The 461,373-nt window shown below is 54.7% G+C and carries 376 protein-coding genes, 7 tRNA genes, 4 rRNA genes, 4 pseudogenes and 2 riboswitches (2 of these 393 running past the window's edge); of the genes and pseudogenes, 197 read left to right on the forward strand and 194 right to left on the reverse strand.

Annotation, left to right across the window (positions count from 1 at the left end; genetic code table 11):
- From GFH31_RS04365 to GFH31_RS04380, 4 genes are all read left to right on the forward strand, one after another.
- A protein-coding gene (locus GFH31_RS04365; RefSeq protein ID WP_153498149.1) for a PD-(D/E)XK nuclease family protein crosses the window boundary here: on the forward strand, window positions 1-594 show its 3' portion. It extends 255 nt beyond the left edge of the window; only the last 594 of its 849 coding nucleotides appear in the window; its start codon lies off the left edge, out of view; its stop codon occupies window positions 592-594.
- Complete coding sequence (locus tag GFH31_RS04370; RefSeq protein WP_153498148.1) at window positions 587-1,174, forward strand: hypothetical protein; 588 nt, start codon at window positions 587-589, stop codon at window positions 1,172-1,174. Before GFH31_RS04365 ends, GFH31_RS04370 begins: the two co-directional genes overlap by 8 nt.
- Window positions 1,175-1,197: 23 nt before the next feature.
- On the forward strand, window positions 1,198-2,493 hold the full coding sequence (locus GFH31_RS04375; protein WP_153498147.1) for an IPT/TIG domain-containing protein: 1,296 nt from the start codon (window positions 1,198-1,200) through the stop codon (window positions 2,491-2,493).
- A 270-nt stretch (window positions 2,494-2,763) separates the two neighbouring features.
- Entirely contained in the window at window positions 2,764-4,047 is a 1,284-nt protein-coding gene (locus tag GFH31_RS04380; protein ID WP_153498146.1) for a hypothetical protein, read from the forward strand.
- Here the strand turns inward: GFH31_RS04380 and GFH31_RS13025 are convergent.
- Window positions 4,044-4,565, reverse strand: coding sequence for a DUF6642 family protein (locus GFH31_RS13025; protein WP_367643851.1), 522 nt, complete (start codon window positions 4,563-4,565; stop codon window positions 4,044-4,046). The two genes, GFH31_RS04380 and GFH31_RS13025, sit on opposite strands and share 4 nt — an antisense overlap.
- A complete protein-coding gene (locus GFH31_RS04385) occupies window positions 4,562-5,305 on the reverse strand; it encodes a tyrosine-type recombinase/integrase (RefSeq protein WP_228385800.1) in 744 nt (247 codons plus the stop codon). Before GFH31_RS04385 ends, GFH31_RS13025 begins: the two co-directional genes overlap by 4 nt.
- Window positions 5,306-5,632: 327 nt before the next feature.
- Here GFH31_RS04385 and GFH31_RS04390 point away from each other — a divergent pair, with 327 nt between their 5' ends.
- A complete protein-coding gene (locus tag GFH31_RS04390) occupies window positions 5,633-6,601 on the forward strand; it encodes a putative phage abortive infection protein (RefSeq protein ID WP_153498144.1) in 969 nt (322 codons plus the stop codon).
- 381 nt (window positions 6,602-6,982) lie between these two features.
- The gene (locus GFH31_RS04395) at window positions 6,983-7,597 is read left to right on the forward strand and encodes an IS1 family transposase (protein ID WP_216645970.1); all 615 of its coding nucleotides are present in this window, start codon (window positions 6,983-6,985) and stop codon (window positions 7,595-7,597) included.
- Window positions 7,598-7,976: 379 nt separating this feature from the next.
- Here the strand turns inward: GFH31_RS04395 and GFH31_RS12955 are convergent, their stop codons facing one another.
- Window positions 7,977-8,318 carry a DUF4143 domain-containing protein gene (locus tag GFH31_RS12955; RefSeq protein ID WP_317162422.1) on the reverse strand — a complete coding sequence of 114 codons (342 nt, stop codon included), beginning with the start codon at window positions 8,316-8,318 and terminating at the stop codon, window positions 7,977-7,979.
- A gap of 47 nt (window positions 8,319-8,365) precedes the next feature.
- Window positions 8,366-8,914, reverse strand: a complete 549-nt coding sequence (locus GFH31_RS12960) for an AAA family ATPase (protein WP_306345975.1) — start codon at window positions 8,912-8,914, stop codon at window positions 8,366-8,368.
- 278 nt (window positions 8,915-9,192) lie between these two features.
- Between GFH31_RS12960 and GFH31_RS04405 the strand changes: the two genes are divergently transcribed.
- The 5 genes and pseudogenes from GFH31_RS04405 to GFH31_RS04420 all read left to right on the forward strand — a co-directional run bounded on the left by GFH31_RS04405 (window position 9,193) and on the right by GFH31_RS04420 (window position 13,860).
- Window positions 9,193-9,861: an IS1 family transposase gene (locus tag GFH31_RS04405; RefSeq protein WP_153498143.1), complete on the forward strand. Its 669-nt coding sequence runs from the start codon at window positions 9,193-9,195 to the stop codon at window positions 9,859-9,861.
- Window positions 9,862-10,034: 173 nt separating this feature from the next.
- A pseudogene (locus GFH31_RS12965) lies at window positions 10,035-10,505 on the forward strand (type I restriction endonuclease); the annotation flags it as partial.
- On the forward strand, window positions 10,482-10,793 hold the full coding sequence (locus GFH31_RS12970; RefSeq protein WP_306345986.1) for a LytR/AlgR family response regulator transcription factor: 312 nt from the start codon (window positions 10,482-10,484) through the stop codon (window positions 10,791-10,793). The pseudogene GFH31_RS12965 and the gene GFH31_RS12970, both read left to right, overlap by 24 nt.
- A gap of 627 nt (window positions 10,794-11,420) precedes the next feature.
- On the forward strand, window positions 11,421-12,506 hold the full coding sequence (locus GFH31_RS04415; RefSeq protein WP_172970778.1) for a mannose-1-phosphate guanylyltransferase: 1,086 nt from the start codon (window positions 11,421-11,423) through the stop codon (window positions 12,504-12,506).
- Between the two features lie 73 nt (window positions 12,507-12,579).
- Window positions 12,580-13,860 (forward strand): UDP-N-acetylmuramoyl-tripeptide--D-alanyl-D-alanine ligase, encoded by a 1,281-nt coding sequence (locus GFH31_RS04420; protein WP_153498142.1) that lies wholly within the window; start codon window positions 12,580-12,582, stop codon window positions 13,858-13,860.
- A gap of 164 nt (window positions 13,861-14,024) precedes the next feature.
- Here GFH31_RS04420 and cysS read toward each other — a convergent pair whose 3' ends face one another.
- Entirely contained in the window at window positions 14,025-15,491 is a 1,467-nt protein-coding gene (gene cysS / locus GFH31_RS04425; protein WP_101573894.1) for a cysteine--tRNA ligase, read from the reverse strand.
- Window positions 15,492-15,636: 145 nt separating this feature from the next.
- Here cysS and GFH31_RS04430 point away from each other — a divergent pair, with 145 nt between their 5' ends.
- The 17 genes from GFH31_RS04430 (at window position 15,637) to GFH31_RS04510 (ending at window position 31,060) form a co-directional block, all read left to right on the forward strand.
- Complete coding sequence (locus tag GFH31_RS04430; protein ID WP_101573892.1) at window positions 15,637-18,732, forward strand: DUF2723 domain-containing protein; 3,096 nt, start codon at window positions 15,637-15,639, stop codon at window positions 18,730-18,732.
- 21 nt (window positions 18,733-18,753) lie between these two features.
- Complete coding sequence (locus tag GFH31_RS04435; RefSeq protein WP_118458728.1) at window positions 18,754-19,374, forward strand: ribonuclease HII; 621 nt, start codon at window positions 18,754-18,756, stop codon at window positions 19,372-19,374.
- Window positions 19,375-19,929: 555 nt separating this feature from the next.
- Window positions 19,930-20,085: a hypothetical protein gene (locus GFH31_RS04440; RefSeq protein WP_153498141.1), complete on the forward strand. Its 156-nt coding sequence runs from the start codon at window positions 19,930-19,932 to the stop codon at window positions 20,083-20,085.
- A gap of 46 nt (window positions 20,086-20,131) precedes the next feature.
- The gene (locus GFH31_RS04445; RefSeq protein ID WP_153498140.1) at window positions 20,132-20,905 is read left to right on the forward strand and encodes a hypothetical protein; all 774 of its coding nucleotides are present in this window, start codon (window positions 20,132-20,134) and stop codon (window positions 20,903-20,905) included.
- Between the two features lie 55 nt (window positions 20,906-20,960).
- Window positions 20,961-21,392 (forward strand): hypothetical protein, encoded by a 432-nt coding sequence (locus tag GFH31_RS04450; protein ID WP_055205245.1) that lies wholly within the window; start codon window positions 20,961-20,963, stop codon window positions 21,390-21,392.
- Complete coding sequence (locus GFH31_RS04455) at window positions 21,389-22,393, forward strand: hypothetical protein (protein ID WP_153498139.1); 1,005 nt, start codon at window positions 21,389-21,391, stop codon at window positions 22,391-22,393. Before GFH31_RS04450 ends, GFH31_RS04455 begins: the two co-directional genes overlap by 4 nt.
- 3 nt (window positions 22,394-22,396) lie before the next feature.
- Window positions 22,397-24,769, forward strand: a complete 2,373-nt coding sequence (locus tag GFH31_RS04460) for a hypothetical protein (protein WP_153498138.1) — start codon at window positions 22,397-22,399, stop codon at window positions 24,767-24,769.
- Between the two features lie 3 nt (window positions 24,770-24,772).
- Window positions 24,773-25,381, forward strand: coding sequence for a hypothetical protein (locus tag GFH31_RS04465; protein ID WP_153498137.1), 609 nt, complete (start codon window positions 24,773-24,775; stop codon window positions 25,379-25,381).
- A 19-nt stretch (window positions 25,382-25,400) separates the two neighbouring features.
- Complete coding sequence (locus tag GFH31_RS04470; protein ID WP_118655771.1) at window positions 25,401-25,667, forward strand: hypothetical protein; 267 nt, start codon at window positions 25,401-25,403, stop codon at window positions 25,665-25,667.
- Between the two features lie 83 nt (window positions 25,668-25,750).
- Complete coding sequence (locus tag GFH31_RS04475) at window positions 25,751-26,017, forward strand: hypothetical protein (protein WP_153498136.1); 267 nt, start codon at window positions 25,751-25,753, stop codon at window positions 26,015-26,017.
- A 70-nt stretch (window positions 26,018-26,087) separates the two neighbouring features.
- Entirely contained in the window at window positions 26,088-27,332 is a 1,245-nt protein-coding gene (locus tag GFH31_RS04480) for a hypothetical protein (RefSeq protein ID WP_101573877.1), read from the forward strand.
- A gap of 23 nt (window positions 27,333-27,355) precedes the next feature.
- Complete coding sequence (locus tag GFH31_RS04485) at window positions 27,356-27,892, forward strand: hypothetical protein (protein ID WP_055205238.1); 537 nt, start codon at window positions 27,356-27,358, stop codon at window positions 27,890-27,892.
- 73 nt (window positions 27,893-27,965) lie between these two features.
- Window positions 27,966-29,189 carry a phage portal protein gene (locus tag GFH31_RS04490; protein ID WP_118655767.1) on the forward strand — a complete coding sequence of 408 codons (1,224 nt, stop codon included), beginning with the start codon at window positions 27,966-27,968 and terminating at the stop codon, window positions 29,187-29,189.
- Between the two features lie 12 nt (window positions 29,190-29,201).
- Window positions 29,202-29,669, forward strand: a complete 468-nt coding sequence (locus GFH31_RS04495; RefSeq protein WP_055205236.1) for a hypothetical protein — start codon at window positions 29,202-29,204, stop codon at window positions 29,667-29,669.
- A gap of 11 nt (window positions 29,670-29,680) precedes the next feature.
- The gene (locus GFH31_RS04500; protein ID WP_153498135.1) at window positions 29,681-30,100 is read left to right on the forward strand and encodes a phage holin family protein; all 420 of its coding nucleotides are present in this window, start codon (window positions 29,681-29,683) and stop codon (window positions 30,098-30,100) included.
- The gene (locus tag GFH31_RS04505) at window positions 30,097-30,594 is read left to right on the forward strand and encodes a transglycosylase SLT domain-containing protein (RefSeq protein WP_101573871.1); all 498 of its coding nucleotides are present in this window, start codon (window positions 30,097-30,099) and stop codon (window positions 30,592-30,594) included. Before GFH31_RS04500 ends, GFH31_RS04505 begins: the two co-directional genes overlap by 4 nt.
- On the forward strand, window positions 30,569-31,060 hold the full coding sequence (locus tag GFH31_RS04510) for a hypothetical protein (RefSeq protein ID WP_055205233.1): 492 nt from the start codon (window positions 30,569-30,571) through the stop codon (window positions 31,058-31,060). The genes GFH31_RS04505 and GFH31_RS04510 overlap by 26 nt, the downstream gene beginning before the upstream one ends.
- 15 nt (window positions 31,061-31,075) lie before the next feature.
- Here GFH31_RS04510 and GFH31_RS04515 read toward each other — a convergent pair whose 3' ends face one another.
- Window positions 31,076-31,630: an NUDIX hydrolase gene (locus GFH31_RS04515; protein WP_153498134.1), complete on the reverse strand. Its 555-nt coding sequence runs from the start codon at window positions 31,628-31,630 to the stop codon at window positions 31,076-31,078.
- A gap of 281 nt (window positions 31,631-31,911) precedes the next feature.
- On the opposite strand from GFH31_RS04515, the gene GFH31_RS04520 reads away from it, so the two are divergent.
- The 5 genes and pseudogenes from GFH31_RS04520 to GFH31_RS04540 form a co-directional block, all read left to right on the forward strand.
- Window positions 31,912-33,735, forward strand: coding sequence for a DEAD/DEAH box helicase (locus GFH31_RS04520; RefSeq protein ID WP_118458704.1), 1,824 nt, complete (start codon window positions 31,912-31,914; stop codon window positions 33,733-33,735).
- A 213-nt stretch (window positions 33,736-33,948) separates the two neighbouring features.
- Window positions 33,949-34,218 carry a co-chaperone GroES gene (gene groES / locus GFH31_RS04525; protein WP_153498133.1) on the forward strand — a complete coding sequence of 90 codons (270 nt, stop codon included), beginning with the start codon at window positions 33,949-33,951 and terminating at the stop codon, window positions 34,216-34,218.
- Between the two features lie 41 nt (window positions 34,219-34,259).
- Window positions 34,260-35,894, forward strand: coding sequence for a chaperonin GroEL (groL, locus tag GFH31_RS04530; RefSeq protein ID WP_055205229.1), 1,635 nt, complete (start codon window positions 34,260-34,262; stop codon window positions 35,892-35,894).
- Between the two features lie 618 nt (window positions 35,895-36,512).
- Window positions 36,513-36,733, forward strand: a pseudogene (locus tag GFH31_RS04535) (biotin/lipoyl-binding protein); the annotation flags it as partial.
- Between the two features lies 1 nt (window position 36,734).
- Window positions 36,735-37,840, forward strand: a pseudogene (locus GFH31_RS04540) (TolC family protein); the annotation flags it as partial.
- 255 nt (window positions 37,841-38,095) lie between these two features.
- Here GFH31_RS04540 and GFH31_RS13030 read toward each other — a convergent pair.
- A complete protein-coding gene (locus GFH31_RS13030; RefSeq protein ID WP_118458702.1) occupies window positions 38,096-38,227 on the reverse strand; it encodes a helix-turn-helix domain-containing protein in 132 nt (43 codons plus the stop codon).
- A gap of 207 nt (window positions 38,228-38,434) precedes the next feature.
- Window positions 38,435-40,381, reverse strand: coding sequence for a molecular chaperone DnaK (gene dnaK / locus GFH31_RS04550; protein WP_081032614.1), 1,947 nt, complete (start codon window positions 40,379-40,381; stop codon window positions 38,435-38,437).
- A 283-nt stretch (window positions 40,382-40,664) separates the two neighbouring features.
- Between dnaK and GFH31_RS04555 the strand changes: the two genes are divergently transcribed.
- Both GFH31_RS04555 and GFH31_RS04560 read left to right on the forward strand, forming a co-directional pair.
- Window positions 40,665-41,429 carry a M48 family metalloprotease gene (locus GFH31_RS04555; RefSeq protein WP_118458700.1) on the forward strand — a complete coding sequence of 255 codons (765 nt, stop codon included), beginning with the start codon at window positions 40,665-40,667 and terminating at the stop codon, window positions 41,427-41,429.
- A 21-nt stretch (window positions 41,430-41,450) separates the two neighbouring features.
- On the forward strand, window positions 41,451-42,362 hold the full coding sequence (locus GFH31_RS04560; protein WP_153498132.1) for a glycerophosphodiester phosphodiesterase family protein: 912 nt from the start codon (window positions 41,451-41,453) through the stop codon (window positions 42,360-42,362).
- 79 nt (window positions 42,363-42,441) lie between these two features.
- On the opposite strand, the gene GFH31_RS04565 is transcribed toward GFH31_RS04560, so the two are convergent.
- The gene (locus GFH31_RS04565) at window positions 42,442-44,811 is read right to left on the reverse strand and encodes a family 78 glycoside hydrolase catalytic domain (protein ID WP_153498131.1); all 2,370 of its coding nucleotides are present in this window, start codon (window positions 44,809-44,811) and stop codon (window positions 42,442-42,444) included.
- 254 nt (window positions 44,812-45,065) lie between these two features.
- On the opposite strand from GFH31_RS04565, the gene GFH31_RS04570 reads away from it, so the two are divergent.
- Both GFH31_RS04570 and GFH31_RS04575 read left to right on the forward strand, forming a co-directional pair.
- Window positions 45,066-45,602, forward strand: a complete 537-nt coding sequence (locus GFH31_RS04570; RefSeq protein ID WP_055205220.1) for a DUF4251 domain-containing protein — start codon at window positions 45,066-45,068, stop codon at window positions 45,600-45,602.
- 19 nt (window positions 45,603-45,621) lie between these two features.
- Window positions 45,622-46,203: a DUF4251 domain-containing protein gene (locus GFH31_RS04575; RefSeq protein WP_055205221.1), complete on the forward strand. Its 582-nt coding sequence runs from the start codon at window positions 45,622-45,624 to the stop codon at window positions 46,201-46,203.
- 101 nt (window positions 46,204-46,304) lie between these two features.
- On the opposite strand, the gene GFH31_RS04580 is transcribed toward GFH31_RS04575, so the two are convergent.
- Window positions 46,305-47,624: an acetyl-CoA hydrolase/transferase family protein gene (locus tag GFH31_RS04580; protein ID WP_101573861.1), complete on the reverse strand. Its 1,320-nt coding sequence runs from the start codon at window positions 47,622-47,624 to the stop codon at window positions 46,305-46,307.
- Between the two features lie 150 nt (window positions 47,625-47,774).
- Here GFH31_RS04580 and GFH31_RS04585 point away from each other — a divergent pair, with 150 nt between their 5' ends.
- On the forward strand, window positions 47,775-49,307 hold the full coding sequence (locus tag GFH31_RS04585; protein ID WP_172970777.1) for a hypothetical protein: 1,533 nt from the start codon (window positions 47,775-47,777) through the stop codon (window positions 49,305-49,307).
- Between the two features lie 781 nt (window positions 49,308-50,088).
- Entirely contained in the window at window positions 50,089-51,285 is a 1,197-nt protein-coding gene (locus GFH31_RS04590) for an MFS transporter (RefSeq protein WP_101573912.1), read from the forward strand.
- A gap of 56 nt (window positions 51,286-51,341) precedes the next feature.
- Here GFH31_RS04590 and GFH31_RS04595 read toward each other — a convergent pair whose 3' ends face one another.
- Complete coding sequence (locus GFH31_RS04595) at window positions 51,342-51,572, reverse strand: winged helix-turn-helix domain-containing protein (RefSeq protein WP_055205419.1); 231 nt, start codon at window positions 51,570-51,572, stop codon at window positions 51,342-51,344.
- 222 nt (window positions 51,573-51,794) lie between these two features.
- Here GFH31_RS04595 and GFH31_RS04600 point away from each other — a divergent pair, with 222 nt between their 5' ends.
- From GFH31_RS04600 to GFH31_RS04610, 3 genes are all read left to right on the forward strand, one after another.
- Window positions 51,795-52,808 carry an aldehyde dehydrogenase family protein gene (locus GFH31_RS04600; protein WP_153498130.1) on the forward strand — a complete coding sequence of 338 codons (1,014 nt, stop codon included), beginning with the start codon at window positions 51,795-51,797 and terminating at the stop codon, window positions 52,806-52,808.
- 211 nt (window positions 52,809-53,019) lie between these two features.
- Complete coding sequence (gene ffh, locus GFH31_RS04605) at window positions 53,020-54,348, forward strand: signal recognition particle protein (protein WP_055205226.1); 1,329 nt, start codon at window positions 53,020-53,022, stop codon at window positions 54,346-54,348.
- A gap of 18 nt (window positions 54,349-54,366) precedes the next feature.
- On the forward strand, window positions 54,367-55,242 hold the full coding sequence (locus GFH31_RS04610) for a bifunctional 5,10-methylenetetrahydrofolate dehydrogenase/5,10-methenyltetrahydrofolate cyclohydrolase (protein WP_153498129.1): 876 nt from the start codon (window positions 54,367-54,369) through the stop codon (window positions 55,240-55,242).
- Here the strand turns inward: GFH31_RS04610 and GFH31_RS04615 are convergent.
- Window positions 55,233-55,682, reverse strand: coding sequence for a hypothetical protein (locus GFH31_RS04615; RefSeq protein WP_153498128.1), 450 nt, complete (start codon window positions 55,680-55,682; stop codon window positions 55,233-55,235). The genes GFH31_RS04610 and GFH31_RS04615 overlap by 10 nt on opposite strands.
- A 310-nt stretch (window positions 55,683-55,992) precedes the next feature.
- Window positions 55,993-56,832, reverse strand: a complete 840-nt coding sequence (locus GFH31_RS04620; RefSeq protein ID WP_153498127.1) for an aldo/keto reductase — start codon at window positions 56,830-56,832, stop codon at window positions 55,993-55,995.
- Between the two features lie 244 nt (window positions 56,833-57,076).
- On the opposite strand from GFH31_RS04620, the gene GFH31_RS04625 reads away from it, so the two are divergent.
- The 10 genes from GFH31_RS04625 to GFH31_RS04670 all read left to right on the forward strand — a co-directional run bounded on the left by GFH31_RS04625 (window position 57,077) and on the right by GFH31_RS04670 (window position 65,784).
- Window positions 57,077-58,348, forward strand: coding sequence for a DUF418 domain-containing protein (locus tag GFH31_RS04625; RefSeq protein WP_228385801.1), 1,272 nt, complete (start codon window positions 57,077-57,079; stop codon window positions 58,346-58,348).
- Window positions 58,349-58,356: 8 nt separating this feature from the next.
- On the forward strand, window positions 58,357-59,379 hold the full coding sequence (locus GFH31_RS04630) for an aldo/keto reductase (RefSeq protein WP_153498126.1): 1,023 nt from the start codon (window positions 58,357-58,359) through the stop codon (window positions 59,377-59,379).
- Window positions 59,379-60,500, forward strand: coding sequence for an alpha/beta hydrolase (locus GFH31_RS04635; protein WP_153498125.1), 1,122 nt, complete (start codon window positions 59,379-59,381; stop codon window positions 60,498-60,500). Before GFH31_RS04630 ends, GFH31_RS04635 begins: the two co-directional genes overlap by 1 nt.
- Window positions 60,497-61,051 (forward strand): flavodoxin, encoded by a 555-nt coding sequence (locus GFH31_RS04640; RefSeq protein ID WP_101573847.1) that lies wholly within the window; start codon window positions 60,497-60,499, stop codon window positions 61,049-61,051. The genes GFH31_RS04635 and GFH31_RS04640 overlap by 4 nt, the downstream gene beginning before the upstream one ends.
- A 109-nt stretch (window positions 61,052-61,160) precedes the next feature.
- A complete protein-coding gene (locus GFH31_RS04645; protein ID WP_101573845.1) occupies window positions 61,161-61,967 on the forward strand; it encodes a helix-turn-helix domain-containing protein in 807 nt (268 codons plus the stop codon).
- 2 nt (window positions 61,968-61,969) lie between these two features.
- The gene (locus GFH31_RS04650; protein ID WP_055206262.1) at window positions 61,970-62,494 is read left to right on the forward strand and encodes a Crp/Fnr family transcriptional regulator; all 525 of its coding nucleotides are present in this window, start codon (window positions 61,970-61,972) and stop codon (window positions 62,492-62,494) included.
- Between the two features lie 78 nt (window positions 62,495-62,572).
- The gene (locus GFH31_RS04655) at window positions 62,573-62,995 is read left to right on the forward strand and encodes a DUF4405 domain-containing protein (protein ID WP_101573843.1); all 423 of its coding nucleotides are present in this window, start codon (window positions 62,573-62,575) and stop codon (window positions 62,993-62,995) included.
- A gap of 148 nt (window positions 62,996-63,143) precedes the next feature.
- On the forward strand, window positions 63,144-63,569 hold the full coding sequence (locus GFH31_RS04660) for a nuclear transport factor 2 family protein (protein WP_410488883.1): 426 nt from the start codon (window positions 63,144-63,146) through the stop codon (window positions 63,567-63,569).
- A 17-nt stretch (window positions 63,570-63,586) separates the two neighbouring features.
- Window positions 63,587-64,726 (forward strand): carboxymuconolactone decarboxylase family protein, encoded by a 1,140-nt coding sequence (locus GFH31_RS04665; protein WP_153498123.1) that lies wholly within the window; start codon window positions 63,587-63,589, stop codon window positions 64,724-64,726.
- The gene (locus GFH31_RS04670) at window positions 64,723-65,784 is read left to right on the forward strand and encodes an alpha/beta hydrolase (RefSeq protein ID WP_101573839.1); all 1,062 of its coding nucleotides are present in this window, start codon (window positions 64,723-64,725) and stop codon (window positions 65,782-65,784) included. The genes GFH31_RS04665 and GFH31_RS04670 overlap by 4 nt, the downstream gene beginning before the upstream one ends.
- A gap of 194 nt (window positions 65,785-65,978) precedes the next feature.
- Here the strand turns inward: GFH31_RS04670 and GFH31_RS04675 are convergent, their stop codons facing one another.
- Both GFH31_RS04675 and GFH31_RS04680 read right to left on the reverse strand, forming a co-directional pair.
- Window positions 65,979-67,109: an AAA family ATPase gene (locus GFH31_RS04675; protein ID WP_101573837.1), complete on the reverse strand. Its 1,131-nt coding sequence runs from the start codon at window positions 67,107-67,109 to the stop codon at window positions 65,979-65,981.
- Window positions 67,110-68,115: 1,006 nt separating this feature from the next.
- Window positions 68,116-68,538: a DUF6047 family protein gene (locus GFH31_RS04680; protein WP_153498122.1), complete on the reverse strand. Its 423-nt coding sequence runs from the start codon at window positions 68,536-68,538 to the stop codon at window positions 68,116-68,118.
- A 196-nt stretch (window positions 68,539-68,734) separates the two neighbouring features.
- On the opposite strand from GFH31_RS04680, the gene GFH31_RS04685 reads away from it, so the two are divergent.
- From GFH31_RS04685 to GFH31_RS04725, 9 genes are all read left to right on the forward strand, one after another.
- Window positions 68,735-69,037 (forward strand): hypothetical protein, encoded by a 303-nt coding sequence (locus GFH31_RS04685; protein WP_101573834.1) that lies wholly within the window; start codon window positions 68,735-68,737, stop codon window positions 69,035-69,037.
- Window positions 69,038-69,158: 121 nt separating this feature from the next.
- A complete protein-coding gene (locus GFH31_RS04690; RefSeq protein ID WP_101573832.1) occupies window positions 69,159-69,356 on the forward strand; it encodes a hypothetical protein in 198 nt (65 codons plus the stop codon).
- Window positions 69,357-70,082: 726 nt separating this feature from the next.
- Complete coding sequence (locus tag GFH31_RS04695) at window positions 70,083-72,668, forward strand: zinc-dependent metalloprotease (RefSeq protein ID WP_172970776.1); 2,586 nt, start codon at window positions 70,083-70,085, stop codon at window positions 72,666-72,668.
- A 47-nt stretch (window positions 72,669-72,715) separates the two neighbouring features.
- Window positions 72,716-75,457 carry a TonB-dependent receptor domain-containing protein gene (locus GFH31_RS04700; RefSeq protein WP_153498120.1) on the forward strand — a complete coding sequence of 914 codons (2,742 nt, stop codon included), beginning with the start codon at window positions 72,716-72,718 and terminating at the stop codon, window positions 75,455-75,457.
- A 32-nt stretch (window positions 75,458-75,489) separates the two neighbouring features.
- Window positions 75,490-76,740: a DUF4876 domain-containing protein gene (locus GFH31_RS04705; protein WP_172970775.1), complete on the forward strand. Its 1,251-nt coding sequence runs from the start codon at window positions 75,490-75,492 to the stop codon at window positions 76,738-76,740.
- 21 nt (window positions 76,741-76,761) lie between these two features.
- Complete coding sequence (locus GFH31_RS04710) at window positions 76,762-78,363, forward strand: DUF6850 family outer membrane beta-barrel protein (protein WP_118458672.1); 1,602 nt, start codon at window positions 76,762-76,764, stop codon at window positions 78,361-78,363.
- A 36-nt stretch (window positions 78,364-78,399) separates the two neighbouring features.
- Window positions 78,400-78,945, forward strand: coding sequence for a hypothetical protein (locus GFH31_RS04715; RefSeq protein ID WP_101573816.1), 546 nt, complete (start codon window positions 78,400-78,402; stop codon window positions 78,943-78,945).
- A 2-nt stretch (window positions 78,946-78,947) separates the two neighbouring features.
- Window positions 78,948-79,526 (forward strand): PepSY-associated TM helix domain-containing protein, encoded by a 579-nt coding sequence (locus GFH31_RS04720; RefSeq protein ID WP_228385804.1) that lies wholly within the window; start codon window positions 78,948-78,950, stop codon window positions 79,524-79,526.
- Window positions 79,527-79,580: 54 nt separating this feature from the next.
- Complete coding sequence (locus GFH31_RS04725) at window positions 79,581-79,787, forward strand: hypothetical protein (protein WP_101573814.1); 207 nt, start codon at window positions 79,581-79,583, stop codon at window positions 79,785-79,787.
- A gap of 220 nt (window positions 79,788-80,007) precedes the next feature.
- Here GFH31_RS04725 and GFH31_RS04730 read toward each other — a convergent pair whose 3' ends face one another.
- The 9 genes from GFH31_RS04730 to GFH31_RS04770 all read right to left on the reverse strand — a co-directional run bounded on the left by GFH31_RS04730 (window position 80,008) and on the right by GFH31_RS04770 (window position 95,083).
- Entirely contained in the window at window positions 80,008-80,637 is a 630-nt protein-coding gene (locus GFH31_RS04730) for a TetR/AcrR family transcriptional regulator (protein ID WP_101573812.1), read from the reverse strand.
- A gap of 7 nt (window positions 80,638-80,644) precedes the next feature.
- Window positions 80,645-84,847 carry an acyl-CoA dehydratase activase gene (locus GFH31_RS04735; RefSeq protein ID WP_153498119.1) on the reverse strand — a complete coding sequence of 1,401 codons (4,203 nt, stop codon included), beginning with the start codon at window positions 84,845-84,847 and terminating at the stop codon, window positions 80,645-80,647.
- Window positions 84,848-85,087: 240 nt separating this feature from the next.
- Window positions 85,088-86,509, reverse strand: a complete 1,422-nt coding sequence (locus GFH31_RS04740; protein ID WP_118458819.1) for an OmpA family protein — start codon at window positions 86,507-86,509, stop codon at window positions 85,088-85,090.
- Window positions 86,510-86,526: 17 nt separating this feature from the next.
- The gene (locus GFH31_RS04745) at window positions 86,527-87,093 is read right to left on the reverse strand and encodes a DUF3575 domain-containing protein (RefSeq protein WP_055203614.1); all 567 of its coding nucleotides are present in this window, start codon (window positions 87,091-87,093) and stop codon (window positions 86,527-86,529) included.
- An 85-nt stretch (window positions 87,094-87,178) separates the two neighbouring features.
- Window positions 87,179-89,443, reverse strand: coding sequence for a hypothetical protein (locus GFH31_RS04750; protein WP_118458817.1), 2,265 nt, complete (start codon window positions 89,441-89,443; stop codon window positions 87,179-87,181).
- A gap of 37 nt (window positions 89,444-89,480) precedes the next feature.
- Window positions 89,481-91,454 (reverse strand): fimbrial protein, encoded by a 1,974-nt coding sequence (locus tag GFH31_RS04755; RefSeq protein ID WP_101573802.1) that lies wholly within the window; start codon window positions 91,452-91,454, stop codon window positions 89,481-89,483.
- A gap of 7 nt (window positions 91,455-91,461) precedes the next feature.
- Window positions 91,462-92,871, reverse strand: a complete 1,410-nt coding sequence (locus GFH31_RS04760) for a fimbrial protein (RefSeq protein WP_101573800.1) — start codon at window positions 92,869-92,871, stop codon at window positions 91,462-91,464.
- Window positions 92,872-92,877: 6 nt separating this feature from the next.
- Complete coding sequence (locus GFH31_RS04765) at window positions 92,878-93,774, reverse strand: FimB/Mfa2 family fimbrial subunit (protein WP_101573798.1); 897 nt, start codon at window positions 93,772-93,774, stop codon at window positions 92,878-92,880.
- A 79-nt stretch (window positions 93,775-93,853) separates the two neighbouring features.
- On the reverse strand, window positions 93,854-95,083 hold the full coding sequence (locus tag GFH31_RS04770; protein WP_153498118.1) for a hypothetical protein: 1,230 nt from the start codon (window positions 95,081-95,083) through the stop codon (window positions 93,854-93,856).
- 523 nt (window positions 95,084-95,606) lie between these two features.
- Here GFH31_RS04770 and GFH31_RS04775 point away from each other — a divergent pair.
- Window positions 95,607-96,209, forward strand: a complete 603-nt coding sequence (locus GFH31_RS04775; protein ID WP_101573793.1) for an RNA polymerase sigma-70 factor — start codon at window positions 95,607-95,609, stop codon at window positions 96,207-96,209.
- 219 nt (window positions 96,210-96,428) lie between these two features.
- Window positions 96,429-97,469, forward strand: coding sequence for a FecR family protein (locus GFH31_RS04780; protein WP_153498117.1), 1,041 nt, complete (start codon window positions 96,429-96,431; stop codon window positions 97,467-97,469).
- Between the two features lie 86 nt (window positions 97,470-97,555).
- On the opposite strand, the gene GFH31_RS04785 is transcribed toward GFH31_RS04780, so the two are convergent.
- A complete protein-coding gene (locus tag GFH31_RS04785) occupies window positions 97,556-99,472 on the reverse strand; it encodes a discoidin domain-containing protein (RefSeq protein ID WP_118458808.1) in 1,917 nt (638 codons plus the stop codon).
- A gap of 794 nt (window positions 99,473-100,266) precedes the next feature.
- On the opposite strand from GFH31_RS04785, the gene GFH31_RS04790 reads away from it, so the two are divergent.
- The 4 genes from GFH31_RS04790 to GFH31_RS04805 are packed head-to-tail and all read left to right on the forward strand — an operon-like array spanning window position 100,267 to window position 103,387.
- Window positions 100,267-101,337, forward strand: a complete 1,071-nt coding sequence (locus tag GFH31_RS04790) for an NAD(P)H-dependent flavin oxidoreductase (protein ID WP_118657176.1) — start codon at window positions 100,267-100,269, stop codon at window positions 101,335-101,337.
- 43 nt (window positions 101,338-101,380) lie between these two features.
- Complete coding sequence (locus GFH31_RS04795) at window positions 101,381-102,574, forward strand: DEAD/DEAH box helicase (protein WP_055203362.1); 1,194 nt, start codon at window positions 101,381-101,383, stop codon at window positions 102,572-102,574.
- Between the two features lie 27 nt (window positions 102,575-102,601).
- Window positions 102,602-103,042, forward strand: coding sequence for a cold-shock protein (locus GFH31_RS04800; protein WP_055203360.1), 441 nt, complete (start codon window positions 102,602-102,604; stop codon window positions 103,040-103,042).
- A 30-nt stretch (window positions 103,043-103,072) separates the two neighbouring features.
- Entirely contained in the window at window positions 103,073-103,387 is a 315-nt protein-coding gene (locus tag GFH31_RS04805; RefSeq protein WP_153498116.1) for an RNA recognition motif domain-containing protein, read from the forward strand.
- A gap of 89 nt (window positions 103,388-103,476) precedes the next feature.
- Here GFH31_RS04805 and GFH31_RS12975 read toward each other — a convergent pair whose 3' ends face one another.
- The 7 genes from GFH31_RS12975 to GFH31_RS04835 all read right to left on the reverse strand — a co-directional run bounded on the left by GFH31_RS12975 (window position 103,477) and on the right by GFH31_RS04835 (window position 110,067).
- On the reverse strand, window positions 103,477-104,673 hold the full coding sequence (locus GFH31_RS12975; RefSeq protein WP_153518040.1) for a sensor histidine kinase: 1,197 nt from the start codon (window positions 104,671-104,673) through the stop codon (window positions 103,477-103,479).
- Complete coding sequence (locus GFH31_RS12980) at window positions 104,640-105,323, reverse strand: PAS domain-containing protein (protein ID WP_153518041.1); 684 nt, start codon at window positions 105,321-105,323, stop codon at window positions 104,640-104,642. Before GFH31_RS12980 ends, GFH31_RS12975 begins: the two co-directional genes overlap by 34 nt.
- A gap of 180 nt (window positions 105,324-105,503) precedes the next feature.
- On the reverse strand, window positions 105,504-106,118 hold the full coding sequence (locus tag GFH31_RS12985; RefSeq protein WP_153518042.1) for a hypothetical protein: 615 nt from the start codon (window positions 106,116-106,118) through the stop codon (window positions 105,504-105,506).
- A gap of 220 nt (window positions 106,119-106,338) precedes the next feature.
- On the reverse strand, window positions 106,339-107,268 hold the full coding sequence (locus GFH31_RS04825) for a sialate O-acetylesterase (protein WP_317162423.1): 930 nt from the start codon (window positions 107,266-107,268) through the stop codon (window positions 106,339-106,341).
- A 68-nt stretch (window positions 107,269-107,336) separates the two neighbouring features.
- Window positions 107,337-108,425 carry a hypothetical protein gene (locus GFH31_RS12875; RefSeq protein WP_228385805.1) on the reverse strand — a complete coding sequence of 363 codons (1,089 nt, stop codon included), beginning with the start codon at window positions 108,423-108,425 and terminating at the stop codon, window positions 107,337-107,339.
- 28 nt (window positions 108,426-108,453) lie between these two features.
- Window positions 108,454-109,455: a hypothetical protein gene (locus GFH31_RS04830; RefSeq protein ID WP_153498114.1), complete on the reverse strand. Its 1,002-nt coding sequence runs from the start codon at window positions 109,453-109,455 to the stop codon at window positions 108,454-108,456.
- Between the two features lie 225 nt (window positions 109,456-109,680).
- The gene (locus GFH31_RS04835; protein WP_101573779.1) at window positions 109,681-110,067 is read right to left on the reverse strand and encodes a hypothetical protein; all 387 of its coding nucleotides are present in this window, start codon (window positions 110,065-110,067) and stop codon (window positions 109,681-109,683) included.
- Window positions 110,068-110,500: 433 nt separating this feature from the next.
- Here GFH31_RS04835 and GFH31_RS04840 point away from each other — a divergent pair, with 433 nt between their 5' ends.
- Window positions 110,501-111,154: a porin family protein gene (locus tag GFH31_RS04840; protein ID WP_055203349.1), complete on the forward strand. Its 654-nt coding sequence runs from the start codon at window positions 110,501-110,503 to the stop codon at window positions 111,152-111,154.
- A gap of 153 nt (window positions 111,155-111,307) precedes the next feature.
- Here GFH31_RS04840 and GFH31_RS04845 read toward each other — a convergent pair whose 3' ends face one another.
- From GFH31_RS04845 to GFH31_RS04855, 3 genes are all read right to left on the reverse strand, one after another.
- Complete coding sequence (locus GFH31_RS04845; protein WP_055203346.1) at window positions 111,308-111,841, reverse strand: GNAT family N-acetyltransferase; 534 nt, start codon at window positions 111,839-111,841, stop codon at window positions 111,308-111,310.
- 1 nt (window position 111,842) lies between these two features.
- Complete coding sequence (locus GFH31_RS04850) at window positions 111,843-112,772, reverse strand: EamA family transporter (RefSeq protein ID WP_101573900.1); 930 nt, start codon at window positions 112,770-112,772, stop codon at window positions 111,843-111,845.
- 93 nt (window positions 112,773-112,865) lie between these two features.
- Window positions 112,866-113,432 (reverse strand): Crp/Fnr family transcriptional regulator, encoded by a 567-nt coding sequence (locus tag GFH31_RS04855; RefSeq protein ID WP_153498113.1) that lies wholly within the window; start codon window positions 113,430-113,432, stop codon window positions 112,866-112,868.
- 176 nt (window positions 113,433-113,608) lie between these two features.
- On the opposite strand from GFH31_RS04855, the gene GFH31_RS04860 reads away from it, so the two are divergent.
- Entirely contained in the window at window positions 113,609-114,424 is an 816-nt protein-coding gene (locus tag GFH31_RS04860) for a glycerophosphodiester phosphodiesterase (protein ID WP_101573773.1), read from the forward strand.
- A gap of 217 nt (window positions 114,425-114,641) precedes the next feature.
- Here the strand turns inward: GFH31_RS04860 and carB are convergent, their stop codons facing one another.
- The gene (carB, locus tag GFH31_RS04865; RefSeq protein WP_055203338.1) at window positions 114,642-117,866 is read right to left on the reverse strand and encodes a carbamoyl-phosphate synthase (glutamine-hydrolyzing) large subunit; all 3,225 of its coding nucleotides are present in this window, start codon (window positions 117,864-117,866) and stop codon (window positions 114,642-114,644) included.
- A gap of 304 nt (window positions 117,867-118,170) precedes the next feature.
- On the opposite strand from carB, the gene GFH31_RS04870 reads away from it, so the two are divergent.
- The gene (locus GFH31_RS04870; protein ID WP_153498112.1) at window positions 118,171-119,505 is read left to right on the forward strand and encodes a sigma-54-dependent transcriptional regulator; all 1,335 of its coding nucleotides are present in this window, start codon (window positions 118,171-118,173) and stop codon (window positions 119,503-119,505) included.
- A gap of 116 nt (window positions 119,506-119,621) precedes the next feature.
- Here the strand turns inward: GFH31_RS04870 and GFH31_RS04875 are convergent, their stop codons facing one another.
- Window positions 119,622-120,119, reverse strand: coding sequence for a Dps family protein (locus GFH31_RS04875; protein WP_118458515.1), 498 nt, complete (start codon window positions 120,117-120,119; stop codon window positions 119,622-119,624).
- Between the two features lie 531 nt (window positions 120,120-120,650).
- Between GFH31_RS04875 and GFH31_RS04880 the strand changes: the two genes are divergently transcribed.
- The 8 genes from GFH31_RS04880 (at window position 120,651) to GFH31_RS04915 (ending at window position 129,832) form a co-directional block, all read left to right on the forward strand.
- Window positions 120,651-120,731: a potassium-transporting ATPase subunit F gene (locus tag GFH31_RS04880; RefSeq protein ID WP_055203327.1), complete on the forward strand. Its 81-nt coding sequence runs from the start codon at window positions 120,651-120,653 to the stop codon at window positions 120,729-120,731.
- Window positions 120,732-120,753: 22 nt separating this feature from the next.
- Window positions 120,754-122,451 carry a potassium-transporting ATPase subunit KdpA gene (kdpA, locus tag GFH31_RS04885; RefSeq protein ID WP_118458517.1) on the forward strand — a complete coding sequence of 566 codons (1,698 nt, stop codon included), beginning with the start codon at window positions 120,754-120,756 and terminating at the stop codon, window positions 122,449-122,451.
- A gap of 13 nt (window positions 122,452-122,464) precedes the next feature.
- Window positions 122,465-124,498, forward strand: coding sequence for a potassium-transporting ATPase subunit KdpB (gene kdpB / locus GFH31_RS04890; protein ID WP_055203323.1), 2,034 nt, complete (start codon window positions 122,465-122,467; stop codon window positions 124,496-124,498).
- Between the two features lie 18 nt (window positions 124,499-124,516).
- Window positions 124,517-125,110, forward strand: coding sequence for a K(+)-transporting ATPase subunit C (locus GFH31_RS04895; protein ID WP_101573765.1), 594 nt, complete (start codon window positions 124,517-124,519; stop codon window positions 125,108-125,110).
- A gap of 67 nt (window positions 125,111-125,177) precedes the next feature.
- Entirely contained in the window at window positions 125,178-125,912 is a 735-nt protein-coding gene (locus GFH31_RS04900) for a hypothetical protein (protein ID WP_081032515.1), read from the forward strand.
- A gap of 3 nt (window positions 125,913-125,915) precedes the next feature.
- Window positions 125,916-127,037: a sensor protein KdpD gene (locus GFH31_RS04905; RefSeq protein WP_153498111.1), complete on the forward strand. Its 1,122-nt coding sequence runs from the start codon at window positions 125,916-125,918 to the stop codon at window positions 127,035-127,037.
- 1 nt (window position 127,038) lies between these two features.
- Entirely contained in the window at window positions 127,039-128,751 is a 1,713-nt protein-coding gene (locus tag GFH31_RS04910) for an ATP-binding protein (RefSeq protein ID WP_118458521.1), read from the forward strand.
- 211 nt (window positions 128,752-128,962) lie between these two features.
- Window positions 128,963-129,832, forward strand: coding sequence for an aldo/keto reductase (locus tag GFH31_RS04915; RefSeq protein WP_101573763.1), 870 nt, complete (start codon window positions 128,963-128,965; stop codon window positions 129,830-129,832).
- Between the two features lie 62 nt (window positions 129,833-129,894).
- On the opposite strand, the gene GFH31_RS04920 is transcribed toward GFH31_RS04915, so the two are convergent.
- From GFH31_RS04920 to GFH31_RS04930, 3 genes are all read right to left on the reverse strand, one after another.
- Complete coding sequence (locus GFH31_RS04920) at window positions 129,895-130,239, reverse strand: hypothetical protein (RefSeq protein ID WP_101573761.1); 345 nt, start codon at window positions 130,237-130,239, stop codon at window positions 129,895-129,897.
- A gap of 597 nt (window positions 130,240-130,836) precedes the next feature.
- Window positions 130,837-131,349 carry a hypothetical protein gene (locus GFH31_RS04925; RefSeq protein ID WP_101573758.1) on the reverse strand — a complete coding sequence of 171 codons (513 nt, stop codon included), beginning with the start codon at window positions 131,347-131,349 and terminating at the stop codon, window positions 130,837-130,839.
- Window positions 131,342-131,965: a hypothetical protein gene (locus GFH31_RS04930; RefSeq protein WP_153498110.1), complete on the reverse strand. Its 624-nt coding sequence runs from the start codon at window positions 131,963-131,965 to the stop codon at window positions 131,342-131,344. Before GFH31_RS04930 ends, GFH31_RS04925 begins: the two co-directional genes overlap by 8 nt.
- Window positions 131,966-133,310: 1,345 nt before the next feature.
- Here GFH31_RS04930 and GFH31_RS04935 point away from each other — a divergent pair.
- The 4 genes from GFH31_RS04935 (at window position 133,311) to GFH31_RS04950 (ending at window position 137,359) form a co-directional block, all read left to right on the forward strand.
- Complete coding sequence (locus GFH31_RS04935; RefSeq protein WP_118657155.1) at window positions 133,311-133,559, forward strand: helix-turn-helix transcriptional regulator; 249 nt, start codon at window positions 133,311-133,313, stop codon at window positions 133,557-133,559.
- Window positions 133,560-133,923: 364 nt separating this feature from the next.
- Window positions 133,924-134,490: an ORF6N domain-containing protein gene (locus tag GFH31_RS04940; protein WP_118458531.1), complete on the forward strand. Its 567-nt coding sequence runs from the start codon at window positions 133,924-133,926 to the stop codon at window positions 134,488-134,490.
- A 96-nt stretch (window positions 134,491-134,586) separates the two neighbouring features.
- The gene (locus GFH31_RS04945; RefSeq protein WP_118657154.1) at window positions 134,587-135,633 is read left to right on the forward strand and encodes a linear amide C-N hydrolase; all 1,047 of its coding nucleotides are present in this window, start codon (window positions 134,587-134,589) and stop codon (window positions 135,631-135,633) included.
- Between the two features lie 454 nt (window positions 135,634-136,087).
- On the forward strand, window positions 136,088-137,359 hold the full coding sequence (locus GFH31_RS04950; protein ID WP_055203293.1) for a hypothetical protein: 1,272 nt from the start codon (window positions 136,088-136,090) through the stop codon (window positions 137,357-137,359).
- An 86-nt stretch (window positions 137,360-137,445) separates the two neighbouring features.
- On the opposite strand, the gene GFH31_RS04955 is transcribed toward GFH31_RS04950, so the two are convergent.
- The 3 genes from GFH31_RS04955 to GFH31_RS04960 form a co-directional block, all read right to left on the reverse strand.
- A complete protein-coding gene (locus GFH31_RS04955; protein WP_118458535.1) occupies window positions 137,446-138,396 on the reverse strand; it encodes a DMT family transporter in 951 nt (316 codons plus the stop codon).
- 130 nt (window positions 138,397-138,526) lie between these two features.
- The gene (locus GFH31_RS12805) at window positions 138,527-138,688 is read right to left on the reverse strand and encodes a hypothetical protein (protein ID WP_172970774.1); all 162 of its coding nucleotides are present in this window, start codon (window positions 138,686-138,688) and stop codon (window positions 138,527-138,529) included.
- Entirely contained in the window at window positions 138,681-139,250 is a 570-nt protein-coding gene (locus tag GFH31_RS04960) for a zeta toxin family protein (protein WP_055203288.1), read from the reverse strand. Before GFH31_RS04960 ends, GFH31_RS12805 begins: the two co-directional genes overlap by 8 nt.
- Before the next feature lie 276 nt (window positions 139,251-139,526).
- On the opposite strand from GFH31_RS04960, the gene GFH31_RS04965 reads away from it, so the two are divergent.
- Together GFH31_RS04965 and GFH31_RS04970 are read left to right on the forward strand one after the other, a co-directional pair.
- The gene (locus GFH31_RS04965; RefSeq protein ID WP_153498109.1) at window positions 139,527-140,648 is read left to right on the forward strand and encodes a metallophosphoesterase; all 1,122 of its coding nucleotides are present in this window, start codon (window positions 139,527-139,529) and stop codon (window positions 140,646-140,648) included.
- A 494-nt stretch (window positions 140,649-141,142) separates the two neighbouring features.
- A complete protein-coding gene (locus GFH31_RS04970) occupies window positions 141,143-142,231 on the forward strand; it encodes a tight junction protein ZO-3 (protein WP_153498108.1) in 1,089 nt (362 codons plus the stop codon).
- A gap of 165 nt (window positions 142,232-142,396) precedes the next feature.
- Here the strand turns inward: GFH31_RS04970 and GFH31_RS13035 are convergent, their stop codons facing one another.
- The 9 genes from GFH31_RS13035 to GFH31_RS05015 all read right to left on the reverse strand — a co-directional run bounded on the left by GFH31_RS13035 (window position 142,397) and on the right by GFH31_RS05015 (window position 149,341).
- Window positions 142,397-142,504 (reverse strand): Arm DNA-binding domain-containing protein, encoded by a 108-nt coding sequence (locus GFH31_RS13035; protein ID WP_366465293.1) that lies wholly within the window; start codon window positions 142,502-142,504, stop codon window positions 142,397-142,399.
- 139 nt (window positions 142,505-142,643) lie between these two features.
- Window positions 142,644-142,717, reverse strand: a tRNA-Arg gene (locus tag GFH31_RS04980).
- A 123-nt stretch (window positions 142,718-142,840) separates the two neighbouring features.
- A complete protein-coding gene (locus tag GFH31_RS04985) occupies window positions 142,841-143,962 on the reverse strand; it encodes a TlpA disulfide reductase family protein (protein ID WP_153498107.1) in 1,122 nt (373 codons plus the stop codon).
- Window positions 143,963-143,990: 28 nt separating this feature from the next.
- The gene (ruvC, locus tag GFH31_RS04990; protein ID WP_055203606.1) at window positions 143,991-144,560 is read right to left on the reverse strand and encodes a crossover junction endodeoxyribonuclease RuvC; all 570 of its coding nucleotides are present in this window, start codon (window positions 144,558-144,560) and stop codon (window positions 143,991-143,993) included.
- A gap of 35 nt (window positions 144,561-144,595) precedes the next feature.
- Window positions 144,596-145,642 carry a UDP-3-O-(3-hydroxymyristoyl)glucosamine N-acyltransferase gene (gene lpxD, locus GFH31_RS04995; protein ID WP_055203281.1) on the reverse strand — a complete coding sequence of 349 codons (1,047 nt, stop codon included), beginning with the start codon at window positions 145,640-145,642 and terminating at the stop codon, window positions 144,596-144,598.
- Window positions 145,643-145,671: 29 nt separating this feature from the next.
- Window positions 145,672-146,142 carry a pantetheine-phosphate adenylyltransferase gene (coaD, locus tag GFH31_RS05000; RefSeq protein ID WP_055203279.1) on the reverse strand — a complete coding sequence of 157 codons (471 nt, stop codon included), beginning with the start codon at window positions 146,140-146,142 and terminating at the stop codon, window positions 145,672-145,674.
- Window positions 146,143-146,258: 116 nt separating this feature from the next.
- Window positions 146,259-147,800, reverse strand: a complete 1,542-nt coding sequence (locus GFH31_RS05005) for a glycine--tRNA ligase (RefSeq protein ID WP_055203277.1) — start codon at window positions 147,798-147,800, stop codon at window positions 146,259-146,261.
- A gap of 29 nt (window positions 147,801-147,829) precedes the next feature.
- Window positions 147,830-148,783: a glycoside hydrolase family 43 protein gene (locus tag GFH31_RS05010; protein WP_118657151.1), complete on the reverse strand. Its 954-nt coding sequence runs from the start codon at window positions 148,781-148,783 to the stop codon at window positions 147,830-147,832.
- Window positions 148,784-148,984: 201 nt separating this feature from the next.
- Window positions 148,985-149,341: a hypothetical protein gene (locus GFH31_RS05015; RefSeq protein WP_055203275.1), complete on the reverse strand. Its 357-nt coding sequence runs from the start codon at window positions 149,339-149,341 to the stop codon at window positions 148,985-148,987.
- A 335-nt stretch (window positions 149,342-149,676) separates the two neighbouring features.
- Here GFH31_RS05015 and ruvX point away from each other — a divergent pair, with 335 nt between their 5' ends.
- From ruvX to GFH31_RS05040, 5 genes are all read left to right on the forward strand, one after another.
- The gene (ruvX, locus tag GFH31_RS05020; RefSeq protein WP_101573730.1) at window positions 149,677-150,111 is read left to right on the forward strand and encodes a Holliday junction resolvase RuvX; all 435 of its coding nucleotides are present in this window, start codon (window positions 149,677-149,679) and stop codon (window positions 150,109-150,111) included.
- An 11-nt stretch (window positions 150,112-150,122) separates the two neighbouring features.
- Window positions 150,123-151,019: a diaminopimelate dehydrogenase gene (locus GFH31_RS05025; RefSeq protein WP_101573728.1), complete on the forward strand. Its 897-nt coding sequence runs from the start codon at window positions 150,123-150,125 to the stop codon at window positions 151,017-151,019.
- Between the two features lie 27 nt (window positions 151,020-151,046).
- A complete protein-coding gene (def, locus tag GFH31_RS05030) occupies window positions 151,047-151,604 on the forward strand; it encodes a peptide deformylase (protein WP_055203269.1) in 558 nt (185 codons plus the stop codon).
- 177 nt (window positions 151,605-151,781) lie between these two features.
- Window positions 151,782-151,989: riboswitch (cobalamin riboswitch) on the forward strand.
- 114 nt (window positions 151,990-152,103) lie between these two features.
- On the forward strand, window positions 152,104-154,236 hold the full coding sequence (locus GFH31_RS05035; RefSeq protein WP_101573726.1) for a ribonucleoside triphosphate reductase: 2,133 nt from the start codon (window positions 152,104-152,106) through the stop codon (window positions 154,234-154,236).
- Between the two features lies 1 nt (window position 154,237).
- Window positions 154,238-154,870: an anaerobic ribonucleoside-triphosphate reductase activating protein gene (locus GFH31_RS05040; protein WP_101573724.1), complete on the forward strand. Its 633-nt coding sequence runs from the start codon at window positions 154,238-154,240 to the stop codon at window positions 154,868-154,870.
- 82 nt (window positions 154,871-154,952) lie between these two features.
- Here the strand turns inward: GFH31_RS05040 and GFH31_RS05045 are convergent, their stop codons facing one another.
- A complete protein-coding gene (locus GFH31_RS05045) occupies window positions 154,953-155,504 on the reverse strand; it encodes a DUF4251 domain-containing protein (protein WP_055203263.1) in 552 nt (183 codons plus the stop codon).
- 264 nt (window positions 155,505-155,768) lie between these two features.
- Between GFH31_RS05045 and GFH31_RS05050 the strand changes: the two genes are divergently transcribed.
- The 3 genes from GFH31_RS05050 (at window position 155,769) to GFH31_RS05060 (ending at window position 160,576) form a co-directional block, all read left to right on the forward strand.
- Window positions 155,769-156,086, forward strand: a complete 318-nt coding sequence (locus GFH31_RS05050; protein ID WP_055203261.1) for a hypothetical protein — start codon at window positions 155,769-155,771, stop codon at window positions 156,084-156,086.
- Entirely contained in the window at window positions 156,083-157,717 is a 1,635-nt protein-coding gene (locus tag GFH31_RS05055; RefSeq protein ID WP_101573722.1) for an ABC1 kinase family protein, read from the forward strand. Before GFH31_RS05050 ends, GFH31_RS05055 begins: the two co-directional genes overlap by 4 nt.
- Before the next feature lie 240 nt (window positions 157,718-157,957).
- Window positions 157,958-160,576 carry a fibronectin type III domain-containing protein gene (locus GFH31_RS05060; protein ID WP_101573720.1) on the forward strand — a complete coding sequence of 873 codons (2,619 nt, stop codon included), beginning with the start codon at window positions 157,958-157,960 and terminating at the stop codon, window positions 160,574-160,576.
- 265 nt (window positions 160,577-160,841) lie between these two features.
- On the opposite strand, the gene GFH31_RS05065 is transcribed toward GFH31_RS05060, so the two are convergent.
- The 7 genes from GFH31_RS05065 to lon form a co-directional block, all read right to left on the reverse strand.
- On the reverse strand, window positions 160,842-161,132 hold the full coding sequence (locus tag GFH31_RS05065) for a hypothetical protein (RefSeq protein WP_147387016.1): 291 nt from the start codon (window positions 161,130-161,132) through the stop codon (window positions 160,842-160,844).
- Between the two features lie 106 nt (window positions 161,133-161,238).
- The gene (locus GFH31_RS05070; RefSeq protein ID WP_118458575.1) at window positions 161,239-163,053 is read right to left on the reverse strand and encodes a glycoside hydrolase family 2 protein; all 1,815 of its coding nucleotides are present in this window, start codon (window positions 163,051-163,053) and stop codon (window positions 161,239-161,241) included.
- 99 nt (window positions 163,054-163,152) lie between these two features.
- The gene (locus GFH31_RS05075; protein WP_055203252.1) at window positions 163,153-163,773 is read right to left on the reverse strand and encodes a hypothetical protein; all 621 of its coding nucleotides are present in this window, start codon (window positions 163,771-163,773) and stop codon (window positions 163,153-163,155) included.
- 99 nt (window positions 163,774-163,872) lie between these two features.
- Window positions 163,873-165,297: an RNA polymerase factor sigma-54 gene (rpoN, locus tag GFH31_RS05080; protein ID WP_055203250.1), complete on the reverse strand. Its 1,425-nt coding sequence runs from the start codon at window positions 165,295-165,297 to the stop codon at window positions 163,873-163,875.
- 171 nt (window positions 165,298-165,468) lie between these two features.
- Window positions 165,469-166,866, reverse strand: a complete 1,398-nt coding sequence (asnS, locus tag GFH31_RS05085) for an asparagine--tRNA ligase (protein ID WP_055203248.1) — start codon at window positions 166,864-166,866, stop codon at window positions 165,469-165,471.
- Between the two features lie 287 nt (window positions 166,867-167,153).
- Window positions 167,154-168,326: a tRNA 2-thiouridine(34) synthase MnmA gene (gene mnmA / locus GFH31_RS05090; protein WP_153498204.1), complete on the reverse strand. Its 1,173-nt coding sequence runs from the start codon at window positions 168,324-168,326 to the stop codon at window positions 167,154-167,156.
- Window positions 168,326-170,749, reverse strand: coding sequence for an endopeptidase La (gene lon, locus GFH31_RS05095; protein WP_153498106.1), 2,424 nt, complete (start codon window positions 170,747-170,749; stop codon window positions 168,326-168,328). The genes mnmA and lon overlap by 1 nt, the downstream gene beginning before the upstream one ends.
- 196 nt (window positions 170,750-170,945) lie before the next feature.
- On the opposite strand from lon, the gene GFH31_RS05100 reads away from it, so the two are divergent.
- Both GFH31_RS05100 and GFH31_RS05105 read left to right on the forward strand, forming a co-directional pair.
- Window positions 170,946-171,716: a cellulase gene (locus GFH31_RS05100; RefSeq protein ID WP_194285236.1), complete on the forward strand. Its 771-nt coding sequence runs from the start codon at window positions 170,946-170,948 to the stop codon at window positions 171,714-171,716.
- Window positions 171,717-171,771: 55 nt separating this feature from the next.
- Complete coding sequence (locus GFH31_RS05105; protein WP_101573707.1) at window positions 171,772-174,399, forward strand: valine--tRNA ligase; 2,628 nt, start codon at window positions 171,772-171,774, stop codon at window positions 174,397-174,399.
- Window positions 174,400-174,825: 426 nt separating this feature from the next.
- Here the strand turns inward: GFH31_RS05105 and GFH31_RS05110 are convergent, their stop codons facing one another.
- From GFH31_RS05110 to GFH31_RS05175, 15 genes are all read right to left on the reverse strand, one after another.
- The gene (locus tag GFH31_RS05110) at window positions 174,826-175,959 is read right to left on the reverse strand and encodes a 6-bladed beta-propeller (RefSeq protein ID WP_101573705.1); all 1,134 of its coding nucleotides are present in this window, start codon (window positions 175,957-175,959) and stop codon (window positions 174,826-174,828) included.
- A 107-nt stretch (window positions 175,960-176,066) separates the two neighbouring features.
- On the reverse strand, window positions 176,067-176,303 hold the full coding sequence (locus GFH31_RS13040) for an NVEALA domain-containing protein (RefSeq protein ID WP_410488882.1): 237 nt from the start codon (window positions 176,301-176,303) through the stop codon (window positions 176,067-176,069).
- 401 nt (window positions 176,304-176,704) lie between these two features.
- A complete protein-coding gene (locus GFH31_RS05115; protein WP_172970773.1) occupies window positions 176,705-177,832 on the reverse strand; it encodes a 6-bladed beta-propeller in 1,128 nt (375 codons plus the stop codon).
- Window positions 177,833-178,177: 345 nt separating this feature from the next.
- On the reverse strand, window positions 178,178-179,302 hold the full coding sequence (locus tag GFH31_RS05120; protein WP_118458583.1) for a 6-bladed beta-propeller: 1,125 nt from the start codon (window positions 179,300-179,302) through the stop codon (window positions 178,178-178,180).
- Window positions 179,303-179,372: 70 nt separating this feature from the next.
- Window positions 179,373-179,651 carry a hypothetical protein gene (locus tag GFH31_RS05125; protein WP_125147129.1) on the reverse strand — a complete coding sequence of 93 codons (279 nt, stop codon included), beginning with the start codon at window positions 179,649-179,651 and terminating at the stop codon, window positions 179,373-179,375.
- A gap of 401 nt (window positions 179,652-180,052) precedes the next feature.
- Window positions 180,053-180,571, reverse strand: a complete 519-nt coding sequence (locus GFH31_RS05130) for a hypothetical protein (protein ID WP_118458585.1) — start codon at window positions 180,569-180,571, stop codon at window positions 180,053-180,055.
- Between the two features lies 1 nt (window position 180,572).
- Window positions 180,573-181,682, reverse strand: coding sequence for a 6-bladed beta-propeller (locus GFH31_RS05135; RefSeq protein ID WP_172970772.1), 1,110 nt, complete (start codon window positions 181,680-181,682; stop codon window positions 180,573-180,575).
- A 94-nt stretch (window positions 181,683-181,776) separates the two neighbouring features.
- A complete protein-coding gene (locus GFH31_RS05140) occupies window positions 181,777-182,097 on the reverse strand; it encodes a hypothetical protein (protein WP_118657143.1) in 321 nt (106 codons plus the stop codon).
- 255 nt (window positions 182,098-182,352) lie between these two features.
- Window positions 182,353-182,463, reverse strand: a 5S ribosomal RNA gene (rrf, locus tag GFH31_RS05145).
- Window positions 182,464-182,562: 99 nt separating this feature from the next.
- On the reverse strand, window positions 182,563-183,738 hold the full coding sequence (locus GFH31_RS05150; protein ID WP_153498103.1) for a 6-bladed beta-propeller: 1,176 nt from the start codon (window positions 183,736-183,738) through the stop codon (window positions 182,563-182,565).
- A gap of 181 nt (window positions 183,739-183,919) precedes the next feature.
- Window positions 183,920-184,141: a hypothetical protein gene (locus tag GFH31_RS05155; RefSeq protein WP_118458591.1), complete on the reverse strand. Its 222-nt coding sequence runs from the start codon at window positions 184,139-184,141 to the stop codon at window positions 183,920-183,922.
- A 391-nt stretch (window positions 184,142-184,532) separates the two neighbouring features.
- Window positions 184,533-184,645: ribosomal RNA gene (gene rrf, locus GFH31_RS05160) — 5S ribosomal RNA — on the reverse strand.
- A gap of 103 nt (window positions 184,646-184,748) precedes the next feature.
- A 23S ribosomal RNA gene (locus GFH31_RS05165) occupies window positions 184,749-187,620 on the reverse strand.
- 226 nt (window positions 187,621-187,846) lie between these two features.
- Window positions 187,847-189,375, reverse strand: a 16S ribosomal RNA gene (locus GFH31_RS05170).
- The 16S, 23S and 5S rRNA genes sit together here, the layout of an rRNA operon.
- Window positions 189,376-190,200: 825 nt before the next feature.
- A complete protein-coding gene (locus GFH31_RS05175; protein ID WP_153498291.1) occupies window positions 190,201-191,937 on the reverse strand; it encodes an FG-GAP repeat domain-containing protein in 1,737 nt (578 codons plus the stop codon).
- A 306-nt stretch (window positions 191,938-192,243) separates the two neighbouring features.
- On the opposite strand from GFH31_RS05175, the gene GFH31_RS05180 reads away from it, so the two are divergent.
- The gene (locus GFH31_RS05180; RefSeq protein ID WP_153498292.1) at window positions 192,244-192,564 is read left to right on the forward strand and encodes a hypothetical protein; all 321 of its coding nucleotides are present in this window, start codon (window positions 192,244-192,246) and stop codon (window positions 192,562-192,564) included.
- Between the two features lie 59 nt (window positions 192,565-192,623).
- Window positions 192,624-193,796 (forward strand): 6-bladed beta-propeller, encoded by a 1,173-nt coding sequence (locus GFH31_RS05185; protein WP_172970804.1) that lies wholly within the window; start codon window positions 192,624-192,626, stop codon window positions 193,794-193,796.
- Between the two features lie 765 nt (window positions 193,797-194,561).
- Here the strand turns inward: GFH31_RS05185 and leuB are convergent.
- The 9 genes from leuB to GFH31_RS05230 all read right to left on the reverse strand — a co-directional run bounded on the left by leuB (window position 194,562) and on the right by GFH31_RS05230 (window position 202,451).
- A complete protein-coding gene (leuB, locus tag GFH31_RS05190; protein WP_055206401.1) occupies window positions 194,562-195,623 on the reverse strand; it encodes a 3-isopropylmalate dehydrogenase in 1,062 nt (353 codons plus the stop codon).
- A gap of 74 nt (window positions 195,624-195,697) precedes the next feature.
- The gene (locus tag GFH31_RS05195) at window positions 195,698-196,069 is read right to left on the reverse strand and encodes a hypothetical protein (protein WP_101572385.1); all 372 of its coding nucleotides are present in this window, start codon (window positions 196,067-196,069) and stop codon (window positions 195,698-195,700) included.
- A 5-nt stretch (window positions 196,070-196,074) separates the two neighbouring features.
- Window positions 196,075-197,148 (reverse strand): zinc-dependent metalloproteinase lipoprotein, encoded by a 1,074-nt coding sequence (locus GFH31_RS05200; RefSeq protein ID WP_101572383.1) that lies wholly within the window; start codon window positions 197,146-197,148, stop codon window positions 196,075-196,077.
- Between the two features lie 104 nt (window positions 197,149-197,252).
- Entirely contained in the window at window positions 197,253-198,035 is a 783-nt protein-coding gene (gene argB / locus GFH31_RS05205) for an acetylglutamate kinase (protein ID WP_055206397.1), read from the reverse strand.
- A gap of 10 nt (window positions 198,036-198,045) precedes the next feature.
- Entirely contained in the window at window positions 198,046-199,176 is a 1,131-nt protein-coding gene (locus tag GFH31_RS05210; protein WP_153498294.1) for an aspartate aminotransferase family protein, read from the reverse strand.
- A gap of 81 nt (window positions 199,177-199,257) precedes the next feature.
- Entirely contained in the window at window positions 199,258-200,235 is a 978-nt protein-coding gene (argC, locus tag GFH31_RS05215) for an N-acetyl-gamma-glutamyl-phosphate reductase (protein WP_118459023.1), read from the reverse strand.
- Window positions 200,236-200,260: 25 nt separating this feature from the next.
- Window positions 200,261-200,590 (reverse strand): DMT family transporter, encoded by a 330-nt coding sequence (locus GFH31_RS05220; protein WP_101572377.1) that lies wholly within the window; start codon window positions 200,588-200,590, stop codon window positions 200,261-200,263.
- 2 nt (window positions 200,591-200,592) lie between these two features.
- Entirely contained in the window at window positions 200,593-201,786 is a 1,194-nt protein-coding gene (locus GFH31_RS05225) for an argininosuccinate synthase (RefSeq protein ID WP_055206390.1), read from the reverse strand.
- 62 nt (window positions 201,787-201,848) lie between these two features.
- On the reverse strand, window positions 201,849-202,451 hold the full coding sequence (locus GFH31_RS05230; protein WP_055206388.1) for an N-acetyltransferase: 603 nt from the start codon (window positions 202,449-202,451) through the stop codon (window positions 201,849-201,851).
- 397 nt (window positions 202,452-202,848) lie between these two features.
- Here GFH31_RS05230 and GFH31_RS05235 point away from each other — a divergent pair, with 397 nt between their 5' ends.
- Both GFH31_RS05235 and GFH31_RS05240 read left to right on the forward strand, forming a co-directional pair.
- Window positions 202,849-203,784 carry a fimbrillin family protein gene (locus GFH31_RS05235; protein WP_153498295.1) on the forward strand — a complete coding sequence of 312 codons (936 nt, stop codon included), beginning with the start codon at window positions 202,849-202,851 and terminating at the stop codon, window positions 203,782-203,784.
- A 189-nt stretch (window positions 203,785-203,973) separates the two neighbouring features.
- Window positions 203,974-204,333 carry a hypothetical protein gene (locus GFH31_RS05240; RefSeq protein WP_101572373.1) on the forward strand — a complete coding sequence of 120 codons (360 nt, stop codon included), beginning with the start codon at window positions 203,974-203,976 and terminating at the stop codon, window positions 204,331-204,333.
- Window positions 204,334-204,397: 64 nt separating this feature from the next.
- Here GFH31_RS05240 and rbr (GFH31_RS05245) read toward each other — a convergent pair whose 3' ends face one another.
- Window positions 204,398-204,979 (reverse strand): rubrerythrin, encoded by a 582-nt coding sequence (gene rbr / locus GFH31_RS05245; RefSeq protein WP_055206382.1) that lies wholly within the window; start codon window positions 204,977-204,979, stop codon window positions 204,398-204,400.
- Between the two features lie 118 nt (window positions 204,980-205,097).
- On the opposite strand from rbr (GFH31_RS05245), the gene GFH31_RS05250 reads away from it, so the two are divergent.
- Window positions 205,098-205,682 (forward strand): superoxide dismutase, encoded by a 585-nt coding sequence (locus tag GFH31_RS05250; protein ID WP_101572371.1) that lies wholly within the window; start codon window positions 205,098-205,100, stop codon window positions 205,680-205,682.
- Window positions 205,683-205,823: 141 nt separating this feature from the next.
- Here GFH31_RS05250 and GFH31_RS05255 read toward each other — a convergent pair whose 3' ends face one another.
- Together GFH31_RS05255 and ychF are read right to left on the reverse strand one after the other, a co-directional pair.
- The gene (locus GFH31_RS05255) at window positions 205,824-207,089 is read right to left on the reverse strand and encodes a mechanosensitive ion channel family protein (RefSeq protein ID WP_228385806.1); all 1,266 of its coding nucleotides are present in this window, start codon (window positions 207,087-207,089) and stop codon (window positions 205,824-205,826) included.
- 42 nt (window positions 207,090-207,131) lie between these two features.
- Window positions 207,132-208,229 carry a redox-regulated ATPase YchF gene (gene ychF / locus GFH31_RS05260; RefSeq protein WP_055206376.1) on the reverse strand — a complete coding sequence of 366 codons (1,098 nt, stop codon included), beginning with the start codon at window positions 208,227-208,229 and terminating at the stop codon, window positions 207,132-207,134.
- 205 nt (window positions 208,230-208,434) lie between these two features.
- Here ychF and GFH31_RS05265 point away from each other — a divergent pair, with 205 nt between their 5' ends.
- From GFH31_RS05265 to GFH31_RS05285, 5 genes are all read left to right on the forward strand, one after another.
- Window positions 208,435-209,061 (forward strand): glycosyltransferase family 32 protein, encoded by a 627-nt coding sequence (locus GFH31_RS05265; RefSeq protein WP_101572369.1) that lies wholly within the window; start codon window positions 208,435-208,437, stop codon window positions 209,059-209,061.
- Between the two features lie 134 nt (window positions 209,062-209,195).
- Window positions 209,196-209,267, forward strand: a tRNA-Arg gene (locus GFH31_RS05270).
- Between the two features lie 130 nt (window positions 209,268-209,397).
- Window positions 209,398-212,487: an FG-GAP-like repeat-containing protein gene (locus GFH31_RS05275; RefSeq protein WP_153498296.1), complete on the forward strand. Its 3,090-nt coding sequence runs from the start codon at window positions 209,398-209,400 to the stop codon at window positions 212,485-212,487.
- Between the two features lie 352 nt (window positions 212,488-212,839).
- Window positions 212,840-213,214, forward strand: a complete 375-nt coding sequence (locus GFH31_RS05280; protein ID WP_101572365.1) for a hypothetical protein — start codon at window positions 212,840-212,842, stop codon at window positions 213,212-213,214.
- Window positions 213,201-213,782 carry an RNA polymerase sigma factor gene (locus GFH31_RS05285; RefSeq protein WP_070103340.1) on the forward strand — a complete coding sequence of 194 codons (582 nt, stop codon included), beginning with the start codon at window positions 213,201-213,203 and terminating at the stop codon, window positions 213,780-213,782. The genes GFH31_RS05280 and GFH31_RS05285 overlap by 14 nt, the downstream gene beginning before the upstream one ends.
- Window positions 213,783-213,807: 25 nt before the next feature.
- Here the strand turns inward: GFH31_RS05285 and GFH31_RS05290 are convergent, their stop codons facing one another.
- The 9 genes from GFH31_RS05290 to GFH31_RS05330 form a co-directional block, all read right to left on the reverse strand.
- On the reverse strand, window positions 213,808-214,977 hold the full coding sequence (locus tag GFH31_RS05290) for a glycosyl hydrolase family 28-related protein (protein ID WP_153498297.1): 1,170 nt from the start codon (window positions 214,975-214,977) through the stop codon (window positions 213,808-213,810).
- 158 nt (window positions 214,978-215,135) lie between these two features.
- Complete coding sequence (locus tag GFH31_RS05295) at window positions 215,136-217,211, reverse strand: alpha-galactosidase (protein WP_153498298.1); 2,076 nt, start codon at window positions 217,209-217,211, stop codon at window positions 215,136-215,138.
- Window positions 217,212-217,239: 28 nt separating this feature from the next.
- Window positions 217,240-219,309, reverse strand: a complete 2,070-nt coding sequence (locus tag GFH31_RS05300) for an alpha-galactosidase (protein WP_228385807.1) — start codon at window positions 219,307-219,309, stop codon at window positions 217,240-217,242.
- A 21-nt stretch (window positions 219,310-219,330) separates the two neighbouring features.
- On the reverse strand, window positions 219,331-220,488 hold the full coding sequence (locus GFH31_RS05305) for an MFS transporter (protein ID WP_118456804.1): 1,158 nt from the start codon (window positions 220,486-220,488) through the stop codon (window positions 219,331-219,333).
- 37 nt (window positions 220,489-220,525) lie between these two features.
- On the reverse strand, window positions 220,526-221,116 hold the full coding sequence (locus tag GFH31_RS05310; RefSeq protein ID WP_055205334.1) for an SIS domain-containing protein: 591 nt from the start codon (window positions 221,114-221,116) through the stop codon (window positions 220,526-220,528).
- Window positions 221,117-221,118: 2 nt separating this feature from the next.
- Window positions 221,119-222,090: an ROK family protein gene (locus tag GFH31_RS05315; RefSeq protein ID WP_153498299.1), complete on the reverse strand. Its 972-nt coding sequence runs from the start codon at window positions 222,088-222,090 to the stop codon at window positions 221,119-221,121.
- Between the two features lie 12 nt (window positions 222,091-222,102).
- Window positions 222,103-224,526: a glycoside hydrolase family 2 protein gene (locus GFH31_RS05320; RefSeq protein WP_101572359.1), complete on the reverse strand. Its 2,424-nt coding sequence runs from the start codon at window positions 224,524-224,526 to the stop codon at window positions 222,103-222,105.
- 27 nt (window positions 224,527-224,553) lie between these two features.
- On the reverse strand, window positions 224,554-227,190 hold the full coding sequence (locus GFH31_RS05325) for a family 78 glycoside hydrolase catalytic domain (RefSeq protein ID WP_153498300.1): 2,637 nt from the start codon (window positions 227,188-227,190) through the stop codon (window positions 224,554-224,556).
- Between the two features lie 85 nt (window positions 227,191-227,275).
- Window positions 227,276-228,298 (reverse strand): LacI family DNA-binding transcriptional regulator, encoded by a 1,023-nt coding sequence (locus GFH31_RS05330; protein ID WP_101572355.1) that lies wholly within the window; start codon window positions 228,296-228,298, stop codon window positions 227,276-227,278.
- A 191-nt stretch (window positions 228,299-228,489) separates the two neighbouring features.
- On the opposite strand from GFH31_RS05330, the gene GFH31_RS05335 reads away from it, so the two are divergent.
- Window positions 228,490-230,793, forward strand: a complete 2,304-nt coding sequence (locus GFH31_RS05335) for a hypothetical protein (protein WP_153498301.1) — start codon at window positions 228,490-228,492, stop codon at window positions 230,791-230,793.
- 117 nt (window positions 230,794-230,910) lie between these two features.
- Here the strand turns inward: GFH31_RS05335 and GFH31_RS05340 are convergent, their stop codons facing one another.
- A complete protein-coding gene (locus tag GFH31_RS05340) occupies window positions 230,911-233,217 on the reverse strand; it encodes a PAS domain-containing protein (RefSeq protein WP_153498302.1) in 2,307 nt (768 codons plus the stop codon).
- Between the two features lie 263 nt (window positions 233,218-233,480).
- On the reverse strand, window positions 233,481-234,149 hold the full coding sequence (locus GFH31_RS05345) for a hypothetical protein (RefSeq protein ID WP_055205327.1): 669 nt from the start codon (window positions 234,147-234,149) through the stop codon (window positions 233,481-233,483).
- Window positions 234,150-234,351: 202 nt separating this feature from the next.
- On the opposite strand from GFH31_RS05345, the gene GFH31_RS05350 reads away from it, so the two are divergent.
- From GFH31_RS05350 to guaA, 4 genes are all read left to right on the forward strand, one after another.
- Complete coding sequence (locus GFH31_RS05350; protein ID WP_219618093.1) at window positions 234,352-235,656, forward strand: aspartate kinase; 1,305 nt, start codon at window positions 234,352-234,354, stop codon at window positions 235,654-235,656.
- 2 nt (window positions 235,657-235,658) lie between these two features.
- Complete coding sequence (lysA, locus tag GFH31_RS05355; RefSeq protein ID WP_101572349.1) at window positions 235,659-236,816, forward strand: diaminopimelate decarboxylase; 1,158 nt, start codon at window positions 235,659-235,661, stop codon at window positions 236,814-236,816.
- Window positions 236,817-237,142: 326 nt separating this feature from the next.
- Window positions 237,143-239,605, forward strand: a complete 2,463-nt coding sequence (gene pheT, locus GFH31_RS05360) for a phenylalanine--tRNA ligase subunit beta (RefSeq protein ID WP_118656801.1) — start codon at window positions 237,143-237,145, stop codon at window positions 239,603-239,605.
- A gap of 27 nt (window positions 239,606-239,632) precedes the next feature.
- Window positions 239,633-241,162, forward strand: coding sequence for a glutamine-hydrolyzing GMP synthase (gene guaA / locus GFH31_RS05365; RefSeq protein ID WP_153498303.1), 1,530 nt, complete (start codon window positions 239,633-239,635; stop codon window positions 241,160-241,162).
- Window positions 241,163-241,218: 56 nt separating this feature from the next.
- Here the strand turns inward: guaA and GFH31_RS05370 are convergent, their stop codons facing one another.
- Genes GFH31_RS05370 through GFH31_RS05380 form a run of 3 tightly spaced genes read right to left on the reverse strand, consistent with a single transcriptional unit; the run spans window position 241,219 to window position 242,753 of the window.
- Window positions 241,219-241,371 carry a hypothetical protein gene (locus GFH31_RS05370; RefSeq protein WP_153498304.1) on the reverse strand — a complete coding sequence of 51 codons (153 nt, stop codon included), beginning with the start codon at window positions 241,369-241,371 and terminating at the stop codon, window positions 241,219-241,221.
- A 26-nt stretch (window positions 241,372-241,397) separates the two neighbouring features.
- Entirely contained in the window at window positions 241,398-242,060 is a 663-nt protein-coding gene (ung, locus tag GFH31_RS05375) for a uracil-DNA glycosylase (protein WP_101572343.1), read from the reverse strand.
- Between the two features lie 21 nt (window positions 242,061-242,081).
- Window positions 242,082-242,753, reverse strand: coding sequence for a helix-turn-helix transcriptional regulator (locus GFH31_RS05380; protein WP_055205424.1), 672 nt, complete (start codon window positions 242,751-242,753; stop codon window positions 242,082-242,084).
- A gap of 227 nt (window positions 242,754-242,980) precedes the next feature.
- On the opposite strand from GFH31_RS05380, the gene GFH31_RS05385 reads away from it, so the two are divergent.
- From GFH31_RS05385 to terL, 3 genes are all read left to right on the forward strand, one after another.
- A complete protein-coding gene (locus GFH31_RS05385; protein WP_055205321.1) occupies window positions 242,981-243,259 on the forward strand; it encodes a hypothetical protein in 279 nt (92 codons plus the stop codon).
- Window positions 243,260-243,416: 157 nt separating this feature from the next.
- Complete coding sequence (locus GFH31_RS05390) at window positions 243,417-243,818, forward strand: hypothetical protein (RefSeq protein ID WP_125147213.1); 402 nt, start codon at window positions 243,417-243,419, stop codon at window positions 243,816-243,818.
- A 105-nt stretch (window positions 243,819-243,923) separates the two neighbouring features.
- On the forward strand, window positions 243,924-245,381 hold the full coding sequence (gene terL / locus GFH31_RS05395; protein WP_101572341.1) for a phage terminase large subunit: 1,458 nt from the start codon (window positions 243,924-243,926) through the stop codon (window positions 245,379-245,381).
- A 156-nt stretch (window positions 245,382-245,537) separates the two neighbouring features.
- Here the strand turns inward: terL and GFH31_RS05400 are convergent, their stop codons facing one another.
- The 4 genes from GFH31_RS05400 to GFH31_RS05415 all read right to left on the reverse strand — a co-directional run bounded on the left by GFH31_RS05400 (window position 245,538) and on the right by GFH31_RS05415 (window position 247,085).
- Window positions 245,538-245,954 carry an ExbD/TolR family protein gene (locus GFH31_RS05400; protein ID WP_055205318.1) on the reverse strand — a complete coding sequence of 139 codons (417 nt, stop codon included), beginning with the start codon at window positions 245,952-245,954 and terminating at the stop codon, window positions 245,538-245,540.
- Window positions 245,955-245,957: 3 nt separating this feature from the next.
- Window positions 245,958-246,659, reverse strand: coding sequence for a MotA/TolQ/ExbB proton channel family protein (locus tag GFH31_RS05405; RefSeq protein ID WP_055205317.1), 702 nt, complete (start codon window positions 246,657-246,659; stop codon window positions 245,958-245,960).
- Window positions 246,660-246,878: 219 nt separating this feature from the next.
- A tRNA-Leu gene (locus tag GFH31_RS05410) sits at window positions 246,879-246,961 on the reverse strand.
- A 39-nt stretch (window positions 246,962-247,000) separates the two neighbouring features.
- A tRNA-Leu gene (locus tag GFH31_RS05415) sits at window positions 247,001-247,085 on the reverse strand.
- A 424-nt stretch (window positions 247,086-247,509) separates the two neighbouring features.
- On the opposite strand from GFH31_RS05415, the gene GFH31_RS05420 reads away from it, so the two are divergent.
- The 3 genes from GFH31_RS05420 (at window position 247,510) to GFH31_RS05430 (ending at window position 249,194) form a co-directional block, all read left to right on the forward strand.
- Entirely contained in the window at window positions 247,510-248,094 is a 585-nt protein-coding gene (locus tag GFH31_RS05420; RefSeq protein ID WP_055205303.1) for a 50S ribosomal protein L25/general stress protein Ctc, read from the forward strand.
- A 101-nt stretch (window positions 248,095-248,195) separates the two neighbouring features.
- The gene (gene pth, locus GFH31_RS05425; RefSeq protein ID WP_055205302.1) at window positions 248,196-248,759 is read left to right on the forward strand and encodes an aminoacyl-tRNA hydrolase; all 564 of its coding nucleotides are present in this window, start codon (window positions 248,196-248,198) and stop codon (window positions 248,757-248,759) included.
- A 9-nt stretch (window positions 248,760-248,768) separates the two neighbouring features.
- Complete coding sequence (locus GFH31_RS05430) at window positions 248,769-249,194, forward strand: RNA-binding S4 domain-containing protein (RefSeq protein WP_055205301.1); 426 nt, start codon at window positions 248,769-248,771, stop codon at window positions 249,192-249,194.
- Window positions 249,195-249,265: 71 nt separating this feature from the next.
- On the opposite strand, the gene tatC is transcribed toward GFH31_RS05430, so the two are convergent.
- The 8 genes from tatC to GFH31_RS05470 form a co-directional block, all read right to left on the reverse strand.
- The gene (gene tatC / locus GFH31_RS05435) at window positions 249,266-250,138 is read right to left on the reverse strand and encodes a twin-arginine translocase subunit TatC (protein ID WP_172970805.1); all 873 of its coding nucleotides are present in this window, start codon (window positions 250,136-250,138) and stop codon (window positions 249,266-249,268) included.
- Window positions 250,139-250,225: 87 nt separating this feature from the next.
- Window positions 250,226-250,471 (reverse strand): twin-arginine translocase TatA/TatE family subunit, encoded by a 246-nt coding sequence (locus GFH31_RS05440; protein ID WP_055205300.1) that lies wholly within the window; start codon window positions 250,469-250,471, stop codon window positions 250,226-250,228.
- 252 nt (window positions 250,472-250,723) lie between these two features.
- Window positions 250,724-253,498, reverse strand: coding sequence for a glycoside hydrolase family 78 protein (locus GFH31_RS05445; RefSeq protein ID WP_153498305.1), 2,775 nt, complete (start codon window positions 253,496-253,498; stop codon window positions 250,724-250,726).
- A gap of 38 nt (window positions 253,499-253,536) precedes the next feature.
- Entirely contained in the window at window positions 253,537-254,535 is a 999-nt protein-coding gene (locus GFH31_RS05450) for a diacylglycerol/lipid kinase family protein (RefSeq protein WP_153498306.1), read from the reverse strand.
- A 5-nt stretch (window positions 254,536-254,540) separates the two neighbouring features.
- Window positions 254,541-256,004: an aminoacyl-histidine dipeptidase gene (locus GFH31_RS05455; protein WP_118656791.1), complete on the reverse strand. Its 1,464-nt coding sequence runs from the start codon at window positions 256,002-256,004 to the stop codon at window positions 254,541-254,543.
- Between the two features lie 35 nt (window positions 256,005-256,039).
- A complete protein-coding gene (locus tag GFH31_RS05460) occupies window positions 256,040-256,993 on the reverse strand; it encodes a phosphoribosylaminoimidazolesuccinocarboxamide synthase (RefSeq protein ID WP_153498307.1) in 954 nt (317 codons plus the stop codon).
- A 26-nt stretch (window positions 256,994-257,019) separates the two neighbouring features.
- Window positions 257,020-257,979 carry a PhoH family protein gene (locus GFH31_RS05465; RefSeq protein ID WP_055205295.1) on the reverse strand — a complete coding sequence of 320 codons (960 nt, stop codon included), beginning with the start codon at window positions 257,977-257,979 and terminating at the stop codon, window positions 257,020-257,022.
- 13 nt (window positions 257,980-257,992) lie between these two features.
- Window positions 257,993-258,610: a porin family protein gene (locus GFH31_RS05470; protein ID WP_055205294.1), complete on the reverse strand. Its 618-nt coding sequence runs from the start codon at window positions 258,608-258,610 to the stop codon at window positions 257,993-257,995.
- Between the two features lie 201 nt (window positions 258,611-258,811).
- Here GFH31_RS05470 and GFH31_RS05475 point away from each other — a divergent pair, with 201 nt between their 5' ends.
- Window positions 258,812-259,753, forward strand: coding sequence for a DUF6624 domain-containing protein (locus GFH31_RS05475; RefSeq protein ID WP_153498308.1), 942 nt, complete (start codon window positions 258,812-258,814; stop codon window positions 259,751-259,753).
- Here the strand turns inward: GFH31_RS05475 and cls are convergent, their stop codons facing one another.
- Entirely contained in the window at window positions 259,754-261,223 is a 1,470-nt protein-coding gene (gene cls, locus GFH31_RS05480) for a cardiolipin synthase (RefSeq protein WP_055205289.1), read from the reverse strand.
- 537 nt (window positions 261,224-261,760) lie between these two features.
- Here cls and GFH31_RS05485 point away from each other — a divergent pair.
- On the forward strand, window positions 261,761-262,243 hold the full coding sequence (locus GFH31_RS05485) for a hypothetical protein (RefSeq protein WP_055205287.1): 483 nt from the start codon (window positions 261,761-261,763) through the stop codon (window positions 262,241-262,243).
- 3 nt (window positions 262,244-262,246) lie between these two features.
- Here the strand turns inward: GFH31_RS05485 and GFH31_RS05490 are convergent, their stop codons facing one another.
- Window positions 262,247-263,737, reverse strand: coding sequence for a lipopolysaccharide biosynthesis protein (locus GFH31_RS05490; protein ID WP_153498309.1), 1,491 nt, complete (start codon window positions 263,735-263,737; stop codon window positions 262,247-262,249).
- Window positions 263,738-263,770: 33 nt separating this feature from the next.
- Entirely contained in the window at window positions 263,771-265,552 is a 1,782-nt protein-coding gene (gene argS, locus GFH31_RS05495) for an arginine--tRNA ligase (RefSeq protein WP_153498310.1), read from the reverse strand.
- Window positions 265,553-265,618: 66 nt separating this feature from the next.
- On the opposite strand from argS, the gene dusB reads away from it, so the two are divergent.
- From dusB to GFH31_RS05510, 3 genes are all read left to right on the forward strand, one after another.
- The gene (dusB, locus tag GFH31_RS05500) at window positions 265,619-266,641 is read left to right on the forward strand and encodes a tRNA dihydrouridine synthase DusB (RefSeq protein WP_153498311.1); all 1,023 of its coding nucleotides are present in this window, start codon (window positions 265,619-265,621) and stop codon (window positions 266,639-266,641) included.
- Between the two features lie 396 nt (window positions 266,642-267,037).
- Window positions 267,038-268,549: a Do family serine endopeptidase gene (locus GFH31_RS05505; protein ID WP_101572317.1), complete on the forward strand. Its 1,512-nt coding sequence runs from the start codon at window positions 267,038-267,040 to the stop codon at window positions 268,547-268,549.
- 107 nt (window positions 268,550-268,656) lie between these two features.
- Window positions 268,657-269,517, forward strand: coding sequence for an RNA polymerase sigma factor RpoD/SigA (locus GFH31_RS05510; protein WP_055205283.1), 861 nt, complete (start codon window positions 268,657-268,659; stop codon window positions 269,515-269,517).
- 141 nt (window positions 269,518-269,658) lie between these two features.
- On the opposite strand, the gene rpsT is transcribed toward GFH31_RS05510, so the two are convergent.
- The 3 genes from rpsT to GFH31_RS05525 all read right to left on the reverse strand — a co-directional run bounded on the left by rpsT (window position 269,659) and on the right by GFH31_RS05525 (window position 270,543).
- Window positions 269,659-269,910, reverse strand: a complete 252-nt coding sequence (gene rpsT, locus GFH31_RS05515; protein WP_055205282.1) for a 30S ribosomal protein S20 — start codon at window positions 269,908-269,910, stop codon at window positions 269,659-269,661.
- Between the two features lie 33 nt (window positions 269,911-269,943).
- Window positions 269,944-270,015: transfer RNA gene (locus GFH31_RS05520), tRNA-Glu, on the reverse strand.
- Between the two features lie 159 nt (window positions 270,016-270,174).
- On the reverse strand, window positions 270,175-270,543 hold the full coding sequence (locus GFH31_RS05525; protein ID WP_147387404.1) for a hypothetical protein: 369 nt from the start codon (window positions 270,541-270,543) through the stop codon (window positions 270,175-270,177).
- Between the two features lie 61 nt (window positions 270,544-270,604).
- Here GFH31_RS05525 and GFH31_RS05530 point away from each other — a divergent pair, with 61 nt between their 5' ends.
- Complete coding sequence (locus GFH31_RS05530) at window positions 270,605-271,810, forward strand: pyridoxal phosphate-dependent aminotransferase (protein WP_055205280.1); 1,206 nt, start codon at window positions 270,605-270,607, stop codon at window positions 271,808-271,810.
- 36 nt (window positions 271,811-271,846) lie between these two features.
- Here GFH31_RS05530 and GFH31_RS05535 read toward each other — a convergent pair whose 3' ends face one another.
- Window positions 271,847-273,319, reverse strand: a complete 1,473-nt coding sequence (locus GFH31_RS05535; RefSeq protein ID WP_118656785.1) for an aminoacyl-histidine dipeptidase — start codon at window positions 273,317-273,319, stop codon at window positions 271,847-271,849.
- Between the two features lie 69 nt (window positions 273,320-273,388).
- Here GFH31_RS05535 and ispF point away from each other — a divergent pair, with 69 nt between their 5' ends.
- Entirely contained in the window at window positions 273,389-273,871 is a 483-nt protein-coding gene (gene ispF / locus GFH31_RS05540; RefSeq protein WP_101572311.1) for a 2-C-methyl-D-erythritol 2,4-cyclodiphosphate synthase, read from the forward strand.
- A 72-nt stretch (window positions 273,872-273,943) separates the two neighbouring features.
- Here ispF and topA read toward each other — a convergent pair whose 3' ends face one another.
- The 12 genes from topA to GFH31_RS05600 form a co-directional block, all read right to left on the reverse strand.
- On the reverse strand, window positions 273,944-276,247 hold the full coding sequence (gene topA, locus GFH31_RS05545) for a type I DNA topoisomerase (RefSeq protein WP_118456852.1): 2,304 nt from the start codon (window positions 276,245-276,247) through the stop codon (window positions 273,944-273,946).
- A gap of 114 nt (window positions 276,248-276,361) precedes the next feature.
- Entirely contained in the window at window positions 276,362-277,729 is a 1,368-nt protein-coding gene (locus GFH31_RS05550) for a DUF4270 family protein (protein ID WP_172970806.1), read from the reverse strand.
- Complete coding sequence (locus GFH31_RS05555; protein ID WP_101572305.1) at window positions 277,722-278,540, reverse strand: glycogen/starch synthase; 819 nt, start codon at window positions 278,538-278,540, stop codon at window positions 277,722-277,724. Before GFH31_RS05555 ends, GFH31_RS05550 begins: the two co-directional genes overlap by 8 nt.
- A 94-nt stretch (window positions 278,541-278,634) precedes the next feature.
- Window positions 278,635-279,684, reverse strand: coding sequence for a tRNA preQ1(34) S-adenosylmethionine ribosyltransferase-isomerase QueA (gene queA / locus GFH31_RS05560; RefSeq protein WP_101572303.1), 1,050 nt, complete (start codon window positions 279,682-279,684; stop codon window positions 278,635-278,637).
- 118 nt (window positions 279,685-279,802) lie between these two features.
- Window positions 279,803-280,534 (reverse strand): tRNA pseudouridine(55) synthase TruB, encoded by a 732-nt coding sequence (gene truB, locus GFH31_RS05565; protein ID WP_228385808.1) that lies wholly within the window; start codon window positions 280,532-280,534, stop codon window positions 279,803-279,805.
- A gap of 33 nt (window positions 280,535-280,567) precedes the next feature.
- Window positions 280,568-281,365 carry an undecaprenyl-diphosphate phosphatase gene (locus GFH31_RS05570; protein ID WP_101572301.1) on the reverse strand — a complete coding sequence of 266 codons (798 nt, stop codon included), beginning with the start codon at window positions 281,363-281,365 and terminating at the stop codon, window positions 280,568-280,570.
- 3 nt (window positions 281,366-281,368) lie between these two features.
- Complete coding sequence (locus tag GFH31_RS05575; RefSeq protein WP_055205271.1) at window positions 281,369-281,635, reverse strand: DUF3098 domain-containing protein; 267 nt, start codon at window positions 281,633-281,635, stop codon at window positions 281,369-281,371.
- Window positions 281,636-281,738: 103 nt separating this feature from the next.
- Window positions 281,739-282,620, reverse strand: a complete 882-nt coding sequence (locus tag GFH31_RS05580; RefSeq protein ID WP_055205270.1) for a cell division protein FtsX — start codon at window positions 282,618-282,620, stop codon at window positions 281,739-281,741.
- 7 nt (window positions 282,621-282,627) lie between these two features.
- Window positions 282,628-285,039 (reverse strand): YfhO family protein, encoded by a 2,412-nt coding sequence (locus GFH31_RS05585; protein WP_118456856.1) that lies wholly within the window; start codon window positions 285,037-285,039, stop codon window positions 282,628-282,630.
- Window positions 285,040-285,106: 67 nt separating this feature from the next.
- Complete coding sequence (locus GFH31_RS05590) at window positions 285,107-285,958, reverse strand: metallophosphoesterase (protein ID WP_055205268.1); 852 nt, start codon at window positions 285,956-285,958, stop codon at window positions 285,107-285,109.
- Window positions 285,959-285,986: 28 nt separating this feature from the next.
- Window positions 285,987-286,841, reverse strand: a complete 855-nt coding sequence (locus tag GFH31_RS05595) for an endonuclease/exonuclease/phosphatase family protein (protein WP_055205267.1) — start codon at window positions 286,839-286,841, stop codon at window positions 285,987-285,989.
- A 4-nt stretch (window positions 286,842-286,845) separates the two neighbouring features.
- Entirely contained in the window at window positions 286,846-287,016 is a 171-nt protein-coding gene (locus tag GFH31_RS05600) for a MarR family transcriptional regulator (RefSeq protein WP_055205266.1), read from the reverse strand.
- Between the two features lie 253 nt (window positions 287,017-287,269).
- Here GFH31_RS05600 and rpmI point away from each other — a divergent pair, with 253 nt between their 5' ends.
- The 4 genes from rpmI to GFH31_RS05620 all read left to right on the forward strand — a co-directional run bounded on the left by rpmI (window position 287,270) and on the right by GFH31_RS05620 (window position 290,118).
- Window positions 287,270-287,464: a 50S ribosomal protein L35 gene (gene rpmI, locus GFH31_RS05605; protein ID WP_055205265.1), complete on the forward strand. Its 195-nt coding sequence runs from the start codon at window positions 287,270-287,272 to the stop codon at window positions 287,462-287,464.
- 98 nt (window positions 287,465-287,562) lie between these two features.
- Window positions 287,563-287,907, forward strand: coding sequence for a 50S ribosomal protein L20 (rplT, locus tag GFH31_RS05610; RefSeq protein ID WP_055205264.1), 345 nt, complete (start codon window positions 287,563-287,565; stop codon window positions 287,905-287,907).
- A gap of 559 nt (window positions 287,908-288,466) precedes the next feature.
- Entirely contained in the window at window positions 288,467-289,591 is a 1,125-nt protein-coding gene (locus tag GFH31_RS05615; protein ID WP_101572297.1) for a 6-bladed beta-propeller, read from the forward strand.
- Complete coding sequence (locus GFH31_RS05620; RefSeq protein ID WP_101572295.1) at window positions 289,588-290,118, forward strand: hypothetical protein; 531 nt, start codon at window positions 289,588-289,590, stop codon at window positions 290,116-290,118. Before GFH31_RS05615 ends, GFH31_RS05620 begins: the two co-directional genes overlap by 4 nt.
- A gap of 131 nt (window positions 290,119-290,249) precedes the next feature.
- Here the strand turns inward: GFH31_RS05620 and greA are convergent, their stop codons facing one another.
- The 3 genes from greA to GFH31_RS05635 all read right to left on the reverse strand — a co-directional run bounded on the left by greA (window position 290,250) and on the right by GFH31_RS05635 (window position 292,158).
- A complete protein-coding gene (gene greA / locus GFH31_RS05625; protein ID WP_055205263.1) occupies window positions 290,250-290,726 on the reverse strand; it encodes a transcription elongation factor GreA in 477 nt (158 codons plus the stop codon).
- A 50-nt stretch (window positions 290,727-290,776) separates the two neighbouring features.
- Window positions 290,777-290,971 carry a hypothetical protein gene (locus tag GFH31_RS05630; protein WP_055205262.1) on the reverse strand — a complete coding sequence of 65 codons (195 nt, stop codon included), beginning with the start codon at window positions 290,969-290,971 and terminating at the stop codon, window positions 290,777-290,779.
- A 266-nt stretch (window positions 290,972-291,237) separates the two neighbouring features.
- A complete protein-coding gene (locus GFH31_RS05635) occupies window positions 291,238-292,158 on the reverse strand; it encodes an alpha/beta hydrolase (protein ID WP_118456862.1) in 921 nt (306 codons plus the stop codon).
- A gap of 170 nt (window positions 292,159-292,328) precedes the next feature.
- Here GFH31_RS05635 and GFH31_RS05640 point away from each other — a divergent pair, with 170 nt between their 5' ends.
- From GFH31_RS05640 to GFH31_RS05650, 3 genes are read left to right on the forward strand one after another with little or no spacing between them, the layout of a single operon-like run.
- On the forward strand, window positions 292,329-292,916 hold the full coding sequence (locus tag GFH31_RS05640) for a SagB/ThcOx family dehydrogenase (RefSeq protein ID WP_228385809.1): 588 nt from the start codon (window positions 292,329-292,331) through the stop codon (window positions 292,914-292,916).
- Window positions 292,913-294,820 carry an ATP-dependent DNA helicase RecQ gene (locus tag GFH31_RS05645; protein ID WP_118656779.1) on the forward strand — a complete coding sequence of 636 codons (1,908 nt, stop codon included), beginning with the start codon at window positions 292,913-292,915 and terminating at the stop codon, window positions 294,818-294,820. Before GFH31_RS05640 ends, GFH31_RS05645 begins: the two co-directional genes overlap by 4 nt.
- A gap of 11 nt (window positions 294,821-294,831) precedes the next feature.
- On the forward strand, window positions 294,832-295,452 hold the full coding sequence (locus GFH31_RS05650; RefSeq protein WP_055205421.1) for a 3'-5' exonuclease: 621 nt from the start codon (window positions 294,832-294,834) through the stop codon (window positions 295,450-295,452).
- 43 nt (window positions 295,453-295,495) lie between these two features.
- Here GFH31_RS05650 and rimM read toward each other — a convergent pair whose 3' ends face one another.
- The 3 genes from rimM to GFH31_RS05665 form a co-directional block, all read right to left on the reverse strand.
- Complete coding sequence (rimM, locus tag GFH31_RS05655) at window positions 295,496-296,032, reverse strand: ribosome maturation factor RimM (RefSeq protein WP_153498312.1); 537 nt, start codon at window positions 296,030-296,032, stop codon at window positions 295,496-295,498.
- Between the two features lie 10 nt (window positions 296,033-296,042).
- Window positions 296,043-296,588 (reverse strand): 30S ribosomal protein S16, encoded by a 546-nt coding sequence (locus GFH31_RS05660; RefSeq protein WP_153498313.1) that lies wholly within the window; start codon window positions 296,586-296,588, stop codon window positions 296,043-296,045.
- Window positions 296,589-296,652: 64 nt separating this feature from the next.
- Window positions 296,653-296,994 (reverse strand): hypothetical protein, encoded by a 342-nt coding sequence (locus GFH31_RS05665; RefSeq protein ID WP_101572285.1) that lies wholly within the window; start codon window positions 296,992-296,994, stop codon window positions 296,653-296,655.
- 136 nt (window positions 296,995-297,130) lie between these two features.
- Between GFH31_RS05665 and GFH31_RS05670 the strand changes: the two genes are divergently transcribed.
- Window positions 297,131-297,349 (forward strand): hypothetical protein, encoded by a 219-nt coding sequence (locus GFH31_RS05670; protein ID WP_055205255.1) that lies wholly within the window; start codon window positions 297,131-297,133, stop codon window positions 297,347-297,349.
- A 145-nt stretch (window positions 297,350-297,494) separates the two neighbouring features.
- Window positions 297,495-298,628, forward strand: a complete 1,134-nt coding sequence (locus GFH31_RS05675; protein ID WP_101572283.1) for a glycosyltransferase family 4 protein — start codon at window positions 297,495-297,497, stop codon at window positions 298,626-298,628.
- Between the two features lie 283 nt (window positions 298,629-298,911).
- On the opposite strand, the gene GFH31_RS05680 is transcribed toward GFH31_RS05675, so the two are convergent.
- From GFH31_RS05680 to GFH31_RS05695, 4 genes are all read right to left on the reverse strand, one after another.
- Window positions 298,912-300,285: a transglycosylase SLT domain-containing protein gene (locus GFH31_RS05680; protein ID WP_172970807.1), complete on the reverse strand. Its 1,374-nt coding sequence runs from the start codon at window positions 300,283-300,285 to the stop codon at window positions 298,912-298,914.
- A gap of 31 nt (window positions 300,286-300,316) precedes the next feature.
- A complete protein-coding gene (locus tag GFH31_RS05685; protein ID WP_118456870.1) occupies window positions 300,317-302,422 on the reverse strand; it encodes a putative porin in 2,106 nt (701 codons plus the stop codon).
- An 87-nt stretch (window positions 302,423-302,509) separates the two neighbouring features.
- Window positions 302,510-303,199: a CDP-diacylglycerol--serine O-phosphatidyltransferase gene (pssA, locus tag GFH31_RS05690; protein ID WP_055205252.1), complete on the reverse strand. Its 690-nt coding sequence runs from the start codon at window positions 303,197-303,199 to the stop codon at window positions 302,510-302,512.
- A gap of 55 nt (window positions 303,200-303,254) precedes the next feature.
- A complete protein-coding gene (locus GFH31_RS05695; protein WP_101572281.1) occupies window positions 303,255-303,533 on the reverse strand; it encodes a hypothetical protein in 279 nt (92 codons plus the stop codon).
- Between the two features lie 678 nt (window positions 303,534-304,211).
- Between GFH31_RS05695 and GFH31_RS05700 the strand changes: the two genes are divergently transcribed.
- The 3 genes from GFH31_RS05700 to GFH31_RS05710 all read left to right on the forward strand — a co-directional run bounded on the left by GFH31_RS05700 (window position 304,212) and on the right by GFH31_RS05710 (window position 306,025).
- Entirely contained in the window at window positions 304,212-304,511 is a 300-nt protein-coding gene (locus tag GFH31_RS05700) for a hypothetical protein (RefSeq protein WP_101572277.1), read from the forward strand.
- A gap of 276 nt (window positions 304,512-304,787) precedes the next feature.
- Window positions 304,788-305,213 carry a hypothetical protein gene (locus GFH31_RS05705; RefSeq protein WP_101572275.1) on the forward strand — a complete coding sequence of 142 codons (426 nt, stop codon included), beginning with the start codon at window positions 304,788-304,790 and terminating at the stop codon, window positions 305,211-305,213.
- The gene (locus GFH31_RS05710) at window positions 305,210-306,025 is read left to right on the forward strand and encodes a class I SAM-dependent methyltransferase (protein ID WP_153498314.1); all 816 of its coding nucleotides are present in this window, start codon (window positions 305,210-305,212) and stop codon (window positions 306,023-306,025) included. The genes GFH31_RS05705 and GFH31_RS05710 overlap by 4 nt, the downstream gene beginning before the upstream one ends.
- Window positions 306,026-306,191: 166 nt before the next feature.
- Here GFH31_RS05710 and GFH31_RS13045 read toward each other — a convergent pair whose 3' ends face one another.
- From GFH31_RS13045 to uxaC, 7 genes are all read right to left on the reverse strand, one after another.
- On the reverse strand, window positions 306,192-306,452 hold the full coding sequence (locus GFH31_RS13045) for a DUF362 domain-containing protein (RefSeq protein WP_101572270.1): 261 nt from the start codon (window positions 306,450-306,452) through the stop codon (window positions 306,192-306,194).
- Complete coding sequence (locus GFH31_RS13050) at window positions 306,449-306,802, reverse strand: DUF4405 domain-containing protein (protein ID WP_118456873.1); 354 nt, start codon at window positions 306,800-306,802, stop codon at window positions 306,449-306,451. The genes GFH31_RS13045 and GFH31_RS13050 overlap by 4 nt, the downstream gene beginning before the upstream one ends.
- A gap of 4 nt (window positions 306,803-306,806) precedes the next feature.
- Window positions 306,807-307,235, reverse strand: coding sequence for a MarR family winged helix-turn-helix transcriptional regulator (locus tag GFH31_RS05725; RefSeq protein WP_101572266.1), 429 nt, complete (start codon window positions 307,233-307,235; stop codon window positions 306,807-306,809).
- 861 nt (window positions 307,236-308,096) lie between these two features.
- Window positions 308,097-309,530, reverse strand: a complete 1,434-nt coding sequence (locus GFH31_RS05735; RefSeq protein WP_216645975.1) for an MFS transporter — start codon at window positions 309,528-309,530, stop codon at window positions 308,097-308,099.
- A 31-nt stretch (window positions 309,531-309,561) separates the two neighbouring features.
- Window positions 309,562-310,233: a bifunctional 4-hydroxy-2-oxoglutarate aldolase/2-dehydro-3-deoxy-phosphogluconate aldolase gene (locus GFH31_RS05740; protein ID WP_153498315.1), complete on the reverse strand. Its 672-nt coding sequence runs from the start codon at window positions 310,231-310,233 to the stop codon at window positions 309,562-309,564.
- Between the two features lie 34 nt (window positions 310,234-310,267).
- Entirely contained in the window at window positions 310,268-311,305 is a 1,038-nt protein-coding gene (locus tag GFH31_RS05745) for a sugar kinase (RefSeq protein WP_118456877.1), read from the reverse strand.
- Window positions 311,306-311,390: 85 nt separating this feature from the next.
- Window positions 311,391-312,818: a glucuronate isomerase gene (uxaC, locus tag GFH31_RS05750; RefSeq protein ID WP_153498316.1), complete on the reverse strand. Its 1,428-nt coding sequence runs from the start codon at window positions 312,816-312,818 to the stop codon at window positions 311,391-311,393.
- A gap of 211 nt (window positions 312,819-313,029) precedes the next feature.
- On the opposite strand from uxaC, the gene GFH31_RS05755 reads away from it, so the two are divergent.
- A complete protein-coding gene (locus GFH31_RS05755) occupies window positions 313,030-314,103 on the forward strand; it encodes a substrate-binding domain-containing protein (protein WP_153498317.1) in 1,074 nt (357 codons plus the stop codon).
- Window positions 314,104-314,649: 546 nt separating this feature from the next.
- On the opposite strand, the gene GFH31_RS05760 is transcribed toward GFH31_RS05755, so the two are convergent.
- Window positions 314,650-315,579, reverse strand: coding sequence for a helix-turn-helix transcriptional regulator (locus GFH31_RS05760; RefSeq protein WP_228385810.1), 930 nt, complete (start codon window positions 315,577-315,579; stop codon window positions 314,650-314,652).
- A 311-nt stretch (window positions 315,580-315,890) separates the two neighbouring features.
- Between GFH31_RS05760 and bioA the strand changes: the two genes are divergently transcribed.
- From bioA to GFH31_RS05795, 7 genes and pseudogenes are all read left to right on the forward strand, one after another.
- Window positions 315,891-317,183 carry an adenosylmethionine--8-amino-7-oxononanoate transaminase gene (gene bioA / locus GFH31_RS05765; protein ID WP_055205830.1) on the forward strand — a complete coding sequence of 431 codons (1,293 nt, stop codon included), beginning with the start codon at window positions 315,891-315,893 and terminating at the stop codon, window positions 317,181-317,183.
- 57 nt (window positions 317,184-317,240) lie between these two features.
- Window positions 317,241-318,014 carry a radical SAM protein gene (locus GFH31_RS05770; RefSeq protein WP_101572254.1) on the forward strand — a complete coding sequence of 258 codons (774 nt, stop codon included), beginning with the start codon at window positions 317,241-317,243 and terminating at the stop codon, window positions 318,012-318,014.
- 27 nt (window positions 318,015-318,041) lie between these two features.
- Window positions 318,042-319,199, forward strand: a complete 1,158-nt coding sequence (locus GFH31_RS05775) for a glycosyltransferase family 87 protein (protein WP_118456883.1) — start codon at window positions 318,042-318,044, stop codon at window positions 319,197-319,199.
- A gap of 33 nt (window positions 319,200-319,232) precedes the next feature.
- A protein-coding gene (gene prfB, locus GFH31_RS05780) for a peptide chain release factor 2 (protein WP_409049060.1) occupies window positions 319,233-320,322 on the forward strand; the annotation gives its coding sequence in 2 pieces (ribosomal slippage) (window positions 319,233-319,286 and window positions 319,288-320,322; 1,089 coding nt in all).
- A gap of 262 nt (window positions 320,323-320,584) precedes the next feature.
- Entirely contained in the window at window positions 320,585-322,399 is a 1,815-nt protein-coding gene (locus GFH31_RS05785) for a CotH kinase family protein (RefSeq protein ID WP_153498318.1), read from the forward strand.
- Between the two features lie 306 nt (window positions 322,400-322,705).
- Entirely contained in the window at window positions 322,706-323,485 is a 780-nt protein-coding gene (locus GFH31_RS05790; protein ID WP_145996531.1) for a hypothetical protein, read from the forward strand.
- A 645-nt stretch (window positions 323,486-324,130) separates the two neighbouring features.
- A pseudogene (locus GFH31_RS05795) lies at window positions 324,131-324,364 on the forward strand (conjugal transfer protein TraG); the annotation flags it as partial.
- A 41-nt stretch (window positions 324,365-324,405) separates the two neighbouring features.
- Here GFH31_RS05795 and GFH31_RS05800 read toward each other — a convergent pair.
- The 4 genes from GFH31_RS05800 to GFH31_RS05815 all read right to left on the reverse strand — a co-directional run bounded on the left by GFH31_RS05800 (window position 324,406) and on the right by GFH31_RS05815 (window position 328,086).
- Complete coding sequence (locus GFH31_RS05800; RefSeq protein WP_153498319.1) at window positions 324,406-325,488, reverse strand: DUF6236 family protein; 1,083 nt, start codon at window positions 325,486-325,488, stop codon at window positions 324,406-324,408.
- A gap of 33 nt (window positions 325,489-325,521) precedes the next feature.
- Complete coding sequence (locus tag GFH31_RS05805) at window positions 325,522-326,556, reverse strand: YhcG family protein (protein ID WP_153498320.1); 1,035 nt, start codon at window positions 326,554-326,556, stop codon at window positions 325,522-325,524.
- Window positions 326,557-326,633: 77 nt separating this feature from the next.
- Complete coding sequence (locus GFH31_RS05810) at window positions 326,634-327,239, reverse strand: RteC domain-containing protein (RefSeq protein WP_118656753.1); 606 nt, start codon at window positions 327,237-327,239, stop codon at window positions 326,634-326,636.
- Between the two features lie 758 nt (window positions 327,240-327,997).
- A tRNA-Ser gene (locus tag GFH31_RS05815) sits at window positions 327,998-328,086 on the reverse strand.
- Between the two features lie 142 nt (window positions 328,087-328,228).
- Window positions 328,229-328,443, forward strand: a riboswitch (cobalamin riboswitch).
- 145 nt (window positions 328,444-328,588) lie between these two features.
- On the opposite strand from GFH31_RS05815, the gene GFH31_RS05820 reads away from it, so the two are divergent.
- The 3 genes from GFH31_RS05820 to cobO all read left to right on the forward strand — a co-directional run bounded on the left by GFH31_RS05820 (window position 328,589) and on the right by cobO (window position 332,391).
- On the forward strand, window positions 328,589-330,595 hold the full coding sequence (locus GFH31_RS05820) for a TonB-dependent receptor (RefSeq protein ID WP_101572420.1): 2,007 nt from the start codon (window positions 328,589-328,591) through the stop codon (window positions 330,593-330,595).
- A complete protein-coding gene (locus GFH31_RS05825) occupies window positions 330,592-331,761 on the forward strand; it encodes a DUF5074 domain-containing protein (RefSeq protein WP_101572221.1) in 1,170 nt (389 codons plus the stop codon). Before GFH31_RS05820 ends, GFH31_RS05825 begins: the two co-directional genes overlap by 4 nt.
- Window positions 331,762-331,872: 111 nt before the next feature.
- Window positions 331,873-332,391 (forward strand): cob(I)yrinic acid a,c-diamide adenosyltransferase, encoded by a 519-nt coding sequence (gene cobO, locus GFH31_RS05830; protein WP_101572219.1) that lies wholly within the window; start codon window positions 331,873-331,875, stop codon window positions 332,389-332,391.
- 77 nt (window positions 332,392-332,468) lie between these two features.
- On the opposite strand, the gene GFH31_RS05835 is transcribed toward cobO, so the two are convergent.
- On the reverse strand, window positions 332,469-334,298 hold the full coding sequence (locus tag GFH31_RS05835; RefSeq protein ID WP_101572217.1) for an ABC transporter ATP-binding protein: 1,830 nt from the start codon (window positions 334,296-334,298) through the stop codon (window positions 332,469-332,471).
- A 222-nt stretch (window positions 334,299-334,520) separates the two neighbouring features.
- On the opposite strand from GFH31_RS05835, the gene trpS reads away from it, so the two are divergent.
- From trpS to GFH31_RS05850, 3 genes are all read left to right on the forward strand, one after another.
- Entirely contained in the window at window positions 334,521-335,510 is a 990-nt protein-coding gene (trpS, locus tag GFH31_RS05840) for a tryptophan--tRNA ligase (RefSeq protein WP_055205763.1), read from the forward strand.
- Window positions 335,511-335,539: 29 nt separating this feature from the next.
- On the forward strand, window positions 335,540-337,327 hold the full coding sequence (locus GFH31_RS05845; protein ID WP_101572215.1) for a chloride channel protein: 1,788 nt from the start codon (window positions 335,540-335,542) through the stop codon (window positions 337,325-337,327).
- Between the two features lie 252 nt (window positions 337,328-337,579).
- Window positions 337,580-339,532 (forward strand): fibronectin type III domain-containing protein, encoded by a 1,953-nt coding sequence (locus GFH31_RS05850; RefSeq protein WP_153498321.1) that lies wholly within the window; start codon window positions 337,580-337,582, stop codon window positions 339,530-339,532.
- 114 nt (window positions 339,533-339,646) lie between these two features.
- On the opposite strand, the gene GFH31_RS05855 is transcribed toward GFH31_RS05850, so the two are convergent.
- The 5 genes from GFH31_RS05855 to GFH31_RS05875 all read right to left on the reverse strand — a co-directional run bounded on the left by GFH31_RS05855 (window position 339,647) and on the right by GFH31_RS05875 (window position 345,033).
- Window positions 339,647-340,888, reverse strand: a complete 1,242-nt coding sequence (locus GFH31_RS05855) for an MFS transporter (protein ID WP_101572418.1) — start codon at window positions 340,886-340,888, stop codon at window positions 339,647-339,649.
- 29 nt (window positions 340,889-340,917) lie between these two features.
- Complete coding sequence (locus tag GFH31_RS05860) at window positions 340,918-342,210, reverse strand: DcaP family trimeric outer membrane transporter (RefSeq protein WP_055205757.1); 1,293 nt, start codon at window positions 342,208-342,210, stop codon at window positions 340,918-340,920.
- 141 nt (window positions 342,211-342,351) lie between these two features.
- Window positions 342,352-343,095 (reverse strand): tRNA (guanosine(46)-N7)-methyltransferase TrmB, encoded by a 744-nt coding sequence (gene trmB, locus GFH31_RS05865; RefSeq protein ID WP_153498322.1) that lies wholly within the window; start codon window positions 343,093-343,095, stop codon window positions 342,352-342,354.
- A gap of 53 nt (window positions 343,096-343,148) precedes the next feature.
- Window positions 343,149-343,571 (reverse strand): hypothetical protein, encoded by a 423-nt coding sequence (locus GFH31_RS05870; protein ID WP_153518044.1) that lies wholly within the window; start codon window positions 343,569-343,571, stop codon window positions 343,149-343,151.
- Between the two features lie 13 nt (window positions 343,572-343,584).
- The gene (locus tag GFH31_RS05875; RefSeq protein ID WP_153498323.1) at window positions 343,585-345,033 is read right to left on the reverse strand and encodes a stage 0 sporulation family protein; all 1,449 of its coding nucleotides are present in this window, start codon (window positions 345,031-345,033) and stop codon (window positions 343,585-343,587) included.
- A 254-nt stretch (window positions 345,034-345,287) separates the two neighbouring features.
- On the opposite strand from GFH31_RS05875, the gene GFH31_RS05880 reads away from it, so the two are divergent.
- Window positions 345,288-345,560 (forward strand): GNAT family N-acetyltransferase, encoded by a 273-nt coding sequence (locus GFH31_RS05880; protein WP_153498324.1) that lies wholly within the window; start codon window positions 345,288-345,290, stop codon window positions 345,558-345,560.
- On the opposite strand, the gene GFH31_RS05885 is transcribed toward GFH31_RS05880, so the two are convergent.
- The 6 genes from GFH31_RS05885 to GFH31_RS05910 form a co-directional block, all read right to left on the reverse strand.
- Window positions 345,553-346,473 carry an alpha/beta hydrolase family protein gene (locus GFH31_RS05885; RefSeq protein WP_310790211.1) on the reverse strand — a complete coding sequence of 307 codons (921 nt, stop codon included), beginning with the start codon at window positions 346,471-346,473 and terminating at the stop codon, window positions 345,553-345,555. The genes GFH31_RS05880 and GFH31_RS05885 overlap by 8 nt on opposite strands.
- Before the next feature lie 116 nt (window positions 346,474-346,589).
- The gene (locus tag GFH31_RS05890; RefSeq protein ID WP_070103354.1) at window positions 346,590-347,798 is read right to left on the reverse strand and encodes a hypothetical protein; all 1,209 of its coding nucleotides are present in this window, start codon (window positions 347,796-347,798) and stop codon (window positions 346,590-346,592) included.
- A gap of 1 nt (window position 347,799) precedes the next feature.
- On the reverse strand, window positions 347,800-349,023 hold the full coding sequence (locus GFH31_RS05895) for a beta-galactosidase (RefSeq protein ID WP_228385812.1): 1,224 nt from the start codon (window positions 349,021-349,023) through the stop codon (window positions 347,800-347,802).
- 147 nt (window positions 349,024-349,170) lie between these two features.
- On the reverse strand, window positions 349,171-351,909 hold the full coding sequence (locus GFH31_RS05900) for a family 78 glycoside hydrolase catalytic domain (protein ID WP_153498325.1): 2,739 nt from the start codon (window positions 351,907-351,909) through the stop codon (window positions 349,171-349,173).
- 183 nt (window positions 351,910-352,092) lie between these two features.
- Window positions 352,093-352,845, reverse strand: coding sequence for a CDGSH iron-sulfur domain-containing protein (locus tag GFH31_RS05905; protein ID WP_101572199.1), 753 nt, complete (start codon window positions 352,843-352,845; stop codon window positions 352,093-352,095).
- 49 nt (window positions 352,846-352,894) lie between these two features.
- Window positions 352,895-354,262: an MATE family efflux transporter gene (locus GFH31_RS05910; RefSeq protein WP_101572198.1), complete on the reverse strand. Its 1,368-nt coding sequence runs from the start codon at window positions 354,260-354,262 to the stop codon at window positions 352,895-352,897.
- 180 nt (window positions 354,263-354,442) lie between these two features.
- Between GFH31_RS05910 and GFH31_RS05915 the strand changes: the two genes are divergently transcribed.
- A complete protein-coding gene (locus GFH31_RS05915) occupies window positions 354,443-354,913 on the forward strand; it encodes a hypothetical protein (protein ID WP_153498326.1) in 471 nt (156 codons plus the stop codon).
- 13 nt (window positions 354,914-354,926) lie between these two features.
- On the opposite strand, the gene mtgA is transcribed toward GFH31_RS05915, so the two are convergent.
- Window positions 354,927-355,607, reverse strand: a complete 681-nt coding sequence (gene mtgA, locus GFH31_RS05920) for a monofunctional biosynthetic peptidoglycan transglycosylase (RefSeq protein WP_101572412.1) — start codon at window positions 355,605-355,607, stop codon at window positions 354,927-354,929.
- 213 nt (window positions 355,608-355,820) lie between these two features.
- Between mtgA and nifJ the strand changes: the two genes are divergently transcribed.
- From nifJ to GFH31_RS06010, 18 genes are all read left to right on the forward strand, one after another.
- Complete coding sequence (gene nifJ / locus GFH31_RS05925) at window positions 355,821-359,369, forward strand: pyruvate:ferredoxin (flavodoxin) oxidoreductase (RefSeq protein ID WP_055205740.1); 3,549 nt, start codon at window positions 355,821-355,823, stop codon at window positions 359,367-359,369.
- 238 nt (window positions 359,370-359,607) lie between these two features.
- Complete coding sequence (locus GFH31_RS05930) at window positions 359,608-361,635, forward strand: transketolase family protein (RefSeq protein WP_055205737.1); 2,028 nt, start codon at window positions 359,608-359,610, stop codon at window positions 361,633-361,635.
- A gap of 184 nt (window positions 361,636-361,819) precedes the next feature.
- Window positions 361,820-363,814, forward strand: a complete 1,995-nt coding sequence (locus GFH31_RS05935; RefSeq protein ID WP_153498327.1) for an OPT family oligopeptide transporter — start codon at window positions 361,820-361,822, stop codon at window positions 363,812-363,814.
- A gap of 18 nt (window positions 363,815-363,832) precedes the next feature.
- Window positions 363,833-365,053, forward strand: a complete 1,221-nt coding sequence (pepT, locus tag GFH31_RS05940; protein ID WP_055205734.1) for a peptidase T — start codon at window positions 363,833-363,835, stop codon at window positions 365,051-365,053.
- Between the two features lie 319 nt (window positions 365,054-365,372).
- Window positions 365,373-366,674 (forward strand): O-acetylhomoserine aminocarboxypropyltransferase/cysteine synthase family protein, encoded by a 1,302-nt coding sequence (locus GFH31_RS05945; protein WP_101572187.1) that lies wholly within the window; start codon window positions 365,373-365,375, stop codon window positions 366,672-366,674.
- A 251-nt stretch (window positions 366,675-366,925) separates the two neighbouring features.
- Window positions 366,926-368,374: a sodium:solute symporter gene (locus GFH31_RS05950; RefSeq protein ID WP_118456912.1), complete on the forward strand. Its 1,449-nt coding sequence runs from the start codon at window positions 366,926-366,928 to the stop codon at window positions 368,372-368,374.
- Complete coding sequence (locus tag GFH31_RS05955; RefSeq protein WP_153498328.1) at window positions 368,371-371,370, forward strand: xanthan lyase; 3,000 nt, start codon at window positions 368,371-368,373, stop codon at window positions 371,368-371,370. Before GFH31_RS05950 ends, GFH31_RS05955 begins: the two co-directional genes overlap by 4 nt.
- Window positions 371,371-371,382: 12 nt before the next feature.
- Window positions 371,383-372,552, forward strand: a complete 1,170-nt coding sequence (locus GFH31_RS05960) for an acyltransferase family protein (RefSeq protein WP_101572180.1) — start codon at window positions 371,383-371,385, stop codon at window positions 372,550-372,552.
- Window positions 372,549-373,391, forward strand: coding sequence for an ATPase (locus GFH31_RS05965; RefSeq protein ID WP_153498329.1), 843 nt, complete (start codon window positions 372,549-372,551; stop codon window positions 373,389-373,391). The genes GFH31_RS05960 and GFH31_RS05965 overlap by 4 nt, the downstream gene beginning before the upstream one ends.
- Before the next feature lie 9 nt (window positions 373,392-373,400).
- On the forward strand, window positions 373,401-374,222 hold the full coding sequence (murQ, locus tag GFH31_RS05970; RefSeq protein ID WP_055205729.1) for an N-acetylmuramic acid 6-phosphate etherase: 822 nt from the start codon (window positions 373,401-373,403) through the stop codon (window positions 374,220-374,222).
- A gap of 145 nt (window positions 374,223-374,367) precedes the next feature.
- Window positions 374,368-375,147 (forward strand): 5'/3'-nucleotidase SurE, encoded by a 780-nt coding sequence (surE, locus tag GFH31_RS05975; protein WP_055205814.1) that lies wholly within the window; start codon window positions 374,368-374,370, stop codon window positions 375,145-375,147.
- A 539-nt stretch (window positions 375,148-375,686) separates the two neighbouring features.
- Window positions 375,687-376,886 carry an efflux RND transporter periplasmic adaptor subunit gene (locus tag GFH31_RS05980; RefSeq protein ID WP_081032653.1) on the forward strand — a complete coding sequence of 400 codons (1,200 nt, stop codon included), beginning with the start codon at window positions 375,687-375,689 and terminating at the stop codon, window positions 376,884-376,886.
- A 38-nt stretch (window positions 376,887-376,924) separates the two neighbouring features.
- Complete coding sequence (locus tag GFH31_RS05985; protein ID WP_101572176.1) at window positions 376,925-380,101, forward strand: efflux RND transporter permease subunit; 3,177 nt, start codon at window positions 376,925-376,927, stop codon at window positions 380,099-380,101.
- Window positions 380,102-380,106: 5 nt separating this feature from the next.
- Entirely contained in the window at window positions 380,107-381,492 is a 1,386-nt protein-coding gene (locus GFH31_RS05990) for a TolC family protein (protein WP_101572174.1), read from the forward strand.
- An 18-nt stretch (window positions 381,493-381,510) separates the two neighbouring features.
- Window positions 381,511-382,293: an acyl-ACP--UDP-N-acetylglucosamine O-acyltransferase gene (lpxA, locus tag GFH31_RS05995; protein ID WP_153498330.1), complete on the forward strand. Its 783-nt coding sequence runs from the start codon at window positions 381,511-381,513 to the stop codon at window positions 382,291-382,293.
- 239 nt (window positions 382,294-382,532) lie between these two features.
- A complete protein-coding gene (locus tag GFH31_RS06000) occupies window positions 382,533-383,249 on the forward strand; it encodes an SIMPL domain-containing protein (protein WP_055205724.1) in 717 nt (238 codons plus the stop codon).
- Window positions 383,250-383,325: 76 nt separating this feature from the next.
- Window positions 383,326-384,579: a Gfo/Idh/MocA family oxidoreductase gene (locus GFH31_RS06005; RefSeq protein ID WP_055205723.1), complete on the forward strand. Its 1,254-nt coding sequence runs from the start codon at window positions 383,326-383,328 to the stop codon at window positions 384,577-384,579.
- 27 nt (window positions 384,580-384,606) lie between these two features.
- Window positions 384,607-388,035, forward strand: coding sequence for a DUF1080 domain-containing protein (locus tag GFH31_RS06010; RefSeq protein ID WP_153498352.1), 3,429 nt, complete (start codon window positions 384,607-384,609; stop codon window positions 388,033-388,035).
- A gap of 103 nt (window positions 388,036-388,138) precedes the next feature.
- On the opposite strand, the gene smpB is transcribed toward GFH31_RS06010, so the two are convergent.
- On the reverse strand, window positions 388,139-388,594 hold the full coding sequence (gene smpB / locus GFH31_RS06015; RefSeq protein ID WP_055205722.1) for an SsrA-binding protein SmpB: 456 nt from the start codon (window positions 388,592-388,594) through the stop codon (window positions 388,139-388,141).
- A 6-nt stretch (window positions 388,595-388,600) separates the two neighbouring features.
- On the reverse strand, window positions 388,601-389,290 hold the full coding sequence (locus GFH31_RS06020; protein WP_101572170.1) for a DUF4290 domain-containing protein: 690 nt from the start codon (window positions 389,288-389,290) through the stop codon (window positions 388,601-388,603).
- A gap of 271 nt (window positions 389,291-389,561) precedes the next feature.
- Between GFH31_RS06020 and GFH31_RS06025 the strand changes: the two genes are divergently transcribed.
- The 5 genes from GFH31_RS06025 (at window position 389,562) to GFH31_RS06045 (ending at window position 395,512) form a co-directional block, all read left to right on the forward strand.
- Window positions 389,562-390,773 (forward strand): sigma-54-dependent transcriptional regulator, encoded by a 1,212-nt coding sequence (locus GFH31_RS06025; protein WP_101572168.1) that lies wholly within the window; start codon window positions 389,562-389,564, stop codon window positions 390,771-390,773.
- 168 nt (window positions 390,774-390,941) lie between these two features.
- Entirely contained in the window at window positions 390,942-391,649 is a 708-nt protein-coding gene (locus GFH31_RS06030) for a GDSL-type esterase/lipase family protein (RefSeq protein ID WP_228385814.1), read from the forward strand.
- Window positions 391,650-391,680: 31 nt separating this feature from the next.
- Window positions 391,681-392,229 (forward strand): GNAT family N-acetyltransferase, encoded by a 549-nt coding sequence (locus GFH31_RS06035; RefSeq protein WP_101572166.1) that lies wholly within the window; start codon window positions 391,681-391,683, stop codon window positions 392,227-392,229.
- Window positions 392,230-392,484: 255 nt separating this feature from the next.
- Window positions 392,485-394,014 carry a glutamate--tRNA ligase gene (gltX, locus tag GFH31_RS06040; RefSeq protein WP_118656731.1) on the forward strand — a complete coding sequence of 510 codons (1,530 nt, stop codon included), beginning with the start codon at window positions 392,485-392,487 and terminating at the stop codon, window positions 394,012-394,014.
- 190 nt (window positions 394,015-394,204) lie between these two features.
- Entirely contained in the window at window positions 394,205-395,512 is a 1,308-nt protein-coding gene (locus tag GFH31_RS06045) for a retropepsin-like aspartic protease (protein WP_153498331.1), read from the forward strand.
- A 47-nt stretch (window positions 395,513-395,559) separates the two neighbouring features.
- On the opposite strand, the gene rlmH is transcribed toward GFH31_RS06045, so the two are convergent.
- From rlmH to GFH31_RS06065, 4 genes are all read right to left on the reverse strand, one after another.
- Window positions 395,560-396,033, reverse strand: a complete 474-nt coding sequence (rlmH, locus tag GFH31_RS06050; protein ID WP_101572160.1) for a 23S rRNA (pseudouridine(1915)-N(3))-methyltransferase RlmH — start codon at window positions 396,031-396,033, stop codon at window positions 395,560-395,562.
- Window positions 396,030-397,622: a glycoside hydrolase family 2 TIM barrel-domain containing protein gene (locus GFH31_RS06055; protein ID WP_153498332.1), complete on the reverse strand. Its 1,593-nt coding sequence runs from the start codon at window positions 397,620-397,622 to the stop codon at window positions 396,030-396,032. Before GFH31_RS06055 ends, rlmH begins: the two co-directional genes overlap by 4 nt.
- 35 nt (window positions 397,623-397,657) lie before the next feature.
- Window positions 397,658-398,962: a ribosome biogenesis GTPase Der gene (gene der / locus GFH31_RS06060; RefSeq protein ID WP_101572158.1), complete on the reverse strand. Its 1,305-nt coding sequence runs from the start codon at window positions 398,960-398,962 to the stop codon at window positions 397,658-397,660.
- A gap of 62 nt (window positions 398,963-399,024) precedes the next feature.
- Window positions 399,025-400,878 (reverse strand): DUF4954 family protein, encoded by a 1,854-nt coding sequence (locus GFH31_RS06065; protein WP_101572156.1) that lies wholly within the window; start codon window positions 400,876-400,878, stop codon window positions 399,025-399,027.
- Window positions 400,879-401,031: 153 nt separating this feature from the next.
- Here GFH31_RS06065 and GFH31_RS06070 point away from each other — a divergent pair, with 153 nt between their 5' ends.
- The 6 genes from GFH31_RS06070 to GFH31_RS06095 all read left to right on the forward strand — a co-directional run bounded on the left by GFH31_RS06070 (window position 401,032) and on the right by GFH31_RS06095 (window position 406,482).
- The gene (locus GFH31_RS06070) at window positions 401,032-401,988 is read left to right on the forward strand and encodes a nucleoside recognition domain-containing protein (protein WP_101572154.1); all 957 of its coding nucleotides are present in this window, start codon (window positions 401,032-401,034) and stop codon (window positions 401,986-401,988) included.
- A gap of 100 nt (window positions 401,989-402,088) precedes the next feature.
- Window positions 402,089-403,003, forward strand: coding sequence for a hypothetical protein (locus GFH31_RS06075; protein WP_101572152.1), 915 nt, complete (start codon window positions 402,089-402,091; stop codon window positions 403,001-403,003).
- Window positions 403,004-403,314: 311 nt separating this feature from the next.
- Window positions 403,315-405,009, forward strand: a complete 1,695-nt coding sequence (locus GFH31_RS06080) for a SulP family inorganic anion transporter (protein WP_101572150.1) — start codon at window positions 403,315-403,317, stop codon at window positions 405,007-405,009.
- Between the two features lie 330 nt (window positions 405,010-405,339).
- On the forward strand, window positions 405,340-405,759 hold the full coding sequence (locus tag GFH31_RS06085) for a lipocalin family protein (protein ID WP_409049066.1): 420 nt from the start codon (window positions 405,340-405,342) through the stop codon (window positions 405,757-405,759).
- Window positions 405,760-405,940: 181 nt separating this feature from the next.
- Window positions 405,941-406,243 (forward strand): GNAT family N-acetyltransferase, encoded by a 303-nt coding sequence (locus tag GFH31_RS06090; RefSeq protein ID WP_194285238.1) that lies wholly within the window; start codon window positions 405,941-405,943, stop codon window positions 406,241-406,243.
- A gap of 11 nt (window positions 406,244-406,254) precedes the next feature.
- Complete coding sequence (locus GFH31_RS06095) at window positions 406,255-406,482, forward strand: (4Fe-4S)-binding protein (protein ID WP_118456926.1); 228 nt, start codon at window positions 406,255-406,257, stop codon at window positions 406,480-406,482.
- A 66-nt stretch (window positions 406,483-406,548) separates the two neighbouring features.
- On the opposite strand, the gene GFH31_RS06100 is transcribed toward GFH31_RS06095, so the two are convergent.
- Entirely contained in the window at window positions 406,549-408,012 is a 1,464-nt protein-coding gene (locus tag GFH31_RS06100) for a DHA2 family efflux MFS transporter permease subunit (protein WP_153498334.1), read from the reverse strand.
- A gap of 1 nt (window position 408,013) precedes the next feature.
- Window positions 408,014-408,718, reverse strand: a complete 705-nt coding sequence (locus GFH31_RS06105) for an SOS response-associated peptidase (RefSeq protein WP_153498335.1) — start codon at window positions 408,716-408,718, stop codon at window positions 408,014-408,016.
- 547 nt (window positions 408,719-409,265) lie between these two features.
- Between GFH31_RS06105 and GFH31_RS06110 the strand changes: the two genes are divergently transcribed.
- Window positions 409,266-410,450, forward strand: a complete 1,185-nt coding sequence (locus GFH31_RS06110; protein WP_153498336.1) for a 6-bladed beta-propeller — start codon at window positions 409,266-409,268, stop codon at window positions 410,448-410,450.
- A gap of 44 nt (window positions 410,451-410,494) precedes the next feature.
- On the opposite strand, the gene GFH31_RS06115 is transcribed toward GFH31_RS06110, so the two are convergent.
- The gene (locus GFH31_RS06115) at window positions 410,495-410,866 is read right to left on the reverse strand and encodes a DUF488 domain-containing protein (RefSeq protein ID WP_101572139.1); all 372 of its coding nucleotides are present in this window, start codon (window positions 410,864-410,866) and stop codon (window positions 410,495-410,497) included.
- A 162-nt stretch (window positions 410,867-411,028) separates the two neighbouring features.
- Here GFH31_RS06115 and GFH31_RS06120 point away from each other — a divergent pair, with 162 nt between their 5' ends.
- Window positions 411,029-412,084, forward strand: a complete 1,056-nt coding sequence (locus GFH31_RS06120) for a winged helix DNA-binding domain-containing protein (protein WP_153498337.1) — start codon at window positions 411,029-411,031, stop codon at window positions 412,082-412,084.
- Window positions 412,085-412,161: 77 nt separating this feature from the next.
- Entirely contained in the window at window positions 412,162-413,400 is a 1,239-nt protein-coding gene (locus tag GFH31_RS06125; RefSeq protein ID WP_101572135.1) for a tyrosine-type recombinase/integrase, read from the forward strand.
- Window positions 413,401-413,559: 159 nt separating this feature from the next.
- Here GFH31_RS06125 and mgtE read toward each other — a convergent pair whose 3' ends face one another.
- The 4 genes from mgtE to GFH31_RS06145 all read right to left on the reverse strand — a co-directional run bounded on the left by mgtE (window position 413,560) and on the right by GFH31_RS06145 (window position 419,720).
- Window positions 413,560-414,945: a magnesium transporter gene (mgtE, locus tag GFH31_RS06130; RefSeq protein ID WP_153498338.1), complete on the reverse strand. Its 1,386-nt coding sequence runs from the start codon at window positions 414,943-414,945 to the stop codon at window positions 413,560-413,562.
- A gap of 396 nt (window positions 414,946-415,341) precedes the next feature.
- Window positions 415,342-415,415: transfer RNA gene (locus GFH31_RS06135), tRNA-Ile, on the reverse strand.
- Window positions 415,416-415,595: 180 nt separating this feature from the next.
- Complete coding sequence (locus GFH31_RS06140; RefSeq protein WP_118456976.1) at window positions 415,596-417,740, reverse strand: protein-disulfide reductase DsbD family protein; 2,145 nt, start codon at window positions 417,738-417,740, stop codon at window positions 415,596-415,598.
- Between the two features lie 75 nt (window positions 417,741-417,815).
- A complete protein-coding gene (locus tag GFH31_RS06145; protein ID WP_118456932.1) occupies window positions 417,816-419,720 on the reverse strand; it encodes a class II glutamine amidotransferase in 1,905 nt (634 codons plus the stop codon).
- 523 nt (window positions 419,721-420,243) lie between these two features.
- Between GFH31_RS06145 and rbr (GFH31_RS06150) the strand changes: the two genes are divergently transcribed.
- Window positions 420,244-420,822 carry a rubrerythrin gene (gene rbr / locus GFH31_RS06150; RefSeq protein ID WP_101572130.1) on the forward strand — a complete coding sequence of 193 codons (579 nt, stop codon included), beginning with the start codon at window positions 420,244-420,246 and terminating at the stop codon, window positions 420,820-420,822.
- Between the two features lie 84 nt (window positions 420,823-420,906).
- Here rbr (GFH31_RS06150) and GFH31_RS06155 read toward each other — a convergent pair whose 3' ends face one another.
- Window positions 420,907-422,745 carry a PQQ-binding-like beta-propeller repeat protein gene (locus GFH31_RS06155; RefSeq protein WP_153498339.1) on the reverse strand — a complete coding sequence of 613 codons (1,839 nt, stop codon included), beginning with the start codon at window positions 422,743-422,745 and terminating at the stop codon, window positions 420,907-420,909.
- A gap of 191 nt (window positions 422,746-422,936) precedes the next feature.
- On the opposite strand from GFH31_RS06155, the gene GFH31_RS06160 reads away from it, so the two are divergent.
- From GFH31_RS06160 to GFH31_RS06185, 6 genes are all read left to right on the forward strand, one after another.
- Window positions 422,937-425,981: a SusC/RagA family TonB-linked outer membrane protein gene (locus GFH31_RS06160; protein WP_118456934.1), complete on the forward strand. Its 3,045-nt coding sequence runs from the start codon at window positions 422,937-422,939 to the stop codon at window positions 425,979-425,981.
- Window positions 425,982-426,001: 20 nt separating this feature from the next.
- On the forward strand, window positions 426,002-427,648 hold the full coding sequence (locus GFH31_RS06165; protein ID WP_055205698.1) for a RagB/SusD family nutrient uptake outer membrane protein: 1,647 nt from the start codon (window positions 426,002-426,004) through the stop codon (window positions 427,646-427,648).
- Between the two features lie 10 nt (window positions 427,649-427,658).
- Window positions 427,659-429,281, forward strand: a complete 1,623-nt coding sequence (locus GFH31_RS06170; RefSeq protein WP_118656719.1) for a glucoamylase family protein — start codon at window positions 427,659-427,661, stop codon at window positions 429,279-429,281.
- Window positions 429,282-429,286: 5 nt separating this feature from the next.
- The gene (locus tag GFH31_RS06175) at window positions 429,287-431,566 is read left to right on the forward strand and encodes a glycoside hydrolase family 3 N-terminal domain-containing protein (protein ID WP_228385815.1); all 2,280 of its coding nucleotides are present in this window, start codon (window positions 429,287-429,289) and stop codon (window positions 431,564-431,566) included.
- A 33-nt stretch (window positions 431,567-431,599) separates the two neighbouring features.
- The gene (locus tag GFH31_RS06180) at window positions 431,600-433,243 is read left to right on the forward strand and encodes a hypothetical protein (RefSeq protein WP_172970808.1); all 1,644 of its coding nucleotides are present in this window, start codon (window positions 431,600-431,602) and stop codon (window positions 433,241-433,243) included.
- Window positions 433,244-433,325: 82 nt separating this feature from the next.
- Window positions 433,326-434,696, forward strand: coding sequence for a glucoamylase family protein (locus GFH31_RS06185; protein WP_216645976.1), 1,371 nt, complete (start codon window positions 433,326-433,328; stop codon window positions 434,694-434,696).
- A 91-nt stretch (window positions 434,697-434,787) separates the two neighbouring features.
- Here the strand turns inward: GFH31_RS06185 and GFH31_RS06190 are convergent, their stop codons facing one another.
- Window positions 434,788-435,672: a helix-turn-helix domain-containing protein gene (locus GFH31_RS06190; protein WP_101572120.1), complete on the reverse strand. Its 885-nt coding sequence runs from the start codon at window positions 435,670-435,672 to the stop codon at window positions 434,788-434,790.
- A 378-nt stretch (window positions 435,673-436,050) separates the two neighbouring features.
- Between GFH31_RS06190 and GFH31_RS06200 the strand changes: the two genes are divergently transcribed.
- Window positions 436,051-436,896, forward strand: a complete 846-nt coding sequence (locus tag GFH31_RS06200) for a phospholipase A (RefSeq protein ID WP_055205795.1) — start codon at window positions 436,051-436,053, stop codon at window positions 436,894-436,896.
- Window positions 436,897-436,944: 48 nt separating this feature from the next.
- Here GFH31_RS06200 and GFH31_RS06205 read toward each other — a convergent pair whose 3' ends face one another.
- From GFH31_RS06205 to GFH31_RS06225, 5 genes are all read right to left on the reverse strand, one after another.
- Window positions 436,945-437,430 (reverse strand): copper resistance protein NlpE N-terminal domain-containing protein, encoded by a 486-nt coding sequence (locus GFH31_RS06205; RefSeq protein ID WP_101572116.1) that lies wholly within the window; start codon window positions 437,428-437,430, stop codon window positions 436,945-436,947.
- Window positions 437,431-437,447: 17 nt separating this feature from the next.
- On the reverse strand, window positions 437,448-439,175 hold the full coding sequence (locus tag GFH31_RS06210) for a hypothetical protein (RefSeq protein ID WP_153498340.1): 1,728 nt from the start codon (window positions 439,173-439,175) through the stop codon (window positions 437,448-437,450).
- A 28-nt stretch (window positions 439,176-439,203) separates the two neighbouring features.
- Complete coding sequence (gene cdaA, locus GFH31_RS06215) at window positions 439,204-439,992, reverse strand: diadenylate cyclase CdaA (RefSeq protein ID WP_055205792.1); 789 nt, start codon at window positions 439,990-439,992, stop codon at window positions 439,204-439,206.
- 88 nt (window positions 439,993-440,080) lie between these two features.
- The gene (gene secDF, locus GFH31_RS06220) at window positions 440,081-443,125 is read right to left on the reverse strand and encodes a protein translocase subunit SecDF (protein ID WP_153498341.1); all 3,045 of its coding nucleotides are present in this window, start codon (window positions 443,123-443,125) and stop codon (window positions 440,081-440,083) included.
- A 276-nt stretch (window positions 443,126-443,401) separates the two neighbouring features.
- Window positions 443,402-443,656, reverse strand: coding sequence for a hypothetical protein (locus tag GFH31_RS06225; RefSeq protein ID WP_055205691.1), 255 nt, complete (start codon window positions 443,654-443,656; stop codon window positions 443,402-443,404).
- Window positions 443,657-444,059: 403 nt separating this feature from the next.
- Here GFH31_RS06225 and GFH31_RS06230 point away from each other — a divergent pair, with 403 nt between their 5' ends.
- The 5 genes from GFH31_RS06230 to GFH31_RS06250 all read left to right on the forward strand — a co-directional run bounded on the left by GFH31_RS06230 (window position 444,060) and on the right by GFH31_RS06250 (window position 451,950).
- Window positions 444,060-446,372: a glycosyl hydrolase family 28-related protein gene (locus tag GFH31_RS06230; protein WP_172970809.1), complete on the forward strand. Its 2,313-nt coding sequence runs from the start codon at window positions 444,060-444,062 to the stop codon at window positions 446,370-446,372.
- A 112-nt stretch (window positions 446,373-446,484) separates the two neighbouring features.
- Window positions 446,485-447,870 carry a cytochrome-c peroxidase gene (locus tag GFH31_RS06235; protein ID WP_153498343.1) on the forward strand — a complete coding sequence of 462 codons (1,386 nt, stop codon included), beginning with the start codon at window positions 446,485-446,487 and terminating at the stop codon, window positions 447,868-447,870.
- Between the two features lie 135 nt (window positions 447,871-448,005).
- Window positions 448,006-449,001, forward strand: a complete 996-nt coding sequence (locus tag GFH31_RS06240; RefSeq protein WP_118456941.1) for a cation diffusion facilitator family transporter — start codon at window positions 448,006-448,008, stop codon at window positions 448,999-449,001.
- A gap of 153 nt (window positions 449,002-449,154) precedes the next feature.
- The gene (locus GFH31_RS06245; RefSeq protein WP_055205790.1) at window positions 449,155-450,312 is read left to right on the forward strand and encodes an MFS transporter; all 1,158 of its coding nucleotides are present in this window, start codon (window positions 449,155-449,157) and stop codon (window positions 450,310-450,312) included.
- A 108-nt stretch (window positions 450,313-450,420) separates the two neighbouring features.
- Window positions 450,421-451,950 carry a DUF4832 domain-containing protein gene (locus tag GFH31_RS06250; protein ID WP_153498344.1) on the forward strand — a complete coding sequence of 510 codons (1,530 nt, stop codon included), beginning with the start codon at window positions 450,421-450,423 and terminating at the stop codon, window positions 451,948-451,950.
- A 67-nt stretch (window positions 451,951-452,017) separates the two neighbouring features.
- On the opposite strand, the gene GFH31_RS06255 is transcribed toward GFH31_RS06250, so the two are convergent.
- The 7 genes from GFH31_RS06255 to pdxA all read right to left on the reverse strand — a co-directional run bounded on the left by GFH31_RS06255 (window position 452,018) and on the right by pdxA (window position 459,792).
- Window positions 452,018-452,224, reverse strand: coding sequence for a heavy-metal-associated domain-containing protein (locus GFH31_RS06255; protein WP_055205686.1), 207 nt, complete (start codon window positions 452,222-452,224; stop codon window positions 452,018-452,020).
- Window positions 452,225-452,243: 19 nt separating this feature from the next.
- Window positions 452,244-454,001, reverse strand: a complete 1,758-nt coding sequence (locus GFH31_RS06260) for a beta-L-arabinofuranosidase domain-containing protein (RefSeq protein WP_153498345.1) — start codon at window positions 453,999-454,001, stop codon at window positions 452,244-452,246.
- Between the two features lie 51 nt (window positions 454,002-454,052).
- Window positions 454,053-455,102, reverse strand: a complete 1,050-nt coding sequence (locus GFH31_RS06265) for a hypothetical protein (RefSeq protein ID WP_153498346.1) — start codon at window positions 455,100-455,102, stop codon at window positions 454,053-454,055.
- A gap of 39 nt (window positions 455,103-455,141) precedes the next feature.
- The gene (locus GFH31_RS06270; RefSeq protein ID WP_153498347.1) at window positions 455,142-455,924 is read right to left on the reverse strand and encodes a hypothetical protein; all 783 of its coding nucleotides are present in this window, start codon (window positions 455,922-455,924) and stop codon (window positions 455,142-455,144) included.
- 103 nt (window positions 455,925-456,027) lie between these two features.
- Window positions 456,028-456,564, reverse strand: coding sequence for a translation initiation factor IF-3 (gene infC, locus GFH31_RS06275; RefSeq protein WP_055205682.1), 537 nt, complete (start codon window positions 456,562-456,564; stop codon window positions 456,028-456,030).
- A 136-nt stretch (window positions 456,565-456,700) separates the two neighbouring features.
- Complete coding sequence (gene thrS / locus GFH31_RS06280; RefSeq protein ID WP_153498354.1) at window positions 456,701-458,644, reverse strand: threonine--tRNA ligase; 1,944 nt, start codon at window positions 458,642-458,644, stop codon at window positions 456,701-456,703.
- Between the two features lie 53 nt (window positions 458,645-458,697).
- Window positions 458,698-459,792 carry a 4-hydroxythreonine-4-phosphate dehydrogenase PdxA gene (pdxA, locus tag GFH31_RS06285; protein ID WP_101572099.1) on the reverse strand — a complete coding sequence of 365 codons (1,095 nt, stop codon included), beginning with the start codon at window positions 459,790-459,792 and terminating at the stop codon, window positions 458,698-458,700.
- Between the two features lie 186 nt (window positions 459,793-459,978).
- Between pdxA and GFH31_RS06290 the strand changes: the two genes are divergently transcribed.
- Together GFH31_RS06290 and GFH31_RS06295 are read left to right on the forward strand one after the other, a co-directional pair.
- Window positions 459,979-460,812 carry a GIN domain-containing protein gene (locus tag GFH31_RS06290; RefSeq protein ID WP_101572097.1) on the forward strand — a complete coding sequence of 278 codons (834 nt, stop codon included), beginning with the start codon at window positions 459,979-459,981 and terminating at the stop codon, window positions 460,810-460,812.
- A 171-nt stretch (window positions 460,813-460,983) separates the two neighbouring features.
- Window positions 460,984-461,373, forward strand: the 5' end (the start) of a protein-coding gene (locus GFH31_RS06295) for an NAD(P)H-dependent flavin oxidoreductase (RefSeq protein ID WP_055205679.1). It continues 708 nt past the right edge of the window; only the first 390 of its 1,098 coding nucleotides appear in the window; the start codon lies at window positions 460,984-460,986; its stop codon lies beyond the right edge, outside the window.

Below are 461,373 nucleotides of genomic sequence, written 5' to 3' on the forward strand. Positions count from 1 at the left end.
TATCACTCCAAATTACTGGAACACGCATGGGCATGCACGCCCGAAGGCCGTACGCGACTGGCCCGTTTTATCGGATCGCTGCCGGATATTCCCGACCGCGAACGATTCCTTGCGAACATTGCCCGCGACCGCTACGAGGTCGAAACGGAGCATGTCTGCCGTAGATGGAACAAAGATGCTTTCCATGACAAGCGGATCGACTTGCTGATTCGCGGGAACGGCTGGCAGATCGTCATCGAAAACAAAATCTATTCGGAGGTCGCAACGATCAAGCGGCATACCCAGTTAGATAATTACCGCCGGTATGTCGAAAAGACGATGCCGGACGATTACGACCGGACGCTCTTTATCCTGTTGAGCCACAGCGACAACAGCGCCTACTGCGGCGATTGCTGGCGCTATGCCGACTATTCGCATGTATTCAATTCCCTGATCGCCTCGCCGACCGATCCGATAATCGAGAATTATTTGGCAACGCTTTTCCGGCTTCTGTCTCCCGACTGGGAAACTCCCGATTCGCAGCAGGGCCGGATGCTATCCTCCCTGAAACGATTTTACCGCAAAAACATTTTAAAACTACAATCCTATGAATAAGATCACACCGCTCGAAACCAAATGTCTGGCCAATATGCCCGTCGTGCTGGATGCCATCGCAACGACCATCGACACGCTGTCGGAAATTCTGAATCCGCAGTACGACCGTATCGAAGAATACCTGACGGAGTTTTTCGACAAACATAAAAGACTGAAATTCGATTTTGAAAATGGTAGAGAATTTCAGAGCAAATACATTTTTACAGATCGTTTCACACAATACAAAAAAGGAGCATTGCGCGATCTGACCACAGTGTTGGAATTGTATTATTGCATCCCTTTCGGGAAAAACGTTCGAAACGGCGTATCGTTTTCTGTGCAGTTCGGCTATACCGTCGATGAAACCCAGAATGAGGTCTATTTCGGATTGGGCGAAACGGATTCCGCGCAATACCTGACCGACGAATGGATCGAAAAGATCAAAACCGAATCCGCGGGCGATTGGGTGATTTATACGGAAGACGGCTATATCGAATTTCAGATAACGCCCGACGATCAATTGACGGACGACAAGATCGCCCGTTGCGGGGAAGATTTCAAAAACCGCATCCTGAAACCTCTATTGAAACAACTGCAATAAACCTTATTTAAACTTAAAAATCTATGAAAAAACTATTTTTAGCGATGCTTATCGGCGCCGTGGCGCTGGTAGGTTGCAGTAAGGACGACGGCGGGAACGAGGGCGGCGACCCGCTGGTAACGAATGTAACGCTTCCCGCCGCGGGCACTTCGTTCGCTTCGGGCGAAACCGTCACGATTACGGGCAACGGATTCACCGCGTCCGATGCGATCCTGTTCCGGGTGCCGACCAAAGCGACCGCCCCGACGACGGACATCCGCGCTACGATTATCAAAGTGACGGCAACCGAACTGACGTTTGAAGTGCCCGAGGGACTGCCCGCCGGAGAAAATTCGGTGATTCTCAAACGAGGCGCCTCCGAAATGACGCTGGGTAAAATCTCCATCGAGGCCGAAGAACCGACTCCTGGGCCAGAACCGCAAACGGCTATCCTGTACGGTTTTGGGATCAAAGACAATCATACCGTAGTTTATCGAATCGACGCGGAGAACGGCGCGTTGACCGAAATCGCGGCGCTTCAGGATGGGGAATACCTCAGCGGCGCGGTGACGATCCCCGGCAGCGGCATGATCTTCGGTATCGCCCGTGAGGAAGCGTGGGGAGCCGGGGCGGTTTGTCGTTTCGATCCCGAGACGAAAACCTACGAGGTGTTGACGGAAACGATTCCCGATATTGAAATTCTCGGCGTTACGAAAGATAAACTTTACGCGCTTTGCGTCGGCACATCCGCCGTTGCCGCCGACACCGAAATTTCGCTGTCGGAAATCGACCCGCAGACCGGAGCGATCGACAAGGTAACGTTCGGAAAATTCCTACCTACGACCACACAGGATATAGGTTGGAGCGATTACGGAACGTTGGTATACGATCCGCAAAGCGACCGACTGCTGACTACTCCCCGTATTTACGACGGAGAGAATGAAGATTTTCACCTGTTGGCGTTTGATATGGCAACGCAGAAAGCGGTACTCGGCGAGCGGTTGGCTACGGATAACGTCAATTACCTGTTCCGAAAAGGCAACGACATTTGCGCCGTATACGAGCGTATCGTGAATTACGGAACGGCAAACGAAAGCGCCGTAACCGATCTTTATACCGTCGATCCGACTGCTATGACGTTAGGGAATAAAATCGGCGGCGACATTGCCGACAGTTGGTTCGGCTGGAATTACGACGCGGCGACCGAACGCATGTACGGTCTCAGCGAGGAAGATTGGGAAACCAAAACCTATTCGATCGGCGTTTACGACTGGAAGGCCGGAAGTTTCAAAAAACTGTCCGAGAACGTACAAGTCCAAAGCATTGTTTTAGTGGAATAGTCCGAATCGGATACCCACACGAACGGAGGCTTTTCGGCCTCCGTTTTTTGTTTGAAATTCCAATGTTCTGTAATTACAATTATCGAACGTTGATATAACAAATACAAATAAAATTTTAATAGAGTATATTTGTAAAGTAAATTGAATTCGATTGGAGGTTAAAAATAACAAAAACGCTAAAGCAAACGACTAACAGCATCCTATCTTTCAAATAATATAGATAGGCGGAATTTATTTATGTCGTTTATTTTCAATTTTATATTTACAAATATGCGAAATAGGTCTATAGATGAATTATCGGAACAAATTTATTCTGCAAAAACAAGAGAATATTTTGATGAAGTTATACAGTCATATTATGTTGGTAATTATCGTTCTGCTACCGTAATGTTATATTCGGTAGTCATATGTGATATTGTTTATAAACTTAATGAACTAATAGAACGATATACGGATAGTGTTGCAAGTAAAATAATTAGTGAAATAAAAAAAATTCAAGCAGAAAACCCCAGATCTTCTGAATGGGAACGGATATTAATTGACAAAACACATGCAAATACACAACTATTAGATATTGTAGAATATACTAATCTTCAAGCATTACAACACCACAGAAATTTATCTGCACATCCAGTCCTTAAAGAATCGATGGACTTGTTTAGACCAAATAAAGAGACAGTACAAGCTCATATAATCAATATGTTAGAGGGAGTACTAACCAAGCCAGCCTTAATGACGAGAAAAATTTTCGATACTTTCATTGAGGATCTTGCTGAGATTAAATCTATTATCATTGATGACACTAAAATTGAGCAGTATATTTTATCCAAATATCTTAATCGTATACGGTTAGATATTGAGTATTCTTTTTTTAAATCCTTATGGAAATTAGTCTTTATTCTTGATAATGAAAAATGTAATGAAAATAGGGAGATCAATCTTAAAGTATTAAGCATCATACTCAGAAGACACTATACAAATTTTACCGCCAGAATGAAAAATGACCAAGAATACTATAGTAATATTAAGTTGACAATTAAAGATTGTTTAGAGAACCTTGCAAAATTTTTTAACAATTATCCTAAGACATATGCGTCCCTTTCTGATGATTGTAAAGTGCGAATAGAAGAATCGATTAATGCAAATGACAACGCACAATGTATCGCATTTTTTCTGCAAAAAACTTTAAGAACTCATCTCGACGCTATCATACAAAATGATTGGTATTTATCCGCATGCAATATAGCTTATTTGTATGAATGTATAATAACCGAATACAGCGAAATTGAGGCTCTTGATTTCGTAATTGAGATATTCAGTAGAAGTAGTAATTTTGACAGTGCTGACACAAGATATGATAGATTTATTGCGCCTAACATCGATAAGTTCAATGAAAATCAATTGACAAAGATTGTATCAGCCATCCATAATAATGGACAAATCCATAATAGACGTAATGCCCGAAGAACTAACAATCAAATTAAAAATAGAATTAAGGCGCTTGGTATCCATATTGATTGGACACAATATCCTTATTTCCAAGTTGATTCTTAGCAAACTATTTTTTCGATGCAAGAGAAAAAACTTTTTAATATGTCACGATGAAATACATAATGTTGAATATAAATCATCTCCCACGCCGTAGACTCAATAAAATCTACTTGTTTCCGATAGCCCGAAAGGATGTTTGCTTTCGTGCGGTTCATAAAATCGTCGATATTCGCGCGTTTCGTCCGCATAGTGCTGCAACTCCCGAAGTGAACGATCCGACCGCCTAAATGCCCCTCCAAAACGTCCGCAATCTCCGATAACGTCACGAAGTCGCGCCCGATCTGTATGCCGTTCGGGCGGCCGTGAAACGCGATATACAGAATCCGGTAGTTTTTGTACCGTTTGAAGGTGAATTGCCGGAGGTATTCGAAGAACTCGTCTTTCGTGTTGCACTTGCGGTAGACGTATCTGATCCCGGCGGAGTAGTAGAGAATATCGAGGATCGGACGGATACTTTGTTTGCTTCGCGGGTTGGTATTCCAATTACCCTCCAGGCAGTATATGTATCGCGGCTTCCTCAAATCCGTATATCTTTGAATACGCTGTAATACCTCGGTAAATCTTCCTGCCGGATCACTTCGTCGTTATACACTTCGAGCATCTGAATACTCCGATGGCGGCTGTATTTCGATACGGTCAATAACTCGCCCTTGTAGGACTTTATCAGCTTCGTGATAAAATAGTGACGGAAGCCGTGTGCGCTTCCGTCGATTTGTAAGGTGTGGAACGTTCGTTTGATAATCTCCCGGACGGATTTCGTCGTGAGCCGTCCGCCCCGGCAATGGTTGCTGTCGCTCCGGAACAATGGGCCCTCGCGGAAACGGTACAACCGCAGGTATTCCCGTAAGACTTTCACCGTCGAAGGATGCAAATACACGGGTTCTTTATCGTCCCGGCCTTTGCCGCGAATCAAAGCGACTTTATCCCGAAGATTAATATCCGTGACATCCAGCCGGACGACCTCGATTTGCCGGAGGCCCTGAAACAAAAAGAGAGCGATAATCGCTCTCAGTCTTAGATTGGCTTTTGTCGGTTCCAGTGCGGAACAGTACGACTGCAACTTTCCTATATCTTCATCGGTCAGGCCGTCTTTCTTGTGTAGCCTGTTTTGGGAAAATCCTTTTACGCCGTCGGTGATCTTTTGCGGGATCAGTTGTGCCCGATGCAACCCGTCTAAGAATACCTTTGCCGAAATCAGGTATTTGTTTTTGGTCGATACGCTGAACGTCTCGCAACCTTGCAAATAACGCTTATATTCCAAATAACTGTTACGATTCAGTCCGTGCGTATCGGTAAACCGTAAAAAATGCCGTATCCGTACCGCATATTCCCGGCGGGTGGTTTCCGATACGTCCAACGTGTCAAATACCTGCCGTACAATGCAATCCCGCCGATTCGACGGCAATAACTCAACATGATTCATAACTCCGTTGCTGAAAATCGTATCCCGAAGTTACGAAATTAATTCTATATTTTCAAATTCATTCGACTGATATACAGGCAAATATGTAGCAATGATTGTGAAAGGCAATGATTTATTGATGATAAAAAAGTATCTTTACAATAGTTAAATAACTTCTGTTACCACATGAAAAATAGAATTAATATTATCATAACTATTGCTTTATCTATAACTACATTAGGATTTGCATTTTTATGGATTAGAACTTACTTCTGTGCAGATATTAACCATGACTCTTTAGAAAAACTATATTTTATCGGCGGTGTAATAAGCGGAATATTTGCGTTTGCCGCGTTCGGTGCAGCTTTGTGGTCAGGTTTAATGCAGAAAAAGACCAATGACTTACAACGATTTGAAACGACGTTGTTTAATATGCTAAGTTTACAGCAACAAATAGTCAATGACTTGCTTTTCACAATCAACAAAACTGACCGTAATAAGCATTATTCTCCGACTGACGGGTTCTCATGGGAAGAAGTTTCGGCAAAGGAGGCGATCAAAGGGCGGCAGGTTTTTGAATTTCTTTTTGCCAAAGCTTTATGGAAGTACGAAAATAAAACTATTCACGGCATCAAAGATTTCATTGCAACAGCGGGACTTTCTCGCTATTGTGATGCCAACGCACCAACTTTGTTCGATCATTATTTTCGTCATCTATATACATGCCTTAAATTTATTGATCAATCTGATTTTTTAGAAGACAAATACAAATATACCAGTATGGTACGGGCTACGCTTTCCAGATATGAATTGGTGTGGATATATTACAACTGCCTTTCCGATGTTGGAAAAACTAAATTCAAACCATTGATCGAGGAATATTCCATTTTGAAAAATATGAGGGATGACTTATTGTCGCTTAGTAAAGAAGCTAAAGACTTTTTAAAGGATCGGAATATTACAACCATTCAAGAGGTTAAAGATGAGGGATTCACAGGGAAAGATTACGAATTCTTTCTTACCAAAGAAAAAGGTAATCAGGACAAATATTATATTGGAGCCTTTTATAATAAGGGCAATTTGCATAAGGGGAAAAAACTTGTGGATGATTGGGATGCTTTTATAAAGAGTAAACAAAAAGGCAACGCAGAATAAAGACACGATTTACCCATGCATAAAACTGATTTTTTATTGAATATCCATGTACACCGTTCCAAGTGGGTCTGTGTAAATATTTGATAATTTGTTAGATATAAATGAAGTTCTGTCCCCTCTCTCTCCGCAAATAATGCTTATTATCAGCGAGTTACACGACCAACACCCAGGTAATGTATCAGATTAGGGCATAGGATTGCAACTAGCTGAAAATCATTATCATGACTTAAAGAAAAACATAAAAAGAAGACGACTTTCGGGTCGTCTTTTGTATTTTTGCGCCCGCAAATCGGCTGAAAACCGGCCGAGGGTTCCGGATAGGAACCTTCATGTATCAGATTAGGGCACGAAAAAAATGACTTGCAAATTTTGCGGAGGAACTTGTATCAAAAAGGCTATCAAGAGAATGGGAAACAACGCTATAAATGCAAACACTGCCACAGGAAACAACAGGCGGATTATTCTTACCAAGCCTATATCCCGGAATTAAACCGGACGATCTCGGAATATACCAAAGAGGGCGTCAGGATCAGAGGCATCGCAAGGTTACTGGAAATATCAACGACTACTCTCATTAGAAGAATCATCTCCATCTCCAAAAATATAACAGCTCCGCATGTAACAGCCAATATAGAATATGAAGTCGATGAAATCAAAACCTTTGTCGGCCGTAAAAAAGATCATATCTGGGTAGCCTATGCTCTGAACTGCGCTGACAAATCCGTCGTCTGTTTCTCTGTTGTACCTCGTACCAATGAAACGCTGAGTAAGGTTACCGATAAACTGACCAATGCCAGATTGATCTATACGGATAAACTCCGGCAATATAAAACACTCATCTCACCGGAAATCCACAGGACTGCTCACCGCGGCACCAACCACATCGAACGTCATAACCTGACCATCCGTACACATATCAAGCGTCTGACCCGCCGCACGATCTGCTTCAGCCGGAAAGCGATAATGCTTTATGCGGTGTTAAAGATTTATTTCTGAGGATAAGATTATCTACGACATGCAAAAACAATCAAGTTTTATTGAGTTAGGCGCAAATTGCAATATAGGAAAACAACGGATATTCCATCTGTATTAATGCGGAATAGTGGCAAACCCAGCCAATAAATTAATTGTAAATATTTAATATACAAATAATTGCATCCAGAAATGACGTAGCAATTTTGACAATTGAAATATTCTTACCTGCCAAAATCTTAATTGAAAAACGTCAGTACAATGACTGTTTTTGTGTCAAATTTGTCAATACAATTAGAAATAATCCCAGTAATTAGAGCAGAAATATTACGGAGCCTAAAGACTATACAAGTCTAATATTCATGCCTTATTAACCTGTTTATTAGATTAATAATACCTAATTTTAAAACAACTCTTTGGGACTTATCTTCAAAAGCTCGTCGTAAGGAATTCCTCCTGTTCCAACAAGCAACACTTTGTCCGGTTGAAATTTCTCAGCAAATACACCCATCCCCTCATTGTCTGCATGAGCTCCGCTTTTCACCTCCAAACCAACAACCTTACCTCCTTTTTCAAGAACAAAATCTACTTCGAAATTACCTTCATGCCAGTAATACAGATTATATCTATCAGATATGGAGTGATTCATTAAATGTGCTCCCACAGAAGACTCAACCAGTCGTCCCCATAATTTCGGATTGACTACTGTGTCCTCAAAAGTTTCATCGCTTTGTGAAGTCAGCAGTGCATTATTGTAGACCTGAAACTTAGGACTCGACGATCGCTATCGAATCACATTTCCTGCATATTTCTCCAAACCACCCAAGAGGCCGCAGTCAGACAGCAATTTAAGATAATTTGCCAACGTCGTCGTGTTACCGGCATCTTGTAGCTGGCCAATATTTTAGTGAAAGAAAGAATCTGGCCAGAATATAAACAACCGAGTTCAAACAATCTCTTTAACAATGCCGGTTTATCCACGCGAGTCAACATCAGGATATCTTTTGAAATGCTTGTTTCGATCAAAGCATCCTTCATATAGTTTTTCCAACGTTCTTCGTCGGTAATAAGCGAGGCAGCACCCGGATATCCCCCGAAATAAACATATTGCTCAATCGACCATTCGAACGCAGCTTTCATTTCAGCAAAAGACCAATGGCCGAGATAAAATGTTTCGAAACGTCCTGCCAATGACTCTGTGAGTCCTTTCTGAATCAATAATCGGGAAGATCCCAGTAAAATTACTTTAATATTGATATTTTCTCGCGTATCCTTATCCCATTGCTGCTTGACGATCTCACTCCAATTTTCAATCTTCCACGAGCAGATATTCCGACACATTTGCAGCCTTCATTCTAAGCCTAGCTGTCTCCCAAACCTGAGTCAACCATGCCGAGTTAGTCGCCGACACGGCATCCGCAGATTCATATACATTAAGGTAACGAAAGTTTCTGCAGCAATTGATTTACCATCGTGGTTTTCCCCACCTGACGAGGCCCGAGGATTACCTGTATGAACTTTCGTGGCTCTTCGATCCTTGCTTGAATCTCCTTTATATAAGGGCGTTCGTACATAATAAATAAATTACTCAACGACTTGTGTAAATTTACTCAATACTTTTGCGATTACAAAATATAGGGCAATGTTTAAATCTATATGATCGTAAAAATGGAAACAAATATTGCGGAGGCACATGCGTAAAAGACGGAACGCAGAGTAACGGCAGGCAACGCTACCAATGCAAGTCGTGTCATCGAAAACAACAGACACTATATAGTTACGACGCCTACCAGAAAAGAGGGAGCGGCATACGAAGTACAGCACGAATACTGAATATCTCTCCCACAACACTACTTAGCAGAATTGTACAGATTGTTCATACAATCTCGCGTCCGACAGTCATTACTCAAAGCACCTATAAAGTAGATGAAATAAAGAGCTTTATACGAAGAAAGTCCGAACACATCTGGATAGCATATGTCTTGGATAGAAAATCCAAACAGGTCGTCAGTTACAATATCGGCCCACGGACAAACGCCACCCTTAACGTTGTCCTCAAAACACTCCATCTATCCGATACAAAACGGGGTCATACCGATAGATTAAAAAACTATCGCTCTCTAATTGTGACAAAAATCCATCGGACGTCATTGTACGGAACTAATCATATCGAACAACATAACTTAACGATTCGGACACATCTGAAGCGCCTGGCTCGAAAAACCATCTATTTCAGCAGGAATGCTGTTATTCTATCTGCAATCTTGAAGATTTATTTCTGGAGATAGTATAATCATCTAACAGTGGCGAATGTGATTATTGAATATCGAATAAAAAATAACCCAGCAAAACAAAATAATCCGATACTGCTCTTTCTTATACTTTAAAAATCGTAAAAACCCGAATTAATCGCTATAAGTTGTAACAACTTAGGTGTAATATACACACTTTTAAAACTGTTATGAATCGGGAAAAACAGATAGAAGAAAGTTTTATTCGGAAACTGACGGAGCAACTAAAATATGTCTATCGTGATGACATTCACGATAGGGCCTCTCTTGAAGCAAATTTCAGGCAGAAATTCGAGACGCTGAACAAAGTAAAATTATCCGATTCCGAATTTGATCGGTTGCTGGAGGAGGTTATCAATCCCGATGTTTTCGTATCGTCGAAAAGGTTACGCGAGCGAAATACATTTACCCGTGAGGACGGAACGCCATTGCAATACACACTGGTCAATATAAAAGATTGGTGTAAGAACGACTATGAAGTAATCAATCAATTACGGATGAATACCGATAACAGCTACCATCGTTACGATGTTATTCTGCTTATCAACGGTATTCCGGTTGTTCAGATCGAACTGAAAACCTATGATGTCAGTCCGCGGCGAGCCATGCAGCAAATCGTGCTGAAATCGGAATACAAGAACGTAACCATTCCCATCAACATCATATTATACATAGAGTCCGTGGACAACTACGTCAAGGTGCATCTTGCCGACGACTCATCGGTGTTCTCCAAGATTCCCCTGCGTGGCATGGAGGAACAGCTTCCTCCGGGAGAGTTCGTCCGCATCCACCGCTCCTTCGTGGTGGCACGCAACCGCATCGCCCGTTTCACGCACTCGGAAGTGACGCTGTCGAAGACGGGCAAGATCTTGCCCGTGGGGAAGAAGTATGCGGAGGAAGTGATGGCGATGCTGGGCGGGAATGGGTAACGAAGCAAGCAGAGCATTACGTAACGTCTCTCCCAATCTCTTCCTATATTGTGCGGGGGAAATGCCCGCCTGCGACTTAAAGAACTTGCCGAAAACGTCAACATTCCGTTTTTCGGATTTTTATTGTTACTATTACAGACATGGAAGCGTTATTTGAAAAAAGCAATATTGAGAAACCCGATGAAGTCTGCAAGTTGGTAAATCGTAACCCAATAATAGAGATTTTCACTGTAAATCACTATCTATCAATGGCTAATTTGTTTTAGTACGTTTTTCAAATAGAACAGGACTTTGAAAGTGCTTCTTGCCATAACTCTAAAGACTTTTTGCAATGATACATGACTTAGAGTTATTCGAGGTTATGAAAAACGATGCAAGAAACGGAAACCCAATACATTAAAAACAAGGTCCGGAAAGAGATTGCGGTAACGATTTGGCAACGCAACTCCTTCCGAATTTTGTCTTTTCACGCGGTTTTAACGCTTGACTATTTTTTGTTAAATATCGTTAAACAGCAGTAATAGTGTTGTTTACACTATTTCATACTCACCCTGTTTTTTAAGGAGACCCGGTTTGGTTATCCCGATAAAATGCCGTAATATTGTATGATAAAACTGCAAAAAGCATATGAACAACAACCGATACTGCATCATCATGGCCGGAGGCGTCGGCAGCCGTTTCTGGCCGATCAGCCGCCGTTCGACACCGAAACAATTCCTCGACATCCTCGGAACCGGAAAAAGCTTCATCCGGCACACCTACGAACGGTTCGCCCGAATCATTCCGCCGGAAAATTTCCTGGTCGTGACCAACAACAGTTATAAAGAGCAGGTATTGCGGCACATTCCGGAAATCGGAGAGCGCCAGGTGCTCGGCGAACCGGTGGGACGCAACACGGCCCCGTGCATCGCCTATGCCGCCTGGAGGCTGAAAACGGTCAATCCGGATGCGACGATGATCGTGACGCCGGCAGACCACCTGATCCTCAACGAGGACGAATTCCGCCGGGCGATCGTCGAAGCGGCCGAATTCGCCGAGAACAGGCGGGCAATGATGACCATCGGCATCCGGCCGAACCGCCCGGACACCGGATACGGTTACATCCAGGTCGACAACCGCTCCGAAACGGACGGCTCGCCGATCTTCAAAGTCAAAACGTTTACCGAAAAGCCGAACCTCGAACTGGCGAGAACATTCGTCGAAAGCGGCGAATTTTTCTGGAATTCGGGCATTTTCATCTGGAAGACCGAAACGATCCTCGAAAATTTCAGCGCCTTTCTGCCCGACCTGCAACAGACGTTCGGGTCAATCGGGGCCTACTACAATACCCCGCAGGAACAGCAGCACATCGAACGCATCTACCCCGAATGCCGCAACGTTTCGATCGACTTCGGCGTGATGGAAAAGGCGCACGACGTTTACGTCCGCTGCAGCGACTTCGGATGGTCGGACATCGGAACGTGGGGATCGCTGTACCAGCATTCGCCCAAAGACGAGAAAGGGAACGTGGAAAGCCGCTTCTGTATGCTGTACGACACGGAAGGATGCATCGTCAAAACGGACACGGATAAGTTGACCGTCATCGAAGGGCTGAAGGATTACATCGTGGTCGACCACAAGGACGTCCTGATGATCTGTCCCAAAGCGAACGAACAGAACATCAAAAAATTCATCGACGACACGAAATTCAAGATCGGGGACGAATTCATTTAAAAACGACCGAAACCGGCCGGTCTTTTACGGAACGGCGGCCGGAAAACGCCGAATCTCAACCGGAAACGACTTCATGGAACTTTACGACTTATATTGCAAATTCCCGCGCATCTCGACCGATAGCAGGCAGGTCGTCGCGGGAGGAATTTTCTTTGCGCTGCACGGGGAAACGTTCGACGGCAACCGCTATGCGGCGGCGGCGGTCGGAGCGGGAGCGGCGGCGGCGGTCATAGACGACCCGGCGGTAACGGACGGAATGTCCGCGGCGGAAAAGGCGAACTATTTCGTCGTACCCGATACGCTGAAAGCATTGCAGGAACTGGCCGCACGCCACCGCCGGCAACTGGGGATTCCGATCCTCGCGATTACGGGCAGCAACGGAAAAACGACGACCAAAGAACTGATCAGCCGGACGCTGAAACGGAAATACCGCGTAGCGGTCACGCAGGGAAATTTCAACAACCACATCGGAGTGCCGCTGACGCTGCTGGCGATGGACCGTTCGGCGGAATTCGGCGTCGTGGAGATGGGTGCGAGTCATTGCGGAGAGATCGCGCTGCTGTGCTCGATCGCACAACCCGATTTCGGACTGATCACCAACATCGGCAAAGCGCACCTGGAAGGTTTCGGCGGCATCGAAGGGGTTATGCGCGGCAAAGGGGAACTGCTCGACTACCTACAGACGCACGGAGGAACGGCGTTCTATTCCAGCGAAAGCGAATGCCTCGCGCAGATGATCGGGGAACGAAAAGGATTGCAGGCGGTTCCCTACTCTACGGCGGGGATGACGGTAGTCGAAAAGGGAAACTACCTGACGGTACGGAAAGGCGCGACGGAAATCCGGACGCATCTGGTCGGGGATTACAACATCGGCAACGTGGCGGCGGCCATCGCGGTGGGCGGCCATTTCGGAGTCCCGGAACAGCAGATCGTAGCGGCTATCGAAAGCTACGAACCGGACAACAACCGGTCGCAACGGAAAGCGGGAGCGCGCAACACGCTGATTATGGACGCTTACAACGCCAATCCGTCGAGTATGCGGGCGGCGCTCGCCAATTTTGCGAAAGAACCCTCGGAACAACCCAAAGCGGTCGTGCTCGGAGACATGGGCGAGCTGGGAAAATACGCGGAAGCCGAACACGCCGGGATCGTGGAACTGTTGCAGCAACTCGGCATCGGCGAAGTCTACCTCGTGGGAAAGCTCTTTTCGGAAGCGGGACGCGGAATATACCCGGCTTTCGCGGATGCGGCGGCGCTGAACGAATACCTGCAGGAACATCCGATACACGGCCGCCTGATCCTCGTAAAAGGATCGCGCACGATGAAGCTGGAAAGCGTGGCCGAACGCCTTTAGCGAACAAGGAAAGCGCGCGGGTCGTTGAAAAATACGCAGAAGACGGGACGGTCAAACACGCGGCCGGCGTAAATCCATATAAAACGCCTGCGCCGTCCGGATAATCCGGGCGGCGCAGGCGTTTTCGGCGGGAACGACTATACCGGAAGCGTCTCTCTTCGCCCCTACTCCGCCTCCCAATCGAAACCGTCTTTGCGGTCTTTGACCTTGATGCCGATCGCGGCCAGGCCGTCGCGGATCTTATCCGACGTGGCCCAGTCTTTGGCGTTCTTGGCCTCCATCCGGATATTCAGGATCATGTCGACCACCGAAGAGAGCATCTGCGAATTATCGCCGGCCAGATCGTCGCGCAACCCCAGGATATCGAACACGAACAAATCAACGACCCGTCGCAGTTCGGCCAGATCGGCGGCGGAAATCGTCTGCTTGCCGTCGTAAATCTGATTGATCGTCCGAACGCAGTCGAACAGTTCGGAAATCACCATCGGCGAATTCAGGTCGTCGTCCATCGCCGCCGTACAACGGGCTTCAACGTCCGAAATATCGACGGAAGACGCTTCCGACGGCTTGATCTTTTTCAAAGTCGAGACGGCTTTCATCAGGCGTTCATATCCCTTTTCGGCTGCTTGCAACGCCTCGTTCGAAAAATCCAGCGTGCTGCGGTATTGCGCCTGCAGGATAAAGAAACGGATCGTCATCGGGGAGTAAGCCTGTTCGAGCAGCGGATGGGCGCCCGTAGTCAACTGCTCAAGCGTGATGAAGTTGCCGAGCGACTTGCCCATCTTCTGTCCGTTGATCGTAATCATGTTATTGTGCATCCAGTAACGGGCCGAATCGTGACCGCAGGCGGCCGTGCTCTGCGCGATCTCGCATTCGTGATGCGGAAACATCAGATCCATACCGCCGCCATGGATATCGAACTGTTCGCCCAGGTAGCGGGTGCTCATCGCCGAACACTCCATGTGCCAGCCGGGAAAACCGTCGCTCCACGGCGAAGGCCAGCGCATGATGTGTTCCGGAGCCGCCTTTTTCCACAGCGCGAAATCGAACGGATTGCGCTTATCGCCCTGCCCGTCCAGGTCGCGCGTATTGGCCATCATGTCTTCCAGTACGCGGCCGGAGAGCTTCCCGTAACGGAACTTCCTGTTATAAGCTTCGACGTCGAAATAAACGGAGCCGTTGCTGACATAGGCGTAACCGCGATCCAGAATCGTCCGCACCATCGCGATCTGCTCGATGATATGGCCCGAAGCGCGCGGTTCGATGCTCGGCGGCAGGACGTTCAACTGACGCATCGCATCGTGATAACGGTCGGTATAGTACTGAGCCACCTCCATCGGTTCGAGCTGTTCGAGCCGGGCTTTCTTGCTGATCTTGTCCTCGCCTTCGTCGGCGTCGTTCTCAAGATGTCCCACGTCGGTGACATTGCGCACGTAACGCACCTTGTAACCGGTCGCCCGCAAGTAGCGGAACAACAGGTCGAACGTAATGGCCGGACGGGCGTGCCCCAGATGCGGATCGCCGTAGACGGTCGGGCCGCAGACATAAAGTCCCACGAACGGAGCTTTCAGCGGCACGAAGGCCTCTTTTTTGCGTGTCAGAGTATTATGGATAGACAAATTCGATTTCATGGCTGCGTTTTTTAACAACGCAAAATTAAAAACTTTCTCCGATAGTTCAGACTAAATTGCGGTTTCTTCCGTTATTTTTCTAATTTTGCAGGGATTATACGTTTTCCCGAAAAACGGCATTGAAAAAATAACCGACAGAAATCTGATGAACAATTCCTTTAAAAAAATCAATGTGATCGGAGGCTGGTTCTGCTTCGTCTTCGCGTCGATGGTCTACCTGCTGACCATGGAGCCGACGGCCAGTTTCTGGGATTGCAGCGAATTCATCGCAACCTCGTACAAACTCGAAGTGGGACACCCTCCCGGAGCGCCGCTGTTCATGATGATATCGCGCTTCTTCACGATGTTCGCCGGGCCGCAGCATGCAGCCCTGATGGTTAATGCGATGTCGGCGCTGGCCAGCGGAGCCACGATCATGTTCCTTTTCTGGAGCATCACGCACCTGGCCCGCCGGGCGATGCGTAAAAGAGAAAACGAACTGTCGATGCCGCAGACGATCGCCGTGATCGGCGCCGGACTGGTCGGCAGCATTGCCTATACGTTCACCGACACGTTCTGGTTTTCGGCCGTCGAGGGCGAAGTGTACGCGCTGTCGTCGTTCTTTACGGCGATCGTATTCTGGGCGATCCTGAAATGGGAAAACGTCGCCGACGAACCGCATGCGAACCGCTGGCTGATCCTGATCGCCTACCTTACCGGGCTGGCTATCGGCGTACACCTGCTGAACCTACTGATCATTCCGCCGATCGTACTGATCTACTATTTCCGCAAATACAGCGTGACCAAATGGGGAGTCGTCAAGGCGCTGCTGGTTTCCGCCGCGATCCTCGTGGCGGCCATGTTCATCATCATTCCCGGAACGATCCAACTGGGCGCACTGTTCGACAGGCTGTTCGTCAACACGTTCGGTCTGCCGTTCAACAGCGGAATCACGGTCTACGCTTTCGCGCTGTTCGCCGCGCTGGCATGGGGCGTTTATCTTACGCATAAAAAAGGAAAGGTGCTGGCCAACACGATTCTGTTGTGCGTGACCGTAGTGATCCTCGGATACAGTTCGTACGCTTCGGTCGTGATCCGGTCGGCGGCGAACCCGCCGATGAACAGCAACGCGCCGAACAACCCCTACGGGCTGCTGTCGCTGTTGAACCGCGACCAGTACGGCGCAAGACCGCTGGTCAAAGGTCCCTACTATTCGTCGCCTCCGATAGCTTACAAAGAAAAAACGGCCTATTACAAGGGAGACAGCGGGAAATACGAATCGGCGCAGACGTTGGGCGGATACGAATACGATCCGCAGTTCGAATTCTTCTTTCCGCGCATGTACTCGGAAAAACCGTCCGACATCAAGGCTTACCAGAACTGGGTGCAGATCAAAGGACGTCAAATCCCGTTCGGCGATGAAACGATTACCGTGCCTACGTTCGCAGAGAACCTGAAATTCTTTTTCGCCTATCAGATGAACTTCATGTACTGGCGGTACTTCCTGTGGAATTTCGTAGGACGCCAGAGCGACATCCAGTCGACCGGCGAAATTACGGACGGCAACTGGCTCTCCGGGATCAACGCCGTCGACGAACTGTTCCTCGGCCCGCAGGACCACCTGCCGAGCGAGAAAGCGGCAAACAAAGGACGAAATACCTACTATTTTCTACCGTTCATCCTCGGTATCATCGGGCTGATCTACCAATTGAACCGAGACGGCAGAAACTTTACGGTCGTCATGGCCTTCTTCATCATGACGGGCGTGGCGATCGCCGTCTACCTGAATTCGCCGCCGGCCGAGCCGAGGGAACGGGACTACGTTTTCGCGGGATCGTTCTACGCGTTCTGCATGTGGATCGGATTCGGCGTACCGGCCCTGTACGAAGCGTTCAAACGCTGGTTCAAGAGAGATCACGTCTACACGGCCGTAGCGGCAACGCTGATCGGCGCGATCGTACCGGCCCTGCTGGGCGCTAAAAACTGGGACGACCACGACCGCGCCGGGCGTTTCGTAGCCCGCGACTTCGGGATGAATTACCTGAAATCGGCCCTGCCCAACGCGATCATCATGAACTACGGAGACAACGACACCTTCCCGCTGTGGTACGCACAGGAAGTCGAAGGGGTGCGCACCGACGTCCGCGTGATGAACATGAGCTACCTGGGCGCCGACTGGTACATAGACCAGATGAAATTGAAGAGCAACGACTCCGATCCCGTGCCGTTCACCCTGCCGCGCGACAAATACACCTACCGGAACGATTACCTGCCGATCAAAGAACGATTCAAATCGGCCACCGCGAAACAGGTGATCGACGAATGGATCAGGCTCGACGATCCGGTCACCAAAGTGACCACGCCGTTCGGAACGGAAGGGGACTACATTCCGACGCGGAAAATCGCGATCCCGGTCAATAAGGAGAACGCGATCGCCAGCGGCATCGTTAAACCGGAAGACGCGCACCTGATGGTCGACACGATCTACCTGACCCTGAAAGGCAGCATCGTCACGCGCGACCAGCTGATGCTGATCGATCTGCTGGCGCACTTCGACTGGAAACGGCCGATCTATTTCACGCAAGCCATTTCGCCCGGAGAACTCGGACTGAGAGATTACCTGCAGGTCGACGGATTCGTGTACCGGCTGGTGCCGATCGCAACCAAAGGGGACTATCTCAACATCGGACGGGTCGATGCGGATTACTTGTACGACAAGCTGATGAACGAATTCTCCTACGGAAACATCGACGATCCGAAGGTCTATGCCGATTATACGGTACATAACAATTTCTACTCGACGCAGGCGCGGACGCTGTACGCCCGGCTGGCGAAGGCCCTGCTGGAAAAGGGCGACACGACGCGGGCGATCGAAGTGCTGGATACCGGCATCCGGAAGATCCCGTTCAGCCAGATCCGGCACAACTACATGTCGACCGTTCCGATCATCGAGGCCTATTATATGGCCGGAGCTTTCGACAAGGGAAACGAGGTGCTGGAAGAATATGCGAAAAACCTGGAGGAAAACATTACCTATTACCTGCGCTTTACAGGGAAATACAAAGACCTGACTCTACGGGACGTGAAGGAAAACGCAGAATACCTCTACGACCTTTATCAGATCGCGGGCATGTTCGGACAGACCGGGCAAGCCCGGCAGATCGAACAGTACCTCATCGACAAAGGAATCGTGGAAGATAAAAAGCAGGAAACGCCAACCGTTACGCCCATCGACACGGACAACGGGACGCTACTCCAATAAACCTACCGACCGCCGAGGGAGATGCTGAAAACCTGCTCACAGCACGAACTGGTCGAGGCCGGTTGCGACGAAGCCGGGCGGGGGCCGCTGGCAGGACCGGTGGCCGCCGCCGCGGTTATCCTGCCGCCGGAATGGAACCATCCGCTGCTGAACGACTCGAAACAGATGAGCGAGAAAAACCGCTACTTGTTACGGGACGTTATCGAACGGGAAGCCGTAGCCTGGGCCGTAGAGATGGTTTTTCCGGAAGAAATCGACCGGATCAACATCCTGAACGCTTCGTTCGCGGCGATGTCCCGCGCCGTCGAACGACTATCGGTGAAACCACAGTTGCTGCTGATCGACGGAAACCGGTTCCGGACAACGCTGGATATTCCGTACCGCTGCATCGTCAAAGGCGACGCGACGTATGCGTCCATCGCTGCGGCCTCGGTGCTGGCCAAAACCTACCGCGACGACTACATGATGCGGATCGCCGAGGAATATCCGGTATACAACTGGCAGAAAAACAAAGGATATCCGACCCGGGAACACAGGGAAGCGGTCATGCGATACGGTCTGTCGCCATACCACCGCATGTCGTTCAACCACGAATTCGAACAGTTGCGACTGTTCGAGCGACCGGCCGAAAACCAAAAATGAACAACGATAAAATGTGAAACGACTATCGAAAGATTCAAAAATTGATCTTTTTGCCGATTTTTTTATTTCAATAATTAATTTCTTCACACAGAATAAAAGCAACTGGTTAAACGCATCTTACATATCAAATAAAAAACCGGAGCCTCTCTAAAATTCCTGTTTTTTTGAAAAAAACGCCGTCTCTCTCTTGACAAAGGGGGAGGCGGCGTTCTATATTTGTACAGCGACGGCCCGGACCGGGCACTTTTCCGAACGGAAACGGCAAACGCGCCGGTCGGAGGAACGGAGAACGAAACGCCGCTCGCTTATTCCATATTCTATCGAATTATTTATTAACATTTCGGGGAGTTATCGATTGCAATTCGGGACATTTCGTTTCAGGTTATGAACACTCTTCACCGGTTCTGTCCCGCACAGTCTGTCGATAACCCGAATCAAAACCATCAGAAACCCATGTCGCAAGCAGTCCGAACAACCGGATCGGAAGCCGGAATCAGCCAACCGATCGAATCGCAACCTATTAAAAACAAAACCGATACAGATTCATATCGACTGATGACCGAAGCAATCGACTCTATCCGGCAGGCGGAAGAAGCCGTCGAACGGCTGGCCCGTTTCCGGCTGCAACAGAAAATGTCGAACAACCGTGCAAAAAGCGTTGTCCGGGAGTTGAAAGAGCTGGAAAAAGTGCTGTCGTTGTATATCAGCTAACCGTCTATTAACAGATTATACACACTAAAAACGGAGTTATCGACACATGACCACCGTAACGATCGACAATCGGAGCTATCCGTGCCCTTCCGCATGGAACGAAATCGGCTGGGAACAGTTTTTTACGCTGGCGGAATATGCCGGGCAGACGGTCGGCACTTCTGCAACGGAACGGAAAGCGGAGCGGGTACTGGAGCGCATTTGCGGAGTGGATCCGGGAACCGTTCGGAAGATCGACGGCCGGCAGCGAAAACAGTTCGCCGACTGCCTGGGCGAACGTTTTTTCGGGTTTCCGCCGCCATTTCCGGAAAATCCGGATGGAAACGGCAGTACGGACGGTTTCGATTGGAACGGAATACGGATGCTGTTTCCCGCTCCGGCAGTCGATCCCGACGGCAGCGTCGTACCGCTGGCGCATACGACGGCCGTCGAACTGTGCGAAGCGACCGACCTGTACCTGTGCGACAAATGGCGGTACGCCCCGCTCGTCGTCGCGATACTCTGCCGTCCCGAAGGTGAACCCTACCGGGAACAGACATGCCGGCATCGGGCCTGGAGCATGAAAAAACTGCCGATGGACATCGTTCTGCGCCTTTACGACATGCTCCGGCAAGCACACCGCTACCTGAAACGCAATTACCCGCTCTGCTACGAAACTCCCCGGACGAACGGGGAAAAGACCGGACGCGAAGGACCGACCTGGAACGAGCTGCTGCTGTGGGCGGGACATTTCCGGATCGACGAGATCGAGCCGGTACGCCGAATGAATTGCCACGATTTTATGGATCTCGTGCAGAGCCGCATTAAAATGAACGGATAAACGGCTCTTTTCCGGACGATTTCGATGAAAAAACATCCTGTAAAACAAACTCAAAATGCCCAGAAATCAACTTTCGGCCCTGATCCGAAAAACCGCCGAGAAACTCGGCTATCACTTTTACGAAGGCTTCGAGTACCGCATGAACGAATGCGCGCTGAAATTTCCGGCCGTATGGCTGTCGCCGCCGAAAACGAGCCGTGTCGAAGGAAGGCGGGAACGGAAGATTACCTACCGCGTCGTACTGCAGCTGATGCAGTGCAACCGCAAATTCGACGAATCCGCAAAAAATAGGGTATGGGACGGGCTGGAACGGGACGCCCTACGGCTCACCGACCGGCTGACCCCGCAGCAAAACGTCTTTTGCACGGAAAACATCTCGATGGCTCCGGCCGAATTCACGCTGACCCGACAGGGAGAACTATCGCTGCGGGTGGAATTCGATGTCCGCACGGACGATTGTCAAACCTCAACCGACGAATCCCTATGAAAATCACCAAAATCCCCGCGCCGTACTCCCCGGCTTACCGGGACGCGCTGTTCCGGATTTCGGCAACGGCCGACGAAATCGTGGAGCTCGACATTTTCGACCACGCAGGTACCGGAATCATCGGCAGAAAAAGGCTTTACGGGTCGACCGTATACGACGTGAACGTAGCCGGCTACGCACAGGGGCAGTTCGAAGTGGCCCCGCTGCGAACCGTGCAATGCACGTTCGTCGCCCCGCCGAAACGGATCGTGAACCTGACGGTCGGATCGGGCAGCACGCGCAGCACGACCCGGCTGAACGCGGGGATACGAACGATCTATTCCTACGAAAAACTATCGGCGTCGCCGGAAACCCGGACGATCGGGCCGGAAGAGAGCGACGAAATCGCCGTCATCGCGGAAGGCGGAACGCTGAAAGCGGTCGCGGTCGTTGCGGGCACTCCGGCGACGCCGGTCACGCTGGCTACGAAAAACGATGCCGACGGGTTGCACGTATTCGGGTTGAAAATGGCGGACATGCGGGCGAAACTCAGGGCTGCCGGACTGAGAGAACCGACCGAAGGAGAAATCGTAACGGTCCGCATCCTGGACGGCGAGGACGAAGAGATGGCCTGCCAGCGGTACCGGGTAGCGCCGACCGGCGAACAGAACGTCCGAATATGCTGGTGGAACGGATACGGCCAGATCGACTACCATACGATGCGGTGCGTCCTGAGCAACGGATACGACATCCGCAAAGAGCGCGTATACACGGCCGACGGCTACCGCACGACCGGTTGTAGCCGGGAAAACAGGCTATCGCTGGCCTCCGATTTCGTCAACCGCGAAACGATGGAATGGCTGAGCGGAATCGCCGTAGCGCCCGGAGTGTGGATGGAGCAGAACTATGCGTTCGTCCCGCTGGACATCCTGACCGAAACGGTAACGACCGTGTCCGAAACGCTCTCGCAACTGCAATTGACCGTCCGCAAAAGCGCCCGGGAAATCTACCAACACCAGTAAACCATGATGAAACTGTTTATCGACGGCAAACAGGCCGATACCGACCAGACGACCGCCGTGTCGATTTCGCTCGGAATCGCCTCGATCACCAAAATCGAAACCGGAAGGACGGGATACTCGAAAACGATCCGCGTGCCGATGACCGCACGCAACCGACTGCTGTTCGGCAACCCGGAAGAGATACACGCGGCCGAGCAGTTCAACCAGCAGCCGCATACGGCACGCATCGAAGCGGACGGCTGCACGGTACTCGAAGGCTCCCCGATGATGACCCGGTGCGAAAGTACGCCGGCAGGAGAGGGATGGTACCGAATCAACATCATCGGGGCCGGCAAAGAGTGGGTGCAAAAAGCGGCGGCGGAGATGTTCAATGAAATCGGGATCGCTTTTGAACATACGATCACGGCGGACATGGTCAAACAAAGCTGGACATGGGACGAACCGGTGCGTTTTTTCCCCGTGCAGCGCGACCGGTTCGCCGTAGCATCCGACACCGTTCAGCAGGGCGTTCGGATGCTGACCTTTACGGACTACCATCCGTTCTTGAACGTACGGGCGCTGGTCGATGCGATCGCGGCCGCAGGAGGTTATACGGTCGCGTCGACGTTCATGGACAGCGCATTTTTCCGGGCGCTGTACATCAGCGGGCGCTATCCGGAAAAAGAAGTCGAACCGCTGGCCGAACGGATGGGATTCCTCGCCGGACGGTTCGCCGATGCAACGGCCGTAGCGGACCGGTTCGGCAGGGTTTACGCCGATCCGCTGACCACGATCTCGTCGGTCGGGAACATCGTCGACACGGCCGATCCGGACGACATCTCCGACGGAGTTTCCGTGGCGGGCGTCTACAACCGCAACGGCTGCTTCCGGAAAGACGGGCAGCGGGCGGCTTATTACCCGACGGAGAGCGTAGCCGTAGGATTCGAATACCGGCTCCGTTACCGTTCGGACTACCGGATCGCCAGCCGGACGGCCCTGAAATGCTTCGACCGGGTCTACCTCGACGACAACATCGAACACCGCTACCAGGTGACCAACCGCAACGAAGACCGGCGAGAAACGTATCGCGACGGATGGAGCTACCGGCTGATCGTCTTCGACCACGCCGAAGCGAACACATACCGGTTTACCCACGAACTCGCAACGGACGGAACAACCTCCATCGTGAAAACCTTTTCGTCGCGGAGCACCCTGATCGAACCGCAAACCGGACAGACGATATCCAATCCCCGGTTATGGATCCAGTCGGGCGGCACCTACCTGCCGTTCACCGGGGACTGGGCGCTGTACGACGGCTATGTCGCCGAAACCGGACAAATCGACATCGAACTGACGGTCAGAAGTTCGGCAGCGACGGCATCTCCGTCGACCCCCCGCTATTTCCACCGGTTCCATTTCGGCGGAGCGGACGAAGGCATGGAGCTGACACTCGGCCGGGAGACGACGCTCAGGCCCGTTTTCATGCCGCATCCGTGCGAAGGGACGACCATCGGATTTGCCGACGTCGCGGCGCACGAGATCCGGCAGATCGCGCTGATCAATGCATTGAAACAGTTGTTCAATCTCTATTTCTACTCCGACACGCTGACCAGGACGCTCTATGTGGAACCGCGCGAAACATTCTACCGGAACGACGTCGTCGTGGATTGGAGCGAAAAAATCGACCGCAGCCGGCCCGTCGCGATCGAAGAACCCGGCGCAGACCTGGCGCAGCGCTTCACGCTGCGTTACCAGCCAGGAGACGGCAGCGCAGCCCGGTGGGACGAGTCCCACAAAGAGATCCTGGGACGCTGGAGCGCGCCGATCCTGAACCGGTTCGCCAAAGAAGGTGAACAAATTTACAGCAACCCGATCTTCACGCCGACCCTGAACAAAACCGGCGAGTATCCCGATGCGCCGGAAGCTTCGCTCGCCCAGGTCGGCGACCGCGACCGCAGCGGTAACGCGGAAGAGAATGAAAACCTGAATTTCCCACCGAAAATCGTCCGGTACTACGGTATGACCGCGCTGGACGGACATCCGTGGGGATGGCCGTCGTACGACAGCCAGTACCCCAAAATCGCGTTCCACGATCCGCAGGGGGAACAGCCGTTCACACTCTGTTTCGAAGACCGGGACGGAGCGGACGGATTGCACCGATATTACGACAAAACGGTGGAGCTATACAACCGGGGACGGAGAATCACGCTATACCTGTATCTGAAGCCGGAGGACATCGAACCGCTGATCGTTCCGAATACGCTGTGTCACGATTTCAGAGCCCTGTTCCAGCTGACGATCGCCGGGGAAACGCTGCTATGCCGGCTCGAAGAGATCTGCGACTACAATCCCGCTGGAGGACAATCTACGAAATGCATTTTTCTAAAAAACGTATAATCCATGAACACAGAACCCTATCGAATCTTCTGGGACGACGAGCTGTGGCTCGCCCGGCGGCTGCGGGAAGCGTCGGCAGACCCGGCCGGCGAAGACCGACGGCAAACGGCATCCGGAAAAAAAGACAGCGGCATCTCGCGGATAACGGACAGAAAATCTCCGAACGGGGAAAGCCGCGTTCCGCAGCCGTTCGCCGGAACGGAAGTTCCCGGTGAAAAGCGACTCCCGGCAGCGATTTCCCGCCAAACCGATCCCGAAACGGAAACGGCTTTCAACCCCGCAGGTCCCGAAACGAAGCATTCCGGATACGGACAGGCGACGGCGGCTTACGCACCTGCGACCGAACCGTTTCCGGCAATCCAGAAACCGGTCGATCCGACCCGTCGGCAAAACGGGTCGGGATACGGATCGCAAAACGAAACGTCACCGTACCCGCAACGAAGCGGGAACGACGATGAGCGCGGTTCCTCCCGGCTGTCGGAAGAGTCGCGCCGCGCAATCCGCGAAACCGTAAACGAACGGTTGTCGGAATTGAGGGTGTACGTGCTCGAATCGGACATTACCGAAGCGCAGCAGGCCGTTAAAAGCGTCGTGGAACAAGCATCTTTCTGAAAGCCATAAATCCGAAAATATGACACGTTACGAAAAAGAACTGATCCGCATGATCGGCATGCGGTTCGGAGAGCTCGCTCCGCAACAATTGGTCGAGAAACTGACCAGAATCGGCGTGATCGACATCACGCTGTGCAAAGTACTGACGATCCGGGAATTCGTCGCCGCACTGCAAAAGAACGGGATGAAAAAGATCGACGCGATGTGGATGGCGTCCGAACAATTCGCCTGCACCTACGAATACGTGCGCAAATGCATGTACTACTATACCGACGTAAACCTGTAACGAAAAGTCGGTTTTCGTAGAAAAAATTTCCGTGACGAACCGCGTACCTTCGCAGCACCATACAAACCACCAAACAATCAACCATGACAACGATCCGAGAACAATGGAACGCCCTACTGGGCAGGCTCGGCCTCACTCCCGACACGGAGAACGGGGTGAGCGACAAACAACTGGAAACGCTGAACGAAGCGTTGGCGGGACCAGCCGACACGCCGGCCGAAGAGACGGCCGCCGGACAGACGGTAACGGCGACCCGAACGCTTCCGCACGAAGACCCATCCCCGACGGAAACGCCCCGTTCGGCCAACCAGGCGGCCTACGACAGCGATCTACGCAATTTCAGACGATAAGGCCGGACTGCGTAAAGTAATATTTACTTTATAAAAGAACACTAAAACATTTTTGTAAACTATAAAAATTATGGCAAAAATCGAAAACCCTAAAAACTACACCGGACGCGACCTCGAAACGATCTTTTTTCGGCCGATGCTGAGCGGGTCGGACGCCGTCGACCTGGGCATCAAAATCCTGTACAACACCCCCGTTCCGACGACGCTCCAATTCTGGAAACGGGCGGGGGACATCCTGCAAAAATACACGGCGAGCGGCTGGAACGGAGGAGAAAGCGCAACCAAATTTCAAAAGCAGATCCAACTGTCGAAAGTAAAGGCGGAAGTCGGATACTCGGCCGACGACTACTTCAACATGGTTTACGAAACGATTGCCGGACGCAGCGACGTCAACCTGGACGACCTGTCCGGGACGGAACTGGAAGCCGCCGAAACGTCCCTGTTCCGGGAAGCCGTCGCGGAAAGCATCCGTGCGACGATGTGGCTCGGGGACACCGAACGCAACGGGCAGTTGGCAACCTTCGACGGATTCGTCAAACGCCTGCTCGCGGACAGCGGGCCCGGTGAAAACGACGTACCCTGCTTCTACCTGCCGGAAAATTTTGCCGGCAACAGCGACACCGACGCTGCCGAAAAAGTGTTCAAGAAGCTGTGGGAAGATGCGCCGGAAGTTCTGAAAGCGTTCAAACCGCAAGGCAATCTGGTTTATCTGGTAACGTCGGATATCTATGCCAGATACGAGGAAGAACTCGATAACGTGGTACTCGAATCGGCTTATCTCGCCAAGCAAAACGGACGCGAAGCGCTCTCATACCGAGGGATACCGGTAATCGACATCCAAGTAACGCCTTACCTGAAAACGTGCGGGGACATGCCGCAGACGTTCGCGCTGCTCACCGACCGTAGAAATCTGGCGATCGCGGTCAACACGGCCGACTTCCCGGGAACCGAAATCCGGATGTGGTACAATCCCGATCAGATGGAAAACCGACAACGGGCCATCTTTATGGCCGGATGCGACTACCTGCTCCCCGAAATGGTTTCGATGGCGGTCGGAGGCATCTCCGCGACACTGTCCTCGGACGGCATCGACGCTTCGGGCGGAGCGGTCAGCATCACCGTAAAAGGATACCGCGCCGTGAACAGCCTAACGGCGCAGGGACTCGCAAACGACGACAGCCCGGTAGGAGAAGCCGTCCCGCTGACCGGGGAACAGGGCGTTTTCGGCGGAACGCTGACCGGAAGCGGTATTGTCAAAATCCGCTGCACCGTCACCTACCTCAACGGGGAGAGCGGAGAATTCATCATCCAGTAATCAACCGATAAAACAGACCGATTATGTCATTGTCAAATTACGCCCGATCCAGAAGCCGACGAAACGGAGGGATCCGCCTGATCGGACTGGTCGAACAGAGCGACGTGGCCGAAGTGACCTACGCGAGCGCGGAGAAAGGATACTCCGCGATCCGGCTCGACGAAGACTGTTATTTTTCGAAATACGAATTCCGGGAAGATGAAGCCGAATACCGGGAGACCGTTTCGGTCGTCAACGGGGCGCAGGTCGTCACCCACGAGCTGATCTTCACGCTCGATAAGATGGGCAACGACAGCTCCCCGGCGATCACCTCGATCGCCGACGCCGCACGCAACGGGCTGATCGCCCTGCTGACGACTCCGAACGGGGATTCGTTCTTGGTAGGCTACTCCGTCGAGTTCGAAAAAGAACGGCCACTGAGACTCGTTTCGGCCAACGGAACGACCGGAAAACAGCTTGCCGAAGGAACGAACGAAGTCATCACGCTGCGCAGCCAAGACGTTTCGAAAGCCAAACCGTTCTTCGGGGATATGGAAACGCTGTTCTCCGCAGCCGGATAGCAATCGAAACCAACGGGAAACGGGAGCCGGCAACGAACGCTCTCCTGTTTCCCGTTGAAAAAAACTCATTCCGATGAAAACGAAAAATACATCCAGAAACCTGTATGTGCGCGGGAATACGGTCAATCCGTTCGCAGCGGCCGGCCCCGACAAGGCGGGAAACGAACGTTACTGGCGATGGGGATCGGACAACCTGTTCCCGAATGCCCTGGCGCTGATGTCGCGCCGGTCGCCCACACACCGGAGAATCATCAACGACAAAGCGGATTACATCTCGGGCAAAGGATTCACCTGCGATCCGGAACGCCGAACGCTGGCGGCCATCGCGGAACGGGCGAACGGGGCCGGAGAATCGCTGCGCGTGATCCTCAATAAACTGGCATTCGACAAATCGCTGTTCGGAAACGCATTTCTCGAAATAGCGACCGACCCGGACGAAACATCCCTGTCGCTGTTCCACCAGGACGCCTCGCGGTGCCGGGTCGCACGGGACGGAACGCACATCTTGCTGCACCACGACTGGACCGCATTCACATTGCAGCAGGCCAAATCGCTGCCGCTCTACCCGATATTCGAACCGGCCCCGGACGGGACGCTGCGGTCGATCGTTCATTATAAAGACTACGAACCGATGTTCGAACACTACGGACTGCCGGCCTACATCGCCGGACTGAACGTATCGGCGATCGCCTACAAGACCGACCAATGGAACATCAGCCGGTTGGACAACTCGTTCCAACTGTCGGGTATCATGGTGCTGGACGGAGACGTGGATAACGAACAGGACGCTTACGACATCATCTCGGCCGCAGAAAAACGATTCGCCGGAAAACCGGGACAGGTGATGTTCATGGTCAAAAACACCGAAGAGACGGACAACTCGAAATTCGTACCCATCGCCTCGGCCAACGAGGGAGACTGGAAACTGCTGCACGACCAGGCTACGTCGGACATCGTGGTCGCACATTCGTGGTTCCGGTCGCTGAGCGGACTGGACTATACGACCGGATTCAACGCCGAACGCATCCTGCACGAATATGAAATCGCCCTGAACACGCTGATTCTCGGAGAACAGCAGGAACTGCTGGAACCGATCCGGACGGTCATCGAACGCTGTCTGCACTGCGAGGCGTCGTCGTTGCAAGTCATCAACCGCCCTCCCACCCGATCAAAACCGCTGTACATGAAAGTGTGGGAAGCCCGCAAAAACGACGGGCTGAGCTACGACCCGGACGATCCGGAACAGAACCTCTACCTGGCGCAGATCACCAAATACGCGCTCCGCAACATCGACTAAACACGCAAAGACATGACCGACTTACTGATTACCGCCGCCGAAGTGCTGGAAACGGCCTTCCCGTCGAACGAATACGTTCCGGAAGGGATGATCGTCCCGGCCCGAATCGAAACGGCGCAACTGGGATTCCTGCGCCCGGTATTCGGCAAACTGTACGACAAACTGGGCGAAGAACCGTACGCGGCTTTTTGCCGGACATATATAAAGCCCGCGCTGGCTTACTACGTACGCTACCTGATGGTAGACGAACAGTGCGCCGCGATCGGTGCGGCCGGCATCCGGCAGAACAAATCCGCCTACACGGAAGCCGTCCCGGACAGCCGGCTGCACCGGCTGCGCAGGCAGGCGCGCAACGATGCCGACACGCTGCTGGACAAGGCGATCGACTACGTGGAAAACAATCCGGCGATGTTCCCGGAATACGACCCGAAAGAAAATATCCGCCGCCGGGTCTTGATAAAAGGCGGATTCATTCTGTAAAAACGCCTCGTATGAAACAAATGATCGGAACGATCTCTTCGGTCGCGGCCCTGTTCGCGCCGGTGCAACCGCTGGTATGCTGCGCGCTGGCATTCGTATGCGTCGATTTCGCAACGGGCGTCGCGGCGAGCTACAAACGCGCCGGACGCATGAAACGCCCGTGGGCCTTCGAAAGCGACAAGGCATGGAGAACCGTCTACAAGCTGGTCTTCGTCACGGTAGGCATCGCGATGACGTGGCTGATCGACACCTGCATCCTCCCGTTCGCAGGGCTGCGCCTGGCCAACCTGTTCACAGGATTCGTCTGCGGCGTGGAGCTGTGGAGCTACCTGGAGAATGCAGCCGAAATATCGGAACACCCGCTATTCCGGAAACTAAAAAAATACATGAAACAGGAAATCGACCGAAAACTCGAAAAAAATTCGCTATGATCTACGAAAACAAAGTCCCGCCGGCATTCGCCGGTAAAGTAAAACAAATCGCAGCCCGACTCGGCGTCAACCCGGATCACCTGATGGCGATCATGTGGAGCGAAAGCCGCCTCGATCCCTCGGCGCGGAATCCGCGCGGCGGGGCCGTCGGGTTGATCCAGTTCATGCCGGCTACGGCGGAAGGACTCGGAACGACCGCAGAAAAACTATTGAAAATGACCGGGGAAGAACAGCTCGATTACGTCGAACTGTTTTTCAGGCCCTATGCCGCACGCTGCCGGACGTTCGCAGACCTCTATCTGGCTTGTTTTTTCCCGGCCGCCATCGGCAAACCGGACGGATACGTCCTACAGACCCGGCGGCTGCCGGCCCGTGTGATCGCCCGGCAGAACCCGATTTTCGACACCGACGGAGACGATAGGATCACCGTCGGCGAATTCCGAGCAAAACTGAAATCGCTGATTCCCGATGCGCTGCATCCGTACCTTTTTTAAATGCGGTCTGCCGGTACTGCTGACGGCGACGGTCGCAGGGAGCGGCTGCAGGACAAGCAGGAACCTGCAATCGCACGACCGGCAGTCGCTGCGCGACACGACGGCGACCGTCCGATCGGAAAAAGACAAGGTTGCGGAACAACTGACCGACGACTGGGAAAACTGGGAGATCGTCCGTACCGAATACGTTTTGAAAGGCCGCGACACCGTCCCCGATACGATGCGACGGATACCGGCGGGAATCAAACGGGTCACCCGCGTACGAGGTATCAGACACAGCACCTCGGTCAATAAAAAAGAAGAACAGGAAAAAACGGCGCAATCCGTACGACTCCGCCGGACGGAATCGCAAACGGAGACTGCGAAAACCGTAAAAAAATCCTCCGCCGGACGAATTGCACTGTATGCGATCGGGCTGGTCGCACTGTGGCTGGCGCTCCGTTCGATCGGAAAACGGTTATTGTAAAACCGGATCGAAACTCTAAAGCAAGCGATTCTCGGCAAAATACCGCCAAAGCGGAGCCGCATGCAACGCTTGTTTGACCCGGTCGGTCAACAGCAGATCACGGACCTCGTCCTGTGAAAGCAAGTGCACGGTCAGGTCTTCGGTCGCTTCGAGATGCTGCTCCGAAACGGGTTCGACATCCTCGGCGACAAAACAATGGGTCAGGTTGGTATGCGTAGACGGATTGGCCGAAACGGTCATCAGCTCGCGCCACGTTCCACGGCCGTAACCGGTCTCCTCAAGCAACTCCCGTCGGGCGGCGGCGAGCGGCGAGGCATCCTCCGGATCGCAAACCCCGGCACACAGTTCCATCAAGGCGCACCCCAGACCGTGCCGGTACTGACGAATGAAAACGAACTTCCGATCGCGGGTAATCGCAATCGTATTCACCCATTCCGGATATTCGAGAACGTAGTATTCGGGAACCGGATTCCCGTTAGGCAGCACGATGGATTCCCTGCGCACCGTAAGCCACGGACGGTTGAAAAGATACTCGCTCTGCAATACTTCCACTTTTTTCTCTTCGGACATTTTACACTCTTTAAACGCAACGGCAATTTTACTCAAAATTTTCCGGGCCGCAAAACGATTTCAGGAAATCGGACAGACACCGGTAAGTCCGGAACAAAAAACGTGATACTGAGAGGAAAACCGCGACAAAAACAAAATTTGTCGCGGTTTTCCATTTATTTACGTATCTTTGCCGCAAATTTATGATTTGTCACTTGTATCGGAATTGCGTCGCCCTGACGCCATGACCTAAAAAATTTACATGTCGGTCATATTTTACACCACAATAACTATACATATACATGGTTCAATTAGAAGAATTCGGAGCGCTCGGACTGACCGATGTCACCCTCGAAGCCATTAAAGCGAAAGGCTTCGAAACCCCGTCTCCGATCCAGAAACTCACGATCCCCGTTCTGCTCGACGACGAAAAAACAAACGATATCATCGCACAGGCCCAGACCGGCACCGGTAAAACCGCCGCTTTCGGCCTGCCAATCCTCGAACGACTGCGCCCGCAGAAAGGAGCGACCCAAGCGCTGATTCTGGTTCCCACCCGCGAACTGGCCCTGCAGGTTACCGAAGAAATCCTATCGTTCAACGCCAAACGCAAACTCGTCATTTCGCCGATCTACGGAGGAGCTTCGATGACCGAACAACTGCGGCGTCTGGGCAAAGGCATCGATGTCGTAGTCGGCACGCCCGGCCGCATCCTCGACCACCTGCGTCGCGGAACACTGGACATCAAGGCCCTGAAATACCTGATCCTCGACGAAGCGGACGAAATGCTCAATATGGGCTTTATCGAAGACGTCGAAGAAATCTTGTCCAATACGAACGACTACCGCCGCATCCTGCTGTTTTCGGCGACCATGCCCGAACGGATCATCCGCCTGTCGAAAAAATACATGCGCGACGTGGAAATCCTGCGCGTACCGGCACAAGAAGTCACCACCGAACTGACCGACCAGATCTACTTCGAAGTGCGCGACAGCGACAAATTCGACGCGCTGACGCGAATCATCGACGTCGAACCCGAATTTTACGGGATCGTCTTCTGCCGCACCAAGATCGGCGTGGACGAAGTGGTCAACAAGCTGACCGAACGCGGGTATGCGGCCGAAGGACTGCACGGCGACGTTTCGCAGGTACAACGCGAAAAAATCCTGAAACGATTCAAGAAAAAGCTGGCCAATATACTGGTAGCCACCGACGTGGCGGCGCGCGGGATCGACATCAACAACCTGACCCACGTGATCAATTATTCGCTGCCGCAGGACACTGAATCCTACGTGCATCGGATCGGCCGCACGGGCCGCGCCGGCAATACCGGTACGGCGATCACGTTCATCTCGCATTCGGAATACCGGCAGTTCAGTTCGCTGAAACGGGAAATCAAAGTGGACATCAAGAAAGTCGCCCTGCCGTCGGCGCAGGATGTCGTCGAGATCAAAAAGACCAAGATCAAGGACGACCTGATCGAAATCGTCGAAAGCGAGTCGTACCGCAAATATACCGAAATGGCCGGCGAGGTGCTGCAAAACCTCGACCCGGAAGTGGCGCTGGCGGCCCTGCTGAAACTGGCGTTCAAAAACGAACTCGAAGAGAGCAGCTACCCCGAAATCCGTTCGATCAACGTCGACCGCAAAGGAACGGCGCGGCTGTTCATCTCGATCGGCAAAATGGACGGTTTCGACGCCCGCAAACTGACCGACATGCTGAAACGCGAGTGTCGGCTGCCGGACAACAAGATCGACGACGTACGGGTGATGGATAGCTATTCGTTCGTAACCGTGCCGTTCTCGGACGCCCGGCAGGCGATCCGCCAGCTCAACGACATCAACCGCGGAGGACGCCCGATCGCGGAACTCGCCAAAGACGGCGATTCCGGCGAAAACAGGGAACGTTCGGGACGGGACTTCCGGAAAGAGAAGCGCAAAGGCGCGCGGAAAGAGGATCGGAAAACGGAACGCAGGGACGCCGCCCGCAAATCCGGCGGAAATCCGAGAAAAAACGACTTCGACTGGAACAACGTCCAGTGGGATGCGGTCAATCCGGCAGCCGGCTGGGGCGGCAAAGCGGGCTTCGACAAACGGGCCGGCGGTAAGAAACGCGGCAAACGGTAACGCGCATACCGAAAACACACGGCCATTCATGTCAAAGTGACAGGGCAAACTGACAGAGAAAGGACTCCTTTGTCAGTTTTTTCGTTCGAAAACCTGACATTTCCCGTTTGGCATATTATGTGTAAAAGAATGGAACGTTTCCGTAAAAGGAATGTCCACCGGAAACGGCAAATGAAAACCAAACATTAACAAACTTAAAAAAATAACGACGTTATGAAAATTAAACCATTAGCAGACCGGGTTCTGATCGAACCCAATCCCGCAGAAGAGAAAACGGCCGGCGGATTGTTCATCCCCGACACAGCCAAAGAAAAACCCCTCGCAGGTAAAGTGATCGCCGTAGGCCCCGGAACGGCCGATGTGAAGATGGAAGTGAAGACGGGCGACCAGGTCCTTTACGGCAAATACGCCGGCACCGAGATCAACATCGACGGTAAAGACTACCTGATCATGAAACAGGGCGACATCCTCGCCATCATCTAATCGTTCAACTCAGTATAAACCCAATTCAAACAATCAAGATTATGGCAAAAGAGATTAAATACAATACCGAAGCGCGCGAACAACTCAAGGAAGGTGTCGACGCGCTGGCAAACGCTGTGAAGGTAACGCTCGGCCCGAAAGGACGTAACGTTGTAATCGATAAGAAATTCGGCGCTCCGCAGGTGACCAAGGACGGCGTGACCGTAGCCAAAGAGATCGAACTCGAAGACCCGATCGCCAACATGGGCGCCCAGATGGTCAAGGAAGTGGCCTCGAAGACGGCCGACGACGCCGGCGACGGCACCACGACGGCTACCGTGCTGGCGCAGGCCATTGTCGGCGTAGGCGTGAAGAACGTAACCGCAGGCGCGAACCCGATGGATCTGAAACGCGGTATCGACAAAGCGGTCGGAACCGTCGTCGAAAACCTGCGCAAGCAGAGCCAGGAAGTGGGCGGCGACATTAGCAAGATCGAACAGGTAGCCACGATTTCGGCCAACAACGACAACGCGATCGGCAAGCTGATCGCCGAAGCGATGGGCAAGGTGAATAAGGAAGGCGTCATCACCGTAGAGGAAGCCAAAGGCACCGAAACGCACGTAGACGTAGTAGAAGGGATGCAGTTCGACCGCGGATACATCTCTCCGTACTTCATCACCGATTCCGAAAAAATGGAAGCCGTGCTCGAAAAGCCACTGATCCTGATTACCGACAAAAAGGTTTCGACGATGAAAGAGCTGATGGGCGTGCTCGAACCCGCCGCACAGAACGGACGTTCGCTGGTGATCATCGCCGAAGACGTCGACGGCGAAGCGCTGGCAGCCTTGGTTGTCAACAAACTGCGCGGCACGCTGAAGATCGCCGCCGTGAAAGCTCCGGGTTTCGGCGACCGTCGTAAAGAGATGCTCGAAGACATCGCCATCCTGACCGGCGGTACGGTGATCTCCGAAGAACGCGGCATCCGCTTGGATCAGGCTACGCTCGACATGCTGGGCTCGGCCGACAAGGTGATCGTCACCAAAGAAAACACGACCGTCGTAGACGGCGTTGGCAACAAGGAAGCCATCGCCAACCGCGTCGCACAGATCCGCAAGCAGATGGAAATCTCGACTTCGGATTACGATAAGGAAAAACTCGCCGAGCGTCTGGCCAAACTGGCCGGCGGCGTGGCCGTACTGTATGTCGGCGCTGCCAGCGAGGTGGAAATGAAAGAGAAGAAAGACCGCGTGGACGATGCGCTGGCCGCAACCCGCGCCGCCGTAGAAGAGGGCATCATCCCGGGCGGCGGCGTAGCCTACATCCGCGCCGTAGCAGCTCTCGAAAAGATGAAGGGCGACAACGACGACGAAACGACCGGTATCCAGATCGTGAAACGCGCGATCGAAGAACCGCTGCGCCAGATTGTAGCCAACGCCGGCGGCGAAGGCTCGGTAGTGGTCGCCAACGTCAAAGAAGGCAAGGGAGCTTACGGCTACAACGCCCGCGCCGACAAATACGAAGATATGTTCAAGGCCGGTATCATCGACCCGACGAAAGTGGCCCGCGTCGCGCTGGAAAATGCAGCTTCGATCGCAGCCATGTTCCTGACGACCGAATGCGTACTGGTCAACAAGAAAGAACCCGAAGCTCCGGCAGCGATGCCGCAGGGCATGGGCGGTATGGGCGGAATGATGTAATCGCCCGGCGAAACGGAAAAATCCCCGGCTTTGCAGCCGGGGATTTTTTTATGTCTGCCTCCGGAACCGCGTACGCTTCAACTTTTTCGACCGGACGGAAAAATTTCCCCTTACCGATTACGGGATGATCGCAGATGTTACCAAAACCATCTGCGATTTGACATTCAACAGGATACCACGAATATCCCCATATTCGTTTCATCATGCCTTATGGCGGCGGAAAGGTTTCCTTTTTCCATGACGGGCAGCCGTGACATGAACAAAGAACTGAGCAAAAAGCGGAATAGACATACGAGAACGCCTCTTGCCTATGGCAACCTTTTTAAAACCATGTGAAATATGTAAAAAGGTTGTTTTTTCTACCGATAGTCCTTTTTCTCCGGATCGGTCAAACTTATCAGATATAATAATGCAAAATCTTGATGAATAACTGTCTCGTAGTTCCTGACTGATTATTATTCTTATTCGCTGGCTTATTCGAATATACAGAACACAACATAAGCATTTCGGAACACTGTTGTCTACTGTACATTTGATAATTTCGCACACAAAATCAGAAAATGGACAAAAAATGGCTAAAATTAATCGGCTTGACCGGTTGTGCAATGCTGATGGCGTCAAGTATCAGGCACTATCGAACGTCTGTGCGTAAGCGAAGGCGAGAAAGTGCGCCGGGACAAGTTCTCTTCATCATCGACCAAGTGCCCTATAAAGCGGCCCTGCGGACAGCAACGGCGGACGTGGCGGCAGCCAGAGCGAACCTGAAAACAGCAGAACTGAACTTCAACAGCAGCAAGGAACTCTATGCGCAGAAAGTCATCTCACAGGTCAATCTGGAGATTGTCAGCGAAGTTGGCATATCTCCCCTCTCTGTATCTCTCCCCGCAAGGGACAATAAGCAGCTTCGACGGCGGCAAGGCTGCCAAAACCTACTCGGTGCCTGTTACCGCCAGTTGGGAGATAGATATTTTCGGTAAGTTACGTAACGCCAAGCGACAGTCGCAAGCATTGTATGCACAGAGCCAGGATTACAGACAAGCCGTACGCACGCAGGTAATAGCCGGAATCGCCAATACATATTACACGTTGCTGATGCTCGACGCCCAGCTCGAAATATCAGAGCAGACGAAAATATCGTGGAAGGAATCGGCTGATGCCACCCGCGCCCTGATGAACGCCGGAAGAGCGGATAACTCTGCCGTGTCGCAGATGGAAGCCGCTTATTACAGCGTGTGCGCCTCCGTACTTGACCTGAAAGAACAAATCAATCAAGTCGAAAACAGTATGTCGTTGTTGTTGGCTTCCACTCCTCATACCATAGAACGTGGCAAGTTAGACACCTTAAATATACCTACAAGCTTTTCTACCGGCATTCCAGTCCAACTGTTGTCAAACCGTCCGGATGTCCGGGCTGCGAAACGCTCCTTGGAACAGGCATTTTATGCCGCAAACCAGGCGCGTTCCGCTTTTTATCCATCCATAACACTGAGCGGAAGCGCGGGGGGGGGCAAATTCGGCAGGGAGTACGATTGTCAATCCCGGAAAGTTCCTCGCCTCGGCGGTAGGTTCGCTCCCACAACCGCTCTTTGCACGAGGGCAACTTACCGAACAGTTGAAAATAGCCAGCCAAGGCCCAGCAGGAAGAAGCTCAGCTCAGTTTCCAGCAGGCACTTTTGCAAGCCGGAACCGAGGTGAACAACGCCTTGACACAATATCAGACGGCGCGTGACAAGTCGGCACTGTACGAGAAACAGGTGGAATCCTTGCAGACAGCATATAAGAGCACTTCCCTTACCATGCAGTACGGCAATACGACCTATCTGGAGGTACTGACGGCACAGCAAAGCCTCCTGAGCGCCCAACTGACACAAGTAGCCAACCGCATCACTGAGATACAGGGGCTTATCAGTCTCTATCAGGCACTGGGTGGAGGATGTGAAGAGTGACTGTTTTAAGTCTATCCTCAAATATACATTTCATAAAGAAACTACATCCCAAAAGTTAGACACAAAACTTTTGGGATGTAGTTCAAAATGTGTTGCCGCCGAATTTTGAGACTACGTTACCCCTTTTTATCGCCTCCTTGCGGAGCTGTCAACAGAAAGTTTTTGAAGTCATAAATGAGTTTGGAGGCATTTCTTCTTCAAATGGGCTCTTACGAATATCCCAAGGAGCCTTTATTTACGTGACATCTATCAGTGTCATTCTCTCTCCGAGATTACGCGCACCTTGATCTTCCCCTGCCTAATCCATCTATATAACGTGGGCTTGGAAATATTGTATTTGTTGTAAACCTGAATCACCGATAAGAACTGACGCCCCCTCGGCTCCATTAACAATGGCTTGTCGTCTTGCTTCCTTTTTTCAAAGCATGTTTTTTACTGCGGAATGTTTCATCTTTTTTATCACTTTAACATCAATTCATGAATCAGGTAGATAAATCACGTCAAAATAAGTATCCCCACGGTTAATCCGAATAAAAAAAGTGGAGCGTAACTCGTTGAGATACGCTCCACTTCGTTATTGATGATTGTTTGACCTTACTTCACTTCTTCGAAATCCACGTCGGTCACGTTGTCGTTCGAGGTTTGTCCGGCTCCGGCGCCCGCGCTGCCCGAAGCGGAGCCTGCGCCCGCATCCGCGCCTGCGTCGGCGCCCGGGTTCGCCTGCGATGCTCCGGCGGCCTGCTGTGCGTTGTAGATGTCCTGCGAAGCGGCCTGCCATGCGTTGTTCAGTTCGGTCGTCGCCGAGTCAATGGCGGCAATGTCCTGCGATTTGTGCGCGTCTTTCAACTTGCCGAGGGCGGCTTCGATGGCGCCCTTCTTGTCAGCCGGGATCTTGTCGCCGTACTCCTTGAGCTGCTTTTCGGTCGAGAAAATCATGCTGTCGGCGGCGTTGACCTTGTCGACGCGTTCGCGTTCGGCCTTATCTTTCTCCTCGTTGGCTTTCGCCTCGTCGCGCATCTTCTGGATCTCCTGTTCGGTCAGGCCGGACGACGCTTCGATCCGGATCTTCTGTTCCTTGCCGGTGCCTTTGTCTTTGGCCGATACGTTCAGAATGCCGTTCGCGTCGATGTCGAACGTCACCTCGATCTGGGGTACTCCGCGCGGTGCGGCCGGAATGCCGTCCAGGTGGAACCGTCCGATCGTCTTGTTGTCGCGGGCCATCTGGCGTTCGCCTTGCAACACGTGGATCTCCACCGACGGCTGGTTGTCGGCTGCGGTCGAGAAGACTTCGCTCTTGCGCGTCGGGATCGTGGTGTTCGCGTCGATCAGGCGGGTGAATACGCCGCCGAGCGTTTCGATTCCCAGCGACAGCGGGGTCACGTCGAGCAGCAGCACGTCTTTCACTTCGCCGGTCAGCACGCCGCCCTGGATGGCGGCGCCGATAGCGACCACTTCGTCCGGGTTGACGCCTTTGGACGGCGTTTTACCGAAGAACTCTTCGACCACTTTCTGGATCGCCGGGATACGGGTCGAACCGCCTACCAGGATCACTTCGTCGATCTGACTGTTGCTCAGTCCGGCGTCGGCCATCGCTTTTTTGCACGGCTCGATCGTCGCGCGGATCAATCTGTCGGCCAGTTGTTCGAATTTGGCGCGCGTCAGGGTCATTACCAGGTGCTGCGGAATCCCGTCCACCGGCATGATGTACGGCAGGTTGATCTCGGTCGAGGTCGAGCTCGACAGTTCGATCTTCGCCTTCTCGGCGGCCTCCTTCAGACGCTGCAGGGCCATCGGATCCTTACGCAGGTCGATGTTATGCTGTTTTTTGAACTCGTCGGCCATCCAGTCGATAATCACGTGGTCGAAGTCGTCGCCTCCGAGGTGCGTGTCGCCGTTGGTCGATTTCACTTCGAATACGCCGTCGCCCAGTTCCAGAATCGAAATATCGAACGTGCCGCCTCCGAGGTCGTATACGGCGATCTTCATATCCTTGTTCGCCTTATCCAGGCCGTAGGCCAGCGCTGCGGCCGTCGGTTCGTTGATGATACGGCGCACTTTCAGACCGGCGATTTCGCCCGCTTCCTTGGTAGCCTGGCGTTGCGAGTCGGAGAAGTAGGCCGGAACAGTGATGACGGCTTCGGATACTTCGGTGCCGAGGTAATCCTCGGCGGTCTTTTTCATTTTCTGCAGGACGATCGCGGAGATTTCCTGCGGGGTATAGAGTCTGCCGTCGATATCGATGCGCGGGGTGTTGTTGTCGCCTTTGACCACTTTGTAAGCCGCCCGTTCAATGTCTTTGCCGACCTGATCGTAAGTCTCGCCCATGAAACGCTTGATCGACGTGATCGTACGCTGCGGGTTGGTGATCGCCTGCCGTTTGGCGGGGTCGCCCACTTTCCGTTCGTTGTTGTCCACGAACGCTACGATCGAAGGTGTCGTGCGGCGTCCCTCGCTGTTGGGGATCACCACGGGTTCGTTACCCTCCATCACGGCAACGCAGGAGTTCGTAGTACCTAAGTCAATTCCAATAATCTTTCCCATAGTCGTTATCTCGTTTAGTTGTTTTATGCTGAATTTTTTGTTTTCGAACTTGATTTATCAATCTTTATGCCAAGCGGCAAAACGGGCGGTTTGGCCGCTGCCGACTGCCAAAGAGGTTTCGATTGTCGGACATGCTGGCACGGAGTCTGCCATTTCGTCTGAAAAAATACCCGAATAAAAGGGTTCGTTGCAAATTTTGGGCCGCCGGTATTTTTTATGAAACGGAACGTCCGTTTTTTCTATATAAAGTTCTACATTTGCGCAGGATAAATACAACGATATTATGAAAAGGAATCTTGTTTTTGTATTGCTGCTGACGCTCTTCGGTACGGGGGCTTCGGCGCAGCTCAAGGTGGGCAAGCTGCTCAAGGCGGGCGGCAATCTGATCAGCGCCGTTACGCTGACCGATGCGGACATCGCCGAGATGAGTAAGAGCGCGGTTGAGAAGATGGATCAGGAGAATCAGGTCGATACGTCGGATTACCACCGGCGGTTGCAGCGGTTGACCGAGAACATCTCCGTCGACGGCCTGAAGCTGAATTTCAAGGTCTACCTGACCAAGGACGTCAATGCGTTTGCCTGCGGCGACGGCAGCGTGCGGGTGTATAGCGCGCTGATGGATACGATGTCCGACAGCGAACTGATGGCGATCATCGGTCACGAAATCGGTCACGTGGCCCGCACCGATACGAAAGATGCGCTGAAAAACGCTTACCTGCGTTCGGCGGCCCAGAATGCGGCCAGTTCGGTCAGCGGCAGCGTCGCCGCCAGACTGTCCGAATCGCAATTGGCCGAGTTGGCGAACTCGCTGGCGCAGGCCCAGTATTCGCAGAAGCAGGAATACGACGCCGACGAGTACGGATTCGAGTTCTGCCTGAAAAATAATGTCGATCCGTATGCGATGTACCATGCGCTCGATAAACTGGCCGATATGTCGAAGACGAACCGCAACAACGCTTCGGCGATCGTGAAGGCGTTTGCGACGCATCCGGACAGCTACAAACGCGCTCAGCGCATGAAGGAAAAGGCCGACGCACTGCAGCATTGATCGGCGTAAACGGATAAAACTATGAAAAAACTTTCGGGAATTTTTCTTATCTGCATCTTGGGCTTTTCGTGCGCCAGGAGTGGGGAAAGTGCCGTACCGACCCGGGTGGACAGCATCGTTTCGAGATTGGAAGATCCGGATACTCGGTCGGTAATCGTGGTGGCCCATCGGGGCGATTGGAGACACAGCGTCGAAAATTCGCTTCAGGCCGTTCAAAATGCGATCGATATGCAAGTGGATGTGGTCGAAATCGATGTCCGCAAGACTGCCGACGGCCGTTTGATCCTGATGCACGACGCGACGATCGACCGGACGACCAACGGCAGCGGCAAGGTTTCGGAACTGACGCTCGATTCGATCCGGAACTGTTATCTGAAAGCCGCCGACAGTACGCTGACCGATCTGCGGGTTCCGACGCTCGATGAAGTTTTCGAGATAAGCAAAGACCGGATCATGCTCAATATCGACAAAGGGTACTGGATATTCGACGATGTTTACGCGCTGGCCGAAAAGGCCGGCACCACCCGCCAGATTATTATGAAAGGGGATCAGGCGGCCGATCAGGTGCTCGAAAGTTTCGGGCGTTACCTCGACAGGGTTTTTTACATGCCGATCGTCAATTTGAACAAAGAGGGTGCGGAAGAAGCGATTGCCGATTTTCAGGAGAAAATCCGTCCGGTAGCTTATGAGTTGTTGTATAAAAGCGATACCTGCCAGACGCCGCTCAGGGTCAAAAATCAGTTGGCCGGGAAATCGTTGATCTGGTACAATACGATGTGGAACGGGATGTCCGGCAGCCGTTATGACGACCGGGCGGTCGATGATCCCGACCGGGTGTACGGTTACCTGATCGATTCGCTGAACGCGCGGATCATCCAGACCGACCGGCCGGGGTTTCTGATCCGTTACCTCGTATCGCGCGGACAGCACTGATTGTTTTCGAAGGTGATAAAAGGCAGGGAGCGGAAAATTTTCCGCTCCCTGCTTTGTTTTCGGCAGATATCGTTTGTCGTTAGAACCGGATCGGATTGACGCCCGGATGCAGTTTGACGGTTTTGCCGTTCCAGACGAAATCGCCGGTCAATTGCCCCGGCAGAGCGACTTGTCCGGATAATTTATCCCCGTCGCGTTGCAGTTCGACCGTGATGTCGCCCTGCGGATGCGGTACGACGCCTTTGATTTGTTTCAGGCGTCCCGGATGCGGGGCGATCCGCACCGTAGCGAATCCCGGCGAAGCGGGTTCTACGCCGCAGACCGTTGCCAGCAGGTCGTAATTCGGGCTCGAACTCCAGGCGTGGCAGTCCGAACGGGTTGGTTCGGGGGTCTCGGCGAAGGTGGTGAGGCCGATGTCGATCATCTGCTGCCACGGCCCGAGCATTTCGGTATAACGATCTGCCAGACCGACCTTTTTCAGTGCGCGGATCAAATAGAATTTGTAATAGAACGTGGTTTGCGTGAGCGACGGATCGCTGTCGATCCGTTCGAATACGGCGCGCTGGTCTTTGTGCGGAATGGCGTCGGTCAGGATGCCCATGATGTTGACGTGCTGGCTGTAAGTCGGACTGCCGATATAATCCCGCAGCAATCCTTTCGATGCGTCCCAGCACTTTTCGTAAACGTTTTTCTTCAGTCCGGCGGAGATCGCCGCATACTCTTTCGCTTCGGCGGGCCGGTCGTAGCGGCGCATCAGGTCGGCTGCGTCGTCCAGCGCGGCGGCCAGTTGCAGCGTGGTGATCGCCGAACCGGACGAGTCGCTTTCGGGCGCGATACCTCGTTCCCACGAGGTGGCCCAGTCGGTGAAGTTCCAGTGCGGAAGACCGTTCTTCAGCAGGCCCGTGTGCGGATCGATCTTTTCGGTGAACCACGACAGCACGGTGCGGATGCCGGGTAGGAAGCTTCGCACGAAAGCGTCGTCGCTGCGGTGCATCCAATAGTCGTGGATCATGCCGATCCAGTAGAGCGAAAAAGGCGGAATGTACTGCGGAATGTGGCTCGGGTAACGGCTGCAGGTGATTCCCTCGTACGAGCGCGAAAGGTCGTACATCCGGATCGCCTTGCGCACCAGCCGGTCGTCGCCGGAGACGTACAGCGAGATCAGCGCCTGGATCCGCGTGTCGCCGGCATACTGCAATTGTTCGTAATAGGGGCAGTCGAAATAGGTCTCGTGGGCGCAGAGTCGGGCGGTGCGCCAGCCCGTTTCCCAAATTTTCTCCAATGCAGGGTCGTCCGATTCGAAAGAGCCGCGCACTTCGAACGGATAGCCCGTGTAGATGCCGTACAGATCTTCGACGACGAGCGGCGCCGCTCCGGTTTCGATGTCGAGTTGGATATAACGATAGGTTTTGAACCACAGCGGGCGGAACAACCGTCCGTCGGCTCCGTCGGGCAGGAACTCGTCCGCGAATCCTCGGCACTCGCGGCCGTCGATTTCGTTGCGGTTTCCTTTGCCCCGTTCGTCGAACAGCGCTTCGGAATAGGTCAGTTTGATTTTGCTGCCTTTGCCTCCGGATACTTTCAGTTCCGGGTAGGCGGTGGTCAGGAATCCCTGGTCGAGCAGCACGGTGCATTTCGTGCGGGCCGGGATTTTCAGCGGCGACCGGCCGTCGATGAACGTCGGCAGCGATGCGAGTCCCTGTTGCCGGCGCACGGCGGTCAGGCGTTGTTCGGTCAGTTCCATCATCGGGATGTCGCGCGGGGTCAGAATCCAGTCGCTTTCGCCGTAACCGGGCGCGCCGTAGGTTTTACCGGGCGAAAAGCCGGTGGCCGCATACCATTTCGAATCGTCGAAGCCGACGGTTTCCCACCCCCACGGGTATTTCGTGCCGTCGATTCGGTCGTGGCCGCCGATGTAGCCGGCTTCCGGACAGTTGAACAGCGGCGAGAAGGATTCGTCTCGCAGGACGAGCCAGCTACCGTCGGTGTTGACATCGTCTTCGACGGACGAATTGCCCTGTACGATCAGACCGGTCTGCCGGCTGATCTGCGCTCCGGGGCTACGGGTTCCCAGGTTCCATACCGTGACGGCCAGCACGTTTTGGCCCGGTCGCAGCAGCGGAGCGATGTCGACCGTTTCGTAATACCAGCGGTTCAGATCGCCGCGCGCCGGGCCCCAGCACGCTTCTTGTCCGTTGACCAGCAGCCGGTAGCGGTTATCGGCCGAGATGTTGATAACGAACCGCTCCGGTTTTTTCGGCAGGTCGAAACGTTTGCGGAAGCGGTAGACGCCGTAATCGTACGGAGAAAAGCCTCCGTCACAGATCCATTGGGCGCTCCAGGTGCCGGTGAGCTGCCGTTCGCCGGGCTGTGTCGACGGCAGCGACGCTCCGGCCGACCAGCAGCCGACAGTCATCAGGAAGGTAAGTAACAAGCGAGTGTTTTTCATAAGAAGTTCGGTTAAATTCGGATAAACCCTCAAACGGGTTGAGACTAACAAATATAGGGATTAAACGGCGATTCGGTCGTACACTTCGGGATATTTGTAGTCTAAACGGTCTAATTTATTCGCTTTCCAATATTTAGGCAGGGAATTTGATTTTACACGGAGAAAGCATCATTGCGGGGATGGCATGAGCCTTTCCGAAATTGCTACGGTAAGCAAATTTATCAAAATTCATGTCACTTTAATCTATTAATGTTATGAAGTACGTTTATTTAATTCTGGCCGCTGCGTTGTTGGCGACGTCGGCCTCGGCCCAAACGGGAATGACCCGGGAACAGATGGAAAGTCGTCACCAGGAACGAGTACAAATGCGCGATGCGCGTCATCAGACCGAGATCAAACAGATGGATTCGATCGTCCTGAACCGTTACTACAAGTTCATGCCGACCAGCTTCCAGCAGGAACCGGCCGGGAACATGCACCAGATCTATTCGATCATGTATTCGTTGGCGATGTACAAGGACTACGTGGACATCGATATCCCGTACATCGTAGGCGTGGTCGCTCCTTATCATTTGACGATCATGAACTACATTACGTTCGACATCCAGAAGTATACCGCCGTTCAGAACGAGGACGGGTGGACGATTTCTTTCTCGTCGAATCTCTATTCGGACAATACCTATACGTTTACGTTCAAAATCTACTCGATCACCCGCGAGGCCGTGCTGAACATCGCTTCGACCCTCTATCCGACGGTGACCTACTACGGTTCGATCCAGCAGATCTATTAAACTTCGGCGAAAAGACGTCATGAAAAAATGGTTGCTTTTTACGATGCTCGCCGCCGCGCTGACGGCCGCCGCGCAACAGCCCGACCGGCGCCAGCGCAGCGCCGCCGAACGCCAGTTGCGCCAGCAGCGTTTCATGGAGCGACTGGATTCGATGGTGGCGTCCGGAGATTTCCAGTTTCTGCCGGTGAGCATGGAGTGGGGGCCGCGGGGCGGCTCGCAGATCATCAACGACTTTTATTATTACATCGGGATTTTCAAAAACCGTTTGCAGGTGCATATTCCGGTGGTGATCGGCAGGGCAATGACCTATAATGCGGTCGTCAATTTCGACACCGACAAGATGACCGGCTTCCGGACGCAGCGCAACGACTCCGGATGGAAAGTGTCGTTCGCGGCTACGGATAATACCGGGACGGCCTATACGTTCGTCTTTACGATTTACGACCAGACCGGACAGGCCATATTGGATATGGTTTCGAACCGGAACCTGATGCAGTATTCGGGTACGATCGTCGCGAACGACAAACTGCCGGAATCTACCGATCCCGCGCCGCCGATGAAAAGGGGGCCGGACGGGAAACTGGTTCCCGAAGATATTTGACCGGGGGCGTGCCGGAACGTACCGATGCGGACCGCCGATATAAAAACAGCGGAGGCTTATAAAAGCCTCCGCTGTTTTTTGCGGATCGAAACGGGGAACGATCAGATTTTCGTCGTAGCTTTGATGTAATGGTGGTGCGCTCCGTAGCGGTCGAAAGCCGCGCGGTCGAGCGCTTCGCGGTGATCCGGATGCGCGACGCTGATAATCAGCCGCGCACGCTCCTGCAGCGATTTCCCGTACAGGTTGACCGCGCCGTATTCGGTGACGAACCAATGCACGTGCGAGCGGGTGGTCACCACGCCGGCGCCGAGGGTCAGTTCCGGGGCGATCTTGCTGATTCCCTTGTTCGTTACCGAAGGCATCGCGAGGATCGCCTTACCCCCCTCCGAACGCGATGCGCCGTAAATGAAGTCGATCTGGCCGCCTACGCCGGAGTAGAATTTCGTGCCGAGCGAATCGGCGCAGATCTGGCCGGTCAGATCGACCTGCAGGGCCGAGTTGATCGCCGTCACCTTCGGATTCTTGGCGATGACGAACGGGTCGTTCGTATAGCCGACGTCCATCATGGCGACGCCCGGGTTGTTGTCTATAAAGTCGTATACTTTCTGCGAACCCATCAGGAACGTGGAGACCATCTTGCCTTTGTCGATGGCTTTGTTGCGTCCGTTGATCACGCCGCTTTCGACCAGCGGCAGCACGCCGTCGGCGAACATCTCGGTGTGGATACCGAGGTCTTTGTGCCCGGTCAGTTGGGCGAGCACGGCGTTCGGGATCGCGCCGATGCCCATTTGCAGGCAGGCGCCGTCCTCGATCAGCGCGGCGCAGTGCTTGCCGATCGCCGTTTCGGTCTCGTTCGGGGTCGAGAAGTGAGCCTCTTCGAGCGGCTTGTCGTCCTGTACGAACAGGTCGATGTCGTCAACGTGGATGAACGCGTCTCCGAACGAGCGCGGAACGTGTTTATTGATGACGGCGATCACCGTACGGGCGCACTCGACGGCGGCCAGCGTGGCGTCGACCGAAGTGCCCAGCGATACGTAGCCGTGCGCGTCCGGGGGCGATACCTGAATCATCGCCACGTCGCACGGCAACGTGCCGCTGCGGTACAGTTTCTGGGTTTCGCTGAGGAATACCGGGATGTAGTCGGCGTAGCCCGATTGGGTCACCTTGCGGACGTTGCCGCCTACGAAAAACGAGTCGAGCTGGAAAATGCCTTCGAACTCCGGAGCCGCGTAGGGAGCGGGCCCTTCGGTGTGCAGATGGTGCACGTGCACGTGTTCGAATTCTTTGTTGCGTCCGCGGTCGCACATGGCGTTGATCAGGCACTGCGGCGCGCTGGCCACGCTGCTCAGGTGAATGTGATCGCCGGTTTTGATCACTTTCACCGCTTCGGCGGCCGGAATGAATTTGATTTGTTTGGTCATTATAAATTATCGTAGTTAGTTAGACTCGGGACTTTTGAATAAAACGGTGCAAATTTAAGCATTAATTAATGGATAAAAAAGGCCTTTTGAGGATTTTTGATTTACTTTGCAACCTTTATGGTACGGCGCATTTGCTTATTTTCAGAGGATATGGCTTCTTTTTTCCGGGGAATCACACCGAAATACATCATTCTGACGGGGTGTCTGTTTACGCTTCTGTTCGCGTTTTTCAGCAACGAGGTCTATCATCCGGACGAGCATTTCCAGATTCTCGAATACGCGCACATGAAGCTTTTCGGAACGCCCGTTCCGGCCGAACTGCCGTGGGAATACGTCCTGATGATGCGCCCCGGACTGCAACCGATGATCGCCTACGGACTCGGATGGCTGTTGGATGCCGGAGGAATCTATTCTCCGTACCTGTTGTTCTCGCTGCTGCACGTATTGAGCGGGGCGCTGTCCATCGTGTCCGTACTCGCATTTTACCGCGCCGTTCGCGGGACGCTGTCCGGACCGAGCGAGGAGAAGTGGCTGTTGTTGCTGAGTTTTTTCCTGTGGTTCATGGTGTATCTCCATGTGCGGTTCAGTTCCGAAACGTTCTCGGGGAATCTGCTGTTGTTGCTGGTCTCGGTCTATTTGTCATACGGGCAGCGGGAGCGGAAGCGCCCTTTCGTGTGGGGCGCAGGGATGGGATTGTTGGCGGGCGCGGCCTTTATTTCGCGCTACCAAGTGGGATTCGCGTTGTTCGGATTCGGGCTCTGGCTGCTGGTGTTCGCCCGGCGCTGGCGACTGCTCGCCGGCCTGGCTTTGGGAGGAGCCGCGATGCTGGGCGTCGGCGTGCTGGTCGATTACTGGCTGTACGGGACCTGGACCTGCTCGCCGGTCAATTACGTGAGGGAAAATATCCTGAATTCCCACATCGATAAGTTCGGCATCAAACCGTGGTATTTCTACCTGAGCGATACGGTCAGCAAGGGATTCGTCGTTTACGGCCTGGCGATTCTTGCGGCGACGTGCTGGTTTTTCGTTCGGAATCCCAAACACGTCATCACCTGGACGATGGTGCCTTTCCTGCTGGCGCACCAGTTGGTCGGCCACAAGGAGCTCCGCTTTTTGTTCCCCGTGCTGCCGTTTATTCCCTTTTTCGCCGTTTTGCTGGCGCGCGACCTGCCGCAGCGGTTGCTGCGAAACCGGATCGTCCGGTTGGTCGGCGTGCTCGCCGTCGTTCTGAACTTCGCGCTGATCGTTTATAATGTCATTCCGATCAAAAATACGGATATCTTTTTCTACCGGATGATGGACGACTACTGCCGCGGCAAAGAGCGGGTGTGCGTGCTGAACGTGAAGGACGAACCCACTTATTACAGCTACGGCGAATTCATGATCGGCCCCCGCGTGGTCACTGCCCGTTTTTACATGCCGCGCAATATGGAGCTTCGCTTGGCCGGTTCCATATCGGAACTGGAACGCGAGGCCCGGCGATTGCGCAGAACCTGCCCCGACGTGTTTATCTTGTCCGGCGACGAGCGCCTGCCCGAGCACACTGCGCTGCCGGTGGAGAAAGTCGCCTGGAATCCTTATCCGAAGTGGATTATCCGCTATTTCAATTTCAACGACTGGGTCAGCCTTAGTATCCGGCGTAAAAACCTCTACAAAGTCGGCGCGTCGGCCGGCGAAAAATAATCTTTTTTTACATAAGGGGGGCGTTTTGCCGCGGGCGGAGGCGTTCGCGTGGCGGACCGACCGTATTTGAGCTGGTTGCGTGGCGTCGTGCGGTATGAAAATGGAACCGGCTGCAAAAAAATAAAGAAAAGACAGCAGGGAGAATGATCTCCTCTACCGCTTTTCTCTCCTACTAACCTAAAACTACTAACCTAAAACTTCACTGCAAAGATAAAGATAAATCGGCCGCTTTTCCAAATTTTTATTAAATTTTTTTAATAATATTTGCATTTCGCTTTTCTTCTGTTGTGTTAATATCCATTTTATCAGTTGTTTAATGTTCGGTTTCCGATTCCGTTTTTTTCGGCCGGAACGGTTTGTAACGGGTATAAAAAAAGAAAAACAGCCGGCGGAATGGATCCGTCTACCGTTTTTCTTCCCTACTAACCTAAAAACTACTTATCTAAATGAACCTAAAACTTGAATGCAAATATAACGGTTATTTCATTTTCTTAAATAATTTTAAGATCCTTTCGATGTAGCATTTTGATTTAATGTTGTGAATATTTGATAACACATTGATTATTAATGTCTTGTCGTTTGTTTTCCCGATTGAAAACGGAGGCGGAATAACCGTTTGAAAATGACGTGTTTATTTTGCAAGGCGGTATTTTGCCGTTTCGGTCGCCGCGAAACGGACGGCTCGGTCCGTATTCCGTTTCGCGGCGAATGCGTCGGTTTCTCGGCGTGCGGGAATTCGGAAAACATCGCTACCTTTGCGCAGTTTCAAATCCATCGATCTATGAATAGAGACCGCCTCGTCACGCCGAGTTACTGCTGCATCCTGCTGGCTAATTTCCTGCTGTTTTTCGGCTTTTACCTGCTGATGCCGGTGATGCCGTTCTACCTGACCGAAGTGTTCGGGGCCGGGCGCGCTACGGTGGGCGTTGCGCTCTCCTGTTATGTGATCGCTGCGCTTTCGATCCGGCCGTTCTCGGGTTATTTGCTCGATACGTTTGCCCGCAAACCGCTTTATCTACTGGCCTATTTTGTGTTTACCGCTATTTTCGCGGGCTACCTGGTAGCCGGAACCCTGACGCTGTTCATGATTTTCCGCGTGGTGCACGGCTTTGCGTTCGGGGCGGTTACGGTGTCCGGGAATACCGTGGTAATCGATATCATGCCCTCGTCGCGCCGCGGCGAGGGGATCGGCTATTACGGTCTGGCCAACAACATCGCGATGTCGGTGGGGCCGATGGTCGGGTTGTTCATGCACGAGTCCTGCTCGTTCGAGACGATTTTCCTCTGTTCGCTCGCATCCTGCGCGTTGGGATTCGCGATGGCTTGCCTGGTGCGGACTCCGGCCAAAGAACCGGTCAAACGCGAACCGGTTTCGCTCGACCGGTTTATCCTGCTCAAAGGGCTACCGGCCGGTCTGGATTTGCTGTTGCTTTCGATCCCCTACGGAATGACCACGACGTACGTGGCGATGTATGCCGCGGAGATCGGGATTACGTCGAAAGTCGGGATCTTCTTTACGCTGATGGCCGTGGGGATGGCGATTTCGAGGATCTTTTCGGGACGCCAGGTCGATAAAGGGCGCGTGACGCAGGTGATCGCTTTGGGAATGTATCTGGTTTGCGTCTGCTTCTTCGTGCTCTCCTCCTGCGCTGCGATCGCGGTGTGGAATCCCGTGTTGTGCAAATACCTGTTTTTCGCTGTGGCGCTGTTTCTCGGCGTCGGTTTCGGGACGATGTTTCCGGCGTTCAATACGCTGTTCGTCAACCTGGCGCCGAACGGCCAGCGCGGAACCGCTACTTCGACTTACCTGACGTCGTGGGACGTCGGTATCGGCGCCGGACTGTTGCTGGGCGGGTATATCGCTCAGATCGGGTCGTTCGACAAAGCCTATCTGTTCGGCGCCTGCCTGACCGTCGTCTCGGCGCTCTATTTCAAACTGCGGGTGGCCCCGCATTTCGAGAAAAACAAACTGCGCTGAACGGGGAAGGTTCCCATCCGACGCAGTCCGGAACAAACGGTTGTGTCCGTCGGGGGTTAAAAAAAGAAATTGTTGGTTCCGACGGCTTCCTTCAGATAGACCTGCGTACTACCGCCTTCGTGTTCGAATTCGATCTTATCCTCGCGGGCCAGCCAGCCCAGCGCGGCGTTCAGATCGCGGTCGCGGAGCCGCAGTTTGTCGCGCAGTTCGTCGTAATTCCATTTCCTTCCGTCGCACAACAGGCCCCACACCATTCCGGCGTGCGTCCCAATGTTTTTTTTGCTCATTTCAGCCATTTGGCAACAAGATTAGTTGTGAATACATCCTATCTTTTCTACAAAAATCGGCAAAAATGGCGTGATATAGTGTCCTGATTCGCAGGATTGATGTCCTAAATGTCCGACGTGGAGCCAAGATACGGCATTTTCCTTTCGGGACGGTTTTCGGGGGAGCGGCGCTCCGTTCCGCGGAAAATGTTAACTTCGCCCGTAATAAAATAACCTGAAGATATGTCGGAAGATATGGAATCGCTCCTCCGCGGGCATCGCCGTTATTTCGCCGAGGGTCGTACGCGCGACGTCCGGTTCCGGGCGGAGGCGCTGCTGAAACGACTGATCGGCGAGGTTTTTCCGCCCGGTTACGTGTCGTTTCTGGAGGGAGGGCCCGAGGTCGTCGAAGAGGTGCTGAAACAGCGTTTCGATTCTATTTTTTTTACGGGCGGATCGGCGTTCGGACAGACGGTGATGCGGGCCGCGGCCGAACATCTGACGCCGCTGACGCTGGAGCTTGGCGGAAAAAGCCCTTGCATCGTCGGACGGGATGCGGATATCCCGCTGGCCGCCCGACGGATCGTTTGGGGAAAATTGCTGAATGCCGGACAGACCTGCGTGGCTCCCGATTACCTGTTCGTACACGCCGACCGTAAGCGACAATTGTGCGTCGAGATGGAGCGGGCCGTCCGTCGTTTTTTCGGCGACGATCCGCGCCTCAGCGACGATTATCCGCGGATCGTTTCGGTGCAGGCTGCCGAACGGCTGCAGCGGATGATGCATGGTTCGGGAAAGATCCTTTTCGGCGGAACTTGCGATCCGCAGCAGCGTTACGTGGCCCCGACACTGATCGACGAGCCGGACGACGACAGTCCGGTCATGCGACAGGAGATTTTCGGGCCGCTGCTGCCGGTCAAAGGGTTTCACGATATCGAAACGGTGATCCGCTACGTGAACGAGCGCGACAAACCGCTGGCGCTCTATTATTTCGGCGGACGTCGGGAAGCCGACCGGGTGCTGCGCTCCACTTCGTCGGGCGGGGCCTGCGTCAACGATACGGTCGTGCAACTGGCCAACGGCCGGCTGCCGTTCGGCGGTGTCGGGCGCAGCGGCATAGGAAAGTATCACGGACGGTTCTCGTTCGAACTGTTCAGCAACCTGCGGGCCGTCGTGCGTTCGCCCCGGTGGATCGATATTCCGTTGCGGTACGCTCCGTACCGCAGTATCCGGTTGTTTAAAAAGTTTTTAAAATAGAGTGAGGCGGAGTGTTTCCGGGGGAACGGCTTGGAAAACGACGGAACCGGTTGTTTGCCGATCCGTTTGCAGGGGACGCTGCCGTCGGACGGATAATTGCGGCGGTGTTTGGCGCGGATTGTCTGTTTTTTAAAAATTATATCGTATTTTTGTAGGCTGGAGGCGGAAGCCCGTTTCCGACTTGTGCTGAATCTGAAAAAATCTTCGAAATATGTTTGAAAATCTTACCGATAAACTCGAACGGTCGTTTAAGATCCTGAAAGGAGAGGGACGCATCACCGAAATCAACGTCGCCGAGAGCCTGAAAGAGATCCGGCGCGCGCTGATCGACGCCGACGTCAACTATAAAGTGGCTAAGACGTTCACCGACGAAGTGAAAGCCAAGGCGCTGGGACAGAATGTACTGACGGCGGTCAAGCCCGGACAGATGATGACGAAGATCGTCCGCGACGAATTGGCCGAACTGATGGGCGGGACGATGAGCGATATCCACCTGGAAGGTTCGCCGGCTGTGGTGCTGATCGCCGGGTTGCAGGGGTCGGGTAAGACGACCTTTTCCGGCAAGTTGGCCAACCTGATCAAGAGCAAGAAAGGCCGCCAGGTACTGCTGGTGGCGGGCGACGTTTACCGTCCGGCCGCCATCGACCAGTTGAAGATACTAGGGGATCAGGTCGGCGTGGAGGTTTATACCGAAGAGGGTAGCAAGAATCCGGTGCAGATCGCCGAAAATGCCGTTAAATACGCGCGGGCCAATCACATCAATACGGTAATCGTCGATACGGCGGGGCGTCTGGCGGTCGACGAGCAGATGATGCAGGAGATCGCTGCGATCAAAAAGGCCGTTTCGCCGAGCGAAATCCTGTTCGTAGTCGATGCGATGACCGGTCAGGATGCGGTGAATACCGCCAGGGAGTTCAATGACCGGCTCGATTTCGACGGCGTAGTGCTTACTAAACTCGACGGCGATACCCGCGGCGGCGCGGCGATTTCGATCCGTGCGGTGGTCAACAAACCGCTGAAATTCATCAGTTCGGGCGAAAAGATGGACGCGTTGCAGGTGTTTCATCCGGAACGTATGGCCGACCGTATTCTCGGCATGGGCGACATCGTGTCGCTGGTCGAACGGGCACAGGAGCAGTACGACGAGGAGGAAGCCCGCAGGCTGAAGAAAAAGCTGGTCAAGGATCAGTTCAATTTCAACGACTTCCTGACGCAGATCACGCAGATCAAGAAGATGGGCAACCTGAAGGATCTGGCGTCGATGATTCCCGGCGTCGGCAAGGCGCTGAAAAACGTCGAGATCAACGACGACGTGTTCAAGCAGACCGAGGCGATTATTCATTCGATGACGCCGAAGGAGCGCGAGAATCCCGCGTTGATCAACGGCAGTCGCAAGCAGCGGATCGCGGCGGGCAGCGGGACGACCGTGCAGGAGGTGAACCGCCTGCTCAAACAGTTCGACGATACGCGCAAAATGATGAAGACCGTAGCCGGCGGTATGCCGCAAATGGCCAAGATGGCCGGACGGATGAAACGATAACGACTAAACACGTATACGATGCAGATAATAGACGGAAAAGAGGTGGCGGCCAGCCTGCGCCGGGAGATTGCGGCCGAAGTGGCGGCTTGGGTCGCCGGCGGGAAACGGACGCCGCATCTGGTGGCCATTCTGGTCGGCAACGACGGGGCGAGCCAGACGTATGTGGGACATAAAGAGAAGTGCTGCGGCGAGGTGGGGTTCCGTTCGACCGTGCTGCGGCTGCCGGAGGAGACGTCCGAAGAGGCGTTGCTCGGCGAGATCGCCCGGCTGAACGCCGATCCGCAGGTGGACGGTTTCATCGTTCAGTTGCCGCTGCCGAAACATATCTCGGAACAACGGGTGATCGAAGCGATCGATCCGAAAAAGGATGTCGACGGTTTTCATCCGGTCAATACCGGGCGGATGATCTCCGGACTGCCGTCCTATCTGCCGGCCACGCCGGACGGGATTCTCGAATTGCTGAAATATTACGGGGTCGAAACCGCCGGACGGCATTGCGTCGTGATCGGCCGCAGCAACATCGTCGGCCGTCCGATCGCCAACCTGCTGTCGCAGAAAGGCTGGGACTGTACGGTGACGCTGTGCCACAGCCGGACGAAGGATCTTAAAAAGGTGGTGCGCGGCGGCGACATCGTAATCGCGGCGCTCGGCAAGGCCGAATTCGTTACCGCAGACATGGTGAAAGACGGGGCGGTGGTCGTCGACGTAGGCATTACGCGCGTTCCGAGCGACAAGACCAAATCGGGCTGGAAGCTGCTCGGCGACGTCAAGTTCGACGAGGTGGCCCCGAAATGCAGTTACATTACGCCGGTTCCCGGCGGCGTCGGGCCGATGACGATCATCTCGTTGATGAAGAATACGCTGAAAGCCGCACGCAGGGAAGTTTACAAATAGATTGCGGCGGCAGGCGCCGTTCGATGCCGCCGCCGCGCGATCGTAAAAATCCCCTCCGGATTCCGGAGGGGATTTTTCGTGTTTCGACGGGCGTTTTCCCGGAAACCGGGTGGGCGCGTTGTTTTCCGTTTTGCCGAATCGGTCGTGGCCGTACCGGTGATCCGGCCGCTGTACCCCTCTTTTTGCTTGCAGCTGATGCCTACGGAGTGGTAACCGCCCACGAACGGTTGCAGGGCCGTCGCGCGTCCCAGCCGGAAATGGTAGGCGATCATCACAGGCAGTTGCAGGTACATCAGTGCGACCCTCGGGCGTATCTGCGAGGTGCCCGGAACGTCTTCGTAGGCGATATCCGGTTTGACGCCTTTGTTCGAGAGATAGAGCCCCGTCTCCAGGTAGAGCGGATACCGGCACGACAGCAGGATCCGGTCGGATACTCCCACGTGGAAACTCGACCGCGGGTCGGAGATTTTTCCCCTTCCAGGTAGTTGCCCGTCATATCCGACAGGCTGTAACCGGCCCGTATGCCGAAGATATTCGTGCGGTACTGTTGCGCCGTGGCGACCGTGGCGAAGACCAATAGCCCTTTAAAGAATGCCCTTTCAAGTTCCAGATTCTCGGTCGTCTTATGATTAGAGAGGTTCAATGCTACGTGATGATAACCGCGCTGAACGCCTCCTACATTTATAGCGGGGCGTACCTTGTTCGTCGTAGGTTGCTACAATCAGTACCGGCAGCGGAGCCAGTACCATTTTATTTCCATCCCATGAACATTCGAGTCGTTTCCGCGTCGTGGTGGTCGAAGAAGAGGCTCCTGCCCGTATCGAGCGTGGCGATGGCGGCCATATCCTCGTCGGAAAGCGAAAAGTCGAAGATGTCGATATTCTGCCGCATCCGTTCGATGTGGGTCGATTTGGGAATGATAATTACGCCGCGCTGGATAAGCCAGCGCAGGGCGACCTGAGCTACGCTTTTGCCGTATTTGCCGCCGATTCCGGCCAACAGCGGATTCGTAAAGAAACCGTTGCGACCTTCGGCGAACGGTCCCCACGACATGATGCGCGTACCGAACTCCTCCATGATTTTCTGCGGCTCGGTCTGTTGGTCGAATACGTGCGTTTCCACTTGATTTACCGCCGGCACGATCTCCACGTTGCTGGCCAGGTCGATAAAGTGGTCGGGATAGAAATTCGAAACGCCGATGGCACGTAGTTTACCATCCTTATATGCCTCTTCTAATGCGCGATATGCCCCGTAACGGTCGCAGAACGGCTGGTGCAGGAGCATCAGGTCGATATAGTCCGTTTGCAATTTACGCAGGCTCTCGTCGATGGAAGCTTTCGCTTTTTCATACCCGTAGTTCGATATCCACACTTTCGACACGAGGAAAATCTCCTTGCGGTCGATACCGCTTTTGCCGACGGCATTTCCTACGCCTTCTTCGTTGTGGTATGCCTGCGCCGTGTCGATCATCCGGTAACCCACTTTCAATGCATCGCTTACGCAACGTTCGCATTCGGCGGGCGATACCTGATAGACGCCGTAACCCATCTGCGGCATTTCGACGCCATTGTTCAATTTTACTGTGTCCATACGCTAATTATTTTGTTTTTACAGTTGTGTAAATGTAGGCATATTCACATATGTTACCAGCATAAAAAATACGGTTTGGATTGCATTTTTTGCGGTAAATTACATTGAAATTCAATCGTCCAGGATCGGACGATACAAAAACCGAGATAAGTGTAGTTCCAACCGAATTTATTGTAATTACGGTTTGAGGTTCTTCTCTAACTTTGCAATGTCGAACATGGACAACGTGGTTAAAGACAAATAATTGAAATTCGCATTAGCTATATTTATGGGACAGAACCAAACAGTAAAAGACAATCGTATTACCGTAATCGATGCCCTGCGAGGATTCGCCTTACTCGGTGTGGTACTGGTACACATGCAGCAACATTACAGCATTTTTAATTTCGGTGCATTTACGCCAACCGAACCTGCTTTCCCTGTTTTAGACGAGTGGATCGGTTGGTTGACCCGCAACGTACTCATGGGACGTTTTATAAATATTTTCGCATTTCTTTTCGGTATGAGCTTTTTCATACAAATGGATCGTGCTGCGAGAAAAGGAGTGGATTTCAGACGGCGTTTTATCTGGCGTATGGTAATACTCTTTTTGATAGGCGTAGTCGGAAGCGCATTTTATTCGGGAGATATCCTATCGTTTTATGCCCTATTCGGATTGGTGTTGGTATTATTGTATCCATTGAAGACCAGAGTACTTGTCGTAGTCGCATCCTTGATTCTGATAGGCGCTCCTCGTTGGATATCTTTCGGTTACGATAAAATCGCGGCTCCTCGGGAAACGACCGTAGTTGCCAATGCCCCCGAAACGGAACGCGTGCGTGCCGAGCGTCCGCGCCAAATGGCCGACATCGCACAAGAAACTCCGTCACTTGCCAATACCATCAAAAGCAACCTCACGGATGGTCGAATGCGGACATTAAATTACCAGTTCAATTGGGGCGGTCGTGGTTATCTGACTTTTGCCCTCTTTATTTTGGGACTCGTCGTCGGGCGTATCCGCTTTTTCGAAACGGTACACCTGCACACTCGCCGCAACATCTCACTATTCGTATTGTTTGCTGCCGGAGCGTGGATTATCGGTCGAATAAACGGACTCCTGCCGCAAGAACACACCTCTTTCATGCAAGGTATTACCCCCTCTGCGACAGCGCTTTTCCGCATGACGTTGAACGATGTGAATATGGTTCTTTTCTCGGCAGCCATAACGATGGGATTCGTTATTCTGTATCATATGAAAGGTATAGGAAAATGCCTGAATCTATTGACTCCTTACGGGCGCATGGGACTTACAAATTACGAAGCGCAAGGCATTATAGGCTCCATCATATTCTCGCTTTGGGGTTTCGGCTCCATATTCGGCCGTTGGCATGCTACCGAATTATTTTGTTTGGGAATTGCATTTTATATAGTACAAGTCGTATTCAGTAGAATATGGCTCACTTATTTCAAATACGGCCCGCTGGAATGGTTCTGGCGTTCGGCGACCTATCTTAAATGGCAACCGTTTCGTAAATAATAGAAAATATGGAATACAGAACATTAGGATTGAGCGGGCTGAGGGTATCGGCCGTCGGGCTGGGCTGTATGGGCATGAGCCACGCCTACGGCGCTCCCGCCGACAAAAAGGAAATGACGGAACTGCTCGCCGATGCCGTGGAAATGGGTTACACCTTCTTCGATACCGCCGAGGCGTATGGCACGGCCGACCGACCGCACGATAACGAAGAGTTGCTGGGCAAGGCCCTGCGTCCGTTCCGCGACCGTGTTGTCATCGCCACCAAATTCGGCATATCGTTCGACCGTCCCGAAGCAAGCGGCACGCACGCCGTGATCCCCGATTCGCGTCCGGCAGCCATTCGTCGTTCGCTCGAAGGGTCTCTCCGCCGTTTGCACACCGACCGTATCGACCTTTATTACCAACACCGTATCGACCCGGCTATCGAACCGGAGGCAGTGGCGGAAGTAATGGCAGACCTTATCCGGGAGGGAAAAATCCTGCACTGGGGCATATCGGAAACGACCGAAGAATACCTGCGCCGCGCCCACCGTGTCTGCCCCGTAACGGCGATACAAAACCGCTACTCGATGATGGTCCGCCGACACGAAACGTTGTTTCCCGTACTCGAAGAGCTGGGCGTGGGTTTCGTTGCATTCTCGCCGCTTGCCAACGGATTGTTGAGCAACCGTTATACAGCCGAAACTACGTTTGACCCGACAACCGACTACCGTGCCTCGATGCCGCAATACCGCAGGGAAAGTTTCGTGAAGAACCGTCCGCTGTTCGCCCTGCTCGAACGGTTGGCGGACGAACACCGCGCCACCGCCTCGCAGATCTCGCTGGCATGGATGATGAACAAACGTTCGTGGATCGTTCCCATTCCCGGAACGCGTTGCCTCTGTCGCCTGAAAGAGAACATAGGCGCAACGGATATACGCTTGTCTGCGGAAGAGGTACGGGCCATCGACGCCGAACTCGATACGATCGAAATGAGCGAGGTGTTCGGAGGTTCACCCATTATAGAGAAACCAAAAACCGAAGGAGAATAATGAAAAAAGTATGTATCTGCGTGCTGAGCATGGCGAGCCTGCTGTCCGGCACATTAAACGCACAGGAAACTATGAAAAAGAACAAAGCATTCGCTGCGGCCGATATGTCGAATTTCGAGAGCCACAACAGCAACCCGTTCGGCTTGGTGTATGCCGACGCCATTACAGAGAATAAAGCGGGAGCGGTAAATATTCATCCCATTACTTACGACCTGAACGGCCTGAAAATCGCCGCCAACGTCTATACTCCTGCGGGCTACGATCCGGCGAAAAGTTATTCGGCCCTCGTCGTGGCGCATCCGAACGGAGGCGTTAAAGAACAAGTAGCAGGACTTTACAGCCAGCGCATGGCTGAACAGGGTTATATCTGCCTGGCATTCGACGCCGCCTATCAGGGAGCCAGCGAGGGCGAACCGCGCAACGCGGACAAGCCGGCCAACCGCATCGAGGACATCCGCCGGGCCGCCGACATCCTACTGCAATATCCGGGCGTAGACCCGCAGCGGGTGGGTATCCTCGGCATCTGCGGCGGTGGCGGCTACACGCTGAAAGCCGCGCAGACCGACAAACGGTTCAAAGCGGTGGCTACACTCAGCATGTTCAACACGGGACTGGTACGCCGTAACGGGTTTCTCGACTCACAGATAAATAGCGTGCAGGAAAGACTCGCCGATGCCTGCGCTGCCCGCCAAAAAGAAGCCGAAAGCGGCGAAATCGAATACGTCGGCGATATGAGCGGCGTGACGCCGGAACAGGCGGCCGCATTGCCTTTCGACATCTACCGCGACGGCTACGAATATTACCTGCAAAGCCATGCGCATCCCAACTCCACGTTCCGTTACACCAAGAGCAGTCTGATCGACCTGATGGCGTTCGATGCCAGCGAGGGAATGTATCTGATCGAACAACCTTTGCTGATGATTGCCGGCAGCATCGCCGATACGTTTTACATGACCGAGCAATGTTACAGCAAGGCGACCGGCACGCAGCACAAAGAACTGTTCCTTATCCCCGGTGCGACGCATATCAAGACCTACTATGTACCGGAATATGTGAATCAAGCAGTGGGCAAACTGACGGAATTTTTCGGTAAAAACCTTGGATTATCGGAACGGATATGAAAACGAAATTGATGACACTGTTTGCCGCTCTACTGCTTTGTGCAGGGACGAATGCTCAGTCCGTCGCCACGAACGGAAGAACGACAAAAACGCTTGTCGCCTATTTCAGTTGGGGCGGCAATACGCAGCACGTTGCCGAACGCATCGCTTCGCTCACCGGCGGTACGCTGTTTCGCATCGAACCCGAAAAACCGTATCCCGCCGAATACAAGCCTTGTACCGAGGTAGCGAAAGCCGAAAAGGAAGCCGACGCCCGCCCGGCCATCAAATCGAAAGTGGAGAGTTGGGAACAATACGATACCGTATTCATCGGTTGTCCCGTTTGGTGGTGGACGGCCCCGATGATTATCAATACGTTCGCGGAGAGCTACGACTTCCGCGGGAAAACCGTCGTGCCGTTCTGCACCTATGCTGCCACCTACCGCGATGAAACGCTGGCGCGGATCAGGGAGTTGACCCCTGCCGCCGAACACCTGAAAGGATTCGGAACCACCGGAAAGGATACAAACGGAGTGGAAAGTTGGTTGCGGACGATTAATGTCATACGATAATCCGTCGGATAGTGTTAAAAACAGCAGGACTTGCAGTCGTGGTTCGCACGATTGCAAGTTCATTTCGGATTTATTTCTATTTTTGTATTTGAGGATAAACGGATAGGGCATGGAAGATCAGAAAGATATAATCGTCGCAGACAGGCTCGGCATCGTGAGGACGGATTGCGAGAAGGAGTATCTGGCTCATTTGCTCTGTCTGGGAGGAACGTGCCGTTATCGTTTCAACGGACGGCCTTTTGAACTGCACGCCGGAGACGTATCCATCGTACGTAAACGGAAAATGTTGGAGAAAATAGAACCGTCGGACGATTTCCGGTGTAAAATAATCTATGCGACTCCCGGTTTCATAAATTTGTGTACGCCGCAGAGCAATTACGGAATAAAAGGTTCGTTGGCGCTCTTTCTCAATCCCGTCATGCACCTTACTCCCGAGCAACAAATCGTGTGTCGCCGCGATTTCGACTTGCTGGAGCTACGCATCAAAGATACGGAGCACCGGTTCTACCGCGAGGTATTGATTAATGCTATGCAGGCGGCTATCCTCGACTTTTTCGATTTCCATGCCCGCATCTATGGCGAAAGCGACATCTCCACGCAGAACGCTTCCGTTATGAGCCGTTTCCTTAAGATGCTGGAAGAAGGAACGTACCGCGAGCACCGGGAAGTGACCTATTACGCCGACCGTCTGTGCGTTACATCCAAATATCTGTCGGAAGTGTCGAAAAAGGTAAGCGGGTATGCCGCCAACTACTGGATCAACCGTTATACGATACTCGACATTACCCGTCTGCTACGCGACAAATCATTGACGTTCGTCCAGATTTCCGATATGTTCGGCTTCTCGTCGCCCGCCTATTTCAGCCGCTACGTGCAGCAACATCTGGGTATGAAACCTACGGATTACAGGGAATAGTTATGGCATCGGATTATCTGTCTAATTTTTACGCAGTTGCAAAACAGTTGACGATTCCCCCGAAAACCATATTATTGGAAGAGGGTAAAGTTGCGGATAAACTCTATTTGATCCGTAAGGGTTGTCTGCGGCTGTTTTTCTATAACGACGGGAAAGACATTACTTTCCAATTCTTTTTTGAGGGGGATTTTGTCGCTTCGTTTGATAGCCTATATAAGCGCACGCCGAGCCTTTTCTACTTAGAGAGCATTGAGCCTGCCGAAGTCGCTGCGATAAAAAGGAATGATTTTTACGCCATTATCAAAGACGACCCACGGTGGAGGCAAGCGTATGAAGAAAAGCTCATCGACCGGTTTCACTCCTATCAGCAACTATTCCTGTCGCGGATAAAAAATACGCCGCAACAACGATATGAAGAATTGCTCAAGGAATACCCGAATATCATTCAGCGGGTTCCGCAACATTACATAGCCTCTTATCTCGGCATTACCCCCGTCTCCCTGTCCCGTATCAGAAATCGCCGTTAGGCTTCGATCTTTACAATTGTTATCGTCTGCATCCGATCGGAGTGGCGACCTTTGTCACATAGTATGAATCGGAAACAGATGAAAAAGATTTTTGTAATAGATTGGGGTCTAATTTTCACATTCGTTCTGTCTGCATGTTCGGGAATAGGATTACATATTGCCGGACACGGGAATGCCCACGAGGTGTGGCATAATTGGGCCGTATTTCACGTTTTAACAAGTTTTTTGTTCCTTATAACTGTAATATTCCATATAATTACACATTGGAGTTGGTATAGAGGAGTTGTAAAAAACGGGATAGGCAGAAAAAGCAGAGTTACGATGGCGCTATCTATCGTATTTTTATTCGTATCCGTTACGGGAATTGTTTTGCTTAATATTAATGGGGCGAACTCTCGAATAGGATTATGGCATTATAGGGTTGGAATTATCACATCGGTCCTTTCCATCGGACATGTCTTTAAACGCATTCCTGCCTTACGCAACTCTTTGAGAAGATAATTCAGGATAGACGGTGTCGCTTAATCGGAAAAAACTGCAGTTTTTTCCGATTTTTTTGTATCGACCGGTTTCGGGCTTCCCGCTATTTTTGCGAGTAGTAGGAACTTAACATCGGAAAGATATGAAATCAATAGCCATTATGGTATTTATGTTTCTGACCTTAACGGTCGGAGCAAAAGCGCAAGAGAATCAGAGAATATTTACAGCCGAAGAACAGGCGATAGTTGATTTATCGAACAGTAAGTGGGAATGGATGGCAGAGAAGAACGTGGAGAAGCTGGCGGAACTGTTTCACAAAAACTCGCAGTTCGTCCACATGGGCGGCTATTGGGGCAAACAGGAAGAGCTGAACACCATCCGCACGGGTGGCATCTGGTACAAGAAAACCGAGATACACGACGTACAGGTGAAGTTTGCGGCCGGAACGGCTACCGTTTACAGCCGGATTCATCTGCACTCGGTAGTCGGCGGCAACGCCGTGCGCTTTCCGTTTATCGTTACGGAGGTATATGTAATGGAGAACGGCAAGTGGCAGCTATCTACGCTTGCCTTTACACGAACATTAGGAAAATAATCAAACAAAAAACGGATATGAGAATTAAGAATTTATTTTTAACAGCTATGTTATCCATATCATCGGTTATAATTTATGCGCAAACTGCGGAAACCTTCCGGCAGCCTTATCCGCTCGGCGAAAAAATATCCCCGAACCCCAATTTTACGGGCGAAGTATGGCTTGCGCCTTTGACCGAAAAGGAAGAATTGAACGTCCCGATGGCAAATGTAACCTTCGAACCTGGTTGCCGCAACAGTTGGCACTCGCACAAAGCCGGCCAGTTGTTGATAGCCACCGCAGGCATCGGTTACTATCAGGAAAAAGGAGAGCCCGCCCGTCGGTTGTTTCCGGGCGACATCGTGGAAATAGCGCCGGATGTCGAGCATTGGCATGGGGCCGCACCGGACAGTTGGTTCGCCCATATAGCCATTACCGCCAATCCTCAAACCAACGCGGCGGCATGGCTCGAACCGGTAAGTGACGAAGAGTACCGTAAGGCCACGACTGAAGCGGAAAGCCGCTATGCCGAAGCGAACGAGGTGCTGACCGTCCGTGAGCAAGCCATCGTCGCAGTGGCATCTTATACGGGTAAAGGAGATTTGGAGCACCTGAAGCCGGCTTTTACGCAGGCATTGGAAACCGGTATGACCATTAACGAAATAAACGAAGTGTTGATTCACGCCTACGCCTATTGCGGGTTTCCGCGCAGCCTGCGGGCAATCCAGATTTTCATGCAGGTAGTGGACGAACGGAAAGCGGCCGGAATAAACGACCCGGTCGGTCGGGAAGCATCCGCAGTCAAGGACGACAGAAATCGCTACGAGCGGGGACGCGACGTGCTTGCCGAAATATCGGGTACGCCGGCCGATGCTCCGAAAGCAGGATATGCCGTATTCGCCCCTACTATCGAGCGTTTTCTAAAAGAACATTTGTTTACCGATCTTTTCGAGCGAGACTTGCTGACCTGCCGGGAACGTGAACTCGCTACGGTGTCCATCCTTGCAGGAGTGAGCGGCGTGGAACCGATGGCTGTCGGCCACATGTCTATTTGCCTGCATCTCGGTATTACGCCCGAACAACTCTCGGCATTGCTGAACATCGTTGAAATGAATCTCGGTAAGAACTATTCGGAACCGCTTCGCAAAGTGTTGAATCAAATAACGGAAAAGAAATGAAGAAGATAATTTTATCGGTATTGTTGCTGTCAGTTACAGCAATAGCCGGAGCGCAAGAACCTGTTGCAATAGTCAAACAAGGTCACTTCTCGGTAGGAGGTACAACCACACAGCGGCCGGGAGCATACGACAACCGTAAATTCGTCGGTTGGGTGGAGCAGGAAGAGACCGGCCAGAGTTATCGCGCCGATCATGCCTTCGTGGATTTCCAGATACCCGCTGATGCGAAAAAGCTGCCGTTGGTCTATGTGCACGGCTACGGAGGCTCAGGCGTTTGCTGGCAGATGACCCCCGACGGACGGGAAGGCTTTGCTACGTTGATGCTACGCCGTGGCTGGAGCAGCTATGTGGCGGATCTTCCGGGCAGGGGGCGTGCCGGACGCACATCCGCAACAACGACGGTAAAGCCCGTCACCGACGAGATGTTCTGGTTCGATATTTGGCGCATCGGCATTTGGCCGAATTATAACGAGGGCGTGCAATTCCCGAAAGATTCCGTGTCGCTTTCTCAATTTTTCCGTGAAATGACGCCCGATTTGAGCGACCACAAAGAGGATGTACCTGCCCTCGGTGCATTGGCTGACCGTATCGGCGACCATATTCTCGTCACCCACTCGGCGGGCGGTTTTCCCGGCTGGATGTCTGCCATGCAAAATCCACAGGTCAAGGCGGTCGTTTCGTATGAGCCGGGCGGATTCGTGTTCCCCGAAAGAGAAGTCCCGGAACGTATCGACGGGCTGACGGGAGGCGTAGCCGGAACGCCCGTTCCGACGGAACAGTTCGAGCGGCTCACGGAAATCCCTGTCGTCCTCTATTTCGGCGACTATATTCCCGAAACGCCGTCCGAGAATCTCGGCGATGAGAACTGGCGCGTGCGGCTCCAAATGGCCCGCAAGTTCGTGGAAACGATCAATCGACACGGAGGCAATGCAACGTTGGTGGAATTACCCAAAATCGGTATACATGGCAATACGCATTTTCTGATGCAAGATCTGAATAATGACGAATTGGCCGATTTACTCAATAGATGGCTGCAAGAGCAATTGCTGGCACAATGACTTGTATTATAGTCATATATTATAGAGTATAAAAACTACGGTGTCCGGAAGTTCTCCGACACTATCGGCGGTTTTGTGTCCCACAAAACCTATACTTGTTCCCCGGACGCATTCAGACATCGGCTGCCGTGCGTGCCACAGGACAGAACCAACGTTTTCCCACACAAGCAAGCTGATTCATCCGAAAAAAAAGCTTATGCCCCAAGTTCCCGTTTTAACCATACCGTCATTACAGGATCGGGAATGATAACTTGACGTTTTTCGATCTCGATAAGCTCTTTTTTTACCAACGCCCGTTTTACGATGCTGACATTGGCCGACGAGCCGAGTTGGTATTTACGTAGTACCTCCTGTGTGGTAAATTCACTATGAACCCCGTCTAAAATGGCTCGCAGGAAATTCATCTGATAGGTCGTAAGGCTCTCGGTCTGCTTCTCGAACAGCGGCGTGTTCTGGTCGATAATATCCTGATACGCTTCCTCGAAATCCCGTTCCGTAGCGATTTTGTCCGTATGAACCCATACCAGCCATGCCAACTGCTGCACATACGAAGAGTGATTGTCTACCCTTTGACAAATCTTTTCGGCCAGCTCTTTCGAGATCTGTTTGCCCGTAGCCTCGAAACGTCCGCAGATGTAGTCGATCCAATCCGTCGTTCCTATTTTCTGTAAATAAATGGCATCGCCGAACTTGTAAAACGGCAGGCTCTTTTTCTCGAACAGTTCGTTCATCAAATGTTTTTTGCTGCCGAACAGACAATAAGACACCGATTTTTGCAACTGCCATACGGAACGCAGCCGTTTCTGGAATGTCTTGGAATCCTTGAACTCGGCTATCTGTTGGAACTCGTCGATGCAGACGACGATATTGCAACCTTTCTTCTGCGCTATCTTTTCGGGGAGCTGCAGGATTTCATCACTATCGTTGCTCTTGGGATCTATTTCGAGCGATATGGAAAAATCTGTCATCGGATCTGCACCCATCGAGATTTTGGGGCTGATACGGGAAAGAAACAGTTTGATATTCTCCAGCCATTCGTCCACCTTCGAGGATGTTTGTTTGAGAACGGCGGAAGCAAAGGCATCGTAAAAATCCCGGTCGCTACGGCATGAGAAAATATCGAGATAAACGATTTTCAGTTTGTCGGACTGTGCCAGACGACAAGCTTTTTGCACCAAAGATGTTTTACCCCAGCGACGGGGCGAAATCAGCACCGTATTCACACCGTGCCGGAAATTTAGCAATAAACGCTCCGTTTCTTTCTCACGGTCGGTAAAGTTATCGCCCGATGTCGCAATGCCGAATATAAAAGGTTTGTTCTCCATAATCTTTAATTGTTGTTCCGCACAAAAATAAGTAATATATTTATTACTAACAATATTATTAGTAATAAAATTATTAGGAGCACGAGGATTTAGATCGAAACTCGTTTTTAGCTGTTGTCGCAATACGTCAATTTGTATAGTTACGATTGGACACTTATCGGCAATTCGCATCGTTGCAGGTATTAGTCATTTGCCAAAGCTATTTTTGTTCGGGCTTGCCCGTCTGCCACGGAACTAAGGGAGTGACCCCGACCGACATTCGTCGTCGAGAGAACTGCCATGTAATCTGCAAACAGAGGCAAAGGGCTTATCCAATACAAAGCGAATAGCGAAGAGGAAAACAAATATGCCAACCGGTGCTACGATTGACATAATAGTATTAAAGCGAAAAGGGGGAATAAAAAGGTTTGAAGTGTCAAACAAGCGGCAGAGACTAAAACATTCATGCTTTCCATGTTAGCAAAATGCCGTGATAACACGAAAAACAATTTAATTTAGTACGTTAGCCTCTATATATGCTAAAGTAAAGTAAAGTAAACTAAATTAAATAAGTAGGTAGGCATTTGCCTGCCTGTACGGTTATGGCTTTATGAAAATGATTACCATTGCAGAGGAACACGAAAAACTTGCTTTTCTCTTTTGGCTGCAATGATCATTCGACGATACGACGTTCAAACAGGCGGGGTAAAAATGGTATCGAAAACGGATGAAGGATGTCGAGAGTAGAAGTAAGTGCAAGGTAAGAAACGCAATGAAAATAAAAAATCGGAAAATGGCTTTAATTGACAATTTTGTTTTTCCTGTGTTCCGCGCCCAAAAGAACAGAACAGACATCTAACTTATCCACAAGCAATTAACCACCACATCTATAAGACTATCCAGGTCTCCGGCGCCGGAATCTGCTTGCGATCATAAAGGGCATCTTCAAAATGAAAACGATACATACCGTCTCCCCCCCCCCTTTTGGTAGTACCGATCGGTAAAAGCATTTAAATCCCATGAATTATTAGGATACCGAATATTCGCAGACGGGGTCACGTTCGCTGTGCACCGAGAAATATCCGTTAACCAATTCCTGATAGAATTGTTTAAGCCCCTGCAGTCCAAGCGGACTGTTGCTGAAAAATAACACATCCCGACCGGTCTGTACGGCATGTATCGGCAATTCCGTTATCGGACAGTTGCGATAGGCCTGCCGGAATGCCTTTTGTTCATTCACGAAGTCAACATAGTCAAACGGATCGTCCACTTGCGGATGTTGTTGATTCATCACGTATGCAATTTTCGAATCCCGGCTCCGGGCATACATGGCATCGCGCAATCCGACGTGACGTTTAGGCCCGGTACCATTTTCACGAACATCCGGCAGCAATTTTTCCCGGATGTACTGCTCATGAGACATCGTTTCCGGGGATGGAACTTCTTTCATGGAGGGAAAACGGTATTGCTCGATCAGTAGGTCAAGGATATAAGCACATACAACGGATTATACGGCTTGCACATGGGACTGTCGGAAGGACTGGCCGGTATCGGTCTCGCCCTGATGGCCGCCGTATCCGGCCGGGAACCCGATTGGGACGAATGCTTAATGATGAGTTGATATATTCCACTAACCGAATAAAGTCATGATTACGCGAACCGACATTATCAATTATCTGATCTGGAAACAGGGATACCGCTCGTACCTCGAGATCGGGCTCGACGATCCGGAACCGAATTTCACGAAAATCCGGTGCGAACTCAAAGAATCGGTCGATCCTTACGATCCGTCGAGCAACTTCTGTGCGGCATGGACGCAGGAAGACCTCAACCGGTTTCTCCCCTACCTGACTTACCGGATGACTTCGGACGATTTCTTTGCCGCTTATCCGGATAAAAAGTACGATATCGTATTACCTCGAAGCGCAAGCCGACCGCGATATCCGTAATTCGCTGATGCACCTGAACGAAGGCGGAGTCGTCGTGATCCACGATTGCCTGCCCGACTGCGAAGCCTCCCAAAACGAAGATCATCCCGACGGTTCATGGGTGGGCACGGTCTGAAAATCGATGGTAAAGTACACGCGACACACGCACTGCGACGTGAAAGTGATCGAAACGGACTGGGGCGTGGGCCTAATCGAATACACCGATAATCTCGACTTTCAGATTCCGGAGAAGCTGGATATCGAATACGATGTGTGCAGTAAGAAGAGGTATGGATTCTTACATATCTACACGGACAATCTGCATATGGTGTTTAAATGATAAATCAGAGGATTCCGAAAATCTGTAAAAGAGTAGGAAAACTATCTAATCTTTATGCCTTATAAGAAAACTTATATTGAAAAAAGAAGTCATAGCGAGGATCGAGCACGACGAAATGAATCAATTGAGAAGAGGAGCAGAAACTTATTTAGAATTCCAATGGTCGTGGAGGAATTTCTGATTCTGTTTGCAATCAGACTTGCGGCGTAACCTGTGGAGATAATAAAACTTGTCTCGTTTCATGCAATGGCACATGCGACGGCAGCTGCAATTACACATGAGGAAATACATGCCCTGAGACTTGTCATTACACATGTAAAGATTCCTGTCAAAATTATTGGATGAAAATCAATTAGAGCACGTAAAATTTATTTTGATTGAAATTGTATTAAACGGGGTCGCAAATGCGGCTTCGTTTTCGTTTCTCCAATCACATGGTCAGTCCTTCGAGGCACAGGAATCAGATTCATTGATATGAATGCCTTCCATTTAAATTACGCTGCAATTTTTGAATCAGATATTAATATCTTAACTCTATTTCATCTTGTCGATTTAACATTTGAGGATTGAAATGCCAGAAGTCGCCGACTTTTTCAGGGAAAGACTCTAGCGCCCCGCATGGAAGCATTAGGTATTCCCGGGGTGATTATCCCTATTTTTCAGTATTGGTCGCCGAGAGCGTCGCCCATACTTTTGTGGCACGAAAAAAACCAAATTCGACATACGATGAAAATGCTGAAAACATTCGCTTGCCTATTGCTCGCAACGACGGTAACAGCCGCTGCGGTTGCCAAAGACAAAAAATCCGGCAGGCGCAAGGCCGTCGTTGAGACGGCGGCGAAAGATACGACGGCGGACTCCCTGAGAAACAAAAGCCGCAAGCCGTACGAATCCGTAATTACTCCAGATGCGGAAACCGTCCGCGGATTGGTGACCCTGCATAAGGTCAAATCGAAATATTATATGGAATTGCCTTATTCGGTCATGGACGCCCAAATGCTGCTGGCCGCCCGCGTATCGGGCATCAGCAACAACCGGGACATCATTGCGGGACGGATGCCGCACGATCCGCTTTTGATTCGCTGGTCGGCCGACGATGACAAGGTGTATCTGCATACGGTCGACTGTTCGGCCGTATGCGATTCGGCCGAGAGTATCGCTCCGGGATTCGAACGGAATAAGATCGATCCCGTGATGCAGGCTTTCCCGATCGCCGCCGTGTCGCCCGACTCGTCGGCCGTTGTGATCGAGGTCGGAAGTTTTTTCGCCTCCGACCAGAAACCTTTCCGCCCGTTTCTGGACGCTTCCCCATTGGCCAAGTTGTTCGGGTTGAGAGAATCGATGCAGGGCAAATTCCAGAAAGAGATGTCCGGCGTCGTGTCCATGCAGGCATTTCCGGAAAACGTCAATTTTCGAACGCGGATGGTTTATACGGTTTACGACCATCCTTTCACGGCCGAGATGACCGTGTCGATGATCCGACTTCCCGAGACTCCGATGCGCCCGCGCTACGGTAGCCCGCGCATCGGTCTGTTCAACAGCCGCAAAGTGAAGTATTCGACCGATAAGGATTACCTGGAAACCGTCCGCTATCTCGAGCGTTGGAACATCGCGCCTCGGGACGAAGACCTCGAAAAGTACAAGCGCGGCGAATTGGTCGAACCGGCCAAACAGATCGTCTATTATGTCGATCCGGTTTTCCCCGACAAGTGGCGTCCCTATATCAAGGCAGGGATTGAAGACTGGCAGAAAGCCTTTGAGGCGATCGGTTTCAAAAATGCCATCGTCGCCCGCGACTATCCAGACGATCCACAGTTCAATCCGGACGATATCAGGAACACCTGCATTGTCTATTCGTCGACCAACGTGGCCAACGCGATGGGACCGTCGTGGACCGACCCACGCAGCGGCGAAATCCTACAGGCGTCCGTCTACTTTTTCCATAACGTGATCGAACTAGTGCACAACTGGCGTTTCGTCCAGACCGCCGCCGTCGATCCGAAAGCCCGCGCTGAGGTGTATGACACCGAAACGATGGGGCCGATGCTGCGCTATGTAATAGCCCACGAAGTGGGGCATACGCTCGGCCTGATGCACAACATGCGCGGGTCGTACGCTTATCCGGTCGACTCCCTGCGCTCGCCTTCATTTACGGAGAAATACGGCACGACGGCCTCGATCATGGACTATGCCCGCAACAACTACGTCGCTCAACCGGGTGACGGAGTGACGCAACTGCTGCCACCCCATCTCGGCCTATACGACTATTACGCGATCAAATGGGCCTATCAACCGATATTCGAAGCAAAGACTCCCGAAGAGGAAGTGCCCGTGCTGAACCGCTGGATCGATGAAAAGGCCGACGATCCGATCTATATTTACGGCGAACAGGCTATTTTCGGTGCGACGGATCCCGCTTCGCAGACCGAATCGCTCGGCGACGACGCGATGAAGGCTACCGAATACGGTATTCGGAACCTGAAGATCGTTGTCGACAGCCTGCACCTGTGGACCGCCTATCCGGGTAAAGATTACAACCGCACCGAAAAACTTTACGAAGAGGTCTTCAAGCAGGCGCGCCGCTATTTGGGGCATGTCATGGTCTATCTCGGAGGTTCGTACCGCTACTATCCGATGGTCGGCTCCGACCAACCCGCGTTCGAGATGGTTTCCAAACAGAAACAAAAAGAGGCGCTGAACTTTATTTTCGATAAGTTGTACGAACTGCCCGACTGGTACGTCAATCCGCAACTGGAAAAACTGACGCGGCCGAAAAACGAGGACGTGACCGATTACCAGATGTCCACCGTTCGCACGCTGTTGCTCCCCGGACGGATCGCGCGCATGGAAACCAATGCCAAGTTGACGCCTGAAGATGCCTATTCCGCGTCGGAGTACGTTGATGACATTTACAACCGAGTGTGGGCTTCGACGCTAAAAAACAAGCCGCTTTCGCACAGTGAGCGAATGATGCAATATGCGTTCGTGCAGAGTATGCTGCGCGGGATCGACGCGCTGGACAAGGAGTCATCGTTACGCGGCTTGACTGATTATCCTGCGGAAGACGAAGGCGCATTCTGGCCCTGCCGCCACATCGAATGCGGCCGGCACGGGAACGGTTTCGAAGACCAGATGACCGGTTCGACCCGTGCCACGGATGTGCAGTTGTATGCGACTTCTCTGTGTTATAATCAATTGCGCAAGCTCGGAAAGTTGCTGCGCGCCCGGGTTCAGAGTTCGACGGACGAGCTGGCCGAGCATTACCGCTATCTGAATTACGAAATCGAGAAGGCTTTGGAGAAAGGCCTCTGAACGACCGTTCAGCAGCAGGGCGAAGAAGTGTGAAAAGAAGGACTGTTATGGGATTCCGATTGTTCGTGATATGGTTGGGGACGTTGTGTCTGCCCCCGATGGTCGGGGCGGCTTTTACAGGAGCCGCTTCGCCTCGTAGCGCGCCGTTTCGCGTACGCGTCATTTCGGCGAAGGACGGCAAACCGTTGCAGGCGGCCGTGACGACCCTCGCTCCGTATGGCTTATGGGCGGTGGCTGGGACGGACGGCGAAGCCCTTTTTGCCGATGTTCCGCCCGGGAAAGCCGAATTGTCAGTCTCGTTGCTTGGTTACGAAACGGTCTCGCTAACCGTCGAGCTGAAAGCGGAAACCGAAGACAGCGTCCGGATCGCGATGATGCCTTCTTCGTTCGCGATGAAAGAGGTCGTTGTCGTCGCCGAGAACAACAAGAGCGGCCTCTCGACTTCGTCGTCGATCGGCCGTCAGGCGCTTGATCACCTACAGGCGACCAGCCTCAAGGATGTACTCCAGTTGCTCCCTGGTAATTTTCTGGGCAGCAATCCGTCGCTGATCAGCACCGGACAGTTCCGTAACCGGACGCTCGAAGCAGATAACAACAACGCTTTCGGCGGTTCAATCGTCGTCGACGGCATTCCGTTATCCAACAATGCGAACCTGAATGTCGAGGCAGGGGCGTTCAGCACTGCAGGCAAAGGGATCGACTTGCGCGGTATCGGTACCGACAACATCGAGTCAATCGAGGTGATCCGGGGCATCGCATCGGCCCGGTACGGCGATATGAGCAGCGGAACCATGCTAATCAAAAGCAAAGTAGGCCGGACACCCGGTCGAGTGCTCGCGCGGATCATGCCCGGGATCCAGCAACTTTATGCCGACAAAGGTTTCGATCTGGGCCGCGCCGGAACGCTGAATTTGAGCGCCGATTACGCGCACGGCAAGTCCGACCCGCGCTATGCGACCGATACTTATAACCGGGGGCTGCTCTCCTTGATTCATTCGAAGAATCTCGCCGACGGCCGTTGGGCGGTGACGACCCGGCTGGGGCTGAAGCTGATCCGCGACTGGAGCGGAGCCGACCCCGGCGAGCCGGAACTGGTACGCGGCATGTACGCGCAGAGCCGTCAGTACGGAATTACGTTCAGCCATTCGGGGCGGTTCGGCGCGGACAGGCTGCTGATGCGCAGTCTCCATTACGATATCGGATTTTCGTACAGCCGCGACGACGATTACCAAGTCAAGATGCTTGCACCGGCGGCCCATAACGCACCGGTGTTCAACGCGACCGGCAACTCGACCCAGCAGGCGGCAATCCTGCCGTCCCAGTACGTCGGCAGAGGCGGTACCGAAGGACGCCCGATCTCTTTTTATGTTCAGCTCGGCGACGATTTTTACCTGGGACAGGAAGGATTTCTCCATCGAATCGCCATCGGAGCCGAACTACGCAGCGAGGGGAATCTCGGACGCGGATTCTACAACGAGAATCCGAATCTGCCCCTTGCACAGCTGCGTTCGCGTTCCTTTCGCGACATCCCGTTCCTGACGCAATTTTCGCTTTACGGCGAGGACCAATTCGATCTGAAAATCGGCAAAACCCAGCTGAAAGTACAGGCGGGTCTGCGTTGGACACTGGCGCAACCCGGTAGAACGGAAAGTTTGTCGAGTGTGATGCCCCGGATCAATGCCGCCTACCTGCCTACCAGGGGACTGCGGTTTCGTTTCGGTTACGGCATTTCAGCCAAAATGCCGGGTTTGCTGTACCTCTATCCCGATCCTGGATATCTTGACATGCAGAATATCAGTGCGACGATCGACGGGACTCCCTATGTCGTTTATACGACCCGGGTCTACGATCTGACCAACAAGCAGCTGAAACCGATGAAAAACCGCAAGTTCGAAGCAGGTGCCGACGTAACGCTGCACAACGGGATGCGGTTCTCGGTGACGGCTTTCCACGAACGCGTGAACGACGGGTTCGGAACACTGACCGACGAGTGGATCGCGCCGACAGTGGCACGCTGGGCCTCTTCGGCGGTGTCCGTTGAGGACGGGAAGCTCGCATACGATCCCCAAAATCCCACTTCGATCGATACGGTACTGCACCGTATCGATCGTCCGGGCAACTGCCGTCGTTCGGTCAGCCGGGGGATCGAGTACGATTTCGAACTGGGACGGATTGAGGCGACCGGCACGAGCTTCTACCTGAACGGCTCTTATATCGTCACGCGAAACAACTCGTCGAACAAAATCTACAATACGCCCGTCGGTAGCACGACGATCGAGCAAAAGACGATGGTTGTTTACCCGGAAGGATCGTCGACCTCGGTCGATCGGCGTTACAGCACGGCACTACGGATCGTGCAACACATTCCGTCGATCCGTTTCGTCGTATCGGCTACCGTGCAGGCCATTTTCTACGAGTACAACCGGACGATCAACATTCCCGAGATTCCGGTGGGATACGTGACGGTCGACCGGAATCATCCCGGGGCGACGGTCTACGTACCCTTTACCGCGGCGCAGCTCGCCGATCCCGAGGCTCGTTTCGAGGGGTTTATGGTCAAGGATCAGATCTACAAATCGCAGATCAGCAACTTGCCTGAAACATGGCCGCCGCTGTGGTCGGTCAATCTGCGCGTGACCAAAGAAGTCGGCAACGGTCTTGGCTTCTCGTTCTATGTCAACAACGTGTTCTTCAAGCAACCGTGGCACAAGAGTTCGATCTCGACGACGCTCGTCGAGCGCAATTCGAACCTGTTCTCATACGGATTCGAAATAAATGCAAGTTTCTGAAAATCACAATTAACAATAAAAAAACAATGAAAATGAAAAGATTACCCCAAATTACGTTGATGCTGCTCGCGGTTTTCGCGGCATTTACGTCCTGTAAGAAGGACGAGGATTTCAAGGGCATCGAGTCAACTGAATTCCGGATAAACTATCCGGATGGCTTCTCCTCCTCGGCTCGTTTCGAGGGAGAGGTAACACTCAAAGACCGCAATTCCGGTACGATCTATACAACCGAGGCGAAAGACGGCATAGCGACGTTCACTTACATCATGCAGGGCGTGTACGACCTTTCCGTGTCAAAAACGCTGACAGCCGCCCAGTTCAAGGAACTGGCCCCTGGACTGGGTGACGATCTGAAGAACGAGGTCGTGCTGAGCGGCCTGTCGCTGTCTGTCAACCTGCTCACCGACGAGGATGCGGCCAAAACGCACGAAGTAACGCTGAATTGGGCAGTCAAGGGCAGCCTGGTGATCAGCAAGATCTATTCGAACGGTACGAAAACGACAGCCGGCAAAACGTTCCTCAACGACCGGTACTGGGAGATTTTCAACAATTCGTCCGAAACGGTTTACCTCGACGGCCTTTGCCTGGCCTACCTGTGGGGCAATACGAACACTGCGGCCGTAACCAATCCGTTCTACGAACAGTATAAGGATGCCGTGTTCGTCAATACGGCAGCCCGTTTCCCCGGCTCGGGTTCCGAACACCCGCTCGCCCCCGGTGAGAGTGTCGTCGTCGCCCAGAGCGCCGCTAATTTCGTTACCGAAGAGCGTCCGATGGACATCGATCTAACAGGCGCCGATTTCGAAACCTATTATGCCGATTCGGACATGTCGCAGGACAATACGGCAGTTCCAAACATGGAGATCGTCTACAAGGCAATTGCCGGCGCCCGCGTATTCGGTATGGCTACCATGTCGGTCATCCTATTCCGCGCCACGGACGCCGAGATCGCATCTATGGAAAAGCTTCCGGAGCCGGGCAGTTCGTCGTCGAACGTGTTCCTAAAGATTCCTAACGGCATCATCATCGATGCCGTACAGCAATACAAGGCGGAAGACGCTAATCCGGTCATGCATGCGGAGCTCGACGCTTCGGCCGCCGTCCTCGGTCGTGAGGTGCCGGTGATTGCCGAGCGCAAGGTGGCTTATACCGCAACCGACGGCCGCAAAGTGCTCCAGGATACGAATAACTCGGGAGCCGATTTCGTCGTTTCGACGTCGGTAGACGGTACACCCGCTTTTCTCGTGCCGAGGCAATACGACAAACCCGTACTGAATAAGTAGCATCCAAACGAAAAGAATGGGATGAAACGGATCGGAATGTGCATATGGTTGCTGGTTGCTTCGTTGAGCCTCGGGGGACAGACCCTTTGGCCCGACGGGACATGGTGCGTTCCGTCGGGAACGACTCCCGAGCGTATGCTGCTCGAGGAGCGTAATCTTTGGCTCGGTTCAACCAATCCGGCGGCTTTGGGCGTCCGTCCGATGCCCGATTACGGGACAACCCGGCTCGGAGCTACTTCCGAGTCGGGTGCGTACCGTCGTCCGCAACAGGCCGCAGAGGCGCTGTCCGCCGGATTTCATTCCGACAGCTATCTGTCGCTGAAAGGACTACACCTGTGGGGCGCATTCGATTTCACACAGAAATGGCACCGCAACCGGGCCTGGGCCGACATCCGCGATCCGTATAACGGCAATCCCTATTCGGCGGGTAGTGCCGTTGCAAGTCGCTACCAAGAGCAGACAGTCGATTTTCATGTGAAGGCCTCATCGCACCGGATTGGCCGGCGGTGGTGGGTCGGCGCGGCACTGGATTACAGCACCGGCGACTTTTCCCGTTCATCCGACCCTCGGACGCGGACGCAGTCGCTCGATTTGGCCGTTCGCCCAGGCATAGCCGTTGAACTGTCGCCGCGCAGTACGGTCGGGGTGAACGGGTCGTACCGTTTTGCCAAAGAAAAGATGCTCAAGCCCGTTTGCAAAGAGTCGGACAATTACGATAAGTATCCCTATTACGCATTCAAAGGGATGGGTGAATACGACGAGCCCGACTTGCTTTCGTTTTCCCGCCGCTTTATGGCGAATTATTACGGAGGCGAAGCGCAGTACCGTTACGGTTCCGGCGGATTTTCGCTGATAGTGCGGGCGTCGGCGACCGTTCGGCGCGACCGCGTCGAAGGACAGAATCAGGCGAGTCCGGGCGATTACGGCGAAACGATATGGAGCGGGGCTATCAAAGGCCTGCTGGAACGCCCGCAGGGGCTTCATGCGTTCGAATTGCACTATGTCTCGAAGACGGGCCGGGCCAACGAGTTCTTACAAGAATCGGTCACCGTACAAAATCCCAACGGTTCATTTACGAGCTACTGGAGAACGATTTTTAGCGCGGTCAAATACCGGACTTCGCGCGACGAAGCGGGCGCCCGGTGGCGTTATTACCGGCTGGACGGCAGTAACGGCTACCGGTGGCATGTCGGTGCCGAACTACGGTACGGCGATTTTGAAAATCGTTACGTGCTGCCCGCATCTTCATTGGCCGCGTCGCGTGCCGGCGCCGAACTATCGGCCGGTATGCCGCTCGTTCGCGGCGCGGCGCACCAGCTCCGAGCAAGTATAGCAGCCGCCTATGCCGCAGTTCCCAGCCGTTCGCTCACGGTCAACACCGCAGGGAAGTCCGATTTGCAAACCGGGGTTATCGACCCGGAGTATGCCTATTTCGGCCGAGCACTGACCATTTGCGGCATAACGGTAGACTATGATTTCGCACTGCGGAAGACGAGCGGATTGAGGGGATTTGTGGCCGGGGCTTTCCGACTCATCCATGCCGGCGGAGCGGGCAACCGTTGTTTCGCAGGGCTGTCGCTCGGCATTCTGACGGGATACGGACGGTATCCGGAGGCCCGATAAAAATTAGAATCGAATATTGAAATTGAAAACACGAACATGAAAAAGTTTTTTAGTTACGCAATTTTACTGTTTTTGGCAGCCATGTACATGGCCGGTTGCGGTTCGGGATCGAATACGAAAACAGCCGAAGCCGTACCTATGACGGTAGACAGCCTGCTTGCCGTAGCCGGCGACAGGATAGGCGATAGCGTAGTCGTCGAAGGATTCTGCAAAACGATCTGTAAAAAATGCGGTCGCAAGTTGTTCCTGACCGGGGACGATTCGACGAAAACACTACGCATCGAGTCCGGGGAATCGATCGGTATGTTCGATGCCGGGGCGGTACATGCGATCGTTCGCGTCGAAGGCCGCATCATGGAGCAGCGCATCGACGAGGATTACCTACAGCAGTGGGCCGACCAGGCCGCTGAACGGTGCGAGAGCGCCGCTGCCGCCGAGCAAGAAACAGCCCAGGCCGATTTCGGTCGGTTACAAACGCGGCTCGACAAATACCGCGCGCGCATAGCCGAACGTAACAAGAAAGAGGGTAAAAACTACCTTTCCGTTTATTATATCGAAGCGGATGGGTACGAAATTCAGTAATTATGCCCGAACGCAAAATCATGTCCCACATCCGGCGCTGGAGCCGTGCGGTGCACCGCGACTTGTCATTCTTTTTCGGGGGGATCGTGCTGATCTACGCGATATCGGGATTTACGCTCAACCATAAACACGACTTCAACGCCGAATACGCGATCCGCCAACACCGCTTCCGTACCGAAGGAACGTTCCCGAAAAGCGAACACGACTACACGAAGAATTACGTGTTGTCGATGCTCGAGCCGCTGGGCGAGGCCACAGCATACACGAAGCACTATTTTCCGGATTCAACCCATATGAAAGCGTTTATCCGAGGCGGGTCGTCGCTGGTGGTCGACATGCGTACCGGCGAGGCCGTCTACGAATCGGTTAAAAAGCGTCCGCTGTTGAGCGTTATGAACCGTCTGCATTACAATCCGGGCCGCTGGTGGACCGTGTTTTCCGACGTGTTCGCCGGATCGCTCGTACTGATTACGCTAACGGGCCTCGTGATGGTGCATGGCGGCAAGGGCCTTTGGGGCCGGGGAGGAATCGAGCTGGTGGCAGGCATTCTGTTTCCGCTTTTGTTTATCGTTTTTTCATAGGTTTAGAGTGACGAGCATTCATTCGATAGGCGCCGATCCCCCATCGGAAATACGGTGTTTTCCGGCTCGAAACTTCCGGCCGATCCCGATACCAAATACAGGAAACGGGCTCTTCCAGAAATTACGTTCGATCCGCGGGGTGAGACGACCGTCAAACCCGTTGGGTGCATCATCGCCCGGATCGACGTCGTTATGCTGGACGCTCCCGTGGTACTGGGCAGGATGTACGTCAACCTGATCCCCGTACTCCCCATTCCTTGACCGCGAATCGCTGCGTCGAGACAATAGCGTTTTCAATCGAGGAATCGCAAAATGAACCGCAAACATGACGTATCTTCGCAAACTCGAAAGAACATGCTATCGAAGGGAACGGACTCTCGGTCCGCCTGTTCGCAGGAATACCGGTGACGAATCATCCGTCTGCATCTCCGCCGTTTGCCGCGCCGGGCGGATTGATCCGTTTCCGTCTGCATCGTCCGAACTATACGTCGCCGTTTTCGTCTTGCGGACACAGCAAACAGGCCATTTGCGACAGGACGTTGCGTTTCCATTCCCGTATGAAGACGGAGAACTGCTCTTTGTCTTCGAGCAGCAGCGTCGTCACCAGATTTTTCATCAGGAACGGGAAGGTCAGTTGCGAATAGAGCGTCAGAAAAACGATCCGGGACGGGACGGGACGGAGGATTCCTTCCCGCATCGCCGTTTTGAGCGCATTCTGGATATCGAGGATATACTTGTCGATCTTCAGTTCCCGGGCTGCTTCTATAAGATGATTCACGTCGCGTTGAATCTCCCCTATCATGAAATACGGCAGATCGGGATTGTTCAGAAACAGAGCGACGTATTCGTCGATAATTCGGTCGAGCCGTTCCATAAAAGGAATATCGCGTATCAGAATATCATGGATGCGCGGAATCACTTCCTGTAGGATGTCGCCGTAGATCGCCCGGAAGAGCCGCTCCTTGGTCCGGAAGTAGTAATGCAACGCCGGACGCGTAATGCCTACCGCCGCCGCGATGTCGCTCATGCTGGTATTGACGTACCCTTTTTCGATGAAAAGCCGGTGGGCGCACGCAATGACGTTCTGTTCGATATTTCCCGCAGGTTTCATAGCAAAGTTAGTTTTCAAGGTTATTGACAAAAAGTAAAAGCCGGTTCATAATATTCACGTCGCTAACGCTTCCGTCGAAGTCGAGCGACAGCAGGTTCATCTGCGGGTAAAGCCCGCGTATGCGTTTCTCCACGCCCTTCGAGACGATGTGATTGGCGATGCAGCCGAACGGTTGCAGGCTGACGACGTTCCGAACGCCGTGCCGGGCGAACATCGCCACCTCGCCGGGCAGCAGCCACCCCTCGCCGAACTGCGCGTTCAGCGATATGACCTCGGAAGCCGCTTCGGCACTCTCATACACGTTGCCGATCGGTTGAAAGTAGGGAAATTTCGAAGCGATGCCGTTGAAACGACCGATGAGCCGTTGCATACGCCCGGCTCCTTGCCGAAGCAGCCAGCCGGGAATCCGCGAGGAATCCAGTCCCGAACGATTTCGGATTTCGCGGTTGACGAACCCCTGCATGAAAAAATCGGTCAATATGGGCGATACCGCTTCGATCCGACGATCGGTCAGCCAATCGATCAATCCTTTTTGGGCGAAAGGATTGAATTTTAGGAATATCTCACCCACGATACCGACCTTCGGCCGTTCGATGGGACGGCATTTGCGGGAAAACGCTTCAACGGCGAAGCCCAGCGTTTCGGCAAAGGCATCCAGAATATTGCTTTCGGATTCGGATTCCAGAATCATTTTCGCGTCTTCCAGATACCAGTCGCGCAGCGAGGCCGCTTCGCCGGGCTCGGTTTCGCGCACGGCCGTAGCGTAATAGAGGCGCGCCAGGCAATCGGTGAACAGAACGGCTCCGATGGCACCGCGAAACACGCGCAGCCACGGAATACGGAACCCCGGCTGGGTCGTTTGCAGACCGCTGCCCGGCGATACGGATATAACCGGCACGTCGGCGAAACCGGCATTGACGAGCCCTTTGCGGATCAGGGCGATGTAGTTGCTGGCGCGGCATTGTCCGCCGGTCTGGGTGATGGCCACGGCCGTTTCGGTCGGGTCGTGCCGGCCCGACTGGAGCGCGTTCACGATGTCGCCCACGATCAGCGTCGCCGGATAACAGATTTCGTTGTTGGCATACCGCAATCCCGATTCTACCGAGGCTTGCGTACTCATGGGCAGGTTCTCGGCTTCGTATCCGGCACGTTTCAGCAGCGCCGGAATAAGCGGCGAAATAAACGGCGTAAAGAACGGAACGAGGATTTTCCGCTTGCGGTCCCGCTCGCCGAAATCGGGCGTCGTCACGAACGGCCGCGGCGCGGCCTGCGAAGCGTGCCCGAGTTTCAGGCTCTCGATCAGCGAGCGGATACGCAACTTCAGCGACCCGGTATTGCTCACGTCGTCGATTTTCAGCAGCGTGAGGCTTTTCCCGTGCCGTCCCAACAGGTCGCGCACTTCGTCGGTCAGCAGAGCGTCCGGGCCGCAGCCGAAAGAGGTCAGTTCGACGAACTGCACGTTCCGATCCTGCCGGCTCGCCCATGCGGCAGCCCGGAGAATGCGGTTGGCGTAGGCCCATTGCGCCACATAATGAGTGTCGGCGGTCGAAATATTTTCGCCGCGCACGATATCGTCCGTAATGACGTCGACGCCCATCCCCGCGACCATCTCCGCGATTTTATGCTGGATGAGCGGATCGGCATGGTAGGGCCGGCCGGCTACGAGAAGCGTCAGCCGGCCCGCATCGCGGCTGCGGCGCAGAATCCCGCCGTTAAGCTCCCTAAGCTGCCGAGCAAAAGCGCGCTGTTCGTCGAGCGCCCGCCGGAAAGCCGTCCGGATCTTCCGGCGCGCTACGCCCAGCGAAACGAGATAGTCGGAGCACTGGCGGTAGAGTCGCTTTTCGTTACGGAACGAAACGGTCGGCGAGTCGAGCGGGATCGAAAGATTGTCGACGCTCCGCACGACATCCGAATACCCGGCCACGATCGGACAACTGTAACTGTTGATCTCTTTGCCGTCCGGTTGTTCGTATACGACATAAGGCATCAGAATGCGGTCTACGCCCTTTTCGACGAGATCGCTGATATGGGCATGGACGAGTTTGGCCGGAAAACAGATGTTGTCGGACATCACGCGGCGCACGTTATGTTCGTAGGTTCGCATGTTCGAAGGGTCGGACAGCACGACGGAAATACCGCAGTCGCTGAGCAACGTATGCCAGAAAGGATACTCCTCGTAGGTATTCAGGCAACGGGGAATGCCGACGACCGGACACCCTTCCCGGAAACCGGAGCGGTCGAAAAGCAGGCGCAATTTCTCGGCATAAGCGTTTTCGCCCTGCACGTCGCAGGAACCTTTATTGGAAAAATGACGCTCGCACTTGTTTCCCGAATAGTAGGTGTTGCCGCCTGAGAAACGATAGCGCGTCACCATGCATCGGTTCTCGCAGCCGCGGCATTGCAGCATGTCCGAAGTGCAGGAAGCCGTTTCGAGCAGTTGTCCGAGGGACACGCCGGACGACCGAAGCCTTCCGGCATAGAGCGCGCAGCCGAAAGCGCCCATCATCTCCGGACGGTCGCTGCGGAAAACCTCGCGCCCGGTCAGCCGTTCGAAAGCCCGCACCACGGCGTCGTTGCGCATCGTGCCGCCCTGCACGACGATCCGGCCGCCCATCTCGTCGGCCGAACGGAGCTTCAGCACTTTGTAAAGGCAGTTCTTTACGACCGAGTAAGAAAGCCCGGCGGCGATATCGGCCATCGAAGCTCCCTCGCGCAGCATCTGCTTCACGCGGGAGTTCATAAAAACGGTGCAGCGCGTCCCCAGGTCGCAGGGATGGGAGGCGGTGCACGCCTGCGCCGCGAACTCCCCGACCCCGGAGCCGAGGCTCCTGGCGAAGGTTTCGATGAACGAACCGCAGCCCGACGAACAAGCTTCGTTGATCTCCATGCGCGTTACGGCGCCGTGCTCGACGAAAATGGCCTTCATGTCTTGTCCACCGATGTCGAGGATAAACGACACGTCGGGCGTTATCTCTTTGGCGGCAAGGTAATGCGCGATGGTCTCGATGACGCCCGCGTCGAGTCCGAAGGCCGCTTTGATGAGATCCTCGCCGTAGCCCGTTACGCAACTGCCCTCCACGACCGGATCGGCGCCCGCCGTCCGGCAGGCAGCGAGCAACTCGCGCAATCCCTGCCCGACCGCAGCGATCGGGTTGCCGTTGTTGGGCGCATAGTGGGTGAAAAGCAGTTGCTGCCGGTCGTCGAACGCCGCGATCTTCGTCGTCGTGGAACCGGAGTCGATGCCGAGCGTTATCCCGACCCGGCCCGACGGAATCGGCACGGAGCGGAAAGTCCCGGTGTTCCGCTGCCGCCGCCAAGCGGTATGCGCTTCTTCATTTTCGAAGATGGCGGGAAGCGCCTTGTACGTGCGGTCGCCCCGCGTCGTATTCGCGGCGATGACAGCGAGCCATTCGTCCGTCGTGCGAAGCGAAGCATCGGTTCCGGAGAGCGCCGTACCCCATGCCGGCAACAGTTGGGCATCGGCGGGGCAGATCGTTTGCATTCCGTCCAGATGCAGGTACTCCGCAAACGCCTTACGCAACGACGGGAGGAATGCCAGCGGCCCGCCGCAAAAAAGTACCGGAGCCTCGATGTCGCAGCCATGCGACAGCGTTACGACGGTCTGCACCGCCACGGCGTGGAAAATCGAAGCGGCGATCTCCTCCCGGCTCACGTTTTTGGCCAACAGGTTCTGGATGTCCGTTTTGGCGAAAACGCCGCACCGCGAGGCAATCGGATGAATGCGGACGGCCCGCTGCGCCAGACGGTCGAGTCCGGCGGGCGTCGTGTCGAGCAGGAGCGCCATCTGGTCGATAAAGGCCCCCGTACCGCCGGCGCAATTGCTGTTCATGCGCATGTCCGGCGTTTCGCCTTTCAGGAAAACGACTTTGGCGTCCTCGCCGCCGATGTCGATGAGGGTCGTCGCCTGCGGATGGTAACGCCGGACATAGGCCGTCGAAGCCACGACCTCCTGAACGAAAGGGATCTGCGTGCGCTCCGCGATGCCCAGCCCGACCGAACCGGTAATCGTCAAACTGAACAATTCGTCCCCGAACCGCTCGCCCAGCTCCGAAAAGACGACGGAAAGAGTTTCCCGAATACGGGCATTGTGACGAACATAGGTCGAAAAACAAATGTTGTCGTGGTCGTCCAATACGACGACCTTGAGCGTCGTGGAACCCACATCAAGACCTATTCTATTGTGTTTCATAACAAAACAATATTTCACCAACACTGTCTGACTATAATGTCAGACACAAATGTAAACAAAAATTCCGACATGGTTAATCGGGATGAAAATTATTTGCAATTTTTTTCAACGTCCGGTTGTCCGATCGGTCATTCCTAAAATTTATACCAACGGAAGACCAATACAAAAAAGATACCCGCCGCAAATGCAGCGGGTATCCCCCGTTTTCAGGCAATGCCAGAAACCTCCTTCGGTAAAACTCTAAAATTCGATTCTTTTGGCCTGCCCGATGTGTTCGAGATTGACCGATGCGTACGGATCGCCGGCGGCTTCGGCTTTCCGGAGAAATTTTTCGGCCGTGTCGTAATCCCCTTTCATCATGTAGCATACGCCTATGTAGTTGAATGCCGCAGGATTCTCCTGCTGACCTTCCAGTTCTTTCAAAGCGGCTTCGTAGTCTCCTTCGACCATGTGCCGCATAGCCCTGTTGATCCGCGTAACCCCGATGTTTTCAGGACTGTCCGGGTCAATCCACGTGGTGCGGCCGTGCTCGTCCGTAACCGCCGTAGCGACGGAAGCCGTCCGGTCGATGTCGTAGTAGACCTGCAAATATCCGGCATTCCGCAGGGCAGGATAAAAATTCTTCAGCATGTAGGCATACGGCTTTCCGTCGGCAAGCTGTTTCAATTTGGTCTTGCGCTCTTCCTGCTCGATGGTGTAGGCATCGATGATGTCGAGCACCTCCTGCCGGTACTCCATATCCGACTCGGCGACCATTTTACGCAAACCGTCCCAATCCTCGCGCCCGTTGTAAAGTTCGAACAGGCTCTCGTCGCGCGGCATGTCGAGGTTCTTCAGCAGGTAATCCCGGAACGACTCCGCACGCCTTTGCGCGAGCGCCGTGTTGCCGGCCAGCGTACCTTCCGGCGAAGCGTATCCGGCTATCATGATCCGTTTGAGCGACGCATTCGGATCTTCGTGGATAAGCTGGAACGCTTTCCCCACTGCGCCGAGCAACTCCTTGTTGCCGGGAATATCCATATCGATTACGTGCGACCCTACGGTAAACCGGATTACGGCCGTCCCTTTGTCGCGTTCGTTGAACAGGATGTCGTAACGGTTGGGATAATCCTCGACAGGATGCAGAAACGGATTCTCCAGGGAATATTTTTCGAGTTCGGTGAGCCGGTATTCGAGCGGCTCGCTGTTGTAAGCCGGCACGATCTCGTAATAGAGCAGCTTGTCCGCGGCGAGCGTCCGGGCCGGTTTCGTATCTTCGGAGCAACACCCGACCACGGTTTCGCCGAGCGACAGCGACACCGTATTCATCCAGGATTGATACGGAACGAGCGCTTTATAGCCGACCTTCGCAGGAGTATCCTTTCTTTTTAAGACATAGCCTTTGCCGCCGGTCGCTCTATTGCGGGTATCGTACAGGCTGCGCCGGTTGCCGGTTACGACGATCTGCTCGAGCGCCAGCCTGTCGGCCCCGTTGTAGAGCACGGGCGTCATCACGACCCGATAGTTCGGACGCAACTTTTCGATATTCACATCGAACGACACCTCCACCTCTTCGTTTACCTTACGCACCTTTGTATTCTCTACGGTCCATGTTCCCGGCGCCGCAGCCCAAAGGTCGGCTGCGAAAAACAGGGACAAGATTATAATTAGCGATCTTTTCATCAGACGTTCGGATTATATCAGTTAATTATGAATATCAGGTTAACGCCCAACTTGGTCGGGCCGAAATAGTTTTTGGTTCCGGATTCGAGCCGGGGACTACAGTCGCGGCACCCGTACTTGTCGTAGTCGAAACGGACGTATCCGACGCCGACGGTGGCCTCGATGCTCCACTTCCGCGCGAGCATCCACTGGTAACCGTAACTGAATCCGCCTCCGACGTACCAGCCGTCGTAACGGTGTTCCTTACCGTCCCGGGCCAGGCCGAACGGCAGTTTCACCTTCGAAATATTGTACTCTCCGCCGAGCAGGTGTACGCCGAAAAAGTGCCCGTTGAAACGTTCGCACAACCAGTAACGGAACTCGGGCTGCACCAGCCAGTGCTTGAACATTTTGCCGTCGTTCTTCTCGAACGGATTGTAATTACCCGATATATCGAGGGTCGTCGCCCGTCCCAGCCCCAGCTCGACGCCGAGGTTCGGCGTCGCCAGTACGTCGTAAACGACATTGTTCTTCACAGCGACTTTCTGAGCGCCGGTCGAAGCCGTCATCGCGGCAAAGGCGAGCAGAAGAATAACTTTTTTCATCATGACTTTTCTTTCGTTTATGGACCGGCCGCCCCCGCGGGCGGCCGGCTTTGTGAATACTGATAAACAGAGGTTGCGTTCGTCGTTACTCTGCGCGCAGCGTAATCGTGCTGGACGGTTCCCGCATGATCCTCTTCAACGTACGCGTAGCCCTGCGGTCGCTGCTTTCATGGATCTCGAACAGCATCAGGTGATCGAGACGCGTCCCGGGAATCATATACCACTGGCGCCATCCGTGTGCGAGCCCGCTGCCGATCTCTTCCGCTTCGATCTTACCCGTCTTGCCCTGGTTATTCGGATCGTGGTTGTCGTGCCTCAGCGCGAAAGCGCTCACCACGTACAATTCCTTGCCGTTACCCAGGTTCGTCGCATGGTTCGCCCGCTTGAATTGCCTGCGCAGGAACTCCGTGCTTACCAGGTAATACTCATAGGTCAACGTAGTGTACACGTTCGGATCGTCATGGTACAACTGTACCGTACGGGTCGTCGTAGCCTCTTCGAGATCGATCGCGGTCACCTTGAAGCTCACCGTCTGCAATCCCGGTTTGGCCGGAGTGTAATAGTAGTATCCGCCGCCGTCGTCGCTGAACCCGGTCATGTCCGACGGAGCCAGGCTCGGCGTGTAAAACAACACGAGATCCTGCCGCGCGAACGCGTCTTCGGACATATAGAAGGTTATCAGCGCCTCCTGACCGATGCCGTATCCCACGCAGTTTTGCAGATAAGCGGAATGGTGTCCGTTGATCGATACGAGCGTCAGCGCAGGCCCGACATACGCGGTTTTGAAGATCGGGTTCTCGATAGTCACCAATTCGCCGCCATGATCCCTCGAATTCTGGAAATCGACGGTCTGCTGTCCCGCTCCGGTCGCCATATAAATATAGCTGATGCTGCCGTCCGGGTTCGATTCGATCTGCAGGCTGTTCCGGCTCGCATTGGTCGGCTCCAAATTCCGGGCCGTAATTACGCATCGCAGCGGGAAATAGGCGGCCGGAATATCATCGGAGATGTCGAACGTAAGCGTTTTCGAATCGCCTCTGCTGACGCCGGAAGGCATCCCCACCGGGTCGAACGTAAACTTCTCGCATGAAATGACGGTCACGATCCTCGACAGGGCGCCGGCGGAAATACGGATTTCCGCCTTTTTGAAACCGTCGTCGACGACCCGGACGTCGGCGTACACCTTACCCGAACCCCGGTCGACGTACAGGTTGCTCAGTATCCCTTCCTCGTCGGACAGCACCAGCGGGTTGCGGATATCGCCGTTGGTCACGACGTTGCTCTTCTCATACTTGACGTCGAGTTCGAGCCGCTGCGTCGCGGAACCGTCCCCCGGATTGGTAAGGATATTGACGATCGGATTGACCGTCAGCCGGTCGGAACCGTCCGATATCTCGGGAGATTCTTTGATGATCTCCGCGTAAATGTTGTTGATCGGCGGCGCGTCGATCGCGCTTTCAACGCTTCCGGAACCGATATTTCCCGGGATATAGTCCATGATCCTTATCCTGAAATGGGTATTGCGAACGATCGGATAAAGATTGAGTTCGCTGTCGATCAACTCGATTTTGTAATACTTTTTATAATCGCCGCCGGCGTGAAGTATCACGAAAGTCTCGTCATTGTAGCCGTTGTCGCTCTCGAACATGTATTTAGGCTCGAGATCCAGCGTCGTCGGTTTATCGGCGCACATGCCCGCATCGGCCGGAACGGTGGCCCGGTCGGCCGACCACTCGAACGGTTCCGCAATGCCCGGACTGAACGGAGCGATCGTTCCGCGGGTCGCATAGTTATAAAGCGCGAACCCTTCGACGGTAAACTGCTCGCGTTGCCCCTGGGCCATCAGATCCAGCAGATTCTGGTCGATCTCTACGGTCACCTTGGCTTGGTTGCGCAGCAGCCTCACCTGCGGGGGAGCATTGAAATTATCGACGGTCTTGCGGTCCCACAGCACCCAGGTATCCGATTCGAGATCCGGCACGAGGGTTCTCTCGTCTTTGCCGAGCGAGCCCCGCTCGTCGAACGCGCTCCAGTCGTAATTGGCTATGAAATGCACGATACGCGTACTGCCCGACACCTTCGCCTTGAACGTACCGCCCTGCAGGTCGGATGCGACCGAGCGGCCGAGGAACCGGCCGTCGGCATCGAATTGCAGTAGACTGATATCGTTTACCGTACTCTCGGCCGATTTGGTACGAACGACCGTATAATCGGGAACCGAATAAGAAAATTCCAGATCGGCCTCCCCGCTTACCGGCATGGAAACCGGTTCCGTTTCGGACTTCATGCAGGAAGCGAGAACCGCGATCAGCAAAAACGGCAGCGACAATTTATAAAATCTTGTTTTCATCACTTTACCTTAATTATTTCATTTGTCGTTAAAAAGGCTACAACGGACGGTCTATATCCCTTACGCATCGCACTTCCGCACTGCTGGCACTCTCCCCGTCGGTACCCCCGGACGGATTGAGGATACGGAACGCCGCATTGCTCGCCGGATCGGCCGTCCAGTAGCGGTGTCTGTCGGTAATGTCCTTGATTTCGCATTTGCTCACATTTTGCAGGACATCGAGCAACAGCATCTCGGCATAGGTCGGCATGCGCCAGTTTTTATAGGTCACTCCGTCCGTATCGGTCTCGGAGTAGTTCTTGCACCGGCTCACGGCGGCCCAGAAATCGACCCGATCGGTCGAAGACGACACTCTCGACGCGAACATGAAGTTCGGAGAGATCATCCACCGGTTACTCGCGGAAGGATCGGTATAACCGTTCTTATCCAGAGCGGGATAGCCTACCTGGCAATAACCGTACGCCATTTCCTGGCGGCCGTCGTTCACCGGATTGTAAGGATGGGGACCGGTATACAGTTTTCCGGTCAGCTCCTGGTAATACCCGCGGATGTGGGCGTCTCCCCAACTGCCCCTGGTCGGAACGTCGGGCATCGGAATCGTTCGCAGGTCGGCCTGTTTGATATTGACCGTATACATGTTTCGGTTTTTGTTCCCGTCCACGTCCTGCGACAAGATATGGCCGATCCAGATCGGCGGATACTGCGTAACCCGGACGCTCTGGACGATGTGGTCGCCGTTCTCCACGTCGAACGTAATCACCCTCGGAACGAAATTGTCCGGAATCGGGCTGTAAATCGTAATCGCCCCGTTGTGCACGAACGGATCGCGCGTAACGCTCACCCCCGTCGAGGAAACCTCGGCGCCTTCGACGAAAACTTTCAGGTTCCGCACCTCCACATTGTCCGAAGAGGATTGGAATCCCGTAACATAGGTATCTATGTTGTTCATCACGATGTCCTGCTCGTCGATGTAGAGGTACATGATGTTTTTGATCCACACTTCGATGTTATTGGTCGTCCAGTCCACCACCTGATAATCAACGTTTTCCAACAGGACGGCTTCCGGAGCGCTGGCTCCCCCGTCGCCGTCGATATGCGCCTTAATATTGTAAATGTAGTTGCGGCGGAGTTTGTAAAGGTGAGCCGGGTCGCCCCCGTCGGCCGAAAGGCGGTAGTTCACGGGAATCTTGTAATAGCTGCTTTCCGTCGCGGACGCCTTCTTTATAGGCACGTTCAGGTAGATGAAAGTCTCATCGGCCACCGCGGCGTTCCAGTCGTTGGCATACGAATAAAGGATGATCTGGTTCGGCTCGCCCGACACCAGGTCGGCGCCCGTATAGGATGCGGTAGTCGCCAGCGCGGGCGTATGAACGTCCCCGGTTTCCAGCACCCTGGCGTCGGACGCGTAGTTGACCAGTTTTTTGGTCACCTGTCCCGCCGGCTGGTAATCGGCGCCGTAACTGAGGTTCACCCGGATCTTGGCAACGCCCCTTTTGAGCGACACGTCGATGTTCTTATTGGCTTTCGTACCGTCGTTGAGTACCGTCGCGATCGACTTACCGTCCATCAGCAGATCGGTCTGCACCGCATCGGGATTCAGAGCCTGAGCAACGACCGCCGCTTTCAGCTCCGCGAGGGACATCGCCCCTGCGGCGGCCGTACCCGCATTCGCCACGACATAAACCGAATACCCGGTATTTTCCGCGAATGCGCTCCGGTTCTTCGAAATGCCGTACCGGGTCATTCCGTCGACCGGCACGATGCGTTGGTAATGGGCGCAGGCGTCTTCTCCCTCTTTGTAGATAAATACGTCGAGGGTCGAAATCTTATTTTCGTTCAGCGCCTTCTCTCCGTCTTCGGTCGCCTTCGTCCCCCCCTCTACCGGCAGCAAGACCTGAAGCGTCAGGTTATTGCCGTCCGGGGCGGAGCCGTCCGGATCTTTCTGGCACGATGCGGCGAAGAGCAGGACGGCCAGCGAAAAGATCGATCGTATGATATGCTTTGAAATCATGACTCTATTATTGTATTTGTTTGATCAGAATGTCGGTTTCGGTTCCCGGGTATTTCCGGCCTTCGGCAAAGCTGCCTCCCGCGTTATCGGGATTGATCTTCGCTTTTTTACCGTCGATCGAGATATAGAACTGCGTCTCGCGTTCGACGTTCGGGGTAAAACTCTTGGCCGGCACGATCCGTACCGAGTAGGAATCGGCCCGGGTTATCCCCTGCGAAACGTAGCCGCCTTCGGACAGCAGCTTGAAATCGTGCCCGTTGGTCAGGTTGGCCGCCCATACCGCTCCGTCGGGAGCCGTGAGCTTAAAATCGTAGGTAGCCGGGGCGGACTGCGAAACCTGTCCGTAATTCGCTCCGTAATCCACTCCCGAAAAGGCGAACGCGAGTTCGTCGTAAGTAATCGAAGAAAGCTCCGTGTCCCATTTCAGGACGTCCACGCGCAGGAACAACAGGTCGTTCGGCGCTCCGACAACCGCTTTGACCCGGTAAATCCGGTTGCGTTCCAAGTCGTAAAATCCCGCGGTATTCTTCAGATCGCCGCGATAAGTTACCGGGGCCCCGTTGACTTTCACATTCACCAACAGGTACGGGGTAGACGCGTCGTCCGGCGCGGCTCCCGACGGATCTTCTTCGCCGGAAATATTCTGATAACTGTAAAACGACTTTTCGGCGTCGGACGGTTTCAGCGCCGCATAGTCCGCATCGTCCGGAACCACGTCGAGGTATCCCGCCGTAGCGGGCGTATAGGTCTCCGTCCGGCGAATATCGCCTCCCGGCATCGCCTTGCTCTGATACTGAACGTTGCTGCGAACGACCTGGTTACGGAATTCGATCGAGGTCAGTTCCACGAGGTCGTCCGTCAATTCCGCCGACTTGAAAACATGCATGTCGACGCGTCCGACGAGTCTCTCCATTTCGACCGAAGCGTTGACGGCAGTTCCCGACATCGTCGTCGCCGTTTTGCCGATCATTGCGATGTCATCCGCCGAGAAAGACGAGGAAACTATTTCCAGCGCATCGAGCGTCGATTTGGGCGTATTCTCGTCGATGGTCACCGCCTGTCCGTTCGCCGTAAAGTTTTTTCCGGCATAGTTGGCGACGGCATAGATCGCTTTCTTGTCTTTGGTCACCCGGACCGACCGGACATAGCTGTTCGCAGCCGATTCCGGCGTAAAATCCGTTACCAACTCGGAAAATTCCAGATCGCCGTTGTCATGGTTGAATATGTACACGGCCAGACTGGTAAATTCGTCTTCGCCGGTGAGGGCGAGATCGCCGTTTCCGTTGCGGGTAAGAAGGGACAATGCCAGGCTGGCGTCCATTCCCGCCGGATCGTCCCCGGCGGTCTTGCTGCACGACAGCATCTGCACGGAGACGGCGAACAACAGAATGATTCTGGCTATCTTATACTTTTGCATGGATTCCTATTTTTGTATCGGATCGATGTCCTCTTCCTCCCAGGGAGCGACTTCTACCGAAGTATTGTTAAACCGGAAGCGTATGGCTATTTCCGCCTCGTCCTTGTCTTCGACGGAGATAGCGTGCTCGTTCATAAAATCCGCCAGTTCGACGGTTTTATAGCAAATCTCGCCGCCGCTGTTCGACAGTTTTAGCCGTATGTCGTTATCGTTCAAAAAACGAAAGGCGTTTACGCGTGCAACGTAGTCCCCCGTTTCCGCATCGTATGCGAGCTGAGCGCGGTAAACGCTTTTCAGAGCCGAGGCGCTCGCTCCGTCGAAACCCATCTGCGGATGCAGGTTCACGATATCCACCTCGATCGGCGCCGTTGCGCGGGTGGCGGGCGCCGCCGCCCCCGTAACATGCACGTGCAGCGGAATGTGTGCCTGATCGAACAGCAATTCTTCGTCCCTGAACTGACTTTGCACGACCGTTATCTTTTTGGTCGCGAAGTACACCCGGTCGTTTTCATGGTGTATAATGGGATCTCCCGCATAGTACGCGGCCGATCCCAGCACGGCCTTCGACAGTTGCTCGGCATCGTGTATTTCCGTCCCGTCGGTCAGGTTCGTCCATGCCACCAGGGAGTAATTTCCATCGGGCAGATTCAGGTTCACACCCTTGTGTGCCTGTAAGTCGGCGCCGCTTTTGGTGCGCCTCGCGACCAGGTTTCCGTCGCTGTCGTAGACGAACAGGGTCACGTTGTCCGATTTTTCGAGGAAGCGGCATTGTCCCGGAACGTCGCCGTAATAGTAAAACGATATCCGCGTACGCTCGCAGTCCAATCCGGAGCCGTCGTCACGGATACACCCCGATAGTGCAAAAACCCAAAACAGGACAATTATGTAATTGTATCCTTTCATTTCACTCGGTCGATTAGCTGTATCTTTTTCGTAAAAAGGGGGGAGGCCCGTCCTCCCCCCGCATTCAATTAAAGGATTACTACAACTGCTGGAACTCGGGATCGATGTTCTCTTCCTGCCAGTCGGCGATAGTAATGGTAAGGGTGATGTTATACGCGACCGGATTGAGATCGGTGTGCATGAACTGAGGTTTGATCTCGATGTTCACATTGTAGATCTTACCCGCTTCGAACGTTACGTTCCCCGAGGCGGTCGTATAATTCACCACGTTGGCAAACTTGGACAGCGGCAGCAATCTCGGATTGTAGGCGTCTTCGTCGTCGCTCGTAATGTCGGTAGCCGATACATTGGCCAGGCTGAAGTGCAGATACGGAGTCTGTCCGGGGAAGAAGTTGAACGCGAAACACTTCTTGGCGTCGGGATCGGTCGGATCGTTGAATTCGTCCAGGTCGTAAGCCGCATACGCGCCGGAGCTCCACTGGTTATAGCTTGCATAGGTCGCTTCGTCCGTTTGGGCGGCGTCCGAGCCGAAAAGCCATTTACCCTCGGTCGCTCTTTCGAAAGCGGTCGTATTGGTCATCAGCGACGCAGCCACGGCTGCTCCGTTGTATTGCTTGTAGAAGTTGTTGAAGTAAACTCCCAGCAGATCGCCGGTCAGACCTTCCCACTCTACGAGAGCCGATTTTCCGTTGGAAGTGTTGGTCACCGTTTCGCTTCCGCTCTCGACGAAGGATACCTTTTTAACCTGGATACGGGCCATCACCGATTTGATCGTAACGGTGCCGGTAAACGTATACACGTTCTCGTCGTTCACATTCTCTACGTTCACGTCGAATGCCGACAGCGCCCCTGTCCCGGCAAAAAGCACTTTGGAACCTTGTTGCTGGCTGTAAGCGGCCGCAACGGTCACTTTGTCGCCCACCCCGCCGGTAACGTAAGTTTCCGATCCTTTTTTATAATTGCCGTAAACGGCCAGGTCGGAGGCTTCGGTTCCCACATTCGGAATGAGGAGTCCCACATCGGTCAGCTTGTCCCAATCCGAATCGGCTGTCAGGTCTTTGTCGACCTCTACTTTTTTCAAAATCGTACCCGCCGAGTTCGTTACGAAAATGGCGATGTTGTCTACGTCGGCCGTCTTCGAAAGCGGATCCACCGGGCCGGCCGCTTTCGTCTGGACGCCGCCCATGGAGATTACGACGTGCTTCTCTCCGGCGGGAGCGGACGGGCCGCCCGGGTCGGTGTCTTTGGAACACGAGGCAAGTATGCCTAAACTCAAAAACGCTGCAAAAAAATAATTGAATGTTTTCATGATAAAAAGTAAATTAATTAGAGTTTCACACAATCGGTTATTTCGGTCGAAAATCAAACATCGCAATCACGGTCGTCGAATCGGCAGTTCCGACATATGTCCGGATGTTTCAAGTTCGGTTTCATGTCCGATCAATTTTTCATACACTCATAATACAACCATTCGGGGGCAATATATAGATACGTTTACGCCTTTTTATCAACCAATTACGCAACAAAACCGATTCTCAAACTCCGATTCCGAAACAATTTTCCGAGACCGTTTTCGCCGTTTCGAAATGCGAAAACGACAAGGCCGCGATCTACCGTTTATCATGTCCGCCGAAACGCATATCGCAACTCCCGTCCGGCAGAACGGTCGGACGGGAACGGCTCGGATACGCAGAAAAAGAAACCGGAATACAGCGGGATCGCAACCCCGCCGTTTTACGGCCGGACGCGGGGAAGCATGACCGCACGAATTTCAAAATGTTAATTATTATTACCATATTTGCGGAATAAATATAAAATCACCTATCGCAGGAATGAATAAAGATTTAACCTGGAACGCCTCTGATAATAAAGATCGGGAATCGACCGAACGAACATCCCGCGAAAACGGGCCCGTTACGGTGGAACTGCTCGAAGCGCTCCGCGACGGGGATCACGAGGCCTACAAGACCGTATACCTGCATTACCGGGGCCCGATCGAGAACTTTCTATATAAATTGTTGCGCTCCCGCGAAGAAGCCGAGGAAATCGCGCAGCACGTATTTATGACCCTGTGGGAGAGGCGGGCCGAGTTGGACCCTTCCAAAAATATCCGTACCCTACTCTATACGATCGCACGGAATGCGGTGGTCAATTTGTTCAAACGCCAGCGGGTTTTCGAGAAATACCAGAAAATGCAGGACCCCGGCGAACAGGATCTTCTGACAGGCGAAGACCTGTTGATCGCGCAGGAAAAAGAACTACTCATAGAGCTGGCCGTCAAGAACATGCCTCCGATGCGCCGGAAAATATTCGAAATGAGCCGGCAGCAGAACCTCTCGCACGAAGAGATCGCGCAGCACCTTGATACGTCCAAACACAATGTCGCGAACCACCTGTCGCAAGCCCTGAAAAAAATCAAGCGCACGCTCAAATAGTCAATTCCCGCCGCAACCGGCCGGGGATCGCCCCATGCATCGTAAAAACCAGAACAACGCGCCGTTCGGATGAATCCGATTCTACTTTTGTATAAAACAGCTCTTTGATTGTATTATAATCATAACGGTCGTACGCTCCGTCCGGCAATACCCGTTCCGCAATACGATTTCAAAAAATAATTCAAATAGATACTCCAGCATATCCGAACGACTGTATTTATGAGCACCGACCCGCAAAAAACGATCCAGGAGATCATCGACCTGTACCTCGGCGAAGAGCATCCCGACGAACATACCCAGGAGCAGTTCCGCGCCTGGCTTGCCGGCGACGGCCACCGGAAAGAGAAATACGAGGCCCTGGAAAAAGCGTTCGAAAGAGAAGTCCGGTTCGATCCGGCCCCGAGCCGCAAAGTACTGGACTCGTACCGGGAAATGACCGGCGCGGCGCGAGGCGCCGGCGTAGAACGCTCCCGGTCGCGAAAAAGAACGGCCCTGCGCATCGCCGCGGCGGCAGTTCCGGCACTGATCGCCGCCGCGACGATCTTATACCTGCTGAATCAACGCCTCAGCGAACATTTCGACGTGACCGTCCTGTCCGACGTGACCGAATCGACGGAGCGCGGAACGCAAAAACACATCATTCTGCCCGACGGTTCGCAGGCATGGATAAACAGCGGCAGCAGCATCGGATACTGCGACGATTTTGGATCGAAACGCACGGTTTACCTCGACGGAGAGGCGTATTTCATCGTGAAGGCCTCCGTACAGCAGCCGTTCACGGTGAAAACGGAAAACATGACCGCCGTGGCGACGGAAGCCCAATTCAACGTCAAGGCCTACTGCGACAGCGCAGCCTGCGAAATCGTCGTAGCGGAAGGCTCCCTCGACGCCTTCTGCGGCGGGCAAACCTATCGCCTGGCAGACAATACACACATCCGGATGGACAACCGGTCGCAGCGCGTCACCGTGCACCGGATCGTCGACGGCGAACTGCCGCAATGGATGTCGCAGTTGCGATTCGAAGACACGCCGCTCGAACACGTGCTTTATATCATCTCCGGATTTTTCGGCGTGAAAATCGACCTGGCGGCCGAACTGGAACTGGAAGGGAACTTCACGGCCGCCTTCGAAGAAGGCCCGACGCTGGACAACGTACTGCTTACGTTGCAAAATACCGTACCGGACTTCAATTACCGGATCGACGGGAACACGGTGCGCATCACGGAAAAACAGGTACGGGACGAAAAAATATCGAAATAATGTCAAGGCGTGTAAAATTATACACGCCTTTGATATACGACCGGTTCGGGAGACCGCTTCCGGCCGTTTTCCGCAGGAGCACGGAATCACCACCACACCTGTTCGCCGTTTTCAAGGGTGAAAATACGCTCTTCTTTCCCCCGGGTATGGTCCCTCAACAGCAAAAGCGCATGGGACGGTATGTTGTCGTAATACAAATTCATGTTCTCCGCCTTTTTTTTACCGAGCGATTCCCAGCCGGATTCATCTTTCCAATAGAACAGTTCATAAACATCGCCGATGCGGATGTTGTTGTCGTCGCTGCGAAAAGCATACTCTACGCTGCCGATCGAAACCGGTTCGCCGAAATCCATCCCGGCCCAACTGTTATTGGGATCGGTAGAGTCAAAGAACGTGAAAGGATCGCCGTCGAACACGGCCTCCCTGGTTCGTCGGGGATCGTCGAGGTAGGAGCCCGGCGTTCCGATAATCGTTCCTCTCAGGGAACGATTCGAACCGGGGGGGTGGAACAGCAGTTCGGCCATGTTGTTAAATCCGGCAAGAGAAGAAAAATAACGCCAATACCGGTATTTCGGAGTTTCCGCAGGAATCCGCACCTCGCCGGCCGACTGAGCCTCCGTAAATTCGTGAATCGTAACGACATCGCTGAAATCCGGCCGATTGGCAGCCTGTATTTTACCGGATATCAACCTTTTGGTCACTGTCGTCATCGCGTGGTAATACGGATATTTCCGCAGCAATTTAAACGATTCGCGGTTTACGGTATCGGGAATCAGCAGGTCTACCTTGCCGTAGGCGTCAACCGTAAAAGGGTACGACAGCGGCGTGATTTTCTCCCCGTCGGAGCAATACACCGGAAGATAGGCGATGTCGCGTCCGATAGCTTCGAAAACCGCTTCCGATCCGCCGACATCTCCGAATCCGACCGGGACCCAATTCCGATTGTCAAAAACCGCCACATAAGCGTACTTATTCCTCTTTTTTAGTGCGGGATCGATCCTGATCCGGACGTCTTGCGTAGACACATATTCGGCGGTAACATCTTTTATCGTCACGGTACTGAGAGACGAAGGAACCGCTTCCCCGCTATTGTTCAACCGGATAAAAACCGGATTGAGCGCATAGCATTGGCGGTAGACTTTAGCCATCATCTCTCCGGGACGGTGAGGCGTTCCCGGATCCGTGTCCAACGGAACGAACTCTTCGAAACGCCCGTTATTGGAGACCTGAATGACATTCCAGGAATGTCCCTGGGCCTGAGTCGGCCACTGAGGGGTAAAATCGACAGCCACGGGAATGCCTTTGCTTTGCAAAACCGCCTTAACGACAATCCCTTTATCCGTGCAATTGGACAAATGCATCTTCAGAAAAGTAGACATCCGGAGGATCGGCAGTCCCGTATACGCATAGGGCAACGTCGTTTTCAAATGGGAGTTCAGTCCCTGATTTATATTCAGCGCCGCCCAATGCGGAGAATGACAGGTAAATCTTCCGGCTCTCAGATCGGTCAGGTCGTACAGCCGATCGGCCAATTCACTGCATTCGTCTTTCCAGTTATCCGCCTGAAAAGCCGGCGCGGCTTTGTAAGGAAGAATATATTCGCAAAAATCGTCAAACGTAAGATGAGCGGCCCAGGGCGCATTCGCCCAAGTTTCAAAAGCGTTTTCGATGTTTCGAATCAGATAGTCCGCTTTGAGTATCCGGATGTCCGATTGGCTGGAAGACGGTTTTACGGGGAACCGCTTGGAAACCGCCTCCATAGCCTTCACTTTGAATCCGGCCCAATCCTGATCATCGGCTTCTTTCAGATTCGTTTTTGCGAGTTCGAGCAAAGAAGTATCCAGAGGAGTCGCCAGAATCGAATCGACCTGATCGCAAAACGCATTGACGATCGCCGGATCGAGCGAATAATGCCCCGGCATGTTTTTAATCAGAAACTCGGCCGCACGGAGCTTCAGACTGTCCTCGCTTTTTCGACTGTAATGAGCCAACACCTTTTCCATTTCTCCGCGGTTAGGCCCCGCGCATCGGAGAGCCCATTCCAAAGTGGGTCTGTCTTTCGAACACGAGCAAACGGAGAGTAAAAAAAGAAGAGATAAAGATAAATAACGCATAATTTAAAAGTTAACAATTTTCCACCTGATCTGTTTGAATACGCTAAAGCATCGAACGTCGTTCAAAAAAATAATAAAATCAGACGAGAATCTACGCTGGCGTTTCGAGCGGAATCGTCCGATTACGACAACCGATAAAATAACTTTGTCAGCCGTTCCCATCCATATCGCTATACATTCTGCCTATATCCTATTTTTTTGAAAGTATCGACGACTCGTTGCATCCGTATATTATATAATTTCAGACGATATATTCCAGCCAAAAATAACAAATAAAAGCATTCGAAAACAAAACAGAACGAAATTTTCGAACGGGATCACAAAGCCGCAGCGGCCCAAAGCCGTTCTCGCCGCCGGAGAGGAACGCGACGCCCCGTTTCCGGCGCCGCCGGAATGCCGCGGATACCCGGCGACGGACCGCATTCGAAATAAAATGCGTGAAATCCCGTTATCTATGCAGAAATTAGCATAAATGAAAAAATAATATTACCTTTGTCGAGTAAACAACGCGAGTTCATTCTGATCTTTATCTTCTTTGCATTTTCCCGGACAGTTCCGTCCGGCTTCTTTCATCGTTGAAATCGACCTTTATAAGCTTTCTTTGTTTCGGCAATCAACTGCCCGAGTAGGTTTGTTACCAGGACTGAAGACGGCATATGTCAAATTTCAACGGTATTACGGAAATGAAATCATTTTTCATCGGCAAGTACGAAATCAAACTGCCCATCGTACAAGGCGGTATGGGCGTGGGCGTATCGCTCAACGGATTGGCTTCGGCCGTCGCGAACGAAGGGGGCGTCGGAGTCATATCGGCAGCCGGGCTGGGGCTGCTCTATCCCGGCTATAAAGGAAGCTATTCCGAGAAGTGCATATACGGGCTGCGGCAGGAGATCCGCAAAGCCCGCGAAAAGACTTACGGAGTGATCGGGATCAACATCATGGTCGCGCTCTCCAATTTTCCCGACATGGTACGCACGGCCGTCTCGGAAAATGCGGACGTGATCTTCGCAGGGGCCGGTCTTCCGCTCGATCTGCCGGGTTATCTGACCGAGGGGAGCCGGACGCAACTCGTTCCGATCGTCTCTTCTTCCCGGGCGGCGCGGCTGATTTGCGAAAAATGGTCGGCCAATTACGGGTATCTCCCGGACGCGATCGTCGTGGAAGGGCCGAAAGCCGGAGGGCACCTGGGTTTCAAAAAGGAGCAGATCGAAGACGAGCACTACTCGCTGGAGCATCTGATCCCGGAAGTGGTCGAAGTGGCCCGGAGCTATGCCGGCCGAAAAAACATTCCGGTCATCGCGGCGGGCGGAATAGCGACCGGTGAAGACATCGCGCGGTTTATGGCGTTGGGGGCATCGGCGGTACAGATGGGCTCCATCTTCGTTCCGACCGAAGAGTGCGACGCGTCGGTCGAATTCAAAAAAGTGTATCTGAACGCCCATCGCGAAGACATACGCATCATTCAGAGCCCGGTAGGGATGCCCGGACGCGCTTTCGACGGGGAGTTCATCCGGAATGTGGCCGAAGGGAAGGAGAAACCCCGCTCCTGCCCGTTCCATTGCATCAAAACGTGCGACTATACCAAAAGTCCGTATTGTATCATCAAAGCGCTCTACAATGCAGCCAAAGGCAATATGAAAAAAGGCTATGCCTTTGCCGGCGGCAACGCTTATCTTTCCGACAAGATCAGGAGCGTCAGGGAAGTAGTCGAAAAGCTGAAAACGGACTTCTTCCTTTCCAAAGCCGCCTTTTGAGCGGCATCAACTTTTAAAAACGTCCGCGAATGCGGAATTTAGTATGACATTCAACGAACTGAACATTGCAGAACCGATCTTGAAAGCGGTCTGCGAAAAAGGATATAACGAGCCGACCCCTATTCAGGAACAGGCCATCCCGGTTGTCCTCCGGGGAAAAGATATTTTCGGAATCGCCCAGACGGGTACGGGAAAAACGGCGGCATTCGCCATTCCCATCCTGCAAATGCTGTCGGAAGACAGCGCCCGGGACGAACGATCTTCGGTAATCGAGCCCGGCGCGAGCCGCCGCGACCGGCGAGGAAGATCGCACGGGAAAAAAGAGTGCCGCGCAATCAGATCGCTGATTCTGACTCCTACGCGCGAGCTTGCCCTGCAGATCGGCGATTGCTTCACCGATTACGGCAAATACACCGGTCTGAAACACACGGCGATATTCGGCGGCGTGAAGCAGAATCCGCAAACGGAAAAACTGCGGCAGGGCGTGGATATCCTGATCGCCACCCCCGGACGGTTGCTCGACCTGATCGCACAGGGAGAGGTGAAGTTAGACGCCCTGACGCATTTCGTACTGGACGAGGCGGACAGGATGCTCGACATGGGATTCATCGCCGATATCAGGCGGCTGCTGAAAGTGCTGCCGGCGAAACGTCAAACGCTCTTTTTCTCGGCTACGATGCCCAAGGATATCGTCGCGTTGTCGGGGTCTATCCTGCACGATCCGGTACGGGTGGAAGTGACTCCCGTTTCCTCGACGGTCGATACGGTCGACCAATGCGTCTATTTCGTCGAGAAACCCGAGAAAAAAGGCCTGCTGATATCGGTGCTGAAAAAAGAGTCCGACCAATCGGTACTGGTATTTTCGCGGACGAAACACGGCGCGGACAACATCTCGCGCACCCTGAAGAAAGCCGGCATCCAGAGCGAAGCGATCCACGGAAACAAATCCCAAGGACAGCGACAACGGGCCCTGAGCGACTTCAAATCGGGAAAAATCAAAGTCATGGTGGCCACCGACATCGCTGCGCGGGGCATCGACATCCATGAACTCAACCTGGTAATCAACTACGATCTGCCCGACGTAGCCGAAACCTACGTACACCGCATCGGGCGCACCGGCCGCGCAGGACATACGGGAAGAGCCCTTACGTTTTGCACCAGCGACGAGCAGGTAATGGTAAAAGACATTCAGAAACTGACCGGCAGAAAACTGGCGACAGTGCGTCACACCGCTTAATCGTTTTATTAACTTTAAAATATATTAATGGCAGGATCACAATCATTTGGGAAAAGAGAAAACGAAAAGAAAAAGCAGGCCAAACGCCTCGAAAAGCAGAAACGCAAGGAAGAACGCCAGGCGACCGGCACCAGTTCGTTCGACGACATGATCGCTTATGTGGACGAGAACGGCAATTTCACCGACGTACCGCCCGAAGAACGCAAGAAAGAAGCGGTCAAGCTGGAAGACATCGTCATTGCCGTTCCCAAAAAAGACGACTCCGAACCGGAGATACAGAGAGGCCGGGTCGAGCATTTCAACGAAGGGAAGGGATACGGCTTTATCAAGGATCTCACGTCCGGCGAGAAGTATTTCTTCCATGTTTCGTCTGCGCCCGCGGGCATCTCGGAAGGCAACACCGTTACTTTCGAGACGGAGCGGAGCGCACGGGGCATGAATGCGATAAACATCACATTGACAAAATAACGATACGATTCACTCACAAAAACAGAAAAAATGAATATTTACGTTTCACACCTGAACTTCGCTACGAAAGACGACAGTTTACTGAATTTATTCGCGGAATACGGAGAAGTATCTTCCGCCAACATCATCATGGATCGCGAAACCGGTCGCTCGCGCGGGTTCGGTTTTGTCGAAATGCCCAATGACGCCGAAGGCCGGAAGGCCATCGAAGCGTTGAACGACACGGAGTTCGAAGGCAAAGTCATCGGTGTGAACATCGCCCGGCCGAAAACCGAAAGAAGCAACGACGGCTATAATCGCGGCGGAGGTTACAACCGCGGCGGAGGCGGATACGGCAGACGATAAGCGGCTGTAGGCATACGCGCATCGCACGACTCCTCGACCGGGCTTCGGCGATCATACGGATCGGAATCGGGTTTTCCCCGGTTCCGATTTTATTTGCAGAAAACCGTAGCGTTTTCCGAGGGGGACGAAAAGCTTCCCCGTGCAAATCCGTTATAAAAACGCTTTGCCGACGGGACGGAGAGGCAGTGTAACCAGAAGGTGGAACCTTCGTCCGGCACGGACTCGACGCCGATCCGCCCGCCCAACTTCGAAACGATCGTTTCGCAGATCGAAAGCCCGAGACCCGTCCCCTGGGCAAACGCGTCGAGTTTGACGAAGCGACCGAACACGTCCCGCTGCTTCTCCGGCGGAATTCCGCATCCGGTATCCGAAACATAGAAATACAATTCCCCGTCGTTCCGATCCCGGTAACCGAAACGGATGTTTCCTTCGGCCGTGAATTTGATCGCATTGGTCATGAAATTAGTCACGACCTGCATCAACCGGTTCGGGTCGGTGCGGATCCGGTAATCGCTCTCCGGCTCTTCGAACCGCACATCCACCGGATGACCGTCCGGAATCCGCAGCCGGATGCTCTGTTCGATCCCGGAAAACATTTCCCGCAGATCAACGTCCGACTCGGTGAATTCGAGCGTTCCGGCCTCGATCTTAGACAGGTCGAGGATATCGCCGATCAACTGGAGCAACAGTTCGTTGTTGTTTTCGATGATCGAAATATACCCCCGTTTCTCCTCTTCGTTCTCCGTATCGGCCAGCACGCTCGAGAAACCGACAATCGCATTCAGCGGCGTCCGAATTTCGTGGCTCATATTGGCCAGGAAAGCCGATTTCAAGCGATTCGACTCTTCGGCTTTCTCTTTGGCCTCGCGCAGATCCTGTTCGAGTCGTTTCTGCACGTCGATCTGTAGCGAAGCGCCGACCAGTTGCACCGGGCTCCCCGAAGCGTCGCGCTCGCGGATGACGGCGAAACTCTTCGCCCACTGGTAGCCGCCCTGCACGTAGATCACCCGGTACTCCTGTTGCAGGATGTCGTTCCGGCCGGCCAGCAAGTCGGCGTAAGCGGCGCGCATCCGCTCCCGGTCGTCGGGATGGATCATCGCATAGTACTGTTCGTCCGAGACGATCAAGTGCTCGCCGGAATGATCCTCCATCCCGGACGTATAAGAGAGATCGCAGTCGACCAGCCCTCCCCCGACGTCCCACGTCCAGGGAGTCAATCCGGTCGCCTGCAGCACCAGTTTATACTTTTCATTCAGCTCCTCCTGCTCGGCGCGGTGCCGTTCCATCCGCGCCAGGGCCAGGTGCTCTTCGGTACGGTCGATACAAATACGTCCTTAATCCCCGCTTCGCTGCTGCTGAACACCAGCTTGTCGTAATAGCGCAGCCCCTTCGCACCGTCTACGACGAACGAATGAACCGTCTGTTCGGTCTCCGCCAGACAGGAGAGTTTGTCGCGGCAGGACAACGCTTCGCTCAGCCGTTTGCCCAGGATCTGCCGGCGTGTACATCCGAATACCTGCTCAAAGGCGGGATTCACATCAAGAAACTCGAAATCGGAACCGGACGATCCGCCGGCGATCCGCTTGCGCAGATAGATCACCGGCATATTGTCGACCAGCTTCCTGTATTGCGAGAGCAGTTGGAACTCGCGGTTCTGCTGCCGCTGCCGCTGCATGAACCAGCGCAACCTCATCACGACCGCCGATACCAGCAACAAAAGCAGCGCTCCCAGAACGACCAAGTGAAATTTGTATTTCTGGAAAAAGCCCGGAGGAACCTGCGTATATACGGCGTCTTTCGGAAACAGGGCCGGATCGACCCCTTGGTGTACGAGGTGATGATAGTCGAGGTAAGCCGCCGGAGCGCCGCCGTCTCGCCAGGAGATGTCGCGGGCCGGCTTTCCTTCGAGAATTTCCCGGATAACGGCGCTGGCCACCCGACTGAACTCGATCGCCGGAATGTAATATCCGCCGCGAAGCTACCCTCCTCGTGATCCCGGTCGGTCAGCGTAAAAATCGGCGTGTGGGCCAGCCCGAAGATCACCCGCTGCACGTGATCGTCCAGGTATTCATGCCGGTTCTGGGTAACGAACCAGGAGTAGTAGATAATCCCTTTTTTATCGTCGAAACCCGAAAGCGTATCGAGCAAACTGTCCGGTCGTCAATTCCGGCGTGCTGAGCGATTCGAACGCCAGATCCGGGAAATATTTCTTTACCGTCTGCCGCACCTCTTCCCGGATGCGGAGGCTGATGTAGCGATGATCCGAAATCAGGGCCACGGTATTCATTCCGGGCTGCAACTGCCGCATCATCTCGATCGTTTCCCGGATAAAAGAGGGCTGTTTGAGGATGGTCAGGTTATATCCTTCGGCAATCTCCGAAGCCGGCACCGCCGTACGGCTGTCGAGGTTTCCGCCGAGCAAATCCTCGATCGAAGCAGGCATCGAATCGCGCGAATAGCAGATCACCGTCGGCACTTCCTTCCACTCCCTGTCGAACAGGGGACGGCAAACGAGCCAGCCGGGATCGCCGATATAGATGACCGCCCGGGGCGGAACGGGATATTTGGCGAGCAGCATCTCCCGTTTGGCTCGGGCGTCCTCGGGCGTCTTCATCATCGGGACGAGCAGCTCCTCGGTATCGACGCGCACCCCTTGTTGTCTGACCTCCTCCACCAACGACCGGTACAGGACATCCGACCATGCTTCGCCGAACGAAGCGGAATTCAGCAACAGAACGTAATTGCCGTTATCGGATCGCTGTCCATAAACCGATGGAAACCAACCGATGAGAAAAAATAAAATACACAGCCGCTTCTTCATAATTGCAGGCCGCAAGGACCCGGGTATCCGTTTACCAAATTCCAACGGTTAAAAGTAATAAAAATTGCCACACCTAAATTTCTCAGGTATAAAAGCGGCCAGAAACAGAAATATAGCTTGAAAACCCGACTCACCGGGTCCGTATCCACGAACCGGAATCGTCGGTGCGCCTCCTACAAAACGTCGTCGGTCGGCAGCGGCCATTCGTCGGTGCGGAAAGGCGCCGCGGGTAGCCCCGCGCTGTTGACCAGGTTCGCTTCCCGCGTAAAGTAGCCCATCCGTAACGCACGGCGACCGGAGACGGCACCGCCTCCGAAGGACGGTCACGCCGACCCCGTCCGGATTGACCGTAGCCGTAGCCGGGTGGAAACGCCGGTCTTCGCCGGCGACCGAAAAACCGGAAAGCGGCTTGCCGTCTCCCCGAAGAAAGTCCGTCCGCGGTCTCACGGAAAGTCAGCACGGCCGCACCGTCCCGGTATTCCACCCCGTCGAGCAGCGGACTGCTACGCACGATATCTCTAAAGACGTACACGTCGTGCAAGGCCAGATTCGCCAGGCGGGCGCCCACCTCCTTTTTATAAGGCGGGTGAATATTGAGCGAATCGCCCAGATGAAAGGCTACCACCATACCGGTATTCTCCCTGCGGTCGAGCAGGCGGCGCTGCACGTCCCGTAAATGCGGCCAGGCGGATTCGATCTCCGAACCCGACTCCCGGCCGTCGTAGCCGGCCAGTTGGACGAAATAAAATTTCAGGTCGGGATCGCCCCACCGCTCGCGCCAGGAATCGACCAGCATCGGGAAAAGATGTCCGTACTGCCGGGCCTTGGATGCGCTGGATTCGCCCTGATACCACAGAATTCCGCTGATTCCGTACGGGATCAGCGGCGCGACCATGCCGTTGAACAGATCTCCCGGCGTATGCCGCTGCCCCGCCACATCCCAGCACCACGGGAAACGCTCCTCCACCGGCAGGCCGTTTTCGAGCTGATGGATCGACTGCACGAAGCGGTCGTGGATCGGTTTGGTAACCGGATCTTCGACCAACTCGGAACGCGGCATCCAACTCTCGATGGCCGTCCCGCCGAAATAAGCGCCGATGACGCCGACCGGCACGCCCAGACGCTCTTTCAGTTCCTGCGCGAATGCGTAGGAGACCGCCGACCAGCGCGGCACGCCTTCCGAGTCCGCCTTCTGCCACCGTCCTCCGGCCGTAAACACCGGCTCCTGCGACGACCACTGGAATGGGACGAACAGGCGGATATCCGGATCGCTAACCATCGGCACATTGCTCTCCACACTTTCATCTCCATGTTGGACTGTCCAGAAGCGAACCACACCTCGCCCACAGCCACGTCGCGGAGCGTCGCGGTATCCTTTCCCGAAACGACCCGCATCACCAGCCCGGTGTCGGCCGCGAGCGGCCTGAGCAGTATCTTCCAGTCGCCTGCGCTGTCGGCCCGCGTCTTGTAACTTTTTCCCGCGAAAGTCAGCCTGACCGACGCGCCGGCGGCGGCCCGGCCCCAGACCGGAACGCGGCGTCCGCGTTGCAGCACCATCCCGTCGCTGAAAACCATCGGCAACCGCAGGTTCCCCGCCAGGTTCTCGGGCACGGGACGATCCAGGCTGTAATCCGTGAACGTCACCGCATCGCACGCCGCATAGAGCCCGGTAACGCCCAGGCCGAAAGCCGGCATATGGTTTTCGATTCCGATTTTGAGCAACACCGTTCCGTCGGCGTTGTCGGTAACGACGATCTTCCACGGCCGCCAGTCCTCCCGGTCGACGACCGGAGCCCGGACGATGGAAAGATTATACTCCCGCTCCGGCTGCAAAACGGGAAAATGAGCCTCCTGCCACATGCGGAAATTACCGTACTGCCAGCGAAGCGTCTGGAGAGCCGTATAACCCGCCGCGGGAGTGATCCGCAGTAAATGGTAGTCATCTTTGTTTTCAATGTGCAGCGCAACGCCGAACCCGGCGCCGGCACAGACGTCCGACAACCTGAAGTTCACGCTCAGGTTAAACCATTCGCAATCCCAGAGGCCGCTGCGGTCGACCAGCAGGCAAGGTTGTTCCCCCGCTTCCGGAACGATCCCGGAGGCTCCGGTTTGCCACTTTCCGGAGAGGGTCTCCCAACGGGGAGCCTCGCCGTACGCTGCCGCACTACACAGCGCCAGCACGGCCGCCAGCACGAATCCGTAACAAGTATTTTTCATCGTTTCACTCGTATTCGTTAAAATCAGGTCATTCGACGGCCCGGACGCTCAGGTTCCGCACCATCAGCCCCGCATCGAAAGTTCCGGGAACTTCCCATCCGAAATTCATCCCCATCAGTTCCAGATCGTCGAGGTCGGTATGCAGAAACTGTCCTTTGTCCTTCATCGCGGCAACGCCCTGCCGGATCAGCGGCAACAGGTCGAGCCGGGCACGATGCCACTTCAAATCGTGGAAAGAAACGTCCCCCCAGATCGTGCGGGGCGGAATGGCGTAAATATAAGTCGCCGTGCCGATATCCCACTGCACGTACTCCGTGGAGTCGAGCCGCGGGTAACGGTAATCGAACGACGGGACGCCGACCCACAGCGAGAGTTGGTAATCCGGCGAATCGGGATTCACGTTGCGCATAAAAAAATAGAACGGCGACTGGGCCGTATGCAGGCTCTCGTTGAATTCGGCATCGGTCATCTTTTTGTCGCAATGGACGATCCGCAGCTCCATCGTGAAATCGAGACGGCTGATCCGGCCGACGTTCGGACGGTTCTCGAAATCCTGCTGGATCAGCAGGTGCGGCCACGCGTCGCTGCCGGTACGCGGGGCTTCGTATTCGGTACTCGTCGTAATGTCGAGCAGCAGCGTACCGTCGGCAAAGCGGGTGATCTTTTTGCCGGGATTGGCGTACGTAACGCCGTCCCGCCCTTCAACCGGAACGGTTCCGCCCAGATCGTACTTGCTGGCCCACTGGGCCATCTGCCAGACAGGATCGGCGTCGCCCCGTCCGAAACGGATCGTATCCGTGTTGGTCTTCTCGAACCCGCCGTTCTGCTGCACGATTTCGGGCCACAGCGGCGATACGGCCAGCCCCTTTTCGAACTTCGGATCGCCGAGAACTTCCACCCCGGCCGGTTGTTTTTTCCCGCTGCGGCTTTCGCGGCCGGCCGCGTCGCATTTCGGACTTCCGCCGAAACAAAGCGTGATCCCGGCCAGCGTCAGTATCCCGACCGCGACAGCACCTTTTCGTATTCTCATAACTTCCGTATTTTCAGATTCGGATCGTTCGCCGGCAGTCTCCCCGGACGAATTTTGTAAAGATAGCGATTGAAACGGAATCTACCAATCCGGCCGGAATAAAAAACAGACACGCCACCTCCGGATACGACAGGACAGCCTTCCTCCGGCACGCATCGATCGATAAACGCACCGGCAGAAGGCTGCCCCGTAGCCGCGCCGAAGCACGGATCGTTTCGTCCGCCGTTATTTAGGATCGACCGTAAACGTTTTGGAAAAAGCGACTTTGCCGTCGTTCTGGTAATTCAGCGTAACGGTGAAGCCTACCGGCTTGGTAATATCGCCGAAATCAATACTTTCCATAGATTTTTCGATCTGTTTTACCATCAGATCGAACATCTCCCGGGCTTCCGATTCGGTCAAAATCTTCGTTCCGACCTGATTGCACATGCTCTCCAATTCGCTGTTGATCAGCGTGACGGTCAGCGCGTCGAGATCGCCGGCTTCGGTAATGGCCGCGCGCATGACATAGGCGTGAACGGCATCATCGTTCTTATCGTCCTTACAACCGGAAAAAAGCATCGCAACGCTCAGGCAGGCCAATACGGCCGTAAACAATTTCGTTTTCATCATCTTTGAAATAATATTTAGTAATTCATAAAAAGCGTCCTCCACTCTTTTTATCCGGACGTTCCCACGGGAAAAATACCGGTCCGGCGGCGCGATACGAATCGTTTACGGAAACGGCAACCGGAATCCGCCGAAAGAAACCACAAAAGTAATTAAATATTTTCCCATTCCAAATATTCAGACGCATACCCTCGTCGCTCCCCGGGAAAACGCCTATCCAAAGAATCCCACCGAACGCAAAACCCGTACCGCCGGTTACGCTAATTTACACGGACAACGAGGTTTATTTTTGGAATTTCCACGAATAACCTTTTAATTTGTATCGTAATGAACTTCTCCGGACAGAAAACACAAGGCACTGCGATAGTTCGCCGGCCCTGACAGACATTATTAAACTGCTATTTACAAACTTTACAAACCACTCAAACACAACTTTATGAAAAAAATCGTCTTTTTGCTCGTAGCGGCGATCGCTGCCGGCGCCGTTTCGGCTCAGAAACCTTTCACGTTCGGACCTAAAGTCGGAATAAACGTTACGGACCTGCATCCCGACGGTCTCGACGACATCAATCACCTCTCCGGCACGAAACCCGCGCTGGTGATCGGCGCTTTCGCCGAATACCGAGCGGCCAAATGGTTCGCCGTTTCGCTGGATGTTTTGTATTCGCGCCAGGGTTCCAGCGCCGAAATCACCCAAGGCGCGCTCGGCTCCGAACACAAACTCAAATTCAACAACCGGCTGAACTACCTGAATATTCCGATCCTGGCCAACTTCTACGTCACCAACGGACTGGCGCTGAAAGCGGGTATCCAGCCGGGCTTCCTGCTCAGCGGCAAATACAGGGCAAAAGTCGACGGCGGCTCCTGGAATACCGAAGACACGAAGCATTATTTCAAATCGACCGACTTCTCGATCCCGGTAGGCATCTCCTACACGTTCGAACAAGGTCTGGTCATCGACGCCCGTTACAATATCCCGGTCACCGACATCGCGACGGATGAATTCAAGGAAGACTTTAGCGGCGGCAACGAGGAACTGAACAAAATGACCAACCGCGTATTCTCGCTGACCGTAGGCTGGAAATTCTAAGCGATTCGCCGATAACCCTAAAAACGTCCTCTGCCGGAGGACGTTTTTTTATGCCCGCAACCGAAAAGAACGGCTTTCTGCGACCCGGACAGCGAAAAAAGAAACGAGCCCGGATAACGTAGGGATATCTGGCCCGGTCGGCGAATCGGAGGATCAGCGCGCCAGCGGGTCGCGGTACACCTCTTTTTTAATCCGTTCGATAAATTCGGGCAACCGTTCGGGCGTATCGTTTCCCATGATCCACAGCGGAGCGGCATCGCCGAAATTTTCGTAGGACGGCTGCACGTAGCTCCGATCGACGATCCGGTAGCCGTTGCGCCGGTAAAAAGCGACGCGCCGGGTGGTCAGCTCGTCCTCGGCCGGCTCCACTTCGAGCAGCCGGATTCCGGGCAGCGAGGTCTCCACGTGCTCGAGCACCTGCTGTCCGATTTTACGGTTCCGCATATGCGGCGCCACGGCCAGGTGTTCGAGGTAGTAAAACTCGCCCATATCCCAGTAGACGAACAGGCCGCAAAGCTCGCCGTCCGACTCGATCATATTGAAATGCATCGCAGGCGTCGCGCCGATCATCCGCCGGAGCTGCCCGACGGTACGCCGCTCGCTGCTGCAGAACGCCTCTTCGTAGAGGGGAACCAAGTGTTCCAGACGGCTGTCCTGTCCGTCGGTTATCCGAATCAGTTTTATCATATCACCTCGCTTTATAAAAATTCGACAAAAAGTCCGGAATCAGCCGCCGGACGGAGAACCGCCCCGGCCGGCCGCCGAGAATCACTGTCACGACCGCTGCCACGATCAGCGCGACGCCGGCGAACTGTTCCGCGACGAAACGTTCGCCGAGGAAAAAAATCCCGAGCGCGACGGCGGTCAACGGTTCGAGACAACCGAGAATCGCGGTCGTCGTCGAACCGATCCGCTGTACGGCCAACACCAACGTCAAATCGGATACCAAAGTGGGAATCAGAGCCAACAAAATCAGGTGGACGGCAGCCGACCAGTCCGGAATGGATTCGGGAATTTCCCCTTTTACGAACAGGTTCCCGGCGAAAATTATCGTTGCCGAAAGCAGGATGAAAAACACCATTTTGAGTCCCTTCATATGCTGCACGCACGATTTGTTGACGCCGACGATGTAAACGGCGTACGTAGCTACGGTCGCGAGCGCCAGTGTCAGCCCCTTCATCCCGACCGCGGCATCCGTTCCGCCCGAAAGCAGCCACACGCCGGCGACGGCCGCAAGCGCGGCGACCATCACGGACACCGAAATCCGGTCTTTGAAAAACAACGCCATGATCGCGGCGACCAGCAGCGGATACAGGAAATGGATCGTCGTGGCGACCCCGCTCGGAATATACAGGTAAGCGATCGTCAGCAGCAGCGACGTGAAAGCGTACAGCGCCCCCAGTCCGAACAGCACGCCGAATTCCCGGAGCGTAACGCGCAGGTCCGCCCGCCGGAGCAGCAGATAGGCTCCGACCACCGCGGACGACAGCGCAAAGCGGTAAAACATCACCGAATCGACCCCCATGCCGCCGCGGATCACAGGAAGTGCGAACAGCGGAATCATCCCGAACGTCGCCGACGAGATCATCGCCAGCAGAATGCCTTTGAATTGTTTCATACGAATCACCCGATTGATCTTACAGGCCGCAAAAGTCCGTAAAAAATTTTCGTTTCCGGTTAACAAATGTTAAAAACGAACTTTCGGGGGAATCTATTGTACGCCGGCGCGGATCCGACTCAGGGAAACCTGCGAAATGCCGAGGTAAGAGGCGATATCCCGCAACGGAGCTTTTTGCAGAATTTCCGGCTCGCGTTCGACCAGCAGCCGGTAACGTTCGGCCGCCGTCAGGAAATAACGCTCGACGAACAGCCGTTCCATCCGCAGGATGATGCGGTCGGACATCCGCCGGCTCCAGTTGGCCAGTTCGACCTCCTTCTCGAAAAGCCCGTCGAGCGTCTCGTTCGAAATTTTCAGCAGGTCGCACTCTTCGAGCAGTTCGACGTTCTCGTATCCGGACGAACGAAACAGGTAGGCGTTCATCGACAACAGCGACATGCCGGCGGTCGCAAACCAGATCGTCGCATCCTTCCCGTCCCGATACAGGAATCCGCGCGCGAATCCCCGCACGATGAAATAGCTGTACTTTTCGACCACGCCGTCGCGGATCAACAGGTGTCCCTTCGGCAGCGTGACGCGCTCGGTATGCCGCAGAAACAACTGCAACGCACCGTCCGAAACCGGGTACGCTTCCCGCATTTTTTTGATAAATTCTTCCATATCCCTGCCGTTCGGCACAAAGATAGCGATTCGTTCCCGATCCCCGGAGCTACCGGTGATTTTCATTCTCCGGCAAACGAAAAAAGACGGCCTGCGCTTGTTTTTCACGGCATTGCATATTATTAATTTCTATCTTTGCTCTTGTAAACCATATATTAATTATCAAAACGACTCCTATGCTTCGCAAATTTTCGAATACCCGTTCCGTTTTTTTCGGTCGAGCAGGACTGATATTTTTCATGGCCTTCTTATGTTCGTCTTATTCCGGGAAGCAAACGGTACTTATCCATTCCCACAACGATTACCAGAAAAATATTCCTTTTTACCGCGCTTATTCCCAGCAGGTGCATACCATCGAGGCGGATATTTATGCGGCTCCTGCTTCCGATGGCTTGCTGGTGGCGCACGATCCTCACGAACTCGATTCGGCGCTTTCGCTCGATGAAATGTATCTCGAACCGCTGATCTTTTTATTCGGGCAAAACGAAGGACGCCCCTGGCGAGGTTCGGAGCAGGTGCTCACGCTGATGATCGACCTGAAAACTCCACTGCACCCGACCATTGACCGGCTGATCGCCAAGTTGAAAAGACATCCCGAAGTGTTCGATCCTTCGGTAAATCCGTACGCTGTGAGGATCGTGATCTCGGGCAGTCGGCCCGACCCTGAGGCTTTCGGGGAGTATCCCCGCTTTATTTCTTTCGACGGATTCATCGACGTGGACTATACGCCGCAGCAGCTCGAACGGGTGGCTTTCATCAGCGAGCCGTTTTTCCGCTACTCGAAATGGAAAGGGGGTGCAGACACGCTCTCCGCCGAAGACCGGCAGGTAATCGAAAGTCTGGTGGCGAAGTCCCACAAAACGGGGAAACCTATCCGGTTTTGGGGGTCTCCGGACACCGTCAACGCCTGGGAAACGTTCCGCGAACTCGGCATCGACATCATCAACACCGACCGTCCGGAGGCCTGCACCCTTTATTTCCAGGAGCATTGACCGGTCGCTTCTCCCTTTCGGAAGAATGATCCGCCGGGATAACCGAACGTGCGTTGCATCCGCATAGCGACTGTAATTTAGAACAGAACTATTGCCTATTCGTTACCTCATCACAAAAAGAAAAGCGCAACAAGTCGGTAATTGACTTGTTGCACCATTCTAAAGGAAATCCCCGCATTCCCCCGTTTAAACGTCTCGGTACGGAAACGGGGAAGGATTACAACTTATATTCCTGCCAGCTCTTGATCTGAATATCCTTCTCCTTCATTTCGCAGAAAGCCTCGATGAAGGCGCTCGCGAGACGGGCGTTGGTAATCAACGGAATGTTGTGGTCGATCGCGCCGCGGCGGATCTTGTAGCCGTTGGTCAGCTCGCGGTGCGAGTGGTTCTTCGGGATGTTGATGACCAGGTCGAATTTATGCGCGGAAATCATATGGATCACGTTGTCCGCCTTCCCTTCGTCCGGCCAGCTCACACATGCGGCCTTCACGCCGTGCTCGGCGAGGAATTTCTCCGTTCCGCCGGTCGCATAGATCTCGTAGCCGTTGTCCTGCAGCATCTTGCAGGCGTCCAGCAAGTCCACCTTCGAACGGGTGTCGCCCGAGGAGACCATCACGGCCTTTTTCGGAATACTGTACCCGACCGAAATCATCGACGTCAGCAGCGCTTCGCTGAAATCGTCGCCGATGCAACCCACTTCGCCGGTCGACGACATATCCACGCCGAGCACCGGGTCGGCATTGTGCAACCGCGAGAACGAGAACTGCGACGCCTTCACGCCGATCCAGTCGATATCGAAATTCGTGTTGTCCGGTTTTTCATACGAAGTGTCGAGCATGATCCGCGTCGCGGTCTCGATGAAGTTGCGTTTCAGCACCTTCGACACGAACGGGAAGCTGCGCGACGCGCGCAGGTTACATTCGATCACCTTCACGTCGTTGTTCTTCGCAAGGAACTGGATATTGAACGGGCCGCTGATGTTCAGCTCTTTGGCGATCTTGCGACCGATCTTCTTGATGCGGCGGGCGGTTTCGAAGTAGATCTTCTGCGCCGGGAATACCAGCGTGGCGTCCCCCGAGTGGACGCCGGCGAATTCGACATGTTCCGAAATCGCGTATTCGACCACTTCGCCGTTGTGCGCCACGGCGTCGAATTCGATCTCCTTGGCGTTCTGCAAGAACTGCGACACGACCACCGGGTACTCTTTCGACACTTTGGCCGCCAGCTTCAGGAACGTCTCCAGTTCCTCGGCGTTGTAGCATACGTTCATCGCCGCGCCCGAAAGCACATACGACGGACGCACCAGCACCGGATAGCCTACCTTGCCGACGAAGTCGTACACTTCATCCATGTGCGAAAGCTCTTTCCAGGCCGGCTGGTCGATGCCCAACTGGTCGAGCATACTCGAGAACTTGTGGCGGTTTTCAGCGCGGTCGATCGACAGCGGAGACGTTCCGAGCACCGGAATATCCTGGCGGTGCAGCCGGATCGCGAGGTTGTTCGGGATCTGTCCGCCCACCGAAACGATCACGCCTTTAGGCATCTCCAGGTCGAGTACGTCCAGCACCCGTTCGAACGACAGTTCGTCGAAATAGAGCCGGTCGCACATATCGTAGTCGGTCGAAACGGTCTCGGGGTTATAGTTGATCATGATCGACTTGTAACCCAGCTTGCGGGCCGTCTGCACGGCATTCACCGAGCACCAGTCGAACTCGACCGAACTGCCGATCCGGTAAGCGCCCGAACCGAGCACGACGACCGATTTTTCATTCTTGAAATAAGGAACCTGGTGCTCCGTCCCGTCGTAAGTCACATAGAGGTAGTTGGTCAGCTCGGGATTTTCCGAAGCGACCGTATTGATCCTTTTGACCGACGGCAGCACATTGTTCTTCTTGCGGACGGCGCGGACGCGCAGCGACTCCTTCTCAATGTTGCCGTCCGGGTCTTCGACGAAGCGGGCGATCTGGAAGTCCGAAAAACCGAGCCGCTTGGCTTCTTGCAGTACGGCCGCGGGCACGTCTTCGATCTTATCGTATTTGCTCAGCACGAGCGAATAGTCGTGGATATTTTTCAGTTTGCCGAGGAACCAGGGGTCGATCTTGGTCAGGTTGTAGATCCGGTCGATCGAATAACCTTCTTCGAACGCCTTGGCGATCGCGAAGATACGCAGGTCGGTCGGATGCGACAGTTCTTCTTCGAGGTTACCGAATTCCAGGTCGCGGTTGCCGACGAATCCGTGCATCCCCTGCCCGATCATCCGCAGTCCTTTCTGGATGATCTCCTCGAACGACTGGCCGATCGACATGATCTCGCCGACGGACTTCATGCTCGATCCGATCTGGCGCGAAACGCCGGCGAACTTGCTCAGGTCCCAACGCGGGATTTTGCAGATCAGGTAGTCGAGCGACGGGGCCACGTAAGCCGAATTCGGCGTTCCCATCTCGCCGATCTGGTCGAGCGTATAGCCCAGGGCCAGTTTGGCCGCCACGAACGCCAGCGGATAGCCCGTAGCCTTCGACGCCAGCGCCGACGAACGGCTCAGCCGGGCGTTCACCTCGATCACGCGGTAGTCGTCCGTCTCGGAGTTGAACGCGTACTGGATATTGCATTCGCCGACGATCCCGATGTGGCGGATCACCTTTTTGGAAAGTTCCTGCAACAAGGCCAGTTCCTGGTCGTCCAGCGAACAGGTCGGGGCCACCACAATGCTCTCGCCGGTGTGGATTCCCAGCGGATCGAAGTTCTCCATACTGGCCACCGTGAAGCAGTGGTCGTTCTTATCGCGGATCACTTCGAATTCGATCTCCTTCCATCCCTTCAGCGACTCCTCGACCAGTATTTGCTTCGAATAGGCGAACGAGCTTTCGCACAGCGTCCTGAACTCATCGAGGTTGCTGCATATGCCGCTGCCCAGGCCGCCCAGCGCATAGGCCGAACGCACCATCACCGGGAACCCGATCCGGTTGGCCGCCTCGATGGCCGCCTCCATGCTTTCGACAGCCTGGCTGACCGGGGTTTTGACTTCGATCTCGTTCAATTTCTTCACGAACAGGTCGCGGTCTTCGGTCGTCATGATCGCTTCGACCGACGTTCCGAGCACCTGCACGCCGTATTTCTCCAACGTGCCGCTGAGGAATAATTCCGTTCCGCAGTTCAGCGCCGTCTGTCCGCCGAATGCCAGTAAAATGCCGTCGGGACGCTCTTTTTTGATAATCTCCTCGACAAAATAAGGAGTTACGGGCAGGAAATAAACCCGATCGGCGACTCCGTCCGAAGTCTGGATCGTAGCGATGTTCGGGTTGATCAACACCGTTGAAATTCCTTCGGCTTTCAGCGCCTTCAACGCCTGCGAACCGGAGTAATCGAATTCTCCCGCCTGTCCGATTTTCAATGCTCCCGAGCCGAGCACAATGACTTTTTTGATTTCTTTGTTTACTGACATAGGTTAAAGATGTTTAAAGTCGACCTAAAAATTTCGTAAATGTACGGCGTTTTTTCGAATTATTAAGTCTGTGACGGCCACTTTTTTCGGCGGTCCGGCAACCGGAATCCGGAGGATCGCAGCCCGAGCGCCGGATATACCGGAGCCTCCGGAATCGCCCCGCCGGATTTCATTTCATCATATAACACTACATATCAACGTATTAATAAAAACGAACGACTCTAAATGCGCGCCAACGGATTCCGGCCGGAAAATAGTTCCTCCTTTTTTTTACCTTTGCGAAAAAATAAATCCGATCCGGCATATGGACAAGGTACTTATCATCGACGACGAACGGCAGTTGCGCGGCCTGCTGGCGCGCATCATCGGCCTGGAAGGATACGAAGTGATTCAGGCCGAAAACTGTGCGGCGGGACTCCGCCAACTGGAACGCACGCGCCCCGGGGTCGTGTTGTGCGACGTCAAACTGCCGGACGGCAACGGAGTCGACCTGGTCGGCCGGATCAAGGCGATCGCGCCCGATGCCGAAGTGATCCTGCTGACCGCCTACGGCAACATTCCGGACGGCGTGCAGGCGATCAAGAACGGCGCGTTCGACTACATCACCAAAGGCGACGACAATCCGAAGATCATCCCGTTGCTGAGCCGCGCGATGGAAAAAGCCAAAGCGCAACGGAAATCCGCCGCCGGACGGCAGCCGGAAACAGCTCCGTCGTTCGAGGCGGTCATCGGCTCGTCGAAAGCGATGCGAGACGCCGTTGAATTGGCCCGCAAGGTCGCGGCCACAGACACCTCGGTACTGCTCACCGGCGAAACGGGCACCGGCAAAGAGGTTTTCGCACAGGCCATCCACCGGGAAGGCGGCCGCAGCGGGAAAGCGTTCGTGGCGGTCAACTGCTCGGCATTCGCCAAAGATCTGCTCGAAAGCGAACTGTTCGGCCACCGGGCCGGAGCCTTCACCGGCGCCGCCAAAGACAAAAAAGGACTGTTCGAGGAGGCCGACGGCGGCACGATCTTCCTCGACGAAATCGGCGAGATGCCGATAGATCTGCAAGCCAAATTGTTACGAGTACTCGAAAGCGGCGAATTCCTGAAAATCGGGGAGACCAAACCGCGAAAGGTCGATATGCGCGTAATCGCCGCGACGAACCGCGACCTGCCCGAAGAGATCCGGACGGGCAATTTCCGCGAAGACCTCTACTACCGGCTGTCGGTTTTCCAGATCCGGCTGCCGTCGCTTCAGGAGCGGCCCTCCGACATCGACGAGTACGTCCGCCATTTTGCCGGTATTTTCGCCGGAAAAATGGGAAAAAAGATCGACGCCGTCGATCCCGGTTATCTCGACCTGCTGAAACGGCACGCCTGGCGCGGTAACGTGCGCGAACTGCGGAACGTCGTCGAGCGCAGCATGATTATGGCCGAAGGCACGACGCTGCGCGTGGGGGATCTGCCGATCGAATTCCAACGTGAAAACGGCTCCGACGGGAACGACGCTCCGCCAACCTCGCTCGACGCGATCGAAAAACAGCACATCGCCAAAATACTCAGCTACACCGGCGGCAACAAAACCGAAACGGCCCGCCTGCTGGGAATCGGCGTTACAACGCTCTACCGCAAAATCGACGAATACGGATTGTAAATACCTGAAAATATCCTCCGCCGTTCGATCCGGATCGAACGGCGGAGGCTTTCCAAAAACAGCGGGACGGGAAATCTGAATTTCCCGTCCCGCTGTTTATTTCGTCGATCCGGAAACTATTTCCCGGAGCAGGAAGACTTGCCGGCAGCGTATGCGGTGAGCATCCAGACCATTTTCTCCTGTTCGGCCAGGTAATCGGTCAGCATGGAAACCGTCACTTCGTCTCCGGCCTGCGAAGCAACCGACAACGCCTTGCGCTCCTCCCCGATCAGATACCCGTAAGTGTCGAGTATGTGTTCGAGAGCCTCCCCGCCGCAGGAAACATGATCCACTTCGGCGATCTTCGCCACTTTAAGATACTCGCTGAACTTATTCGAAGGCACTCCGCCGAGCTGAAGGATACGTTCGGCGATCTGGTCCACTTTTTCGGCCGCATCGTCGTACAGCTCCTCGAACTTCGTATGCAGCACGAAAAATCCGTGTCCTTTGATGTTCCAGTGAAAACCCCTGAGATTCATGTAATGAACCTGAAAATCGGCCAGCAACTGTTGAAGCGATACAACTACTTTACCGGCAGCCCCGGCTTCGAGATGAAGATAATCCAACGTTTTCATAATTTTTATTTTTTAGATGGTTATTCGTTTTCTTTTTTCTTGAGACAAAGATAATACGCATTCAAATATAAATCAAATCAATAATTTTTATATAATTATAATTTAATCAAATACTATCGTTTCCCGGCACCTGCCCGGTACGCCGGAACGCCCGTTTCCGGAAAGACCTGCAAATACGGTGCAATCCTGCTGCCGAAACACCGTTTTCCGCATCCGGGAACGGCGGCGAACGTGCGCAGCTCCCTGAAAATCCTTCCGTTTTGGAAAGCGCACCCTTTCATTTCGGTAGGGTTCTCTAATACGCATCCGGACGACTCCTAACCATAAACAACTACATATCAAAACAATACATACAACGCTCAAAGAAACGGCATCCGGTTCGCTTTAAAACGGCACGAATACGAATTACTAAAATCAATCGAGTATGAATGAAATTTTGATGTTTCTGTTACTGTGTGCGGCAGGCGGTCTCTGCTTCTGCTTTTTCTTCAAATGTATCGGCCTGTTCGACAAAATCTAAAAACGACGACCATGTTTACAGTACTGTTTATCCTCAGCATCCTGATCTTCGGCTACCTGATGTATGTCTTGGTCAGACCCGAACAATTTTAACGAAACCAATCCTTAAAAGTAAATGAATACGGAAATTTCAGGCGTCGTCTTGCAACTGGCGCTGCTGATCGCGCTCAGTTACCCGCTCGGACGCTACATCGCAAAAGTATATAAGGGAGAAAAAACGCCGCTCGACTTCATGGCTCCGGTCGAACGGTGGATTTACCGTTTTTCCGGCATCAATCCCCACGAGGAGATGAACTGGAAACAGTTCCTCCGGGCCCTGCTGACCGTCAATCTGTTCTGGTTCCTGTGGGGCATGATTCTGCTCGTGGCCCAAGGCGTCCTGCCGCTGAACCCGGACGGCAACCCGGGCCAAACGCCCGACCAGGCGTTCAATACCTGCATCAGCTTCCTGGTGAACTGCAACCTGCAGCATTACAGCGGCGAAACCGGACTGACCTATTTCACGCAACTGTTCGTCATCATGCTGTTCCAGTTCATCACAGCCGCCTGCGGCATGGCGGCGCTGGCCGGCGTTTTCCGGGCGATGGCCGCGAAAACGACCCGGACGATCGGAAACTTCTGGGTCTACCTCGTCAAAAGCACGACCCGTATCCTGATGCCGCTGTCGCTGCTGGTCGGCATCCTGCTGATCCTGAACGGCACGCCGATGACCTTCGACGGCAAACAAACGCTGACGACCCTCGAAGGAACCGAACAGACGATCTCTCAGGGCCCGACCGCCGCGATCGTCCCGATCAAACAACTCGGCACGAACGGCGGCGGCTACTTCGGCGTCAATTCGGCCCATCCGCTCGAAAACCCGAACGCTTTCACGAATATTCTGGAATGTTGGTCGATCCTGATCATTCCGATGGCAATGGTCTTCGCGCTGGGCTTCTACCTGAAACGCCGTAAGCTGGCCTGGAGCATCTTCGGCGTGATGCTGTTCGCCTACGTGGTCGGGATCGCCGTGTCGGTCGACCAGGAGATGGGCGGCAGCAAACAAATCGCAGCTATGGAGATCCGGCAGGATATGGGCAGCATGGAGGGCAAGGAGATCCGGATCGGGTCGGCCGCATCGGCGATGTGGGGCATGACCACGACGGTCACGTCGAACGGCTCGGTCAACAGCATGCACGACAGCCAGACCCCGCTGAGCGGCATGCTGCAAATGCTGAACATGCAGATCAACTGCTGGTTCGGCGGCGTGGGCGTCGGCTTTATGAACTATTACGCCTTCATCATCATCGCCGTCTTTATCAGCGGGCTGATGGTCGGCCGCACGCCGGAATTCCTCGGTAAGAAGATCGAAGCGCGGGAGATGAAGATCGCGACGATGGTCGTACTGATGCATCCATTGATTATCCTGGTCGGCACGGCGCTGGCCTCCCACCTGGCGGCGCAAAATCCGGAACTGGCCGGCGCTTGGCTCAACAATCCGTCGTTTCACGGATTCAGCGAAATGCTCTACGAGTATACCTCTTGCGCAGCCAATAACGGCTCCGGTTTCGAGGGACTCAGCGACAACACGCCGTTCTGGAACATCACCTGCGGGATCGTATTGATCCTCGGCCGCTACTTCCCGATCGTCGGACAAGTGGCGATCGCCGGACTGCTGGCTTCGAAAAAATACATACCCGAAAGCGCCGGAACACTGAAAACCGATACGGCAACCTTCGCGCTGATGACCTTCGCCGTGATCGTCATCGTGGCCGCCCTGGCATTTTTCCCGGCGCAGGCGCTGGGTCCGATCGCCGATTATTTAAGCAAATAAACGATTGAAAACCATGAATAAGTCCAATTCGCTGTTCGATAAACAGCTCATCAAAGAGAGTCTCGGTGCATCGGTACGCAAACTCGATCCGAGGACGATGATTAAAAACCCGATCATGTTCACCGTCGAGATCGTCACGGCCGTCATGTTCGTCCTGCTGTTCTACATCCTCATTTCGGGGGATACGACCCAGGGGTCGTTCGGATACAACCTCGTCGTTTTCGTCGTGCTGTTCATTACGCTGCTGTTCGCCAATTTCGCAGAGGCGATCGCCGAAGCGCGCGGCAAAGCGCAGGCCGATTCGCTGCGCAAAACGCGCGAGGAGACCCCGGCCAAACTGGTCAACGGCAATACCGTTCGTATCGTCAGCAGCAACGCGCTGAAAAAAAACGATATCTTCGAATGTGAGGCGGGCGACATCGTCCCGGCCGACGGCGAGATCATCGAGGGGCTCGCCTCGATCGACGAAAGCGCCATTACCGGCGAAAGCGCGCCGGTGATCCGCGAGGCCGGCGGCGACAAAAGCTCCGTCACGGGCGGTACGAAAGTGCTGTCCGACCGCATCCGCGTCCGGGTGACCGCCATGCCGGGCGAAAGTTTCCTGGACAAAATGATTTCGCTCGTCGAAGGCGCTTCGCGGCAGAAAACGCCGAACGAAATCGCGCTGACGATCCTGCTGGCCGGGTTCACGTTGGTATTCGTGATCGTTTGCGCCACGCTGAAACCCTTCGCCGACTACGTGGGGGCCAACATCACGATCGCCGCGTTCATTTCGCTGTTCGTCTGCCTGATCCCGACCACGATCGGGGGACTGCTGTCGGCGATCGGGATCGCCGGAATGGACCGGGCGCTGCGTGCGAACGTCATCACCAAATCGGGCAAGGCCGTCGAAACGGCCGGCGACATCGACACGCTGCTGCTCGACAAAACGGGAACCATCACCATCGGCAACCGCAAGGCGACCAAATTCTACCCGGCACCGGAGATGGATATGGGTCGGTTCGTCGAAGCCTGCATGTACTCGTCGCTGTCCGACGAAACGCCCGAGGGGAAATCGATCATCGAACTGGGGCGCGAACAGGGCCGCCGCGTGCACGAACTGAGCACGATCGGCGCGCGGATGATCCGTTTCTCCGCCGAGACGAAATGCTCCGGCGTAGACCTGGCCGACGGCCGGCGAATCCGCAAAGGCGCTTTCGAATCGATCCGCCGGATCGTCGAGGGGGCCGGAAATCGGTTCGACGACGAAATCATGAAACTCGTCACGCTGATCTCGGAAAACGGCGGAACGCCGCTGGTCGTATCGGAGAACGAACGGGTGATCGGCGTCATCGAACTGCAGGACATCATCAAGACGGGCATCCGCGAACGGTTCGAACGCCTGCGCAAGATGGGCGTCAAGACCGTCATGGTTACCGGCGACAACCCGCTGACGGCAAAATACATCGCCGAAAAGGCCGGCGTGGACGACTTCATCGCCGAAGCCAAACCCGAAGACAAAATGGAGTACATCCGCCGCGAGCAGCAGAGCGGCAAGCTGGTCGCCATGATGGGCGACGGCACGAACGACGCGCCGGCGCTGGCGCAAGCCGACGTGGGCGTAGCGATGAACAGCGGCACGCAGGCTGCCAAAGAAGCCGGCAACATGGTCGATCTGGACAACGACCCGACCAAACTGATCGAGATCGTCGAGATCGGCAAACAACTGCTGATGACGCGCGGCACGCTGACGACATTCAGCATCGCCAACGACGTAGCCAAATACTTCGCAATCGTCCCGGCGCTGTTCATCGCCTCGATCCCATCGCTCGAAGCGCTGAACGTCATGCACCTGCACTCGCCGCAAAGCGCGATCCTGTCGGCCGTAATCTTCAACGCGGTCATCATCCCGCTGCTGATTCCGCTGGCCCTGCGCGGCGTGCGGTACAAACCGATCGGCGCATCGGCGCTGCTGCGGCGCAACCTGTTCATCTACGGCCTGGGCGGCGTGCTCGTCCCGTTCGTCGGAATCAAACTGATCGACCTGCTGATCAGCGTATTTTTCTAACCCGTAAAAAAGAAAATCATGAAAACATTCTGGAAATCCATCAAAATAACGCTCGCGTTCTGCGCGCTGCTGGGCGTGGGTTACGTCCTGATCCTGTGGGGAGTCGGCAGCATAGCCGGGCCGAACGGCGGCCGGGCGGCCGTCGTTACCGAAAACGGCCGAATCGTCGGAGCGGCAAACGTCGGACAATCGTTTACAAAAGCGACCTATTTCTGGGGCCGTCCTTCGGCGGTCGAGTACAACGGGAGCGGTTCGGGCGGCAGCAACAAGGCTACGACCAACCCCGAATACCTCGATGAAGTAAAAGCCCGCATCGACACCTTCCTGACCTTTCACCCGTACCTGCTGCGGCAGGACGTGCCTTCCGAGATGGTCACCGCCAGCGGCAGCGGACTCGATCCGGACATCTCCCCGGCCGGAGCCTACGTACAGGCGCGGCGCGTGGCCGAAGCCCGCGGACTTTCCGAGCAGACCGTCAGGGAACTGATCCGGCAGACGATCCAAAAACCCTGGCTGGGTCTTTTCGGAACCGAGAAGGTAAACGTACTGCAACTGAACGTAGCCCTCGACCGGCTGAAACCGGCGGCCGCATCTGAAACGGGCACGCTGTGAGACTTCCGGCAAACCATTCGAATTAAAAACAATTTAAAAACAACCCGACTTTTAAAACAAATCGACCATGAAAAACAAATTTAAAACCGCAATCGTTTTATTTGCCGTACTGACCGGAATGCTGCTCGCAGACTGCGCAATGGCTCAGGAAAAAGGCGTACGGGTCAAAGTCGGAGCCGATTTCGTCAGCAGCTACATCTGGCGCGGCTCGTACAACGCCAACGCCAGCATACAACCGACGCTCGGCATGACGGCGGGCGATTTCTCGCTGACCGCATGGGGATCGGCCGACTTTACCGGGGACTACAAGGAAGCCGACCTGACGGCCGCCTACACATTGGGCGGACTGACCCTCTCGCTGACCGACTATTACTGGACGCCCTCATCGGAACGTTACACCGAAAAATACTTCCGTTTCGGCGCCGACTCGCCGCACATGATCGAAGTGGGAGGAGCTTACTGTTTCGGCGAACGTTTCCCGCTGACGCTGGCCTGGAACACGATGCTGTTCGGCGCCGACCGCGACGACGAAGGACGGCAGAACTACTCGACCTATGCGGAAATTTCGTATCCGTTCGCAGTCAAAAGCGTGGACATGATCGCAGCGGTAGGATTTACGCCGTGGGCCACCGAGAATATGTACGGCACTTCCGGATTCGCAGTTTGCAACGTCACGGTCGGAGCGACCAAGGCGATCCGTTTCTCGGACTCGTTCTCTCTGCCGATTTTTACGCGGCTGATATGGAATCCGGCCAAAGATGATGTTAACTTTGTAGGCGGATTCTCAATTATGCTGGATTAATTTATGGATCAAAAACAGAGCGTACAGCACTTCCTCGATCTGATCAAGCGTTCGCACCGGGGCAAATTCAAAATCTACATCGGTATGATCGCCGGCGTAGGCAAGTCTTACCGGATGCTGCAAGAGGCACACCAACTGCTCGAAGTGGGCGTGGATGTGAAGATCGGCTATATCGAAACGCACGGACGTCCCGACACCGAAGCCCTGGTGTCGGGGCTTCCCGTCATTGCGCGTCGCAAACTGTTCTACAAAGGCAAAGAACTCGAAGAGATGGATCTGCAGGGCATCCTGAACACCCATCCGGAGATCGTCATCGTCGACGAACTGGCCCACACGAACATCGAGGGCAGCGAGCACGCCAAACGGTGGCAGGACGTGCTGCAAATCCTCGAAGCCGGGATCAGCGTCATCAGCGCCGTGAACATCCAGCACATCGAAAGCCTCAACGAAGAGGTGCAGCGCGTCTCGGGCATCGAAATCCGCGAACGCATCCCGGACAGCGTGCTGGCGATGGCCGACGAAGTAGTGAACATCGACCTGACGGCCGAAGAGCTGATCAAACGGCTGAAAGACGGCAAAATCTACAAGCCGGAGAAAGTGCAGGTCGCGCTGGACAACTTTTTCAAAGAGGAGAACATCCTGCAACTGCGCGAACTGGCGCTGAAAGAAGTCGCGCTGCGCGTCGAAAAGAAAGTCGAGAACGAAGTATCCGAAAACCTCGGCGTGCGCCACGAAAAATTCCTCGCGGTGATCGACAGCGGCGACAAAGGGCCGCGCCGCGTGATCCGCAAGACCGCCCGGCTGGCCACGCGTTACAACGCCAGATTCGCCGTACTCTACGTGCAAACTCCGCGCGAAAGCGCCGACCGCATCCCGCTGGCCAACCAGCGTTACCTGATCAACAACTTCAAACTGGCGGCGGAACTGGGCGGCGAAGTGTTGCAGGTGCATTCCGACCGCGTGATCGAAAGCATCATGGACGTGTGCTCCAAACAAAAAATCAGTACGGTGTGCATCGCCCAACCGAAATTTACGCTACTTTCGCTGGTAAGGACGGCTTTCTTTTTCCGGCGTCTGCTCAACAAACTGTACCGACTGAGTATCGACCTCGTAATATTATCCTGATATGCTGATTCAACGAAGACTGACGCTGGGCATCGGCGCGCTGTTCGCCATGATCCTGCTGCTGGGCATCCAGTCCGTAGGCTATATTCTCGACCTGTCGCGGGCCTCCGGGAACATCCTGACCGACAATTACAACTCGCTGCACTACGCCCGCAGCATGATGACGGCGCTCGACAGCCTGACCTTCGACTCGACGTCGATGACCGAACTGCTGGATAACCTCGCGTTGCAACGCAGGAATATCACCGAATCGGACGAATTCCGCGTGACGGACAACCTGAGCTCGAAGATCGACAAACTGTCGGATTCGGTCACGCTGGACAAGATCCTGGAGATCCGCAGCGACCTGTACAAGATCATGGATCTGAACATGACGGCCATCCGCGAAAAGAGCCGCCTGGCCGGGACGACCGCCGAAGACGCTATGTTGCGGATCGCCATCAGCGCGATCCTGTGCGCGCTGATCGCCTTCGTGCTGCTGATCCGCTTCCCGCAAGCCGTCGTCCGGCCGATCCGCGAACTCAAAAAAGGGATTATGGAAATCGCGAATTTCCACTACGACAAACGTCTCGACTTCAGCCGCAACAAGGAGTTCCGCGCCGTAGCCGAATCGTTCAACAACATGGCCGAAAAACTGTCGGAATACCAGCGCAGTACGCTGGACGACCTGATGATGGCCAAAAAGCGAATCGAAGCGGTCGTCAACAGCCTGCACGAACCGATTATCGGTCTCGACCCGGATAAAAAGATCCTGTTCATGAACGACGAAGCGTTCACGATCCTGAATCTGAAGCCCGAAGAGGCCGTCGGCCGCAACGCGACGGAAGTGGCGCTCAACAACGACCTGCTGCGGCGGCTGATCCGCGAACTCTACTCGGACGACCCGAATAAGGAGCCGCTGAAAATCTACGCCGACAACAAGGAGAGCTATTTCCAAATGGAAAACATCCCGCTGTACGTCACGCCGGTCGGCGAGAAGAAAAAAAGTTTCATCGGCAATATGATTATCCTGAACAACATCACCAAATACAAGGAGATCGATTCCGCCAAAACGAATTTCATCTCGACCGTCTCGCACGAGATGAAAACCCCGATCGCGTCGATCATGATGAGCCTGCACCTGCTCGAAGACAGCCGGCTCGGGCCGCTGAACGACGAGCAGAAAGCCCTCGCGCAGAGCATCCGCGAAAACAGCGACCGGCTGCTCGGCATCACCGGCGAGCTGCTGAATCTGACCCAGATCGAGACGGGCAAGTTGCAACTGATGCCGAAGGTCACCAAACCGATCGAACTGATCGACTACGCGGTGGCGGCGACGCGAGTGCTGGCCGAACGTTTCGGCTGTTTCGTCGAAGTCGAATACCCCGAAAAGATCGCGAAGCTGTTCATCGACAGCGAAAAAATCGCCTGGGTGGTCACGAACCTGCTGTCGAACGCGATCCACCACTCGCCCGAAGGGGCGCGGATCATCGTCGGCGCGGCGCAGCGCGACAACAAGGTCGATATTTTCGTGCAGGACTTCGGACGCGGCATCGACCCGCGCTATCATAAAAGCATTTTCGACCGCTATTTCCGCGTACCGGGCACCAAAGTGCAGGGCAGCGGCCTCGGACTGGCCATTTCGAAGGAGTTCGTCGAAGCGCACGGCGGCACGATCGGCGTCGAAAGCCAGATCGGGCACGGCAGCCGGTTCACGATCACGCTGCCCGTCTGACCGCCGCGGAAAAGCGACCGCCGGACGCGCAAACGACTGAAACCGCCCGGTAAAGCGCAGAACCGCCGGACGCCGGCGCGAAGAAGAAACGCAGGCGAAAGCCCGGCCGGAAACACGAAGGGAAAAGCCGTCCGGCGGAAATCGGGCGCGACCGTCCGGAACGGCACGGGTTATGCAGAAAAAACGGGGAACAGACTAAATACAACGCATTATGAAATCACCGAAAGAATCGTTCAAATCGCTGAAAGACACGTTTACGCTGAGCAACGGCGTGCAAATACCCTGCGTCGGTTTCGGCACCTACCTGACGCCGGACGGCGAAACGGCCGTCAGTTCGGTCATCGAGGCCGTCCATGCGGGTTACCGGCATATCGACACGGCTGCCGTCTACGGCAACGAAAAGAGCGTCGGCAAAGCCATCTGCAAGTGCGGCACCGACCGCAAAGAGCTGTTCATAACCAGCAAGGTGTGGAACAGCGCGCAGGGCTACGAAACGACGCTGCACGCATTCGACAAAACCCTGTCCGACCTGGAACTGGACTACCTCGACCTGTACCTGATCCACTGGCCGATCCCGAGAAAGCACGACGACGACTGGCAGCAACTGAACCGCGAAACGTGGCGGGCGATGGAAAAACTATACAGGGAAGGGCGCGTGCGCGCCATCGGCGTCAGCAACTTCAAGCCGCGCCACCTGGACGCGCTGCTCGAAAAGGCCGACATCGCGCCGATGGTCGATCAGATCGAACTGCACCCGGGTATGCCCCAGGACGAAACGGTCGAGTACTGTCGGGCGCGGGACATTCTCGTCGAGGCGTGGGGCCCGTTGGCCCAGGGACGACTGTTCGAAAGCGTCGAACTGGACGTGCTCGCGGCCAAGCACCGCAAGAGCGTGTCGCAGATCGTCCTCAGATGGCACCTACAACGGGGCATCCTGCCGCTGCCGAAGTCCATCACGCCGTCGCGGATCGTCGAGAACGCGCAATTGTTCGACTTCGAACTCAGCTCGCAGGAGATGAATTTCATCACGCACATAAAATGCGAAAGTTCGGGACTCGACCCGGACACGTTCCGGATGTAACCCCGTCGCACCGGGCGCGCCCGTATGCGGATACCGGATCGCCGGCGTCCGCATACGTTTTTTTACTGTACGGCCCGTCCTCCTCCCTCGGCATCCTGCCGGGAAAACAATTCGCTGACGATCAATTGCAACTGGTAGGTCTCGGGACTCATGACCTTCAAGAAATCCAGGCCGCGAGAGATACGAACGACAATCTCCTGAAACAAACCCGTTTCTTTCGGAGTCGCCTGCCGGACGATCCGGTATGCGTCCGGCAGCCAGCAGTTCCGCGACATTCCCCGGCCGTTGAACATCACCCGAAGCAGGATATATCCGCCGTCGATACACTCGAAAACGCCGAAAGCGTCCTCATAGGGTTCCTCCGTGGAAGAGAATAGATACAACTCACCATGTTTCAGCACAACCATAACTCACTGATTATTCGTTAAACAACTATTATAACTAATTCTATATCGTCCACTTATAACCCGAAACCGCCCCCGGACACACCCTTTGGACCAAAAAAACAAAAAAGCACGGAACCCGCAAGCTCCGTACTGAGGCATCGCCAAACGCCCTACACAAAAACAAGCAGAATCCGTGCTATACTCACGTATGCACGAGTCTCTCCTGTTATCTGTGCGTAGAATGAATTTGGCGATTTTCAGTACCAGATACAGCAATCGAGTCACCTCAATGTATGTCTATTTCATCTTCTCCTGGTTGGTTTTGAGTTCTTACCGTGTCCAAAAATAGACAAATTTTTGTTATAATCGTTGTTTTTTGTCCGTTTCAGACAATTTCAGCGACTTATCCCGAACGACATCAAAAACAGTACCGTCCTGCATCCCCGGACAGAAATCGCGTTTTTCAGAATCCGGCTCACAGGACGCTCTGACTCGGTCCGGAGATCGATTCCGGCCCGGCGGCCGCGCTGGGCGACGCGAGACTCTCTCCGGCGAAAACGCGCGTCCGGCTCCGGGGCGAAGACCGCCCCGGACGACGCGCCGAGCTGCGCCGGCCCTTCAGCCGCGCGCGTCCGTCGCAGCCCCCTCGACACAGGCTTTCAGCCGCCGCACCGTCTCGGGATACCGCTCGAAACCGAACACGTCCACCGGCGGCGGAGACACCCCGCGAATCCGGGCGGCGCGCACCAGGCGCAGCACCGTCTGGAATTGCAGGAACAGCAGCCACACCTCCGGCCTGCCCGGTTCGGGAACGTCCGCCAGCCTCCCGCCCCGGGCGAAATAGAGTCCGCAGGCGTATGCGAATGCGAACACGGGCAGCGCGCCCCGCTCCGGCAGCCCGCACGGTTCCGACTTCGTCTTGCCTTCGATGAAAAAGGCTTCGCAGGCACACACGTCATCCGCGATCCACGCCCCGAGCAGGCGGTCGGGAACCGCGTCCGGCAAGACCCCCACCCCGCCGTCCGGCAGGCCCGGCCCGCTTGGTCTATGGGTCTTACCGGCCCGGTCGATCCCGGCGTACCGCTCGAAGAACCGGATCGTAGCCCCGAGAGCCGTCTCCCGGCTACGCATGGCGCAGGCCCCGACTCCGGGCGTTTTGGGACGGCAGGTCGGGGAGATGACTGCCGAGGATCGTGCGGAACAGCACCAGTTCGCCGGGATAGTGCATCGCGTAGCTGTCGCCGATCCGGACAAACGGACTGCCGTCCCGGTAACGGTTTTCGAGCACCGTGAAGCGCGGCGGATAGGCGTGGAAGGCGAACAGCCGGATGTTGCGGACAGGCCGGCGGAAAAGCCGACGTGAGCGCAGAACGGCATCGACATAGTCGAGGAAGGTGACGATCATGCCGAGGTAGTCGGACTCCTGCAGGTAGACGATCCGGCGGCGGCCGTCGAACAGGTATTCGGTGAAGCGATACGCGCAGAACGCGCACTCCTCCGACCGCAGCAAACGGCAGTAGTCGTCGGGGCCGAGCACCTCGACGGTCACGCCGAAGCGACGGCCGTAAGGCGCGAGCAAGCGGTCCATCAGTTCGCGCACCGGGGCGAAACGGGGCCGGCTCAGGTCGGGGCGGTCGCCGTGCCGGACGCGGAGTATGCGGAGTATCCGACGCGGAACGTCTTCGGAACGGACGTTGAAGTGCCGCCCGATAAATTCGCAGCAAGTTTCCAGATTTCGGGGATTCATCGTTTTTCGGTTTATAAGATTTGAAAGAGGGTAACAGGATATTCGACCGGAAGAAAGACCGCCGCCCGGCGCGCTCCATGAGAAACGCAGTTTCTCCGAAAAGTTTTTGCGCCGTTTTTACAAAAACGGCAGTCCGAGCGCCGAAGGCCCCGCCGCACCGCTCAATAAGGACTTTCTCCCTGCGGTCGAAAGTCCGCGCGGCGGACAAAGCGGCAGCTTTGTAAATATGATTTGAGAGAGGGAAGCCCGTTCGGTCAGGGCACAAAAAAAGGGCGCTCAGACAGTTCCCTTCCAGTTGGCCTTACGATGCCATTTTCCGGTAACTCTCCTTACGCCCAAGCCCGCCCCCACCTATAAGGTAGGGGCATGACTTAGGTTTCAGACAAGTTTGATACCGGAATAAACCTGTTATATCGCTATAACAGTTCGTAAGTTTACTGGAAGGCACAAAGGTTGTCTTAACCTTTACAATCTATATGTACGGCTAAGCCGTATCTTGATATTGCAAATTTAGCATAATTTCTGCATTAAGAATTATAATGAGTAATATTCACAAATATAATCAAAAAACAACACACACGTGAAATCACGTGTGCAAAAACATCATCGGGGCTTTTCTTTTGTATAAATGAAGTCAAAAAGAACTGATGATAAATTTGTTCAAATGATTGTCGAACGTATGCGACAGTTGCGAAACGACCGCCACTATTCGCAGGAACATGTAATTGAGCATACACATTTGGACATATCCCGATATGAAACAGGGAGTTCTATCCCTTCGCTATTATCTATCTTAACTCTTTGCAAATTTTATGGAATAACAGTTCGGGAGTTTTTTGAAGAGATGGATTACCCTTCCAAAAAATAGAAGGCCCTCCACCGCACCGCTCAATAAGGACTTTCTCCCTGCGGTCGAAAGTCCGCGCGGCGGACAAAGCGACAGCTTTGTAAATATGATTTGAGAGAGGGAAGCCCGTTCGGTCAGAGCACAAAAAAAGGGCGCTCGAACAACTCCCTAACGGTCGGCCTTCGGAGCCTACTCTGGCAGTTGTCCTTACGCCCAAGTCCGGCCCCGGCAACTCGTACCGGGGCATGACTTAGGTTTCAGACAAGATTCACGCCAGAGAAAACCTGCTACATCACTATAACAGTCCGAAGTTTACCGTTAGGCGTAAAGGTTGTCTTAACCTTTACAATCTATATGTACGGCTAAGCCGTATCTTGATATCGCAAATTTAGCATAATTTCCGCAATCATTAGATTTTAACTACAAATATAATAAAACATTCCAATAAGTATTCACGAATACGTATATAAATTTTGCATTGCTTGTTCTTTTGTAAATATGACTAAAAATAGCCGATATTATAAAGACCAAGAATTTGTAGAAAAGCTTGCTCGACGAATTAAGGAGTTACGTAACGAGCATGGGCATACGCAAGAATATCTTATCGACAAAATTCATCTTACTATAAATTGTTACGAAACGGGAAGCAAAATTCCAACATTAATGTCTTTATTGAAAATCTGCGAGTTCTATAATATTACATTAGACGAGTTTTTCGCCCCGATGAACTATCCGCCGAAAGAATAAACGCAGCCACACCTTATTATTTATAATACAATACAGCAAAAAGGCGCGGATCAGGACGATCCGCGCCAAGGCAACAATCCGCCGGAATGATCGGTTGCCCACTCTGCCCGCGAATTCTGGCAAACCCGGCAGAGTACGAGAATTGGATAAGTACGAAAAATCTTCGCATTTCGGTCCACGTCCGGCTTAGGCAGTTTCATAAATTTACGAAAAAAACCGCGATTCGAAACGGTCCGGCATCTTTTTTATTCCTTATTTGTTATAATAACGCCGATTTACGCTACTATTTCTGCAAAAACGATTCTTTTCCCCATTGAAAACCAACCACGACCGCTAACTTTGTAGAAGCATAATACCCAAGCTTATGGAATTAGAAACTATCAAAAACAAAATCTACGAAATCCGAGGACAACAAGTCATGCTCGATTTCGATCTGGCCGAACTGTACCAGGTCAGCACCAGCGCACTGAACCAATCGGTAAAACGGAACGCCAAACGGTTCCCGCCCGATTTCATGTTCCAGATAACCCAAGAAGAGTTCGACAGCTTGAAATCACAAATTGTGACATCAAGTTGGGGAGGCACGCGCAAATTACCGAACGCATTCACCGAACAGGGACTGGCCATGCTCTCGGGAGTGCTGAACAGCGACACAGCCATCGACATGAACATCAGGGTCATGCGGGCGTTCGTCTCGATGCGGGCCTTCCTGCTGAACGGAAACATCGCCGCCGAACTCAACCAGTTGCACTGCCGGGTAAAAAAACTGGAGAGAACGTCGGACGAAACGCTCGAAGCGATCAACGACCTGAGCGAAGACTGCCGCCGCGAAACAGACGAAATCTATTTCGCCCTGTCGCAACTCGCCCGCAAGAATTGCGAACTGCAAACCCGACGCATCGCCGGATTCCGCAAAACGGACAAAAAATAATTTCTCCCGGCGCCGCGCGGCGCCGGCGCTGGCTCGTTTCTTGCTTCGGTTACGACGGGCGTACCGCACGTACGCCCCGAATCGAACCGAAAATTTATGAAAGCATACACAATCTTACTCGGCACGGGGCTGCTCCTGGCAGCCGGCGGGCCCGAATACGCGGACGCATGCACCCGCGTCGTTTACGAAGGAACGAACCGGACGGTAGTGACCGGACGCACGATGGACTGGAAGGAAGACCCCCGCAGCAACCTGTGGATCTTCCCGCGCGGCATGGAGCGAAACGGCCAGGCCGGAAGCAATTCGCTGAAATGGGTCTCCAAATACGGCAGCGTGATCACGTCGGCCTACGACATCTGTACCACCGACGGCATGAATGAAAAAGGACTCGTAGCCAACCTGCTGTGGCTCGCCGAGTCGGAATACCCGGCCCGCGACGGCCGGAAACCGGGGCTCTCGGTCGCCGCCTGGACGCAGTACGTGCTGGACAACTTCGCCACCGTGGACGAAGCGGTCGAAGCGCTGGCGAAGGACGACTTCGACGTGGCGTCCGACCTGATGCCGGACGGCTCCCGGATGGCTACGCTGCACCTCTCCGTCTCGGACGCCGGCGGGGACAACGCGATCTTCGAATACATCGGCGGGAAACTGGTCGTCCACCACAGCAAGTCGTACCAGGTGATGACGAACTCGCCGGTCTTCGAACAGCAGTTGGCCCTCGACGACTACTGGAAAACCATCGGCGGCACCGTCTTCCTGCCCGGAACCAACCGGGCGGCCGACCGTTTCGTGCGCGCCTCGTTCTACATCGGCGCCATCCCGAAAACCGAAGACACGCGCACGGCCCTGGCCTCCGTATTCAGCGTGATCCGCAATACGTCCGTCCCGCTGGGGATCAGCACGCCGAACGAGCCGAACATCTCGTCTACCCGCTGGAGAACCGTCTCGGATCAAAAGAACCTGACGTACTTCTTCGAATCGACCCTCTATCCGAACGTGTTCTGGGTCGATTTCAGGGACGTCGATTTCGCGCCGGGAGCGCCGGTCAAAATGCTGGATCTGGTCTCCGGGAAAACCTATGCGGGAAACGCCGCGGAACGGTTCCGCGACGCGGCCCCGTTCGAATTTCAGGGAATCGGTTGAAAACGCCCGCAACGGCGGCAATCCCCGCCGCTGCGGACAAGCGTTCCCGCCGACAGTACGCCACTCGGCAGAAGACATTGCCCGTAAACGCGACGACCGCCGAACTCCCGGATCGCAGCGCCCGAAATATTTTATTCCCGATATTATTTTTTTCAAATAAAAAAACTATATTTGTCAAGGCGTTGTTTTGTATCGACCGAAGTGTAAATGTCGAAGCGGACCGTACGGCGTTTTTGATTTAAATGAATGAAAATTCCAGCTTATGAAAGCATAAGTTGTCGGGGCGGTCGGAAATTTAAATACGGCGCGTGGAGTTTACATGATACGAAAGGATGTCCGTTTTCATTCTTCAAAGAATGAGTGCAATTAAAATTAAAAAAGATCAAAACTATTTTGTTTTGCCCTGCAAAAAGAGGATTTTATCCTCTTTTTTTCTATGAACCGATGAAAGGCTATGAATATTACCGTCCAGTATCCGATTACCGATTGCAGGCTTTTTCTGCATAAGTCCGGCAAATTGCGCAAGCCGTACTTCGTGTCCCCCGATACGGAAGGCAGGGAATACATCCGGCATTTCGGAGCCATGCAGGGCAGGCATTTCCAGGAGTATTATTACTGCGTAGGCGAAAATACGTTCTGCAACGCCAGACATGCCCTGCGGTTCAGCCGGCCCCCGTCTTTTTACAAAGACCAGATCGCCTGCCTGAAACGGTGCGCGAACCGTTTTTATTCGGACGGCGGCATTCTGGGAAAATTCGAGGTGAAAAGCGCTTACCGGATTCAACCCGATCGGCTGAACCCGGAGAACGGAAGCGCGTACCGGCAGTTGCTCGATTTCCATTTCGGGCACGAGGTGCGGATAAACGACGCCAAAGGGGGAAACGTACGCGCTTCGTTTTCCGACGCGGGTCCCGCCCTGGCCAAACTCTATCTATACGGCTCTACGGCCTGCGGTTCCCTGCATGAGATTCGAAAATACTGGGTGCAGTCCGGTCAATCCATCGTAATCGTCGAAGAACATGCCAAACGCGCGTCCGACTTCCGGCGCCTGCCGGCCGGCGCGACGGAAGTCCTGCTGAAAGACCAATGGAGCGCGCAGTACCTCAGGCTGTATCGCTACACGTACGACGGAATCCCCTGCTGGATCATCGAGATTCTTTCCAACGCTCCCGAAGCCAAAAAGATGTGCCGGAACCTGAAAACCCTTTTGCTCCGGATCCATGCCGAAAAACAAAGCGTCATCAAGGCCCTCGAATTCCTTTCCATCAACAAGGACAACGAAGCGGTCGATATCAGAAAAGCGACCCACTTCATTAAAAACACCCTGGTCAAACTGCAAAAAGACCGGCGTTTCGACCTGAAACAGAGCGATATCGTAAACATCGCCTTCGAAGCGGACGACAGCTTTTCACAGGACGATTACCGCAGACTGCGCCAGGCGGTGCTGGATCTGAATAACCGGTATATCATCGAAGACTTCGATTGCATATTCGCCCAAATCGACTTCGACGCCCTGTGCGAGGCTTACTATTGCCAGATCAACGAAGACGAAGACGAAATCCCCGAGGCGATCAGGGCTCCGCTCGAAGAGGTCGTACACAGCCGCAGCAAACTGAAGTTCAAACAATTTTCGAAAAGATACCGTTCGATATTAGAGGGTTGCGCCAGTTCCGCCCTGTTCGAAATCATCAAATACGGAGCCGTCTCCGTAATCGGAGGTATTTAGGATTCCTTTTGCGAACGAGATGCCCGGACAGGCCGGATTCGTCGTCTGCGAATCTGCATCCCGTCGCACGCCATCCGGACAAACGGTTATTTCCCGGCATTACGGCAACCTTTCCGATTCAAGGGCAGCCGCGGGAACAACTTGCGGAAACGCACGAGGTAAGACGCGATCCTGTTCCCCGCGACGATAAGACTCACGGCCACGATAATCAGTAAAATTCCGCACCCGATCCGCAGAGTCAAGGACTCCCCGAAAACCGCCACGCCGAAAAATACGGCCGTCACGGGTTCGAGAGCTCCCAGAATAGCCGTGGGAGTCGAACCGATGTATTGGATGGCGCGGGTCGTACAAAGAAACGATATCGCTGTCGGGAAAACGGCCAGGGCGACAAGATTCCCCCATAAATACCAGCGATCCGGAACGCTGACGGCGCTGCCGAAGTCCAGCCGGACGAAGAACAGCGACAGCCCGAACAGCAAGACGTAAAAGGTCACTTTGAGCGTCGCGACGGATTTCAGCGCCGGGCGGTTCACCCCGACGATATAGATCGCATAAGAGAGCGCCGAAACCATCACCAGGATCGTCCCCGTAAGATCGAGCGTCGCGCCGTCGCCGCTTTCGTAAAGCAGCGCGATGCCGCCCAGTGCCAGCAGGATACACAACGCCGTCTGCATGGAAAGCTTCTCCCGAAACCAGAAGGCCATAATCAGCGCCACGAAAATCGGATAGACGAACAGCAGCGTAGAGGCTATGCCTGCGTCCATGTAGTTATAACTCAGGAACAGGGTCAGCGAAGAGAGGGCCACCAGCAGGCCCAGGACGATCAGCGGCAACACCTCCCGGCGGCGCAGCCCGAAATCGCGCCCGCGGGCCTTAAGCATAACGCCCAGAATCGGGATCGCGAAAAGATACCTGAAAAACAGCACCGAATCGGGATCCATACCGGCTTTATAAAGCGGGAGGGCGAACAGCGGGTTCATACCGTACGTCGCCGCGGCGACGGTTCCCAGCAGATAACCTTTGGCTTTTGCATTCATACCTCAGATTTTGTTGCAAAAATAGCATTTATTCCGACGTACGGTTAACCGTAAAGCGATCCGTACCGCCGTCACGCCGCAAAAAAGAAACCCCGGCCTGTTCCGGCCGGGGCACATTGGAGATTAGCCTCTATTGTAAATCCTTCGCTTTGACTTTCACGATCTTGCCGTCTTCACGCGCGAAAACGAGTTCTCCGTCCTCTTTTTTCTTCTGCTCTACGAGCCGTTCATACGCAAGGGCTACGCCCCTCAGTATGTTTTCTTCCATTTGCTGGACTTCTATGTCACTCATAATTCTTCAGCGTTTTATATATTAACGTTTCAACGATCGATTTTGTTTTATCCCGATTGCCTTTGGCGATCACTTTAGAAGGCGGGCGAGAATTGTCCAGCAAGATCCAGTAGTCGCAAACGGGAATATAAATATCGAACAGATTCTTAATTCCGCTGCGATACCGCCTCCGAACGACTTTCTGATCGATGTTATGCCCTCCCGCTTCCACCCGCATCTGTACCCTGCCGACGGCCAGTTCCGGCGAATTCAGCCAAAAATAGACCAGCGACACATAATATCCCTTGCTTTGAGCGGTTCGGATCAGACTCGCATACGAACGCGTAGCCAAAGTCGTTTCGAACGCAAAATCGACGCCGTGGTCGATCAGCTCATGGATTCTCCGGAGCATCAGCCGTCCCGCCTCGATCGCAACGCTACCCGGATTGAAAGGGGACAGCCCTTTCGCAATTTCGTCCGCGTTGACGAATTCCTTACACTCCAGCATTTCGGGCAGAACGGCGTAAGAAGCAGTCGTTTTCCCCGCCCCGTTGCACCCCGCTATGACGTAAAGGTTCGGCATATTCTCTGATTGACATCACAAATATAAACGATTTGGCGATAATGCCGCCACATCGGAATGCAATTTTATTTTCGAGACGCCCCCAATGCCTCCCAAAACCTCCCGGGCAAATGAATATTCTCCACCTCCTTCGCCCGAACAGCGGAACGATTTCATCGGATCGGCAGACTCAACACCGGGCTCCGGCTTTTACGACGCTCGATTTTTCCGTTTTTTCATTTATTATTAACGTGCGGCAAATAATTTAACCGTATATTTGTATAAAATGTTTATCCCATGAAACGATCGGTTTATATCATTCTCGCATTGCTTTTTGCCGCACGACTGTCCGCACAAGGGCCGTTGGGTGAACCGCAAATCCCTGTGTACCCTACTCTGAAAGACAGCGGTTCTTTTACCATGATTATGGTTCCGGATCCTCAGAGTTACACCAAATTCGCCGCCAATCAGCCCTTGTTCGAATTGCAGACCGCATGGATCGCCCAAAATGCAGAACGCTTACGCATCGCAGCCGCCCTGTTTACGGGGGATATGGTGGAGCAAAACAACCTGCTCACGAGCGGAGGAGTTCCCAATCCCTACAATGGGGATCAGACCTCCCGTCAACAATGGGAATCCGTATCGAGAGGACTGGCCCGTCTGGACGGCAAAATGCCTTACATCATCGCTCAGGGCAATCACGACGTAGGGTACGTCGCGGCGGAAAACCGCTATTCATCCATGCCCGAGTACGTCTATCCCGAACGCAATTCGTGTTTCGCCAATTCGCTCGTCGCCACGGGCTGCAATTATCAGGGGATAAACACCATGGAAAACGCGGCATTTGAATTTCATAACAAAACATGGGGCGATATCCTGGTAATAGCTTTTGAATTCGCTCCCCGCGACGAAGCGTTGGATTGGGCCCGTCAACTGATCGAATCCGAAAAATTCCGCAGTCACAAAGTCATCGTTCTCACGCATTCGTTCCTGGGCACCTCGGGAGAACGTATCAAGCAGGAAAGTTATAAATTAACGCCGCGAAACTGGGCGCAGGAAGTGTGGGACAAACTGATTTACCCCTCGAAAAACATCTCGCTGGTACTGTGCGGACATACGGGAACGCCGCCTAAGATCGATTCCTCCGACAGCATCGATTACCGAAGTACGGCCGCTTATCGCGTAGACAAGGCCGCGGACGGTCGCAATATCCCTCAAATGATGTTCAATTCGCAGAACGGGGACGGCGACTGGAATGGGAATGGCGGGGACTGTTGGTTGCGCATCCTCGAGTTCATGCCGGACGGTAAAACCATTTACGTGCGGACATTCTCTCCTTTATTCGCATTATCGAAACGTACGGCCAAATACGCTTGGCGCGTCGCGGATTACGATCAATTCGAAATAAAAATCGATTGAAATTCGACTTGCCTTTTGTTAACTTAAGGTAAACGGAGAAGAAAAACCGGTTTCGGCAAAGCGGTTTCCCGTACGGCTCCGAGCCGGATGCCTTGCCGACGAGCGCATCCTACATCTATCTGACTGACAATGCGTATTACACACCGATAGTCAAATAATAAGGCAAACAAATAAACGCGCGCAAAAGCGGAAAAAGTTTTTCTCAACGTTTTTCCTAAAATAAAATCGCTAACATTTAAAGCAAATGTCCGGCTCGATAAGTCGGGGCAAACGGCAGAACACCCCCCTTCTGAAAAACAGAAGAGGCAATTATTCGTTCAATATTTTCTAATATGAGAAATTCCCTTTGCTTGGAACTACTGGTTTCTGCCGCGGTACTGTTGCTGTCGGGCTGTGAAGTCGGGCCCCGATCCCGAAGAACCTATTTTTTTGAAAAAGAAAAAAGAGCAATCATCATTCCCGTTGCGTTCAACGACACGATTACGGGACGTTTCTTGTTCGATACCGGCGCTACCAACGGCTATCTGATCCTGGATTCCTCATTTTGCGCGACTCATCCTTTGCCGGCATGGAGCGACAAACCCGATCACGTGTATTTTTCACCTCATACGGGATGGGCAACTTCGGAAAGCCCCTCATTCCGGCAGGCGATTCATAAGAAGCCGACGAGAGCGGCTATTTCGAATGTCGATCTGGTTTATAATTATCTTCTGATCCGGAATCAAAAATACGGTTCGACCGAGGATTTACAGGGAACGGTCGGCTTTCCCGATAACGATTCGACCCATGTCTGGGAGCTTAATTTCGAGCATAATTATCTGGAGATACACGAAGCCGAAAAGTTCCGGAGACCCGCCGACTGTTACTGGCTCCCTTTTGTCAACGAGCGAGGAAGCCTGCACACGGTCCATATACAGTTTCCGTTGACCGTTAAAAGCGCGACCGGAGATACGGTGACAATCGACTATCCTTATTTGATCGATACCGGCATGGCGCAGGACTTCGTATTGCTCCCGTCTGCGAAAGAGATCGAGTTTTTCAGGAAAAGAGAGGATGCCGTTCTGATAAATCGCGGTCATGGAGGTGGCTATTGGAGTCGTTATGACGTCAATGCAATCGCTTTCGATGGTTTTAAGATCGATTCAATGCGCATCTATACGGATGAATTCGCTACGAAATTAAGCGCTTATGCACGAGGGATCATCGGATTGAATTTCCTGAAACGGTTTAACGTATTTTTTGACTTCGGCTCACGACAGGTCGGATTGCAGCCGATCAGGAATTTCAGCCGAATTATCAATAATTTTTCCGAAAGATTCTATTTTTCAGTAAACACGACCTTGAACGGGAGACGAATCGTCACGATGATGCCCGATCATGTCAAGAACAATCATTACAAGGAAGCCGGCTTGCAAAAGGGAGATGAAATTGTTGCGATAAACGGATTTACCCTAAAAGACTTATCGTTCGATAATGCAGTTAAAATCAAGGAAAGTCTTACGAGAAAACTGGATATCGTCAGAGACGGGAAGCCGATGAAAATCACGGTACGCCTCGACGAAGACGATTTGAAAGGAGAATAAAAGGGCACGGATTGTCGACATGCGACACATGTGCAGCGTATCGCTCCGCTCGTTGGTTTTGAAGTCGACGATTTGTTTCTCGTATTCCCTGATCTTCCGCTCAATCAATGCGACAATCTTTTCCCGACCGGGATAGTGACGGCGCGGACGACTCTTGGCCGCGGTTCAAAATTGCGGAGCGAACGATAAATGCAGGCTGATATACTTCCGTTTCCCTGCTTTGGTTAATCTCAGCATCAGAGGATGCTTCCCGTTAGCGAGTGTGAGGTGTATAACACGACCCCGACCGTTGTATTCATGTCGATTTTCGGTTTACACTTTCGTTTACAAAACCCTTTCAAAATACCCCGAAATCCACCCGAAACAACAATAAAAAACGACCTGTCGTTTCCGACAAGCCGTTTGCAATCAGTGACTCCGACAGGATTCAAACCTGTAACCTCTTGATCCGTAGTCAAGTGCTCTATTCAGTTAAGCTACGGAGCCTTTCCCTTTTGCGAGTGCAAAGATAAGCAAAAAATTATTCCTTACAAATTTTTTCCTCAAGAACTTATGAAAACCCCGGAAATCGGGAACATTCATTTCAATACGGGGGAACGGACTCCCGCATTAATTCGCAGGGGCGGAGTTTTCGGAAGCGGCAGCGCTTTTTGAAGGCTGCGGCACCAGCAATTCCCCCAACTTCTGCAAAAGCGCGCTTCCCATCAGGTTACGGGCCAGGATCGTCCCATCCGGGCCAATCAACACGTTCGACGGAATCGAACGAACCCCGTAGGTTTCGGCTGCGGCGCTCTCCCAGAATTTCAGGGTGCCAACCTGCGGCCAATCCATTTTAAACATTTTGATGCCGTCCAGCCACGCCTTTCTGTTTTTGTCGAGCGATACCGCGTAAATCTCGAAACCTTTCGAATGAAATTCTTTATAAGCCGTCACGAGGTTGGGAATCTCCGCACGGCAAGGCGGACACCACGAAGCCCAGAAATCGAGCAACACGTATTTTTCCTCGCCGACAAACCGCGACAACGGCAACTCCATCCCGGCCGTATCCGGAACCGAAATATCGACATATTTTTGCCCCGGTTCGGTTCTCGCCAGCGCAGCGGCCATCTTTTCGAGCAGCTCCGCATAAACCGAAGCGCTGGCCGGCGGGGTCAGCCCGTCCAGCGCCTGACGGATCTCCTTCGCAGACATCTCGTACGAAAGGCCGCGAAACAGCACATAAGCCGCCGCCACGCTGCCGGAATGCTTCCGGACGAATACCCGGCCGAGACTATCCCTTTGTTTCTCCAGATCGAAGGCGATCCGCGTACTGGACAGCTTCACCGAATCGCTGTCCAGCAATTTCGCGACGGAATCGGCCTGCCCGAGGAACTGCCGGTAAAGATCTTCCGTCGCCGAACCCGTCACCCGGATATCCTGCGGCCGGTCGGCCGCGCCGACGATCCGGATCATCGGGCTGTTTTCGAGGAAAAACCGCACCAACGGAACGTCCGGAGTTTCGACGGCGGCAAAAATCGGCACCGCGCAGTCGCCCGAAAATTCGAACGCCCCGTTTTTTACTTCGGCCGAGTCGATCACCCGCGGCAGCTTGCCTTCGAATACGGTCAGGTATACTTTTCCGGCAACGCCGGCGATCTCGCCGGCGATCCGATAACCGGTCTGCTGTTTCGGCTGCGCGCACGAACACAACACGGCCGCAGCTACGATCGATGAAATCAAATATTTTTTCATATGCTTTCGGAATTATTCCGTTCTACAATCACTTTTTGACCCGTTCCGGATGATCGGAAATAAAACGCTCCCAACTTACGGAAGCGGGACCGCCGCCGAGCGCCTTTTTCCGACAGCGACTTTCGAGCGTCGGCACCGGAGCGGACTGGAAAAAGTGGCAAACGGCGACGGCGAGTCCGTCGGTCGCGTCGAGACGCCGCGGCAGCTCCTCCAATCGCAGCAGTTTTTTGAGAATTATCGCGACCTGTTCCTTCGACGCGGCGCCCTGACCGGTAATCGCCTGCTTGATCCGGCGCGGGGCGTATTCCGACACCGTCACGCCACGGCTCAGCGCGGCGGCCATCGCCACTCCCTGCGCCCGTCCCAGCTTCAGCATACTCTGTACGTTTTCGCCGAAAAACGGCGATTCGAGCGCCACTTCGTCCGGACGGTACTGGTCGATCAGCGCCCCGACCCGCTCGAAAATATACTTCAGCTTTTGGTACGGATCGCCGATCCGGTGCAGGTCGATATCGCCCAGCACGATGCACGAGAGCGCATTGCCCTCGGTACGGATCACGCCGTAACCGGTCGTGTTGGTTCCGGGGTCGATGCCCATAATCACCCTGCCGTCCACCGAACGATCCTCCGCAATTATTCTGCCGAAAGCTGCGCTTTCAGTTTTTCAAGTTCTTTTTCGAGCTGTCTCACCTTATAACTCAGATCGGGCAGGTTGCGGAACACGGCGTGCGAACGGTGGTATTTGATACCGGGCATCGCCGGGTTCCCCATGTAAGTCTCCCCGTCGGGAATGCTGTTCGAAATCCCCGACTTGGAAGCCAATTTCACGCCGTCGCCGACGGTCAGATGTCCGGCGATGCCGACCTGTCCGCCCAGCATACACCCGGCGCCCACTTTCGACGAACCCGCTACGCCGACCTGCGACGCGGCCACCGTATTGGCCCCGACCGTCACATTGTGGCCGATCTGGATCAGGTTGTCGAGTTTGACGCCCTTATGAATCACGGTCGAACCCATCGTAGCGCGATCGATACAAGTATTGGCTCCGATCTCGACATCGTCCTCGATCCGCACGTTGCCGATTTGCGGAATTTTGTGGAATTCGCCCTTTTCGTCCGGGGCGAAACCGAAACCGTCGGCGCCGATCACCGATCCGGCGTGGATCGTCACATTGTTGCCGATAACGCAGGCTTCGTAAATCCTGACGCCCGGATACAGCGTCACGTTGTCGCCGAGCCGCACCCCGTCGCCGAGATATACCTGCGGATATATTTTGCAATTCTTACCGGTCTTTACGCCCTGTTCGATCACCGCATAGGCGCCGATGTAAGCCCCCTCTCCGACCGCGGCGGACGGATCGACCGACGCCAGCGGACTGACGCCCGTCTTCTGAGGTTTGTTGGCGACATAAAGTTCGAGCAACTTCGCAAAGCACGAATAGGCATCCTCTACCTTCACCATCGTCGCCGCTACCGGAGCCGTCGGCTCGAACGATCTGTTGACAATCACGATGCTCGCCTGGGTATCGTAGATATAGTGTTCGTACTTCGGGTTCGACAAAAAAGCGAGAGTTCCGGGTTTGCCCTCCTCGATCTTGGCCAGCGAGGTGACGACGGCTTTCGGATCGCCAACGATTTCCCCGCCGAGGAAACCGGCGATGAGTTCCGCAGTAAATTCCATATTTTCCAGTATTTTATCGGTTCAAACAATTACATATAATTCTTAATATCGATGTTTTCCGGCATCAGCGGGGTCGGGTCGCCGCCGAAAGCGAGCAGCTCGCGAATCACGCTCGACGAGATGGCCACGTAATCGGCCGGGGTGAACAGCAGCACGGTGTTGATCTCCGGAAACAGCGCCCGGTTGACCTGCATGATGTTCCGCTCGTACTCGAAATCGACCGTATTGCGCAACCCTCGGAGAATCGTCTTGACACCCAACTGTCGGCACAACTGCCCGGTCAGCTCGGTGTAGATCCGCACCTCGATCCGCGGTTCGCCGCGGTACAGGTCGCGGATCAGTCGCGCCCTGTTGTCGGGGGTCAGCAACCCCGCCTTCTCGCTGTTGACGCCGATGGCGATCACGATGCGGTCGAAAAGTTCGAGCCCCTGATCTACGACGAATTTATGTCCCAACGTAAAGGGATCGAACGACCCCGGGAAAAGTGCAGTTCCTTTCATAAACCGTTTTTTTGCGCATCCTTTTCCGATGCAAGATACGTATCTTTTCGAAACCCGCAAACAGCGAAGGCTGCCTCTCGCGGGGCAGCCTCTCGTTCCTGCGGGTATTTACCCGATTAACACAGCTTGGCGAAAAGTTTCCGGAAACCGGTCTCCTCGGCGATCATGCCGGACAGATCGGCAATCGCGACGCGTTGCTGTTCCATCGAATCGCGGTGCCGCACGGTCACCGTCTTGTCTTCGAGCGTCCGGTGGTCGACCGTAATGCAGAACGGGGTTCCGATCGCATCCTGACGACGGTAACGCTTGCCGATACTGTCTTTCTCGTCGTACTGTACGTTGAAATCGCATTTGAGCGCATGTTGTATATCGCGGGCCACTTCGGGCAAACCGTCCTTTTTGACCAGCGGCAGCACGGCGGCCTTGACCGGAGCCAGCGCCGCCGGAATATGCATCACGATACGGCTCTCGCCGCCTTCGAGCTGCTGCTCCTCGTACGAAGCGGACAGCACCTGCAACACCATCCGGTCGACGCCGATCGACGTTTCGACCACGTAGGGCACATAACTTTCGCCGGTCTCGGTATCGAAATACTGAATCTTCTTGCCGGAGAACTTCTGATGGTTGCCAAGGTCGAAATCGGTGCGCGAATGGATTCCCTCCACCTCTTTGAATCCGAACGGAAATTCGTATTCGACGTCGGTCGCGGCATTGGCATAGTGGGCCAGCTTGTCGTGGTCGTGGAAACGGTAGTGCTCGTCGCCGAAACCGAGCGCGCGGTGCCAACTCATGCGCGTCGCCTTCCACTTTTTGAACCACTCGAGTTCCTCGCCGGGACGCACGAAAAACTGCATCTCCATCTGCTCGAACTCGCGCATACGAAAAATGAACTGCCGAGCGACGATCTCGTTGCGGAACGCCTTGCCGATCTGTGCGATCCCGAACGGAATTTTCATCCGGCCGGTCTTCTGCACGTTCAGGAAATTGACGAAAATACCCTGTGCCGTTTCGGGCCGCAGGTAGATCGTGTTGGCGCCCTCGCTGACCGACCCCATCTTCGTTTCGAACATCAGGTTGAACTGGCGCACTTCCGTCCAATTGCGCGTACCGGAGATCGGACAAACGATCTCGCTATCGACGATGATCTGGCGCAGTTCTTCCAGGTTGTTGTCGTTCAGCGCGGCGACCATCCGGCTGTGCACGGCGTCGCGTTTGGCCTTGTGTTCGATTACGCGCGGGTTCGTCTCGAGAAATTTCGCCTCGTCGAACGCTTCGCCGAAACGCTTACGGGCCTTTTCGACCTCTTTGGCGATCTTCTCGTCCTGTTTGGCGATGAAATCCTCGATCAGCACGTCGGCGCGGTAACGCTTCTTCGAATCGCGATTGTCGATCAGCGGATCGTTGAACGCCCCGACATGTCCCGACGCTTCCCATATCTTCGGGTGCATGAAGATCGCCGAGTCGATCCCGACGATATTGTCGTGCAGCCGCACCATCGACTCCCACCAGTAACGCTTGATGTTGTTTTTCAACTCCACGCCTTGCTGCCCGTAATCGTATACGGCGCTCAGACCGTCGTATATTTCGCTCGACGGGAAAATAAACCCGTACTCCTTGCTGTGAGCAACCAGCTTTTTAAAAAGTTCTTCCTGTGTCATTATCGTAAATGGATTATTTTTTCATCGGTTTATTCCGCCTGCTTTTCGACCAGGCAGAGCGATCCGTCGGCCTTCTCTTCCACCCGGAAAAAGCGCGGACGCTCATCGGGCGGCACGTTCGGCCGGTGGATGCTCAGCAACAGTTCTCCGTCGAACGTACGGAACAACATTCCGTGCCCTCCGTCGCGCGCGAAGAGCGCCTCGGGCATCTGCAACCACGGCCCGGCAACCTCGCCGCTCTGCGAACGGGCCACCCCGATCGCGTACCCACGGTCGCCGAACGACGACCACAGCATTAGCAGTTCGCCTTTCCGGTTCCGGTACAGGAACGGTCCGTCGGTCACGTAATTGCCCGGCGTATGCGGCCTGACCCACGGCGCGGACGACGCGCGGAACAGCGTCGCCGGTTTTCCGACGGCTTTTTTCAGGTTGCGGCTCAACCGGACGGCTTCCACCGTTCCGTCGCCCAATTGCGTCCATTCGTGGCAGAAAACCATCCACGGATTCCCCTTCCCATCGACGTACAGCGTCCCGTCGAGCGCCTGCCACGTTCGCGGCGTCAAGCGTCCCTTGCTGTGCTCGCGAAAAGGGCCTTTCGGACTGTCCGCAACGAAAACAGCCGTTCCGAGCAGACTGTCTGCCGCACCGCGCACCGTCGCGAACAAATAATATTTGCCCTTATAAGCATGGCACTCGGCCGCCCAGAAACATTGATCGCCCCAAAAATCAGGAGTCCGCTGAAAAATTGCGCGGGGCCCCTGCCAAGTCTCCAGATCGCGGCTCGAAAAAACGTCGAACCCGTCTCCGCGGGTCGTCCCGTACATATAGTAAGTCCCGTCCGACGAATCGGCCAGCACGAACGGGTCGCGGATATGCACCCCGTCGGTCGGAACGCCCGCCGGCAAAACGTTCCCGTCCTGCGCATACAAACTGCCGAACGACAGCAATGCGAACAGCCATACCGGAAAACCTGGTTTCTTCATATCAAAAAAAGAGTCGGTTAAATTTAAACATACGGAGTGCAAGTATATGTTTTTATTCGGAGATTTCCAAAAGAAGTTCTCCGCAAGAAATATTGCATCCGACTATATATAAGATATTTAACGGACAAATACGAATAAAAAAGAAACTGCCGGCGAAAAGCGGAAACGTCCGTGCGGCAACGCCGGGCTGCAAACGGCCTTTCACGATTTATCTTCTCTCTTCAAACGATAGCGAACGCCGCAATCGAGGATAAAATCCAGGATGTCTTTAAAAGTAGCTTCCACCTCGGAAGGTACAAATACGTTCGAAGCTTCGCCGTACCGTTTAAAAATTACTGCCGGCAAATCGGTCAACGAAACGTTCAGACGCCGGGCCATTCCCATCGCGTCGCGCTTATCGACGGTCGCATAAACCTTGTAAGCATAGTCCGGCTCGTCGTAATCGTCGTGTTCGAGCAACACGACCAAACTTTTGTCGTCATCGAAACCGACGACGACGGACGACCATATCGGAAAATCGTCATGCGACTCCACTATAACTTCCTGTAACGTCATCATACGCTCATCTTCTTTTTTAAACCGATACCCTTAATTGCATTTTCACGCGTCTTTCGTCCGCCTCGCGGTTTCCGTATTGCGATCGCAGCGGGATCGTCCGGAAAACACATAATCTCCAGAATGCAAAACAAAGATAAGTTTTTTTCTTAACTTTGCACAGAATAACGCGCGTTTCATGCCGTCTGTCGCCCGCTAGTCCGTCTGCGGATCAAGCTATAAACCAGCCGGATATCTACCAGGGAATCACCAAACGCCCCCGGGAGAGTCCCATGGAAACGTTGCGGGCAAGGCGGCCGGACGCAGCAATCGGATCATTCAACGGATTATCGTCGCATATGGGGAGAATACTGGCTATCGATTACGGACGCAAACGGACGGGCCTTGCCGTGACCGACCCGTTGCAGATCATCGCCAACGCCCTCGACACCGTTCCGACCCATACGCTGATGGACTACGTCAAGAGCTACGCCGCGGCCAACGCGGTGGACGCGATCGTAATCGGCATGCCGCTGCAGATGGACGGGTTGCCGTCGGAGTCCTATACCTACATCCGCCCGTTCGTCGAGAAGCTGCGCAAAGAGATGCCTGCGATGCGGATCGAACTGTTCGACGAGCGGTTCACCTCGAGGCTGGCGCTACGGGCGATGATCGACGGCGGCGTTCCGAAAAAACGCCGCCGCGAGGACAAAGGGCTGGTCGACCGCATCAGCGCAACGATCATCCTGCAAGGATACCTCGATTCGCGGGACAATCATTTAACAAATAAATAACACAATAGAAGATGAAAAAGATCAGAGCAGCCATCGTCGGATATGGCAACATTGGAAAATACGTCCTCGAGGCGTTGCAGGCGGCCGAAGACTTCGAAATCGCCGGTATCATTCGCCGCGACGCCGCGAACGTGCCCGAAGAACTGAAAAACTATACGGTAGCCACCGAAATCGAATCGCTCGGCAAAGTCGACGTGGCGATCCTCTGCACACCGAGCCGCAGCGTACAGAGCTTCGCGCTGAAATTGCTCGAGAAAGGGATCAACACGGTGGACAGTTTCGACATCCATACGCAGGTCGCCGAACAGCACGCGACGCTCGGCAAGGCGGCCGCGCAGCACGGCGCCGTTTCGATCATGTCGGCCGGCTGGGACCCGGGCAGCGACTCGGTGGTGCGCGCTCTGCTCGAAGCCTGCGCCCCGAAAGGGATTACTTACACGAACTTCGGCCCCGGCATGAGCATGGGTCACACCGTAGCCGTCAAGGCGATCGACGGGGTTAAAGCCGCGTTGTCGATGACGATTCCGACCGGGACGGGCATTCACCGGAGGATGGTTTACATCGAGCTGAAAGAGGGCTACGATTTCGACAAGGTGGCCGACGCGATCAAAAAAGACGCCTATTTCGTACACGACGAGACGCACGTGATGCGGGTGCAGAGCGTGGACGCGCTGCTGGACATGGGACATGGCGTCAACCTGACGCGCAAGGGCGTTTCGGGCAAAACGCAGAACCAACTGTTCGAATTCAATATGAAGATCAACAATCCGGCGCTTACGGCCCAGATACTGGTCTCCTCGGCGCGGGCTTCTATGTTGCAGAAACCGGGATGCTACACGCTGATCGAAATCCCGATGATCGACCTGCTTCCCGGAGACCGGACGGAACTGATCCGGCATCTGGTATAACAGGATTAAAAACAGCAAACGAACGATATGTTACTTCCGATTTATATTTACGGTTCGGCGGTTTTGCGCAAAGAATCCGAAGACATCGCCAAAGATTATCCGGAACTGGACAAATTTCTCGAAAACCTGTGGGAAACCATGTACGAAGCCGACGGAGTCGGACTGGCCGCCCCGCAGGTGGGCCGCAACATCCGGATCTTCGTGGTCGACGCTTCGGTGAACGCCGACAAGGATCCGAGCCTGGCCGGTTTTAAAAAAGCCTTTATCAACGCGCACATCTACGAACGCTCCGGCGACGCCGTTCCGTTCGACGAAGGATGTTTGAGCCTGCCGGGAATCAACGAACGGGTCGAAAGGCCGTCGCGGATCAGGATCCGCTACGCGGACGAAAATTTCGTCGAGCACGACGAGGAGTTCGAAGGTTTCGCGGCGCGGGTCATCCAGCACGAGTACGACCACCTGGACGGCAAACTGTTCATCGACCACGTGTCGCCGCTGCGCCGAACTCTGCTGAAAAGCAAACTGGCCGCGATGACCAAAGGGAAATACAAAGCGCACTATCCCTGCAAACTGGTGAAAAAATAGTTTCCGCCCGTTTCCGGGATCTCTTTCAGGGCCGTTCGCCGTTTCGGGCGAGCGGCCTTTTTGCATACCGTCTTTCCTCGTCGCTTTCGGCGATGACAGCCAACCGTTTAATCGAATAGGTTTATAAGTTGTTGATAAGTATTCCGCCGAAAATGTTTTCCGTCGAAACGATTCGCTATGTTTGTGAAAACATTCGGTTCTCGATGCCGGGCGTCTCGCCCGGCAGGAGATCAAAAGGGAATCCCGTGAAAGTCGGGAACTATCCCCGTAGCTGTAAGTTCCTGCCAAAGGCCGCGCAAACCCGAATGCCACTGTCGGTTTACCCGATGGGAAGGCGCGCGACCCGGAACAAGTCAGAAGACCTGCCGGATGAATTGCATTGTAGCTTTCGGGTGAAGAGCGATCGAATGTCGGGGCCCTCCGTACGCGGCCCGATATCTTTTATCCTCCCGGAGTTACCATTTTATCTTATTGTTTAACTGTTTAAAATTCAAACAAGATGAATGGACAGACTCATTTACGGCAAATCGTAAAACGGACGGGCGAGATCGCCCCGTTCAGTCCGGAGAAAATCGAACAGGCGATCTTCAAGGCCATGCGGGCCTCCGGTGTGCCGAACCGCAAAGAAGCCCGCCGGCTGTGCAGCGAAGTGGTGGCCTCGCTCGAAAAAAACAGCGCCGAACAGACGCCGCACGTCGAACAGGTGCAGGACGCCGTCGAACAGGCGCTGTACCGTCGCGGCGATTTCGCGCTGCTGAAAAACTACATGCTCTACCGTCGGCAGCACGAACAGCTCCGCGAATCGAAAGAGCTGTTTTCGAACCTCGACGTGATGGACGACTACCTGTCGCAGGACGACTGGCGGGTCAAGGAAAGCGCCAATTCGGCCTACTCGCTGCAAGGCCTCAACCAGCACATTTCGACGATGATTACTTCGCAGTACTGGCTCGGCCGGCTCTATTCCGAAGAGGTCGCCGACGCGCACAAAAGCGGAGCTATGCACATCCACGACTTGGGCTTCCTGAGCGTCTACTGCGTCGGCTGGGATCTGAAAGACCTATTGACGACCGGGTTCAAAGGAGTCGAAGGCAAAGCGCAGAGCGCGCCGGCCCGGCACCTGCGGACAGCGCTCGGACAGATCGTCAACTTCTTCTACACGATGCAGGGCGAAGCGGCCGGCGCGCAGGCCTTCTCGAATTTCGACACCTTCCTCGCGCCCTACGTCCGCTACGACGGGCTCGACTACGCGCAGGTCAAACAGTGCTTGCAGGAATTCCTGTTCAACCTGAACGTTCCGACGCGGGTCGGTTTCCAGACCCCGTTCACGAACATCACGATGGATCTGACCGTCCCCGACTTCCTGAAAAACGAGCCGGTGGTTTGCGGCGGCGAAGTAAAAGAGGAGACCTACGGCGATTTTCAGCCCGAAATGACGCTGCTCAACAAGGCCTTCGCCGAGGTGATGTACGAAGGGGACGCGGCGGGCAGCCTGTTCTCGTTCCCGATCCCGACCTACAACATCACGCCCGATTTCGATTGGGAAAATCCCGATTACGACGGCATCTGGCAGATGACCGCCAAGTACGGCATCCCCTACTTCTCGAACTTCGTCAACTCGGACATGAAACCCGACGACGTGCGCAGCATGTGCTGCCGGCTGCGGCTCGACAAACGGGAACTAATCAAGCGCGGCGGCGGACTGTTCGCGTCGAACCCGCTGACCGGGTCGGTCGGCGTCGTGACGATCAACCTGCCGCGACTCGGCTACGAATCGGGGTCCGAGAAGTCGTTTTTCGAACGGCTGCGCCACCTGATGGAGCTGGCCCGCGAAAGCCTCGAAACCAAACGCAAGGTCATCGAGCGCTACACCGAAAAGGGACTCTATCCCTATTCGAAATTCTACCTGCGCCACATCCACGACCGTTTCGGCTGCTATTGGAAAAACCACTTCTCGACGATCGGCATCAACGGGATGAACGAATGCTGTCTGAACTTCCTCGGCGTCGGAATCGCCACCGAAGAGGGCGCGGCATTCGCCCAAAAAACGATGCGCTTCATGCGGGACGTGCTGGCCGTATTCCAGGAGGAAACCGGCAATATCTACAACCTCGAAGCCACTCCGGCCGAAAGCACCGCCTACCGGTTCGCGATGCTCGATACCAAGCGTTATCCGGATATCATCACGGCGAACCAAGCCGACCGACTGCTGAAAGGCGCCAAGCCTTACTACACCAATTCGACCCACCTGCCGGTAAACTTTACCGACGACCTGTACGAAGCGCTCGAAATGCAGGATCCGCTACAAGCGTTGTACACCGGGGGAACGGTGTTCCACGTCTTCACCGGCGAAAGCGCCGTATCGCCCGCAGCCGCCCGAGACATGGTGCGCCGCGTGACCGGCCGGTTCCGGCTGCCCTACATCACGCTGTCGCCGTCGTTCAGCATCTGTCCTTCGCACGGCTACCTGTCCGGCGAACATTTCGTCTGTCCCAAATGCGGCGGCAAGGCGGAAGTATACAGCCGTATCGTCGGATACATGCGCCCGGTAAGCCAGTGGAACGACGGGAAACGGGAGGAGTTCGCCGACCGCAAGCTGTTCGACCGCCGGATCGTCCACGAAACAGCGATCTGACATGCGAATCGGAGGTTTTGTCAAACAGAGTCTGATCGATTGGGAGGGAGTACTTTCGGCCGTCGTATTCACCAAAGGATGCAATTTCCGGTGCGACTACTGCCACAACCCGTCGCTGGTACTCCCCTCGCTGACCGATCACCTACCCGATCTGTCCGAAACGGTCATTCTCGACTACCTGCGGCGGCGCAGGGAGTGGATCGAAGGAGTCGTCGTAACCGGCGGCGAGCCGACCCTGCACCCCGGACTGACCGGCTTTCTGGAGAGAGTCAAAAGGCTCGGATACCGGATCAAGCTCGATACCAACGGGACGAATACGGAACTATTGTCCGCCCTGATCGACATGGGACTGGTCGACTGCGTGGCCATGGATATCAAAACGATCCCCGACCGCGAACACTACGCGAAAATCTATCCGGCCGTCACCGACCGCCAGATGGACAACGTGCAACGGTCGATCGACCTGCTGCGCAACAGCGGGATCGACTACCGGTTCCGCACGACGCTGATTCCGGGCGTCCACGACGACGCCGTCCGGGAAGAACTTTCGGCCCGATTCGCCGGCGACCCGCTCGTTTTCCAGCAATTCCGCCATACGAGCGGCATCCTGTCGGACTACCCGCCGGAACGGTAACATTCCGCACCATGCACGCCGCCCCGCGCCAATCAGGATTTCTGACTGGCGCGGGGCGGCGGATTTTCCGGAAACGCCTTTATTAGTGAAAACGTCCCTTAAAGACCCTCGAATCGACAGAGGGAAGCACCCTTCCTTCCATCGTAATCCGGTTGCTGCTGTAATTCGGATCGACGGTCACGCTGGCGCGGTCGGCGCCCGGAATCAGCATGATATCGACCCGCGCGGAGATCCCGATCCCCTGAACGTTCATCCCGTAGTAGAGATATCCTTTTTTGTCCGTCCGGACGGTGACATCCGACACGTTTCCGCGCACCGTAATGCCGCCCACGCCGTTCGGCCCGGCCAGCACCGTATTGAAGGCTATCTGCACGAACGCCTCGTCGCCGTCGCGGGAAACGAAATTCGTATTCGAACTGACGCTGGCCGTACGCCCCCGTTTGAAAATAAGCCGGTCGACTTCGACTACGAAAGCGCCGCTTTCCAAAGCCTGCACCGCACCGAGGTGCAACACGCTGTCCATCGCGGCCCGGCGCGCTTTCTCGACCTGTCGGGCCGCTTTGCGGGAATTCGTCTGCGCGGACAATCCGCCGCCCAGCAACGTCAACAAAACGATCAAAACAATCTTTTTCATAACACGCATTATTATTTCGGTATGCCTCTGTTAAAAAAACGCCGCGCGATCCGATCTCCGTATACGGACCGTATAAAATCTACGCAATCTGCATCTTATCCAGCAATTGTCATGCCGGGGCGGTTCCCGTTGCGCCCGGCGGAGGAGATTCGCCCCGCGAAGTGCGGCCGGCGGTCTTCGTTATGACAAATTTACGGCGGAATTGGCAAACATCTTGCATTTTCCGGCAAATTATACGTAATATTGCACTGTGATTACGATACGATGAAAGCACTGTACAGCAACATCATGCGACTGATCCTCACGATCGGACTGTCGGAAAGGGATCTTTTCGTCGACAAAGTTTCGAAAATCATTTCGGAAAAGATGGACGCCGACCCGCAGCGCAGCGAGCACATCGCGGAGAGCCTGCTGCGGATGGCCGAATCGCTGAAGGACGAACTGCTGCTGCGGCAGTTGTTCGCGCAGACCCGCGACGCGGAACCGCCCGCGGCGGACAACCGCGAGCTGATCGAGAAGATGGATCGACTGAACCGCACGCTCGAAGAACTAAACAGGACGCTCAACAATAAAACGTTATGAAAATCGTCAGCATCTACATATCGTTCCTGCAGATGAACCGGGCTTTCCAGATCATGGGAATCCTGATCAAGCATTCGTTCGGGGAGTTGTTCGCGCACACCCGTTTCGGAAAACGGCGCCGCAAAGTCCACAAAATCGTCCACACGACTCCGGAACGGATCCGGATGACCATCGAAGATCTCGGCCCCACGTTCGTCAAATTCGGGCAGATCCTGGCCGACCGCCCGGATATGGTTTCGGAGAAATTCCGGATCGAACTCAAAAAACTGCAGTCCCGCGCCGTCCCGTTCGACAGCGAATACGCCATCGCGCTGATCGAAAAAGAGCTGAACGCTCCGCTCGAACAGGTTTTCAGCGAATTCGACCGGCTGCCGCTGGCCGCCGCCTCGATCGGGCAGGTCTATCAGGGACGCCTGTTGTCCGGCGACGAGGTGGTCGTCAAAATCCAACGTCCCTTCGTCGAGAACAAGATCAAACTGGACATTTACCTGCTGAAATACCTGTCCAAACGCTTCGCGAAGCAGTACCCGGAACTGGCCGCGATGAACATCACCGGCCTGATCGACGAATTTTCGGCCACGATCCTCAAAGAATTGGACTACACGATCGAAGCGTCGAATATCAACCGTTTCCGGATCATGTTCAAGGACAACCCGTCGGTGCACATTCCCGTCGTCCATACGCAGCACTGCACGAAAAAGCTGCTCGTGATGGAGAAGATCCACGGCATTCCGCCCGACGACCTCGGGGCGTTGCAGGCAGCGGGACTCGACCTGTCGCAAATCGCCCGCAACGGCGCCGACGCCCTGCTCACGATGATCCTGAAGCACGGATTCTTCCACGCCGACCCGCATCCGGGCAATATCTTCGTGATGGAAGGCAACGTCATCGGCTTCATCGACTTCGGGATGGTCGGGGCGCTCACGCCCCGCGACCTCGACTTCCTGGCCGATTTCGCCATCGGCTTCGTCTCGCGCAACAGCGACACGATTTCGCATGCGCTGGTCACGCTGTGCGGTAAGAAATTCTTCGAACACCGCGAAGAACTGAAATTCGAAATCCACCAGATGATGATGCAGTATACCGGCATCCCGATAGAAACGATCAACTTCGCCGGAGCGATCCAGAACTGCGTCGACATCATCGTCAAGTACAAATTGCAAATTCCGTCGGGCATCTTTATGCTGATCAAGGCGTTGGCCACACTCGAAAAATTCGCCACGTCGCTCGATCCGTCGCTGGCGCTGGCGCCGGTCATCGTCCCCTACGCCAAAGAAGTCGTCAAGGGAAAATATTCGCCGCGCCGCATCGCCTCCGAAATCTACGACACGCTGAACAATTACGTCAGTTTCATCCGGGATTTCCCGAACGACGTCAGCGAGATCCTCTACAAACTGAAAGAAGGCAAAATCAAACACGACGTCATCCTCGACGACAACACGCTGTTTATCAAAACCATCCGAATGGTCAGTCGCCGGATCGCCTACGTCATCATGCTGATCGGACTCTTCATCGGATCGATCGTCCTGATCGTGTTCGACCGCGACAACGGTTACGGACACTTCATCCTGATCGCCACCTCGATCCTGATCCTGCTGCAAATGCTGAAGTGGCTGTTTTCGAGACGGTAACCCCTCTCCTACTTTACGACAATCCGTTCCGCGCCGCCACAGTCTTCGCCGCACCGGGCAAGCCCGCAGGAAGAATCCTGCCCCGAATCGTACGAAATTCGACTCCGGATAAGACGAAATTCGGAAATTTATTCTACATTTGTTTACAACTTAACCGTTGGAGCTGTTCCTGTGGAATGGTCCGACCCCGACAAACCACAACGCAATTTTATTTGATTTTTAAACTAAATTTTTCCATCTATGAAAAAATTTTTCAAAGTCAGTACTTTGCTACTGTTATTGCCGGCGTTGATGTTTATGTCGTGCAAGAAAGACAATGCCGACGCGTCGTATCCGACGCCGGCGCCGACCAATGCGGCCGTACAGGCGGGCGACGGTAGCGTCACGCTGAGCTGGACCGCGCCGGAAAGCGAGAATCTCAAGGAGTACTCCATTACCTGGACACCGGGAGACGGGCAGGCGACCGTCCAGGCGGGAACGACGCTGTACACCGCCACCGGACTGACCAACGGAACCGCCTATACCTTCTCCATCGCCGCCGTGTACAACAACGGGCAAAAATCGGAAGTGGTGACCAAGCAGGGCACTCCGGCCGCATCGGTCAAACCGGAACCGACCGACCTGGTCGTAACCCCGTGGGATAAAGAAATCACCCTTTCTTGGCAGGCACCCGAAAACGGCGAGGGACTGAAAGAATACGCCGTAAGCTGGACGCCCGGAAACGGAAGCGCTACCGTAGCGGCCGGCACGACCACCTATACGGCGACCGGACTGACCAACGGAACCCAGTATACGTTCTCGGTAGCGGCCGCATACGACGACGGCAAAAAGTCGAACGCCCTCGTCGAACAGGGCACGCCGTTCTCGGCTGCTCCGACCGGACTGGTAATCACGGCGCCCGATAAAAAAGCGAACCTTTCGTGGAAAGCTCCCAAGAACGTCGAAGGATTGAAAGAATACGCCGTAAGCTGGACGCCCGGAAACGGAAGCGCCACCGTCAAGGCCGACACGACCGGATACGAGGCGACCGGACTGACCAACGGAACCGAATATACGTTCTCGGTAGCGGCCGTATACGACAACGGCAAGCAATCGGAAGCCGTAACCGGCACCGCCACGCCGGTGGAAGCGTGGCCGGAAGCGGGTATGCAGAACGCGACCTACCTCAACAACGGAGTCGTCCAACTGGGTATCGACCTGACCCACGGCGGATCGATCTTCCACTTCTCGGAAGTAAATACCAAGCGCAACCTACTGAACCATGCCGACGAAGGACGTTTCGTCCAGCAATCCTATTACGGAGAAGCGGACGGCAGCAAATGGGACGGTAAGGATTGGGTGTGGAACCCGATTCAGGGCGGCGGATGGCGCGGTCAGAAACCGGAAATCCTGTCGCAGAATATCACCAGCTCCAGCTTGGAAATCGTTTCGGTTCCGGTGCACTGGGCTTCCGGCAAGCTGCTGACCGAATGTCAGATGGAAGAAAAAATCACACTCGACGGCGACGTGGCCCACATTCACTATACGTTCCGCAACACGGGGGCGGACGCGACCGACCATCCGGCTACCGAACAGGAAGTTCCGGCCGTCTTCGTAGACTATGCCCTGAAGAACCTGGTATATTACAAGGGCGACAGTCCGTGGACCAATGCCGCGCTGACCACGGTCGTTCCGGGCTGGCCGAACGAAAAGCATACCCGCGACGAACACTGGGCCGCTTACGTGGACGACTCGCAATGGGGCATCGGCGTTTACTCGCCCGGATCGCCGTTATCGACCAACTACCGTTTCAACGGCGGTTCGTCCGGTCCGACCGGCGGCAGTTGCTCCTATTTCGCGCCGCTGCGGACTTTCGCCATCACCAAAGGACTCGTCTTCGAATACGACGTCTACCTGAAGATCGGCACGGTCGACGAAATCCGTTCCCGTTTCGCTCAGATCCGGATGAACGGCGAAGACGTAGACGACGATCCGAACTTCCCGAAAGGATATTTTTATATCAAGGACAGCAACAACCTGACCGTAGAGGAGGAAGCCTCGTCGCCTACGACCGGCTATACCTACAAACTGACCGCCACGGGCGCCGACGCATCATTCACGACCCAGCGGGTCGCCGACGGCATATCGGACAAGGTGCTCACGTTCGAATACAAAAGCGGCAAGGCGATTTCGCTGGCAATCGTCCTGGACGATATAACGCAGACCGTCTATAAGATCAAACCGCTCTCCGCGGCATCGCAATGGACGACCTATTCGTTCGACCTCGGCCAGCAGATCGCCGAGGCCGCATGGGGCGGGATAGGCTCCCGTTTCCGGCTCGTGATCGGCGACGGGGCCGGAACCGAGCTCGAACTCCGGAACCTGCATATCCGGGCGCGCAACGCCGAAGAATCTACGCTGGCCGCAGCCCTCTTCCTGGGACTGCAGACCGAATCCGCCAACCAACTGGGGCGTTTCGAAGACCTTACGGATTATTTCAGCTACGAAACCGGTTACAGCTACCTGTACGAACCGTCCGAACCCGAAGCAGGGAAACCGGACGACCCGTATATCTTCACGGCGTCGCTGACCCGCGACATCGCAGCCGACGAGAATTACCTGTCGTTCGAATACAAATGCGCGAAGAGCGCCAGTCTCGAATTGTTCCTGCAGATCGCAGCGGGCGGATCGATCCCCAACCTGTCGATTCCGGCCTCAAACGACTGGAAGTCCATCACGTTCGACCTGACCGCAGGCAAGGCCCAGGTATTGCAGAACTTCCCGAATGCGGGCAAAAAGGGAGACCGGCTGCGTTTCGATATCAACAACATCAACGGAACCCCGCTGTACATCCGCGCGATCCGTCTCCACAAGAAATAGGACGGGAAACATTTTCCGATACCGAACAAGACGCCGTGTGAAACACACGGCGTCTTGCCGTTAAAAAGCCACCTACGGAACAGACTATTTTTTCAACCGACCGATAAAATGATATAATTATAGACAAAAGCCCGAATCATACCGGTCGAGCCTACGGGGGAGCAAACGATCGTTCGCTCCCCCGTAGCGTTTGTAAGGAATCGCAAAAACAAAAAAGAGGGAACCGTCGCGGTTGCCTCTTTTCCGGGGAATTATCCCTAAACTACTAACCCAAACTTAAATAAATGAAGAAACCTTGTTGCTTGTCCACTTTACTTCTTTCCTTCGATGTATTATACTTCAAACTCTGTGCCAATCTTTGCATCCGGATCGTTTCGGGTTTATAAACCCTTTTTAGAATCCCTCTGCCGTATTTATGAATTACCAAAATACGTGCCACAATTTCCGGTTTCTCGCCAAACTGTCGTTTCGGCACGCATATCCGGACAAAACGTCCGGTCGGCGGAACGGCATCTCTTTCCCGGCCTCCCGGATAAAAAATGCGGCAGGATCCCATACCCGCCGCATTTTCTGAATAAGACCACCTTGTTTTTACTATCTAAAACTCGGTAGTAGAACGAAAAGGACGCACCGTTTATTGTGCACTCCGTTTCCTTTTTTGTTTACTTGTCCAACGATTTACAGATCGCTTTGTTCAGCGCGCTGATTTTCGCCTCGTCCACCTTGATCAGCTTCCGGTCGTAGGTCATCAGCCCGTTCACCTCGATCTCGACGTCGCTGGTCTGCGTATAGACGCCGGCCGAAAATCCGCGTTTTATCATATCCTTCAGCATACCGGTATATTTGAGGTAGGCGTCGGTCACCTCTTCCGGGCTCTTGAACTGCACGTATCCCCAATTGCGGTCGGGCACCCACAGATGCCCGTCGACGGCGTACCCGATACCGCCGTACTCGCCGAGCGCCGTCACGCGCTTCGTGTCGTACAGGTACAGCTCGGGCTGCGGATAATTATGCAGGTCGAGGATATCGCCGCAGGAGGTGTAGTGGTTTCCGCCGCTGGCCGAATTCACCGACCGGGTCGGATCGTAGGTTTTGGTCCATTCGGCGATCTCGTGCGTTTTGAACTGTCCCCACGCTTCGTTGAACGGAACCCACACGGCAATACAGGGATTCGAATAGAGGTAGTCCATGATCTCTTTCCACTCCTTGCGGTAGTTGGCCTCCGATTCCGCGCCGCGTTTCCATTCGGCCCCGTCGAAATACTGCTTCATCTGCCACTGCGGACCGCCGTCGCCGCTGGGCATGTCCTGCCATACCATAATCCCGTGACGGTCGCAGAAAGTATACCAACGAGCCGGCTCCACCTTGACGTGCTTGCGGATCATGTTGAATCCGAAGTCTTTCGTCTTGATCACATCGTATTCGAGCGCTTCGTCGGTCGCGGCCGTATACAGGCCGTCGGGCCACCAGCCCTGGTCGAGCGGGCCGAAATGGAAAATATCCTTGTTATTGAGTTGCAGCCGCATGATTCCGTCGGCATCGCGGGCGGTCGAATACTTACGCATCGCGGTATAGCTGTCCACTCGATCGACCTCCTTGCCGTCTGAAACGAGCGCGACCTTCAGGTCGTACAGGAACGGGGAGTCGGGGCTCCACAGTTTCATGTCCGCCGGCATCGCGACCTCCACCGGAACGCCGTTCACCGCCTTCGCCCGGGCAATCTCTTTTCCTCCGTCCAGCACGGTCACCTCTACCATATCGGAAACCTGCGCGGCAGCGGCGTCGACCTCCACGCGCAGGGTCTTCCGGTCGATATCGGGCGTGGTGCGAATCCCGGCGATGTACTTCACAGGCACCGGTTCGAGCCATACGGTCTGCCATATCCCGCTGACGGGCGTATACCAGATCCCGCTGGGATTATTCACCTGCTTACCGCGCGGTTGGTAACCGACGTCGGTCGGATCCCAAACTTTTACCTTCAGCGTATTGGTTCCTTTCTTATTCAGCGCGGCGGTAATATCGAACGTAAACGGGGTATAACCGCCCGTATGCCGACCGACCAGGACGTCGTTGACCCATACGTCCGTTTTCCAGTCCACGGCCCCGAAATGCAACAGCACCCGCTCCCCGGCCCATTTAGCAGGCACGGCGAACTCGCGCGAATACCATAGTTCATTCTCTCCGCCGAGACGCTTCTGAACGCCCGAAAGACTCGATTCGACGGCGAACGGCACCAGAATTTTTCCGTCGTACTTTTCCGGCTGCGCGCCGACCGGAACGATGGCGTAATCCCACAGCCCGTTCAGGTTCTGCCACCGGTCACGCTCCATCAGCGGACGCGGGTATTCCGGCAGCGGATTCTGCGGATCGACTTGGTCGGCCCACGGAGTTTTGATCTTGTCCCCGACCGGCTGCCATTGGGCAAAACCGGCGGTTCCGAATAGCAGTGCAGCAGCGAGTAAAATTGATTTTCTCATACTTATCTTGTTAGGTTAATCGTATTGTTAACAAAGATAAGTTTTTTTCGAAAACCAAACATACAAAACGCCGACAAGCGATCCGCATTTTTTTCGAAATCAGAAAAAAAGAATAACGACCACCGAGATAACCGCTCCGCCGCCGGCTCCGGCGGCGACCTGGGCCAAATTGTGGCTGCCCAACCGCAGACGGGCGCTCCCGAGCAAGCCGGCCAGCAGCAGGCATCCGACGAGCGCCTGCTGGAGATTGGCCAACCCGGCGTAACACACCACGGCGAGCATACCGAGCAGACCGCCCGCGGCAGTCATATGCAGGCTGATTTTCCAATACAGGTTCACGAAAAACGCGAAGGCGACGCAACACAGCGCGGCGATCAGAAAACGGGTGATCAGGAATGCGAACAGCATGTTGGACATCGCCACGATGCACATCAGGTAACAAACGGCGACGATTCCCATCGGCAGCATCCGCGTTTTCTGATCCTGCAACGACCAGTCGGGAATCACACGGAACCACCGCAGCACCCCGATGGAAAAAGCCGGCAGCAGCAGCGTATTGAGCGCCACGATGCCCAGCAGGAAAAACTTCACCCGCGGCGGCATGTTGACCATCACCGTCGGCCCGTACAGCATCAGTAGTACCGCCCACGTCGGAATGACGAAAGGATGCATCAGCGCCGAAATACCGCGGCTCAAACGGTTCCATACGGAATATTCCATGACTTTCCCGGTTTTCGGAAACAAAGATAGCACAAATATCGGGGAACGGTGCTCCCGGAGGGCAGAATTCCGCAGCCGGCGCGGCGGTACGGCGTCCGCCTACAACTGCCTGCGCAACCGGGCGACCGGAATCCCCAGCATCTCGCGGTATTTGGCCACCGTGCGGCGCGCGATGCGGTATCCCTTGTCGTTCAGGATATCCATCAGCGTCTCGTCGGTCAACGGCTTGCGCTTGTTCTCCTTGTCGATGCACTCAGAGAGGATGTTCTTGATCTCGTACGACGACACTTCCTCGCCGCTGTCGGTCTGCATCGCTTCGGAAAACAACTGTTTGAGCGACAGGATACCGAACTGCGTCTGCACGTATTTGCTGTTCACCACGCGCGAAATGGTCGAAACGTCGAGCCCGGTAGCGTCGGCGATGTCCTTGAGGATCATCGGCCGCAGCTTCGACTGGTCGCCGTCGACGAAAAATTCGCGTTGGTAGTCGAGAATCGCCTGCATCGTCCGCATCAGCGTGTCGTGCCGCTGCTTGATCGCCGAGATGAACCACTTCGCCGAATCGATCTTATTCTTGACGAACTGGATCGCCTCCTTGTTCTGCTCGGCGCTTTGGCCGCTGCCGGCGCTCATGCTGCGGATCATCTCCATGTAACGGCGATTCACTTTCAGATCGGGAATGTTCGACGAATTCAGGCTCAGCTCGAAAATACCGTTCTGGTAGTCGAGCGTAAAATCGGGCATAATATAGGGCTGGGCCGAACTTTTGCCGTCGCTGTACAGATTACCCGGCTTCGGCGACAGGTGCACGATCTCCTCGATCGCGTCGCGGAACTCGTCTTCGCCGACCGACAGCCGCGTCATCAGCTTTTCGTAGTGTTTTTTCGTAAATTCGTCGAAGTAGTTGGTCAGGATTTTCCGGGCCAGCTTTTCGGATTCCGACAGCTCCTCGCGCGCGTTCATTTGCAGCAACAGGCACTCCTGCAGGTTGCGCGAACCGATCCCCACCGGCTCCAACTGGTGGATCACCCGCAGGATGCGTTCGAGCTCCTCCTCGGAAGTTTCGATGCCGAGACTAAAGGCGATGTCGTCCGAAATGGATGACAGGTTTCGACGCAAATATCCGTCGTCGTCGATACTGCCGACCATGTATTTGGCCAACGTCATCTCGCGTTCGGACAGATTTTTGAATCCGAGCTGTTCGATCAGGTACTCGTGCAGCGACATACCTTCGGTCAGGTAAACGGGACGTTTCTGGTCGTCGGGAGAGTAGTTGTTGGCGTGATACTTGTAGCGTGGAGTATCGTCTTCGGCGAAATATTCTTCGACGGATACCTCCTTGGGCTGCTCCTCTTCCTGATCTTCGGACGGTTCTTCTTCGAGTACGGGATTCTCCTCGATTTCCTGCTTGATGCGCTGCTCGAGTTGCAGGGCCGGAAGCTCCAGCAGTTTGATCATCTGGATCTGCTGCGGCGACAGCTTTTGGAGCAATTTTTGAACTTGGCGTTGATTAAGATTGGACATAGCTTTTCAATTTTCAATAACTGATTCAATAGATTTACGTATCTTCTGTATAATTACAAAGATAATTATAAATCTATTGAAAGGCAGCCCGCAGAAAGGGGACTTTATAACAGGATAAGACTTATCTTATATCCTGAAACCGCCGTCCCGTGTGCAAGAATTTAACCCGGACTAAAACTCCGCGTTCTTCGGCGTCCGGGGGAACGGAATCACATCGCGGATGTTACCCATTCCGGTCACGAACAGCAGCAGCCGCTCGAAGCCGAGGCCGAAACCGCTGTGCGGAGCGCTTCCCCATCGGCGGGTATCGAGGTACCACCAGATATCTTTCTCGGGTACGCCGACCTCTTCGATGCGCCGGCGCAGTTTGTCGAGGTTCTCCTCGCGCTGCGACCCGCCGATGATCTCGCCGATCTTCGGGAACAGCACGTCCATCGCGCGAACGGTCTTGCCGTCGTCGTTCTGCTTCATGTAGAACGCTTTGATCTCCTTCGGGTAGTTAATCAAGATGACCGGTTTCTTGAAATGCCGTTCGACCAGGTAACGTTCGTGCTCGCTCTGCAGGTCGAGTCCCCAACTGACCGGGAATTCGAACTTCACGCCGCTTCTGACCAGGATATCGATCCCCTCGGTATAGTCAAGGCGGACGAAATCGTTTTCGACGACGAACTTCAGGCGGTCGATCAGCTCCGCGTCGTACATTTTGGCGAGGAACTGCAGGTCGTCCTGACAGTTATCGAGGGCATAGCGGATCAGGTACTTCAAAAAGTCCTCGGCCAGTTCCATGTTGTCTTCCAACTCGAAGAAAGCGACTTCCGGCTCGATCATCCAGAACTCGGCCAGGTGGCGCGGGGTGTTCGAGTTTTCGGCTCGGAACGTCGGGCCGAACGTATAGATCTGCGACAGGGCCAGCGCGCCGAGTTCGCCTTCGAGCTGGCCGGAGACGGTCAGGTTGCAGGGTTTCCCGAAGAAATCCTGGCTGTAATCGACCGCGCCTTCCGGGGTTTTGGGCACATCGTTCAGGTCGAGCGTAGTGACGCCGAACATCGCTCCGGCGCCTTCGGCGTCGCTGCCGGTGATCAGCGGCGTATGCAAGTAGAAAAATCCGTGGTCGTTGAAATATTTGTGGATCGCGTAAGCCATCGCATGGCGGATACGGAGCACGGCGCCGAAAGTGTTGGTACGCGGGCGCAAATAGGCTATTTCGCGCAAGAATTCGAGCGAATGGCCTTTCTTCTGCAACGGGTACGTTTCGGGATCGGCGGTGCCGTAGATCTCGATCGACGAAGCCTGTATTTCGACGGGCTGGCCGGAGCCGAGCGATTCGACCAGCGTGCCGGCGACTTTGACGCAACTGCCGGTGGTGATCTCCTTGAGGAGGTTTTCGTCGAATTTGGCTACGTCGGCTACGACCTGGATATTATGGATGATCGAGCCGTCGTTGACGGCGATGAAAGCTACGTTTTTATTTCCGCGTTTGGTTCTGACCCAGCCTTTGACGACTACTTCCGTACCGAACGCCGTTGATTTCAACAGCTCTGCAATTTTCGTTCTACCTCCGCTTAACATAATCTCTTATTTATAGAATTAAACCGAATGACAAATATCGCATTTTTTATTCAAAAGATGAAGTTTTCGGGTAATTTTTAGGGGTCGGAAACGCTCGTCCGGACGCCGACCTGCTCAGCGTCCTGCAATCCGGCGTCAAAAAAGGCTGGGCCTGCTGAACGCCCTGTACGACGCCCGGAGAGCCGAAAAAGACGAGCTTAAAGCCGAATAACAAAACGGAGCGGGGAGCGTTTTGGGACGCTCCCCGCTCCGTTTTACCCGGCCCGCATCCGCAGGCCGCACTTGCCTTAACAATGAATCACCCCCGATCCGATCAATTCCTCGCCGTCGTACCACGAGGCGAACTGCCCGGCCGTAACGCCGCGCTGCGGCTCGTCGAACACGATATACCCGCCCTCGGGCGTCACATGCAGCACGCCGTCCTGCAACGGCTGCCGGTAGCGTATCCGCATCCGGAACCGCGCGCTCGCGCCCGGCTGCAACGCCCGGTCGGGACGTACCCAGTGCATCTCGTCCGGCAGAATGCGCAACCCGCGCCGGTAAAGTCCCGGATGTCGCTGTCCCTGGCCGACGTACAGCACGTTGCGCTCCACGTCCGTCGCAATCACGAACAACGGCTCCGGCTTGCCTCCGACGTTCAGGCCCTTGCGCTGCCCGATCGTGAAGAAATGCGCCCCGCGATGCCGTCCGACGCACGTTCCGTCCGTCTCGCGGTACGCGTACGGCGCAGCCAACTCATCGAGCGTCGCGCCGTCGGCCAGCGGACGGTAGCCGTCCCACGAGGCCGGCACCTCGACGATATCGCCCTCGCGGGCCTCCAACCACTGTTGCAGGAACACCGGCAGATCGACCTTGCCGACGAAACAGATGCCCTGCGAATCCTTGCGGGCCGCCGTAGCCAGGTGCTGTTCGGCGGCGATCCGCCGAACCTCCGGCTTCAGCAGGTGTCCGATCGGAAACAGCGCGCGCGAAAGCTGCCGCTGGGTCAACTGACACAAGAAATAACTCTGGTCTTTGTTCGGGTCGCTGCCCGCCAGCAGACGGTGTACCGTGCGCCCGTCGATCTCGACGTCCTCGCGGCGACAGTAGTGACCCGTAGCCACGTAATCGGCCCCCAGGTCAAGCGCCGCTTTCAGGAAGGCGTCGAACTTGATTTCGCGGTTGCAAAGCACGTCCGGGTTCGGCGTCCGTCCCCGGCCGTACTCGGCAAACATATAGTCCACGACGCGGCGGCGGTATTCATCGCTCAGGTCGATCAGATGAAACGGGATGTCGAGCCGCTTGGCCACCAGTTCGGCGAACATGTGGTCGTCGTACCACGGGCAATCGCCTTCGAGCGTCCCGGTCGTATCCTTCCAGTTGCGCATGAAAAGCCCCACCACATCGTATCCCTGCTCCTTGAGCAGGTAGGCCGCCACGCTCGAATCGACGCCTCCGGAGAGGCCCACCACTACCCGCATCACATCACCGCCAATTTCAGCACGTCGCTGTTGGTCTTCACATAATTGAACTTCAGGCCGCCGAGGTACTCGGGTTTGATCTCCGAAATATCTTTGCGGTTATCCTCGCTGAGGATGATCTCGTGGATACCGGCGCGCTTGGCGGCGAGGATTTTCTCCTTGATCCCGCCGACGGGCATCACGCGGCCCCGGAGGGTCGTCTCGCCCGTCATCGCGACGCGTTCCTTGACCTTGTGGCCGGTGAAGGTCGATACGAGCGAAGTCACCATCGTGATACCGGCGCTCGGCCCGTCCTTCGGGATCGCTCCCTCCGGCACGTGGATGTGCACGTCGTACTTGCTGAACATCTCCGGATCGATCCCCAGCTCCCGGCTGTGGGCCTTGACCCATTGCAGCGCGATCGTGGCCGACTCCTTCATCACGTCGCCGAGGTTGCCCGTCATCGTCAGGGCGCCCTTGCCCGGCGTCAGGATCGACTCGATATACAGGATATCGCCGCCGACCTCCGTCCAAGCCAGCCCCGTCACGACGCCGACAATGCCGCCGACCTCATACTCCTCCCTCTGGAAACGCGGCACGCCGAGGATCTTCTCCACATCGGCAGCCGTCACCTCCGGCTTGAACTGTTCGTCGAAACCGATGTTCTTCGCACGCGTGCGGACGATCTTCGCGATGTTCTTGTCCAGCGCGCGCACACCCGATTCGCGGGTATACTCGCCGATCACCTTCTCGATCACCTTCGGCCCCATCCTGAACTGCTTGGCCGGGACGCCGTGCGCCTCGAGCTGCTTCGGGATCAGGTGCTTGCGGGCAATCTGTATCTTATCCTCCAGGATATAGCCCGGAATATTGATCATCTCCATTCGGTCGCGCAGCGGCGCCGGGATGTTCGCTACGTTGTTGGCCGTTGCGATGAACAGCACCTTCGACAGGTCGTACTCCGTATCGAGGTAGTTGTCGTGGAACGTCGTGTTCTGTTCCGGATCGAGCACTTCGAGCAGCGCCGACGACGGGTCGCCGTGGTTGCTGACGGTCACTTTGTCGATCTCGTCGAGGATAATCACCGGGTTCGACGAGCCGGCGCGCTTGATCGTCTGAATGATCCGCCCCGGCATTGCGCCGATATACGTTTTGCGGTGCCCGCGGATCTCGGCCTCGTCGTGCAGGCCGCCGAGCGAGATACGCCCGAACTTGCGCTTCAGCGCAGCCGCCACCGACTTGCCGAGCGAAGTCTTACCGACCCCCGGAGGACCGTACAGACACAGGATCGGCGATTTCAGGTCGCCTTTGAGCTTGATTACGGCCAGGTGCTCCAGAATCCGGTCTTTCACTTCGTCGAGCCCGAAATGGTCGTTGTCGAGCCGTTTTTTCGCATGGGCGAGATCGAGGTTATCCTTCGTATAGGTGTCCCACGGCAGGTCGAGCATCAGTTGCAGGTAATTGAGCTGCACCGAATATTCGGCCACCGCCGGGTTCATCCGTTCGAGTTTGGACAGTTCTTTGAAGAACAGCTCCTTCACCTCCGGTTTCCAGCGCTTCTTCGCGGCGCGTTCATGCAGGTCGTCCAGATCCTTGTCGGCCGGATCGCCGCCCAGCTCGTCCTGGATCGTGCGGATCTGCTGCTGCAAGAAATACTCGCGCTGCTGCTGGTCGATGTTCTGCTTCACCTTACCCTGGATTTCGTTTTTCAGCTCGGCGATCTGCTGCTCGCGCACCAGTATCTCCAACAGCCGGCGCGCACGCGCCAGCAGGCCCGGAGCCTCCAGCAAACGCTGGCGGTCGGCGTCGGGCAGATCCATGTTCGAACAGATGAAGTTGATCGTCCCGCGTTTGTTATCGATATTCTTGATCGCGAAAGTCGCCTCTTTGGGCATCTGCGGCGAAATATTGATAATATTCAGCGCGACGTCCTTGATCGAATCGACCAGCGCCTCGAACTCGATGTTCGTCGGCTCGGGAATCGAATCCTTCAGCGGAGCGACCGAAGCCCTGAAATAAGGCTCCGTCATGATGAAATCGCGGATTTCGATCTTGTCCAGTCCGTGCAGGATAACGGTCAGATTGCCGTTCGGCATTTCGAGTACTTTCAGGATGCGGGCCGCCGTTCCGACACGGTACAAATCGTCCGGGCCGGGTTGTTCGACCTCCGACTCCTTTTGCAGCACGGCGCCGAGGATACTTCCGCCGCTCTCCACCTCGCGAACCAGTTTCATCGACTTGTCGCGGCCGACCGTAATCGGCGTGATCGACCCCGGAAAAAGCACCGAACTGCGCAACGTCAGAATCGGCAACACCTCCGGAATCACTATGTTTTCTCCCATATCACCATCTTCGCCCGCCATGATCGGGATTACATGGTGACGGCCTTCGAGCATATCTGATATGCCTGCGAAGTCCTCTTTCTTATTATATTTTTTACTCATCTTCGTCTCTGTTTAATCCGCAAATATAGTGCATTTTAACTAAAATCAACAAACTGTTCCCGGCGAAATGCGCCGTCGCCCGCTTTTCGACACAGGTCAAAACAGCCGCCAATCTTAAAGTTTTTCAAAATAGAAACGAAAAAACAGCCCCTATTATTGCAAATCGCTATCTTTACGACGTAAAATGATACGAATCGTGAAAAGCTACATTCTGAGCCTGTTGCTCGTATTTTCGGGCATCGCTTGCTGTCCGGCCCGGCCGCTGCCGAAAGCGTGGGTGCGCGACAGTCTGCCCGCGCTGACCGAACGGTGCAGGCAATTGCTGTCCCGCGCCTACATGGCCGAAAAATTGATCGGCGAAACCCGCTCGCTGCCCGGCTGGGAGGGTTTCAACGTTCGACTTTACGAATACCGAACCGGCCGAGACGTTCGCACCGGAGCCCCCAAAACCGGCAGGGTATATCTGCTGAATCCGGAGCCGGAGCGGCTGGCGCGGTGGATTGCCACGACCTGCCTGGAAGTCAAAGGAAGCCTCGGTTTCGAATATACCGACCGGCTGCTGCGGTGGATACGCGGGCAGTCGGGGGCGCAGTTCCCGGTGCGGGGCGTCGTTTACGAAGCGATGGAGCGGCCCGGGCGCTACGAACCGTACGTGTTCAAGGACGGCGTGACGGTGTACGTGGCCGACAGCGCCCGCTTCCCGGCAGACGGGCACTGCACCCCCGAACAGTTGGCGTTTTACCTGACCCTGACCGATGCCGACCTGAAACCCCGCACGGGCCGTTACGCCCGCATTTGCAGCACGACGCGCGAACAGTACAAAGCCGCCGGCGGCCGCGACGAAGTGGGCGACAGCGGCTCCGACCGCCGGCTGGCATGGCTCGACACGGTGCGCAGGCTCTACCGGCGGGCGATGAAATCCGACCGCAACGAACTGATGATCGCCTGGGCCAAGGCAAACCTGTAATAATTGCCGGAAAATTGTTATTTTTGCGAGATTAATGCTAAAATTCGGAATACTTATGGAAATCGGTGCAAAATACACCCCGCAGCAGATCGAATCCAAGTGGTACGACTACTGGATCCGCCACAATTTTTTCCACTCGACGCCCGACGGAAGGGAACCCTACACGATCGTCATCCCGCCGCCGAACGTGACCGGAGTGCTGCACATGGGGCACATGCTGAACGAAACCATACAGGACGTGCTGGTACGCCGCGCCCGGATGCAGGGCAAAAACGCCTGCTGGGTTCCGGGAACCGACCACGCGTCGATCGCCACCGAAGCCAAAGTCGTCCAGAAACTCAAAGCCGACGGAATCGATAAAAATTCGCTGACCCGCGAAGAATTTTTAAAACACGCTTGGCAGTGGAAAGAGAAACACGGCGGCATCATCCTGAACCAACTGCGCAAACTCGGCGCTTCGTGCGACTGGGAGCGTACCAAATTCACGATGGACCCGGCGCTGAGCGAAAGCGTCATCAAAGTATTCGTCGACCTGTATAAAAAAGGTAAAATCTACCGCGGCGTACGAATGGTCAACTGGGACCCCGCCGCGCAGACCGCCCTTTCCGACGAAGAGGTCATCTACCGCGAATCGCAGGGGAAGCTGTACTACCTGCGCTACAAAATCGAAGGAACGTCGCGTTACGTCGTCGTAGCCACGACGCGGCCGGAAACGATCCTCGGCGACACGGCGCTGTGCGTCAACCCGAACGACCCGCGCTACCGGGATCTGCCGCAGGATGCGCGCGTGCTGGTGCCGCTCATCGACCGTTCGATTCCGGTGATCCGCGACGAGTACGTCGACATCGAATTCGGAACCGGCGCGCTGAAAGTGACCCCGGCCCACGACGTGAACGACTACATGCTCGGCGAAAAATACAACCTCGAAATCATCGACATTTTCAACGACGACGGTACGCTGAACGAGCACGGCGAACGCTACGCCGGCATGGACCGTTTCGAAGTCCGCCGGCAGATCGAGAAAGACCTCGCCGACGCCGGCCTGCTCGAAAAGGTCGAAGCCTATACCAACAAGGTGGGATATTCGGAACGCACCAACGTGCCGATCGAGCCGAAGCTGTCGATGCAGTGGTTTCTGAAGATGACCGAACTGGCCCAGCCGGCTCTCAAAGCGGTCATGGAAGACGAAATCCGGCTGGTTCCGGCCAAATTCAAGAATACGTACCGCTACTGGATGGAGAACGTCAAGGACTGGTGCATCTCGCGGCAATTGTGGTGGGGCCAGCAGATCCCGGCCTACTTCCTCCCCAAAGGGGGGTACGTGGTCGCCGAAACGCCCGAAGAAGCGCTGAAGCTGGCCCGCGAAAAGACCGGCGACGCTTCGCTGACGGCAACCGACCTACGCCGCGACCCCGACGTGCTCGACACGTGGTTTTCGTCATGGCTATGGCCGATCTCGGTGTTCGACGGCATCAACCGCCCCGAAAACGAGGAGATCAAATACTACTACCCGACCAACGACCTGGTCACCGGGCCCGACATCCTGTTCTTCTGGGTCGCCCGGATGATCATCGCCGGATACGAATACCGGGGCGAAATGCCGTTCAGGAACGTCTACCTGACCGGCATCGTCCGCGACAAACTGCGTCGCAAGATGAGCAAATCGCTCGGCAATTCGCCCGATCCGCTCGACCTGATCGAACAGTACGGGGCCGACGGCGTACGGCTGGCGATGCTGCTGTGCTCGGCGGCCGGCAACGACCTGTTGTTCGACGACGCGCTGTGCGAACAGGGACGCAACTTCGGCAACAAGATATGGAACGCTTACCGGCTGGTAAACGGCTGGCAAGTGGACGACTCGCTGGCGCAGAGCGACAGCAACCGGCTCGCCGTATCCTGGTTCGACGCGATGCTGAACCGTACGCTCGGCCAAATCGAAGAGGATTTTACCGAATACCGCATTTCGGAAGCGTTGATGAAGCTGTACCGCCTGTTCTGGGACGAGTTCTCCGGATGGTACCTTGAAATGGTGAAACCGGGCTACCGGCAACCGACCGACCGGGCGACGATGGACGCTACGAAAGCGTTCTTCGACAGGTTGCTCCGGACGCTGCATCCGTTCATGCCGTTCATCACCGAGGAAATCTGGCAGCACATGGCTCCGCGCAAAGACGGCGAAAGCATCACGGTCGCCGCGCTGCCCGCGCCGCAGCCGTTCGACCAGGCGCTGCTCGAACGCATCGAACAGCTCAAAGAGGCCGTCTCGTCCGTGCGGAACATCCGCAAGGAGCACAACATTCCGAACAAGGAAGCGCTGGAACTGTACGTCATCGGGGACGACAATTATCATCGCGAATACAACCCGCTGCTGCAAAAAATGGCGAACCTGAACCGCGTGGAGGAGATCGCCGAAAAGCGTTCCGACGCAGCCGCGTTCATCGTCAAAACGACCGAATATTTCGTCCCGCTGGGCGGCAGCATCGATGTGGAAGAAGAACTCAAGAAGCTGAAGGCCGACCTCGCCTACCAGGAAGGATTTCTCGCCTCCGTTCTGAAAAAACTGTCGAACGAACGTTTCGTACAGAACGCCCCGGCCAAAGTGATCGAAACCGAACATGCCAAACGGCACGACGCGGAAGCCAAAATCAAGGCGCTAAAGGAACGTATCGATCAGTTACAATAAAATTTCACAAGACGAAAAGAGCCCGGAAAGATTCCGGGCTCTCGTTTTAAAACATGAAGTTATCTTAAAAAAAACATCCATACAGGAAAATATCTCCGAAAAGACTTCTACACTACGTCAACGTGCAGACTGTAAATTAAAAACTTTCTCATATAATAATTTCCGCACATCTTCATTAGCCGTTGGATTCCCAACCAATGTCACCCGATTTGTCGAATCCAGTAAAAAACTATGGTAATGAAAATCCTGTGGGATATGCGTATTCAATCTACCAAAAACACCGGATTCATCGATATATACGACATGTATGGATTTATAAGCCTTTTTCTCTGGATTGCATCTTTGTGATATTTTCTCTCACGGTACGGTACAACTTAAAAAGCAACCTACCAACAAAAGTATAATTCACCGTGTAATTTTCATATTTTATTTCAATTGTTGGATACCGATAGCACATCCTCCCGCATGAATATGATCAATAATATGATCGGGTAAAGACACGTCTTTCGGATTCACATTCGTGGTCATGAAATAGGAAAAGATAAACGGATCATCGTATTCGGTAAACAAACTGTTTGAAAATAACTCGACCGGTTGACTCTCATATTTAATTCCATTTTTTCTATCAACGATGAAACACCGCGATTTTCCATGATCTCTCAACTTTCCGATGATTAAATCTCCTTTTACAGCAACATAATCCTTGATAAAACAATAATTTTCGAATTTATCCAATTTAGACTCTACGTCCTTTTTATTTTCATCGGGAACATTGCACGCTCCAAAATCGAAACGAATTATCTGTCTGAGATTCAAATCTCGACTCAACACATACGCATTATTATCAATAGGCTGATTATAAACAACATTCTGTTCGCAATCCGTAAAACGATAAGATGAAAACACATAGGCGGGATCGATATATTCATCATAATACAATACCTGATTCTCCATTTTACATTGTGAATCCGTCTGCCCGATCTTATATCCTTTCGCACGTCCGCTATTCCAGGACGCTAATCCGAATATTATTTTTCCCCCTACCGATTTGAGAATATCCGCCTCAAAATCCAACGTATGACTCGCTATGAAATTAAAATCAGAATCGTACAAATTAACCTTATCGGTATGTGAATCCAATACATACAATACTCCGGACTCCCTGTCTATATCAAAATCGGTTATTTGTAAATATTCGTAAAGGGCCCTGCCTTTTCTTTGGAATTTTCTAATAAATTTCCCGGATCGATCGAATTCCAGAATCGCATTCAATCGTTGATCCAATATGAATAATGAACTATCGACAAATTTCACTTTATCAACCCGCCCGAAAAGAGCATCGGAAACGGTATCGAATGCAACAAACTCCATTTTAGACACAATATCCTCCGGAATCTGTTCAAAATTTCGGCTTGTTAACGATTCGTAATCTATAATAGACACGGGTACATCATAGTCTACCTTCTTCCGAGAATCGCATCCCACGAGGAACAACAATATGCCAATTAATAAGATTGGCTGTTTATCAAAACATATAAACAGACGGATGAGTTTCGACATAACATTCTCTCTTTCTCAAAAATCTGCCCATCCGATTTTCCATAAATTTACAGAAAACCGAAAAAGGCAGACTTTTAGTATTCAACAGATTTTCCCGCTGTTACCCTTTAATTGCAACCAGACAAGTCTTTACAATTTACCGTATTCTCCGACTTACAGTTTCCCGTAGCTTCAGATTTAGTACCTCCGCAAGGAGTGTCCTCACTTTCCCCGCTCGCCAACGCTTCTACATTGGCCGAAAGAAATAAAATTCGATCGGTATTGTCAGAAGTCAACAAATAAGCGCCGGCAGCCCATGCGACCGCAAACGAACAAATCGCTCTTTCATAACAATTAACAATCAATAAATAACAAAATTAACGCGATCTTCATTACAATATTAACGATAATTACCATTATCGACAAACCGTCATCACTAAAAAAGAACTTATTAGAAACTATCATCGTTACAGGCTACAGGCGATTTGCTTATCGTAAACGTTCCGGGATCATCGATTCCTATGTAAAAAAGTCCTTCGAAAAACAGGATTGCCGGCAGTCGGCCGGCCAGGGGACGATAAACCCACGGACGTTTCGCCCCGGCCAGAATGATCGAAACCGAACATGCCGAACGGCACGACGCGGAAGCCAAAATCAAGGCGTTGCAGGAGCGCATCGCGCAACTGGGATAAAAACATTTACAAAACAAGAAGCCCGTTGTGTGGAGACAACGGGCTTCCTGTTTTTATCGTTAAAAATCGACCATTCAACGAACCTCATACAAGAACAGGATCGGATTATCGTCCTCTTTCATCCTCTCTATTTTTTCCTTAAACCAAGGAGCCGCTCCCTTAGCGACATGCTCGACATAAATTTTCAACGACGCCTGATTCACCGACGGAAGAAACGCAATATATTTATTTCCGATATCCTGCGTCGGCAGCATTCCGTTGCACGGAATTTGAGTTTGAGTATCCAGGATCATCGGGAAAGCCTTCACCTCGTTCGTCCGCGTATCGAGCACGCAAAAGCCCCGGTTATTGACCGAAAAATACAGCTTCCCGGAACTCTCTTTGATATTCGCCAACCCGGTGACATAATCACGATCCCACCCCCGCTGCAAGTACTCCTGATCGGACAGCCGATCGCCTTTTTGCAAAGATTCAGGCAGATTGTATTTGCCGAAATCGATCCGGTAACGGGGAACGACGGCGCCTTCGTCATATTGATAAATCGTATTGGCAAAACGCCGTGCGAAATAGGGTTTCGTACTGGTCTGTATCAACGCTCCCGGCGGATAAAACGGCCCGAGATCGATCAACGGCAGATCCAGCACCTTCTTTTGACGCAACGACCGATCGTCATTGGGCAACTCAACGAGAAAATCATCTCCGTTTTGCGCCCGCATATCCATGCAGATCAAGCGATCCTTCGCAATGGCAAACTGAAAAAACAATTCGTCTGTCAGTACCTCGCCGATAAATTTGCCGTTATAATCGAACCGCATAAATTTGGAAGGCACATCCGAATAAACGACGAATTGCCGCCTGTCGTAATCGAAACAACAATCCCGGATCTTTATGTATTCGCCCGGACCGCGTCCTTTCCGGTCGATCGAAAACAAAAACCGGCCTACCGTATCGAATACGCATATTTTCCAACTCCGATCATCATAAACGGCGATCCGGTCTTCGAAGACGAACACCTTACCGATGTTGCCCAAAAGAGCTCTTTCGGCCGTTTCGAAAAAAATCACGCGACTTTTCGAAAAGATCGAAGTATCGGGCTGGCTGCGGTCGCTATCGGAAAACAAATCCCGGACATCCGCATGCACGAAGGAAACCGAAGCGCCATCCTCCCCTCCCTTGGCATGACACCCTATAACACATGACAAACATGCAACTATCAAAAATAACCTTGTCTTCATTCCGTCGTTCGGATTCGTTCATATATCAACCACCCCCTACGCATTCACGCAAGAAATCGTTTCCACTCCGTTACAGGGCGTGTCCATAAGCTTATTTTACGAACGCCATCCCACAAAACGATCACGGCCGCCGTATGACCCTGAAAAAACGCCTTTCGCCTTGTCCCAAATCAACCATTAGCGGCGACACCCCCATACGACCGCAACGAATACGGAACTGACTTTCTCCGGCAACCGTCCCTAACCATGAACAAATATCAAAATTAATCGGATTTCACTACAATATTAACGATAATTGTCATTACCGGCAAATTAATTATGAATCGTCCCCATCGTGTATAAAACCAATACTCCGCCGCCGTTAACAAGATGCTCTTCCACGACCGGTTCCGCACGTTCAAAACCATCCGCTACCAAACTTTTGTAACTATCGTCTCCTGCAAGAAAACAAACATATTTATCATTATAACTACATAACGGAAACCATAAGCATTTAAAACTGCTCTCCGCCGAATTCACAGTAATCCCTCCGTTTTTTCCATCATAAAGAAAACAATCTAAAAAATCACCAATACTGACTTCCAATGCAATATAATCCCTACACATCACAGGAGTGCCATAAAGATAATGATAACCATTCTCATTAATTGCGTGTATATCACCACGACTATCCCGGGGAATTTTATTCGGCCCGAAATCGACTGCAATATTGAACATGGTGTCTGCATTATTTTTTGAAAAGACAGTGAAAACATCGGAACCGCACGAATGAAAAACAATGCGATCTTCCGTTGTCGAAAAATAGGTTTGCTTGCCGATTGGATCTTCCTCGGAATAAGTAAACAACCTGCGTTTTATGCGGCAATTGGAATCCATAACAAAAAGCCTGTGCGGTGATTGCTTATCCGACAGGCTGCCTCCGGGTAATGGTGCGAATGCAAAAAGAAAATCACCGTTATCAAAACACTCGACATCCCAGACTACCACGGGTAATTTCTTCTTATTTAAATATTTCCCCGATCGGGAATCATAAACATAAAGTATATGTCGATAATTGTCTATGACATAAATAGAATGATCGTCGACCGCAAAGTTTTTAATTTCAAGATATTCCTGCGGCCCTCTTCCCTTACGATCAATTGCGAACTTAAAATTCCCGGCTAAATCGAAAACAACGATCTTATGATTCCGAAAATCCCCGATATAAATATTTCCGTTTTTCATCACGAGCTTATTAATTTCCGAGAAAGCAGACTCTTTCACATCTTCTAACAAAATATAATCGACTGAACGAACAGACGTAGCAATAAGAGAATCCGGAAACCGATCAAACATAATAGTCCGGTCTATCCTAACGTTTTCCTCATTTTTTACTTTAGAGCAACAAGCAATAAAAACAAATACGCTGAACCAGAGAATACTATTTGCCTTTTTCATTTCGTTAAAATAAAATATAAGAACAGAACCAAATCTCGATTCTGGTTCTGTTCATTATCAAATAATTCAATTAACTTTTGTGTGTCGGGCAACGTTTTGAATTACATCCACTTCCTCCTCCCTGACATGTTATAATCTCCACCTTACATTTTTTACCTTTGGAGATTTGCACGCCACAAATGGAACTATACATATATCCGTCCGGATACTCATACTGTCCGCCTTCATCACGCGTTAACGCCTCGACATTTGATAAAAGAAGTGCCCCCTCACTGGTTTTGTCCGCTGTTAGTAAATAAGCACCGGCAGCCAATACGACCGCAAACGAACATAGAATTACTTCTTTCATGATAATTGATTTTAATAATCAATAAATGGCAAGATTGAACACAATCTTTATTACAATATTAACGATAATTACCATTATCAACAAACCGTTATCACTAAAAAAGAACTTATTAGGAACTATTATCGTTACGGGCAGCAGGTAATTGCTTATCGTAAACGCTCCGGTTCATCAATTCCTATACAAAAAAGCCTTCCGAAAAGCCTGGCTGCGGGGGACAATAAACTCACGGACGTTTCGCCCCGGCCAAAGTGATCGAAACCGAACACGCCGAACGGCACGACGAGGAAACCAAAACCAAAGCATTGCGGGAACGTATCGCGCAGTCGGGACATACACACAAAACAACCGGCCTGCTGTCCTGCGACAGCAAGCCGGTTGTTTTCACTTACATACGAAAGAAGTCACTCGTCGGAGCGGATAGCCGATTCGTACAAACGCCAGATTTTGTCGCTCCCTATCGGATTGCCGACGGCCCGAGGCTGATTACGACCGTTTAATAAAAACGTATGGTAAGCCTCCCGGTCGATATGATAAGTCGCGGCGAAAGATCCCAACGTATCGTAGAGCACAGGCAGCGTAAAGTGAATCATTTTCATCTGGGCATGGATCGCCTGCATATCCGGGACGTGAACGACCAGAACGACCGGAACGCGCATACGCCCTCGCACCACATTCCACATCCGCAGGCTCTGCAACTTACAACCGACGCAACCCGAAGAATCGAGGTAGTGGACAATCTTGGGGCCGGGCATCCGTACGGTACTTTTCGCCAGATCTTCGGGCGCATACAGTCGGCTCAGGTCGATGCGTTGCTCCATAAACGATTCCAGTTTCCGGTACTCGGCCCCTTTCCGTGAATCGCAGCCGGTTCCCATACTCAGCCCCATCCCTACGATCAGCAAAAAGTATCTTGCCAACATCCTAGAAATCCTTTACCTTAAAACATGCCAAAAAAAGATTGGCGTCCGTCTCCATACTGTCTATCATCGCCTTGTATTTGCCCGAAAATCCGTAATCTTTCGCCATATATTGCAGCGTTATCGCATGATGCGGACCGTAACACCAATCCCCGTCGCACGCATAGATAATGCCGGTCAAATAGTCGAAAGTACGATCCCCGCTCATATTTTCAAGCGTTTTATCGTACCGGATCGCATTTCCGGAATTTTTCGAATAAAGGTACATATCGTCCATCCCGGAACGTAACAAGATATGCGATCCGACATTGAAAAACTCCACCGGAAAAAAATAGTTTCGCTTCTCATATTCGGGCAATTCCGCATTGGGATCCATTTCCCGGCGCTGCTCGTCGTTCAGCAATTTCACGTCCTCGTCCCCACTCTCTATAATATAAGCCGGGGATACGGTACGTTCCGACACGGCGACACGGTAAACCGTATCCCCCAAGGTAGGATAGTATAGAATATCCCCGTTGTCCAAATAACCGCTGGCCGACAGGAACGACAAACCGTATTTAGGCGTCCGGTTCCTTATCATGCCCTGGACGACGTCTCCTTTCAGGTCGATCCAGTGCAAATCGTAATCCCGCAGCAGCGAATCCTGGTACTGTTCCTTGTTGTCGTTTTCATACCTCAGGATCATATCGTCGCGGAACGCGATCACTTGTTTCGGCGCGAAATCGACTTTAACCACGTGCTCGAGATTCAGAAGTTCGTCGAAAATAAAAATCTTGCGAACGACATCGTCCGCAACCAATATTTTCTTACTGACCGGATCGGCCGCGAGAAAACACAGCATGAAATACTCGTCGGGCCCGTTCCCCCGCGCTTCGAACTTTTTCAGAAATTTCCCGTCTCGATCGAAACAGAGCAACTTCGTTCCCATCCGGTCGAGTAAATAGAATTTGCCATTCAGCAATTTCAGGCAGCGCACATAATCGAACATCGATTCCGGGGTGGTCTCCAATTGAACAAAACGGAGCGAATCGAATAATTCGGCTCCGGAAACTCCGTCTTTTTTCGGTTCGATCCACAACCGAGTAAGCGAATCGGACGAAGCCCGGCGATACATATTGCGATTTTTGCAGGAAACGACTCCTGCAAAAACCGCAATAACCAAACACAAAACTTTCGCGATTTTCATCGACTACAAGCTATGAAATCGATCAACCGATCATACAATCCGGACATCCGGCAAGTTCTCCCCCCTCGACATACATACACACCGGAGTCTTTCCCTTAACGAGTTGGGGCGGATCGGTCGGACTAAGTCCAGGGAATGCTACATAACAAGGAGGCTCCAGAATATAAGAAACTATTCTATAACCCATTTTGGGCGGCTCCGGTTTTTCATCTTGCGTCAGCGCTTCGACATTGGCCAATAAAAAATCACCGTAACCACGAAGTCCGCTGTTTTTCAGATAGACGCCCGTAGCCAATAATGTAAAAATGCCCGCGATTCCCCAAAAGATAAATGCTTTTTTCATAACAATAACGTTTTGATAGTTTAATAAATAACACATAACATCATTGCAATAATAATAACAAACCCGGTAACGGACAAGCAACCTCACCAAAAAGGAATCAATTAACTACCAATCCCGGCTTCGAATCGTCAGGCGGGCTTTCTCTTCATGTTCCGTCCGGAACAGGCGCGGAGCGCTCCGTTTCTTCCCCCCATCCTCCCCTGCGTTACGCTCCCGCACAAAAAAGAGTCCCCCGATTACTCGAAGGACGACTCTAAGAGGCGGCGACCTACTCTCCCACATGTTACTGCAGTACCATCGGCGTAAACGGGCTTAACTTCCCAGTTCGAAATAGGAAGGGGGAACTTCGCTGCTATAATCACCTAAATCTTTATTGTTATACCTACAACATCATACAGACTCAGCGATACCTTTAGTAAAAATTCCTTCTGTTCAATCCGGTTCCCTTGTCTAAAAAACCGAACTTTATGGATTTAATTGATAAATAATTAGACAAGGATTATCGTCGACCTCGATAGACGGGATGATTTGGCGCAATCGTGCGGTTTGTTCGGGATAATCCTTTTCAAAATCGTTATATTCATCTCTCCCATCCACGAACGGTTTCATATTCAATGCACTTATTTCTGTAATGATAGCCTGCTGCGAAATTGCGCGTATTCGACCGAAAGGAAGAAAATATTTTGTCTCATTGACGACCGGTTCGCAGAGCCGACTCGCTCGCGTTTGTTTGTCATATACCAGCAAACGAGGTTGCCCTTCAAATACGAAATAGAATATCCAATAACGTTCGGTCTGCTGGAAACAGTTAATCTTCTGAACAAATCCGTTCGCTTCATTCGGGTCCAGATGTTGTAACTTCTCAAAACGGTTCACTTGTTCCGGCCAACCGTATTTTCCAAAATCCAATCGGAACAAAGGAGTCGCGCCCTTTTCTGAACAACTGTAAATAAGATTCTCACGCGGAGCAAGAAAATAACCGACACCGTCGTACGATGAAAAAGCATATGCATCGTTATAATACATGCTTTCCCATCCCTTTTCTATCGGAATATCCCCTCTCACAACTTTATAGTTTTCATCCAATATCCAGAGTTCATAAGAACCATCTTGCGCATATCCCCCCGCATATCCAACAACACCGTCGCGCATAGGGCATATAGCAACTAATTCTTTCGGCAATTCGGTTTGAGAAATTAGGGAAGTTCCGTCCAGATCGAACGAAAGTATTTCCGACGAATTCCTTGTCAGCAAATTCAACGTACCGGATTGGTCGTCGATAAAAAAATCACGTAGCTGAATGTATTCTCCTGGCCCTCGACCTTTCCGACTGATTTTACGGATTGCTTTGCCTTGCATGTCAAAAATAAATAGAGATTGACTGGCATAAAAATCACCGATATATATCTTGCCGTCATGAATCAGAACTTTATCGATTCGTCCGACCAATACGCTATCGTTTGTTTCCAGCCTTACAATCCGGATATCTTTGATAAGAGACAATCGTTGCAACTCAACCGTATGCTCGTCCAGATCTATCGTAATAGACTGAAATTCACATGTATTACATTGCATCTGACACGAAAATAAAAATAAGTACGAAACCAAGGATGCAACACTCACAGACAATACTTTATTCATGAATTCCAATTCTAAAATAGCCCCAAACGTTAAATGATATCAGCTTTACGGCCTTATTTGGATGGACCCGCACTGCAATTCTGCGGAGTACATAACTCATTCCCCCCTGCAGCACAATGCACCTCTCCACTCGCCGAATAATAATACGCCTTACCCGTTCTATCCGTTTTTAAAGTAAGCGTTACCCTTCGACAGAAACCGTAATTTCTGAATTTTTCGGCCCTGAAAATTCATAATAACAACCATTCGAAGATCTTATGTAAAGATCTGAGTTACCTTCGTCTCGCGCCAATGCTTCTACATTAGCTAATAGACACGGACTTTCATAAGTGGTACTTTCATTTAGCAGGTAAGTGCCAATAACTGACGCAACGGCAAATGAACACAAAATCATCTTTTTCATAACTATTATTCTAATAAATTAATAAATAATGAAATCATATAAGATCATCGTTTCAATCCATTTCATATCAAAGAGCTACTCTCCATTAGTCGAAAGATTAAACGAAACGACTGCAAATCCACAAATTACCCTTACCGTATATAATGAAGAAACTTTACTCATACATGAACATTTAATAAGATAATAAAGATATATATTTGACAATAATAATAAAGATAATAGCAATATCCAAACGCATATTTACAAAAAAAAACAAAAAAAGAACCAAAAAGATACCAAAAAGCAATCACCTTCTGTTCGGAAGCGAAGCTCGTTCCCTCGCACCACGACCGATACTACCCCTATCAATATCCGCACAAAAAAGAGTCCCCCGATTGCTCGGAGGACTCTAAGGAGGCGGCTACCTACTCTCCCACATGTTACTGCAGTACCATCGGCGTGAACGGGCTTAACTTCTCTGTTCGGAATGGGAAGAGGTGGAACCCCGCTGCTATAACCACCTAAATCTACATTGTTATAGCTAACAACATGATATCGTAAAGTTCTTTTGACTCAAACACCTTCTTTCGAGTATTTGACGATTCGAGGATGAGAAAAGGGCCCTCTGTAAAGAAAGTCATTCGGGCTATTAGTACCGCTCGGCTTTGACATCACTGCCTTTACACCTGCGGCCTATCAACGTAGTAGTCTCCTACGGCCCTCAAGGGAAATCTTATCTTGGGGTTGGCTTCGTGCTTAGATGCTTTCAGCACTTATCCAATCCGAACATGGATACTCAGCGATACACCTGGCGGCATAACTGATAAACCAGAGGTTCGTCCAACTCGGTCCTCTCGTACTAAAGTCAGGACCCCTCAAATTTCCTACGCCCGCAACAGATAGAGACCGAACTGTCTCACGACGTTCTGAACCCAGCTCGCGTGCCACTTTAATCGGCGAACAGCCGAACCCTTGGGACCTTCTCCAGCCCCAGGATGTGACGAGCCGACATCGAGGTGCCAAACCGCCGCGTCGATATGAGCTCTTGGCGGCGATCAGCCTGTTATCCCCGGAGTACCTTTTATCCTTTGAGCGATGGCCAGTCCACACAGAACCACCGGATCACTATGCCCTGCTTTCGCACCTGGTCGACTTGTTGGTCTCACAGTCAAGCACCCTTGTGCCATTGCACTCTGCGCACGGTTACCATTCGTGCTGAGGGTACCTTGGGAAGCCTCCGTTACGCTTTTGGAGGCGACCACCCCAGTCAAACTACCCACCAAACGGTGTCTCCCTTGCGGGGTTAGAATTCAAATACACAAAGGGCAGTATTTCAACGTTGACTCCACGATACCTAGCGGCACCGCTTCGCAGTCTCCTGCCTATCCTACACATTATGCACCCAAATTCAGCGTTAAGTTGCAGTAAAGGTTCACGGGGTCTTTTCGTCCCGTTGCGGGTACCCGGCATCTTCACCGGGACTACAATTTCACTGAGCTCACGGACGAGACAGTGTCCAGATCATTACACCATTCGTGCAGGTCGGAACTTACCCGACAAGGAATTTCGCTACCTTAGGACCGTTATAGTTACGGCCGCCGTTTACTGGGGCTTCGATTCAATGCTTCGCTTGCGCTGACATCCCCTCTTAACCTTCCAGCACCGGGCAGGTGTCAGGCCCTATACTTCTTCTCTCGAATTAGCAGAGCCATATGTTTTTGTTAAACAGTTGCCTGGACCTCTTCGCTGCGCCCTACTTGCGTAGGGACCCCTTTTCCCGAAGTTACGGGGTCAATTTGCCTAGTTCCTTATCCGTGATTCACTCAAGCACCTGAGGATACTCTCCTCGACCACCTGTGTCGGTTTACGGTACGGGTGATATGAACCTGAAGCTTAGAAGTTTTTCTCGGAAGCTTGCTTGGGCTAACTATCCGATTGGCCGTAGCCGCTCGGTACTGTCAGGTTTCAGCATGAATCAGCTATTAACCGAATCATATACCTACACCCTTTAACCAACAATTCCGTCTGTTGGCGTAGCTTACGCTTCTCCGTCCCTCCGTCGCAGTTCATATCAGTATCGGAATATTAACCGATTGTCCATCGAGATCACCATGCGGCTTACCCTTAGGCCCCGACTGACCCTGATCCGATTAACGTTGATCAGGAAACCTTGGTCTTGCGGTGGGCGGGTTACTCTCCCGCCTTATCGTTACTTATACCTACATTTGCTTTTCCATAAACTCCACCGATCCTCACGAATCGGCTTCGACGTCGATGGAATGCTCCCCTACCACTCCGTAGAGTCCATAGCTTCGGCAATACACTTGATGCCCGGTTATTATCCACGCACAACCGCTCGACTAGTGAGCTGTTACGCACTCTTTAAATGAATAGCTGCTTCCAAGCTAACATCCTAGCTGTCGCTGCAGTCGCACATCGTTAGTTCAACTTAGTGTATGTTTGGGGGCCTTAGCTGATGGTCTGAGTTGTTCCTCTTTAGTCGCCGGACATTAGCACCCAGCGGCTCACTGCTGCAAATCATTCTACTGGCATTCGGAGTTTGTCAGGATTTGGTAGGCGGTGAAGCCCCCGCATCCAATCAGTAGCTCTACCTCCAGTAGACTATTACAACGCTGCTCCTAAAAGCATTTCGGGGAGTACGAGCTATTTCCCAGCTTGATTAGCCTTTCACCCCTACCCACAAGTCATCCGAAAACTTTTCAACGTTTACCGGTGCGGACCTCCAGTTGGTTTTACCCAACCTTCATCCTGCTCATGGGTAGATCGCAAGGTTTCGCGTCTACAACCACTAACTATACGCCCTATTCAGACTCGCTTTCGCTTCGGCTCCGGACTTTATAGTCCTTAACCTCGCTAGTGATTAGTAACTCGTAGGTTCATTATCCAAAAGGCACGCCGTCACCGCACGAAGCGGCTCCGACAGGTTGTAAGCGTACGGTTTCAGGTTCTTTTTCACTCCCCTGTTCGGGGTACTTTTCACCTTTCCCTCACGGTACTGGTCCACTATCGGTCTCTTGGGAGTATTTAGCCTTACGGGGTGGTCCCCGCAAATTCTGACAGGATTCCTCGTGTCCCGCCATACTCAGGATACTGCTACCGCTTACCGAACTTACCAATACGGGACTTTCACCCTCTACGGTACGACTTTCCAGTCATTTCTCGTTCGTTGGTATTAAGATATCGCAGTCCTATAACCCCGGCATTGCCGTAACAATGCCGGTTTGGGCTCTTTCCTTTTCGCTCGCCACTACTCGGGAAATCGATGTTTCTTTCTCCTCCTCCTATTACTAAGATGTTTCAGTTCATAGGGTTTGCTCACCGTTGCCGGTGTGACAGGTCTCCGACCTGCCGGGTTGCCCCATTCGGACATCTGCGGATCAAGTCTTTTTTGCAAATCCCCGCAGCTTTTCGCAGCTTAACACGTCCTTCTTCGCCTCCAAGAGCCTAGGCATCCCCCGTACGCCCTTGCTTACTTTCTTTTTCGTGTCGCATAACCCGGCTCGTGACCGGTTATGCAACCCCCTTTCTCATCCTTAAATCTGTCAAAGAACTTTTCCACAGCAGGCAGGTCATCGCTGACCCGATCCTTATCGCGTGGATCGTACAGTATCGCGGTTTTGCTCCGCTACGACTGTGCGTAAACACATCGATACTGTTATAATAGTCTTTGAAGTATAAGCAGCTATACCTTTGAACAAGCTCCAAAAAGGAGGTGTTCCAGCCGCACCTTCCGGTACGGCTACCTTGTTACGACTTAGCCCCAGTCATCGGTTTTGCCCTAGGACGCTCCTTGCGGTCACGTACTTCAGGCACCCCCAACTCCCATGGCTTGACGGGCGGTGTGTACAAGGCCCGGGAACGTATTCACCGCGCCATGGCTGATGCGCGATTACTAGCGAATCCAACTTCATGGAGGCGAGTTTCAGCCTCCAATCCGAACTGAGATCGGCTTTCGAGATTGGCATCCTGTCACCAGGTAGCTACCCTCTGTACCGACCATTGTAACACGTGTGTCGCCCCGGACGTAAGGGCCGTGCTGATTTGACGTCATCCCCACCTTCCTCTCGGCTTACACCGGCAGTCCTGCTAGAGTGCCCATCTTGACATGCTGGCAACTAACAGTAGGGGTTGCGCTCGTTATGGGACTTAACCCGACACCTCACGGCACGAGCTGACGACAACCATGCAGCACCTAGTTTCGCGCTCCGAAGAGAAGACCCCTTTCAGGATCCGTCGCTAACTTTCAAGCCCGGGTAAGGTTCCTCGCGTATCATCGAATTAAACCACATGTTCCTCCGCTTGTGCGGGCCCCCGTCAATTCCTTTGAGTTTCATTCTTGCGAACGTACTCCCCAGGTGGATAACTTATCGCTTTCGCTTAGTCACCGACACTATATCGCCGGCAACGAGTTATCATCGTTTACGGCGTGGACTACCAGGGTATCTAATCCTGTTCGCTACCCACGCTTTCGTGCCTCAGCGTCAGTAATAGCTTGGAAAGCTGCCTTCGCAATCGGTGTTCTGTGTGATATCTAAGCATTTCACCGCTACACCACACATTCCGCCTTCCGCAACTACACTCTAGTCTGACAGTATCAGAGGCAATTTCGATGTTGAGCATCGAGCTTTCACCTCTAACTTATCAAACCGCCTACGCACCCTTTAAACCCAATAAATCCGGATAACGCTCGGATCCTCCGTATTACCGCGGCTGCTGGCACGGAGTTAGCCGATCCTTATTCGTACGATACTTTCAAACAGATACACGTATCTGAATTTACCCTCGTACAAAAGCAGTTTACAATGCATAGCACCTTCATCCTGCACGCGGCATGGCTGGTTCAGACTTGCGTCCATTGACCAATATTCCTCACTGCTGCCTCCCGTAGGAGTCTGGTCCGTGTCTCAGTACCAGTGTGGGGGGAAAACCTCTCAGTCCCCCTATGTATCATCGCAATGGTGAGCCGTTACCTCACCATCTAGCTAATACAACGCATGCCCATCTTTAACCACCGGAGTTTTCAACCTCAAAAGATGCCTTCTGAAATATTATGGGGTATTAGACCAAATTTCTTCGGATTATCCCCCTGTTAAAGGTAGGTTGCATACGCGTTACGCACCCGTGCGCCGGTCGCCGGCAGAAGTAGCAAGCTACTTCTTCCGCTGCCCCTCGACTTGCATGTGTTAGGCCTGCCGCTAGCGTTTATCCTGAGCCAGGATCAAACTCTCCATTGTAAAAAATTTAAATCTTAGCTCTACTCAAAGGTATGTTGAAAATTATTACCGTCTTTATCAGACTGGTAAGAATAAACTTTAGCTGCTTAAATACTTCAAAGAACTTATTCTTTTCTTACAAAATTTCGTCGTTTCAACGCCCTGTAAAATTCTTATCGAACTTTCGGGGCCACAAAGGTAAAGAGTATTTTTCAAATCTCCAAACTTTCGCTGAGAAACTTTCGAAATATTTTTAAAGAACCTTGTTGTTAAACTTCCGTTTCAATCGTCTAACGGGGCGCAAAGATATGTGTTCGTTTCGAAACTACCAAATCTTTTTTTGAAAATTTTCAAACCTTTTCAGAACGCTTTGCCAGACTTGTCTTTCGTTTAGCGGGTGCAAATATAGAGACTTTTAAAGTTTCTTTCCAAATATTTCGGAAACATTTTTTCACTATTTTCCCGACCAAACGTACAAACCGTTATATACAAACGCATTAACGACGCCACGAAAGTTCGCTTTTATACGAGGATCCGTCGCACGCAACCCGCCGAATACGACATTTCGTCGGAAACGGCCGCAGAAATCGGCTGCCGTTTTTTCCGGGAATTCGAATCGCTACCGCAAATCCGTACCGCGCGAACCGTAGGATTTCGCCACTTACACCGTCCGGTTCTGCCAGCCGCGTCGAAAAAACGTCCGGAAATTTCCCGAAAAAACATCCGTTTTTCGGTATCTGTCGACCGAAAGCGTCCGAAAACCGTCGTTCCGGACGGTAAAAAATCCGGCGCCGGCCGTCGGTGCGACCGCATTAGTCGGAAATCCGGCAACGGATTTCCGATCCGCTACCGGGAAAGCCGGGCCCAATCGGACGAAAAATAGGCCGCCTGGAGTTTTTCGAGCATCGCCGAATCGTTTTCCCGCATAAATAAATTTTCGAGATCCTTATAAATATAGAATTGCAGCCAGTAACCGTCGCGGTATTGCTCGCGCGGCGAGGAAGGCTGCTGCAGTTTGGCATACCAAAGGGTATTCAATCCGAAACGTTCGGCCGCCTTGCGGGCAGCGACCGCATTCGCCCACATCTTGCCGGACACCTTTTTATATAGACGGGTGAAATCGCCGTATTTGAAATCCGAAACGTCGATCAGTTCGCACCTGTCGTCCACGCCCAGGGCTTTCAGTTCGATCTTCGTCTCAAAAACCCGATCTCCGTCCAGATCGTATTCGATGCAGTCGAGAAAGCCGTTATCGTCGGTATCGGTATATTTGACCGTTGCGAAACTTTTAGGAGCCTTGTTCTGCCACGACCGGTCGTATCCCTGGAAATAACGGGCCGTTTGGTCGATGCGCCAGCACCCCCACTCCGCGCCGTACAGGTGGATACGCCCGTCGAAACGGCCGACATACAACCGTCCTCCGCCGGAATTGTCCAGATCCCACTCCCCGCGGTCGCCGGCCCAATCGGATTGGGGATGATTGTCCACGCCGCCTTTACCCGAACCCATTTTGAACGGGTCCATCGGATAATAGAACTCGACCCGTTCCCAACGGGCGCAATCGTCGTCCTCGTCGAACACCAGGTAGGCCTGCTTCCACTCTCCCCGGCGATAGATCAGATTCCAGGCGTTCTTATGGTCGGCATAAATCAGTTCGGTCAGCTCGCGAAAACGCGGGTCGATGAAAAAGCGGTCGGCCTCGGGCAACCCGCGCATGTTCCGCAACGCGTGCACCTGATCCGTATAATCGAACCCGCCGCCCATAAAGCCGAGCGTACAGTCGAAATCGAAATCGTTGCCCGGCGCATTGTCGTTGTCCAGATCGACGGCGATCGATACCCAATCGGCCCGGCCGGCAACCTGCTGCTTCTCGAATCCGTCGGCCTGAGCCGCCGGATCGGGCTGCGGCGTATCGACAATCCGGATCGCCATCTCCGACAGTCCGTCGCGGTCGGGATCGTAGAACAGGAACGGATTCTCCCAGTTCAGCCGCAGGTCTTTCATCTGATCGGTCGACGTATGTATCTTGATAAAGGCCGACTGCCCGCTGTAATCGGTATAAAAATCCGAGATGCCGTACTTCTCCCAGCATTCGAGCAACATCGTGTTCCAGTTGATATAGTTGAACACCCCGTCGCGGTCGGTATCCAGCACGATCATGTAGTGCCCGTTCGGCCATCCCCGCGCGACGCCCTCTTTCGGATACTCGGCGATCAACTGCAAGTCGGCCCGGCCGTCGCCGTCCAGGTCGGCATACTTGACGACCAAGTCGTAAACGCCGTCCTTGTCGCGGTCGATCAGCAAGCAGTCGTTGTCGAGATCGCCTTCGAGGTCGCCTTCCCGCATATCGCCGTCGTCGTCGAGCCACAGCACGGGAATATCGTCCCGCGTGACGCTGCGGATCGCATCCGGCTTCCCGTCCCCGTTCAGATCGAGGTACTCCGGCACAAAACCCGTCGGAGGAGGGGGCAGTCGGAAAGAACCGATCTGCAACTGTCGGTTCCAATAGTCGGATGAACCGCCGCGCGCATGCACATTGGCAACACCTATCAATAAAGCAAAAAGCAACGTTATTTTTTTCATGAGCCGTACACTGATAATCATTTTATGCAACGGCGCAATCGCTAAAATCCATGCGAAAAATCCCCGATCATACATCGCCGGAAATCCGCCGGATCAAATGCAACCGTTTGCACAAAAATAAAACATTTTTAGGAATAAAATAAACCTGTCGGAATATTAGAATAGTATTTGACGATCAACCGATATTAGATAATCTTTATGTTAATTAGGAATAAAAAAAGTACTAATTAAAAGACCAACTAACACATACATATTATATTTTTGTAAAAACAATTTTATAATCAACAACTTAAATCAATTATTTTTATGAAAAATTTTTTAGCCAAAAGTCTTTGTTTTTCAATGGTAGTGAGTGCAGGCTTCTCTCTCTACATTACCCAGAACAATAAAGTTATCAGCACATTGACCTTAAATAATGTCGAAGCGCTTTCTGATCCTGAATCGGGAGGATCAGAAACAGGAAAAGCCAGAGGCTACGACGCCGATTGTCCCGTTTATGAAATTAAATACAATGAAAAAGGAGAAATCTATTTCTCTGCCACAGGAGCTTATACCAAAGGACATGGTAATACCTGCGAGGGAACCTCGGGGACGTGCACTCCTAAAAATGCATGTATTAAAATCTAATTTAAATTTTTCGGGCCTACTTATTTTGTAGGCCCGAAAAATAAAAACGAATGCTTGTCATGAAAATCGCCTGGTATTTTTTAGTCGGAGTGCTTTTTTACTGCTGTTCATCAAAAAACAGCGCCCGACAGACTTTTATAGACACATCTGTAATTAAAGAAGTCATCTTCGATGCAAGTAACAAAATCAGTGTCGACAGCATTATTGCCGATTATAAATTTATAAAATTAGACAGTACGAAGAATCTAATCGGAGAAATCTGGCAAACTATCGTAACGGATCAAAATCTAATTATCGTAGACAAATTAAACTCCAGTTCGGTTTTCATTTTCGACAAGACCGGAAAAAGCGAAGCCGTTATCCATCGCCTCGGCAGAGGGCCGCACGAATACCTTTCGATTTCCCATGTGGCGCTTACTCCTGATCAGCAAACGATCGCTATTATTGATAGCAAAAGTTCGAAAGTGCTGTTTTTCGATCTGGCAGGAAATTTTCTGGAAAGAAAAAAGATTCCTTCTGTATGCTTGGATATGGAATATATAACTCCCGATGAAGTCGTATGTACAACCATCGGACGCAAGCCCGAAGAGAGAAATATCATGAAATCGGAACTATCGCAAAATCAGATTCTCTTTACAGACAACGACTTTAATATCAAAAGTGCCGCTTTCCCCAATCGTTACAATGCCGATTTTCTCGAATCATCGCCAAGCCTCAAAAAATTCGGAACTGACGTTGAAATCAATACTTCTTACTGCGACACCATTTATCGAGTTTCTTCCGGCGGGCAGCTAACCGCCAAATACCACCTCGATATGAGCGCCATCGGCGGAATTTCCAACCTGCCGGCAGACATAACCAATGAAAAACTGAAAAAATTATCCGAAACGAACTGTATGTTTTACGGGAGTTACGCCAACGGAAAAGATTTCGCAATATTCAATATTTCCACTCCACCCCAAAACATCATAGCTCCCTATCTGTACTCGAAAGCCAGCGGAAAAACATACCGTTTAACGCTGCCGGCACGGGACGACGATGATTTTTATTCAAAAATTTACCTGAACGGCTCTTGTACCTGTTACGACAATCAGTTTATCGCCGCGATCCCGTCTTACCGGATTCTTCAGGGAACCTCTCCGCAGTGGCAAAAGAAACATCCCGAAATAATGGACGGCCTGACAGAGGACAGCAATCCTATACTCGTATTTTATACGCTCAGGGAACCTTGACTATGCGATATATAAATCAGTTAATCCGATTTCAGTTTTGAAGCAAAAAAGGATACTCCTTCTTCTTATAATCGTTTTATTCGCGACGGATATCATCCTGGTAAACCGGACAATCAATTGCCGCAAAGAAATACAGATCAAAGATTCCGTTATACGTTCGATAGAAACATCGACCCTTAAATCGGGATATATCGAAAGTTGTCTGTCCTATGCCTATACGTTCGATAGGATGAACGTAATAGATACCGATTTAACCGATACGTTGCTACGAACGATTCCCATACAACAGATCGTTCGTAACGGACCGGTGTTCGTTTTCCGCTATGCTGAACGCAATTGCCCCGATTGCATCGTGTTCGGACTCATGCAATTGAAAAGACTGGCCGACTCCGTTTCCCAACGACCGGTCATTTTTGCCAATTATGCGGAACCCTATCCTTTCAAACGAAACACACGCGAAATGCATCCTCAGGGAATCCCGTCGTACAATATCCAAAATGTATTGCCGGCTGACGAATTACAGACTCCTTATTGTTTCATACTCCATCCGGACCTTCGTATAAGCGAGTTTTTCATTCCCGACAAATCGTTTCCTAAAGTAACAAAACGATACATCCGGACATTGTCAAAAAAATACTTCGACGGCAGGTAAAATCGTCTAAACCCCGAACGACATTATCTCGCTTCTTAAAACAATCAGATGCAATAACAGGAGACGGTATTCGGAATAACCGAATACCGTCTATACTGTCTTAAACTTACCTATCAAACGGCGGCGGCGATGAAATCGCCCACCTCGGTCGTCGAAGCGGCCTTGCCTCCGGCGCTGACGAGGTCTTCTGTGACGACGCCCGCCTCGATCGCCTTGTTGACGGCGTCGCGGATCGCTTTGCCTTCTTTTTCGAGTCCCACGTGTTCCAGCATCATCGCTGCGGACAAGATCGTCGCCATCGGGTTGGCAATGTTTTTACCGGCCGCCTGCGGGTAGCTGCCGTGAATCGGTTCGAACAGGGCCACTTTCGCTCCGACCGAAGCGGACGGAAGCATACCGAGCGAACCGCTGATTACGCTCGACTCGTCGGTCAGGATATCGCCGAACAGGTTCTCGGTCACGATCACGTCGAAGTGCGTCGGGCGCTGAATGATCTGCATCGCGGCGTTGTCGACGAACATGAATTCGACGGTAACGTCCGGATACTGCGGAGCCATCTCTTTGGCAATCTGACGCCACAGGCGCGACGTAGCGATCACGTTGGCTTTGTCCACGACGGTCAGTTGCTTGCGGCGCTTGCGGGCCAGGCCGAACGCCAGGTGCAGGATGCGTTCCACCTCTTCGCGGGTATAAACGCAGGTATCGTAGGCCGTATTGCCATCCTCGCTACGGCCCTGCGGACGACCGAAATACATACCGCCGGTCAGTTCGCGCACGCACAGAAAATCGGCGCCTTTGACGATCTCGGTTTTCAGCGGGGAACGATCGGCCAGCGAATCGAACACGGCCAACGGACGCAGGTTGGCATACAAGCCGAGCGACTTGCGCATCCGGAGCAGCCCCTGTTCCGGACGCACCTTGGCCGACGGATTGTTATCGTACTTCGGATCGCCGATCGCCCCGAACAGCACCACATCGGCTCCCTGGCAAACGGCGTGCGTTTCGGCCGGATACGGATCGCCGGTCGCGTCGATCGCGCAAGCGCCTACGAGCGCCTTCTGGTAGTTGAACGTGTGTTTGTACTTTGCGGCAACGCTGTTCAAAACCTTTACCGCTTCGCCCACGATTTCCGGGCCGATGCCGTCCCCGGGCAAAAGAGCAATTTTCAATTCCATCATTTATTCAATTTACAAATCAGTAATCCATTCATTTCGCGCACCGTTCCGCCGACTCCGGACTTTCCTGCCCCCTACGGCAAATAAGGCGTATAGCGCCACGTTTTCCGGCGGCCGTCCTTCAGCACGACCGTCACCCGGTCGCCCGGACGAAACGGACGCCCGGCGGCCTCTTCGATCCGAACCGTTTTCCGGCCGCGGGACGACTGCTCGGCAGAGACATACCGCAGGCTGTCGGCCGCATCGGAGATCCGGTACCGGAACATGCGCAGACTGTCCTTCCCGAACTCCAGATCGAAACGGACGCGTCCGTCGGCATCCGTCAGCACGAAAGTCCCTTTCGCCGGAAATCCGCCCGGCAGGGCCGGCTGCGGATGCCGCCTCCCCAGGCCGCAGACGCTCCCGGCCAACATAATCCCGACGATGAATCCAGCGAACGTTTTCATAACTTCTACTCCATCAGAATCGGTTTCGGTTCCAGAGCCGGATCGGCGAGCGGCCGGTCGGCGACCGATTTGGTCGAAGTCCGCGGAATCAGCGGACTGTGATTCAACACGAAGTCGATCCGGTCGCGCTGATCGGCCGTCACGGATGTCCGGTCGCCCAGATAATAGTCCATCACGTTGGTCGAACGGAAACGGACGCCGCTGCAGGAAGTCCGGTATTCCAGCTGTTTCCACTCCTCTTCGGTCGTTTCGGGCTTATTCAATTCGTTAAACAGCACCATATACTCGGGACGACTGTACTTCGGCGTATCGCTGCAATAGTCGTCTCCGTAATCGTCCACGTCGGCGCACAGATCACCCTGTCCGTCGGCAAAAGCATGGAAAAGACCGAGATAATGCCCCATCTCATGCCACAGCGTGAAAGCGCCCTCTTCCTCACTGAAGAAGCTATTATTCAGCGTCATGCCATGCATGTAAGTAGGCAGATAGTCCTGATAAACATCCTTTTCATCGAGTACCAACCCGTCCAGCGGATAACGGGAAGCGGCGAACGGCAAATGCGTGATTCCGGTCACCGTAGCGCCCGCATCGGCTTCTTCCTGCGAAGATTTGAAGCCGAACACCCATATATTGACGTATTGGTTCGGATCCCAGAATATTCCGGCATTGGCCGATCCCTCCGGATGTTTCGAATCCATAAAAGCCACCGGATCCATCGACCCTGCGCCGGCGTACGATACCCGGTGTATCCCCGGCTCCGCCATTTTGTTCCCCTGCGGATCGGTCGCGGCAAGCTTGAACGACACGTCGACGGCGACGCTCGCGCCTCCGCCGAAAAGCGTAGCCGCATAAAACGCATTCAACCGGTTGATATGCCGCACGAAAACCGACTGCGCCGGATTCTGCTGCGCGTCGGTCGCATCCTCGTACAGCACATGGAACACGACCGGCAGCGGCCGTCCTTCGTACCCCGAAGAGCCTCCCGATGAACCTCCCGACCCACCGCTTTCCGTCTTGTCCGTACAAGCCGTAAGGCACGACACGAATAACCAGATTCCGAATAAAATACTTTTTTTCATCCTTGCGATATTTTCTGTTTATGCCGTGCCACCGGCACGCGCGGTTTCAGGTATTCCCTGCACGGTGCATCGGACGACATCCGCCTACCGGCATTTCCGCCGAATCAATCCGCTTTCAACGTCGTACCGCCGTATCCTTTTTCGGCGACAGCGTCGGCGCTGCAAATCGCCACGCTCCGCACCCCGTGTTCAATCGCGTCGAACGCATTCTCGAGTTTCGGCAGCATACCGTCCGCCACGATCCCGTCCGCACGAAGCTGCGCAAACCGCGCCGGCGTAATCTCCGGGATCACGCTGCGGTCGTCGTCGACATCCATCAGCACGCCCCGTTTCTCGAAACAATAGACCAATTCGGTCTCGAACGTCCCGGACAGCCCGACGGCCATCGTACGGGCCACCGTATCGGCGTTCGTATTGAGCAGGCTGCCGTCGGCGCCGTCCACCGTAATCGGCGCGACGACCAACGTATAACCGGCGTCGATCAGCGTTTTCGCAGTCGCCGTCCCGAAACGCTCCAACTCCGGATCGCCGACGAAACCGTAATCGACCGGCTTCGGATTGCGTCGCCGGGATACGATCAACCCGCCGTCGGCGCCGCACAAACCGACCGCATTGCAACCGGCTGTTCGTAATTTAGCTACAATCGTTTTGTTGATAAGCCCGGCGTAAACCATCGTCACCACTTTCAGCGTCTCGGCATCCGTCACCCGGCGACCGCCGATCATCTGCGTCTCGATCCCGAGCGCCTTGCCGATCGTCGTAGCGATCTTGCCGCCGCCGTGCACCAGCACTTTCGGCCCTTCGAGCGACGCGAAATCCTGCAAAAAACGATCCAGCTTCTCGGAGTTATCGACAACGTTTCCGCCTATTTTGACAACTTTTAACATCTTTTGCACATTAGACTGTTAATAACTTGCGCAGTGCGGCGAGCAATGCATCGACATGCTCTTTTTTGACATTCAGCGCCGGCAGCAGGCGGAACACGTTCTTGTTTCCGGACGAACCGACGAAAATCTTCTCGTCGAACAACAGCTTTTTACGCAACGGGGCGGAATCTTCGAACAGTTCGATTCCGATCATCAGGCCTCGCCCGCGAACCTCTTTCACGCCGGGCAGCTTTTTCAGCTCGGCCGTCAGGTATTCGCCGATTTCGCGGGCGTTGTCGATCAGTCGATCCCCGGCCATTACGTCGGCGACGGCAATCGCAGCGGCGCATCCCAGGTGGTTGCCGCCGAATGTCGTACCGAGCATACCCAACTTCGGCGCAATGTGCAGCGCAATCGCAATGGCCCCGATCGGAAACCCGTTGCCGAGCCCCTTGGCCATCGTATAAATATCGGCATGGACGTCTGCCCAATCCGATGCATAGTACTGCCCGGTACGTCCGCAGCCGCACTGCACCTCGTCGGCGATGTAAACCGCATTGTAGCGGTCGCACAACGAACGGATTTTGCGCAGGAACTCGCGGCTCGCGATACGGATGCCGCCAACGCCCTGAATCGCCTCGACGATCACGGACGATATTTCGTTATTTTTAAACGCTTCCTCCAGAGCGGCCTCGTCGTTCAACGGAACGAAGATCACGTTGTCGGTACGGTTGACCGGAGCGACGATATTCGGATTGTCGGTAGCAGCCACCGCAAGCGACGTACGGCCGTGAAAGGCGCCTTTCATCGCGATCACCTTGCTTTTTCCGTTATGGAACGACGCCAGTTTCAAGGCGTTTTCGTTCGCCTCGGCTCCCGAATTGCACAGGAAAAGCTGGTAATCCCGCTTGCCGGAAAGTTCGCCCAACTTATCAGCCAACTCGCGCTGCTGGTCGATAATTACCGAATTCGAATAGAATCCGATATGCTTCAACTGGTTTACGACCGTATCCACATAGTGCGGATGCGTGTGCCCGATCGAAATTACGGCATGTCCGCCGTACATATCCAGATAACGGGTTCCTTTATCGTCCCAGACGTACGAGCCCTCGGCGCGTACGATATCGATATCCCACAGGGGGTACACTTTGAACAAATCCATATTTTCCGATTTTTTGAGTAAAACAATTTTTCCGAAACGCCCCGGCGAGTCCGCAACCTCTGCACCGTCCGTAAAATTTCGTTAAAACGCGACCGGTTTCAAGCGCAACCCCGCACGCTCGTCCAGACCGAACATCAGGTTCAGGTTCTGCACGGCCTGGCCGGAGGCTCCTTTCAATAAGTTGTCGATCGCACTCATAACCAACAACTTGTCGCCGTGTTTCTCGAGCGACAACACACACTTGGCCGTATTGACCACTTGCTTGAGATAGATGTTCCGGTCGCTTACGAACGTCAGCGCGGCATCCGCATAGAAATCGCCGTAGACCTTCTGCACCTCTTCGAGCGACAGCGGACAGTCTACATAAATCGACGCGATGATCCCGCGCGCGAAATCGCCCCGATACGGAATGAAATTGATCGCATGAGAGAACGACGGCATCAGCGCACGGACGCTCTCGCCGATTTCGTTCAGGTGCTGGTGTTCAAACGCCTTATAGACCGACAGGTTGTTGACCCGCTGGCTGAAATGCGAAGTCGGGGCCAGTTTCTGCCCGGCGCCGGTCGAACCGGTGACGGCCGTTACCTGCACGTCGCCCGTCAGCAGCCCGGCCGCAGCCAACGGCAGTATGCCCAGTTGCAGGCAGGTCGCAAAACACCCCGGATTGGCGATGTTGCGCGCCGCGCGGATCTTTTCGCGGTTCAGTTCCGGCAGGCCGTACACGAACTGCCTGTTCCCGATCGAAGCAGTCGCCTGCAGCCGAAAATCCTGGCTCAGGTCGATGATCCGCACCGAATCGGGAATCGGCGTGGCTTCTAAAAATTTGCGGGCATCGCCGTGGCCGACGCACAGCATCAGCGCATCGACGTCGGTACGCAACTGGTCCGTAAAACGCATATCGGTTTCGCCCAACAGGTCGATATGCACGTCGCTCAGACGGTTGCCGCCGTTGCTGTTGCTGTGTACGAACGCCAGCTCGACATCCGGGTGATTTAAAAGAATACGGATAGCCTCGCCACCCGTATATCCTGCACCTCCTATAATACCTACTCTTACCATAAGAATCCGGTTCAGAAATTACACGTTAATGTACTACGCTTTTCGAGCAAACGTTGATTACGATTACCCCCGCAACGATGAGTCCCATCCCGATCAGGGCCGGCAGATCGAGCTTCTGGCCGAACAGTACGACGGCCGCCAGCGAGACCAACACGATCCCCACGCCGCTCCATATCGCATAGGCAATCCCTACGGGCATCTCCCGCAACGTGAGGCTCAGCAGGTAGAACGCTACGCCATACCCCACAACCGTAAGCACCGACGGCCACAACCTGCTGAACGACTCCGAAGATTTCAGCGCGCTCGTCGCAACGACCTCCGAAACGATCGCCAGCAACAGGTAGACCCACTTCATCGCTATTTCAGTTTTTCGTTTACCTTATAATAAATTTTATTCTGGTTGCCGAAGATTTTACCGAAACCCTTGACATCTTCGCTCGTCCAATCGTTCATCGTCTCGCCGTAAGCGCCGAACTTGTTGCTCATCAGGTCGTGATCGCTCTTGATGCCGACCAATACGAAACGGTACGGGTGCAATTCGACGTAAACGTCGCCGCTGACCGTGCGCTGCGTGCTTTCGAGAAACGCTTCGAAATCGCGCATCACCGGATCGTAATACTGTCCCTCGTGCAGGTAGTTGCCGTAAAAGGCCGAGATCTGGTCTTTCCAGTACAACTGCCATTTGGTCAGCGTATGCTTTTCGAGCATGTGGTGCGCCTTGATAATCACCATCGGGGCGGCGGCTTCGAAACCGACGCGGCCTTTGATCCCGATGATCGTATCGCCGATGTGCATGTCGCGGCCGATCGCATACCGCGAAGCGATCGCCTGCAATGCCTGGATCGCGGCGATGCGGTCGTCGAAACGCTTGCCGTCGAGAGCTACAAACTCGCCCTTTTCGAACGTCAGCGTCACGCGGCGCGGCTGCGTTTCTTTCAACTGCGACGGGTAAGCCTCTTCGGGCAGCGTTTCGCTCGACGTAAGGGTCTCCTTGCCGCCGACCGACGTTCCCCAGATACCCTGGTTGATCGAATATTCGGCCTTCTTGAAATCGAAGTTAACCCCGTGTCCGCGCAGGTAGGCGATCTCCTCCTCGCGGCTCAGACGCTTCTCGCGGATCAGCGCGATCACCTCGATCTCCGGAGCGATGATGTTGAACACCATGTCGAAGCGCACCTGGTCGTTACCGGCCCCGGTGCTGCCGTGGCAAAGGTAGTCGGCGCCGATTTCGCGGGCGTATTTGGCAATGGCCGTCGCCTGCGAGATCCGCTCGGAGCTGACCGAAATCGGATAAGTTCCGTTTTTCAGCACATTTCCGAAGATCATGTACTTGATCGCATGCTGGTAATAATCCTGCGTCACGTCGAGCGCCACGTAGCTCTTTACGCCGAGATCGTAAGCTCGCTTTTCAATCGAGGCAAGTTCCTCGGCCGAAAATCCGCCGGTGTTCGCCAAGGCGGCGTGCACTTCCAATCCCATCTCTTTCGAAAGGTAAATCGCACAGTACGAGGTATCCAATCCTCCGCTGAAAGCCAATACTACTTTTTTCATCGCTGTCTTATCGCTTTATTTCAATAAATTCGTATACCCCGGGGCCGGAGGCCCCGCTTTCGCTATTTTTTTTCTTCGTCCTTATGTTCGAGCAGTTCCTGGTCGATCGGAATCTTCACCGTATCGTGCTTCGGATCGAACAGCATCGCCGTGCACAGGCAGTTCTTACGTCCCTTGCTCTGCAGGATCGAATAGTTCACGCAACTCTCGCATCCTTTCCAGAACTGGTCGTCGTCGGTCAGCTCGGAATAAATGACAGGGCGGTAACCCAACTCGGAATTGATCTTCATCACGGCCATGCCGGTGGTCAACCCGAAAAGCTTCGCTCCCGGAAACATCTTCAGCGAGAGGAAAAACGTCTTGGTCTTGATCGCCTTGGCCAACCCCAGCTTTCGGAACTTCGGGTTGATAATCAATCCCGAATTGGCCACATAGTCGCCGTGTCCCCACGATTCGATGTAGCTGAAACCGGCCCATGTCCCGTCTTTATGGAATGCGATCACCGCTTTCCCCTGACGCATTTTGTTCGAAACGTATTCGGCCGTACGTTTGGCGATACCCGTTCCGCGGGCTTTGGCGGATTCGGCCATCTCGTCACAGATAGTCTGTGCAAACTGAGTGTGTTCCTCAGTGGCTACCAACACATTAAAATCATCAATTGTCATTTCTACCAGCAAAAAAATTTAAACGCCAGAAAACGACGGATCTTCCGCCGCGTTGATTATACAAATACAATTTGCAAAAGTATTAAAAAAAGATCAGATAAGTATGAAAAATGCCGCTAAATTATTTTTTAAAATTTCCCCGAATACCATGAACCCCACCTACCCGGGAACCGGTCGCGATCCCCGATAGGAGGATTACGCTTCATTTATATAATATACTATTGTCAAAAATACAATAATAAATAAAATCCATCCCGGATACCGGAAATAAAAATACAATATTTTATTAAAAAATTACCGCTATTACACTGTTTTATTGCGAAACATTGCATACATTTGTTGCGCAATTCGAACACACTGGCAAACCAACACTCATTAATCGACTTAAAAAAATATTATGAAAAAAATGTTATTCATTTCGGCACTGGCTGCAACGGCTTTGCTGAGCTGCTCGAAATCATCCGACGATTCCGATAACAGAAAAGGAAATCTTTCCGACGATCCGATTCCGGTCCGATTCAGCCAAAGTATCGAGGCGGTCGTCAACCAAACTCCCGAAGCGGACAGCAAAGCAGTTGTCGACAACAAGTTCAACAACGAAGATTTTGTAGCGTATGCCGTAGAACACACCGGAACGCTTACCTGGAAGGCCGCTAACTTCATGGACGGGATCACGCTGAGCGCCGACGGAAGCGGAGCCATAACGTACAAAACCGCTTCGGAAATGAAATACTATTCGAATGCGGCCGATGCGCAGTACCAGTTCTACGCGATCCATCCCTCGACGCTTACGATCGCCCCGGCAGAAGCAGGCAAAGCCCCTGTCGTCACCGTTCCGGCGGGAACGGACCTGCTGGTCGCTTCCGCAGCGTCAACCAAAAGCCAAAACGCGGTTGAACTTCCGTTCGTGCACAAAATGGCCCAGCTCGTTATCCACATCGAAACGGAACGTGTTCCGAATCCCGAACTGAAAATCAATTCCGTCACGGTTTCGGTACAGACCGAAGGCACGCTTTCGCTCGGCGGGGAAGTACAGCCGGACGGTTCGGCCGCCGAAAAAGATTTCGTGACTTCGCCGCTGACCATAAACACGGCTACTACCACTGCGGTCGGAAATCCGCTTATTCTCCCGGCACAGAACATTTCAACGGTCAACATAAAGATCGGCGACCAAGTCTCAGCAACGGCCGTTTCAATTTCGCCCGCAGTAACGCTCGAAGCAGGGAAAACCTCTACCATTACACTGAAGATCAAAGATCAGGATATCTCTTTTAGCCACTCCATCACCGATTGGGTCGATGGAAACAATGGATCGGGAAATGTTCCCATGTAAACAGCGATAAGCCGTTCTCACGGATCGAACCAAGCAACCGAAAAAACAGCGGAAACAGGTATCTGTTTCCGCTGTTTTTTCCTAATATTTGTTATAAACCGACGGTAAAACGATATGAGCCGCAAACCAGCTAAAAAAAATTTCTGAAACGCATGGGCATGCTAATCGGCCTAAGCGCGGCGGCGGCATGTGCCGGGCGACGTTCAACGGATCGTTCCTGGACACGAAAACCCATGCGCTGTTCCATACTCCAACAAAGAAAACGAACCGTCGATCACGCTGCTGTACGACAAAGAGCGACAAGAATCCTACCCGATCGACCTGCTCAAAAGCAAAAATCCGTTTGCCTTTCAATTAATTATGACGGTACAGCGGCCGGGATCGACCTGGGACGACCGGGTGATCGTCGACCTTCAATCGCACCTGTTCTATTACGGCGACACTCCGGTCAACCGGAACATAATCCCGGAGAAAATGATGGAAGGCTACTCCGAAGACAGCAATCCCGTGCTGATGCTCGTTACGCTCAAAAGTCCCGAACAGAAATAATCGTTGCCGCAAACGAAACCGGGAGCCTCCGAAGGGGCTCCCGGTTCGCCTATTACCGAAACTGTTAATATTTGTCGCAGCGAATTTCGAAAAACGCCTGCGGATGCAGGCAGACGGGACACTTTTTCGGAGCCTCCTTGCCGACATGGATATGGCCGCACTCCAGACAGCGCCATACGATCTCCTCCTCCTTATGGAAAATCCGGTCGGCCTCGAGGGTTTCGTACAAGCCGCGGAAACGTTCTTCGTGGGTTTTCTCGATCTCGGCGATCTGGTAGAAGCGCATCGCGATCTCACGAAATCCTTCGGCCTCGGCCACCTTGCCGAAACCGGGATACAGATCCATCCACTCGTCGTATTCGCCCTGGCGCGCCTCTTCGAGGTTTTGCAGCGTCGTGCCGATGATCCCGGCCGGATACGATGCCGTGATCTCGACCATGCCTCCTTTCAGGAACTCGAAATAAATCTTGGAATGCCTCAATTCGTTGTGTACGGTCTCTTCGAAAAAGTCGGCGATTTTTTCATAACCGTCCTTGCGGGCCTGTTTCGCATACATGCGGTAACGGTTGGCGGCCTGCGACTCCCCGGCGAACGCCTTCAGCAGGTTCTGTTCGGTCAGACTGCCGATCAAATCTCTTTTTTCCATAATTCGGTCAATTAATAATTATTAAACGGGTGTTTGCTATATGGTATTAAATTTGTTATTATCTTTGGTACAATCAATTTATACAATCACAATGTCAATCATCAATACTTTATTACTTATGGTACATGTACTGCCCCAGCTCCCCTACGCGGCGGATGCGCTTGCTCCGAAGATGAGCAAAGAAACCATCGAATATCATTACGGAAAACATCATCAGGCTTATGTCAACAACCTGAACAACCTGATCCCGGGCACTCCGTACGAGAACATGCCGCTCGAGGAGATCATCGTCAAAGCCGAAAGCGGCCCGATCTACAACAACGCCGCACAAGTGTGGAACCATACGTTCTTCTTCTTCACACTCTCACCTACTCCAAAATCGATGCCAAGCGGCAAACTGGCCGAAGCGATCAATCGTGATTTCGGTTCTTTTGATGCTTTTAAAGAGCAATTTACGAAAGCGGCGGCCGGGCTGTTCGGCTCGGGATGGACATGGCTGGCGGCCGACGACAACGGCAAACTGTCGATCGTGTCGGAATCGAACGCAGGCAATCCGCTGCGCAAGGGGCTGCATCCGCTGCTGACCGTCGACGTGTGGGAACACGCCTACTACATCGATTACCGCAACGTGCGGCCCGATTATCTGAAAAATTTCTGGGAACTGGTCGACTGGAACACCGTCGAAAAACGATACGAAAAATAAATCCGCCCCGTGCGGGACATTCGCCGAAAAGGCCGGATGCAATGTCGCATCCGGCCTTTTTGTTCGATCTGCCTCCGGGCGTTTCGCCCGACGCGGCAAGCGGCTGCACTTTCCCGGAAATACGCCCCGGCAACCCCGCCGCTAAATTTCTCCTTTCAGATCCCGCACATCGCTGCCTGCGGGGTTCTGAAATACCCGCAAGCCGAATTCCGGGATAACCGCCAGCACATGGTCGAACACATCGGCCTGTACTTTTTCGTAAACCGTCCACTCGGTCACTTTCGAAAAGAAATAGAGTTCGACGGGCAATCCCTTCTCGGTCGGCTGCAACTGGCGCACCATCAGCATCATCTCCTGGTTGATTCCGGCAAGGCTGCGCAGGTAGCGTTCCAGATAAGCGCGGAACACGCCCAGATTCGTCTGGTGCAGACCGTTGACCGGTTCCGGATCGTTCTCCACCCCGGCTTGCTCGTTGCTCTCGGCGATCAGGCGTTCCGTTTCGTCGATGTAATCCTTCAACAACCGGATTTTCCGAAAGCGGTCGAGCATCTCCGGCGTACAGAAACGAACGCTGTTCATGTCGATATTGACCGACCGCATCACGCGCCGTCCGCCCGAATCCTGCATCGGGCGCCAGTTCTGGAACGAGTCGCTGATCAGCAGGTACGGCGGCACGGTGACGATCGTATTGTCCCAGTTACGCACTTTCACCGTATTCAGCGTCACTTCGGTCACCCGGCCGTTGACGCCGTATTTCGACATCGAGATCCAGTCGCCCACATGCAGCATATCGTTTGCGGTCAACTGGATACCGGACACGAGTCCCATAATGCTGTCCTTGAAGACCAACATCAAGATCGCTGCCGAAGCGCCCAGCCCGGCCAGCAGCCGCGCCGGCGACTTGTCGATCAGGATCGATATAATGAGTATGATGCAAACGAAAAAGGCGATCACCTGTCCGGTCTGCATCAGTCCTTTCAGCGGTTTCCCCTGCAATTCCTCCTTCTGGTCGGCCACATCGTGCAGCGCTTTGAGAAAAGCGTTGACAAACCGCAACACCACGGCGATCACGTAGATCAGCAGCAGTTTCAGCACGAACGCCACCATGCCGGATTCCGGCGGAAAGGCCAGCGGCAACAGGAAATAGATCAACACCGGCGGCACGATGTGACACAGCCGCCGCAGCACCCGGTCTTCGAACAGGATATCGTCCCAGGTCGCCTTGGTGCGCGCGACGATCCGCTTGACCACCCGCAGCAACAACTGCCTGCAAACGAAGTCCGACACGAAAGCGATCGCCACGATAAAACCCAGCACCACCCAGCGGTCCCATACATCGGCCGTCTCCACGGAAAAACCCAGTTCCCGCAGCACCCCGTACATCCATTCGTCTACAACAGGCTCCATAACAGTCTGTTTATAAATTCGTTCCGCAACAACGCCGTCCGCCTACACGTTGAACAGGAAATGCATGATATCGCCGTCCTGTACGACGTACTCCTTGCCTTCGATGGCGATCTTACCCGCCTCGCGGCACGCTTTTTCAGAACCGAGACGCACGTAATCGTCGTATTTGATCACCTCGGCGCGGATAAAGCCACGTTCGAAATCGGTGTGAATGATCCCGGCGGCCTGCGGCGCCTTCGTTCCTTTCGCATACGTCCAGGCGCGGGTTTCGTCCGGGCCGGTCGTAAAATAGGTTTCGAGATTCAACAGACTGTACGCCGCCCGGATCAACCGGTTGACGCCCGATTCTTTCAGTCCGACCTCCTCGAGAAACATCTGTCGCTCCTCGTAAGTATCCAATTCGGCGATATCGGCCTCGGTAGCGGCCGCTACGATCAGCAGTTCGGCATTCTCTTCGCGGATCGCGCCGCGTACCGCCTCTACATGAGCATTCCCGCCAACCGCGCTTTTTTCGTCCACGTTGCAGACATAGAGCACCGGCTTATCGGTCAGCAGATGCAAATCGTAGACCAGCTTGCGGTCTTCCTTGTCCAGTTCGACGGTGCGGGCGCTTTTGCCCTGCTCCAGCGCCGACTTGTAACGCGACAGGATGTCGAACAGCCGTTTGGCGCTCTTATCCCCGGTCGCAGCCTGCTTCTGCACTTTGGCAATGCGGCTCTCGACCGTTTCGAGGTCTTTCAGTTGCAGCTCGGCGTCGATGATCTCCTTGTCGCGGACGGGATCGACGCTGCCGTCTACGTGCGTGATGTTGTCATCGTCGAAACAGCGCAGCACATGAATGATAGCGTCCGTCTCGCGGATATTGGCCAGAAACTTATTGCCGAGACCCTCGCCCCGCGAAGCCCCTTTGACCAGCCCCGCGATATCGACGATCTCGATGGTCGTAGGGATCGTCTTTTTCGGATTGTCGATCTTTACCAGGTTCACGATCCGCTCGTCGGGCACCGTAATCACGCCCACGTTAGGCTCGATCGTGCAAAAAGGAAAATTCGCCGATTGCGCTTTCGCATTCGACAGGCAGTTGAACAGGGTCGATTTGCCGACGTTCGGCAGCCCCACGATTCCGCATTGTAAAGCCATCTATATTGTTTTTAATAATTTCGACAGAGTGACAAAGGTACAAAAATATGCAATTCGCCGCCCCACCTTCTCCGAAGAATTATCCCCGCGACGACATCCCCGGGACGGCAATCCGGCGGATTCCGCGCCGGAGCGCCGCGATATTCCGGAAAAATCATTACTTTTTAGACAAAAAGAACTACTTTTGCACCATACCTGACAAATTATGATACCGAAAATTATCCATTACTGCTGGTTCGGACGCGGTCCGATGCCGGAAGACAACCTGAAGTGCATCGAATCGTGGAAAAAATTCCTGCCCGACTACAAGCTGATGCTCTGGAACGAAGACAACTACGACGTAAACTCGATCAAGTTCACGCGGCAGGCCTACCAAAAAAAGAAATATGCGTTCGTCATTGACCCGGTCCGGCTGCAGTTATTGCGGGAGCACGGCGGCATCTGGCTGGATACCGATATCGAAATCATCAAAAACCTCGATCCGCTGCTGGAACTGCCCGCCTTCATGAGTTTCGAATCCGACACGCTGCTGCACACCGGGATCGTCGGCAGCGAGAAAGGAGCCGCATGGACCGACGAGTACTGGAAATACATGAACAGGAAACCGTTCATCCGCTGGAACGGCCGGTTGAACAAAACCCCGAGCACGGTCATAATCTCGCGCATTCTGAAAAAGCGGGGCGTAAAACTGGACAACACGTTCCAGATTTACGACGACTCCCTGCACATCTTCCCGAAAGACTACTTCTGCCCGAAAGATTACAAAACCGGAAAAATCACGATAACGGACAACACGTACTGCATCCACCACTTCGCCGGTTCGTGGAAGTAATCCGGCCGGGAGGCAGAAACGGCGGTACGGAAACGGCCGCCGGAACGGGATTCTGCAAATTTTAACACTTAATCGGCGTCAAGATTTGTATTAAATCCGAAAATGTTGCATCTTTGTGCTGCAATTCGAAGACCGCCCCTGTAGTTCAATGGATAGAATGGCAGATTCCGGTTCTGGTGATATGGGTTCGATTCCCGTCGGGGGTACTAATAGCGTTGACAATCAACGCTATTTTTGTTTCCGAATACCGTACGCGGTACTTTCTGAAAGAGAAAGTGTTTTCTGAGATATCACATTCGCCTGCAAACTTCAAAATTTTCCAATTAACTTACGATAATGACGACGACGCTTAGAACCACCGCCTTTGTATTGAACTTGCTGGCCACCGTTAGTCTGCTATCCTCCTGTACCGTACAGCCTGAAACGAAAGTGTGGCTGGATGAAGATTTTTCACAGGGACAGGCTCTTTCCGGATGGAAATTTACGCCCGAAACGTCATGGAGCATAGATACTTTGGAAGGAGTGATCGGAAAAGGCTCCCTTAAAGTGGCAGGGGACGGCATGAAAAGTTATGCCGACGCTTCCGTTACTTTCGAATTCGACTCCCTCCGAGGGGAATTCATGCGCCTGGGGGGATGGGTTAAAACGGAGAAGGTAAATTACCGGCGGGACGCCATTGTAGAGCTTACTTTTTCGGGAGAAGGATTCACATATACACTCTCCCAATACAATCGGAATACACCTTTCAGCTATCTCGAACGTACGTTCAGGGTTCCGCCGGGACTGGATAAAGGCACTCTTACGATAAAATTCTATGGTTCTGCGGGTACGGCCTGGATAGACGGTCTGAGACTGGAATCCGTAGACGAACCGCTTATCGCGGAACTCCCGAAAGAGAACCGCTACGACATCGTCGAAAAGCGCCTCCGCTCCGACGGCAATTGGGCGGCGCCCGAGTTACCGTACAGGATAACCGGCAGCACCGACGACAACAGCGCCGGAGCGCCCGTATGGGCGGATCTCGATTTTGCGAGACTATTGCTGGCGGCGGGGCAAAACCGGCCCGTAGATCCCGCTTCCGTACGTATTTTCGCCGTAGACACGGATGGAAAGAAAACCGACTGTCCCGTCTCTTTCGGCGATCCGCTGTCGTCGCTGAGCGACCATTACCTGCGCAACGGCACCCTCAAGTGGAAAGCTCCCGAAGGAGCCGCCGGATACGAGATATACTTTGCCGCCTCCCATGCGGAAGGCCCCCGACCGCAGGCCGGAAACCTCAACCTCGGAGTCGGCGAACTGCTGACCTACGATGCCTCGGAGCCTAACATGTCATGGCTCGGATGGCCGGGCATGCAATTCGAAGCGGTCGATGCGGACGGAGACGGCGATTTCGATATTTATGGGATAAGAACGGACGGGGGAACCTGGTTGCAACGCAACATAGGCAGCAACAGCGAACCCAGGTTCCTGCCCCGCAGCCGTGCCCTGCCCACCGACCGACTTCCGTCGCCGGAACTTTCGTATATAACGCTCGACTGGGATGGCGACGGCGTGTCCGACCGCGTCCGATTCCGCAGGCATCCGCGCACCAACCGTTACCACAATATGAAAGGAGACATCGTTGTGGAACTCACCCGTAACGGCAAACGTACGCCGCAGGTCGTTCATACTCCCGACGGCCGTCCCGTTGAATTTCCCAATTCGTCATGGTCTGCGCTGAAGGCGGCAGACATGGATAACGACGGCCGTCCCGACCTTCTGGTAGGCACGGCCAACAGCGACTTGTTCGTATTGACGAACAAAGGTGTGGACGGCGAGCTGCCTGTTGCGGAAGTGAACAAAGTACCTTTCGGATATTTCGGTGACGATCCATATATTTCGGGTGACATGTCGCTCAAACCCTTCCCTTTGGATTGGGACGGCGACGGATACGTCGATATCGTATGCACGGCATGGCAAGGATTCTACTGGCTGTTCCGCAACAAGGGCGTTCAGGGCAGTCTCGAATTCGAAGAGCCGATAAGATTCTTCCAGCAAGGCGGGGTACTCGTGCATAACGACTCGCCGACCCCCTACGCCGTGGATTGGGACGACGACGGCGACCTCGACCTAATATCGGGAGGATGCGGCGGCAACATCATGCTGTTCGAGAACACCGGGACGCCTACTCAGCCGAATTATAAAGGCGGCGTATTCTTGCAAGACGATTCCGGGGAGCCATTCTTTTTCAATGCCGTGGAGAACGGCGGTACCGTACAGGGTATGGAAGAACAGTATTGGGGATACCTCTCATGCGTTCCGAGGGATGTGGACGGCGACGGCGACCTGGACATCATTATTTCCGACTGCCTGGGCAAAGTCCGGTGGATAGAGAATACCGGAACGCGACAAAAACCGGTACTGTCGAAGAATGTACGCAATTTCTATTACGGGAGTCAGCCGCTCGTGACCCCATGGCGCAACAGGCCCGGCGTCGCCGACTGGAACGGCGACGGACGACTGGATTTTATAGTACTGGACGACCGGAGCGACCTGATGATGTATTCGCAGTCCGCACATAATCCGGAAGTCTTGGAAAACAAACGCAAACTGCGCAAAGCCGACGGCTCGGTTTTCCATATAGGACGCCTGACCCACCCCGGCGGTCAGGGACGTTTCAATATGGACGTCGCCGATTGGAACGGAGACGGTCGTTTAGACCTGATAATGGGCGAGCCGCGCAATTACCTGGGCGGCGGAAACATGACTATCGCCATAAATGTCGGCACGAACGAAGATCCCGTATTCGAATACGATTATATGATGGCGCGCGGCGGTTACTTTGTGGAATGGACCGGTTCCGACGGCCATGACGCCTGGCACTGTTGTATGCCATGCGTGTTCGATTTCGACGGCGACGGCCGCCCCGACCTGCTGGTGGGTACCGAATCGGGACGCATATCGCTCTACTCTCACGATTATTTCGATGGCGAAAAATTCCCAATATTCAAAGCTGCGAATTTCGACCGCAAACAGGGGAACAAAGTCTTCAGGATACTCGATTTCGAAAACCTGACCGAAAAGACAAAGGGCCTCAATACGCGCAACGTCCAATTACAGAAACTGCCGGAACAATCGGAGGAATACCTGACGGGCGAAGGTATCAAAGTCGAAATAGTCTCCCCGACCGTGGGCATCGTATTGTCCGGCAAAGTCCCTTACGTCGCGACGGTCACGGGAAATAAATCTGTCACGGGAGTCGATTTTTATATTAACGGAGAAAAAATTTGCACGGAAAAATCCGCTCCTTACGTGGCCTACGGCGACGACAACTTATGGGATACCGCCGAGGTGCCGGACGGGCACTGCATCCTGAAAGTAATCGTACATACGGCCGACGGGGAAAGTTATGAAACGGAAAGCGGGTTCGAAGTGAAAAACAAATAACCTCAAGGTCATGGATCTCGTCAAAATAATCTGAAAATCGCTGAATAAATTAACGACGGCTTTCAACAAAAACAGAGCGGGAAATTCGCTCCATTTTGACGTATTTTTAACATTTCTGTTCGCACGTAGTCGTATTATCTCACTTAAACAGACCGAAGGTAGGTTCAAATAAGGCGTAAAGGGAGTCCCTTTACGCCTTACGAACATCTATGCGGTACTACCGACCGAAAAATCCCGAAAAACACGTTGTCGCGATTAATCGCTATTTTATAAAATATCTTCCGTTCACGTTCGTCAGGGAATACGGGCGAACGTTCGCCCGCGAAGAACAAAACGACAAAAACACGATACCATGAAAAACAAATTTCTGAGAGGCCTGATCGGAACGTCGATCTTCATCGCCGTATTCGGCGCGGCATCTACCGCGGTCATGTTGCTGTGGAACTGGCTCGTCCCGCAGATCATCGGCTGGACGGCCGTTACCTTCTGGCAGGCGGCGGGCCTGGTGCTGCTGAACAAACTGTTGTTCGGCGGGATGGGAAGGCACTGTTTCGGCATGAACGCCCTCCGCCGGTCAGGGCCTACTTTCCCCACGTGGAAAGAGCGCGCCGCGATGCGGGACAGGATCCGGGCGATGGGCAAAGAGGAACGCAGGGAGTACATCCGCCGGCAGATGTTCGGCTGCGGCCCGGATCAACCGGAAAAAACCGACCATGACAGCCGTTAAAAAGAAACGGAGACTCGACTCCCGAAGCGACCTGCCGCTGGTCTACGATCAGTACAAGCCGGAGCTCGAAGGGTATATCCGACATAGGGTGGACTCGGCGGAAGATACGGAAGACATCCTCCAGGACGTTTTCTACAAACTGACGAAAACGGATCTGCAGGAGAATCCCATCGAATACCTGTCGGCCTGGCTCTACCAAGCGGTTACAAACCGCATCATCGACCGCCGGCGAAAGAAACGGGAGCAGGCGCTACCCGAAACCCGGCAGGAAAACGAGGACGACTATTTCCTCGACTCGCTGTCGGACTTCCTGGCCGACGACGGGAACGATCCGGAGATCATGTTCCGCAACGAACTGATCCGGGAAGAAATCGAACTGGCGCTGTCGGAGCTTCCGCCCGAGCAACGTTCGGTATTCGAACTCACCGAATACGACGGGATTCCCTACAAAGAGATCGCCGAAACGACCGGGGTTCCCGTTCCCACGCTGTTGTCGCGGAAACACTACGCGATCGGCCTCCTCCGCAAAAGGCTACAACAGCTTTACCGGGAAATCGTCCCCCGATAGCGGACCGCCGGAACGAACCGATCCGTCAAAACGACGGAATCGCTTTCAGATGCGCGCCGCCGTCGGCCTTGAAATAGGAGTTATCGGCCCCTACGTTCGATTTGACGATGTGGTAATACAACGTGCCGTACAAATGGTTGTCCGGATCGTCTACAAAACAGCGGTAGTTGAAATCGACCGGCTTCTGACCGCTGTTCACCTCGATGCCTACCTGTTCTATTTTCAAAAAAGCGTCTCCAACGCCGTGTCCGGCGAACTCCACGTTCAACGACGAAACGATGTTCGCGCAATTCTGGGCGTGGATCCGACCGAACCAGGCGGAATGATCCATTCTCGAAAAGACGAAAGCGTTGTCGCAGTTCCACGCCGACAGGTTGTTTCCGTTCGCATGTTCGGAAAAGACGAAGCCGAACCGGAAGGCGCTTTTGACACAGATATTCCGGAATTCCTGCTCCGGATTGCACCAGGTGCGCGGAGCGATGAATCCGGCCGAATAGTGCCCGTCCCCGGTCGGCGAGGTCAGCGCCATATTTCGGATCGACGAATAAATCAGGATATTATCGGTATATACGGTCGCCGCATAGGCCATGTTCACACCGGACAGGTACGGGTATTTTCCCGCTTCGGCTTTCACCTGGAACGCGAGATCCTGCAGCCTTACGACCGCCTGGTTCAGCAGATAGAGATTGTCTCCGGCTCCGGCGGCCAGGACGGATACGGGGACTTGCGCAGGATCGGTCTGCAACTCGCCGACCGCGTCCGAAACCAGGACGGTGCCGTTTTTCCACACTTCGGCTTTATCCTCGGTCGTATGACTGGCATACGAGCACGGGGTAACGACGCTGCTTTCGCCCTGCAGCCGGATCATCACGTAATCGCGGCGGCCCGGACTTTGGCGGGGCTTCACGATCAGGTGGGCCCGCACTTTGCACGTATCCTGCAACGTAGCGAGCCGGTACAGGCCGTTCGGGAAATAAACCGTACCGCCCCCGTGATCCACCGCATAATCCAGGGCGGACTGGATGGCGCGCGTATCGTCGGTCACGCCGTCGCCGACAGCTCCGAAATTTTTCACATCGTAAACCAAACCGCCGTCCGTTTTCATCGGATCGACCGCGCCCGCCCGACTGCGATCCGCACGTCCGGCACAGGCGCACAGCAGGACGGCACAAGCAACGTAAAATATCTTTTTCATCCGTTTTATATTTTTAATTTCGATTCAGACTCCTTTTTACCCGACTCGGCCAGGCGTGTTAAAGATACGGATAACATCCGAATATTCTACACGAACCGTACGACAAGGCGGGAACATCCGAAGAGTTCCCGCCTTGTACGATAACATACGGGCAGACGCTATTCGGCCCGGTATTTCAACAGCAGCGAACTGCGCGGCTGGTCGAGCGTCAGCACGAACCCTTCGGCCAGTTCGAGGCCGCTCTTGGATACCGTTTCGCCGGTATCCTTATTCGTAACGGAATAAACCGCATCCGGATCGAGGCCCGACAGCTTTACGGTGTGGGTCTTGTCGGGACAGGCTTCCCGGCGGAACGCCACGACGAAACCGCTCTTGTCGGACGGCCGGTAGAGCTGGTATGCCATCCAGATATTATCGCCGGTGATGTCGCCGGAACCGGTCAGCGGATAATAATCTTCGTAGAAATAGGGACGCACTTCGCGGAACTCCTTCATGCAGTCCTGGATTTCATAGAACGACGAGGAGCCGTTGGTGATCTTCCAGTTATAAACGACCGAAGTGCCTAGGCTCGAACGGAACGTAAACTTGTCTGTCTTCTGCACGCCCGTACCGTGCTGCGGCAAGTACATTTCCAGCCCGTAGGTATGGCACTGATAACCGACCGGTTCGCCGTAATTGTAATCGGTACGCCACATCGGGGCGCTGCGCGAAGTGGCCTCGAGGTCGATCCGGCGGCCGCCGCTCGCGCAGTTGTCTATCAGCAGGCCCGGGAAACGCTGCCGCAGGTAATCCCAAAACGCGTACAGGCCTTCTATATGCCGGATTTCACGGATTCCGGTACGGCCCGGTTCGTCGTTCTTCCGCCAGAAGATATCCGGTTCCATATTGAAATCCTGACGATAGTAATCGATGCCGTTCTGCTCGATCAGTTCCCCGATCTGGTCGCAGAACCATTCGAGCGCCTTCGGGTTCCCCAGGTCGAACAGGTAGGCATCCGTCCCGGCGTCCAACATCCACTCGGGATGCTCCTCGGCCCATTGGGAGCCCTTGATCACCCGCTCGGGCTCGAACCACACCATAAATTTGGCCCCGGCCTTGTGCGCTTCGTCGGAAACCGGCTTCAGTCCGTCGGGGAATTTCTCGCGGTCGACCGTCCAGTTGCCCACCGTATTGGCCCAGTTCTTATGATTCTTATAGTCGGCCGCCTGCGAATACCATCCGGCATCGAGCCAGAACACTTCCGGTACGATGTCGAACTGCTTGTAACGCCGGATCAGCGCGATCGCATAATCGGCCGTCAGGCAGGTGTATTCGTTGCACGGAGACGGGTCGCCGTAGTTGAAACTCGACGATTCGGGAAAAAGGGCGGGTTTGCCGTCCACCTTCGGCGTATGATGCGCCATCACGAACCGGCGGAACCGGTTGTGTCCGACCATCCGATCGTCGCCTTTCCAGAACAGCAGACAGATGCTCGGCGTGCGGATCGACTCCTGCGGATAGAGATACGTATCGAGGTATTTCATGCCCGAAGCCAGCGTCACGCTACGGTCGGTCTTACCGGCGATATCGGCGAACCATGTTCCCGTCCAACCGACGGCCACCATCACGCCCTGCCCTGCGGGAGACTCGATGTTGAAGAACGGGAAAGCCATCTGCGACGAACGTCCGCCCTGCGGGGCCATGTACAGCGAATCGCCCGGCGCGAGCACTTTGGTACGCTGGTGAAAATCGTGTTTCGAGACATGGCTTCCGTCGGCATAGTGCAGGATAAAATCGCCCTTTTGCGGGGATTCGAAATCGAGATCGACCACCTTGACCTGAGAAATAGGTGCGGAATTGGCCTGCGAGTCGTTCTTAAAATTCAAAACCCACTCGACCGCATCGAAATCGGTAAAACCTTTCACCCGGCATTCGACCTGAAGTCCGGTCGAACGATCCAGGTACGTATACAGGTATTCGACCGCCTCCGGTTCGCCGGATTCGACGCGGGCGGCCGTGTACTTCCACTTTTTCAGCAGCTCGCGGGACGGTTTTCCGTCGTAAACGAAAGAGAACGGAGGAATTTTTCCTTTGGCAAAATGCGTCTCGATCCAACGGGTCACATCGAACGGCTTATCGGTCATGGCGGATTTGGCCTGTCCGGAAACGAACTGCGGGAATACCGCCAGCGTAAGCAGTGAACAAACGAACGACCGGAATTTCGACCGGAATGTATGGATTGTATTTCGTATCATCGTTTTAAATTTTTAATGAATGCAGAAACTATTCGACGGGTTTATATTGCAGCAACAACGAACTTTTCGGCTCGGCGAGCGTCAACTCGAAACCGGATGCCAGTTCCGCCCCGGTCTTGACGACCGACTCGCCGGTATCGCGGTTGCGCACGTCATAACGCTTCGCGGCATCCAGTCCCGACAATCTCACCGTAATGCTGCCGTCCGGATTGGCGGCGCGGCGGAATGCCACGACAATCCCCGTCCCGTCCGACGGGCGGTTCAACTGGTAAGCCAGCCAGATGTTGTCGCGGGTCAGGTCTTCGCAGCCCGTCAACGGATAATAATCCTCGTAATAATAGTCGCGCACTTCCTGATACTCTTTCACGCGCTCCTGCATATCGAGGAACGAAACGCCGGGCTCGGTGATCTTCCAGTTATAGATCAACGCGCTGCTGATACTCGACCGGAACGAATATTCGTCGGTCTGCAAAATCCCGGTTCCGTGGATCGGCAGGAAAAAATTCAGTCCGTAAGTGTGTCCCTGGTAGCCGTCCGGATCGTCGTAGTGGTAATAGTCGCTGCGCCACAGCGGTGCGCTGCGCGAGGTCGTCTCCAGGTCGAGCCGGCGACCGCCGCTCGCGCAGTTGTCGATCAGCAGGCCCGGAAACCGTTCCAGCAGATAATCCCAGAATGCGTAAAGTCCTTCGACATGACGAATCTCCTTCATACCGGTACGCCCCGCCTCGTCGTGTGCGGCCCAGTATTTATCGGGTTCCATATTGAAGTCCTGGCGGTAGTAATCGATGCCGTTCTGCTCGATCAGATCGCCGATATAACGGCACAGCCACTCGCGGGCCTCTTTGTTACCCAGGTCGAACAACAGGTAGGTTCCGTCGGGTTCCGACGGCAGGTCGAGCATCCAATCGGGGTGTTCGACGGCCCACTGCGTCCCTTTGATCACGCGCTCGGGTTCGAACCAGACCATAAATTTGGCTCCGGTCTCATGCACGGCGTCCGCAACGGGTTTCAGCCCGTCCGGAAAACGGGTCGTATCGACCGTCCAGTTACCGGTGGTATTGGCCCACGACTTGCCGTTTTTGTAATCGGCGGCACCGGTATGCCATCCGGCGTCGAGCCAGAACACTTCCGGAACGAGTTCGAATTGTTTATAACGTTTGACCATCGCGATCGCCCAGTCGGCCGTCAGGCACGAATACTCGGTGCACGGAGCCGGATCGCGGTAGTTGAATCCGCTGCACAGCGGATATTTCTGCATCTGCCCGTCCACTTTGCGGGTATGATGGGCGAGGACGAAACGACGGAAACGGTTGTGGCCGGCCATCCGGTCGTCGCCGTTCCAAAACATCAGGCTGATGCTCGGCGTGCGGATCGACTCGTCGGGATGCAGGTACAACCGCATGGTTTTCATCCCTGAAACGAGCGTCGCGCCGCGGTCGCCGGTCTTGGTCAGATCGGCGTACCACATACCGGTCCATCCGATCCCCACCACTACGCCCTCTTTGCCCGACGGAGCCGTCAGGTTGAAGAACGGAAGGAAATCGCCCTGCGACGAACGCCCCCCTTCGGGCGCCATCCGAAACGGCTCGGTCGTACTCAGCACGGTCGTCCGGGGATGGAAATCCTCCTTCGAAATGTGATTTCCGTCGGCATAGTACAGCGTGAAGTCGCCGGCGGCCGGCGCCTGCATATCGAGATCGACCACTTTCACTTGCTCGAGCACCCGCGAATCGCTTTTGCCCGTGTTGGTAAAGTGCAGCACCCATTCGACGGCATCGAACGCCGGAAAGCCGGTAACAAAACACTCCACCTTCAGCCCCGACGGACGTTCGGTATAAGTATAAAGGTATTTCACTACGTCCGGATCGTCACCCGGCAGGCGTTTCATCGAATAATTCCAGCCGGGGAGCAGACTTTTAGACGATTTGTCGCCGTAAACGAATGAGAACGGCGGAACCTTTCCCCGCGCGAAGCGGGTTTCGATCCAGCGGGCGGCATCGACCTGTCCGGCGGACATTTTCATAGAAGCCTGACCGTGCGCGAACAACGGCAGGATGAGCATGATTAAAAAACTGTAACGGATTGCAGTTCGTTTCATCGGTTCGTTTGATTTCAGGATTTATGCTTTTGTTTTGATTTGTCCGGTCAGCCAGACCATATACAGCCAGGCGGCGGCCAGCATGATGACGGCGGCCAGTTGCGTGGCGAACAGGTCGGTCACCACGCCGAGCAGCGGCGGCAACACCGCGCCGCCCGACACGCCGACGATCAGCAACGCCGAAACTTCGTTGGCTTTTTCGGGAACCCGTTTCAGCGACAGCGAGAAAATGATCGAGAACAGGTTCGCATAGCCCACGCCGAACACCGCAACGCATCCGAGGATAAACCACAGGTTCTCGCTCAGCAGCATCAGAACGAGTCCGAGCAGCGCGATGTAGGTGCTGTACGTAAAGAACTTGCTTTCGGAATACTTCATCAGGAGAATACCGCCGAGGAAAGCTCCGACCGTGCGGGCGAAGAAATAGACGCTGTTACCCATACCGGCGTCGGTCAATTCCAGGCCGCACCGCTCCATCAGCAGTTTCGGGAACGTCATGTTCATGCCGACATCTACGCCGACCAGCACCAGAATACCGATAAAATAAGCCACGATCCGGCTGTCGCGCAGCAGGTCGAAAGTCGCCCGAAACGAAATATTCGTCGACTTCTCGCGGATATCCCGGATCGGCGTCAACCACAGCCACAGCAACGCCACGAGCGAGGCGCCGGCATAAATCGGGAAGATCATCTTCCACCCGAAGAACGTCCCGGCGGCCCAAGCGGCCAGAATCGGCCCGACGAACGAGCTGACGGCCTTGACGAACTGCCCGAGGGTCAGCGTTCCGGTCAGCTTGTCTTTGGTAACGACTTCCATCACCAGCGGGTTCATCGACACCTGCAGCAACGTGTTGCCGATCCCGATCAACCCGAAAGCGATCAATACCGACGCGAAATCGTAAGCGATCAGCGGCATACACATCGCCAGCACATGGACGGCGAAACTCAGCAGCACGGTGTTTTTGCGCCCGATGCGGTTCATCAGCATCCCCGTCGGGATCGACAGCACCAGGAACCACAGGAAACATGACAACGAGATCATATTCACCACCGAGTCGCTCAGGCCCGCGAAATCGCTCTTGACATAACTGGTCGCGATACCGACGATGTCGACGAAACCCATGATGAAAAATCCGAACATCACGGGCAATATTTTCAGCAACGAAGTTTTCGAATTCATTTGTTTTTGGTTTTAGGTTATCCGGCCCGTCGCCGGTTTATCGCTTCGCATCCGAAGCGTAAAAGATCGCGTCTTCGAGCGCTTCGATCAGAATGTGAATCACTTTGATATGGATCTCCTGGATGCGGTCGGAGTGCGGGGTGCGCGGAGCGCAGATCGCGACGTCGGCCAACTCGGAGAGCTTGTTCCCCCCTTTGGCGGTCAGCGCAACGACCTTCATACCGCAGGCTTTGGCCTTCTCGATCGCCATCACCACATTGCCCGAATTGCCGCTGGTACTGATTGCCAGCAGCACGTCGCCTTCGCGTCCGAACGCCTCGACCCAACGCGCAAAAATCTGGTCGAAACTGAAATCGTTGCCCACGCAGGTCATGTAAGCCGCGTCGTTGATCGCCATGGCCGGCAACGGACGGCGGTCGCCTCGGAAACGCCCGGTCAGCTCTTCGGCAAAATGCGCGGCATCGCACAGCGAGCCGCCGTTGCCGCAACTGATGATTTTACACCCTTTATCGAGCGCCTGTTTAAAAATTGCGACCGCCTTTTCCATCAGCACGGGCGTCTGCGGGTCCGAAATGAACTCGTGCAACGCCGTCTCCGCCTGATGCAAACTGTTTTCTATGATTCCCATAATTATTCCTTTATTAAATCCGCGGCTACCGAAAGCGCCGCATAATCACCGATCTGTTCGCCGAGCGCAGCCGGATGGATCGAACAAACCCGCCGGGCGTGCGACAGCGCCTCGCGCTCGATCTCCCGCAGCACGAAAGGCTCCATCATCTCCCGGTTGCGCGTATAAATGCCCCCGATAACGATCACCTCCGGATTGATCAGGTCGATTACGATCGCAAGCCCGCGGCCGAGGTACGTAGCCGAAATCCGGTAGATCTCAAGAGCCAGCTCGTCGCCGGCAGCGGCCGCATCAGCCACGTCCCGAGCCGTAATCTCATCCAGTTGTCCGGGCGCGCACCAGCTTACCCGTTGGCCCATCTGATGCTTCTCGCTCACTTTGAACCGCGCGAGCTGCGCGATCCCGCCGCCGCTGGCGAATCCTTCGAACGAACCGCACTTACCGTAGCCGACCGGGCCGAAATCTGACAGACGGATATGCCCCAGCTCGCCGGCGTTGTCGTTCGTTCCGGCATAGAGCTTCCCGTCGAGGATCAACCCTGCGCCGAGCCCCGTGCCGAAAGTCAGAAAAGCCATGTTCCGCGCACCGATGCCGGCCCCGAATTTCCATTCGGCCAACGCGCAGGCGTTCGCATCGTTATGAATCCCCGTGCGGATACCGAAACGATCGCCCAACAACTTGACGATCGGGATGTTGTCCCAGCCAGGCAAATTCGGCGGCGACATCACTACGCCGGTACGGCTGTCGAGCGGACCGCCGCAACTGACTCCTATCGCGGCCGTATTGCCGGCCGTCAATCCGTTCTTTCGCATCACATCGTCCACTGCGCGGACGATGTTGGCGATCGTCTCGTCGACATCGGTCGTCGCAAACCGGATCTTCTCCCGGATATGCAGCTCGAAACCTTCCTTTTGCCCGTAGGTCACCGCACATTTGGTTCCCCCGACATCCACTCCGATGATATTCGTTTTCATGTCAACCGACCGCTATTTATCTTTGTTCGTATACATTTTCGTCTTGTCGAGCCATCCCTTGTACTCTTTCAGCTTGTAGGGCGGTTCGCCGTACAGGAAGTGGTTGCTGCAACTTTCGCCGTTCGCATCGTAACGGATTTGCAACATTCCCTGTCCCTTCATCACGGGCAGGTTCGAAACGCACTGCCGCCCGTTGGGGCCGACATTGTAGCTGCCCTTGAACACTTCCTTGCCGGTCGCCACGTCGGTAACCGTCACCGTCCCTTCGGCCGGAAGGCGCGTATCGTTCACCGCAACCAGCGGATAGGCCCCGTCGACCGGATCGTTGATCAGCAGGCAGACGTTTTTCTGCACGTTCTGCAGGAAATAGTAAGCCAACTTTTTCGAACCGTAATAGTCGACCACGGCGTCCGAAATGATCGGCCAGCCGTCGCGCACATTCCACCAGATAATGCCCGTACGTTCGAACTTACGACTGCGCCACATCTCGACGAAATACTTCATCGCCTCGGCCTGTACCGACTGCGATGCGAAAACGAAATCGTCCAAATCGTCCGGAACCGATCCGAACAGAATGTTCACCTGATTCAGCATCAGATTGTTGCGATCCATCGTCGGCCCCCACGCCTCGTAGCGGCGGGTCGACTTGGTGATCCATTCGTCGTTCCATTTACGGCCTTCGGTCCACGGATAGACGCCCTGTTTGGTCATCATCTTCTCGATGCTGCTGCGGTTCGGACAGCCGTGATAGCCGATCTCGCTGACGAACGTGCAGGGAGCCGTCGTGTAGAACTTGTCTTTGTAATATCCCCGCGGTCCCCACAAGTGGTTTTCGGGCAGGTATTGTTCGAGGCTCCCCTTCTCCCACACGGCTTCGCTGTAATAGGGCGAGCTGGGCAGGTAAGGGCGCGTCGGATCGAACTCATAAAGGACTTCGGGAATCACATGGCGCGAAACCTGGTCGCGGTTCGGATCGAGATGGAACGGCTGCAAGCGGCTCCAGAACAGATTCGCATCGTCCTCGTTGTTACCGGCCCACAATGCGAGAGACGGATGGTTACGCAGTTTCAACACGACCGAGGTGACCTCCTCGCGAAGCTGATCCAGGAAATCGGCGCGCTGCGGATAGAACGAGCATCCCATCGCGAAATCCTGCCAAACCAGAATGCCGTTCTCGTCGCACAGGTCGAAGAAGCGGGTATCCTCGTAAACGTTCCCGCCCCAGCAACGCACCATGTTACAATTGGCGTCGGTCACCAATTTCATCGCGCTCTCGTACTGCGCCGCGTCGCGGCTGTGCAGCGCGTCGAGGGGAACCCAGTTCGTGCCGCGTACGAAAATTTTCTCGCCGTTGACGATAAAACAGAATTTTCCGCGCTCGTCGGGCAAATGAATATCGGAAAGATCGAGTTGCACGATACGCAGGCCGATCCGCTTGACATCCGTATCGAGCACCTGTCCGTCGGCGCCGATCAATTCGCCTTTGGCTTCGTACAGGGCCGGTTCTCCGTACCCCCGCGGCCACCACAGGTCGGCCTTTTCGAGGTTCACGACGATCCGTCCGGCATGCGCGAACAGCACTTGCTCGCCCCGGTAGGCTTCCTTGCCGTCACGCGTCAACGTAAAACGGACTTTCGCCTTGTCGTATTGATCGAAAGGCAGTCTCGTCTGGAAATCGACGAACAAACTCACGTTGCGCGAAGCCGTATCGACGTGCGTCGTCACCCAATTGACGTCGGTGAAACGCGCGGGATTGAGCGTGCGCAGTTCGACGCCGCGCCACAGTCCGGCGCTCACCAGACGGGGCATGATGTCCCAGCCGTACATGTGCGGCGCCTTGCGGATATAGACCGATTCTTCGGTCGCGAAATTACCCATGCTGAACGAGCCGAGCAGGTGATCCTGCGCGCCGAGCACAACCGGACGGATGATAACCTGTACCGTATTGCTGCCGCCCTGTTCGATCAGATCGGTCACGTCGAAACTGCGCTCGATCAGCATATCGGCCGACGAGCCCGCATGTTTGCCGTTGACCCAGACGTCGGCCAGGCAGTCGATCCCGCCGAACCAGAGTTCGGCGCGCTGTCCGGGCTCCAGTTTCGGAGCGTCGAACCGGCGCGTATAGCACCATTGATACCCCTCCCAGGCGCGCAGTTTGTTCACGTTGGCTCCGATCATCGGGTCGTCGATCAGGCCGGCGGCCAGCAGGTCGAGTTCGACGTTACCGGGCACCTTCGCAGGAATGGTTTTCACTTCGATCCCGGAGAGCGCCGCCGGATCGGTCACGGCTTTTTCGGGTTGGGGCCAGTAAGAGAGTTCCCACTCGCCGTCCAGCGAAACCGGAGCCGCCGGCGCAGTCGCGCCCGATGCGGACGCGACCGTCCCCAGCAACAACAACTGACTCAGACAAAATCCGAGTATTCGGTTCTTTTTCATCGTTTCGTTCTTTAAGTTTATCGTTTTTTAAAATTTGAATTCATGCACGCCGGCGGAAACCGGAATCTCTTTGTCCCCGACGATTACCGTCCCGGTCGTATTGACCGGAACATCGACGGTCAGCCGCACTTTTCCGCCGTCCCGCTTCCACTCGGAACGAATCGGGCCGTTGACCGAACGGTATTCGGCTTTCACCCAGTCGAGTCCCTCGACAAAATGGGGCCGGAAAAGAATGTGACGGAAACCGGGCTGCTGCGGATCGAAATTGATCCCGGCCAGGTCGTTATACATCCAGGCGCTGACATCGCCCAGGAACACGTGGTTGATCGACGCGTCGCGGAACTCTTCGGAAAGCTGCCACGTTTCGGCCAGCGTCGTGAACCCGCGGTTGATCCACCCGCCCCACGACGGGCAGTCTTCCTGCGCCGCCATCCGGTACGCGAGGTCGGCATATCCGTATTTGGTCAACATCCGCAGCGCGAACTTGCTGCCGAGCATCCCGAAATCGAGGTGTCCGTTCGACGCTTCGACCGACTGTGCGAGCCGGTCGGCCACTCGCTGTTCGTACTGCTGCGGCACGAGCCCGAGCGCCAGCGCCGTCGCAAGGGCGGCCTGCGAACCGTTGGCATAGGTCGCGCTGTCGGCGTTGAAATATTTCTTATTGATCAATTCCTTAAGATTTTCCGCTTTTTTGGCATAGGCTGCTCCGTCGCGACCGGTCAGTTCCGCAAAACGCGTCATCAACGCCTGGTCGAGGTAATAGAAACAGGTGGTCGTGTAATCCGTCGGGGTCTGGGTCTTGTAGGGCACCCAATCGCCGATTCCGTAAGTCACCGTACCGTCCTGGTCTTCGCGCGCCTGCAAGTAACCCAGGTATTTTTCGCACACCGGGTACATTTTCTCGATCGCCCGCTTGTCGCCGTAATAGTCGTACAACGCATTCGGAATAATGAACATAGCCGCATCCCATACCGGGCCGATCCAGTCGGCGTAACCCCATCCCGAACTCGGGATAATCCCCGAGATGCTTCCGTCCTCGCGCTGGTTGTCGACGAAGTCGTCGAGCCATTTTTCATAGAAACGAATGCCGTCGAAGTTCAGCAGCGCCAGGTCGATCGAAATGTGCGCATCGGCCGTCCAACCGTTCTTTTCGCGCTGCGGGCAGTCGGTCGGGATGCTGTGCAGATTCGACAGGTAAGATTGGTTGGTGGCCTTCCAGATTTTGTTCATCAATTCGTTCGAGCAACTAAAAGTGCCGACCGGCTCGACAGCCGTATGCACGAACAAGGCCGTCAGACTCTCTTCGTTCAACTTCACGGGACGGTCGGATTTGACCTCGACATACTGGAAACCGTGATACGTAAAATCCGGCGTAAACGTCTCGACGCCTTCGCCCTTCAGCGTATAGGTATCGGTCTGGAAAGCGAGACCCGGCAACGGTTTGTAATAGATGTCGATATTCCCCATTTCGACGCGGCCGTTCGCTTTCTGCAATTCGCCGTGCTGCATCGTGATCTTCGTACCCTTCTCTCCCTGCACCGACAAACGGCATACTCCGGCCATGTTTTCGCCGAAATCGAAAACATACACCGTATCGCCGAACGATTTTACCGCAACCGGACGGATCTCGCGCGTCGCACGGATCGCCGGGGCGGTCTGCGCCACCAGCAGCGGTGACGGAGCCTCTATCTCGACGGCCGCGCTCCACGCCGCATCGTCGAAACCGGGTTCGTCCCAACCCGGAATCTCCAACCGGGCGTCATACGTATCGCCGCTGTAAATGTTGTTCTGCACGTACGGCCCGGTAGCCGTTTTCCACGTGCCGTCCGATGCGACGACCTGTTGCGAACCGTCCGCATAAACGATATGCAGCTCGCCGATCATCCGCGCCCGGTCGCGCCAGCGCGCGTTTTCGAAATCCCAGGTAGCGACCGGTGCGTCTTCGTTATAAAACCCGTTGCCGAGAACGGCCGAAAGCACGTTTTCACCCGGAACGAGCAACCCGGTCACGTCATAGGTACCGTACAGGTTCCGTTTGTCGTAATGCGTATAACCCGGCTCAAGGCGGTTCGGCGTAACCGGCTTGCCGTTCAACCGCATCTTCCCGTAAGCCGCTGCGCTCATGTAAAGACGCGCGTCGCGTACCTCTCTGGTTACGTCGAACGATTTGCGCAGCATCGGCGCCGCAGCGAAGCGCTTGTCGTGTCCGTCGGTAATCCAGCGGGCCGTCCAGCCCGACAGGTCGGCCTGCGCCGTTTCGAAGCTGTCGACCGGCGACACGACGATCCGTCCGTCATCGCCCCAGGCCACCGCATTCCAATAATAACGGGTACGGGGCTCCAGCGGCTGCGGCGCGTCGTACTGCGCGAAACCGTTCACCGAAACGATCTCCGGAGAAGACCATACGTCGCCGTCGGCCAACGAATCGGCCAGCGCCGCTTTCGTCGAAGCGACGCGCACGCGGCAGCGCTGCTGCACGAAATCGTCGTCGCCCGTATAATTCCATGTAAACCGCGGCGGGGTATTCGCGCCGATTCCGATCGGGGAACTCATGTATTCGCACCGCATATCCGCGATTTCCGCCCGACGCTGCGCGCAGCCGGACAACAAAAACACCGTCAGCGCCGCCCCGGCGCAAACCGTATTTATCCGATATCCTGTCATAGTTTTTATTTTTAATTCCGGGGCATTCCGACCCGGATAAAAGTTACTTAATCGTTTAAGTTTCTTGCCCTCAAAAAAAGTCCCGTCAATCCCGGAAGCAGAGTTCGCAGGGCAGCACGAGCGACTCAAACTCCCGATCGGCAGACCGCGGCAGACTGCCCCGGTTCCGGATATCGCCCAGCAGCATCCGCACCGCGTTGCGTCCGATCTCCCCGACCGGCATCCGCGCCACGTTCATCGCAGGAGCCAACACGCTCATCGCAGGCACCTCGTGAATACAGGCCAGCCCGTAACCGTCGTTGATGTCGATCCGGCGGCCGTGGAAATAACGGAACGCCTCGAGCGCCAGGATATGGGTCGTAAAGAAAAAACCGTCCACGTCGGGCGCCTTGGCGAAAATCCGGTCGAGCGCGCGGAACACGTTCTCTTCGTAACCGACGAACGCCGCCTCGCCGTACAGGTCGGGATCGACAGGAAGACCGGCTTCCGTCAGCGCCCGGGCATAACCGGCACGCCGCTGATCCATCGTGGTCAGATGCGGGTTGGTCGTCACGATGGCGATCCGGCGGGCTCCCCGCTCGATCAGGTGGCTCACCAACCGGTAGCTGCTCTGTTCGTTGTCGATAATTATATAATGGGTTTTCAGTTCCGAAAAATAACGGTCGAAAACGACCAGCGGGAACGCGTCGTCAACCAACTGCCGGATCTCCGTCTTCGAAATCTTGGTCGGGGCCAGAATGATCCCGTCGACCTGCTTGGCGCGGAACATCCGGATCATCCGGTTCTCCCGCTCGCCTTCGGACTCCGAACTGCATATCATCAGCGAATAGCCGTGCCGTTCGGCTTCCATCTCGACTTCGCGGGCGACTTGCGAATAAAACGAGTCGGAAATAGAAGGAAGAATCAGGCCGATCGTGCTGGACACCCCGGTATTCAGGCTACGAGCCAGCAGATTGGGCTGATAGTTCATTCGCCGGGCGCACTGCTTGACCCTGTCCTGAGTCGCCTGGCTGATCCCGCGCTCGTTTCCACGACCTGAAAGCACCCACGAAACGGTCGTTTTCGACAGGCGAAGCTCTTCGGCGATATCTTTCAACGAAGTTTTCATACGATCGGAAAAACGGGATATGCTACCCCGAATCGACTTTTAAATCACTTAATCGGTTAAATCCGCACTAAATTACTTCTTTTTCCAAAAATAACAAATTAAATCGCAAAAAAACGGAACAAAGCGGATATTTTTTTCAAAAATCTATCCTATTTATTTATTACTTTTGACAAACCCAAAACTTAACCCGCATGAAAAAAAACATTTACAAGATCATCGCTCTTTCGTTGCTGCTGACGCCCGGCGGCGCAGCGGCGGAAGACGCCCGGACGCGTCTCGTCGGAGACGGATGGTTCGAAATGCCGTTCCGGCCCTCGCAGCAGAATCCGCAAGGCGAATACATCTATTTCGTCGGAGGATACAACTCGGAAGACCGCGGCACCCCGCCCTGGGGCAGTCTCGTGGAATCGGAAAACCTGTTCATCGGCGACCGGGCCGGCGAGATCGTGATCGCCTACGCGGACGGAACCGCCGACGTAATTCCGCTGATCTTCGGTTATACCATGTGGTTCAAAGCGAACTGGCGCGACGGAGGAGCCCCGTTCAAAACGGAAGAGGCGGAACCGGCCATGACGGCCTGCCTGCGGAAAGCGCTTCAGTTGCAGGGCGGATTCGAAGGAAACGACCAGACCGTCATCAAAGTGAAAATACAATCCAAACCGATCCGCGAAATCCGGCTCGCCGACAATCCCCGCAAAGCAGGGGAACCGGTGTTCGACGGCGGATATCTGCTCCGTTCGGACGAGCGGAAAACGCTCTCCGGCGGCAAACCGGTCGATGCGGCCGATCCGTTTTTCGACACGCATACGATCGACAGCCGACGCCCGGACACGATGCGCCGCGAGATCGAACGAATGCGCCGCCGCCTTTACACATTCGAAAGCGATTTTAAGAAAGCTCCTGCATTCAAATATCCCGAAACCTACGAACGCGCCCGGATTTCGTTTACCGGCAACCGTTTCGCCGACATCCTGACGCAGGTGTACTACTACAACGTCGAGGATATCCTGACCAAAATGCGCGACGACGGAATGATCGACGAAAGCTCGCCGGGAGCCCCGTCATGGCGGTACGACGGCTTCGGAACCTGGGTTCCGCAAGCGAACAGCTATTGCGGAGCGATGTATTCGCGGAACCGGGCGCTGGGAATCCTCTCCTACCTGGATCTGCTGCCGAAAACGCAGAAATCGGTCGATTTTCTGCACAAATGCCTGATGTATTACCCGGACAACGGACTGACGATGCTCGGCAAACGGATTCCGGGGCACTGGAGCGTCATCCCGAACAAACCGATGGAATACTCGAAAGTGCTCGTCCCGGTAGCCAACTGGCCGACGCAGTACACAAAAGAACTTTTCGGGGACGACTACCAGAACTTCGGCAACAGCGAACCGGACGGACACGGACTGACCATGATGAGCATCGCCAACGTATGGCGCAACGGCGGAGCCGACCCGCAGTGGGTGCTCGACAATTGGACATACGTCAACGAAGCGGTGCACTACATCGACTGGGCGATGAAAAACCCCGACATATCGTTCAACAAGAACGGACTGATGTACGGCGAAACGGAAGCCGCCATGATGGACTACACGATGTTCGCCAACATCCCGTGCTACCTCGGCGTGCGGATGTACGTCGAAATGGCGCAGGCGGCCGGCAAAACCCGCGAAGCGACGGTATGGACCGAACTGGCCGACCGGATGGAGCGGGCGATCCTCGACGGATTCTCCGACGGGCGACAGTGGAACCCGGAAAAGTTCGGATTTTTCCACGACCCGTCGATGTCGATCTACGCCGACTACGTGGGCTACGACGTCCGCAACGACGCGCCCGCAGCATGGTATTCGCTCTGCGACAACACCTACCGGAGCGATATCGACCGTTATATCGGCAACGCGTTCTTCGGGCCGCGCGGACTCGGATACGACCACAACATCATCACGCAGACCTCGATGCTGCTCGACCGGAGCGACGATTACGACCGGTTCCTGACCAATCTTTCGAAACTGTGTTACAGCCCGAGGTTGCCGAAGCCGTTCATCGTCCCGGAAGGCGCGTCGTACAGCCGGGAGCAGGGAATGTACCGGCGCCAAGGCGATCTCGGCAATTTCGTGCAGCAGAACGAAACCGTCCGGACGATCCTGATGGCGGCCGGCACTTCGAAAGCGCAGGGCAACGTCGTCAAGATCATGCCCCGGCTGCCGAAAACATGGAACGTCGAAGTAAACGACCTGACCGTTCCCGGCAGCGAAGCGAAAATCAGCTACCGGGCGACCTATCCGGAAAATAACGTGCAAACCGCCTCGTTTTCGATCGAAAACAAAGGAAACCTGGATACGCTGAAATTCAGGGCCGGCCCGTTCACGTGCGACCGGATTACCGTGAACGGCACGGTCGTCCGCACCGAACCGGCCGGAGACGCGCGATGGGCATGGATTACCGTCGACCGATTGCAGAACGGAGAGAAGTACACGTTCAATATCCGGCCGTAACCGGCCGTATCAAACAGAAAAGGCGGAAGATTTATCCCGCCTTTTCTGCCACAACCCAAAATCAATATTTTACAAACCAGCCGCTTACAGCCGAGACGAACATCGGACCAAAAGGAATCAGCACTTCCGGTAAGGAAAATTAAACCGGAATATCGAACCTTCGCCCAGTTTCGATTCGGCCCATATTTTCCCATGCTGCCGTTCGACGATCATCCGGCAGATGGCCAGTCCGAGCCCCGTTCCCGCAATGAATGAATTCAATTTCGTGAAACGGGTAAAAATCGTGCTCAGTTTGTCCTCCGGAATCCCCAGGCCGGTATCCGCCACATAGAACTCGACCCGATCCTCCCTGAGCCGATACCCGTAACGGATGAACCCTTCTTTGGTAAATTTGATCGCGTTGGTAATCAGGTTGACGATCACCTGCGACAACCGGCCCGGGTCGCAAAGCGTCACCAGATTGTCGAAAGCGCCCTCGAATACCAGTTGCACGCCCGGAGCCGTCTTCTCGATCAGCGTGCAGTAAATATTCTGGCACAGATCGGTCAGGTTCGCCGGGATGTCCACGAACTCGATGGTTCCCGCCTCGATCTTCGACAGGTCGAGGATGTCGTTGATCAACATCAGCAATTGATCGGAATTGGTGTCGATGATATTGATGATCGAAGCGCGCTCCATCTCGTCGGTAATTTCGGGCAGTATCTTGGCAAAGCCGACGATGGCATTCAGCGGCGTCCGGATTTCGTGGCTCATGTTGGCCAGGAAAGCGGTTTTCAACTGGTCGGACTGCTCGGCCTTCACTTTAGCTTCGAGCAACTCGGTCTCGATCACCTTGCGTTCGGTAATATCCCACGAAATCCCCATCAGCAGCGGCAGCTTGCGTTCCTCGACCGGAACCAGCATCTTCACCGTATTGACGATCCGCTTCTGGCCGGTTACGACGGAATACTCCTCTTCGAAAGGCGGCAACTCGCCCCGCTTCAACAATTCGAGATCGTCGCGCTGGAAATGAGCCGCATCGGCCGGATTCGGAAAAATTTCGAAATCGGTCTTCCCGATCACCTGCGAAGCCGGAATTCCCGAATGCTTGACGAACGACTGGTTCCAGTACAGATAACGGAACTCGTCGTTCGGGTCTTTCACGAACAGGTATACCGGGATATTATCGAGAATCGCTTCCATCAGCCGGTTCAGTTCTTTCAACTCGTTCCCTTGTCTGACTCGCTCGGTAACGTCCCGGCAGAAAAACCAGACGACCTTCTGATCCGAAAACGAATCGTCCAACAGGTAAACCATCGACTCCATCGTGATCGACTCGCCGTCGGGCAATTCGTAGGAGCACGTATTCTGCAACACCCCGCCGTTCCGCCGCAACCTATCGACCAGGGCCTCGAAACCGTCCGGAGCATACTGTCCCTCTTTGAGATCGTTCAGACTATATTTCGCGACGTCGTCCGTAATCCGGTGGTGCGACAGGAACGTCCGGTTGGCAAAACGGAACATGCCGTCCAGCGAGCAGCAGAAAATCTCTTCGCTGGCATTATTCACCGCATATTTCAGGATTTCCAGTTCATGGTAACGCTCGATAATCGGCGTTACGTCTTGCACGTACCCTTCGACGACGCGATGTCCTTTTTCGACGGACTCCCGAAGAACCCGGTGACGCAGGTATTTGACTTTGTCGTCGGTAACGATCCGAAACTCGATGTAATCTTTTTCTCCCAGCTCCAGATTATAATGCAGCAACTGGCGCGCTTTTTCACGGTCGTCCGGATGGACGAAATGCTCGAAATAGTAGTCGGCATTCACAGAATCGGCTCCGCTCTCCCGTTCCAGCAGTACCGGCAGGATATCCGGGGCATAAAATTCGTTGGTTTCCGAATAATAGAACCAATACCCGAGCGAAACCACCTGCTCGATCAGCTTCATCCGCTTGTTGGCGTCGTTCATCGCCTTTTGGGTACGCACCGCCTCGGTGATATCCCGGCACATACACAACACTTTGTCCCGGTCGAGCGGCCAGATCCGGTTTTCGTAATGCCGGAGTTCGCCGTCCACGGTCAGGTCGTGCCGCCCGGTAGAACCTCTTTTCGTTTCGAGCACGTGATCCAGATTGGCCCGCACGTTTCGATAAGCCTCCTCCGGCAACAGCTCCCGGATATTCATCCCGATGAACCGTTCGGACGGAACGCCCACATGATTGGTCTCTTCGGACGAAATCAGATCCGTAATAACCCCCGAATTGGTCCACACCGTCATCATATCGGGCAAGGTATCCAATATCCGATCCGCGTATTTGGCCCGGGTTTGTTCGGCGGCGCCGTCGACGGCGCCGGAAGTACGACGATTCAGTTGTGTGCGAAGCTTCTCGTTTTCCGTTTCCAGTTCCTGAATTCTTTTCAGCAATTGCTCTTCCCTGACCATCCTTGTCCGTGTGAATAAATTAATCTGCTATAACTAATTTTACAAATATACAACTTCGTAATGAGAATCATCGGAAATTCGTGAAAAAGTTCACTTTTTTATAGTCCCGCAATCCTCTTGCAGATACATATTTACATCCTAAAATAACGCAAAACGTCGCCACCGGCGCATTCCCGGCCCGAAAACTTCGGAACAATCGGCTCGTTCGCTTACCGTCCAGACCTTTTTATATTATTCGCCTTATTCGCCGAAAACGGAATCATTCAGACGCCGACCTGACGTTTGGCCTCCATCAGGATCGTAAATGCCCGGTGAATGTCCTCGTCGCCGATCACGACGGTAAACTCGTTGGTCGTACTGATTACCTCCGCAATATTGATATTGTCCCACGCCAGCTCCTTGAAAATATAGTAATAGACGCCCGGACAGATGGTGTTTTCGGCCGGCAGCTTCACCGTAATCGACGAAAGGTTCTCGGTTTTGGCGATCTCGGTCTCTTCGGCGAAAATTTCGTCCACCAACTTGACGATCGAACTGCTCACGACGAGGGTCGTCTCGTAGATCCCCTGCGAAAAAGTGCAAAACACGTCCTTCATCGCCCGCACGCGGTCGAGCAGCTTGGCCTGCCGTTCGTAAAGGGTCGGGGAGTTGACGAAAGCGTAATCGGCCAGGTTCGAGCGCACGATGATGTCCCCGATGTTTTCGACCACCTTTTTGAACTTCATCGCCGACATCAACTCCAGACGCGGAACCAGCCTGTTCAGCGCCATGATGACGGCGCTGTCGTTTACCTCCTTTCCTACTTTTTTCTCTATTTCGGGCTTCAGTTGCCGGGCCAACGCCGAAAGATTGACCAATCCTTCAACGAGCGCGCCTTCCAGAAAAGGCTTCTTTTTGATCACCTCTTCGACCGCATTCGGAATCGTGAGCATATCGTTATTTTTTATGTGACAATACCAACCGGATCCGTCGCCGCACAGGACGCTTCCCTGCCCGGGCCGTGTCTAATTTTTCACTCCGACCCGCTTTGTTGCAAAAAAAATAAAATTACCCGATAAAAACAAACAATTCATTCTATTTTTGTGCGAAAAATAAATTCTTGTTTGATTTTACAACTTATTGATTGTTTTTATGATTAAAGTGTTGAAATTCGGAGGCACGTCGGTGGGTTCGGCCGCGAATATGAAGAAAGTAGCCGAAGTAGTCCGTCACGAAGGAGCGAGGATCACGGTGCTGTCGGCGATGTCGGGCACGACCGACGCTCTGGTGAAGATCGTGGCGGCAGCCGCAGCCGGAGACCGGGACACGGTGGAAAGCCAGCTCGCGATGTTGACCGATAAATATACGACCTGCATCGACGGGGTGCTCGGCGCGCACCGAGACGAGGCCCTCGGACGGATGAAAGCCGCCTTTGAACTGATTCGCAGCGAAGTCGGCGCATTCCGCGAATACACTTCCGAACGCACGATCATCGCGCAGGGCGAACTACTGACCTCGGCGATTTTCACGCTGTACCTGAACGAAACCGGCATGAAGGCCGTATGCCTAAACTCGCCCGACTTCATGGTGACCGACGAAGACGGGAAAGTAGATACTTGCCGTCTGAGGGAAGCGCTGGCTCCGGTAGCGGCCGACCAGGATACTTTCTACGTGGCGCAGGGTTTCATCTGTACGAACAACCGAAGCGAAATCGACAACCTCGGACGCGGCGGCAGCGATTACAGCGCGGCGCTGATGGGCGCGGCGATCGACGCGAACGAAGTGCAGATATGGACCGACATCGACGGAATGCACAACAACGATCCGCGCATCGTCGACCACACCCACCCGATCCGAAACATGAGCTTCGACGAGGCGGCCGAACTGGCTTACTTCGGGGCGAAGATCCTGCACCCGGCGACCATACAGCCCTGCAAAGACAAAGGGATCGCCGTGCTGCTGAAAAATACGATGGACCCGAAAGCCCCGGGCACGACGATTTCCGACCGCGACGACGATTCGAAATCGTTCCACGCGGTGGCCGCCAAAGACGGAATCACCGTGATCCGTATCCACTCGGCGCGTATGCTGATGGCCTACGGCTTCCTGCGTAAGGTATTCGAGATTTTCGAACAGTACCGCACGCCGATCGACATGATTACCACGTCCGAAGTGGCCGTATCGCTGACGGTCGACAACGACAAGCACATCGACGAAATCGTCGCCGAACTCGAAAAGCTCGGCACGATCGAGATCGAACGCAACAATTCGATCGTGTGCGTCGTCGGACGAATGGAACACGGCGACGCGGGACTGGCCGCCAGCGTTTTCAAAAGCGTCCAGTCGATTCCGATCAAAATGATCTCGTACGGGGCAAGCCACCGCAGCCTGGCGATGCTGATCAGCACCGAATACAAGAAACAAACCTTGCAATCCCTTAACGACGGACTTTTCGAATAATTATGAGCGCACGAAATTACATCAAACAGTTAGCGGAACTGCCCACGCCGTTCTATTTTTACGACATGGAACTGCTAAACCGCACACTGAACAAGGCGACCGAAGCGTCATCGCGTTACGGCTATAAAATACATTACGCGCTGAAATCGAACTTCGACCCGCGCATCGTCGAAGCCGTGCGCCGCGCCGGCATGGGCATGGACTGCGTCAGCGGCAACGAGGTGCGGATGGCCGTCGAAAACGGGTTTGCGGCATCGGAGATCGTATTCGCCGGCGTCGGCAAAACCGACCGGGAGATCGAATACGCGCTCGGCCAGGAAATCTTCTCGTTCAACTGCGAATCGTTGCACGAATTGCAAGTCATCAACGAAATCGCCGGACGAATGGGCAAAAAGGCGCGAATCGCGCTTCGGATCAACCCCGATGTCGATCCGAAAACGCACCGCTACATCACCACCGGCAAAGCGGATAACAAATTCGGCATCTCGTACGACGAAATCGACGCGGCGATCGCTTCGCTCGAAAAACTCGCAAACCTCGAAATCGTCGGGCTGCACTTCCACATCGGCTCGCAGATCCGCGATATGCAGGTGTTCGAAACGTTCAGCAAACGGGTATTCGACATCAAGGAGTGGTTCCGCGAAAAGGGCATCGTTTTGAAACACCTCAACATGGGCGGCGGACTCGGCATCGACTACGACGACCCCGACCGGGAACCGATGCCCGACTTCGAAACCTATTTCGACATCTTCCACCGCAACCTGAAAATCGACGAAGGCCAGACCGTGCATTTCGAACTGGGCCGCTCGCTGGTCGCGCAGTGCGGCGAATTGATTACGCGCGCGCTTTACAACAAAGAAACGTCGGCCGGTACGAAGATCGTGATCGTCGACGCAGGAATGACCGACCTGATCCGGCCGGCCCTGTACGGCGCGAAACACAAGATCGAAAACCTGACTTCCGCGACCGGGAGCGAAAAATATACGATCGGCGGCCCGATCTGCGAATCGTCGGATATTTTCGGCCGCGACGTCGAACTGCCGGTCACCTCGCGCGGAGACCTGCTGACGCTGCGTTCGGCAGGGGCTTACGGCATGGCGATGGCATCGCGCTACAATCTGCAGGATCTGCCCGGAGCCGTATACAGCGATAAACTATAAAAACATATTTTTATAAACTACCGAATAAAGCGCTCATTCATAGCGCTTTATTTTTTGATGTGCGATTTTCCGTTCGGAAGCACCTCGGTGACGACGGAACCCGGTATCGCTGCCGGAGCTTGTGAAGATAAGGAATGAGCCGCCGCCGTCCGATACGAATTATCCGCATTTATCGCCGGGCGTACCCGCTGAAATTAGATACTTTGTAAAACTTTTCGTAACTTTCGCACCTATTTCAGGCGACCGGAACACCGGCCGATTTCCGGAGGAAAGCCCGACTGCCCGAAACAATCGACGACAAATTAAAAGGAAAACAAGATAGAACGATGAAAATTTCATTGAACTGGCTGAAAGCCTATATCAAAACCAACCTGAACGCCGAACAGATCTCCCGGACACTGACCCAGATCGGACTCGAAGTCGAGGGATTCGAAAAAGCGGAATCGATCCGCGGGGGACTCGCCGGACTGGTCGTCGGCGAAGTGCTGACCTGCGACAAACACCCGGACGCCGACAAACTGCACGTAACGACGGTCGACCTCGGCGACGGGCAGCCGACCCAGATCGTATGCGGCGCGCCGAACGTAGCGGCCGGACAGAAAGTGGTCGTAGCGACGATCAACGCCATGCTGTATCCGACCGGCGAAGAGAACGGCTTCAAGATCAAAAAAAGTAAAATCCGCGGCGTCGAATCATTCGGTATGCTGTGCGCCGAAGACGAGATCGGCGTGGGAACGAGCCACGAAGGAATCATCGTACTGCCGGCCGACGTGAAAGCGGGAACTCCGGCGAAAGAATATTTCCAATTGGAAGACGATTACCTGCTCGAAATCGGCCTGACGCCGAACCGGGCCGACGCGATGTCGCACTACGGCGTAGCGCGCGACCTGGCCGTCTACCTGAAGGCCAACGACATCCCGCACGAACTGATCCTGCCTGCGGTCGACGCGTTCGGCCGGGACAACGATTCGAAAACCATCGCCGTGGAGGTAGCCGATTCCGAAGCCGCGCCGCGTTACATGGGCGTAACGATGACCGGAATCAAAATCGCGCCTTCGCCGGACTGGTTGCAACAACGCCTGCGAGCTATCGGCATTAACCCGAAAAACAACGTGGTCGACATCACGAACTTCATTTTACACGAAACCGGACAACCGTTGCACGCATTCGACGCGGCGAAAATCAAAGGAGACAAAATCGTCGTGAGAACCTGCCCGGAAGGGACGCCGTTCGTTACGCTGGACGGTGTGGAACGCAAACTGTCGGCCGAAGACCTGATGATCTGCAACGCCGAAGGGCCGATGTGTATCGCCGGCGTGTTCGGCGGACTCGACTCGGGCGTATCGGACTCGACGACCGAAGTATTTATCGAGAGCGCCTATTTCAACCCTGTCTGGATCCGCAAAACGGCCAAACGCCACGGACTGAGTACCGACGCGTCGTTCCGCTACGAACGCGGAATCGACCCGGACATGACGCCTTACGCGCTCAGGCGCGCCGCGCTGCTGATCCGCGAACTGGCCGGAGGCGTCGTTACTTCGGCCGTAACCGACATCTACCCGGTGCGGATCGAGCCGTTCCGGTTCGAGGTGTCGTACGACCGGATCGTCCGGCTGATCGGCAAAGCGATCCCGGAGACGACCGTCCGGAAAATCATCGACGCGCTCGGCGTGACGATCGAATCGGAACGCGACGGCGCATGGCAGGTCTGCGTACCGCCTTACCGCGTCGACGTGCGGCGCGAGGCCGACCTCGTGGAAGACATCCTGCGGATTTACGGCTACGACAACGTAGAGATCCCGATGCACGTCAACTCGACGCTCTCCTACGCTCCGAAGCCGAACCGCGACAAGCTGATCAACATGCTCTCCGATACGCTGAGCGCCAACGGATTTTTAGAGATTATGAGTAATTCGCTGACTAAAGCGGCCTATTACGAAAACTTATCGGCCTACAAAGCCGAAAATTGCGTGCAGATTCTCAACCCGCTCAGCAACGACCTGAGCGTAATGCGTCAAACACTGTTGTTCAACGCAATGGAGGCGATCCAACTGAACGTCAACCGCCGCAACGGAGACCTGAAAATCTACGAATTCGGCAACTGCTACTCTTACGATCCGGCAAAAGCCGAAGAGGGAGGGCTCGCGCCGTACAGCCAGCGGGCAATGGTTTCGATGGCCATAACCGGCGCAGACCACGCGGCTTCGTGGAACGTTCAATCGCAGCCGAGCACTTTTTACACGCTACGGAGCGCGGCTGAAAAAGTGCTGAAAAAATTCGGTGTCGACCTGAACGACGCGACCACCGAACCGCTCGACAGCGACCTGTATGCCGAAGCGGTCCGCTGCAAATTCAACGGCAGACAACCGCTGCTCGAAATGGGCGTCGTGTCGCGGAAGATCCGCAACCTGTTCGACGTTAAAGCGGACGTTTATTACCTCGAACTGAATTTCGACGCGCTGGTCAAACTGACCCGAAACCATACGGTCACGGTCAGCGAACTGCCAAAATACCCGGAAGTGAAACGCGACCTGGCACTGCTCGTGGACAAGAGCGTCAACTTCGCGCAACTGCGCAGGATTGCTTTCGCGACCGAGAAAAAACTATTGAAGAGCGTATCGCTGTTCGACGTATACGAGGGCGACAAGCTGCCGGAAGGCAAAAAATCGTACGCGCTGAGTTTCGTCCTCGAAGACCGTGAAAAAACGCTGACCGACCAAGTGATCGACCGGACGATGGGCAATCTGATCCGCGAATTCGAACGGCAGGCCGGAGCGCAGATCCGCTAAACGCACGAAAAACACATCTAACAGAATATGCAGGAAAAAATCTTGATTCTCGATTTCGGTTCACAGTACACGCAGCTGATCGCACGCCGCGTGCGCGAGCTGAACGTCTATTGCGAAATCCATCCGTACAACCACTTCCCTCAGCCGGACGAATCGGTCAGAGGAGTGATCCTCTCCGGAAGTCCTTATTCGGTACGGGACGCCCAGGCGCCTCAGGCAGACCTGTCGGCGATCAAGGGACGCTTTCCGATGCTGGGCGTCTGCTACGGGGCCCAGTACCTGTCGCAACAATTCGGCGGCGAGGTAAGACCATCGGCCACAAGGGAATACGGACGCGCGATACTATCGAAAGTCGTTGCGAACAACCCGCTGATCGCAGGCCTTTCGGACAGGACGCAAGTATGGATGTCGCATGGAGATACGATCGTGAAGATTCCGGAAAACTACCGCATCATCGCCAGCACGGACACCGTTCCGGTCGCCGCCTTCCAGATCGAAGGCGAACAGACCTGGGGCATCCAGTTTCACCCGGAAGTGTACCATTCGACCGAAGGCAAACAACTGCTGAAACATTTCGTCGTGGATATCTGCGGCTGCCGCCAACAGTGGACGCCCGACTCGTTCATCGAATCGACCGTCCGCGAACTGCGCGACAAGATCAAAGGCGACAAGGTATTGCTGGGACTCTCCGGCGGCGTCGATTCGTCGGTGGCGGCCGAACTGCTGCACAAAGCGGTAGGCGATCAGTTGGTCTGCATCTTCGTCGATATGGGCCTGCTTCGCAAAGACGAATTCGAATCGGTGCTGAAATCCTACGAGTCGATGGGACTGAACGTAATCGGCGTACGGGCCGGCGATAAATTCCTCGCCGACCTGGCCGGCGTGACCGACCCGGAAAAGAAACGGAAGATTATCGGCCGCGATTTCATCGAAGTATTCGACGCCGAGGCGCAGAAACTGACCGACGTGAAGTGGCTCGCCCAGGGAACGATCTATCCCGACGTGATCGAATCGATCTCGGTCAACGGCCCGTCGGCGACGATCAAATCGCACCACAACGTAGGGGGGCTGCCCGAAAAGATGAACCTCAAAATCGTCGAACCGCTGCGACTGCTGTTCAAGGACGAAGTACGCCGCGTGGGACGCCAGTTGAACGTTCCGGCGGATATCCTCGGGCGCCATCCGTTCCCGGGGCCGGGACTCGGCATCCGTATCCTCGGCGAAGTGACGGCCGAGAAAGTCCGTATCCTGCAAGAAGCCGATAAAATCTTTATCGACGGACTGAAAGAGTCGGGACTGTACGATCAGGTCTGGCAGGCGGGCGTGATGCTGCTGCCGGTTCAGTCGGTCGGCGTGATGGGCGACGAACGCACTTATGAAAACTGCGTAGCGCTGCGCGCGGTCACCTCGACGGACGGCATGACCGCCGACTGGGTACACCTGCCCTACGATTTTCTCGCTAAAGTCTCGAACGACATCATCAACCGCGTAAAAGGAATCAATCGCGTCGTTTACGACATCAGTTCGAAACCGCCCGCAACGATCGAGTGGGAATAGGACGATTCACCGAATCAAACGCCCGGACGTTCATACAGGAACGATCCGGGCGCTTTTCATTCGGTCAGCGCGGCAGGCCAATTCGGATCGTTCGCATCGGCCGTAGCCAAACGAATGTCGTAAACGATGCCGTCGCCGCAATAAGTGTAGTACAGATAAATCGGTCCGTCCTTAACGACCATGCAGGAGCCTCCGGTCCCGTAAGCCACTTTATGAATTAATTCGTTCGTACCCGCTACCAGCGGATCGGTGTCCTTCCGATACTTTGCAGGTATTGATTCGCCTGACTGAAATGACGGCACCCGAAAAAGCCCCGGTAAGCCGACAGCGGGGACGGATGCACGGTCTTCAGGATACAATTCCGCTGCGGATCGACCATCGACGCCTTACGCTGGGCGTAAGACCCCCACAGCATGTAGACAATCCCCTGTTTTTGCCGCGCGATAGCCTGTACGACGGCATCGGTAAACTGCTCCCACCCTTTTCCGGCATGCGAAGTCGCCTCGTGGGCGCGCACCGTCAACACGGCGTTCAACAGCAACACACCCTGTTCGGCCCAACGGTCGAGGTTGCCGCTCTGCGGAACCGGCGTCCCCGTATCGGCGTTCACCTCCTGGAAAATATTGACCAGCGACGGCGGAAACTGCACCCCGTCGTTTACAGAGAAACACAGGCCGTTGGCCTGCCCGACGCCGTGATAAGGGTCCTGCCCGATAATCACGACCTTCAGATCGTCCGGATCGCACTTATCGAACGCCCGGAAAATATTTTTCCCGGCGGGAAAAACCTGCCTCGTGGCATATTCCTGTTTGACGAACGCGGCAAGCTGCTCGAAATAGGGTTTCTCAAACTCCGCTCCGATCAGATCTTTCCACCGCGGAGCTATCTTTACGTTCATATCGCTATAAATTTAGGTTAGTTACCGGATCGAGTTCATCCGTATGCTGGCTTTCACGAAAGCCAGCGCACGGATTCTGGATATTTCGACGTCCTTGTCGGCATGATGGACATTCTGGCTCACCAGTCTGACGCACCCCTCCTTGTCGGACTTCTGGATATATTTGACCGTAATGTACTCCTCGCCGTCGATGTCGATCGAAAGCAGGTACATATCGCCCCAGAAAATGTCGTTGATGTCGTTCAACTGCTTGTACAGCACGATATCGCCGCTTTTGAGCAACGGATACATGCTGTCGCCTACGACATAAATCGCCCCGTCGCACTTCGGCAGATTCGGAATGTGGATGTAATCCACCGGCTGCCGGGACGCCTTGTCCAGAAATAGCGGAACGAGGCCCGCCGTCCCCTCCACGTTGTACAGCGGCACGCTCTGCGATCCGACCGGGCGGTCGCTCCCCTTCAGGAAAGTCCGCTCGGGGAACTGCTCGTTGAACATGGCTCCCGTTCCGGATTCAAGCCATTCCGGATTGACATTCAATGTTTGAATCAAAATATTGCGGTTTCGTTCCGACAACGACGCCCTTCCGGTTTCGATCATCGACAACGCGCTTTTACCGATCCCTATGATACGGGCCATATCTTCTTGAGTCATCGACAATTCAGAGCGAATCATACGCAGCCGGTCGCACAAAATACGGATATCGTTATTTTTTTGCATTTTTTCAGGCAAAAATGTGTTTTATTAAAATATTGAACTTATATTTGTACTGCAAAGTTAAACAGTTTTACACAAAATTCAAATAGAAATTGATATAAAGACTATTACAAGCTTTCCAAATTCAAATCTTAGATTCAAAAATTGTATAATCCATTTCGAACCGTTCTTATTTAATCTTTGTATTCAAAACTGCAAGAATTATGATCACGATCACCAAACAAATTTACGAAGAAATTGCGGAACTTCTATTGGAAAAAATTCGGGAAAAAGATTTTTTTAACGGCACCGTCGAATACGACACCGACGAATTCTATTCCTCGCTGACCTGTACGCTGATCATTTGCCGCGCCCCGGAAACCGGAATCATCCTCTCGGTACTCCCGGTGTGGTGGAACTACGACATCGCCCTGATCGATGGGGAGCAGCAAAGCGATTTCAGTTGGAACACCCTGAACCGATTCCTCGAAAGCCGGTTCTAAACATCGGAGATCCTGCCTTATGAACATGACAGGTCCGGCGTACAGGTCCGGCGGGAAACGCATCCCGGTCGCGCGACCGCCCCGGCGCTCCGACCCGGAAACAAGTACGGGAAGCGCATCGGCGCCCGACGCGCTTCCCGGCACAAACCGAAAAACCATGACCGATTCCGAAAAAGCTTCCGTTTCGTCCGTTTCCGCAGGGGCTCCCGCCCCGGCCCGGCAGGAGAAGGCATCCTCCACGTTATACCCCAAAGCCCTGAAAAGCCTCGAAAAACGAATCCGGGGCTACCTGCTGAAAGAGGTCAAGACGACCTACGAATACGACGGAGACGGCAACAAACGAATCAAAAACGAAACGATCACCCGCAAGCAGGTCGCCCCCGACCTGGCGGCGATCACATTCGCGCTGTCGAACCTCGATCCGCAACGATGGCGCGCAAAATCCGCTGCCGACACGGGCAGTCCTCCGGACAACGACACTGCGGACGACGACCGTCCCGACCTGTCGGGACTGTCCGAACAAGCGCTCCGTGAAATTTCGGGATTGTCGGAACTCTGACGAACCGGTCGTACCCGTCCGAAATTTACTCCGGAGTACGACCGAATCCGACTCCGGTAAAATGGAAACCGCCCCCGTAACTTTTCGTCTTAACCATACCGATCTATGCTGCTTTCAAAACGACAGGCAGCGGCGGAACTCGCCCGCCGCTCGCTATGCGATTTCGCGCGGGTCTGCCAGCCGGCGATCCGCCTGACCCCGTTCCATCGCACTTACTACAATACGCTCGACCGCTTCGCGCACGGACAAATCCGCAGGCTGATCGTTTCGGTGCCGCCGCAACACGGCAAATCGCTCGGGTCGTCGGTGCTGCTGCCGGCTTACCTGCTGGGAATCGCACCGCAGACCCGAATCGCGCTGGCCTCGTACAACCTGCGGCTCGCGTCCCGCTTCAACCGCCGGGTACAACGTTTGATGAGCGAACCCGCCTACCGGGACGTTTTCCCCGCGACACGGCTCAAGACGTCCTCCGCAAAACAACCGAACGTGATCCGCACGAGCGACGAATTCGAACTGATCGGCGCTCCGGGCGGTCTGCTCAGCGTCGGGCGCGAAGGAGCGCTGACCGGCAACCCGGTCGACGTTTTCATCCTCGACGACCTATATAAAGACGCGGCCGAAGCCAATTCGCCGCTGATCCGCGACCATGCGTGGGAATGGTACAATGCGGTCGTCAAAACCCGGTTGCACAACGATTCGCGCGAACTGATCGTCTTCACGCGCTGGCACGAAGACGATCTGATCGGACGGATCGCCGCCCACGAACCGGTACTCGAACTGACCGCCTCCTCGGAATCTTATAACGGAAAAACGCAGGCGGAACAATGGCTGCACCTGAACTTCGAAGCCGTCAAACAAAGTCCCCCCACCCCTTCCGACCCGCGAAAGCCCGGCGAAGCGCTGTGGCCGGAACGCCACGGCATACGGTTACTGGAACAAAAACGCAGACTCGACCCGCTGCTGTTCGAGACAATGTACCAGGGACATCCCGCCGTACGCGAAGGACTGCTATACGGCGACAATTTCAAGACCTACGACCGCCTGCCGGAAGATACCGTCCGCCGGGCCAACTACACCGACACGGCCGATACCGGCGAGGACTACCTGTGCTCGGTCTGTTACGAGGTGGGGCGCGACGGTATCGTCTACATTACCGACGCGGTCTATTCGCCGCTCGGCATGGAGGAGACGGAGATCCTGGTAGCCGACATGCTGCTACGCAACGGCACCGTCGCAGCCCGCATCGAAAGCAACAACGGCGGCCGCGGATTCGCCCGCGAAGTAGCGAAACGATGCCGCGAAGTACGGGTCGAGTGGTTTCACCAGAGTCACAACAAGGAAGCCCGTATCCTGTCGAACGCCCCGGCCGTACTGAACCGCATTGCGATGCCGGCCGGATGGCAGATCCGCTGGCACGTCCTGTACGGCGACCTGGTCACCTTCCGGCGGCTGTTCCGCGCAAACCGGCGCGACGACGCGCCGGACGTGCTGACCGGCATCATCGAGACGGAAAGCGAAACCGCTTCGCGAAAAAATATCCGGGCCGTCGGATTCAGCCGGTAACGACCGGCGGGTCGGCACGACCGCCGGCAGTTATGCGACACAGAATCGCCGCGGCCGCCGCATCGCATGTTCCGTAAGAGACGGATCGCTGAACACAAAACCCTCCGGGCGTTGCAAGAACGCCCGGAGAGTTTCATTCCGGCATCGATCATCCGGCTATTTTTTCTCAACAAACAGCAACATTTTCAACTGAAGCCTGTTCGCTATATCGATCAGATCTACGACCGGCTGTAGGTTCAGCGACATGTCGGCCTGCAGCAAGACGACATACTCGATCTCCGCATTCCCCTCTTTCTTGTTCTTGACCATCGAGGCCAGCGCCGGCTCGATCTCCTTGAACTCCACTTTCCGGTCGTCGATGAAATACTGACGGTCGGCCGTGACCGCCAGCATGATATTCTTTTTGGTAATCACCTTCTCGGCCGTGCTCGAATGCGGCAGCATCACCTTCAGCGCCACCGGCGTGACCATCGTGGAGATAATCAGGAAAAACAGCAGCAGGAAGAACATGATGTCGTTCAACGATGCCGTGTACACCTCGGCGAGCCTTGTTTTTCTGCGTTCGATTTTCATCGGTTACGGTTTAACGGCGTGATCCCGGTCGGCGCGGATCGCCTTCAGCGCTTCGTTGGCGACAACGTCCATCTGCAACACGATCTTGTCGATCCGGTTATTGAGCAGCGAATACCCCGAATAGGCAATGATCCCGACCAGCAGCCCGGTACCGGAGCAGATCATTTTTTCGTACAGACCGTTCGAAATCGTGGAAATATCCAGCACGCCGGACTTCGAAATGTCGTAGAAGATCCGGATCACCCCGAAAATCGTTCCCAAAAAACCCAGCATCGGCGCGACCGACGCGGTAATGGCGAGGTAATTCATCCCTTTTTCCATTTTGGAAATCTGCAAACGCGCCTGAATCTGCATCGACTCTTCGACGTCCTGCAAAGTCCGGTTGTCGTTTTTCAATCCCGCTGCGACCACCTTGAACGACGGGAAAGTCCGGCTCGCGGCAAATTGGCCGGCTTTATCGGAATCGCCGGCATAGATCAGTTTCAGCAGGTAGCCGAACGCCCGGCTGTCGTGCTTTCCGAGCTTGCGTAGCATGTACCATTTATCGGAAATAATGAAAATCGCCAAACCCGCCAGCAGGAAAATCGGGATCAGAATCAGCCCCCCCTTCATCAACAGGCTGAAATAACTCTCGCTATGAACCGCGGCGGCCGGCTCTGCCGGAAGGTTTGCGACGGCCTGCAAGAAAATACACAGTAAACCCATATTCGTTCGATAAATTTATGGGACGACGACACGCACGACGCTCCGCAATCCCGCTATGACCTACAAAAATATATCTTTTCCCGGTTTCGGAATCACTTTTCGGAAATAAACTTCACCCGAGTCTCAAAAACGGGCAAAACGCCATCGGCCTGCGCCCGAATCCGGCGAACGATCGGAAATAAAAAACTCCTAAGTCCGAAAACTTAGGAGTTCAAACGGTGCCCAGGAAAGGACTCGAACCTTCACATCATCACTGACACTAGTACCTGAAACTAGCGCGTCTACCATTTCGCCACCTGGGCAATCCAATACCTCAAAAAACTCAAACCCTTCGGTTCCCGTGCCCAGAACAAGACTCGAACTTGCACGTCGTAAACCGACACTACCCCCTCAAAGTAGCGTGTCTACCAATTTCACCATCTGGGCTTATATCTTATTTACAACAGGAATAAAGTTCATTCAAAATTCAAAGGAAAGCTACAGAAAGAGAAAAATCTCACTTCTGCGGCATTTTCCTTCTACTAACCTAAAACTACTAACCTAAAACTACTAACCTAAAATGAACCTAAAACTTCGTTGCAAAGATAAAACTTTTTTCCGAATCGTCCAAAACTTTTTTCCGTCCGGATCATTCTTTTGAGAACGCCCTTTACGTGTATCCCGTAAAAGTGCTGCAAAGGTAACCAAATTTGGAATAATCCAAAATATCAGGACATAATTTTTTCGATTTTTTTTATTTTCCCGTTATTAATCCTATCTTTGCGGCTGCAAAAGGCGCGATGGGGCGACAGAGTTCGAATCTCTCTTCTGTTTCTGAGTAGCGCCGGATAACACAAACACAATCAAAATTATGGAAACGATCAAAATCGCCGGCGTGAAACGTAACGCATTCGGCAAAAAAGAGAGCAAAGCCGTACGTAAAGAAGGCATGGTGCCGTGCGTAATCTACGGAAACGGGGAGACCATTCATTTCGCAGTGGAAACGCGTTCGCTAAGGCCGCTGATCTACACCCCGCAGTCGTACCTCGTGGAATTCGACATCGACGGCAAAAAAGAAGTAGGCGTAATGCGCGAAGTACAGTATCACCCGGTAACGGATAACGTGTTGCACGTGGATTTCTTCCATGTAATCCCCGGCAAACCGATCTCGATCGACGTTCCCGTGAAGTTGACAGGCAACTCGGAAGGCGTCAAACTGGGCGGTAAGCTGATCCTCAGCAAACGAAAAGTACGCATCAGCGCCACCATGGAGAACCTGCCCGACGAAATCGTCGTGGACGTAACCAAACTCGGCCTGGGTAAAAGCATTTTCGTGGGCGACCTGCAATACGACAACATCGCGATCCTGACCCCCGCGTCGACTGCGATCTGCGCCGTTAAGATGACGCGTGCCGCCAGAGGCGCCGCCGCATCCGAAGCTGCCGCAGCGAAGTAGGACGACCGCGGAACGACCGCGACGACCGACATACCAAAACGCCCTGTCGCGAAGCCCCTGTAAGGGAAGCGACAGGGCTTTTTTCCTAAAAATCCGACACATTGAAATATCTGATCGCAGGGCTCGGAAACATCGGAGCCGAATATACGGAAACCCGCCACAACATCGGGTTCAAAGTGGTGGACGCGCTGGCGAAAGCCGCCGGCGTAGCGTTCGAAACGGGCCGCTACGGATCGGTCGCCGAACTGAAATACAAAGGGCGCACCTTCATCCTGCTGAAACCGTCGACTTACATGAATCTCAGCGGGAAAGCCGTCGGCTACTGGCTGAAGACCGAAAAAATCCCGATTGAGAACCTGTTCGTCGTCGTAGACGACATCGCCCTGCCGTTCGGCACGCTCCGCATCCGCGGGAAAGGAAGCGACGGAGGACACAACGGACTGAAAAACATCGCGGAATCGCTCGGGCACAACAACTACGCCCGGCTGCGTTTCGGGATCGGCGGAGACTTTCCGAAAGGGTTTCAGGTGGACTACGTCCTCGGCACCTGGACAAAAGAGGAGGCCGACGCCCTGCCCGAACGGCTCGATATGGCCGGAGAGGTCATCCGGTCGTTCGCAACGGCCGGACTCGAACGAACGATGAACGCATTCAACAACAAATAAGACAAAACGATGGGCGAAGATTTCTCGGTAAGAGTTGACAAATGGCTGTGGGCCGTGCGGATCTTCAAGACCCGCAGCGATGCGGCGGATGCGTGCCGCACGAACCGGGTATTGATCAACGGAGCTTTCGTAAAGCCTTCGCGGGAGATCAAAGTCGGAGATACGGTGACCGTAAAGAAGATGCCGGTCACTTACACATACCGCGTCGCGGCGATGGTCTCTTCGCGGCAACCGGCCAAGAATGTGCCCGATTACGTCGAAAATCTGACGTCCCAGGCGGAACTGGACAAGTTGCACATCCCGAAACTGACCGTTTTCGTACAGCGCGACCGGGGAACCGGCCGCCCCACCAAACGCGAACGCCGGGAGATCGATTCGCTGATGGGAGAGATTTACCTCGACGACGATTCGGAAACGTCCGGCGATTCAGAATAATCTTTTTCCGGTATAACAAAAGAGGAGCGCATGGGAATGCGCTCCTCTTCGTTATTTTATAACGAAAGCGGTTATTCTTCCAGGTCTTCCTGCGGCACGTCCACCGGATAACCGTTCGCAGCCTCCTCTTTCGCCTTTTTCCGTTCGACATGGCGGGCGAGGAATATACTCAGCTCATACAGCGAATAGAGCGGCAGAATTACCAGCACCAGGCTGAACAGGTCGGGCGGCGTGATTACCGCCGAAACGATGGTCAGCAGGATGATCGCATGTCGGCGGTATTTTCGTAGGAAAGCGGCCGTCACGATACCCATCTGCGTCAGGTAATAGATCAGCAACGGCAGTTGGAACACTGCGGCGCACGCCACCGACACGGTCAGTACGGTAGTCAGGTACGAGCGCACGTCGATCATGTTCGTAATATCGGCGCTGGCCTGATAACCGGCGAAAAAATTGATCGACAGCGGAACGATCAGAAAATAGCCGAACAACAGTCCGCAAAAGAAGCACACCGAAACGTAGAACACGAACATCCGGCTTTTGTAACGTTCGTAGCTGGTCAGGGCCGGAGCCACGAAGCGCCAGATTTCCCACAGCAGGTAGGGAACCGCCAGTACGACGCCCGTCACCATCGACACCTGCATATGCAGGTTGAACTGCCCGCCGAGCGCCGTATTCACCATATTCAGTTTGATATGGTTGATACACAAGGTGTCGTCGCCGAACAGCCGGTGCGATAACTCGCACAGCCAGCGGTTGGTCGGAAAGTCGGGGGACTGAGGCCCCATCAGCACCATATCGATGATAAACTTCTTGGCGACGAATGCGACGATCATGATGATGAACAACGCCGAAAAACCACGCACCAAATGGGGACGCAAAGCATCGATATGTTCAAAAAAAGTCATCTCGTTATCGGATGACTTTTCCTGTTTATCGGTCATAATATTCAAACGGTTAGCATACGATACACATTCGCGGTTCCGTAGAACCGCGCAAAGGCCCGGGCCCCTGCCGTATCCTGCAAGATTCTAATTCTTGGTAGTCTCGTCGGTCGGTTTTGCAGCGGGCGCAGAGGGAGCCGTCGTCTCGTTCTTGGGAGCTTCGGCCGTATAATCCTTGTTAATAGCGTCCTTGAACTCCTTGATACCGCGTCCCATGCCACGCATCAGTTCGGGAATTTTCTTGCCACCGAAGAAAATAACGACCAGCGCCACGATCACTAAAAGCTGCCACGGCCCGATCACACCCATTATCAACAAAGGTAAGTTAAGCATAATTTACATATTAGGTTTCACACTCAGGTTATTGCGGTCCGGGCCCCGATTCGCGTTTCCCGAAAGCCCGTTCGTCTTGCAAATATAACACAAAAAACAGATTTTTGTTGTTCGCAGGGCATTTATTTTAGCCTGTCCCCATTCCCGCGCATTCCGGTCGTTACGCATTCGACCGTCCAAACGGAAAAGCCGGCTTACAAAAAACCCCGCCGTTCGATCGGGCGGGGTCTTTTGTTTTTTCGGTACGTAAGCTTATTTCCCGGCCAGGAAATCGAAAGTTCCCGATCCCGCTTCGACCACCACGAAACCGTCGGCCGCATTGACGGACTTCACCGCTGGATTCTGCAACAGCGGCTTGCCGCTTTCGGTGACCTTATCGGCCGATGCGGCCGGGATGCGGATGCTGGCCGTCGTATTGGCAGGAATTACGACTTTCCACGAAAGTCCGTTCTCACCCTTCTTCCAATTGCTTTCGATCGGGCCGTACAGCGATTCGTACGACGCGTTCACCCAATCGAGCCCGTCGGGGAAATAGGGAGCCATAACGATTTTCTTGAAACCGACCTGCTGCGGATCGCTCTTGATCCCGGCCAGGTTCTCGTAATACCACGTCATCAGGTCGCCCAGCAACATCACGTGGTTGCCCGAGTTCATCGCCGGATCGGCCGTATCGCCGTTCCACAATTCCCAGATCGTCGTGGCGCCCTTGTCGATCATATAACCCCAACTCGGATAGGTACGGTTCGTAGCGATCGTGTAAGCCAGGTCGCCCTTGCCGTGCTCGGTCAGGCCGCGCATCAGGAACTGGATTCCGATCAGGCCGGTGCTGACATGGCTGTCGAATTCGCCCTGGGTTTTTTCCACGATATTTTCGAACACCTTGCCCTGCAACGAATCGGGGGTCAGATCTTGCATCAGCGACAGGATGTTGGCCGTCACCGTGTTGTTGGCGTACTGACCGGTTTCGGCATTCAAGAACATCTGGTTATAAGCGCTCTTAATATTGGCGGCGAGCTCCTGGTAAGCCGGAATATCGGCCTCGTTGCCGCTGATTGCGGCGAATTTGCTCATAATGTTCAACAAACGGTAGTAGAAACTGGTCGCGAGCAGGCGGCCGTCGGTTTTGCGGGCCGGATCGGCCGAGTGGATCAGTTCCTGGCTTTCGGGAGGCATACACCAGTCGCCGTACACGTCGTTGATAACGACATTATCCTTCATCTGCGTGTCGCGGATGAAATCCATCCACTTTTTCATCGAAGCGTAATGCTCCTTGATCGGGCGGCTGTCGCCGTACTGGTTGTACAACATATCGGCCACGCAAATGTAAGCGGCGGGCCAGGTTACGTTGCCGGAGTGCTGGTCGAACGTCCAGAAAGCCGGAGCCACGTCGGGCACGCAACCGTTTTCGCTCTGGATCTGTTCGATATCCTTCAGCCACTTTTCGTAAAGCAGCGCATGACGGAACATGAAACTTTCGCCGATGCAACCCATCGCGCGGTCGCCGAGCCATCCCATACGCTCGTCGCGCTGCGGACAGTCGGTCGGCATACTGCGGTAATTGCCGCGAATACCCCAGAACGCATTGTGGTAAATCTGGTTGATCGTCGAATCGGACGACTCGAACGAACCGACCGTTTCCATCCGGTCGTAATTGACTTTCCCTTTGAAATTTTTCAACTCGGGCTTGTAGTTCAGTCCGGTAATCTCTACGAAACGGAACCCGTGATAGGTGAAACGGGGTTCCCAGCTAAACAGGCCGTCCGACGCAGGCGTATAGATGTCGGTCACGTGCGCGCCGCGCAGGTTGTCCATATACAGGCTGCCGTCGTCCTTCAGCGTTTCGGAGAAACGCATCTTGATCGGCTTGTCCTTCTGCCCTTTCAGCGTTACGGCCAGCCATCCGACCAGATTCTGCCCCATATCGACGATGTAGGTACTGTCGTTCAACTGGTTGATCGAAACCGGGTCCACCGTATCCATCGTCATGATGTTCGGATTGCGCTGAGCGACCAATTCGCCTCCCGGAGCGCCTACCTTCCGGGCCTGCATCCACGCGCTGTCGTCGAAGCCGTTTTCGTTCCAGCCCTTCATCTCATAATTGGCGTTATACTCCTCGCCGTCGAATTCGTTGTTGGCGATGATCGGGCCGTTGGTGGTCAGTTTCCAACTGTCGTCGCTGACTACGACCGTTTTCGAACCGTCTTTATAAGTGATTTCCAGTTGTGCCAGCAGCTTCGGGTAGCCGAACTGACGCAGCGAACCGAGCAAACCGGCAGAAGGATCGCCCAGACGCATCGAGAAATAGCGCCCGTTGCCGAGGATCACCCCGATCGTATTCTGCTTGTCCTTCAGGAACTCCATCACGTCGAAAACATTGTAGTTGACCGACTTCGTATAGTCGGTAGCCGTCGGTGCGAAGATGTCCTCGTTGATCTTGCGGCCGTTCAGGTAGCATTCGTAAAAGCCCAGTCCGCTAATGTATAAACGCGCCGAAGCGACGTTCCCTTCCACCGGGAATTCCTTGCGCAGGTAACGGGCGGCCAGACGGCTGTCGCCGGTCAGGCGATCCGTCGCGTTCAGCGAACTGTCGATCCCGATCCACTGCGCCTGCCAGTCGCCGTCATCGAGCAGCGCCATCGACCACTGCGCGGCATCGCTCCACAGCGAGTCGCCCTTATTGGTGGTAATCAGCACCTTCCAGTAGTAATCCTTGCGGGATTCGAGCTGAGATCCCGCGTAAGGAACGAACGTAGACTGGTCGGACGAAACGACGCCCGAATCCCACACCAGATTTTCCGCTTTGTCGAGATCGGTCTTCGTAGGAGCCACCATGATCCGATAGGAAGTCTGCATCACGTCGTCCTGATCGGATTCGATCCGCCATCCGAAACGGGGATGCTGCTCGTCGAGCCCGATAGGGTTCTCCTGCAACTCGACAGTCAAATCGACGACGCCCGCCGGTTTTTCACCGCAGCCCATAAAAAACAACGCCGCGCAAACCAGTGATAAAAGTTGATTTTTTTTCATTTTTGGTTTTGTTAAGGTTAGTTCGTAAAAATATCGTTTTATTTTTTATTTTCCAAAATTCTATCCGCAACGGACTTGCCGGCGCTTCCTTCTTCCAGGAAGCGTTTGGCCACGACCACCCGGACGGCGCGGTCGATGATCTCGAACTCGAACGGCGAATATCCGAGCGCTTCGCCGTCAACCTCCAGCGCGATCTCGGGCGACGACTCGATCCGGATGCGCCTTCCCCGGTTCAGGCTCGTCTTGCTCAACCTGTAAATTTTCCCGTTGAACAGCACCTTGAAATGGAACAGCACCGAGAGCCAGCTCATTTTGCGAATCACGGTCAGGTCGAACAACCCGTCGTCGGCCACGGCGTCCGGCGTTTGTAACATCCCGCCGCCGTTGTACCTGCCGATCCCGATCGTAGCGCTGTAAACCAAGTCGTTAACGACCAATTCATCGTCGACATACACCTTGACGCCGGTCGAAGAGTAGCGCAGCAGGGCTTTCAGCGTGCTCCACAGATACAGCCATTTACCCCGCTTCCCTTCCTCTTTCAGGTGGTTGTAACGACGGTTCACGACGGCGTCGAAGCCCACCCCGGCCACGTTGGCCATATAACGCTCCTGCTTGTAAGTCGCCTTGTGGTACGAAACCACGCCGACGTCCTGCAAAAAAGAGTGTCCTTCGACGATCGCCCGGATCGCTTCGGAATATTTGCGCGGAATCCCGAACATCCGGATCCAGTCGTTGCCGGTACCGACGGCGATCACGCCTACCAGCACCTCGGTCGTAGGAACCGCCTTTTGAATAAACAGGCCGTTGACCACCTCGTGGATCGTCCCGTCGCCGCCGACCACCATGATCTTGCGGAAACCGTTGTTGACCGCCTCGACGGCCAGTTCGATCGCATGGTACTTGCGTTCGGTGAACGCATACTCCGGCACGATGTGGTGATCGCGCAATAACTTGCTGATCAGCGGCCAGTCGCTCAGTCCCTTGCCGCTTCCGGCGACGGGATTGACGATGGCAAACCATTTATCGAACGTCTCCATAACCTTTACGATCTGAACGGTACATTGCGGAGCGTGGCCAGCAGATACTGCCAGAAACGGCCGACCGACGCGACGTTCACTTTTTCGTCGGGCGAATGCGGGTGCAGGATCGTCGGGCCGAACGAAATCATATCCAGCGCAGGGTAATTCGTACCGATGATCCCGCACTCCAGTCCGGCATGGATGGCCGTAACGACCGGTCGGCGACCGAACAGCGACTCGTACGACGCGATCATCGTATGCAGAATCGGCGAATCCGGATTCGGATTCCAGCCGTCGTAACCGCCCTCGAGCGCGACTTCTGCTCCCGCGAGTTCGAATACCCCGGCGATCCGGTCGCCCAGATCGGCCTTTTCGCTATCGAGCGAGCTGCGTAACAGGCAGTGCACCAGAATCTCCCCGCTTCCGGCGGTGACCCGGGCCAGGTTGGACGAAGTCTGTACCAGCCCCGGCATCGACGGATTCATCCGGATTACGCCGTCGGGACATCCGCGTACGGCCCGGATCAATTGCCGTTGCGATTGCGGGTCGATCAGCGAATCGGGCCGCCGGGCATCCGTAATCCGAACGGTCACCGCATCGTCGACGCCCCGGAACTCCTCTTTCAACACCGATTCGAGACCGGCGGCCAGCGTCCGAAAAACATCCGAGACAGCGTCCGGAACGACAACCGTCGCCGTCGCCTCACGCGGAATGGCATTGCGCAGGCCGCCGCCGTCGACCGACGCCAACCGCAAGCCGCACTCCCGCTCGCACTTTCTCAACAGCCGGAACAAAATCCGATTCGCATTGCCGCGTCCCAGATGGATATCGATGCCCGAATGTCCACCTTTCAAACCGCCTACCGCAATCCAGAAAGCCTTATATCCTTCAGGAACAATATCTTCACGATACGTCATGCGCACCGAAGCATCCAAACCGCCAGCGCATCCGACATACAGTTCGCCCTCCGTCTCGGAATCCAGGTTAACCAGTATCTCGCCGTCGAGCATTCCGCCTTTCAGACCGCGGGCCCCGTCCATGCCGGTCTCCTCGGTCGCGGTGATCAGCGCTTCCAACGGCCCGTGCACGACGTCCTCAGACTCCATAACGGCCAAAATCGCAGCAACTCCGATCCCGTTGTCGGCTCCGAGCGTCGTTCCGTCGGCCCTTACCCATTCGCCGTCGACACGGACTTCGATGGGATCTTTCGTAAAATCGAACCGCTTGTCGCCGTTTTTCTGCGGAACCATGTCCATGTGCGCCTGCAGAATGATCCCCTTGCGGGACTCCATGCCCGGCGTAGCCGGTTTGCGCAGGATCACGTTCCCGGCATCGTCGACCGTACAGGCGATGCCGTGCGTCCGCGCTTCGGCGACCAGATACGCCCGAATCGCCTCCTCGTGCCGCGACGGACGCGGCACACGAGCGATCTCGGCGAATTTTTCCCACACCTCGCGGGGCGAAAGCCCATCCAGATTCGTATTCATAAAAACCCGTTTTATCTAAGCTCTCCGAACAAACCTCAGCGCAGCCGTGCCAGCATGTTCTTTACATTATTTTCGATCCGCGAAGTGATATCGGCCGCTTCGTCCTTGACGAATTGCTCGCCGGTGATCTTCTCGTACAGCTCGATGTACCGGTCGCTGACGCTCCCGATGAACTGGTCGGTCATCTGCGGAACCTGCTGTCCGGGCTTCCCCTGGAAACCGTGGTCCATCAGCCATTCGCGGACAAACTCCTTCGACAACTGACGCTGCGGCTCGCCTTTCGCAAAACGTTCCTCGTAACCGTCGGCATAGAAATAGCGCGAACTGTCCGGCGTATGAATCTCGTCGATCAGGTAGATCTCGCCGTCCTTCTTGCCGAATTCGTACTTCGTATCGACCAGGATCAGGCCGCGCTCGGCAGCCATCTTGCTTCCGCGATCGAACAACGCCAACGCGTATTTTTCGAGCATTTCGTAATCGGCCTTCGAAACCAGTCCTTTGGCGATGATCTCCTCTTTCGAAATATTCTGATCGTGCTCGCCGATCTCGGCCTTGGTCGTCGGCGTGACGATCGGGTGCGGGAAACGCTGGTGTTCGCGCATTCCGTCCGGAATGGGCACGCCGCAGATCTCCCGGGCGCCGGCTTTGTAATCCCGCCACGAACTGCCGGTCAGGTAAGCGCGCACGATCATCTCGACCGGAAACGAGTCGCAGCGGTAACCGACCGTCACCATCGGATCGGGCGAAGCGATTTTCCAGTTCGGGCAGATATCGGACGTGGCGTCGAGAAATTTCGACGCGATCTGGTTCAGCACCTGTCCTTTGTAGGGAATCCCTTTCGGCAGGACGACGTCGAACGCCGAAATCCGGTCGCTCACGACCATCACCAAATACTGGTCGTCGATATTGTAGACATCACGTACCTTTCCTTCATACAGGCTCTTCTGCCCGTCAAACCGGAAATCGGTTTTTACGATTGCTTTTGTCATGTTTGTTTCGATTTATATGTTTCGAGTCATTCTTTCTCGGAGTTGCCGGCATGTCGTTCGAAGGCTTCCACGATGTGCTTTACCAGCCGGTGACGGATGATGTCGCGGTTGTCGAATGCGACGATCCCGATACCGTCGATCCCTTTCAGCATCTCCACAACGGGCATCAGACCCGAATCGCTACGCCGCGGCAGGTCGATCTGCGTGATGTCGCCGGTAACGATAAACCGGGCGTTGCGCCCCATGCGGGTCAGGAACATTTTGATCTGGGCGACCGTCGTATTCTGCGCTTCGTCCAGGATGACGAAAGCGTTGTCGAGCGTCCGCCCGCGCATATAGGCCAACGGCGCAATCTGCACCGTGCCGTCTTCCACGTATTTACCGAGTTTCGCTGCCGGAATCATGTCGTTCAACGCATCGTACAGCGGCTGTAAGTAAGGATCGAGTTTCTCCTTCATGTCGCCGGGCAGAAAACCGAGCTTTTCGCCGGCTTCCACGGCGGGACGCGTCAGAATGATGCGTTTCACTTCGCGGTTCTTCAGCGCCCGAACCGCCAGCGCGATCGCCGTATAAGTCTTGCCCGAACCGGCCGGGCCGATGGCGAAAATCAGGTCGTTGCGGTCGTACAGGTTCAGCAGGCGCTCCTGGTTGACGGTGCGCGCCCGGACGACCAGGCCGTTGTTGCCGTAGACGATCACATGCTGGTCTTCCGGATCGTCCTGCACCGCAGAGAGTCCCCCGTCGTAAATCTGGTCGATCACCTGCGGGGATATATGGCCGTAACGCTCGTAATAAGCCAGCAGTTCGGCAAGCTTCTTGTCGAACCGCACGATCTCGCTCTCCTCCCCCATCACCTTGATGGCGGAACCGCGCGCCACGATTTTCAGTTTCGGAAATTTACCGCCGATTTTTTCGATGTTGGCATCGGCGAGGCCGTAAAACTCCACCGGGTCGATCCCTTCGAGAAGAATTACTTTTTCGGTCATCCGCGTACAGGATTTAGAACAGGTAGCTAATGTTCAACTGCCACTGATTCATGCTCGTCTTGTAAGTGCGGGCCTGCTGCTCGCCCTTGACCACGGTGAGCTCCGGCTTTTTGAACTGGCCGCCGTAACGCATATCCACGTTGACGCGCCCGAATTCGACGCCGCCGCCCAGTTGATAACCGACCAACGATTTTGCGAGTTCGGTATTGATCGCCGCCGAAGTATTTTTCAACTTGTTGCCGGTATCGTTCATCAGCGTGAAAACGGGGCCGGCAAACAACCGCACAAATGCGATTTTCCACCCCACGAGGATCGGCAGCTCAATGTTGTTCACTTTTACCTTCGTCGTGGCGCCGTCCTCCATATCCATCGTAAAGCGATGCTTGGCATAGTTCAACTCCGGTTGTATATACAACATCGGAAAATTGATCCTGGCCACGAAGCCGAACTGATAACCGAAATCCTTATCGGCCGAAAACACGCCGAGCACCTCGTCTTTCGAAGCGTGAAGACTCTGGCTCTGGATACCGGCCTTGATCCCGAAACGAATCGGGCCTTTGGCCCCGGCATTGTTCGTTATTCCGCATAAAATCAATGCGATCGCAGTCGTGAGCAAACACCTTTTCTTCATAGATTGCATATTTACACCGTTAAACATTTCAAAGGTAGAAAAAATTTCAGGAACTTTTTTCAATTTATTCCGACAATGAGAAATAACCGTCGAAAATACGACGAAAACAGTCTTTTCAACAAATCGGAATTTTCCGCATCCGATAACGAAATCCGGAATAAAAATCGTAAATTTGGAAACACCATCAAACCGGATCGACCGATGAAAAAAAAGTTATTGATTTTACTGGGCGTCCTGACGACCCGATGCATTGCAGCCGGGCAACCAACCGGCTGCGAACCTTACGAAGTTTTGCAGCGCCGGGCTGATTCTTTGTTTCTATCCGGAAATTATCAATCTTCCAGCGAAATTTTCGAACGGATCCTTTCTACGAAACAGAGGCAAAACAAGGATTTTTATAACGGAGCCTGCGCCGCTGCCCTGGTCGGAGATACGGCAACCGCTTTCGAGCGGTTGAACCGGCTACTATCCGAAAACAAACGGTGGTACTCCGTGCGGATGCAGGATGACCCGTACCTGGTCTCGCTGCATCGAGACGAACGTTGGAAAACGCTGATCGAAACAATGGAAAAACGTAGAGCGAAGGCTGAAGCGAATTTCGACAAACCATTACGAAAGGAGCTGCTGGAAATTTTCAACGAAGACCAACGGATCAGAAGAGAATTTATCGAAGCCCGCAATCCGCTACATCCCGATCCCCAAAAAGCGGATAGTCTCGCCCGGGAGATGCGAATCACTGATAGCCTGAATCAAAGCAAAATCATTCGGATACTCGATACCCAGGGATGGGTCGGCAAAGACAAAGTGGGCAATGCGACGAAGGCCTTCTTCATCGTCCTCCAACATGCCAGCACGGATATCCAGAAAAGATACCTGTCCCTGGCGCGCAAAGCCGCGAAACGGAAGGATATTTCCGGGGTACAGCTCGGTATGCTAGAAGACCGCATCGCCGTTTCCGAAGGACGGAAACAAAAATACGGTTCCCAAATCATCACAGATGAAAACGGTATCCAACGCATCGCCCCGCTCAAGGATCCGGCCCGAGTTGACCGGTGGCGAAAATCAGCTGGATTTTCGCCGCTGTCGGACTATATCAGACGGATGGAATTGGAATGGGGCTCTCGGATCGAACGTTCCGAATAACTACAGCAACGGGCTGAACAACCGCGACAACGCTTCGTAAAAACTATGCAGCGCGGGACGACTCTCCCAGTAGTCGCGCGTTACCATGCGGCTCTGATCGAGGTCGTGCAGGAACTCCGCTTCCAGCTCCTGCGTGATCTTCCGGTCGTACAGCAACGCCGACACTTCGAAATTGTCTTCGAAACTGCGGATGTCCATATTGGCCGTGCCGACCGAACTGAACTGCCCGTCGATCATAATCAGCTTCGAATGGTTGAATCCCCGGCGGTACAGGTACACCTTCACGTTGGCGTCGATCAGTTCGCCGATGTACGAGCGGGAGGCCCAGTAAACCACCTTCGAATCGGAACGGCTCGGGATCATGATCCGCACGTCGATCCCGCTCAGCGCAGCCACTTTGACCGCCGTCAGAATCGCCTCGTTCGGAAGGAAATAGGGCGACGAAATATAGATATGGTGCTGCGCATGCGTGATGGCCGAGAAAAACGCCTGCATGATCGACGCCCAGTCGGAATCGGGTCCGGACGTGGCGATCTGGATCATCGTCTCCTCCTTGACATGCGTTTTGGGCAGGTATTTCGGATAGTCGTTCAACAACTGCTTGCTGACGAAAAACCAGTCGGCGATGAATACGATCTGCAACATGCCGACCGCTTCGCCCTCGAGCCGCAGGTGGGTATCGCGCCACGGCCCCATTTTCGTCCCGGTGACGTACCGCTGGGCGATGTTGATCCCGCCCGTGAACCCGATCTTGCCGTCCACAACCAGGATCTTGCGGTGATTCCGGTAATTGACGTGACTGGTCAGCCACGGGAAGACCACCTGCATGAAACACTCTACCCGGACGCCGGCCTTGCGCAGCCGGCCGATGTACTTGCGCCCGAGCCCCCAACTGCCCACGTCGTCGTAGATCAGCCTCACCTCGACTCCCTGCTGCGCCTTGGCGATCAAAATGTCGGCGATCTCGCGGCCCAGCGGATCGTCCTCGATGATGTAATATTCCAGATGGATCGACGAACTGGCCGACCACAGCGCCTTGCGGATTTCGTCGAACGTCTCCGTTCCGTCGTTCAGCAGCTTCACCCGGTTATGCACCGTCAGCAGCGCCTTGTTGCTGTTGAGCAGCAGCGTAATGATATCGCGGTTGTCGCTGATCTCCGGTTTGTGCAGCACCGCGGCGTTGTTGATCTCGTAGATTTGCTGCCGGCTCAGCGTGTCGATCTGTTCGAGATCGCTCAGTTCCTTGCGGCTGAACAATTTTTGCTTGCGGTGGTTGCGCCCGAAAACGATGTAAAAGATAAATCCGACGACCGGCAGCAATGAAATCACGATGATCCACGACAGCGCCTTCACCGGATCGCGCTTGTCGTGAATGATCACGGCGATCGTGATAATCACGAAAACGATGTACCCGAAACTCAGGTAAGGCTTCAGGTCGATCAGGGCGAAAAGTAAAAAAGTATCCGGCATGGCGTTCCAAATAGCAGTATTTGATACAAATATAATAAACCCCTCCGGAAAAAAGAGGCGGTCTGCCGAAAAATTGCAAAACGGCTCGCCTCCGTTCCTTTTCGATCGAAATAAAATAACCGGAACTTTGCATAAAAATATATCGGACCGTTGGATTATCTTGAATTTTAATTATATTTGCATCATAAAGTTATGTAGTTATAACTATATTTATAATAAATTTTATTAAATCAAGGATCGAAAAGTACGATCAGGACGAATAATCCGGAGAAATCGCGGCGTCGGACGTACTGTAAACAAATGATTATGCCCTTCTTCCATTCACAGCGAACTACAGAACAGCCTCAACGGATTACGATCCGGAAAACGGAGAAAGTATGCTTTTGTCCGACCGATACCGGGCGGTCTCGTGCGACCGCTCCCGAAGTCCGCATCGGTTCCGCCGGGAAATGCCGTACCGCAAACGGGAATACGGGCAAATGCGTTCTCGTCGCAAGCGGGAGCAATCGTTGATCGATCCTACAAAAAGTCATCATTATGAACAGAGAAAAACGATTGTACCGGGACACCGAGAAATTTTTGAAAGCCCACACGTCGGACATCGTGTTCGCGCAAGAGATCCCGACGCGCCTGTTGATATTCTGGCTCGGGAAACGCAACAACCGCCGCGATCGGATTTTCAAACTCGCATTACAGAATTATCAGGATTTTACGGGACGCCAGCTCGTATTCCTGCCCGATTACAATGCGTTCATGGATCGGCTCTGTTCGGGAAAATACCAGTGGAACGGATTCCTGATCAACAAATACGAACGACTGGTGGATCCGAAAGATCCGTCCGTCGTTTATTGTTGCGATAAAGAGTACGACGACCTATACACGCTGTTTTTCATATTCGTCAGCAAAATCGTATGGGGACGGTTGCTCCCGTGGCGGCGCCGGCGCGACGAAATGACCATCTTCGCATTCGACGATTATCCCATGCTCTTTACGTACCGCCAAGCCCAACTGCGCGCCTGACCGTTAAGAGCGGCGGACGAAAATCCGGCGAAGCAGGCCTTCGAGCATCCGGTTCAGCGCCGGAGAAATCTTCGAATAATAAATTCCCGTACCGAATACGAGCGAAATCAGCGTCGTCCGGATCGTTCCGTCGACGATGAAATTGTCTTGCCGCGGAATCAGCATCGAGACGCCGATCATCGCGGCTCCCCACAGGACGACGAGGACATCGCGCCACGACAGTGAAAAAATCCGGTAGAACTTCCATACGAACGCAACGTGCCCGACGTTGAAAACCAGCAGCGAGATCATCGTCGCCAGCGCCGCCCCGTTCATCCCCCAGCGGGGAATCATCAGCGCGTTGGTCAGGACGGTCAGCCCGACCAGCAGGATCGAAAGCATGAACTCATAGCGGTATTTCTTGGAAGTCATCAGAATCGTGCTGTTCAGTCCCACGTACATATTCACGACCCAACCCAGGCCGAGGAACAGGAAAACGTAACGCCCGCTGGCGTACGACTCCGGCATCAGCGAAAAGATATTGTCGAGGTTGACCCAGATGACGACGAACAGAAAGCAACCGGCGATCAGGTTCATCAGCGACGCATCGCGCGAGATTTTGCGCATACCTTCCATGTCGCGCTCTTTCCACAGGTTCGTAACCACCGGCGTAGACACCTTGACGATCGAACGGTAGGGCATCTGCATCGCGCTGGTCATATAGATGATCGTGGTATAGATCCCTCCTTCCGCCAGCCCGCAGATCCCGGCCAGCATCGTCTGGTCGACGATCGGTACGATATACATCGAAGCCCCTCCGAGATACTGCCACAATCCGTATACCGCCGTGATCGAAAGCAACCTGCGCACGCGCGGAGTGACCGGAACCGGCCGGAACCGCGTTTGCCGTATCGTCGCCATATAAACCAGCAGGATCGCCGCCGGTACGAAATAGATCAGCACGTACCCCACGACGAATTGCTCGAACGTAATCAGCCGCAACGCATACAGCGAAATTTCGATCGAAATCAACAGGCGCAGCAGAATCTCGTTGACGAAAGAGGTGACGACCGTCTTGTAAAATGCCTGCAACCACGAACTGAAAAAATTATAGGACAACGTAGCCAGCCCCAGCGGAATCAGCATCAGGTAGTGCTCGGACAGTAGCGGAGATTCTTTCGAATAGTACGCCATGACCGGTTCGCGGAACGCCAGGAACAGAACCGTGAACACGACGAACCCGGCGCCGACACCCAGCGCCGACCAGAAAAAGAAACCGTTGTCCCGCCGGTCGGGCGTCCGGAAAAACGGGAAGAATTTGACGACCGAAAAATTGATTCCCAGCGCGGAAAACTGGGCGTACAGGACGGCCAGCCCGGTCAGAATATTGACCAGTCCGACCTGCTCCTCGGTCAGGAAGTTCGTCAGCAACAGGATCTTGTTGACATATCCGATCAGGATCCCCAGGTAGGACAGGATCGTGATCGTGATGCTGTTGCGTTGTACGATGCCCAAGGCCGTATCGGTTAAAGGCTGCGGAAAGCCGGTTTACATGCGTTGCGGAACTCCGATACCGAGCAGCGCCATCGCCGAAGCGATCACGCGGGCTACGGTTTCGGAAAGCGTCAGACGCATCGTCTGTTTCTGCGCATCGGCCTCCCGCAGGATCGGGAAATCGTGGTAATAGCTGTTGTACGCTTTGGCCAATTCGTAAGCGTAATTCGCGATCACCGACGGCGAGAACGTCGCGCCGGCCTGCGCTACGGCGCCCGGATAGTCGGCAAGCATCTTGATCAGGCCGACCTCTTCAGTCGAAAGCGCCGAGCTATGCAGCTCGGAAGCCGGAACGATCCCGCGCTCGGCCGCCTTGCGCAACACCGACTTGATCCGGGCGTGGGTGTATTGGATAAACGGCCCGGTATTGCCGTTGAAGTCGATCGACTCGCGCGGGTCGAACAGCATCGTCTTACGCGGATCGACTTTCAGAATGAAATATTTCAACGCGCCGAGTCCTACCATCCGGCTGATCCGCATCGCCTCGTCCGGCGTCGCATCGTCGAGTTTGCCGAGCTCCTGCGACATGTCGTAAGCCGTCCGCACCATCTCGTCGATCAGGTCGTCGGCGTCCACCACCGTCCCCTCGCGCGACTTCATTTTTCCTTCGGGCAGCTCGACCATACCGTACGACAGGTGCGTGATATGATCGGCCCAGCCGTAACCGAGCTTACCGAGGATCAGTTTCAATACCTGGAAATGATAGTTTTGCTCGTTGCCGACGACGTAGATCATGTCGTCCAGGCGTTCCTCTTTGAAACGAGTGTAGGCCGTGCCGAGGTCCTGCGTCATGTAGACCGACGTACCGTCGCCGCGCAGCAACAGCTTCTGGTCGAGACCGTCGGCGGTCAGGTCGCACCAGACCGAGCCGTCCTCCTTACGGAAAAACACCCCTTTATCCAGTCCCTCCTCGACGATCGATTTGCCGAGCAGGTAGGTATTCGATTCGTAATACACCTTGTCGAAGCTGACGCCCATCGCTTCGTACGTCTTGTCGAAACCTTCGTACACCCAGCCGTTCATCGTCTGCCACAACCCGTAAATCTCCGGGTCTTTGGCCTCCCACTTGCGCAGCATCGCCTGGGCCTCTTTCATAATCGGCGCTTCGCGCTTGGCTGTTTCTTCGTCCATACCGCCGGCCGTCAGTTCTTTGACTTCGGCCTTATAAGCCTTATCGAAGGCCACGTAGTATTTCCCGACCAGGTGATCGCCCTTCATGCCGGACGAAGCGGGCGTCTCGCCGCCGCCGAACTTCCGCCACGCGAGCATCGACTTGCAGATATGGATTCCGCGGTCGTTGACCAAATTCACTTTCAGCACCTTATTACCGCCCGCCTCCAGAATCCGGGCCACCGAGTAGCCGAGCAGGTTGTTGCGAATATGACCCAGGTGCAACGGCTTATTGGTGTTCGGCGAGGAGTATTCGACCATCACCGTCCGCCCGGTCGGAGCGGCCTGCCCGTAAGCGGGATCGGCGAGGATTTCGTTCACACGTTCGCTCCAGAACAGCTCGCTGAGGGACAAATTCAAAAATCCTTTGATTACGTTGAAACTTTTGATTTCGGGCGTCGAGGCGACCAGCGCTTCGCCGATCTCCGTTGCGGTGACTTCCGGATTTTTGCGGCTGAGTTTCAGCAACGGGAAGACCACCAGCGTCATATCGCCGTCGAATTCCTTGCGGGTTTTCTGTATCTGTACCTGTCCGGAGGCGGGTTCGCCGTACAGCGCGGTCACTGCGGCCCGCACTTTATCCTGCAAAAACTGTTCGATATTCATGATTTGCGGTTTCGTGATTTCAAAATCAGCACAAAGATAGCTATTTTTGCCGTCAAAATACAACCGATGCGGATAGCCGACATAGATTTAGGGGACAAGCCGCTGTTCCTGGCCCCGATGGAAGACGTGACCGATCCGTCGTTCCGATACGTGTGCAAGCGGTTCGGAGCGGACATGGTCTACACCGAATTCATATCGAGCGACGGACTGATCCGCGACGCGGCCAAATCGGTCGCCAAACTCCGCACTTACGACTACGAACGCCCGGTGGGCATCCAGCTCTACGGCAACGAGATCGAACCGATGGTCGAGGCGGCGCGGGTCGCCGAGGCGGCACGGCCCGATCTGATCGACATCAATTTCGGCTGCCCGGTACGCAAGATTGCCGCGCGCGGAGCCGGCAGCGGCATGATGCGCGACGTGCCGAAGATGGTCGAAATGACGCGGCGGATCGTCGATGCGGTACGCCTGCCGGTAACCGTCAAAACCCGCCTCGGCTGGGACGAAGACTCGAAAAACATCGTCGAGATCGCCGAACGGCTGCAAGACGCGGGAATCGCCGCGCTGACGATCCACGGCCGGACGCGGGCGCAGCTTTACCGCGGCGAGGCCGACTGGACGCTGATCGGCGAGGTAAAACGCAACCCGCGAATGCATATCCCGATCATCGGCAACGGCGACATCGACTCGGCGGAAAAGGCTGCGGCGGCATTCGAACGCTACGACATCGACGGCATCATGATCGGCCGCGCCACTTACGGCCGGCCGTGGATATTTAAAGAAATCCGCCATTTTCTGAAGACCGGCGAACAACTCAAGCAGCCTTCCGTGCACGAGCGAGTGGAATTGGCGAAACTCCACTTCGCAAAATCGCTCGAATTCAAGGGCGACAAAGTCGGCGTGCTGGAAATGCGGCGCCATTTCTCCTGTTATTTCAAAGGACTGCCCGATTTCAAGCCTACGCGACTGAAGCTGGTAACGCTGAACGATCCGGCCGAAATCGTCGCTACGCTCGATTACGTCGCCGAACGGTGGGGCGACTTCGACACGTCGGAGATCGTTCCGCAACCGCTCTCGCACGACGTCTGACAGGCTTTTCCGCTCCGGGTCGTTCACGCGCCCAGCAAAAACCTATCGGGAAAAAGACTGCGGGAACGATTTTTTCGACAGTATCCATACAATATTTAAAAAATAGGAATCGTTATTTTTACCGGTTCCGAGGAAAGGCCGTGTCCGGAAGCCGGATCAGCCCGCCCGTAAAACGCCGGAACCGCAAAACCGCATCGTCAGGACAATATTCCGCGAAGTTTCGCAGTTATATAAATAAAATAAAAACCAACGGCAACTGGGTTCCCGTCGCAGACTCCGCCGAAAAGCGTGCGCGGAGCGCGAAGAGGAACCGCTAAAAAACAGGAAACAGACACAATGAACCAATTCTACCTTTTTTATAACTGACAAATTCATTCACTAAAATTTATTGTTTCTATGAAAAAGGGTTTTGTATGGGCAGGGGTGCTGGCAGTCTCGATGGTTGCAAGCGGAGTAACTGCTTACACCGTAACGAAAGCAGCCGACAAGGACAGCTATACGCCCGCTGAATCGTTCGCATCGAACGTCGGCACGCACTTCACCGCCTATGAGGAAGGCGGATATCCAGACCTCACCTATGCGGCCGAAAATGCCGTCAAGGGAGTCGTTAACATTGTCAACACGCAGGAAATCTCGTCCCGCGCAGGTTATCGCGGCGGATACGGCGACGACGGCGGCTTCGAACAGTTCTTCGACCTGTTCGGCATTCCGAGAGGCCAGTACCGGCAACAGCCGGAGCAACAGCCGCGGCCGCAGGAGCGCAAAAGCGGCGGATCGGGCGTCATCATCAGTCCGGACGGCTATATCGTAACGAACCACCACGTGGTGGACAACGCGTCGAAACTGAAAGTGACGCTGAACGATAAACGAACGTTCGACGCCAAAGTCATCGGCACCGACCCGACGACCGAAGTGGCGCTGATCAAAATCGACGCGAACGACCTGCCGACCATTCCGATCGGAAATTCGGACGCTCTGCGTCTCGGCGAGTGGGTGCTGGCCATCGGCAGCCCGTACGGACTGCAGAATACGATCACGGCCGGGATCGTCAGCGCCAAGGGGCGTAGCCTGCAGGCGTTGCCGACGCAGTACAGCCTCGAATCGTTCATCCAGACCGACGCGGCCGTCAATCCGGGCAACAGCGGAGGCGCGCTGGTGAATACCAAAGGCGAGTTGGTCGGCATCAACACGCTGATCCAGTCGCAGACCGGAAGTTACATCGGCTATTCGTTCGCCGTGCCGACCTCGATCGTTAAAAAAGTGGTGGTCGACCTGAAAGAGTACGGCGTCGTACAGCGGGCCATGCTGGGCATCGGCTACAACGCGATCGACGAAGCGTTCCTCGAAAGCGATAAAGGCAAATCGACCGGTATCAAGGAACAAGGCGGTATTTACGTCGGCGAAGTATACCCGGGCAGCGCTGCCGAAGCCGCAGGAATCAAGACGGGCGACATCATCACCGAAATAAACGGGGTGAAAATCGAAGGATCGGCCCAGGTTTCTGAAGAGATCGCCAAGCACCGACCGAACGATAAGATCACGGTAAGCGTAAAAAGAGGCTCGGACGTGAAACAAATCGAAGTGGTCTTGCGTAATAAGACTGGTAACACCGACGTGATCACCAAAGACCAAGTTTCGGCCTACGATGCGCTGAACGGCGAGTTCGCCGAAGTGTCGGAAAAAGCGCTGAAATCGCTTAAGATCAAAGGAGGTGCGGTAGTGACAGGCGTTCACGAAGGAGGATTGCTCGACAAGGCGGGCATCCGCAGAGGATCGGTCATCACGCGGATCAACAACTCGACCATCAGTTCGGTAAACGACCTGAACCGCATTACGTCGGCAATCGAATCGATCGAATGGATCAACCCGGACGGCACGCGCGACCGGTTGCTGATCATGCCGAAATAGGCGGAGAAACTTTCCCCGTTGTTACTTGAGAAACGTTGCAGGCTCTTTCACGGAGCGCTGCAACGTTTCATAAAAGTTTAGTTAGGTATCAACAAGAGAACTATACGATGAGACAATTAAAAATTACCAAATCCATTACCAATCGCGAAAGCGCATCGCTGGATAAATACCTGCAGGAGATTGGCAAAGAGGATTTGATTACCGTAGAGGAAGAGGTAGATCTGGCGCAGCGGATCAAAAAGGGCGACAAGGAAGCCCTCGAAAAACTGACTCGCGCCAACCTTCGGTTCGTGGTTTCCGTTGCGAAACAGTACCAGAACCAGGGCCTGTCGCTGCCTGACCTGATCAACGAGGGGAATTTGGGACTGATCAAGGCCGCCGAGAAGTTCGACGAAACGCGCGGCTTCAAATTTATTTCTTATGCCGTATGGTGGATCCGCCAGTCGATCCTGCAGGCGCTGGCCGAACAGAGCCGCATCGTCCGCCTGCCGCTGAACCAGGTGGGATCGCTCAATAAGATCAACAAGGCGTTCGCCCGGTTCGAGCAAGAGCACGAACGGACTCCGTCGCCCGAAGAGCTGGCCAACGAGCTGGACTTGCCTAAAGAAAAGGTGACCGACACACTCAGGGTTTCGGGACGCCACGTATCGGTGGACGCTCCGTTCTCGGACGGCGAGGACAACAGCCTGCTCGACGTGCTGGTCAACAACGATTCGCCGATCGCCGACCGCGGCCTGATCAACGAATCGCTCGGCACGGAAGTCGAACGCGCCCTGTCGACGCTGACCGACCGCGAACGCGACATCATCAAATATTTCTTCGGGATCGGCTGCTCGGAAATGACGCTCGAAGAGATCGGCGAGAAATTCGGACTGACCCGCGAACGCGTCCGTCAGATCAAAGAAAAAGCAATCCGCCGACTGCGCCACAGCACCCGGAGCAAATTGCTGAAATCCTATCTCGGATAATTCGACGCAATCTACCGCAATCAAAAAACGCCGGCTAAAAATAGCCGGCGTTTTTTATTTCCTCTGGTATCTCGCATCGGACACGTAAAAAAGCCATCCCGGAAAAGGATGGCTTTTATATTCGACGCCGAAAACGGCAGACTACAACGCGTTGACGTGAAGCTGAACGCTGCTTTTCAGGTTGGCGGCTTTATTCTTGTGGATCACATTCGTTTTGGCGAGTTTGTCCAGCATGGCGGTCACCTTCGGAAGCAACGCTACGGCGGCATCCTTCTCAGTCGTATTGCGCAACGCCTTTACGGCATTACGGGCCGTTTTGTGATAATATTTATTCCGGGCGTTTTTCACCTCGGTCTGGCGTATTCTTTTCTTCGATGACTTGTGATTTGCCATTTTCGTAAATTTATTTATTTCATCTTTATTTCGTAGCCCATAGGAGAATCGAACTCCTCTTTCAAGAATGAAAATCTTGCGTCCTAACCGATAGACGAATGGGCCATCGCGCAACCAGATTGACTGATTCAGCGGTGCAAAGGTAGCCAAAAACTGAATATTTGCAAATTTTTCGACGAAAATTTCATCTTTTATTTCCGATTCTTTGGATTCCGGCGAAACCGCCGGCCCGAAAAACCGGCCCCGAACCTCCGCCGGAGCAGGCTACAACTCCCCGGCCCCTTTCTCTTTTCCGGCCGACGCCCGCTGGCGCTTGTCGTACAAAAAATAATCGAGCCCCAGAGCCAGCAGCAGGAAAAAGTTATAGACCGTGCCGGCGACCAACGCAGCGATCAGCAGATAGAGCGTACAGAGCCACGAAACGGCCAGAAACCGTTTCTCGATCCCGCCCGACACGAAATGCAGCAGATAGCACATTCTGCGACGGAAAGTCAGCCCGAGGTAAAATGCGATGAAACACGCCGACACGACGAGTCCCGCCTTCGGATAATCGCGGCTGAGCAACGCCCCGATTACGACGCCAGAAACGACCGCCTGAATCGCTGTTTTCGGAGAAATCTTCATTATTTTCATCAACGGCAAAGGTACTATAAAAATATATTTATAGCTTTGCGGTGTTTTAAAATATTTTTTCATGCCTAACTTATCCGATAAGGGGGTATACCTGCCCCCCTCGCCGATCCGTAAATTGGTACCGTATGCCGAAAAAGCAAAAAGCCGCGGAATCAAAGTCTACCACCTGAACATCGGGCAGCCCGACATCTGCACGCCGCAGGTCGCCGTGGACGCCGTCAAGAATATTTCCGATCACGTCTTCGAATACGGCCATTCGGCGGGTAACGAAAGTTACCGCCGCAAACTGGTCAAATACTACGAAAGCGTCGGCATCGACGTGACGGCCGACGACCTGATGATCACCGTCGGGGGGTCGGAAGCGATTTTCATGGCCATGACCATCTGCCTGAACCCGGGCGACGAGGTACTGGTACCCGAACCGTTCTACGCCAATTACAACGGCTTCGCGATGGAAGCGGGCGTGAATATCAAGCCGATCTCGTCGACCATCGCCAACGACTTCGCACTGCCTCCGATGGAAGATTTCGAACGGCTGATTACGCCGCGCACCAAAGCGATTCTGATCTGCAACCCGAACAACCCGACCGGATACGTCTATTCCGAAGAGGAGTACGCGCAACTGCGCGATATCGTGCTGAGGCACGACCTGTACCTGATGGCGGACGAAGTATACCGCGAATTCTGCTACGACGGGACGCAATGCATCTCGGTAATGAACCTCAAGGGAATCGAACAGAACGTGGTAATGATCGACTCGGTGTCGAAACGTTACAGCATGTGCGGCGTACGGCTCGGAACGCTCGTATCGCGCAACAAGGCGATCATCGCCGCCGCGCTGCGGATGGGACAAGCGCGGCTGTGCCCGCCCTATCTGGCCCAGGTGGCGGCCGAAGCGGCGCTGGACACTCCGGCGAGTTATTTCCGGGAAGTGCACGACGAATACGCCGCGCGCCGCAACTGCATCGTCGAGGCACTGAACAAAATCGAAGGGGTCTACTGCCCGATGCCGAAAGGATCGTTCTACTCGATCGTGAAGCTTCCGATCGACAGCAGCGAGCGTTTCGCCCAATGGCTACTCGAAGAGTTCGAATACAAAGGACAAACCGTCATGCTGGCCCCGGCGACCGGATTCTACGCCTCGTGTTACCTCGGACACGACGAGGTGCGCATCGCCTACGTCATCAAACGCGAAGACCTGCTGGCCGCCGCCGAATGCTTGCGCGAAGCGCTAAAAGTATATCCGGGCCGCAAAACGACCCGCTAACCCGGTTATCGGAAAATCTGCGGAAAACGCCTGCGGTCACCGATCGCCGGCGTTTTTCAACGCGCCGAGTATTCCGGTCAGAAACTGCCAGAACCGTCCGACGGAAGCGATCTCCAGCTTCTCGTCCGGCGAATGTACGCCGCGAAGGGTCGGACCGATGGATATCATCTCCAGATCGGGATATTTTTGCAAGAACAGACCGCACTCCAGTCCGGCATGGATCGACCGCACCTGCGGTTGCGCGCCGAACAGCTTGTCGTAAACACTGCGGGCCACCTCCAGCAGCCTGGAATCCGGATCGGGATTCCAGCCCGGATAGCCGTCCGAACGACTTACGTCGGCGCCGGCCAGCCGCAGCACCGATTCGACCGATGCCGACGCGGCATCCCGCGCGCTCTGTATCGCAGAACGCTGCGAAGTCGTGATTTCGACCAACAGTTCGCCGACGAATTTAACGGAAGCCAGGTTCGTCGACGTTTCGACCATGCCCGGCATCACCGGACTCATCGCCAGCACGCCGTTCGGCACGCCGCACACGGCGTCCAGCAGACTACGCTGCGCTTCGACATCCATTACCGTATCCGGCGCGGGCATATCGGTCAGCGCCAGATCCATTCCGGTTTCGATCGTCCCGTATTCGCGTTTCAGGTCGTCCCGAAACTCCTCAAAAAAACGCCTGACCCGTTTCACCTCGCGGGACGGAACGCCGAAAACGGCAAACGCCTCGCGCGGGATCGCATTACGCAGGTTCCCGCCGTCGAAATAGGCGAGCCGCAGGTCGATATCGCTCGCGTCGATCCTCCACAAAAAACGGTTCAACACTTTGTTCGAATTGGCCCTGCCCTTTTCGATATCGTCGCCGGAATGACCGCCGAGCAGACCGGAAACGTCGATCCGGAAAAATTCGTAATTCTTGACCGGTTCTTCCTGCCGGTAATTCAGCGTAGCCACCGTATCGATCCCGCCGGCGCAGCCGATAAAAATCTGCCCTTCATCCTCCGAATCGAGGTTGATCAGATACTTGCCGGAAAGCATATCCTCGCCCAGCCCGAAGGCCCCGGTCAGTCCGGTCTCCTCGTCTACCGTGAACAGGCATTCCAGCGGTCCGTGCGGAACGTCCGCCGAAGCCAGCACCGCCAGCTCGGCCGCCATGCCGATGCCGCAGTCGGCGCCGAGCGTCGTGCCGGTCGCCGTAACCCAACCGTCCGCGATGCGCGTCTGGATCGGATCTTTCTCGAAATCGAAATTCACGCTACTGTTTTTCTCGCACACCATATCCACGTGGCTCTGCAAGACGACGGTCGAACGGTCTTCCATCCCTTCGGTCGCCGGTTTGCGGATCACGAGGTTGCCCACGCCGTCGCGCCGGTACTCCAACCCGTGACTTTTGGCGAAATCGACCAGGTAAGCCATGATCTTCTCCTCTTTCTTGGACGGACGGGGAATCCGGGTTATCTGGTCGAAATAGTCCCACACGATCCGAGGGGTCAATTGTGCAATTTCTGACATTTCCTTAAAAATTTAATCTTCCTTGTAAATGTAATCATAATTTCGTTAGTTTGTACAAAACTTCGGCCAATGATGAATTTCAGAATCGGGCACGGATACGACGTGCACGCATTAGCGCAGGGGCTCCCGTTGTGGCTGGGAGGCATACGTATCGAACACGCCCTCGGCTGCGTCGCCCACTCGGACGGAGACGTACTGATCCATGCGCTGTGCGACGCGTTGCTCGGAGCCGCCGCGATCGGCGACATCGGATTGCATTTTCCGGATACTTCCGAAGCGTACAAAGGCATCGACAGCAAGATCCTGCTGCGCCGTACCGTGGAACTGATCGGACGGCAGGGCTACGCAATCGGGAATGTCGACTGCACGCTCTGTCTGCAACGTCCCAAAATCAAACCGCACATTCCAGCCATGCGCGAAACGCTGGCCTCCGCGATGGGAATCGCTCCGGAAGCCGTATCGGTCAAGGCGACCACCACCGAACGCCTCGGTTTCGTCGGACGCGAAGAGGGGATCGAAGCTCACGCGGTAGCGCTGATCTTCAAACCATAGCCTCCGCTCGCGCCGAAAAGACGAAAAGCCCCGCATCGAACCGATGCGGGGCTTTTCGTCGGAAGCAATCCGTTATTTTTTTGATTTTGCGATGATCTCGCGGCACTGTTCGAGCGTCAGGTCGGCAGGCACGTACCCTTTCGGGATGCGGTAATTTTTCCCCTGCCAAGCGATATAAGGGCCATAACGGCCGTTCAGTACCTGCAATCCGTCGTCCTCGGGATAAGTGCGGATCGGCTCCTTCGCCTTGGCGTCCTTCTCGCGCTTGTCCCGGATCAGCGATACGGCACGATCCAATTCGATCGTATAAGGATCGTCTGTCTTGCCCAACGAGACGAACTTGCCGTCGTGCCGCACATAAGGCCCGAACCGGCCGATGCCGATCACCACCTCTTTCTCCTCGAACTCGCCGACGGTACGCGGCAGCGTAAACAGGTCGAGCGCCTCTTCGAGCGTGATCGAAGCGATCAACTGCCCTTTTCTCAGGCTCGCGAAACGCGGTTTCTCCGCATCGTCGGCATCGCCGATCTGGGCGACCGGGCCGAAACGTCCGATTTTGACGTAAACCGGCTTGCCGCTCTTCGGATCGGTTCCGAGCAGATGGGGCTGACTGCTTCTGACCGGTTGGCTTTCGAGCGCCCGATCCACCGTCGAATGGAACTTTTCGTAGAACTTACGGATCATATCGACCCAACTTTTATCCCCTTCGGCAATTTCGTCGAACTCCTTTTCGACCATCGCCGTAAAATTATAGTCCATCACATCGGTAAACTGCTGGTCGAGATAATCGGTCACCAACATGCCGATATCGGTCGGAGAAAGCTTGTTTTTCTCTTTCCCTACATGCTCGCTGAGCTCTTTGCGGACAATCTCCCCTTTTTCGAGTTTCAACTGGACATACCCCCGTTTGCCGCCCTCGCGGTTCTCTTTAACCACATAGCCGCGCGTGATGATCGTCGAAATCGTCGGCGCATAGGTGGACGGGCGACCGATCCCCAGCTCTTCAAGCCTTTTGACCAGCGACGCCTCGCTGTAACGCGGCGGACTCTGCGTGAAACGCTGCAACGCCGTAACGCTTTTCGCCTCCGGCCGATCCCCCTGTTTCAACGGGGGCAGCAGCGCCTCTTCGCCCTCCTGCGCCTCGTCTTCGGTCGATTCGGAATACAATTTCAGGAAACCGTCGAACAGCACGGTCTCGCCCGTAGCGACGAAACGCTCCTCCGCATTGCTGATCTCGATATCGACCACCGTCCGTTCGGTCTGGGCCGCCGCCATCTGCGAGGCGATCGTCCGTTTCCAGATCAAATCGTACAGCCTTTTTTCGGCCGGAGCGGCGTCGATCACGGTCTTATCCATGTAAGACGGGCGGATCGCTTCGTGCGCTTCCTGTGCTCCTTTCGTTTTGGTTTTATAGTTGCGGACTTCCGAATATTTTTCACCGAAAAGCTTGACGATCTCCGCTTTCGCCGCAGCGATCGCCTGTCCGGACAAGTTCACCGAATCGGTACGCATATAAGTGATATACCCCGCCTCGTACAACCGCTGCGCTACCGACATCGTCTGGCTCACCGACATACCGAGTTTGCGCCCGGCTTCCTGCTGCAACGTGGACGTGGTGAACGGCGCGGCCGGAGATTTTTTCGACGGCTTGCGCTCGACGTTCCGTACGGTAAAGACGGCGGTCTTGCACTTTTCGAGCAGCGCGAGCGCCTCCTGTTCGGTCGCATAGCGTTTACTGAGTTCGGCCCGGAACGCGGATTTCTTCCCGTCCGCATCGGTAACCGTAAAATCGGCCAGCACCCGGTAATAGGCCGCGGCCTTGAAATCCATGATCTCGCGCTCGCGCTCGACGATCAGCCGTACGGCCACGCTCTGAACGCGTCCGGCCGACAACGACGGCTTGATCTTTTTCCACAGAACCGGCGACAGTTCGAATCCCACCAGACGATCCAGAATCCGGCGCGCCTGCTGGGCATTGACCAGATTCAGGTCGATCGTGCGCGGATTTTCGATGGCATGTAAAATGGCATTTTTCGTGATCTCATGGAAAACGATCCTCTTGGTCTTGTCGTCTTTCAGCCCGAGCACCTGGGACAGGTGCCACGCGATGGCCTCCCCCTCGCGGTCTTCATCGGACGCCAGCCAAACCGTGCCGGCCTCCTTGGCGAGTTTTTCCAACTCCGCTACCGTCTTCTTCTTATCGGGAGATATTTCGTAATGCGGTGTAAAATCATTTTGGATGTCGATTCCCAACTCTTTCTTCGATAGGTCCCGGATATGCCCGAAACTGGATTTTACCACATAGCCCTTACCCAAAAATTTTTCGATAGTCTTTGCTTTGGCCGGAGACTCCACGATCACCAGATTTTCCTGCATAAATATTTTCGTTTTTCGGCGGTCCGGTTGCCCGATACCGCGACTTTCATTATTGTATTATAAAGAGAAAACCTAAAGTTCTACTCCTTTAGGTTTCGTTGATTTGTTTCCGAATCATTTTACCAACGTATAAGCGACGATCACCCGCAACGGCGGATCGCTCGCCCCGGTCTTCAGCTTCACCTGTTTGAATTCGGCGAGTAGGTCTCCGCCGGGGCCCAGCGTCATCGTCCGAGGAGCGCTGTCGGGCTTGGCGATCAGTTTTTGCAGAAAGATCGTGATGTCGGTAGCGTAATTGCCGTTCGTCCGATCCAGATAACCTCCGTATATCAGGCTCGTGCCGGAACTCGTTTCGTAAGTATAGTCGTAGTCCGGAATCCCGGTAAACTTCCTATAATCCGAATAGGAACCGATCCGCGAAGGCGCCTGATTGAAATTCTCTGCGGTAGGATCGGCCAGCGACCAGACCAGCGACGCTTTGTTGATAACCATCGAATTGTACGGAGCGACGACCTTCCCGAGCAACTGATCGACGAAATCGTCGGTAAACCGCACGAACGTAGCCACCCCGCCCAGCGTCTGCACATAACCGTACGGCAGCGGCGTCGAAGTCGTCAGCGTATCGTTGATCCCCTGAATCGGAGTTCCCGTGTAATCATGACTGATCATGCTGACATGGGCCTGATTGAACAGCGTATTGTCGAACGAATAATAAGTAATGACCGTATCTTTGGGAGTCGTCGCCGTCGCATCGGTAAAGTTGCGAGTATAGAGCCCCATCTCCATCGACGCCAGGGCGAGCCGGTAAACGCACGCATCGGGGTCGGACGAAGGATCCGGAGCAAAACAGAATCCCTTATACGCATCGTGGAACAGGGAATCGCTGGTATAAGTCCCCCCCGTGGTATCCATCAGCCGGTGGGCGAACTCGATAGCGGCTTCGCTGTCCAGCTTCAGCATCACTTCTTCGGACGGGACGCCGGTTATCTCGAAACTGAACAACACCTTGTCGCTCACGATGGAAGACGGGTCGAAATCGGCATAATAAGTCGTATCGCTGTCCAAGTACCCGGTCAGTTCGTAGATATTGAATTTCTGGGTTTTGCTCGAGTCGCCGTAAAACGAACCGTTGAACGTCAGCCACAACATCAACGAGTCGAACACCGGCGCGATACCGAACATTTCGCTGCCCGTCGTAAAATAATTCATGTTGTACTGGGCGCAAAAAGAGGCTTTCGTCCGGCCGAAAACCGGATCCCAACCCGATCCCATATAACCGTAGACCATTCCGCTCGTCGGGAACGAATCCGACTCGGTCAGGTAAGTGTCGATACCGCGCAAAGTGTCCAGACAGACCTTCATCTGCTCGTCGTCGGGAATGAAATCGTCCCCGAACTGATTATCCACTTTCGTACAAGAAAACAAGATGGCTGCCGTGAGCAACAGTGTCGCTGCGATCCCTCTTCGATTCGGCCTATTCATTTGCGAGTATTTTGTTGTAAAACGCCTGATAATGATCCAGATATTCTGCCGTCGTTTTATCCTGGAACTCCAGAAAAGGCTTTTTCTTTTCATGCAGGAAATCCACGATCGGCGCAGCAGGCTCCGGCGTCTCGAAAATTACGCCGTCCGCATAGTTGATAACGAACTTCATCAGGTTTTCGTATGTGGGATCGTCCAGATAATCGAGATATTTTTTAGGCACGCCCTCGCCCTGTATCTTGGCTTTGAACTTTTTGTCCAGCTCTCCTTCGAACGCATCGTCGTAAAGCGAAACGACGATCTTCACTTTTTTGAATATCGGATCGTCTGCGAACAGATTGCGCAGGTAAACCGGCACGATCGAAGAGAACCATCCGTGGCAGTGCACCACGTCCGGCGTCCAGCGCAGTTTTTTGACCGTCTCCAGCACCCCCCTGGCAAAAAAGATGGCCCGCTCGTCGTTGTCCGGGAACAAAACGCCGTTCTCGTCGCGGACGATCGCCTTGCGGTGAAAATAATCTTCGTTGTCGATAAAATAGATCTGCACCCTCGCCGCAGGAATCGAAGCGACCTTAATGATCAGCTGATGGTCGTTGTTATCGATGATCAGGTTCATTCCCGACAGGCGGATCACCTCGTGCAACTGGTTGCGCCGTTCGTTGATCAAACCGTAACGCGGCATGAAGGTTCGAATCTCATTTCCTCGTTCCTGCATATTTTGGGAGAGCGTTCTGCATAAAACGGACATATCGCTTTCAGGGAGATACGGAGTTATTTCCTGACAGACATAAAGAATTTTGCAGTTACTCATTGGTACGAATTTTTCATCAATAGGATTTGAGACCTGATACAAAGATACTATTTTTTTTACGATTACCGTGCTGCGCAACGGCTTTTTTGCCCGTTTACAGGATCAGCATGGCATCGCCGTAGGTCCCGAAACGGTATTCCTCCGTACGGGCCACTTCGTAAGCGTCCATCAACAGGTCGTAACCGGCAAAAGCCGCCACCATCATCAACTGCGTCGAATAGGGCAGGTGGAAATTGGTGATCATGCAGTTGGCCACGCTGAATTCGTACGGTTCGAATATAAACTTGTTGGTCCAGCCTTCGAACGGCTTCAGCCGGCCGTCGGTAGACACGGAACTCTCGATCGAACGCATCACCGTCGTACCGACCGCGCAAACCTTGCCGCCCGCATCCTTGACTTCGTTCACCCGTTCGGCAGTCTGCTGCGGAATAATCACCTGTTCCGAATCCATTTTGTGCTTGGTCAAATCCTCTACGTCCACCGTCCGGAAATTTCCGAGGCCGACGTGCAATGTCAGGAAAGCCATATGGATTCCTTTGATTTCCATTCGCTTGAGCAGGTGCTTACTGAAGTGCAAGCCGGCTGTCGGCGCAGCTACGGCTCCTTCGTTTTTGGCGAATATGGTCTGGTAACGCTCGTCGTCGATCGGCTCAACCTTCGTACGGATCCACTTGGGCAGCGGCGTCTCGCCCAGTTTGAACAGGGCGGCCTTGAATTCGTCGTAATCGCCGTCGAATAGGAAACGCAACGTCCGTCCACGGGAAGTCGTATTGTCGATCACCTCGGCCACCAGCAGGTCGTCGTCGCCGAAATAGAGTTTGTTTCCGATCCTGATCTTGCGGGCCGGATCCACCAGAACATCCCACAACCGGAGTTCCCGGTTCAGCTCGCGCAACAGGAAGATCTCGATCTCGGCGCCCGTTTTCTCTTTGTTGCCGTACAGGCGGGCCGGAAACACCTTGGTATCGTTGAAAGTGAAAATATCCCCCGGCTTGAAATAATCGACTACGTCTTTGAAAACCCGATGCTCGATTTTTCCGGTTTTGCGGTTCAGCACCATCAGCCGGGATTCGTCCCGGCACTCGGCCGGATATTTGGCCAACATATCGGCCGTGAAATTGTAATTATACTGAGATAATTTCATTATTTATTGAAATGAACTTTGGAATCTGCAAATTCAAACGGGACAATACTATTTATACGCAAAATTTTGGCTTTTGTTTCACTGCGCCGATCTTTTTCGCACGAACGGAGCCTCCGGCCTACCGGCGCACGTCCTCCGTTCCATCCGGATCGGGAAACAGCAGCCCCTGCACCTGCGGAAGCGTATAGGCGTCTTCCAGCGTGAAATCGCCGCTACGGGTACGGCAAAGCGCCGTCAAGTAGGCCCCGCTGCCCAGCTTTTCACCGAGATCGCGGGCGATCGAACGAATATAAGTTCCCTTGCTGCACCGGATACGGAGCGTCGCCCGGGGCGGTTCGAAAGACTCGAGCCGCATCCCGTACACGGTAACCGGCGCGCGGCGCATCTCCACTTCCGTCCCCTGCCGGGCGTATTCGTAGGCCCGTTTGCCATCGATCGACTTGGCCGAATAGACCGGAGGCAACTGCATCTGTTCGCCCTCCATCGTGCGCAGGGCTTCTTCGAGCATCTGCCGCGTAATATGTTCGTAGGGGAAAGTCCGGTCGACCGGGTGTTCCATATCGAAACTGGGCGTAGTCGCCCCCAACGCCAGCGTCGTCAGGTACTCTTTCGGCTGCGCCTGCAACGCTTCGGCCTGTTTGGTCGCGCGTCCCAGACACACGATCAGGATGCCGGTGGCCAGCGGATCGAGCGTGCCGGCATGTCCGACCTTGATCTTGCGATGTCCCAGCCGGCGCATCATTACCTTGATTTTTCGGACGACGTCCGAAGAGGTCCACCCAAGGGGTTTGTCGATAGGAAGCACATACCCTTCGGCAAAGGGCAGATCGGCAGAAAGCGGTTGTTTCAAAACGAAATTTTTTTAAGACTGTTCAATTCGGATTCAGACCAGCGAATAGACGATGGACGCCGCGCCGACCAACAGGCAGTACACGGCAAAATAGATCAGCTTGCCCCGCTTCACGATCCCGATCATCCAGCGGCAGGCAATGAATCCCGACACGAAGGCCGTAACGAAACCGGCCAGCAGCGCAACGGCCGAAATTCCGCTCTCGGAAGGGTGGAACCCGCCCTTCATCGCATCGAGGAATGCCTCGCCGAGAATCGGGATCAGCACCATCAGGAACGAAAACCGGGCTACTTCTTCCTTGCGGTCGCCGAGCATCAGTCCGGTCGAAATAGTCGATCCGGAACGCGAAAGACCGGGCAGGATCGCCGCGAAAGCCTGCGCGAGCCCGATTACGAAAGCATCCTTGAACGAAATTTCCGCTTTCTGCCGGGGACGGGCGTAATAGGCGAAAGACAACAGCGCAGCCGTAATCAGCAACGAAATCCCCACGACCAACAATCCGGATGCGAAAAGTTCCTCCACATAATCCTTAAAGAAAAATCCGACGATCGCCACCGGTACCATCGAAAGCATTATTTTGCAAATATAGATCGTTTCGTCGTTCCACTGGAAACGAAAAAATCCGGCGATCAACCGGGCCAGTTCGTTGCGGAAAACCACAATCGTGCTGCATACCGTAGCGGCGTGCACCGCGACGGCGAAAGTCAGGTTCTCTTCGCCCTGAAGACCGAACAACGTATTGAAAATCTGTAAATGGCCGGAACTGCTCACCGGCAAAAACTCCGTAAGTCCCTGTACCAGCCCCAAGACGACCGCTTCCCACACCTCCATCGGTTACTCCTCCTTTTTCGGTTTCTTCATAATAGCGTAAATCTCGAAGGCGAAACCGCCCAGCACCAACAGCGGAGCGAGCGTAATGCGCCGGAAACTGAACATATCCTCGTTGAACACGTTCGGATCGTCGCTGCCGCCGCCGCTCATCAGGATAAATCCGAGGACGATCACGGCAAAGCCGATCAGCATCAACTTATAATTGGTAAAAGTCAACGGCATCCGGTTCGATTTTCCGGCGTCCGTCGTGTTTTTCTCATTTTTTTTCATCCGTTCTCCGTGTTTATGACGGCAGGCCCGCCGCCTGTTATGCTCTAAAATATAACGCAACCGGCCGGCAATCATTGTAAAACCGGGCCGGATTCCGAAAAAATCAATACAAATACAACTTATCGGTCCGCATCCGCAGGAATTTACGAACGGCGAAAGCGGTGAACACCAGCGAAATGAGGATACCCCCCACCATCATCGCCCCGAAAATGAACAGCAGTTGCAACTGATCCGAAACGAACTTCACCTCCGGCAGCCCTTCGTGCAGCCCGGCGATCATCACGGCCAGCATCGCCCACGAGATCAGCCCGGCATAGATTCCCTGCAAGATACTGCCGCCCAGGAACGGCTTCGTAATAAACCAGCGCGTGGCCCCGACCAGCTTCATCGTATGGATCAGGTAACGTTTCGAGAAAATCGTAACGCGGATCGTATTGTTCAGCAGGATCAGCGAAATAATCAGCAGCGCGCCGCCGAACAGCAACAGCACCAGGTTGAATTTATTGATGTTGGACGTAACCTGCTCGATCACGTTCCGCTGGTAGACCACCTCGTCGACCCCGTCCCACGACATGACCTGCTTCTCGAGGGCCGACAGCGCCCCTGTTTCGGCCGAACGTCCGTCCAGTTTCACCTCGTAGGAATCCGGCAGCGGATTCGTCTGCAGAAATTCGACGAAATCGCTTCCCAGATAGGCCTGGAAATCGGCCGCCGCCTGGTCTTTCGGAATGAATTTCACTTCCCGGATCGCGGGGTTCGTCTCCAACTGCCGCTTTACCGCAGCGGAAGTCTCCTCCGGAATGCCGTCTTTCAGCATCACGAACACCGACACGTTCTCTTTCAGCCGGTTCGAAGCGTTCAGCGCGCCGAGGATCAGGTATCCCACCGCGCCGAGCAGAAAGAGCACCAGCGCGATGCTGACCGTCGAAATAATGTAGGCATTCCGAACCTTGCGTTTGATTTTCCTGTTATTGTTTACAGCCATAACCTAATCAGCTATTTTCCGTTTGTTTGCGTTTGCGTACCGCCGCGACGGAGACGGCTGCGACCAGCCCGGCCAAAAGCAACAGCGAACAGGCGCGCGTAACGGCCGTCAGCGCCGCATAGTGCGGAGCGCGGAAACGGAACTCGACCGTATGGTTTCCCGCCGGCAACGCCATCGCCCGCAGCACGTAATCGGCACGAAAATAGGGCGCCTCTTCGCCGTCGACATAGGCCGTCCATCCGTGCGGATAATAAATTTCGGAGAATACGGCGACCCCTTCCGCCGGGGCCGTATATTCGTAACGTTGCAGATTGACCCTGTATTCGGTCATCCGGATCGACGCAGTCGAGTCGGCCGCCGGCACGACTCCCTGCAACGCATCGGCGAAGCGCTCGTCGACTACGGCCACCCGTTTGGTATCGGTCGTCGTCAGCGCATCGATCTCCAGATCGGGGGTTTCGACGAAAGCTACCGAATCGACGAACCAGGCGGCGCCGTTGGCTTCCGGATTATGCTGCACGGATAACCGGCCCGTCTGTTGATCCGGCACGATGACGTAGCGCGTATTGAGCATATTGTACACGTTCATATTCATCTTCGACAGATGGCGGTCGATCAGATCCTGGTAGCGGTGCAGCTTGGCTCCGTGGTAGCCGCCGACCGAACGGTGGAAATAGGAAGTCGAAGCGTCGTTGAACGTGCTGACCGAAAGATTCAGCACCCGGTATCCGGGCTCGCCGGTCGAGTCGGCCAGGATCTGCCGGTCGGCCTCCGTCGGACGGATTTCGGCCCGGTTCGGCAAAACGAATGTGTCGCCGTTCAGATAGCGCAGGTTGACGGGCACCATATCGGCCGTCACCAACACGCCGAGCAGCAGCACGAAAGCCGTCTTCTTGATCTTTTCCGCCGCGAACGCCCAGACTACGCCGGCCGCCAACAGCACGAACAGCAACGAACGGAACGCATCGGCCCGCATCATCGAGGCGCGCTCGGAACGCATCGCCGAAGCCACCTCCTGCGGAAGCTGATCTTCGCCCTGACCGGAAAACGACATCAGCGCGCCGCCGAACACGAGGAACAGCAACGCGATTCCTCCGACCGTCAGCACCGCCGATCGAAGTCCTTTCATCAACCGCTGCCGGTCGAGTTCGCCGCACCAGAGCCGCTGCAACACGACGGCCATCAGAAACGGCACGCTCCATTCGGCGATCACCAAGATCATCGACACGGTGCGGAACTTATTGTACATCGGGAAATAGTTGAAAAACAACTCGGTGAATCCCATAAAATTACTTCCCCAGGACAACAGCACCGCGAGCAGAGTCACGACGAACACCCACCATTTCGAACGCCCGCGCAGCACGAACATGCCGAGCACGGCCAGCAACAACGCCACGGCCCCCAGGTAAACGGGGCCGCTGGTCATCGGCTGGGGCCCCCAGTACGCGGGAACCTGCGAAACGTCGGCGCGGTAATTCCTCAGCACCCCGGCGACCTCCCCGTCCTGCGAAAACCCGCCTTGCGAAGTTCCCCCGTACAGGTTCGGAATCAGCATGTTGAAAGTCTCCGCCTTACCGTAACTCCACGCCGTAGCGTACTGCAGGCCGAGTCCGTCCTGCTTCTTCCCGTCAGCGGAAGTCAGTTCGCTACCGCCGCGCATCGTCTCGGACGAATGGCTGTCGATATAATAAAGCATTCCCGCATTACTCCCTACGGCCAGCACGGCCGCCAGCGCCAGCAGTCCGGTCGCTTTGGCAAAATGCGGCAATATCCTTTCCCGGATCGAAAGCACCAACTCGTTGACCCAGAAAGCAATCAAAATAAATAAGAAATAATAGGTAATCTGCGGGTGATTGACCCCGATTTCGATCGTGGCGAAAACACCGGTCAGCGCGGCGCCAATCCACATATTCCGCCGGAACGCGTAATACACGCCGCCGAACAGCATCGGAGCGAAGGCCAGCGCGAGCATCTTTGTAATGTGTCCGGCCCCTATAATGATGAAGAAATAGGTCGAAAAACCGTAAGCGAGAGCCGGAACGATTCCGATCCACGGATTGAACCGCATACACAACAGCATGAAGAAAAACATCGCCATCGCAATGAAAATCAGCGAAGCGGGCTGTCCGAGGAAATAAAATACGCGGGCCAGCGTCTTGATGATCGTGCCTTCGTACTGTACGTTGATCAGGTAGGCCGGCATCCCGCTGAACATATTGCCTTCCCATTGCGGATCTTCGCCATACTTCGCACGGTGCTGCATAATGTCTTCGACACTGCCCTTATATTGCAGAATATCGTGCTGAGCCAGCACTTTCCCGTCGAACTGCGGGGCGAAATAGAACAGGTTGATCACGACGAAAACGACCAGCGCCACCAATATCGGCATCCATCGTTTGAGGGCTTGTTTAGACTCCATGCGGATAAGCTAATAAATGTCAGTCTGCAAAGTAACGAAAAAATGTTGAGAATTCCCCACCCGCGCTCTAATTCCCGGCCGGGAATCCGTCGATCCGCTCCGGCAGCCGGTCGAAACCGTAATAGACGGTTTCGATCTTCTCCGGGAAAACTTTTACGACCCGGAATCCGGAACGGTCGTTGCCCAGCGGCCGACCGGCGGCCCCGGCGGTATGGAATCGCACGCCCCCAAACGAACCCGAAGCGCAGAAATGCAGGTGCCCGGACAGGTAACAGTCCACGCCGTACCGCGCGAACAGGTCGAGGTACTTTCCGCGGCGAACGGACGGGATATTTTCGTAACGGTCCTTCTCATCGGCCGATTCGAGAAAAAACGGATGATGTCCCAGCACGATCGTACGGCCATATCTCCGGGAGCGTTTCAGTTTCGCCGCGAGCCATCTCCACTGCTTCCGCTCGCGGTCGGGACAATCGGCCCAGACGACCGGCGTATTCAACCCGATCAGGTAAGCGCCGCGGTGTGCGAATGCGAAACGGTCGTAACCGTACTTTTTAATATAAGCCTCGACCAGCCGATCTCTTGCCTCGTTGCCCACGTCGTGGTTGCCCGGCGTAAAATAGACCGGGATCGCCGGATCGATCCGGGCGATCAACCGGTCGAATTCGGCCACTTGTCCGGCGTCGTTCAGGTCGTGCACCATATCGCCCGTCACGACCACGAACGCGGGCCGCAGCCGGTTGATCGCATCGGTAAAAAGCTCCATCAACTCCGTCTCGCGGGCGTAGGAGCGGTTGTCGTCGATAAATCCCAACTGCGGATCGCTCAGTTGGATAAAAAAGAACGGATCGCTGCGCTTTTGCGCGGCGACGGAGGAGGCGACGCTTCCCAGAATCATAATCCAAACCAGCAGTTTTCCCATTTTTACAGTTCCCCGTTCGCCGCCGTGATTATTTCAACAACGCTTCGACAAAGACGGGAAAGTGGTCGGACGGATGATTGCGCCCGTCCGAATCGGTCAGGATGCCGAATTTCAGCACCGTCACGCGGTCGTTGACGAACAGGAAGTCGATCTTGCCTTTTTTCATCAACCGCTCCGGAACCTTCACCCCGAAATCGGTGTAACTCCAACCCGGCGTATAGGGCGGCGTCTGCGACACGGCTTCCGCATCGGAAAAAGCGCTCAGCATCACCTCGACCGGATCGCTCCCGGCCCCCGAGTTGAAATCGCCGGAACAAAAGACCGGATACTTCTCCCCGACCGTCTCGCGGATCCGGGCGACCAGCAGTTCGGCCGACTTATGCCGCGCCACGGGACCGATATGGTCGAAATGCGTGTTGAAAAAGTAAAACACCCGACGCGTGGCGCGGTCCTTCATCTTGGCCCACGTACAGATCCGGTTCAAAGCGGCGTCCCAGCCTTTCGACACCTTTTCGGGCGTTTCGGAGAGCCAGAATGTTCCGCTGTCGAGTACCTGAATCCGGTCGACGCGGTAGAAAATCGCTGAGAACTCGCCTCCCGCCTCCCCGTCGCGGCCGACGCCGACCGACGCGAAACCGGGCATTTGTTGCAGGTCTTCCATCTGCTCGGGACGGGCCTCCTGCACGCCGACAACATCGTACTCATGAAATAAAATCAGCGCTTTAACCCGTTCCTTACGGTTCGGCCACGCATTTTCGCCGTCGCCGGGGTTGTTGCAACGGATGTTGTAGGAACCTATGTTCAGCGGACGGTTGCGGGCAACGAGACTATCGGCGCCGAACAACAGGATCAGCGCCGACAGATACAAGATCAATCTGTTCATGCCGCTACTTCTGAATGTCGTAAAAGCAGCGTTTCGGAGAGTAGACCTTGCCCTCTTTGACCAGTTTTTTGATCGCTTTGTCGGCTTCGGCTTTTTCGACGCCGGCAGCAGCCGCGATGTCGCCGGGACGCATCGCACCCTTTTCCTGAAGGGCTTTGAGAATTTTTTCTTCCATGACTCGATTCCGATTTGGTTGGTGACGTAAAAATAAGCATTTCGCCCGGTTCTTGCAAATCGGAAATTTTTATCGGGCGATCGGAAAATACGATACCGGAACAACGACGGAGCCATCCCTCATAAACATCTGATTAAAATAACTTTAATTAAAAATCACTCAAGTCGAAAAATATTTCGTAAAAACGGGATTTTTTTATTCCGGGATTAATTCCTACCTTTGAAGGCTGTTTAACATTAAAATTTTTAGTAGAATGCCGAAAATGAAAACCAATTCCGGTGCCAAGAAGCGTTTCGACTTCACCGGATCAGGAAAGATCAAAAGAAAGCATGCTTTCAAAAGTCACATCCTGACGAAGAAAACGAAAAAACAAAAACGGAATCTCACCTACTCGGGACTGATCTCGAAGGTCGATGAAGCCAACGTAAAACTGCTGCTGGTTAAATAAACCGCCGCGCGTTTTACACCAATGTCAAACAAAGAGTGACTTAGCCCCGAAGAGTGTGGGAGAACCATGCCGCTAACCGCTCGTAAAACTTTACAATTATGCCAAGGTCAGTAAATGCAGTTGCATCCAGAGCCCGAAGAAAAAAAGTTTTGAAACTTGCCAAAGGTAACTTTGGTTCAAGGGGAAATGTATGGACGGTCGCCAAAAACACCGTAGAAAAAGGTCTCACCTATGCGTACAGAGACCGCAAGAACAAAAAACGTCAGTTCCGCAGCCTGTGGATTCAGCGTATCAACGCCGCTGTCCGCGGTCAGGGAATGACCTACTCGGAATTCATGGGTAAGATGAACGCCAAAGGAATCCGGCTCAACCGGAAAGTCCTGGCCGATCTGGCTATGAACAACGCCGCAGCATTCGAAAAAATCGTTAAAACAGTGAAATAGCGCTTTCTCCGGGCCTCCCGGACAAACCAGCTAAATAAAAAGTGTCGGAAACAATTTCGGCACTTTTTTGTTGGTTACTACTTACTACATTCAGTCATTATGCTTATTTTAGTCTAAATTACAGCATAAAACAATTCAAACAATAATAATTACAAAAAAAATTATAACTTAGTAAATCAAAATCACATTTTAGTAAATTAACAAAAAGGAGGCGTATAGCAAGCAAACAGTCAGACGGAGAAATGCGGCAGTAACTTTTTACAACGTTTCCACACCGGCAAATACTAAATATGATCTACTGGTGGGAGATATAGAGGCTCTAAGTCAAGATGAATCATCTTCAGACAAAGGAGCTCCTATGAGTTTTACTTGCGGCGCTCTTATCGGCTATGACAAAAAAGGGAAACCAATCTATTGCCAGACAACGGTTGTAACCTGTCAAGGAACGGGTACACATTGCGAACGCCGTCCATGCAATTTACACGGTTAATCGAATATAAACAACAGAGACAGATATAAAAATCTGTCTCTGTTGTTAAAGCATAAATAATATTATCTCATGATGAACTATTTTATAAAGACAATTTTACCCTGCATAATTTTATCCAGCATCTCTGCCTGTACTCAACAACCAAATACGATATCGCAAAACGATCAAAAAAATCTTTCCTGGATCGAACAAGAGGATAGTACCGCAGCGAACTATATCGACACCGTAGAATATATTTTATTGGAAGCCCATCCGGACGGTCTTTTTAGAGAAATCGATAAATTAATCGTAAAAAACGATAAAATCTTTATTTTTGATTTTATAGGCCGAAACCAAGTACTGGTTTTTGACAGAAACGGGAAATTTCTATACAAAACAGGGAACAGGGGGCGCGGGCCGAAAGAGTATATCCAACTTCGCAATTTTACCGTAGACGACAAATTTATTTACCTGATCGACAATATTAAACACGAATTGTTGCTACATGACATCCAAAACGGGAACTTCATCACAAAGAAAACTCTACCGTTTGTTGTTTATGATATGGCTGTTTTCGATAACGGAAATTACATTTTTTCATGGGCTGTAGTCGACGGCGCCATCCTTTCTCCCGGCCAACAACCTTACCGCATATATATTACCGATTCGGATATGAATATCAAAAACAGCATTTTCCCGACAAATGAAAACGACTGTAGCGTCTTATCCCGATTCTCGTATTTAACTCATTCCAAGGGATATTTCGTCTTTAATACGCTGGTTTCAGATTCCATAGCCGTTTTCGACAGAAAAGCGCCGGATTCAGTGAAAGTTTATCACATCGATTTCAAAAACAGAAAAGCCCCACTAGAGGCAAAAAACGACCCGGAAAGACTATCCGGATTTCATTATCTGAGCGAAACACCGATCATGACACCCAAATATATGATCGGACAATTCAATGAAGATAAATACGGAGGACAGCCTTTCATATACGATCTGAATCGCCAAACGGTGGTGGGCACGAACATAATCAAAGATACATCCCGCTTTTTGCAAAAACCACTGGCTTATTTCGACAATCAGATTTTTTCACTTTATGATTATTCGACTTATATTTTTCAGATGAAAAACGGATTATGTACATTACCGGATTCAGTAAAAAAACATATGGACAAAGGCGACGGAGTCCTGATAACCTATCATTTGAAATGAAAATAATTTTTGTCGTATTAACCAACATACTTCTTTTTGCCTGCGTAAATAATAATCGCACAGATGCGCCTGAATTACTCGACAAGATTCTCGACAAGCAAATTTTAATTAAAAACCATTCCTATTGCATCAATGGGAAAGATACGCTAATCTCCGACATGATGGATACATCCCATTTTAAAATCGTAATATTCGCCGAATCATCAGATTGTGAGCGCTGTTCCTGGAGGCTGGAAGAATGGTTCCTGAAAAAGAAAGAATTGTCACTACTCGATAAAAATCCGTCTTTTATATTTATCGTACAGAGCAAAAACAGAAATTTAACTGAACATTACATCCGTGAAGCTTTGCCGGATATTCCTGTAATTTACGATTCAACCTCTAATTTTATTTCAGCAAACGGATTACCTCAAGAATCCGCTTATCATACGTTACTTTTAGATAAAAACAATCGTGTACGTCTAATCGGATCGCCCATCAACAACGACAAATTGTGGGAGTTATACAAAAAAGAAATCGACAATTAATTTAACAGGCAACAAACAGGACGGTTATCTCGGACAACGGGCCATCCCTAAAAGACAGATTATAAATTAATTAAAAACGGATCCGGTCGAAATCGACCGGATCCGTAAATATATTCAGGAAACCCAACCGGTCAGATCGAAATATTCAGTATCTCGAAACGCAGCACGCCCGACGGAACGGTAACGTCGACCTCTTCGCCCTTTTTGTGTCCGAGCAGCGCCTGTGCGATCGGGGTACCGATCGACAACTTGCCCTCTTTCAGGTTGGCCTCGTTTTCGGAAACCAGGGTGTACTCCACGACCTTCCCGGTGGTTATATTTTTAAGAGTTACGCGGTTCAGAATCTGAACGGTACTGGTGTCAATACGCGATTCGTCGAGCACCCTTGCATTGGCAACGGTATCCTCCAACTTGGCAATACGCATCTCAAGCATGCCCTGAGCCTCTTTGGCCGCATCATACTCTGCATTCTCCGACAGATCGCCTTTGTCGCGGGCTTCTGCGATCGCGGCGGAAATAGCAGGACGCTCGACCGAACGGAGGTGATCCAGTTCGTCTTTCAGCTTTTGTAAACCCGCTTCGGTTAAATAAACAACGTTTGATGCCATAATAATAATGATTGAGTTTAAATGTTTTCAGGAATTCACGCCGCGGCTTTTCAACCTTTATCGTTCAGATTGAGCATCTGCCGCAGCAGGTAAAGAAAAGTTACCGCACAACACGACAGGATCAGCACGGTCAGGTAATTGCGCATCTCCCCGTCGAACAGACACAACACCACGCTTCCCCCGAGGCAAAACACCGAGAGCAGCAGGAATGCCACATAAACATAAAATCGTGTCTTCGGTTTCATCGATTCGTTTGCGTTAACAAAAAGAAAAAATCCCGACCCCTGTCGGGGGGTCAGAACCTTTTCGATAAGACAAATGTAAACAAAGATTTTCGATTTTCCAAGTTTACCGCATTTTTTGCGAAAACTCGGAAAATCCCGATTCCGTTCGGCCGCTGTCCGGCGCGGACGCCTCCGGCATTACCCGCTGAAACGGCAGACGTAATCGAAATCGCCGGTCTAAGAACCATACCGGTCGGCATTACAATCCGCAAAACGGCCGTTCTCCGCTACCGAGAAAGTTTCGGACAGGCGGTATCGGCCGCCGCGGCTTTCTTTCGCAATTGCTTTAGCCAGCGGGACAGCGACGCATGGTACTCGTCCCAATAGACGAAGTCGCCGATCCAACCGTGACGACCGGTGGGATAAACGTGCAGTTCGGCGGGAACGCCTTTCGAGCACAGCGAATCGTAGAACATCGTACTGTTGCGCGTCGGAACCACTTCGTCGTCGCTGCTCAGCGCGATGAAACACGGAGAAGTGGCGGGAGTATGTTCCGTGGCGGCAACGATGTGCCGCTCGGTCGAAAACCTCCGGATCAGATCTTCGGACGGATCTTTGCCCATCAGGTTATCGCGGCTTCCCCCGTGAGAGAATCCGTCCTGCATCGTAATCACCGGATAGATCAGTATCCCGAAATCGGGACGCGCGTAACTGAATTCGAACAGCGTCAGAGCCGAGGCCGCCAGATGCCCCCCCGCCGAAAAGCCCATGACGCCGACCTGGCACGGGTCGATTCCCCATTCGGCGGCATTTTCGCGCACGGTGCGAAACATTCGGCGCACATCGGTCAGCGGTATTTCGCTGTGTCCGTTCGGCATCCGGTAGCGCAGGACGACGGCCGTAATTCCGTTTTCGTTCAGCCAGCGGGCTACGTCGATCCCCTCGCGCTGGTAGCAAACACAACCGTAACCGCCCCCGGGCAGGACGACGACGCACTGTCCGTTCGCCTTGTCCGGCGCAGGACGGAACAGGAAATAATCCGGGACGGCAACGCCAAAACGGACGCCGTCGCGATCGGCCGTGACCGAAGAGTCGAGTCCGTTGTCGCCGTCGAACTTCCCGTCCGGATACAACGGCTGCGGCGTCTGAGCGGATGCTTCGGCGCAGCACAAAACGACCAGCGACAAAAAAGCAAGTATTCTTTTCATGGAAAAACAATTTATAAAATTTACGGAAGACGAACGCGTCCAACGCCGTCCGTTCGTTTTAGCATTAGTAAAGGTAAAAAAAATAAATTAAATTTGTAGGAACAAAACGTCCGAATCCGATGAGAAAAGCAATTTTGACACTTACGACACTGTTATTAACTTCATGGGCTATGGCACAGAACAATATCATCAAACTTCCGGCTCCGTCCAAAACCGGAGGAATGCCTTTGATGGAGGCGTTGTCGAAACGTGCGACGAACCGCACGATGGACGGCGAAAAATCGCTTTCGCAGCAACAACTCTCCGACCTGCTGTGGGCAGCTTGGGGAATCAACCGCGAAGACGGCCGCCGCACGGCGCCGTCGGCGCTGAACCGCCAGGAGATCGACCTCTACCTGATCGGTCGTAAGGGGGCTTACCGCTACGACGCCGAAGCGCACGCGTTGGTTCCGGTCGCCGAAGGCGATCTGCGCGGCAAGGTCAACAGCCAGGAGTACACCCGCACCGGGGACTGGATCCTGATCTTCGTGGCCGACTACATGCGGATGACGCAGGGCGACATGCAGGGCAACGCCGTCACCGCCGGTATCGACGCCGGACTGATCGCGCAAAACGTCTACCTGTACGGGGCTTCCGAAGGGCTGGCCGTGGTGGTTCACTCGACGGTCAACCGCGAAGAGGTCGCCAAAACGCTCGGATTGAAATCGTCGCAGCATATCGCACTGGGGCAGACCGTAGGAATCCCGGCCCGCCGATGACCGAACGGCTGCGCCAAATACTGAAACGATACTGGGGGTACGACGATTTCCGTCCGTTACAGCTCGAAACGATCGAATCGGTCTGCGCAGGTCGGGATACGTTAGTGCTGATGCCTACCGGAGGCGGGAAATCGGTCATCTACCAGGTACCGGGCCTTGCTTTGGACGGGGTGTGCATCGTCGTGACACCGCTGATCGCGCTGATGAAAGATCAGATCGACCAACTGCGCCGCCGGCGCATCCTCGCCGAGTCGATTCATTCGGGTATGCAGCCGCGCGACATCGACCGGATTCTCGACAACTGCGTCTACGGCGACGTGAAATTCCTGTACATTGCGCCGGAACGCATCGACAGCGAATTGTTCCGGACGCGTTTCGCCAAAATGCGGGTATCGCTGCTGGCCGTCGACGAAGCCCACTGCATCTCGCAGTGGGGATACGACTTCCGCCCGTCTTACCTGCGGATCGCCCGGCTGAGGGAGTTGCAGCCCGAAATACCGGTGCTGGCGCTGACCGCGTCGGCAACGCCGGAAGTGGCCGAAGACATCATGCAACAACTGAAATTCAGCGAACCGCACGTCCTGCGGACGAGTTTCGCGCGCAGCAACCTTTGTTACGTAGTGCGCAACACAGAAGACAAACACGAGCACCTGCTGCGCATTCTGAACAACGTTCCGGGAACGGGCATCGTCTACGTACGCACCCGCGAAAAGACGGAAACCATCGCCGGATTCCTGAACGAAAACGGCATAACGGCCGGATTCTACCACGGCGGCATGGGATACCTGATGCGGGCAGCGCGGCAGGACGACTGGATACGGGGACGGCTGCGGGTCATGGTCGCTACCAATGCGTTCGGTATGGGCATCGACAAGGCGGACGTCCGGATCGTCGTGCACTACGACCCGTGCGATTCGTTGGAAGCCTATTATCAGGAAGCCGGACGGGCCGGACGGGACGGTAAAAAGGCTTATGCGGTGCTGTTGCTGTCCGAGGGAGATACCCCGCTGGCGACGCGCCGGATGCAACTCGACTTTCCGCCCGTAAAAACGATCCTGAACGTATACGAAGCGCTGTTCAACTACCTCTCCGTCGCCGTAGGGGACGGCAAGGGAACCGTCCACCCGTTCAACGTCTACGAATTCGCCGCGCGATTCCGCTTTTTCGTCCCGACAGCGCTCAACGCCATCAAAATCCTACAGACGAACGGCTACCTGATCCTGACCGACGAGTCGGATAACCCGCCGCGGATCCGGTTCGTCGTGCCGCGCGACGAACTCTACCGGATCCGCGTCGACCGCAAGGAACTCGACCACCTGATCACCGTGCTGCTGCGCCGTTACACGGGACTTTTCAGCGACTTCGCCGCGATCGACGAGGACGAACTGGCGCATCTGTCGGGATACACCGTGGCCCGTCTGCACGAACTTTTTAAGAAATTGTGGCAGTTGCACATCATCCGCTACATTCCGGGCGGAAGAAGTCCGATGCTGATCCTTTCCGAAGAGCGTTTGCCGGTGGCCAACGTCCGGATCTCGCCGGAAAGCTACGCCCGGCGCAAAGCCGTGGCCGAAAAACGGCTCGACAGCATGTTCCGTTACGCCACCGAGCCGGCGGAGTGCCGCAGCGTATTGATACAGCGTTATTTCGGAGAAACGGATGCAGTCCCGTGCGGCGCGTGCGACCGTTGCCTGGAACAGAAAAAAAGGGGGACGGATACACCCGGACAACAGGCCCTGCAACGGGAAATCCTCTCCCGGCTGTCCGGCGGGCCGGCCGACGTGCGGTCGCTCGCAGCGCAGATACGCCGCGACATCCGTCATATCCTGGAGTGCGTGACCGTCCTGCTCCGGGAAAAGAAAATAATCGAAGAAAGTGACGGGAAACTTCGGATAAATCCGTAAATTTGCGGCCGATGGGAAAAATTTACGCGGAAAGCATAACCAACGAAGCGATCAACCAACTGTCGATAGGGGCATTCCCCGGGGAAATCGTCGTCGTCGATACTCCGGAAGCGGCGGAGGCTGCCTGCGAATACCTGAGCCGCTTCCCGTTGATCGGATTCGATACGGAGACCCGGCCGTCGTTCACGAAAGGACATTTCAACAAGGTGGCGCTGCTACAACTCTCGGCCGACGACAAAGCCTTCTTGTTCCGGCTGAACCTGATCGGGCTGCCCGAATCCGTACAGCGCGTACTCTCTTCCGACCGGATCGCCAAAGTCGGCGTCGCCGTATACGAAGACGTCCGGATGCTGCGTTCGTGGCACCGGTTTCCTCCAAAAAAATTCGTGGAATTGCAGAACATAGCCCCGCGGTACGGGATTACCGACAAAAGTCTACGCAAACTGGCCGCCATCACGCTGAACATCCGCATCTCGAAAGCCCAGCGTCTCAGCAACTGGGAAGCACAGCAACTGACGCCCGCACAGCAACTTTACGCGGCGACCGACGCATGGGTCGGACGCGAGATTTTCAAAAAACTTTCGCAGAGCGAACCCGAAAAACCGGAGGAACCGGTTTCGGAGAAGGGCTGACCGCCCGACTCGTTTCGACGGCGCGGCAGGCGCGCTTCGCATATCAATCGTTCAGATCGATCAGTCCTTCGGGCAGTTGCATCCGGATTTTCCGCCCGGCAACGTCGATCTCGGTAATAAACTCGTCGGCGACGGGAACGTAAACGGACTTTCCGTCCAGCGACAGCAGGAACAGCGGATTCTCCCCGTCAATAAATCCGGTCACGATCCCCTCCCCGGCCTCATCGACCATTACGCCGAATCCGACCAAGTCTTCCGGATAAAATTCATCGGCATCCGGATCCAGCGGTTCTCCGTCCGGCGCATCCTCCTCCCCCTCCAGGAAAAGTTCGCAGCCAATCAACTCGTCCGTGCGTTTCTCGGAATAGAAATCGGAAAATACGACCAGCGCGCTACGCCTTCCGCGGCGCTCGAAACGGTCGCAAAAAAGAGGAACCGCCAGTTTGTCGATCACGACAAAAAGCGGTTCCTTCGTATCAAAATCGGCAGGAAACGTATCGAACAGACTGACCATCAACTCGCCCGAAAGTCCGAAAGACTTGGCGATACGGCCGACCGCCGTTTTACGTCGCTCCTGCATCGGGCAAAAATCAGGCTTCGGCAGCCGGTTCTTCGGCAGACGCTTCGGTCTCGGCCTCGGTCGACTCGGCAGCAGCGGCAGCAGCAGCAGCGGCGATTTCCGCTTTCTTGGCGGCAACGGCTTCGGCACGGGCTTCCTTCACTTTCTTTTCCGCTTCTAACCGGGCTTTCTTATCGGCTACTTTGTCTCCGCTGAGTTTGGACTCCTTAGCTGCGATCTTTTCGGCTTTCTGTTCCATCCACTGGGCAAAACGGGCATCGGCCACTTCGGCGCTGAACGCACCTTTGCTGACGCCTCCCAGCAAATGTTTCTTGTACATGACCCCTTTGTAAGAAAGAATCGCCCTACAGGTGTCGGTAGGTTGAGCGCCCTTCTGCAACCATGCCAATGCTTGGTCAAAGTTGAGTGTGATTGTGGCAGGATTGGTATTGGGATTATACGACCCAATATTCTCAATGAATTTACCATCACGTGGCGCCCTGCTGTCGGCAACGACAATGTGGTAGAAAGGATAACCCTTTTTACCGCGGCGTGCTAATCTGATTTTTACAGGCATTTTGTAATTTTTAATTGGTTTTACACAACCTACTGAAGTAAGTAGGGTGCAAAAGTACCGTTTTTTATCGATTCTGCAAAGGATCGCGCTCTTTTTTATTCTGATCGATCAGTTTTTGCAGCAATTTCAACTGGCGCAACTGCAATTCCGTATAATTGGTCAGGTTGGACACCATGCTGTCGATCACCAGCGGCAAGTCTTCGTCCTCGCAGTTCGTTTTGCCGCCGGCGTCGGAAGCGTCCCGGAAAATATTCCCCCGCCCGGTCAACAGCCAGTACAGGTCGATGCTCGGGAAACGCTGGATAATCTTCGACAACTTGTCCGACCCCAGAGCGCCTGTCATGTTGGAAATATTCCCCCGTTTCAATCCGCACTCGCGTTCAAATTCCCGGATGGATAGTCCCAAATGCACACTCAGTATTTTAATCCGCCCTTTTAAATCCATCGTGGTGACACAAATAATTGACAATATTGTTTTTTATGTCAAAAAAATTGGGTATTTTTGCGTATTACTACAACAAAGGTATCAAATATTGCCGATTATGAAAAAAAGAATTGAACGAAAAGAGGAGCGTATTGCGGCTATTCGTTCGGAAGCCGCACGCCATCGGGGAGTCTATGCCGAAGTCGCACGCGAAAACGGTTGGGGAAGAGATTACGTATGCAGCGTCATGGCGGGACGCAACAGCAGCGAGAACGTACTCTTCGCCCTTGAAAAAAAACTTCGCCTGAATATTCCGAATACGAAACAAACATCGTAAACCGACGCTCGATTATAATTCATAACTTCCTAACCGATTAAGATAATCGGTCGCTTTTCCGGGAAAGAAAACATCAAGACAACCTGCTCGGATAATTTTGTTCCGAACAGAGAAATGCCTACCTTTATCACAACCAAACAACTTTATGAATCCGACTTTGTTTTATTTAATCGCCGGCGCATGCATTAGTTTTATGATCGGGCGGGTCGCTATCCCCCGCATCATACTAATCGCCAAAAGAAAGCGCATCTTCGATACGCCGAATCCGCGTAAGATCCATACGCAGCAGATTCCGCGGCTCGGGGGCGTGTCGTTCCTACCGGGTATGCTGATCGCCTACTTTCTGATCCGGGGCATACAATGCACCATAGGCGGAAACGGAATGCCGGACGTCGAAACCATTTACCAGGAAACCATTTTCTATTTCTTCACGGGACTGATCACAATCGCCGCCGTAGGACTCTGGGACGACATCATCGGCCTGACTTACAAATACAAACTGCTCGTACAACTGTTCGTCGCGCTGCTATTGGTATTGCCGGCGGGACGCATCGTCAACCTGGAAGGAATTTTCGGAATATACGCCATACCGGACTGGATGTCGACGCCGCTGACCGTACTCATCGTCATGGTCGTTATCAACGCCTTCAACCTGATCGACGGGATGGACGGGCTTTGCTCGGGGCTGAGCATCGTAACCCTACTGACGCTGACCGTACTGCTGGTGCACAGCGGCAACCCGATGCTGGCGCTGCTGTCCGCGTCCACCGTCGGAGTGGTCGCCGCGTTTTTCCGGTACAACTACTTCGGCAAAAGGCTGAAAGTGTTCATGGGCGACTGCGGGTCGCTGACGCTCGGCTACATCACGGCATTCCTGCTGTTGCAACTGGCTTCCGCGAACAACGGCACGGGAAATTCGCAGCTGACCCTGGTAACGCTGATGAGCATTATCTTCATCCCGCTGTTCGACACGACCCGGCTGTTCATCCAACGAATCTGTCTCGGGCACTCCCCGTTCTGTCCCGACAAAAATCACATTCATCATAAATTCCTGCAAATCGGATGTTCCCAGCGGCAAAGTTTCTGGCTCATCCTGTGCATCCAGATCGTCTATATCATCGCCAATTTTCTGCTGGCCCCGATTGTCAACATCAATGTGTTATTGTTCGTCGATATCCTGTCGGCCCTCGCGCTGATCTTCTTTCTGGACAGCAAAAAAAGCAGGGAAAAGTCGCAGCGTTTCGCGGAAAGAAAGAAAGTAACCAAAACAGTCAGATAAAATCGGACCAAGCTGAATCCGGACAAGCGCATCCGCCATTCTATCGAATACAGAACGCTTTAATTCAATGCATTAACAGCTATCGACATTCTACAAATCGGCGGATTACGGCCCGAAAAACGGCGGGGAAGCAACGCGGCGACGGGAGTACGGGATTCCCGCAAACCGGCCCGGTCTCTTTCAAATACGGCATGAACCGATCCGCCGTATAAAACCGATTCGGCCGACGCAAGAAACAGCGCCGGCCGAATTTAAACAAGCCATAACCCGGCAGTACGGGACGCTACCGCGAGACGTTCCGGCAATAGACCGAATAACGGCTGATCACGTCGCGGACGAATGCGAGCGTCTGCCGGCCGACGAAACGACCGTTGCGCACCACTTCGTCGCGGGCATACTGCGGATCGGACTTCAAGGTCAGGTACTCCGAAACATCGTTCCACGAATCGGGATTCGCGCCGTATTTCCGGGCCAGATTCCGCGCATCGGTCACATGGCCGATCCCGCCGTTGTAACACGCCAGAACGATTTTCATCCGATCCATTTCGGATGTTCCGGGAGCGAAACGCAGCGACTTCTCGATCTTTCCCAATATCTTCACCGCCAGCAGCACATTGTTTTCCGGATCCATCACATTGCCCTGCACGTCGAACTGCCTGGCCACCCGCGGCATGATCTGCATCAGGCCCTGCGCGCCGCGGCTCGACACCAGGAACGGATTGAAACGGGATTCGTTGTAAGCGATCGCCGCGACGAAACGCCAGTCGTAGCCCTCTTTCTCGCAAATCTCCTTGAAAAGTTTGTCGAAGGCCGAAATTCCGCCGGCGCGGGACGAAGCCAGCCCGCGGCCCACCACCTGACGGACGATCCCTTTTTCGAAATAGAGGTAGTTCAGCATGGCGTACTCCTCGCTGTTGCGGAAACGGTTCAGCCACGCTTCGAAATCCTGCCGCAACCCTTCATCCCGCGACGAAACGACCGCGCTCAGCGAAACCGGCTCGGCGAAAGTATAGACCTGCTCGACGTTTTTGGACAGCGCGCATCCGAGCTGGGCTTCGCTCATTTCGCAGATCAGGTAGTCGTACTGTCCGTCGCCGAGCGCCTCGAGCATTTCGAAACTGTTGCGGGACGATACGTAAATCGCAGCCGACGAAAGGGAATCGAGCAACATGCCGTACGTTTTCGATTTTTTAAAACCCGAGGAGATCAGCACCCGTCCGTCGCCGACGAAAGACGAGAGGTTGAAATGTTTCGCCTTGCGCGCCGCGGCAGCGCGGGACTTATCGGCCAGCAAAACATAGGATGTGTTGTAAATAGGAACCGAGGCGGGGACTTCCGCCGCAGCGATTCGAGCCGTAAGCGCGGTCACGAAATCCAACTCGCCGAGCGCCAGCTTTTCCGAACGCTCGGATGCGGAAAGACCTTGCACAACCTGCAATTCAAGCCCCCGGTAATCGGCATAAGCCTTGAACAGATCGTACTGGTAACCGTAATTTTCCCCGCCGAACACGAAGTAGCCGGGCATGTCGTCGTCCATAGCGACCGTCAGCCGTACCCGTTCGGGGAGTTCGGCCTGCCGCTGTTCGCCGCAGGCGGTAAGGATCAATAAACTGAAGAACAAAAATAACTTACACGATACAATCGATTTGTAAATCATAAAAACTGTTTTCGGGGGCAGCTCTTACGCATCAGTCGTAGAAGCTCCAGGAAAATCCCATTTTGAAGACCCGTTTGTTCTGCGGATAATGGAGCACCGTAAAATAGTTACGGTCTCCGAACAAATTGTCGTTCAGATGCTGCATCTTGGCCAAAATCCGCATGCGTTTCCACTTGGCAGCGACAAACACATCAATCATCGGATAATTTCCCAGTTTCTTTTCACGCTGGTTGTAAAACTGCGCCGTCGCAGGATTGTAACCGAACGCATAATACTCCGTATTGTAACGTCCGTCCAAACCGATCTGCAGCCGCAGCACGTTTTTCACCACGTTGAATTCGTAAAAATAACTGAGATAAGCACTGGCCAGAGGCACCGGGACAACTTCCTGAACTGTACTAAACTGAAGCAATACCCTGTGGTTCAAATGGAGTCCGCCGATGCGGAAATCCTTTCTGGCATACAAACCCGAAACGCTGACGTTGCCCCCGTGCTGGGCAGGGAGCGCCTGAGCGTCGTAATAGATCCTGTCTTTCAAAAGGCTCTGATAAGCGCCCAGTTCGAGTCCTACGGACGGGACGCTCAGGGTCGCAGAGATTCGGGTTTCAGACTCTTTCGCAAAAGAGTTGTTCCACGCATAGTGGTTAGAGAAATAGTTCTCCGTCCAGTAGTCGGGCGTACTGATCGTATGCCCGATGCTGCCTTTCAGAGTGATTGGCTTGCCTGCTATGTAAACCGAGAACGCCACGTCGCCGCCCAGCTCGAGATCCTGGCTGCGGTATCCGAACAGGTGGTACTTGATATTGGCGTCCCAACTGAAATATTTCCTGAATTTTCCTTCGACGGAACCGTATACGAAAGTCCCGTTCTTGTTGACCCCCTTATTCCTGTTGGTCAGGTAGTCCTCCATGCTGAACTGGTAATAATGGTGGGCGTCGTTGCCGATCCCGGCGTTGATCACCCCGACGGGGCCGTCCCGATCCCACGGCTGGATCTGAACGAAAATCCGGTTCGACAGCACGCGCTCGTACATCGAGTCGACGCTCTGGGTGGGACTGATATACCAGTTCTCGTAGAAATCGCCGCTTTTCGCCTTCGTATCGGTGTACTTCTTATAGAATTTGCTCAGTTCCAGCGAATGGCCGATAAAAAACGAAGAATTCTGAGCGATCGAAAAATCCTCGTCGGTCAGTTTCCGCAACGGCACCCCGTAAGACTGCACGATATAAAAAGTATTGTTTTTAAGCTGATTGCGGGCATCCTGCAAACGCACTTCAATCAACTCGGGCATTTCAAAGACCGTATCGGTAATGTCCTCGTCGCGCATGATACCGCCATTCTCTTTAACGTTCTGCATGTTGTAAATATAGCCCGCATGAACGCTGTACTTTTTGCCGGTATGCGAAAAGGCGAGCGACAGATTGCGCTCGCGCGTACCCTGCCACGTATAGATCCCGCGCGTACCGCGGCTGCGGTAATCGACGTTGAACCCCGTCGAAGGCGAAACGTTCTGCGCATGGGCCCCCCAAAAACTCTCTTCGAGACGGCGGGTCTGCCCGGACATAAAATAGGACAAATGCGTAAACGGCTTCTTGACATTAAAATAACGCACCCGTCGCGGAGTGAACAGGTAGGCATCGAAAGATTGGGCGAAACTGAAGTTGCGGTACTGCGGACGAAGGAAATAGTCGAGCGGCACGGAGGCGGCGCCCAAGTTGCCCAGGTAGGCCGAGCCCACGTTGTTCTGGAGGTAAGGATACTCGTTCTGGAAACCGACCAGCGCAGTGTCCACGTCGATGATATCGATATCGTTTCGCTCGAGGTTCACGTTCCACGCGAAACTCTGCCGGGCGCGGATCGAATCGTTGAAAAAATAGGATTCCAGCGGCTTGCGGATCTTGGGCGGTTTTTTGGTGGTATCGGCCTCCTCTTCGGGGGCGTCGTTGTCCTGTACCCCGCCGATGCTGCCGTACTGCATCTGGTTCTGATTTTGGTTATTAAGTCCGGGAAGAGTCCCGTACTGATTGCGGTTCTGGTTCGAAGTAATCGGCCGTTGCGCCGATGCGACACAAATGTTCAGAACAAAAACCGTCCCGAATAACACTTTTAACGCATACCCTTTTGATATTCCAAACATCAGTCGCAGGCAATTACCTCCCGAAATAACGGCAAAGGTAGCAAAAATATTACACATGCAAATTTCATGCAATCCGAAGACGGTCGCTTACCGCTGCGTCCGGAACGCATACACCGATACGGAAACGACGATATAAGCCAGAATGATAAACGGAATCGCCGCAATCCCCGCTGCGCACAGAGCCGCCAACGAACACAGTGCGAATACGTAGCGCACCCGGTTGCCGGCGAAACGGTAATGGGTGAATTTAAGGGCGAACATCGGCACGTTGCATACCAGCAGACCCGCAAAAACGACTGCGGCGGCGATCATCACCCAGGCCGGAGCCGTAAAAGCCCCCGCCTGCATCAGATAGCCGGCCGACACGAAAAACAAGGCGCAGGCGGGCGTCGGCAGGCCGATGAACTGGGTGGTCTGATTCTCGTCCAGGTTGAACTTCGCCAGACGCAGGGCCGAAAAGGCCGCCACGACGAACACGGCGAAACCCCAGACGTCGCTACCGCCGGTCATCGCATACATCGTATACAATACGGCAGCGGGAGCGAACCCGAAACTCACCATATCGGCCAGCGAATCGAGTTCCTTGCCGATCGCCGAATGGGATTTCAAAAGACGCGCCACGAAACCGTCCAGAAAATCGAACACGGCCGCGACAACCACGCACCAGAAAGCCCACTGCAGGTCGTTCACGCACAGCGCGAAAACCGCCGCGGCACATCCCGACAGCAAATTACAAAGCGTCAGGATATTGGGTATCGTAAACAGTTTTATTTTCATCTTTTCCACTTAAAATCGGTTAAAGTCTATCGCAAATACGGCGAAAACGGACGATTCATTCCCGGATATCGGGAACCGAATCTTCCCAATTGCATTCATACTCGACGGACTGGTAACCGCCGAAACGCTGACCCGGAAAAATTTCCAGATACTTTATTCCCAATTCACAGATTTTGTCCATGGCTTGTTCGAGCGTAAAACGTTGAAAAGTATAAGATTGCATACACAGCCGAAACCCTTTTCCCGGCCGGAGCCGCGAAGAAGCCCGCATACCGGCAAACAGCAGTACGACCAGACAGACCATCCAAACGATCTTCGTATGTTTTCCGCTCATAACCGCAATGTCCTTCAGATTCGACCACTGTGCGAAGGTAGCGATTATTTTGTAAAAACAAACCGCTGCCCCGCAAAGCGAAAACCCACGAAATAGAACGTCTTTAAATCAATGTAACAGTCTGTAAAATCGGACTGTTACCTTCTTATAATTAGGTCGATGTAACGAAAAGGCAACGGTTCTGTTTTCTGTTTCTTACGTCGGCTTTCAATGTCAAACAACTGATCCGACGTTAATTAATTCTTTCATAAGGTATACTCTTGAAGGATTTTATTTCGTCCCTATACGAGAATCCTTCGAATAATCCGATCTCCTAACGAGGATCGAAACGATCCATTCGGCAGACATTGTATGAGCTGTTAAAGATGGCGACCAAAAAATTTTAGTCGCCCTCTTTTTGTTTGTACTCTTCATGGAGATTTCTTTTGGATTTTCAATTTTCAGAGAATTTTTTTACTGTTTAGCCTCTTCCTTTAATTTTATTTATCGGTACCAGGTGGAGTTCATCATCACAGAGATGTTCAACCTATACGTAAAGCCCACGGGCATTTACACAATCAGTTCCGATCTGGAGAAATTTGCATTTGTTCCGGGAATGGGGGTAAAACTCTATTTCTAACGGAGATTAGGTAGTGTAGGTTACAGGCGGAGGCGGGACGGGAAACAGCCGTCGCAGAAATGGAGAAGGCGAGGACTGAGACTGAATGGCTCGACATCGAGAACCGCGCCCAAGAGCGCACTCGCGCGAAACTTGACGAGGAGATTGCCGGGAAGGGCAGCTGGGCTGACAGGGAAAGCGGCAACACCATACTGTCGGGGCTTGCCAACATCGCAGGGCGCGGCAGATATGCAGAAATCAAGAACCGGAATCGGAAATTGGAAGCATCCTTGCCAAAGGAGAAAGAACGGCTGCAGAATCCGTTTACCAAACAGGCGGAAGCTGAAATAAGGAAACTGGCTTGTGAACTTTGCCCGTGACAAGGGAAAGCAGACCGAATTACAGACAGACCGCGCCTATAAGAAAATTGGCGATGTGGCTGAAGGTCGCTACGACTGGCGGATAAGACTAAGTAGGCGACGGGATGAAAAGACGATTCCATATCACATCGGACACACGTCCCGAACAGAACTACTTCGCCAACCTCACCGTGCTTTCGGTGGTTTTTTTACTCTGCCGCTTAAATTTCATCACTTTTGGGTATTTCATTCCTTGTTTTCCCTGTATAACTTTGAATTTACTAACAAATCATTACAATGGAAGATAAAAACATCATCAATCGGACAGGCCGCCATACCAAAATCGCTATCCTGTGGGTGGCCGTCATGTGTGGCCTGACTCTACATTCGCTTGCCGATCTCATGCCGCTTTTCTGGAATGAGGCCATTGCCATAAGCGAAACGGGGCATGCTCCCGAAGGACTGCTTACATTCATGATGTCGATAAGCTATCTTGTCCCTGTATGCGGTATTCTGTTATCCCTATATGGGAAAACCCGCTCATGGAACATTCTGAACGGCTTGCTCGCCACCTTCATTCTGTTGTTCAACCTGTTCCACACCTGTGAACTGTTCACGGATTTTTCCATCGTACAGCTTCCCTTGCTGCCGGTTATTCTAATCGTCAGCGCCATTCTCTGTGTAATGTCTTGGAAACTGACAAAACAAGGACAAAAAGAATGAACAGCACATTTTTCGCAGACACCGTTTCTGAAACGCTCCTTATTCCGCTATATATGCGGGCCAAAGAAAGCCGTCGCGGAGAAAAGGCTATCATCCGCGACCCTGTCGCTGAAAGACTGGTTGAGCAGATACCATACGACTATTCAAAGTTCGACGGTGCAGTCCTCAGCGAAGTAGGGTGCAATGTCCGTGCCTGGTATCTCGACAATGTGGTTCGCGATTATGTGAAATCACACGTCAATCCGATCATTGTCAATCTTGGGTGTGGATTTGATGCCCGTACACAACGTACAACAATAGAATCTTCTGCAAGGTATTACAGTCTTGACCTTCCCGAAGTAATCGCTGCCCGTGACAGACTTTTGCCTCCGGCAGAGAATGAAACGTATGTCCCCGGTTCAATGTTTGACGAAAAGTGGATGGCGGAACTGAAATCCGCGAATCCGGAGGCTGAATTTCTTTTTATTGCCGAGGGTGTGGTAATGTATTTCCGGGAGGACGAAATCAAATCCCTGTTTCAAAAACTGCTGAAACACTTTCCCGGCTGCGAGATATGGTTTGACCTGTGCGGGACATTATCGGTTAAGAATCAGAACAAGCATGATACCGTCAAAAAAATTTCGGCACGTTTCAACTGGGGGCTTGACAATGGCCGCGACATCGAGAAATGGGATAGCCGTATTCAACTGATACGCCAATCTTCTCAGGGGCTGTTTTTCAGAAACCGCTATCCTTTCTTTATGCGGGTTATGACAATTTCCCACAGATTGATGTTCCGGTTCTGTTCCATAGTCGGGTACAGATTATCTTAAAACCCTGTTTTTTCGTCATACTGGGCTTTACCGTACTTTCGCAGCACGATAAAGCCCGTTCCATTATGAAGACAACATCAATCAACTTTCAGTTGCCCGAAGCATGGCCGTGGCACGAACGCTATGGGACATGGTGCAGATTCCCCGGATTAGGTAATAATTCTTGTCAAATACGTTTAAGCAGTTTCATCACGACATTCGACATGCTTTCGCTGAAAACACCCGAAGGGCAGCTTTTCATACACTTTTTACAGCCGATGCAATTATCGGCATTTCGGATGACAATGTGTTTGTGCCACAAGAAACCGACTTTGCCAATAACATCGCGCGGGCAGTTGTCGATACATTTCCAGCAGGCAGCACACGCTCTGGGGTTCACCCATATGTATGGAGTATGGATACGTTGTAGCTTATTCATCTTACTCATGGCGTATTTTGGTTATTGGTAGTTATATATGTGTAACGCGTATCGTATGCCGTTTTCAGCCAGCAGACAATCAGGAGAACAAGCAGGAGAATACAGCAGACGATAAATTCACGGCTTATCTTCCCTGCGGCTTTACCTTTTATATATGCTCTAATGGCTCTCCAATTTTTCAGGATGTGGAGTATCGAGAATACCAGAAAGAAGATTGCCGAGACATTGTGCAAGACTGTAAAGAACACTTTTGCAGGAGTGTACGGCTGGTGGTTCGTCATCTGCAAGGCTACACCGGAAACCGCCAGACAAAGAAAAGTGGCGAAAGTCGCAAGGGATACGAATGGACGCGCGGTCATTTTGTTATTTTTTTTGACTGATGGCCTCGATTTTGTTTTTCAGATGTGTCAGCACCTTGCCGTATATATCCAGGTCGGATTTGCTCACTCCGTCAAACAAAAAGTTCGACAGGCTGTCCAATTCGGCATCTGCCGACACCAATAGCTGCCTTCCCCTTTCCGTTATCTGTATGACATTCATACGCTTGTCATTCGCCGTATTTGAACGGGTTATCAATCCCTGACTTTCAAACAGATTGATATGGCGTAAAATTGCGGACTTGTCCTTTTTTAATGTGTCTGCGATTTCCTGTTGAATCATGCTTGCTTTATGCCGTATAGCCATAAGGACACCTAAAGACTCGACCGGAATCTCCAGCTTCCCGGATATCCGTTTCTTAAACGTGAACTGTAATTCTTTGGCGACCAGTACAAAGAATAGAATGTCATTCATGCTTCACTCTCTTTTTATGGGCACAAAAGCAGCAATATTAGTTGATAATATCAACTAATAGATAGATTGGCGATTTAGCCAATCTTAACAGTTCCCCCTCACACTCTTTTGTGCTGTAAAGCGTCGCGGTTCTACGGTGCAACGCTTTTACTCAACAGTTCACGTTACCGCAATCAATGCATTTTCCAGTATGGACGCAAAGGACGCCGCCGCAATGTGAGCAACGTCATTTCGCGTTTTCGTTTCCCCAAAACACATCCATCCCCAATCGGCGCATTTCGGAAAGGTTGTTCATAAGTGATTCCTTCATCGGATACTCATGCTGATATTTTTCTTCCATTCCGAGGATATGTCCGCATGGATAATGCCGACATTTGTCGCAATAGCCGTCATCCAAGTTCCGGCGATGTTCATAGAACGCAATTTTGCATAACCGGGCGCAATGTTCGGGTTTGCCTTCTCCATCGCTCCAACAACCCGGATAAGGCGGATTTTTCCCCAGTCGGGCGATACAGACACTGCAATCCAGTCCGCAGGGGGCTATCATTTCTTTTGTGAACAAAACCTAAGTCAATCTTATCACAGTTATTAATCCCGTTATTCATAGCACAAAATAATGCATTTAGATAATCCGCGTTTCTGTTCTAATAAAAATGCCAGGCAATTCCGAAACCCGGCTTACTGCCTCTATCTTGGTTCCCATTACCACATCCGCATACACCTGTGTTGAATGAATATCGGAATGTCCGAGCAGCTTGCCAACCGTATATAGATCGCCCTCGGCTGCCAGCGCAAGCACGGCAAAGGCGTCGTTGTCCGTTTGCCGTGCGCCGACATGCAGCAACCGATCCGCCGGCGTAATTACCGGTCGGCGATCGGTTTGTATTTCGGAACCAACGCCTTCATCACGCACCACGCCACGACATAGGCTACGGCGCAAAAGATAAATGCGATCGCATATCCGGCCGGTTTGCCCTCGAATCCCATGAACGCGAGGTTCGCGTCGCCGCTGTAAGTGAACAGCATCCCGGCTCCTTTCTGAATAAATACCGAGCCGAGGCCGCCCGCCATACCGCCGATACCGGTAATCGTGGCGATCGCGCTACGCGGAAACATATCGCCGACCGTCGAAAAAATGTTTGCCGACCAAGCCTGGTGCGCCGAGGCCCCGACCGAAATCAGCAGGATCGGCACCCAATAGCTAAGGTATCCCAGCGGCTGCGCCAACAGTACCACGAGCGGAAAAAACGCGATAATCAGCATCGCCCGCATACGTCCGGCATAAGGGTTCATACCCCGGTTGATGAAATAGGTCGGAAATTTTCCGCCGAACACCGAACCGAACACCGTGATCGTGTAGAGCACCGCGATCGGCCATGCGATCTGCGTGCCGACCATGCCGTACTGCGCCTTCAGGTAGGCGGGCGTCCAGAACAGAAAGAACCACCACACGCCGTCGGTCATGAACTTGCCGAACGCGAACGCCCAGGTCTGACGGTATTTCATGCATTCGACGAACGACATTTTGCGCGCCGGAGCTTCGGCCGCGACCAGACCGGCGGCGGCGTCCGCCTCGATATCCTGATTGATATAGGCGCGCTCGGCGGCGTTCATTTTCGTATTTTCTTCCGGCCTCTTGTAAACGAACTGCCAGATCCCGAGCCAGACGAACCCGACCAGGCCGACGACGATGAACGCCGTCTCCCACCCCCACAGTTCGGCCATTACCGGCACGGTCAGCGGGGCCACGATGGCTCCGACGTTCGCCCCGGAATTAAAGATCCCGGTCGCGAAAGCCCGGTCCTTTTTCGGGAAATATTCGGCCGTCGCCTTGATCGCCGCCGGGAAGTTGCCCGCTTCGCCGAGCGCCAGTACGCAGCGGCAGACGACGAAGGCCGTCACGCTGACCATCGAGATCTGCGCGACGAGATCGGCCCCCTGCGCCAGGCGCAACGCCTCGGCGTTTTCGAGACCTACCCACCGCTCGGTCACGACGCCGCACACGGCGTGCAGCGCCGCGCCCAGCGACCAGACGGCAATCGACCACGCATACCCTTTTTTCGTTCCTACCCGGTCTACGAAACGGCCGGCGAACAGCATCGATACGGCGTAGAATAACGAAAACACAGCCGTTATGGAACCGTAGTCGTTATCCGTCCAGTGAAACTCCTCCTCAAGGATCGGCTGCAGCAACGACAGCACCTGGCGGTCGAGGTAGTTGACCGTCGTCGCAAAAAACAGCATCGAGCAGATCACCCACCGGTAATTGGTCATTTTTTCGTTCAGTTTGCTCATCGTAGGTTGAAGTTTGGTTAGTTAGTTTCGGTTATTTCCGGTATTTGGCGACGATCGACAGCGCCTCGCGGCATTTGCCGGCGATCGAATCCCAATCCCCGGCGGCGATCGCCTCGGCTGGGAATAGTTTCGAGCCCATGCCGACGCAAGTGATCCCCGCACGGAACCAACCGGACAGATTTTCTTCGGTCGGCTCGACTGCGCCGGTAGCCATCAACATGCTCCACGGCATCGGGGCCTTGATGTTTTTGACGAACGACGGACCGCCGACGCACCCCGCCGGGAAAATTTTACACAGGTCGCAGCCGGCCTCCTGCGCCGCGCTGATCTCGGTGACCGAACCGCAACCCGGCGTGTAGGGAACGAGCCGCCGGTTGCAGACCTTCGCGACGTCCGGGTTGTACATCGGGCCAACGATGAAATTCGCGCCGAGCTGGATGTACAGCGCCGCCGTCGGGCCGTCGACGACCGAACCCGCGCCCAGCACCATGCCGGGACATTCGGCGGCTGCGAATTTCGACAGTTCGGCGAACACCTCGTGGGCGAATTCGCCGCGGTTCGTAAATTCGAACGCACGGATCCCGCCGTCGTAGCACGCTTTCAGCACGTCTTTGGCCGTTTGCGAACATTGGTGGTAAAATACCGGGACGATGCCGGTCGAAACGATCGCCGACAATGTCTCTATTTTTGAAAATCTTGCCATTTTTCCGTGTTTTTAAGGTTGAACGATACGCGAGTCAGCGGACAACGCGGCCCGATCCGTCTCCTTTCATCAGGTTTTCCACTTCCGCAACCGTTACCAGATTGAAATCTCCGTAAATCGTATGTTTCAGCGCCGAAGCCGCCACCGCGAAGTTCAGCGCGCGGCGGTCGTCGCCGTAGGCCAGCAGCCCGTAGATCAGGCCGCCCATGAACGAATCGCCTCCGCCGACCCGGTCGACGATGTCGGTGATATCGTAGGTCGGAGCCTGCAACAGTTCCCGGCCGTTCCACAACACGCCGCTCCAGGTGTTATGATCGGCGTTCACCGCGCCGCGCAACGTAATGACCACGCGTTTGGCCCGCGGAAAACGCGCCGTGAGCTGGCGGCAGACCGATTCGAAACGCGCGCCGTCGACGCGCCCGCCGGTCGATGCGGCATCGAAGCCTTCAGGTTTGATGCCGAACACTTTTTCGGCATCTTCCTCGTTGCCGAGAATCAGGTCGCACCCTTCGACCAGCGCCGGCATCACTTCGGCCGCCGTCTTGCCGTATTTCCACAGGTTTTTGCGGTAGTTCAGGTCGGTCGACACCGGAATGCCAAGCCGGTTGGCCGTGCGGATCGCTTCGAGGCAGGCGTCGGCAGCCCCCTGGCTAATTGCCGGCGTAATGCCCGTCCAATGGAACCACGATGCGTCCTGCAACGCTTTTTCCCAATCGACCATGCCCGGAGCGATCTCCGAAACGGACGAATGCGCGCGGTCGTAAACCACTTTGCTCGGCCGCGCTACGGCCCCGGTTTCGAGGAAATAAATCCCCAGCCGGTCGCCGCCGTACACGACATGCGACGTGCCTACGCCGTATTTGCGCAACTCGCGCAGGCAGCTATCCGCAATATCGTTTTTCGGCACGCGCGTTACGAATTCGACCGGCAGGCCGTAATTGGCCAGCGAAACGGCTACGTTCGCCTCGCCGCCGCCGAACGTGGCGGTGAACGAACCGGCCTGTCCGAAGCGCAGGCGATCCGGAGTCGCCAGACGCAGCATCACCTCCCCGAAAGTTACAACTTTTGACATATTTTTAGCGTTTTTAACAATTCCGAACTATGAGAGTCGCATCGCGGGCATCGGTTTCGAGGTAGCCCGCCCGTAAAACGTTTTCCTATTGTCGCTTATCATCGTTTTCGAAAAAACCGAAATAACGCTCGGCGTTGCCGTAGCAGATATCCTCGACCAACTGCCCGATAAACGCCGTCTCGCTGCGCGGCAATCGCCCGCTCTCGATGTCGGCGCCGATCACGTCGCACAGGATACGGCGGAAATATTCGTGACGCGGGTACGACAGAAAACTGCGCGAATCGGTCAGCATCCCGACGAAACGCCCCAGCAACCCGAAGGCCGACAGCGTATCGATCTGGTGGCGCATACCCCGCTCCTGGTCGAGGAACCACCACGCCGAACCCAACTGCATCTTACCCGGCACCGATCCGTCGTTGAACGAATAGGCCATCGCGGCCAGCACTTCGAAATCTTTCGGATTCAGGTTATACAGAATGGTTTTGGCCAGCGCGCCGCGCGACTCGAGCCGGTCGAAGAAACGGTGTCCCGCTTCGGCGCAGGGCTTATCGCCGATGGCGTCGTAGCCGGTATCGGGGCCGAGCCTGCGGAACATCCGGGTGTTCGGATTGCGGATCGGCCCGATGTGGAACTGCTGCGTCCACCCCTTTTCGCTGTCCATCACGGCCAGTTCGAACAACAGACCGCCCTGCAACTGCGCGACTTCTTGCGGATGGAGCGTGCTGCCGCCGCGCACTTTATCGAAAATGCGACGCAAGTCGTTTTCGGTATAATCGTCCGTCGGGAAGGTATCCATCCCGTGATCGGAAAGGCGGCATCCCGCCGCTGCGAAGCAGTCGTGCCGCCTACGCAACGCGTCCAACAACTGAGCATACGAGCCGATCGAAACGTCCGACGCCTCTTCGAGCCGTGCGAGGTATCCGTTGTAGTCCGCCGCATCGGCTACGGCCAACGCCCGGTCGGGACGCCACGTAGGCAACACCCGGACGGCAAAATCGCCGGCAGCCAACTCGCGGTGGTATTCCAGCGAATCGACCGGATCGTCGGTCGTACAGACCGCCCGAACGTTGCACCGCCGCATCAACGCCTGCGCCGTAAACGCGTCGGTCGCCAGCGCGGCGTTGCAGGCGTCGTAAATTTCACGCGCCGTAGCGGGCGACAGCACCCGGTCGATCCCGAACAGCCGGGCCAGTTCGAGGTGCGTCCAGTGGTACAACGGATTCCGCATCGTATACGGAACCGTTTCGGCCCACTTCCCGAACTTCTCGTAATCGCTTCGGGAGCCGGTTATATACTCTTCCGAAACGCCGTTGGCCCGCATCGCGCGCCATTTATAATGGTCGCCGCCGAGCCATGCCTCGGTAATACCACTGAAACGGTGGTTGCGGGCGATCATTTTCGGATCGAGATGACAGTGATAGTCGATGATCGGCATCTTCGCAGCATACCTGTGATAGAGTTCGACGGCCGCATCGGTCGTCAGCATGAAATTTTCTCCTATGAACGGGCCCATGTGATTTTCAGATTTTATCGGTCGTTCCCCAGGGGGCCTTCCGATATACCGAAGCCAAAAGTAATCAATTTTCCGGAGTTTCGTGCACGTGCACGAAATAAAATTCAGCACTCTGGAAAATATTCGCTATTTTTACCGGGAGTTTTGCTACCGGTACGGACATCCGACGACCGGCCGCAAACCACGGCAAACAGACAAAACACGACAAGGCATGAGCAAACCGGATAAAAAAGTTACGATAAAAGACGTCGCCCAGCTCGCGGGAGTTTCGAAAGGCACCGTAGACCGGGTGATCCACAACCGCGGCGAAGTGTCGGCCGAAAGTTTCCGGAAAGTACAGGAAGTGGTGCGGAAAATCGACTACAAACCGAACGCGTACGCCTCGCTGCTCGCCTCCCGGCGTCATTACCGGATCACCTGCCTGATGCCCGACTTCGAAGGAGGAGACTTCTGGGAGATCGCGCACCGGGGCGTCCTGCGAGCTTATGAAGAGTGCCGCGATTTCAATATCGGAGTGCAGGTAGTACGTTACGACCAGTTTCGAGTCGAATCGTTCCGGCAGGCTTGCAGCGACACGCTGGCCGACCTGCCGGACGCCGTGCTGATCGTCCCGATGTTCCGCGAAGCCGCGACGGAGTTCGTTACGGAGTTGGCCGGGAAAAAAGTGCCGTTCGTTTTCATCGAATCGAAACTGCCCGGCACGCCCTACCTGGCCTATTACGGGATGCCGGTCTTCGAAAGCGGCTACCTGGGAGCGAGCCTGCTGTTGCGGAATTCGGCCCCGGCGGAGGTCGCCTGTTTCCGGTTCCACCGCAGCGGAGACGCGCTCAGCAACACGGCATCGATCCGCCAGGACGGTTTCCTGCATTTCATAAAACAGGAAAAGCAGGCATGCCGGCTATGGGTCGACTACTTGTATCCGTCCGACTGTGCGCAAAATACCGAAATCCTCGACCGTTTTTTCGAAGCGCATCCCGACATCCGGCACATCATCATCTTCAACTCGCGCGCCTACATCGTAGCCGAATACCTGCAGGCGCACGGCATGGGCTATCGCATCCTGCTCGGTTTCGACCCGCTGGAGCGGAATGTGAAGTGCATGAAATCGGGCTACCTCGACTATATCATCGCCCAAAAATGCGAAACCCAGGCCTACCGGGGCGTCAGAGCGCTGTGCAACCTGTTCGTTTTCAAAACCACGCCGGCCAGTGCCGACAACTACATGTCGATGGACATCCTGACCGCCGAAAACGTGAACTACTACATCGACCTGCCCAACGAATAACGCACGGCATCCGGCTCCGCTTCTATCCGCAGGAGCGGGCCGATTCCGCGACGGCCGTTGGCAGCAAGAACGGCTTCCCGACCGACGATCCGCTCCGGAACACCCGTTCGGTAAGCGTCTCTTTACCATATACTTATCACATCTGCCGCAAATGAAGAAATCGTCTCCGCCGGGGTATAAAAATATCGGCAGCTTCGTTCGGAAGCTGCCGATATTCATAAAAGGTTAGTTAGCTTTGATCAATTAGGTAGTGTAAATGTAAGAACTATTTTTCAATTCCCCAAATTTTTAATATACTTTTTCGTCGCCAACAGAAATAAAGTATGCGGCAAAACCGGAAAACCCGGTCGCCGCATACCCGATAAAAAACCGAACGAAGGAGGTACTCTATTCCAAAACTTCGCTTTTTTTTATAATTTCTTTTATAACTTCTTACTAAAAATAGATTCTTGAATCAATATATAAATACCTGCCATTCAATACGACTTATAAATCTTCACAACCATTCATACGCTCCGTTCGCCCGGTGTCCATACGATATTCAGATCAAAGCTGAGGAACAGCCGGAGTGCCGTGTGGAACGAAACCTTTGGTTTCCGACGCGACCCCGGAATCGCTCTGTGCATGGCGATGGCGGTAGTTCGCAGGCGTGAAACCGTATTCTTTTTTGAATAGTTTGATAAAGTGGGACGTATTCGGAAAGTTACATTCGTTTCCTATTTCGGAGATCGACTTGTTGGTCGATATCAGCAGCAGCCGCGAATGCATCAGGCGCTGGCGGATGAACCATTTGTGAGGCGGTTCGTAAAAATGCTTCCGGAACTCTTTCTTGAACGAAGTGAGGCTGCGGTTGCACTTTTCGGCCAGCTCTTCGACTGAAATATCGGAGAAGATATAATCCTGGATCGTCTGCTCGAAACTCTCTTTCATCAGGTCCATATTGCTCAGGATCTTGCTCTTCAGGCAACATTCCTTTTGCGTGAGGATCAGATAGACCAGTTCGGTGATTTTGATCATTTCCGCCGTCGTATCCTGACTGAACAAGTCGTCCTTAAGGTACTGGCTGACCGTTCCGAAGAAATTCTTGATGGCGCTCGTCGCAGGGTAGCTTACATGCGTCTGTTGCTCGCAATCGGGACAGCTGTGATCGTTGGTTATGTGCAGTTGATAAACCACGCTCAGGTTATTCAACACTTTGGAAAGTTGAGCGGAAGTATAATAAAACACGATCTGCTCGAAATTCTTACCGGCCTCCGGAATGTCCTCCGTGTAATGACTGCCGGTTCCCATATAGAATAATGTTCCCTGAGGTATTTCGTGGCACAAATCGCCGTAGTAAATGCATTTCTTCCCGCGCACTACGTAACCGATGCTGTGACGGGCATAATTGTTTGCCTGAATTCCACTGCGGTTGGGTTGCACATACCTTACAATCATAGGCTGCTGTGCCGGAATCGGAGAAGATAAACGTGCCATAATTCAATAATTTTAAAAGTTAACGATTCGATAAATATTTTGATTTGCCTATATATAATCAGCACTACATCTATTTCACATTACAAATATACAAGATAAAATTTAAAATGCAATGGATTATTCTAATTTTTCCAATATTTTTTCATATTTTTTCTCATGGCCCTATGTACAAACCCCTTTGAAGCGTATCATACATAACGGCTCCGGCCGCATTCGATACAATCTTTCCTTCAAACGTCCGGCGCTGCCACAAACTCTTCCGCAAAAAGTCTGTTAAATTTACTATTTTTACAACAAAGATGGGCTTTAAGATGAAAGACAGAGAGACAAAAGAGATACTCGACTACGACAGAACGCACCTGTGGCATCCGTACACGTCGATGAAACAGCCGTTGAGCGTTTTCCACGCCGTCCGGGCCGACGGAGTGCACATCGAACTTTCGGACGGACGGCGGATCGTGGACGGCATGTCGTCCTGGTGGTCGGTGATCCACGGATACAATAATCCGAAACTGAACGAAGCCGTCGAGGCGCAGCTTCAGCACATGGCTCACGTCATGTTCGGCGGACTGACGCACACTCCCGCCGTCGAACTGGCCCGCAAGCTGGTAAGCCTGACCCCCGACGGGCTGGAGAAGATTTTCTACTGCGACAGCGGGTCGGTGGCCGTCGAGGTCGCCGTGAAAATGGCGATGCAGTACATGTATGCGCAGGGCACGCCGCGCAAAAATACGCTGGCGACGATCCGCAGCGGCTATCACGGCGACACGTGGCACGCCATGTCGGTATGCGATCCGGTCACCGGAATGCATTCGGTCTTTACCGGACGGCTGCCGGTACAATTTTTCGCGCCGCAACCGGCTGTCCGGTTCGGAGAGGAGTGGGACGACCGCGATTTCGCGCCGATGGCCGAAATCATCGAACAGCATCACGAAGAGTTGGCCGCCGTGATCGTCGAACCGATCGTGCAGGGAGCCGGCGGCATGTGGTTCTACCACCCCGAATACCTGCGCCGGTTGCGGGAAATGTGCACGCGGTACGACATCCTGCTGATCGCCGACGAGATCGCCACCGGCTTCGGCCGCACCGGACGGATGTTCGCATCGGAATGGGCCGGTATCGCGCCCGACATCCTGTGCGTGGGCAAAGCGCTGACCGGAGGTTACATGAGTTTTGCCGCCGTGCTGACGACCGAACGGGTCGCCGACGTCATCTCTTCGGGCAATCCGCCGGAATTCATGCACGGGCCGACGTTTATGGGCAATCCGCTCGCCTGCGCCGTAGCGAACGCATCGCTGGACATCCTGATAAACAACTCCCCGTTGCAACGGATCGCCGAAATCGAAAATCTGCTCCGCGCGCAACTGGCTCCGGCTGCCGGCATGAAACAGGTGACCGACGTGCGCGTCCTCGGCGCGATCGGAGTGCTCGAACTCCGCAAACCGGTCGATATGGCGACGATGCAGCGCCGGTTCGTCGAAGAGGGCGTCTGGATCCGGCCGTTCGGCAGGTTGGCATACGTCATGCCGCCATATATAATAAAGGACCACGACCTGGAGAAACTGACCCGCGCGCTGATCGAAGTGGTCGGCGAAACCGATTAGCCGATTGCACGATCCGGATTCATTTCGTATCTTTGGCCGGATAAAAGACCAGACGCCATGAGCACTTCGCTGTACGATCAAGTGATTTTCGGCCCTGTACACAGTCGCAGGCTCGGCTTGTCGCTGGGGGTCAACCTGTTGCCGCTCGACAACAAACTGTGCAGTTTCGACTGCATTTACTGCGAATGCGGATGGGCCGGCCGCGGTGCGAAACCTCGTTTCAACGACCGTGCGACCGTACGCGAACTACTGCGGGCCAAACTGCTCGAAATGACCGGAGCGGGAACTCCGCCCGACGTCATCACCTTCGCAGGCAACGGCGAACCCACGATGCATCCCGAGTTCGGCGCCATCATCGACGATACGATCGCCGCGCGCGACGAACTCTGCCCGAAAGCCAAAATATCGGTGCTCAGCAACGCTACGATGATCGGGCGGGAAGAGGTGCGCGAAGCCCTGCTGAAGGTGGACAACAACATCCTGAAACTCGATTCGGCATTCGACGCCACGGTGCGGCAGATCGATCTTCCGCGCGGGGACTATTCGGTAGCCCGCACGGTCGAGAACATGAAACGCTTCGACGGACGGCTGATTATCCAGACGATGTTCCTGCGCGGCGAGTACGGCGGGCGGACGGTGGACAACACCACCGAAGAAGAAGTATCGGCCTGGCTGGCACGAATCGCCGAAATCGCTCCGCGTCAGGTAATGGTCTACACGATCGACCGGGATACCCCGGCCGAGAACCTTCGCAAAGTATCCGTTCCCGAACTCCGGGCGATCGCCGCGCGCGTCGAAGCGCTCGGTATCCCATGCTCGGTCGCCGGCTGATTTTCCCACGAAACCCAAACCAACGCCATGTCCCGATTTACCGAAAACATCAGTCGTTTTTTTCTGAACCGCCGCAATATCTTCATCCTCGGCTTTGTACTGACTTTCGTACTGACGCTGCTGGAAGTGTCGCACGGCAAACAATACAACTTTTTTACGTTCCAGAACGGCACGTTCGATTTCTGGAAAGGGGAAGACCCTTACGGCGTCGAAAAGTACGACTTCCTGTACGGCCCACTGTTCGCAATCCTGTTCGCGCCGTTCGCCTACCTCGGCATGACGGTCGGCCCGTTCGTATGGAACCTGTTCAACTTCTCGATGTTCTTCTGCGCCATTTTCACGCTGCCCCGGCTTACGGAGAATCAGAAATGCCAGACTTACCTCTACACGGCGATGATCCTCGCGACGACGCAGATGTCGATGCAGTTCAACCCGGTAGTAGCCTACCTGTTCCTGTTCGCCTTCACGCTGCTGGAGCGCGGGAAACCTTTCTGGGCGATCACGCTGATCCTGATCTCCGGGTTCTGCAAGATATACGGCATTTTCGAACTGGCGCTGTTGCTGTGCTACCCGAAGTTCTGGCGTAACATCCTGTTCACGGTCGCGCTGGCGGCGGTTTTCGTCTTCCTGCCGTTGGTCAGCATCGAGCCGTCGGGCCTGATGCCGTTCTACGCCCGCTGGGCCGAGGTGCTGGCGCTGCATGTCGATCAGTTCCAGTTTTACGCGCTGTTCAACCTTTACCCGATCCACGACCTGCTGACCCCGGTCATGACCTACGTACAGATGGGATCGATCGCCCTGCTGGCCGTCCTGTTCGTAGTGAATCGCAAACAGTTCGACCGGTTCGACTTCCGGGCCGGCTCGCTCGGCATCCTGATGGGCTGGGTGATCCTGTTCAGCCTCTCGACCGAAAAACACACTTATGTCATCGCTTTGGCAGGCTATCTGCTCTGGTATTGGGTACAGGCCCGCAAAACCCGGCTCGATAGGACGCTCTTCTGGGCGAACTTCGTCTTGTTGGTCGCCGTACCGGTCGATCTGGTCTGCCCGACGCCGGTCATGCGGTTCCTGTGCGACACGCTGCAACTGAACATCTACTGCTTCACGTTCACCTGGCTGCGGATGATCTACCTGACGTTCCTGAAACCGATGGCCTGTCCGAAAACGATCGAGGCGGAAGTTTAACTCTTTTCGAATTTACACCTTAAATATTATAGTATGATAACCACGGAACAAATTAAAGAGCTTATAAGACGACAGGATTCGTTGAGGAGGCATCTTTGACGTCGATAACCGACGCATCGAATTAGAAGAAGAGGAGAGCCGCACGCAGGCTCCCGATTTCTGGGACGATCCCGAAAAGGCCGAGAAACAACTGAAAAAGGTCGCCGGGATCAAATACTGGATCACGGCCTACGACGAAATCGCGTCGGCCGCGGACGATCTGTCGCTGATGCCCGATTTCGTCCGGGAAGGGCTTACCTCCGCCGAAGAGCTGGACGCCCATTACCGGGCGACGCTCGAAAAGATCGAAGCGCTCGAAATGCGCAACATGCTCGGCGGCGAGGAGGATCACCTGGGCGCGATCATGGAAATCAACTCCGGGGCCGGAGGCACCGAGAGCCTCGATTGGGCGGCCATGCTGCTGCGCATGTACACCCGCTGGGGCGAAGCGAACGGATACCAGGTAAAAATCGTCGACCTGCAGGAAGGCGATGAAGTGGGCGTCAAATCGGCGACGCTGGAATTTGTCGGCGAGTTCGCCTACGGCTACCTAAAAAGCGAAAACGGAGTCCACCGGCTGGTACGCCTGTCGCCGTTCAACGCCAACAACAAGCGGCAGACGACTTTCGCGTCGGTGTTCGTTTCGCCGGCGGTAGACGACACGATCGAAATCGTCGTCAACCCGGCCGACATCGAATGGGACACCTACCGCAGCGGCGGCAAGGGCGGCCAGAACGTCAACAAGGTCGAAACGGGCGTACGCCTGCGTCACCTGCCGTCGGGCATCGTGGTCGAGAACACCGAAACCCGCTCGCAGATCATGAACAAAGAGAACGCGCTGCGCATCCTGAAGTCCAAACTCTACCAGCGCGAGCTGGAAAAACGGATGGAATTGCAGAACGAACTGGAAGGACAGAAGAAAAAGATCGAATGGGGTTCGCAGATCCGCAGCTATACGCTCCATCCCTACAAGCTGGTAAAAGACCACCGCACCGGACAGGAAACCTCCGACACGCAAGCCGTGCTGGACGGCGACCTGAACGAGTTTATCAAAGCGTTCCTGATGAGCAACGGAGTTTCCTGACCGATACGCGTACGAACGCAACCGACGAACTTTCCGGAATTTCCCCGTACGGGGAAATTCCGGAAAGTTTTTTCACGACACGGTTTTTCGTATCTTCCCGGCACGCCTCTGCGAACCAAGCCGGCCGCACATTGCGTATTTATCCGGCAACCGATTGCATTTTCGAATTTTATCGTTAAATTAGCGAACGGCGTTCTATAAAAACGCCACTTACCGTCCGGCGACACCCGGACATCCGAATCCACCTAAAACTTTACCGTTTATGAAAAAACAGCTACTCCTTTTCGCCACATGCGTCGCGCTGCTGTCAGGCTGCAAAGACAACGACGAAAACGGCCGGCCCGACTCGCCGGCCACCCAACCGGCGATTACCGCCTTCGTATTCGAAGCCGCCCGGAATCCGCAAACGCTGATCATGGACATCAAATGCGCGATCGACGGGAACGAAATTTCGGGGCTGATCCCCTACGCGACCGACCTCGACAAGCTCGTTCCGTCCTTCAAAGGCCGGTTCGCTCAGATCTCGGTAAACCATACGGTTCAGCAATCGGGCGTTTCGGAAAACGATTTCACGAAAGAGGTCGTCTATACGGTCATGGATAGCATCGGACAAACGGTCGACTATAAAGTCAACATATCCTGTTTCGAAGGGGCGGAGTCCGGCCCGGCGATCACGTCGTTCGTTTTCGAAGCGGCCAAAAACCCGCTGTACCTACTGTCGGATGTCGAATGCACGATCGACGGAACATCGATTTCGGGCCTGATACCCTACGTGACGGACATCGACAAACTCGTTCCGACCTTCTTGGGCCGTTTCGACCGGATCTCCGTCGGCAAGGTTTCGCAGCAGTCGGGCGTCACGGCGAACGACTTCACGAAAGAGGTCGTCTATACGGTTACGGACAGCAAGGGAACGTCCGCCGAATACAAAGTCAACCTGTTCAATTTCACCGGTCTGCCGGTCGTTACGGTCGAAACCGACCAGCGTGCGGCAATCACGTCGAAAGAGAACTACGTCAACGGAACGCTGACGATTAGCAAAACCGCCGATTTCAAAGCCGGATACGAAGGCGCCATGCGTATCCGGGGCCGGGGCAACGCCACGTTCGGGTATCCGAAAAAGCCGTACAAGATCAAGCTGGACGAAAAATCCGAGATTCTGGGTATGCCGTCCGACAAAGAGTGGGTATTGCTGGCCAACTACTGCGACAAATCGCTGCTGCGCACCAGCATCGCATTCAAATTGAGCGAGCTGATGTCGATGCCGTGGACGCCCCGCACCGAATTCGTGGAACTGTTCCTGAACGGGCGTTACGAGGGCAACTACCTGCTCGGCGAACACGTGAAAGTTTCCAAAAACCGGCTGAACGCCGATGACGACGGCTACCTGATCGAACGGGACGGCTATTACCAGCAGGAACCGTTGTACTTTATGACCGACCGCGGCAACCCGTTCACGTTCAAGCATCCCGATACGGACGACATCACGCAGCAACAGGTCGCCTACATCAAAGATTACGTCAATAAATTCGAATATGTGCTCTATTCGCAGAATTTCATGGACCCGGAAGAGGGATACCGCAAATACATCGACGTAGACAGTTGGGTGAACTGGTACTTGGTACAGGAAACCCTGTGCAACAAAGATACGAACTACTACTTCTTCAAAAAGAACGCGCAGCCGGACACCAAACTCGGCATGTCGCCGGTCTGGGACTTCGAGTGGTCGCTCGGCATCGGCTGGAACTACACCGAACCGGCCCGCCACGACGTCCTGGTACAACGTTCGCTCTATTTCGACCGGCTGATGCAGGATCCCTACTTCGCAGGACTGGTCAAAGAGCGCTGGAAAACGCTTAAAAGCGAATACCTGCCGCAGCTCTACGCCTACATCAACGAGACGGCTCAGAAGATCTCCGTATCGCAACGGGCCAACTTCACGAAGTGGAACATCCTCAACACGCCGGTCAGCGTCGAAGTCATCACGCTGGGAACCTGGGAAAACGAAGTGCAGTACGCCAAGGACTTCCTAACCCGCCGCGTGCAGTGGCTGGACTCGGCGATTCCGACCTGGTAAGTATTTTCCGGCCAATTACGCAAAAGGCACCAGGGTTCCGTAAACGACATTTCGCATTCTTACCAATATTCGCAAGGTTCGGGAAACGTCTATCTCGTGGCAACCAAGATGGCGAATTCGGGAGGACATGCAGCCCCGGCGGTCAAAGCCGACATTAATTGGGTTTACATAAAAGATACCCAAAATACAAACGACGGAACTCCTATCATGGTTCACAGAAAAGAGGTCACCGACGTTTTCGAAGCCAACAGCGTACGAGCGTACGGTAGGGTACGATCCGAAAGTCGAAATTAAAACACTGCTTTTATGAAACGCCTAACGATACTCGCCCTATTTCTGTTCCCGTCGGTAGTTTGTGCACAGCAGCGAACGGCAGCGATATCCCCGGAATCTTTTGAGAAAAGAGCCGAATTCAGTGCCGCTGCATTCGATATCGTCTGGGCCCGGCCCAGGCATATGATCGATTTGGATACGCTGGCGGGACAGTGGATCCGAAGAGGACACCGCTCGGGAACTGCATATGCTCCCGTACTCGAATCCGAGAACGGGGAGTTCATTTTGATGTACCTGAGCTTTTTAATTTACAGAACCGAGGGCGAGATCGAGATAGACCAAACCATGAGAAAGTTAGAAAAGTCGCCGCCAACGAACGAGCTGCTCACGAACGACAACTATCCCCGCCTCTTGATAACCGGCGAATTGAAAGCGGCCTACGGCTATACGGAAGGCTTTTTCAACCCGGTGGAAGGGAAAGTGTTCACCCGGGAAGATTTCGAAACCTACGTAACGATCGTTTCGGGCGGCAAAGCCCGGAGGTGGTTCAATGCCGACTCGGTGTTCCTGTACACCCTGCCGGTGGACGATCCGTTCAAAAAGGGCTACACGCATTGCACGGGTATGATCGTCTCTAAAAAAGGCAGGGCCAGCATAGGACTGAAGCTCTGGTTCACCAACGCAGGAAAGAAAAAAGAGCAACAATATCTCCGTTCGCTCCGCTGGAAGATACGGTACCGCAACGACGACTGGAAATACGACCGGGAAGTATTCGAACGTGCAGTCAGGAACCGCGAAGGAGACCGAAAATAGACGGCCTATCCGCCTTAAGGAATAAAACGGCGGCAGGTCTGCCTCCCCCGGCCGATTTCAACATAGACGGAAGCACTTACATGTCGGCATATAAGCGCTTCCGTCTACGACTGTTACGATTTACAACGCAAAAAGCGGGAAAATTCCTGAACGGAATCATAAAAAACATCCGCACGATCGACCGGATCATGCGGAGTCTCTGTTTATCGATAAATCATACTGCGGAGAGATAGGGTTATGAACCAACACCCCACAGATCCCTTATTATCAAGGTGATAATTATTTCAAAAAGTACGTTTGTAACGAATTAGTAACGGTATCTTGTCTGTCATAGTCGCCTAATGGCTTCTTCTTGTCTGCCCGTTTTTTCATCACGTTACAAAGATAACAAAAATATTTGATTGACACATATTCTTCTCATTCAAAAAAGATTTTTTATAGTATTCTATGAATATCTTCTCTCATTATGGGGGATATATCCAATGCTTCCAAGTCTAACTGTCTAAGCCATGTCAAGCTTTCACTTGGAGACATATGCGTATTCGTAATATATTTCTCAGATAGGGTTATTACTGTATTACGACTTAAACCTAAAGCTAATAATGATAAATGTGTTTTGATTGGTACATTAAAGTATATAGATGCGTTTTTCATTGCGAAATCGTCGAGGATGCCGAAAAGGTGAAGCAGGAGGAGAAAGCCTACAAGAAGATTCCCATCATTACCGATTTTACGGACGAGGAGGGCAACGACCGCATGAAAGAGATGATACAGGAAAACTACAATCGCATCAAAGCCGACGTGCGGCAAATCGTCGCCGACGAACTGGAACGCATCAAGAGCGATCCGGCGCTGGCGCACCTGTTACAACAGACGTAATTTATAAAAGAATCCTCGCTGCTAACTCAGCGAGGATTCTTTTATATTCCGTTATTCATTGATAGTAAATACGAATATGGACTATTTCTCAAAACGTCTTGTTTATCTATATTATAGGAAATTAATGTAGATATGACAGAAATGCCTGCACCTGCTAATAATGCAGAGGGGATAGATATTCCCAACAAAGCTGCAGGTATAGTAGTTGCACCTGTTGAGAAAAACGATATTTTCATAAGATTATTGACAAACGTTTTTATACCTGCTCCATTCAGAGACTTTTTTAGATTATTATATCCCGGCAAAAATTGATTTACATATATATCACTGACTTGTTGCCGTATCTGTTCTATTGTTGCATCGACTGGAATATTTCTGGTAAGACTTTCGATATTCATTCTAAACAATCCTAATTCATCTTGATGTTGTCTTTTAAATTTAATAATATCATCAATCGAAACCTCATCCGATATAGTTATTCCATTAAAGGATAAATCCATAAGAATACCTTGAGCTAATTGATGCCCTCTATTACGAATATGACGATCTCTCCACTGATAATCCCAATGATTGTATATTGCTACTTGGTTATCAAGCCTTGCTAAATTACTAAAATTAGAGGTGTGAGTATTGTCTGTTAGAGGTGCAATGCTATGCTGCTCGCATAGTCGATTTGTGAGTAATGTCATATAAAAATTGGCAAAACCTCCACTTACATGAAGCCAACCATCTTTATCCATATACTCTCGTAGTTGATACCATATTTCATGAGCCATTTTCTCCGGATGAATTCGATGAATTTCTCGAATTTCTCTCGGCAATTTTTGGAGATGCATTGCAATTCCATTTTCGGGATGAGTCAAAACTTGGTATCCCTCATTACTATTTAAGTAATTTAATACATCATTCGTTAATCCCTCTATTAAATCCATGTCGGAATTAACGAAAAGAGGTTTTATCACCCCTTCATCTGCTAAAAATTGGGTGGTACATTGTTTATATGGATGGTCTATTGATGATGGTACAATAGTATTAATTTCATCCCAATACAAGATAGCTGTTTTAAGCCATGCCTCATTGGAAATATCAATTGTAGGATAATAAAGTGCACGAGTAAATGCCATGATAAATATTATTTAATATGTTATAATCCGATTTTAGTGTTGTAACCGATAGAACTCCTTTTGCCGTTCGATCTCCTCGCGTAGCTCCTCTTCGGTCGGCATATAGAGCATGTATTTCGAGGCGAACAGCCGGTCGTTGTCGTGCAACACGGAATAGCGTGCGATGTCCTCATCCGTTTCCGAGCAGAGAACGATGCCGATGGTCGGGTTGTCGCCCTCGCCGCGCACCCGTTCGTCGTACATCCGCACATACATATCCATCTGTCCTACGTCTTGGTGCGTGATGGTCGTCGTCTTGAGGTCGATCAGTACGAACGATTTGAGTATGTAGTTGTAGAAAACGAGGTCGATGAAGTAGTCTTTCTTTTCGGTGCGGACTAATTTCTGCCGTGCGACGAACGAGAAGCCCTTACCCAATTCGAGCAGGAATTTTTGCAGATTGCCGATGATGGCTCCCTCCAGCTCCGTTTCCGAAAAGTCGCTGTTGGGCGTAAGGCCTATGAACTCCGCGACGGTCGGGTTCTTGATGAACTCCATCCGGTCATGCTCGAACGGTTTTGTCAGCGTCCGCATTTCGGCTGTTACGTTTTCCTTATGCTGCGAGAGCAGCAACCGCTCGTAATACTGCGACCCTATATTGCGGTCGAGCGTGCGGTAGCTCCACATCTGTTCGGCGGCCTCTTTCAGATACCATGCGCGGGCATCGGCATTGGAAACGCTCAACAGACGCTTGTAATGTGACCACGTCAAAATTCCCCACGCTGTGGGGAGTTTTTCGGGAAAGGCAAGATAGAACTGACGGAAATAGTACAACGTGTTGACGGAAAACCCCTTGCCGAACTCTGCCGTAAGCTCTTTCGACAGGGATTTTAACAACTGCGAGCCGTAATCCGCGCGGTCTTTTCCCTGCTGTTCCTGCTCCACGATCCGCTTGCCCATCTGCCAATAAGCCTCGACCATCGCCGAGTTGATCGCGGCGTATGCCTTTTGGCGGGCATTGGTTACGATCCGCTTGATCTCTTGTATGAAATCAGGGGTATATAAAGCGGTAATATCGTCTTTTTTCATTGTTGCCGAATGATTTTACGACAAAAATACATAAATTAACGGAAGAACGCCGTATGTTCTCCCGTTTATCGGTAAGGTTACCGCCTCGCCCGTTCTTTCTCCTCATCGCGCTGCATGCGCAGGTTCAGCCGCTCACGCAGCTTGTCGAGGAAATAGGTGCGGCTCTCGCTCTTGCAGCGTTTGATGTCCGTATAGGCGTTATAGCAATGGCTGTCCTTTATTTCCAGCCCGAATATCTGACCGAAAAACGCAGCCAGCTCCTTGATGTCGTTCTCTCCGTCGTTGATACAGCCGATCTCGTCGAACGCATAGATGATCTCCACCAACTCGACGAGACTACCCGTCCAGCGGAAAGGCGTGTCCGGAATATCGGATTTTTGCGCCGACAGCGGAGGCGTCTGGGTTTGGAGGTATCGAAACATCCGACGCACGAACGTCAGGGCTTTGCGGATAGGAATTGTATGGGAAGATTCCGCCTTGTGAATCTCGTGCAGACAGCCCAGTTCCTTTTCGATATAGGCGAGCGTGAAGATAAGGTGATGCCGCTGGGATGGCGGAGCGCAGCATACGGTGCAAACCTCTTTGATGAACTCGTTATATACCGACGGCGTTATGGTGCGGGCGTCGGCTCCGTCATTGATCAGACGGAAAAATTCGTTTTTTGTAAGTATGAGGAAATCCATTCAGTTTCTGTTTTTCGGGTTGTTGTACTCCGTGACTAATTACGTGTTGCGCACGCTTCACATAAGAACAACCCCCTTTCCTGTGGAATGGATCGTATCGGATTGATAATTTATAAGTTATTGGATTGATTTTCGTATGACGAGCCGTTTCCACCCCGCAAGGGTCATAGGGTCATCCCTGCGATTGCGTATGCGAAAATACTATTATACCCCCTGCGGCTTGCAGCCGCAGGGGGTACAACGAAAACGGATAGCCCTGCCGCAGAGCGGCTATTCTTTCACGGGCCGGACGGAGAAGCCCCAGCTTTTCCCACTTGAAGGGCTCGGGCTGATTCCATTTTTGCTTATCATGAACTGACGCCCAGAATGGGTCGCAGTCGCTTGTCCCGTCCAGTAACCGTATGTATATCCGTCGTAATATATTACGTGGCCATCCGTATAGTACCGTATTCCTTGGCCTGGAATAAAGATCGTGCTTCGCCGTTGAGTGATACACGCTTGCGCGGCGAGAGTTTCGACGTCCGCCCCGTTCGAGAATAACAAGAGAGCGGAGCGGCCGGGCATCCGTTTCCGTTGTACCCCCTGCGGCTGCAAGCCGCAGGGGGTATAATAGTATTTTCGCATACGCAATCGCAGAGACGGCCCTATGACCCCTCATTTGTGTCCTTAACGGAGAAAAAAGAAAACACCCAAACTTACATTTTAGGGTGTAAATCTGGGTGCTATCCTTGTAATTCGCTGACAATCAGCCTTGTTTGCGGAGAGTTAGGGATTCGAACCCCAGGAACCACATAAGCGGTTCAACAGATTTCGAGTCTGCCCCGATCGACCACTCCGGCAACTCTCCTATTGCGGATGCAAAGATAATACTTTCCGGGATATATTTTCCATCCCGGACGTATTTTTTTGAAAAACACTCCGACGGCACACCGTCCAAACGTCCGGACGCACATTTTTTTACGATCCGGCAGCATCGTCCCGAAAAAAAACTATCTTTGCCGTGCAAAGGTTTCCGCATCGCGCTTTCGACCGCGATCAGGGAATTAAAAGGGAATGCCGTGCGAATCGGCAACAGTCCCCGCTGCTGTAAGTTTCAGTTCCGAAAGGAATAAAATGTTTCGACACTCTTGGCCACTGACATCGAGTCGGGAAGGCGCCGAAACGGAAACGAGTCAGAAGACCTACCTTTGCTTTACGGATTTTACAGCCTGCGGTGAACAGACGAAAATCGACGGAATTTCCGGCTGACCTATTTGCGCACGATGCCGCCCGCTGTAAAACCGAATTGGATTTTTTAACGATCAACGAGCGGCATGGAACGTATTCCTCCCATTTATCTCTTCCTGTTTATGTGTTGCCTGACACCGGCGGCGCTTTATTCGCAGAACGGCTCCGACAGCCTGACACGCAAAGCGTATCCGGACAGCCTACGCCATTACAGCATCGACGAGGTGACCGTATACGGACAGAACCAACCGTCCCGGATTATCCCCGCCCAGGAACTCTCCGGCAAAGAACTGCAGCGACTCAACGCCCTGTCGGTCGCCGATGCGGTACGCTATTTTTCCGGGGTGCAGATCAAGGATTACGGCGGAATCGGAGGACTCAAAACCATCAATATCCGTAGCATGGGCACCCAGCACGTCGGCGTTTTCTTCGACGGCATCCAACTCGGCAACGCACAGAACGGGCAGATCGACCTGGGACGCTTTTCGCTGGACAACATGGAATCCATTTCGCTGTACAACGGGCAGAAAAGCGCGGTATTCCAGCCGGCTAAAGATTTCGCATCGGCCGGTTCGATTTACATGCAGACGCGAACGCCCCGTTTCGACCGAGACGGAAAAAACAACCATTTCGGCGTGTCGATGAAAACCGGCTCTTTCGGCACGGCCAACCCGTCGATCCTGTGGGAACACCGGTTCAACGACCGGCTCAGCAGTTCGTTCAACGTCGAATACCTGTACACCACGGGCCGCTACAAGTTCAGCTACACGAAAAAAAACGGATACGACACGACTGAAGTGCGCCGCAACGGCGACGTGCGCGCCCTACGGGCCGAAGGCGGCCTTTTCGGCCTGGTACGCAACGGCGAATGGAAAGCGAAAGTCTACTTTTACAACTCGGAACGGGGCTACCCGGGCGCTTCGGTGCGACAGGAACCCGGACGGTTCCGGCACGAAGACCGGCAGTGGGACGACAACTTTTTCGTACAGGGTTCTTTCCGGAAAACCTTCAGTCCGTTTTACAGTCTGTTGCTGAACGGCAAGTACGCCTACGATTACCTGCACTACCTGTCCGATCCGCGCCTCGACGAGAGCACGATGTATGTCAACAACCACTACTACCAGCAGGAGACGTATTTCTCGGCAGCCAACGAATTTACGTTTTTCAAATGGTGGAAAGCCAACCTCGCCGCCGATTTCCAATGGAACACGCTGGACGCCGACTTGGTCGATTTCGTCTATCCGCAGCGCTATTCGGTACTGACGGCCGCGGCGACCTCGTTCGAATTTTCCCGGGTCAAAGTGCAGGCAAGCCTGCTGCACACTTATGTCCACGACCGGACGAAAGCCGTCGGGGGAAGCGCCGGCGACAAAAGCGAATTCACGCCCACCTTCGTAGTCTGGTACAAACCGTGGAGTCGGCCGGAGCTGAGTTTCCGCGCATTCTACAAACGGATTTTCCGGATGCCTACGCTGAACGACCTGTACTACACGTTCATCGGCAACAAATACCTGAACCCGGAATACACCACCCAATACAACCTCGGCGTCACCTATGCGAAAAATTTCGACGGCGTCCTACGGCGGATCGACTTCCAGGCGGACGCCTACTACAACGAAGTGGACGACAAGATCGTCGCCATGCCCACCAGCAACCAGTTCCAGTGGACGATGATCAACCTCGGTCGCGTGGAAATACGAGGGATCGAAACGACCGTGCAGACCGACTGGCTGTTCGGTCCGGTAACCTTCAACGCCCGGCTGAACTACACTTACCAGAAAGCCCAGGATGTCACCGACCGGACGAGCGAATGGTACGGCGGCCAAATCCCCTATATCCCGTGGCACAGCGGTTCCGCCGTACTGAATCTCGGCTACCGGGGATGGGATCTGAATTACAGTTTCCTTTACACCGGAGAACGCTACGAATCCGTCGCGAACATCCCCGAAAACTACGCGCGGCCGTGGTACACGCACGACATGGCGCTCTCGAAATACATCCCGTTCAAAAAAACGGCGCTGCGCATCACCGCCGAAGTGAACAACATCTTCAACCAGCAATACGAAGTCGTACAATGTTACCCGATGCCGGGCACGAATTTTAAAATCAAAATAAACTTTACGTTATGAAAAAACATTTGACAAAATCACTGCTGCTTTTGCTGCTCAGCGCAGCCGTCTGCAGCCTCAACTCCTGCCGGAAAGAAGAAACGGGCACCCCTTCGTCCGGTTCGGGCGGCGGAGAGGGAGAGACCGCCGGTACGGTGAAAGGATTCTTCCTGCTGAACGAAGGCAATCAAGGCAGCAACAAGGCCTCGCTCGACTATTTCGACTACGAAACAGGCGTCTACACAAAAAACATCTACCCCGAACGGAACCCGGGCGTAGTCAAGGAATTGGGCGACCTGGGCAACGACCTGCAGGTTTACGGCGAAAAACTGTATGCCGTGATCGGCGGTTCGGGACTGGTCGAAGTAATGGATGTCAACACGGCCAAGCACGTGGGGCAGATCTCCGTTCCGAGCGGCCGCCGACTCGCATTCAAAGATCAGTACGTCTACATCAGCTCCTACGCAGGCCCGCTTAATTTCGATCCGAACGCCCGGAAGGGTTACGTGGCCCGGGTCGACACGGCGCAACTCGGGAAAGTCGATACCTGCGTGGTCGGCTATCAGCCCGAAGACATCGTCGTCTCCGGCAACAAACTTTACGTTGCCAACTCCGGCGGATACCGGGCTCCGGTCTACGACAGCACGGTTTCGGTGATCGACCTGAGCACATTCAAGGAGATTTACAAAATCAACGTAGCGATCAACATACAGAAGATGAGGCTCGACCGTTCGGGCAACCTCTGGGTGTCGACCCCGGGGAACTACTACGACATCCCGTCGCGGACTTTCGTGATCGACACGAAAACGGACAAAGTGACCGACACGCTCGAAGTGCCGAACGCCAACATGGCCCTGCGCGGCGACTCGCTGCTACTGTACAGCGCCACCTGGGACATGACCACCGGAAAAAGCGCCTATTCGTTCACTTTCATAGACACCCGGACGAAAAAAGACGCCGGGCAGAATTTCATCAAGGACGGAACGGATAAAAATTATACCGCAGCCTATGAAATCGCGGTCAACCCGGACAACGGAGACTTTTTCGTCACCGATGCGAAAGACTATATAACGCCCGGAAAGATCTATTGCTACGGTTCCGACGGACGCACCAAATGGTCGGCCACCACGGGCGACATTCCGGGGCACATCGCATTCACGCATAAAAAGCTGCAACCGCTGAAATAACGGCTCCCGCCGCAAAACGACAAGCTCCGGAACCTCCGTTCCGGGGCTTTTTTCCGTACCGTCCGCCGCTTTTCCCGCAATAAACCGTATTTTTGTAAAAACACGACGATCATGGGCAACAAAGGATACATCCATGTGTACACCGGGGACGGGAAAGGAAAAACGACGGCCGCTTTCGGGCTCGCGGTACGGGCGCTCTGCGCCGGAAAAAGCGTCTACGTCGGACAGTTCGTCAAAAGCATGGCCTATCACGAAACGAAAATAGCGGAAATGTTCGACAAACTCCGGATCGAGCAACTGGGTCGCGGCTGTTTTATTCGCGAGGAGCCGGAACAGACCGATATCCGGATGGCCCGCGAAGGACTGGACAAATGCGCCGCGCTGATGGCCGGCGGCGACTACGACGTAGTGATACTCGACGAACTGACCATCGCCCTGCACTACGGATTGCTGACCGTCCGGGAAGTGCTCGAAGCGTTGGACCGCCGCCATCCGTCCGCCGAGATCGTCATCACGGGCCGTTACGCCCCGCAGGAACTGATCGACCGGGCCGACCTGGTAACCGAAATGCGCGAAATAAAACACTATTACCGGCAGGGCGTACGCTCGCGCGACGGGATCGACAAATAGCGACTCCGCACGCACGGAAAAACGATTTTCAAATTGAAAACAACGCGGCAACCCGTAAGCGAAGCCGCGCGGGAATTTTACTCCTCGACCTGCTGCATCTCGATCAGCCGGGCATAGATGCCGTGCCGTTCCATCAGTTGTTGGTGAGTCCCCTGTTCGGCGATCCGGCCCTTTTCGATCACGATGATCCGGTCGGCGTTGTGGATCGTGCTCAGACGGTGGGCGATCACCAGCGAAGTGCGCCCTTTCAGTAAGGCGTTCAAAGCCTCCTGCACCAGTTTTTCGGACTCGGTATCCAATGCCGAGGTCGCTTCGTCGAGAATCAGTATTTCCGGATTTTTCAACACGGCCCGCGCGATGCTCAACCGCTGGCGCTGGCCGCCGGAAAGCTTCATGCCCCGGTCGCCGATGTTGGTCTGATAGCCGTGCTCGGTCTCCATGATGAAATTATGCGCATTGGCCACGACGGCCGCCTGGCGGATCTCTTCGTCGGTGGCGTCCTGCTTGCCGAGCCGCAGGTTGTTGGCGATCGTATCGTTGAACAGGATGGTCTCCTGCGACACGACGCCCATATACTCCCGCAAACTTTCGATGTCGTACTGACGAATATCCACCCCGTCGATCAGGATCGCGCCGCCCTGTATGTCGTAAAAGCGCGGGATCAGATCCGAAAGCGTCGATTTGCCTCCGCCGGACGGACCGACCAGCGCAACGGTCTCCCCTTTCCGTATTTTGAAGTTAACGCCGCAAATTACCTCCTTATTATCGTAGGAAAAACGCACGTCGCGGAACTCGATTTCGTCGTGCAGTCCGGTCATCCGGACTGCATCGGGCGCATTGGTGATCTTGCTTTTCTCATCGAGCAGCGCCAGCACGCGCTCCCCGGCCGCAATCCCCTGGTTGATGTTGGCGAACGAATCGGTAAACGAACGCAACGGCCGGGTGATCTGCGTAAAGATCGACAGGTAGGCGACGAACGCGCTCGCCTCCAGATCGCCCGACAACACCAGGCTGCCGCCGTAGACCATCAACACCGCCGCCGCGGAAATCCCGAGAAACTCGCTCGTCGGCGACGCCAATTGCTGCCGCCGCGCCATGCTCAGCGAGATCCGCGAGAAAAGACCGTTGATATCGTGAAACTTATTGCGGATATAGTCGGTCGCATTGTACCCTTTGAGGATTTTGATCCCGGTCAGCGATTCGTCCATCAGGCTGACCATATCGGCAAAACGTTCCTGCGCAGCCGTAGCCGACTTGCGCAGCCGCTTGACGATCGAACCGATCACCAGCGCCACGACCGGCAGGAAAATCACCGAAAAAATCGTCAGCTTCCACGAAATCATCACCAACGCGATCAGGAAACCGACGATCATGAACGGATCGCGGAACGCAACCAGCAGCGTATTGGTGATGCAGAACTGCACGACCTGCACATCGGACGAAATTTTCGAAATGATGTCCCCCTTGCGCTCGTTGTTGAAATAACCGACATGCAACCCCATCACGTTATCGTACACCCGGTTGCGGAGCCGCTGCAACGAACGCACGCGCATGGTCTCCATCACGCGCTGTCCGAGATAACGGAACAGGTTGCTCAGAAACGACATCAGGATGATGAATACGCTGAGGAAAATCAGCACGTCCATTTTCGAATAATCGGTTCCGAAGACACGGTATATCAAAAAGTTGACGAGGCTCCTGAAATAATCCGTATTCAACGCGAACGACGGCAGCGCGGTCACCGGCTCGAGCAGTTGGTCCTCAACGAACAACGTGTTGAGCAACGGCATGATCAGCATGAAGGTGAACGTATAGAATATCGTGTAAAAAAGCGTGTAGAAAAAATAAGGGATCGCGTACTTTTCGATGGGTTTCGCAAAGCCGAGCAGCCGCCAATAGGTATTCATTCGCTGGATTTCATTAGATTACTTCGGACAAAAGTAATCCATTTTCCGATATATCCTTTATCTATTTTGCCGGAAAGCTGCCTGTTTTAGGGTAAAATTCGTAAATTTGTCTGCTGAAATCTCCGGGATTCACCGATTCCCGGCATGTCGAATCCGGACAACACATTCGCATTCAACCGAATCTGTTGTCGATAAACGGCGCGTTGCGCCAAACGTTTAATTATGGAAACTGTTGTCAGTGGAATACGGTCTACCGGAAACTTGCACCTCGGAAACTATTTCGGGGCGCTCAGGAACTTTGTCAAAATGCAGCACACGGAACGGTGCTTTTTCTTCATCGCCGACTACCATTCGCTGACGACGCATCCGGATCCCAACATGCTGCACGTCAACGTCAAGAACGTGCTGTCGGAATACCTTGCCGCAGGGCTCGATCCGGAGGCTGCCACGATCTACGTGCAGAGCGACGTTCCCGAAGTAGCCGAACTGTCGCTGCTGCTGAGTATGCACGCCTATGTCGGCGAGCTGGAACGCACCGCTTCGTTCAAAGACAAGATCCGCAAGCACGCCGACAACGTCAACATCGGTCTGCTGAGTTACCCGGTATTGATGGCCGCCGACATCCTGCAGCATCGCGCCACCCGCGTACCGGTAGGCAAGGATCAGGAGCAACACCTCGAACTGACACGCCGGTTTGCACGCCGGTTCAACCAGCTTTACCAGGTCGAATTTTTCCCGGAATGCCAGCCTTACACGTTCGGCGGCAACCTGGTAAAAATCCCCGGACTGGACGGAAACGGCAAAATGGGCAAATCGGAGGGCAACGGTATTTTCCTATCCGACACGGACGAGGCGATTCGTAAAAAAGTAATGAAAGCCGTGACCGATTCGGGCCCGACCGCGCCGGACAGTCCGATGCCGGAGGTGATCGCCAACCTGTTCACGCTGCTGAAAGCCGTTTCGACCGAAGATACGGTACGGCATTTCACCGACCTGTGGAACCGCTGCGAGATCCGCTACGGCGACCTGAAAAAACAGCTCGCCGAAGACATGATCAAGGTCGTGGCCCCGATCCGCACCCGCATCCAAGACATTATCGGCGACGACGCCTACTTGAGCCGGGTCGTCAAACAGGGCGCCGAAAAGGCCCGCGAAAGTTCGAGCCGGACGCTGTCGGACGTTCGCCGGATCATGGGTATCAAACCGTTCTAAACCGCAATCCCTTAAACTCTGCGACGGCCATGCCTAAGCTGAGAAACAAAATAGCGCTGCTGTACCGCTACCTGATCATCGCTACCAAGCGGCTGACCGATAAACAGTTGATGATTCTGCTCGCGATCGTGGTCGGTCTGGCGGCGGGGTTTGCTACGTTCGTATTCGAACGGGCGCTGATGTTTTTCCGCTTCGTGCTGACCAGCTGGTTCGACATCGACACGGCCAGCGTTTTCTACCTGTTCTATCCGGTCATCGGAATCATCATCGCCACACTGTTCGTCAAGTACGTCGTGCGCGACAACATCAGCGAAGGAGTGACCCGCGTACTGTACGCGATGAGCAAAAAAGGGTCGCGCATCAAGCCGCACAACTGCTATTCGTCGATCGTCGCGAGTTCGGCGACGATCGGTTTCGGCGGTTCGGTCGGCCCGGAGGCGCCGATCGTACTGACCGGAGCGGCCGTCGGATCGAATATCGCCCGCTTCATGCGACTCAATTACAAGAACATCACGCTGCTGCTGAGTTGCGGCGCGGCGGCGGCCCTGTCGGCCGTATTCAAGGCGCCGATCACCGGAGTCGTCTTCGTGTTGGAGATACTGATGCTCGACATCACCGTCGCATCGATCATCCCGCTGCTGATTTCGGCCGTGACCGCCACGACGCTGATGTTTTTCCTGAACGGTTTCGATCCGGTTTTCAACCTCAATATCCTGCACTCGTTCGAACTGGAACACCTGCCGTACTACATCGTCCTGGGCCTGATATGCGGGCTGATGTCGTACTATTTCACACAGATCAACTCGAAAATCGGGCAATTGTTCGCCCGGATCAAAAGCATGTACCGCCGTTGGATCGCGGGCGGCCTGATCATCGGCGTCCTGATCTTCCTGTTTCCGCCGCTTTACGGCGAAGGGTACGAATCGCTGGCCGATCTGATGCACGGAAACGTCGATGCGCTGTTCAACAACTCGATGTTTTTCCAATACCGGGGCATCGGCTGGGTCGTCATGCTGTACCTGATCGCCACGCTGTTTTTCAAGGTGGTCGCGATGTCGGCCACCAACGGAGCCGGAGGGGTCGGCGGCTCGTTCGCCCCGTCGCTGTTCGTAGGCGCTTTCACCGGCGCGACGATGGTCTATGGGCTGAACTATTTTTTCGGACTCGAACTACCGATCATTCCGTTTACGCTGGTGGGCATGGCAGGAGTCATGTCGGGCGTAATGAACGCCCCGTTGACGTCGATCTTCTTGATCGCCGAACTGACCAACGGCTACGCGTTGTTCGTCCCGCTGATGCTGGTCGCCGCGCTCTCTTTCGCGCTGGACTACTACCTCGAACCCTATTCGATCTACACGAAAAAGCTGTCGCAAAGCGGCGAACTGCTGACCCACAACAAAGACCGTTCGGTACTGGTATTCCTCGATCTGCCCGCCTTGATGGAGACCGATTTCTACAAAATCTCGATGAACACGACGCTCGGCGACGTCGTGAACCTTATCTCTACCGTCCACCGGAACATTTTCCCGGTGGTCAGCAAAGACGGCACCCTGCTGGGCATCGTTCAACTGGACGACCTGCGGGCCGATATGTTCTCTCCGGAAAAATACGGGACGACGATCGACCGCTACATGATCGCGCCGCCCGACCTGATCTACCAGAACGAGCAGATCGGCAGCGTACTGGACGCTTTCGAAGATTCCAAAGCCTGGATGTTGCCGGTCGTTACGACCGATAAGAAATACCTCGGATTCATTTCCAAATCGCGCATTCTGGCCGCGTACCGCGAACAACTCCGCGCAATCAGCGAAGAATAACCCATCGGAAAACAAACAAAACCGATCCGTCCGCCTTACGGAAACGCCACGCGAACCGGCCCCGATCTAAATTAATCTCATTTTTTTACATTCTCTTGTTCGTTTTATTTTTTTTATTTAATTTGGTCCGAAAGAAAATTTTCATTAATTATGTCTATTATCAATAACTATTTTATAGTTCGTAAACAGCACGGAACGAACACATCGAAATAAAACCAATATCCTATTTTGTTTAACTAAAACACACTGATTATGAAAAATTACCTAAAACTGAGTGCATGGTTGTTTTTGATTCCGGCACTGATGTTTTCATCGTGCAAGGACGACGACAAATCGGACGGCGACCCGTTGCTGGCTCCGAGAAACCTTGTCGGACTGGCCGGCGACGGGCAGGTCATCCTGAACTGGGACGCTCCTTTGAGCGGCGAGGTGAAAGAGTACTCCGTAACCTGGACTCCGGGCAACGGCAGCGCTACGGTAAGCGGCATGGCATACACGGCGACCGGACTGACCAACGACACCGAATACACTTTTTCGGTGAAAGCCGTCTACGCGTCAGGATCGTCCGACGCCCTTACGGTCAAGAAAACGCCGAAAACCGAAGCGATCAACTACACAGCCTGCACGGACGTAGCAGCCCAGGCGGGCTATAAGGCGATCACGCTGACATGGGCCGTTCCGGAAATCGTTCCGAAAGCCGAATTGTCGGGTTATACGATTACCGTTGCGCCGGGTGAAATGGAACCGATCAAAGTTGCCGACCCACAAGCCGTTTCAGCGGTTATCGACGAATTGGCCAACGGCACCGAATACACCGTAACGATCATCGCAGACTACAAAGACGGCGGCATGTCGGCAGGCGTATCGGTCAAAGCGACTCCTACCGAACTGATCTCAAAAGTCGAATCGGACAATGTCTCCAAAATAAGCTTCGACAAAGAAAATGCAGCCATCGAACTGTATTATACCAGACCGGTGGATGTAAAGGCCATTCCGGTAACCTTCACGCTGATCGAAGGCGCAACGATAGATAACGAGAGCGGCGCCGTAAGCAAAACGCTGAATCTGAAGGATCCCGCCACGGTCGACGTCGTTATGAACGATTTCACGGTTCCGTATCAGGTAACCGCCGTAGTCGATACGCTCGTAAAATCGCTCCAGGCATCCTACGACGGCACGACGGTCAACGGAAAAGTCGATCAAGCGACCCGAAAGATCCTGATCGACTTCGGAACGACCCAGATCGACAAATCGGCCATCGAAGTAACGATCGACATCTCCGAAAACGCAACGTTGGTAAATCCGTCGGCATCGCCGGCCACGATGAATCTGTCGAGCGAAAACGTCACGATCAAACTGTCGGATAAATACGGAAACGAGGTATCCTACGGCGTAACCTGCCTGGGCGAGGAAATTCCCGTTGTGGAAGGATTCAACCCGAAGGACATTACCGGAAAAGACATTCCGGCCGATTGGGTACGTCTCAACCGGTTTAACGGCAAAGACATCTCCAAAAACATAGCCGTTTACCAGATCTCTTCGATCAAGGATCAAGTCATGGACGCGTATGTGGTCATGTGGAAAGACGGAGCTAACTTCTCCGTTCTGGCCAATCCCGAAGGAGCTACATTTGCCGATTACATGACGACTTACGGAGCCAGCAACCAGGTACTTATATCCGGAGCGACTAACGAATGGACAGCTATTCACGAAGGTACGACCATAATCCAAGGTAAACAAGGATCGATGTTCACGAAGGATGCAGGCAGCGGCAAATGGCATCAGAATACCGGCGAGTTTAAGGACGGAGTTCTGGTGAATGTAGATGCCGGTTCCACTCCTTGGGATGTGACCGAAGGTTTTGCCGGAGGCGGTTTCTACCTGAATCCAGCCGCCGATGCAGGTAACGGATATCATTACACTCCGGGAGACGCCACTCTGGCTTCGAGGTGTTTCTTCGGATGCAACCGCTCTGAATACCCGACGCTAGGCGAATCCTACGCAACGCTGGCCGCGTTCTTTATCTGCAAAGCCGGCGGCGAATCGAAAGGAATCGGACAGAACGATATTTGCGAACTGTTGATCGACGTCGGCATCACCTGCGGGTATCCGATGTGCGAAAACGACGCAATAGGCTTGTCCATCAACGGCAAAGAGGTATTCTCCGGCGCTCAGAAGCTGTATTATACGGTAGGTATCAACTAAGATCTTGCAATAGGATTGTATCCTCTGAAAAAAGCCCTGCACGGGACCGTGCAGGGCTTTTCCAATATGCGGATATCAGTAACAGGCCTTCTGATCCCGTCCGAACGTTTCGCGCTACTCGCTGAAATCGGGAGCTCCGAAAACGTAACTTTCCCGGTACCGGTAGCCGACGACCGCCATCAACAGCACGATCGCAGCGTTCAGCACGAACGGGAAATCGGCCGAACCGGACTTCCCGAACAGCCCGGTCAGCAGATCGACGATAAAAGGGCACAGCAGGATCGCCAGGTAATTGACCGACATCACCAGCGCCAGCGCCAGCGTCGTATTTTTCGAATCGGCCGTCCGGACGCTCTTGTCGTAAACCAGCGGCTGGATAACCCCGTAGCCGATCCCCGCGACGAAACATCCCAACCCGATCGTCCACTCGTATTTGAACAGGTAGATTAGCAGCAGCCCGGCGCAAATCAGCAGCAGCGGCAGGAAAACGGTCGCATTCTTCAATTTGCGGATAATCCAGGTGATAAACAGACCGGGCAGCATGATCGCCAGGAAAAAAAGCGAAATCATCACGCCGGAAGCCGAACTGCTCAGCGTATAGTGCTGCATCAGGAAAGGCAGGTTGAACGTGACCACGAGTACGACGTAAGTAGCCAAAAAATAGAGCAGCATCAATCCTACGAGCCGCGGCACGTCGATCCCGGGCAACCATTTTACAGCCCCGATAGCCGCATCCGTCGGAGAAGCGGGAACCGCAGGTATCGTCGCGGCCTCCCCCCGATCCGGCTTGTATTTCCGCAACGAAAGCGTCATCAGCAGCGCGACTCCGGGCAGCAGGTAGACCAGAAACGGGTAATGCCAGTCGACCGTCGCCAGCCAGCCGGTCAGCGACGTGGCGAGCACCAGCGTAACGTTGCTGATCGACGAACTGATCCCTAGCTGACGGGTACGGTAGGCTCCGGTGAAATGGTCTGCGATCAGTCCGGTCGACAGCGGGATCACCATCCCGGCTCCCACCCCGAGCACGCAGTTGATAAAAATCAACAGCACGATGTTCTTTGCGAACAGGCTGAAAAAACCGCTGATGCAGAACAACGCGAGTCCCGTGTAAAGAATCAGCAGCTTGTTCCTGCTCACCGACAGCTTACCGGCCAGCAGGACGAACGGAATGATCAGCAACGACGGCAGCGAGGTAAGCATCTGGATTTCGAGATCGGTCGCGTGTTTGAAAATTTTATCCAGATCGCCCAGAATCGGCGATATGGCCAACCCCGGCAGGGAAACCACCGCCGAAACCGACCAGATTGCCACCAGTACATTCAGGGGAATCGTACCCCGTCCCGTTTGTATTTTCAGCATAACCTTCGTCGCTAATTAAATAAGATTTAGAAATTGTACTGCACGATCGCCTGAACGCGGTTGGCGTGCCCCTGCTCCTTGTCCATGTTCCGGCGCGTTCCGTAAAGGTAAGCGGCTCCCAATTGACAACTTTCGGTCAGGTTATAGAACAGATTCACCGACAAGTAATTGGCTATCTGATAAGTATTCGCGTCGCGGTAGTCGTTCCGGCTGAAAACCTTCACGCCGCTGTAAGCCGCGGTGGCCAACCATTTCGAAGAGAACATGTACTGGGCCCCGGCGATCCAGCTCATCATCGGCAGCGCCTGCAGACTGTTCGGCCGTTTGGGATTGACCACCAGGTCGAGTCCCGTGCCGGCTATATCCTGAATATAAGCCGCGATCCCCTCGCCGTAGAGGAACTGCATGTAGGTCGTCAGTCGTTTGCCGGCCTGGATCGAGCCGCTCAACTGGGTTCCCCATCCGAAAACCGATTTGGTGGCATCCGACTGGTCGTCGTAATAGAACATATCGCGGAAAATGGCCGATGCGCGCAAGTGGCTCCGCCCTTTGTTCCAGCTATACTGGAAATAGAGCGGGAAATCGGGCATCCGCTGCGGGATCGAACTCATATCGCTCGCCAGCGACGCGCTGAGATTCGGCATTTCGGCGGCGACCGCCATCGACCAGTGATCGTTGAATTTCCGGGTATAACGGATCATCGTGTTATACACCATCGGATAGCCGTTCGGCCCTTCGAAGTCTACCGTCGAAGGCGATGCCCCGAGGTCGCAGAACGTCGTGAAACGGCGTCCGATCGAGAATCCGGCCAGTTCGATATAAGCCATATTCAGACTGAACCCCAGGTTATTCGATTCCCGGAAATCGGCCTGAATGTAACCGACGATCGGCCCGAGCTTGCCGGCATGGGCGATCGCCTTGAAATACAGGGTAGAAGTCGACGGATCGAGCTGGAACTGCTGACGTTGTTTCGGCGAATTCGGCACGGGAATGGCCGACGTTACGAAATCGAGATCGTTGGCGATCCCGTCGAAATCGTACGAAAGACGCGTGTTCACGTTACCGCCGATACCGAAGATCATCTTCTGGTCTTTACCCGAAATGATGAACTTGGGCAGACCGGTCTGGCGAAACCCCTTTTCGATCGTCGAATAGTACAGATCGATCACCTGGGTCGCCGACATCGTGTCCACTTCGGCCCCCCGGCGGTTGATAAAAAGCACATCGGGTTTCGCATTGTTCTTCAGCACCTGGGCCTGCAGGCCCTCCGAAAAGAAACATGCGATGATCGCTGCTGCAAAAAGTATACAATGTTTCATAATTATGGAATTTAAATTGGTTTCGGGCATACGCGTCCTCGGACGGTCTCCGTAAACTCAATTATTGTGCCGATCCCCGCCCCGCAAATACGAAACAGGGCGTCCCGACAGGAACGCCCCGGATAATAAATTATTAAAGAATTACCGCTGTACGGCAACTCCGGCCGACAGCAACGCTTCGTCGGGAGCAAAAGGAATCGTCTCGAACTCCCGGCGGTCGCCGAGCCCGAAACGCAGGTAGGTGATCGGCAGCCCTTCCTGCAAAAAACGCTGTTCGTAAGTGGTTTTGATCGACAGCACCTCGTCGGCGAATCCCGTCCCGTAAATATCGTCGCAGCAGGCGGCGACCGGAAGTCCGTTGCCCCGGACCAGATTTTTCGTATATTCGTGCAGGTGAACCGAATCGGTCTTCAGATTGATCATGCCGCCCTCGCGCAGAAAGCGGGCGTACATAGCCAGAAACTGCGGGGCGGTCAACCGTTTTTTGATCCGGTTTTTGTTCAGTTGCGGATCGGGAAACGTGATCCAGATCTCATCGACTTCGCCGGGAGCGAAACACGAATCGATGAATTCGATCCGCGTACGCAGGAAAGCCACGTTCTTCATTCCGTTCTCCGTCGCGGTCTTGGCCCCGCGCCACAAGCGGGCGCCTTTGACGTCCACCCCGATAAAATTCCGTTCCGGGAAACGTTCGCCCAACGCCACGGTATATTCGCCGCGCCCGCACCCCAATTCCAAAACGATCGGTCGGTCGTTCCCGAAAAAATCGCGGTTCCACTTCCCTTTCAACGCATAATCTTTCCGGAAAACCTCCTCGAACCCAGGCTGAACGACACAACGGAACGTGGCATTCTCCGCAAAACGTCTGATCTTATCTTTTCCCATTCGATCCTCTTCGACTGATCCGGAAACCGATCCGGTATTCCGGGAATCTCTACTCAATAAATATCCATTCCGACGGCAGCAACGCCCTCCACCTCTTCGCCGGGCATCAACGGCTCGAACTGAAACAGGTAACTGCCCGGCCGCGACAGGCACACCCCGCTGCGGTAAGCCTGGCTGACGTCCCGGTAAAGCCCCAACCCCGGATGCCCGTCCGGCACGTGCACCACCACCGTATCGCGCCAGCGATACCCGGCAGGCGTTACGGTGGTCACGGCCAATACCAACCGGTCGTAACTGAAATTACTGCCGTACCGCACGACGACATCCATCGTCCGCAGCGACGCGGTATCGGTATTCTCGAAACTGACGGCGACCCGCTCCGACCGGTTCCATCCGTACTGATCGGTTTCCGCCACCGAAGCCTGCTGCGGCGCGAGGCATGACACCATAGTCGCCAGGCAAACCAGTCCCGGCAACCTCCGGACGATTTTACTCGCCGGCGCCACCTTTTTCCTGTTTTCCGCCGCCGGACTGCTGTCCGTCGCGGTTCTGTCCTCCGTTCGGATTGCGACGGCGATTACGGCCGTTGTTGCGACGCGGCGCATCCTCGCGGGCCGCCGGAGCGCCCCCGGCCGCATCGGCCGGAACGCGCTGTTTGCGGGCAGGTTGCTGACCTGGCGCCGATTTATCGGAACGCCGGTTTTCCGGTTTCCCCGAAGCCGGCTTCTGCTCCCTCGCCCCTTTCGGCGATCCGGAACGGGTATCGCCGCTCTGACTCGCTCCGGTCGGCGCTTTCCGCTTTTTACGGTTTTTGCGCCGTCCTTGCTGCTTATCGAAACGGGTCAGGCTCTCTTCGCCCACCACGTTGGCAAACGTCGGTTCGATATCGACCGATACGGGCGAAGCGTCGCTCAACCGTTCCGGCTTGTTTCCTTTCTGGTTCATCCGGATCACCTCGCGCACCCGTTCGACCGGCAGCGCAACCAGATTCGCCTGCGATCCCGGATCCGTCGCAAACCACATCGTGCGCTCCAGAATATCGCTTTTCACCAAGAAGTAATCGCCTTCGATCGTCTGCAACGGCTGGTTGACGCGTGGGAAATCCTTGCGGGCGTCCAGGTACGTATCCAGTTCGTACACCAGACAGCACTTCAGCTTGCCGCACTGTCCGGCCAGTTTCTGCGGGTTCAGCGAAATCTCCTGATGCCGCGCCGAGTTGGTCGTCACCGATACGAAATTCGAGATCCACGACGCGCAACACAGCTCCCGGCCGCAGGACCCCAGCCCGCCGATGCGCCCGGCCTCCTGCCGCGCCCCGATCTGCTTCATCTCGACCCGGATGCGGAACTGCTCGGCGAAAACCTTGATCAACTCGCGGAAATCGACCCGTTCGTCGGCAATGTAATAGAAAATAGCCTTGATCTTATCGCCCTGGTATTCGACGTCGCCGATCTTCATATTCAGGTTCAGGCTGGCCGCGATCTGGCGCGAACGGATCATCGTTTCGTGCTCGAGACCGATCGCCTCCTGCCACTTTTCGATGTCGTAAGGTTTCGCCTTGCGGTAAATTTTCTTGAATTCGCCGTTCTGCGGATTGAACCCCACGCGCTTCATCTGCCGGGCCACCATGTCGCCGGTCAGCGACACGATCCCGATATCGTGTCCGGGCGAGGCCTCGACGGCCACGATGTCGCCGCGTTTGAGCGGCAGGCCGTTGACATTCCGGTAATAACTCTTCCGCGTATTCTTAAAGCGCACCTCGAAAATATCGTCCGGGAAAACTTCCGGCATGCCCTCGAGCCAGTCGTAGGCATGCAACTTAAAACAGCCCGAACAGGGCGACGCCGAAACCTCTCCGCCGCACCGGCAGAACTCGCAGCCCCGTCCGATGTCGAGCGTCGGTTTCGCATCTTTATTTTTACACTCTTTGCAATCCATCCGAATATATGTTGTTAGGCGCTTCCCGGATCATTTCCGGCCGGGAACGTCTTTCGTAAAAAGACCGGCCGGAGCACCGAAAGCGCCGGTAATTTGCACCTTCTGCCCGCAATAGCACAAAAGTAATAAATTTTTCCGGATTGCCGTTTTCCCGGCGGTCCGGAAAACGGAGAACCGTTTGCGAAAACCCGATTTTCGCTTATCTTTGGGAAAGCGGCACACCGTTTGCCGCGACGACTTTAAAAACTGCGCTTATGGAGATCATTCACGACACACAGCGCCGCCGGTTCGAAATCGACGGCGAAGGACACCGGGCCTACCTCGAGTACGTCCCGGTCGAAGGAGGGATCGACATCGTCCACACGATCGTATCGCCGATGCTCGGAGGCCGCGGCTACGGCTCCCGGTTGGTACGCAGCACGCTCGACTACGCCCGCGACAACGGGCTGAAAGTAATCCCGTCCTGCTCGTTCGTCGGAGTCTATCTGGAAAGACACCCGGAGTACAAGGCACTGCTGTTTAAATAGGCTCTCCCGACCGGTTCTGTTGCGTATCGAAAAAACGCCGAAAAAAAAACAGATGGTACTCGACCGCGCTGCGCCAGTAATCGTGCGTATGTTGTCCGGGCCGCACGATGTAGTCGTGGGAAATATGATAATACAGCATCTGCTCGTGGAGCTGCCGGTTGACCTCGAAAAAATAGTCTTCCGTCCCGCAGTCGATCACGATAGCCAGTTGTCCCGGCTGCAAGCCGTAATCGACCGGCCGGGCTTTCGTCGAGGCCACCTCCCGGTTCGCATCGGTAAACGGCACCACGCGGTACAGTTGACTGAGTACGGTATGTTCGTCCCACACCGCCCGGTTTTCGGCATACGGACCGAGTTGCTCGCTGATTTTCCAATTGTTCGGGAAAGGCCGGATATCGACTCCACCGCTCATCGACCCGCACGCGCCGAAAACGTCCGGATGCCGGAAAGCGAGCCATAGAGCGCCATGCCCGCCCATACTGTACCCCGTAATCGCCCGCCCGCGGCGGTCGGGCAACGTCCGGTAATGCGCATCCACATAAGCCACCAGTTCCGTCCCGACATAAGTCTCGTAACGGCTGCGGGGATTGACCGGACTGTCCCAATACCAGCTCGACTCGCCGTCCGGACACACGACAATCACCCCGAAAGCGGAAGCCGTCTGCGGCAGTTCGGGCTTCGTTTTACGCAACCAGCTGTCGTACCGATTATTATACCCGTGCAATAGATACACCACCGGGTAACGGCCGACGGCGTTCCGACCGTACCCGGCCGGCAGGATCACGACGTTTTTGATCTTCTTGTCCATCGAAGGACTGTAAACCTCCACCGTATCGACCGTCTGCGCCCGCACGGACGCCGCGGCCAACAATACCGCCGCAAACAGGACGGCGCATTTTCGCATACTTTTCATACCGATCATTCCGATTTTGTCGGCAAAAATAAGAATTTACCCTCGAACGGCATCGGATCGAAACGAAAAACCCGCTTCTGATGAAGCGGGTTTTTCGAAAACGGAACGCACAAACGTTACCACATATAGATCGCCACATCGCCCGGATCGACGTTCATCGCCGGAGTATAATCTCCGGCCGATACGATCGAACCGTCTTTCAGAATACGTTTTACGGACGGATCGGCCGAGAAGATCAGCCTCATCGGCTGCTGATAATCGCGGTTGACGATCACCAGGAACGTGCGACCGTCGTTTTCCAGCAGCGAAATCACGGCTCCCAACCCTTCCGTTTCGAGAACGTCGACCGGTTCGGGCAACTTGGTCAGCCGCTGCGTACCGCGCGGAATCGTTTTGCCGGTATGGCGCACCCATTTGACCTTCGCCCCGGCGAAAACGCCCGACAGCGCCTTGATCTCCCCGTTCACCTGCCGCACCAGATCATAGGCGACCGTCCGCCTGCCGTCCAGGCCGATCGGTCCGAACTCGTAGTCGAAACCCTCCGAATTCACGGGCGTCCAGTAAGTGAAATACTGCAGGCCTTGTGCGCCGTAAGCCAAGTCGCTGAACATCTGCAGCCGCAGCGTGGCGAGGGTCGGATGCGGGTATTTCCAATGCTTGGTAGCCATGGCGAACGCCCAGAAATCCTTGCCGGCCTTTTTCGATTCGTCCGAAAACTCCTCGAGGTTCTCGTACCATTCCGGCTTCATGCCGTCGTACGTGATCGGATAGTGGTCGAACGACAGGAACTGCATCGGCACCTCCCGGTCGAATCGCGACACGTACTCGCGGTAACTTTGAACGCCCAGCGCGTCGAGATGCTCCTTGCCGCCGTTCGGGAACAGGTTCAAGTAACAAAAATGCTTGTCATCGACCGCCTGCACTTTCCGGGCCCATTCGCCCAATGCGGGGAAATCGCTGCTGAGCGGTTCGTCGCGCAGGAAATATCCGGCCAACGCCGGATGTTTCATAAAGCGTTTCACGGTAGCCTCCGTATCGTTGCGTAATTCGGGACAGGCGGCGATTATCTTAACCCCTACTTTTTGGGCCGCATCGAGCGCCTTCACGACCTCGTCCGCATTGGAATACCCCCTGAAATTGAGGGTAAATCCGGCGTCCTTGAGCTCCTGGAACCGTTCCACCGTAGCTTCGTCGGCCGGAATGCCGTACCAGGCCAAGATCGGAATCTCCTTCTGCGGCAGTTTCGGCTGGGCGCCGAGGATTCCGGCCCCCAGCAGCGTCGCGGCACAACACAGCAACAGCGTATTTATCCGTACTCTTTTCATCCTATTGCAGCATATAAATTACGGCATCCCCCGGCTCGACCATCAACGTCGAAGAGTAGAGCGACGCCGGAACGATCGAACCGTCTTTCAGAATCCGCTTCGCCGACGGATCGAGTTCGATATCCAATTGCATCCGGTCGTTGAAATCGCGGTTGACGATTACCAGGAACCGGTTGTCTCCGTTCTGCAATTCGGAAACGACGGCGCCGGTTCCGGTCGTTTGCAGCTTCTTGACCGACGCGGGCAGCTCCGCCAACGGAGTAGTTCCCTGCGGAATCGTATCGCCGGTATGACGTACGGACAGCACTTTCGCACCGAGGAACACGCCGGTAAGCGCCTTGATCTCACGGTTCAATTCCGTCACCTTGTCATAGACGTCGGTACGCTTGCCGTCCAGACCGATCGGCCCGTGGTGGAAATTCCAATTCGGGTTCTTTCCCGGAGTCCAGTAAGTAAAATACTGCAACCCCTGGGCCCCATAAGCCAGGTTGCTGAACATCTGCAACCGCATCTGGGCCAGATCCGGGATCGGATACGGATCGTGCGCGGTCGCCAGCGAGAAGGCCCAGAACGGTTTCCCGGCCAGGCGCGCTTCGTCCGAGAAGATCTCCAGGTTCTCGTAATAATCCGGACGCAGCATCCGGCCTACGACCGGATAATGGTCGAACGACAGCAACTGCAACGGCACCTCCTGATCGAAGCGGTGCACGTAATCGCGGTAGCTGTCGGCTTTCAGCGCCTCCAGGGAAGCGTACGTGGGCAGCAGGTTCAGGTAGCAGAAATGCGCGTCGTCGGTGGCGCGGATCCGTTTCGCCCACTGGCCCAACTCGGCGAACGACTCGGTGTTCGGCTCGTCGCGCAGGAAATAACCCGCCGTCGCCGGATGGTTCATAAAGCGTTTCACGGTCGCTTCGGGTTCCTTTTCGAGCTCCGGGCACGAAACGATCAGTTTGACGCCGGCCGCCTGCGCCGTATCCAGCGCCCGCTGCATCGCATCGGCATCGGGGTAACTGGTAAAACTGTGTGTGATCCCGGTTTCCTTCATTTCGCGGAAACGTTCGAGCGTCGTACAGTCGGACGGGATGCTGTGCCAAGCCAGGATCGGCATTTCGCCGGTCGCCTGCAGTTTCGGCCAGACAGCCTGTTCCGCCGCCTGCTTCTGTCCGGAATTACAACATCCGGCCAGACCGGCAGCCAATAGAGACAGCAAGAAGATTTTTTTCATCGGTCTAAGTTTTAGTATTTTATGAATATTCCGATTTCAAATTTAATAAAATTTCCGCAATCGACGGAATAAACGCCTCATTTTTATCTCCATACAAAAACGGAGGCGTTTACACGCCTCCGTTTCCGTCGATCGCGACCGTCCGGGCTATTCCACCGTAAAGGTATATTTGCCCGAACGCACCGTATATTCGGCGTAATCGTCCTTCATGCCGTTATAAACGATATTCCCGTCTTTCTTACCGGTTCCGTCCGTGCGAACGGCCGAAGGGGCTTTCGCATCCGGTACGCACACCGTAGCCGTACAGCCTACCGGCACTTCGACCGTCATCGTAAACCGACCGCCCCGTTTGCTCCAGTCGACCGACGCTTGCCCGTAAGGAGTCGCCGTGGCGTACTTCGCCCAGTCGATCTGCGATACCGGCTGCGGGCGAAACACGATATGACGGTAACCGGGCTGCGACGGGTCGGCGTTCAGGCCGGCCAGTTTGCGGTAGAACCAGGTCAGTGAACCGCCGAACATCGGATGGTTGCGCGAATTTTCGCCGTTCCACTGTTCCCAAGTCGTCGTGGCGCCCTGGTCGATCCAGTGACCGAAACTCGGATAGTCCCGTTTGTTCATCGCTTCGTAAGCCAGTTCGCCCAATCCGTTCTCGGCCAGCACCTCGAAGAAGAACTGGGTGCCGAAAATGCCGGTATCCAGATGACCTCCGTTGTCGAGAATATCCTGCCTGAGCGACGCCACTACCCGGTCGCGGTATTCGTCGGGAACCCCGATCCGCAATGCGAAAATATTTCCTCCGTAACGGCCGTAAGTTCCTTTCTGCGGATCGTAGAAACGCTTGTGGAAAGCGGCAGCCGTCCGGTCGGCCAGCTCACGGTAGGCCTTTGCATCGTCCGTCTTGCCGAGCGCTTCGGCTGCGCGGGCCGTGTAATCGGCGCAACGCCACAGGTAGAACGTATGCACCATTTCCGCAGGCGGAAAATCGAAGGCCGGACACCAGTCGCCGAGGTTCATCCACTGGTTCGGCGTTTGCATCAGCATGACGCCGTCGTCGCCCACCCAGTTCTGCATGAAACGGATCTGCTCCTTCATCGCGTCGTAATTGCCGGCCAGCAGGTCGCGGTCGCCGTAGTGCACGTAGAATTCCCACGGCATGATATTCATCGCGGCTCCCCACGCCACGCCGCCGCCGCAGCCGGGCTGCCACGGCGCGCCGTTGGGCACGTAACCCGTCTCCGGATTCTGCGCCCCCCACATGTCGCGAATCCACTTGTTGTAAAATGCCGCGGCATCAAGGTTATGCATCACCGTCACACACGCGACCTGCCCGTCGCCCGTATAGGCCGAACGTTCGCGGTGCGGGCAGTCGCTCGCCACGCTGCCGTGCATGTTATCGGTCTGACTGCGCCACCAGATCCGATTGATCGTATTGAACAGCGGATTGGAACACTCGAAACAGCCGGTCGTAGCCACGTCCGAATATACCGCCTCGGCCGTCACCTGTTCCGGACGCAGTTCTCCGGGCCAGCCGCTGAGTTCCACTTCACGGAATACATACCACGTAAAACGGGTGTGGTACGACTCGGGGCCGCCGCCCTTCATCGTATAGCTGTTCGAACCGACCGGAGATTCGCAGATGTAACGAATGTCGATCTTCTGTCCCGGAGCGCCTTCGACGTCTTTCAGATGCAGCCAGCCCGAAATTTCCTGTCCGAAATCCACTTTGTAACGACCTTCGCCGAGTTTTTCGATCTTCACCGGTTCGAGCCGTTCCATCACCCGGTCGGGCGGACCGTTCTGGGCGACGAGCTTCCCTTCCGGCGCTTTGCGCAGCGCGACCGGCTGCCAGGCCGAGTCGTCGAATCCCGGAGCGCACCACCCCGGCTGTTCGCGGCGGGCGTCGTACTGTTCGCCGGAATAGACCCCGTCGGAGACGATCGCGCTTTCGGACGCTTTCCACGACCCGTCGCTCAGGATCACGTCCTGCGTTCCGTCCGCATAGGTTATATGCAGTTCCCCGAAAAAGCGGGGCGACCCGAACGCCATTACCCAATGGATCTTCGCATTGTAGAAACCGTTGCCGAGAATCGCTCCGAGCACGTTTTCGCCGCGGCGCACCCGGTCGGTCACGTCGTATCCGACGTACATCACCCGGTACTCCCTGAAATTATCCTCGACCGGGATTCCGCGCTTTTCGAGCCCGGGACGCTTGCCGTAATTGGTCTGGTTCGGAGCCAACACGTCGTCGCCGACTTTTTCGCCGTTCATATACAACTCGAAATAACCGAGGCCGGTTCCGTAGAAGTAAGCCGAAGCGACCTCCTTATCCACGCCGAACGACTTGCGCAGCAACGGGGCCGGGGGCGGCACATCCTTGCCCAGGGCCTCCAGCGACTCCTCGCCCTGCCACGGCGCGCCGATCCAGCGGCATTTCCACTCCGACGGATCGAGGATACCCATATTCCAGCGGGCCGGTTCGCTCCACGCCGATACGTTGCCCTTCCCATCCCACACGCGCACCCGCCACCAGCAGGTCTCGCGCGACTGCAACGGCTTTCCCGCATATTTCACCAGCGTGGACTGCGGACTTTTTACTTTCCCGCTGTTCCACAGATCGGCCATCCCGTCCCGCAACGCTTTTTCGGTAGAGGCCACCTCGATCTGGTATGCCCGCTGCTCCTGGCCGCGAAGGCCTGCGGCAGCAGTATTGATCCACGACAAGCGGGGATGCTGCGCGTCTACGACCGACGGGTCGGTCTGGTATTCGCAGGTCAGCTTTCCGGGAACGATTCCGGCGCTTCCGCGCGCCGCAGACGACGCGCCGGAAACGACCAGACAGGCCGCCAATAGCAGGCCCGCAACTTTTGCACTCGGTTTTTTCATAAATTCAATTCAGTTATTTAGGTTTTCCGCATCCTCCCGCGGTCATAAAATCGGGGAGTTCGACAAAATTACCATTTTTCGCGGATTTTCCGAACGATTTCGACAGGCATAAAAAAACGGAGGGAAAAATTTCCCTCCGACAAACATTATTTTCGAAAACAGCGACGAAGCTTTCGAAATACCCTACCACTCTTCGCCGTCCGGCTCGGGCTTTCCCGGCAATCCGTCGCGAAACCCCATCGAAGCGTGCGTCCCGTCGCAGTACGGCTTGTTGGACGACTGGCCGCAACGGCACAATGTCACCCGGTTGCGGATCTCGTAGACAAACCCGTCTTCGCGTTGAATCGGAATGCCGCCGCGCACCCACAACGCGCCGCTGCACCCGCGCTGCGGATCTTCCAACAGGCCGAGCGAAGGTTCGAAATGCGGTTCGTGCGGATGGCTGGCGTCGAGCCACGCCGAAAGACGTCCGGCCGGACAACGGTCCGCCTCGCGGATCGTCAGGTCGCGGGCGCGTTCGCCCTCCTCCTCTACCAGATTCCACACCTGCCCCTTCGCATCGCAGAAACGGGCGAAAGCGCAATACTCGCGGTTATCGGTCAACGCCACTTCCGGACCGCCGAACGACTCGGCTTCATCCAGCAGCGGTTCTTCCGATGCGGTAAGCGACGGGTCCCAGTCGGTATGCACGTGCGAACCGTCGCAGTACGGCTTGGTCTTCGACGCGCCGCAACGGCACAGCGCCGTCGGTTCGTCTTGGGTAGCATACTCTTTGCCCGCCTTGTAATACCAGATTTCGCCTTCGCGGTTCGGCAACATGAATTGTTGTTTCAGCGGCGGCTGTCCGTAAACCAGATAGGGCCCTTCCTCCATAACGGTGATATGAAACCGGTCGGGGGCCACTTTCGTGCCCGGTTGTACATTGAACTTTTCCATGTGATTGATGTGTTTAAAAATCGTTTACGGATTTTCGAACGTGCAACAATCATACCCGTCGGCCGGAAGAGGGATAAAATACGCGTCTTTCGCTGCGCAGGAACAGAATCGCCACAACGGCCGCCAGCAGGTCGGCGGCCGGGATCGATAGCCACACTCCGGTCAGGCCGAACCAGCGCGAAAAGAAATAGAGCGCCGGGATCAGGAAAATCACCTGTCGGGACAACCCCATGAAAACGGCCTTCTGAGCCTTGCTGATCGACTGCAGGAATACCGAAACGACGATCTGAAAACCGTCCAGAAACAACAGGCAGTACCCCAGCCGCATCCCGTGCACGGCCATAGCCGTCAGATCGGGATCGTCGGTAAAAGCCCTGACGAGCCAGCGGGGAAACAGTTCGGAAGCGAGGAAACCGACCGTAACGATCAGCGTGGCGATCCGGATCGTCAGCAGCAGCACATCTTTGACCCGTTTGTGTTTTCCGGCGCCGTAATTGAAGCCGACGATCGGCTGCATCCCCTGGCAAAGCCCGAGCACGCACATCACGATCAGCATACCGAAGCTGTTGATGATGCCGAATGCTCCGATCGCCAGGTCGCCCCCTTCGCGCACCAGTTGGTTGTTCATGATGATGTTGACGACGCTCGCCGCCAGGTTCATCAGGAACGGGGCCATGCCGATCGAAACGATGTTGCGGATGATCCGGGCCTTCGGCCGGAAACAACCGACCCGGAAATGCACCTGGTGTTTGGTGTTGAAAAAGTGACTCATCACGAACAACATGCTGACAAACATCGAGATGACCGTCGCGACGGCCGCCCCCTCGATCCCCATATTCAATCCGAAAATGAAGACCGGATCGAGGATCACGTTCAGCCCGACGCCGATCAGAATCGTGTACATCGACTTGCGCGGATAACCGGTGGCCCGCATCACCCCGCTGAAACTGTAACTGAGGTTCGACAGGACGCTCCCCGGAATCACGATCCGCAGGTAATCCTTCGCATACGGGATCGTCTGCGCGCTGCCGCCGAACGCCAACAGGATATCGTCCAAGTAGAGCATCGAAAAAGTAATCAGCACCGCCGAAAACAAAAACGTCAGCACGAAAGCGTTCCCCAGGATATTACGCGCCCAACGCACATCATTCATTCCCAGCACGATGGATATCCGAGCCGACGCGCCAACGCCGACCAGCGTACCGATCGCCATCACGAGCGTCATCAGCGGGAAAGTCAACGCCAGCCCCGAAATCGCCAACGGGCCCACGCCCTGCCCGATAAAAATTCTGTCGACGATGTTGTACAACGACGCCATCACCATCCCGATCACCGCCGGAATGGAATAATCGAGTAATAACTTCCCTACGCGCTCCGACCCGAGCCGGGCCGTCGCTTGATCCATCTGCACTGCCATATTTCGTTTTTTTCTGATACGCCGTTCCGGAGAGGACGGCCGAGACGGGACAAAGATACCGAATTTCAACCGAAAAATCCGCAATTTCACCTATAATATATTGCATATTCCACAGAAATGATTAGTTTTGTATGCGTAGGGCCGTATCATACAAGTACTAACGAATTCTATTCGGAAATCATGAAATCCGTAAAAGTCCTGCCGACGCTGTCGATCCTGTTGCCGGCGGTTTCCGTTGCGCAGACGGCGCGTCCGCTGCGGGGAATCCGCATCGTCAGTCCGGCAAATCCCGTAACGATCTACCTGAACGGCGAGCGGGTCTTGTCCGTCACCAACAGTTGTTTCATCGCCAACCTGAAAAGCGGCGACTGCCGGATCGAGGCCTACGACGGGTACGGCGACAATAAACGCGACGGCAGTCCCGTTTTTTCAGAAATCGTACGTCATTCGGGCCGCGAGGTCACCGAAATCAGCGTCGAAAACCGTAGCCGTGCCTGTTCAACGCTCCGGCGATCGGCCGGGCGCAGTTCGGCCGGCTTGCTGAACATGATCCGGGAAGAGGCGTTCGACGCCAACAGGAACACGCTGCTGTCGACGCTGAAATTTTCGGGAAGCAAAAGCGAACTGAAAAATTTTATCGGCGGTCTATAAAATCCGGCGCGGCTCACCGGCCCAGATCGACCTCGCCGACCATGTTCATCAGGGTACGCACGCGGGCGGCGCGGCGCACCATGTAGTTCGAAGGGTTCTGTAACCGCATCCGCAGCGGATTCGGCAGCACGGTGGCGATCATCGACGCCTCGTAACGGTTCAGTTCTTTGGCACTCTTACCATACACCTCGCGGGCGGGAGCTTCAACCCCGTACATGTTCCGGCCGGTCTCGATGACATTCAGGTAGGTTTCCATGATACGGCGTTTGCTCCAGCAGCACTCGATCAGCACGGTGTAATAAGCCTCGAACCCCTTTCGCAGCCAGGTGCGCGAAGGAAAGCAGAAAACGTTCTTGGCCGTTTGCTGCGAAATGGTGCTTCCGCCGCGGAGGCGCTTACCCTCGCGGTTCTCGTCGAACGCCTGGTTGATCGCCTCCCAGTCGAAACCGTTGTGCGTAGCGAAATTATTATCCTCGGTGGCGATTACCGCCTGTACGACCGACGGATTGATCCGGTCGAATGGCACCCAATTTGAATGCACTGAAAAACCGTCCTGCGTGAAATTCTCGAAGAAACGGAGCACCTTCAGCGGCGTGACCGTTACCGGCACCGCCCGAAGCAACAGCACCGAGCAAATCGAATAGGTCACAAAAAACAGCGACAGATAAACTACCAACCGCAGCAAGTAGCGCATAATCAAGATTTACAGACAATTAATTTTCAAAAAAACACATCCGAAACGAGAAAACGCTCTGGAGCATTCGGGCAAAAATAATATAATTTTTCACATTTCATAGTGAAAAAATGAGCAAATTATTCAATTTAAAATAATCGCTGTATATTTGCACGAAATTACAGAGAAGGGAAAAACTTTTAGGAAAATTATTCCAACAAATCGTTTTTAAAAATGGCACAAAAAAAATTTATCACCTGTGACGGAAACTACGCAGCCGCCCACATCGCTTATATGTTCAGCGAGGTAGCGGCGATCTATCCGATCACTCCGTCGTCCACGATGGCAGAATATGTCGACGAATGGGCGGCAAGCGGACGTAAAAACATTTTTGGGGAGACAGTCAAAGTCGTTGAGATGCAGTCCGAGGCAGGAGCCGCCGGCGCAGTGCACGGTTCGCTCCAGGGAGGTGCTTTGACCACTACGTTCACCGCTTCTCAGGGGTTGCTGCTGATGATTCCGAACATGTACAAAATAGCCGGGGAGCTGCTTCCCTGCGTATTCCACGTATCGGCGCGGGCGCTCGCAGCGCAGGCCCTGTCCATTTTCGGCGACCACCAGGACGTAATGGCCGCCCGTCAGACCGGCTTTGCCATGCTGGCTTCGGGCAGCGTGCAGGAAGTGATGGATCTGGCCGGCATCGCCCACCTGATCGCCATTAAATCGCGGGTTCCGTTCATGCACTTTTTCGACGGATTCCGCACCTCGCACGAAATCCAGAAAATCGAGCTGATCGACGAGGAAGCGCTCATCAAACTACTCGACACCAAAGCGTTGGCCGAGTTCCGCAAACGGGCGTTGAATCCGGAGAACCCGGTAACGCGCGGCACGGCCCAGAACTCCGACATCTATTTCCAAACCCGCGAAGCGTCGAACCGCTTCTACGACGCCATCCCCGATCTGGTGGCCGAGGCCATGGAGAACATCAGCAAAATCACCGGTCGGGAATACAAACCGTTCACTTATTACGGCGATCCGGACGCCGAAAACGTCGTAATCGCGATGGGTTCGATCACCGAAACGATCAAGGAGACGATCGACTACATGCAGGCGAAAGGCGAAAAGGCCGGCTTGATCTCGGTACATCTCTACCGTCCGTTCTCGCCGAAATACCTGATGAACGTACTGCCGAAATCGGTAAAACGAATCTGCGTGCTCGACCGTACCAAGGAACCGGGCGCCAACGGCGAACCGCTCTACCTCGACATCAAAGACGTGCTGTACGGCACCGCAAACGCGCCGATCGTCGTAGGCGGCCGCTACGGGCTGTCGTCGAAAGACACCACCCCGGCGCAGATGCTGGCCGTTTACGAAAACCTGAAGGCCAACGAGCCGAAGGATCACTTCACGGTAGGCATCGTGGACGACGTAACGTTCACCTCGTTGCCGGTAGGCCCGGAACTGCACCTCGAAAACAAAGATACGTTCGAGGCCCGTTTCATCGGCCTGGGCGCCGACGGTACCGTTGGAGCCAACAAGAACTCGATTAAAATCATCGGCAACACGACCGACAAATACTGCCAGGCCTACTTCGCCTACGACTCGAAAAAGTCGGGCGGCTATACGGCATCGCACCTGCGTTTCGGCGACAAGCCGATCCGTTCGCCCTACCTGGTCAATACGCCGGATTTCGTAGCCTGCCACGTTCCTTCGTACCTCGGCAAGTACGACCTGCTGAAGGGACTGAAGGACGGCGGCACATTCCTGCTGAACAGCGTTTGGGACGCGGAAACCACCAAGAAGCACCTGCCGGACGCTATGAAAAAGTACATGGCCGAGCACAAAATCAACTTCTACATCATCAACGCGACGAAAATCGCATCGGAAATCGGCCTCGGAAGCCGCACCAACACGATCATGCAGAGCGCATTCTTCAAGGTGTCGGGCGTCATTCCGTACGACAAGGCCAAGGAGGAGATGAAGAAAGCCATCTACAAATCCTACGGCAAGAAAGGCGAGGACGTGGTCAACATGAACTATGCCGCCGTAGAACGCGGGGGCAACGTGACCAAAGTGAAGATCCCGGCCGAATGGGCTTCGATCGAAGTCGTTCCGACCGAACCGGAAAACGCACCCGAATTCATCCGGAAAATCGTCCGCCCGATCGAAAGCCTCGAAGGAGACAACCTGCCGGTCAGCGCGTTCGTCGGCCGTGAAGACGGTTCGTGGGATCCGGGCACGTCGCAGTACGAGAAACGCGGCATCGCCGTAAAAATTCCGGAATGGCAGCCCGACAACTGTATCCAGTGTAACCAGTGCGCTTATGTTTGCCCGCACGCAGCGATCCGTCCGTTCCTGCTGACCGAAGAGGAAGCCGAAGCCGCTCCCGAAGGAACGAAAACGATCCAGGGCGCCGGCGCGACGAAAGCCTACAAATTTAAGATCCAGATCTCTCCGCTCGACTGTACCGGTTGCAGCAACTGCGCGAACGTCTGCCCGGCTCCGAACAAGGCCCTCGTGATGAAGCCGCTCGAAGAACAGCTCCAGAACGGCGAGGAAGCCCGCTGGGAATACATGCACCGCAAAGTCGGCTACAAAGATACCGTCGTAGACAAGACCAAGACCGTGAAGAACAGCCAGTTCTCGCGTCCGCTATTCGAATTCTCGGGCGCCTGCGCAGGCTGCGGCGAAACGCCTTATATCAAAGCGATCACCCAGTTGTTCGGTCACCGGATGATTATCGCCAACGCGACCGGCTGCTCGTCGATCTACGGAGGCTCCGCACCGTCGTCCCCTTACTGCTCCAACGACAAAGGTTTCGGGCCGGCCTGGGCTAACTCGCTGTTCGAGGACAACGCCGAATTCGGACTCGGGATCCTGTCGGGCGTCGCCAAACAGCGCGAGCGCCTTTGCATCCTGATGCGCGAAGCGATCGAAAACGGATCGACCTGCTCGGCCGAACTGAAAAGCGTAATGACCGAATGGATCGACAACCGCAAGGACGCGACCAAAAGCGAAGAGATCGCCGAACGCCTGATCCCGATGATGGAAGCCTGCAACTGCCCGATCTGCCAGCAGATCCTCGAACTGAAACACTACCTGATCAAAAAGTCGATCTGGATCATCGGCGGCGACGGCTGGGCCTACGACATCGGATTCGGCGGTCTGGACCACGTCATCGCATCGGGCAAGAACGTAAACATCCTGGTTCTCGACACCGAAGTCTATTCGAACACCGGCGGACAGTCGTCGAAGAGCACCCCGATCGGCGCCGTCGCCAAATTCGCGTCGGCCGGCAAGCGCGTCCGCAAGAAAGACCTCGGAGCGATGGCAATGACCTATAGCTACGTCTATGTCGCTCAGGTCGCCATGGGAGCCAATCACAACCAATACTTCCAGGCCATTAAAGAAGCCGAAGCTTACAACGGCCCGTCGTTGATCATCGCCTATGCGCCCTGTATCAACCACGGTATCAAAGGCGGCATGGGGCTGTCTCAGATGACCGAGAAGCAAGCCGTCGAATCGGGCTACTGGCACCTATGGCGCTACAACCCGACCCTTCCGGAACAAGGCAAGAATCCGTTCATCCTCGACTCGAAGGAACCGGACTGGTCGAAATTCCAGGAATTCATCCACAAGGAAGTGCGCTACACTTCGTTGCTGAAAACGTTCCCGAAAGAGGCCGAAGAGTTGTTCGCAGCCTCCGAGTCCGACGCCAAATGGCGTTACGACACCTACAAACGTTACGTAGCGATGGACTACTCGAACGAAAAGAAAGAGTAGCGCCTACCGTATAACGACAAAGGCGAAGGGCCGTCCCGCAATCGGGACGGCCCTTTGTTTTCGGAACGGTTCCCGGACGGCGCGGAGACGATCCGGGAACGGCGCGGAAAGGCCCGCCGCCGGGGAATTATTCGTTTGCAGGATTTTGAAGAATCGGTTTTTTTACCTAAATTTGTTTCGTTTAATTTTTCCGGAAACGAATTCACTTGAAACCAAAAATACTAACTGAATTAACAAAATGAAAGACTTGACGACAAGAGCTGCGGATAACATCCGTATCCTCGCAGCCTCCATGGTGGAGAAAGCGAAGTCGGGACATCCCGGCGGCGCAATGGGCGGTGCCGATTTCGTAAACATTCTCTATTCGGAATACCTGAACTACAATCCCGAAGACCCGCGTTACCCGTTCCGCGACCGTTTTTTCCTCGATCCGGGCCACATGTCCGCGATGCTGTATTCGGTGCTGTCGCTGGCAGGTTATTTCAAAATGGACGAACTGGCCGCTTTCCGTCAATGGGGCAGCCCGACGCCGGGACACCCCGAGGTGGACGTCGCCCGCGGTATCGAAAACACGTCGGGTCCGCTGGGCCAGGGACATGCGATGGCGCTGGGCGCAGCGATCGCCGAACGCTTTCTGGTAGCCCGCTTCGGCGAATGGATGGCGCATAAAACCTACGTGTTCATCTCCGACGGCGGTATTCAGGAAGAGGTGTCGCAGGGCGTGGGCCGTATCGCCGGCCATCTGGGTCTGAGCAACATGATCATGTTCTACGACTCGAACAACATCCAGCTTTCGACGAAAGTGGACGAAGTTTCGACCGAAGACATCGTGGCCAAATACGAAGCGTGGGGCTGGAACGTCATCAGCATCGACGGCAACGACGCCGCCGAAATCCGCCAGGCGCTGAACCGCGCGATCGCCGAAACCGAAAAACCGACGCTGATCGTAGGCCATACGCTGATGGGCAAAGGCGCCGTCGGCAAAGAAGGCGAAGACTTCTCGAACAAGGTTTCGACGCACGGACAGCCGTTGTCGGCAGCCGGCGGCGACACGGCCAAAACGATCGCCAACCTCGGCGGGGACCCGGAAAAACCGTTCCAGATCTTCAAAGACGTCGAAGAGCTGTACGCCCGCCGTCGCGAAGAGCTGAAAAAATGGTACGCGCTGCGTAAAGAAGAAGAATCGATCTGGCGCGCCGCCAACAAAGAACTGGCCGCGAAACTCGACCAGTTCCTGTCGGGCAAGGCTCCGGATATCGACTATGCGAAGATCAACTGCGGCGACAACGTGGCTACTCGCGCCGCATCGGCCGCCGTACTGTCGTACCTGGCCGAGCATGTGGAAAACATGATCGTTGCATCGGCCGACCTGAGCAACTCGGACAAAACCGACGGATTTTTGAAAAAGACGCATGCGATGGTCAAAGGCGACTTTACCGGCCGTTTCCTGCAACCGGGCGTAGCCGAGTTCACGATGGCCTGCATCATGAACGGCATGGCGCTGCACGGCGGCGTAATTCCGGCCTGCGGAACGTTCTTCGTATTCTCGGATTATATGAAACCCGCGCTGCGTATCGCCGCGCTGCAACGCCTGCCGGTCAAATACGTCTGGACGCACGACTCGTTCCGCGTGGGCGAGGACGGTCCGACGCACCAACCGATCGAACACGAAGCACAGTTGCGCCTGATGGAACAACTGCGCAACCACAAAGGCGAACGTTCGGTCGTCGTACTCCGTCCGGCCGACAGCTACGAAACCGTCGCCGCCTGGAAAATCGCGATGGAAAACGAACGTCCGACCGCGCTGATCCTGTCGCGTCAGAATATCAAGAATCTGCCCGCAGCGAGCGGCGACCGCGCCAAGGAAGCCATGCAGGCCGTCAAGGGCGCTTATATCGTCGAAGACTGCGCCGGAACCCCGGACGTAATCTTGCTGGCGAGCGGTTCGGAAGTGGCTACGCTGATAGACGGCGCCGAAAAGCTGAAAGCCGACGGCGTGAAAGTACGCGTAGTATCGGTTCCGTCCGAAGGACTATTCCGCGACCAGAGCAAGGAGTACCAGAAGAGCGTGCTGCCGTGCGGCGTGCCGAAGTTCGGTCTGACCTCGGGTCTGCCCGTGACGCTGGCCGGCCTGGTCGCCTGCGACGGCGAAGTGTACGGTCTCGATCACTTCGGATATTCCGCTCCTGCGAGCGTCCTGGACAAGGAGTTCGGCTTCTCGGGCGAGAACGTTTACAACCAGGTGAAAGCGATGCTGAAAAAATAAGGCGACTTTTTCATAAACAAGGCAGAGAGGCCGGGTTCCGCAAGGATCCGGTCTCTCTCTTTTCGGCCGACGGGCGGCGGACAGCTTACGGCAAAACAACGCGGATGGCAAACCAAGCGATTCCGATCCGTTTTCCGAATTTGTCGTAAAATAACTACCTTTGAATGACAGATACCCGAAAACCATGGCACAACCGCACAAAACCGATACTACCTCGCTGCCCGAAAACGCATACGGCGAACTCGCCCCCGGCGAAACCTACCGCCCCGTCATGCCCGACACGCCCGCACCGCGCGAAGTAACCCCTTACTCGGTCACATTCGGCATCCTGATGGCCGTCGTCTTCTCCGCCGCCGCCGCGTACCTCGGTCTGCGCGTCGGTCAGGTCTTCGAAGCCGCCATCCCGATCGCCATCATCGCCGTCGGCGTCGGCAACCTCACCGGCCGCCGCAACATGCTCGGACAGAACGTCATTATCCAGTCGATCGGCGCAAGTTCCGGGGTCGTCGTCGCCGGAGCCATCTTCACGCTGCCCGCCCTCTACATTCTGGGGCTCGAAGCACAGTTCTACCAGATCTTCCTGTCTTCGCTGTTCGGCGGTATGCTCGGCATCCTGCTGCTGATCCCGTTCCGCAAATATTTCGTGCGCGACATGCACGGTAAACTCCCGTTCCCCGAAGCCACCGCCACGACCGAAGTGCTCGTCTCCGGCGAAAAAAAGGGAAACCAAGCCAAACTGCTCGCCGTCAGCGGACTCGTCGGAGGAGTCTACGACTTTATCATCAGTACTTTCGGCTGGTGGACCGAAGAAATATCGACCCGCATGACCGGCTGGGGCGAAGCGCTGGCCGACAAGATGAAAGTCGTTTTCAAGATCAACACCGGCGCCGCCGTCCTCGGTCTCGGCTACATCGTGGGCCTGCGGTATGCGGCCTATATTTGCGCCGGATCGTTCACCGTATGGTTCGTACTGATCCCGTTTCTCAGCCATTTCGCCGACGGGCAGACCCTCGCCGTGGGCGAAGGGATCACCATGCTGCTGCGCGACATGACGCCCGAAATGATTTTTAAAAATTATGCCCGGCATATTGGGATCGGTGGGATTGCAATGGCAGGGGTCATCGGCATCGTCCGCTCGTCGAACATCATCCGGCAGGCGCTCGGGCTGGCCGTCACCGAACTGCGCGGCCGACGTGCCGGAGCCGAAACCGTCGAACGCACCCAGCGAGACATTCCGATGAAACTGATCCTCTCGGTGCTGATCGCCGTACTGGCCACGACGTTCATCTTTTTCCGCTTCGGACTGCTGGACAACTGGCTCCACGCGGGCATCGCGATCGCCATTGTTTTTGTCATCTCGTTCCTGTTCACGACCGTCGCGGCCAACGCCATCGCAATCGTCGGCACGAACCCGGTATCGGGCATGACGCTGATGACACTAATCCTCAGCTCGCTGATACTGGTCAGCGCCGGACTCAGCGGCACGGCCGGCATGACCGCCGCACTGATCATCGGCGGCGTGGTCTGCACGGCGCTCGCCATGGCCGGCGCTTTCATCTCCGACCTGAAAATCGGCTACTGGCTCGGCTCGACGCCCGCTAAACAGGAGGGCTGGAAGTTTCTCGGAACGGCGGTCTCGGCCGCAACGGTCGCCGGCGTGATGATGGTGCTGAACAAAACCTACGGCTTCACCGGCGACGGCGCGCTGGTCGCACCGCAGGCCAACGCGATGGCCGCGGTCATCAAACCGCTGATGGAAGGCGGCGCAACGCCGTGGCTGCTCTATTTCGCCGGCGCGGCGCTGGCGCTGGTGCTGACGATGATCGGCGTTCCGGCGCTGGCTTTCGCGCTCGGCATGTTTATTCCGCTGGAACTGAACGCCCCGCTGCTGGTCGGAGGTCTCGTCAGTTGGTATGTCGGCAGCCGCAGCCGAAACGCCGAAACGAACAAGACCCGCCGCGAACGCGGAACGCTTATTGCATCGGGATTCATCGCCGGAGGCGCGCTGATGGGCGTCGTGAGCGCCCTGCTGAAATATTTCGGAGCCGACTGGTTCGCTACGGAATGGAACGGCACGACGGGAGCCGAAGTGTTGTCGCTTGCAATGTACATCCTGCTGATCGCCTATTTCGTCCGCGACAGTTTAAGAGATTCGGCCCGTAAGAACAACGGAAGTTAATACGAAAGAGATAAAAATATGACCCTCGAACAACGATTCTTAAAATACGTCGCTTTCGACACGCAGAGCGACCCGAAAAGCGAAACCTATCCGTCGACGGCCAAACAACTGGCCCTGCTGAACCACTTGCTCGAAGAGATGACGACCCTCGGACTGCACGATGTCGAGATCGATCCGAACGGCTATGTCACCGGTACGATCCCGGCGACGCCGGGCTGCGAGTCGGCCCCGGTCGTCGGCTTCATTTCGCACGTCGATACCAGTCCCGATATGAAAGGGTCGGACATCCGCCCCGGCATTATCGAACGCTACGACGGCGGCGATATCGCGCTGAACGACAAACTCACGATGCGCGCCGCCGATTTCCCGGAACTGGCGTTCTACAAAGGGCACCGGCTGATTGTGACCGACGGCACGACACTGCTCGGCGCCGACGACAAAGCCGGCATCGCCGAAATCATGACCGCAGCCGAATACCTGACGACCCACCCCGAAGCGAAACACGGCACGATCCGGATCGGGTTCACGCCGGACGAAGAGATCGGCCGCGGAGTGGATTTCTTCGACGTAGAGCGGTTCGGGGCGAAATTCGCCTACACGATGGACGGCGGCTTCGAAGGCGAGATCGAATACGAAAACTTCAACGCGGCCGCCGCCGAAATCGCCGTGCAGGGACGCAACATCCATCCCGGATACGCCAAAGACAAAATGATCAACGCTTTGCAGGTAGCCTGCGAAATCAACGCGCTGCTGCCCGCCGCCCAGCGTCCGGAACACACCGAGGGCTACGAAGGTTTTTATCATCTGGTCGGATTGGAAGGAACGGTCGAACGGGCTTCGCTGGAATACATCATCCGCGACCATTCGCACAAAAAGTTCAAAGCGAAAAAACGCTATCTCGCCGACGCCGTGGCGCTGCTCGGCGAGAAATACGGGGAAGGCGTCATCCGCCTGACGCTGAAGGACCAGTACTACAACATGCGCGAAAAAATCGAACCGTATCCCGAAGTGATCGAAAAGGCGATGGAAGCGATGCGGCAGGCAGGCGTCGCGCCGATCGTGCGTCCGATCCGCGGCGGCACGGACGGGGCGAGGCTATCGTACATGGGCCTGCCGTGCCCGAACCTGTTTACCGGCGGCATGAATTTCCACGGCAAATTCGAGTACTGTTCGGTCGACACGATGCAACGAGCCGTGCAAACCATTATAAACCTGGCCCGTATCTGGTCCGAATCCTGACAGACGCGCAGCCTTTCGTTTGCAGAAACTAAAAAAAATTAAAAAAATTTGCGGAAAACGCACCAACTTTACGGGAAATGCATATATTTGCCGCAGGAACATGAATGAAATGACAAACAACAGCGCATACGAACGTTTCGCAGCACTCCGGGCTTCCTGCCGGATGACGATGGGTATGTGCATGTCTTCCTGCTTACGCCGGATGTGATTCTGTTTGTCTGCCCCGCACCGATTCAAAACGACACAATCATAACGATCCGGCCTTCGAGCCGGATTTTTTTGTATCCCGAATTCACAAACCAATCAAAAAAATAAAACCATGAGCAAAAGAAATTATCACTTCGACACCCTGCAGGTTCACGCAGGACAGGCGCCCGACCCCACGACCGGTTCGCGCGCCGTTCCCATTTACCAGACCACGTCGTATGTCTTTTCGGACGCGCAGGAAGGCGCCGACCGGTTCGCTCTGAAGAAGTTCGGCAACATCTACACGCGACTGACCAATCCGACGACGGCCGTATTCGAAGACCGCATTGCGGCGCTCGAAGGCGGCACGGCGGCCGTAGCGACCGCATCGGGCCTGTCGGCGCAATTTTTGGCCATCAGCAACCTCGCCGAAGCCGGCGACAACATCGTCAGCACCTCGTACATCTACGGCGGCACGCACAATCAGTTCAAAGTCGCCCTGCGCCGTTTCGGTATCGAGGTACGGTTCGCCGACGGCGACGACGTACGGAGCATCGCTTCGCTGATCGATCCGAGAACGAAGGCGATCTATCTGGAAACCATCGGCAACCCGGAGTTCAACGTGCCCGACTTCGAACCGATCGTCGAACTGGCGCGTAAGCACGACATCGCCGTAATCACCGACAACACGTTCGGGGCCGGCGGTTACTTGTTCCGCCCGATCGAATGGGGCGTCAACGTCGTGACGCATTCGGCGACCAAATGGATCGGCGGACACGGCACCAGCCTCGGCGGCGTAGTGGTCGACGGCGGCAACTTCGACTGGGGCAACGGCAAATACCCGGCCTTCAGCGAACCGACCGAAAGCTACAACGGACTGAAAATATGGGAGGTATTCGGCAGCGACGGTCCCTTCGGCAACATCGCGTTCGCAATCCGCACGCGTGCCGAAGGACTGCGCGATCTGGGACCGTGCCTGAGCCCGTTCAATGCCTTTCAACTGCTGCAAGGCCTCGAAACGCTGTCGCTGCGAGTACAACGCAGCGTCGACAACACGCTGGAAATCGCGCAATGGCTCGAAAAACACCCGAAGGTCGAAAGCGTCAATTATCCCGGCCTCAAAAACAGTCCGCACCACGCGCTGGCAAAAAAATACCTGCGCCACGGCTTCGGCGGCGTACTGTCGTTCCGCGTCAAAGGCAACGCCGAACAGACGGCTCAGGTCATCAACCACCTGGAATTGATTAGCCACCTGGCCAACGTCGGCGACACGAAGTCGCTGATCATCCACCCGACATCGACGACGCATGCCCAGCTCAGCGAAGCCGAACAGCGCAAAGCCGGCGTCTTCCCGAACCTGCTGCGGCTATCGCTCGGCATCGAGGCGGTCGAAGACCTCAAAACCGACCTGGACGAAGCGTTACGGACCCTATAACCGCCTCCGGTTTCGGAAACCGATGTTCGAAAGGCCGTTCCCGGTTCGGGGACGGCCTTTCGCTTCTATCCGATATTCAACGCTGGAACCGACGATTCCGCACAGGCAATTTTACCCGACTCCGGCGTAAAACGGAAAACCCGCGAAATCCTTTCGTCCCCCACCGAACGGAATCCGACGGAAACCGTCTCGTAATCTGCCGTTTTTTCTAAAATAGTTCGTACCTTTGGGATACCAAACCGATCCGGAATATGACCCCTGCTTTAGTCCTCGTTACCGTCGCGGCTTATTTTACCGTGCTGTTCGCAGTCGCCTACGTGACCGGACGGAAGGCCGATAACCAGGGATTTTTCGTCGGCAACCGGAAATCGCCGTGGTTCGTGGTCGCTTTCGCGATGATCGGATCGAGCATTTCGGGGGTTACGTTCATCTCGGTGCCGGGTTGGGTGGCGACCAGCCACTTTTCGTATATGCAGATGGTGCTCGGGTTTCTGACCGGGCAGTTGATCATCGCGTTCGTGCTGATCCCGCTGTTTTACCGGATGCGGCTCGTATCGATCTACGAATACCTCGAAAACCGCTTCGGAGCCTCCTCCTACAAAACCGGGGCATGGTTCTTCTTCATCTCGAAAATGCTCGGGGCGGCCGTGCGGATTTTCCTGGTCTGTATCGTCATGCAACTACTGGTTTTCGAACCGCTCGGCATCGGATTCGTCTGGAACGTCGCCGCCACGATGGCGCTCGTATGGCTCTACACGTTCCGCGGCGGCGTCAAATCGCTGATTTGGACCGATTCGCTCAAAACGTTCTGCCTCGTAGTAAGCGTCGTACTGTGTATCTGTTACATCGCGTCCGACCTGCAGCTCGGCTTCGGGCAGATGGTGCGGACGATCGCCGTCCACGACTATTCGCAGGTCTTCTTTTTCGACGATATAAACGACAAACGCTACTTTTTCAAGCAGTTCCTTGCGGGCGTTTTCACGGTGATCGCGATGAGCGGCCTCGACCAGGACATGATGCAGCGCAACCTGAGCTGCAAGAATTTCCGGGATTCGCAGAAAAACATCGTAACCAGCGGCATCCTGCAGCTGTTCGTGATCCTGCTGTTCCTGATGCTCGGAGTGTTGCTCTACACGTTCACCGAACGCAACGGCCTGCAGGTTCCGCAGAAAAGCGACGAATTGTTCCCGATGATCGCGACGCAGGGTTACTTCCCGGTGATCGTCGGTATTCTGTTCGTGCTCGGACTGATTTCGGCAGCCTATTCGGCGGCGGGGTCGGCGCTAACCTCGCTGACGACCTCGTTCACGGTCGATATTCTCGGAAGCACGAAAAAACACGACGAAACCCGGACGGCCCGCATCCGCAAGCGGGTGCACGTCGGCATGGCCGTCACGATGGGCGTCGTAATCCTGATCTTCAACGTGCTGAACAACACGAGCGTCATCGACGCCGTCTACGTGCTGGCCAGCTACACTTACGGTCCGATCCTCGGCATGTTCGCGTTCGGCATTTTCACCAAACGCCCGGTTCGGGACCGTTGGGTTCCGCTCGTCGCGCTGCTGTCTCCGGTGCTCTGTTTCGTACTGGACAGTCACTCGGAAACCTGGTTCAACGGTTATTCGTTCAGTTACGAACTTTTGATATTCAACGCATTATTTACATTTGCAGGCCTTTGCCTGCTAATCAGAAAAAAATGAAAATCATAAAAAAAACGCACGCAGTCCGTCTTGCGTTCCTGTTGTCGGGGTTCTTCGCGGCAACTCTGCCGCTGCAAGCCCAGCCGCTCCCGCAGGATGTCCGCGACCGGATCGGGGACCTGCTCACCGAAACGGCCCGCACGACGATCCGCTCGGGCCGGATTACGATCGACTCGGTGGCCGCAGACAAAAAAACGCTGGAACTCTATGCCGGCGAGAACTGCGCCTACATCCCGTTCCGCGAAGACAACGTCCGGAGAATTTACGACGGTATCCGAGAATTGCTGCCGGCCGGGTTCAAACGCAAGGAGATCGTCCTGTTCTCCGACGGAAAACGGATCGAGGAACTGATCCCCGCCCCGTTGCGCAGCAAAGCCGACCGCAGCCGAAAACGCTTCGTCACGAAATCGCCCGAGCCGCTGGTCACGCGGGCGAATCGGCCCTACCGGCCGACCGCCGGACTCGACGGACGCCACATCGCCCTGTGGCAAAGTCACGGATACTATTTCGAACCGAAACTGAACCGCTGGGAGTGGCAGCGGGCACGTATTTTCGAGATCGTCGAAGACCTCTACACGCAGAGCTACGTGCTGCCCTACCTGGTTCCGATGCTGGAAAACGCCGGGGCCTACGTCCTGATGCCGCGCGAACGCGACGTACAGACCGAAGAGGCAATCGCAGACAACGACCCGGCGATAGCGGGCGCGTCGCGTTACGAAGAGCGAAACGGGACGAAACCCTGGACGACCGGCGAGGAGCCCGGCTTCGCCTACAAACAATCCAGCTACAAGGACGCCGAGAACCCGTTCCGCGACGGAACGTTCCGGCAGGCCGTGACCGTAGGTCATCCGGACGACGTCAGCACGGCACGTTGGACGCCCGACATTCCGAAAGGCGGCCGGTATGCCGTTTACGTCTCCTATAAAACATTGCCGAACAGCACGGACGATGCGGTCTACACGGTTCGCCACAAAGGTGGAACGACCCGTTTCCGCGTTAACCAAACGATGGGCGGCGGCACATGGATCTACCTCGGGCACTTCGATTTCGATGCGGGATGTTCCGAATCGGGCTGCGTTACGCTGAGCAATTTGTCGCATAAGACAGGTCGGATCGTCACGGCCGACGCCGTCAAAATCGGCGGCGGACAGGGCAACATCGCCCGGATCATGCCGGCCGAACAACGCAATCCGGAAATCGACTACGCATACGAGACCAGCGGCTATCCCCGTTTCACCGAAGGTGCGCGCTACTGGCTGCAATGGGCGGGATTTCCGGATTCGGTCTATTCGGCCACGGGGCATACGAACGACTACCGCGACGACTACCTGTGCCGCGGCCTGTGGGTGAACTACCTGGTCGGCGGGACGAAGAACGCCCCCGACCGCGAAGGGCTGCACATTCCGGTCGACCTATCGCTGGCATTCCATTCCGACGCCGGAACGACGATGAACGACTCGATCATCGGCACGTTGGGCATCTATTATACGCACAAAGACGACGGACTCTACCCGAACGGCGCCTCCCGCGACCTGTCGCGCGACCTGACCGACCTGGTGCAATCGCAGATCGTATCGGATATACAGGCGTTGTACGAACCCGAATGGTCGCGTCGCGGCATGTGGGACAAAGCCTATTTCGAAGCGCACGTCCCGGAAGTGCCGGCCATGCTGCTCGAACTGCTGTCGCACCAGAATTTCGCCGACATGCGTTACGGCCTCGACCCGCGTTTCCGCTTTACGGTCAGCCGGGCGATTTATAAAGGCATCCTGCAATTCCTGGCATTCCAGTACAAGCAGGATTGCGTCGTACAACCGCTGCCGGTCGACCATTTCCGGATCGCATTCGCGGGGCGGGACAGCGTCGAACTGAACTGGCAGCCAGTCGCCGACCCGCTGGAACCGACCGCCCAGGCAGGACGATACGTGCTCTACACCCGGATCGGCGACGGCGGCTTCGACAACGGGGTGCCGGTCGCGGAAAACCGTATCAGGCTGTACCAGCAGCCCGGCAAAATATACAGTTACAAAGTGACGGCGCTGAACCGGGGCGGCGAAAGTTTCCCATCCGAGATCCTTTCGGCCTGCCGAGTTCCCGACGAGAAAGGGACGGTGCTGGTCATCAACGGATTCGACCGGATCAGCGCGCCGTACAGTTTCGTATGCGACTCGCTGGCCGGTTTTTACGATGAAATCGACCACGGCGTGCCGGATAGGCAGGACATCAGCTTTATCGGCAGCCAGTACGAATTCCGTCGTCCGACGCCGTATGCCGACGACGATGCCGCCGGTTTCGGGGCCAGTCGCGCGGATTACGAGAAAGAGGTCATCGCCGGCAATACGTTCGATTATCCGGCCCTGCACGGCCGCTCGATCGTCAGCGCCGGATATTCGTTCGTGTCGTGCAGCAACGAATCGGTCATCGACGACGAGGTGAACCTCGGCGACTACCGAGCGGTCGATCTGATCCTCGGCAAGCAGCGCGAAACCGTCCTGGCGCGCGGAGCCTGTCCGCCGGAATTCCGGGCTTTCCCGCCCGAACTGCAACTGGCCCTCGCGGACTACTGCAACGGCGGGGGCAACCTGCTGGTCAGCGGCGCTTACGTGGGTTCCGACCTGTGGGAAAGCGACACGACCGAGGCATCGAAGGAATTCGCCGCCAACACGTTGAAATTCAAATTACGTACCGGACGGGCGGCCGTTCGCGGCGGTGTCCGGAGCGTCGCCTCGCCGTACAAAACGCTGAAAGGAGATTACGATTACAACCACGAACTCAACGGCGATTGTTACGTCGTCGAATCGCCCGACGCTATCGAACCGGCTGCCGACGGCGCCTTCACGGTATTCCGTTATACGGAAAACAATCTCAGCGCGGGAGTGGCTTATAAAGGCGCCTACAAGGTCTGCACGCTCGGATTCCCGTTCGAGACCGTCCTTACGGACGAACGGCGCGACAGCCTGATGCGCGGGATTCTGGAATTTTTCGAACAACCATAACCCTTCGGACGAATGAACGCCGCTGAAAACAAACGCCTGCTGGCCCTCGATATCCTGCGCGGGATCACGATCGCAGGGATGATCCTGGTCAACAACCCGGGCAGTTGGAGCGCGATCTACGCCCCGCTGGAACACGCCTCGTGGAACGGACTGACGCCGACCGACCTGGTCTTTCCGTTTTTCATGTTCATCATGGGGGCATCGACCTACTTGTCGCTGAAAAAATTCGATTTCCGGTGCAGCCGCGCCACGGTCCGGAAAATCTTGCGGCGAGTACTGGTGATCTTCCTGATAGGCGTCGGGATCGGGTGGTTCTCAAGATTCTGCGGCACGTTCAACGCGCTGTCGGACGAAGGAGTTCCGTTTTGGGAACGGATCGGACGTTCGTGCTGGACGTTCGACCGGATGCGGATCCTCGGCGTGATGCAACGCCTGGCGCTGAGTTACGGCGCGGCGGCGCTGATCGCCGTAACGGTTCGCCACCGGCGCATCCCGTGGATCGCCGCGGGACTGCTCGCCGGTTATTTCGCGATCCTGCTATCGGGACACGGATTCGAAATTTCCGAACAAAACGTCGTCGGCATCGTCGACCGAGCAATACTCGGCCCGGCGCACATGTACCGTCAGGGCGATCTCGCCTTCGACCCGGAAGGATTGCTGAGTACGATCCCGTCGATCGCCCACGTGCTGATCGGATTCTGCTGCGGAGGACTGCTCGTCGGCGCACGGAACCTGACGGATAAAATCCAAAACCTGTTCCTCGTCGGATCGGCGCTGATGCTGTGCGGCTGGCTGCTGAGCTACGGCTGTCCGATCAACAAGAAAATCTGGTCGCCCACGTTCGTACTGGTCACCTGCGGCATGGCCTCGTCGCTGCTGGCGCTGTTGATCTGGACGATCGATGTCAAAGGTTACAGGCGCTGGAGCCGTTTTTTCGAATCGTTCGGCATCAATCCGCTGTTTCTGTACGTCTCGGCGGCCGTGCTCTCGATCCTGCTGAACAACATTCGCCTGCCGCACGGAAACGGCCTGCTGAGCCTGCACGGGTTCGCCTACTCGCTGTGCCTGAAACCCGCGCTGGGCGACTACTTCGGTTCGCTGGTCTACGCGCTGCTATTCGTCGCGCTGAACTGGGGAATCGGTTATACGTTGTATAAACGGAAAATCTACATCAAAATATGATACTGCTTGCAGACAGCGGCTCGACCAAAACGGACTGGTGCGTGGCCGACGGCGCCGCGGAAATATGCCGGATCGCCACCCACGGAACCAACCCGTTTTTCCAGAGCGCCGACGAAATCGCCCGGGAAGTGGACGGCGGCCTGCTCCCGCAGCTTGGAAATCGTCCGATCGAACAGATCCGCTTTTACGGAGCCGGCTGCGCTTTCCCCGATAAGATCGCCGTGATCCGCGACGTCCTGGCCGCCCGTTTCACGGCGGCGGACATCGAAGTGGGCAGCGACATGCTGGCAGCCGCCCGCGCGCTGTGCGGCCGCAACGCCGGCATCGCCTGTATCCTCGGAACCGGCTCGAACTCCTGCCTGTACGACGGAACCGAAATTACGGCCAACGTCTCGCCGCTCGGATTCATCCTCGGCGACGAAGGCAGCGGGGCCGTTCTCGGCCGGACGCTGGTCGGCGATTGCCTGAAAAACCAGCTCCCGACAGGACTCAGAGAGAAATTTCTCTCGCGTTTCGGCTTGACGCCGGCCGATATTCTCGAACGGATTTACAAAAAACCGTTCCCGAACCGTTTTCTCGCCGGCCTGTCGCCGTTTCTCGCGGAAAACCTCGACGTACCGGAAATCCGGACGCTGGTCAAAAACGGTTTCGCGAGCTTCCTGCGCCGGAACGTACTGCAATACCCCGACTGCCGCGAGCTTCCCGTGCATTTCACCGGATCGGTCGCCTATTATTATAAGGAGATCTTGGAAGAGACCGCCGTCGAATCCGGTCTGCGGATCGGGTCGATCGTCCGCACGCCGATGGAAGGACTCGTCCGTTACCATGCGAATCAATAACGATAACATATGACTTTCGTAAAAATTACCGAACAGGCGTCGCTGCACGACAACCTGGAACAAAAATCCGTCCGCGAGCTGCTGGAAGAGATCAACGAAGAAGACCGGAAAGTCCCGGAAGCGGTCGGCAAGGCGATCCCGCAGATCGAAAAACTGGTAACCGCCATCGTCGAGCGGATGCAGAAAGGAGGCCGCATCTTTTACCTGGGAGCCGGCACGAGCGGCCGGCTCGGCGTGCTGGACGCCTCGGAGATCCCGCCGACCTTCGGGATGCCGCCGACGCTGGTCGTCGGCCTGATCGCCGGCGGCGACACGGCGTTGCGGAATCCGGTGGAACACGCCGAAGACGATCCGCAGCGGGGCTGGCAAGAACTGCTGGAACGGAATATCTCGCCGCTCGACACGGTGATCGGCATCGCGGCATCGGGCACGACCCCGTACGTGATCGGGGCGCTGCACCGCGCCCGCGAACACGGCATCCTGACCGCCTGTATCTGTAGCAACCCGGACTCCCCGCTGGCCGCCGAAGCCGATATTCCGATCGAAATGATCGTCGGGCCGGAACTGGTCACCGGCAGTTCGCGGATGAAATCGGGAACCGGGCAGAAGCTGATCTGCAACATGATTACGACCGCCACGATGATCAAGCTGGGCCGCGTCAAAGGCAACCGGATGGTCAACATGCAACTGACCAACGACAAACTGGTAGACCGCGGAACGCGGATGGTCGCCGACGAACTGGGGCTCGGTTACGAACAGGCCAAACGCCTGCTGCTGCTGCACGGATCGGCCCGCAAAGCGATCGACGCCTACCGCGAATCGCAAAGCTGACCCGCCGGCAAAACACCCCGACAACCACGATCCCGGAAATCCGAAAATGTTGCGGACTTTCGGGATCGTCGCTTTCGGCCAAGTTGGTATTCGGCCCGTTTTTTCGTACCTTTGCAGTTTACGAACAAACGAACAGACAAAGCCTATGAATCATAAACCATTGATATTTATCACCAACGACGACGGAGTCCGCGCCAAAGGACTCCAAAAGCTGATCGAAACGGTCCGACCGCTGGGCCGGATCGTAGCGGTGGCCCCGGAAGAGGGGCAAAGCGGCATGTCGCACGCCATCACGATGACGCGCCCGCTGTACCTGAAAAAGGTGACCGAGCAGGAAGGCTTGACCATATACGGTTGCAACGGCACTCCGGTCGATTGCGTGAAGATCGCTTTCGACTACCTGCTGCAAAACGGCGAAACTCCGGATCTGGTGCTGTCAGGCATCAACCACGGCGCCAACTCGGCCGTTAACGTCCTCTATTCCGGAACGATGGGAGCCGCCATCGAAGGCAGTTTCTACAACATTCCGTCGATCGGCTTCTCGCTGCTCGACCACGACGAGGACGCCGACTTCGGCACCGTGCAGCAGTACATCCTGCCGATCGTGCGAAAAGCCATGACCGAAAACCTCGGACGCCCGTTGTGCCTGAACGTCAACGTACCGAACCTGCCGGCCGAACAAATCCGCGGGATCATGCCCTGCCGCCAGAACCGGGGCTATTGGCGGGAAGTGTTCGAACGCCGCCAGGATCCGCGCGGACACGACTATTACTGGCTCTGCGGTTATTTCGAAAATACCGAGCCCGAAGCGACCGACACGGACGAATGGGCGCTCAAAAACGGGTACGTATCGGTCGTTCCGATCCAAGTGGATCTGACCAATTACGAACAACTGGGGCAGTTAAAAGAGCTGAAATTCGAGTAAAAACAGCTTCCTTACCGCCGTTTCGACCCGTTTTCGGATATCGAGACCCGGTTAAAAACCCGACTAAATTGACCGATCGGGTAAAAAACTTTCAAAAACTGGAAAACTATTTTTGTTTTTCCAGTTTTCTTATTTACATTTGCGACCTGTACAATGCGGTAAAATCGGATTGTGAAAAAATGCCGTAAAAATGGTCGAATCCACATAAAACCGGCATCATACGGGCAATTTATCCGGTGAAAACACGTTAAGAAAAACGAAATAACGTATTATCCGGAGTAAAAAGACTTTACCGAATGCACGGATTAGATTATCGAACGAATATTTGTACTTTTGTCTGTCGGATTTTCGTCGGCAATTCATCCGTTCGTTCGACGCAGGCAAGAAAACATGGTGAAAAATATGGATAGCGGAAAAAACGAAAAAACATGAGCAGAACACGGAACGGGTCGCACCTCATGCAGGCGCACGACAATGGGGAATGCGGTTCCCCCGCACACTACGACATTCGAAAAATAACAAACAAATAGTTAAAGAATATGAAAATTCGAAAATCAATGCTTATTCAGTCTCAACGGTTTTTCTTATTAACCGCATTGGGCGCGACTTTCTTTTCGTGCGGCACGAAACAGCAGGCCGGAATGATGGGCGGCGTACCGGAATACGCCACCATAACGCTCGAGCCGACTTCGATCGAACTGAACAATACCTACCCGGCAGCCGCTATCCGCGGACGCCAGGATATCGAAATCCGCCCGAACGTCAGCGGATTCATCACCAAACTGTGCGTAGACGAAGGCGCGACCGTTAAAAAAGGCCAAACGCTGTTCATCATCGACCCGGTACAATTCGAGGAGGCCGTCAAAGTGGCCGAAGCAAACGTAAACGTAGCCAAGGCAGCCGTAGCGACGGCCCAGTTGACCGCCGACAACAAACGCGAACTGGCCCGCAAAAATATCATCAGCGAGTACGACCTGCAAATGGCCGAAAATACCCTCGCATCGCAGAAAGCGGCCCTCGCACAAGCCGAAGCGCAATTGACCAACGCGAAGAATAACCTCTCTTATACGCAGGTGACCAGCCCGTCAAACGGAGTGGTCGGCGAAATTCCGTACCGTGTCGGAAGTCTCGTAAGTCCGAGCATGGCCACCCCGCTGACCACCGTAGCGGACAATTCGGAAATGTACGTCTACTTCTCGCTGAACGAAAAAGAACTGCTGAAGATGACGACCGACGGATCGCTGAAGAAGATGCCGGAAGTGCAACTGCAGCTCGTCGACGGCTCGATCTACCCGGAAAAGGGCACCGTCGAAACGCTGAGCGGCGTGATCGACCAGACCGCCGGCGGAGCCCGCGTACGCGCCACATTCAAAAATCCGAACCAGGTATTGCGCAGCGGCGGATCGGGCAACATCCTGATTCCGGAAAAACTCGATTCGACGATCGTGATTCCGCAGAGCGCAACGGTCGAAGCCCAGGATAAGATCTTCGCATTCGTCGTAACGGACAGTTCGACGGTAAACCAGACGATGATTCAGGTATTGCCGATCAATAACGGCCAGCAGTATGTCGTAACCGGAGGTCTGAACCCCGGCGACCGGATCGTCGTAGAGGGCGTAGGCTTTATCAAGAACGGTATGCCGATCAAACCGATCACCCCGGAAGAGGCAGCCGCCAAAATGCAACAGGCGACTCAACAGGCAGCCGCTGCCGCAGCAGCCAAAGGTGCAGCAAAATAAACGCCCGGGGAATGAATTTCGCATAAAAAAGCAGAATTATGAAATTAGACAGATTTATAAAACGCCCGGTACTATCCACGGTGATCTCGATTCTTATCGTGATATTGGGTGTGCTGGGATTGGTTTCGCTGCCGGTAACTCAATATCCGGATATCGCGCCGCCGACCGTGCACGTCAGCACGTCGTACACCGGCGCCAACGCCCAAACCGTACTGAACAGTGTGATCGCACCGCTCGAGGAGCAGATCAACGGCGTGGAGAACATGATGTACATGACCTCCACCGCTACTAATACCGGCGATGCGAGCATCGACGTATATTTCAAACAGGGAACCGACCCCGACATGGCCGCGGTGAACGTGCAGAACCGCGTCGCCAAAGCCCAGGGTCTGCTGCCGTCCGAAGTTACGCAGGTCGGCGTGATCACCAGCAAGCGGCAGACCAGTATGCTGCTGGTCGGCACGGTTTTCAGTCCGAACGACGAATACGACCAGAACTTTCTGAAAAACTATGCTCAGATCAACCTGGTTCCCCAGATTCAGCGCGTACCCGGCGTGGGCGACGTGATGATGATGGGCGCCGATTATTCAATGCGTATCTGGCTGAAACCGGATGTGATGGCGCAGTACATGCTGATGCCGACGGACGTTATCAGCGCACTCGCCGAACAGAACATCGAGGCCGCGCCCGGACAGTTCGGCGAAAGCGGCGACCAGTCTTTCCAATATATCATGCGGTACAAGGGACGCCTGGCTACGCCCGAAGAGTTCGAAGATATCGTAATCCGGGCGACCCCGGACGGCAAGGTGCTGAGACTCGGCGAAATCGCCCGTGTCGAACTGGGCGGACTTTCGTATGCATTCTCGACCCGTTCGAATGCCCATCCGGGTACCTCGTTCATCATTTACCAGACCGCAGGCTCGAACGCTACGCAGATTATCAACGACGTTAAAAAAATCCTCGAGCAGTCCGCCAAGGATTTCCCTCCGGGAGTGGACTACGAAATCATGATGGATACGAACGATTTCCTGTTCGCCTCCATCAATGAAGTGCTCAAAACGCTGATCGAAGCATTTATTCTGGTGTTCCTCGTGGTGTTCATCTTCCTGCAGGACTTCCGCTCGACGCTGATCCCGGCGATCGCGATCCCGGTAGCTTTGATCGGTACGTTCTTCGTCCTGTACCTGATCGGATTCAGCGTGAACCTGTTGACGCTTTGCGCCCTCGTGCTGGCGATCGCCATCGTGGTCGATGATGCCATCGTGGTCGTCGAGGCGGTACATGCCAAACTGGATCAGGGTTATAAATCGCCGTTGAAAGCGTCTATCGACGCGATGAGCGAAATTTCGGGAGCTATCGTGTCGATCACCCTCGTGATGATGGCCGTGTTCATTCCGGTAAGCTTCATCACCGGTACGTCGGGTACGTTCTACCGCCAGTTCGGTCTGACGATGGCCATCGCCATCGGCCTGTCCGCCATCAACGCGCTGACGCTGAGTCCTGCGCTGTGCGCCATGTTCCTGAAACCGCACCAGAAAGAGGAAGAGGGACAGAAAAAACTGAGCCCGATCAAACGGTTCCATAAAGCCTTCAACGTCGCTTACGACGTCACGCTGACCAAGTACAAAAAAGGCGTCAACCTGTTCATCAAACGGAAATGGCTCGCTTTCGGCCTGGTCATCGCTTCGGTGGTCGTTCTGCTCGGCCTGATGAAAATCACTCCGACGGGTATGGTGCCGAACGAAGATACCGGTACTTTCTTCGTCGCCGTGAGTATGCCGCCGGCAACTTCGCTGGAAAAGACACAAGCCGCCATGGCTCGGATAGACAGTCTGCTCGCAGCCACCCCGGGTCTGAAAAGCCGTACCGAAATCGCCGGATACAGTTTCATGGCCGGACAGGGTAGCGCCTACGGTACGTTTATCTGTAAACTCAAGCCGTGGGAAGAACGTACCAAGGAACAGAACGTCGATGCGATCATGGGTATGCTGACCATGCAGACGCGCAACCTGATCAAAGACGCCCAGGTATTTATCTTCGCTCCGCCGATGATCTCGGGTTACAGCGCCTCGAACGGTTTCGAAGTGAACCTGCAGGACAAAACGGGCGGCGACATCAACACGTTCTTCAACATCTCGCAGCAGTTCATCGGCAAGCTGAACCAACGTCCGGAGATCGCAATGGCCTACAGCGCGTTCAACCCGTTCTACCCGCAGTATATGGTCGATATCGACGTAGCCAAATGTAAACAGGCCGGCCTGAGTCCGCAAACGCTGCTCGCCGCCCTGCAAGGCTATTACGGTAGTATCTACGCGTCGAACTTCAACCGTTTCGGCCGCCTGTACCGCGTAATGATCCAGTCCGACGCCGAACTGCGCGTCAATCCGGAAACGCTGAACAGCATCAAGGTGCGCAACGGCAACGAAATGGCGCCGATCACCCAGTTCATTACGCTCAAACGGGTGTACGGCCCGGACAACATCTCGCGTTTCAACATGTTTACCTCGATCAAAGTGAACGGAAACCCGAAACCCGGATACAGTTCGGGACAGGCTATTCAGGCCATCCAGGAAGTCGCCAACGAAACGCTGCCTTCCGGTTACGGATTCGAGTATTCCGGTATGACGCGCGAGGAACAGCAGAGCAGCGGAAGCACCACGGCCATTATCTTTATCCTGTGTCTGGTCTTCGTCTACCTGCTGCTGAGCGCCCAGTACGAAAGTTACATCCTTCCGCTGGTCGTAATCCTTTCGATCCCGGCCGGTCTGATGGGTAGCTTCATCTTCGCGCAATTCATGGGCGTCGAGAACAACATCTACATGCAGATCGCCCTGATCATGCTGATCGGTCTGTTGGCCAAGAACGCCATCCTGATTACCGAGTTCGCCCTCGAACGACGCCAATCCGGTATGAGCATCGTCTCGGCAGCCGTACTCGGAGCGTCGGCCCGTTTGCGCCCGATCCTGATGACCTCGCTGGCCATGGTGATCGGCCTGTTGCCGCTGATGTTCGCCAGCGGCGTAGGAGCCAACGGCAACAGTACGCTGGGAACCGGCGCCATCGGCGGTATGTTGATCGGTATGATCTGCCAGATCTTCGTCGTACCGGCGCTGTTCGTCGCCTTCCAGCATCTGCAGGAACGGTTCAAGCCGCTGCACTGGGACGATACCGACAACACCGAAATCGAAGCAGAAATCGAACAATACACGAAATAACGGAGATGAAAAAACAACAGTTCATATATATCGTATGCCTTGCAGCGCTGGTAAGCGGCTGCAACATATACAAGCCTTACAGCCGGCCCGAAATGGACACGAAAGGGTTGTACCGCGATCCCGTCTCGGCAACCGACACGCTGGTTTCGGATACGACCAACATGGGCGACCTGCCGTGGCGCGAAGTATTCACCGATCCGCAGCTCCAGTCCCTGATCCAATTGGGGCTGGAACAGAACACCGACCTGCAGACGGCCATCCTGAAAGTTCAGGAGGCCGAAGCGGGCCTGATGTCGGCGCGCCTGGCCTACACGCCTTCGCTGAACCTGGCCCCCCAGGGCGGCCTGAGCTGGTATGAAAATCACAGGCGGACGTGGACATGGAGCGCCCCGATCGCCGCCAGCTGGGAAATCGACATTTTCGGCAAACTGCTGAACGCCAAACGGGGAGCGAAAGCCGCCGTCCTGCAGAGCCAAGCCTACAAGCAAGCCGTCCAAACCCAGGTGATCGCCGCCGTAGCGAACTACTACTACACGCTGCTGATGCTCGACGAACAGCTCGCCATCACCGAAAATACTTCGGTACTGTGGAAGAAGACCGTCGAGACGATGCGGGCGATGAAAGAGGCCGGCATGGTGAACGAAGCGGCCATCGTGCAGAGCGAAGCGAACAGCTACATGATCGAAGCGTCGATCCCGGAACTCAAACAGCAGATCCGCGAGATCGAGAACGCGCTGTCGCTGATCCTCAAAGAGGCTCCGCAGCAGATCGAACGGGGCAGCCTGAAATCGCAATCGTTCCCCGCGATGATGAACGCCGGCGTTCCGGTACAATTGTTGTCGAACCGTCCGGACGTCAAGGCGGCCGAGATGGCGTTCGCCGGCACGTTCTACAACACGAACGCCGCCCGGTCGGCTTTCTACCCGTCGCTGTCGATCTCGGGAAACTTCGGATGGACGAACCAACTGGGTAGCATGGTGGCGAACCCGGGCAAAATGATCGCATCGGCCCTCGGCTCGCTGACGCAGCCTCTCTTCAACAAAGGCGCCAATACGGCCCGGCTGCGGATCGCAAAGGCCCAGCAGCAGGAAGCGCTGCTGAGTTTCCAGCAGGCAATCCTGAATGCCGGCAGCGAGGTCAGCAACGCGCTGTGCCAGTACCAGTCGGCCGAAGACAAAATCGTTCAGCGGAAAAAACAGATCAATTCCCTGGAAAAATCGGTCGAATATACGCAGGAATTATTAACTTTAGGAACTTCCACCTACCTGGAAGTGCTTACGGCGCAGCAATCGCTCCTCAGCGCTCAGCTGTCGAACGTATCCGACCAGTTCGATCGCATACAGGCCATCGTCAACCTGTACAACGCATTGGGCGGAGGACGCAACGAATAACGATAAAAACACAGCGATATGATCAGTCCATTAGCTCATGTAGACCCCAGTGCGAAAATCGGGAAGAACGTGACCGTCTACCCGTTCGCATACATCGATAAGAATGTCGAAATCGGCGACAACTGTACGATCATGCCTTACGCCAGCGTACTGGACGGCACCCGGATGGGAACCGGCAACACCGTTTACCAAAGCGCCATTCTGGGCGCCGCCCCGCAGGACTTCAAGTTCAGGGGAGACGAAACCATTCTGGTGATCGGCAACGACAACACGATCCGTGAAAAAGCGATCGTCAACCGGGCTACCTATCCGGACGGCGTCACTTCGATCGGCGACGGGAACTTCCTGCTCGAAGGCGTTCACGTAGCGCACGATACGAAGATCGGCAACAAATGCATTCTCGGGAACGGAGCCAAGACCGCCGGCGAATGCGTCATCGACGACAAGGCGATCCTCGGCAGCGGCGTTATCCTCAAGCACGGCTGCCACATCGGCAGTTGGACGCTGCTCCGGGACGGATGCCGGGCCAACAAGGACGTACCGCCCTTCATCGTAGCCGCGCACAACCCGATCGTTTATTACGGAGTGAACGCCGTACTGTTGTCTAAAGTCGGCGAAATTCAGGAGAATATCATCGACGACATCGCAAAGGCTTACCGCCAGATCTACCAATCCGGAACCAGCCTCGAAAACGCGCTGATCCAAATCAAGGAGACCATCCCGATGAGTCCCGAGATACAGTACATCATCGACTTCATCGAGAAATCGGATAAAGGAATCATTGGAATCGCCCAGTTGTAGGCTTCCTCCGTCATTCATAAAAAAGGCCCCTTTCGAGGGGCCTTTTTTATATTGCATCATTACATACTGATAAACAACCGACTACACAGGAGTCGGAACTTTATCCCGGAAAGCCTTGCTGTTTTTTGAAATCTTTTTATTAATTTTAAACTGTCGTATTAGGCTTCCCGTTTAACTGAAAATCCGCAACAAAAAAGGATTTGCATCCTGAATAAACAACAATATTAAAAGCTGCTATTATGGAAAAGACAAAAAGTTACCTGGTCGAATGCGCCCTGCTGGCGATCGGCCTGATCGTAGCGGGATGGATGCTGCGGAGCGGCATCGTACATTTCAAGGACAGCGAACGCGTCGTTTCCGTCAAAGGACTTTCGGAAAAAGAGGTAAAAGCCGACCGGGTGATCTGGCCGCTGGCCTACAAAGAAGTCGGAGACAATCTGATGACACTTTACAATACGCTCGAAACGAGCAATGCGAAAATCGTCGATTTCCTGAAGTCGAACGGCATCACGGACGACGAAATTACGATCGCCCCGGCGGAAATCATCGACATGGACGCCGAACGCTACGGCCCGCAAAGCGTCAAATACCGTTACAACGTAACCAGCGTGTTGACCGTTACGACCGATAAGGTGGATCTGGTGGTCAAACTGATGTCGCGCCAGAGCGACCTACTGAAACAGGGCGTAGCCATCACCGGCGGGGATTACCGTTTCACAACGCAGTTCCTGTACACTTCCACTGCGTTGAACGAGATCAAACCGAAAATGATCGAAGAAGCGACCGAGAACGCCCGCATCGCCGGCGAAAAATTCGCGCACGATTCGAAAAGCAAACTGGGAAAGATCAAATTTGCCAACCAGGGACAGTTCTCGATCTCCGACCGGGACGCCAATACGCCCTATATAAAGACGGTGCGCGTCGTAACGTCCGTCGATTATTACCTGAAAGACTAATAACGGGATGCGGAGGAAAAATCCCTCCGCATCGTTTACGCAATACTTAACTTAATCTTCAAAAAATACCAAACTTATGAAAAGAAGGGATTTCCTGAAAACGTTCGCAGGAATGGCCGCCCTGACCATCGTTCCCCGTCACGTACTCGGCGGAACGCGATACACGGCTCCGAGCGATCAGCTCACCAAGGGCATCATCGGCGTCGGCGGGATGGGACGCGGTCATTACGGCTATGCCGGCACCCGCCTGGTAGCCATTTGCGACGTGGACAAAAATCATCTGGCGGCCGGCGAGCAACTGGCCAGCGATAAACTGGCCACCTATTCCGACTACAGGAAACTGATCGAAGATCCGAACGTCGATATCGTACACATCGCCACCCCGCCGCACTGGCACGGGATCATGTCGGTCGACGCCGCCCGCGCCGGCAAGGACATCTGGTGCGAGAAACCGATGACGCGGACGATCGGCGAAGGCAAACGGGTGATGGAAGCGGTCAAACAGCACGGCAATATTTTCCGCCTCAACACATGGTTCCGCTTCACCGACACGTTCTACGGCATGAACACGACCGTCGACAAGATCAAAAAACTGGTTGACAGCGGTATGCTCGGATGGCCGTTGAAAGTGACGATCAGCAAGCATACCGGCTTCAACTGGAAATTTTTCTGGGTCGGCAACGAAAAACTCGAAGAACAGAAAGTCCCCGCCGAACTCGACTACGACATGTGGCTCGGCCCGGCTCCTTATAAACCCTACAACGCGCACCGCGTACACGAAACCTTCCGCGGATACTGGGACTACGACGCCGGCGGACTGGGCGATATGGGACAGCACTACATCGACCCGGTGCAATACCTGCTCGGTAAGGACGAAACCAGCCCGATCTCGGTCGAGATCGACGCGCCGCAGCAGCATCCCGACGCGGTGGGTACGTGGCGTAAAATCGAATATACTTACGACGACGGCTGCAAAATCATCCTGTACGGCGAAGACAACGGCAGTCCGAGCGATCCTTACATCGAGGGCCCGAACGGAAAAGTATACCCCAATTTCCAGTGCGACATTCCGGACTGGGAACGCAAACTGGCCGAATTTCCCGACCCGATGCCGCAGCAGACCGATTTCCTGCATTGCGTCAAGAACCGTCAGAAATTCGCCCTGAACGAACAGAACGGGTTCCGCTCGGCGACTATCGTCAATATGGGCGGCGTGGCGCTGCGTCTGGGACGTTCGCTGAAATTCGATCCCGAAAAGCTGCTGTTCGTCGATGACGATGCGGCCAACCGGCTGATCGACCAACCGATGCGCGCCCCCTGGGCCATTTAACGTCTAACCCGATTAACGATAATTATGATGAAAAAGATAGTTTTAGTTCTTTTTGCGTTGTTCGCGTTGGCCGGCAGCAACCTGTCTGCACAGACCAATCCGAACCGCACGTGGAAAACCAAAGTATCGGATGCGCTGGGTCTGATGCCGGCCCCGAACGAAGCCGAATACGACCGGTTGATGAGCGATCTGGTTTCGACCGGAGCAGAGGGCGTGGACATGCTGGTATCCATGTTCGACGATACGAACAACGTTCCGGTCAGCTACGCGCTGTCCGGCTGGTCGGCCTTCGTTTCGGGCCCCGACCGTGAACAGGCGCGCAAAGAGTTCGTCGACGGGATTATCCGCGGACTGAAAAAAAGCAACAATGCCGAAATCAAGGCGTTCTACATCCGCCTGCTGCAACAATGCGGCAAAAAAGAGAGCGTCGACGTCCTGGCCGGTCTGATCGGCGATCAACGGCTGGGCGGCCCCGCGCTGACTGCGCTCGTTTCGAACGGAACGCCGGAAGCCGAAACGGCGATCGCCCAGGCGATCGTTGCCGGGACAGGCGATAAAAACGCGCTGGCTCAGGCCGCAGGCGACGCGGGCATCGACAACGAAGGCGTCGAAACGGCTCTGATCGCCTGGGTAGGCAACGATAAAAGCGCCGACAAGTCGATTTATTACGCCCTGTCGAAAATCGGTACGGCCGCATCGCTTCCCGTGCTGAGCGCCGCAGCCGCAAACGCTAACTACGACGGCGACGCGACGGACGCGACGGACGCTTATATCTGCCTGATCGAAAAGCTGAAAGCAGACGGACAGGACAAACTGGCCGCTGCGGAAGCCGGTAAACTGTTGAAAAAAGCGGCAGCCGCCGGATCGGAACACGCCCGTATCGCAGCCACCGGAATCCTGCTGTCGCTACAGAAGAGTCCGGTCGCCTATGCGATGAAAGCGATGAAAGATCCCGCACGGGCTTACCGCAACAACGTGTTGCGATTCGCCGCTCCGTATGCGGACGACGCGTTCTACACCGAACTGGGCGCTACGCTCGGCAAACTGAAAGACAACGAAGCCAAAACCGACATTGTCAACTACCTCGGCAACCAGGGAGCGAAAACGGCGTTGCCGGCTATCCTGCCCTATCTGAAAGATGCGGATGCGGAACTTAGCGAAGCCGCTATGTGGGCAGCGACGCAGATCGGCGGATCGGAAGTTCCCGCCGCTCTGAGCGAAGTGATCCTGACGGCGACCGACAGCGAGCACGACCAGGCCCGAGCCAATACGGCTGCCCAATGCCTACTCGCCTATAAAGGGAACGTCAATCCGGTAGCGGCCGAGATCGTTCAAAAGAAAGGAGACGTCCGCGGAATCACGGTACTCGCCGCCCGCCGCGCGCAGGATCAGTCCGGCGTCGTTTTCGATGCGACCCGGAATGCCAATGCCGCCGTCGCACAGGCCGCTTATGCGGCGCTGCCCGCCGTAGCATCGGCCAAAGACCTCCCCGCCCTGTACACGATGCTCGAAAAACAGCAGTCGGTCAACGACCAAAATACCGAAGCGATTCAGAACGCCATCGTCGCAGCGTTGCGCGAACTGACTCCCGACGAACAGGCCGGAGCGATCGGCGACCGCATCGCCAAAAGCGGAGCCAAGAAATCGCTGTACTACGCCGTTCTGGCGAAAGCAGGGCTGCCGGACGCAATGGAAACTATCTCGAAAGGCTTCGACAGCGGTTCGGCCGTCGACAAGGACAACGCGTTCTATGCGCTACTGAATATCAAGGGAATGGCCGCTGCCGACAAACTGGCCGAAATCGCGGCCGCCGACGATGCCGCCTATGCGGCCAAAGCGCTCGACGTGTACGTACAGCGGATCGCCGCATCGGACAAAACGCCCGAAAACAAGACGCTGCTGCTGTCCGACGTGCTGGATATAGCCGGATCGAACAAAGCCCTATCCGCCGCCGATGCGCGTAAGATCGAAACCAAAGCGCTTCAGGGACTCGAAAACAACAAGACGTTCCAGGGGATGATGCTTGCCGGAAAATACCTCGGCAACGCCGACGCGGACGTTTCTCAGGCCGCTGTGATGGCCGTAATCCGGACGGCTCTGGCCCACAAAGAATTCTACGGCCCGGCCGTTACCGAACTACTGAAAAAGGCTGTGGAACTGAACAAAGACAAGGACAGCAATTACCAGCGCGAAGAGGTGCAAAAACACCTGGCTTCGCTGCCGGCGACGGGCGGTTTCGTCTCGATGTTCAACGGCAAAGACCTGACCGGGTGGAAAGGGCTTGTCGAAAACCCGATCGCCCGCGCCAAGATGAAACCGGCGGAACTGGCCAAGAAACAGGCCGCCGCAGACGAAACGATGCGCAAGGACTGGGTAGTGAACAACGGACTGATGGAATACGTCGGACACGGATTCGACAACATCTGCACCGAAAAACAATACGGCGATTTCGAAATGTACGTCGATTGGAAACTCTATGCCGAAGGTAGCGAGGCCGATGCGGGCATTTACCTGCGCGGTACGCCGCAGGTGCAGATCTGGGATACGGCGCGCCGTAACGTGGGCGCCGAAGTCGGTTCCGGCGGACTCTACAACAACCAGGTCAATCCGAGCAAGCCGTCCAAAGTGGCCGACAATAAGTTGGGAACTTGGAATACATTCTACATCAAGATGGTAGGCGACCGCGTCACCGTACTGCTGAACGGCGAGAAGGTAGTCGACAACGTGATCCTCGAAAACTTCTGGGACCGCAGCCAGGCGATCTTCCCGATCGAACAGATCGAACTGCAGGCGCACGGCACCAAAACCGCTTTCCGCAACCTCTACATCAACGAACTGCCGCAGGTGAAACCGACCGAACTGTCCGCCGAAGAGAAAGCCGAAGGTTTCAAACTGCTGTACGACGGCACGAACATGCACGGTTGGACGGGTAATACGCGCGATTATGTCTCCGAAGACGGAGCGATCGTGCTCTATCCGGGCAACGGCGGCGGCGGCAACCTATATACGGTCGACGAGTACAAAGACTTCGTCTTCCGCTTCGACTTCATGCTGACCGAAGGCGCGAACAACGGGATCGGAATCCGGGCCCCGCTCGAAGGCGATGCCGCTTATGTCGGCATGGAGATTCAGGTGCTCGACAACGAATCCCCGATTTACAGCCAGCTCGAGAAATACCAGTATCACGGTTCGGTGTACGGCGTTATTCCGGCCAAACGCGGTTTCCTGAAACCGGTCGGCGAATGGAACAGCGAAGAGATCCGAATCAAGGGCAACGACATCCGCGTTACGCTGAACGGCGAAGTGATCCTCGAAGGCAACATCGCCGAAGCCAGCAAGAACGGAACGATCGACCACAAGGATCACCCGGGCCTGAAAAACGAAAAGGGCCATATCGGATTCCTCGGTCACGGCTCCCTGGTCAAATTCAAAAACATCCGGGTCAAGGAGTTGTAAAAAAACGTTCAGCGGAATGGCTCCGATCTATTTACGCTGAACGAATAAAAAACAGCGGTTCGCTATCTCAAGCGAACCGCTGTTTTTTCTATCCGTTTACGAATTACTTCCGGAATACGCGCTCCAACTCCCGACGAGCGTCTTTCTCCTTGATGTACTCCCGCTTGTCGTAGCTCTTACGACCGCGTCCCAAGCCGATCTGCAATTTTGCCAGCCCCTTGTCGTTGATAAAAAGCTTCAATCCTACGATCGTCAGCCCCTTGTCCTGCAACGCGCGCTCCAACTTGGCCAGTTCTCGGCGTTGCAGCAACAATTTGCGGTCGCGTTTGGGCATGTGATTGTTGTAGCTGCCCCAATGGTATTCCGAAATGTTCATCCCCCGGACGAACAATTCATGGTCGTTGAAATAACAATAGCAGTCGGTCAGCGAAGCTTTTCCCAGCCGCAGCGACTTGATCTCCGTACCCGACAAAACGATACCCGCAACATAGGTGTCGAGCATCTCGTAATCGTAAGTCGCCCGCTTATTTTTAATGGATATGTTTTTCCCGTCGTTCATGGCCGGTTATTTTCCGTATTGCGATTTTCCGGTACGGCGTTTGCCTCCCTGTTTATTGTTGCCCGCATGACCGTTCGTTTTCCCAGCGGAATGATTTCCCGTCTGAAAATTCTTGCGTGAACGATTGTTCATTCGGGGCTGTTTATAGTCGTTTCGGAGATTATTTAATGCAACTTCATCGATCGTTACCCCATTATCGGACATCGAGCGTATATCTTTCATGATGATCTCATTGCTCGGGTGTTCCTGGTTGTATTCGAACGACTTAGCCCGCATATACTTCGCTATATTATTTACTATCAAAGTCTTCGCCTCCTCGTCGTCGATCGCTTTCAGAGCGGCGAGCGTCCGTTCTATATTTTTGCCGTAGTGCTTGCGGGCAATCTTCCCGCCCGGGTAAGCCATATGATCCGGCCTGGGGTTCAATATCTTAGCCGACGGGATCGGATAGGGCGAATCGACATCCAGCTTAAAATCGGACATGATGAACAGGTGATCCCACAACTTATGTTTGAAATCAGCCGTATCGCGCAGAGTCGGATTCAGGTTTCCCATCACCTCGATCACCGCGTGCGCCTGCTGGTTACGCAGATCTCGGTCATGTATAGACATCAGATAATCAACCATTTGATGCACATGCCTACCATACTCGGGCAGCATGAGTTTCTTCCTTTCGAAATTATAATTTTTATCCATAAAGAATTTTGTGGTCTCCACGACGAGCCGTTCCCGCAAGGATCTACGCTGTAAAACGAAAAATCTAAGAAAAAGTCTGAAAAAATGGTGTTTTACGGTCGATATTCTCAGAATCCTGCTTCGGTCGATCCGGAATGCCGTGTTTTTTTTAAACGGGAGTATTTACTAACTTTCGGACAAAGCTACATGGTTTTTCCCAGAAAACCAAAACCACGCAGCAGAAAATATAGTAACACTCCCATCCTAGTATTTAATATTTTATAAAAAAGTTATGACAAACGTATTGGTAGTAGACAGCGAGCGGAGCATTCGCAACACGTTGAAAGAACGGCTCGAATATGAAGGCTTCCGCGTCGAAACCGCCGAAACGGGCAGCGAGGCGGCCGACAAAACCGAAAAATCAACCTATGACATCGTACTTTGCGACATCAATGTTCCCGACACGGGAGCGTTCGACCTGCTCGACAGCCTGCGGGCAAACGGAAAAAGCCTGCCTTTTATCATGCTGTCGTCGCAAAAAGGGACGGAACCCGTCGTCAATTCGATGCGTCACGGAGCATACGATTACATACTCAAACCGATCAATCTGAATAAATTACTCGAATCGATCCGATCGGCTACCGAACCTAAAAACCAAAATCATGCCACAACCGTCGCGGCGGCTTCTACGGAGACCGTAGCCCGGAAATCGTCAGCAGCTCCGGCATTGCGTGCGAACCGCGGCGCCACGGAACTGATCGGTTCCTCGCGCGCAATGGTTTCCGTCAAACGGCTGATCGAAAAAGTAGCTCCGTCCGATGCGCGGGTACTGATCAGCGGAGCCAACGGAACCGGCAAGGAGCTGGTCGCCCACCGGCTGCACGAACAGAGCCTGCGGGCCGGACAACCGTTCATCGAAGTCAACTGCGCCGCCATTCCGTCGGAGTTGATCGAAAGCGAACTTTTCGGGCACGAGAAGGGGTCGTTCACGTCGGCCAACAAACAGCACAAAGGCAAATTCGAACAGGCCGACGGAGGAACGCTTTTCCTCGACGAAATCGGCGACATGAGCCTTTCGGCGCAGGCCAAAGTATTGCGGGCCCTGCAGGAAAACCGGATCAGCCGGGTCGGAAGCGACAAGGACATCACCGTCAACGTGCGGGTCGTCGCGGCCACCAACAAAAACCTGTTGCACGAAATCGAAATGGGCAATTTCCGGGAAGACCTCTACCACCGGCTGAGCGTGATCATCATTCCGGTTCCGCCGTTGCGCGAACGCCGCGAGGACATTCCTTCGCTGGCCCATCACTTCGTCGAGAAAATATGCGCCGAATACGGCCAGAAACCCAAAGTCATCGAGAAAGATGCGCTCGCCGCACTGTCCCAGATGGAATGGAGCGGAAATATCCGGGAGCTCCGAAACGTGATCGAGCGACTGATCATCCTGTGCGACAACAACATAACGCTCGAAGACGTAAAGACCTACGCACAGGGAGTCCTTTAACCGATTTATTTCTTACAAAAAATTATTTATATCGTTTAAAAAAAGAAATAAATTCCGAAACCGAATCGAAAGCGGCGGCGCCATGTAATAATAAAAAGGCGCCGCCGCTTTTTTTGTACGGAACCGATAAAACCATTACCTTTATTCGAAAATAAAACCTTTTCATCCGTGAAAAAAATCTTCCTTTGCCTTCTGACAAGCCTATGCCTGTCGGGAGTCTCCGCCCAACGAGACTGGGCGCAATTCGCAAAATACGAAGCGGCGAACCGGCGGATCGACTATCCGGTCAAAGCCGTCTTCATGGGCAATTCGATTACCGACAACTGGGCGCTGATGGATTCCGTATTTTTCGCCGAACACCGTTTCGTCGGCCGCGGCATCAGCGGACAGACTTCCGCCGAAATGCTGGTGCGCTTCCGGCAGGACGTCATCGGACTGTCGCCCGAAGCCGTCGTCATCATGGCGGGCACGAACGACCTGGCCCAGAACAACGGTTACATCGCATTGGAAAATATCTTGGGCAACATCGCCTCGATGTGCGAACTGGCCAAGCTCCACAAAATCCGGCCGATCCTCTGTTCCGTACTGCCCGCTTACCGGTTCGGCTGGCGACAGGAAGTTCCGGCGGCCGACCGGATCATCGAGTTGAACGGAATGATCGAGCGGTACGCCCGGGAAAACGGCATCTCTTATGTAGACTACCACTCCGCCCTGAAGGACGGACGGAACGGCCTGCCGGAGAAATACAGCGGCGACGGCGTACACCCCAATCCGGAGTGCTACAAAATCATGGAAGCGATCGTTCTGCCCGTTATCGACAAAAAACCGGCAAAAAAAGTCGCCGTCCGTACCGGCGGCGCGAAAAAGCATAGCTGAGACCGATAACCGGCCGCAAGTCCATCGCCCGATGACAACCCGATACCTCGAAACGCCCCGGCTGATCCTGCGCGACTGGCAGGACAGCGATCTGCTCCCGTTCACCGAAATGAACGCCGACCCGAAAGTCATGGAATATTTCGTAAAACCGCTGACCGCCGAGGAATCTTCCGCTTTTTTCCTCCGCATCCGGAACGAACTCGCCGATTTCGGTTACGGAGCATATGCCGTCGAACGGAAAACGGACGGAAAGTTCCTTGGCTTTACCGGCCTCCACCGGATTCCGTTCGAAGCGGACTTCACTCCGGGAATCGAGATCGCCTGGAGGCTGATCCGCGAAGCATGGGGCAACGGATATGCGACCGAAGCGGCCGCCGCCTGCCTGGAATATGCGGACAAACGACTCGGTCTCCGGGAAATATACGCTTTCACGACCCTCCAGAACCGCCGGTCGGAGCGAGTCATGCAGAAGACAGGTATGCAACGGATCGGAATATTCGACCATCCGCTGCTCGATACCCGGCATCCGCTACGAAAACATGTGTTGTATAAAATAAACTTTCAGAGTTTACAAAAATAAAAGTTATGCCATCCGGGATAAAAGTACGTTTCCCGGAAACGCCCCCCGGCGAACCGGCCTCCCTGCAACGACATAGCAAATAAAACCCTCCCGATCCAAAACTCTTTCGAATAGATTTCCTATCTTTGCAGGCGGTCGATCCGGAGTAAAACCGTGTAAACCACGCCGAACCGGAATCGGCCGGCGACACGCGTCGCGACAGACCGCAGCATGTGCCGTCCACATCGTCATCCCGCAAAAACAATTTCTAAAAATATGTCTTGCAATAAAAAAGTCAGAGTCCGTTTTGCGCCGAGTCCTACCGGCCCCCTGCATATGGGAGGCGTCCGCACGGCGCTGTACAACTACCTTTTCGCGCGCCAGCACGGCGGCGACTTTATCCTTCGCATCGAAGACACCGATTCGCACCGATTCGTACCGGGAGCGGAGAGCTATATCATGGAGTCGCTCAAATGGTGCGGCATCACGATCGACGAAGGCATCAACGAGGGAGGCCCTCACGCCCCGTACCGCCAGAGCGAGCGCAAAGAGATCTACCTGAAATACGCCTTGCAACTGGTCGGATCGGGCGACGCTTATTACGCTTTCGACACGCCCGACGAACTGAACGCGATCCGCGCGGAAGCCGAAGCAGCCGGCAAAACGTTCGCGTACAATTACGAAGTGCGCACCCGGCTGGCCACGTCGCTGGCCCTGTCGGACGAAGAGGTCAAACGCCGCATCGCCGCGGGCGACCAGTGGGTGATCCGTTTCAAAATGCCCGAAAACGAGGAGGTGCGGATGCACGACCTGATTCGCGGCGACGTGACGGTACACACTTCGACGCTGGACGACAAGGTGCTCTACAAATCGGCCGATGCGCTGCCGACCTACCACCTGGCCAACATCGTCGACGATCACCTGATGGAGATTTCGCATGTGATTCGCGGCGAAGAGTGGCTGCCGTCGCTGCCGTTGCACTACTTGCTGTACCGCGCGCTCGGCTGGAGCGACACGCAGCCCGAATTCGCCCACCTGCCGCTGCTGCTGAAACCTACCGGCGGCGGCAAGCTGAGCAAGCGCGACGGCGACAAGATGGGATTCCCGGTATTCCCGCTGCAATGGACGTCGCCCGAAGGCGAGACCTCGCACGGCTACCGCGAAGACGGGTATTTTCCGGAAGCATTCGTCAACATGCTGGCACTGCTGGGCTGGAATCCGGGAACCGACCAGGAGATCTTCTCGATGGACGAACTGATCGGCGCCTTCTCGCTCGAACGCGTCAGCAAGAGCGGCGCCCGGTTCAACCCGGAAAAAGCGCACTGGTTCAACGCCCAGTACCTGCACGCCAAATCCGATGCGGAACTGGCCGCGCTGTACGCCCCGATCCTGAAGGCGAAAGGGGTGGACGCCCCGGCCGCCAAAACGGCCCGGGTGATCGCGCTGATCAAACAGCGCGCGACATTCGTCAGCGATTTCTGGAATCTAACCTCGTTCATGTTCGTCGCGCCGGAGCAATACGACCCCAAATCGACCGCCAAATTCTGGAAAGGCGAAAATCCGACGCGGATCGCAGCACTGCGGACGCTGCTGGCAGGGATCGACGACTTCTCGAAAGAGAACACCGAAAAAATCGTATTCGAATGGATCGCGCAAAACGAATATCCGATGGGACAGGTGATGAACTCGTTCCGACTGGCCATCGTAGGTACGAGCTCCGGCCCGAGCATCCTCGACATCTGCGAGATCATCGGCAAGGAAGAGACCCTGCGCCGTATCGACAAAGCGCTCGAAACGCTGCGATAACCGACCGTTTTTGATCGTACCGGCAGCGCGTTTCCGTCTCCGGACGATCGGCCGCGCTGCCGCGTAATCCGACCGAAAAATTCCGTTTTCCCAAAAATCGCCGTCCCAACGGACGGCGATTTTTATTTCGGCATCCGGACGATTATTCCCGTTTTATTCATTAAATTGCCGTAAATAACTGCCGAATACCATGAAATTTCCGAAATTTCTCCTGGCGATGACGATCGCTTCCTCGTCCGTTTTCGTTTCGGCGCAACCGCCGGACGAGAACGTCGCCGACCTGTTCAACCGTCAGGATTGGCTTACGCTCGAAAAAATATTTCCCGAAATAAAAGACAGCATCCGGGATCCGTGTCTGCGGTATATGACGCAGTCCTTACTGGACTGCTCTTTCAACCGCCCCCGACAGGCGCTGGGCGCACTCGACACGCTGATGGGCCCCCTGCTGGTAAACATGAGTTTCTCGAATATTCCGAACATGGTGCTTTTCCGCTGCGAAGCGATGCGGCTCAATAAGAAATACGCGGCGGCGGCGGACTATCTCGACAGCTTTTTGCGCTACCTGTCGGCTACGATGGATATCTCCCGATTCCCCGAGCACCTGCAAATGTCCAGAATCCTGAACGGGCTGCGCGACGCCCCGGCGCCGGAGATCGTTCGTCCCGAACGCGACGTACGGCTGCCGCTGGCGATTCGGCCCGTCGTCGTCAAAGGCCGTACTGAAGGAGCCCACTTGTCCGTTCCGGTCGCAATCAACGGCAAAACTTACCCGTTCACGCTCGACACAGGAACCGGGACGACGGCAATTTCGCAACGCCTGGCCGACGAACTCGGACTGCGAACGATCTGCGATTCGATCCGAATCGACGGAATAGGCTCCCGCCTGGGGAGCCTCGCAATCGCCGACAGCCTTTGTGTCGGGAACATCGTATACAAAAACCCCGTGGTCGCCGTACTTCCGCCGAATCCCGCAGTAGACACGCTGCTATACATAGACGCGATCCTGGGACGCGACCTTCTGATAGCGGTCGGAGAGGTGCAGATCTACCCGAAAAAGAAGAAAACCGTTTTCCCGGCCACGCCCTCCCCTCTGCCGGAAAAGAACCTCGTATTGATGAACGGAGGAGACCCTTACCTCGAAGCCTGGTCGGGCGACGAGCGGCTGCTGATGCTCTTCGACACGGGAAACTCCACGGGCGGCATGTATCCTTCGTATTATAGGAAACACAAAGAGAGGATAGAGACAGAAGGCGCGCCGGACACCGTGCTGGTCGGCGGCATGGATCTGTACACCGCAACGGTTTACCGCCTGCCCGGATTTTCGTTACGGACGTGCGGTTCGGAGATCGGAATCGACAACATGATTGTGGAAACAGCCGAAAACGGCCCTTCCCTTACGGAACAAAGCGGAGACGGCGTACTCGGCATGGATTTTATCCGGCAATTCCGCAAAGTGACGATCAATTTCAGCCAAATGTACGTAGCCGCAGAGAAATAAGCCCGGTCGAAACCGGCACGCCGTCCAGACACTTCCGGAATCCCCGTCTACTCGTGATGATAAGGCTCGTTGCGGATGATCGTGAAAGCGCGGTAAAGCTGTTCGGCGAAAATCGCGCGGATGATCTGGTGCGAAAAGGTCATCCGCGACAACGATATGCTTTCGTCGGCCCGGTCGTAGACCGTTTTCGAAAAACCGTAAGGGCCGCCGATCACGAAACAAAGCCGACGGACGCCGCTGTTCATCCGCTTTTGCAACCACATCGAAAACTCGACCGATCGCATTTCGGCTCCCTTTTCGTCCAGCAACACCACGTAATCGCCGTCGGCGAACTGCCGCATCAGCAGCTCGCCTTCCTGCCGTTTCTGGCTTTCGGCCGAGATGTTGCGCGTATTTTTCAGGTCGGGCAGCGTGACGAGCGTCACCCGGGTATAAAAATTCAGCCGTTTCAGGTACGTCGCGACAAGGCTCTGTATTTCGGCGGAATCCGTCTTGCCGACCACCAGCAGATCGATGTTCATCGGCGAGCGGCGCTTTTGGGTTTAACGGCCGTTTTGGAACGGGCCGCCGGCGCCGGTGCGGCATCCAGCAGGGTTTTTGCATCCCGCACTTGCGGGAACGGAAAATCGCTGTTCCACTCGCCCTGCACGTCGCGGTAGGTGACATGATGCAACGAATCGGCCCCTTTGAGCCACTGGTAAGCCTTGTACATGTTATAACCGTTGCCGGACATTCCGCCCATCGACAGGGCGATCACCGACGTGTAGTTTTTACTGCGTCCCTGCATACCCGCCACCCGGTCGATGAACTGCGGCAGGAAAGCGGGATCGTTAGCCACCGAACCGCCCACGTTCCGGTCGTCTTTCCTGAACCCGGCGTTGATGTTGGCCTGGTCGATCACGTAAAATCCGATCCGGTCGCACAATTCGTAAAACCAGTGCGGCTGCGGGTAGCTGACGCAAAGCGTATTTACCCGCTGGTTTTTCAGTATCTTCAACTGCCGTTCGGTCGCGGCGGCATCGGCCGCAGCATCGTAATCGACCGCCGACAGTTCGGCCTTCTTATCGTTGATCCACAGTTCGCCGTCGCGCAGTTCCGCGTGATTGAACCCGAATTTCAACGGAATGTATTCGGTGATCCGGCCGTCCCGCCGGGTGTAGAGCATCAGCTTGTACAGGCTCGGCCGTTCGGGCGACCAGGCCGTGCTTTTCCAGATATTTTCGAGCACTTCGCGGCAGGCCAGCGTATCGGTGCTGTTGCCGGGAATCTCCGTATCGATCAGGTTGTAGGTAAGCAGCTTGCCGGTCGGCGAATAAATATCGTAGCCGAACGTGATTTTCTCGGCGCTGCGGTACGAGTTCGACATCACGACGGCGAAATCGACCCAGCCGTGCACTTTCGTCGTATCGCTCTGCGTCCGGATCACGAAATCCTCGATCCGCAGCTTGGGCTGCGAATAGACGTACACCCCGCCGAGACTCCCGGGTTGCAACTGCGGCAGCAGCGTCTCCATCCAGTTGCCGGTCGAATAACCGTAAACTTCGATCCCGATCGTGTTCACCCCGTCGGTAACGGCTTCCGAGATCGGAAATTCGGTCGGCGTACGGCTGTCGTCGCTGTATCCGATGCGCCGGTCGTTGACATACACCGTATAGGCTCCGCCGACCCTTTCCACATGGATGAACATATCCCGGTCGAGCCACAGGTACGGCACGTCGATTACCGCCCGGTACTGCACCAGCGGAATCTCGGCCGGCAGTTGCGGCGGCGTCAGCGCCTCCAGCGGGGAAAGCCCCTGCACGACCGACGTGTTGGGTACGTCGACCTCCTGCCAGGCCGTCGATGTAAAGGCGGGTTTGTAGAAACCGGGCTCGCCGCCCTGCCGCGTAGTCGAAACAATCGCCCGCCACTTGCCGGCGAGCGACACGTAATGCGGCGCATTGGCCGGATCGCCGGTATCGCCCGCTTCACGGGTCGGATAGCTGATAAACTCGGGGCGCGAATCGGCTTTGCCTTCGCCGCCGACCGACGGATTGTTCCATACAGGCACCTGGGCGGCCAGCGAACAGGCCGCGCAGCAAACTGCCAATAAGCAAACTGATTTTTTCATGAATGCGAACGGTATCATTGGTGAAAATGCCCGCTTTATTTCTGGCGGAAAAAGATCTGGATCGGCACTCCCTCGAAGTCCCATCGTTCGCGGATCTTATTCTCCAGAAAACGGCGGTACCCCTCTTTAATGTACTGAGGCAGGTTGACGAAAAACGCAAACGACGGCGTGGGCGACGCCAACTGCGTAACGTATTTGATCCGGATATATTTCCCTTTGGTAGACGGCGGCGGTGTCTCCTCGATAATCGGCAGCAGGTATTCGTTCAGCGCCGAGGTCGGGATCTTGCGTATCCGCGAATAGTAAACCCGCATGGCCGTTTGCAGCACGTCGAGGATACGCTGTTTGTTCGGCACCGACGTGAAGACGATCGGCACGTCGCTGAACGGGGCGATCCGCCGGCGGATCGCTTCGGCGAACTCCTTCATCGTGTTGCTCTCCTTCTCGATCAGGTCCCACTTGTTGACCACGATCACGCACCCCTTCTTGTTACGGACGACCAGGTTGAAAATATTCAGATCCTGCGCCTCGATACCGGCCGTCGCGTCGAGCATCAAAATGCAGACGTCGGACGATTCGATCGAACGGATCGAACGCAGCACCGAGTAGAATTCGAGATCTTCGGTCACCTTCGCCTTTTTGCGCAGCCCGGCCGTGTCGATCAGGTAAAAATCCATACCGAACTTGTTGTAGCGCGACAAGATCGAATCGCGGGTCGTCCCGGCGACCGGCGTCACGATGTTGCGCTCGGTGTCGAGCAGGGCATTCGTCAGCGACGACTTGCCAACGTTCGGACGCCCGATCACGGCAAACTTCGGCAGGTCGTCCGCCTGCTCCGCCCCGGCATCCTCGGGCAGCGCCGCGATCACCGCATCCATCACTTCGCCGGTTCCGCTGCCGCTCATCGCCGAAATGCAGTACGGGTCGCCGAGTCCCAACGCGTAGAACTCGTGCGAGGAGTATATCTGGTCGTTGTTGTCGATCTTGTTGACCACGAGGATCACTTTTTTCGAAGAGCGCCGAAGCAGGTCGGCCATCACCATATCCAGGTCGGTAATCCCGGTAGACACCTCCACGAGAAACAGGATTACGTCGGCCTCCTCGATCGCCAACACCACCTGCTTGCGGATCTCGGCCTCGAAAATATCCTCTCCCCCCATGGCATACCCGCCGGTGTCGATTACGGAAAACTCGCGGCCGCACCAGTCGGTCGTACCGTAATGCCGGTCGCGCGTGGTGCCCGCCGAATCGTTGACGATCGCTTTGCGCATCCCGACCAAACGGTTGAAAAGGGTGCTCTTCCCGACGTTGGGACGACCTACTATCGCTACTATACTCATATGCTTCGTTAAAAATTTCCGGATTTAGCCCGTTACCGGCAAAGATAGGTATTTTTTCGGAACTATACTTTCGGTTCGCCGCGCACGGCCCGGAAATCTTCGGCCCGGCGCTCCCCGTCGTCGATCCCGTAGCCGACCGACATGGCCGGGGCGAAATCGCGACCCGCATCCTGTGCGATGGCCGCAGCGAGCGCAGCGCGGTCCCTGGCGCCCTGTTCGACCAGCGACGCGATGTCGTCCGGCGTGATCCGGTCTTCCGACTTATCGAGGAAAACGGCCAGCGCATACAACGCCCACCGCCGCTCGTTCGATCCGTAATCCCGGTCGATACTTTCCAGTTCCCCGACGAAAGCGTCCGTATCGGCCACCGCTCCGGCATCAACCCGGTCGAGCAGCGCTTCGATCCGGCTTTTCGGCGCAATCATCCCCGCCAAATCAATCCATTCCCGCATCGACGGATCGGGCGGCACGTCGCCCCCTTCGGCAAACAGTTCGCCGAGATAGCCGCGCAACGCCTGAGTATAGAGCATCAGTCCCTTCTTCAGCGAATGCATCTTGATCTTCACCCGATTCCACGTCACCACTTCAGCGGTCGGATACCTCTCCATCAGCGCGCGGCACTCGCCGATCGCGTCGAGCACCCGGCCCGCAGTGTAGGGATTCATCAGCTCGTAACGGATGATGTCGTGCGCCACGCCCCGCCGCCGGTCGCGCGACGGCCATTTCCCGATATCCCGCGCAGTACCGTAGCTGCGCAGATTGACCCCCGGCAACAGAATCGAGTCGTCCGCCTCTTCGAGCAGGTACGAAAACGGCATTTTTTCGGTATCGTGATGATTGTAGTGTCGTCCGGTCACAATCGTAAAAACGCCGGTGCTGGCCGGCAGCAGCACATAGGCGTCGCTGCCGAACTTACACCCGCGCAGATGCACGCCCTGATGCACCGGCCCGGACTTATACATGTGGTTGCTCTGATTGGCCCCGCTGCCGGCGTTGAAAAACGAAAAATACCCGGCGATCAGCAGCGTCGCGCGGTGATGCGACACCGTATAAGGTCCGGCGAACACCGCGCACGCTTCGCCGTGATTGCAATGGCTGTTGGCGAAAAACAGCGAATTCTCGGCCGAAAAACCGTTCTCGATCACAACCCCTTCGCCGACGAAACAACGACGCAGCATCGAACCCGTATCGACCCGCGCCGAACACGCCAGGATGAAATCGGACGCCGTCACGCCAGCGCCCACCGTCGACGGCGACTGCGGCGTACTGTTGACCGTCCCGTTGCGTAGGGACGACGCGCCGTCCACGACGGCGGACTCCCCGACCGCTACGTTGAACAGCGACAGCGTATTGACGATCCGGCTGTCCGCGCCGATCGTCCCGCGCCGCGAAACGCGCCGTTCGGCATAACCGGCGATCATCGCATTCATCCGCCGCACCGTCTGCGGACGGTGACGGTACATCGCGATCACATAGGCGATCTGCGCCGTCAGTCCGTCGAATATCGGCACTTCGCGCCCTCCCGCCTCGTTGACGGCCGCCACTTCCACGCCGTTGCCGAACGCCGTTGCCCCGTCGCAAATCATCTCGCCGACATTCTCGATCACCGCCCGGTCGCCGATATCGTAATTGGCGACGTAACGGCCCACATTGGAGATCAGCGCGTCGTCGCCGACCGTACAGTCGTGCAACGCGGCCCGGTAAACCCCGGAACGGCGCACCACGCCGCCGGGCAACGGGATCTCCGAACCGTTGCCTCCCAGCCGCACGCTTCCGCTGAAATGTACTGTACGAACGAATTCGGGCCGAAACCCGTCCGCCACTTCGACCAGCTCCCAACTCTCCGACGTACACCCCTGGGCCGACAAAACGGAGATTTCGGCCTCCGTCAATTTCCGATAGGATTTACCTTCCATGCAATCTCGTATGCTTTATCATTCGAACCGGACAAATGCCCGACATTTACCAGAACGGACGGAACCGCTCCAAAAGTACGCAATCCTTTTTATTATTCACAAATTATGTCGTAGCTTTGTCTGCTGGCCGGCGAATGGCCGCCCCCCAAAGTCATGGAACAAAACTCATTCCGAATCCGCCTGCTGCGCGCCGTAAGCGAAGCCATGCGACCCGCCTGGCGGACAGCCGTATGGGTAATCAAAATGGTCGTCCCGATCACGCTGGCCATCTCGATACTGGAGCACCTCGGCGTAATCGGCCGGATCTCGGAATGGATCGCCCCGCTGTTCGGACTGGTCGGACTGCCCGGCGACAGCGGACTCGTATTCCTGACCGCCGCACTGTCGAACAACTACGCCGCGGTGGCCGTCATCGCCACGCTCGGCTTCGATTACCGGAGCGTAGTCATCCTGGCGGTCATGGCATTGGTCTGCCACTGCCTGATCATCGAATCGGCCATCCAGCACAAAACGGGAGCCTCCGGATTGAAGATGACCCTGCTGCGGATCGGCATGGCTTTCATCGCCGCGGCCCTGATGAACCTGATTCTGCCCAAACACATGACGGGCAGGTTGTTTCTGCCCCCGGCCGGAGTATCTCCCGAAACCTGGGCAGAAGCGGGACTGTTGTGGCTGAAAACCATCCTGCCGCTGTCGCTGAAAATCGGGATCATCATCGTCTCGCTGAACATCCTCCAACGCATCCTGCAGGAGTTCCGGCTGCTCGACCTACTGACCGTCCCGCTGCAACCGCTGATGGCCGTGTTCGGACTGCCCCGCTCGACTTCGTTCCTGTGGATCATCAGCAACGTCGTGGGACTGACCTACGGCGGCGCGGCTCTCGTCGACGAAATCCGGCGCGGCGCGATCAGCAGGGAAGATTCGCGGCTGCTGAACGCGCACGTCGCCATCTCGCACAGCCTGCTGGAAGATACCGCTATCTTCTACTCGATCGGGGTAGGGCTTTTCTGGCTGCTTGTGCCCCGTATCATACTGGCGATCTGCACGGTATGGATCATCCGCCTGTTCGTCCGCCTGCGGAACCCCCGCCGCAGCATAGCACCCGGATAAAATTCGCAAACGCGTCGTGCAACTTTTAGAGAAACAATAACATCTTGTTAGAATACGTTATGTAATTTTGAAAATGAACATAAAACTACGTTAAAAGCACATGAAAAGACTTCTTTTACTCCTGGGATGCGTCGCGGCATTCTCTTCCTGCCTGAAAAACGATAAATTCGAACGCGACATGACCAGCACCGGTTACATCATCTACTCGTCGGCGGCCAAACAAACCCTCGTAGCGCTCGACCCGTTCAACGTCGCTTTCAGGCTGAACATCCTGATCGCCGAAGGAGACGGGGACTTCAACGCCGCGCCGGGCGAGATCCGGCAAAAAATGTTCAGCACGGGAACCGTCATCTCTTACGACGAAACCCGCGCCAACTACAAGCTGGTTTTCAACAGCGGTTCGATCTCCGGCGACTATCCCCGAAAAGGAACGATCACCATCTCGACAAACGGTTACGGCTCGCTGGCAGAAGCGGGTGCGCGCTGGGACATCTACCTTTCGGACTCTTACGCCATGTTCAGCGACAGCAAAGCGATCTACACCTCTTCGGGCACCTATTCGGTCACGAACTCGGGCGATAATACATGGCAGGTAAGCATCCAGCAACTCGTCTCGGTACTGCCCGACGCGGGTATCGTAGAGGGTTCGGACGGTTCCGAAATCGAATTCGAATCCGACTGGACCGCTTCTTACACGATCAAACAAGAGACAGGAACCCAGAAGTTAACGGACGTCCGGAACTCGATTTTCACCGTATCGACCAGCGTATTGAACGGTAAAACGATGTACCTGCCGGCCGATCAGTTGAACGTTTCGACGCCGAAGCCGTTCCAATTCAATCCGGCTTGCTCGGCTTCGGCCCCGGTAGGCAACGGACTGATGACGATCAGCCTCGCCAACGACGACGAAATGATGAGCAACTACACGACCGCCGAAGTGATGGGAGGAGACCAGTTGAACACCTGCTTCCCGAAAATCAAGATCTCGTACGGCGGATACACGACCGAATATTAGTATACGCGCAACTCCCTGAAATAAAACGCCCGCGAAAATCTCAGAATTTTCGCGGGCGTTTTCGTATCCGGGCTTCAATCGCACCGGGCCGACGAATGCCAGGCACAAAAGAACCGCGAACAAGAAACGACACCGTCCGGACACACATATAAGCCTCATAACAAACCTTTTACAATCATCCTCCCTATCCGAAAGCCAGACACAACGCCGGTCTTCTTCTTCACAAAATAATAAGATTCGCGGGAATAATGGTTAATTTTAGTTACTTTTGCACATTTTTCAAACCAAAATCAATCAATCGATTCGGGTCGATGAAAACATTTACGTTCCGTCCGAAACTTTTCAGTTCGCTGAAAGGTTACTCGAAAGAGACTTTTACCGCCGACCTAATGGCCGGCATCATCGTCGGCATCGTCGCGCTGCCGCTGGCTATCGCATTCGGCATCGCGTCGGGCGTCTCTCCCGAAAAAGGGATTATCACGGCCATCATCGCCGGGTTCGTCATCTCGCTGCTGGGCGGCAGCAAAGTACAGATCGGCGGCCCCACCGGAGCCTTTATCGTGATCGTCTACGGTATCATCGCCCGTTACGGCGAAACCGGACTGATCGTAGCGACGATCATGGCCGGCGCGATCCTGGTCATGCTCGGCGTCTTCAAGCTGGGCACGGTCATCAAATTCATCCCCTACCCGATCGTCGTCGGATTCACCAGCGGCATCGCGGTTACGATCTTCACCACGCAGATCAAAGACCTGCTCGGACTGAGCGCGGACTCCGTCCCGGCCGATTTCCTACCCAAATGGCAGTGCTATTTCGAAAATATCGGCACGGCCGACCCGCTTTCGGTCGTCGTCGGAATAGGCAGCATCGCCATCATCGCCCTATGGCCTCGCATCTCGAAAAAAATTCCCGGTTCGCTGGTCGCCATCTTCGCAATGACGCTTCTTACTTACCTGCTCAGACGGTACGCCGGAGTCACCTCGATCGAAACGATCGGCGACCGTTTCCAGATCAGCGCATCGCTTCCGGGAGTCGCCGTACCCGACATGAGCTGGGACGTAATCAAAGGCCTGTTCCCGGCGGCCGTCACCATCGCCGTACTCGGCGCGATCGAGTCGCTGCTGTCGGCCACCGTCGCCGACGGCGTAACCGGAGACAAACACGATTCGAATCAAGAGCTGATCGCACAGGGCGCCGCCAACATCGTCACGCCGCTTTTCGGCGGTATTCCGGCAACCGGAGCCATCGCCCGCACGATGACCAACATCAACAACGGCGGAAAAACGCCGGTCGCGGGACTGATCCACGCCGCGGTATTGCTGCTGATCTTGCTGTGTCTCGGCCCGCTGACCCGGCACATCCCGATGGCCTGCCTGGCCGGAGTCCTGGTGATCGTCGCCTACAACATGAGCGAATGGCGAACGTTCAGGGCGCTGATGTCGAACCCGAAAGCGGACGTAGCCGTGCTGCTGGTCACGTTCCTGCTGACCGTCCTGTTCGACCTGACCGTCGCCATCGAGGTCGGACTGGTGATCGCCTGCCTGCTGTTCATGCGCCGCGTGGCCGAAACGACGAACATCTCCGTACTGAAAGACGAGATCGATCCGAACGCCGACGCCGGCATCTCGCTGGGCGCGGAACACCTCGTCATCCCGGAAGGAGTCGAAGTTTACGAGATCGACGGGCCCTTCTTTTTCGGAATCGCCAACAAATTCGAAGAACAGATGGTCGCGCTCGGCAACCACCCGCAGATCCGCATTATCCGGATGCGGAAAGTCCCGTTCATCGACTCGACGGGGATTCATAACCTGACCAACCTGTGCCGGATGTCGAAACGGGAAGGCGTACAGATCATCCTCTCCGGCGTAAACCCGACCGTCCACCGCACGCTCGAACAGGCCCGGTTCTACGACCTGATCGGGAAAGAAAATATCTGCAGCCACATCGACCTGGCGCTCGAACAGGCCCGCAAGGAACTCGCCGCACGGCATCCGGGAAAAAGATAACCGGAGACGGCGCCTGCAAAAACCGTTCGCAACGGATAATCCGTTGCGGACACGGAAACCGTAACCGCCAAGAACAAAAGAAACGGCGCGGTTTTTCGGAATTTATTTTTTACATTTATCGGGTCAACCGAAACGTATGTTTTTCAATATTCTAAAAATCAACTCATGAAAAAATCGAATCTGCTTGTCGGCACTCTGACGGCAATCGCCGCCGGACTAACGGCCTGCGCACCGGAAACGCCGCAATCCATACACGGCATCGTAACGGACGCTTCAATGAACGATATCCTGGTAGTCACCGATCAGGGCGACACGGTAGCCATCAGCACGATGGATGCCGATCCGGCGAAAGTGCCGGGCGTACTGGTCGACGATTCGGTCACGGTAACCTGCATCGGAGAAAAAGTCGGCGGCAACCGGATCCTGAAAGCGACGGAACTTGTCGTAACCGCTCACTCGCCGTACTACTACATCCAAGGCAAATGGATCGAACCCAACCCGATCAACGCCGACGAGGTGCAGGGCTTCGAACTGAAACAGGACGGCACGGCCTCGTCGATCAACATGGCGACCCTCGCTTTCCAGCAATGGAACCTGGAAAACGGCGAACTGCTGCTCAAAAGCCAGAGCATCGGCAACGGACAGACGATCGAGGGAACCGACACCCTCCGGATCGACAAGCTAAACGCCGATTCGCTGGTGCTTTCCCGCGACGGCAACGTGCTGTGGCGCCTAGCAAGACAGAAATAGAGATTCGTTCATATCCGAAAAATCCCCGCGGCGAATCTTCCGCGGGGATTTTTCGTTTTCTCGGAGCGCGCCGCTTCCCCTTCGCAAAAACCGGAAACCGATCGGAAAATTTTTGGCAAACAAATTGCGCTGACAAACAGAGTCAACCGTAATTCAGAACAAGCGATTTAAAAAAACAGAAATTATGGAAAATTACAAACTGATCGACAATGTCGCCCTGCACCAGTACGAATTTCGCATCGGCGACCTGATCCCGAGAATCGAATACATCAAAACGAAAAACGGAGAGATTTACCTGACGCACACCGAAGTCCCGTCCGCACTGGAAGGCAAGGGCGTCGGCAGCAGCCTGGTCAGGCTGGCGCTGGAAGACATCGAGCGACAGCAGTTGCGCCTGGTGCCGCTGTGCCCCTTCGTCGCGGGATACGTCCAGAAGCATCCGGAATGGAAACGCCTCGTCATGGAAGGAATCAACATCGCATAAAACACCGGACTATGAAAAACACGATCGAGTATTCGAACGGTGAAATCACCGTTTTCTGGCAACCGGCGCGCTGCCGGCACGCCGGAATCTGCGTAAAAACGCTTCCGGAAGTCTACCACCCGCAAGAAAAGCCGTGGATAAGACCCGAGAACGCCACGACGGAACAGCTCAAGGAGCAAATCCGGAAATGCCCGTCGGGCGCGCTGAGTTATAAGATACTGAAGAAACAATCGGTTTAAAAACCTTCCCGTCATCGAAAACCCTGCTTTCGCAGGGTTTTCTTTTCCGGCGTCGTCCACCGGCCTCTACTTCGAAACGTCCGTCCCCGTTCGGCCCGTTCTCCGCTTTACGAGCATCAGCAGGAACGGCAGCAGCGATGCGAGCGTAATCAGGCATACGACGCCGAAATCGTCGGTAATCCCCCCGACGAAAGTTTCGGCAGACGACAACGACTCCCGCGCGGCATGATAGGATGTCCGGGAGGTCATGATCGCCGTCAGCATCGCGATCCCGATACTCCCGGAAAGCTGTTTGACGCTGTTGGCGATTCCGGATGCGGCGGCCATATCTTTCAGCGACAGATTTTTCAGCGAAAAAAGGTTCAGCGGCGCGAAGGTCAGTCCCATGCCGAACCCGCGCAGATAAAGCACCCACATGATGCTTCCGTGGGTCGTATGGATCGTGAAACGGCTCGCCAGGTAAAAACTGAGCGACATGACCAGCACGCCGGCGAAAACCAACGGCAGGATTTTCAAGTAGCGGGTCAGAAATCCCGACAGGGTCGACAGGATTCCCTGGATCAGCCCGACCGGCAGGAAAACGCTGCCGGCCATGACCGCCGTATATCCCAACCCCTTCTGCATGTACAACGGCAACAGGTAAGTGCCGCCCAGCATACCGATGCCGAAGATGAAAAGCACCGTCATCGCGACCCCGAAATGCCGGTCGCCGAGCAGCCGGATATTCAGAAGCGGGTGCGGATGCCGCAATTCCACCGCGATAAATACGGCCAGCGCGACGGCCGCAGCGACGAAACAGCCGATCACCTGCGGCGAAGCCCATCCGTCCGGGTTGGATGGGGAATTCCCTTTGGCGAGCCCGTAGACCGAAAGCGGCATGAACAACGCGATGCTGACGAAGCCCGCCCAGTCGAACCGTCCCCGCACCGGGCTTTTCCACTCTTTCTGAACGACCGCCGACAGCGCGATCGCCAGGATGCCGATCGGGACGTTGACGTCGAAGATCAAGTGCCAACTGAAATCGTCCACCAGGTAGCCGCCGATCAGCGGCCCGAACGAAATGGACGCGGCCGCGGCCACGGCCCACAGGCCGAGCGCCAATCCCCGTTGTTGCGGCGGAAACTCGCGGGTCACGATAGCCAGTCCGAGCGACTGGATGATCCCGCTGCCGACTCCCTGCAACGCACGAGCCCCGATCAGGAAAGCGTCGCTGTCGGCCTGCGCGCACAATCCCGAACCGAGCGTGAACAGCGCCAGTCCGACGATATAGAAACGCTTGTTGCCGAACCGGTCGGCAATCCACCCCGACGAAGGCAGCATGATGGTCATCGTAATCATATACGCGGTCACGATCCACTCGGCCGACGAAATGCCGATATGAAATGCGGACATGATGGTCGGAATGCCGACGTTGACGACCGTCACGTCGAGTACCGCCATGAAGGTACCGAGCATAACCAGGCCCAGCACCCACCATTTGTAGCCGCTGCCGGCGCGCAGACGTCGTTGAAGTTCTCCGAACCCTCCCATATCAGGCCTGTGCGGATTCCGTCCGAGGTTGCAGGATCGTCGGATCGTCCGGCGACTTTTTCAGAAAACCGTTATCGATCGTTTCCGCGCGCAGCAGGCCGTCGGGCAACGGCTCCAGCAGCGACCGGACGGCCTCCTCGTCCAGCGACGGATCGAGCCACCGCTGCTGCTGCCGTCCGGTCAGAATCACCGGCATCCGCCCGTTCACATTATCGATCGAACGCATCAGTGCGTCGGCCTCGGTCGTGATGATCGCAAAAGTCTCGACCTGTTCGCCGGTATCCGGGTTCCGCCACATGTCGTACACCCCGGCCAGCGAGCAGATACCGCCCCCGGCCGGAGCGACGTAATAGGGAATCCGCCGGTCGTCCTCGTGCCGCCACTCGAAAAAACCGGTTACGGGCACCAGGCAGCGCGTTCGGCGGATCGGCTTGCGGAAAGCGGGTTTCGTAAAAACGGTTTCGGCGCGGGCATTGAACGTCCGATAGCGCAGTTCGAAAGCGTCTTCCAACTCGTCGGCCCAGAACGGGATCAGTCCCCAGCGGAACAGTTCGATCTCCAGATCGGACGTCACCACCGGATACTCCGGATAGCTGAATGCCGACACATGGTACAGGGGCTTGAACCGTTCGATCAGGTCGGCTTTACGACCGTAGCGCGCGGCGAGTTCCGCCGGGCCGGCCGCCAATGAGATATGATAACACATAGGCTCTGGTTTTACCGGAATACCTGCCAATTCGGTGCCAGAAAATCCGTATCATACCGAGTCATTATGAAACAAATTGGAACTTCCTGCTAAAAACAATTATGATTAAAGCGACAACAAGGATATAAACCTTTACCCGACCGTTTAATTCCTTACAACATCCGAATCCCAAATTATTTTACTATAAACTTTTACATATCAATTATTTTGTTTAAACTTACAATCTATTTGAAAAAATTAAAAGTTCAATCATTTGTTTCGTTGCAGCCATTGGCATTGCGGCATTTTTCACAGCCCGTTCGTCATGTTCGACGAATATCGACTCCGGATTATTTCTTGTAAATGTCGAAGTATTGGCACAAGATGAAAACAAAAACGGATCCGAGGTAAAGGTAACGGGAACCTGCGAGAATGAAAAAGGCCAAGAATACGATTGTGTCGTATGTATAGGGACAGGGAGCGTCAAATGCCCATAATACTTCGATTCATCTACCGGATAGACTTTATTTATCCGGTAGATATTTTTCACCATCCCCAAATATGAAATATGATAAAAAAGTTTTTAACTCTGCATGTTTGCTTGTTGCTCCTTATCAGTTGTTCTGACAAATCGGATCGTCTCGTCAAAGTCAATACCGTAAAAGTCGAACTAAAAAGAGATGACGGCTCTTCAAAAATCAATGAGTTCCTTGAATTTTCCCATTTTGTGCCGCTTCAAACCGGCAATGATATTTTGATCGGGGAGATCAATAAAATACAAATCATACATAACAAAATTTATATTCTTGATTGGAAACAAGGGGCGGTCTTTATATTCAATGCCGACGGATCTTTTGTTTCAAAAATCGACAAAAAAGGGCGTGCAGGAGGCGAATATTTATATCTTTCTGATTTCGAAGTAACATCCGACGGTTCAATATTTCTGAACGATCCCATACAAGGGAAAATATATGTTTACGACGAATCCGGCAATTTCAAATACCAGATGAAAAACGCGCGTAAAACATGGTCGTTTAAACTTCTGGACAATGGTTGTATAGCATACAATATGGCGAATGGATCGGGCGATGAAGACGGTAAGCGTGAAGAATACAACTACGTATGCATTTCTGACAGCGGCAAAGTAATACACAAAGGATTGCCGTTCAACAAAGTTTTAACGGGTAACAAATTTTTTTACGGATCGTGCCGTTCGTTTTTTTGCCAGTACGACGACACCATTTACATGTCTTCCATCCTGAACGATACTATTTACAAAGTATCACAAGCTACGGGAGCCGTATCGCCTTATCTGGCATTCGACTTCAATACACGCAGACCAGCGGTGGACGACTCTCCGAAAACCGTTATGGATTATGTGAACTCTTTAAATGAAGAAAATCCTACGACTCCTCATAATTTTTACCATTTCAACAATGGAAACCTGATTATTTACCGCTATGAACACAAACCGTATATCATCATAACCTCTTCCGAAGGGCATATATTATATTCAGCACCCACAGGAGCGGATAAAAACGGCATAAAATTGTCCTATATACACCCGTACATCGATTCCGATAATACAGGATACATAATCAATCCCGTTACTTCTACACGAATAATTTCATGGATCGACGATTACAAAAAAAACGGAAAGGAGTGCACATTACTGAACGAAATAGGAACATGCATTGAAGAAAACAGTAATCCCGTATTGATATTTTACAAATGGATATACCCCGATTATTGAATCTCGACAACAATTCACGCGTAAATAGACGACTTGAATAACTACTATACAGTCATAACACTCATAACTTTTACCAGATAATCTTGCAGGATCAGGGCATGATTCTGCAAAGCGTTCCGGGAAGCGTACACCAACGTAACGGTGTCGTTTCCGGTGATCTGACGGACGAATTCCGCCACGGCTGGCGACTGCCGCAATTCCGCGGCGTAACGGCGGCCGAACTCTTCCCAACGCCCCGGCATATCTTCGTGATACCACCTTCGCAGAGCGGCCGAAGGGGCTATCTGCTTCGCCCACAAGTCGTAGCGGAAATCCTCTTTCCGCATTCCGCGGGGCCACAGCCGGTCGACGAACACCCGGAAACCGTCGTCCGGTTCCGGTTTTTCATAAGCGCGTTTGATCTTGATTCGTGTCATTTTTTCGGTTTAACGGATCGAATACGAAACCCTCCCGCAAGGAATGCGCCAAAACCGAATCTGCGGACACCGGATCGAAAGGTTTCCCGCCGATCGGATAAATATCCGGCGAATAATACTTCGGAAGGCCCGATTTAACCTATTTTTGCAAAAACGACGACTATGATAACCGACATCCGCCTGGCCGGACAACAACTGGCCGCCCCGCGTTTCGACACGCCGAAAAAACTGGTTTCATGGATGGGAGCCATTCAGGCTCAGGATTACGCCATGGCCCGCTGGGCCGTCGGCATACGGCTGAAATCGGCGACGGCACGATCGGTCGGGGAAGCCTTCTCTCGGGGAGAAATCTTGCGTACGCATGTGATGCGGCCGACCTGGCATCTGGTCGCCGCGGAAGACATCCGCTGGATGCTGAAACTCTCCGCCCGGCGCATCCGGTCGGCCAACGAATCGCTGGCAAAAGGCCGGCAACTGGAGCTTACGGAACAATTGCACTACCGGTGCGACCGGCTGCTCGAAAAAATGCTGGAGGGCAACAGAAACCTGACCAAACAACAGATCGGGGAGGAACTGAACCGGCAGGGGATCGCCGCAGACACGCCGCGGCTGACCCGCCTGCTGATGCGCGCCGAAACCGAAGCGGTCGTATGCAGCGGACCGTTCAGCGGCGGCAAGCAAACCTACGCCCTGCTCGAGGAACGCGTCCCGCCCGTCCCGGAGCTGCATCCGGACGAAGCCCTGGCAAAGCTGGCTACCGCTTATTTCAGAAGCCACTCACCGGCCAGTATGCAGGATTTCGTCTGGTGGTCGGGACTGTCCGTCACCGAAGCCCGGCATTCGGTCGGCCTCATCGGAAGATCGCTGACCGCCGAACGTTTCGGACAGCGGGAACTATTCGTGCACGAATCCTGCCGTGCGGCGGAGACCTCCGGCGTCCCGCTGTACCTGCTGCCCGCCTACGACGAGTACCTGATCGGTTACAAAGACCGTACGGACGTCCTGCGTCCGGAGCACCGCGCCAGGGCCTTCACGAATTACGGTATTTTCTATCCGGTCATCCTGTACGGCGGCCGGATCGCCGGAAACTGGAAACGCCCGGCACGGCCGGACGACTCTTGCGTCGAAACTTCGTTTTTCGAAACGGATACCGCCGTCGACCGGGACATCCTGGAGGAGGCCGTAAACCGATACCGGGCATTTTACCGCGCCGTCTGATATTTTTACCGCGAAAATGACGATTTTTCACCGCCGTCATTATCTTTTTCCCGGAAAAACATCAATCCAGGAAAATTATGGCAACAGTGAGAATCAAACTCCGCAATTCGTCGGTTCCGGGCCGCGCCGGCTCGGTTTACTACCAAATCACCCACCGTCAGAAATCCGTTCAGATCACGACCGGATACAAACTGCTCCCGGCAGAATGGGACGGCGTCAGGCAATGCGTCGCACCCGTCCTGCTGACCGGGGGCGACTATTACCTGCGAAAAGTACAACGCGCGATCGACTCCGACCTGTCCGTCCTGAAAAATGCGATCGGCGCGCTGGAACGCGCCGCCGGACACTATACGGCGCACGACGTAGCGCAGGCTTTCCGGGAATCGCACTCGGGCGAAACTTTTTTCGGATTCATGGAACGGCAGATCGAACAACTGCTCGCCCACGGCCGATTGGGAACGGCCCGGAATTACCGGAGAACCCGGCAAAGTTTCTCGCAGTTTCTGCACGGGGAAGACCTGTCGTTCGCCGGTTGCACCGCCGAACTGGTCGCCGACTACGAACAATGGCTCAAAAGACGGGGCGTTACGCGGAATACGGTTTCGTTTTACATGCGGATCCTGCGTTCCGTATACAACAAGGCGGTCGGCGAAGGAATCGCCTCGCAGCGTGCCCCTTTCGAAAAAGTCTATACGGGCGTAGACAAAACCCGCAAGAGGGCCGTCGACATGGCCACGATCGAAAGCCTGAGAAAACTGGATTTGCGCGGCTCCCGGTCTCTGGCTTACGCCCGGGATCTGTTCGTCTTCAGTTTCTACATGCGCGGAATGGCCTTCGTGGACATGGCCTACCTCCGCAAGTCGGACGTCCGGGATCAAACCGCGCAGTACATCCGCCGCAAAACGGGCCAGTCCCTATGCATCCGGCTGGAGCCCTGCATCACCGAAATCATCCGCCGCTACGCCCGTAAAACGAAAAACTCCCCTTACGTTTTCCCGATCATCGCCGCCACCGACGAGAACGAGGCTTATGCGCAGTATCAGAATGCACTGAGCTATTACAACAAGCTGCTGAAAAAACTGTCGAAACTGCTGCAGGCGGACACTCCTCTTTCGTCCTACGTTTCGCGCCACACCTGGGCGACGACGGCCCGCAACTGCGACATTCCGCTGTCGGTGATCAGCGCCGGACTGGGGCACCGTTCGCAGGCGACGACCCAGATCTACCTGGCCTCGCTGGAGGACTCCGTCATCGACGAGGCGAACCGCAAAATCATTTTCAGCCTGAACCGGCCGGGGAAAACGAGCAGCCTATAAAACCCGCACCCCGCCCAAAGGACGGAACCGGCCCCGGTTTCGCACATTCGGGGCCCTTTCCCGGTTTTTCGTTTCGCTTTTTCATAAAAATACAATCTTTAGTACGGTCGCACTAAAGATTGTATTCGTTTATTTACCGAACGGGAAAAGCAAACCCCATCAAAGAATCTTTCCGGTCAGGAACAGCGCCGCGATCGAGAAATAGATAATCAACCCCGTTACGTCCACGAGCGTCGCGACGAAAGGCGCCGAGGCCGTGGCAGGGTCGAGTCCGCACTTTTTCAGGATAAAAGGAATCATCGAGCCCGACAGCGTACCCCACAGCACGATAAAAACGAGCGAAACCGACACGCTGGCGGCGATCCACGGCCAATGCGTCCCGTAGTCGTACAGTCCGGCCTCCTGCCAGATGAAAATCCGCACGAATCCGATGATCCCCAGAATCGCTCCGAGGATCAGCCCCGAGAAAATTTCTTTGCGCATCACGTACCACCAATTACGCAACTTCAACTCGCCAAGCGCCAACGAACGAATGATCAGGCTGGCCGCCTGCGAGCCCGAGTTCCCGCCGCTCGATATGATCAATGGCACGAACAGTGCGAGCACGACGGCCCGCGCGATCTCGTCGTCGAAATAGCCCATCGCCGATGCCGTCAACATTTCGCCAAAAAAAAGAATAACGAGCCAGCCGGCGCGTTTGCGCACCATTTCGGCCAGCGGGGTCCGCGTATAAGAGAGATCCAGCCCCTCCGTACCGCCGAACTTCTGGAAGTCCTCGGTACTTTCCTGCTCGGCCACGTTCATCACGTCGTCGACGGTCACGATACCCAGCAGGGTGCCGTCGCCGCCGATGACGGGCAATGCCGTGCGATTGTTGTCCTGAAAGGCGCGGACGGCCACTTCCTGATCGTCTTCGGCGCGAAGCGCGACAAAACGGTTGTCGGTAATCTCCGACACGTTACGAGCCGGCGACGCGAGAATGACCTCCTTGATCCGGATGTCGTCGATCAACTTCCAATGCTCGTCGACAACATAAATCACGTCGAGCGTCTCGGAATCGCGACCGTAACGGCGGATATGCTCCAATGCTTGAGCGACCGTGAAATACGGTCGGACGGCCACGTATTCGGGGGTCATCAGCCGACCGATGCTGTCTTCCGGATAGCCGAGCAGCCTCATGGCGACCTCGCGCTCTTCCTGCGACAACATCTGCACGAGCCGCTGGCTCACTTCGCCGGGCAACTCTTCGAAAAACGCCGTGCGGTCGTCGGGATCCAGGTCATTGAGCAGGTCGGTCATCTTATCGATGTGGGCGGCCAGTCCGTCGATAATCTCCTCGCGCTGATCGTGCGAGAGATGTTTGAAAGTCTCTTTCGCCGACTCGCGCGAAAGCAATCGGAACGGAATCGTCCGGTCGGATTTGGGAAGTTCGCCGATCGCTTCGGCGATCTGAAACGGCTCAAGATCGCTGAGCTCGCTTTTAAGGATTTTCCAGTTCTTGTCGGCAATCAATTGCCCGAACCGGTTTTTGATTTCATTGATCATACGGTCTCTCCTTGCGAATTTACACCGCAGGAGACTCGGAAGGCTTCTGCGGTCGGTTAAACAATCGGGGTCGTCTGTCGACAATAAGGGCCTTCGTCCATCGTAATGATTTTAGTTTATAAAGGATCGTCGCATACGGAACGCACACGGTATGCGGATGCAAAGGTACGATTAGTTTCCCAATATCCAATTTTAAAACGGAACGGGGCCGTGAAGCCGGAGAGGTTGCAGCGCGCCCGATTGCCGTTCGCGGTCTGTTTGTCAAACCGGTTCGGGATCGTATTCCCGGCTGTCCGGTCGCCGGCGCAAAATCGAAATACAGCGGATTCGGCGCCGTAAACCGCCCCCGACGCATAAAAAACACTTGCAGAGACTGCAAGTGTTCGGATTCGAAAGTGGGCCCAGAGGGGCATGATCCCCCGACCTTCAGATTATGAGTCTGCCGCTCTAACCAACTGAGCTATGGGCCCTGCTCTTCAATACAACGGACGCCCTTCCCCCGCAACGGAAACACTCCGCATACGCAGATCGGTTTCCGCAAGACAAACGCCCATTTTTCCGTTTGCAAAGGTAGAAAATCTTTCCAAATACGCAAAATTACAGCGCAAAACCGCCATCCCCGTAACTCCCGTCCATACCGAGCATTCGGACTACTCCGCTCCGACCGGGTAATTACGCAATCCCTGCCTCAAGAAAGCGACGAACTGATCCACATCCAGATTATACCCGCGCCCCGGAGCCAATTGTTCGCCGTCCGGGCCCAGAATCATGTAATAGGGCTGCGAATTGATCCCGAACCGCTTGTGTGCAAGGTAAGCGTTGATCTTGCCGATGCTTTTGAGCACGCGGCCCGTTTCGGCGGTCACCCATTCGTTTTCGGGCAGTTCCTTTTTGTCGTCCGAATAGAGCGCCACGATCACGAAATCGTTCCGCAGCAGTTGCAGCACCTGCGGATCGGCCCATACGCGCGCCTCCATTTCCCGGCAGTTGACGCACCCGTGACCCGTATAATCGACAAAAAGCGGCTTATGCACTTTGCGGGCATAGGCCAGCGCCTCGTCGTAGTCGAAAAAGCCGTTCAATCCGTGCGGTAGGTTCAGTATATCGCTGTGCCTGGCGACGGGGAAAGCGTCGCCGGCCTTTCCGCCGCCGGAATTTCCGGCAGGCGATTCGGCCGCATCCAGCACGAAATCCTGCGTATGCAACGGCGGCAAGTAACCCGACAATCCGCGCAACGGCGCTCCCCACATTCCGGGCAACAGGTAAACGACGAACGAAAAGGTAACGATCGCGAGCAACAGCCGCGTCACTCCGACCGACTGTACTTCGCTGTCGTGTTTGAACCGGATCTTGCCCAGCAGGTAAAACCCGAGCAGCGTAAAGATAACGATCCACAGCGCCAGATAAACCTCCCGGTCGAGGATGCCCCAATGGTAGGTCTGATCGGCCACGCTGAGAAATTTCAGCCCCAGCGCCAGTTCGAGAAACCCGAGCACCACCTTTACAGAGTTGAGCCATCCGCCGCTTTTGGGCAGGTTGTTCAGCACGGATGGGAACAGCGCGAACAGCGTGAACGGCAGCGCAAAAGCCACCGAAAAAGCGAACATCGTGATTACCGGCGCCCACACCTCTCCGGAAGTGGATTTGATCAGTACCGAACCGACGATCGGGCCGGTGCAGGAGAACGAAACCAACACGAGGGTCAGCGCCATGAAGAACAGACCGACCAAACCGCCTTTGTCGGCCTTGCTGTCGCTCTTATTGACCAGCCATCCGGGCAGCGTAATCTCGAACGCGCCGAAAAACGACGCCGCGAAAACCATGAATACGAGGAAGAAAATCACGTTCGGAATCCAGTGCGTCGCCAGCCAGTTGAAAATATCGGCCGTAACGGCATCTCCGCCTACCAGTTTCGTTATCAGAATGATAACTGCAATCGGCAGCGTATACAGCGCGACAATGCACATGCCGTACAAGGCTGCCATCAGGCGTCCGCGCGCACGGTTCCCACTCCCTTTCAGGAAAAACGACACGGTCATCGGAATCATCGGAAACACGCAGGGCGTCAGCAGCGCGGCGAATCCCCACAGGATCGCTTCGATGATCGCGCTCCACAGCGTTCCGCCGCCGACCGGGGCGTCCGGCTGCAACAGCGGCTGCGACACCACCGCCGAATCCGCGTCCGGAACCGCATTTACGACCGTATCCGCTGCCGTGTCGGTCGTTGTCATATCCCCGGCTTGCGCAACCGCGGACGAATTACCCGTAGCGGAAACCGGTGCCGCAGGCGTCGCAGACGCCCCTCCTGCGGCCGTCTGTACGGCGGCTGCCTTCAGAGGAATCGAAAAAGTACGGTCGGCGGGCGGCAGGCAACTCTCGTCGTCGCAAGCCATCCATTCCACCACGGCTTTCAGCGTCGTTTCGCGGCCCGGGGCGACCCGTACTTTCTGAACGAATTCGGCGTTTTTTTCGAAATAACCGATCTCCATCGCGAACAGCGAATCGTACACCCGTACGGGTTTCGAAAGCTGTTCGATCCCTCCGAGCAACGTAACGTCCGCATTCGGTTCGAACGTAAAAGCCGTCGCATTCGGGCCGCCGTCGTAAGGGCCCGTATCGTACATGTGCCACGGTTCCGCGATCCGGGCCTTAAAAACAATCCTGGAAATCCCGTCGCCGGATTCGGAGACGGCAACCGACCAACTGACCGGATCGGCCGGCTGGGCGGTTCCATGCAGCGCCGCCAGCAGCAAGGCCGACAGGCAAACGATTTTTTTCAGAAGTGACAGGTTCATCATGCGATCTTAAATTTTAGGATCAACCGCTCCTTCCGACCGGGCGGACCCCGCTTGCTCATTCGCACCCGAAAATCAATACGCTCGCTCGTTCCGGTTCTCGTAGAAGTTGACAAATGCTTTGTTCGAGACGACGTTTCCGCCCGGAGTCGGATAGTCTCCCGTAAAATACCAGTCCCCGTTATGGATCGGAATGGCTTTGTGCATATCGGCGACCGTCTGGTAGATCACCTCGACGCGAGCCTGTATCTCCGGAGCCGTAACGATCTCCGCGATTTTGGCCGATATCTCCTCATCGGTGAAACGATCGTAAATCTCGGTAACGCAGTTCACCGTCTCGGAGCGGTCTCCTTTTTGAAGCTCGGCGACGGCCTTGCGGTAAACGTCTTCGATCACATGCTCCATCCCGCGTTCGCGTAGCAGTTCGATTACGGCCCGGAACGCCACGAAGTCGCTCAGGCGCGACATGTCGATCCCGTAGCAGTCCGGATAACGGATCTGGGGCGCCGACGAACATACCACGATCTTTTTCGGTTTCAGCCGGTCGAGTATCCGAATGATGCTCTGCCGCAGCGTCGTCCCGCGCACGATCGAATCGTCGATGATCACCAGATTGTCCACCCCGGCACGGATCGTGCCATAGGTGATGTCGTAAACGTGCGCCACCAGGTCGTCGCGCTCGTTGTCCTGCGTGATGAACGTCCGCATCTTGACATCCTTGATCGCCACCTTTTCGATCCGGGGCTTGAAACGCAGGATCTCCTTGAGCCGGGCTTCGGTCAGCCTGCCGTTCTCTTCCAGAATATGTTGCGCACGGACGCCCTGGCAGTATTCGTCCAGTCCTTCGACCAGGCCGAAAAAAGCGCTCTCGGCCGTATTCGGAATATAGGAAAACACCGTATTTTCGATGTCGTAATCAATACTTTTCAAAATCTGCGGCACAAGCTGCCGTCCGAGCTGCTTGCGCTCGCGGTAAATATCTTGGTCGCTGCCCCGCGAGAAATAGATCCGCTCGAACGAACAGGGCCGGATCGGCCGCGGCGCGGTAAACGGATCGACCGATACCTCTCCGTCGCGTCGCACGATCAAAGCGTGGCCCGGCGTCAGCTCCCGGATATCTTCGTACCCGAGGTTGAATGTCGTCTGAATCACCGCGCGCTCCGAAGCGGCGACGACGATCTCGTCGTCGCAATAGTAGAACGCCGGACGGATTCCGGACGGGTCCCGCATGATAAACGCGTCGCCATGGCCGATCACCCCCGCCATCGCATATCCCCCGTCCCAACGGCGGGCCGACAGCGACAATACTTCCTTGAGGTCGATGTGCTTGGCCAGCATTTCGGTGACGTCGTGCTTCGAATAGCCTTTATCTTTAAAATAGCGGTACTTATCGTCGTTTTCACGATCGAGGAAATGACCGATGCGCTCGAGAATCGTCACCGTATCGGTTTTTGCGGGCGGATATTGCCCCAACTCGATCAGCCGGTCGAACAATTCGTCGATATTGGTCAGGTTAAAATTCCCGGCCAGCACCAGGCTCCGCGTCATCCAGTTGTTCTCGCGCGAGACCGGGTGCACGTTCTCGATGTCGTTTTTGCCGAAAGTCCCGTAACGCAGGTGTCCCAGAAAAATCTCGCCGGTAAACTCCACCTGTTTTTTCAGCAGCAGCGGATCTTGCAGCACCTGCGGGTTCTTCGCGACCGCTTCGTTGATCCGGACGTCGATCTGCTGAAAAATATCCTTGATCGGAGCGGCTCCGTTCGAACGCACCCGGTTGATATAAACGCATCCGGGTTCCGGGTACAGCTTGATGTTGGCCACTCCCGCGCCGTCCTGTCCCCGGTTGTGCTGCTTCTCCATCAGGATATGCATTTTGTTAAGTCCGTAGAACGAGGTGCCGTACTTTTTCAGGTAGTAATCGGCCGGCTTGAGCAGGCGGATAAAGGCAATGCCGCACTCGTGTTTGATCGAATCGCTCATAATGTCGTATAAATAAATCGGGTTCCTGTGGAAAACCCGCGAAATCCGCGGATAGACACGCGTCAAAGGTATTTATTTTTGACTTGACAAACAATACCCCGTTATCGGATAAACGTTTCACGCCGGCCAAAAATTGCGGCGACTTTTCTCCCTGCGAACCGATTGCGCTTACGCACACGTTTTGCAAACGCCGGAAGATTACTTAGGAGAATATATTTTGATAGACGTTATTTCAAAAGAAAAATTCGGGAAATTTACCGTCCAAACCCGATTGGACGTCGTAATCCGCCGTTTTTCGAAGAAAAGCCGTACCTACAAAAAACTCTTTTTGCGGCATACGGCTGAAAACCGGTCGGGCGGCTCCGGCATATGCGACGTCTTCGGCCTCGCGACGGATCACATAAACTTATACGGTTATAAATATTTATGATCGCGGATCGTTTGCTATTTTTCCGATCTCCGCGTATCTTTGTACTGGAAAGCAGAGACATAACGAAATCATTTACTATAAAAGCTTAAAGAAATGGGAAAAAGTATCAAAGGCACGAAAACCGAACAGAACCTGTTGAAATCTTTCGCCGGGGAGTCGCAGGCACGGAACCGTTACGTATTTTTCGCAAGCGTAGCCAAAAAAGAGGGCTTCGAACAGATCGCCGGCGTATTCGCCGAAACGGCCGAACAGGAAAAGGAACACGCCAAGCGATTCTTCAAATTCCTGGAAGGAGGCATGGTCGAGATTACGGCGAGTTATCCGGCCGGCGTAATCGGAACAACTAAAGAGAATCTCGCAGCCGCGGCAGCCGGAGAAAACGAAGAGTGGACGGATCTCTACCCGACGTTCGCCGATGTGGCCGATCAGGAAGGATTCCCGGTGATCGCCGCCGTTTTCCGCTCGATTGCCACCGTCGAAGCCGAGCACGAAAAACGCTACCGCGCGCTGTTGGCCCGCGTCGAAGCCGACAAGGTTTTCGAACGCGACGAAGAGATCGAATGGCAGTGCCGCAACTGCGGTTACATCCACAAAGGCAAGAAAGCGCCCGCAAGCTGCCCTTCCTGCGCTCACCCGCAAGCCTACTTCGAACCGAAAAAGAACAATTATTAATCGACGGTTCGTACGAATCTCGTACAAAACGGCGGAGAATCCGAGGATTCTCCGCCGTTTTTATCCTTTTTCCCGAAGCATCCGTCACCGCGCTTCCAGCAACCCGACGATCCCGGCCGAACTGGTGAACAGGCAACGGTTCCGATCGAGCGGCACGACCGTACTGATCAGCGAGTTATCGACCTTATGCCGCCACAGCACGCTGCCGTCCGACGCGTCGAGCGCATAGACCTCCCCGTTCATCGTGCTTCCGAAGACGACCCCGTCTTTTTCCTGCGGCATCGACGGCGCGATTTCATAACCGAAACCCACGTATGACGCCCACAATTTTTCAGAACGGTCGCCGCGTGTGGAAAAGCATACGACGCTGTCCCGCATCGTTTTGCTGTACACTTTCGACGAATCTTCGGAGAGCCCTACGGTTTCGCGCACGGTCGATTCGGCGGTACGCCACAGCGTCCGGCCGGTCGAAGCGTCGATCGCCGACAACACCCGGTCGGGAGCCGCTATGAAAATCCGTCCGGCGGTTGCCACCGGCCAGACCGCGGCGGGCGAATAGTGCATCCCACGACGCCCGTCGCTCCATGACCACAGTAAGCGTCCGTCGGAACGGTCCAACGCATACAGGCGGTCGTCCCAGGCTCCGAAGATCACTTTGCCGTCGTAAACCAGCGGACGCGTTTCGACGTATCCGTTCGTCCCGGTAAACGTCCATACCTCCCGGCCCGTACGCACGTCGATCGCCCGGAACGTCCGGTCGCTGCAACCGACGTAGGCTACTCCGCCGTCGATCGTCACGGCGCCGAGCACCGCTTCCGAAGTTTCGACCTTCCAGCGCAATTTCCCCTTTTTCGCGTCTATTCCGTAAATATTGCCGTCGGCAGACCCGAACACGACCGTTCCGTCGGCTGCGGCCGGCGTTCCGATGATCCGATTTTTCGCGGCGAACCGCCACAGCAACCTGCCATCCGCGGCATCGAGGCAATTCAACAGTCCGAGGTCGTCGCCCACGTACACCCGCCCGTCGCAAAGCACCGGCGACGAATAGATCGCATTGCCGATCGGGGTCATCCACGTCTCTTTCACTCTGCCGTACCGCGCGTTGATCGAAAAGTCGGGGCGCACATATCCGGCGGTATCTGCGGTAAAATAGGTATCTTTCAACGAATACGCGCCCCATCGCTGGGGTCCGGCCCCGATCTTCCGCTCGTAAACGATCACCGAATCGGCCGTCACTTCGAATTCCGAATATCCGCCGAACGGCTCGCCGCCCCGTAGCGTCGAACGGCAGATGAAAGCCGGAATACCGTCGTAATCGGCCAGCCGGTTGGTATGGTAATGCCCGCCGATAAACGCCCGGATATCGTATTTGCGGACGGCATCGGTCACCGCGTACCAATTATCGACGTCGCCCTTCATCATCGGGTAATGCGTAACCAGAAAAACCGGCCGTTCGGTTCCGTAGTCCGCGAGCTCCTTTTCGAGCCAGCTAACGTCCTGCGGCGCGACGTGCCCTTCGGCCATCCGGATCACCGGCCCCGTATTGAACCCAAGAAACAGGTAATTCCCGTACTCGAACCGGAAACGGTCGGAACCGAAAATGCGCCCGAAAGCGGTCGCCCCGGACTCGCTCCACTTGGTTTCGTGATTCCCGGAAGTAACGTAATATTTCAGTTTCAGCCCGTCGAGGATCGCTTTGGCTTTCCGCAGCGAGGCATCGTCTCCGTAATCGGTGAAATCGCCCGAAACGATTACGAAGCTCAGTCCCGGCGTCGCATTGATCTGATCGACGGCATGTCGCAAGTCGTTGGCGGCCAGCGAATCGGCCGTGACGTGCAGATCGCTCATCAGCGCAAAACGGAATCCTTCCGCACGGGCCGACACAACGGCCAGCAACAAAACGGCAAACAACATTCTTTTCATAACCCGCAATATTTTAAACCTTCTACAAAGGTAACGGATTCCGGGCATTTTCGCCGGAGAAACGAACGAAAAAATACGGGATTCGCCGAATTAGGCTCATTCAGGCGCAAAAACACCGGAATACGATTCTTGGCATCTGCTTTGTACCTGTCTGTCAACAAATACAATCGAACCAAACTAAATCTGTTTCTATGAAAGTATTCGACTTTTTAAAACCGGTTAGGCTGATCGTGCTGTCAGCCCTAATTTTTTGCTGTTCCCTGGCGGCGTATGCGCAGGGCGACGCAAAACTGTTGACCGGCCGCGTAACGGATACCCAGGGGCAACCCCTGATCGGGGCCAGCGTTCTGATCAAGGGCGACATCAACCGGGGCACGTACGCCGGCGCGGACGGAACCTTCTCCCTCGACGTAAAACCGGGCGACGTCCTGGTATTTTCGTACATCGGGTACAAAGAGCAAGAAATCCCTTACACGGGACAAGCCTCGCTCAACGTGACACTCCAGGACAGCGCCACCGACCTGGACGCCGTGGTAGTCGTAGGATACGGCGTACAGCGCAAGCGAGACGTGACGGGTTCCATCGCGTCGATCAAAGGAAGCGAACTGGCGACGACCGTTGCGGCGGCCAACCCGCTGCAAGGCCTGCAGGGCAAGGTGGCCGGCGTCGAAGTGGTGCAGAACAGCGCGCCGGGCGGCGCGCCGCAAATCCGCGTGCGCGGCGTCAGTTCGTTCACCAACTCCGATCCGTGCTACGTCGTGGACGGTCTGATCATGGACAATATCTCGTTCCTCAACCCGAACGAGGTCGAGTCGATGGAGGTGCTCAAAGACGCTTCGGCAACGGCGATCTACGGTTCGCGCGGCGCCAACGGCGTGATCATCATCACCACCAAACAGGGCCGCAAGAACCAACCCGTGCAACTGACCGTGGACGCCAACGTCAGCGTATCGCAGATGGAACGCTACCTCGACTACGCCGACGCAGGGCAATACCTCTACCTGCAGAACCGCAGGGTGATGGCGCAGAACGCCGCCGACGGGACTTCGATCTCCCTGCCCTACACGCAGCAGCAAATCGACGCGGCCGGACGCGGAACGGACTGGCAGCGCGAAATCACGCAACTGGCCGTAACGCAGAACTACAACGTCAACTTGGTGGGCGGCGGCGAAAAAACGACCTACGGCCTCTCTTCGGGTTATTTCAATCAGGAAGGCGTGATGAAAAGCTCCGGGTACGAACGGGCCAACGTCAAGCTGTCGAACACTTACGACCTGACCAAATGGGCGACCATCGGAAGCAATATCTCCTACATCTACGAACGGCGCAACAGCCAGGGATCGAATCTCGCGAGCGCGCTGCGCGCCCTGCCGACGGCTCCGGTGATGGACCCGGACGACCCGTCGAAATTCTTCGGCCCGGTCGACGAGATCGGAAAATCGGGCAATCCGGTAGCCAACCTATACTACAACAGCGACAACTATACGAACTATTACAAGACGATCGCCAACTTTTTCGTCAAGCTGGAACCGGTCAAGAACCTCGTTTTCCAATCCTCTTATACGCTGAACAATTCCAACTCCGAGGGCAAAAGCTTCCTGCCGAAATACGAAGTCAACGTCGACCAACGGCGTACCGACAACGAACTGAGCGTCAACCAGAGCCGCACGTTCAACTGGTTGAACGAAAATACGCTCTCCTACTCGTTCGAAAAGAACAAACATGCGTTCAGCGCGCTGGTCGGCATCACCTTCCAGAAAACCACCTCGCAAGATCAGAGTCAGAAGATTCTGGGCATGCCCGACGTGGCATGGAAAAACCGCGACCTGTGGTACACCGGGCTCGGACAAGCCTCTACGCTGACCGGAACCACCGGCGGCGCGGTTTTCACCTACCTTTCGTATCTGGCTCGCGTCAATTACAACTATGACAACAAATACCTGATAACCGCCACGGTGCGTACCGACGGATCGTCGCGCTTTCCGGTCAACGGTCGCTACGGAACGTTCCCGGCCGTCGGCGTCGGCTGGGCGATGCACGAAGAGAACTGGCTGAAAAACGTCGGCTGGCTGAACCAGTTGAAACTGCGCTCCAGCTACGGCGTGGTAGGCTCCGACGCCGGTATCCCGAACAATATTCAGACGGCTTACGTGAACCGGGTCAACGGCGTATTCGGCCGCGATCCCGCGAGCGTGACCACTTCGGAAGTGCTCGATATGGTGATCGACTACGGCCTGCACTGGGAAGAGGCGCGGCAGTTCGACCTCGGGCTCGATTTCCGCGCGCTGAACAACCGCCTGACGCTGGAATTCGACTATTATATCAAAACGACGGCCAATATCCTGACCAACATCACGCTGCCGGGCATCAGCGGTTCGACCTACTCGCCGCTGTCGAACATCGCCAAGGCGCGTAACACCGGCATCGAATTCAACATCGGATGGCGCGAAAACCGGGGCGACTTCTCGTACGACCTGTCGCTGATCGGGACGACGCTGAAAAACAAGGTCGTTTCGGTGAACCAGAACCTGCCGCCGCTCGAAAACGGCGCGAACGTCACGAAGGTCGGCTACCCGATCGGCGGTTTCTGGGGCTACGAGGTGCTCGGCATCTACCAGAACAAGCAGATCATCGAAGAGACCGCGTCGATCGACGGCGCGACGCCCGGCGACCTGTGGTACAAGGATCAAAACGGCGACGGCGTGATCGACAAGGACGACCGTATCTACATGGGCAGCTACCTGCCGAAAGTGACTCTCGGGCTGAACATGCGCTTCGCCTACAAGGGCGTCGACCTCGAAATGGATCTCTATTCGAGCCTCGGGAACAAAATTTACAGCACCCGCCGTCAGACGCTCGGCGTCTCGCCGTACAACGTGACGACCGACTACCTGCACTCGTGGGTCGGCGAAGGATCGACCAACAAGACCACGCGCGTACTGCTCGACGGCCCCGGGACGAACAACCAATACAGCCAGTATTACGTAGAAAACGGCAGCTATTTCAAGATCCGGAACCTGACCCTCGGTTACACGTTCCCGCAGCGGATCTCGTCCAAAATGAAGATGCGCAACCTAAGAGTCTACTTCTCAGTGCACAACCTGTGGACGGCGACCAATGCAACCTCGTACTCGCCTGAAATATCGGGTCCGCCCAACGGTGCCGGTATCGACAGTTTCGACGGCACTTATCCGCCTTCGCGCATGTATTCGTTCGGTATCAGCATCGGTATTTAACCTCTTAAAAACAGGAAACAATGAAAAGGATTACCATCTATTTATCCATACTGGCCGCAGGGCTGAGCCTGAGTTCCTGCGACGGCTTCCTCGACCAACCGGCGCAGGGGCAGATGACCGAAGGCGACTTTCTCGGCAACAGCAATTCCGCTGCGAGCCTGACCAACAGCATCTATGCGACCTACCGCGAAGGAAGCACCTACGAAACGACCGGTTCGTGGATCGGCGACCTGTGCTCGGACAACGCGCTGCGCGGCAGTTCGATGTCCGACGGCGGCGGCACGATCTACAACAACGGCACCAACCAGTTCCAGAACCTGTCTGGACTCACCGGAAGTTCCGCCTTTCTGAACTGGCTGTGGCTGAACGCCTATACCGGCATCGGCCGGGCCAACACCGCGCTGAGAACCATCGACACGTTCGAAGGGCTCGCCCCACGACAAAAAGAGATCCTGCAGGGCGAAGCCTGCTTCAATCGCGCATGGTTCTACTTCGTCGTGCTGAAACTATGGGGTAAAGGCCCGATCGTTCCGCTCGAAACGCTCTCCGGCGCCGAACAGGCCGCTCTGAAAATTTCCGACCGCACGGCGCTGTACGACACCATCGTAGCCGATCTGCAAATCGCGCTGAAAATGCCCGACAAAGCCGAATCCGCCAAATGGTATCCGACCTCGTGGTACGGCCGCGCCCACAAGGGCTCGGCTCAGGGACTGCTGGCCAAAGTGCTGCTGTACCGCGCCGCCGACGATCCGGCCAACGCCATGCAATATTATCAACAGATCGTACAGATAGTCAAAGACATGGAATCTTCGACCGACGGATACGACCTGATCGCCGTCGATAACATCTTTACGAAAGCGGGCGAATACAGCGTCGAATCGGTATTCGAAATCGGGGCGGCCAGCTTCACGACCTCCGACGGAGCATACCAGGGCTGGCAGTTGCTCGGCACCCGTGGCGAACCGAACTGGGGTTGGGGATACATCGCGCCGTCGCTGAACCTCGTACAATCGTACGAACCGGGCGACAAACGCAAAGACAACGACATCATCTATGGCAAAACGACCATATACAGCGGCATGGTACAGACCCAAAGCGTGATCGACGGCACGACAATCATCGGCGCCTACAGCGAAAGCGACCCGAACTCGGTCAGCAACGGCTACCCGAACCGCTTCTGCCGCAAAGGCTACCAGCCGCGGCCGGTCGTAGGGGGTAACGAAAACTACGGCGGCAACATCCGAATGATGCGCTGGGCCGAAGTGCTGCTGATCGGCGCCGAAGCGGCCGTCCGTACCGGCGACGCGAAAGCGTCGACCTGGTACAACGCCGTCCGCACCCGCGCGGGACTCGCCTCGAAAGAGCCGACGCTCGAAAACATTTGGGAAGAGAAGCGGATCGAACTGTCGATGGAACGCGACCGTTACTTCGACCTGGTACGGATCGACAAGATGCAACCGGGCTATTTCGCCGCGAAGGTATGGGCCAAAATCCAATCCGAACAACAGGGCCTCGAAGAGATGAAAGCGCAAGGCTTGGCCCCGGCATCGACCACGCTGCCGCTGCCGCCGGCTTCGCCCGTAGTCGTTCCGAAAAATTACGTAATGCCGGTGCCGAACGAACAGATCCTGCTGATGAACAACCTCAAACAGAATGACGGCTATTAATCGGACATCGATGAAAAAAACGGGACTCCTGCTGTCGTTGCTGACGCTGCTGTGGTACTGCGGCGCGGCGCAGACTCCGGTGCAGACCGACCTGCGCAGTTTCCTTCCGGCCGTCGGCCGGATCGAGGCCGCGGGGTACGACTCGCACGTGGAACTGCGCTGGCCGGCGGTATCCGGCGCGGAAAGCTACGCGGTATACCTGCTGCGCGACGGCAAAAAGTCGCTGCGCGGAGAGACCCCGAACCTCTATTACCTCGACTTCGTCGCCGGACTCGGCCGCAACGCAGTCTATACGTACCGTGTGGCGGCGCTCGGCGCCGACGGAAAACAGCTTTCGGAAACCCCGCAGATTTCAGCCGCGATCTCGGACTTTTCGGACGAACAGCTCCAACAAATGGTGCAGCGTTACACGTTCCGCTATTTCTGGGATTTCGCCGATCCGCTGACCGGCCTCGCCTACGAACGTTCGAACGACAAACGGGCGGACTGCATCACCACCGGCGGCTCCGGTTTCGGCGTCATGGGGATCGTAGCGGGCGTACGCAACGGGTTCGTAACACGTCCGGAGGCAGTCGCACGGCTTACGAAAATCGTCGGGGCGCTCGAAAAACTGCCGCGTTTCCACGGCGCATGGGCGCACTGGTATAACACACGCACCGGACAGCCGTACCATTTCAGCGAAAAGGACAACGGCGGCGACCTGGTCGAAACGGCGTTTCTCGTACAGGGATTGCTGGCCGCACAAGGCTATTTCGACGGCAACGACGCCGCAGAGAAAGCGTTGCGCGACCGGATCGAACAACTGTGGCGCGAGGTGGAATGGAGCCATTATACGCAGGGACAGAACGCCCTGTACTGGCATTGGTCGCCGGACTACGGCTTCGCAATGAACCATCCGATCAAAGGGTACGACGAAACGTTCGTCACCTACATCCTTGCAGCCGCATCGCCGACCTTTCCGATCGACAAGAAGGTCTACGACGACTGCTGGGTCAACCGCAAGGAGGGCGAGTTCTTCTGCGCGACCGATTTCTACGGCATCATGCTGCCGCTCGGCAAACGGGCGCAGATGGGCGGGCCGCTGTTCTGGGTGCACTACTCGTACACGGGACTCGACCCGCGCGGGCTGGCCGACCGGTTTGCAAACTACTGGGAACAGAACCGCCGCTATACGCTGGTCGACCGCGCCTACTGCATCGACAACCCGTACCGTTGGGTGGGATACGGCCCCGATTTCTGGGGCCTGACCGCATGCGACGCGCTGCCGGAAGGCTACCGGGCGCACACGCCCGGCGTCGGCGAGGACTTCGGGACGATCGCACCTACCGCCGCCTTGTCGTCGATGCCGTACACGCCCGAAGAGTCGATGGCCGTCCTCAAAAACCTCTACCGCAACCTCGGGTCCGTCGCGTTCGGAATCATGGGATTCTACGACGCGGTGAATCTGAGCCTCGGCGAACCCCGTTCGACGGAAAGCTACATCGCCATCGACCAGGGTCCGATCCTGGTGATGATCGAAAACCACCGCAACGCGACCGTTTGGAACGCCTTTATGAAAAAGAACGACATCCGGCGCGGACTCGACCGGCTCGGCTTTACGATCAACCACAAAACCATCGAATACACAAAATGAAACTTATGACCAACCTGAAAAATATCCTGTTTACCGCCTGCGCGGCGCTGCTGACGCAGGGCTGTCACATGACTGCCGATCGCGGCATATCGACCGACGGAGCGCGGCATTTCTTCGCCGACCGGCAGATCGACCGCCGGGTCGATTCGGTGATGCGCCTGATGACGCTCGACGAGAAGATCGGTCAGCTCGTACTCTATTCGAGCCATTTCACCACGACCGGCCCGACACTGCCCAAGAACGTCGAAGAGGCGATCCGCAACGGCACCTGCGGCAATATTTTCAACGCGCACGTTCCCGAATACAACCGGGAACTGCAACGGGTTGCCGTCGAGGAAACGCGGATGCACATTCCGCTGCTGTTCGGCTACGACGTGATCCACGGCATGAAAACGATCTTCCCGATCAACCTCGGCATGTCGTGCTCGTGGGATCTGCAAGGTATCGAAAACTCGGCCCGCGTAGCGGCGCGCGAGGCGATCGCATCGGGGCTGAACTGGACGTTCTCGCCGATGGTGGACATCACCCGCGATCCGCGCTGGGGACGCGTTTCGGAAGGATCGGGCGAAGACACCTACCTCGGATCGTTGATCGCGATCGCGATGGTACAGGGCTACCAGGGAACGACTCCCGAGGCGCTCGCCTCCGACACGACGATCCTGGCCTGCGTAAAACATTTCGCCGCCTACGGAGCTCCGGAAGCGGGGCGCGATTACAATACGGTGGATCTCACCGACCGCACGCTGCGCGAAACCTACCTGCCTCCGTATAAGGCGGCCGTAGACGCAGGCGTAGGAACGGTGATGGCCGCATTCAACGATATCGACGCCGTGCCGGCCCACGCCAGCCAATACCTGATGCAGCAGATCCTGCGCAAAGAGTGGGGATTCAACGGTTTCGTGGTGTCGGACTTCACCGGGATCAACGAACTGGTTCCGCACGGCGTAGCGGCCGACAGCTCGCTGGCCGGCCAACTGGCGATCGAGGCCGGGATCAACATGGATCTGCAGGGCGACGTTTACCACCGTTTCCTGAAATGGCTCGTCGAAACGGGCATGGTTCCGCAGAAACAGGTCGACATCATGTGCGCCGAAGTGCTGCGCGTGAAATTCGCGCTCGGTCTTTTCGACGATCCGTACAAATACCACGACCTGCAAGCAGCCGAAAAAGAATTTTACAAACCGGCGAACCTCGCAGCGGCCCGCGACATGGCCTGCAAGTCGATGGTGCTGCTGAAGAACGACAAGGAAGCGCTGCCGATCGCCGCAGGGAAAAAGATCGCGTTGATCGGACCGTTCGCCGACGCCCGGCTCGACCTGCTCGGATCGTGGTACGGACAGGGACAAGCCGACAAGGTCGTTTCGATTCTTACCGGACTTAAAGAGCGTTTCGGGGCCGACAAGGTGATTTATACGAAAGGTTCCGAACCCGATAAGGACGACCGCAGCGGATTCGCCGCCGCGCTCAATGCCGCCCGTTCGGCCGATAAAGTCGTAATGGCGGTGGGCCATCCGGGCTTCTGGAGCGGCGAGGCGACGAGCCTGACTTCCATTCGGATCCCGGCTATCCAGCAGGAATTGATCCGGGAAGTCGCCCAAAGCGGCAAACCGCTGATCCTCGTCCTGCTGAACGGACGTCCGCTCGACCTGTCGTGGGAAAGCACCGTAGCCGACGCGATCGTCGAAGCGTGGTATCCGGGTACCGAAGGGGGACATGCCGTAGCCGACGTGCTGTCGGGCGACTTCAATCCCTGCGGCAAACTGACGATGACCTTCCCGCGCAACCTCGGTCAGGTGCCGATCCATTACGACGCGAAAAATACCGGCCGGCCGTACACGCCGGGACAGGGCGAACAACACTACGTTTCGCGCTACCTGAACGAACCGACCGCCACGCCGCTGTATCCGTTCGGCTACGGCCTCAGCTACACGACGTTCGAATACTCCGACCTGAAGGTCGCTCCGGAAAAGACCGACATGAAACAGCCCGTCGCCGTAACCGTTACGGTCAAGAACACCGGCAAGGTACGCGGCACGGAGGTCGTACAGCTCTACGTGCGCGACCTGGTGGCCAGCGTAACCCGTCCGACGCGGCAGTTGAAAGGGTTCGAACGGGTAACGCTGGAGCCGGGCGAAAGCCGCGAAGTCAGCTTCACGATCACGTCCGACGCGGTCGGCTTTTACCGGCAGGACATGAGCTTCGGCTACGAGCCCGGCGACTTCAAAGTATGGGCCGGCGGCAGCTCGGACGCCGCGCTCGAGGGTTCCTTCGAAATCACGAAATAAGCAAACAATCCACTCCTATTTAAAATGAATATTATGAAAACATTCAGACTACTTGCGATCTGCGCGCTGGTTCTGGCGGCCGGCTGCGGCAAAGACCCCAAAATAGACAAGGTTTACAATACGGTCTATATCAACTCGGCCGCAAGCTCGTTCCAGGGCAGCTTGACACAAGGTCAGGCGGTCGCACAGGGCACCAAAATCACGCTGGCCTATACCAACGGTCTCGGTAAGAGCGCCCAAGTGCTGCTGCCGGAGGTCAACGGACTGTACTGCGATCCGATCGACGTGCGGCTGGCTTCGCCGACCTCTTCGGACAACGGGAACGGAACCGTCGAGATCCCCGTCTCGGGAACCCCGACTGCATCGGGCAGCATGAACCTGCGGCCGGTGATCCGCGTCGGCGAATACGAAGTGTTCATCTCGATCCCCGCGACCGTAACGCCGGCCATTGCGCTCGACGCCGCGGCAAGCGTCGTTACCGGCACGTTCCGCATCGGACAGGCCATCGCCAACGGCAACATCGCGCTGCACTATACGTCGTATGCGAACCAGGAAGTAACCGTTTCGGCAGACGAGGTATCCGGTATTTCAATCGCGGAGTTCACCGCATCGCTACCGGCTGCGCCTTCGGGCGGCACGCTCGACGTCCCGGTAACAGGAACGCCGTCCGACTACGGAACGAAGACCCTGAAAATAACTATGACGCAGGGAGATAACACCTATACGGCGGACATTCCGGTCGAAATCGCGGGCGATATCGCACTCGACGCCGCCGGCAGTACCGTAACCGGCACCCTGTCGAAAGGCGTCGAACTCTCCGACGTCAAAATCGCGCTGCATTACACGGCCGCCGAAGAGCAGCAGGCGACGATCAGCATCGACCTGACCAACGGCATCAGTTGCAGCGCATTCGACGCGACGCTGCCGGCTGCCGAAGACGGAACGGTGGACGTGCCGTTGTCCGGAACTCCGGTTTCGGACGGTGTAACGAACCTCGTGGTCATCGTTAAGATCGGCTCGACGAATTACACCGCGACCATTCCGGTCACCGTCCTGTCCGATGTTCCGGGCATTCCGTTCGAACCGGAGACCTTCACTTACCAGGGACTCGAATACACCACCATCTTCATCGACGTCAACGGTAACGGCTACGTCGATCCGGGCGACGTCTGGCTCGACCGCAACATCGGAGCCGCTTCGGCCGATCCGGGCGCTTACGGCGCCGACGGCATCAACGCCGCTTCGATCGGCCAGATGTTGCAATACGGCAAGCCGTACGGAGCCACCGCATTCGACGCTTCCTACCAGATCGATTACGACGCTATCGGCGAATGGACGGTCTGCCCGGAAGGGTACGCCGTACCGACACTGGATCAGTTCAACGCCGCCATCGCGAAAGTAACCGGAGGAACGATCAGCGGCAACGGGGTTTCGGGCAACGCAGGCATCACGCTGACGCTGATGAACTCCGTGATGAAGCTGCCGATTGGCGGTTGGCTGACCAACGGCGACACGCAGCCGCAGGCTTACGGCGAAGCGGCCGCTTACTGGACGTCGAGCAAGGGCAGCAACACCGCCCCGTGGAAAGTCGATATCAACAACAGTTCGGCGTCGAATACCGGAGCCAACTGGGCCGATGCGGCCTGGCAATTGCCGGTACGCTGCATCAAGAAATAAGCCTTACCGGAAAAATACAGCGAAGAGGGATGGCCCGCAAGGATCGTCTCTCTTCGTTTCAACCGCTAAAAAACACTGAAAAATGAATATTTTGCAAAAAACGGGGGTCGTCCTGTCGCTGCTGCTGGCCGCAGCCTGCTCGAAAGACGATTCGGAAGGATTTATCCCGCCCCCCACTCCGCCCGACATGGACGAAACGCTGCTGAACGATCTCCAGCGCACGCATTTCAACTTCTTCTGGAAACTGACCAACACGGCGAACGGACTGGTTCCCGACCGGGCCAGCGCGACGAACAACGAAGCGATGAGCAGCATCGCCGCCACCGGATTCGGCCTGACGGCCTACATCGTCGGCGTCGAACGCGGCTTCGTCACGCGCGACGAAGCGGCCCAACGGACGGTCGTCACGCTACGGACGTTCAACGATGCGCCGAAAGGCACCGACCCGGTATTTTCGGCCGGATACAAGGGATTCTTCTATCATTTTCTGAACCGGAACACCAGTCTCCGGGAAGGACAGAACGAACTCTCGACGATCGACACCGGACTGCTGATGGCCGGTATCCTGTCCGCCCAGACCTATTACGACCGGGACAATGCCGTAGAAAACGAAATCCGGCGGTTGGCCGACGAACTGTACCGCGCAGTGGACTGGAAATGGGCGATGAACGAGGGCGAACTGATGAGTCTCGGCTGGACTCCCGAATCCGGCTTCCAACCGTACACCTGGCAGGGTTACAATGAAGCCATGATCCTCTACATCCTCGCAATCGGCTCGCCCGAGACCGACAAAAAACTCGACGGCAGCGTATGGAACCGCTGGACGGCTACCTACAATTACAGCAGTTTCCAGAACTACGAGATGGTGAACTTCTCGCCGCTGTTCGGGCACCAGTATTCGCACATGTGGATCGATTTCGCAGGGATCAAGGACGCCTTCATGCGCTCCAAACCGGGTCTCGATTATTTCGAAAATTCCCGGCGGGCCACGCTGGCCAACCGTAGCTACTGCATCGAAAATCCGAGTAAATACGTCGGATACGGCGCCGATATCTGGGGACTCACCGCCTGCGACGGGCCGGGAGCCGGCACCTACGGCAAATGGGCGTACCACGCCCGCGGAGCTTCGGCCGCCGGCATCGCCGACGACGGCACGATCGCCCCGACGGCAGCCGGCGGATCGTTCCCGTTTACTCCGACGGAATCCTACGCCGCGCTGAAAGCGATGAAAAGCTACAAAAACGGGGCGCTCTACACCGACTACGGCTTTCTCGACTCGTTCAATCCGAGTGAAGATTGGATCGACGGATGGTGGCTCGGCATCGATCAGGGCCCGATCCTGGTCATGCTCGAAAACTACCGCACGCAACTGATCTGGAAACTGATGAAAAAGAACGCCTACATCGTAAACGGATTGAAAGGAGCCGGATTCACCGGCGGATGGTTGAACTGACGGCACGATCTCCCGCCGGGAAACGGCGCCCGTTTCCGTTCTCAAAAAATATCCGGGCCGATGGGCCCGGATATTTTTAACGGCATTCCGCCTACATCCGCCGGTACTGGGTCGGAGAGACTCCGGTATGCTGCTTGAAATATTTGCCGAAAAAAGACTGGTTCGCGAAATTCAGCGCTTCGGACACCTGCAGGATCGTCAAAGTGGTCGATTTCAGCAAGGCCTTGGCTTCGAGAATCACATAATCGTCGATCCACGCGCCGGCCGATTTTCCGGTAAGTCCCTTAACCACGTTCGACAGATGCTTTGGCGTCAGACAAAGTTTGTCGGCATAAAAGGTCACACTACGCTGGGCTTTATAATGATCCCGGACCAGATGAATGAACTGTTCGAACACTTCGTCCCGACGCGTTTTCACCTGCCGTCCGACGGCGGGAGCATGACGGTTCATGATATTGCCCAATTCGTAAAAAAGAGCATGGAACAGGCTCTTGGCGATCTCGCGACGGAAACAGTTGTCTCGCATGTTGACTCTCTGGCGCAAGAACGAACAGTATTCCAGAACGGAAACCACCTCTTCGGGTTTCAGCGGAATCCGGGGATCTTCTTTGATCCGCAACAGGGTCGGCAGGAACTGCCGGTAAGACAGGATCGCTTCCTGGGCGAACTTGATCGAAACGGCGAACACGCAACACAAAAAATCGTCGCTCCGCTGGTGTTGCTGGACGATCTGGTCGGCCAGGACAATCACCATGTCGTTCGCTCCGAACGTATACTCTTTCAGGTCGATGCTCATCCGCGTAGTTCCCCGGAGGCAAATCGCCATCATTCCCATTTCGAGCCGGCTCGGATAATCGAGCACCGGCAGGTCGCTGGAATTTTCAAAAATGGCGAAATCGTTCTTGATCGATGTGATAAGATCGATTTCGGTCTCCAGTATCGACATATTGACTTTCTTTACACCCTCTTCTTTCATACCGCGCCTTCATTTATATTTTGCAAAATTATAATTATATTCCGTACGCCTGTTCGAAAACGACTTTCAGAACAATTATTCGGCGAAAACGAACTTTTCAAACCGGGCCGTTTATCCACATTTGCAAAATGTTTTATACGCATTTTTTTTACTGACAGGCATATAATGCAGCCGACACGATTACAAACGCCGTATTACCGCATCCGAAGCGGTGTAAAAAAAGGATAATTTCATGCAGGAAAAGACTCCAGACAAACCTATTTCACGGTACCGGCAATTCTCACAATACGGCACCGCCTTTGCCCATATCAGGCGCAACGATCCCGAGAACGCTTCCGGACAGGAATATATCGCCGGCAAATCCGCAACCGAAACGACATGACCAATAAACTCCTGGCGCTGCTGCTGCCCGCCGCGCTGACGATCGCGCAGATCGCCGAAGCCAAAAAACCGCGGCAAATACCCGATTGGTACCCCGACAAAGACAGCCTTTACCGGGCTGTGGAATCGATCCCGCCGTTCGGCATCTACAAAGACAACTACATCGTCACCGGAACCAGCTTTTCGGGAGGCCGCGTCACGAAAGACAATTCGGACGCCAAATTCCAGATCAGCCTGCGGCACCGGCTGATCAAAAGCATCCTCCCGCTGCACACCTACCTGTTTCTGACCTATACGCAAAAATCGTTCTGGGAGATCTACAAGGATTCGAAACCGTTTTACGAAAACAATTATAACCCGACGCTCGGTTTCGGGATGCCGATCACCCGGGGCGACAAAGTGGTCGGAGTAGGTTTCCTACAGTTCGAACACGAATCGAACGGGCGCGACAGCATTTGGTCGCGCAGCTGGAACCGAATCACCCTTCAGGCGATTTACGAGATCGATCCGCATTTCACGGTACAGGCCAAATTCTGGATCCCGTTCGCGCTGTCGGACAATCCGCACATCGTCCGCTACGCCGGCTACGGACAGGTCGCCGGAACCTACAAGACCCGTAACGAGCGGTTCCGCTTTTCGATGCTCGTCGTTAAACGGGGCGGCTGGAATCTGAATGCGAATTTCCAGATGGACGCCGCTTTCCGGCTGTCGAAAATCAGCAACCAGTATATCTACCTGCAATACTACAACGGCTACGCCGAGAGCATGATCGATTACGACCGGTTTCACAGCTACCTGCGCATCGGGTTCGCCATCAAACCGAAACATTTTTCGATCTTCTGACCTTTCGATCCCGCGGCGGGGCGGACGCAACGAATCGTCCCGCGAAAATTACTCCGCGGCGGACGAGAGCGCGTCCACCTGCTTCAGCGCATAATTCGGCCCCGGTTTCAGACGCGCCTGGTGCCGGTTCAGCAAAACCAGACTGTCAGGGTAATAGAGGAAGTTAATCTGTTCGAGGGTCGTATCCCCGAAATTAAGCTGGTACACGGTCGCATCGGGATTTTCGGCCGAACCGCGCAACGTTCCCCACCGTCCTATCATCCGGAACTTCTTATCCTTTCCCTTATCAGCCTTCGGATAAATCATCGTCAGATCGTACGAACCGTCGCCGCTGAACTCTTCGTTTTTAAGTTCCAGCTCGTAATTGATCGGAGTGCCGTCGGCCGTAGGCAGCGTGCCTTCGTAATAGCGCACCTGCATTCCCGAATCCGCGGCAATTGTCGCCGTATCCTGCCCGGCGGCGGCCTGCCTACCCGTCTGGCCGCCGCATGCTGCAACCAGTACGGAGATTCCTAAAATCAATCCTGTTTTCATGCTGTCTCTGTTTTAGTTTATTTCTCGAAAGACGGAACGGCCTCGACCGGCGTCTGTCCGTCCAGCACATATTTCCGCGCTCGAATCAACTCTGGCAGCGCCTGCGGATCGGCGGACAATACCTGGCAGACGTTGTCCATAAAATTGTTCGAACTGCGGATATTCTCGGTAAAATCTCCGAGACGCAAGTAATTCAACGTACTGTTGTTGACCGATATGCGGCGACACTTCCGATTGGCGTCGGCTCCCTGCAAACGGATGTTGCAAACGCCCGAAGTCAGCCCCGTAATGTTGACCAGGTCGACGTCCCCGTCGAAGATAAAATCCCCGTTGATCACGAACATGCCGGAAAACAGGAAATTATACCCCACTCCGAACCGGAAGTCGGGATTCAGGTGTCCGACCCCCTGGTCGGAAAACTTGACTGCGAAACCGTCGCTCTGGTTGGCTTCCTGCATCGACACGTTGATCGCATTGCCCCACTCCAGATCATGCACCCGGTATTCGGCCGGCTGGCGGAATGTCACGTAGTAAACGCTGCCGGCAGCCGGTCGGTCGCCGCTTTTCCAGACGATCCGCGAGGCCGCGTCGCAGTCGCCGCCCTCGACCCGTACCACGTCGAAATCTTTGCCCGCAACCCACTCCCGGCCGCCGACGGCCGGTTCGCTGCCGATCCGCACCACTTCGGCATAACGCGGCAGTCCGTACCACTCGGTACGCTGCGCCGGATTCGGATCGTCGACGACCGAGTGGCCGTGCAGCGTCAGCCAGTCCCAATCGCGCCCCGACCGCCTGACCACTTCGGCTTCCGGATACGGATTCAGCCGGTCGCCGAACTTGCCGCGCGGACCGGCGAAGATTCCGCTGGTAAACGAACAGGAACTGTTGTGGATCGACGGAGCCTGCCCGCCTACCCAATCGAAGAACACCCCGTCGCGGAACACGGCCGGATTACCCATACAATAGATCGACTCGAACTGGTACTCGCCTTGTCCGCAATGGTTGCCGTTATCGAGCCGGATCCCGGTGCGGGCGTCCAGTCGATTAACGTCCGATACCCGCACATGACCGCCGGAACCGATGATATCGATCCCTACCTCAAAAAACTTATCGGAAAGGATACCCGAGCCGAGCTGCTCCCCGACGTTAACCCGCGAAACGATCACGTGGTCCAGCAAAAAGTCTGCGCCGCGGCCGGTCGTTTCGATGATTCCGACATTGTTATCGGGATGATAAGCAATGTGGGCGATCTGGATCGCGGCGGTTCCGGCGATCGTCTTCGACGGCGTCTGCCGGTCGAGCGCTACGGTCATCCCGTCGATCACGCACCCTTTATGCCGGATGCGGATCGTCGCGGCGGGAACCCGCTTCAGATCCTCGCGGCAGACAAAGCCGAAATCCCGGCGCGCATCGGTCTGGAAAATACGGGTCGTCCCCGCGCCCTCTCCGCGAAATACCTGTCCGGTCGCCGTAGACTCGATCGTTCCGCGATTCGGCGCCGCCGAACCGGCGAAATAGTAATCTCCGCCCGGAAAAAACAGCGTCGCCCCCTGCGGGGCCCGCTGCATAATGGCTGCAATGCGTTTGGTATTGGACTGCGCCGCGCCGCGGTCGTTTTTGACCAGCGGTTCGACAACATACTGCGGATCGACGCGATCCACATAAATCATCTGTCCCGCAGCGAAACACGGGAAACAAAACGACAAGAGAACACCGGTTCGGAGCGCTCTGAATAAATTGGTCATAGCTATATCGGGTTTTAGTCGGTATGCATTAAACGGAAAGCCCCTTGCGCAACAGCACTTGCAGGTGGGCCGGGGAGATATCTCGGCTGATGTGTCCTTTGCGGGCGATGGAGATCGTTCCGCGCTCTTCGGATACGACGATCACCAGCGCATCGGTTATCTCGGAAGCGCCGAGCGCCGCGCGGTGACGCATCCCGAACTCCATGGGAACCTCGCGCTCGGTGGACGGCAATACGCACCGCGCCGCCGCGATCCGATCGTCGGCGATCACCATCGCCCCGTCGTGCAACGGCGAATTCTTGAAAAAGATATTTTTGATCAGCGAGGCGGAAATCAGCGCATCGATACGCTCTCCCTGCTCGATAAAAGGCAACAGGTTCACTTTACGGGCAATCACGATCAACGCGCCGGTCTTGGTCTTCGCCATATCGGCGCAAGCTCCGACCACCGTATCGATCCATTCCTGCCCGACGACCTTCACTTTCCGTCCGCGTGGACGGAACAACCGGGCCATAAACGACACCCGCCGATTCGTATACTGCGTGCCGAGCAGGATCAAAAAACGCCGGATCTCCTGCTGGAACACGATAATCAGCGCGATTACCCCCACGCCGATGATCTGCCCGAGTATCATACTGAGCAGTTCCATATTCAACACGCGGGTCACGATCCACAGCAGGTAGATAATCAGGATGCCGACAACGATGCGCAACGCATTCGTCCCCCGTGTCAGCCGATACACCTGAAACATAATCAGCGCCACCACGAAGATATCGATAATATCGACCAGCGTAATATCCAGAAATCCGAAGCCCATAGCAGAAACAAAGGTAATAAAAGAATGACAAAACGGCAACTGTTTTCACAGCCGCCGTTTTATCATGCTCCAAAGGATCTCCGCACGCTTACTTTGCAGCAGGCTCTTTGCGGCGAATCAGGTCGTATGCGATCGGGGTCGCGGTGAATACCGTCGAGTAAGTACTGATCAGCACGCCGAACAGCAACGCGAAGACGAACCCGCGGATCACTTCGCCGCCGAACAGGAAGATGGCCAGCAACACGACCAGCGTCGTACCGGAAGTATTGATCGTGCGGGTCAGCGTCGAGTTGATCGCATTATTGATGTTGTCCTTGATGTTGCGTTTCGGATAGAGCGTCTGGTACTCGCGGATACGGTCGAAAATCACCACCTTGTCGTTGATCGAGTAACCGATGATCGTCAGGATCGCGGCGATGAACGACTGGTCGACTTCGAGGTTGAACGGCAGCAGGCCGTGCAGCAACGAGAACAGACCGATCGTGAACAGGGCGTCCAGGGTCAGCGAAATCACGCTGCCGACACCCCACTGCCAGCGTTTGAACCGGATAATAATATAAAGCGCGATAGCGACCAGACTGAACAGCACGGCGATAACCGAATCGACCTTGATGTCGTGCGCCACGCTCGGCCCCACTTTGTCGGAACTGATGATCCCGTACGGATTCTGCGCCGTCGTCAGGAATTCGGCTTCGGTAAGCTGCGCGGTCATCAGCGGCGAGAGCGCCTTGTACAACATGTCTTCGATTTCGGCGGTCACGTTGTCCCCCTCGTCGTCGTATTTATACTGCGTAACGATACGCATCTGGTTGTCCTGACCGAACTGTTTCACTTCGTAACCGGTGCCCGTGAAGACATCGCCCAGCGCTTCACGCACTTCGTTCGCGGTGACCGGCTGGTCGAAACGCACCACGAAAGCGCGGCCGCCGGAGAAATCCACGCCGTAACTCATCCCGCGCACGCCCAGCGAAACGAGCGTTATCAACAGCATGATACCCGAAATGACATAAGTGATCTTGCGCTTGTCGATAAAGTTGAACTTGGTGTTGGCCAGGAAATTTTCGGTGAATTTGTTCGAGAAGGTAATCTTGCGTTCGCGGTTCAGCATACCCACGAAAATCAACCGGGTGATCAGAATCGCGGTGAACAGCGAAGTGATGATACCGATGATCAGCGTCGTGGCGAATCCCTGCACCGGGCCGGTGCCGAAGATGAACAGCACGATACCGGTAATCAGCGTAGTAACGTTACCGTCGATAATGGCGGACATGGCATTCTTGTACCCCTCGGCCACGGACATGGCGAGCGTCTTGCCCATGCGGAGTTCCTCCTTGATACGCTCGTAAATAATCACGTTGGCGTCCACCGCCATACCCATCGTCAGCACGATACCGGCGATACCGGGCAGCGTCAGCACGGCTCCGAACGAAACCAGCACGCCGAACAGGAAGAACAAATTGCATATCAGCGCGACGCTTGCCACCCAACCGGCTTTGTTATAGTAGAAGATCATATAGATCAGCACGAGCACGAATGCCAGGATAAACGACATCATACCGGCGTTGATCGACTCCTGACCGAGCGACGGGCCGACGACGGTATCCTGCGTAATCCGCGCCGGAGCGGGCAGCTTACCCGACTTCAACACATTGGCCAGGTCGCGCGCTTCGTTGATCGTAAATTGTCCGGAAATCGACGATTGTCCGCCGGAAATCTCCCCGTGAACCACGGGAGCCGAATAAACGTAACCGTCGAGCACGATCGCAATGCACCGATCGACGTTGTCGGCCGTCAGACGGGCCCATGTCCGCGCTCCGGAAGCGTTCATCGTCATCGACACTTCGGCGCTCGATCCGTGCTGCGCATATCCTTCGCGCGCCTCGACGACCGATCCGCCGTCCAACGGGGCTTTGCCGTCGCGCGTATTAGCCTTGATAGCATAGAGCGCGAACGTCGTCTCCTGCGGATCGATGGCTTTGACGCCCCACATCAGCTTGATATCGCGGGGCAGCAGCGCTTTCACCTGCGGAAGACTCATATAACGGTTCACGGCGGCCGTATCGAACGACTTGGCCCATCCGATCACCGGCCCCCTGCCGACCTGTCCCTGCTCGTCGGCCACCGGACGCAGCTTCGCGAACAGCGGGAATTTGGAAATCATCGCCTGTTCGTCGGTTTCCACATGAGAAGCATCGGTGCTATCGAGCTGCGAAATCAGCGTCGAATTGCCCGCTGCGGCGGCGCTGTCGGCATTCGCCAGCATCGTGCTGTCCGCAGCGACGGTAGCGGCGACCAGGCTGTCCGCAGCGGCGGCAACAGTCGACGCGCCGCCGGTTTCCGCAACGATTTCGCCCGCATCCTGCAGTTCTTTGATCACGTCATTGGCCTGCACCAGCGCCGGATAGATCTCCTGGTTTTCGTAAGTGGCCCAGAATTCGAGGCTGGCCGTCCCCTGCAACAGTTTGCGGACGCGTTCCGGCTCCTTGACGCCCGGCAGTTCCACCAGTATCCGTCCCGAATTTTCAAGACGCTGGATATTGGGCTGCGTCACGCCGAACTTGTCGATACGGTTGCGAAGCACGTTGAACGAGTTTTCGATCGCGCCTTCGGCCGACGACCGGAGCACTTTGATCACTTCGGCGTTCGTACTGTTCGGGGTGATCTGTTCGCGCAGTTCCGGCGTATTGAAAATATAGCTCAGCCGACCGCCGTTCGAAATCTTTTCGTAGGCTTCGGCAAAAAGCGTGATATAATCCTTCGTACTGTTTTTCTGCTCTTCGCGGGCCTGCACCAGCGCCTGGTTGAAACCGGGATCCTTGCTGTCGTTCGAAAGCGCCCGGATCACATCCTCGATCGAGATCTCCAGCATGACGTTCATACCGCCGCGCAGGTCGAGACCGAGGTTGATCTCTTTCTCCTTGCACTGCTTGTAATTGAACTTTATGAACCCGAGGTTGTAGACAGTCTGCGATTTGATCGAATCCAAATAATTTTGCTCCTTGACCGCGTCTCCGGCAGCGTACTGGGCCGCCTTGTTCTCCACGTGCCGCGTAACAAAAGTAAATGAGAGTTGATACGCACAGGCGACCGCGAGCGCGATAGCCAAAAATTTCAGTGCACCTTTATTCTGCATTTGTTCAAAAGTTTTATATATTTTCGTTTTTACTGACCCGCTGATATTCCCTGCGTTCGGCTATGATAACCGCATTTGGATTGCAAAGCTACATATTTTTTTGCGAAATACAACAAACGGCCGTTTTAAACCGTTAATTTATCCTTTAGTATCTTACGACAGCTGCGCGTCAACGCGATACGGAGCCGCCCGACATGCACGGAAACACGTTTCGCCCCGCTCGCAAAACGGCAGGGAGACCGTTTTCGATCTCCCTGCCGCCCGATTTCCGCCACGTTACTGCTGATCCTTCTGCTCGGCGATAATACGCATCGCGCACTCCAGGATCGAAGCATCGTCCAAAGTCACCACTCCCCCGTCAGGACCTTTCTCGAGATGAATGCCCACCGGGCCGCCTTCCTTGAAATGCGTCCCGCCGAAATAATTCCGCACAACGTTAACGTCTATGTTCAATTCATCCGCAATACGCTGCGAACTGCCGCTGGGCAGTTTGTCCTTGATTCGGCGCAGCTCGTTAAATGTAATTACCATAATCCTTAAGGTTTAGTTTAAGTTATGCAAGATCTGTCAATAAATTCCATACAACGATCAATCCAGTTTTAAAGGTATAAAAAATAAAATTCAATTCAAAAGGAATCCCTCCGTTTTTTTCCGATTCACCGCATAACGAATCAACAAACAACATATTAATGTTTTTTTACGCTTCCCGGAACGGCTGTCCCGGCCCCTGTCCGGATCTACAAAAAAACGTCTACGTCTCCCCTTTTTCCGAATTCGTACGGGAAATTCTTCGAAAAACAAAAATTTTCCATAATTTTAGTCCGGAATGATACGTCCGTCCGCACGATCCGGCAGGCGCCGGCAACGCGGCGGGACGAAACCCTTCCCGTTTCCGCCGGACAACCGCTTTCGATATGAACCCAAAACCGACCGTATGCCAAAAAAAATCTCCCCTTTTCGCAGCCTGCTGCTTTGCGCCGCCTTGTCGCTGACCGGACAGGCCCCGGCCCAGCCGGGCCCGACTCCCGGGCTGACTTTCGAACAACCCGGCTCCGCCGAACGGTTTACCGCCGTAAACGGCAGCGTGGCGACCCGAGACGGAGCGTTGGAATACACGTTCCGCAAAGGTTCTTCGCTCAGCTCGCCGCCGCTGGCGGGCAGCCGGCACCTGCTCTACAATCCGACGCTCGAAAAACGCAACACGGTACTCCTGCTGATGGAGAACCGGAGTTCCGCGACCCGGCTGCGACTCCGTTTCATCACCGACCGGGACAGCACCTATGACGAAGCGAAATCCAAGATTTTCGAAATCGAACCGAATTCGCCGAAAAAAACCTGCTACCTCAACCTGTCGGACAACCCGCACGCCAAAGGCCGCCTGAAGGGTTTCCGGATCGAACCGCTCGGCGGCAAGGGCATGCTCCGAATCGACCGGATCACGTTCGAGCAGGAGGCCGCGCTCGAACCGCAGGCCGGCCGGATCGACGGCTGCACCGCCACGCCGCATGAGATCGCGGTCACCGGCAGCATCGACCCGAAATACCGCAATCGATACTCCCGAATCGCGATTTACGAAACTTCGATGCTACAACCCGAAGACGATATCAACCGGATGACCGAATTGTACGAAGGCGAACTGACTCCGGAATTCCGCATCGCAGGCATCCCGATGCGCAATGGCGACATGACGCGGCTGAGCAGCCAGTTCCTGGCGGTCGTCAAAGACGACAAAGGCAATTTTCTAAAGATCGGGCCGCGCTTCTACATCGACAACTGGAACGATTTCGAAGAGAATCCCTACGCTTTCGCATTGCCTTCGCTCACGGTTCACGCTACCGACTACGGAGCCAAGGGAGACGGATTCACCGACGATACCGACGCCATCCAGGCGGCGATCGACGACGCTGCCGCGAAGGGGGGCGGACGGGTCGTGCTCGACGGCGACGGCTCGTTTTACGGCAAACGCTATGTCGCGACCAACATCCTGCTGAAAAGCAACATCGAACTGCACATCGCCGAAGGCGCGATCCTTTGGCAGTCGCAGGACGCGCGCGATTACAAGTATAAACCGGCCTACGGGCACGAAGGGTCGATCCCCGGCATCAACTGGACGCACAACATGCACGTTTCGAACCTGCCGCTGCTCCAGGGCAAAAGCATCGAAAACATCAAGATCACCGGCCCCGGCAAGATCCGTTCGATGGATCCCGAATGCCAGGACGAGCGCTACGCCGAGGAAGATTACCAGCGTTACTGCGCCGACCGCATCCACGTCATTCCGATCGGGCTGTGGAACGTGCGCAACATCGAAGTGTCGAACCTCGACATCGTCCGTTCGAACAACTACCACACGGCGTTTTACGCCTGCGAGAACGTCTTCATCGGCAACCTGAAGATGCACGAGGTTCAGTGCGTCAGCGGCGACGGCCTGGGACTCGGCGTCGGAACGCACAACGTCAAGATCGTCCGCGCGTTCCTCGAATCGAACGACGACGGCGTGGTGCTGTGGACCGCTTACGACGACCCGCGCGGCATCCTGTGGTGGTGGGCGCGGCCGGACGCCGACAATTCGATCCGCAACGTAACCGCCTGCCACAGCTACATCAATTCGGGCGGCGGCAAGGCGATCGCCTTCATCCCGTGGGGAACCGACAACCCGGACTGGGGCGACACCGAAATCGACAGCATCACGGTCTACGATTGCGTCCTCAAAGGGGGATATGCGGTCGGCACCTGGCCCGACAATCCCTATTTCGGCAAACAACCGTTCGACAACACCGAGCAGGACGACTACTCGCCGATCAAAAACGTCCGCATCTACCGCAACAGCTACCTCAGTCCTTGCGACTTGCTCTGCATCCGGCCGACCAATTTCATCTCCGACTGCGGCATCCGCAGCAGCGGCACGTTCCAGAACGGAAACTTCGAACACGGCCGCGCCTACTGGACGATGCGGGGCGACGCGGGCGTCCGGGACGGCTGCGGCTACGCCGACGGAGGACGTCTGTACGAAGGGCTTTATCTGACCCGCGGCAGGCACACCTTCACGGCGGAAGTACAGGGCGACGGATCGCTCTACGCCGACAGACTAAGCCTGTTCGAAGAGAGCGTGCCGATCGCACGAGCGGATTTCAGTTCCGAAACATGGACGCAACGGACGTTGACGGTCGATATTCCCGAAGACGGCACTTACGCCCTGGGGATCGACGGAAACGGCGCGCGGATCCGAAAAGCCGCCGTCGACTGATCTTTCCGAAGGAAATGATTTTTTTGTTGGAAATTTCAGACAACCTGCTTATCTTTACCCCCATAAGTCCGTATTTGCAAACCGGATTTACGGCAATAAACCCGAACAAAAAATGAAAAAAAGCGTAAAAGTCATTCTGGCGCTGGCGGTAATCGCTATCGCGCTGACGATCACCTATCATGCGGTGAACCGGATTCCGGCTCCCGAACTGACGGCCGAAATGCGGGTAAAAGCGATCTTCGACGACGGCGGCTGTCTGGACTGCCACAGCGCGACACCGAACCTGCCCTTCTATGCCAGCCTGCCGGTCGCAGGCGATATCGTCAAGAAAGACGTATCCGAGGCGCTCAAACACACCGACCTGACGGAAGCGTACCGGGCGCTTTCGGACGGCAGGCCGGTCGGCGAAGTCACCCTGTCGAAAATCGAAAAATCGGTTGCCGACGGCTCGATGCCGATGGCCAAATACTACCTCGTGCACTGGGGATCGTCGCTTACCGACGCCAAAAAGGAGATCCTGCTCGATTGGGTGAAAAAACACCGGGCGGAACACTATCCGAATAACCTGTCGGCGACCGTTTTCGCCAACGAACCCATCCAACCGATCGCCGATTCGATCCCGGTGGACATCCGCAAAGTCGCACTCGGCGAAATGCTGTACAACGATCCGCGGCTGTCGTCGGACAACACGGTTTCGTGCGCGTCGTGCCATAACCTGCAAACCGGCGGCGTCGACAACAAAGCGTACTCGGAAGGAGTGGGCAAGCAACTCGGCGGCGTCAACGCCCCGACCGTGTTCAATGCCGTCTACAACTTCGTGCAGTTCTGGGACGGCCGGGCGGCGGATCTTGCCGAACAGGCCGGCGGCCCGCCGTTGAACCCGGTCGAAATGGCCAGCGCGTCGTGGGACGAAATCATCGGGAAATTGAAAGCGGACAAAATCTTTACGAACGCTTTCACCGCCGTTTACCCGGAAGGCTACTCGGGCGAAACCATCACGGACGCCATCGCCGAATACGAAAAAACGCTGCTCACGCCCGATTCGCGGTTCGACCTCTACCTGAAAGGCGATTCGACGGCGTTGAGCGCGGAGGAGCTTCACGGATACGAACTTTTCAAAGAGAACCGCTGCGCGACCTGTCACGTCGGCCCGACGCTCGGCGGACAGTCCTACGAACTGATGGGACTCTACGGCGACTACTTCGCCGACCGCGGAACGGAAATGACCGAAGAAGACAACGGCCGCCACAAGCAAACCAAAACGGACTACGACCTGCACCGATTCAAAGTTCCCGGACTGCGGAACGTAGCGTTGACGGCTCCCTACTATCACGACGGGACGCGCCAGACGCTGGACGAAGCGGTCTGCGACATGGCGAAATACCAGGTCGGGAGAACGCTGCCCGAAAGCGACGTGAACGACCTGACCGCATTCCTCGAAACCCTGACCGGAAAGCTCAACGGGCTGCCGCTCACGGACGGCAGCGCCCTGAACTGATCCTTCGACGGAGAAATACCTTGAAAAATTCCGCTGTCGGCGGAATTTTTCATTTCCCGGAATACGGAACGCGCCACACGACCGTCGTTCGACCCGGCAAAGCGCACTCCGCACCAAACAAAAAAACGACGAAACATGAAAAGCAGAACCGAAAGCGAAATCAAACAACGGGTACAACGGCGGATCATCGCCTGTTCGGTACTGCTGATGGGCGGCAAATTTCTGGCGTTCGCCCTGACCAATTCGGTGGGTATCCTGACCGACGCGATGGAAAGCATCGTCAACGTAATCGCCGGATTCATCAGTCTGTACAGCCTGTACCGGGCCGCCAAACCGAAAGACGAAAACCACCCGTTCGGACACGGGAAAATCGAACTGATCTCGGCATCGGTCGAAGGACTGCTGATCGCCGTGGCGGGCGGGATCATCATCTTCGAAGGCGTCAGGCGGCTTTTCGAACCGGCCGCGATCGAAAAACTGGATATCGGTATCGTATTGGTAGCCGCGGCCGGAGCGGTCAACTACCTGCTCGGCCGGTACAGCATCCGCACGGGCCGCCGATACGATTCGATCGCGCTGGTGGCCGGGGGCCGGCACTTGCAATCGGACACCTATTCGTCGATCGGCCTGGTCGCAGGCCTGTTGCTGCTGTACGTAACCCGCATCGGCTGGATCGACAGCGCGCTGGCGCTGATCTTCGGCGGCATTATCGTCTGGACGGGCTTTTCGATCCTGCGTAAAACCGTGGCCAATCTGACCGACGAAGCCGACCGCGAATACCTCGAAAAAATGCGGACGACCATCGCGGAAAACCCGCACCCGGACTGGATCGACATCCATAACTTGAAAATGATCCAATACGGCAGTTACTTCTACATCGACTGCGACCTGACGCTGCCGTGGTATTACAACATCCGTCAGGGACACGCGGCCTGCACCGAACTGCGGGAAACCATCCAAAAAGGATTCTCCGACCGGGTGCTGCTGTCGATTCACACCGATTCGTGCGACGAAAAACACTGTAGCCACTGCGCCGTCGGCGACTGCCCGTACCGCCGCGAACGGTTTGCGGCTCCATTGATCTACACGCTGCGGGAACTGACCGAAACGGACGAAGACCGCGACGAGTAACCGTTTCGGCTCCCCCACCTCTCCGCAACGACGCCGGCCGTCGCTCACAAAACCGGTCCGGAAACATCCCCGCAAAACTCTTTTTCGAAAACGACAGCCGTTTTCAAAAATTCCGTACATTTGCCGCGGAAATTTCGAGGGAAAATTTTTACGATGGGAACATTGTCACTGAGCGCTACGAAATACTACCGGATCTCGGTCAGCGCTTTTTTCTTTATTCAGGGCCTGGTATTTTCGAGCTGGGCCAGCCGCATCCCCGACATCAAAGACGCCCTGCACCTGAACGAAGCGGTGCTCGGATCGGTGCTGTTCGCACTACCGGTCGGACAACTCTCCGCAATGGCGCTGTCGGGCTACCTGGTCAGCCGCTACGGCAGCAAGCTGGTACTGACCGTAGCAGCGTTGCTCTACCCGGCCGCGCTGGTCGGACTCGGAGCGGCCTCGTCGATTGGACAGCTCACGCTGGGACTCTTCCTGTTCGGCATCACGGCCAACCTGTGCAACATCGCCGTCAACACGCAGGGAGTCGGCGTCGAACGGCTCTACAACCGCAGTATCATGGCGTCGTTCCACGGCTTGTGGTCGCTGGCCGGATTCTGCGGAGGGCTGGTCAGCACGCTGATGGTTGGTTACGACATTCCGCCGCTGATGCATTTCTGCATCATTTATGCGGTTACATTCGCGGTGCTCGTCACGATGCGCGGCTCGATGCTGCCGCGCGACGCCAAGCCGGCCGACGAAAAAAAACCGAAAAAGGTTTTCGTCCGTCCCGACCGTTACATCCTGCTGCTCGGACTGATCGCTTTCGGCAGCATGGCCTGCGAGGGAACCATGTTCGACTGGAGCGGCGTCTATTTCGAAACGGTCATCCGACCTCCGAAAGAGCTGATCCGGCTCGGCTACATCGCCTTCATGTGCACGATGGCCTGCGGCCGGTTCACCGCCGACCGGCTCGTAACGCGGTTCGGGGCGATCCGGGTGATCCGCGCCAGCGGCATCGTCATCGCGACCGGGTTGCTGCTGTCGGTGCTGTTCCCGCACCTGACTACCGCCACGCTGGGATTTCTGCTGGTCGGATTCGGAACGTCGTCGGTCGTGCCGTTGTGTTACAGCTTGGCCGGGCGGTCGAAAACGATGCTGCCGGGGGTGGCGCTGGCGACCGTCTCGACGATCGGATTTTTCGGGTTTCTGCTCGGCCCGCCGGTGATCGGCTTCATCGCCCACGCGTTGAATCTGCGTTGGTCGTTCGCGCTGATCGCCCTGATCGGCCTCACGACGACCGTCGCCGCCCCGATGCTGCGACAGAAATAGTTCCGGGCTCCCGCTCCGCCGGAATAGGCGGCCGAAATCCCCTTCCGAGAAGTATCGCATACGATTTTTTTCGCTATATTTGAACGAAACGAATCAAACGATACCGATATGAAAAAAATCAACCGACGCACTTTTTTGCAGCAGGCGGGACTCGTAACCGCCGCCCTCGCCGCGGGAATGTACGATCAGGTCGCAGCGCGGCCGTCGAGCGGCACGGCCGCCGGAAGCCTACCCTCAGCGGCAACCGACGACATTACTTCCGAAAACGGCCGGTTCACCGCCGCGCTTCGGGATCACGGCCGGGCGCTGACCAACCCGGGCATGGGCTGGACGATGCATTTTTACTCGAACATCCTCGCCAACTACGGATCGCAGCTCGAACCGTCCGATACGCTGGACGATTTCCCGGGGCTGAGCACTGTCTACCTGCGGGTTCCGTGGGCCTTCCTCGAACCCGAGGAAGGCAAATTCGCCTGGGAACTGCTCGACACCCCGGCGCAGCGCTGGATCGACAAAGGCAAATACGTCGCCTTCCGCGTCAGCGCGACCGAAAGCTGGCTGTACCACGCCACGCCGAAATGGGTATTCGACGCCGGAGCGACGGGATACGACGTCGAAGGTCATTACCTCGAACCCGACTACGAAGACCCGGTATTCATAGAGAAGGTGGAAAACTTTTTGCGGGCGATGGCCGAACGCTACGACCGCAACCCGCACGTCGCCTTCGTGGACGTCGGACACTTCGGGATGTGGGGCGAGGGCCATACGGTCATGAGCACGCCGAAGCACGGCCGTTCATGGGGCCTGGAAACCCAGAAAAAACACATCGACCTGTACTGCAAGCATTTCAAAAACACCCAACTTTGCATCTCGGACGACTTTGCCGGGCACGACGCGCCGGGCAGCCGTTTCCCGATCACCGACTACGCCTTCTCGCGCGGCGTGACCATCCGCGACGACAGCATCCTGGTGCAACCGCCGCCTCATTCGTGGTACCACAGCGAAATGGCTCAGCTCTTCTGGCCGACGCTGCCGGTAATCCTCGAACACGAACACTACGGCGGATCGAAAGAGCGCGGCAGTTGGGACAAAAATCTGCTGGTCAAGTCCGTCGAAGATTACCACGCCTCGTTCATGTCGATTCACTGGTGGCCGCGCATCCTGCTCGAAGAGAACCGCGACGCGATCGACCGGATCAACCGCCGGATAGGTTACCGCCTGCAGGTATCCGGAATCTCGTGGCCCGAAAGCGTAAAAATGGGCGAACCGTTGGAAATCCGTTCCGCATGGAGCAATGCGGGCGTAGCCCCCTGCTACCGCGGCGGCCACCCGTGTTTCACGTTGAAAGACGACAAAGGGGGAATCGTATCGGCGCTGGTGGTCGACGATTTCGACCTGCGCTCGCTTCCGGTTTGCGAAGCGGGAAAAGCCGAAGAACGGCAAATCGTTTCGACGTTCCGGATCGCTCCGCGCTATGCCGACAAAGCGGGCACTTTTTTCCGCGCGTGCAAACCGGGCGTTTACGACCTGTACGTCTCGGCCGGTATGCGTGACGGCACTCCGGTCTACGAACTGCCCTACGACGGCAATGACGGACGGCGACGCTATAAACTGGGACGGATTACGGTTAGCGAATAAACCGACGGACACGACGAAGGGGTTCCGCTTTGAAAAGCGGAACCCCTTCGTCGTGTCATAGATGCTTTTACAGAACTTCGGCCTTGTATCCGGCCTGCTCCACCGTCCGGACGATCTCTCCGTCGGACAGGTCGGACGTTACGGTCAATATTCTCTCGGGCGTGCTCAAATCGATCGACCAGCTTTCGGCCGGCACGATCTTATTCAGCGCCTCCCCGATGCGGGCGACGCATCCGCCGCACTTGGCGTTAGTTTTGAATCTTGCTGTTTTCATATCTTCTTTATTCTATATTCTATTCGAGACAAACTGTCGCGGTATCCATTTTCACGGTCACCATCCGGTGGTAATTCGCTCCGGACGAAACGGCCGGGTCAAGCAGATGGTACAGCGGCGTAAGCCGGAACTCCGTACCTTCAATCCGGAAAGCATCCGGCCCGTCGGCGACGATCGGGAATTCTTTCCCGGCCAGTTCCAGCGGAGCGTCCGCTTCATAACCGAGCACCAACGGCCCATACATCGCCTTATAAAGCGTTTTATCGGCAATATCCCGGTTCTCGAGCGGCACCCAGCGGGGTTCGAAGCCGTAATTCAGCGCCACCGTATCGCCGGCGTCGAAATGCCCGCTCACCCGCAGGAATCCCTGCACGAAATGTGCCGAAACATCCGAATGCGACGGCAGTTGCACCGAATCGGGACGAAGGTAAGACGGCACCGCCAGCGCGAGGGTCACGGCGCGCTTCGGCGCTTCGGTCACGATGAACTCGACCCGGTTCCCGAACGGGTAACCGGTATGTTGCGAGAGCGCGATGTTTCGGTCGGGCAGCGCGAGCGTACTCTCGTGATAGAACGGAACGTACACCGTATCCGCCTCTACGAAATAGGCGTATTCCGCAGCGCGGCCCAATCCCTCTCCGCCGCGCATCGTGCAGCACCAGGTCGCCTCGTCGGCATGGATCGCCAAGTCGGGCGACACGACGCCCACCGGCCGGTCACACCCGAATCCGCCGTTGGCACGCTGCGTAGCGGCTATCCCGTTCAGGTAGATCTTATCGGCGTCCTCGAGGTATTGCGGATTCCGCGTAACAGCCCACAACTGCGTGGCGACCAGATAAGAATCAATGATCGCGCAAGGCTCCGTCCAGGTATCGTAACGCCCGAACCAGTTGTAATTCTCGTAATTTTCGGTCATGCCGAACTCTTTATACAATTTCCAGCGTGTCTCGACCTTAGGAATCAGCGTCGTATCCCCGGTCAGGGCCGCATAGCGCAACATCCCGCGCATGGCGGTCAACGACGCATGAGTCTGCGCCTTGATTCCCACCAGATCCATTCTCTCAAAAAGAGCGATCAGCTTTTCTATCAATGCCTTGGACTGCTCCGACGGAACATACTGGTACGAATGGATCAATCCTTCCATCCCGATGAATACGCAGCCGATATCCGACGACAGCCGCCAGCCGCCAACCGTATTCTGCACGCTGCCGGACATGTCTCCCGTACCGGCAATTCGCTCCTTGTCGCTGAGCGGATATTTGTCAACGAACGGCGCGATCGGAATGAACAAGCTGTCCACGATCGTCCGCGCGATTTCCAGTGCCTGCGGATCCTGTTTCCACGCATAATATTCGCACAGCCCGCGCAACAGCCAGCCATGCCCGGACAACTGCTGTTCGTCGACCTCCCCTTCGTGGATCGAACCGAGATAGCCTTTGGCGTTCAGGTGTTCGGGCAGCAGGCGGATCAGTTCGCCGAGGTATTTCGGCTCGCGATGCGAAGCGCGTCCGTCGAGCACCAGGGCGAGAATCGTCCGCCCCTCCTTGTCGCCGGGCCATCCGCCCGACTCCTGTTCGGTCCAATAGACCTGTTCCGGCTGATACAGTTCGGTTTCCATCCGGTCGAAATTGCGGCTCAGGCGATCGCCCAATTCACCGCCGACCGTAACGTTCTCGAATCCGGCCGGAGCCAGCGTCCGATCCCCGTCCTGCAAGCAACCCGCCATAAAACCGGCTGAGCAGAACACTGCCAGATAACTCCAAAATTTTCCTTTCATCGGTTCTTCGATTTTGATTCAGTAGTTCTAATTCCCGCTGCCAAACATCCGTCACTCGGACTTGAACCTGCGGATCTCTTCCTTCAATATTTTCAAATATTTGTCGCCGTGCTCCACGGAGGGCTCGATATCCTTGCTGACCTCGACGCTCGGCTGTTCGCCGGTCGTCCATTCGTTCCACGACACGACCATCGCAAAACGGGTTCCGATCTCCCGGGCGCGGGCGAACTGCTCTCGGAGCGTTTGCCCGTCGCGGCGTCCTTTTTCCGGAATGTAACCGGCATCGCCCGGATCGCCCTGCTTGCGGGTCGCAGCGCAGACGACCATCGTCTCGGGTTTCCCGTCGTAGATCGGATAGGTCTGCTCGCCGCGGTCTTCCCATGCCCAGTAACCGTATTTGCTGACCCGGTCTTCGGTGCGCAGCGACGGCTGTTCCGAGACGTACCCGGTCATCCAGCGTACCGTGAAACGGTCGTCGTTCCACTCCGGGGTTCCGTTCTGCCACGGCGACGGCGTATCGACATACACCACCAACAGCGGCTTACCCAGGTATAGCTGCATCATGTCCTTGTATTTCGGATTGTTGGCGTACATGTCGTACACCTGGTCGGCCTTCTTCTGCAACCGGCCGTCGTCAGCGGCTTCCGGAGCCCCGGTCACCCCGATGAAAATACTGATCTTCGGATGTTTCATCCCTACTTTGCCCATCTTGTAGTACTCGTCGAACAGGATGGCCGTAGCGTCCTCGATCAAATCCTGCTTCCCGCCTACCCAAAATTCGTCGGGATCGTAAGTCACGTTGTTCGACCAGTCGAGCCAGATAAAGTCGACGCCCGCATCGGTCAGCCACTCGGCATGTTTACGTATGACGCGGCGGTCACGCGAATCGTACCGGCCCAGCGCCGGCATCCCCCACGTATTTCCCCAAATATCGTTATCCATCCAAGAAGTGTAGGCGATGCCCACCTCGCGCTCGGACGGCGGAACAGGAGTAACTTTCCGGTTGTCTTTTCCGCCGGAAACGTCCGCGCAGCAAAGCGTTCCGGCCGTCAGGATCAGGATTGCCGCAAGCGCTCCGAATCGAATCGTTCTTTTTTTCATCGTTTTGAATCAGTTAGTTAGGTTGGAAATGGTTTTTCGTTATTCCGGCTGCTCCGGTATGCGGGAAGGCAGCTTCATCCGCATACCGTTCTCGCGAGTCAGCCGCAGGTCGAAATCGCTCTGCGGCCGGCGCCAATAGCTCATCATATTGTCCGGAGCCGACGGATCGGACAAGTGGCCGCCCCCTTTCCAGGTCTGGAATTCGTCCCAGTCCTTACCGTTCCACATTTTCAGGACATAGATCATCGAAACGGCACATCCCTTCCAGGGAATCAGGTCTTCGATCAGCACCGTTTTGGCGCGTTTGCAGACTTTCACTTTGCGGGTAAACGACGAAGTCGTCAACAGTTCGATCTCTTCGGGCGTACAATATTTCCGCAGGTTCTCGTTCGAGAACAGGCATTTCTGCTCCGCGACAAAGCCGGAGGGCCGGTTCTGTACCGTATCGAGCAACGGATAAACCGAACAATTCCGGTGATGCTCCCAACTGAGCGGATGTTTTTTCGTCTCATTCAGGTAAGACGGACGCGAATAGCGAAGAACGCAGAACATCATCCCGCCGCCGAACAGAACCGTATCGGTTTTCGGGTCGATCTCGCAGGCAGCCAGCATACGGGCCGCCGCCCGATCCAGCGGGCAACTCCCATGCTGCGTATAAAAACTGCCGAAGTAGAACGACAATCCCAACCGGTCGTTCCGGAAAGTGCCGGCGGTGTCGACGACCCGGCTCGCGGAATCGACCCGATAACGCTGCACGCCGCAGGAAACGAAACTCCCGGCGCACAGAAACGCGCAGAAAACGAGCAACCATCTTTTCATCATTCGGTCAGTTTTAGGTCAGTTCTCTTAAAAACACAAATTCCCGGAAAGAAACCTGATTCTCTCCGGGCTTGTTTGCAGGCCCGATCGGGGCCGGGAAGAAACGCTACTTCTTCGGCTTCGGAGCCAGAATCAGGATCATCCGCTTCCCTTCGAGGCGCGGCATCTGCTCCACTTTGGCCAGCTCTTCCAGATCGGTCGCGAAACGCAGCAACAAGATTTCGCCCTGATCCTTGAACACGATCTGGCGTCCTCTGAAAAAGACGTAGGCTTTCACCTTAGCCCCCTCTTTCAGGAAGTTCTCGGCGTGTTTCAGTTTAAAATCGTAATCGTGGTCGTCGGTATTGGGCCCGAAACGGATCTCCTTGACCACCACCTTGACGATCTTCGATTTGATCTCTTTCGCCTTTTTCTTCTGCTGATAAAGGAATTTCGAATAATCGACGATCCGGCATACGGGCGGATCGGCCTTCGGAGAGATCTCCACCAGATCCAGGCCCATCTCGTCGGCTTTGTTCAGCGCATCGCGCAGCGACATCACCTCCGGTTGCTCGATATTGTCGCCGACCACCCTGACCTGCGGCGCCGTAATAAAATTATTGATCTTATGCGCGGCCTCTTTTTCCGGCATTCTTCCCCTCATGTAGGGTCTCGATTGTGGTTTCGTAATTATAGTTTTGTCCTCCTTACGTTAGTGAAACAAAATTTTATCTGTAAAAACGGGAGCCGTTTGCGGCTCCGGTTCCGGCGCGGCATCCGCCTCCCGTTTTCATCCTTTTCTATTTATTCAACTTCTGAATCTCGTCGGCGACCATCTTGCGGATCAGTCCGACGAAATCGTCCTTCGTCATCACGCCCTTGTCGCCTTCGCCCTGGGCGCGGACAGCCACCGTGCCTTCCTGTTCCTCCTTTTCCCCGACGATCAGCAGGAACGGAATCCGTTTCAGTTCGTTGTCCCGGATCTTCCGTCCGATCTTCTCGTTACGGTCGTCCACCTGAGCACGAATATCGGAATTATTTAGAAAATCTGAAACTTTTTTCGCATAATCGTTGAATTTTTCGCTGATCGGCAGCACGACCACCTGGTCGGGAGACAGCCACAACGGGAATTTTCCGCCGGTATGCTCAAGCAGGACGGCCACGAAACGCTCCATCGAGCCGAACGGCGCGCGGTGGATCATGATCGGGCGATGCTCCTTGTCGTCCGACCCTTTGTAAGTCAGGTCGAAACGTTCGGGCAGGTTGTAATCCACCTGGATTGTTCCGAGCTGCCACTGGCGGCCGATCGCATCGCGCACCATGAAGTCCAGCTTCGGCCCGTAGAAGGCGGCCTCACCGAGTTCGACGGTCGTATTCAGTCCCTTTTCGGCGGCCGCCTCGATGATCGACTGTTCGGCCTTGTGCCAGTTTTCGTCCGAGCCGATGTACTTCTCCTTGTTGTTCGGATCGCGCAGCGACACCTGTGCGGTAAATTTATCGAAACTCAACGTCTTGAAAATATACAGCACGATGTCGATCACCTTCATGAACTCGTCCTTCAACTGGTCGGGACGGCAAAAGATGTGGGCGTCGTCCTGCGTAAACCCGCGCACCCGGGTCAGCCCGTGCAACTCGCCGCTCTGTTCGTAGCGGTACACGGTGCCGAATTCGGCGAAACGCAACGGCAGATCTTTGTAAGAACGCGGTTTGAATTTGTAGATTTCGCAGTGGTGCGGGCAGTTCATCGGCTTGAGCAGAAACTCCTCGCTGTCATCCGGCGTATGGATCGGCTGGAACGAGTCTTTCCCGTACTTGGCGTAATGCCCCGAAGTAACGTACAGGTCTTTCATCCCGATGTGCGGCGTGATTACCTGTAGGTACCCATACTGCTTCTGCACGTTCCTCAAAAAGTGTTCCAAACGATCTCTGAGCGCAGCGCCTTTCGGCAGCCACAACGGCAAGCCCGCTCCCACGCGCGGCGAGAAACAAAACAGTTCGAGCTCCTTGCCGAGCTTGCGGTGGTCGCGCTTCTTGGCCTCCTCGAGCATCGCCAGGTATTCGTCGAGCATCGATTTTTTCGGAAAGGTGATTCCGTAGATACGGGTCAGCATCTTGTTGTTCTCGTTGCCGCGCCAGTAGGCCCCGGCCACCGAAGTCAGCTTGATCGCCTTCACGTACCCCATGTGCGGCAGGTGCGGCCCGCGGCACAAATCGGTAAAATTACCGTTCGTATAGAAACTGATCGTCCCGTCTTCGAGCCCCTCGATCAATTCCACTTTATACTGGTCGCCTTTTTCGGTATAGGTCTTCATCGCCTCGGACTTGCTGACCTCGCGGCGACAGATCGCCTCCTTCGTGCGCGCCAGTTCTTCCATCTTTTTCTCGATCTTCGGCAGATCGCCTTCGGTGATCGGCGTCGGACTGTCCACATCGTAGTAAAAGCCGTTCTCGATGCTCGGCCCAATCCCGAACTTGATCCCCGGATAGAGCGCTTCGAGCGCCTCGGCCAACAGATGCGACGAAGAGTGCCAGAACGCTTTCTTGCCTTCGGGATCTTCCCATTTGTGCAATTTGACCGACGAATCTTCGTTGATCGGGCGGTTCAGATCGACGATCTCGCCGTTGACCGAAGCCGACAACACCTCCTGCGCCAGGCGCGGGCTGATGCTCTCCGCAATTTGCATTGCGGTCGTTCCCTGGGCGTACTCACGAATGCCGCCGTCGGGAAAAGTTACTTTTATCATCATGAATCTATTCGTTTATCCGGTGCAATACGAGCTGCGCCGGCTGGTATTCGTTATGCTTTTTCCGGTTCATCGGGCAGCTCGGATGCCGACACGTCGGCGCCGCTGTCCCGTTTGTATTTCTGCAACGGGTTCGCCGTAATCGCCGCGTATAGGCGGCGGCTGCGCACTACGTCGAGCGCGAGGTAGATCGCATCGCGCATTGCGCTCTCGTCGGCCCGGTTCTCCCCGGCGATGTCGAAACCCACGCCGTGCGCCGGACTGGTACGGACAACCGGCAACCCCGCCGTAAAGTTCACCCCGCCGCAACTGAGCGCCTTGAATGGAGCGAGTCCCTGATCGTGGTACATCGCCAGCACGGCGTCGTATTTCATATAACCGGCCGAAGCGAAAAAGCCGTCGGCGGCAAACGGTCCGAAAGCCAGTATTTTCTGCTGGGAAGCAGCCTGAATGGCCGGAACGATGATCTCCTTCTCCTCGCTGCCGATCAATCCTCCGTCGCCGGCATGCGGATTGAGACTCAGTACGGCGATGCGCGGTTCGCGCACCGAGAAATCCTGGATCAGCGACTGCCGGAGCTCGCGCAACTTGGTCACGATCCGCTGTTTGGTAACCGATGCGCTGACCTCCGAAACCGGGATATGAATGGTTACCAGCCCCACCTTCAGCAGATCGCTGCACATCAGCATCAGCGGATCGCCGCCGAATTCGTGCGCGAAAAATTCGGTATGCCCGGTAAAGCCGAACTGTTCGCCCTGCACGTTCTCCTTGCAGATCGGAGCCGTAACCACCGCGTCGATCAGGCCGGCTTTTAGGTCGGCGGCCGCAGCCCGGAGCGCAGCGACGGAAGCCTCACCGGCCGCCGCGCTCAGCACGCCCGGTTCGACGCGCAGGTCGCCGGACACGCAATCGACCAGGCTGATCCGTTTCGGAGCGGCCTCGCGGGCCGACACAACCGTACTGAATCCGAAGTTTTCCGCCGCGTCGATCTGTTTTTTATAAAAAGAAGCCGCCTTGGCCGAACCGTAAACGATCGGCGTGCACAATTCGCACATTCGCGGATCGCAAAGCGTCTTGATAATCACCTCGTATCCGATGCCGTTCACATCGCCCTGCGTAATACCGATCCGTATTTTGGAATCACTCATACGTCATTTATTTGAAATTCCGGCGTCTCCGGCTAAAACCCGCAGACAACCGCCGTTCGAAAATAGAATATGCAAAGATATAAAACTATCTCGAATAAATATCGCACTGCAACTGTAACTTTTACACCTCTTTCCCGTTGTATAAATAATTTCACAGGATTCCGTTCCGGATAATCACGACCCGTTATGAGAAAAATACTCTTTTTGTTCGCATTGCTCGTCCCGGGAATCGCTCTGGCAGCCCAGACCCAGATGGTACGGCTGACCCGTTTCGAAGGGAAACCGATCGTCGGCGTAGCGGCCTCCGGCTCTTTCAACGTGGAGTTGATCCGCTCCGACCGGACGTATGCCGTCGTAGAGGTCAACGCCGAATACGAGGATATCCTGCTGTTCGAGTTGGACGGTCGGGGCGTAGTCACGGTCGGATTCAGGACGAACGCTCCGCTCCGTTTCGAAAACAACCTGGTTTGCCGCGCCAGAATCTATCTGCCGCACCCCGAATTCATTCACGGGTCGGGAGCGGCCAGCATCGTTTGCAGCGGCGGTTTCGAAAGCAACGCCCTGCAGATCGAACTGAACGGAGCGGCCAAACTCAACGGGCCGGAGATCGCGGTCACCGGAGAGGTAAACCTGCAATGCAGCGGAGCCAGCCGGATGACCGACGCCGCGATCAACTGCCGGGAATTGAACGGCATCCTGAACGGGGCCTCGAAAGCCGATATCCGGGAGTTCAGCGGCAACCTGTTCTGCGATATCTCCGGGGCCTCGCGCATCCGCATGGCCGGCAACGCCGGGATCGCCGACATCAAGGCCAGCGGAGCTTCGAATTTCGACGGGCAGCAACTCAGTTCGCGGGATTGCCGGATCGAAGCGTCCTCGGCGTCGAAAGTAAACACCGGAACCGTACTGGGAGACCTGACGGCCAACGGAAACAGCGCCTCCAGCATCACTTACAAAGGAGACCCGACGATCCGGAGCATCACCATCTCTTCCGCATCGTCGATAAAAAAAGCACTCTGACAAGTCAACTGCATAATTAGATTAGGATTAGTTTTGTTTTGTTGGACGGGCCGCCCCTTGAGTTGGGCGGCTTCGTCTTTTTTGCATTTAGACATCGTATATTTACAATTTATTTTGACGGAACACGTCATAAATAAATTATATTTGCGACGTAATTCTAAACCTGAATGAATGAAATCCTTTAAAATCGGAGATCTTACCATCAAACTGCCTATCATCCAAGGCGGTATGGGAGTAGGCATTTCCCTTTCGGGGCTGGCCTCGGCCGTAGCCAACGAAGGAGGCGTCGGAGTGATCTCGTGCGCCGGAATGGGGCTGCTGTACCCGAAATTCTCGAAAGACTATCTGACGAACAGCATAATGGGTCTCAAAGAAGAGATCCGCAAGGCGCGCGCAAAAACGCGCGGCGTGATCGGGGTCAACGTCATGGTCGCGCTGAGCAACTTCTCGGACATGGTCAAAACATCGATCGCGGAGAAGGCCGATATCATCTTCTCCGGCGCGGGACTGCCGCTCGACCTGCCGTCCTACTTACAGCGGGAGAGCACCACGAAACTGGTG

This window comes from Alistipes sp. dk3624 (assembly GCF_009557455.1).
GTDB lineage: Bacteria > Bacteroidota > Bacteroidia > Bacteroidales > Rikenellaceae > Alistipes_A > Alistipes_A hominis.

Excerpts from the sequence above, each read along its gene's own strand:
- GFH31_RS05220 (WP_101572377.1), bottom strand. The coding sequence starts at position 200,590 with ATGAAGTGGGTCTACCTGTTGCTGGCGATCGTTTCGGAGGTCGTTGCG.
- GFH31_RS05040 (WP_101573724.1), top strand. The coding sequence starts at position 154,238 with ATGCGAATCGGAGGTTTTGTCAAACAGAGTCTGATCGATTGGGAGGGA.
- GFH31_RS04565 (WP_153498131.1), bottom strand. The coding sequence starts at position 44,811 with ATGAAAAACACTCGCTTGTTACTTACCTTCCTGATGACTGTCGGCTGC.
- ispF (WP_101572311.1), top strand. The coding sequence starts at position 273,389 with ATGATGAATTTCAGAATCGGGCACGGATACGACGTGCACGCATTAGCG.
- ffh (WP_055205226.1), top strand. The coding sequence starts at position 53,020 with ATGTTTGAAAATCTTACCGATAAACTCGAACGGTCGTTTAAGATCCTG.
- GFH31_RS05980 (WP_081032653.1), top strand. The coding sequence starts at position 375,687 with ATGAAAATTCGAAAATCAATGCTTATTCAGTCTCAACGGTTTTTCTTA.
- GFH31_RS05820 (WP_101572420.1), top strand. The coding sequence starts at position 328,589 with ATGTGTTGCCTGACACCGGCGGCGCTTTATTCGCAGAACGGCTCCGAC.
- GFH31_RS05050 (WP_055203261.1), top strand. The coding sequence starts at position 155,769 with ATGAAAGCACTGTACAGCAACATCATGCGACTGATCCTCACGATCGGA.
- GFH31_RS06055 (WP_153498332.1), bottom strand. The coding sequence starts at position 397,622 with ATGAAAAAATCAGTTTGCTTATTGGCAGTTTGCTGCGCGGCCTGTTCG.
- GFH31_RS05460 (WP_153498307.1), bottom strand. The coding sequence starts at position 256,993 with ATGACAAAAGCAATCGTAAAAACCGATTTCCGGTTTGACGGGCAGAAG.
- ruvX (WP_101573730.1), top strand. The coding sequence starts at position 149,677 with ATGGGGAGAATACTGGCTATCGATTACGGACGCAAACGGACGGGCCTT.
- GFH31_RS05430 (WP_055205301.1), top strand. The coding sequence starts at position 248,769 with ATGGGCGAAGATTTCTCGGTAAGAGTTGACAAATGGCTGTGGGCCGTG.
- GFH31_RS04750 (WP_118458817.1), bottom strand. The coding sequence starts at position 89,443 with ATGAAAACAAGATTTTATAAATTGTCGCTGCCGTTTTTGCTGATCGCG.
- GFH31_RS05585 (WP_118456856.1), bottom strand. The coding sequence starts at position 285,039 with ATGGAGTCTAAACAAGCCCTCAAACGATGGATGCCGATATTGGTGGCG.
- GFH31_RS04635 (WP_153498125.1), top strand. The coding sequence starts at position 59,379 with ATGAAAAAAGTATGTATCTGCGTGCTGAGCATGGCGAGCCTGCTGTCC.
- cdaA (WP_055205792.1), bottom strand. The coding sequence starts at position 439,992 with ATGGGCTTCGGATTTCTGGATATTACGCTGGTCGATATTATCGATATC.
- GFH31_RS06100 (WP_153498334.1), bottom strand. The coding sequence starts at position 408,012 with ATGGGAGGGTTCGGAGAACTTCAACGACGTCTGCGCGCCGGCAGCGGC.
- GFH31_RS05065 (WP_147387016.1), bottom strand. The coding sequence starts at position 161,132 with ATGGGATCCTGCCGCATTTTTTATCCGGGAGGCCGGGAAAGAGATGCC.
- GFH31_RS05390 (WP_125147213.1), top strand. The coding sequence starts at position 243,417 with ATGACCGATTCCGAAAAAGCTTCCGTTTCGTCCGTTTCCGCAGGGGCT.
- GFH31_RS06115 (WP_101572139.1), bottom strand. The coding sequence starts at position 410,866 with ATGACACGAATCAAGATCAAACGCGCTTATGAAAAACCGGAACCGGAC.
- GFH31_RS04560 (WP_153498132.1), top strand. The coding sequence starts at position 41,451 with ATGAAAAAACTTTCGGGAATTTTTCTTATCTGCATCTTGGGCTTTTCG.
- GFH31_RS06240 (WP_118456941.1), top strand. The coding sequence starts at position 448,006 with ATGAAAAGCAGAACCGAAAGCGAAATCAAACAACGGGTACAACGGCGG.
- GFH31_RS05740 (WP_153498315.1), bottom strand. The coding sequence starts at position 310,233 with ATGGCAAGATTTTCAAAAATAGAGACATTGTCGGCGATCGTTTCGACC.
- GFH31_RS04375 (WP_153498147.1), top strand. The coding sequence starts at position 1,198 with ATGAAAAAACTATTTTTAGCGATGCTTATCGGCGCCGTGGCGCTGGTA.
- GFH31_RS04860 (WP_101573773.1), top strand. The coding sequence starts at position 113,609 with ATGCTTCGCAAATTTTCGAATACCCGTTCCGTTTTTTTCGGTCGAGCA.
- cobO (WP_101572219.1), top strand. The coding sequence starts at position 331,873 with ATGGGCAACAAAGGATACATCCATGTGTACACCGGGGACGGGAAAGGA.
- GFH31_RS04830 (WP_153498114.1), bottom strand. The coding sequence starts at position 109,455 with ATGAGAATACGAAAAGGTGCTGTCGCGGTCGGGATACTGACGCTGGCC.
- GFH31_RS06035 (WP_101572166.1), top strand. The coding sequence starts at position 391,681 with ATGACAACCCGATACCTCGAAACGCCCCGGCTGATCCTGCGCGACTGG.
- GFH31_RS04700 (WP_153498120.1), top strand. The coding sequence starts at position 72,716 with ATGGGATTCCGATTGTTCGTGATATGGTTGGGGACGTTGTGTCTGCCC.
- lysA (WP_101572349.1), top strand. The coding sequence starts at position 235,659 with ATGAGCGCACGAAATTACATCAAACAGTTAGCGGAACTGCCCACGCCG.
- rpoN (WP_055203250.1), bottom strand. The coding sequence starts at position 165,297 with ATGTCCAATCTTAATCAACGCCAAGTTCAAAAATTGCTCCAAAAGCTG.
- GFH31_RS06075 (WP_101572152.1), top strand. The coding sequence starts at position 402,089 with ATGAAAAGACTTCTTTTACTCCTGGGATGCGTCGCGGCATTCTCTTCC.
- GFH31_RS05200 (WP_101572383.1), bottom strand. The coding sequence starts at position 197,148 with ATGAAAAAAAGTATTTTATTCGGAATCTGGTTATTCGTGTCGTGCCTT.
- GFH31_RS05005 (WP_055203277.1), bottom strand. The coding sequence starts at position 147,800 with ATGACACAGGAAGAACTTTTTAAAAAGCTGGTTGCTCACAGCAAGGAG.
- GFH31_RS04845 (WP_055203346.1), bottom strand. The coding sequence starts at position 111,841 with ATGATAAAACTGATTCGGATAACCGACGGACAGGACAGCCGTCTGGAA.
- GFH31_RS05885 (WP_310790211.1), bottom strand. The coding sequence starts at position 346,473 with ATGAAAAGTATGCGAAAATGCGCCGTCCTGTTTGCGGCGGTATTGTTG.
- GFH31_RS06290 (WP_101572097.1), top strand. The coding sequence starts at position 459,979 with ATGAGAAAAATACTCTTTTTGTTCGCATTGCTCGTCCCGGGAATCGCT.
- GFH31_RS04415 (WP_172970778.1), top strand. The coding sequence starts at position 11,421 with ATGAACAACAACCGATACTGCATCATCATGGCCGGAGGCGTCGGCAGC.
- GFH31_RS04495 (WP_055205236.1), top strand. The coding sequence starts at position 29,202 with ATGACCGACTTACTGATTACCGCCGCCGAAGTGCTGGAAACGGCCTTC.
- pssA (WP_055205252.1), bottom strand. The coding sequence starts at position 303,199 with ATGAAAATAAAACTGTTTACGATACCCAATATCCTGACGCTTTGTAAT.
- GFH31_RS05470 (WP_055205294.1), bottom strand. The coding sequence starts at position 258,610 with ATGAAGAAAAGGTGTTTGCTCACGACTGCGATCGCATTGATTTTATGC.
- trpS (WP_055205763.1), top strand. The coding sequence starts at position 334,521 with ATGGAAACTGTTGTCAGTGGAATACGGTCTACCGGAAACTTGCACCTC.
- GFH31_RS05255 (WP_228385806.1), bottom strand. The coding sequence starts at position 207,089 with ATGGAGCCTGTTGTAGACGAATGGATGTACGGGGTGCTGCGGGAACTG.
- GFH31_RS04985 (WP_153498107.1), bottom strand. The coding sequence starts at position 143,962 with ATGAAAAAATATTTGATTTCATCGATCGTAGCTGCGGCCGTGTTGTGT.
- GFH31_RS06110 (WP_153498336.1), top strand. The coding sequence starts at position 409,266 with ATGATAAAAAAGTTTTTAACTCTGCATGTTTGCTTGTTGCTCCTTATC.
- GFH31_RS04570 (WP_055205220.1), top strand. The coding sequence starts at position 45,066 with ATGAAGTACGTTTATTTAATTCTGGCCGCTGCGTTGTTGGCGACGTCG.
- GFH31_RS06265 (WP_153498346.1), bottom strand. The coding sequence starts at position 455,102 with ATGAAAAAAAGAACGATTCGATTCGGAGCGCTTGCGGCAATCCTGATC.
- GFH31_RS04950 (WP_055203293.1), top strand. The coding sequence starts at position 136,088 with ATGAATATTACCGTCCAGTATCCGATTACCGATTGCAGGCTTTTTCTG.
- topA (WP_118456852.1), bottom strand. The coding sequence starts at position 276,247 with ATGCAGGAAAATCTGGTGATCGTGGAGTCTCCGGCCAAAGCAAAGACT.
- GFH31_RS05965 (WP_153498329.1), top strand. The coding sequence starts at position 372,549 with ATGATACTGCTTGCAGACAGCGGCTCGACCAAAACGGACTGGTGCGTG.
- GFH31_RS04600 (WP_153498130.1), top strand. The coding sequence starts at position 51,795 with ATGTCGGAAGATATGGAATCGCTCCTCCGCGGGCATCGCCGTTATTTC.
- GFH31_RS05735 (WP_216645975.1), bottom strand. The coding sequence starts at position 309,530 with ATGAGCAAACTGAACGAAAAAATGACCAATTACCGGTGGGTGATCTGC.
- GFH31_RS04450 (WP_055205245.1), top strand. The coding sequence starts at position 20,961 with ATGCCCAGAAATCAACTTTCGGCCCTGATCCGAAAAACCGCCGAGAAA.
- GFH31_RS04420 (WP_153498142.1), top strand. The coding sequence starts at position 12,580 with ATGGAACTTTACGACTTATATTGCAAATTCCCGCGCATCTCGACCGAT.
- GFH31_RS05845 (WP_101572215.1), top strand. The coding sequence starts at position 335,540 with ATGCCTAAGCTGAGAAACAAAATAGCGCTGCTGTACCGCTACCTGATC.
- GFH31_RS05680 (WP_172970807.1), bottom strand. The coding sequence starts at position 300,285 with ATGATTTACAAATCGATTGTATCGTGTAAGTTATTTTTGTTCTTCAGT.
- GFH31_RS04825 (WP_317162423.1), bottom strand. The coding sequence starts at position 107,268 with ATGCCGCGTTCCGAGTTGGTCGAAGATCCGGTTACCAAACCGATCCAC.
- coaD (WP_055203279.1), bottom strand. The coding sequence starts at position 146,142 with ATGAAAGGAACTGCACTTTTCCCGGGGTCGTTCGATCCCTTTACGTTG.
- GFH31_RS04390 (WP_153498144.1), top strand. The coding sequence starts at position 5,633 with ATGAAAAATAGAATTAATATTATCATAACTATTGCTTTATCTATAACT.
- GFH31_RS12975 (WP_153518040.1), bottom strand. The coding sequence starts at position 104,673 with ATGGAACGGCACCGCGCCGAGCAGGAGGAGCTGAATGAAAAGTATAAA.
- GFH31_RS04440 (WP_153498141.1), top strand. The coding sequence starts at position 19,930 with ATGACCGAAGCAATCGACTCTATCCGGCAGGCGGAAGAAGCCGTCGAA.
- GFH31_RS05710 (WP_153498314.1), top strand. The coding sequence starts at position 305,210 with ATGAACAGCACATTTTTCGCAGACACCGTTTCTGAAACGCTCCTTATT.
- GFH31_RS05405 (WP_055205317.1), bottom strand. The coding sequence starts at position 246,659 with ATGGGTTTACTGTGTATTTTCTTGCAGGCCGTCGCAAACCTTCCGGCA.
- GFH31_RS06120 (WP_153498337.1), top strand. The coding sequence starts at position 411,029 with ATGATAACCGACATCCGCCTGGCCGGACAACAACTGGCCGCCCCGCGT.
- GFH31_RS04675 (WP_101573837.1), bottom strand. The coding sequence starts at position 67,109 with ATGGAGAACAAACCTTTTATATTCGGCATTGCGACATCGGGCGATAAC.
- GFH31_RS04870 (WP_153498112.1), top strand. The coding sequence starts at position 118,171 with ATGGACAAGGTACTTATCATCGACGACGAACGGCAGTTGCGCGGCCTG.
- GFH31_RS05445 (WP_153498305.1), bottom strand. The coding sequence starts at position 253,498 with ATGAAAAAAAATCAACTTTTATCACTGGTTTGCGCGGCGTTGTTTTTT.
- GFH31_RS13045 (WP_101572270.1), bottom strand. The coding sequence starts at position 306,452 with ATGAGTAAGATGAATAAGCTACAACGTATCCATACTCCATACATATGG.
- GFH31_RS05070 (WP_118458575.1), bottom strand. The coding sequence starts at position 163,053 with ATGAGAAAATCAATTTTACTCGCTGCTGCACTGCTATTCGGAACCGCC.
- GFH31_RS04805 (WP_153498116.1), top strand. The coding sequence starts at position 103,073 with ATGAATATTTACGTTTCACACCTGAACTTCGCTACGAAAGACGACAGT.
- GFH31_RS05675 (WP_101572283.1), top strand. The coding sequence starts at position 297,495 with ATGAATCCGACTTTGTTTTATTTAATCGCCGGCGCATGCATTAGTTTT.
- GFH31_RS05140 (WP_118657143.1), bottom strand. The coding sequence starts at position 182,097 with ATGAAAAAAGCATTTATCTTTTGGGGAATCGCGGGCATTTTTACATTA.
- GFH31_RS06045 (WP_153498331.1), top strand. The coding sequence starts at position 394,205 with ATGAAATTTCCGAAATTTCTCCTGGCGATGACGATCGCTTCCTCGTCC.
- GFH31_RS04955 (WP_118458535.1), bottom strand. The coding sequence starts at position 138,396 with ATGAATGCAAAAGCCAAAGGTTATCTGCTGGGAACCGTCGCCGCGGCG.
- GFH31_RS06175 (WP_228385815.1), top strand. The coding sequence starts at position 429,287 with ATGACCAACCTGAAAAATATCCTGTTTACCGCCTGCGCGGCGCTGCTG.
- GFH31_RS05045 (WP_055203263.1), bottom strand. The coding sequence starts at position 155,504 with ATGAAAAAGATTGTTTTGATCGTTTTGTTGACGTTGCTGGGCGGCGGA.
- GFH31_RS05180 (WP_153498292.1), top strand. The coding sequence starts at position 192,244 with ATGAAAAATTTTTTAGCCAAAAGTCTTTGTTTTTCAATGGTAGTGAGT.
- GFH31_RS05770 (WP_101572254.1), top strand. The coding sequence starts at position 317,241 with ATGAGCACTTCGCTGTACGATCAAGTGATTTTCGGCCCTGTACACAGT.
- GFH31_RS04575 (WP_055205221.1), top strand. The coding sequence starts at position 45,622 with ATGAAAAAATGGTTGCTTTTTACGATGCTCGCCGCCGCGCTGACGGCC.
- GFH31_RS12960 (WP_306345975.1), bottom strand. The coding sequence starts at position 8,914 with ATGTGTCGGAATATCTGCTCGTGGAAGATTGAAAATTGGAGTGAGATC.
- GFH31_RS06125 (WP_101572135.1), top strand. The coding sequence starts at position 412,162 with ATGGCAACAGTGAGAATCAAACTCCGCAATTCGTCGGTTCCGGGCCGC.
- GFH31_RS05615 (WP_101572297.1), top strand. The coding sequence starts at position 288,467 with ATGATGAACTATTTTATAAAGACAATTTTACCCTGCATAATTTTATCC.
- GFH31_RS05930 (WP_055205737.1), top strand. The coding sequence starts at position 359,608 with ATGAAAGACTTGACGACAAGAGCTGCGGATAACATCCGTATCCTCGCA.
- GFH31_RS05055 (WP_101573722.1), top strand. The coding sequence starts at position 156,083 with ATGAAAATCGTCAGCATCTACATATCGTTCCTGCAGATGAACCGGGCT.
- GFH31_RS05225 (WP_055206390.1), bottom strand. The coding sequence starts at position 201,786 with ATGAAAAAAGTAGTATTGGCTTTCAGCGGAGGATTGGATACCTCGTAC.
- GFH31_RS05850 (WP_153498321.1), top strand. The coding sequence starts at position 337,580 with ATGAAAAATTACCTAAAACTGAGTGCATGGTTGTTTTTGATTCCGGCA.
- kdpB (WP_055203323.1), top strand. The coding sequence starts at position 122,465 with ATGAATAAGTCCAATTCGCTGTTCGATAAACAGCTCATCAAAGAGAGT.
- GFH31_RS06085 (WP_409049066.1), top strand. The coding sequence starts at position 405,340 with ATGGATGCCGATCCGGCGAAAGTGCCGGGCGTACTGGTCGACGATTCG.
- GFH31_RS13030 (WP_118458702.1), bottom strand. The coding sequence starts at position 38,227 with ATGGAGCCGAGGGGGCGTCAGTTCTTATCGGTGATTCAGGTTTACAAC.
- GFH31_RS04910 (WP_118458521.1), top strand. The coding sequence starts at position 127,039 with ATGCTGATTCAACGAAGACTGACGCTGGGCATCGGCGCGCTGTTCGCC.
- GFH31_RS06245 (WP_055205790.1), top strand. The coding sequence starts at position 449,155 with ATGGGAACATTGTCACTGAGCGCTACGAAATACTACCGGATCTCGGTC.
- GFH31_RS04960 (WP_055203288.1), bottom strand. The coding sequence starts at position 139,250 with ATGCCGAACCTTTACGTCATAGCGGGGTGCAACGGGGCGGGGAAAACG.
- GFH31_RS06255 (WP_055205686.1), bottom strand. The coding sequence starts at position 452,224 with ATGAAAACAGCAAGATTCAAAACTAACGCCAAGTGCGGCGGATGCGTC.
- GFH31_RS06080 (WP_101572150.1), top strand. The coding sequence starts at position 403,315 with ATGAAAACATTTACGTTCCGTCCGAAACTTTTCAGTTCGCTGAAAGGT.
- surE (WP_055205814.1), top strand. The coding sequence starts at position 374,368 with ATGAATCATAAACCATTGATATTTATCACCAACGACGACGGAGTCCGC.
- GFH31_RS05230 (WP_055206388.1), bottom strand. The coding sequence starts at position 202,451 with ATGACAATTGATGATTTTAATGTGTTGGTAGCCACTGAGGAACACACT.
- GFH31_RS05195 (WP_101572385.1), bottom strand. The coding sequence starts at position 196,069 with ATGAAAACGTTCGCTGGATTCATCGTCGGGATTATGTTGGCCGGGAGC.
- GFH31_RS05175 (WP_153498291.1), bottom strand. The coding sequence starts at position 191,937 with ATGAAAAAAATAACGTTGCTTTTTGCTTTATTGATAGGTGTTGCCAAT.
- GFH31_RS05985 (WP_101572176.1), top strand. The coding sequence starts at position 376,925 with ATGAAATTAGACAGATTTATAAAACGCCCGGTACTATCCACGGTGATC.
- GFH31_RS04430 (WP_101573892.1), top strand. The coding sequence starts at position 15,637 with ATGAACAATTCCTTTAAAAAAATCAATGTGATCGGAGGCTGGTTCTGC.
- asnS (WP_055203248.1), bottom strand. The coding sequence starts at position 166,866 with ATGTTAAGCGGAGGTAGAACGAAAATTGCAGAGCTGTTGAAATCAACG.
- lon (WP_153498106.1), bottom strand. The coding sequence starts at position 170,749 with ATGAGTAAAAAATATAATAAGAAAGAGGACTTCGCAGGCATATCAGAT.
- pdxA (WP_101572099.1), bottom strand. The coding sequence starts at position 459,792 with ATGAGTGATTCCAAAATACGGATCGGTATTACGCAGGGCGATGTGAAC.
- GFH31_RS05250 (WP_101572371.1), top strand. The coding sequence starts at position 205,098 with ATGGTACATGTACTGCCCCAGCTCCCCTACGCGGCGGATGCGCTTGCT.
- GFH31_RS04630 (WP_153498126.1), top strand. The coding sequence starts at position 58,357 with ATGGAATACAGAACATTAGGATTGAGCGGGCTGAGGGTATCGGCCGTC.
- GFH31_RS13050 (WP_118456873.1), bottom strand. The coding sequence starts at position 306,802 with ATGACCGCGCGTCCATTCGTATCCCTTGCGACTTTCGCCACTTTTCTT.
- GFH31_RS05340 (WP_153498302.1), bottom strand. The coding sequence starts at position 233,217 with ATGGTCAGGGAAGAGCAATTGCTGAAAAGAATTCAGGAACTGGAAACG.
- GFH31_RS04650 (WP_055206262.1), top strand. The coding sequence starts at position 61,970 with ATGGCATCGGATTATCTGTCTAATTTTTACGCAGTTGCAAAACAGTTG.
- GFH31_RS05135 (WP_172970772.1), bottom strand. The coding sequence starts at position 181,682 with ATGTATCGCCGGGCTTCGTCCGATTCGCTTACTCGGTTGTGGATCGAA.
- GFH31_RS05110 (WP_101573705.1), bottom strand. The coding sequence starts at position 175,959 with ATGTCGAAACTCATCCGTCTGTTTATATGTTTTGATAAACAGCCAATC.
- GFH31_RS04730 (WP_101573812.1), bottom strand. The coding sequence starts at position 80,637 with ATGAAACCTGCGGGAAATATCGAACAGAACGTCATTGCGTGCGCCCAC.
- gltX (WP_118656731.1), top strand. The coding sequence starts at position 392,485 with ATGTCTTGCAATAAAAAAGTCAGAGTCCGTTTTGCGCCGAGTCCTACC.
- GFH31_RS05265 (WP_101572369.1), top strand. The coding sequence starts at position 208,435 with ATGATACCGAAAATTATCCATTACTGCTGGTTCGGACGCGGTCCGATG.
- GFH31_RS04715 (WP_101573816.1), top strand. The coding sequence starts at position 78,400 with ATGAAAAAGTTTTTTAGTTACGCAATTTTACTGTTTTTGGCAGCCATG.
- GFH31_RS06065 (WP_101572156.1), bottom strand. The coding sequence starts at position 400,878 with ATGGAAGGTAAATCCTATCGGAAATTGACGGAGGCCGAAATCTCCGTT.
- GFH31_RS04445 (WP_153498140.1), top strand. The coding sequence starts at position 20,132 with ATGACCACCGTAACGATCGACAATCGGAGCTATCCGTGCCCTTCCGCA.
- GFH31_RS04465 (WP_153498137.1), top strand. The coding sequence starts at position 24,773 with ATGAACACAGAACCCTATCGAATCTTCTGGGACGACGAGCTGTGGCTC.
- GFH31_RS04585 (WP_172970777.1), top strand. The coding sequence starts at position 47,775 with ATGGCTTCTTTTTTCCGGGGAATCACACCGAAATACATCATTCTGACG.
- GFH31_RS05575 (WP_055205271.1), bottom strand. The coding sequence starts at position 281,635 with ATGAAAAAAAATGAGAAAAACACGACGGACGCCGGAAAATCGAACCGG.
- GFH31_RS04740 (WP_118458819.1), bottom strand. The coding sequence starts at position 86,509 with ATGAAAAGATCGCTAATTATAATCTTGTCCCTGTTTTTCGCAGCCGAC.
- murQ (WP_055205729.1), top strand. The coding sequence starts at position 373,401 with ATGACTTTCGTAAAAATTACCGAACAGGCGTCGCTGCACGACAACCTG.
- GFH31_RS06010 (WP_153498352.1), top strand. The coding sequence starts at position 384,607 with ATGAAAAAGATAGTTTTAGTTCTTTTTGCGTTGTTCGCGTTGGCCGGC.
- GFH31_RS05400 (WP_055205318.1), bottom strand. The coding sequence starts at position 245,954 with ATGAAAATCGAACGCAGAAAAACAAGGCTCGCCGAGGTGTACACGGCA.
- GFH31_RS06190 (WP_101572120.1), bottom strand. The coding sequence starts at position 435,672 with ATGAAAGAAGAGGGTGTAAAGAAAGTCAATATGTCGATACTGGAGACC.
- GFH31_RS05310 (WP_055205334.1), bottom strand. The coding sequence starts at position 221,116 with ATGGGAATCATAGAAAACAGTTTGCATCAGGCGGAGACGGCGTTGCAC.
- GFH31_RS05600 (WP_055205266.1), bottom strand. The coding sequence starts at position 287,016 with ATGGAAGAAAAAATTCTCAAAGCCCTTCAGGAAAAGGGTGCGATGCGT.
- GFH31_RS04790 (WP_118657176.1), top strand. The coding sequence starts at position 100,267 with ATGAAATCATTTTTCATCGGCAAGTACGAAATCAAACTGCCCATCGTA.
- GFH31_RS05635 (WP_118456862.1), bottom strand. The coding sequence starts at position 292,158 with ATGAAAAGAATACTTGCTTTTTTGTCGCTGGTCGTTTTGTGCTGCGCC.
- GFH31_RS04940 (WP_118458531.1), top strand. The coding sequence starts at position 133,924 with ATGGAATTAGAAACTATCAAAAACAAAATCTACGAAATCCGAGGACAA.
- GFH31_RS05790 (WP_145996531.1), top strand. The coding sequence starts at position 322,706 with ATGAAACGCCTAACGATACTCGCCCTATTTCTGTTCCCGTCGGTAGTT.
- mnmA (WP_153498204.1), bottom strand. The coding sequence starts at position 168,326 with ATGCGGGTAGTGGTGGGCCTCTCCGGAGGCGTCGATTCGAGCGTGGCG.
- GFH31_RS06205 (WP_101572116.1), bottom strand. The coding sequence starts at position 437,430 with ATGAAAACAGGATTGATTTTAGGAATCTCCGTACTGGTTGCAGCATGC.
- GFH31_RS05060 (WP_101573720.1), top strand. The coding sequence starts at position 157,958 with ATGAAAAAATTTTTCAAAGTCAGTACTTTGCTACTGTTATTGCCGGCG.
- GFH31_RS06160 (WP_118456934.1), top strand. The coding sequence starts at position 422,937 with ATGAAAGTATTCGACTTTTTAAAACCGGTTAGGCTGATCGTGCTGTCA.
- GFH31_RS04875 (WP_118458515.1), bottom strand. The coding sequence starts at position 120,119 with ATGAAAACGTTGGATTATCTTCATCTCGAAGCCGGGGCTGCCGGTAAA.
- GFH31_RS04900 (WP_081032515.1), top strand. The coding sequence starts at position 125,178 with ATGAAAAACAAATTTAAAACCGCAATCGTTTTATTTGCCGTACTGACC.
- GFH31_RS06180 (WP_172970808.1), top strand. The coding sequence starts at position 431,600 with ATGAAAACATTCAGACTACTTGCGATCTGCGCGCTGGTTCTGGCGGCC.
- cls (WP_055205289.1), bottom strand. The coding sequence starts at position 261,223 with ATGCCGGATACTTTTTTACTTTTCGCCCTGATCGACCTGAAGCCTTAC.
- GFH31_RS05570 (WP_101572301.1), bottom strand. The coding sequence starts at position 281,365 with ATGGAGGTGTGGGAAGCGGTCGTCTTGGGGCTGGTACAGGGACTTACG.
- GFH31_RS05695 (WP_101572281.1), bottom strand. The coding sequence starts at position 303,533 with ATGAGCGGAAAACATACGAAGATCGTTTGGATGGTCTGTCTGGTCGTA.
- GFH31_RS04800 (WP_055203360.1), top strand. The coding sequence starts at position 102,602 with ATGGCAGGATCACAATCATTTGGGAAAAGAGAAAACGAAAAGAAAAAG.
- GFH31_RS04780 (WP_153498117.1), top strand. The coding sequence starts at position 96,429 with ATGAGCACCGACCCGCAAAAAACGATCCAGGAGATCATCGACCTGTAC.
- GFH31_RS04755 (WP_101573802.1), bottom strand. The coding sequence starts at position 91,454 with ATGATTTCAAAGCATATCATACGATCGATCTTTTCGCTGGCCGTCCTG.
- GFH31_RS04595 (WP_055205419.1), bottom strand. The coding sequence starts at position 51,572 with ATGAGCAAAAAAAACATTGGGACGCACGCCGGAATGGTGTGGGGCCTG.
- GFH31_RS04775 (WP_101573793.1), top strand. The coding sequence starts at position 95,607 with ATGAATAAAGATTTAACCTGGAACGCCTCTGATAATAAAGATCGGGAA.
- groES (WP_153498133.1), top strand. The coding sequence starts at position 33,949 with ATGAAAATTAAACCATTAGCAGACCGGGTTCTGATCGAACCCAATCCC.
- GFH31_RS05385 (WP_055205321.1), top strand. The coding sequence starts at position 242,981 with ATGATCACGATCACCAAACAAATTTACGAAGAAATTGCGGAACTTCTA.
- GFH31_RS04915 (WP_101573763.1), top strand. The coding sequence starts at position 128,963 with ATGAAATCACCGAAAGAATCGTTCAAATCGCTGAAAGACACGTTTACG.
- mtgA (WP_101572412.1), bottom strand. The coding sequence starts at position 355,607 with ATGCGCTACTTGCTGCGGTTGGTAGTTTATCTGTCGCTGTTTTTTGTG.
- GFH31_RS04710 (WP_118458672.1), top strand. The coding sequence starts at position 76,762 with ATGAAACGGATCGGAATGTGCATATGGTTGCTGGTTGCTTCGTTGAGC.
- GFH31_RS05315 (WP_153498299.1), bottom strand. The coding sequence starts at position 222,090 with ATGAAAACGAATATCATCGGAGTGGATGTCGGGGGAACCAAATGTGCG.
- GFH31_RS06235 (WP_153498343.1), top strand. The coding sequence starts at position 446,485 with ATGAAAAAAAGCGTAAAAGTCATTCTGGCGCTGGCGGTAATCGCTATC.
- greA (WP_055205263.1), bottom strand. The coding sequence starts at position 290,726 with ATGGCATCAAACGTTGTTTATTTAACCGAAGCGGGTTTACAAAAGCTG.
- GFH31_RS05590 (WP_055205268.1), bottom strand. The coding sequence starts at position 285,958 with ATGGGAAAACTGCTGGTTTGGATTATGATTCTGGGAAGCGTCGCCTCC.
- GFH31_RS04670 (WP_101573839.1), top strand. The coding sequence starts at position 64,723 with ATGAAGAAGATAATTTTATCGGTATTGTTGCTGTCAGTTACAGCAATA.
- rbr (WP_101572130.1), top strand. The coding sequence starts at position 420,244 with ATGGGAAAAAGTATCAAAGGCACGAAAACCGAACAGAACCTGTTGAAA.
- GFH31_RS05905 (WP_101572199.1), bottom strand. The coding sequence starts at position 352,845 with ATGGAAAAGTTCAATGTACAACCGGGCACGAAAGTGGCCCCCGACCGG.
- queA (WP_101572303.1), bottom strand. The coding sequence starts at position 279,684 with ATGAAATTATCTCAGTATAATTACAATTTCACGGCCGATATGTTGGCC.
- GFH31_RS04785 (WP_118458808.1), bottom strand. The coding sequence starts at position 99,472 with ATGGAAAAGGTGTTGGCTCATTACAGTCGAAAAAGCGAGGACAGTCTG.
- GFH31_RS05125 (WP_125147129.1), bottom strand. The coding sequence starts at position 179,651 with ATGAAAGAAGTAATTCTATGTTCGTTTGCGGTCGTATTGGCTGCCGGT.
- GFH31_RS04850 (WP_101573900.1), bottom strand. The coding sequence starts at position 112,772 with ATGAAACAATTCAAAGGCATTCTGCTGGCGATGATCTCGTCGGCGACG.
- GFH31_RS04485 (WP_055205238.1), top strand. The coding sequence starts at position 27,356 with ATGTCATTGTCAAATTACGCCCGATCCAGAAGCCGACGAAACGGAGGG.
- GFH31_RS05505 (WP_101572317.1), top strand. The coding sequence starts at position 267,038 with ATGAAAAAGGGTTTTGTATGGGCAGGGGTGCTGGCAGTCTCGATGGTT.
- GFH31_RS04690 (WP_101573832.1), top strand. The coding sequence starts at position 69,159 with ATGGTAAAGTACACGCGACACACGCACTGCGACGTGAAAGTGATCGAA.
- GFH31_RS05535 (WP_118656785.1), bottom strand. The coding sequence starts at position 273,319 with ATGTCAGAAATTGCACAATTGACCCCTCGGATCGTGTGGGACTATTTC.
- GFH31_RS05325 (WP_153498300.1), bottom strand. The coding sequence starts at position 227,190 with ATGACAGGATATCGGATAAATACGGTTTGCGCCGGGGCGGCGCTGACG.
- GFH31_RS04680 (WP_153498122.1), bottom strand. The coding sequence starts at position 68,538 with ATGAAAGAAGTTCCATCCCCGGAAACGATGTCTCATGAGCAGTACATC.
- lpxD (WP_055203281.1), bottom strand. The coding sequence starts at position 145,642 with ATGGAATTTACTGCGGAACTCATCGCCGGTTTCCTCGGCGGGGAAATC.
- GFH31_RS05725 (WP_101572266.1), bottom strand. The coding sequence starts at position 307,235 with ATGAATGACATTCTATTCTTTGTACTGGTCGCCAAAGAATTACAGTTC.
- GFH31_RS05320 (WP_101572359.1), bottom strand. The coding sequence starts at position 224,526 with ATGAAAAAGAACCGAATACTCGGATTTTGTCTGAGTCAGTTGTTGTTG.
- lpxA (WP_153498330.1), top strand. The coding sequence starts at position 381,511 with ATGATCAGTCCATTAGCTCATGTAGACCCCAGTGCGAAAATCGGGAAG.
- GFH31_RS04370 (WP_153498148.1), top strand. The coding sequence starts at position 587 with ATGAATAAGATCACACCGCTCGAAACCAAATGTCTGGCCAATATGCCC.
- secDF (WP_153498341.1), bottom strand. The coding sequence starts at position 443,125 with ATGCAGAATAAAGGTGCACTGAAATTTTTGGCTATCGCGCTCGCGGTC.
- GFH31_RS05685 (WP_118456870.1), bottom strand. The coding sequence starts at position 302,422 with ATGTTTGGAATATCAAAAGGGTATGCGTTAAAAGTGTTATTCGGGACG.
- infC (WP_055205682.1), bottom strand. The coding sequence starts at position 456,564 with ATGAGGGGAAGAATGCCGGAAAAAGAGGCCGCGCATAAGATCAATAAT.
- GFH31_RS05280 (WP_101572365.1), top strand. The coding sequence starts at position 212,840 with ATGAAAAACAAATTTCTGAGAGGCCTGATCGGAACGTCGATCTTCATC.
- ychF (WP_055206376.1), bottom strand. The coding sequence starts at position 208,229 with ATGGCTTTACAATGCGGAATCGTGGGGCTGCCGAACGTCGGCAAATCG.
- GFH31_RS05660 (WP_153498313.1), bottom strand. The coding sequence starts at position 296,588 with ATGCCTGTAAAAATCAGATTAGCACGCCGCGGTAAAAAGGGTTATCCT.
- GFH31_RS04490 (WP_118655767.1), top strand. The coding sequence starts at position 27,966 with ATGAAAACGAAAAATACATCCAGAAACCTGTATGTGCGCGGGAATACG.
- GFH31_RS04695 (WP_172970776.1), top strand. The coding sequence starts at position 70,083 with ATGAAAATGCTGAAAACATTCGCTTGCCTATTGCTCGCAACGACGGTA.
- GFH31_RS05805 (WP_153498320.1), bottom strand. The coding sequence starts at position 326,556 with ATGAAAAAAGACGATATTACCGCTTTATATACCCCTGATTTCATACAA.
- GFH31_RS05525 (WP_147387404.1), bottom strand. The coding sequence starts at position 270,543 with ATGAAAATAATGAAGATTTCTCCGAAAACAGCGATTCAGGCGGTCGTT.
- GFH31_RS04855 (WP_153498113.1), bottom strand. The coding sequence starts at position 113,432 with ATGGAAGAATTTATCAAAAAAATGCGGGAAGCGTACCCGGTTTCGGAC.
- GFH31_RS06070 (WP_101572154.1), top strand. The coding sequence starts at position 401,032 with ATGGAACAAAACTCATTCCGAATCCGCCTGCTGCGCGCCGTAAGCGAA.
- GFH31_RS12805 (WP_172970774.1), bottom strand. The coding sequence starts at position 138,688 with ATGAGTGACATAGAAGTCCAGCAAATGGAAGAAAACATACTGAGGGGC.
- GFH31_RS06260 (WP_153498345.1), bottom strand. The coding sequence starts at position 454,001 with ATGAAAGGAAAATTTTGGAGTTATCTGGCAGTGTTCTGCTCAGCCGGT.
- GFH31_RS04455 (WP_153498139.1), top strand. The coding sequence starts at position 21,389 with ATGAAAATCACCAAAATCCCCGCGCCGTACTCCCCGGCTTACCGGGAC.
- GFH31_RS04645 (WP_101573845.1), top strand. The coding sequence starts at position 61,161 with ATGGAAGATCAGAAAGATATAATCGTCGCAGACAGGCTCGGCATCGTG.
- GFH31_RS05760 (WP_228385810.1), bottom strand. The coding sequence starts at position 315,579 with ATGGCACGTTTATCTTCTCCGATTCCGGCACAGCAGCCTATGATTGTA.
- argS (WP_153498310.1), bottom strand. The coding sequence starts at position 265,552 with ATGAATATCGAACAGTTTTTGCAGGATAAAGTGCGGGCCGCAGTGACC.
- GFH31_RS05910 (WP_101572198.1), bottom strand. The coding sequence starts at position 354,262 with ATGGCAGTGCAGATGGATCAAGCGACGGCCCGGCTCGGGTCGGAGCGC.
- GFH31_RS06145 (WP_118456932.1), bottom strand. The coding sequence starts at position 419,720 with ATGAGCGATTCGATCAAACACGAGTGCGGCATTGCCTTTATCCGCCTG.
- GFH31_RS05620 (WP_101572295.1), top strand. The coding sequence starts at position 289,588 with ATGAAAATAATTTTTGTCGTATTAACCAACATACTTCTTTTTGCCTGC.
- pheT (WP_118656801.1), top strand. The coding sequence starts at position 237,143 with ATGAAAATTTCATTGAACTGGCTGAAAGCCTATATCAAAACCAACCTG.
- GFH31_RS06155 (WP_153498339.1), bottom strand. The coding sequence starts at position 422,745 with ATGAAAAGAATGTTGTTTGCCGTTTTGTTGCTGGCCGTTGTGTCGGCC.
- mgtE (WP_153498338.1), bottom strand. The coding sequence starts at position 414,945 with ATGATCAATGAAATCAAAAACCGGTTCGGGCAATTGATTGCCGACAAG.
- dnaK (WP_081032614.1), bottom strand. The coding sequence starts at position 40,381 with ATGGGAAAGATTATTGGAATTGACTTAGGTACTACGAACTCCTGCGTT.
- GFH31_RS04460 (WP_153498138.1), top strand. The coding sequence starts at position 22,397 with ATGATGAAACTGTTTATCGACGGCAAACAGGCCGATACCGACCAGACG.
- GFH31_RS05485 (WP_055205287.1), top strand. The coding sequence starts at position 261,761 with ATGAACAGAGAAAAACGATTGTACCGGGACACCGAGAAATTTTTGAAA.
- GFH31_RS04840 (WP_055203349.1), top strand. The coding sequence starts at position 110,501 with ATGAAAAAAATCGTCTTTTTGCTCGTAGCGGCGATCGCTGCCGGCGCC.
- GFH31_RS05670 (WP_055205255.1), top strand. The coding sequence starts at position 297,131 with ATGAAAAAAAGAATTGAACGAAAAGAGGAGCGTATTGCGGCTATTCGT.
- thrS (WP_153498354.1), bottom strand. The coding sequence starts at position 458,644 with ATGATAAAAGTAACTTTTCCCGACGGCGGCATTCGTGAGTACGCCCAG.
- rlmH (WP_101572160.1), bottom strand. The coding sequence starts at position 396,033 with ATGAACATCGATCTGCTGGTGGTCGGCAAGACGGATTCCGCCGAAATA.
- GFH31_RS04380 (WP_153498146.1), top strand. The coding sequence starts at position 2,764 with ATGCGAAATAGGTCTATAGATGAATTATCGGAACAAATTTATTCTGCA.
- GFH31_RS04660 (WP_410488883.1), top strand. The coding sequence starts at position 63,144 with ATGTTTCTGACCTTAACGGTCGGAGCAAAAGCGCAAGAGAATCAGAGA.
- GFH31_RS04935 (WP_118657155.1), top strand. The coding sequence starts at position 133,311 with ATGACTAAAAATAGCCGATATTATAAAGACCAAGAATTTGTAGAAAAG.
- GFH31_RS05210 (WP_153498294.1), bottom strand. The coding sequence starts at position 199,176 with ATGGATTTGTTCAAAGTGTACCCCCTGTGGGATATCGATATCGTACGC.
- GFH31_RS06140 (WP_118456976.1), bottom strand. The coding sequence starts at position 417,740 with ATGAACCTGTCACTTCTGAAAAAAATCGTTTGCCTGTCGGCCTTGCTG.
- GFH31_RS04905 (WP_153498111.1), top strand. The coding sequence starts at position 125,916 with ATGGATCAAAAACAGAGCGTACAGCACTTCCTCGATCTGATCAAGCGT.
- GFH31_RS05900 (WP_153498325.1), bottom strand. The coding sequence starts at position 351,909 with ATGAAAAAACCGAGTGCAAAAGTTGCGGGCCTGCTATTGGCGGCCTGT.
- GFH31_RS05285 (WP_070103340.1), top strand. The coding sequence starts at position 213,201 with ATGACAGCCGTTAAAAAGAAACGGAGACTCGACTCCCGAAGCGACCTG.
- GFH31_RS05785 (WP_153498318.1), top strand. The coding sequence starts at position 320,585 with ATGAAAAAACAGCTACTCCTTTTCGCCACATGCGTCGCGCTGCTGTCA.
- GFH31_RS05640 (WP_228385809.1), top strand. The coding sequence starts at position 292,329 with ATGGCACAGAACAATATCATCAAACTTCCGGCTCCGTCCAAAACCGGA.
- GFH31_RS04835 (WP_101573779.1), bottom strand. The coding sequence starts at position 110,067 with ATGATGAAAACGAAATTGTTTACGGCCGTATTGGCCTGCCTGAGCGTT.
- GFH31_RS05035 (WP_101573726.1), top strand. The coding sequence starts at position 152,104 with ATGAATGGACAGACTCATTTACGGCAAATCGTAAAACGGACGGGCGAG.
- GFH31_RS06025 (WP_101572168.1), top strand. The coding sequence starts at position 389,562 with ATGACAAACGTATTGGTAGTAGACAGCGAGCGGAGCATTCGCAACACG.
- GFH31_RS04895 (WP_101573765.1), top strand. The coding sequence starts at position 124,517 with ATGAAAACATTCTGGAAATCCATCAAAATAACGCTCGCGTTCTGCGCG.
- GFH31_RS05015 (WP_055203275.1), bottom strand. The coding sequence starts at position 149,341 with ATGATGACGTTACAGGAAGTTATAGTGGAGTCGCATGACGATTTTCCG.
- uxaC (WP_153498316.1), bottom strand. The coding sequence starts at position 312,818 with ATGGGCCCGTTCATAGGAGAAAATTTCATGCTGACGACCGATGCGGCC.
- GFH31_RS06170 (WP_118656719.1), top strand. The coding sequence starts at position 427,659 with ATGAAAAAAACGGGACTCCTGCTGTCGTTGCTGACGCTGCTGTGGTAC.
- GFH31_RS06250 (WP_153498344.1), top strand. The coding sequence starts at position 450,421 with ATGAAAAAAATCAACCGACGCACTTTTTTGCAGCAGGCGGGACTCGTA.
- GFH31_RS06000 (WP_055205724.1), top strand. The coding sequence starts at position 382,533 with ATGGAAAAGACAAAAAGTTACCTGGTCGAATGCGCCCTGCTGGCGATC.
- GFH31_RS05130 (WP_118458585.1), bottom strand. The coding sequence starts at position 180,571 with ATGTTGGCAAGATACTTTTTGCTGATCGTAGGGATGGGGCTGAGTATG.
- GFH31_RS05755 (WP_153498317.1), top strand. The coding sequence starts at position 313,030 with ATGAGCAAACCGGATAAAAAAGTTACGATAAAAGACGTCGCCCAGCTC.
- GFH31_RS05105 (WP_101573707.1), top strand. The coding sequence starts at position 171,772 with ATGGAAATCGGTGCAAAATACACCCCGCAGCAGATCGAATCCAAGTGG.
- def (WP_055203269.1), top strand. The coding sequence starts at position 151,047 with ATGTTACTTCCGATTTATATTTACGGTTCGGCGGTTTTGCGCAAAGAA.
- GFH31_RS05330 (WP_101572355.1), bottom strand. The coding sequence starts at position 228,298 with ATGAAAACTTCGTTGAAAGATATCGCCGAAGAGCTTCGCCTGTCGAAA.
- GFH31_RS04620 (WP_153498127.1), bottom strand. The coding sequence starts at position 56,832 with ATGGACACAGTAAAATTGAACAATGGCGTCGAAATGCCGCAGATGGGT.
- GFH31_RS04770 (WP_153498118.1), bottom strand. The coding sequence starts at position 95,083 with ATGAAAACATTCAATTATTTTTTTGCAGCGTTTTTGAGTTTAGGCATA.
- GFH31_RS04795 (WP_055203362.1), top strand. The coding sequence starts at position 101,381 with ATGACATTCAACGAACTGAACATTGCAGAACCGATCTTGAAAGCGGTC.
- GFH31_RS05465 (WP_055205295.1), bottom strand. The coding sequence starts at position 257,979 with ATGACCGAAAAAGTAATTCTTCTCGAAGGGATCGACCCGGTGGAGTTT.
- GFH31_RS05455 (WP_118656791.1), bottom strand. The coding sequence starts at position 256,004 with ATGAATACGAATCTGGATGGGCTTTCGCCCCGCGAGGTGTGGGAAAAA.
- terL (WP_101572341.1), top strand. The coding sequence starts at position 243,924 with ATGCTGCTTTCAAAACGACAGGCAGCGGCGGAACTCGCCCGCCGCTCG.
- GFH31_RS05895 (WP_228385812.1), bottom strand. The coding sequence starts at position 349,023 with ATGAAAAAAATCTTCTTGCTGTCTCTATTGGCTGCCGGTCTGGCCGGA.
- GFH31_RS04925 (WP_101573758.1), bottom strand. The coding sequence starts at position 131,349 with ATGCGTAGCCGGGAGACGGCTCTCGGGGCTACGATCCGGTTCTTCGAG.
- tatC (WP_172970805.1), bottom strand. The coding sequence starts at position 250,138 with ATGACCGATAAACAGGAAAAGTCATCCGATAACGAGATGACTTTTTTT.
- GFH31_RS06105 (WP_153498335.1), bottom strand. The coding sequence starts at position 408,718 with ATGTGTTATCATATCTCATTGGCGGCCGGCCCGGCGGAACTCGCCGCG.
- ruvC (WP_055203606.1), bottom strand. The coding sequence starts at position 144,560 with ATGGGCATCGACCCCGGAACCAACACGACCGGTTACGGCGTGATCCGT.
- GFH31_RS05475 (WP_153498308.1), top strand. The coding sequence starts at position 258,812 with ATGAAAAAAAAGTTATTGATTTTACTGGGCGTCCTGACGACCCGATGC.
- GFH31_RS06185 (WP_216645976.1), top strand. The coding sequence starts at position 433,326 with ATGAATATTTTGCAAAAAACGGGGGTCGTCCTGTCGCTGCTGCTGGCC.
- GFH31_RS05775 (WP_118456883.1), top strand. The coding sequence starts at position 318,042 with ATGTCCCGATTTACCGAAAACATCAGTCGTTTTTTTCTGAACCGCCGC.
- GFH31_RS05800 (WP_153498319.1), bottom strand. The coding sequence starts at position 325,488 with ATGGCATTTACTCGTGCACTTTATTATCCTACAATTGATATTTCCAAT.
- GFH31_RS06210 (WP_153498340.1), bottom strand. The coding sequence starts at position 439,175 with ATGACCAATTTATTCAGAGCGCTCCGAACCGGTGTTCTCTTGTCGTTT.
- GFH31_RS05235 (WP_153498295.1), top strand. The coding sequence starts at position 202,849 with ATGAAAAAAATGTTATTCATTTCGGCACTGGCTGCAACGGCTTTGCTG.
- GFH31_RS05555 (WP_101572305.1), bottom strand. The coding sequence starts at position 278,540 with ATGAGTAACTGCAAAATTCTTTATGTCTGTCAGGAAATAACTCCGTAT.
- GFH31_RS05300 (WP_228385807.1), bottom strand. The coding sequence starts at position 219,309 with ATGAAACGAACTGCAATCCGTTACAGTTTTTTAATCATGCTCATCCTG.
- GFH31_RS06165 (WP_055205698.1), top strand. The coding sequence starts at position 426,002 with ATGAAAAGGATTACCATCTATTTATCCATACTGGCCGCAGGGCTGAGC.
- trmB (WP_153498322.1), bottom strand. The coding sequence starts at position 343,095 with ATGGGAAAAGATAAGATCAGACGTTTTGCGGAGAATGCCACGTTCCGT.
- GFH31_RS05935 (WP_153498327.1), top strand. The coding sequence starts at position 361,820 with ATGGCACAACCGCACAAAACCGATACTACCTCGCTGCCCGAAAACGCA.
- GFH31_RS04705 (WP_172970775.1), top strand. The coding sequence starts at position 75,490 with ATGAAAAGATTACCCCAAATTACGTTGATGCTGCTCGCGGTTTTCGCG.
- GFH31_RS05510 (WP_055205283.1), top strand. The coding sequence starts at position 268,657 with ATGAGACAATTAAAAATTACCAAATCCATTACCAATCGCGAAAGCGCA.
- GFH31_RS05650 (WP_055205421.1), top strand. The coding sequence starts at position 294,832 with ATGGGAAAAATTTACGCGGAAAGCATAACCAACGAAGCGATCAACCAA.
- GFH31_RS05075 (WP_055203252.1), bottom strand. The coding sequence starts at position 163,773 with ATGGAATATTCCGTATGGAACCGTTTGAGCCGCGGTATTTCGGCGCTG.
- GFH31_RS04965 (WP_153498109.1), top strand. The coding sequence starts at position 139,527 with ATGAAACGATCGGTTTATATCATTCTCGCATTGCTTTTTGCCGCACGA.
- nifJ (WP_055205740.1), top strand. The coding sequence starts at position 355,821 with ATGGCACAAAAAAAATTTATCACCTGTGACGGAAACTACGCAGCCGCC.
- argB (WP_055206397.1), bottom strand. The coding sequence starts at position 198,035 with ATGTTAAAAGTTGTCAAAATAGGCGGAAACGTTGTCGATAACTCCGAG.
- GFH31_RS05010 (WP_118657151.1), bottom strand. The coding sequence starts at position 148,783 with ATGAAGAAACCAGGTTTTCCGGTATGGCTGTTCGCATTGCTGTCGTTC.
- GFH31_RS12875 (WP_228385805.1), bottom strand. The coding sequence starts at position 108,425 with ATGAAAAATACTTGTTACGGATTCGTGCTGGCGGCCGTGCTGGCGCTG.
- GFH31_RS05580 (WP_055205270.1), bottom strand. The coding sequence starts at position 282,620 with ATGGCTGTAAACAATAACAGGAAAATCAAACGCAAGGTTCGGAATGCC.
- GFH31_RS05950 (WP_118456912.1), top strand. The coding sequence starts at position 366,926 with ATGACCCCTGCTTTAGTCCTCGTTACCGTCGCGGCTTATTTTACCGTG.
- GFH31_RS04435 (WP_118458728.1), top strand. The coding sequence starts at position 18,754 with ATGCTGAAAACCTGCTCACAGCACGAACTGGTCGAGGCCGGTTGCGAC.
- guaA (WP_153498303.1), top strand. The coding sequence starts at position 239,633 with ATGCAGGAAAAAATCTTGATTCTCGATTTCGGTTCACAGTACACGCAG.
- GFH31_RS05595 (WP_055205267.1), bottom strand. The coding sequence starts at position 286,841 with ATGAACAGATTGATCTTGTATCTGTCGGCGCTGATCCTGTTGTTCGGC.
- GFH31_RS05530 (WP_055205280.1), top strand. The coding sequence starts at position 270,605 with ATGCCTAACTTATCCGATAAGGGGGTATACCTGCCCCCCTCGCCGATC.
- GFH31_RS04505 (WP_101573871.1), top strand. The coding sequence starts at position 30,097 with ATGATCTACGAAAACAAAGTCCCGCCGGCATTCGCCGGTAAAGTAAAA.
- rplT (WP_055205264.1), top strand. The coding sequence starts at position 287,563 with ATGCCAAGGTCAGTAAATGCAGTTGCATCCAGAGCCCGAAGAAAAAAA.
- argC (WP_118459023.1), bottom strand. The coding sequence starts at position 200,235 with ATGGTAAGAGTAGGTATTATAGGAGGTGCAGGATATACGGGTGGCGAG.
- smpB (WP_055205722.1), bottom strand. The coding sequence starts at position 388,594 with ATGAACGACGGGAAAAACATATCCATTAAAAATAAGCGGGCGACTTAC.
- GFH31_RS06225 (WP_055205691.1), bottom strand. The coding sequence starts at position 443,656 with ATGGTAATTACATTTAACGAGCTGCGCCGAATCAAGGACAAACTGCCC.
- GFH31_RS05450 (WP_153498306.1), bottom strand. The coding sequence starts at position 254,535 with ATGGAGACGTTCGATAAATGGTTTGCCATCGTCAATCCCGTCGCCGGA.
- dusB (WP_153498311.1), top strand. The coding sequence starts at position 265,619 with ATGCGGATAGCCGACATAGATTTAGGGGACAAGCCGCTGTTCCTGGCC.
- der (WP_101572158.1), bottom strand. The coding sequence starts at position 398,962 with ATGAGTATAGTAGCGATAGTAGGTCGTCCCAACGTCGGGAAGAGCACC.
- GFH31_RS05440 (WP_055205300.1), bottom strand. The coding sequence starts at position 250,471 with ATGCTTAACTTACCTTTGTTGATAATGGGTGTGATCGGGCCGTGGCAG.
- GFH31_RS04500 (WP_153498135.1), top strand. The coding sequence starts at position 29,681 with ATGAAACAAATGATCGGAACGATCTCTTCGGTCGCGGCCCTGTTCGCG.
- GFH31_RS06200 (WP_055205795.1), top strand. The coding sequence starts at position 436,051 with ATGACCAATAAACTCCTGGCGCTGCTGCTGCCCGCCGCGCTGACGATC.
- GFH31_RS04945 (WP_118657154.1), top strand. The coding sequence starts at position 134,587 with ATGAAAGCATACACAATCTTACTCGGCACGGGGCTGCTCCTGGCAGCC.
- GFH31_RS04610 (WP_153498129.1), top strand. The coding sequence starts at position 54,367 with ATGCAGATAATAGACGGAAAAGAGGTGGCGGCCAGCCTGCGCCGGGAG.
- GFH31_RS05645 (WP_118656779.1), top strand. The coding sequence starts at position 292,913 with ATGACCGAACGGCTGCGCCAAATACTGAAACGATACTGGGGGTACGAC.
- GFH31_RS05875 (WP_153498323.1), bottom strand. The coding sequence starts at position 345,033 with ATGGATTGCAAAGAGTGTAAAAATAAAGATGCGAAACCGACGCTCGAC.
- GFH31_RS04580 (WP_101573861.1), bottom strand. The coding sequence starts at position 47,624 with ATGACCAAACAAATCAAATTCATTCCGGCCGCCGAAGCGGTGAAAGTG.
- GFH31_RS04475 (WP_153498136.1), top strand. The coding sequence starts at position 25,751 with ATGACAACGATCCGAGAACAATGGAACGCCCTACTGGGCAGGCTCGGC.
- GFH31_RS04480 (WP_101573877.1), top strand. The coding sequence starts at position 26,088 with ATGGCAAAAATCGAAAACCCTAAAAACTACACCGGACGCGACCTCGAA.
- GFH31_RS05295 (WP_153498298.1), bottom strand. The coding sequence starts at position 217,211 with ATGATACGAAATACAATCCATACATTCCGGTCGAAATTCCGGTCGTTC.
- GFH31_RS06020 (WP_101572170.1), bottom strand. The coding sequence starts at position 389,290 with ATGGATAAAAATTATAATTTCGAAAGGAAGAAACTCATGCTGCCCGAG.
- GFH31_RS05745 (WP_118456877.1), bottom strand. The coding sequence starts at position 311,305 with ATGTCAAAAGTTGTAACTTTCGGGGAGGTGATGCTGCGTCTGGCGACT.
- GFH31_RS05990 (WP_101572174.1), top strand. The coding sequence starts at position 380,107 with ATGAAAAAACAACAGTTCATATATATCGTATGCCTTGCAGCGCTGGTA.
- GFH31_RS04515 (WP_153498134.1), bottom strand. The coding sequence starts at position 31,630 with ATGTCCGAAGAGAAAAAAGTGGAAGTATTGCAGAGCGAGTATCTTTTC.
- GFH31_RS05915 (WP_153498326.1), top strand. The coding sequence starts at position 354,443 with ATGAAATCCGTAAAAGTCCTGCCGACGCTGTCGATCCTGTTGCCGGCG.
- GFH31_RS06270 (WP_153498347.1), bottom strand. The coding sequence starts at position 455,924 with ATGATGAAAAGATGGTTGCTCGTTTTCTGCGCGTTTCTGTGCGCCGGG.
- GFH31_RS04745 (WP_055203614.1), bottom strand. The coding sequence starts at position 87,093 with ATGAAAAAAGTTATTCTTCTGCTCGCCTTTGCCGCGATGACGGCTTCG.
- rbr (WP_055206382.1), bottom strand. The coding sequence starts at position 204,979 with ATGGAAAAAAGAGATTTGATCGGCAGTCTGACCGAACAGAACCTGCTG.
- bioA (WP_055205830.1), top strand. The coding sequence starts at position 315,891 with ATGAAAGACAGAGAGACAAAAGAGATACTCGACTACGACAGAACGCAC.
- GFH31_RS04735 (WP_153498119.1), bottom strand. The coding sequence starts at position 84,847 with ATGAAACACAATAGAATAGGTCTTGATGTGGGTTCCACGACGCTCAAG.
- GFH31_RS05155 (WP_118458591.1), bottom strand. The coding sequence starts at position 184,141 with ATGAAAAAGATGATTTTGTGTTCATTTGCCGTTGCGTCAGTTATTGGC.
- kdpA (WP_118458517.1), top strand. The coding sequence starts at position 120,754 with ATGAATACGGAAATTTCAGGCGTCGTCTTGCAACTGGCGCTGCTGATC.
- GFH31_RS05185 (WP_172970804.1), top strand. The coding sequence starts at position 192,624 with ATGAAAATCGCCTGGTATTTTTTAGTCGGAGTGCTTTTTTACTGCTGT.
- leuB (WP_055206401.1), bottom strand. The coding sequence starts at position 195,623 with ATGGAATTGAAAATTGCTCTTTTGCCCGGGGACGGCATCGGCCCGGAA.
- GFH31_RS05825 (WP_101572221.1), top strand. The coding sequence starts at position 330,592 with ATGAAAAAACATTTGACAAAATCACTGCTGCTTTTGCTGCTCAGCGCA.
- GFH31_RS05810 (WP_118656753.1), bottom strand. The coding sequence starts at position 327,239 with ATGGATTTCCTCATACTTACAAAAAACGAATTTTTCCGTCTGATCAAT.
- GFH31_RS04685 (WP_101573834.1), top strand. The coding sequence starts at position 68,735 with ATGATTACGCGAACCGACATTATCAATTATCTGATCTGGAAACAGGGA.
- rimM (WP_153498312.1), bottom strand. The coding sequence starts at position 296,032 with ATGCAGGAGCGACGTAAAACGGCGGTCGGCCGTATCGCCAAGTCTTTC.
- groL (WP_055205229.1), top strand. The coding sequence starts at position 34,260 with ATGGCAAAAGAGATTAAATACAATACCGAAGCGCGCGAACAACTCAAG.
- GFH31_RS04880 (WP_055203327.1), top strand. The coding sequence starts at position 120,651 with ATGTTTACAGTACTGTTTATCCTCAGCATCCTGATCTTCGGCTACCTG.
- GFH31_RS04920 (WP_101573761.1), bottom strand. The coding sequence starts at position 130,239 with ATGGTTGTGCTGAAACATGGTGAGTTGTATCTATTCTCTTCCACGGAG.
- GFH31_RS05150 (WP_153498103.1), bottom strand. The coding sequence starts at position 183,738 with ATGAATAAAGTATTGTCTGTGAGTGTTGCATCCTTGGTTTCGTACTTA.
- GFH31_RS04520 (WP_118458704.1), top strand. The coding sequence starts at position 31,912 with ATGGTTCAATTAGAAGAATTCGGAGCGCTCGGACTGACCGATGTCACC.
- GFH31_RS05705 (WP_101572275.1), top strand. The coding sequence starts at position 304,788 with ATGGAAGATAAAAACATCATCAATCGGACAGGCCGCCATACCAAAATC.
- GFH31_RS05960 (WP_101572180.1), top strand. The coding sequence starts at position 371,383 with ATGAACGCCGCTGAAAACAAACGCCTGCTGGCCCTCGATATCCTGCGC.
- GFH31_RS05955 (WP_153498328.1), top strand. The coding sequence starts at position 368,371 with ATGAAAATCATAAAAAAAACGCACGCAGTCCGTCTTGCGTTCCTGTTG.
- GFH31_RS04640 (WP_101573847.1), top strand. The coding sequence starts at position 60,497 with ATGAAAACGAAATTGATGACACTGTTTGCCGCTCTACTGCTTTGTGCA.
- GFH31_RS04590 (WP_101573912.1), top strand. The coding sequence starts at position 50,089 with ATGAATAGAGACCGCCTCGTCACGCCGAGTTACTGCTGCATCCTGCTG.
- GFH31_RS05550 (WP_172970806.1), bottom strand. The coding sequence starts at position 277,729 with ATGAATAGGCCGAATCGAAGAGGGATCGCAGCGACACTGTTGCTCACG.
- GFH31_RS04765 (WP_101573798.1), bottom strand. The coding sequence starts at position 93,774 with ATGAAAGGATACAATTACATAATTGTCCTGTTTTGGGTTTTTGCACTA.
- carB (WP_055203338.1), bottom strand. The coding sequence starts at position 117,866 with ATGTCAGTAAACAAAGAAATCAAAAAAGTCATTGTGCTCGGCTCGGGA.
- GFH31_RS06005 (WP_055205723.1), top strand. The coding sequence starts at position 383,326 with ATGAAAAGAAGGGATTTCCTGAAAACGTTCGCAGGAATGGCCGCCCTG.
- GFH31_RS04655 (WP_101573843.1), top strand. The coding sequence starts at position 62,573 with ATGAAAAAGATTTTTGTAATAGATTGGGGTCTAATTTTCACATTCGTT.
- GFH31_RS05120 (WP_118458583.1), bottom strand. The coding sequence starts at position 179,302 with ATGAAAAAGGCAAATAGTATTCTCTGGTTCAGCGTATTTGTTTTTATT.
- GFH31_RS05860 (WP_055205757.1), bottom strand. The coding sequence starts at position 342,210 with ATGAAACATTGTATACTTTTTGCAGCAGCGATCATCGCATGTTTCTTT.
- GFH31_RS05335 (WP_153498301.1), top strand. The coding sequence starts at position 228,490 with ATGAAAAAAAACATTTACAAGATCATCGCTCTTTCGTTGCTGCTGACG.
- GFH31_RS04510 (WP_055205233.1), top strand. The coding sequence starts at position 30,569 with ATGCGCTGCATCCGTACCTTTTTTAAATGCGGTCTGCCGGTACTGCTG.
- GFH31_RS05275 (WP_153498296.1), top strand. The coding sequence starts at position 209,398 with ATGACGACGACGCTTAGAACCACCGCCTTTGTATTGAACTTGCTGGCC.
- rpmI (WP_055205265.1), top strand. The coding sequence starts at position 287,270 with ATGCCGAAAATGAAAACCAATTCCGGTGCCAAGAAGCGTTTCGACTTC.
- GFH31_RS05025 (WP_101573728.1), top strand. The coding sequence starts at position 150,123 with ATGAAAAAGATCAGAGCAGCCATCGTCGGATATGGCAACATTGGAAAA.
- GFH31_RS05420 (WP_055205303.1), top strand. The coding sequence starts at position 247,510 with ATGGAAACGATCAAAATCGCCGGCGTGAAACGTAACGCATTCGGCAAA.
- cysS (WP_101573894.1), bottom strand. The coding sequence starts at position 15,491 with ATGAAATCGAATTTGTCTATCCATAATACTCTGACACGCAAAAAAGAG.
- GFH31_RS05890 (WP_070103354.1), bottom strand. The coding sequence starts at position 347,798 with ATGAAAAGAGTACGGATAAATACGCTGTTGCTGTGTTGTGCCGCGACG.
- GFH31_RS05700 (WP_101572277.1), top strand. The coding sequence starts at position 304,212 with ATGGAGAAGGCGAGGACTGAGACTGAATGGCTCGACATCGAGAACCGC.
- GFH31_RS06095 (WP_118456926.1), top strand. The coding sequence starts at position 406,255 with ATGAAAAACACGATCGAGTATTCGAACGGTGAAATCACCGTTTTCTGG.
- pepT (WP_055205734.1), top strand. The coding sequence starts at position 363,833 with ATGACCCTCGAACAACGATTCTTAAAATACGTCGCTTTCGACACGCAG.
- GFH31_RS04720 (WP_228385804.1), top strand. The coding sequence starts at position 78,948 with ATGCCCGAACGCAAAATCATGTCCCACATCCGGCGCTGGAGCCGTGCG.
- GFH31_RS05880 (WP_153498324.1), top strand. The coding sequence starts at position 345,288 with ATGGAGATCATTCACGACACACAGCGCCGCCGGTTCGAAATCGACGGC.
- GFH31_RS04665 (WP_153498123.1), top strand. The coding sequence starts at position 63,587 with ATGAGAATTAAGAATTTATTTTTAACAGCTATGTTATCCATATCATCG.
- GFH31_RS05630 (WP_055205262.1), bottom strand. The coding sequence starts at position 290,971 with ATGAAACCGAAGACACGATTTTATGTTTATGTGGCATTCCTGCTGCTC.
- ung (WP_101572343.1), bottom strand. The coding sequence starts at position 242,060 with ATGAACGTAAAGATAGCTCCGCGGTGGAAAGATCTGATCGGAGCGGAG.
- GFH31_RS04470 (WP_118655771.1), top strand. The coding sequence starts at position 25,401 with ATGACACGTTACGAAAAAGAACTGATCCGCATGATCGGCATGCGGTTC.
- GFH31_RS05305 (WP_118456804.1), bottom strand. The coding sequence starts at position 220,488 with ATGAATTCGAAAACTTCGTTGCTGAAAATATTGCCCGTGATGTTCGGA.
- GFH31_RS05290 (WP_153498297.1), bottom strand. The coding sequence starts at position 214,977 with ATGAAAAAGATATTTTACGTTGCTTGTGCCGTCCTGCTGTGCGCCTGT.
- GFH31_RS04930 (WP_153498110.1), bottom strand. The coding sequence starts at position 131,965 with ATGAATCCCCGAAATCTGGAAACTTGCTGCGAATTTATCGGGCGGCAC.
- GFH31_RS04555 (WP_118458700.1), top strand. The coding sequence starts at position 40,665 with ATGAAAAGGAATCTTGTTTTTGTATTGCTGCTGACGCTCTTCGGTACG.
- GFH31_RS06230 (WP_172970809.1), top strand. The coding sequence starts at position 444,060 with ATGCCAAAAAAAATCTCCCCTTTTCGCAGCCTGCTGCTTTGCGCCGCC.
- GFH31_RS05945 (WP_101572187.1), top strand. The coding sequence starts at position 365,373 with ATGAGCAAAAGAAATTATCACTTCGACACCCTGCAGGTTCACGCAGGA.
- GFH31_RS05835 (WP_101572217.1), bottom strand. The coding sequence starts at position 334,298 with ATGAATACCTATTGGCGGCTGCTCGGCTTTGCGAAACCCATCGAAAAG.
- GFH31_RS05345 (WP_055205327.1), bottom strand. The coding sequence starts at position 234,149 with ATGCTCACGATTCCGAATGCGGTCGAAGAGGTGATCAAAAAGAAGCCT.
- GFH31_RS04760 (WP_101573800.1), bottom strand. The coding sequence starts at position 92,871 with ATGCAAAAGTATAAGATAGCCAGAATCATTCTGTTGTTCGCCGTCTCC.
- rpsT (WP_055205282.1), bottom strand. The coding sequence starts at position 269,910 with ATGGCAAATCACAAGTCATCGAAGAAAAGAATACGCCAGACCGAGGTG.